Raw genomic sequence first — 461373 nt, forward strand, 5'->3', positions numbered from 1 at the left:
ATTGAAGAAGAGAGAATCGACAAGTTTGTATGCGACGAGATGGCGCGCCAGATACACCGCTATATCAAGGCCATGTCGGGCACCAAGCACGCCATGCTGATGTTCGAGGAACGCATAGCCCACATGTCAGTGCCTGAGAAGGAGCAGGCCATCGCACGTTACATAGACCTCAACCGCAAAGTGCTTAGCGGTCTTGACTTCAAGATTGTGCTTGCAAGAGCCATGGCCAACTACTGCGATACGTTCGCCTATCTGCTGCGGATGGTGAACGACAAGCGCAAGGCTGTGTACTATCTGAACCGCATAAAGTCGAAATACATGCAGTATCACGAGATATTCGAGCAGGACGGAAAATTCGGAATGAAGGACTACAAGGGCAATGTGCTCATCAGTCCGCAGTACGACTTCCTGCGCACTTGCTACGTATATATGGACGATCTGAGCATAATGCCGGTCATAGCACAGAAGGACGGCAAGATGGGACTCATCCTTCCTGACGGCAAGGACACCGTGGTGGCCGACTTCATCTACGATGACATATCGCTGCGCGACGAACCTCCGTACTTCGAGGTGCGCAAGGGACGCACGAAAGGATACATAGACAATCAGGGAAATTTCACAAAATAAAGAAACGGCGGAGAAGCGATGACTTCTCCGCCGTTTTTCTTTTGTATATCATGTGGCAATTATACGGCTGACGACCGACACTCTTACGTGCCGCATACACGCCGGACAGACCGTCCGGCCGCGACACCATCAATCGTCATCGTTGCCATGTTTATACATCAGTTCGGTCTTGACCACCTCCTGTTTCACCAGCTTCGAGTCGATGAAGGTGAACTCCGTGGTGACAGATACCCACTGATCTCTGAAAACGGCTTCTATGTAAAGCAGCTTGTCCACCCTGCGGTTATTCTCTATACTCTGGGCCTCGCGGGCAAGAGGCTTGCCATAACGCTTCACGAACTCGTCCTCGCTTATGCCCAACTCCACCTTCTCCGTACTGAAACGGCTGCCGGACTTCAGCGTGCCGCACGCCGTGAACAACACCAATACGGCTGCCATGAGAAACAGTCTTACATTCATATTGTCATAAAACTAAAAACAATTATACATCCGATTCACTCTCACTTAGATTGCAAATCTATATATTTTATGACTTCGTCACTCACAGCCGGCAGTTAAAAAAACGTAAACCGCAGCGCCTTACTTCTGTGCCTTGATGCCGTCGGCTATCTTGCGGCACAGCTCGTTGTCGTCGGTCAGTCCCTCCTTGGCAAGTATCTGCTTCAGCGCCTGGGTAGTAACATAAGCCTGAACAACGAATGTGGATGCGGCGTCGCCTGCCGGACGGATGATGACACTCACCTCTGTACGAGTTGCAGTGGTCACACTGAGCAGTTTGTCACTGTTTTCAAACTTCTTGGCCTTGACAAATCCAAAAGACGAGTCGATGCTCTCCACGAACCAGCCATCCGACACCAGCCACGTCACGGCTTTCTGCATGAGCGAGTCCTTGCTCACTTCGGCACGGTATTCTTCAGCCGCGCGCGCCGGAACGGCCATCAGTGCAGCCACCGCAAAGAGCGCGGCCGCGAGAATTCTTGTTGCGTTTTTCAGTTTCATATAAGTTTTATGGTTTGTAACTTTTCATTTCACGATATATCCCTTCAGTGCCTCCACATAGTCGGAGAAGGCCTGCAACCCGTTGTCGGTTATGCGGCATGTGGTGCGCGGACGCTTCCCGTTGAAGCCTTTCTCCACCTCCACGTATCCTGCCGCGGCCAGCTTGTCTATCTGCACACTCAGGTTGCCGGCCGTGGCTCCGGTCTGTTCGCGCAGCCACGTGAAGTCAGCCTCGTCCACACTGACGAGCAAGGACATCACGGCGAGCCGCAGTTCGCTGTGGAGCAAGGGGTTGAGCGGTTTGAACCTACTGTCCATACGTCATTCGGTTTTACGCTCGCGGTCGATAGACAAGCCCTCGAGCACACAGAACAGATAGAAAAATATGTAATAAAGCGAACTGTGCAGTCCGATGCCGGAGAAGAAAGGCCTGTCGGAAAAAACGGCATTCACGATGATGACGATACCCCAGCCGCCTATAACGAGCAGACCGGAAGAGCGCAGCAGGCCGCACAGCAACAGCATGGCGCAGGCAGGCGGAGCCACCATCATGACGATGGTGAGATTCATATTCCCCTTGAGCGAATAATAGGCTGCCACAAGTCCCATGAAGGCGAAGAGCAGAAAGCCGTTGCGAAGTATGCGGCTGAAGAACATGCCGCGCCAGGTCCACATTCTGTAAAGTACGAAAGGCACAGCCAGACTCACCACCGGCACGGCCATCCATGCCCACATCCACGGGCCGGGCTCAACAAACTTGGCCACGAGGCTCAGCACAAAGGCGAGCACGCCATAGACGGTAAGGAAATTGAACCGGCCGATGTTCTCCTTGCGAGCACGGTTTATCATGTCGGTTATCACACGGAGACTCTCCTGCTCCGTCATATTCTTGTTTTCCATAAACTTTGTTTCTTCGGTTTCATATAATCAATGTCAGCCGCCGGCGGCCTGTGAGTCTCGGCCCCACAACCGCCGCGACGGCACGTGGTTCAGGCCTTGCGGCGATGGCGCAGACAGATGAAGAAGCCCGGAATGACCAGCTCGCACAGCACGGCAAGGGCCATGGCCACCATCTCGTAAGGCCCTGCATAGACCAGCGCATAAGATGTGCACACCACAGCGGCGCCGGCCGCGCCACCCAGAATGAGGCGGTTGCCGATGACATAGCCGCTCACCACTCCGGCAAAACCCATGAGCAGAATGATGACGGGAGTAATGGGCAGTGACTCAATGCCGAGATTCATGGCCACGGCACTCAGTATCCACACCACAAAGCATGCACCGCCGAACACGGCCCAGACGCAGCCCACCACCTTGCTCACGAACGAGCGGGGCGTCACACCGTGGGTGCGCGACATGACAGAGGCGGCCGATATGCCCACCACGGCCATGAATATCCACAACAGATTCCACGAGGCATTGCCCGTATGTTGCCACAGATGGCCCACGACGAGGGCCGTGACAAACACCAGCGCGCCCCAAAGCAGCATAACGCGGCCGGTGTAGCGCTCCACGTCGCGGCGGCTCTGCTCTATCGACTGCTTTATTATCTCCAGACTGCGTCCGGCATCTTCAGCACCGGCATTGAGGTCGTGACGACCGTTACGCGTTTTCTCGTTTTCGTTCATAGCTTTTCCTGGTTTAATGGATGAATAGGGGTTGTTTGTCTATTAGTGCTCACAGGCGGTCTGTACCGTGAAGCGCGCCACAGGCTCTGCAGACGGACGGGAGCGCAGGGACGGACTGACTGTTCACAATGCAAATATAAATAAGTTTACATTATAAACCAAATTATTTTATAAACAAAATTGTATCGCAGCACAGGTTTAACTTTCGTTAGCAGTAGCGCAGCCCATACCGCTGCCCATGGATGCGTCCGCAGCCCGACGCGCAAGAACCGGCAGACAAGCGGAGAAACTGCATAAATGAATAAATATGCAAAATTTGACGGTAAAAAATTTTGACAAAAAAAATTTTCAAAATAGAAAATCGTCACACCCCGGAAAGGCTTTTTCGCAACCGGAAAAAACGCACCGCACACCACCCGCCGGCACATCCTCCGGCGAAAGAGCCTTTTTGAGGCCGCGAAACGCATCATTTCATGGGCTGAAAAAGACCAGATTAGCACGCAAAACAGGCAATATCAGGGCCTGATAAAGGCTTTATCGCAGCACGAAAAGAAGCCTGTGAGACCGCCGGTAAGCACAAGCCGCTGACTGACAACAACTTGCGCAACCCTCTCAAAACTCGCGAATTTGCGACCGGAATATTTTTTCCGGAAAACAGAGGCACTCTCGTTGAGTTGAGAGAGAAACCGGAGCATGGCGCATACACTTTTTCTGCATAAATATGCAAAAGCCTGACGGCTGCACTACATGGACACACGCCCGGACTGCGGAAGGCACGACAGATTCATGGCATAAAGAATTATAAAATATCACAGACACATTATTACATGACAAAATTATTTGGTATTTTTGCCGCGCATAACAAAAAGACAACAAAATGATGAAGAAAACAAGATTGATGCTCACAGCAATGCTGATGTGCATTTGCTGCATGAGCGCACAGGCACAGGGCCTCAAAGACATTCTGAACGGCATAAGCGACGTGGCCGGAAAACTCACAGGCAATTCTACAACTACCGAGACAATAGTCGGCACATGGACTTACGACAGCCCGCAAATGAAACTTGAGAGCGACAACCTGCTGGCACAGCTGGGAAGCGCAGCAGCAAACTCGAAGGTGAACGACAAACTGAGCGACGTGTACAAGAAGGTGGGACTGGACAAGATAAGCATCACCTTCAACGCCGACAGCACATACAAATCGACCATAAACGGCAAGGAGACTCAGGGTACATACTCGCTCGACACCGAAAACAAGACGCTCACAATGAAAACGCGCCTCGGACTGTCGCTCAAGACCAATGTGGAAGTGAGCGGTGACAAGATGACTCTGCTGTTCGAGTCGGAGAAACTCATGGACGGACTCAAGGCCGTTACCAACCTGGCAGCACAGGTGAACTCGACCGCATCGGTAGTTAACTCGCTCATAAGCAACTATAAGGGCATAAGCCTGGGCTTCAAACTCAAGAAGAGCGAGTGAGCAACGAGGTGAAGAACGACGACAGGCAGCAGAAGAACACGGCCGGCAGCACGACGACCAAAAAGTATCTGCGGTATCTGAAACTGGAGCGCAACTACTCGGCCAACACCGTGGAGGCCTACCGCAACGACCTGGGACACCTCGAACGCTACATGAAGCAGGAGGGGCTTACGCCCGAAACAGTAAGGCGCGAGCATCTCAACCACTTCGCCGCCACCCTGCACGAACACGGCATAGGACCGACATCGCAGGCAAGAATACTGAGCGGCGTGCGCTCGTTCTTCAGATATCTGCTGCTGGAGGGATATGTCAGCGACGACCCTTCCGAACTGCTGGAGTGGCCGCGGCTGGGCGAACATCTGCCCGAAGTGCTCTCCACAGAGGAGATAGACCGCATGGAGGCATCCATCGACCTGTCGAAATGGGAGGGACAGAGAAACAAGGCGATAATAGAAACGCTTTTCTCGTGCGGACTGCGCGTGTCGGAACTGACAACGCTCCGGCTGTCGGACCTTTTTCTGGACGACAACTTCATACGCATAAAGGGAAAGGGACGCAAGGAGAGACTGGTGCCCATATCGGCCAAGGCGGTGAAGGAGCTGCATCTGTGGTTCGTCGACCGCAACCTGATGAAAATAAAACCGGGCGAGGAGGACTTCGTTTTCCTGAACCGGCGCGGGGCGCATCTCACACGCACGATGATACTCATAATGATAAAACGCTGCGCCGCCGCGGCGGGAATAGAGAAGACCGTGTCGCCACACACGCTGCGCCACTCGTTTGCGACAGCTCTGCTGAAGGGCGGGGCCGACCTCAGGGCCATACAGGAGATGCTGGGCCACGAGAGCATTGCCACAACAGAGATTTACACACACGTGGACATGACCACGCTCAGACAGGAGATACTGGAACATCATCCGCGCAACATCAGATATGCGGAAGGCATAAAATGAGGCGTGCGGAGAAAAGTCAGAAGGTAAGGCACAGGCACATTTTAATGATTAAACATTCATAAAAATGCGCTTGTGCCTTTATTATTGACACATGAAGCAGCATTTTTTTAAATAAAAAGAGGTAAATTTGCAAGTCGTAAATATAACACATCAATATTAAAGTCTATATTTTATGAAACTTAGGAAAATCATGGCGGCAGTCCTCGTGTGCTTCGCAGGACTTGCCCAGGCCCAGATGCAGATGCCTACAATACCGCTCGACCCGGATGTGCGCATCGGTAAACTGGACAACGGACTGACTTATTACATCCGTCACAACAACTGGCCGGAAAAGCGCGCCAACTTCTACATCGCCCAGAAAGTGGGTTCGATACAGGAAGAGGAGAGCCAGCGCGGTCTGGCACACTTCCTTGAGCACATGTGCTTCAACGGAACAACAAACTTCGAGGGCAATGAGGTAATGAGATACTGTGAGAGCATCGGAGTGCAGTTCGGACGCGATCTGAACGCTTACACTGCGATAGACCAGACGGTGTACAACATCTCTAACGTACCGACCGACCGTCAGTCGGCCCTCGACTCATGTCTGCTCATACTGCACGACTGGGCAAGCGAACTGACGCTCGACCCGAAGGAGATAGACAAGGAGCGCGGAGTGATTCACGACGAGTGGCGTATGCGCTCAAGCGCATCGGGCCGCATGTTCGAGCGCAACCTGCCGAAGCTCTATCCGGGATCCAAATACGGTCTGCGCTACCCTATCGGTCTGATGAGCGTAATCGACAACTTCAAGCCGAAGGAACTGAGCGACTACTACCACAAATGGTATCATCCGCAGAACCAGGGCATCATCGTGGTGGGCGACGTTGACGTTGATCACGTAGAGGCTGAGATTAAGAAGCTCTTCGGCGACATAAAGAACCCGGAGAACGCTGCACCGATAGTTGACGAGCCGGTGCCGGACAACGCAGAGCCTATCGTAATCATCGACAAGGACAAGGAGCAGCGCACCAACATGGTGGAGGTGATGATAAAGCACGACGTGTTCCCGGACTCACTGAAGAACACAATGGCTTATCTTGTTTACGGATATGTAAAGGGTGCTGCTGTAAGCATGCTTAACAACCGTTACACCGAAGCTGCACTCAACGCCGACTGCCCTTACGTTAATGCAGGAGCAAGCGACGGCAACTACATCTTCGCAAAGACAAAGGACGCATTCGACATTGGCATCGCGCCGAAGGATATGAGCAAGACAGCTGACGCGCTGAAGGCTGCATTCGTAGAGGCACGCCGTGCTGCCGAATTCGGATTCACTGCGACAGAATACGAGCGTTACAGACAGGACTATATCAGCTCGATGGAAAAGAACTATAGCAACAAGGACAAGCGCTACAACGAGCAGTTCTACAGCCAGTATCTCGGTCACTTCCTCTCAAACGAGCCGATGCCGTCTATAGATTTCCTGTATCAGACAATGAAGCAGATTGTGCCGATGATTCCGGTAGAAGCTGTTAACCAGATAATGAAGGAACTGGTGCCGCCTAACGACAGCAACCTCGTGATACTGAACTTCAACAACGAGAAGGAAGGCAACGTTTATCCTACAGAGGAAGCACTGCTGGGAGCCATCAAGGCTGCACGCACAGAGCAGATAACAGCCTATGTGGACAACGTGAAGAACGAACCGCTCATCACCGAGAAACCGAAAGCCGGAACAATAAAGAGCGAGAAGAAGAACGAGAAATTCGGATATACAGAGCTGAAACTCTCTAACGGCGCTACTGTAGTGCTCAAGAAGAGCGACCTGAAGAAAGACCAGGTGATACTCAGCGGTGAAGGATTCGGAGGCTCATCTCTCTATGGCGAGAAGGACTTCGTGAACCTGAAGGTGTTCAACGACGTGATCGGACAAAGCGGACTCGGCTCATTCTCACTGACAGAACTGAACAAGGCTCTCGCCGGAAAGATTGCCAACGTGAACCTGACAATGGACGGCCTCTACACCAGCGTGAGCGGATCGTCAACTCCGAAGGACGTAGAGACAATGTTGCAGATGCTCTATCTCTACTTCACAAACATCAACAAGGACCAGAAGTCGTTCGACAACCTTATGAAACAGTATGAGGTTGCACTGAAAGACCGTGCTCTCTCACCGGACGTAGCACTGAGCGACTCACTCACAGCTACAATGTACGGCCACAACCCGCGCCTCAAACCGCTGGTTACAGAAGACCTGCCGCAGATAAGCTATGACCGCATACTGCAGATGGCAAAGGAACGCACAGCAAACGCATCAGGCTGGACATTCACATTCGTGGGTAACTTCGAGGAGGATTCTATCCGTCCGCTCATCTGCCAGTACATCGCTTCGCTGCCGGCACAGGGCAAGATCGTGAAGGGTAAGCGCACCGCATTCCTGCAGAAGGGTGAGATTGTGAACGAGTTCAAGCGCAAGCAGGAGACTCCGAAGTCAACAGCTTACATGATGTGGTATAACGAGGATATGCCTTACACACTGGAGAACGCCATCCGCGCCGACATGGCTGGACAGATTCTCTCAATGATATATCTGAAGAAGATACGTGAGGAGCAGAGCGCAGCTTACTCTGTAGGTGCACAGGGCTCGGCTTCTATCAGCGACAACAACTATCACAACATCAACATCTTCGCTTACTGCCCGATGAATCCGGACAAGAAGGAACTGGCTGTAAGCATCATGAACGAAGAGGTGAAGAACATGGCCAAGGCTTGCGATGCCGACATGCTGAAGAAGGTGAAGGAATTCATGCTGAAGAACATCGACGACAAGAGCAAGACAAACGCTTACTGGACAGGTGTGATAGAAACTTACCGCAAGTATAACATTGATATGAACACCGACTACAAGAAGACCGTAGAGGCTCAGACAACTCAGAGCATCTGTGACTTCATGAAGGAATTCCTCAAGCCGGGCAACCACATCTCTGTTATAATGATGCCGGAATAAGAACAACAGCGCACGGCCCACTGCCGGCGCTCTAAATAGTCTGCACGGAGCATCCGGAAACGGAGCGACCGACAGCCTGAAACGAAAATCCCCGAAGATCATGAACGGTCTTCGGGGATTTTCGTTTATATATGCACAGGGCATACACCGCCGGAAGCGGAGAGGGAATATATCTGAACAGACATGATACAGGGAAAGCTGAAAATAAACAGGGATTGCTTTTTACGGAAAACCACAGCGTCAATGCCGAACCGATATCATTGCCTGCCGATGAGAAGGAACAATATGGGCAACTTTCAATTTACAACCGGTTTTTGATTTTTCGCCCCGAGTTTCCGATTCTACCCCGAAAAATAAGCGAGTTTTTTCGTGTTGGCTCCACGTCGGACGCAAATTCGCGAGTCATGAGAGGCTTACGCAAGTTATTGAGCGCTAAAGACTTACATTTAAAGACCATTCTTTCGTCCTGCGATAAGCACCGTTTCATGGTCCGTTTAAGCCCATATCAGGGGCTGAAACGCTTGATATCATGCCATGATACGGGCTTAAACGGACCGTAATATGGGCATTATCGGAACACGAGGCGGATTGTTCCGCACTATCAGACAGGGTATATGGAAATGTGGAAAACACTGAAAGAACCTTTATTGTATAGGTTTTAACATTTCTTCACACCTCTTTTCCGAATTTATTTTGTCAAAAAAAAGTCAAGAAAAACCGTAAGTCTGTCCTCTGAGTTTTCACTAAGGATGCTTATATCGGAGGTAGGGAAATACCCGAAAAGGATGTAAAAGCCACTGAACGGATGGTTTATCTGCTGTGGTAATTTGAATTTATTACTACAACATAGAAACGCTCTTATCACGCAATAGAAGCACTGATTCTGAAGAATAAAAACGCTGTTACTGAAGGGATAAGTGCCATGTCATTATCTGCACCACCCCACTTAATCCGGAAGTTTCGCGCCATTATACGACGCTTCACATATAAAACCAAGTCCGACCGGGTTTTCATTGCCTCCACATCCCGGATACCTGCCGTATCCTTATTCCGACTAAGACGGATCGGAAACACACGTACGTCAGACAGCGGCCCCCTACTTCGTCACCTCAAAGTGCCTTTCTGATACTGCGGATCCTTCTTTTATCCGTCAAAACAAAACATTCTTCACGCCACACCTTATTATATATATAACGCCTGAAGATGATTTACTCTATATCGGAACATACGTGGACGGCAGGCACTTCATGGTTCAACATCCGTCAGAACAGCCGTTCCGGCGCGATAAAGGCCACGATACGAGCCATCCGGCACAACCGTCCGTCAGCGCATGGTCATTGGCGTGGAGGCGCTATAAACGGCAAAGAAACATCGGACAGAATGTCAGCGAACAACGCAAAGGACGCCATCCATAAGAAAAAAAGCATCGTCTGGCGGTATGAGACACAGCTCTGTACGTAAAAACATATCGTCGCAGGCACAAGCGTCATGGCTCTGCGGGCATGAAAAAAGGTCGCATCCCAGAAACGGGATACGACCTTTTGATATGAAATTATGAAAAAATCGTCTTATCAAGCATTTGCTGCTGCTTCCTCATTACGGATCTTACGACCGAGTGTGAGGTAAGCGATAGGAGCTGCAATGAATATTGAAGACAGCGTACCGAATACAACACCGAGGATCATTGCGAACGAGAAGCTGCGGATGCTCTCACCTCCGAAGAAGAAGATACACAGCAACACGATGAGTGTTGAGAACGAGGTGTTGATTGTACGTGCGAGTGTCTCGTTCAGAGAATCGTTGAACAGTGTCTGCAGATCGCGCTTCTTGTAGAGTGTGAGGTTCTCACGGATTCGGTCGAACACAACCACCTTATCGTTGATTGAGTAACCGATAACGGTAAGAATAGCTCCGATGAACGTCTGGTCAATCTCGAGTGAGAACGGAACAATACCCCAAAGGAGTGAATAGAAACCTATTACAATCAATGCATCCAGTGCAAGAGCAACAGTTGAACCTACAGAGAAGGCAACGTTGTGGAAGCGGATAAGAATGTAAAGGAATATCGCAACAAGAGCGAACAGCACACTGATGATAGCACCGTTGGTGATGTCCTTGGCAACAGCCGGTCCCACCTTGGTACTGCTTATGATAGAACCACCGGCACGAACATCCGGGTTCTTGAATACTTCAACACTCTTCTGTGTAACCATTCCGGCTTCAGAAAGACCTTTGAACAGGATATTCTCAACCTCGTTGTCAACAGAAGGATCGTTTGATTCAATCTTATAGTTTGTTGAAATACGGATTGTCTTGTGATCGGTTCCAAGTGCAAGAGAGCTTACTGTACTGTTGGGGAACAACGGACGCAAAGCTGCTGTAACCTGCTCCGGCTCAACCGCCTGCTCAAGTTTAACAACATAGTTGCGGCCACCGGTGAAGTCGATACTCTTGCTCAATCCACGCATAACGAACGAAGCGCAAATCACTACTACGAATATAGCTGCGAGAGTGAATGTCTTCTTATACATTCCCATGAAGGAAACATTGAGTCCCTGCATGAAGTTGCGCGAAATGCGTGTTGTGAAGGTCTGGTTGAGCCACTTGTCTTTCTTCATACGGTTCTCGTAAACCAGACGTGTGAGGAACACAGCTGTGAAGAATGAGCAGCAGATACCGATTATCAATGTGGTTGCGAAACCACGGATAGGACCTGTACCGAATACATAAAGGATAATACCTGTTATGATTGAAGTGAGGTTTGAGTCGAAGATGGCCGAGAAGGCGTTGCTATAACCAAGCGAGAGAGCCTTGCGGACATCCAGTCCCTTGCGGAGTTCCTCTTTTGTTCTTTCATATATAAGCACGTTGGCATCGACCGCCATACCCAACGAAAGCACAATACCGGCAATACCAGGCATGGTAAGTGCGGCTTGGAATGACGTTAGAATTCCCAGCGTGAAGAAGAAGTTAACGAACAGTGCGGCGTTGGCCATCATGCCCGGAATGAAGTCGTACATGACAACCATATAGATCATAAGGATCACAAAAGCCACAACGAATGAGATAAGTCCCTGCTGGATTGACTGAGCACCGAGTGAAGGGCCTACAACTTCTTCCTGAACGATGCGTGCAGGAGCAGGCATACGTCCTGACTTAAGAGTGTTGGCAAGGTCTTTTGTATCTTCGATTGTGAAGTTACCTGTAATAGAAGAGCTACCACCGGAGATTTCACCAAGAATACGCGGTGAAGAATAAACAGTACCGTCAAGCACAATTGCTATTGCCTTTCCGATGTTGGCTTTTGTCAGAGCAGCCCAACGACGAGCACCTTCTGAATTCATCTTCATGCTTACTTCAGGAGCACCAGTAATGTGGTTGAACTCATCTGAAGCCTCTGTGATAACATCTCCCTCAAGCGGAGCGCGTCCGTTGGTAGATGTAACCTTCATAGCATGGAGCTCATACATGTTCTTCACATTCAGAGCATCGCTTGCCTTGGCACTCCAAAGCAGTCTGCAGTCTGAAGGAAGAATCTTCTTAGCCATTGCAGAATAGATAATCTTGTTAACTTCTGCTGTATCAAGAACGTTTGCATAACCTACCAAGCTGAGTGAGCCTGCACCTGTTGTGGTGAGCATAGAAAGCAGCGGGTTGGCCTTCTTTGCCTCTGCTGATACTCTTGTAGCTGAAGTCTTGGCAGCTTCGCCAGCCTTGTTGGCAAGTTTGAACTTGCTGTTCTGTGTCTTGGCAGCAGCTTCTTTCTTGGCAGCTGTAGTATCAACTGCGGCAGTGTCAGTAGTTTCTGAGTTATTGTTAGCCAGTGTCTGGTCTATCTGAACGAGGTAAGGAATTATTTCCTCGGCATTGTATGTCTCCCAGAATTCGAGGTTGGCACTTCCCTGGAGGAGGCGGCGGATACGCTCAGGTTCGCGGATACCAGGCATTTCAACCATGATACGGCCTTCCTGTCCTTCGAGTTTCTGGATGTTGGGCTGAACAACACCGAACTTGTCTATACGTGTGCGGACAACAGTGAAAGAGTTGTCTATCGCAGCCTGTATCTCTTCACGGAGCACTTTCTCCACTTCGCTGTCAGAGCTGTTTGGCGAAACCTTGCCCTGAAGTCTCTGTGTTGCGAAGATTTCAGAGAGGTGATGGCCGGGAGCGTTTTTCTTGTATGCCTCGATAAACAGGCTCAAGAAGTCTTTCTGACTTGACTCTTCCTCTGCCTTGGCTTCGTTGATTGACTTCACGAAAGCAGCGTCGGTCTTATATTCAGCGAGCGCAGTCACTACATCCGGAACACTTACTTCGAGGATAACATTCATACCGCCCTTAAGGTCAAGGCCGAGTCCAATCTGTGTCTCAAGGCAATCCTGATAAGAATAAATTCCGAGATACTTCACAGAGTCTTTGTAGTCCTGCTGTGCAATCGGGTCTTTTATCTTTGCCATCTGGCTGTCATAATAGCTTGTGGCAACCGAGAATGACAAATAAAAGATGCTTGCAAGCGTCAACAAGACAGCTGTTACAATTACAATTCCTTTGTTTTGCATTTTGATTTATTATTATTAATTATTTTATTTTTCTATGTATAGACGTGCAAAGATAATATTTTTTTCACATTACGAAAAATTTATGCACTTAATTATGTATATTTTAAGGCATTATGAAGTTTATTTGTCCATATCGCTGCGTTTTTTCAACCAGCATATTATCGGATAGTGATCGGAGGCCTTTATCTTGCTGTCAACAACGCAACGGACGGGCTTCCAGTCGTCCGAACACATGATATTGTCAATCCGCACATAGAATCCGCTCACATGATAGGAAATTCCCGGTCCGTTACCACTTGCCACATAGCAGTCGGTAAGCTCATCGGCAATGATGCGACGGACATAGGATATGGGGCTGTCGTTGAAGTCGCCGCAGAGGATTATGCTCTTCCCCTTGTTGTCGCGGATATACTGTGCCACAGCCTCAGCCTGCGGAGCACGTACGGCAGAAGCTCGTCCGAGTTTAGAGACAAGTTTCTGCGACTCGCTTCTGGCCGAATCCTTCTCCATCTTTCCTTTCATCATCAACTTGAAACTGCTCTTCTCATCAGCGGAAAGACCGATCGACTCAAAATGGTTTGCGATGAAAATTACGGTGTCGCCACGCACGTCCAGAATGAACGCGGCTGAATGATTGTTTTTTGATTCGTAGTTTATGCGTTTCTTCCCTACTATCGGGAATTTGCTGAAAAGGGTTATTTCATCCGAACTTCCAGAGGGTTTCACCGTGTCATTATAGGCATACTGCGTGGCCATCATCCGGTTTATACGGTCACGTTTGTCTTTCATTGTGCCGCTCTCCTGCAGACACACGATGTCAGCATTCTGCTCAAGAATGTAATCAACAATCCCGCACGGCTGGCTGACATCGGTCCAGTCCTTGAAGGTCCACACATTGTAGGACATCACCTTGATTGTCCCTTCAGGAAGGGATTCGCTGATATTCAGCGGCGAGTACACCCGCACAGGAGCATAACACACGATGAATCCGACGAAGGGAATTATCACCCGTTTTATGCTGAATATAATCCAGAAAGCCGTGAAAGCAAGGTTGATGCAAAGGAAAAGCGGGAACGTCAGCCCGACAGTGGCCATCATAGGATGGTCCACCGGGTTGAAAATGTCGCTGTGGCCGACAAAAAACATCACAAGAATGGTTGCGATGTTTGCGCCGGCAATAATCTGCAGCGTTAATTTCCCAAGACATTTCATCACAGGACTGTCTCTATTTTCTGTTGCTGCTGTCGAAGAGTTTCTGCTTTTCCTCCTTGGTCAGACTGTCATATCCGTTGCGCCGTATCTTGTCGAGAATACGGTCGATCTCCTCCTGCTCTGCTTTCTTGCGTGCATTGTAATCCCAATCGGCGTTGGAATTAACCGACGAACGTCCTGCATCGTTTCTGTAACCAGTCGAACGGTTGGCCCTGCGTCGCTCCCATGAAGCGCGCATGTTGTCGAAAAACTGCATTCCGCTGTCCATTCCGTAGCCTGAGCCGGGATGGCGGCGCCAATAACGTATCATCATATAGCCGAAGGCCATACCTCCGAGATGGGCCAGATGGGCCACACCATCGCCCGGAGTGCCCAGAGCCTGCGCCACTTCGACGGCCGCATATATCAGTACGAACCACTTGGCCTTTATCGGGAAGGGAATCGGGAAGATGAAAATGCGCTGGTCGGGGAATATCATTCCGAACGCGAGCAGTATGCCATATATGGCACCCGACGCTCCCACGGTTGTCCACAGGTTCAGTTCGGCAGCATTGTATTCAGCAACCTGCAGAAGGTCGAATATTCCTACGCCCGGTATCTGCGAACTTGCTATTATATGGAACTGCACAAACTGCGCCAGCTCCTGGAACAGTCCGGCACCCACACCACAGGCTATGTAATAAAAAAGAAATTTCTTCGGTCCCCAGACATTCTCAACCACGCATCCGAACATCCACAAAGCGAACATATTGAGAAACAGATGCATGAATCCCGCATGCAGGAACATGTAGGTGAACAGCTGGTAAAAATGGAAGTCCGGAGCAAGAAAGAAGTGCAGTCCGAACATATCATTCAAGTCAATGCCACGCCCGAACACCATCGTTGCAAGATACGCAATGACATTGATGATCAGGAGGTTCTTGGTGACCTTTGGAATATTGAACATACGATATATCTGTTATTAAAAAAACATGAGGGCAAAATTACGAAAAAATATCTGTTATGCTGAATAAAAAACTGTAGGAAACGCCTTTTTTTCGAAAATTTATTCACTTTTTTCTGTTTTTTGTTTGATTTCTAAAACTATTAATTTATATTTGTTCCCGATAAGGATAGCAACAAATAAAATACAACATATTTAATCATTTAAAATTCATAATTATGAACAAGACAGAATTGATAGAGAAAATAGCAAACGGCGCAAATCTGAGCAAAGCTGACGCTAAGAAGGCTCTTGATGCTACCGTAGAGGCAATCAAGGCTGCGCTTATCGAAGGCGACAAGGTACAGCTCATCGGCTTTGGAACATTCAGCGTAAACGAGCGCCCGGCACGTGAAGGCATCAACCCTGCTACAAAAGAGAAGATAACAATCGCAGCTAAGAAGGTTGCTAAGTTCAAGGCAGGTGCTGAGCTGGCTGATGCTATCAAATAAGACAATACAGACTATCAGTTAAAAATAAGACAAAGGGGTGTGAACTAATGTTCATGCCCCTTTTGCTTTTCTGACGTATGGTGTGACGGGAAGCACCGTTTCCGGTTCAACGTAAATTCCGTGGTGACCGGTTACAGTCACGAAAAACCACATAATGACAAGAAACATCCCGACAACAAAGAGTGGTATGAACCGCTACAGCCATTTCCTCACAAGACGATAAGTCCGCATCGCCACAACCGACAAACCGCCGGCTCAAGACACACGCACGCTTACCATGTTCTTCCACCCGCTTCGTATCAGTGTTTTTCAGAGAAAACTCAGGCGACGTAATTACAGATTTTCTTGACTTTTTTTTGACAAAATAAATTCGCAAAAGAGATGTAAAGAAATGTTAATTACACTACTCAGAAGGCCCTTTCCGGCCGTATGGCCTTGCCATACTCCCTGTAGCGTAATGCCGGATTATCCGTCCTGTATTCTGATTATGCCTGTTTCGGGGTCTGATTCAGCCCGTATCATGGTGTGATATTGCGCATTTGAGGCCCTGAAACGGGCCATATCACATGCCAAAACAGTGCATATTGCATGACGGAAAATTCGTCTTTACATTTAAGCCGTTGATGTTCAGCAGATTACACGATGCTCTTATTTTTCGCGAATTTGCGTCCGAAGGAAAGTCCGCGCGCAAATTCTCGCTTATTTTTTGGGGTAGAACTGAAAACTCGGGCGGAAAAACCGCGTGATACTGAAAATCTGAAAGTGCCCCATATTGTCTTCCTCCGGCAGAAAATTTCAATATCAATCCGGGATTGAAACCACAGTTTTTTATTCCGTCCAATCCCATGAGAATTTCCACCCGCTCCCGTTCCGTCGCAACGAAGACAACAACAAAGCGGCCGGAATGTGCGTTACATTCCGGCCGCTTCTGTTTTTATGTCGTGTCACTACGCCATCAGTCGTCTGTGCCGAAGAGCGGATCTTCCGGCATTACCATCACCGGCTTCTGCTCATACTGCTTCAGAGTCTCGGCCGGAACGTACTTCTTGTCTACAACAAGACGGAACATGTACTCGCGGAACCATCTGTCCGACATTATCAGACAGCCTGCCTGACCGTATGAAGCACCCCAGCTGTTCTCCACCTTCCACTTCTTGGCCTTGCCGTTCTCGTCGAGATCTACGGCTGTGAGAGTCATGGCGTGTGTCGAACCGCTGTCGAATGTCGAGATGCGCTCTGCCTTGTCCATACCGAAAGTTGTGCCGAGCAGCGAGCCGTAGTCGTAGTTCTCGGTGTCGAGATAGCCACGCTTGCGGTCGAGCTGTTTGCCCACGTCGTAAGAGCTGTACATCTTGCGGCCGTCCTTTATCGAGGCTATGGCCAGACGCTCAATGTCGTCCATCGGCAGATTGAGATACTTCCAGTTCTGTCCGTCGTAGGTGTGGCGGTCGTACTCCACCTCATAAGTCTTGTAATACTCGCGGCGCGGATCGTTCATCACCATGATGAAAGTGCCGCTCACCGGTCCGCCCACTGTTGCCTCATAGAACTCCTTCGGAGTGTACTTGCGCGGCTGGCCCACAGGTTTGCCGTCCTTTGTCTTGAAAGCATAAGTGAACTCCTTCACCGGTTCGCCCAGAGTGAGGCACAGCATGTTGTATATCGTCGAGAGCATTTCGGTCTTGCGTGCCTTCAGAGCGGCCGCCTTCTTGCCGTCAGCCGCCATTTTGCGAAGCTCGAGTCCGAACTCACGCAGCTTTGACGACACGAGCGACGACATCTTGCTTGTGTTTTCTGCCGAGAAAGTTTCGGGCTGTACCTCCGCAGGCACGAGTCCGTACTTGTCTGCAAGGTCGCTGACACCGCAGAAAGTACCGCCGTCGTTGAGCGGATTCTTGAAGAAAAATCTCACTCTCTCCGAGTCTATCGGCTCATCGGCATGATCGATCACTCCCTGAAGCATGAGGTTGGCCTTCTCCAGCTGGTCATAGAAGAACAGATAATTGTGCGAGAACTCCACAGCCAGCGAGTCTGCATGCTGTTTTGCGAAGTTGGCTCTCAGCACGTTGAATCCCGAGAACATCCAGCAACGGCCGGAGCTCTGCTGGTCGTGAATGCTCTGTTTGGGTGTCTCGTTACTGAAATACGTGTCTATCGCACCCTGGTTGGCAAAGTTCACGGCAATGTCGTCAATCTTGTTGGAAGCCATTGCATTGAATATGGCCTTTGCCGACGGTACTGCAGCATGAGCCTGCTGCATGCTGCGCAACATGTCGGGCGAGATGCCTCCGTCGCGCTGCTGTGCTCCTGCCACACCTGCCATCGACAGGCACAGACACAGAGCCAGATAAGTTTTCTTGTTCATTTTCTGTTTTATTTTGTATTTGTTCATTATATCCCGGCTGTTATCACACCCTCATGCCATGCGCAAGTCATAGCGGAATGTGGCGGTGTGCACGCTGTCGGAAAATCCCGTGCGCCATGCCGCCACCATCCTTTTGCTGTGTTATTTCACCACAACCTTGCGGCCGCCGACTACGTATATGCCCTTCGGCAGTGACGGCATGACGATGCGTCCGCCCTCTATCACAGCCGTACCGGCCTTCACGCCGTCAAGACTGTAAACGTCTGCCTGGCCGTTCTCGGTGCTGTTGTCTGTCACACCGTCGATGCCTGTGCTGACAACTCTTACAGGAATCTCCTCCACCATCAGCTCTTCAGGCAGCTTCGATACGAAGTAAGAACGGTAAGGATCGACGATTGTGGCGTTTCTCATACGTGTGAACGCAGTTCCTGCAGCATTGAGCACGTAGAGATTGCTTCCCGTGAACGATACTGTTGTGCCACGGTGAGAGTAGCTGTCGGTGCCTGCCACGATGTCGGCCGAACCTGTTGCCGGCACGAGTGCATCCTCAGATTCGAACACGATGGTCTTGCCCACGAGGCTTTCGTCAGTCACCGAGTAGAGATAAGGCACGCTTGTCTGCATGTCGGCAGCGTTTGCGAAGTACACATTGTTGTCATCGCCTGTCATGTTGAACTCCATAACGCTGAGTCCATCCGAACCGTCGTAAGCCAGCTTACGTCCGTCCACCTTAGCACTCTGCGGGCAGAACGGCAGAGAGAGAGTCTCCCATGAGTTGCCCTTTCCGGCTTTTCTTATGGCGCGGCTGTAGCTTATTCTGCCGGCAGTAAAGTCGATGGGCGAATAGAATGGTGTGTTGTCCGTGAGGCTTATCTCGTCGATGTGTCCTCCAACAACAACCTTGCTCATGTCGAGTCCTTCGGGCAGCGTAGTGCCTTCGTCGAAGAAGAAGAGCGCATCGGGAGCCTTTGATGTGTAAACCGTTGTGATACCTGTTATGCCGCGTGCATCCACAGCCACAATCTTAGGCGTCAGCGTCAGTACTGATCTGGGCGACATGGCCTTGCGTGCGCCTTCGCTGTCGTATGTCACGATACCGCGCGCCAGCTTGTTGACGTATCCCAGTCCGCCGCCAGACAGTTCGCCGCCTGTAGAATAGGCGAAGTTGAAACCATACTGCTTGTCGTACTCCAGATTTTCAAATGTGAACGTCACCACAGCCTTGCCTCCAGCCTCAACATAAACAGGCACAATGTTGTTGCCGGAACTCCAGAATGTGCCCTGACCTATCTCGCCTTTCCATATTCCGACATTTATCGCGCCGTCGAAATCGTTATCCGAATTGTTGGTCAGTCTCACCTTACCGGTGATGAAGTTGCCGTAAATTGTTCCTGAGGAGATGTTGTCGAATGTCACCGAGTTCACCTGCAGATCGCGTTCTCCCGGCACCGCAGCTTCTGTTATCTCTACAGTTGTCTGTCCGCCCGGCACCACGTTGTTACCATTGGAATCGTATGTGAGCCAGATGTTGTATGTGCCCGCCTCTGTTGGTTTGAAGAAGAATGTGGTCGTAGTGGTGTATCCTTTCTTGAGCGAGAGAGCCGAACGGCTTGCCTGTCCGCCCTTATTGCTTGTCTTGCTTGCGAAGAGATATATCTCACCATAGAACTCATCGGTGTTGTTCTTGAACACCACGTCGAGCTTCTGCTCGTTGTTCATAACCTTGTTGCCTGTGAATGTGATGGACTCTATCTGCAGATCCACCGGACGGTTGTACATCTCAAGTGTGTAGGAACCGTCAGCCTTCACATTGGCTATGATGTAGCGCTCCTTTATGTTGAAGCTTGTCTTCCATACGTCCGACTTTGTTGTCTTGCTGATCGGCACCACCTTGTATGTTCCTTCCTCAAGACCGCTAATGGTGAAGCTGGCACCATGGAAATAGTTGGCGCCCAGATTCTCGGCAAGTTTGGTCTCGCCGATGCTCACAAGCGAACCGTCCTCAGCCACATAACCGATACCGTAGTCGAAGCTGTTGGTCGATCCGGTCCAGTTGATGTAGTTGCTGAATATCTCGTTTCCTCTTATCTCAGTGTCGTTGATGGTCATCATCGATACGTCGTCAGCCTCAACATCGTCCGGCAGACGCAGGATGAGAGCTTCCTGTCCCATCGAGTAACCGTCGCTGCTCGAGCTTGCTCCTATGCCGCTGTTGTCGCCGGGATTGAGTATTTCGAGGCGGAAATAACCGTCGCTGCCGCCGCCCCATCCCCAGTTGAGGTGGAAAAGGCCGTCGCCGTCATATCCGTCTACCACGAAGGCATGGGCACCTCCTGAGGACGTACCGGCAAAAGCAACCGGATGTCCGCTGGCAATCTCGCTGTATATAAGGTCGGTCCATTCGCCAAGAGTATAGTTGTGGCGGAACTCCGAGTGCGTGCCGTCGTCATATCCGAAATAGAGTGCGAGTGGCTTTCCTCCGTTGAAACCGGCGCCTGACGACGGACCGTAACCCATCTTCACGCTCTGACCTACATAAAGCATCAGCTCTGCCACGGCAATCTCCTGCTCGTCAGTGCTCTGTGCGTCGTATATGTCGGTCATGTTGGCCCAGTCTATTTTTGTACCCTTCGGTATGCCGGGCAGACTTATCTGATGTCCGTTGCTTTCGAACGAATGACGCGGAATGCTGACCACGACAGACTCCGGCCACTTGTAGTAGTACATCACCTGTGCGAGAGCCGTAGCCACACATCCCGTTGCGCTGCGGTCGCCCTTCGTGCCGTCCTCGTTGTAATATTCAGGACAGAGCAGATTGTACGGATCGCCCTGGTTCCACTTACATGTTACGAGTGGTTTTATGGCATGCTTGGCCGGCTGCGCCTTCAGCGGAGCGTTCGCCATGTCGGACACTTTGGCTGTGACGTTCTCGCGGTCAAGACGGTCAAGGAATTCCACATAGCCTTTCAGCCATGCCATCATGCCCTCAGGCGCAGTGGCAGGATCGAACGAGCCGCTGTCCGTATAGCCAAGAATCTGTTCGGTGCGGTCGTCACCAGACACAATGATGTATCCGCGGTTGCCGCCCGTATTGAATATATAATAACCTGCATCGTCTGCCGCGGCGGCCTTTTTCCTAGCCTTGTATGCCGGCGTGGCATCGGATGTCATCACAATTCCCCGTTTGGCCAGAAACGCCTTTGCCGCTTCGTGGGCCTGCTCCTTGCTTATCTGACCTGCGTACAGACATACGGTCAGGAAGAAGCAAAACATCGTTAGTAAACCTTTTTTCATAGACATAGTTTTTATTATCAGTTTTTCAGTAATGTCAGAATAGTACGGTATAGATATTATTTTCCGTCGGTTGCATGTCTCACGACGCGGGCCTGACGGTCTCTGACACCCGCGCTCCGGCGCTGTCGGCATCTATCGGCAAAGATAGCAATTTTGTTCTGATTTACGCAATCTTATCATCAAAAAGAAAACGTGCGGCATATTTTTACCGCACAACTGCACGCACATTGTGTCATTACGGCGCACGGAGAAGTCCGGAAATGAATAAATATACTTAGAAAATTCTGATAAAAGAATTCAGCTAAATAGAAACACAGACGGTCTTCAAAGGGTATAAAAAACGCATAACGATACTGTCACACCGTTGTAATGACTCATCCGCCGCGTAGGAAAGGCTTTTTGACACACCCGAATGCACTCCATCGGCATGCAATAAAAGCCATACTGCAATGCAATACGGCCCATTCCGCCATGCGAAATAGGCTTTATGACAAGTCTGTCGACAGCACAGTATCCACAGAAATATCGTAAATCATTGATTAACAACAACATAAGACAGACACAAGAATAAGCGGATATTTGCGACGAGAGCTACCGTCGACCGCATGGAAACAATTCTCACGAAGTTGATCAAGGGCGTAACGCATAAATATGCAACAGCATATGAAAAAATATACATAAACACACATACGCCCGCCATGCACCACTGTCCGACTCGCAGAACCGCGTACAGCACACTGAGGGAATAATCCGAAAAACATGAAATTATAATGCTGATATATTCGGAATAAGAAATTTTTTATGTAAGTTTGCATATCTGTTTACATGATACATTATTAATATATAGATGGACAAGAACAAACTGCGGCTGCTCAGCCGCATAAAATACCCTGAAGACCTGCGCCGCCTCAGCGTGGAAGAGCTGCCCGAACTGTGCAGTGAACTGCGCGAGGACATCGTGGACGAACTGTCTGTCAATCCGGGACACCTGGCATCGTCACTCGGTGTGGTGGAACTGACCGTGGCGCTGCACTATGTGTTCGACACGCCATACGACCGTATCGTGTGGGATGTGGGCCATCAGGCATACGGACACAAGATTCTCACCGGACGTCGCGACAGCTTCTGCACCAACCGCAAGCTGAAAGGCATACGTCCGTTCCCATCGCCCATGGAAAGCGAATACGACACATTCACCTGTGGTCATGCCTCAAACTCCATCTCAGCCGCACTCGGAATGGCTGTTGCGGCTAAGAAGACGGGCAATGACAACCGTCACGTAGTAGCCGTGATAGGCGATGGTGCCATGAGCGGAGGACTGGCCTTTGAGGGCATCAACAACGTGTCGTCATCTCCCAACGACCTGCTCATCATACTCAACGACAACGACATGTCGATAGACCGTGCCGTGGGCGGCATGGAGCAGTATCTGCTCAACCTCGACACCAACGCCACATACAACCGTCTGAGATTCAGACTGTCGCAGTGGCTTCACTCCAAAGGATATCTGAACGATAACCGCCGGAAAGGCATCATAAGGCTCAACAATGCGCTGAAATCGGCGTTGAGCCACCAGCAGAACATTTTTGAAGGCATGAACATACGCTACTTCGGACCGTTCGACGGACACAACGTGGCCGAAGTGGTGCGTCTGCTGAGACAGCTCAAGGACATGAAGGGTCCGAAATTGCTCCATCTTCACACAACAAAGGGCAAGGGCTATGAGCCTGCCGAGAAGGAGGCCACCATCTGGCACGCACCAGGCAAGTTCGACCCGGAGACAGGCGAGCGCCTCGACACAGTGCCCGAAGGCTGCCCGCCGCGCTATCAGGACGTGTTCGGAAAGACTCTTCTGCGCCTTGCAAAGGACAATCCGCGCATAGTGGGAGTGACGCCCGCAATGCCTACAGGATGCTCCATGAACATCATGATGAAGGAGATGCCCGACCGCGTATTCGATGTAGGCATAGCCGAAGGCCACGCCGTGACATTCTCGTGCGGCATGGCTAAAGACGGACTGATGCCGTTCTGCAACATATACAGTTCGTTTGCTCAGCGTGCCTACGACAACATCATACACGATGCAGCCATTCTCAACCTGCCCGTAGCCATATGCCTCGACCGCGCAGGACTCGTTGGTGAGGACGGACCGACACACCACGGAGCATTCGACATAGCCGCACTGAGGCCCATACCAAACCTGACCATAGCTTCGCCGATGGACGAACGCGAGCTGCAACGCCTCATGTACACCGCACAACTGCCCGGTAAGGGAACGTTCGTCATACGATATCCGCGCGGCAGAGGTCTGCTGTCCGACTGGGAATGTCCCTTCGAGGAGATCGAGGTGGGTACGGGACGGCAACTGCGCGACGGTTCCGACTTGGCCGTACTGACGTTCGGCCCCATAGGAAACAGCGCTGCACAGGCCATCGATAGTCTGAAGGAAGAGGGCTGCACAGCCTCCATAGCTCATTATGATATGCGTTTCGCCAAACCGCTTGACACACGTCTTCTCGAAGACATAGCCCACCGCTTCAAGCGCATCATAACAGTGGAGGACGGCGTACGCACCGGAGGATTCGGCTCGGCCGTGCTCGAGTGGATGAGCGACAACGGCTATCATCCCGCCATAACACGCATAGGACTGCCCGATGAGTTCGTGGAACACGGCAAGGTAGCCGAACTGCAGAAGATAACGGGAACAGATACTGAATCGATAAAGAACGAAATAAAGAAGGCACTCGCTCACAGTGCCGACAACACAAACACACACTGACATGAAGATCATCATCGCCGGCGCATATGCCATAGGCACTCATCTGGCGCGGCTGTTCGCGCGAGAGCATGAGAACATAATACTCATGGACGAAGACGAGGAAAGACTCGAACGCAGCGAAACCGACCTCGACCTCCTCACCATAAACTCATCACCCACAAGCGTGAAGGCGCTGAAGGAGGCAGGAGCTGAGGATACCGACCTGTTCATAGCCGTAACACCCGACGAGAACACCAACATAACGGCCTGCATTCTGGCAAAGGCAATGGGTGCAAAGAAGACTGTGGCCAAGATAGACAATGCCGAATACATGGAACACGACACACAGGAGCTTTTCAAACAACTCGGCATCAGCTCGCTAATCTATCCTGAAATGCTCGCGGCTACCGACATAATCAACGGCTTGAAGATGTCGTGGGTGAGACAGCGTTGGGAGGTGCACGACGGCGCTCTCGTGATGATGGGAATCAAACTCAGAGAGAGCTGCGAAATACTGAACCAACCTCTGCGCACGCTCTGCGGACCGGACGACCCTTACCATGTGGTGGCCATAAAACGAATGAACGAGACCATCATCCCCGGAGGTAACGACTCGCTGCAGCTTTACGACATGGCATACTTCATGACCACACGCCAGTACATACCCTATATACGCCAGATTGTAGGCAAAGAGCATTATGCCGACGTGAAGAACGTGATGATAATGGGCGGAGGAGCGACTGCCGTTAGAGCCGTCAAAAACATGCCTTACTACATGGATGCCAAAATAATTGAGGCCGACGAGGCGCGCTGTGAGCAGCTGAACAACATATTCGACAACGACAAAACGCTCATCATAAACGGCGACGGACGCGACATAACGCTGCTTACGGAAGAAGGCGTCAGAAACACACAGGCCTTCGTGGCGCTGACAGGCAACGCCGAGACCAACATTCTGGCGTGTCTCACAGCCAAAAGACTCGGTGTCCGCAAGACAGTGGCCATGGTGGAGAACATCGATTATATAAGTATGGCCGAAAGCCTTGACATCGGAACAATAATCAACAAGAAGGCAATAGCCGCAAGCCACATATATCAGATGATGCTCGATGCCAACGTCAGCAACGTAAGATTCCTCATGGCAGCCAACGCCGACGTGGCAGAGTTCATTCCGAAAGAGGGCTCCAAGATAACCAAAAAGGAAGTGAAGGACCTCGGACTGCCCAAAGGCATGACCATAGGCGGCCTGGTGAGAGACGGCAAAGGTATGCTCGTTTCGGGTAACACACGCATCAATGCGGGCGACTCGGTAGTGGTGTTCTGCCACGATATGAACATGAAGAAAATAGAAAAGCTGTTCATATGATAAACCTTAAAATCATATACAAGATCATAGGATCGCTGCTTTTCATCGAGGCTGCGCTGATGACGATGTGTCTTATCATGGCACTGAGCTACGGCGAGGACGACACCAACGCATTTCTCAGCGCCGTAGCCATAACCACGGCGTGCGGTGCGGTGCTGCGATACATGGGACGCAACTGCGACAACATGCTCTCGCGCCGTGACGCCTATCTGGTGGTGACACTGGCGTGGGTACTCTTCAGCCTGTTCGGCACACTGCCTTTTATCACCGGAGGATACATAAAGAGTTTCACCGACGCATACTTCGAAACAATGTCAGGATTCACCACGACAGGCGCAACCATAATAGACGACGTGGAGTGTCTTCCCCACGCCATACTGTTCTGGCGTTCGCTCACCCACTGGATAGGAGGTCTTGGTATCGTGTTCTTCACAGTAGCGCTGCTGCCTTCACTCATCGGCGGTTCTGTTAAGATATTCGCAGCCGAAGCGACAGGACCTATCAGAATGAAACTCCACCCGAAGCTTTCCACAAACTCAAAATGGATAGGAAGCGTCTATCTCATTCTGACACTGGCATGCGCCCTGAGCTACATGTTCTTCGGAATGGACTGGTTTGACGCAATCAACTATTCGATGTCGACAACAGCCACGGGAGGATTTGCCACACACAACGCCAGCATAGCCCATTTCCACAGTACAGGAATAGAATACAGCGCCATACTGTTCTGCTTTCTGGCAGGAACAAACTTCACGATGCTCTACTTCACTATAGCTAAACTCAAGTTCAGAGAGTTGTTCGGCAACTCAGAATTCAGGCTTTATTTCATCTTGGTGGCACTGTTCTCTCTCTTCATCGCGTTCGAACTGATAAGACAGAACGGCTACGGAATAGAACATGCATTGCGAAGCAGCATGTTCCAGGTCATAGCATTCATCACCACAACAGGCTTCTACAGCGACGACGCCGGCCTTTGGCCGCATGTCACGTGGGTGGTCCTGTCTGTCTGCATGTTTGTCGGAGCATGTTCGGGTTCGACAAGCGGCGGTATGAAATGTATCAGAGGCGTCATGCTGCTTAAGATTGTCAAAAGCGAGTTCCGACAGATACTGCATCCCAACGCAGTGCTTCCGCTGAAAGTAGACAAGATAAACGTGCCGAACAACAAAAGAGTAACGCTTCTGGCCTTTCTCACAGTTGATCTCATACTGTGTCTGGTGTGCTCGTTCTTCTTCATAGCACAGGGACTGGAGAGCACCAACGCAGTTACAATAACGCTCAGCAGCATCGGCAACGTGGGACCGGCTCTCGGAACCGACATCGGACCGACAATGTCATGGAGCACGCTTCCGGACAACGTGAAGTGGATATGCACAATGCTTATGCTCATAGGACGTCTCGAGATATTCTCCGTTCTTGTGATATTCACATCGGCTTTCTGGAAAGACAACTGACCGGAAGTACACAGACGCAACGACGGAAACAGCTCTGATGACACGAATCATACAGCAAGACAAGCTCTCAATTACAAATAACTATAAAAACAACTGCATCATGAAACCATTAAAATTCAATCCGCTGCTCAAGTCAACCATATGGGGCGGCGACAAGATCATCCCTTTCAAACACCTCAATGTTGAACAGGAGAACGTGGGCGAAAGCTGGGAGATATCCGGAGTGAAGGGCAACGAGACAACCGTAAGCGAAGGCGAATTTGAAGGAAAGAGCCTCAACGAGGTTGTTGAACAGATGAAAGACCAGCTGCTCGGCAAGGAGAACTACAAGCGCTTCGGCAACGAGTTCCCGCTGCTCATCAAGTTTATAGACGCACGTCAGGATCTTTCCATTCAGGTGCATCCTACTGATGAGATTGCAAAAATGCAGGGCAAGGAACGCGGAAAAACCGAAATGTGGTATCTGATGGATTCAGAGAAGGACGCGTCTCTGCTGTGCGGACTGAAGAAAAAAATCACTCCTGAAGAGTATGCGGCAATGGTAGAGAACGACACAATTGTCGACGCTATAGCCAAATACGACGTGAAGGAGGGTGACTGCTTCTTCCTTCCGGCCGGCCGTATACACGCCATCGGCACAGGATGTTTTCTTGCCGAGATTCAGCAGACAAGCGACGTGACATACAGAATATACGACTTCAAGCGCAAGGACAAGGACGGCAACTACCGCGAACTGCACACTAAGCAGGCTGCCGAGTGCATCAACTACAACGTGGAGGACAACTACCGCACCAACTATCTGCCCACAAAGAACATGGGTGTGTCGCTCGTGAAGTGCCCGTACTTCTGCACTGCTGTCTACGATCTGGACGAACCGATGACAATCGACTACTCCGAGCTCGACAGCTTCGTTATCCTCATAGGTCTGAAAGGCGAAGCCACAATAACCGACAACGAAGGCAACGTGACAAGTCTGAAGGCCGGAGAGAGCATCCTCGTGCCTGCAACAACAAAGGAACTGAAGGTTGAGGGTACGGTGAAATTCCTCGAGACTTACGTGTAAGACAACATATCATCCGGCCTGAGTTGCCGGATGATGTCTCCACGACACCGTAACATACATCCCGCAACGCAGAAACAGACTCCACACAAGGCGCCTACAGACGCACAGGAGCACTCTTTCCGCCGTGCAGGGACTTACATAAATAAAACAGAGACAGGCTGTGAAATGACTTCACTAAGCCTGTCTCTGTTTTTATTTATACGTCTCCGGACGAACCAGCTGACGCTTAATATGCGTTCTTGTCGCCCAGGAATACGTTTGCAATCGTCTTGTATATAATGTAAAGATCGAGTCCGAAGCTCCAGTGCTCCATATACCAGATGTCGTGATCCACACGTTTTTCCATCTGCGACAGCTCCTTTGTCTCGCCGCGATAGCCCGTCACCTGACTCCATCCGGTAATTCCCGGTTTCATATAATGGCGCACCATGTACTCGTTTATCACCTTCGAATAGTCTTCGGTCTGCTTCACCATGTGCGGACGCGGGCCCACAACACTCATCTGTCCGAGCAGTACGTTGATGAACTGCGGGAATTCATCGATGTTTGTCTTGCGCATTATGTTGCCCCATTTTGTCTTTCTCGGGTCGTCCTTGGTTGCCTGTAGCGTGTCGGCCTGGTCGTTCACCTTCATGCTGCGGAACTTAAGACAATAGAATTCCTTGCCGTTTATGCCGCTGCGCAACTGACGGAAGAATATCGGTCCGGGCATTGTCAGCTTCGTGATTATGCTTACTACGATAAGAATAAACGGGAAGAGCGTGACCAGAAACAAGAATGAGAAGCACACATCAAACAGACGTTTGATAAGGCGGTTGCCCACCTTACTCAGCGGCTCGCGGTAAAGGCTGAGATAAGGCACACTGCCGAACATGTTGAAGAACATGCGGTGATGCAGATAGTTGGTCACGTTGGGCACACTGTAGAAGTGCACCATATTCCTTATACAATGGTTTATTATCGGCAGAATCTCGTTCTTGCGCACCGAAGGAAGACAGCAGTACACCTCCTGTATGTCCTCGTGTTCCTTCAGAAAAGACGTAACCATAGCCGGTTTGCCTATATACTTGCATTCCTCCGGAAACTTACTGTTGGGCGCATCGTCAAAATATCCGGCAATCTCATAGCCTTTATAAGGCGACGACACCATCTCGTTGTAAAGAGATATGATATTGTCGTAACTGCCGACAAAGGCCACCTTACGCAGTGTTTTTGAGGTAGAACGGTAAAAGACAACCAGACTTCTGACAAGAAATCTGAACAATATTATCAGTATGGCCGACGAAGACCAGAAAAGAAGAAGCATCGGGAAAGGCAGATAGTTGTAGTCTCCATACCAGAGAATGATTGAACCGAACACCGAATAATACAGCATATTGCGTATCACACGCGTCACAATCTTGAATCTGGTAGCATGTTTCTTATAAAGCACGACACCATTGCGCGACGTGCAGAGAAGATATATGACCGATGCCATAAGCATGGTCTGGCGTGCCGATGCCGTGCCCTCATTACATCCGAAATTTATGAGGAAGAAATAATAAAGCAAATTCAATATCAGCAGGTCTCCCAACAGCACGGCCACTATAAGCACTGAGTTCCTGTCAGTGTTATTAATATATGTCCTACCCATTTACCGTTTAAATTTATATTTGTAAGCTATCTGATATGTACATGCACTTTTCTGTGCATCAATGCGGTATATTGCAAAAATAGAAATTATTCCTCAAATAGCACTGAATTTTGATTAAAAATATTTATAAATTTATATTTCATAAGCCACAAAGTGCCATAACATTTCGTTGTGGAATACTTATTGCACTGTATAACAGTGCCTTTACTGCATATTACCGGATATGCATACAATAAAAAAATGATGTAAAAAATTTGGTGATAGCGCGGAAAACAACTATCTTTGCATGCGAATTTGTCCTATGGTGTAATGGTAGCACTACAGTTTTTGGTTCTGTCAGTGGTGGTTCGAGTCCGCCTGGGACAACGAAAAAGCGTTCGGTCAGCAGATCGGACGCTTTTTTTGATAGCTGAATTCCTTGATTATACGGTGCAAAACGGCTTTTCATACCGGCCCGGCAGAGATTCGGCGAAGGTATGTTTTATTCATAAAGCACCACAGAACAGCGGTAAACTTCCTGTCAATGCGATACGGCATAACGCCGTGAAGGCATTTCATCACATAATGATAGAATAACATTGCCGCGACCGATTAATCATTTTCCAATGACCAGCACATGCTTCCCGTACTTTTTCTCACGCCTAATATCAGGGTGTTTAAAGAAAACTCCGGCGACGGACTTACAGATTTTCTTGACTTTTTTTTGACAAAATAAATTCGTGAAAGAGATGTAAAGAAATGTTAAATACACCATCATAAAGGCCTGTTCAGGCTTTGGTGCCTTATCGTATACCCTGTTTATGAATCCCGGATAATTCATATTACATCCCGATTATGCCTGTTTCAGCCTCTGTTTTCGTCCATATCATGGTGTGATATTGTGCATATCATGGCCTGATATAGGCCATATCACGTGCCGAAACGGTGCGTTTCGCGTGGCGGAAAAATTGATACGGGATGTAAACCCTTGATATACAACAGTTTGTATAAAACTCTCATTTCTCGCGTATTTGCGGACGAAGGAAAGTCCGCTCGCAAATTCTCGCTTTTTTTTCGGGGTAGATCAGAAAACCCGGACGGAAAAACCGCAACATGCTTACAATCTGAAAGAATGCTTGACGGATTCATCCACGCAGAGACGGGCAACGCTTATTCGGAATTGATGCCGCGGTCTATCCGTTAGAACCAATCACCATTGAATTTCTAACGCATCTGCATTACACAACATCACACCTTATAATATACAATAAGGAAATGTCCTGTTATTCATGAAAAGATGCCCCTTATATTATGGCATAACCCGCACTACACGGCATAAAGCGCCATATCACGCAGCGTCATGTCCGCTGCTGAACAATACAAAACCACACCCGTATAACAAGAAAAGCCGCTCAGAAGCGGCTTTTCCTGTTTTATGATGATGTTATTATTACTTCACTGTGATGAGATAATAGTTTTTCTTTCCGCGCTGTACGAGCAGATACTTGCCGTCGATGAGGTCTTCGGCTGTCACGATGCGGTCGAACGCTGCCAGCTTCTCCTTGTTGAGCGACACTCCGCCGCCCTGAACGAGCTTGCGCATCTCGCCTTTGCTTGCAAACACCTTGGCCTCGTCGCTTGTGAAGAGATCAACGGCCGGCTGTCCGAGCTTGTCTTTCGGCAGGTCGAAGTGCGGCACACCCTCGAAGATGTTGAGCAGAGTTGCCTCGTCTATCTTCTGCAGTGTCTCCTTGGTTCCCTTTCCGAAGAGAATGCCAGAAGCCTCTTTCGCCATCTCGAGGTCCTCTTCAGAGTGAACCATAACGGTGATTTCGTCAGCAAGACGTTTCTGAAGCACGCGCAGTCCCGGGTCTGCCTTGTGCTGCTCCACGAGTCCGTCGATGGTCTCTTTGTCCAGACTTGTGAATATCTTTATATAGCGTTCTGCGTCGTCGTCGCTCACATTGAGCCAGAACTGATAGAAAGCGTACGGTGTGGTACGGTTGCGGTCGAGCCATACATTGCCGCTTTCGGTCTTTCCGAACTTCTTGCCGTCGGCCTTGGTGATGAGCGGACATGTGAGCGCAAAGGCCTCAGCCTCGTTGCCCAGAGTACGTCTGATGAGCTCAGTACCCGTTGTCATGTTGCCCCACTGGTCGTTTCCGCCGAGCTGCAACTTGCATCCCTTGGTCTTATAGAGATAAAGGAAGTCGTAGCCCTGGAGCAGCTGGTATGTGAACTCGGTGAAAGACAGACCGTCGCGTGACGTTCCGTTGAGTCGCTGCTGCACGCTCTCCTTGGCCATCATATAGTTTACGGTGATGTGCTTGCCCACTGTACGTGCGAAATCGAGGAAGGTGAAGTCCTTCATCCAGTCGTAGTTGTTCACCATTTCAGCCTTGTTCTCGCCCTCAGCGTTGAAATCGAGAAACTTCGAAACCTGTTTCTTGATGCACTCCTGGTTGTGATAGAGAGTCTCTGTATCAAGAAGATTGCGTTCCTGACTCTTACCTGAAGGGTCGCCGATCATTCCTGTCGCACCGCCGACGAGTATTATAGGCTTGTGTCCGCAGCGCTGCAGATGGCGCAGCATCATGATACCGCACAGGTGGCCTATGTGCAAAGAGTCGGCCGTCGGGTCGGTGCCGAGATATGCCGTAACCATTTCCTTCTGCAGAAGTTCCTCAGTTCCCGGCATTATCTGCGCAAGCATACCGCGCCAGCGCAGTTCTTCAACAAAATTCTTAATCATCGGATATATGTTTTTTAGGGATTTACAGTTATGGATTAAATATTTTCCGGAGATTCCGCCACGACCTTACCTTATTCCGGCCGCATGTCTTCCGCTCAGGGCACCGGATCGTATCCGCTTCCTCCCCACGGATGACATCGGAGCAGGCGTCTCACAGCGAGGTAAAGACCTTTCACCGGTCCGTGCTTGAGCAACGCCTGACGCGCATATTCGGAACAAGTGGGAGTGAAACGACATGAAGGCGGAGTGAACGGACTTATTATTTTCTGATAGAACACCACCGGCACAACAAGCACACATGCAAGACAATGTGACAGGAACGAAAGTATGCGTTTCAGTGCGTTCATAACTTCTCGCTGAGTCTGACAAGCAGGTTGCGCACGTGTCCTTCCACATTGGCTGTGTCGTGCAGATTGTTGTCAAGCCATATCAAAGCCAGCGCCACCGTCCTGCCGGGACGTGTCTGCATGCGGTCGAGAACAATGTGTTTGTTCTTGCGGTAGGCCTCGCGCAGCTGGCGTTTCACCCTGTTGCGCTTCACGGCACGCTTGAAATGGCGTTTCGACACGCTCACAAGCACTTTTGCCTGCGGTTCGTCCTCCGACTCACGCTCTACTTCCAAATACACCATCCGTACCGGAAACGAAGTCATGGCACGGCTTCCGCCTCCGTTGAAGAGCTTGTCCATGAGCTTGCGGCTCGTTATACGCTCCTCCTTTTTCAGTGTGAAAGCCCTGCCTGCCTGCATTGCTCCGGCGTCTTGGGATAGTTTTTACTTGTTTTTCTTAAGATAAGCCTTCAGTGCGTTTGTCATAGAAGGATGCTCGGCTGTCGGAGCCTCGAGGTCGAGAGACAATCCGTTCTCCGCAACGGCTTTGGCTGTAGCCGGTCCGAATGTGGCTATGCGCAGGCTGCCGTTCTTAAGATCGGGGAAATTCTTCTTGAAAGACTTGATACCCATCGGCGAGAAGAATACGAGCATGTCGTAGTCGAATGCCTTAACCTCTTCCTCCGTGAAGTCGTTGCTCACAGTGCGGTACATCACACATTCGGTGTGTGTAAGCTTCTTGGAATCGAGCAGATTCTTCACATCGTCGTTGTGAACCTCGCTCATCGGAACAAGATATTTCTCTCCCTTGTGCTTCACCATGGTGGGCAGCAGATCGTTTATCTTGCCTGTGGTTCCGAAAAACACCTTACGCTTGCGATACTGCACGTACTTCTGTATGTAGAGAGCAATGGTCTCTGTGACACAGAAATACTTCATGTCTTCAGGTATCTCCACACGCATTTCCTTTGCCAGCTTGAAGAAATTGTCTATGGCATGACGCGATGTGAAGACGATAGCTGTATAGTCGAGGATATTTATCTTCTGCTGACGGAACTCTTTCGAACTCAGTCCTTCGACTTTAATGAACGGTCTGAACACAAGCTCCACGTTAAATTCCTTGGCTATATCGTAATAAGGAGATTTCTCGCTTGTCGGTTGGGGTTGAGATATTAAAATCTTCTTTATCATCTTTGGTTTATTAGAAATTCACTTTCAAATAATCGCTCGTCATGACCAGAATGCCGAGCAAAGCAAACACTGGCATTATTTCCAGGGCACAAAAGTACAAAAAAAATTGCACAAAGGATTCCCTGCGTCGAAAAAAGATGTTATAAATCTTATAAAATGACAGTATTTTAGACAATATCAAGACAACTGATGTCAATATGAGCGTGTTGCCGACAGAAAAGCCGAAGTAGGTCTGAAGGAGCACTACAGGCAGCAGACACTGCCCTTCTATGGACATGATGAACAGCAACGACTTCATCCACGACTCATTGCGGCGACGGCTGAAGAACACCATGCCGCACAGCCATTGCAGCAACATCTTGAGCATGACGTAGACAACGAATATCACAAAGAACACGCCGATAACCACATACTGGTCGACCACGAACGTGTCTGTGACATAAGTCTGGACGTAGAAGAACGTGACGAGCGACAGCAGAAGACACGTCTGCAACATGAGAAAGAACTGAAAGCGCAGCTCGGTGGACGTTTCCGTGAGCGCTTCCGCATCGTCGCGGCTGGCGCGGAAGAACTTGCGGGCCTGACGCGACATGAAGTCGCGCGACTTGGAGAAGGCTATCGCACCGAAGATGAAACATGCCAGCAGCAGCGCCGTGATGAGATCGTCGCGGCCTATGCTGTATGGCACCGGATCGCCAGCCACTCCCGGCAGTCCGCCATAAAGGTCGGGATCGAAGCAAGGTTTGCCGGTGAAGTAAGATTCTCGATAAAGTGAGTTGAGCGTAAGGTCTTCCATGCTCTCCTGCTGCTTGTATCCGGGCAGCGTGAGCGTATCGGGACGTGTGCTCGGCGCCACTATTACAGGCTCGAAATTGGCGCTCACGGCCGAGTCCTGCTGTGCTGGCGTGGCATCGGCCGGCAACCGGTCGAGCACCTGCTTCACAGTAAGATGGCGTGTATGTGCGGCGACGTCCAGGCTGTCCGCCGTGCCTGCCGCATGCCGTATGGAGTCGGCCTGCTCTGTTGTCATAATGGTCTTAATATGCTTATAATACTGTTATGTGGCGCGGCGCAGCCTGTTGCAGGCCGTCGCCGCGTGCCGGACATTATTTCAGTCCGAATGTCTCCTTTATCATGTCCACCTTGTCAAGCTTCTCCCATGTGAAGAGTTCCACCTTGACGGTGCGTGTGGGATGATAGTGACTGGTGAAGGTCTTCTCCACAACTTCGTTCTTACGTCCCATGTGTCCGTAGGCAGCAGTCTCGAGGAACATCGGCTGACGCAGCTTGAGTGTGCGCTCTATGGCTTTCGGACGGAGGTCGAAAATACGTCCTATTGCTGCAGCTATCTCACCGTCGGTCATGTTCACGTGGCTGCGTCCGTAGGTATTGACGTATATGCTTACAGGACGTGCAACGCCGATGGCATAACTTATCTGTACGAGCATCTCGTCGGCAACGCCCGCTGCCACCATGTTCTTGGCTATGTAGCGTGCGGCGTAGGCTGCCGAACGGTCCACCTTGCTCGAGTCCTTGCCCGAGAAGGCACCTCCACCGTGTGCACCCTTGCCTCCGTAAGTGTCGACAATGATCTTGCGTCCGGTTAGTCCGGTGTCGCCATGAGGGCCACCGATTACGAACTTACCGGTAGGATTGACGTAGTATTTTATGTCGTCGCCGAAGAGTGCGAGCACCTTCTCCGACTGTATCTGTGCCTTAACTCGCGGCATGAGGATGTTCTTCACGTCGCTCTCTATGGTTGCTAGCATACGCTCATCGTCCTCGTCGAACGGATCATGCTGTGTAGATACGACAATGGTGTCTATGCGCTGCGGCACGCCGTCGTCCGAATATTCCACCGTAACCTGGCTTTTCGAGTCGGGTCTGAGATATGTCATCTCCTTGCCCTCCTTGCGTATGTCGGCCAGTGTGCGCATGATGAGCTGCGCAAGGTCGAGCGCCACAGGCATGTAATTCTCCGTTTCGTTGGTGGCATAGCCGAACATCATTCCCTGGTCGCCGGCTCCCTGCTCCTCGTCGTCCTCACGACTCACACCGCGATTGATGTCGTCGCTCTGCTCGTGTATGGCAGTAAGGATACCGCATGAGTCGCCGTCGAACTGGTATTCCGACTTGGTGTAGCCAATGCGTTTGATGGTCTTGCGCGCCACCGTCTGAAGGTCGATGTAGGCTTCAGAGCGCACCTCGCCCATGATTACCACCTGTCCGGTGGTCACAAAAGTCTCGATAGCACAATGCGCCTGCTCGTCGTATGCCAGAAACTGGTCGAGCAGCGCGTCCGATATCTGATCGGCCACCTTGTCGGGGTGTCCCTCAGACACTGATTCTGATGAAAAGAGATAACTCATTTTTGTTGTTTTTATTTTATGTGAGGCAAGAAATGCTCCTCACTGCAAGACACTACCGCATGGCTCAATCAAACCGATTCCGCCGTTTTAGCATTTTTTTTCGTGGTTGCAAGCAGCCAAATTCTTCCACACTGTTTTACTTACTGTTTTATAATCTTCGCGAAAACGCATGCAAAATTATACATTATTTCCAACATGGGCAAATTCTTATTTCTTATTTTTCCTTAACCGCCCGTTATCTTGTATTAAGCTCGCGGAAACGCCACTCAAAGGCTGTCATGGAGCAAGAAACAGAATGTATAAATATGCAATCGTGCTGCATGAAAAATGAATAAATCTACCCCGTGACCCTCTGAGAATCGTTTATTTGCGGGCAACAATCTCTTCGGTCGCAAATTCGCGAGTTTTGAGAGGGTTGCACAAGTAACTGTCAGTCAAAGGTTTGCACGTTCCGGCAATCCAAAGGGCACCGCATGGCGCTGCGAAACGGCCCGTATCATGCAACGATATGGCCCATATCAGGCCCTGATATGCTCAATATCACACCATGAAACAGCCTGTTTCGCAGGGCGGAAAAGGCCGTTCCGCAGAGCCGTCTGGATTTTTATGTCTTACGGAAAGAAAAACACGGCTGCCCGTGAAAGAAAGATCCGGCTGATAAAGCCCATATCGCCGCGCCCCGTTTTCTATTTCGAGAATTTATTTTGTCAAAACTTTTTACTGTCGGAATTGCATAAATATACAAATCCGGGACAATATGCCGTTATCCGACATGCTCGGCAGAACGACATGTCATAGGCCGTTCACACCTGAAACAAGGGCATAAAAAAACCGGACGCTGCATGATGAAAAGCGCCCGGACGTTACAGCCGGCTATGCATAACGCACCACCGGACCGCACCGTGTCATGTCGCCGACGGTGTACGGCGACGTCAATCATGTCAGTTGAGGAACACAACCTTCTTCGGGTTCTGACCTCCCGAAGCGAATTTGCCCACGTAGTCACCGTCTGCATCGAAGTGATAGACAGTGCCGTCACCCCAGATGAAGTTGGTTGTGCATACGTAAATATCGCCGGTGATGTCGCTCACGCTTATGCCGTAGGTGGTAGAATTCTTCAAATCCTCAGGCATATTCTTCAGCACGTCGGTCTTTGTGGCACCTGTCTTCAGGTCGTACGAGCTCACCTCTGTCGTGCCGGAGTAAGGCTGTGTGGTGTAGTCGGTTGTGGTGTTGACAATATAGAGCGTGTTGCCGCGGCCTGCTATGTGTGTGCCGTGACCTATCTCTGTGCACTCGCCTGTCTTCGGATCATACAGCTGAACAGGGTTTGTGTACTGTGTGTAGTCGGCCGAACCGTATCCGCACACAACAATCTTGCCGCCGGTTGCTATCACGCTCAGCGGATTGGTCATCACCTCCACGTGCTCGGCAGTGTCGAAACTCTTCTCGTCGATTATGGACATGCGGTTGTCATAACCCCATCCTGAATTTACGCAATAAATCTTACCGTCGAGCACTGTCACCTGTTCCGGATTCTGGCCCACCTGCACAGAGCCTTTGTACTCGAGCGTGTTGGCGTCGAGACGGCTCACGTAGCCACCGTAGGATGTGACGTAGATGTAGCCCGAACCGGCAGCCAGGTTGCGCACCTGTCCCAGGTCGGTTCTGTCGGCAAACGAGATGCGTGCCTCTTCCTTGCCCACACCGTTGAGTTTCACAACGTAGTTGGAGTTGTATACCACCATGTACAGATTGCCTTTGTATGTGATGACGTCCTGTCCGGTATCGCCTATCTTGCGGCCGTTCTGTATCTCGTAGATATCGGTTGTCTTGTCGCCATACATCTGGTCAGTGGCAAAGTTGAAGCAGCACAGATGTGAATTGTTCTCACCGTAAGAACCCTCGTTGAGCACGAAGCCGCGTGTGCGGGCCAGTTCTATCTGCGAACCCTCGTCCTCCCACGACCAGTCGTCCTCGTTGTCGTCACAAGCTGTGAACAGAGCGGCCAGTGCCAGCATGCACAGCGGGGCCGCTTTCATTCTCAATAGTTTCATTATTTCCATTTTGTTTTGTTGTTATGTTATTGATATTTGGTTCATATTGTTCTGCCGTTCCGTCCTGTGTCAGAAACTGATTGTGGCGGTCACCTCCACCGACCGGCCCGGCATGGGATAGTATCTTATCACCTCGTAGCGCTCATCGGTAAGATTGCGCACCGAAGCCTGGAGCATTGCCGACCATCGTCTGAACTTCAGTTCGCGCGAGACTGACAGCGTGTACTCCGCATAACCGTCTATCTGATACTCCGACGTGTTCTGCTGCATGGCGTAACGGCTGCCGCACATCTGCACAGTGTAGGCCACATCGAGCCACGGGGTGAGGATGGTCAGCACGGCATTGCCCGAATGGCGCGGGGTGTAGGGTATCTGGTTCTTGTAGTAGATGGATGCAGGATCGGTCACATCGAGCGCCTCCTGCAACATGTACGACGCACTGAGCTCTGCGGCAAAACCGTGCAACGGCTCTATGCGCGCGACCATAGTGGCGTTCAGTCCGTTTATCCTCACGCGGCCGAAGTTGGCCATCTTCCACACGTAAAGCGTCGGGAAAGCCACTATCTTGTCCTTCACGTCGTTGTGATAGACGTCGGCCGTGAGTGTGACATAGGCCAGCCAACCCATCCGACGGCTTGTCCATGTGAGTCCGATGTTGTACTCGTCGGCCTTCTCGGGCTTCAGTGTGATGGTGCCGCTCTGGCCATAGTAGAGGTCGTTGAACGTAGGCAGGCGGAACGTATGCTTATACATCGTCCTGAAATAGAGGGCTTCATTCTTCAGCAGACGCAGCGAAAAGGCTGCCGATGGCGACAGCTGTTGGCGGTCGGCGGGGCGGTCGCCGTGCTCCACATGCTCTGTGGCCCATGTCGCTACGACGTTTGCGCCTATCTCTACACGGCCCGAGGCATAGCGCGCGGCAAGGGCAGTGAGCGACGTCAGACGGCGCGGGTCGGCAGGATTCTCGGCGTTCGAGCGCAGGGTGTTTACGAAAGCGTCCTCAGCCAACGACAGCGACAGGCCCTTGAGCGGGAACCATCCCAGCGTGGCCGAGCCGTAATATTCGCTCTGACGGTAGGTCTCTACATAACGGCCTGTGGGATATTTCACGTCGGTATCTGTGTAGCGGTTCCACGAATTCACGTATTTCGCACGTGCCTCCAGCTTCAGCCGGCTGCCGAGATTCTGTCCATAGACCGCCTGAGTGAAGAATTCCTCGTCCCACATGCGTTCGTGCGACTTCTTCGTATTATACAGTATGACGGCTCCGGGCAGTCCTCGCGACGAGCTGAACCACTGCGCCTTCACATCCAGATGGCCATCGCGGGGCAGCAGCGCATACACATTGGCCTCGCCCTGCCATGAATATATGTCGGTGTTGAAGCGTTTGTCGGTGAGCTTCTCCGAGCCGTTTGGCAGCTCGTATGGATAGCGTCCGTCGGCACACATGTATGTTCCGTCGAGCGAGAACATGAGTTTCTCGTTCAGTCTCTGCCAGTAGCGCAGCTGTGGAGCGACGAGTCCCCAGCTTCCGGCACGCACTCTGGTACGCAGCGACCAGTCGCGTCCGTCGGCGAAGACGGGTTTGCGGCTCGTTATAGAAAGAACTGCCGCCGATGCGTAGTGGCGCGCCGGTTGCATGACGTCATCGTCCTCGCCTATTGTGAGCGTCACGTTCTGCACGTTGTCTGTGGCAAAACGGCTCAAGTCTATCTGTCCGGCCTGGGTGTTGCTCACCGTTACGCCATCGTAACTCACGGCAGTATGGTTGGCGCCGAGGTTGCGCACAGACACTGTCTTCATGCCTCCTATTCCGCCATAATCCCTCACGTTGGCGCCGGCAAAGCGTTTCACAGCGTCGGAAAGGGTGTATATGCCTGCCCTTTCCAGCTCGTCACCCTCAAGCATCTGGGTGGGACGGGCCGAACGTACGGTGCGGTCGATGCGCCGGGTGGTCACCTCCACTCCGTCTATGTGTCTCACACCGCCGGTCAGGGAATCTGACGGCGACTGTGCACTGACGGCAACGGCGGCCGCAGCAAGCGCGGCGGAAAGCACAAGTCTCTTCATATCTTGACGATAAAACAGGACATTTCGCGCAGTCTTCCTCGAGACCGCATGAAACAGTTTTGACAATTGAAGGCAGGTCTTCTGACTCGCAGTCCGGACGCGAACGCCTTCCCGGTGAATTGCCAGTGGCTCGTTGTTCGCTCCTGATAAGGACTGCTCACAGCAGCGGGACTGTCGGAGACTCTCACTCCGTTCCCTTTTCATCGCGCCGAGGGCGCGAACCTTTCAACGATGCAAATATACATAATTTAACCGGAATATGTATAGCCGGGCCTGAAAAAGTTGGCTGCAACGTGACATTGACGGTTAAGCAGAAACCCGGTGGAACAGTTTTTCAACAAAAGACTGAGGTTTCAATCCCGCACAGGTACTGCCGCCTTATGCCGGAGGAGGACAATATGGCGCACTTTCAGATTTTCAGCATCCCTCGGTTTTTCCGGCCGGGTTTTCGGTTCTACCCCGAAAAATAAGCGAGAATTTGCGAGATGACTTTCCTTCGGCCGCAAATACGCGAGAAATAAGAGAATTTTATAAAACACTGGACATCAAAGGTTTATATGCAAGAGAGATTTTTCCGCCACGCGAAAAACACCATATCGGCACGTGATATGGCCCATATCAGGCCATGATATGCACAATATCACACCATGATATGGACGAAAACAGAGGCTGGAACAGGCATAATCGGGATGTAATATGAATTATCCTGGATTACTAAATAGGTTATACGATAAGGCACCAAAGCCTGAACAGGCCTTCATGGCAATGTATTTAACATTTCTTTACATCTCTTTTGCGAAAAAATTTTGTCAAAAAAAAGTCAAGAAAAACTGTAAGTACGCCGCCTGAGTTTTCTTTAAAGACCCTTATATCATGCGTGAGAAGAAATACGGAAAACATGCGCCGGTTTTGCATTAATGATGTGTCGGTTGCAGCGGCGCGGATGTGTCAATTGCGTGAAGGAACGCCAGCCACGGTCCATGCGGCATTTTTCATCCTCCACAGGACGACACACCTCACATGTACGCAGAGCGTACCGACACCTCACCCTGCCTCCGGCAACCGACACAGGCAGGCTGTCAGACAACACACTGCGGGCGGGACGGCCGGCATAAGTGCCACTCTCCGTCCCGCCCGCAGCAGTATCGCAAGGCGCGAAAAGTCATTTCATGAATTGTGAAGCATCAGGCCTCTCTCTGGCGTGTGCCCATGCGCACCTCGACAACGTTCACAACGTAGTCGGCCAGCTTCTCACACTCGCTCACGATATCCATATACATGGTTCCGATGGCGTATGTGTACTTGTGGTCGTTCACGTCGTTGATGTTCTGACTCTTGAGTTGTGTGCGGTAGTTGTTTATTTCGTTCTCGATATTGAACGAACGGTTGACGTCAAGATTGTCCTTACGTCCCGACACGATGACATTCATCTGAGTGAGGCTGTCGTTGGTAAGACTGAACATCTGATGCAGATGCTGATACTGCTCCTCGGTGAAGTCTTCCTTGCCTTTTATCTTGCGGTTGATGGTGCGGGCTATGTTGTAGCAGCTGTCGCCGATGCTCTCAATCTCAGAAATCTCACGCAGCATGGCGCGTATCTTTGCCTTCGTGTCGTCGCTCAGGTGGGCGTTGCTCACGCTGTCGAGATATTTGGCAATCTCAATCTCCATGTTGTCGCTGATGGTCTCGTATTTCTCGATGCGTGCAAAGAGCTTTGCGAAGTCGGCGTCGTTATTGGTTTCGAGCAGGTCGCGCACCATAGAGAACATGCGCTGTATGCGCTCTGCAAACGAGGTTATCTCCTTACGTGCCTCAAGCACAGAGAGCTCCGGTGTCTGCATGATACCGCTGCTGATGAAACGCAGGCGGAAGTCCTCGTCCTCGTCGCGGCGCGAAGGCTTTATCATCTTGCACACCACCTTCTCCATCTGCGGTATGAACCATATGAGAAGGAACGTGTTGCATACGTTGAACATGGTATGGAACATGGCAAGTACTATCGACAGCTTCTGTGCGCCAACGTTTCCGTCGGCCGGATTGTAGTCGACAATAGAGCAGACCATATTTACAAACGGATAGAAGAATACAAGAACCCAGATAACACCGAACACGTTGAACATGAGATGTGCCAGTGCGGCGCGGCGGGCCTGGGTATTGGCGCCGAGTGCTGCAAGGTTTGCAGTGACGGTGGTGCCGATGTTCTCACCCATGACAAGGGCGATACCAAGATATATTGGAAGCACGCCGGTGGAGCACAACAGGATGGTTATGGCCATGACGGCGGCCGATGACTGCACGATACACGTTATCACCGTGCCTATAAGAAGGAATGCAATGATGGTGAGATAGCTGCTTGTGTCGAACGACTTGAAGAATTCCACAAGTTCGGGATTGTTGTCGAGCTGCAGCTCCTTGCCCGCCTGACTGAGCAGGACAAGGCTGAAGAACATGAAGGCTATACCGAAAAGGAAGTCGCCTATGTAGCGGTGGCGCCGCGTATAGATTAGCACAAGGCCGACTATAAACGCCGGAAAGACAAAGTCGATGAGGTTAACGGAGAATCCGAGACTCATGATCCATGCCGTAAGTGTGGTGCCGATGTTGGCTCCCATGATGACGGAGATGGCCTGGGCAAGCGTCAGCAGACCGGCATTGACAAACGAGACGGTCATCACCGTGGTGGCCGACGAGGACTGTACGGCGCACGTTATGAACGTTCCGGTGAGCATACCGGTGAAACGGTTGGTGGTCATGGCGCCGAGGATATGGCGCAACTGCGATCCGGCCATCTTCTGCAAGGCTTCACTCATTACTTTCATGCCATAGATCAGAAGTGCCAAAGAACCGATAATCTTCAAAAAAATACTAAAATAATCCGGCGTTACCATATGTAAATGTTATGATTGTTCAATGATGGTATCTACTTTCTGAAAAATAAATTATCTTTACGTTCGCAATAACTTAAACCCTTATCGGATATGAAACAGAAGTTACAAATACGTTGCAAAAATAATAAAAAAACTTTAACAGCAGAAATAGGAAGTACACTTTCTGACATTTTTAATGAATATAAAATGCATATGCCCTACGGCCCTGTGAGCGCGAAGGTGAACAACAAAGTGGAAGGCATGCACTACCGTGTGTACAACAACAAGGACGTGGAGTTTCTCGACCTTTATTCGGCGTCGGGTTCGAGAGCCTACACACGCACACTTTTCTTCGTATTATGCAAGGCAGTGCACGACATTTTCCCCGACGGCAGCGTGGTGATAGACATCCCCGTGAGCAACGGATACTACTGCGACCTGCAGATAGGAAGGGCTGTCACACTGCAGGACGTGGAACGTCTGCGCTCACACATGCAGGAGATAATAGACCGCGCGCTGCCCATCCACCGGCACGAGGCACCCACAGAGGAGGCAATAGAGATGTTTAGAAAGCTCGGAACGCACTCTAAAGTGACTCTGCTCAAGACAATAGGAAACATATACACCACATATTATGAGATAGACGGATACGTGGACTACTTCTACGGAACAATGCTCACCAACACATCGCAGCTCTATCTCTTCGGACTGGAGAAGTATTACGACGGACTGCTGCTGCGCATCCCATCGACCGACGACCCGTCACGGTTGGGCGAACTGACACGTCAGGACAAGATGTTCGAGATATTCCAGGAACACCACCGCTGGCAGAACCTGCTGGGCATAGGCACCGTAGGCACATTCAACGAGGCCGTGGCGCACGGCCGCACCAACGACATCATAAACATATCGGAGGCTCTGCAGGAGAAGAAGATATCGCGTATAGCCGACGAGATTGCCGGACGCAAGGGCGTGAAGGTAGTGCTCATCTCAGGACCTTCGTCGAGCGGAAAGACCACAACGTGCAAACGACTATCCATACAACTGCTCACCAACGGAATAAAACCTGTGCCCATATCGCTCGACGACTACTTCGTGGACCGCGAGCTGACACCAAAGGACGACAAGGGCGAGTACGACTACGAAAGTCTTTACGCCCTCAACCTGCCGCTGCTCAACCAACAGCTCAAGGCGCTTTTCAACGGTGAGGAAGTGGAACTGCCTAAATACAACTTCCAGACAGGAAAGAGCGAGCGCAGCGGACGACGCATGAGACTGGAAGAAAACGAGATTCTCGTCGTGGAAGGAATACACGCACTCAACCCAGAACTGACGGCACACATACCCGAGGAGCAGAAGTTCCGCGTATATGCGTCGGCTCTCACCACCATATTGCTCGACACTCACAACTACATACCCACCACCGACAACCGCCTGCTGCGCCGTATCATACGCGACTACAAGTATCGCGGAGTGAGCGCACGCGAGACAATACGCCGATGGCCGAGCGTACGCGCCGGCGAGAACAAGTGGATATTCCCCTATCAGGAGAACGCCGATGCCATGTTCAACACGGCAATGATATACGAGCTGGCCGTAATAAAGAGCCAGGCCGAACCGCTGCTCGAGCTCGTACCAGAGAACTGTGACGAGTACGCCGAGGCCTACCGCCTGCGCAAATTCCTGCGCTACTTCACCCCGGTACGCTACAACACCCTGCCCTCCACTTCGCTCCTGCGCGAATTCCTGGGCGGAAGCTCGTTCAGATATTAAACCACACATCTATAATATAAGGCCGTCCGACGTAATAATACACGGGCGGCCTTTTTCCATTAACGGGCATCACAACACTGCGTCACGCCCCACGGAAATGCATATTTATGCAATTCCGGCAGTAAAAAGTTTTGACAAAAAATTTTTGCAAAATAGAAAACGGAGCGTGGCGATATGGGCTTTATCAGCCGGATGTTTCTTTCATGGGCAGCCGTGTTTTTCTTTCCGTAAGACATAAAAATTCAGAAGGTTTTGCGGAACGGCCTTTTCCGCTCTGCGAAACAGACTGTTTCAGGGTGTGATATTGAGCATATCAGGGCCTGATATGGGCCATACCGTTGCATGATACGGGCCGTTTCGCAGCACAACAATGAAGACATCGGATTGCCTGAAAATGCAAACCGCTGACTGACAGCCGTTTGTGCAACCCTCTCAAAACTCCCGAATTTGCGACCGAAGAGACTGTTGCCCGCAAATACGACGGCTATAAAGAGTTGAGGAAAAATATTTACGCATAAAAAATTGCATATCTGTATATTTATGCAATTTTGTCTTTGGTCCGCCCGACGTGGCGGAAGGACGTTCCAACATCATACAGACCACGCAGCGGTATGCTCACCGTCACACGCCGTTACGGCTCCCGACACCACAGCGTCTTATACCAACCGCGTCGCGCCCGGGCTACCGCTCATCTGCGACTGCGCTTCAGACGCATCCTGCCGGTGAGCCCGAAGAGCAGCGCATATATCGCAAATCCGCTCACAAGTCCGGCAATAGAGTCGATGGCATAGTGAGCCTGAATGTAAACTGTGGACAGACACAGCAGCACATAGAGCGGCGCCAATACCACAAGAAGCACCTTGTTGCGACTGTGTGCGGCAAGCATCATCAGTATGGTGGCCACTCCCACGTGCGAGCTTGGGAACGCCGCAGTGGGCCGTTCGCCCGCAGCCTTGGCACTCTCCACCATTGCGTAGAACGTGCCGTCGGTGTATCCCGGCGTGGGAAGACACTCGCGGTGGGTGTTGAAATAATATTGTACGTCGGGGAATATGCCTGCCGTTACGTTGTCGATACCTATCGCCCTGTAGTAGAACGTCGGGCCGGTGACGGGCACGAATACGAACACCACATAATAGATGAAGAACGCGGCCATGATGATGAAGGCGCAACGCTCGAACTCTTCATAGCGGCAGAAGAAATAGAAAAACACCACCAGCGCTATCATAGGATAATAGGAGGCGTAGCCAAGACTCATAAGCTCGCTCACAACAGGCGAGGAGAAGGTGGCCGCAAAGACAAGTGCGGGCTGTAATCCGAACATCGACTGCTCCAGAGAAGCAAACACATGGTCGAGATTAGGAAACACCCGGTTGAGCTCATAAGTGTCCGGATACCACCAGGCAAGCAGTACTATCTGCGTGATGACGCGTGCGGCACGTGTCAGTCGGCACGGCACAAGCCGGTAAACCACCCACAGCGCCAGTATGGTAGCCAGCACACGCATGCGTCCGAGCACCATTGCCTCGGGATTGACGCTCTTGGTGTAAGTGAACAGCAGCACCATAAGCGTGAGCACAGTGTATGCCACGACAGCCCACTCCACGGCCAGCAGACCGCGCACGGGCTTCTTCTCAATCTCGAAAAGTTTCTTTATGTAGTTCATTTCAGTGTCATAACCATTTGTTATCCTTATACCATGCCACCGTCTCCCTCACTCCGCAGTCGAGCTGATAATGCGGGTGATAGCCCAGTTCGTCGAATGCCGGCTCCACGTCGCAGCGCCAGTTGCGCTGGCGCAGTATGTGATACTTGTCGGCGTTGAGCGGTGTCGCCTTGCCGGTGATGCGGCTTATGCGCTCTCCTGCCCACGTTATTACGCGCAGCATCCATATCGGAGCCACTATGCGCACCATCCAAGGGCTTCCAAGTTCGCGGCGCAACAGGTTGCTGAAGTCGGTCGAGGAATACACCTGTCCGTCTGTCAGGAAGTACTTGCGGCCACTCATGCCTCTGTCGAAGGCGAGGAACACGGCCTGCACCACGTCCTTCACATATACGAAAGTGATGTCCTGACGTCTGAAACCAACAGCAAAATCCACATGCGAGGCTATGCTCTTGGCCATCAGGAAATAGTCGGTCTCGCGCGGACCGTAAACGCCCGTGGGGCGCAGAATGATGTAAGGGAAGTCATTGCCTATCGATTCGAGATACTGCTCAGCCTCAAGCTTGCTGCGACCATAGGCTGTGTTGGGGCGCGGAACGTCGTTCTCGTTTATGTCGCGATAGGGCTGTCGCTCGCACACAGCGCCGAACACGCTGAGCGAGCTCAGAAATACAAAACGCTTTATGGGCATCGACAGTGCCAGAAGGGCGTCCACCAGATTCTTCGTTCCTTCGGTGTTCACACGGCGGAAATCCTCGCGGTGCAGACATTTCGTCACTCCTGCCGAATGCACCACGTAGTCGAACGTGTGGCCCTTGAGCTGACTTTTCAGCCTCTCGGCCGACGAAAAGTCGAGCTCTATGAAGTTTATGCGTTTGTCGGTGAGATAACGGCGCGAACTTGTCGGCCTCACGGCGGCCCATACGTTCATGCCGCGGCGCAACGCTTCTTCAACGATAAAGCTGCCGATGAAGCCGCTCGCGCCGGTTACAAGGATATTGTTCATTTTTGCAGTCAGTTGACTTTAGGTGATCAATCAGCTCATTTCGACGGAGCATGATAGCAGCCGTCGTTCTTGAGAGGTTCCACATGTATGTTCACATGCGTCGGGCTGCCGAAGCGTTCGCGCAGCCTGTGTTCTATGTTTGTGGCGTGTTCGTGTGCCTCATACAGCGAAAGGCTGCCCGGCATACGCACATGCATCTCTATGGCATAAAGGCTTCCGATGCGTCGTGTGCACAGATGGTGTATGCCGCTCACCTCCGGCTCGCTCGTGGCAATGCCCACAATCTCGTTCTTTATGTTCTCCGGCAGGCTTTCCTCGAGCAGTTCGCCCGTTGCGTTGCGCACCAGCGAATAGGCCGCACGTATGATGAGCAGACCCACAACAACGGCAGCTATTGGGTCGAGCACCGCCCACTCGCTGCCAAGAAGAATTGCACCGCCGATGCCGATGGTGGTGCCGATGGACGAGAGGGCGTCACTGCGGTGGTGCCATGCGTTGGCAGTGAGCACCTGCGAATCAATCTTCCGTCCCACTGCCATGGTCACACGGAACGTCAGTTCCTTCACCGCAATGCTCACCAGAGCCGCCACCAAGGCTATGACTCCCGGCGTCTCTATGGCCTTGCCGTTGAAAAAGTCGATTATGGTCGACACTCCTTCCATGCATATCATGGCGCCCGTGGCAAACAGCACAGCGCCTATGATGGCCGTGGCCAGTGTCTCATACTTGCCATGACCGTAGTCGTGGCCGTAATCCTGCGGCTTGCTGCTCAGTCTGACAAAGACGAGCACCACAATGTCGGTGAGAAAATCGGAAAGCGAATGGGCCGCGTCGGCTATCATGGCCGCCGAGCCTCCCACTATTCCTGCAACAAACTTGAATACGAGCAACACCACATTGGCCACGCCGCCAAGCAGCGTCACCTGGTAGATCTTGTGCTCACGCTCATCCATTTTCATAACCCTATTGATATAAACGGATGCAAATTTACGTATTTTAATTCACAATACACCCTACTATTCATTATTTTGTATAAAACAGAAGATTTAATGCAAAATTATCGTAACGGAAACAAGGTATCTCAGATTTATTTTGTTTATTTGCATATACATATCGCCGGGCCATGCGCCATGGGCTCCGACATGCCGCGACAAAGCCGCGGCCATACAACGGCAAAGCCCTGACCACACGGCACTGACGGCATCAGTACCGGTCCGGCAACTAAAAACCCCAACATTATGGCAAAAGGAAGAAAAGGCGGCAAACGCCTGTCAAGAAAACAACTTTCGGAGAAGCTCGAAGGCTTCTTCACCACCCAACCCGACAAAACATTCAGTTTCAAGGAGATATTCCGCACTCTGCACCTCGACACCCACCCGCTCAAGATGCTGGCAATCGACATCATGGAGGAGATGGCATGGGACGATTTCCTCACCAAGGTGAGCGACAACTCCTACCGGCTCAACACAAAAGGGCAGGTGCAGGAGGGCACGTTCCAGCGCAAGCAGAACGGAAAGAACTCGTTCATACCCGACGACGGCACCAAACCTATATTCGTTGCGGAGCGCAACTCCATGTGGGCGCTGACGGGAGACAAGGTGAGAGTGTCTGTCATGGCGCGCCGCCAGAAACACATAAAGGAGGCGCAGGTCATCGAGATAATAAAGCGTGCCAAGGACACCTTCGTAGGAAAGCTGCGCTCCGACCGCGACATCACCTATCTCATCACACAGGACGGCACTCTGCCGGCGGGCATCATCATACCGCGCCGCAAGCTCAAGGGAGGAAAAAACGGCGACAAAGCCGTGGTGAGAATAATGCAATGGCCCGACAACGAGAACCGCAACATGATAGGCGAGGTGGTTGACGTGCTCGGACCGACGGGTGACAACGATGTAGAAATGAACACCATCCTCGCACAGTACGGCCTGCCCTACAAATATCCTAAGGCTGTAGAAGAAGCCGCCGACAAGATAACGGGCGAGATAACCGAGGAAGATCTGAAAGAACGCGAGGACTTCCGCGACATCTTCACGTGCACCATCGACCCGCACGACGCCAAGGACTTCGACGACGCACTGTCCATACGCCACCTCGACAACGGCCTTTGGGAAGTGGGAGTGCACATCGCCGACGTGTCACACTACGTCAAAGAGGGTTCTATAATAGACAAGGAGGCACAGAAACGCGCCACGAGTATCTACCTCGTCGACCGCACAATACCTATGCTTCCGGAGCATCTCTGCAACTTCGTATGCTCTCTTCGCCCTGATGAGGAGAAGCTATGCTACAGCGTGATATTCAATCTCGACGACGAGGCCACGGTGAAGAACTACCGCATTGTGCACACCGTCATACGCAGCAACCGCCGCTATGCCTACGAAGAAGTGCAGCAACTGCTCGAGGACAACGGCGTGGTTGACGGCACGGGCGAACCGGCACCTGCTCCAGGAAAGGACGGATACAAGGGTGAGAACGCCGAGATGCTCATCACGCTCGACCGTCTTGCCAAGAAGCTGCGCAAGGCACGGTTTGCCAACGGAGCCGTGAAGTTCGACCGTGAGGAGCTTCATTTCGATATCGACGAGACCGGAAAGCCGGTGCGCTGCTACTTCAAGAGGTCGAAAGACGCAAATAAACTCATCGAGGAATTCATGCTTCTTGCCAACCGCACGGTGGCAGAGAGCGTGGGCAAGGTGAAGAAAGGCGTCAAGGCAAAGACTCTTCCATACCGTATTCACGACAATCCCGACCCGCAGAAGCTGGAGACTCTACGCGAGTTCATCGTAAAATTCGGCTACAAACTCAAGACCGAAGGTACCAAGGGAGCAACGGCACGGTCGCTCAACAAGCTCATGGACGACTGCCAGGGCAAGAAGGAACAGAACCTCATACAGACCGTAGCACTGCGCGCCATGATGAAGGCGAAATACTCGATACACAACATCGGCCACTTCGGACTGGCCTTCGAATACTACACTCACTTCACTTCGCCCATCCGACGCTATCCCGACACTATGGTGCACCGCCTGCTCACACGCTACCAACAGGGCGGACGCAGCGCCAACCGCGAGCACTACGAGGAGCTGTGCGAGCACTCGAGCGAGATGGAACAGATAGCTGCCAACGCCGAACGCGACTCAATCAAGTACAAGGCAGTGGAGTTCATGAGCGACAAGATAGGCAATGTCTACGACGCACACATAAGCGGTCTGCAGTCGTATGGCATCTACTGCGAGATTGACGAGAACCATTGCGAAGGACTGGTGCCCATGCGCGATCTCAACGATGACTACTACGACTTCGACGAACGCAACTATTGCCTGGTCGGACGCCACCGTCATCACAAGTATCAGTTGGGCGATCCGATCCGCATAAAAGTGGCAGCGGCCAATCTAGAGAAGAAACAGCTCGACTTCACTCTGGCCGAATGAGGCCGTCTGACGGCAATATCAGCAAGGCATAAAGCGTGTGTGTGAGGAAAAATAAACGTCTATTTATTTCTTCATACACACGGTTTGCACTATCTTTGCATAAGATTTGCTGCACTCGGGAAATTAAGAACAAGTTCTCTTTCCGCTCGTTTGCCAAATCTCTGCATTCAAAACAACAACACGTAAATTATGCAAGAAACAAGACAAAACCGCATAGCAAGACTTCTGCAGAAGGAGTTGAGCCTTATATTCCAGTCGCAGACACGCATGATGCACGGCGTGATGGTGAGCGTGACCCGTTGTCGCGTGTCGCCCGACCTGAGCATCTGCACGGCGTATCTCAGCATCTTCCCGTCAGAAAAAGGTGAGGAGATGATAAAGAACATCAATGCCAACGAGCGCACAATACGCTATGAGCTCGGCACAAGAGTGCGCAACCAGCTGCGCATAATCCCCGAACTGAGATTCTTCATCGACGACTCGCTCGACTACATCGAACGTATAGACGAACTGCTGGGCAAGAAATGAAACGTCATAACTTTCCTTTCTACATAGCCCGGCGCTATCTTTTCTCGAAGAAAAGCACCAACGTCATAAACATCATTTCAGCCATATCGGTCACCGGTGTGGCTGTAACAACCATGGCGCTTGTCATTGTGATGAGCGTGTTCAATGGTTTCCACGACCTCGTGGCGTCGTTCTTCACCAGTTTCGACCCGCAGATATCAGTCGTACCGGCAAAAGGTAAGGCGGTGGCAGCGGACGATCCGCTGCTCACACAGATGAAGCAGCTGCCTCAGGTGCAGGTGTCCACAGAATGTGTTGAGGAACTTGCGCTTGCCATGTACGGCGACAAGCAGGCCATGGTGACGATAAAAGGCGTGGAAAGCAACTTCGACAGCCTCACTAACATACGCGACATACTCTACGGCGACGGCGACTTCACGCTTCAGGCAGCCAACCTTCAGTACGGTATTCCGGGCATACGCCTTGCGCAGACGCTCGGTATTGGAGCGCGCTGGGACGGTTTTCTGAATATATACGCCCCGAAACGCGAGGGTCAGATGGTCGATGTCACCAATCCGTCGGACGGTTTCGTATCAGACTCAATACTCTCGGCAGGCGTCGTCTTTGCCGTAAACCAGTCCAAATATGACAAGGATCACATCCTGACTTCCATCGGTTTCGCCCGCCGTATATTCGACCGCCAGGGCATGGTAACCTCACTTGAGTTCCGTCTGAAACCGGGCAGCGACCTAAGTGCCGTGAAAGCGGAGATGCAGAAGATAGGAGGTGACAAATACCGCGTGCTCGACCGATTCGAGCAACAGGCCGACACGTTCAAGATAATGCAGATAGAGAAGGTGCTGGCCTACATATTCCTCACGTTCATACTGGTCGTGGCGTGCTTCAACATCATCGGTTCGCTGTCGATGCTCATCATCGACAAGAAGCAGGACGTGGCAACACTGCGCAGCCTCGGAGCCAACGACAAGCTCATAACACGCATATTCCTCTTCGAGGGACGAATGATATCGGCCATCGGCGCAGCCATAGGCATCATCATCGGACTGCTGCTTTGCTGGCTGCAACAGACCTACGGACTCGTGGCCATGGGCAGCACCAGCGGCGCGTTTGTCATCAACGCCTATCCCGTAAGCGTGCATTATGACGATGTGCTGATCATATTCATCACAGTGATTGCCGTAGGCTGGCTGGCCACATGGTATCCGGTGAGATACATGTCGAAGCGTCTGCTCGGCGACTGAAAACAATCTTAACGCCGGGGCACGCCATTGTCCGTGCCCTGAGCGGTTTCTTCCGCAAAATCTTCATCCACACAGAAAGTCATGGTCTTGCCCGTAGAAGGATGGGCGAAACTTATGGACGTGGCACGCAGGCACAGCCTACGGCCGGCATGGCCGTACAGTCTGTCGCCCGTGATGGGGCATCCCAGCCCGTCCTCATGGGCGCAGTGCACCCTTAACTGATGCGTACGACCGGTCTCCGGATATAGATGCACGAGCGTACGACCGCCGCAATGCTTCACAATCTCGTAGCGCGTGACGGCGCGTTTCCCCTCTTTCATGTCAACCCTCTGGCGCGGACGATCGATGAAGTCGGCGCTCAGCGGCAGGTCTATCGTGCCTTCGCGCGGGCGGTCGGGCGTTCCGTCGAGCAGCGCGGTGTAGCGTTTCTTCACCGTGTGCGCCTCAAACTGAGCGTGAAGCAACCGTTGTGCACGGGCAGTGCGCGCCATGACGAGCAGTCCGCCGGTGTCCATGTCGAGCCGGTGGACGGCAAGCACGCCACCCTCGCCGCCATAACGGGCGCACATCAGAGTGAGTGCTGACACGCTGTCGCCGCGCCCCGGCACACTCAGCATGCCGTGGGGCTTATCCACAACCACCAGGTCATCGTCCTCATACACTATCTTCAGCTGTCCTGAGAAATCGTTTCCGAGCGGGTCGGGTTCCACATCGAGGCCCTGCATCATGTACCGCAGCAGCGGACCACACTTGCCTGTGCACGACGGATAGAAATGTCCGTGGCGGCGAAGTTCGGTTGCCGGAGCCTCACCCCACCAGAATTCGGCCATGCACAACGGCCTGTAACCGCGCTGATAGGCATACTGCAACAGCTTGGGCGCGCAGCAGTCGCCCGTCCCGGCAGGCGGAACGCCGGCGGTGGTCGATGCGAATATGTCGAGCAGATGGCGCCGTTCGCCGTGCGCATTGAGCATCTCGTAGCGGCGGAAGAGCCACTCCTGCAGTCCGTCGCTCATGTCGCGGCGGCGCTCGCGCAGACGTTCCAGTCGTTCGTTGAGCAGACGTAGACGGGCGGCGATGTCGTCAAGCCGCTCGGCATAGCGGTGCTTCATGCGGCGCAATTCGGCCTTCATGAACTGACTTTCGCGTTTCAACCGTTCTTCCTCCGCCTCGCTCACACCGGCACGGCGCGCCTCTTCCCTTCTGCTGCGTGCCTCCTTCATCTGCCGGCGATAGTCGTCGGTGGCGGCGCGCGCCTCTTTCTCCACAGCCCTCATCTCCTCAGCAAGTGCCAATCTCACGGGGTCGGCCTCGCAACGATCTATCTCGCAGTTCACATCCACGATCTGTTGCTCGCGCATACGGAAATATCCTCCGGGCTGACGGGCATCGAACACCGGCGGAACGAAATAGGGCCAGTCGTTGCGTCCGGCCAGCAGACCGGAATAGGCTGCAAGGAAACCCGTGCCGCCATCGCCACAATCCACCACAAGCACGCCGAACATCTTGCCGTGGCCGTACTCATACTGCAACACGCAGCTGTCGTCTATGTGGCGCTGCACCTCGCGGGCGGCAGCCACACACATTGGATGTGGCGTGTAGCAGAAAGGGAAAGTGAACAGGAGCGGACGCTCATAACTGCCTTGAAGCACGTGCAGACGCGCATCTGTATATGAAGAGTTTGCTGACATTTTCGTGTGTTTGAGGATTACGTTTACCGCAGCATGCGGCACGGCTGCAAAAATACTGATTATTCCGTCCGCCCACAAGCAAACGCCGTTTTTTTAGTACGGAGCAGCCGCTGCGCGCTGTCGATACAGGCATGTAACAAAAATAAAATCGTCCTTCGGCCGGAATCGTTTTAGAGCATCATTTTAGTTAATTATCATTAATATCGAGCCTGAGAAGTTAAAAATACAGGGGTATAAACTCAAAAATACGCGCGAAAAATGAAAAAAGAAGATTATCGGGCGCAATTTTTTATATTTTGACACATCGCGCAACTATCGGATAATCAAAGCTTTACGCAACATCATAATACGACAGCCTTCATATCGCGCTGCGAAAGAGCCCATATAAGGGTGCGATTAAGCCCATATCAGGGCATGATAAAGGCTGAACGAGGTACCAAAGACAACCATTCCGCACCCTAAAACAGGCTCTTTCGCACAACAATAACCTGTAGGTCGTCACACGGAAACGAGGATACGACACGACGGTCAGTACGAAACGGCCTTTTCAAGGCATAAATACTATACCACGGGACTGCCGGATGAGAAAAAAGGAAATGTTAAAATCGTGGGCCGTAAAAAACTGTAAGCAGGATTGGGGCACGTTTTTTGATCTGCGCCGACGCCTTACGCCGATGCTCCCGTAAACGCTCCTGCCCCGCCGTCGCGGCTCGGAGCCATGACAGCGGGGCAGGAACATGAATATGATAAAGCTCGCCGGGCGTTACGACTGCAGGTCGTGCAGCTTGCGGTAGTAGCCGTTGAGGGCCATCAGTTCGTCGTGACTGCCGCGCTCTACGATGCGTCCCTCGTGCAGGACACATATCTCGTCGGCGTTCTTTATGGTCGAAAGGCGGTGGGCTATAGCCACAGTGGTGCGTGTCTTCATGAGCTTTTCGAGAGCATCCTGCACCAGACGCTCGCTCTCTGTGTCGAGAGCCGAGGTGGCCTCATCGAGTATCAGTATCGGCGGATTCTTCAGAATGGCGCGCGCTATGCTCACACGCTGGCGCTGTCCTCCGGAGAGTCGTCCGCCACGGTCGCCTATGTTGGTGTCATATCCCTGCTCCGAAGCCATGATGAAGTCGTGGGCATTGGCTATGCGGGCGGCACGTTCCACCTGCTCCTGTGTGGTGGATTCCACACCGAACGATATGTTATTGTAGAACGAATCGTTGAAGAGTATCGCCTCCTGATTCACGTTTCCGATGAGCATGCGCAGGTCGTGTATGCAGAGGTCGCGCACGTCCACGCCGTCGATGAGCACCTGTCCCTCCTGCGTATCGTAATAACGCGGTATGAGATCTACGAGCGTCGATTTGCCGCTTCCGCTCTGTCCCACAAGCGCTACGGTCTTACCTTTCTCTATTTTGAGGTTTATGTCGCGCAGCACCCACTTCTCGCCGTATCTGAACGACACGTTGCGGAACTCTATGCTGTGCTCGAACGACGCGATGCGCACGGGATCGGCCTTTTCCTTTATCGGGTTCTCGGCCTTCAGTATCTTATCCACGCGCTCCATGGACGCCAGACCCTTCGGTATGTTGTAGCTGGCTTTGGAGAACTCCTTCAGCGGATTGATGATGCTGTAGAGCATCACGAGATAGTAGATGAACATCGGACCGCTGAGCGTCATGTTGTTGAGCACGAGCATACCTCCGAACCACAGCACGATGACTATGAGCACTGTGCCGAGAAATTCGCTCATAGGATGGGCGAGCTGTTGGCGTGTATTGACGCGGCGCACCTGCTCGCGGTAGGATGTGTTGATGGCATCGAAGCGACGGTTCATCTTCTCTTCGGCGCAGAAAGCCTTGACAATGCGCAGTCCGCCGAGCGTTTCCTCAACAAGGCTCATAGTGTCGCTCCACATAGACTGGGCCTTGATGGACTTCGCCTTGAGCTTGCGGCCCACGAAACCCATGAACCATCCCATTATGGGAACGATGACAAGGGTGAACAGAGTGAGCTGCCAGCTGATGAGAAGCAGCGTGGCGAAGTAGAAGATAATGAGAATAGGATTCTTGAAAAGCATGTCGAGTGACGACATGATAGAGCTCTCCACCTCCTGCACATCACCGCTCATGCGGGCTATGATGTCGCCCTTGCGCTCCTCGGAGAAGAAACCCAGCGGCAGCGAAGTTATCTTGCGGTAGAGCTGGTTGCGTATGTCGCGCACCACGCCGGTGCGTATCGGAATGATCGTCGCCGACGAAAGGAAATAGGCTCCGGTCTTCAGGAATGTCATGAATGCCAGGAACAGGCCGATGACCAGCAGCGTGGTGGACGCTCCGAGAGCGTCTATCATCTGATAGACATAATAGTTCATGTTGTTTGTCAGCACGTCCTTTATGTCTCCGCTGCCCAGTTCGAGCAGCACGGGATGCTGGTCTGTGGTGTCTATCTTGAAAAGAATCTTGAGTATCGGCATTATGGCAAGAAACGAAAAGATGTTCAATATTGCCGAAAGGATATTGAACACGACCGTCAGTACCAGATATTTCTTATACGGCGGAACGAATCGGCGTAGCACTTGAAAAAACTCTTTCATTGGCGTGTCTTGAGGAGTTTGTTTTATAATTTATAAATGTATGAATACCGCAAGGACTGCATCAACAGGCAGAATAAACAAATGACCTGTAGCGAAAACCTCCATGCTGCTTTCTGCAAAAACAACGCAAGCGGGCGCAATGAGAACTGATTCTTAAATTGCCGGGCGCAGATTGTTTTTTGCAAAGTTAGCGTTTTTGCGCTATATGACAAAATGTGACCGTTCTTTTAAAACAAATATGCCGCACAACGGGGCTGTGCGGCATACGCTATATTGTACGAAATCAGTCTATTGCAGTGCCGAAAAGCGTGGCACTTGTGGAGCCGGTGATCTTCACGCGCACCGTCTCGCCGATGTGATGTGTGCCCTTGTCGAACACCACCATCTTGTTCTGACCCGTGCGTCCGCACAGCTGTTCGTTGCTGCGCTTGCTGAAGCCCTCAACCAGTACGTCGAACTCGTGGCCCTCGTCGCGTTTGTTGGCCTCGGCAGACAGCTCGGTCTGCAGATGTATCATCTCGTTCAGACGGCGCAGTTTCACCTCTTCGGGCACGTCGTCGGGCAGATGTTTCGAGGCGTATGTGCCCGGACGCTCGCTGTACTTGAACATGAACGCCGAGTCGTAGGCAGCCTCACGCATGAGCGAGAGCGACATCTGGTGGTCTTCTTCCGTCTCGCTGTGATAGCCCACGAAGATGTCTGTGGACAGTCCGCAGTCGGGAATGATGCGGCGTATGGCCTCAACACGTCCCATGTACCACTCACGGGTATACTTGCGGTTCATCAGTTTCAGTATGCGGTCTGAGCCCGACTGCACCGGCAGATGTATGTGACGGCACACGTTCGGCATCTCTGCTATGACGTGCAACGTGTCGTCGCTCATGTCCTTCGGGTGGCTTGTGGTGAACCGCACGCGCATTCCCGGTGCCGTCTCAGCCACGGTGCGCAACAGTTCGGGGAACGCAATGATATGTCCGTCACGCTCAAAGCGGTAGGAATTGACGTTCTGTCCGAGCAGCGTCACTTCCTTATAACCGCGCTCCTCAAGGTCGCGCACCTCGCGGAGTATGCTCTCCACGTCGCGCGAACGTTCACGACCGCGGGTGTAGGGCACGATGCAGTAGTGGCAGAAGTTGTTGCATCCGCGCATGATGCTCACATATCCGCTTATCGGCTGAGCCAGAGCTATGCGGCGCGGAACAACGTCGCGATAGGTCTCCGTGGTGGAAAGCTCTATGTTCATTGCCTTATGTCCGGTCTCGGCCTGCGCCGTGAGGTCAGGCAGAGTGAGATAGGCGTCAGGTCCTGCAACAAGATCGACACCGTGTTTCTCCAACAGTTCTTCCTTCACACGCTCCGCCATGCAGCCCAGCACACCGATGATGAAACGGCGGCCCTTGCGGCGTTCGGCATTGAGCGCCTCCAGACGGTGATATATTTTGTTCTCCGCGTTCTCACGAACCGAACATGTATTCAGGAAAATGGCGTCGGCCTCATCCGCCGATGTGCACAGGTCGTAACCGGCCATCTTCATGACCGAGGCCACCACCTCGCTGTCGGCAACGTTCATCTGGCAGCCGTATGTCTCGATAAAGAGTTTCTTCATTTCTGGTATATTACGTTAAACTTCAGCATCAGACCACACAACGGAATCACGACACTAAGCATGCATATCCGCCTGATTGTCTGATACATATCCTTTCACTGTGCAAAGTTAATGCAAACTGAGTGCAGGATAAAATAAATCGGGAGTTATTTTTCCGTAAAAGACATTCTGTCCGATACATAAAACAAGAGCCGGACTCAACTGAATCCGACTCCTGTTTTAATAATAATATGTAACTATTCGAAATAGTTATTCAACTTTCTATTTACTGTCTCTCTGATTGTTATATTGCGGTTCATTCTTCCGCCTTATTCCGTTTGCTGTTATTTTTCCTCTGGTTCCGCCAAAGTGTACCTTATAACCTTGCGGCTTCTGTCATCAATACTGAGTTTGGCGAACACCGGAGACTTCAATCCTAATTTCTGCCAATCTTTAGAATATATTGTAATAAAATGGTATATATCGTCCGGTTTCACTCCTTTAGGAAGTTCATTTTTCTTAAAACTGCCGTATTCCTCAGGAATCCAGTCATATTTCAGATACTTAAATGTCGATTCACCGATGGTCGGATATATCACGCCCAAGCTATTCTTATCTATTGTCCGCTGTCCTTTCTTTCCGTGATATACAATATGGTTCAATGCAATGGCAGTGAGTATTCTTATACGCTCGTCCTTTTTTAGTGAGGCGATAGACTTGCCGTAAGAGTATTTCCCGCTTTTCAGTTCCTTGTCAGTTGGTACTTCATATATCTGCGGACGGCGCTTTGCATTGCTGAATACCTCCTTCGTTGACACCTTATCTTTGGGATCGAATCCGTTGCCTATGATTGTAACATCATACGTTGCCTCCGACAGCAATACATTGAAATCCTCTTCCATAACAGCACTGGCTGGACAACCGATCTCCGGTTCACTATCATCGAAAGCGAAAGGATAATATTTCTTACCGATGACTTTTATACCATAAATGTATTTGTCAGTCGGCGCGAAAGCCCTCAGCATGCTGTCTTTCTCGTTTTTATGGTAGAAATTGTATATCCATTCCACGCTGCTATCATCGTAGTCGAACTGAGATATGAGTGTAACGCCACTCTTATCTATATTACGATTACTGAAATATGACATTATCTTGGCAGTGATGATGCTGTCGCGCTGTGACCACGGCATTTCACTGAGCCGTGTCTGAGCCTGCACTGGTACGCCCAACACAAGAAGTAATGATAAAATTATGTGTTTCATGAATATCATATCATTGTTTTATTGTATCATAATAATAATTTCAGACAGACGACGCGCCGCTGCGCCCGCAAGAGTATGACAGACTACAAATGTCTGCCGAGCACCACACTTTCGATTTTAAGACAAAAGTATAACAACTGTATCCCGCCACAGAAACCACCAATCCGGCGATAACAGCAGCCATATACGCACAGCCCGGCGTTCATCGCAAATATACAAAATAAAACTGTAGGTTGTATGTGCAACTCTCTGTTTTAACACATCATACAGCTATCTACATAACAGAGATTTCTATCTCCATAATAAGATACTTCCCGAACAGTTATCACCATCAAAGAGGCCAAAACGGCATGACACTAATATCAACATCAGCACGGCACAAAACAATGCTCTGTAAAAGACAAATATTACAAACAGGGAATTCATTAACACACGTTAAAGTTGTTAATGTATAATATTTTATTCTTGTTTCATATACGTTTAAACTAACTTTGTACACTCTGATCTCGCATTAAGAGGAAAGATTGTTCAGATAAACATCATTTATTATTAAAATTAATAAGCAAACTGACATGAAGAAAGTATTTTTTGCAGTATGCATGACAGCGCTCCTCGCATCGTGCGCTACAAGCAACAAAATCAAATCAATATCTGCGCTCGCAGGCGAATGGAACATCACTGAAGTAGAAGGAAAGGCTATAAGCGCAAGCGATAGCGAGAACCCTCCGTTCATTGGTTTCGACACAAACGAGAACCGCATATACGGCAGCACAGGCTGTAACCGTATGACCGGTGCGCTCAACGCCAACGTAGAGACAGGCAAGATAGACTTCGGAGCTGTGGCAAGCACACGGATGATGTGTGCAAAAATGGAAACCGAACAGGCCGTTCTCGGTGCACTCGGAAAGGTTTCTACCTTCAGCATGAAGAAAAAAGGTGTGCTCGAATTCAAGGACAACAGCGGCAAAACCGTTATGACACTGAAGCACAAATAAGCAGTACACACACAAAACACATTTAATATAAAGCAGGAAGGACACCCTGCCGCTCGTAATAAAAGAACGGACAGCTGGTGTTTTTCCTGTTTTTTGTTTCTCCACAATGCGTCCGGCATATTATATTTCCGTCCAGACAGTAAGCCGAAGCAGACATGCATGTGTCGGAAAATCACAGGAAAACGGCTCTGTAGAAATTCAACAGGGACTGGTTCTGATAATAAACCGCAACGGAATAAAGAAAAAATTGCGGACAAAGCGGAGCTGTATGAACAGCGGCAGCGCATCTGCATAGGTAATAATAAATTCAAATTTCCACAAGCAATAAATCATCGACGCAGGAAAGAAGCATGCCTCCCGTGCCTTTTCTCACACGTCATGATGGCTTTTTTAAAGAAAACCCGGATGACGTACTTACAGATTTTCTTGACTTTTTTTTGACAAAATAAAATCGCAAAAGAGATGTAAGGAAATGTTAAATGCAATGTTATAAAGCCCATTTACGTCCGAAGCTCCTTATCGTATTCCCTGTTGTGGAGTGCCGGTAAATTCATATTGCACTCCGATAATGCCCATATCAGCCTCTGGTTTTGTCTGTTTCATGGTGTGATATTGAGTGTTTCAGCCCCTGAAACGGGCAATATCACGTGCCGAAACGGTACATTTCGTGTAACGAAAAGATTACTCTCAAATGTAAATCCTTGATATACAATATCTTGCGCAAGGCTCTTATTTCTCGCGTATTTGCGTCCGAAGGAAAGTCCGCGCGCAAATTCTCATTTATTTTTCGGGGTAGAACAGAAAACTCTGGCGAAAAAACCGCATGATACTGAAAATCTGTAACTGCCCCGATTGCTTTCCTTTCAGCCTAAAGCAACAACGCCGATACGGTCTTGAAACCGCGGGCTTCTTTTGCCACCGGTCACAGTTGAGTTTCTGCTGAGCCCGAAAAGCAATAATAACATTTACCGGGAAACACGTCGTGACATACATTATGCCGCGACGAAAGCAATATCAAAATCACGGATTGCCGTGGCTGCAACGACATAACACAGGGCTATCTTTGCAAAAAAGAATTAAAATCATTACCTCACAAACCAAAAACCGAACAGACATGAAAAGAAACATCATCCGTACATTCATCATTGCCGTGGCTGCCATATTTGCAGTGCCGCAGACAGCCGACGCACAGATAGGCAACCTGCTGAAGAAAGCAAAGAAGGCCGTGGAGACCGTGACAGGAACCACCGACGCAAAGACCGCAGAGGCAAAGGACGCCGGAACGCAGGCGGCTGAAGTGGCAATAGCGTCGGGAGGCACAATGATCAATCCCTTCTCCGACGCTGCCGACATCGAGCTGGTGGGCTGCTACGGCAAGAGTACATCCGAAAACTTCGGCACGGCCTACCTTGTTCTGAAAGTGAAAATGAAACTCAACAAGAACCGTATCATCCTGAGCGGCAACGAAAACGGCAACAAGACCATGGCCATCGACGCCGACGGCAATTCCTACGGCACATCAGCCATGGGCGGAATGGGATGCGACGTGACCGAAGGAGTGTTCGTAAAACTGAAAGTGGACGCACCGCAGCAGCAGTTCAAGGACGTGAAGAAGTCGGTGAAGGAGTTCCAGATGATAAAGATGTCTATCTATATCGACCCGCAATACCGCGGCGCGCTGACGTTCAAGAACGTGCCGATACAGTGGGATGTCGAACCGAAATAAGTCCCGAATCTCTCTCATAACTATGCAATATCGGTAACAGCAGAGTCACAGGTGGCAGCAACACTGCCGTCTGTGACCTCTGGCAGATAAGGAGAATACAGTCTGCGCCGGCATGAAAGTGCATAGAACGGTAACATATAACAACACAACAACTGACAATATGGAAAAACTCTACATATTCATTACAACTATTCTGCTCGCTGCATGGAGCACTGCCATAAACGCGCAGACCAACATTGTATTCACCGAAACATTCGAAGGCGTGAACGGAACGGAGGCAGGATTGTCGCCTATTAACATGGCCGACCTCGACAACAAGGAGGGATGGACATTCAATGATGTGCGTTCCGGACCGGGATGCGCGCTGATTGAGGCAGGCGGCTCCGTGACTCTGCCTGCCGTTCCGGGACTTAATGGCAACGCTTGCATATATTTCAATCTCCGGCAGTGGGGCAATGGGAAGACCGAACCCTGCACGCTGTCATTGAGCGAAGGCGGAATGAACACTCCCAATGTGGAAATGGAGATGGACACGGACGGACACAACATAATATACAATGTCACGCCGGAGACACGCATAACCCTCACCGCCACAAACAATGTGATGCTTGATGATGTCATGATATGGTACGGCAGCAGCATGGAAGGAATGATTACTGAAGATTTCAAGATATCTGCGCCTTCGGGGATATATGCGGAACCGTTCGAAATAATGCTTGCCCCGAACCGCAACTACGAATACGCCGACAACTATCTTGAGGACCATCTGATAATGGTTTACACCACCGACGGTTCCAAACCCACGCACTTCTCCACCCGATATTCCGGTCCTATAACAATAGACAGCACCACAACGCTTGGCGTAGGGCTCATAAGTGCAACGGGCAATCTGTATACCAAACAATACGAATACTCTTTACCGGTGACGGCGCACGACATAGCGGCCTACCGCGCACTGCCTGAAAACACATTCACAAAGCTTATCCTGAACAACGCCCTGGTGACGTATTCCGAGATACACGACGCAAAAGGTGACACCTACGGCCACACCTACATACAGGACGAAAGCGGAGCCATGGGCATTGTAGGTTGGGGCGGCACGCCACTTAAGACCAACGACATACTGAACGGAAGCATTATCGGCTACACATCGGCAGACGGCAACTTCACTAAATGTGAGTTCACCTCGTTCGACAACCTCGTCACCGGCACGGCAACACCCGAACCCACCGTGGCCGAAACAATAGACGAAGTACTCGACGACGACAACCTGAACACGCTCGTCACACTGACCGGAGTGACCGTAAGCGACGGTTACGCCACCAAGGACGGCGTCTCGATAAAGATAGTTTATGCTCCAACAATGTCAGCAGAACCGGCAATGGCGAGCAGAAAGAACGCAAACGCCACAGCACTCGACATCACCGGCATACTGCAGAAGGCCGACGACGAATATCAGCTCATGCTCATATCCGAACCGGTGGTGACATCCATCGGAACAATATACGGCAACGGAGCTGCCACTCCACACCCTACGGTCATCTATCTCATGGACGGACGCAAGACAGACACATGGCAACGCGGCATGAACATCGTGCGCTACTCCGACGGTACCGTACGCAAGGTGGTCACCAGATAAACCGTCCGGCAAATCTATCAGCCGCCAAGGATGCCACAGGAAAGCCTCCACAGGGCACCGTCAAGCCCGGTATGAGCAGCCAATCATCCGCTGCCGCACATGGCAGCACACACATACAATCATTCATCCAAAAGATTTCGACGCAGGGCAGAATCCGGTGTGAACCGTGTTCTGCCCTTACCTTTTCCCGCAGCGACGGCCACAACAGCTTTCCAAACAACGGCATACACAGCCCCGCACGCATGCATAAAATGAGGAAAATGCAGGAAAAAGATGCGTAATTCGGAAAAAATTCTGTAAGTTTGCAGATATTTACAACCCGTACCGCACGCTCATTGCGACGGCACGACAAACAGAAACATCATGGAACAGAAACTTTTCATATACAATACGCTTTCAAGACGAAAGGAGTTGTTCGAACCTCTGCATGCGCCAAACGTGGGAATGTATGTATGCGGACCTACCGTTTACGGCGACCCGCACCTGGGACATGCACGTCCGGCAATCACGTTCGACATTCTCTTCCGCTATCTGAAGCACCTTGGATATAAGGTGCGCTACGTGCGCAACATCACCGACGTGGGCCATCTGGAGCACGATGCTGACGACGGCGACGACAAGATAGCAAAGAAAGCACGGCTCGAACAGCTCGAACCGATGGAGGTTGCGCAGTATTACACCAACCGCTATCACTCGGCAATGGAGGCTCTCAACGTACTGCCGCCAAGCATCGAACCGCACGCAACGGGCCATATCATCGAGCAGGAAGAGCTGGTGAAGCAGATAATGGACAATGGTTTCGCCTACGAGAGCAACGGAAGCATATACTTTGACATCGCTAAATTCAACGAGAAATATCATTACGGCGTGCTCTCGGGACGCAATCTTGACGACATAATCAACGCGAGCCGCCAGCTCGACGGCGTGGGCGAGAAGCGCAACCAGGCCGACTTCGCACTGTGGAAGAAGGCACAGCCCGAGCACATCATGCGTTGGCCGAGCCCCTGGAGCGAGGGTTTCCCGGGATGGCACTGCGAGTGCACCGCCATGGGACGCAAGTATCTGGGCAGTCACTTCGACATACACGGCGGCGGACTCGACCTCGTATTCCCGCACCATGAGTGCGAGATAGCACAGGCTGTGGCAAGCCAGGGCGACCAGATGGTGAAATACTGGATGCACAACAACATGATAACCATCAACGGACAGAAGATGGGCAAGTCGCTCGGAAACTTCATCACGCTCGAACAATTCTTCACAGGCAACCACCAGAGCCTCGACAAGGCATACTCGCCGATGACCATCCGTTTCTTCATACTCTCCGCACACTATCGCGGAACGGTGGACTTCTCCAACGAGGCACTACAGGCAAGCGAGAAGGGTCTGGAGAAACTGATGAACGGAATAGCCGCTCTGAAGCGCATAAAACCGGCTGCCGAGTGCGACGAGCAGACAAAGAAGACCGTAGAGGCGCTGCGTCAGAAGTGCTACGACGCAATGAACGACGACATGGCCACACCGCAGGTGATAAGCCATCTGTTCGAGGCATGCAGTGTGATAAACAAACTCGTGGACCACAAGGCCACAATATGTGCCGACTGTCTGAAGGAACTCACAGAGACGATGAACCTCTTCACCTTCGACATCCTCGGACTGCGCGACGACCGCAGCGGCTCATCCGACGAGCGCGAGGAAGCCTACGGCAAGGTGGTTGACATGGTTCTCGACCTGCGCGCCAAAGCAAAGGCTGCGAAAGACTGGGCAACCAGCGACCGCATACGCGACGAACTGGCCGCTGCCGGATTCGAAGTGAAGGACACCAAGGACGGTGCTACCTGGACACTCAACAAGTAACAACAACCCCGCCGGCCCCTGTGGCCGGCATAACAACAAAATAAAACACAAGAAAGGAACAGCTATGATAAGACTCAACTGCTTTGTGAAACTGAATGACGCCGCACTGCGCGACGAAGTGATGGAACATGCCAAGGCTCTCGTGGCCGCAACACTGGCCAACGACAAGGGCTGCGTGGCTTACGACTTCTTTGCAAGCGCCACACGCGAGGATGTATTCATGTTCTGCGAGACATGGGAAGACGAGGCTTCGCTCGAAGTACACTCCAACGCTCCGCACTTCAAGGAGCACGTCAGCGCAATAGAGAAGGCTGCCACAATGAAACTGGAAAAGATGGAACTGTAAAGCGCGCGGCGGACACAACCCGCCACGACGACATAAAAAGAAGGCCCGGCCTGCAGCGTGTCATGATGCTGCGGGCCGGGCTTTCTGTTGTATGGTGTGTCACCCTTATGCCGTATTACTCAAAATAGTAGAGGAATGTGGCAATGCCGGTGAGCGCCTTTTTCGGGCTGTCCTTTATCTCGATGGCAAACTTTATCTGTGCTTTCGTCACGCCGCGCAGATTCTCTATTGCATAAAGATCCGCCGACAGACGTATGGCCTGTCCCGACTTCACGGCCTGACCGAACTTCATCTTGTCCATGCCATAGTTCACCATCATCTTCAGATTCTTCACCTCGATGATCTGGTTCCACAGATAAGGAAGCATCGAAAGCGTGAGATAGCCGTGGGCTATTGTTGTGCCGAACTGGCTTTCACGTGCCGCACGCTCTGTGTCCACGTGTATCCACTGATGGTCGAGTGTTGCGTCTGCGAACATGTTGATGCGGTCCTGTGTCAGCTCCACATAGTCGGAGACACCCAAGTTCTTGCCCAAGTAAGCGGCAAACTCATCATAACTGCTTATTACTAATTTATCCATTGGATTTTAATGTTTTGATTATATAAATTTAATTGATTCTGTGTATGCCGCTCTCCTGTGCCATCAGATACCGTCAGGACTGTAGAAGAAGTCGCGCAGCGGATAAGGATAGTCGAATATCTCCTCCTCCTTGAAGAAGCGGCGAAGCTCTATCTCGGCATTCTCCTTACTGTCTGAAGCGTGTACGATATTCTCCTGTCCGCTCATGGCATAGTCGCCTCTGATAGTGCCGGGGGCAGCCTTGCGGCCGTTTGTGGCTCCTGTGATGTTGCGCACCACCTCAACAGCGTCTGTACCTTCCACGCACATTGCCACTACTGGAGTAGCCATCATGGCGTCCTTCACCCACTGGAAGAACGGACGGTCGGCCAGATGGGCATAGTGTTCGTTGAGAATGTTTTCGTCGAGCTGCATCATTTTAAGACCTTTGATGCGCAGGCCTTTTCTCTCGAAGCGATGTATAACCTCGCCAATGAGACCTCTCTGCACGGTGCAGGGTTTGAGAAGAATAAGTGTCTTTTCCATTTCGATTAAGTTTTTATTAGTTATTCAAGTTTAATGCCTGCCGTAACGGCTTTTTATGGCTGCCTTACCGGCAATGCAAATATAGCGAAAGGCGAGTGCAACGGCAAAGAGGAGAAACCGTGTTTCTTCGGGTTTGACATTGCCGAGCCGCATCCTATATTATGCAAATATAGCGAAAGGCGAGAGCAACGGCAAAGAGGAGAAACCATGTTTCTTCGGATTTGACATTGCCGAGCCGCATCCTATATTATGCAAATATACTAAAAAAAACTTACAACCAAATAAAATGACGACCTATTTTATCGCACGTCAGTCCTCCGCCCCACGCTCTCCGCGGACGAGTGCCTCGGCCTCTTCGGCGGTGCGGTCGAACGGTCCGTTGTGCTCAAGTTTCAATGTGCACATGGCAGCAGCAAAACGTCCGGCCTCAGCATAGCCGGCACCGAGCGCACGGCAGTACAGATAGCCGGCCGAGTAAGTGTCGCCGCAGCCCGTGGCATCCACAATATCACGCGGAGCATAGGCCGGTATCTCGTGGAAACATCCATCGGCATATATCAGCGAACCTTCGCTTCCAAGTGTAACTACCACTTCTTTCACACCCCATCCGGCAAGGCGCAGAGCAGCCTCGCGGGCGTCGGTCATACCTGTTATAACCTGCATCTCGTGTTCGTTCACCTTTATTATATCGGTCATGGCAAGTATTTCGAGCTTGCCCTCCCAGTCAACGGCGTGCACATCGTGGCCGCGCACGTCACGCAGATAGCCCTGTGCGTCGATGGATATGCGTCCGCGCTGCGAAAGATACTTCACCACCTCAGGTGAGAAATCGTCGGCAAGAAGCGAGCCCAAATGGTATATTCCGGCGTCCAGTCCGCTCACATCGTCGATGGTGAACGGGTCGGCCTTCTCCAGAACACGCTGTGTGCGCTCGTTCTGGTTATCTCCGTATTTGTTCTCGAAATAGACAGTATGGCGGCTCGGCCTCACTTCCACATCGATACCGGCATCGCGCATCAGTCTGACGGCCTGCATATCTTCCTCGCCCAACTTCGTTACGAGCTGGAACGACACTTTGTCCGGAAGACAGTTAAAGGCGTAAGAAAAATAGAACGACGTGCCTCCCGACATGTAAACGGTCTTGCGCGGTGTGATGATTTTGTCTTTTGTGATGTGGCCTAAGCAGCAAATATCTTTCATTATCGATTTGTTATTATTCAGCAGAGTTTATAAAATGTGTGCAAAATTACTGAATTTAAAGCAAATAACAAAGAACACACAGCATAATGACACTGTAATACAGCATATTATAGGCATACGGCATGATACTTGAGAAGTGCGGAACACCGTATGCAGGACGCTGCACATTGTCGATAACGGACACCACCTTGGCTCTTCGGGACATAATGATGGCATGTTGGACGTGCAAAATATAAAAAAACGAAAAACTGAGCCGGAGATGTTAAATAATCGCGGTAAGAATCCATGAAAAATCGCTCTCGAGCGGACTGAGAACTGTTTAGCGCGAAAAAACGCGAATTTTCGGACTTCTTACAAAATACTGATAATCAGCCGTTTATAGCACACCGAACTTAGACTGATATTTCTCCGCCTTGCAATAATGCCTGTTTCAGACCATGATATGGGCTGTATCAGGTGATGAAACGGGCTGTATCATGCCTTAAAACAGTATTTATCGCACCATGAAAAAGGCCGTTCCGCACCGTCAACCCGCCTCGGGTGATTCGCCATTTTGTACAAACAGGCCTTCCGGCAGCCGGATACAGGTCAGCATTTTCACAGAATAGGAAAAACAGAATGTTAAATATAGCCCCACGAAATGCAAACAAAAGTTAACACGCACTTGCAAAAACGTGCGCGGCACGGGTGGAGAGCCTCAGCACTTACATGCAGCGACCTGTTGCAGTATATGGGGAATAAACATTCCACCTTCGTTGTTTTCATGTCTGGAAATACGGCGACGTCACAGGCCTTATGGCATAATCATAAAAAAACAAATCGGGACACACGCCCTGAAGCGTATGTCCCGACCCTATATACATAGTGGAGAAAAAACTTATTTCACAACTACCTTGTGTACCGAACCGTCGCTCATGCGCACGATATTGACGCCTTTCTCAGGTGTCTGAAGTCTGCGACCGTCGAGCGAATAGCGCGATGTCTCATACGGTTTTTCGGATACGGCAGAATCGCCGATGCCTGTTGTGTCGAAGCCTTCGATGATTTCGAAACGGTTCCATTCGGCAGCGTTTCTGTAAGCATCCTCACTTCCCTTCGGAACATACAGTTTGACACCGGACAGATCGTACGGGAACGTGTACTCGCCAATCTCTATCGGAGTGCTGTTGAACACGCGGCACTCTTTCAATTCACTACAATTCGTAAATACGTCATAACCGTATATATTCTGCAGAGTAGATGGCAGTGAGATTGTCTCGAGCTTCTCTCCGAATCTGACATTAGGCATATCCTCGTATGCCGATGCCTTTACAGCCGGTTTTGCCAGTGCAACCGGAGCCATACCTATCGATACGCAACCTTCCGGTATCTCGGCATTGACCATAGCAGGCGGAACCATAAGCACTGCTGTCTTATCCTTGTCGTAGAGTATTCCACCCTGCGAAGCAAACACTTTGTTGTCCGGAGACACCTCAATGCTCTCAAGATCGTCGCTGAATGACGTTGCTTCCCACTTTTCTACTGATGCAGGAACATAAACATTCTTAATGTTGGCATCACTGAAAATGTCCGGCATGAATGTCAGTCCTTCACCCAATGTAATTTCAGTAAGAGGACAGTGCTCGAATGCATCGTATTCTATAATTTTCAAAGTCGAAGGAATATTGACAGACTTGAGGTTGCCACAGTCAAGGAATGCGAAACGCTCAATCTTCTCAAGTCCTTCAGGCAATGTGACTTTCTCGAGTGATGCACCTCCGACACTCATATCACGTCCACCGAACGGAGTAAATGCTTCCTTACCAATGGTTTTCGTACCTTCCTTGATAACTATTTCCTTAGGTGTTCCGGCCAGACCTATCGCTGTTGTTCCGGCATAAAGTACGCCAGGCTCATGGTTGATAAGCCACGGAGTTCCATAGAAAGCCGTGCTCTCGGCTGAAGCATCACCTGTGAAAATAACCTCAGAAAGACTCTTGCAGTTTGCGAATGCAGCATAAGAAACCATACATCCGTCCGGTATTGTAACAGATGTTATTCCTGTGCCATAAAAAGCCAAGCCTGTGATATCCACAACACCTTCGGGCAGAACAACCTTACCTTCGATAGCAGGAGGCACACAGTCTACACACCAGCCGAGTTCGCCTTCATGTACGTCCATATCTGTGAGCATTCTCAACAGCACACCGTTTGCTGTCATATATTTATCATTTGGCACCGGCATGCTTATAGACGCAAGTTTCTTCATCGCATACATTACGGGCACACCCTGACGGGGTTCGAACGAATCGTCGTCAGCATCCTCCACATTGGTACCTTTAATTCCTCCAAGGTTTGAAGGAAGAACAAGTTCCGTTAAACCGCCTGCCACATCAACAAGAAAACGACCTTCTATTCCCTGTACTTCTTCATAAATTGCATTTCCTTCAGATTCGAATATCACGTTGGATGCTTCTACAGAAAGAGAAACCAGATTATCACGAGTTACGAACAACTGATCCGGAATGGAAACAACATCAGAAGGCATGACATATTCTGTTCTGGTTTGCGGCAGGAAAACGATTTCACGACCTTTGACATATCCATCATTATGATATACCTCTGTGTTTTTATAAATCACATTATTCGTTGACGAATATACCCCACCGCTATAAACGCTTACCTTATCGAGCACAGGGCATTCTTTTATGTCAAGCGATGACACAGAAGAAGGGAATGTTGCCGATTTGAGAGACGCCATACCGTTCATGGTAATGCTCTCAAGACCTCCCGCAAATACAATCTCCTCAACATTAGGCATTTTTTCAAGAGTCAGATATTTGCTGCCATAGTCAACGGTCATACCATCAACCAGTGTCACCTTACCGCGTACGCATTTAGGCAGACGGATAAGTGCCAGAGTATTTTTATCATAAATAGCACCATCCTGTGAGAAGTAAGATTCGTTGCCTTCGTCTACTGTGATACTCTCCAAAAGGTCACAATCCTCAAAGGCATACATCTGATCTGATATCTTTATAACTGTAGCAGGAATGGAAACTGTCTTGAGCTTTGAATTATAACTCACACTTTCACCACTGACTCTTGTCACGGTGTAGTCAGCTCCTCCATAATTAACATTGGCAGGAATAACCACATTTTCAGCATTTTTAGGAATTTGGAGCAACGTGAGAGTATGCTCACCATCCTTATTCACACTGTAGATAAACTCATCTACATTAATTGTTTGCCCCGTGGCATGCAATGACCATACCGAAAGACAAAGCATGAACAATAAATAAGTAATTCTTTTCATAAAAATTTTTTATTATAAAAGACATTTAATGAAACAATAATCATTCATCCAAAATATACCTGTTTTCATGACAAAAATACAAATGCAAAGTTAGTTAATAACTATAAACGAGGAGTCTTATATATGTAAAACAATGTTAAATAAAGGTATTTGATTTTCAAAGTGAACCGAAGTGATAAGATATCATTATTTTTTCAGAATAAAATCCGTAAGTTTGCAATGCAGTTGCAACACCATATTATATTATGAACAAGATAAATTACCAGCTGAAACTCGACGAAATAATAAAACGCCACACGGCGGCCGGTGAGACGCCGACACTGTTGCTGCACAGCTGTTGCGCCCCGTGCAGCAGTTACACGATAGAATATCTGTCGCAGTATTTCCGCATCACGGTGCTTTATTACAACCCGAACATATCGCCAAAATCCGAATACATGCACCGCATAGAGGAGCAGCGACGATTCATAAGCGAGCTGAAGACGGTAAACCCCGTGAGCTTCGAGCCGGGCGAGTACGACCCGCAGACGTTCTACAACGCCGTGCGCGGACTGGAGAACGAGCCGGAGGGCGGCGACAGATGCCTGGTATGCTACAGGCTGCGCCTGGAGGAAGCGGCGCGGATGGCTGCCGAACGCGGACTCGACTACTTCACTACAACACTCACCATAAGCCCGCTGAAACGTGCGGACAAGATAAACGAGATAGGCGAAGAGATAGCCGCGCAGACCGGAGTGAAGTTTCTGCCGTCCGACTTCAAGAAGCGTGGCGGATATCTGCGCTCCATTGAGCTGTCGCGCGAATACGGGCTCTATCGTCAGAACTATTGCGGCTGCGTGTTCTCCAAGCGCCAGGCCGAAGAACGCAACAAAGAATAAGCATGGACAACTCTTCACCAATACTGGAACTGACACGGCAGCGCATGCTGCTTCAGGTGGAATATGCCTGTGAGAAAGAGAACTTCCGCAGACAGACCGAAGCCTTCGGCATACAGCGGAAGGTGAAGCGCGGCGACGCGTGGTATCCCATAAAGACGGGACGCACATACTATAACTCGCTCAACCAGGAGGTGCTCGAGATAATAAGACAGGACGAGAGCGACATAGAACACAATTTCGAATATGGCCGCCCGGTGTGTTTCTTCACCATAAACGAGCACGCCAAAGGCAACGAGAAAAGCATACGCTACCTGCCGTTCACAGCTACTGTAAGCTACGCCGAGGCCGACCGCATGGTGGTGGTGATGCCCGACAGCAGCCGCATACTCGAACTGCAGCGCAGCGAAATGCCCGTGGGCATACAGCTTTCGTTCGACGAGACGTCGTACAGGCTCATGTTCGAGGCGCTCGACCGCGTAATCAACGCACGCTCAGGACGCCTGGCCTATCTGCGCGACCTGTTCTATTCGGGCATGAAGGCAGGACGCTTCACGTTCGGTCCGACGCGTTTCCCGTGGCTGAACCCGTCGCAGGAGCATGCCGTCAACGAGATGATGGTGGCTAAGGACGTGATGGTGGTGCACGGACCTCCGGGCACCGGCAAGACAACTACGCTCGTCGAAGGCATCTACGAGACGCTGCGTCGCGAGAACCAGGTGCTGGTATGCGCACAGAGCAACATGGCTGTAGATTGGATTTCGGAGAAACTTGTCGACCGCGGACTGAACGTGCTGCGAATAGGCAACCCGACACGTGTGAACGACAAGATGCTGTCCTTCACCTACGAACGGCGCTTCGAGGCCCATCCTGACTATCCGCAACTGTGGAGCATACGCAAGGCCATACGCCAGATACGCAAGCAACGCCGGCGCGGCGACGACCTGCACCAGAAGCTGGAAAGGCTACGCAGCCGCGCCGTGGAACTGGAACTGCGCATCAACAACGACCTTTTCGGCGAGGCGCGCGTCATTGCATCGACACTCACCGGCTCGGCCAACCGTCTGCTTGAAGGCATGAAGTTCGGCACACTGTTCATCGACGAGGCGGCGCAGGCGCTCGAAGCAGCATGCTGGATTGCCCTCCGTCGTGCCACACGCGTGGTGCTTGCCGGCGACCACTGCCAGCTTCCGCCCACCGTTAAGAGCATCGCGGCACTGAAAGGCGGCCTGGGCACAACGCTCATGGAGCGCATTGTGGAGCGCAAACCCGAGGTGGTGACACTGCTCACTGTGCAATACCGCATGAACGAGGAGATAATGCGTTTCCCCAACGAGTGGTTCTATCAGGGCCGTATAACTTCGGCACCGCAGATAAAATACCGCGGAATACTCGACCTCGACTGCCCCATGACGTGGATAGACACGTCCGCACTCGAAGGCAAGGAGGAATTTGTGGGCGAGAACTTCGGTCGAATCAACCGTCAGGAGGCCGAACTCACGGTAGCCACTCTCACCTCTTACTTCAACAAGATAGGCAAACAACGGCTGCTCGACGAAAGTATCGACGTGGGCGTGATATCGCCCTACCGCGCACAAGTGCAATATCTGCGAAGGCTGATAAAGAAAGACGAGTTCTTCAAACCCTACCGCCACCTCATCACAGTCAACACCGTTGACGGATTCCAGGGGCAGGAACGCGACGTGATAGTAATCTCACTGGTGCGTGCCAACGACGAGGGTCAGATAGGATTCCTGCGCGATCTGCGACGGATGAACGTGGCAATAACACGTGCAAGAATGAAACTCATCATACTGGGTGACGCTGCAACCATGACTCGGCATCCGTTCTATAAAAAGCTGTACGACCACATCATGAAGGCAAACCGTCCATACGGGGCGGCAGACGACGGAGTACCCGTAGACAGCAACGACAATGCCGTAACCACAGACAGCCCGAAGACTGACACACAAACACAAGACATAACATAAAACATACAAAATATCATGCTTCAACGTGACTATATCCTGCGACTGATACGCGAATTCATGGCCGCGCTCGAACGGATGCTCGAGAAAAAGGAAGTGGCCGACCGGCGCGAGGAAATAAAACAACTCTACGAACAATATGTGGGCCCCTACGCGCTATATCACAACGCAACGACCGAGGAGGTGCTGCTCGCACTGGCCGGACTGGACGAGGAACAGCGACTGCCGCGCATGGAAATGCTCGCCGAACTGTTCTACGCCGAGGCCGACACTGTGTCGTCACCGGAACGCGAATTTCTGTTGGAAAAGGCTTTCGCACTGTTCAGCATCATCGAACGTGAGGGAAAGACCTACTCGCTGAAGCGCAGATGGAAAATGCAGGACATACGCGAGAGGACATCAAACGCACAAAACACCGCCGCCGCAACAGATGAAAATATTCTTCAATCATAAGGAAGAACTGTGGAACTCGTGGTCGCACGCGGCAGGAATTGTCATAGGTGTGGCAGCAGGCGCGGTGTTCATAGCCTGGTGTCTCCACACCGACAACATCTGGGCAACCACCGGCATCATTCTCTATCTGTTCGGTATGCTCTGCTCCTATGTTGCCTCCACCGTCTATCATTCGCTCAGTGCATGGTCGAAATGGAAGGAACGGCTGCGCCGATGGGACCATGCCGCCATCTACTGGCACATAGCCGGCTCCTACTCGCCAATCACTCTGATAGCCCTGCGTGAGTGCGGTGCGTGGGGTTGGGCGCTGTTCGCATTCATCTGGACGGCAGCAATAGCCGGCACCGTAATGAGTTTTCTGCGGCTGAAAGACCACAGCAATCTGGAGACAGTATGCTTCGTGGCAATGGGTATGAGTGTTCTCGTGGCGTTCAAACCACTCGTTGACAGCGTGAGCGGCATTTCGTTGGCATGGATAATAGCCGAAGGCGTGAGCTACATCACCGGCGCACTGTTCTACAGTCTGAACAAACGGCGGTTCATGCACACGGTGTTCCACTTCTTCGTGCTGCTCGGTTCCGTGTGCCACATATTCGCCGTGTGGGACATTCTCATGACTTATCTATAAACAAAATCATCCTGACAGCTTATCAGTTCACAACCTGTGTATAATAAAAAAACTAAAACAATCTTCTCAGACATGACAAAAACAAGAACTCTGCTGCTCATACTGATACTGACAGCAGTCGCAGGCACTGCTTGTGCAAGCGGCAAAGGCAGGACATCTGCCGACGGACAACCAAGAATAGTAAACATCATCAACTTCATACGTCAGACCGACTACCGCGTGGAGGACGCCGACCGGAAACTCTACGAGACGGTGTGCCGACAGGTGGAGCTGGTCAACCGCTACAATCTTCCGGCAACATTCCTGCTCGAGTATGACGCACTCATTAATCCGCTGTATCAGGACCTGCTGAAGACAAAGCTGAAAGAAGGTTCGGAGATAGGTGCATGGTGGGAGCTGACTCAGCCGCAGATTGAGGCGGCAGGCATAAAGTGGCGCGGCGAATACTCGTGGGTATCACACGCAAACATAGCTTTCAGCACCGGCTACACCAAGGCAGAGCGCGAACGTCTGGTGGATGTCTACATGCAGAAGTTCAAGGAGATATTCGGCACATATCCCAAATCTGTCGGCTCATGGTTCATCGACGCCCACACACTGGCATATATGTACGACAAGTACGGTATCGAAGCGTCGTGCAACTGCAAGGACCAGATAGGCACGGACGGCTATACTCTGTGGGGCGGCTACTGGAATCAGGCCTACTATCCCAGCCATCTCAACGCATACATGCCTGCCCAGACGACCGAAGGACAGATACCTGTGCCCATCTTCAGAATGTTGGGCAGCGACCCGATATATCAGTATGACGACGGACTGGGCAACGAACGGCAGGGCGTAATATCGCTCGAACCGGTATATCCGCACGCCGGAATGAACCGCAAATGGGTGGACTACTTCTTCGACGCGCTCACCGAAGGTCCGTGTCTTGCCTTCGGATATGCACAGGCCGGACAGGAAAACTCATTCACTTGGGACAACATGCGTGTGGGACTCGAGATGCAGATGCCGCTCATCGACTCATTGCGACGTGCCGGACGTCTGCGTGTGGAGACACTCGGTGAGTCGGGACGATGGTTCAGAAAGCGTTTCAAACTTACTCCCGCCACATCTGTCACAACGGTGAGCGACGTACGCGGCGAAGGCAACAAGACCGTTTGGTACAACAGCCGCAACTACCGCGCCAACCTACTATGGAAGAAGGGTCGTTTCAGATTCCGCGACATCCACATCTTCGACGAGCGTTTCAAGTCGGAATATCTTGACAAACCGGGCACTGGCAACCAGTTTCTGTTCTACACACTGCCATTTGTCGACGGATTCATATGGAGCAAGGGCGACGACCGCGCAGGCCTGATGTTCGTAAAAGTAGACAATGACGGTCGTGCGGAAGAACTCAGGCTCGACAATCCTACGGTGAAAGAACACGGCCGGAGTGTGCTCGAAGTGAGCGGCACCGACCAGTACGGCCACACATACCGTATCACTCTGCGCGACGACTGCATTGAAGTTAGCTCACCCGACGCCGGCAATGACGACACCTGGGCACTGCAACTGCACGCCGCTCCCGAAGCTCCGCTGCCCTTCACGACAATCAACGAAAAGTCGGCCGAAGCCGTATTCCGTAGCTATGCCTACTCCGTCGGCTGCTCAAAGGGACGTTTCGAAAAAGCCGATGACGGTGAAAGCCACGTACTGCGCATCTGTCCCGACAAAGGCCGGATAGTTATTGACTGCGCACAATAACCTGCATCAGTGTCTTCACGCGCCACGTACGTGATATTTATGTACGCGTATGCGACGCGTGAAAATGCATAAAACATGGTTAAACAAACAATTCGCCGACTTTTCTTTGCAGTATCTGCAACTTGAACTATCTTTGCACAAGATATAGATGCATTCGGAAAACTGAAAGCAAACTTTCTTTCCACCCGTTTGCAATATCATTACATAATGATATAACTGCACTCGGGAAATCGAAAGCAAGCTTTCCTTTCACTCGTTTGCAATATCTTTGCATATCAAATAACAACATAATACTATGGATTGGATAAACGGGCTTTTCAGCATAAACCCGGCCGCACAGACAACCATTGTGCTTTCGCTGATAACTGCTGCCGGACTTGCACTTGGCAAGTTCCATATACGCGGCATTTCGCTCGGAATAGCTTTTGTGTTCTTCGTAGGCATTGTCGCTGGTCAGCTCGGCTTCAGCGCCGACGCCCAGATGGTCAAATTTGCAGAGACATTCGGCCTGCTGCTTTTCGTCTACACCCTCGGTCTGCACGTAGGACCAAGCTTTGTGGGCATGATGCGCAACGAAGGCGTGTCGCTCAACATGTGGAGTCTCGCCGTCATTATCACCGGTACTGCACTGGCACTTCTTCTCTGTCCGCTGACAGGCATAAGCGTTGCCGACATGACCGGCATCCTCTGCGGCGCCACAACCAATACTCCTGCCCTTGCCGCGGCACAGCAGGCACTCACCAGCGCCGGACTTCCCAGCAGCGGAGCAGCACTGGGATGCGCCGTTACCTATCCGCTCGGAGTTGTCGGAGTGATACTTGCCATGATATTCATACGCCGTTTCTTCGTCAAACCGGCCGACCTCGAACCACGCGACAAGAACAATGAAGACAACACATACATTGCGCAGTACATCGTGGTAAACCCGGCACTCGACGGCAAAACCATCTACGAGATATCGCAGATGACCCACCGCCACTTCATCATATCGCGCATTTGGCGCGACGGTAAGGTGATAGTGCCGCTGGCAGATACAAGAATGCAGCAGGGCGACAACGTGCTCGTTGTGACAAACATCGATGAGTCTGACGCCATGAACATACTCTTCGGCAAGAAGGTGGAGAAGGACTGGAACCGCGACAAGGACCGTATAGACTGGAACGCAATAGACAGTAACGTGGAAAGTCGCGTCATACTGCTCACACGCACCGGCCTCAACGGCAAGACACTCGGAGCACTACACATGCGCACAGCCTACGGAGTGAACGTCAGCCGCATAATGCGCGGCGACATAAAACTGCTTGCAAGCGACGATCTGCGCCTGCAATACGGCGACCGTCTCACCGTTGTCGGCGCACCGGAAGACATAAGTCACGCCGAACAGTTCCTCGGCAACGCCGTCCAAGTGCTCAACGAGCCAAACCTCGGAGCGATATTCTTCGGAATGATACTCGGTCTGGCGCTCGGCATGATTCCTATCCATCTGCCCGGAATGAGCGCACCCGTACACCTCGGCATTGCCGGCGGCGGCATCATAATGGGAATTCTCGTGGGCGCACTCGGCTCGCGTGCCCATTTCATCAGCTACACCACACGTTCAGCATCGCTCATGCTGCGCAAGCTCGGACTGTCACTCTATCTGGCATGTCTCGGTCTTGAGGCGGGCAGCGACTTCTTCAGCACCATCATGCGCCCCGAAGGTCTGATGTGGGTTGCCACCGGATTCATAATCACAGTGCTCCCGCTCATCATCGTAGGTCTGCTTGCACTGCACACTCGCAAGTTCGATTTCGGCACCATCTGCGGCATTCTCTGCGGCTCGATGGCCAACCCCATGGCGCTAAGCTACGCCAACGACACACTCAAAGGCGACACCGCCGCCGTGAGCTACACATCGGTTTATCCGCTCGGAATGTTTGTCAGGGTGATCATTGCACAGATAATAATAATGTTCTCCGTCTGACGACGGCATTTGAACCACAGACATAGAAAACGCAACAACCCCGGCGCCCACCAGAAACGGCGCCGGGGTTGTCCTTTTATAAGGCGCGGTCCGCACACCGGCAGACCACCTTTCACATAGATTACTTGTTCATCACGCTGCGTATCTCCTCGACAATCTGCTCGTCGGTGAGCTTGTTGTCACGCATGAGCTGCTGCACGTCATAACGGTCGTAAAGTGCTTTCTCCACACCAAAGTTCATTGTCTTCATGTCCGACGGACCATAGAAGCGGCTTATGCGCTCGCCGAAACCACCATCCACACAGCCGTCCTCAAGCGTTACAACCAGCTGATGGTCTGCCTTCAGGCTCTCAAGCAGCTCCTCGTCAGTGCCGCTGATGTAACGCGGATTGATGACGGTGGCGTCGATGCCGCACTCTTTCAACGCGTCTGCCACACGTTCTGCCTTGGCAAAGAAGTTACCCAGACCTATCAGAGCCACGCCACTGCCGCGACGCACCACCTTGTAGCGGTTGAGCTCGGAGTAATCGGTGTCGCACGGCTCCGTGCTGTGATGCACCTCGCCCTCCGGCACACGCAGCGCCACAGAATACTTGTCCTGCTGTATGGCCCACTTCTCCATGGCTATCATCTCCTCCACCGTTGCCGGCGCAAGGTAAACAAGATTAGGTATATGGCTGAGCATCGGTATGTCGAAGAAACATATATGCGTGAAATCATTCATACCGAAGATAGATGCACCCACCACGTTTATCACGGCCGGATTGCCGTTCACGCAGAGATCCTGCGCTATCTGGTCGTATGTGCGCTGCAGGAATGTTGCGTAAGTGCTGAACACCGGGTGCGCACCGCGGCGTGCCATACCCGAAGCCATTGCCACAGCCTCCTCCTCGGCTATGCCCACATCCACATGCTGTGCGCCTGCCTCGCGACGTTCTTCCGGTCCGAAACCTATCGATGCCGGCACAGCCGCAGCTATGCACACCAGCTTTTCGTCGCGCTTCATCTCCTCTCTGAGCCATCCGCCCAGAATCTGTGCCGCACTCTCTCCGCCGCCACATGGTTTCAGTTCGCCCGTCTCCACGTCGAACGGCATGTTCCAGTGCCACTTCTCCTTATTGTCCACAGCCGGCTGCCATCCGTGTCCCTTCTCCGTGTGCAGGTGCACCACCGTAGGATGCGGCGTATCCTTCACCGATGCGAACGCCTCGATGAGCGCCTCTATGTTGTTGCCCTGCTCCACATACTTGTAGTCGAAGCCCATAGCCTTGAATATGTTCAGCTCGGCGTTGCCCTTTGTCTCGCGCAGCAGCTGCAGGTTACGGTAGAGTCCGCCGTGGTTCTCGGCTATAGACATCTCATTGTCGTTCACCACTATTATTATATTGGTGCCCAGCTCGGCAGCCATGTCAAGGCCTTCGAAAGCCTCGCCTCCGCTCAGCGAACCGTCGCCGATGACAGCTACCACGTTCTCCTTGCCTCCGAGAATGTCGCGTGCCTTCTGCAAACCTGTAGCCAAAGCAACCGACGTAGATGTATGACCTATCTCGAAGCAGTCGTATTCGGGCGACTCCGCCGGACTGCTGTAGCCCGACACCTCAGCCATGCGTGTGCTGTCGATGAATCCGTAAGCACGGCCTGTCAGCATCTTATGCGGATAAATCAGATGCGACACGTCGAATACTATTCTGTCTTCCGGCATGTTGAAGACATAGTGCAGGGCTATCGTCGCCTCAACAAATCCGAGGTTCGGGCCCACGTGTCCACCTATCATACTGTCACGTTTGAGTATGCCACCGCGTATTTCTGCGGCAAGCAGTCTGAGCTGTTCGGCCGTCATGCTCTTGATGTCGGCCGGAGATTTTATATTTTCCAGTAACATATCAGATAATTATTTGTGAATTTGCTGTTATGAATAAGACTTCTGCGGAATGCTCCATGCAGCTAATCTGGTGCAAAGATACTACAAAATCACTTCTTCCCGAAATATTTGTATTTACCATTTTTACGGTAAATATTACCTTCATCAACGCCGGCCGTGCACTATACGCGCAGCCACACGGCAGTGCTGTGCCGTCGTCAATGCCCTCATAAAACAAAAAGGTTGTATCTGAATTCAGATACAACCCCGCATAACTCTAACCTCACGGCCAAAAATTATCGCATGATGAAATTTCTTTGTTACTTTACTTTCTTTGTATTTGTCATTTTACAACATGTTTCTTACCGTTCACGATATATATGCCCTTTGGCAGACCTTCGAGCGATGTGCCATCAGCCACCTTCTGACCATTGATGTTGTAAACACCTTCCATTGCCTTGTCACCCGGCACTTCTGTCACGATGCCGTTGATGTCGGTTGTTCCGCCTTCACCATCGATAGCAAGAACTTTGGAATTGCTGCTCGTGCCCATATCTGTAATGTACCAGCATGTACCGAGCAGGCCATTCCAGTTACCCTCTGTCAAATAATACATCTTGCCACCGGACATAACGTATGAATATTGGGGCGCATATTCAGGACGATGATAGAAGTATGTATACTTCAATGTTCCGGTTGATGTAGTGACTGTCTTATAATTCTGTTCCGGAGTAACCATGGTTATACCCTCAGGACAACTTACACCCGTAATGGTGTAGATGTTTCCGTATGGGAAGGTCATATCCTGAGAAGTTTGATTCGGGTCGTTTTCTTTTTTCACAAGGAATGTGTATTCCTCACCTTCCGGAATCACAGGACCTTTTGTAACCCAGATAAGATAACATTCGCCATGTACTATCGCAGGTGTATCATAATTGTCGAAGAGGTCAACAGTTGAGAAAAGTATCTGATCCTTGTTCTGTGGGTTAACACCCTCGAGCTTGCAGAGTTTGGCGTCTTCACCGAATGTTTCTGTTATCTGAGAACCTGTTACATCACAAGGCAATGTTATGGCATTCCATGCATTCAACACGAACTTGCGGCTGAGGTGGAACGGATACGGCTGGAAGTATGTGTTCTGATCAACCTCATTTACATCACGCTGGTAAGCGTCAAGACCTATTTCGTTATTTCCGATGAAATACAGACCGAAGTTGTCTACATATACACGACCTTTCGTACCTTTCTTATTCACACCCAGCTTCAGCGTACCGTCAACTCCAACATTCACGTATACTCTTACTCTATGGAAAGACTCGTCCGGTTCGTATTGATCTCCTTTTGCAAGGAAATAGGCAGCCGGAACATTGCGGCGGAAATATTTACCATAGTTTCCGGTAAGCTTACCATCATGCTCTGTTACATATCCTTCAAAAGTTTTTTGGTCATCCTCATTGAGAATCGGTATCAGTGTTTCTTCTCCGTTTGCAAACAGATATGCATTTGAAGCACCTGTTGTATTAGGAGTATTGTATGCACCGTTCTTATATGTTGCATAGTCATTCTTGTCGAAGAAAGCCTGTGCCTCCACCATATAAAGTCCAGGTTTCAGACCCGTGATTGTCTGATAGAACTCTACGGGGTTATCTTCGCTTGCTGTCACAGCACCAATCTCCAAACAACCGAAAGCACCGTAAGTCAAAGCGTAATTATTACCAGTACCTTCCACCACTCCCAGATTAGGATCTATGGTTGTGCAGTAGTCAGATTCAGATGTCAGATTTGTCACAGACCAGAACAGATTATTCGCATCGCTTACATTTCTGAGGAAGCGTGAGTTTCCGATAAGTCCGGTGATGTTGTAACGTCCCTGCAGCGAAACTTCCCCCAATATAGTATTGTAATCCTCACGCTTAATCAGGCACCATTTGTCCTTATCTTCATCAGGAGTATCGCCCCAAAATACACCTCCCACGTGAACATATCCATGACCGCCGGTATCGGCATCTGTCTCAGAAGCGTAATGATAATATAATTTGTATCCACTAACCGTAGTTTCCAAATAATATTGATTATCTGTACCTCTTACGCTTTCAAATCTTAACACAGCATATTGATCATTTTTTCTGTCAAGAAATGTTTTATAAGCATGATAGTTTCTTTCATCATCACTTTCTTCAGGATCACCGTTATCTACAGCCATGCATGCTCCCTGCCCTTCGTTGTAAATAGCAGACTGAAGATAATATCCGCTATTGCCTGCAGAAAGCACCTTAAAACGTATGCCTCGATCGCTCAATACAGTTTGCATACCATATTTTCCTCCGCCGTGGACGAACTGTTGTTTATCCACATTATATAGAAAGACATAAATATCCTTACCTGCAACATCCGCAGGACTGACAGCCTTCTCAAGCAGCTTCTCGTGAATGGTCTGAGCCATGCCGCTCTGTGTTCCGCCCAATATCAGGAACAGTATCCCGACAAACAATTTTGTAAAATGCTTCATGTTTTTTCCTTTCAAAAATTATACACCGTTATTTTTAAACATTAATCCCATACGGAATGAGACTTCACACCATATTTATTCCCGTATTTGTCCTCCAAGTCCGTTCCGTCGTCACCGGGCATACCTTCTTCAATGTCAATGCCACCATCTCCAGGATCGCCGCCGGGATTATACGATGAATAACTTGCCATAACCGGCTCAGCCTCCATACCCAATACCTTGATGGAAGGCTTCTCATACATTTTCTTTCTCATTTTCTAATTGTTATATACTGATTCGATTTCGTAAACTCAATTTTCAAACTGCCTTCTACATTCACAGAGGCCGGAAATGCTGTTTGCGTCCCGGTCGTGTTGTGCGAAAAATTAACATTCTATAAGAAAAATCATACCTGAATAGGCATTGTGGTTTGCTTTAGTGTAATAATCTTATCTTCGGTTGTTTTTTGCTTAATTTATGTTTATATTACATACACCTCATTCAGAGAGGTACAACGAAATATCGTTTTTTTTAAATTATGGCATATCACATTTGTTATATATGTCATATTATTTGTATTATTCATCCGTTAAATTTTGTAAAAACTTACATTTTTATAAGCCGATAATTTGGGTATAATGCATATAAGTCATATCTTTGTCACCGAAATCGAACATAACAATACGTACTTTGGCATACCTCTCTGAATGAGGTTTTATATACCATCCATCCACTTTTTATCCACATAAAACAGGGTTGCCAAAATTCGCTCAACCCCTTTATACAAACGGTTTCTCACTCATCTGCGCTACCCATAAAGCCCTTCATTTTCCACCTATGCTGCATAAGCGATATGTAATATTATGAACATGGCAGACGGGAACGGCATGTAGGGCTTACAGACAGTCACACCTTCATGCATCGGCAGTACATATCTGCACACCTCTTCGAAATATAATCCTGACACACCCGCCGACGCTGCGCCATCACACAAATATCTTCTCCACACCAGCGTAATCGCCGGAAAAAGCGGATGTTTACGCATTTGCGCAACAAAAAACGGTCCGGCAGAAATTCTGTGATTACCGGTCGCAATAAACAGTCTGCGGTTACGGTCCTGAAGAGGCATTGTTTTTTCTATCGGAGTGAAAACAATATGGGGCACTTACAGATTTTCAGCATCCTGTGGTTTTTCCGTCCGAGTTTTCCGTTCTACCCCGAAAAATAAATGAGAATTTGCGCGCAGACTTTCCTTCGGACGCAAATTCGCGAAAAATAAGAGTTTTTCCCAACACCTTGTATATCAATAATTTACATTCAGGAGCGACTTTTTCGTCAGACGAAATGCACCGTTTCAGCACGCAATATGGCCCATATCAGGGCCCGATATGCACTGTATCACACCATGAAACAGACGAAACCAGAGGCTGAAACGGGCTTAACCGGAACGCCGAACCAACCATACGACACTCCACAGCGGGGTATACCGCAAAGCGGTCCGGCATGAACAAGCCTCCGTAAGGTAGGATTTAACATTCCTTCACATCTCTTTCGCGATTTTATTTTGTCAAAAAAAAGTCAAGAAAATCTGTAAGTCCGTCGCCCGAGTTTTCTTTAAAGACACAGACTTGAGGCGTGAGAAGAAACGCGCTGAAAACTTTTACACAAGGCGCTGAAGACAGGGCGGAGGTGCACGCGGACGCGCAATTCTGTAAAAATGGTTGTCTTATCTGTAATTTTATTGCATCAACGTACGTTTTATTTGCGTAACTTTGCCATCGTGGAAGGGTATGCCCACGCCCAAACTCCGCCTCAGCTATGCGGCGACACCCCACCGGACGGGACGTGACACATGCGCGACATGACGACAGAGCGGCACAGGACGTATACAGACAGAGCCGCCGACACCACAGCAGAACGGGGAATGAGCACACAAGGGCTGCATTTTTTAGGATGCGGATTGATTGAGTTTTACTATTTTTCCGTATCTTTGTATAAGATAGGATGCGGTTCGGCAATGCCACGTATGGTAAAACTTTGTTTTCCCAACTTGTCACTGCGCTCACCTTTCACTATCTTTGTATAAGATAACCTGCATTCGGGAAAATGAAAGCAAGCTTTCTTTCCGCTCATTTGCATTATCTTTGTAAAAGACAGGATGCGGTCCGGCCACATCAGACATTCTAAAAACCGACACAGCGGACACAACCATTAAAACGATAACAAGATATGATCAGAAAACTATTGCTTTCAACATTTGTCTTCATACTGGCGGCGGCAGCAATGGCGCAGTCGAAGGTTTACGTGACGCGCGACATCTCGCCCGAATCTCTCATAAAGATATACGAGGCGCTCGGACGCAAGGCCAAGGGGCGCGTGGCGGTGAAGGTGAGCACCGGCGAGGCCGGCAATCCCAACTATCTGCAGCCTTCGCTCATCGGTCCGCTGGTGAAGAAGGTGAAGGGAACCATCGTGGAATGTAACACAGCCTACGGCGGACGGCGCAGCTCGGCAGAGGAACACATGCGCGTGGCAGAGGAACACGGATTCACCAAGATAGCCAAGGTGGACATAATGGACGCCAAGGGCGAGTTCAGAATACCGGTGCGCGACACCACCAACATCAAGTACAACCTTGTGGGAACGGGCCTGAAGGACTACGACTTCATGATAAACCTCGCCCACTTCAAGGGGCACCCCATGGGCGGTCTGGGCGGAGTGATAAAGAACCAGAGCATAGGCGTGGCATCGGCCAACGGCAAGGCCTACATCCATACGGCCGGCTATCAGGACAAGGTGGAAGGCATGTGGGCGCACACCAAGAACCAGGACGGTTTTCTCGAGTCGATGGCTGCGGCGGCACAGGCCGTGGCCGACTACTTCGGCGACAAGATACTGTATATCAGTGTGATGAACAACATGTCGGTGGACTGCGACTGCGTGTCGAAGCCTGAGGCTCCGGCTCTGAAGGACTACGGCATCCTGGCATCGCTCGACCCCGTGGCCCTCGACCAGGCTTGCGTGGACATAATATTCAACATGACGGCATCTGAGGGCAACGACAACGCTCCGCTAAAGGAGCGCATCAGCTCGCGCCACGGCACACACACCATAGAGCATGCCGAGAAGATAGGACTCGGCAGCCGCAAATATCAGCTCATAAGCATAGACAAATAAAACAAACACTACAATAACATTATGCAACACGAAGCCAAACTGTACACACTCTCGCTGAGAGAACAGCGCACCTATGCGCTCACAGCTCTCTTTGTGCTCGGCAACATAGCCTTGCCGCAGCTGTGCCATCTGGCACCTTACGGCGGACAGATGTTTCTGCCGATATTCTTCTTCACGCTCGTCGGAGCCTACAAATACGGTTTCACCGTAGGTCTGGCCACCGCCGTGCTCTCACCCATCGCCAACTCGCTGCTCTTCGGACGCCCCGCCGGCGCCATGCTTCCGCCGATGCTGTTGCAGTCGGTGCTGCTCGCCGCAGTGTCGGCAGCCCTCGCCCGCCGCATGGCCGACAGGGTTACGCCCGCCGCTCTGGCATGTGTGGCCACAGGTTGTCTGCTTGCCGGTCTGCTCATAGAGCGCGCCATGATAAGTGTCGACCACAGTGTGCTCACCTCGATGGTGCGCGCCGTGCCGGGACTTCTGCTCCAGACATTCGGAGGATATTATCTCATCAGAAAACTATAAAACCACTGAAAGATGCTGAGAAAGACAAGAATAATACTCGCAGCGGTGTTCTATGTGCTCATCACGCTGCTGTTTCTCGACTTCACGGGCACGCTGCGCTTCTGGCTCGGATGGACGGCCAAGATACAGTTTCTGCCGGCGCTGCTCGCCGTAAACGTACTGGTGGTGCTGGCACTCATCGTGCTCACGCTCATCTTCGGACGCATCTACTGCTCCGTCATCTGCCCTCTGGGCATCATGCAGGACATCATCGCGCGCCTGGGACGCCGCGGACGCCGCAACAAATACAGCTATTCGCCTGAGAAGAAGTGGCTGCGCTACGCCATGCTTGCCTTCATGGTGGTGACGCTCGTGGCAGGACTGGTGCCGCTGGCGGCGCTCATAGCCCCCTACAGCAGCTACGGACGCATGGCCGCCAACCTCATGCAGCCTGTATATATAGGTGTGAACAACCTGCTGGCCATGGCTGCCGAACACTTCGACAGCTACGCTTTCTATGAGCGCGACGTGTGGGTGCGCTCGTGGGCTACGTTTGCCGTGGCTGCGGTGTCGTTCGTTGTCATTGCCGTTCTGGCGTGGCGCGGGGGCCGTACCTACTGCAACACCATCTGTCCTGTGGGCACGGTGCTCGGCTTTTTATCACGTTTCTCGTGGCTGAAGATACGCATCGACGAGAGCAAATGCACCAGCTGCCGCCTCTGCGAACGCAACTGCAAGTCGGCATGCATCGACATAAAGAATCACAAGGTGGACTACAGCCGCTGCGTGGTGTGCGGCGACTGCGTGGGCAAATGCAAGTTCGACGCGCTGAGCTACACCGCACACAAGCCCAAACCGGCCGTTGCCAAGGCGGCAAAGGCTGAAGGCAGCGCAAAGGTTGACACCTCGAAGCGTGCCTTCCTCTTCGGAGCGGTGACAGCAGCTGCATCGGCCGCCATAGCCGAGGAGAAGGTGAAGCTCGACGGCGGACTGGCAAAGATAGAGAAAAAGGTAAGCCCCGAGCGCCAGACACGCATCACTCCGCCGGGATCTTTGTCGGCACGCCACATGGCTCAGCACTGTACTGCGTGCCAGCTGTGCGTGGCCGAGTGTCCGAACGACGTGCTGCGCCCATCCACAAAGCTCGACACCTTCATGCAGCCCGAAATGTCGTACGAGCGCGGCTACTGCCGTCCGGAGTGCACACGCTGCTCTGAGGTGTGTCCGACGGGTGCCATCAAGCTCACCACAAGTGCCGAGAAGACAGCCATCCACTTCGGTCACGCAGTGTGGATAAGAAAGAACTGTGTGCCTGTAGCCGAAGGACACTCATGCGGCAACTGCGCACGCCACTGTCCGGTGGGCGCCATCACCATGGTGCCTCTCCATCCCGAGGCACAGGAAGGCGAGGAGAAGGACGAGAAGAAGGCACGCCTGATGATTCCCGTTGTCAACGAGGAGATGTGCATCGGATGCGGAGCGTGCGAGAACCTCTGCCCATCGCGCCCGTTCCCGGCCATATACGTGGAAGGCCACGAGGTGCACCGCAGAAGATGACCGGCCACGCACCATTCATAAAAAGCATTGCCAACACACAATAAAGAAACATATATGACAAACATAAAAGACAAAATATCACGAAGAGGTTTCCTCAAACTCATGGGCGGAACGGCCGCCGCGGCAACGGCAGCAATGACGGGATGCAAGGAGAAGGACCTCTCGACAGAAGACGACTACAAGAATCAGGTGGAGCCGCCGAAGGGAAAGATGACCTACCGCACCGACCCGAAGACGGGCCAGAAGGTTTCGATACTGGCCTACGGCATGATGCGTCTGCCGTCGGAAGAGCGCGGTTCGGCACGCGAGAACGCCGATTCGCCCATCGATCAGGAACAGGTGAACCGCCTCGTAGACTACGCCATAGAACACGGTGTGAACTATTTCGACACGTCGCCCATGTACTGTCAGGGCATGTCGGAGCGCGCCACGGGCATCGCCCTGAGCCGTCATCCGCGCAGCTCTTACCTCGTGGCAACAAAGATGTCGAACTTCGCGGCCGAGAACCAGACACGCGAGAAGTCGATAGCAATGTTCGAAAACTCGCTCAAGGAGCTGCAGGTGGACTACATCGACTATTATCTGCTCCACATGATCGGCGGCAGCGGCATGGAGGAATTCCGCCAGAGATTCATCTACAACGGCATTCTCGACTGGCTGCTCGAGCAGCGCGAGAAGGGACGCATACGCCATCTGGGGTTCTCTTACCACGGCGACATAAGCGTGTATGACTATCTTCTGGCCAACCACGACAAATATAAGTGGGACTTTGTGATGATTGAGCTCAACTATCTTGACTGGAAACACGCCAAGGACATCAACGACAGCAACACCAATGCCGAGTATCTCTACAACGAACTCGACAAGCGCAAGATTCCCGTTATGGTGATGGAGCCGCTGCTCGGCGGCCGTCTGTCCAACGTACCTGAGCCGATTGCCGTGGAGATAAAGCAGCGTGCGCCGGAGAAGACGGTGGCGTCGTGGGCGTTCAGATATGCTGCCAGCAAGCCGCGCGTGCTCACAGTGCTGAGCGGAATGACCTATATGGAACATCTGAAGGATAATCTGCTCACGTACAGTCCGCTCGTTCCGCTGAAGGAGGAAGAGGAGGACTTCCTCGAGCAGGTGGCCAAGAAGATACTGACGTTCATGCTCATACCGTGCAACGACTGCAAGTACTGCATGCCGTGTCCCTACGGTGTGGACATTCCGGGCGTTCTGCTCCACTACAATCTCGTGAAGAGCGAGGAGCGTCTGCCCGAAGACAAGCGCGACCCGAACTACGCACGCTACCGCCGCGAGTTCATCATCGGACAGAACCGCGCCGTGGACGAGGAGCGTCAGGCCAACCACTGCATAGGCTGCGGACAATGTATTCCGCACTGCCCGCAACGCATCGACATTCCGGCACGACTGCATGAGATAGACCAGTTTGTTGACAGATTAAAGCAGAAGCTATGAGACTGACAGCAATCTGCACAGCCCTCATGGCATCGGCGGCGGCCCTTGCCGGTACAACACAGTACAATGACTCCGTCAGACAGAACATAGCCGAGGTGGTGGTGACGGGAACACGCTCCACCACGGACGTGCGTCATCTGCCCATGACAATATCAACCGTCAACCGCAAACAGCTCACGGCCGACTTCCGCGAGTCGGTATTGCCCACAGTCAACGAGCTTGTGCCGGGACTGTTCGTGACGAGTCGCGGAGTGATGGGCTACGGAGTGTCCACAGGAGCAGCAGGTTCGATAAAGCTGCGCGGCATAGGCAGCGGAGCATCGATGCTTGTTCTCGTGGACGGACAGCCGCAGTATGCAGGCCTCTACGGCCATCCCATACCCGACGCGTGTCTCACCATGACGGCGGAACGCGTGGAAGTGCTGCGCGGACCGGCCTCACTGCTCTACGGATCGAACGCCATGGGCGGCGTGATGAACATCGTTACGCGACAGGCAAAGGCCGACGGCGTGAGGACAGACATATCGTTCGAGGGCGGATCGTACGGTTCGCTGCACGGCGAAGTGGGCAACGAGGTGAAGGCGGGACGTTTCTCCAACGCCGCCGCACTGTCCTACAGCCGCACCAACGGCCACCGTCCCAACTCGCAGTTTGAGCAGTTCGCCGGATTCATCCGGCCCGTATGGGCGTTCAGCGACAATTGGAAGGCGAGCGGCGAGGCCAATGTGACTTACTTCAAAAGCTCGAACCCCGGACCGGTGTCGGCTCCGCTGATAGACAACGACATGAAGATAACACGCGGAACAGCTGCCCTGGCGCTGGTGAACGACTACGACCACACATCGGGAGCACTGCGGGTGTATTACAACTGGGGCCATCACAACATAAACGACGGCCACACAGCCGACGAGAGTCCGCGCACATCGCTCTATCTGCACGACGACGTCATGGCGGGAGTGTCGCTCTATCAGAGTGTGGAACTCTTCGGAGGCAACCATACAACGGTGGGGTTCGACTACCAGCACTTCGGCGGAAAGGCATGGAACAGAGCCATTGAGGGAGGCGCCGAGACGGTGATAGCCGACAAGACGCAGGACGAATTCGCCGGCTACGTGGACTTCAGACAGGACATAACGTCGTGGCTCACGGCCGACGCAGGACTGCGTGTGGACCATCATTCGCGCTCGGGCACACAGCTCGTACCGCAGGGCGGTCTGTCGTTCCGGCTCTCACCGGACGCCGAGATAAGGGCAATGGTGAGCCGCGGATTCCGCAACCCGACCATAAAAGACATGTATATGTTCAATCCGAAGAATCCCGACCTGGAAGCGGAAAGCATGACCAACTACGAACTGTCGTGGTCGCAGCGGTTCATGGACGGCAGACTGAAGGCCGGCATAAACGTGTTCTACCTCAAGGCCGACAATCTTATAACAACCGTCTTCACCGACGGACGTCCGCTGAACGTGAACACCGGCAAGACGGAGAACAGCGGTGTGGAGGCTGAAATGGCGCTGCGCGCATCGCAAAACCTTACCATCAACGCCAACTACAGCTATCTGCACACGAGCGCACACATCACCGGCGCACCCGAACACAAGCTGTACGCCGGAGCGACATACACTCTGAACCGGCTCACACTGAACACCGGCCTGATGTATTTCGCCGGTCTGCTCACCAGCGAATCGACCAATGACACCTCGCACGCCGCCCTCTGGCACCTCACGGCAAGCCTGCGCGTGGGCAAGGCTATAAATCTGTATGTAAGAGGCGAGAACCTTCTCGCACAGAAATACGAGATAAATAAGGGTTTCACAATGCCGCGAGCTACTGTAGCGGCGGGCTTGAAACTCAGTCTGTAATAATTTTTATACAATCGGGAGCGCAGCATTTTGAAACTTCAAAATTTGCTGCGCTCCTTCTTTTGCAGTATCTTTGCATGACATAAAAAATGCCCGGCAATGTGAAAACAAGATTTCATTATGCCGTCTTATGTTCTCATGAACACTGAGGACGAAGCGTACCGAACAACCAAAAAAGGAAAACTGAGATATATTATGAAAACATTTGGGAAAAACATTCCCCTCATCGCAATCGTTGTCATAGGTTTGGCAACGCTGTTACCGTTTCTCTGGCAAAACGACTTTTTCAGCATGGACGAGCCCCGGGAGGCCATGGTGGCCGTATCAATACTGAAAGACGGAAACTTCATACTGCCCTTCACATCGGGTGGCGACCTGACGGCTTGTCCGCCACTCTATCATCTGTGCGTGGCGCTGGTGTCGCTGCCATGGGGCCACGTGAGCGAATTCAGTTCGCGACTGCCCGCAGCCCTGTCGCTCATAGTGATGTGCGCAGTGGTCTTTGCCTTCATGCGTAAACGCACAACAACACTGCGCGCCATGCTCGCTCCGTTCGTAATGCTCACCGCCTACGGACTGCACCGCGAGGCAATGGCATGCAATCCCGACATAATGGGAGCGGCCTTCGCCACAGGAGCGCTGTTGCTGCTCTACCGCTGGCATGAGAACGGCGCGTGCCGTCTGCCCCTTGCAGCCACGCTCTGCATGGCTCTGACAGGACTGACCACAGGTCCGCTCATGATGTTGCTGCCGCCGATTGTAATGTATGTCTATCTTCTTGTACGCGACGAAAGCGGAAAAGGCACGACTGCAAGACTGGTGCTGTGCACTGTCATCGCACTTGTTGTGCCGGCACTGTGGTACACCGCAGCATTCATGCAGACAGGAGGACGTTTCGGCGAACTGTTCATGGCCTACCACTACGGTTCGCTCAAAGGCATAACCACGCAAAACCTGTTCGACCATAACTTTGTAGGCAATCTGGCATACGCAGCCACCGGTTTCGCACCTTGGCTCATATTCATCGTGTTCACACTCTTCGCACGTCCGTGGCGGAGCGCCGGCATAGAACCGACATTCCGCGCACTGATGCAGTATATGCGCACGGCGTCGCCGCTTACAGCATTCACCTTCACCGCAACGCTCACGCTTCTGGTGCTCTCATGGCTGCCCACGGGTCATCACGACATAAGCCTTCTGTGCTGCCACGTGTTCCTTTCGATGTTCACGGCGCTCTACATAGCATGGCTCTCACGCCGTCACAAGAGTCGCACGGTGGCCGCATTCGCTGCCTTCACGGCGCTTGCAGGCATACTGTTCAGCGTGGCTTTCCAGGTGTTGCAATCGGGAGTGTTCTCCGGAATATTCTTCGGCGAGCGCAAGGCCAACGCGCGTCTGTCAATGATAAAATCGCTCTACGACATCACACCCGACACAACTGAGACGACACTGATGGTTATTCCGGGCATAATAGGAATACTTGTGGTGGCCGTGCTGTTCATAAGACGCCTGCGCCACAACGTCCGCACGCTCACCCTCGGAACGCTCTGCGTGATTTTCTCCGTATATATCGCTCTCGACGGAGTGTGCCTTCCTACGATGCTCAACGTGGTGTCGCTGCGCCAGATGACGGATGTGGTGAACAAGGTGTTCCCGAAACAGAAACTCTACTCGTATATCTCAAAACCGGGCATGCAGATGTTCGGAGCCGACTTCTATCTGGGCGGACGCATACAGGCATTCGAAAATCCGGCTCCCGACAGCCTCGGACGGGTGAAGAAACCGTCGAGCGGCATACTGCTCATACCCGAAAAGGACAGCGAGGCATTCATAGCACGCCACAAGGACTACATATTCCAGCAGCGCATGCGCTCGCTCGGACACCCCACAGAGGTGCGCGACAGAATAAAGTTCTATAAGTTCATACACAACTCAAAGAAGAATTCGGCTGAGGACACCTACGACCCGATGTCGATAGAAATAAAATAAAACTCACCAGATGCCGCCGGAGGACATGAAACAGCAACCATACGTGAGGCTCGAGAGTCTGTGCATAGGCTACCGCACGGGCAGGCACGGGCAGCGCATAGTGGCAGAAGGAATTGACGCCACACTGCCTGAGGGACAGCTGACATGCCTCATCGGGCGCAACGGAACGGGAAAATCTACCTTGCTGCGCACCGTGGCCTCACTGCAGCCGATGCTCAGAGGAAAGATATTCATAGGCGGCGACGACAGCGCAACACTCTCGCAGAAGGACATGGCACGGCGGGTGAGCATAGTGCTGACGGCTGCTCCGGACGCCATAAACATGGACGTGGCACAACTCGTGGCGCTGGGACGCACACCCTACACCGGTTTCTGGGGCTCGCTCAAAGGCAGCGACCTGCGCGCCGTACAGCGTGCGCTGAGTCTGACAGACACCTCGCATCTGGCCCACAGAACCGTGAGCACCCTAAGCGACGGACAACGGCAGAAGGTGATGGTGGCCAAGGCGCTCGCACAGGAAGCGCCGCTGATGCTGCTCGACGAGCCCACCGCCTTTCTGGACTATCCGTCGAAGGCACGACTTATGCAACTGCTCGGCCGGCTGGCACACGAGGAAGGCAAGACCATACTGCTCTCAACACACGACATAGAGATGGCACTGCGCACGGCAGACAGGCTGTGGCTCATGGACGAGGACTCGTTCACGGAGGGCACGACGGAACAGATGATGGCCGACGGAACGATAGACCGCTTCACCGACGGACTGATGCCGCACGATGTGATGTGCCCGCAGCGGTGACCGGCAGCGCACGCCGACCGAAACAACGACAACAAAACACTCTAAAAAAGAAACGATATGGAAAACGAATTTCTCAATCTCATCCGCACACGGCGCAGCTGCCGCAGATACAAAGCCGAACAGGTGGACGACCAACTGCTCGAAGAAGTGCTCAAGGCAGGCACCTACGCACCGACCGGACACGGCTCTCAGGCACCCTTCATCGTGGCTGTGCAGAACGCCGAACAGCGCGCTGTGCTCACAAGAATGAATGCCGAGGTGATGGGCGTGACGTCCGACCCGTACTACGGCGCACCGACAATAGTGCTGGTGTTCGCACCGGCCGACTACGCCAACGCGTTTCAGGACGGAAGCTGCGTGCTCGAGAACATGATGCTCGCCGCACACGCCGTGGGACTGGCTTCATGCTGGATAAACCGCGAACACCAGATGTTTGCCACCGAAGAAGGCCGGCAGCTGATGAAGCAATGGGGACTGCCCGACGGTCTTATGGGCATCGGCGCACTGTCGCTGGGTTATGCCGACGGCGAGCCGAAGGAACCGAAACCGAGAAAAGAAGATTATTACCGCGTGATACGCTGACAGGCGGAGGCTGCAAGACAGCCCGTCTGAGCATGCGAGAGAGTCCGTTTCACAGGCTGAAACGGGCCGTTACACAGCATGAGAGAGCCTTTCCTGCACAACAGGAAAGGCTCTTTTGTTTTTCCATAGTGTAAAGACGGGCGGAAAGGCTTGCGCGGACCATTCTGCAACACCGCGCCAAGCACCGTCCCGTCAGTCGGGGAGTATGACGACAGACACCGGAACATAGTCGGCCGGACTGAAGCGGCGGAGGGCTTGCGAGGCCGTGTAGGTGCCGCGATACTGTGTCAGTCCGCCGAAGTTGTAGAGCCGTCCGTCAACACACTCCACCGCGCCATACCACTCGAACGCTCCGAGCATGCGCAGCGGTTCGGGCGAACCAATGCCTGCCGCGTAGCGGGTCACGGCGCCGCCGTCCATGGCGTATATCTGATTTCCCACAACACCGATGAACGAGAACTCGTTGCTCAGCGAGTCGGTTGGTGTGCAGTCGGTGGTGCGGAGCGTGCCTCCGCTCAGAGCATGGGCACGGTGGAAAAGGTCGTCGAGCAGCCATGTTGTGCCGTTGCCGTCGGAAGTGACAGTAGGTTCGGCGAAATACTGTCCGTGGACAGTGGTGCCTTCGGCCGTGGCTGTCATGTTGCCGTTGCCGTCGTAGGCCAGAGCGTAGGTCTCTATATTGTCTGCCGTCACCACATACAGGCTGTTGCCCTCGACAGAAGCGGCGAGAGGCGTGGCCGAACGCAATGCAGCCGTATGCCATTTTCCGCCGGAGAGAGAGTAGATGCCGCTCGGGCCGACTATCAGCGGCATGCCGTCCCACATGGCGCCGGCACCGTCTTCGGGTATGTCGGCGTAGGTTTTCTCCTCCCCCGTGGCCGTGTTGTACGAACGGAACTCGTAGCACGGCGTGGTGCTCACGTTGCCGAGCGTTGTACGTTCTATTATTCCGCCACCGTAATATATTGTACTGCCGTCGGTGAAATGGATGTTGGCGGAGCCTTCGTTGGCGAGGTCGTCAAGGTCGTGGAACACTATGTTCTGCTTCACACGCAGGGTGTTGACCGACGCTTCGCCGGCGATGGAGAACTTGCCTTCGGCCACTCCGTCGGCATTGAGCACCACATACGGGTTGGCTGTGTAGGTCTGACCTTTCTTTATATAGATAATCGGTTCTTTGGAAGGCGTCGATGCATTGGGATCGGTGAACGGAAAGGCCGCGCTCTCCGAGGCGAGCTGCTGCATGGTGCTGGTGGATTCGCGGCCGTTGTATATGTCGACGTATATGCCGCCATTCTCATAGCGCGCCGCCGTGAGCACAACGCCTGGAGCCTCATCGGCCTCGCCGGCCGGCTGATGAACCACTATCTGCGACGAGTCGGCCGCCGCACGGGCATGGGCACGGCTGCGCATGGCACTGCCGAAACGTATGTATCCGGTGCGGGCCACACCCGTAAGGTTGCGCGCTGCCACTATCTGCACGCTCTCGCCTCCCTTGCCGCCCATCTGCGAAAGCTGCAGCCAGTCGGCCGACGAGGTGGCTTCCCACGGCTCGTCAACAGGTATGGCGATGGTCTGCTGCGCTCCCACAGCCGCCAGTTCCACCGCATCTTCCACAGGAGGAACAGGGTCGGGGCCGGGCACAGCGTCGCCGTCGTCGGCACACGAAGCAAACATCATGACGGCCAATGCTCCTACAGCCGTCATGGGAAACAATGATCTGAACTTTTTCATAGCGTTTATGTTTTTTGTATTGTTGGTTGATGCAATATCAGCAGATGCGATAAGGACATGCCGGAAGCTGCGACATGCAGCATTGCGGCCGGCATACCTTGTCGGGAACAAAGAAAACATATTTACGCACACTGCGCATAACTGCTTTCCGTGATTTTGAAGCAAGGACGTATTACAGGCTACGTGGAAATTCCGCGAGGATTTGTTGCAACAAGAAAACAGTAGCATAAATAGTGTATCGTCGCTGTTGTTGCAGGCAGAAAGGAAAGCAATCGGGGGCAGTTACAGATTTTCAGCATCGTGCGGTTTTTTCGTCCGAGTTTTCTGTTCTACCCCGAAAAATAAGCGAGAATTTGCGCGCTGACTCTCCTTCGGACGTAAATACGCGAAAAATAAGAGTTATTCTCAAGACCCTGTATATCAAGAACTTACATTCAGAAGCGATTTTTTCGTCAGACGAAATGCACCGTTTCGGCACGTGATATGGTCCATATCAGGGGCTGAAACACGCAATATCACACCATGAAACAGACAAAACCGGAGGCTGATATGGGCATTATCGGAGTGCAGTATGAAGTTGCCGGCACTCCACAACAGGGTATGCGATAAGACGCTTCGGATGTAAACGGGCTTTATAACACTACATTTAACATTTCTATACACCTCTTTCGCGATTTTATTTTGTCAAAAAAAAGTCAAGAAAATCTGTAAGTACGTCGCCTGAGTTTTCCCTGAAAAAGCCGACACGACAGCAGAGAAGATGCACCGGTAACATGCGTCCTTCTTGCACACGGGATTTATTGGTTGTGGCGACGCGGATTTATCGTCATGCGGGAAATGCGCTGCCGCTATTCATACAGCTCCGCTTTGTCCGGAGGTTTTTCTTCATTACGCGATGCTTCGTGTATGAAACATGTCTCCACCGGATTTCCATAAAGCCGTCTTTCGGCCTTCTCCACATGGCGCAGAAGCGACTCTGGCAGTACAAATACAGGGTAGAACCAAGGCGTTTTAGCCTAAATTAACGCGGAGTTACGGAATTGGAAAAGTTACTTCCACGCTATATATTACTTTTGCCGCAGTAAAAATGATGATAAGAAAAAACGGGCAGCAAAAATGACTGACTGCCTGATATATTAAATAAGGTATGAATATGAAGACTTACAAACCAAACATTTCCGCCCACTACGTAAGCGGAGGACAGGGCGAACTGACCCGGGAACAACGGGACGAAGGCCGGAAAATGATGGAAGACGCATTCGTAAGACTGATGAACGAAAGCGAAAAGGGACACATCCGCTGGACAGGCACGCAGAAGGATCTTATGGAACTGACTTACATCGCATACAGAGGATGTGTCGTGAGACACACCGACGGAAGTCCGGCACTCATGTCCGAACTTGCAAGAACGATATGCACGCAGCTGGGCATGCAAATGCCTGCAAACCCGTACAAGGTGGCGGCAAAGGCAATGGCGCGCAAGGGAGTGAAGCAGCTGGCGTATCTGGAACGCTTCTGCTGGCTGCACTTCGTGGCGGGAGTGGCCGATCCGACGGCCGAGGAGATAGGACACGCGCAATGAGAAACTTTCTCACACATGGAAAAACACAGACTTCTTAATAATCATTTATCAGAAAAAACACACAAAAAACAACATGAACACAATCGATCTTAACCAGAATCTCAGTCCGCACTTCACGCTCGAGGAGTTCGTGAGGTCGGGTACTGCCGTAAGACACAACATCGACAACACTCCGAAAGAGGAACATGTGGAACGCCTGAGGGAGCTCTGCACCAACGTGCTCGAGCCTCTGCGGCGACGCTTCGGAGTGATAAGGATAACCAGCGGCTACCGCTGCGAGGAACTGAACAGAAAAGTGGGAGGCGCCGACAGCTCGCAACACCTGCACGGCGAGGCTGCCGACATCAACGTGTCGGGAAAGGACGGAGGAATGAAGATGTATGAGTACATACGCGACAACCTGCCCTTCGACCAGCTGCTGTTCGAGAACAAGGCGAAGAGCGGCATATACTGGCTGCACGTGAGCTACAGAAGCGACGGACGCAACCGCCACGACTGCGGCATAATAAAGATGTAATTCATTGAAAAAGACGGAGCTCCATGTCACTGACAACATAAAAATACATAGAGAAAACAAGCGTTAAAAACACAAAAAGCGACTTGTTTTAGCTCCGTCTTTACTTTGCATTTATTTCCATAATTATTATATTTGTGTCATACATCTCAGAACAAACCATAAAACCATCATGTCATGAATACGAAAAACCTAATCATTGCAACAGCGACAATGCTGTGCTCTCTTACTGCGACAGCGCAGGACAGGGCCGACCAACAACATCTGACCGACCCCAATTCGTTCTCTATGATTCTGCTCGGCGATCCGCAGGGCTACGTGAAATACGACATCAACCAGCCTATATTCGAACTCACCACGGCATGGTGTGCCGACAACATCGACAGCCTCAGGATAAAGGCGGTGCTCTGCACGGGCGATATGGTAGAGCAGAACGAGAACATCGTAAGGAACAGAGCCATGCTCAACCAGACCAGCCGGCAGATGTGGGAATGGGCATCGCACTGCATGAAACGTCTGGACAACAAAGTGCCGTACATCATCTCGACGGGAAACCACGAATACGGATACGTGAGAGGCGACGAGGGATTCACTCATTTTCCGGAGTATTTCCCCTTCGAGCGCAACAGCAAATGGGCGGAATGTGTGGTGAGCGCCTTCCCCAACCGCGAAGGAAAAGTGTCGCTCGAGAACGCGGCATACGAATTTGAGGACAAGGCATGGGGCAAGATGCTCGTCATAGCAGTGGAATGGGCACCGAGAGACGAGGTGCTGACATGGGCAAAAGACCTTGCCGACAACAAGTACAAAGACCATAAGATAATGCTACTGCTCCACTCCTTCCTGTGGGAACGCACTGCCGAGCGCACCGAGAACGAAGACTACAGGATAAATCCGCGCAACTACGGACAGGACGTATGGGACAAACTGGTATTCCCGTGTAAGAACATCGGACTGGTGATGTGCGGACATACGGGCAAGCCGGGCGAGTTTGAGGACAACGTGGCCTACCGCAAGGACAAGAATTCTGCTGGAAAACACGTTCATCAGATGATGTTCAACGTGCAGGCTCTCGGCGGGGGATGGGAAGGCAACGGCGGCGACGGATGGCTACGCATACTGGAGTTCATGCCCGACGGAAAGACAATAAAGGTGAGAACATACTCGCCGCTGTTCGGAATATCGCCGGCAACCAAACATCTGGCACACCGCACTGGCGAGTGCGACCAGTTCGACATGGTGTGGGAATGAACGGCCTTACGCCCTAACCGCAGCCACATACTGTATGTGGCAACAGGAAAAAACGTGATATAAAGGATGAGAAAAAAATTAATACTGCTATATATAATAATGTGTACGTCCTGCGCCGCAGCAGCGCAGGACGCCGACCGGCGTGCGGGAGAGCTGATAAACGGTTCAAGATATTTCGAGCTTGAACAGATGATGCGCACGCCTGATGCCTCGCAGCTCTCGCCTTTCATGCGGCGACTGGCGTCAGCTCTGACGGCCCACTACTTCAACCGCCCCTCGGAAGCATGCCTCTATATCGACTCGCTGCTACAGGAGAACCAGGCAGAACTGGGCACAGAGAGTTCGCTGAGCATGGCTTTTCTTATGGGCCGCGACCTTGCCTACGCCGGCAGATACGCCGACGCAGCAGCATTTATGGACGACATGACGACGCAGATAAGAACCATCGCCGTGCAGCATCAGGCAGCCGACACTTCGTCACTGAAAGCTCTGACAGCCGAAGCCGACATGTATCGCGCCTACGCCACCGAGGCTCCGCTGTGCCGGCAACTGCACAAGCCGGGCACATACAGCACTTCGTTCTACATAGACGGGCGACTGCACGGCTATCGCAGAGGCGGATTTCTGACGGTGAACGGCAACGTGAACGAACAGCCCACAGCCGTAGCCATAGACACCGGAGCGGGAGTGAACGTCGTTTCGCCCGAAGAAGCGGAGCGGCTGGGACTGCGCTACATAGACGCTGGCATGAGCGTGATGGGGATGGGCATGCAGACAGGGCACATAGCCATTGCCGACACGCTGCGCATTGGACGCGACATGGCGTGGGCAAATGTGCCGTTTGTGGTTGTAGATATAAGGACTGGCAACAGCGAGGCCGACAAAGTGCTGGAGCGTGGATGGCCGCTCACAATAGGTGTACCGATGCTCAACGCCATGAAGGAACTGCAGATAGACTGCGAGAAACGTGTCATCACCGTACCCGAAAAGCCGACACCGCAACCCGCGGACGGTCCGAACATGATGATGAAGGACTCACGCAACATGACCGTAAGGATAGAAGACGAAGAGGGAAAACCGCTTTTCATGCATCTTGACACGGGCGATTACTACACGTGGATGAACAGCCGCTGGTATATGGCGCACGAGGATGAAGTGAAAGCTAAGGGAAAGGCCGACTCGCTGCGCATGGCAGGAGTGGGCGGAGTGGAGATGCAGCACAGCTACATCCTGCCGTCCATACGCCTGAAGATGGGCGGCACGGCAGTCGAAATGGACTCTGTAGCCGTGCAGACAGGCATCGACCTGCACACCGGCAAGCAGCTTTCATACGACAGTTCTACAGTGGGCGGCAACGGACAGACCGAAGACGGATGCATCGGTCTGAACATAATAAACCATTTCGGAAAGATTACGATAAACATGTCCGACATGTATCTCCGCTGTGAGAAGCCGGGCAAAGGATATAGGCGCGAGTGGCTGTTCGAATAAAAACGGACAGCCACTCTTCCGTTATTCAGTTCCGAGCAGAGCGCACAGTTCCTTCATGCCTTCGCTCGCACCCTTGGCTATGTGGGTGACAGCGCGACGACCGGAAGCCATAACAGGTTCGGGGTCGATTATATAAACAGGAACTCCGGGACGTACATACTGCACCAGTCCGGCGGCTGGATAAACATTGAGCGACGTGCCCACGATGACAAATACATCGGCTTCGGAAGCACACTCGGCAGCAACCGATATCATGGGCACCGCCTCGCCGAAGAACACAATGAACGGACGCAGCAATGAGCCGTCGCCGGCAAGCGTTCCGGGCTTCACCTCGCAGTTGTCCGGTCCGAGCTCCACCTGCCAACGCGGATCGTCGGGATTGCGGCTGGAGCACACCTTGGTGAGTTCGCCGTGCAGATGTATCACCTTCGACGATCCTGCACGCTCGTGCAGATTGTCCACATTCTGCGTTATGACAGTCACATCATAATCTTTCTCCAGTTCGTGGATGAGCTTATGACCCTCATTAGGTTGCGCCGTATAAAGTTTCCTGCGCAGCATATTGTAGAAATTTGTGACTAGCTCCGGATCAGCCTCCCAACCTTCGTGCGACGCCACCTGGTCAACGGGATAATTCTCCCACAGCCCGTCGCTGCCACGGAATGTCTTGAATCCACTTTCCACAGACATTCCGGCTCCTGTAAGAAACACCACCTTTTTCATAATAGTAATATTTTATCACAAAACGCAGATGCCGCAGCCGTCTCCAAGCCTCCGCACGCATGCTGCCGGACATACGCGTCAGCCGCAAACTGCATGATAATCAAAAGACAAGCTCCGGCAACTAATTATCTACAAAATTAGTATTTTTCACAGAATTATGACAAGGCTGTCAGATAAAATATGTAACTTTGCGCACTTGAAAGGTAAATAATATTATAACAACAACATTCTGATATTTTATGGATAAAGTAAGTTACGCCCTGGGCCTCGGCATAGGCCGCCAATTGTCACAGATGGGCGCGGACAATCTGGACATAGACGATTTCGCAAAGGCTATTAAAGACATCCTCTCCGGCAACGAACCGGCAGTAGGCGACGCTGAAGCACAGACACTCGTAAAGGATTTCTTCGAGAAACAGGAAGCAAAACAGCGCGCAGCAGCAGCCGAAAAGTTCAAGGACACAAAGGAAAAAGGCGAGAAATATCTGGCTGAGAACGCCAAGAAAGAAGGCGTGGTGACTCTGCCCAGCGGACTGCAATATCAGATAATAAAAGAAGGTAACGGACGCAAGCCGAAGGCTACCGACAAGGTGAAGTGTCACTACGAGGGCATGCTCATCGACGGAACACTCTTCGACAGCTCCATACAGCGCGGCGAACCTGCCACATTCCCGCTCAACGGTGTCATCGCAGGATGGACCGAAGGACTGCAGCTCATGCAGGAGGGTGCAAAATACAGATTCTTCATACCTTACAACCTCGGTTACGGCGAGCACGGTGCAGGCGCATCAATTCCTCCGTTCGCAGCTCTCGTGTTCGATGTAGAGCTCATCGAGGTTATCTGATAACAAAGAAAAGAACAAAGAAAACAAAATAACGAAAAACAAGAAAATGAAAAAACTTACAATCGTAGCCGCAATGGCTATCACAGCCGCAGGCTTCATGACATCATGCGGTGACTCCGCATCAAAACCGAATCTCAAGAGCGATGTGGACACAATGAGCTATGCGATGGGTATCGCCCAGTCACAGGGACTGAAGGAATATCTCGCACAGATGGAAATAGACACAACCTACATGGACGCTTTCGTCAAAGGTCTGAAAGACGGTGCCAACGCCGGCGACGACAAGAAGAAAGCTGCATACTACGCAGGTATAAACATCGGTCAGCAGATTTCAAACAGAATGGTCAAGGGTATCAACCGCGAACTGTTCGGCAATGACTCTACAAAGAGCATCTCTATGAAGAACCTCCTCGCAGGATTCATCACAGGTGCTACAGGCAAGAAGGGTCTCATGACAGCAGAGCAGGCTCAGCAGGTTGCACAGATCAAGATGATCGAAATCAGAACAAAGGCAGTAGCCGAGCAGTATAGCGACAACAAGAAAGCCGGTGACAAGTGGCTCGAGGCCAACAAGAAGAAGGCCGGAGTGAAGACTCTGCCGTCAGGACTGCAGTACAAAGTGATAAAGGAAGGCAACGGAGCACTGCCTAAGGACACATCACTCGTTAAGGTGAACTACGAAGGCAAGCTCATCGACGGTACTGTATTCGACAGCTCTTACAAGAGAAAGAACCCTGTAACAATGCGTGCAAACCAGGTGATCAAGGGTTGGACAGAAGCTCTCGTACGCATGCCGGCCGGCTCTGTATGGGAAGTTTACATTCCACAGGACCTCGCTTACGGCGACCGCGAGCAGGGACAGATCAAGCCTTTCTCTGCTTTGATATTCAAGATCGAGCTTCTCGAAGTAGATCCTAAGAAATAAAAACGACAAACGTCAGAGAATACTATAAGAAAACGGGGCGGCACTTCTTTTTATCAAAAAAGAGTCCGCCCTTTTACAACATACAACCTCTGACCAGAACATAAACATCTCAGAAGAAAATGAAAAAGATTTTATTGCTCGCCGTGATAATGATGGCGACAGCAGCCTACGGAGCAACTCCTGACAAGAAGAAGAAAAAGAAGAAAGACAATACAGAGGTGAAGGCCGAACTGGTAAAGCTTGTATCACCGGCCGACTCTCTCAGCTATGCGGCCGGTATGGCTGCCACACGTGGCCTGGTAAGCTACATACAGCAGCAATACGGCGTCGACACAGCCTACATCCAGGATTTCGTCCAGGGCTACAAGGAGGCAGTGGCCTCTGCCAAGGACCCGAAGTTCGCAGCACGCAGTGCCGGCATGCAGATAGCACGCATGGTGGAAGAGCGCATACTTCCCTCTGCCACAAAACAGTTTGAGGGCACACAGTACACAATAAACCCAGAAATATTCAACACCGCATTCATCGCCGGAGTGACAAACGACACAACAGTCATGGACGTGAAGTCTGCCGCTGTCAAGTTTACAGAGATAAGCGAGACAGAGATGAAGCGCAAGGAGGAAGCCTACAAGAGCGAGAACGAGCAGTGGCTTGCCACCAACGCCACCAAGGAAGGCGTGAAGACCACAGCGAGCGGACTGCAATATAAAGTCATAACTGCAGGTACAGGCGAGACTCCGAAGGCCACCGACAAAGTGAAGGTGAAATATGAAGGTAAACTCATCGACGGTACAGAGTTCGACAGCTCATACAAGCGCAACCCCGATACAACTACATTCCGCGCCGATCAGGTGATAAAGGGATGGACCGAAGCGCTCACAATGATGCCTGTTGGCAGCAAATGGGAGCTCTACATACCGCAGGAACTGGGCTACGGCGCACGCCAGGCCGGAAAGATACAGCCTTACTCTACACTTATCTTCACCGTAGAGCTCGTGGGAATAGAAAAGACTGAACCTGCAGCCGACAGCACCAAAGAAGGCAGCGAAAGTGCGAAGACAGCCAAACCGGCAACAAAGAAACCTGCTGCAAGAAAGAAGTGACAACACACATCCGGCGTAAGCATTACATGCAACCGGCACACAAATAATAGCCCAGCCACCCCGTCATAATCAATAGCGGTGGCCGGGCTTTTTATTTATAAGAAATATACTGTGCGTGCCGTATCCGGAAGGTCGCGTATCATATGCTATCGACAGTCTGAACCGGTGGGCGGCAATCATGTCGGAACAAACATGCGGAGTGTCCGCATCATGAAATGACATGAGTTCTATTGAATTAAAATATTTATCTGAACGCGATACAACACAACAATAAATGTGTTGTATCGCGCTCATGCCATAACACTTGAATGTCAAAGGACATTATTTATTGATCCAGCGATTCAGATGATTATTTTCTGTCTGTACCACTATTTTATAGAACTTGGAGTCAGGCAACTGCCCGCTTTTTATTCTATACCGCTCCTGTCTGGCCGGAACAGTTGCTATCTTTATCCATTCATCTTTCTTGCCATTCCTGTATTGGTTGTCCGTCGCTACATAAATATTTGCCTGTGCCTTTGTATTCAGACATTTCCAAGACACAACAATATCATCGTCATACGGTGATGTTTTCATTTGTGAGATGTCAACAGAACCAATAAACGGCATTCCGTCCTGTTCCCACAAAACGTCCTGCGACACCTCAAATCCCATAAAACGACAGATGGAAGGTGTTATATCAGTAATGGAAAGCGTGTTTTCATTGAAATGCTTGTTTACCTTCCGGTTAGTGGCAATCCACGTAGTTCTTTCTCTTTCAGACTGTCCTCCATGCCCGTATCCGTTTTCTGCCCTGCCATGATCTGTAGTGACCACCACCATCCATTCTTCATCAAAATGCTTTTCTCTGTATTGAACGGCTTCCCAGATACGTCCTATCTGCAAGTCTGCTTTTTTAGTATATTCATCAAAAAAAGCACCATTTCCCTCTATATGGCCTGCGTCATCGGTATACCACAGATACACCCAACTTAAATCAGGAGCATCCTCACGTATGCCCCGGGCCGCCTCTTTGCTTACATGCTCATCTATATCGAATATATGCAGTTCCTTTTCTTTATGAGGAAAACGCGCCGTGTCCAGATCAAACCCGTCACACACATAATCTATCTTCAAGTGTCCGGTTTCTTCCTTTCCTTCTCCCAACAGCACCGTACGGTTGTCTGTCCAGCTTGAATATATGGCTGTTTTATAATCTGTTTTCTGTTCCTTGGCAATACGAAAAACGGTCCAATAATTATAATTCGGCTTTAAATTGGAGTTACCGTCCACATTATGTTTATTCAACCATGTGGCCGTCAGCAGGTTTGTATATCCTATAGCTGAAATGGTGGGTGTTTGTGAATATCCGCCGATTTCGCCTCCGGTATACGCCCGTGAGTAAGCTCCTTCAGAAGCTATTGCATCGATAGACGGAGTGTTCAGCCGTTCAATCATATCTGCCGGCACACCATCTATAATTATAAATACGGTCTTTCTTGTCTTTGAGAAGACTGTTGTTGCCGATAAAAGCAAAAATATAATCAACCACTTCAGTTTCATAATATTCTTTTTTTAGTTATAGTTCAATTATCTCTATTTTAGAATTGCAGAAAGGTACTTCCGAAATGCTGCTCTGCCTACATGCAGTCGGTGATTCCAATAAACACCTTCTACCTTCACCCATATCAGAAATTCTTCTTTGAAAGAACACTTTCTTTTGACAGAAGCAAACAATGGTAATTATAAAGAAGAAACGAAAAAGACTACAAATATACGAAGAACTCGCAAAAAAACGGCAAAATTTGGATAAATAAAGTAAGTGTTTGGTATTGAGGAGAGTTAAGCCAAATTCTTCTATACCTTTCCAAATCGCTAAAATGCAGGATAATGAAAGGTTAAGAGAAAGATTTGCTACTTATCCGTTGCCTTTTTTAGCCCCGGATAATCCGGCAAAATAACGCTTAACCACCTGCGGTTTTACCGTTCACCATGCAAAGAACCCTATATTTTGCCCGTAAAGATAACCGTTTTTTTCCGTTTTTCATGGAAATACAGGTTATGTTACCGGCATCCGGGGTTTTATTCTTTGTTCCGCTATAATTTTCATAACTGTAAATAACTCTATATCAAGTAATTTTGCAACATAAAAAATAGAGTTATGAAACAGACGGATGTAACGGTTACGTTCTACCTCAAAAAGAGCGAAATGAATGACGAGGGACATTGCCCGGTCATGGCGAAACTTGTTGTCGGCAAATTTTCAGAAGCAGCTTTTAGTGCGAAAATGTCCGTACCCGCTGCACTGTGGGCATCCGGACGTGCCACGGGTAAAAGTAACGCCGCGCGGGAAATCAACCGGCAACTGGACGATTTGCGAGCTTCAGCCATTGCCATTTATGACGAACTGTCAGCCACCCGTGAGAATGTAACGGCTGAAGAAATAAGGAATCTGTTGTTGGGGACGGCTTTCGGGCAGGAAACCCTGTTGGGTTATTTCCGGACGTTCATCGAACATTTCGAGAAACGTGTCGGCGTGAACCGGGAAAAGGGAACAGCGCAATCTTACCGCTATGCTTGTAACTGTGTGGCCGCTTTCATCCAGGAGAAATACAAGTTGTCGGATGTTCCTTTCACGGCCCTGAACCGTTCATTCATCGACAACTATGACCTCTACCTACGCACGGAGCGCCGCTTTGCCCTGGGAACTATCGTGTTGCTTGTCACACGGTTGAACACGATTGTCGGGGAAGCCATCGCGGAAGGGATTATCACTGCCGACCCGTTCGCGGGTTATGAAGCCGAACATCCCGAGCGGGAACAGAAATACCTTACCGCCGTGGAGTTACAACGGCTGATGACCACACCCCTGCACGACCCGAAACTCTACCATATCCGCGACCTGTTCCTCTTCTCCTGCTACACGGGTATCCCTTACGGGGACATGTGCCGCCTGACGACGGAGGATCTGGAAGTGGCCGAGGACGGTGAGGTATGGATCAAGACCGCCCGCAAGAAGACGAAAATCGACTATGAAGTGCCGTTGCTCGACATACCGTTGCTCATCCTCGACAAGTACCGGGATATGGCCCCGGAAGGAAAACTGCTGCCGATGTACAGCAACAACGAACTCAACCGGACGCTGAAACGTATTGCCGCCATTTGCGGAATTGAACGGAAGCTCGTCTTTCATACAGCACGCCATACCTACGCCACCGAGATCACGCTTTCGCATGGTGTCCCGCTTGAAACCGTCAGTAAAATGCTGGGGCATAGCCGCATTTCCACGACGCAGATTTACGCCAAAGTGACCGATGACAAGATCGACATGGATACCCGGTCTTTAGAGGAAAAGATTGCCGGTCGCTTCTCCGTAGCTATTTAATCTATCATTGACAATCAAATTCACAACGATTATGGAACCGAATAATAAAGAGATAAAACGTCGCAGCACGTTCTCCCTGCTGTTCTACATCAACCGCACGAAAGTCCGCAAGGACGGAACATGTAAATTGTTATGCAAGGTAAGCATCGATGCCAAGTCGGCCCCGATCAATATCAACGCGTTTGTCGATCCATCGCTCTGGAATCCGGAAACCAAAAGGGCGAACGGACGAAGCGAGAACGCCCGAACGGTAAACCTGGCAATAGAGAAACTGACCGAAAAAATCACCGGACATTACCGCCATATTCGTAAAAGCCTCGGTTTCGTGACGGCCGAGCTGGTCAAAAACGCCGTGGAAGGAATCGGGCAGAAACCGTTCACCCTCCTTGCCTTGTTCCGCGAGCATAACGAGGAGTTCCGCAAGCGTGTCGGCGTGGATCGCAAGGAAGAAACCTATGAAAGTTACGAGAACTCCTATAATATTTTAGCCTCCTTCGTGAAAAAAAGGAAGGAAAAGGAGGATGTAGCGTTGCGGAGCCTTGACCGGGAGTTCTACGATGATTTTGAAATATTCCTGCGTACAGATCGTGAAATGAAACCCAAGACAGTACACGAGCATCTTTACCGGTTGAAGAAAATGACCAAGCGGGCTGTCAGTCAGGGTACACTCCGGCGCGACCCTTACGGGAAGCTGCACCCGGAACTGCCCCAGCGCAAGAGCCGCCATTTGAAACTCGAAGACCTCAAAAAACTGATGGAAACTCCCGTCGATAAACCCAACCTCCAGCGGGTGCGGGACTGGTTTCTCTTCGCTACCTTCACGGGGTTGTCCTACGCCGACCTGAAACGCTTGTCCGAAAAAGACATCACGCAGTCGGACGACGGAACGTACTGGATACACATCCGGCGCCAGAAGACCGAAACGCCCTCGGCCATCCGCCTGCTGAACGTGCCGTTGCAGATCATCGAGAAATACCGCCACGAGCGTAAAAGCGACAGGATTTTCAACCTCTATTGCCGGGGGTATCTCATCAAGCTCACCAGAGAACTGGGACGGACATACGGCTTCGACATGACCTTTCACAAGGCGAGGCACAATTTCGGGACACATATCACGCTCTCGTTGGGTGTGCCTATCGAAACTGTCAGCCGCATGATGGGACACAAGAGCATTTCCACCACGCAGATTTACGCCAAAGTGACCGACCGCAAGGTGGACGAGGACATGAAACGTCTGAAAGAACAGACCAAAGGCCGGAAAATAAATCTCTACGAGGAGGACGAACCGGAAACGGCAGATATTATAACGGTAAACGGTTGAACAGTATAACAAAAATTGATAAATTTGTATGACTATGACGACAAGAGAACCTATCAGCATTGAAAACGGGCGGGTGGAAATCCACACGCCGGAGAACCGTGTATGGCTCACGCGCCACCAGATTGCCGACCTGTTCGGAGTCTTCGTTCCTGCCGTGGGGAGCAACATCCGCTCCATACTCAAAAGCGGCATACTCCGTGAGGAGCGGGTTTACCGCCGGGAGCGCAACCGTGACGGCGGTATTGTCGAGCTGTATTCGCTCGAAATGATCGCCGCGCTGGCTTTCCGCTTAAAATCCGGGAATGCAGAAGCCTTCCGACGGTGGTTTGTCCGAAGGGCCACGACGACCGCTGTCGTCTGGCAGCTCCCCGGCATGAACACGATATTGAATTGAAAAAGAAGAACGGCCAACGTTTTGGCCGTTCTTCTTTTATACCCATTCCTGTCCCCCGATACATTTCTTCCGGGAATCTTCCAGGAGTTTCTGTATCTCGGATTCCATGTATAGTACCTTGCCCTGAATCAAATAATAGGGAATGATTCGCGCCGTGCGGTATTCCTGCAATGTACGCCTGCTGATTTTCAGCAGCCGGGACAATTCCTCGTCGGTGACGAACCGCTCTCCCTTGAGTGTCCGGCCTCCGGAGGATTCCAGTTTATCCAGTGCCTTGCCGGCCTTTTCCAAACGCCGGAAGAGATCCGCCACACGCGGATCGTGCTTGTCGATGAAATAATGGCTCATAACGCGGCGGTATTAGGATAGTGCGACGATTGCAGCAGCTTCCCGACATCTTCCGGTTTGTAGAAGATTTTGTGACGGATGCGGCTGAAAGGCAGCAACCCTTTCTCCCGGTAGGTTTGCAGGGTACGTTTCGATATACCCAGCACGTCACAGACATCCTGGTTGTCCAGCCATTTTTTCAAACTCACGTCCTCTTGCCTGCGGCATAACGCCTCGGCTTTTCTTTCAATGGCTTCCACGTGCCCTGCCAGCGCGTCGAAAGCCTTCACGTCCATACTTATTATTTCCATGTTCTGTTTCATTTTTTGTTTCCCGGATGCCCAAAAGTACACAAATGGACAGTATCTTGTTATCAGCCAGTGGCATATGGACGTATCCGTCTTCAAAGTGGCAGCGAGTGGCGCCACGTCCGGCGGAAACGATCCTCCGCCGATACGGGATCGGCACGCTCCGATACGCCAATCGCCCGTGAAAGGAAATGTTCGCGGGCGATTTATCATTCCATGCAGGGTGAGCCGTGAACCGACTTTCTCGAGCGTTCACGGCATATCGTTTTCTCCCCGTTTCTCTCCCATAACCTTTTCCTCTCTTTTTTTCATGCCGCGGAGCGCGGTATGGAAATCTGTTGTCAGTAGCAAAGGTAGTTACGGGGCTCACGCTGCTGCAAGATCGGGCCGCGGGGCGGTTTGCCGCAAAATCTTCCTCTTTCCCTGCGGGCGAGCGTATTTTCCGACAAAATCTTGCAGCAGCTATCCCCGACACCTTTTGATGCTACCGAAACAGATTCCATCCATACCGGCTCCGCTACGGCATAAAAAAAAAGTCAAAGGTTATGAGAAACGAAGAGAAAAATAAATGGAAACAGAAATCCTCCAACCTTCCACTTGGCATAAAGGCAAAGGTCGGGTTGGCGGTAAAGGTCGGGGCGGTGGCTTTGGGCTTCCACGTGTGGGGTATCGACTTTATTTGGGTCGTTTTGGGCTTCACGTTCTGTTATGACATCCTGCGGGGCATTTTCTCCTGCCTTGTTTCTCTCGTGGCTCTAATCGGCTTTTTCTATTTCCTATTCACTCACATCTTCTAAATTATTACAGGTATGACAAAGTACATTTCATTATTCGGAGCGACTACCACGGACACGCAGGTGCAGGTAGTCAAGGAAAACCAGGTTATCATCGGTATCGGTGCGGGTGCGAGCAGAAAGCGTTACGTCGTTTACAAGGTGGAACACACCGCCCGTGGCTACGTGTACCACATGGTCGATACCGAAACAAAGGAAATCAGCCAAACGGACATTCTGCGACCCCTCTCGCAAACATTCGGTATCGGCAGGTACTACGACGACGTGAACCCCGAGTTCATGGACGCTTTCGAGGTGGCTTTGCTTGTGGGGCAGGCGGAAGAGCAAGCCACGGCGCAGGCCATCGCCGCCGCCAAAGAGAAAGCCGAGCATGACCGCATAGCGGAAATAGGGGCGCAGAGGTTACGCCGCATCATGCCCGAAGGGGTGCAGGGCGTAATCATCGCCGAACTCAACGAAACGGAATACACTGACCCCTCTTACGAGTGTTCGACCACCCGAAGCGTGCGTACCGTCATTCTCGGCTTTTCGGCCACCTCCCGCAACGGCTTCGGGGAGTTGAGAAAGGCGGCGGCCAATTTCCCGCAAACGGCGCACCTCTCCGAATACGACCCCAAGAACGAACACCGCTATCCCGTTTTCACGCTCGGCAAAAGTCCGAAATACGGGTGGAGTGTCTGCAAACTGGCCCACTACACCCGTGAAGGGTACATTGACAGGCTGGCATATATCGCAGGAAACGAGGAGAATATATGTCTGCCCGAGCCGAAAGACGAAAAACGGGCGGAACGCACTGAAACGAGCGTGCAAGGCGGGTTTATCATCGTGGACTATTCCGAGAAGGCGATAGCCGTATTCGGGGACACCAAGCCCGTCAAGGACGCCCTTCACGCACTCGGGGGACGCTTCAACGCACGGCTGACGCATGACGGGCAGAAGAGAGCGGGATGGATTTTCCAAAAGACCAAAGAGGACGAGGTGCGACGGCTTCTCGGAAAGGACGAATAAATGTTGAACACGGGGCGGCTCGCCGCCCCACAATACCAAAAAATCATGGCACAAGGAACAGATTATTTCAAACTGACGATACAGAACTATCTCGACGCACGGGCACGGGAGGACGAACTTTTCGCACCCCGATACGCCAACCCGAAAAAGAACATTGACGATTGCTGCACTTTCATCATCAACCAAGTACGGCAGAGCGGTTGCAACGGGTTTGCCGACGAGGAAATATACTCTATGGCACTCCACTATTACGACGAGGAGGACATCGACATCGGCAAACCCGTCAGTTGCAAGGTAGTGGTCAATCACACCGTCGAACTGACCGAGGAGGAAAAAGCCGAGGCACGGCGGAACGCCATACGGAAGGCCGAGAGCGAAGCCTACGCCAAGTTGGCGAAAGCCAAGTCCAAACCCAAGAAAATCGAAGATAACAAACTAATGCCCAGTCTATTTTAGTTATGAAACCGAGAACAAAATTCCAACAGAACGTCGTGGCGGCAAGCAAACACCTGCCGCCGCTTACCCCCGCACAAATCGAATGGGGGTACAAGAACTGCATCGAGCATATCGGACGCCGCACGCCGAAAGGACTTATCACCTGCACCGAGTGCGGCCACACGTGGCAGAGCGAAAACGGAGAACTCACGGACAATCTGTTAGGGTGCGAGTGTCCGCACTGCCACACCACGCTGAAAGTGGAAACCACCCTGCGCCGCAAGTTCAACGATTACGAGTATTTGTGTATCGTAACCCGCTGCAAGGGTTTTCAAGTCCTGCGCTTCGTCTATATCGAGTGTTGGGCAAAAGTGGGACAGACACCCGTTTACACCCATATCGAAGCCGTACAGCGGTGGATTGCCCCCGACGGACGCTCCGCAACCTTCGCACGGCTGCGCCCGATGGGCTTCTTCGTTCACGGGTGGAGTTGGTCGAGCGCATTGGAACTGCGGGCGGAGAACGACGGGAAATACAACATCACGCCCACACGCATCTATCCCCGGCAACGGCTTATCCCCGAACTGCGCCGAAGCGGTTACGGCAAACAACTCCCCGATGTAACCCCTTTCGACCTTATCCACCTGCTGCTCTCGGAGAACAAGGCCGAAACGCTGCTTAAAGCGGGACAAACGGCACTCGTGCGATTTTTCGCCCGTTCCTCCCGCAATATCGCAGACTATTGGCCGGCCATCCGTATCGCCATCCGTAACGGGTACGCTATCGGGAAACCGACGGAATGGTGCGACTACATCGACCTGCTGCGATTTTTCGGGAAAGACCTGCATAACGCCCATTTCGTGTGTCCCGCAGACCTGCCCGCAGCGCATGACCTCTACATGGCTAAAAAACGGCGGCACATGCAAATGGAACGGCGGCAGGAGGAACGGCGCAAGGCGTTGGAACAGGAAGCCTCGTTTGTCGAAGCCAAAGGGCGGTTTTTCGGAGTGGAGTTTTCCGACGGGGAAATCTGCATCAAGGTATTGGACAGCGTTGAAGCCATACGGCAGGAGGGCGAGGCCATGCACCATTGCGTGTTTACCAACGAATACTATCTGAAAGCCGACTCGCTCATACTCTCGGCCACAATCGACGGCAAACGTATCGAAACGATAGAGGTGTCCCTAAAACGCATGGAGGTCGTGCAGAGCCGTGGCGTGTGTAACAAGAATACCCCATACCACGGGCAAATACTGAAACTGATGAAGGGGAACATGTCCCTTATACGGAAACGAATGACAGCATAAAAATCGGGGCGGCGAAAGCCGCCCGCAAAAACAAAATAGAATGAACCAAATAGCATATAAATTCGTGTCGTGGGACGTTCCCGCACTCGAAAGCCTTGCAGGCTCAAAAGCGTACATATTACGCAAACGGCTCAATGACGGGGGAACGCTCACCCGTGAGGAGAAAGACTGGATTACCCGTGAGGTAAACCATAACACCTATTTCAAGGACTCCATTCCGCTTTTAGGGTATCGTTTCAACTTTGTCGATGTACTGAAAACATTCGTGGTAAAGCAGTACGGGCATTACACGGAATACAAGGGCGTGGACAAGACGAGCATACGCTCCATGTTGTATGGCAGAGTGGAAAGGATTGTCGAATTATAAAATCGGGGCGGCGAAAGCCGCCCTACAAAAAAAAATATAACAATGAAAATCATCTATAAAAGCTACATGGCACGCCCGCTCAAACCCTTCGGGGAGTGGGATTGGGAAGTTCGGGAAGCAGTCAAGACGGCCCTTGCGCTCGTCGAGGGGAAAAACGGGTTCAAAACCCATTCCGAGATATGGCGAAGGTGCAACCTCGTCATTACCGTGGGACACAACATCTACACCACGAGTATCGAGATACGACCACCCGAGCAGGACGTGATACGCCGCAGGAGCAACTGGCATAACGGCTACGCCTACTACTGCAACGGCGTGTTCTGGGCGAACATGAGCAGGGTTAGAGTGGAACTTGTCTGATTAAAAAATTTCGGGGCGGCAAAAGCCGCCCGTAAAAAGCGAGAATATGAAAACGAATGAAGTAAACAAGGAAATCTCCTATGAAACGCTGCTCGTAACCTTCGGCGAGGGTATCGGGCGGCTCAACACCATGTTCGACGACCCGCAGGTGTGGGGCGTTGCCACGCTGAAGCAGTGGATCGACGGGTATGAAACTACGCGCTTCACCGAAATCGACGACCGAACGGCGGTTATCACATCCGAATACAACATGGACAGCGTGAAGGAATGGCTGCAAAAGAACACACCGATTATCAACCTGGAAAAACGATAAAATCATGCGCAAGTACAAATTATTCATCGGCTACCGGCTGCTGGGAGAGTTTTCCGGTATATGGGAAGCCAAAAATTTCGCCGCTGAAAGCGGCATGAGCGGAATTTTCTCGCTCGTGGGAGAAAATTACCGGGACAGTTGGTACGAACCAAAAAAACAGGACAAGAATGGAAACAAAGATTAAAGACATCACGGGAGCGGAAATAACCGTTACCGACTTAAAAGAGGCGGTACGCCAATGCCGGGAGTGCCTCGCAAGTCCCTACCTGATGCCCTCGGGGCATACCGTGGGGGAAAACCATGCCTACATGTTGCGGCAACTGCTCGCCCTGCAAAGGCGGAAACGGGAACACGGCAGGCAACGGCCGTGAAAATACGACGCGAAAAAAATCGGACGATAACTGAAGTGCACCCCAAATATTGGACGGATTAGTATTTGTTTAGATGGCATGAGTTCGGTATTGTACCGGGCTCATGTTGTTTAAGTATTTCTTTATCCGCTTGTTATTGTAGTAGTCGATATATTCTTCCAATTTTTTTCGGAAATGGTCTATGGATGAGAATTTTTGCAAATATAATAATTCGGACTTCAATAATCCAAAGAAACTTTCCATAGCAGCGTTATCCAGACAGTTACCCTTGCGCGACATGCTCTGTGTAATACCTTTCTGTCTTAAACGGAGCTGATACTGCTTCATCTGATACTGCCAGCCCTGGTCGGAATGCAAGACAATACCCGGAGAATCCGGTATTCTGGCAAACGCATCGTCCAGCATCTTCATGATCTGCATAAAGTTAGGGCGTTCAGCTATTTTATAGCTAATAATCTCCCGGTTATATAAGTCCATAATCGGCGATAGATATAACTTTACGCCGCAAACCGAAAATTCCGTAAGGTCAGTAACCCACTTCTGATTCGGTTTTTCGGCTGCAAAGTCGCGTTGCAGAAGATTGGGCGCTATCCGTCCGATCTGTCCTTTGTATGAACAGTATTTACGGAGCCTGACCTGACTTTTTATCCCGCAAATATTCATCAGCTTAAGTACGGTTTTGTGATTTATCGCATATCCGATCTTATTCATTTCAACGGTAATGCGCCGATAACCATAACGCCCCTTATGTTCGTGATATAACCTTATAATACTCTCTTTTTCGCGAGCATATTTATCGGGTTGTTTTGATTTTCTGAAGTGATAATAAAATGTGCTTCGCGCCATCCCTGCGGCTTTGAGCAATACTGAAAGCCGGCACTGCGGCCTTAGTCCTTCGATGGCTTGGGCTCTTTCCCGCTCTCGCGGACAATGCGCTCCTCGACTAAGGCCTGCAATTTTTTTAAGTAAGCATTCTCGGCACGAAGATACTCCAGTTCCTTAAGCAACTCTTCGTGCGGAGTCGTTTTGAGTTTGACTTTTTTAGTCTTCGATTTACTCATGGCCGGCCTCCTTCTTTGCGGTTTACGCCGCAGGCCTTCAGCACCTTGGTTTTGATAGAGCCGCTCCCATTGACGAATAACAAAAGGGCCCGGAATGCCGAAATGCACTGCTGTCTCCAGCAAAGATAGATGATTTTGGTGCATATGCTTCAAAACTGACAACTTAAATTCTGCACTGTAGCTACCGTGGCGCAGCTTAAGGCCGGCAAGGCCATGGCGCTCGAATAATGTTACCCACAAGTGAACTTGCGAGCGGCCACAGCCCAAGTGACATCCGGCTTCCCTAACCGAAAGTCCGCCTTCGAGTACCAGTTTTACGGCCTTTAAACGAATCTCATAATTATATTTCATAAAAAACACCCCAAAAGTGTCCAACTTTTGGGGTGCAGTACAACCGTCCGATTTTTTTGTTTCCCGTCAATCGACCGCCGTATGGTCGCCCAGCTTCCCGTGCAGTTCACGCCCGATATGTCCGGCAATGCCACGGGGAGAAATTTCAGAGATTGAACCCCACCCGCCATGCGTGTATATGCACGTCTTGAGCGGTTCGGTACGGGAAAGGTAGAACAGATAGCCGTTGCGGAGCAGGATGCCCACAAACACCGAGCCGACCTCGATGTCGGCGATCTCGTCAAAACGTATCTTCCCGTCATTGTATAATACTGCCGTGCCATCCGCATCGGGAATGACGAACAGATCGTCTTCCATGACAATCCCGTGCAACTCGATTAGCGACCCCAGGCATTCACTCGCCGATACCCGGTCGTAATCACCCTTTACCTCATTTGTCGATTTCGTTTCCATATCGCTTTTCTTTAGGTTCAGACAAATACCATACGAAAAAGGCGTGAGAATACGTTAAATACCGGCATTGAGGTACAGCCAAGCACCCATCCACTCGATAGATAATTTCTCCCCACGCCGCTATCGCATACGCTTGACGCATATAGACACGACGATGAAGAAGAGAACTACCCATTATTTTGCGAGCGGATTAAAATTTGGCTGTTTTCAATGCCCCACCATAATGTGTTCCTTCCGTATGTAAATCGCCCGGCGGCACGCCGCCGGAGGATTCGATTGCAAATATAACGATTTCATTCGGGTATCGGCGACAACACGTGCGATTTTTAACAACCTTCCTGCCAAAGAACTACCCGCCGTCCTACAATTTCGGCCCCCGGGCGGGTTTGCGGGGCGCGACCTTCGGCTGCGCCTTCTTCTCCCTGGGCGGTTCGACGATCCGCAGTTTGAGTTTCTCCGTCTTACGGTCGTAACGCACCTCGCAGCAGTCAATCTCACCCGCAACCGACGTCCACACGTTGTTCACACGCACCGCGCCGCCCGAGTAGAGGGTCTTGTATTGTTCGTATTCGAGCGGCTGCCGCAATTTCGCGTCCACCTGACGGTGGAACGAGTAGATATTACGTCCCTTTGCTATTTCGTCGGGAACGTAAACCCGCAACTCGGGATGGGCGGCCTCGGCATAGAGGCACAGATCCGCCGTGCGAAGCTCCCTCGGAACCCACTGGATCATCCTCGGGTCGCCCCGCACGGCCGTATCGGCCACGAGCGGCGTGATGGCCCTCTGGGGAATGTCGTACAGCACCCCCGCATCCTTGCGAACGGCCTCCAACGCCACCTCCTCCGTTACAAGCCGGCGGTTCAGGTGCAGGACACTCATCAACCGGTGTATCTGCTGCGGGTCGTCCTGCTCGCGGAACACCTGCAAGACCAGGGCGGGGTCGCTCAACGCGCTGATAACCGAGAAATCGGTTTTGTCCTTCCCGTAGGTACGCTCGAAAGCCTCCCGGCTCATCTCCGGCGTCCGGGCTTCGCGGGGGACGCCTTTCAGGTTTTGCGGGTTCTCCCGCACCAGGCTCATGTATAGATCCGGGCTTTTCATGCTCTCGGGCAGGTGGGCGATGGCATAGGGACTGCGCCGTATGGCCTCCATGCACAACTCCGGCGTTTTCCACTTCTCGGGGACATATTGCAGGTAGCTCCCGTCGTGCCCGACGGCCCGGCGGCACATCTCCTCGTTCTTGGCGTGGTCGGGAAGGTTGTAGAACAGCTCCGGCTCCAGGGCGAAAATTTCCCGGGCCACCCTCGGCGTGAGGAACCAGGGGTTCATGTTCTCCAAAAAATCGAAGGTCTTATCGTAATTCGTGCAATAGAACCCCAACACTTTCAGGTGTATCTCCTCGAAGGGGATATAGCGGAGGACACGCAGGTCGTCGGTACGGGCCAACGCCCGGTTGCAGACCTCCGGCGTGAGCTGTTCGGGGTTGAAAAAGCGGATGGCCAGGGGATCGCGCTCCAGCGCCATCCCGCACAGACGGTCGGTTTTCAGATGTTTCGGAACGTACTCCAGTGCCAGGTAGTTCGAGGACACGGCGGCCTCGCAGACCCGTTCCGTGCGTAATTCCTCCGGCACTTCATGGAGCAGGATGCCGTCCCCGCTGACGGCACGCAGGCAGACTGCCTCCGTGCGCAGTTCCACCGGCACGAGCGAAAGGCAGGACGCGTCCATCCCCACGCCGTGAAGGGCCAGTTCCCCGGTCATGACCTCCGGGGCAATGGAGGCGAAAATCTCGAACTTGTCCACGAACGACATCCCGAATTTTTTCAGCCCTTCCAGGCATATATCGGGATACGGAATGTAAGGGAGTATCTTGTAATCGGCACTGTCCACCGCTTTCAACGCCGCACGGCATATTTGCGGCGTCCTCAATTCCCCGGGGACGGCCTCCAGCACCAGACCGTTGCGCTTCACGGCCGCCATGCACAGTTCGGGGGTCTTCAACCCCTCCGGAACGTAATACAGCGCGTAGCTGTTGCTATCGACGGCGGCACGGCACATTTTCGGTGTCTTCAGACGGTCAGGGACGAATTTCAGTGTTTCGCCCCGGTGGCCGGCCGCGGCAAGACAAAGTTCCGGCGTTTTCATCGCTTCGGGAACGAACTCGATGTTGAAAGCCGATTTCTTGATGGCGAAACGGCAGACTTCCGCCGTTTTCCGATCCTCGGGCAGCGTCTCGAAAAGGTTCTCGCGCCACGGGTTCTCGTACACCCCCGTATCGAGATAGGCTATATCTATTCTCTCTTGCTCTGTCATGGTTTTCAGTATTTATGGAAAGCGCCCGGGTGACGGGCGCTTCTCTTGGTTAGACATATTCCGTTATCGTTCCGTTTCCTCCGTCCCGTTCTCGCTCTGGAACGTGAAGGAGGTCTTCACGACCTGACCCGTGTTGTCCTCGACATAGACGTCGATGGTCTGCTGGTCATCGCTGCGCGATGTGTAATAGAGGCGGAACACCTCACGGTCGAGCGGATAGCGGTCGTTGGGCAGGAACACCGTACCGTCGTCCATCCTCAACTCACCGCGCCCGTCGGGCTGGAAATAGCGGATCGTGTAACGCGCGCCGTCATATCTCCCCTCCCGCACGAGCGTGCAGCGGATTTCAGCGGTTTCACCAACGGAGATTCGCTTCTGAACGGGCATCGTTTCCAGAGAGAACGTGTACGCCTGCTGTATATCCAGCCCGTTGTCGCAGGATGCGCATAAAAGACCCAGGGCGGCGATCCAGACCGCCAGGGCCAATATCTTTTTCATCTTTTTCATGTCGCTTGCAAGTTTAATGGATTATGAATTTCACGCCCAGGCCGAACTGCGCGTGGAAATGTCCCGTTGTAGTGCCCCATAGGATACGCTCACGCCCCGTCAGCGAGAGGATAATCCTGTCGGTCAGGTACGCATCGACCTCCAGCGTGACGGCCCCGCCATAGAGGAAACGGTCGCGGTGGCGGAGCGTAGAGCCGTCATAGAGCCGCCTCTCGCCCCGGTTCACGCTCTCGTAACCGGCCAGCGCCGAGCCGCCGAGGTAGAAGAAAAAAGTCCTGGACGGGTCAGCGAGGAACTTGTAATAGTAACCTCCCTCGGCCGTGAACTGCGCCACCGGGATACGTTCCGACTTGTAGGGGTAATAACGGTTCAGGAACTCCGCGCCGAACACCCACTTGTCGGCATTCTTCGCGTAACGGCTCATGGCCAGCCCGAACCAGTAGCCCGTTTCGCTGCGGCTGTCCCGGGTATAGAAGCCGTCGGCCATGCCTCCCCGTATTTCCAGCCCGCGCATGGCGGGCAGGGCACGCTGGGCGTGCGCCCCGTCCGAAAGGAGGAGGCATAACCCCAGCGTGAGAATGAATATCGCCCGTTTCATATCACTTTACCTTTAACTCGTTGATAACACGTGCGCGCACCAGGTCGGCATTCTCCACCGTGAAAGTCTGGTGTCGCCCGCCCTGCTGCTCGTGCAGTTCCACGACCAGCTGCTTGTCGTCGGCCAGCGTGAACTTCGGGAGCGTGAAGACCATGCGCTCGGTACGCTTGCCGCCGATGACCTGCACGTTGTTGTACGCACGCACGGGCCATACGACCTGCTCCTGGATGGCCGTGCGTTTGGCCACCTTCTTGTCCGTAATCTTGAACGTCAGGTAGTCCACGTTGAAAGGCACGTTGGAGGAGTTTTTCAGTTGGAGGTGGAAATAAAGCAGGTCGTTATGCACGTAGATACCTTTGAGGAGGTATTGTACCCCGAAACGCTTGCAACCGATATGCTTGATCTCGCGGCGGTCATTCTTGTAAATGGACTGCATGATCAGTTTGACCAGCAGCGGAGATTCGCATCCCAACTCCTGCAAATAGATGTCCAGCGCATTATTGGGGCGGTTTACCGCCTCCCCGCTATGCAGGAAGTCCGCCATCTCGACCGACAGTTTCACCGGCTCGTCGGCATACTTGACATTGAAGCTGTAATAGGCCCCGTCCTCGGTAATGACCGAAAGGTTGCTCTCGCGCGAGAAATCACGCAGGGCCGCCTTTACACGCAGCACGTTTTCCGTGCCGTCGGCTTTCGCCGCCAGAAGATCCGAAGACCCCAGATCGACGTAACGGATGGCCGAGGGGAAAATCACATGAACGGTCTTGCTGAACGTCACCTCCAGCGCGTAGGGCGGGATAACCCGGTTGAAGGTCAGCGGACGGGTAAGACCGTCGTACAAATCGCCCGTGGAGGGCTTTTCCTGCGCGTGGGCAGCGAACATGCACCCGATAAAAGCGAGTGCCAGAAGAATCTTTTTCATACTCGATAATTTTTTGATTGTTGATAAAAATGGATTTTTTCAGTGGTGTACGGAAGTACGTCGTTTGTACCCTTATTGAAGGGGCGGGAGCAGCAGGACGCTGTAACCGGCCTTGAGCGTGACCTTGACCGAGCGCATCTTCTTGCTCACGTATTGCGACACGCCCTGGATGGCGCTGCGCCCCAGGTCGGAGAGCAGTTGCGAACCGGCATCGTCCGTGATCGTGATACTGCTGCCCATGCCCGCACCCATATTGGCGGCGATCTCCTTCACGGCATTGAGTTCTTCCGACCCCGGCACGGGAATACCCTCGTTGCCGTTCGTGTCATAGACCGACAGATCGACCGGAACGACCGCCCCGCCGTGCTGGACAGCGCTGACCTTGACCGTCAGCCGTTCGCCGTTGATCCTCGCCGCCCCCGTTACGGGCGTACCCGAGGGGATGAGCAGCTCTCCCGCCATCATCGGTTCCAGCAGCCGGAAAGTAACCTCCCCGCCATCGGTGAGCGTCACGGTTTGCTGCACGGCGGCACGGATACTGTTGCGCTCGGGCTCGCGAAGGTCGCTCCCCACCGTGTTGAAACCCCAGTTCCGGGGCTTGACGAACTCACGGGCGAAGACCGAATCGGGCAGCGGGGCGGCGAGCAGCGACACGATGTTACGGCGCACCTGGCGCACGGGCTGCACGGAAGCCTTGCCGGAAACGGAGGCTTTCTGACGCGGGGCTTCAGGGGCTTGACCGCCATTCATGTAGCGGGCGGCGATCTCGTAGGACTTCTCCAGCAGCGCCACCTGCTCCTCCTGGGCCGTTTTCTGCGCCTGCTGTTCTTCCAGGCGGCGTTCCAGTTCCTCGATGCGGGCCTGCATCTCGCGCTCTTCCCCCGTTTCACCGGCGGTGTCCTCGTAGAAACTGCCTAACTGGCGGTTGATGTCGGCATAGGCGGCACGGGAAGTCCGGAAAGCTCCCGACGAACCGCCGGCAGGGCCGGAAGACTTATCCGGCACGGCAGCGGGCATGACGGGCTCTTCCTCCTCGTCCTCCATCCCGAACGCGAAATCCTGCAAGGAGCGCATCTTTTCCCGCTCCCTGCGCCGCATCTCCTCCTGCACGTAGGCATCACGCTTGTCCGAGAGGATACCCTCCGATTCCGGGGTCGGCAGCTCCGTGTTGAAACCCGCCGAAGGCTCCTCCCGTTCTTTTTCGCCGGGGGAGAAGATCAGCCACATGCACCCGGCAAAGGCCAGGAAAAAGAGCGGGAAGACCACCATCTTCTTCCGCATCTGTATCTGCCGGGGCGTGAGTTCCTTTTTCCCCGCCTCCGGCTGTTTATTCTGTTTTTCGTTCGTCGTCATAATTGAAATCTTTTAGATGTTTTACACTGTCGGCCTCCTGCCGTTGTCTTAATTCCAGTTCCAGCCGCTCGATATGCCGTATCTGCATCCGTTCCCCGGCTCCCTTGCCGAAGCGGTAGATGGAAGACACGGTAAAGTAGAGCGACAAGACGGAAAAGAACAAGAGCAGCGTGAGGATCACGATAATCCGCTTATCGGGCGAGAGCGCCCCGCAAGCGCGGCGCAGGTGGTCTTCGACCCACTCCCCGAAAGCCTTTATTCTCTTCTTTGCCATAGCCTTATCTTTTTAATGTACGTAAATCGCGGTTCTCCAGAATCTCGAATTTCTCCATGATGAAACCCTGCGGGTTATTGTCCGAACGCCCCGAGTTGATCAGCTCGCAGCGCGTGACCAGCGAACGCTCGGTGATGTTGCTCTCGCGGACAATCATTTGCCGGGCATAGGTCATGGCCCGGTAGGGATAGGCGTTGAAGTCGCACACCACGGAGTCCACCTCGATACGCTGGCTGATGTTCCCCGACACCACACGGTTGTAGTAACCTTTCTCCTGCATGTCCTGGTAATAGGCGAAGGCGCTCTTATCGACCAGGAACAGCGCGCGGTTGATGTTGCTCTCGATGGCCGCACGGTCGGGCGAGAGGGTGAAGAACAACTCGTGAAAACGCCGGATATGTTCGCGCGCCTCCACGGGGCGGTTCTGGCTCAAATCCTGCGAGAGCGCCAGCATCAGCGACTTGCCCCCGTCCAGGACGTAGATCTTCTCGCGCTGCTTTTCGGCGAAACGGAAGCTCGCGACCACGCTGAACACGGATACCAGCGCGCACAGGCAGAGGAACACGATACCGAAAAGCCGAATCTGCCTGAAACTTGTTTCGATGTTTTTTAATGACTTGAATTCCATTGTCCAAATTGTTATGAATGATTATTGTTACCTTGTGTTGCCAGGTTGCGCCCGTTGGGGGCACTGCCCGAAGCCGGGCCGCCAACGCCGCCGTTACCGGAGGAGGAACCGCCACCGCCGCGACGCCCGAACGTGCGGCCGATCATGTTGCCGGCGATACCGCCAGCGACACCCGTGGCGAATGCCCCGGCCTTGTTGATACCGCCCATAGCCCCGCCGGCTCCGCCCGACTGGATCACCCACTCGGCAACGGTGGGGATCGTGAAATAGCCTATGATACCTATAATCAAAAAGATAATATAGACACCGCTGCCGCTGTCGGGAATGTAGTTGGGGTCTTGCAGGGCCAGGACGTCCGCCTGGAGCATCAACGTCTGGATCTTGGCCAGCACCGCGGAGAACAGGTCGGCGATGGGAAGCCAAAGGTACACGCTGATATAGCGGGAAATCCAGCTCGCGAGCGTCGAGTGGAAGCCGTCGTAAATGGAGAGGGCGAACGACAAGGGCCCCAGAATCGACAGCACGACTAAAAAGAATGTCCGCAGCGTGTCGATGGTAAGCCCCGCGGCGTTGAACAACAACTCGAAGAAGTCCCGGACAAGCTGCCGGAAACCGGCCTTGATGTCGTACCACGTGCGTTCGGCCCACATGCTGATAATCTCGCCCAAATCCGTGATACCCATATCCGCAAGCCGTTGTTCATACACCTCGTCGTCCACTAACCAAGCCTTGCCCTCGCGCCTGCGGGCCTCGGCTTCCAAATCGTCCTTCTGTTGCTGGTATGCCTGCAAATCCAATGTCTGCCCCTCCAGTATGGCGTGCGTGCCCTGCACCACGGGCGACATCACGGCGTTGATCGTCCCCAGAACCACGGTGGGAAAGAACATCACGCACAAGCCGATGGCGAAAGGCCGCAGGAGCGGGAACACGTCGATAGGCTCCGCATTGGCCAGTGCCTTCCATACCCGGTAAGCCACGTAAAAGAGCGCACCCAGGCCGGCGATACCTTTCGCCACCCCGATCATGTCGCCGCATAGCGGCATCATCTCCTGATACAGGTTCCGGAGAACCTGGTGTAAATTGTCGAAATCCATGACTGCCTCCGTTTTCAGGTTACCAATATCTGTCGTTCGGGTTCCCGTAAAGTGCCAGCACCCGGTGCGCGTCGCCCTTTTCGCGGCTGCGGATGAAGGACACGGAGATGGTCTTGCGCGTGTAATAGCGCGTGAGGTTGCGGTACTCCAGCATCTTCGTGTAAACCTGATCCACCACGTCCATCCGCTCCTTGTCCGAGAGCGAGAGGCCGTTGCCGCCGGTTATGACCGTCTTGAGTTCCGTCACCAGCGCGCCGCCCTCCTCCAGCAGCCGGGCGTAACCCGCCGAGATCGCCGCCAGCTCGTCCACCGTGAAGTTCGGGTCTGAAACCATACGGTTGAATCCCGAGGTGTAGATTTCCGTGATCTCGCTGACCATTTCGAGTGTCAGCTTCACCTTCCGGGCATCCTTGATGATGTTATGCACCGATTTGAGGGCGTCGTAGTAAGCCTTGCTCTGGTTATAAATCTTGATACTCTCTTGCAGCGACTTGACCATGTTGGTCGCCGTGGTCGAGCTTTGAACCGCGCTCTTGATGTTCTGAACGAGGTTCGACGGGTCGATGACCGTCCACTGCGCTTTTGCCTGGTACGTGAAGCAAAGAAGCCCCACGAACAGCGTTAAAATCAATCGTTTCATCCTTTTCATTATTTAATTCGTGAATACTTGGGCGGTCATTCCGACGCCCGGTAATAATCCCCGTAGGCGGAGAGCTGGAGCACCTCGCGCCCCGCATCGTAGGCCAGGGCGACATACCCGTAGAGGTCGAAGTAACGGATACCTCCCCAATACTTCCTCACGGGACGGGAGAAGCGTGTCCCGTCCTTGTAGGACACCTCCACGTAAAAACCGCCGCCCCGGCGTCCCGGGTTGCGGTAGATGCGAACCCGGGGAGAACCCGAGCGGCTTTCCCACTCGCCCGCCACCTCGTACAGCGCGAAGTCCAAACGCGCTGCCGTGGGGTCTGATCCGATACACTTGCGATACATGGCCTGCCCTCCCTTTAACGTTTGCCCTCGGCGAGCTGCCTGATCGCCAGTTCCATATCACCGCCCAGCTCCCCGGCAAGCCGCTGTACCTCCACTTTCTCCGTTTCCTCGGTCGTGTAGGCCAGGTACTCCGGGACGCTGACCTCCGTGGCATAGACCGCCGACTGAACGCCGCCCAGACCGATCCAGACCTCCTTGTATTTACGGGAAGGGTCGTTGGACTGGTTGATCGAGAGAATCTGCGCCTTCTCCTTGTCGGTCAGCCCCAACAAGGACTGAATCGCGTCGAAACGGTTCATGAACTTGCGCTGGTCGAGCAGGATCTTGCAGTCCGAGTTGTTGATGATCGCCTCCTTGACCACCGGGCTGGAAATGATGTCCTCGACCTCCTGCGTCACAACGATGGCCTCACCGTAGTATTTGCGGACTGTTTTATACATATAACGCAGATATTCAGCCATATTGGCCGTAGAGAGCGCCTTCCAGGCCTCCTCGACGATGAGCTGTTTGCGTACCCCCTTGAGCCGTCTCATCTTGTTTATGAAAGCCTCCATGATGATAATGGTGACCACGGGAAAAAGCTCCTTGTTTTCCTTGATGGAATCCACCTCGAAGACCACGAAGCGCTTCGAGAGCAGGTCGATGTTGGCCCGGGAGTTCAGAAGGAAGTCGTAGCGTCCGCCCTTATAATACTGCCGCAGGGTGATGAGCATGTTGTCGATGTTGAAATCCTCGCGGCTGACCCGGATCTCCCGCTCCTCCAGCTCGCGGCGGTAGTCGTCCCGCAGGTACTCGTAGAAACTGTCAAAACACGGCACGATATTCCGGTCGGCGCGGATACGCTCGATATAGGCGTTCACGGCACTGCCCAGCTCGCCGCTCTCGGTCTTCGTGATCTTGTCGTCCTCGGTTTTCCAGAGTGTCAGCAGCAGCGTCTTGATGCTGTCCTTCTTCTCCACGTCGAAATAGTAGTCGTCGGTGTAGAACGGGTTGAAACTGATGGGATGTTCCTCGGTATAGGTAAAATACACGCCGTCCTCACCTTTGGTCTTACGCCGGATCAGCTCGCAAAGACCCTGGTAGCTGTTACCGGTATCCACCAGCACGACATGCGTGCCCTGCTCCCAGTATTGGCGAACTAAATGATTCATAAAGAACGACTTGCCTGACCCCGAGCCGCCTAACACGAATTTATTCCTATTCGTAATGATCCCTTTTTTCATCGGTTCGTCCGAGATGTCCAGGTGTAGGGGCCTGCCGCTTATGCGGTCGCACAGCTTGATGCCGAAAGGGCTGGACGAGGATTTATAGTTGGTTTCCTCCGTGAAGAAACAGACCGCGGGCTCGATGAACGTGTAGAACGATTCCTCGGCGGGGAAATCCCCCGCGTTGCCCGGCATACCCGCCCAGTAGAGCGTGGCGGCGTCCACGGTGTTGTGGCGCGGGCGGCACTCCATCAGAGCGAGCTGGCTGCCCACATCATTGCGGATATGCCGGAGCTCCTGCACGTCGTCCGACCAGGCCAGCACGTTGAAATGGGCCCGGACGGATTGAAGACCGAACGAGTGCGCCTCGTTGAGATACTGGTCGATGTCGAGTAGGTCAGCCCCCTTACGGGAGCTTTCCCCTCTAAGAACCGTACGTGAGAGTTTCCCCTCATACGGCTCAAGCAATTCAAAACTTTTATTTGTAACTAAAAGCCGGCTCATAGTAACTTCCATTTATTTCTGTTAGTAATTCGGCTGCAATGATCATGTATTAGGACTTTCGCCTTTCTACTGCTCCCTGTCATTTCAGTAATTTTCCAGGGAGTTTCCCGTGTGATGTGCTTGCCACACACAGGGCAACATTGCATTTGCTGATTCCACAGGCGATAGATATATTGCTTGCCGTCTAAGTGTGCAAGCATTCTTCGGGTCTTGTATTGATCGAAGAAATCTTTCCAATCGGCATCATATGGGTTGGCCTCACTGCGGATTTTGATATGTCGCTTTATTTTCGTATCCGACAATCTCACAAGAGTGTGGTATTTATCCACTTTCCTGTTTTCAAGCGGTACGGCAAAAGTCCAGCTTCTACCTCTTACAGTGTGATAATACTTGTTGGCAATCCATCGTTTACCTTTTTTGGGATGTCTTCTGCGAGACCATCGCCATAGTTTGTTGAAAATTTGTGCATCTGTTTTACGGAAAGTTTCCGATGCAGAACACCCCTTGTAGTAGTTCGCCCATCCTCTAATGACTGGGTTTAGTAATCGTATCAAAGATTGTTGCTTAGAAGACTTGTTCTTGTCCACTATTTCACGAACCTTATCTAAAAATCTCTTTCGACTCTTCTTGGATGGTTTTGTGATAAACTTGCCTTTATATTTTCTGATATTGAACCCAAGAAAATCAAACCCTTCTTCTATATGAGTTATCTTAGTCTTTTCTTCTGATAAGGTAAGCCCTCTTGCTTGAAGAAACTCAATGACTAATGGTTTAACATGGTTCTCCAACAACTCCTTACTCTCTCCTGTGATAATAAAATCATCCGCGTAGCGAACAAGATTTATCATAGGAGTATAGTAATTTTTCTTCGAGCGGTTTATCGGAAAGCTATCGGCAAGCAGTTTTTCCAGTCCGTCCAAAGTCATATTTGCAAGAGTTGGGGAGATGATGCCGCCTTGAGGAGTTCCCTCCTCTGTCGGAAAAAGTTGCTTGTTGAAAATAAATCCACTTTTCAACCATTTACGGAGCAAAACTTTATCCATAGGGATATTGTCAAGCAACCATTCATGACTGATATGGTCGAAACAACCTTTGATATCACCTTCTAAGATCCATTGTGGGGATGTCGTCCTTGCCAGGTCATTGAAGCATTGTTGAACGGCATCTGCCGTGCTCCTTTCTTTTCTGAAACCATAAGAATTGGCATCAGCCGTTGTTTCAGCTACGGGAGCCAGTGCCATCAGATACAATGCCTGCATAGCCCGGTCTTTCATAGTTGGTATACCCAATGGTCTTAATTTCCCGTTACTCTTTCTGATATGTACTCGTCTCAGAGGTTGGGGTGTATAACCTCTCCTTTTCAGTTCGGTTATTGCACACACTTTAGCATCTGGCGTTTTCCATGTTACCATATCGACGCCAGCCGTTTTACTCCCATTATTGGAAGTTACACGTCTTACCGCTAATGCTTTAGCGTAAAACGAGTGGGTCAGTGTCCACTGCAAGGCTTTGACCTTGTTGTGGCGACCCTCTTTTTGAGCCTTTACAATACGCGCTTGTAGCTTTTGAACCGCAGCTTCGCATTTGAGCCAATTTATACTGTCCCATTTGCTCTGCGTTTGGTCAGTCGATGCACACGATTTTTTAATTTCGTTCATTTGCTTTTCTCCTTTTAAAAGTTCTAAAAGTTTCTTGTAAAGAATCACCTACCGCAGAAGTCAGCCTGCTTTCGCAGCGGGATGATGTTTCAATCCCTATTCACCCCATTACAGGGTGGCATTCGCTTTTTCTGCAATCCTATACCCGCACTCCATTCGGCATTCCTTACGGTCTGCTTACCTGTCATTGGCAGGAGAAATACGGGCTTACTACGTTCCGTGCAAGTAACTTATAAGTGGGTTAGGTTCTGTCTATTACACCGGCAGTACTCTGTTCGTGTATTCCCAGAATGGAGAGGAATAACCGACTGCTTCCCTTTTGGGCTGAAGCCTATCAGTATCTTTGGCTTCTTCAACCTTACGACGTTTAGACGACAGTTCGCTTACGCTAACCATACCACCCAAGCCAAGCTCCCTGACTGTATGATACTAACAGCCATTGTCTTTCCCTCACGGTTCTGACTGCTCCTTTCGGAAGGGCTACCTTGTCTGGACAGCTTTGATACAGTATATTACTATTGGTGCATCTGTCCATAGGCTACCGTTGACGAAACAACGGGTTAAATCTAAGTTTAACAATTACTTACACAGCGACGTATCGCACCCACTCCTTGTTTATCTGGTTCCCGCGGGAGTAGCGGGAAAGGGACTGCATGTTGCGCGCACGTTTCTCGAACATACGCAGGTTTTCGTCGCTGTCTTCCAGGAACACGTACTGGTTGTAAAGGTGGTCGCAGGAAAGCAGAAGCCCCACGGGGGCCGCGAACGAGAGCAGGCAGTCCGAACGGTCGGTGGAAAGACGCTCGTAACGGGTGTCCGTACCCACGTGCCCCGGCAGGTCTTCCGTGTCCGAGAGCGTGTGCAGGCACACCCGTTTGTTACCCACGCGCAGAACCTCGGCCCCCAGCTCGATGTCCTGAAGAGAAGTCGTCTCCGAGAGCGAGAGGGAAAAGTACCGTTCCAGCAGGCCCGGACAATCCGCCGTACCCGTGATCTCGTCCCCCGTGAGGCGGACAAGGGTCAGGAAACCCGAATCGTTCAGAATACGCTCGAACTGTTCCGCCGCCTCCAGGAATTTTGTCGCCGATTCCCGGTTTACCTCTTTGGGAATGATGTTGCCCCGGCAGAGGGTCGAGAAGTCTGAACGCATGTGCATACGCTCCCTCGTCGTTTTCGTCAGGTAGAGGAAGCAGGCGTGGGTCAGGAACGGACGCTCGTTGAAATGCCGCTCGTAACTGCGGGAGAGGAAACTCATGTCCCCCTCGCCCGTGGCCGGGCGGTAACGCTCGCGGATGAACCAGTCCTGCTTGTGTACCACGCTGTATTCGGGCAAGACCTTCAGGGCCTTGCACCAGGCGGCGTGGATCGCCTCGTACTCGGCGGACGTGACGGTGAACAGCTCCGGGAGTTCGACCCGATAGACGACCGTTATGTCCGCGTCCTTGCTGATGATACAACCGCCTTCCACGGCCAGGAGCGGGAACTTGCTTTCCAGCGTGGTAGCTTTCAAGATGTTTCTCATACGCGGCCCCCCTTTCTTTTCAGCAACCGGCGCAGGGACTTGCGGTTGAGCAGGTAGCGGGGATGCCGGCGCGCGGCGAGCAGCTTCATCAGCCCGTGTTCCCCGTAACGGGCGTTCAGGCGGAAGGTAAGCCAGACCAGCACCGAAGCCGCCGCAACGCCGAAAGCGATACATACCCACTGATCGACCCCTGCCATGTAGAGGATGACGAACACCACGAAGACGGCCAGCAGGCCGCCCGCGAAGATGAAGAGGTACTGCGCCTTCAGGCCCCGGAACTCCACGCTCTTGCCGATTCCCTTGTTGATTCCATATTCCATAATTATTTGCATGACAGGTTGGACTACAAGAAGAAAGAGCGTAGGATCGTCGCGGCGACAATCAGGAAAATACACGCGCCGAACCAGCTCGCGGCGGTCTTCGACGTGTCGGGGTCGCCGCTCGAAAACTTGTTATAGACCTTGATCCCCCCGATAAGGCCGACCACAGCCCCAATCGCGTAGATGAGCTTCGTTCCGGGATCGAAGTAGCTGGTTACCATGTTGGTAGCCTCCGTAATGCCGGCGATGCCGTTGCCCTGCGCGAAGGCGGAGGAGATGGCGGCAAAGAGAAATGCCGCCGGAAGAAGAATCTTGTTCTTTCTCATAACTCGATAATGTTTGAATTGTGGCGCGGGGATGGATAGGCCCCGCACCGGGTTAAACTTCTTGATTCGGATTTTTTCAGTGGTTCGAGGATAGCCTCACGCGCTACCCGTAGTCTTTTTCTTTCATCGTGATGTCATTATGGGGTTAAACAAACTCACGGACGTCGAAACCCGTGAGAACCGAACCCTGCGGAGATGGGCTTTCCGCAGACCTCTCGGACATACGCCGGTGAAAGGCCGAGAGGTAGGTGTCGATCAGGGATTTTACCCTGTCGTTCCCGTCGGGGCGGCCCGAAACGATGACCTCGAACATGTCGGTCTGTTTCAGGCCCAGGAGGACACGTCCCGTTTCCTCCCTTTGCTCGTCTGTTGAAGGTGGATCGTGTACCACGTGGCGGTAGGCTTCGCCCATCTGTTCAAAACTAACCCCCTGGGCAAGCGAGCGGCCCAAAAGGGGCAGCTCTTCGGTGTCGTCTTCATCCTCGTCATAATCCGGCTCCTCCGCGTCCGCATCCGGGAAAGATTCATCGTACAGCGGAAAGTCGATTTCCAGAGGTTCGTTAGGCTCCCCCTCGGGAGCGACACCGAACACTTCATCCAGGTCTTCCGGCGGAATCTGCCGGGGGTGTTCGGGTACATTCGTGGGCACAAATATATCGGCTTTTTCCGTAACTTTTTCAGTTTCAGATTCTACGGCAGCTTGTGGCCGGGAGTGGCGCGGGTCGAGGACAAAGCGGCTCCTGCCGATGATCTCCTGCCGGCAGGGCGTGTCTTCGGCAACGATCCCGTCTGCCGGTTCGTTACGTTCCATCCGCCGCAGGCGGAAAAACGCCCACAAGGCATACCCCACGGCAAAGAGGGGCAGCAGCCACAACGCCCCGTTCATCGCTCCTCCGCTTTGGGTTGCAGGGAGGCCACGGCCTCACGCTCCTCGAAAAGCCGCTCGATGGTTTCCCGGTTATCGTCCAGGTGCGCCTTGAGAACCTTGTCCACGTAGGCCGTGATCGTCACGTCGCCACGACCGATGACACGGGTGATCTCGCGGATACGCTCGTGGTACGACGGACGTATCTTCACGTGCTTGTTACCGGCGAAAGGCAGCCGCAGCAGGCAGATGTAACGGGCCAGGTACTCGGCCTCGGGGGTGGGGACAGTCCCCACGGCGACCTCCCCCGAAGGGCCGTCGGGGACGATAAGGGTTTTCATCCTGCGCCGGTAGCGGCACACGCGGAAGATGAAGGGTACGGCGACGCAAAGGACGGCCGCCAGGATAACAGATAAAATAATTGCTTTGTCTGACATGATGGATTGTTTTTAATGGATTGTAAAAATATTGGGTTCATAACTAAAAAATATCGGAGTTCCGTTTCTTGTAGAGTTCCGAAATTTCCTCCTGATAGGTCGCGAAATGCTGCTCCAGCACATTGTCCAGGTAGCTATACAGCGAGAGTTCGTTCTTACCGATAACCTGCACTATCCGGGTTATACGCTCGTGAAACTCCTTGCGGATATACACCGTTTTGCCGCTTCGGGTATTGGAGGGGGCGTTCCGGATAAAAAGACGCTCGTAATCCTGGCCTTTCCCTCTTCGGCGGCGTCCCTCCTCTTTCGTAGCCGACGAGGAGGCGGCCTCGCCGGACGGTTCCGATAGAGCCGATGCCTCCTCCTCTTTTTCCGGCGTGTAAGGATGTAGTGGCCGGTTTCGGCTTTTGGCCTGGCTGATGATGAAGGAAGCGTCCAAACCGTCGTCATGTTCTTTTCCGCTCATAAGATTCTACTTTAACAGTTCGATCAATTCATCCACGAGTTTATCCAGGTTGCTGCCCCGGATCAAAGAACGGTCTGCCGGGAAGAGCGTGGAGCGGAAGACAGAGCGACGGCTGGCGTTCTGCTCACGACGAAAACGCTTGGTGTCAGGCAGGAAGGTCTTCAGAACAGGAAGCTCCAACTCTTTCATTACCGCCTCGTAAACCTGATATAATTCTGTCTTTTCACGTCCGTCCACCATGTTCCATAGCATATACAGCCCTTTCATCCGGGACTTCTCGCGGCCCATTATATGCTCCTTTACCACAACTGCGTAATTCAGGGTGCTTTCCATGACAACCCGGTCGGCACTGATCGGGGCGACGAGATAATCCATTCCGGCCAGGGAATGAATCAGATCCTCGTTATTGATCGTACCGGGAAGGTCGAAGAACACATAATCGAAATCACCTTGCGGCAGGAGGTAGTCGGCATCGGCCAACGCCTCTTTCGTGTTGCTTTCCACGACAGGATAGGCTTTCTTTTGAAGCCGGGTGAATTGTTCGTAAGCTAACCTCTTGTAATGTTCGTCTTCGAGGGCAAGCTTCAGGTCACGTTCCCGCATCTCCACGATGGAGTGTTGGGGATAATCGCAGTCGATGACCGCGACATTGAAACCCTTTACATAGTGCAGGTAAGAGGCTGCCAGCACCGTGAGGGTGGTTTTGCCCGCTCCGCCTTTTTGGGTGGAGAAGGCCACGAATTTCGTTTTCTCTTTCATTGTTCCATGCGTTTTTAGTTATACAATCGGGTAATCGTTCATCTCTTCACGTATCCGGGCAAGTGACGGCATGAGATTTTATGCAGGTATGCCGGCACGCATATATGCTGGTGCGCTGGCAGGCTGTTACGCCGGTATGCCGGTGCATGGGCGCGTGTCCGATTTTATACTCATGCGCAACCGCATTTGCTTATCCGGACAAAGACCCGCTTTTTCCTCTGCACACGGTGTTTTCTGCATCCGTCCGCACGTGTGCGGACAGGAGGATGTGTCATTGCCCGTATCCGTTCTCACGTGCAAAGTAAACCCTTAAAAACACGGGTTGTATGCTCTTTTTCCGCTATGGCCGCGTGTGGCGTCAAAGTGGACGCAAGTGGCATAATCGCTTGTGGTACAAGCGATTGAATAGGTAGGTATCTTTGCCTCGTGAACGATCCCGACGCTAATGAAGCCGTCCTTGCCCCGTTTTACGGCGGCTCTTTCAATGTTCTGTCCGCGAGCGGGCAGAAGGTATTTGCAAAGGGCAAATAGCAAGCTGTGTTTTCTGCTGCACGATTCTCGTTTTGCAGCAGAAAACAGCTTGCCCGCAAGGGGGAGAAAGCACCTCCGGAGTCGGTGCTTTTCAGAAGGGCGGCAAGCCGCGAAGGGATCGGAATTTTCAGGAACCGGTGGGGCCCTGGCCTCTCCTTAAAATTTCGATGCGATGGAAAAGAACAGAAAGCCCCGAGGGGGCAAAGGGGGACGACCCGCGAAAAACGACCCGGCCGTTTACCGCTTTTCGGTAAACTTTTCAGCCGTGGAACATGCCCGTTTCCTCGACCTTTACGAGCAGTCCGGGCTATTGTCCAAAGCCGCTTTTATCAAAGCGAGAGTGTTCAACGAGGCGTTCCGGGTGGTAAAGACCGACCGGGGAACGCTCGAATACGTGGCGAAGCTGACCGCTTTCCACGCCCAATTCCGTGCCGTGGGAACGAATTACAACCAGGTGGTGAAGGAGCTGCACGCGCATTTTTCCGAGAAGAAAACACTCGCGCTGCTCTATAAACTGGAGAGAGCGACACGTGAACTGGCGGCCGTCGGGCAGCAGGTCGTGTCGCTCTCCGAAGAGTTCAAACAGCGATGGTAGCCAATATCACCACCGGAAAAGACGTGTACGGCGCGCTGGCGTACAACCAGGAGAAAGTCGATCGGGGCGACGGGAAGGTGCTGCTGACCCACATCGTGAGGGAGCCGGCGGATGGGCGCTTCAACGTGGCCGCGACGGCAGAAGACCTCCTGCGCTGGATGCCCTCGCACTACCGGACGGAAAAACCCGTCGTGCACGTGTCGCTCAACCCGGCTCCCGAAGACCGCCTCGACGACGGGCAACTCGCGGAGATAGCCGGGGCCTACATGGAGCGCATGGGCTGGGGAGGACAACCTTATATCGTATTCAAGCATACCGACATCGGACGGGAGCATATCCATATCGTGTCGGTGCAGGTGGCCCAGGACGGGCGCAAGATAAACGACAGCAGGCGCAACGAACGCAGCGTGGCCGTTACCGAGGAACTGGAACGGGAGTACGGACTGCATCCCGCCAAAGGGAGAAGGCGGGAGAAAGGGCAAGGGATCGTCCCCGCCGATTACACGCGGGGCGACCTGAAACGCCAGGTGGCAGCGGTAATAAAACCGGCCGTGGCGACATACCGCTTCCAGACCCTCGGCGAGTTCCGGGCATTGTTGTCCTTATATAATATAGGTATAGAGGAAGTCCGGGGAGAGCGGAACGGAACCCCCTACCGGGGATTGCTCTACACGCTGCTGGACGAGAACGGGGACAAGGCAGTGGCCGCGCCGCTCAAATCCTCACTGTTCGGTAAAGAGGTCGGGTATGACGGGCTGGAACGGCACATGGAGCGCAACGCCGAACGGTTCGGGAAGGACGACACGAGGAGGCAAATCCGTGGCCGGGTCGATAAAGCGCTTCGGGGAGAACCCACGGAGGAAGAACTGCGCGAACGCCTGCGGGGAGCCCGGGTGGATCTCTACATACGACGCAACGAAAACGGCCGCATCGTGGGAGTGACGTTCATTGACCACGAAACACGGACGGTCGTGAACGGATCACGGCTGGGAAAGGCATACTCGGCCAACGCCTTCGAGCTGCGCTTCGGCGGGAAACGGAATCCCGGGGAAAACACGAGGGACTTGTCCCCGAAACAAGCGCCTGCCGGACGGGACGGGCAACGGAAGCGGAATACCTCACGACGGAGGAAAGTATAACATCTCAATTATCATTCATTTATTAAATTTTACGGTTATGCAACAGGAAGACGACCTTCGGGGTCTTGCAAAAACAATGGATTTCATGCGGGCATTGAGTATCTTGTTCGTGGTTATCAACATCTACTGGTTCTGTTACGGGCAGATACGGGAATGGGGAATCAATATCGGCGTGGTCGATAGGATTCTGCTGAACTTCGACCGCACCGCGGGGCTGTTCCGGAATATACTATGGACGAAACTTTTCGCCGTCGTGTTCCTCGCCCTTTCATGCCTCGGGACAAAAGGAGTAAAAGAGGAGAAAATTACCTGGCGGAAAATCACGGCATCGCTGGCCACGGGAGGCGTGCTGTTCTTCTTCAACTGGTGGCTGCTGGACTTGCCGCTGACGGCGATGGCGAACGCGGCTTTCTACATACTGACCCTATCGGCCGGGTATATCTGCCTCTTGATGGGCGGCGTGTGGATGTCCCGCCTGCTGAAGAACAATCTCATGGATGACCCTTTCAACAACGAGAACGAATCATTCCAGCAGGAAACACGCCTGATCGAGAACGAGTACTCCATAAATCTGCCGACGAAATTTTACTATAACAAACAGTGGAACAACGGGTTCGCCAATGTCGTAAACCCGCAAAGGGCTTGCATCTGCATGGGAAGCCCGGGCAGCGGGAAGAGTTATTGTGTTGTAAACCAGTTCATTAAACAGCAAATCGAAAAGGGCTATACCCAATACATCTATGACTACAAGTTTCCCGATCTTTCGGAAATCGCTTACAACCACCTGCTGAATCACCAGAAAGGTTACAAGAAAATCCCGACTTTCTACGTCATAAATTTCGACGACCCGCGCCGCTCGCACCGCTGTAACCCCATTCACCCGGACTTCATGACCGATATTTCGGACGCCTACGAGAGCGCCTATACCATCATGCTCAACCTGAACCGAAGCTGGGTGCAGAAGCAGGGCGATTTTTTTGTGGAAAGCCCCATTATCCTTTTTGCGGCCGTGATCTGGTTCCTGCGCATCTACGACAACGGGCGGTATTGTACCTTCCCGCACGCCATCGAGTTCCTGAACAAGCGGTACGAGGATATTTTCCCGATTCTGACATCCTACCCGGAACTCGAAAACTACCTCAGCCCCTTTATGGATGCCTGGCTCGGAGGCGCTCAAGACCAGCTCCAGGGCCAGATAGCATCGGCCAAAATTCCGCTTTCCCGCATGATTTCGCCCCAGCTATATTGGGTCATGTCGGGCGACGATTTCACGCTCGACATCAACAACCCGGACGATCCCAAGATACTCTGCGTGGGGAACAATCCCGACAGGCAAAACATTTACGGAGCGGCTTTGGGATTGTATAATTCCCGGATTGTCAAGCTCATAAATAAGAAAGGCCAGCTCAAATCGGGCATCATCATCGACGAGTTGCCGACAATCTACTTCAAGGGACTCGACAACCTGATCGCCACGGCCAGAAGCAACAAGGTCGCCGTGCTGCTGTGCTTCCAGGATTTTTCACAGTTGAAGAGGGACTACGGGGACAAGGAGGCCGCCGTCGTGATGAACACGGTGGGCAACATCTTCTCCGGGCAGGTCGTAGGTGAAACGGCCAAGACACTCTCGGAACGGTTCGGTAAGGTATTGCAGAAGCGGCAGAGCATGACGTTGAGCCGCAGCGACAAATCGACATCCATATCCACGCAGCTGGACAGCCTGATCCCGGCCTCGAAGATCTCGACGCTCACGCAGGGAATGTTCGTCGGGGCCGTGGCGGACAATTTCGACGAACGTATCGAGCAGAAGATTTTCCACTGCGAGATTGTCGTGGACAACGAAAAAGTGAAAGCGGAAACGGCCCGGTACAAGAAGATACCACAAATTACCGATTTCACGGACGAGAACGGGACGGATCACATGAAACAGGTCGTGCAGGAAAACTACGAACGTATCAAGGCAGAGGCCGGCCGCATCGTCGCCGAGGAACTGGAACGTATCAAGAACGACCCGGTGCTTTGCAAGCTCCTGCCGGAACAGAACTAAATGAACACAAACACCCCCGCAAACAACCTCCGTGACCTTAACCGGGGCTGTTTCCTGGTTTTATAACCGTACAGCCGGTGTTTTGGAGCATAAAGTAGTGATTATGTGAACGGAAAACATTATTTTTGTGTTCGGAATCCTTTTAATTATAAGTATGACAGTTACCGATATATACGAAGCAATGAACAGCAAGGCGGAAGCGTTTTTCGAGTGGTTGCAGGCTCACCCGAAATACGGGTTGCTGTTTGGTGTCGGGTTGCTTGCCCTATGGCTTGCAGGGTTGCTGTTCCGTTGGAAATGGGCGTGTCATTGGCAGTTTAACAGCAAACTGTGGTTATTTGATGATTGCAAGCCTGAAACACGCCGCAGGGTTCAGATTGTGTTGGTCAGCGTTCTGATTATACTTATATTGGTTGGTTTCTTTGTATGGAGATAACGGTATGGAAAAGGACAATCGCAAATACCGGATCTGCTTCATCGACTATATGTGGTATGTAGCCGAGATATGGCACGAAAGGGAGCGTACCAATCTCAACGGACGTATGCTACTGTTTTGGTGCTGGCTCTTCGTCCTACTCATACCGCTTGGGTTTCCGCCGATATTGCGCCTTTTCGGCTGGATGATTGGTTTGGCCATAGTGATTCCTCTCTGCTTTCTTCCCGATTTATTCTGCAAGCTACGCTATACAGCCGGACGGCGTGAAGCACTCCGTGAACATTACGGGAAGATGAAACATCCCGGCAGGAAGCTCGCCAAAATAGTTCTTATCGCTATCGCCCTGATCGTGGCAAATGTAGCGCTGATGTTCCACCTCGGATTTATACATTGGGCATGATGAAACGGCAGGAGAATAAGCAACGGTTTTATCTCTGGGACTACCTCTGGTGGATGGGGGAGAAATGGAAGCAGGCAAGACGAACAGGCAGGGTCGATGGCGAAATGATGCTCTCGATTTATATCTTCGCTCTTTTGATATTCCCTATGATGACTGTTACTATCCGGCTTTTTCCAGGTGTGTCGGCATTGTTGCCATGTGTCGTTTTTAGCATTGTCACATTTGCCGTTATGTCGCTCGTCAGCAGGATTTACAAATGGCGAGGCAAAGCAGTGATGTCTCACTATGCCAAGTGCAGGTTTAACGAACTCCTTGCGGTTCTGTTATTTTTCCTTGCGATGGCCATTATCTGCTTTATGATGTATCTTCTTGACAAAAAGTGATACATACTTTGATACGGACTCCGGGCCGTTATATCGAATGGTCTAACTCGATGTACCAGTTTCCCTTGATGGGCTTGTAAAGCGTGGTGTCGTTGTACGTCCTGCGGTAGATCTCGTTCAGGTCGCCATGTTCGGTGATACGGATATTCCGACGGCTTCTCAATCCGGGATCGTAAACGAAACTCTTGGACGTTCCGGCATCCACGATGCCGTGGGAGTAGTACGGCATAACGAGGCTCACATATACCGAATCTGCCGTTCCCCATTCCCTGCGATCAACAAGGATAAAACCGCATCCAATCTCTGATAACAGGGAGTCGAGTAGGATTCGCTCCGGCTTCAACAGTCCATATACCGGGATGTCTTGTTCATCATTCGTTTCATGGGATGTATCGCTTTGCTCCATTGAATCAAGTATAATAACCTCTTCCGGAGAAAGCGGCGGGTAGTGAAAACTACCTTCTGAACTCTCTGCCATGATTTCGTACACCTTACGGAACGCCACCTCGTGCGTGGTGAAATGGCGTATCATTTCCTCGTCCGACGGCGGCATGGGAGGCTCTCCGCAGCTTACGGCAAGCAGGATTACAAATAACAGGATTATGACTGGTGTTCTCATTTTCTAATGTTTAATGTTCTGTGGCTAACCAATCTTGTTTAGGGAGTTGAGCCATTTGTTAATAGCATCCAATCTGTTATTCTGTTTAATGGTATCTTCATTTCTACATAATTTGATTTGCCGAATAACAGAGTTCTGCATAATTGAATCGGATTTGAAAAGCAGTTCTAAAACGGCTTCATAACATTTGGAATATCTGGACAATTCATCCAATATATTTGCGTCTTTTAGAATATACAGGTTGAAATTGTACACAAATGACTTGTAACTGAAAATCTCCGACTGTAATGCTGCTGCATCAAGACAAGTATAAAACAATTCCTTATCGTGCTGATATAGCCACATATAATCAGATGGGTTCAGGTTGTAGTGCAATAAAGTTTCCGAACGGACAAATGGAAGCCCCGTATTTGAGCCTACCAGATAACGGTATGTCTCATTGACTATTGACTCAACTATTTCAATGGATTCTGATTGTTTGTCCGATTCCCGTATTTCTGTAAATGTATCGGCAATAAGAACTTCCACATCCTGCGATTTGTAATATATACCGTTTTTTTGCCAGCGGAATCTACGGATATATTCTTCAGAAGTCGGACAACAGAACAGTAAAGTATTTAACAATCGGTTCAGATATATTCGCTTATCTGGAATATGACAACGGTGTAACCCTATTATGGAGCCATAAGCGTATAGCTTTCCAAACTCGTTTTCCTCCGAATTTGAATTTTTAGGCATGTAATACAACCGCACAATATTGGAAATGAAATAATATATATCAAGATATTTCAATGTATCAGCCGATTCTCCATATTTGTTAAGTAAATGCCGCTCCAGTTTCTCGCCATACCATAAGTAGCCATCGGGATTTATTTGAAACAACCGATGAAACTTAGGTCTTGATAATGAAAAGTTCTTGTTTCTACTTTTCATTCGTTCCAGTAAGGCGACAATAATTCTATTCGTTATATCCATAGCTGTAATGGTTTGCAGCGTTCCGCCTTATTCAGTCGGTAGTGCTGTTTGTTATAAACTCTTTTTTCTTTATTCTTTTGCCGTTACATGTAAAGCCATAAGCAAAAGCTGCATCTATGGCTTGTTTTGCACTCTCAAGAATATAATGATACAAATTATCATATTTACTAAAGCATGGAGAAAGAATGTAGAAGTTTTTAATATTTAAAGGAATATAAATCCCCGTCATATCGGATATTCCATAGCGTGCTTCCTCCAAATTTGGTACTGGTATGGAAATAGATATTTCAAACTCTTTATTAGATGGGAAACGTTTTGCCCGTTTGAAAATCCCAATCCCCCCATTAGTATTTCGAAGATTTATCTGTATGAGAAGTTTCCAATCTTCCAAATCATCTAAGTTGATTTGGTTATTGTAATCTTCCATATAACCATTCAACTCTCGGTAAATTGAGCGCAGTAAGTCCAATTCTCCAAGTTCGGGGATTTCACTACTTATTAAAACTACATATTGATTATTCATACATTCATCCTTATATCCAGAGTTTATAATGGTTTGACAGCGTTCCGCTTCAAGTGGTAGTGCTGTTTGTTAGTCGCTTCATTCTATATCGGTAGTGTTTTTTCGCTTGGCGCAAGCATTCTACCTCTATCATCATAAAGAGTAAATATTCTTTTGGATTCAGATAAAAGCATATCCTCGAATGAATCCCAAGCTAAAAGAGATGAAGCATCTCTACGTTTACAGAAATGAACTTTTCCATCTTCAGAGTCTATATAGAGCTTCGAACCATCATATCTATATCCGCCTATGAAAAAATAAGTGTCTTTTGCATTTTTAGGTTTTTCGTAAATGTTCGGCTCAAGTAAGCCAAAAGGCTCTGGAGTTGCATTTAAATCTCGGTTGTAAGATTTTCTTATTCCATATAAACTGAAATGGTGGAAAAGATGTAATCCATTTGTATCTGTCATTAAAAACGAGCGAAATTGAGACGGAATTTCTCTTTTCAAATCTCGTTCTAACTCAACAATATCATCTTCATTTAGCGTAGCAAAGACGCAAAAATTATATGCTTCAGGAGCAATGAAAGGTGCATGACCGTATTCTTTTGTCCCGTTTTCATATTCTTTACATCCATACTTTTCAAAAGTCCGAATGTATTCCATTATTTCTGTAAATGCACTCATATTTTTTCTTTTTATTTTTCAAGCGACTAATGTCCGGCAGCGTTCCGCTTATTCAGTCGGTTTGCTGTTTGTTAACATCCCATTCTCTATTTCAATAATAATTGGTTTCACATTCAACTTGCGTCCTCCTTTAGTTATACTACCCGAAGCGTATTTTTGAAGTAGATCATAAAATGATACGCCATTGTTGTCGCATGAAAATGGGTTTACACCAGCACGTATAAATCTTATCATTAATTCACAATCTTCGGGATGATATTGTAATGCTATCCGAAGTGCATTTCTTCCTTGATTATCCGTTATATTTTTATCAACGCTTGGATTATCAAGTAAAGAAACTATCATTTCTATATTATATGCCCAAATTGCTGCAAATAAAGGGGATGCCCCACTCGCATCTTGATGATTTAAATTTGCGCCTAATTCTATAAGTTTATAAGCAAAATCATTTTTCCCTTCAGCTATGCAATTCATTAAAAAACTCCTGCCATTTCTATCCACGCTATTTAGCCCATACTTTTCAAGGAAAGACAGAATCTTTGAAAAGTCATTCTGAAACAATAGTGGATATAATTGTTTATCATCAAAATAATTAGTCATTTTCTCATGCTTTTAATTGGGATGTTAATGTCTGGCAGCTAATCGACCTTTATGGGCGATTGAGGTGCATGTTACTGATACATTCTTTTAATTCTTATATCCTTTCTAATTCATATAAAACTTCTTTCAGTAAGTCATATTCTTTATTATTCAAATCTCCATGCGCTAATAATCCGCAAAGATTAGAATATATCTTATCATAGATTTGTGGATCAGCATCATTCTGGAAGGAATGTATTAGTTTCTTATAAAACTCATTCCTACTTTCCGATAGCTCTGTCATTTGCTCCAATTTTCTAATAAGTTCTTTCGTATTCATTCTTATCGGTAATGTCCGGTGGCTAACCGACCATTAAGGGAGGTTTAGCCGATTGTTATCGTTCTGTTATCTTGTTTCTATTAATTGCCCTATTTCTCCTGTTTTTACATTAATTGAAAAGCGAAAATCGCAATTTGATATATTGATGAAAAAGTATAAAATTCCATTTTCAACTCTCACATCAACGAAATGTAGTGCTCTACCATAATATAGATTCCCGTAAGTAGCAATAAACAAATCAGACACATTCCAAATTATTTGATTTGTTGCGCTTAAAACATATGCTGAATTGTATTCTCCAGTATATGGATTCTCAACAACACCGACTACATTATCATGTTCTGAAAAGATAGCGCATAAACCACCTTTTTCTTGTTTCCGATTATACGCCTTTCCATTACATTCCCATGAAATCTCAATAGGAAGAATATCTCCAACAGAGTAACATGATGTTGTACTCGGAGAAATTGGGCGAATATATTTAAATGACTCTATTTTATTCATTCCATTTATTTTTTATGAACGATAACGTTATACTATCAGCCGATTTGGCTGTTATTTTCTTTAAGTATCAGACCTCGTCTTCCTCCATCAACAGATCGTCCAACGGGCTTTTGATATTGCTTTTGAAAGTGTCGGCTATGTGGACATACCTTTCCGTTGTCTTGATGTTGTTATGTCCCATAAGCTCTTTCACAATCTTGATGTCGGTTCCTTGCTCCAGCAAGTGGGTGGCGAACGAATGGCGCAGCAGGTGCGGATAAATCCGTTTCGTGATTCCCGCTTCCCGGGCCGCTGCCTTCAGCCGTTTCGACACGATACTCTCGGTGAAAGGTTCGCCCGGTCTGTGTTCAAAAAGCCACACTTTCGGTTTGTATAGTCTGTTATATTCCGTCAGCTTTTTCATCAACGGTTTTGATAGCAGGGTGTAGCGGTCTTTTTTTCCTTTACCCTGCCGCACCCGTATCAGGGAGCGGGATTCGTTGATGTCGCCGGGTTTCAGTTCCAGCAGTTCGCTGATGCGCAATCCTGCGGAATAGAGTATGGAGAACATGCAGAAGAAGCGCAGGTCTGTCACCGTCGCGTCGAGTATCTTCTTTATTTCCTCCTTGCTCAACACGTCGGGCAGCGTCTTCTCCCGTTTGGCACGGTTCACCTTGTAACACCGCCGTTCCTGACCGAGAACTTTCTCGTAATAGAACTTGATGGCGTTGATACGCTGGTTTTGCTGGCAGGAGGATATGTTTTTCTCGTGGATGAGATACAGCAGGTAGTCGTTTATCTCGCCGGGGGTAACCGTTTCAATCTTACGCCCCTCGAAATGCTGTTGGAAATCGCGGAAATAGGAGGTATATACCCTTACGGTATGGTCACTGTAACGCACTTGCTGAAGTTTTTCCAGATAGCCTTCCGGCAGTGGCGGCCGTTTGTCTTCCTCTTTACGGGGGGCGGTTTCCTTGATGGCAGAATAGTCTATAAACGCCATTTTCACATAGCGGTCGAAGAACTCGGCAAGCACGAAATCTTCTGCCGGCAGATAAGCCCTGCCGCCGACAAGCAGTACGTTTTCTTCCTTCGACAGCGACAAGCGGATGTCATTGTCATTACCGAAAGTCACTTCGACAAATTCTCTCCCGTTTCTTATCACCGGAGAAAGTTTGATCTTGGTTTTTGGGGTATATATTTCCATGCCTCACGTTTTGTCGGATATTGAAACCCGTTTTCGCAAATTTATAAAAAAACACGGGTTATCCATGCGCTTTATTGACATTTAACAATAGATCCCGACTACCTGACAATAAGGTGAGGAGCCACGAAAATACCCTCTGCCAAATCCGTCCTTCCCGGCACTCCGTTTCTCCGATTTCCTCTGCCCTGCGCCACAAGCGGCCACTTCTGTGCCCGATGCTTCCATAGCCTTTCCAACTCTTTTACGTTCAGCCGGTTCCCCTTACTTTCGTTCCCGCATCGCTATTGGTGCTAACTAAAAACACTCGTAATTATGGACGAAAACGTAAAGAACGACGCTAAACAAGTCATGCTCGTTCAGAATGCCGACGACGGACGACTGCAAGCCGTTACCGGCGTGGATCGGGACGGCAATATCCAGACCACCGACCCCACGGATCAGAATGTGGCGAGCCTGCTGAACGTGAACACGCAGGATTCAGCCCTCGAAGCCTTCTTCAAAAAGTTCATGGAACAGGCCCAGAACCCCGTCCACACGGGTATCTTCGTCATGACGGAGAATGCCCTGAACAAACTTATCCGCATCGACTTCGACCCGGAGATTCTGGAAAATTACCGTATCGACCCCTCCGAACGGCTTCAGACGCAGGAGCAGCGGCAGTTCGAGCCGCTGGACGTCACGAAGATAGACCTGGCGGATATGGAGAAGAAAGGTATCCGCATGGAGGACATCGAGCCGCACCTGAAAGCCATGTCTTACGGACATAAATCCAACGGGCTGGTGGAGATGAACCCCGAACTGGAGAACGGGATGCGTGTTTCCACCAAAGGGCGCGTGTCGCTCGAAGAGCAGGCGGACGGCTCGCTGCGCGTCGTGCCGCATTACTGGCAGGAACGGCCCGACCTCGACGCCCCCTTCCACGGGGTGCTGCTCGACGAGGAGGCGAAAACGAACCTGATGAACACCCGCCACGCCGGGAAAGTGATCGACCTGGAGCTGGAGCCGGGCAAGCTCACGCCCTGCTACGTGTCGATAGACAAATGGACGAACACGCTGGAACCCATGCCCGTTTCGTTACTCGAAAAACGTGCCCGCATCAAGGAGGCCGACCTCTCGGAAGGCAAGCAGATGGATTTCTACGGCGGCGGCAAGGTGTTGCTCGAAGGATATACCACCCGCGCGGGTTATAAGCGGGATGCCTATATCCAAATCGACGCGGCCGAACGTAACTATTCCTTTACCTACGACGGTTTGGATCGCAACCGCTACGCCCAGGAGAACAAGGAGATTTACCGCCAGAAGGCCGCCGAGAAAAACGGACGGCAGGAAACTACGGCCTCCGAACGACAGCCCACGCTCACGATTCACCGGACAATCCTCAAAGCCTCCGTGCCCAAAGAGGCTTATGACCAGTGGACGGAAGCGGTGAATGATCCCTCCAAGCGGGCGGATGTCAAGGCTTTCTACATCAAGGGCATGGTCAAGGACGGGCAGGGTGAGCCGTTCAACGCCTGGGTCAAGCCCAACTTCGAGCGTAACAAGATGGACTTCTTCCGCTGGAATCCCGACCGTGCGAAACGGCAGGGAGCGGAGGTCAAACCCGCCGTTGAAAGCCGTACCCAGGTCGCCGTCAATTCCGAGGGCAAGACCGTCGAAGCGGTCAAAGGTGTGAAAGAGCCGCTCAAGCAGGGACAGCAGGAAGCCACCCCGACGCAGAAGAAAAATTACCGCAGCAGCAAAAAGAGCAACTCCAAAGGTGTCAAGGTATAACGTATGAAATGGTTCTACATGCAGGCCGGAGCCATGCCGCTCCTGATCGCGGCGCTGGCCGCCTTGTACCTCCGGCCGGGTAAACGCAGCCCCCCGGAGGAGGCGGACGACGGACGGCAGTATTACGACGGGAACGGCAACCATGTCTATTACGACCGCCGGCTGATCGCCCGTCCGGAAAAAGAGAAAGAAGAAGAACTACAAGAAAACAACCACTGAAAAATCCGAATCATCATGCAAGTAATTATCGCAGAAAAGCCCTCGGTGGCGCGTGAGATCGCCGCCATCGTGGGAGCCACGAACCGTAAAGACGGTTTTATCGAGGGAAACGGCTACGCCGTAACCTGGGCCTTCGGCCACCTGGTCGGGCTGGCAATGCCCCAACAGTACGGCATCGTGGGTTTCCGCCGGGAAAACCTGCCTATCCTGCCATCATCGTTCATCCTCCTGCCCCGGCAGGTTCGGGAGGGTAAAGAGTATAAGGCCGACCCGGGTGTCGTGAAGCAGCTCGGTATTCTCCGGGAATTGTTCGGCATGGCCGAGCGCATCATCGTCGCGACCGACGCGGGGCGTGAAGGGGAGCTGATCTTCCGCTACATCTACTCTTACCTGGAATGCCGCACCCCTTTCGTGCGGTTATGGATCAGCAGCCTGACCGACCGGGCCATCCGCGAGGGGTTACAACACCTCCGCCCTGGCAACGAATACGACAACCTTTACCTCTCGGCCAAAGCCCGCAGCGAAGCCGACTGGATCGTCGGTATCAACGCCTCGCAAGCGCTTGCCGTGGCTGCCGGGCGGGGCGTCTGGTCGCTCGGACGGGTGCAGACCCCCACGCTGGCGATCATCTGCTCCCGTTACCTGGAGAACAAGGCGTTCAAGCCCGCCACCTATTTCCGGCTGAAGCTCTCCACGGCAAAGGAGGGCACGGAGTTCACCGTCCTCTCCACGGAGAAATTCGACGGCAGGGAGAAGGCGGAAGCAGCCCGCGCCGAGGTTATCGGCGCCCGAACGGTACGCGTCGTGAACGTGGAGCGCAAGGAGGCCAGGGAACAGCCGCCTCTCTTGTACGACCTGACGACACTCCAGAAAGAGGCCAACAGCCGGTATGGTTTTTCGGCAGAAAAAACGCTCGACATCGCCCAGTCGCTTTACGAGAAGAAGTTCATCACTTATCCCCGTACCGGCTCACGCTATATATCGGAAGATGTGGCCGAGGAGATTCCGGCACTCATCGGGAACATGACACGCTATCCCCGTTTCGCGGAATACGCGGGCCTGATGGATACCGCATCTCTCTCCCGCCGAAGCGTGGACAACGAAAAGATCGCCGACCACCACGCGCTGCTTCCCACCGAGAACCTCCCCTCCGAACTGGATGCCGACCACCGCATCGTCTATGAGATGGTCGCGGGGCGGATGCTCGAAACCTTTTCCGGGGCCTGCGTGAAAGAAAACACTTCCCTTACCCTGCAAAGCGCGGGGCATGATTTCACGGCCCGCGGCAGTATCATGGTCGAGACGGGCTGGCGGGCCGTCCTGAATGAACCTGTCGAGGAGAAAGAGGAGGACATGACCCTCCTTCCCGACATCGTGCAAGGCGACGAGCTGCCCGTCAAAGGATGCGGCACGGAACAGAAACAGACCCGGCCGCGCCCCCTTCACACGGAATCGAGCCTGCTGGCGGCGATGGAAACCGCCGGACGCGAACTGTCCGACGAGGCCGAACGCGAGGCGATGAAGGATGCCGGCATCGGCACGCCCGCCACCCGTGCCGCCATCATCGAAACGCTCTTTGCCCGCGAGTATGTCAGGCGAGAGAAAAAGTCGCTTGTACCCACGGACAAGGGACTGGCCGTGTATGCCGTGGTCAGGGACAAGAAGATCGCCGATGTCGCCATGACGGGCGGCTGGGAACTGGCCCTCTCGAAGATCGCCACCGGGGAGATGGACGCCCCGACGTTCCATCGCGGTATCGAGGTCTTCGCCTCGCAAATCGCCAAAGAACTGCTGGAAGCAAGAATCGACGGCGCGGAGAGTGACACAGCCTGCCCGCGTTGCGGCAGGCCCGTGGTGTTCTATCCCAAACTCGCCAAGTGCCAGAATCCCGATTGCGGCCTGACCGTATGGAGAACCGTGGCCCGCAAGGAGCTGACCGACAAGCAGCTCGCGGAACTGCTGACCAAAGGCAAAACCGGCACGATCCGGGGATTCGTCAAAAACGGCGGCGGGACGTTCGACGCGGCCCTCACGCTCGATGACCAGTTCAAGACCTCGTTCGTTTTCGAACCGCGCGATACTCCCAGGCAGGGAAAGAGGAACAAACGGAAATAATCGTTACCTTTGCCACTGGAAAAGACCTGTCATAACGAGATACGCTTGTTTGATAAGGATTTTTTCAGTGGTCGGCGCTTCGGGTGGGAACCCGGGGCGCCTTTCTCTTCCCCGATTATCAACGACCACTAAAAATTCTTATCATGCCAGACAAGCAACACCATACCCCCACGGGGGAATTGTCCTATTACGGACTTTCGTTACTATCCTACCTCAAGGACAGCCACCCGGAACTCATCGCCGAAAGTGAGTTCATCGCCGAGCGGGCCGACAGCGCCGCCCAAGCGTACAGCGAGGCGATCCGTTCGGGCTGCAACCACATCGAGGCCGAAGAAATTGCCCGCGAGGAACTCTGCCGCGGACTGCACTTTTCACCCTACAACACGCTGGTAAACATCCTCTGGAGGGAATTCGAGGCGGAGATTCCCGAGGATACCGCCCGGCAGGCGGCTCTACGCCTGCTGCCCCTCTGCCGCGGGGTGCTGGAGAAGTACGACCTCACGGACGACTTCGCCGACACGCCCGACTACGAACTGTTCTATACCGAACTGACGGGAACCGTCCAAATACTTCTCGAAGATGGCATTCAATAAGAAAACCCACCTCCGCCAGAATATCGACGCGCTGAAGACGGCCTTCACGCTCGACAGGGAACGGCGGGCGCCGACTCCCGAAGAAGAAAGGACACTCGGCGCATACAGCGGCTTCGGCGCCATCAAGGAAGTGCTGGAAAACCCCACCGGGAAACCGGACAAGGACGGCATGGCAACGCTCGTGGCCGAGTTGCACGAGGTCATCAGGGCGAACACCCCCGACGAACGGGAATACAAGCGCTACATGGACGGGATCAAGAACTCCGTCCTGACGGCTTTTTACACGCCCCCGAAAGTGGCAGACGCCATCGTGGAGGCGATATGGGACACGCGGATCGTCCCCAAACGTATTCTTGACCCCAGTGCGGGAACGGGGGTTTTCGTCAGTGCCGTGGATTTCCACGCCCCCTATGCGGAGATCACCTGCTTCGAGAAAGACCCCGCCACGGGGTTGATCCTGAAGCACCTGCACCCCGAAAAACGGGTGCGGGTACAGGGATTCGAGCGCATCGAACCCAAATACGCCGGTTACTACGACGTGGCCGTGAGCAACATCCCTTTCGGGGACGTGGCGCTCTTCGACCCGTTCTTCTCCACCCATACCGACCCCGTGCGGCGGCAAGGCACACGGGCGCTGCACAACTATTTTTTCATGAAGTCCGTCGATATGGTACGCGAGGGCGGCCTGGTGGCATTCATCACCTCGCAGGGAGTATTGAACGCCGAGCAGGGACGCCCCGTGCGCGAGTGGCTGATGAACCGCTGCGAGCCCGTATCGGCCATCCGGCTGCCGAACAACCTCTTTACAGAACACGCGGGGACGGAGGTCGGCAGCGACCTGGTTATCCTGCAAAAGAAAGCCGCCACGGGGGAACTGTCCGAACGGCAGCGGGATTTCATCGAATCCCGCAAGCTGTCGAACGGCATCCGGATAAACAACCTTTTCCAGTCGTTCGACAGGGTGATCCATACCGAGGCCAAAGTAGGCAAAGACCCCTACGGCAAACCGGCGATGGAGTTCACCCACGCGGAGGGCGTGGACGGCATCGACCGGGAGATGCGGCGTATGCTCTCGGAGGATTTCAACCGGCATTTCAACGAGAGTTATTGCCTGGAACATGCTCCGGAACAGACACCCGGTACACCGGAGCGGGAATTGTCCCGTCCCCGTCAGGCGGAACGCCAGCGTGCCGAAAGACACGAGCCCCGCCTTGCCGGAGAAATCGTCAAGGAGATTATCGCCGATGCCCGTAACCTTCAGCAGCAGCGGGAAGAGGAGGAAAAACGCCGCGTCGTCGCCGAAATGGCGGCACAGGGCTACCATGTCGATACCGAAACCGGGGAGATTACCCGAATCGAAAACAAACCCGGACAAGTGTTACCGGATTCTGCTGCCACACCCGCCGGAGAACCGACCGGGGAGGATCTGGCCGACTTCGGGGCCTGGTCGAAAGAGCGGGAGAATCGCTTGTGGGAGCAGCACCCGCCGAAACCCGAAGATTTCGGCATGGCAGATACTCCCGTGCAGCACGTGGGCGGAATAACGGAACCGAAACCGCGGGAGGGCTTCGCCGGGTCGCTTTTCGACACGGTGGAAACGGCGGCTCCCGTACCTGCCACCCAAGCTGCCGAACCGGTAAATGTGCAGCAGGAACCGTTGCTGACGCTCTACGATCTGTTCGGCTTCAGCGCCGAGGAGCGGCGGCAGGCAGAACTCGGTATATCCAAGAAAAGGAACAGCCGCCGGGGAGCAAAGCGGAAGACGCCCCGACAACCCTCATTATTCGCCCCGGCCTCCTCTCCGGAGGAACAGAAGAGCGAAATGCCGAAAACGACGCCACCGGAGCGTGATCCCGAAGACTTGTATGCCTCCCTGAACTGGGAGGACAACCCGCCGATCAACGGCTTTTACGAGATGATGATGTCGCTTACCCCGGAACGGAGGGCGGAATTGCGCCGACAAAGCGCCCGGCAGCAGGAAACCCCGGAACAGCGGGAACGGCAGGCGGTACGCCCCCCGACGGAAGCCCCGAAAGGCAAACGGAAACAAGCCGCCGGTACGCCGAGAACGGGCGGCCTGTTCGACACGCCGGACAATCCAGAGGAGGAAGAACCCGGTAAAGAAATGCCGCAGATACGGGAGGCGGATATGAAACCCCGACCGTTCGAGGGGGAGGTCGCCCCCTATTTCCGCGAGGGAACACTCGTCACGGACGGACAAAACCGGGTCGGCTACCTGCGGGAGACTGAATCCCTGCAACCCATGTTCCACCCGCTGGAACTCACGCCTGCACAACGGACGAAAGCCTCCATGTATATCGAGATACGCGATGCCTATTACCACCTTTATAACAACGAGGCGGAAACGCTGACGGCGAACCCCGCCCTGCGGGAGATGCTCAACCGGCTTTACGACAATTTCACCGAACGCTTCGGACGGCTCAATGACAAACGCAACCTCGACCTGATCAAGATGGACGCGCGGGGGACGGAGATTCTGTCGCTGGAGCGTTACATCGACGGCAAGGCACGCAAAGCCGACATCTTCGAGCGTCCCGTGGCCTTCAATCCCGATGAGATCACGCACGCCGACGACGCTTCGGAGGCCCTTGTGGCCAGCCTGAACAAGTACGGCCGGGTGGAACCGCACTACATGGCCTCGCTCACGGGAACTACCGTGGAGGGAATACTCGGGGAACTGAAAGGACGTATCTATTACAACCCGGAAACGGACGGCTACGAGGTTGCCGACAAGTTCATCGCCGGCAATGTCATCGGGAAAGCCGAACGGATCGAGGCGTTCCTGCGGGAGAATCCCGACCACGCCCCGGCCCGGGAATCGCTGGAGGCTCTGCGCGAGGCGACGCCCAAACCCATCGCTTTCGACGACCTGGATTTCAACCTGGGCGAACGGTGGATTCCAAAAGGTGTTTACGAGCGTTTCGCCTCCTCGCTCTTCGATACGGAGGTGAAGATCACCTTCGCCTCCAACCTGGACGAGTACGGCGTGAAGGCGGAAGCGACGAACGTGAAGATCACGGAGCAGTATGCCGTCAGCGCGCAGACCCGTAAGTACAACGGCCTGCACCTTTTGAAACACGCCCTGCAAAACACTTCGCCCGACATCACCAAGACCGTCCTCAAATGGGTGGACGGAGAACGGCGGGAGGTCAAAGTGCGTGACGGGGAGGCCATACAGCTCGCCAACAGCAAGATAGATGAGATCCGGGGTGCTTTCCCCGAATGGCTGCGCGAGCAGTCGTCCGACTTCAAAGACCGCCTGACAGACCTCTATAACCGTACTTTCAACTGTTACGTGCGCCCGAAGTACGACGGGACGCACCAGGAATTCCCCGACCTCGACCTCAAGGGGCTGGGAATCGACAAACTGTATGACAGCCAGAAGGACGCGATATGGATGGACAAACTGCTCGGCGGCGGGATAATCGACCACGAGGTGGGCGGCGGAAAGACCCTTATCATGTGCTGCGGGGCCTACGAGAAGAAACGCCTCGGGCTGGCCAATAAACCCATGATTATCGGGCTGAAAGCCAACATCCATGAAATAGCCCGGACGTTCTGCACCGCTTACCCGATGGCCAAAGTCCTCTACCCGGGCAAGGAGGATTTCACGCCCCGGAAGCGTGAGCGCATCTTCCGGGAGATACGCAACAACGACTGGGACGCCGTGATCCTCTCGCACGAACAGTTCGGCATGATACCCCAGTCCCCGGAGATACAGCAGGAGATATTGCAGGCCGAGCTGGACTGTGTGGAGGAGAACCTCGAAGTGCTCAAAGCACAAGGCAGGGACGTTTCCCGCGCCATGATGAAAGGGTGTCAGAAACGCAAGGCCAACCTGGAAGCCAAGTTGCAGAAGGTGGCGCACGCGCTGGAAACACGCAAGGACGACGCCGTGGACTTCCGCCTCATGGGTATCGACCACCTCTACGTGGACGAGAGCCACAAATTCAAGAACCTGACTTTCACGACCCGGCATGACCGGGTGGCGGGCCTCGGAAATCCCGAGGGGTCGCAGCGGGCGCTCAACATGCTTTTCGCGCTGCGTACCATACAGCAGCGCACGGGCCGCGACCTGGGGGCGACGTTCCTCTCGGGAACGACCATCTCCAACTCGCTCACGGAACTGTACCTGCTTTTCAAGTACCTGCGCCCGAAGGAACTGGAGCGTCAGAATATCCGCACCTTCGATGCCTGGGCGGCCATATTTGCCAAGAAAACCATCGACTACGAGTTTTCCGTGACCAACGAGGTCGTGCAGAAAGAACGGTTCCGATATTTCATCAAGGTTCCCGAACTGGCCATGTTCTACTCCGAGATTACAGATTACCGCTCGGCGGAGGATATAGGGATCGACCGACCGCAAAAGAACGAGATATTGCACAATATCCCGCCGACACCCCAGCAGACGGAGTTCATAGAACGGCTGGTGCAATTCGCCAAATCGGGCGATGCCACGCTCCTGGGCCGCCTGCCGCTCTCGGAGCGGGAGGAAAAGGCGAAAATGCTCATTGCCACAGACTACGCCCGCAAGATGTCGCTCGATATGCGTATGATAGACCCCGAACTATACAGCGACCACGTGGACAACAAGGCGAGCCACTGCGCCCGTATGATTGCCGGTTACTACCGCCGTTTCGAGGCGTACAAAGGTACGCAGTTCGTATTCTCCGACCTGGGAACCTACAAACCCGGAGCGGGGTGGAACGTCTATTCCGAGATACGGCGTAAACTCGCGGAGGATTACGGCATACCCCAAAGCGAGGTGCGGTTCATCCAGGAGGCGACCTCGGAAAAAGCGCGCAAGGAGATGATCGCCGGTATGAACGCCGGAAAAATCCGCGTACTCTTCGGATCGACCGAGATGCTCGGGACGGGAGTGAACGCGCAGAAACGCTGCGTGGCGATACACCACCTGGACTGCCCCTGGCGTCCCAGCGACCTGGAGCAGCGCGACGGGCGGGGAATACGCACCGGGAACGAGATCGCCAAACTCCATGCCGACAACAAGGTGGACGTGATATTATACGCCGTCGAGAAGTCGCTCGACGCCTACAAGTTCGGGCTGTTGCACAACAAGCAACTGTTCATCCGCCAGCTCAAGACCAACAACATGGGAAGCCGTACCATCGACGAGGGGGCCATCGACGAGAAAAGCGGCATGAATTTTTCCGAGTATGTAGCCGTCCTCTCGGGAAATACAGACCTGCTGGACAAGGCCCGCCTGGAGAAGAAGATCGCCACGCTCGAAAGCGAACGCCAGGCATTCGTGCGCGGCAAATCATCGAGCCGCTACAAGCTGGAGCAGATCACGGAGAAGATAGAGAAGAACAACGACCTGATACGGCGTATCGGCAAGGATCTGGAACACTTCAAGGCCCGCGTCGAGTTCAACGAGGACGGCTCGTACCGCAATCCCGTGAAACTGAACGGGCTGGAAACCTCCGACCCCAAGCTCATCGGGAAACAGCTCAACCGTATCGCCGAAACGGCACGCACGCTCGACAGGCTCGAACCCATCGGGAGCCTCTACGGGTTCGAACTGCTCGTCCAGAGCGAAACGACCGGGAAAGACGGGCTCGACCTGGTGCAGAACCGTTTTTATGTCCGGGGTGAAGGGGATTATCTATACCAGTATAACTACGGGAATATCGCCTCCGACCCGCGACTGGCGGCGATGAACTTCATCCACGCGCTCGCGACCATCGAGCCGACACTGGAAAAATTCCGGAAAAAGAACGAGGAACTGGAGAAAGATATTCCCGTCCTGCGGGAAGTGGTGGAAAGTTCCTGGCGCAAGGAGCCCGAACTGACGGCCCTGAAAACTGACCTGACGGAAATAGACCGCAGGATACAGCAAAGCCTCAAACCGATAGAAGAGAGCGAGGGAAAGGAGGCGGAGGAGGATAACGACGTGTGCCGGGAACGGCATGACACGGCGGAAGAGCTCCCGAAGGAAGACAACACGGCGGCCCGTATTCCTTCCCGGCTGCGGCAGATTGCCGACGCCTCCGGGGGGCGCATCGTGATCGCGGGCGTGGGCAGCCCGCCGGAGAACGGCCCCGCAAAGAAAGGGATTAAGATGTAAGCGAAAAGCCGACGGAAGTACAGATTTCCGTCGGCTTTTTTCATATGCCCATGAGCGTTGTTGTCACACTTCCTGCAAGAGTGTTTGCAGCTCCTCCTGCGTGGGAAGATAGGTCATGTACTGGGCGGCGAAGACCTGCTTTTCATCTTCGGGCAGCGTATAACGGACGACCGCGTCGTTTTTCTCCGCGCAGAGGACGATACCCACCGGAGGGTTATCCCCGGGATTCATCAACTCACGGGTGTAGTAATTGACATACATCTGCATCTGCCCCAAATCCTGATGGGTCAGCTCCCCGGATTTAAGGTCTATTAAAACGAAACAGCGGGCCAGGTAATTGTAAAAGACCAGGTCGATGTAGAAATGCTTGTCGTCGAAGGAGATACGCTTCTGTCGCGCGACGAAGGCGAAGCCTTTCCCGAGTTCGAGCATCAAGCGCTGCAAGCGGCTGATGAGCAGTTGCTCCAGATCGGTTTCCAGAAAATGCTCTCCCTGGGGGATACCGAGAAACTCCAGGATATACGGGTCGCGGATGATCTCTTTGGGTTCGACACGCCCGGGTTCGGTACGGGAAATCTCCTCTTTCACGGCTTTCTTGTCTCGGCTGGCCAGCAAGCGGTCATAGAAAAGCGTGTTGATTTGGCGGTCGAGCTGCCGGACACTCCAGTTTTCCTTGACGCACTCGTGCAGGTAAAAATCACGGGCGGCATCGCCCGACACCTTGAGAAGCGTGCGGCAATGCGACCAGCTCAATTTATCACACAGCGTGTGATATTTCGGGTAGCACTGGTAAAACTGCCTCATGTACCGCAGGTTGGTGGCCGTGAACCCGTTTCCGAACTCCGCCACGAGCCGCCTGGAAAGGGTGTTGATGACAGCCTTGCCATATCCGGCACGGCCGGTTCCCTGCTGCTCGTACTCCACTATATATTTCCCTACCTGCCAGTAAGCCCTCACGAGGGTCGAATTGACATGATGTATCACCTTCGCGCGCGCTTCCTGCAAGATATGGCGCACGTTATGCAGTAGCTCTTCCTCCCCTTTGTCGGCAGGATATATTTTATCTGTTTCTTTCATTGTTCATTATTATATAGGCTTCCAAGTGCAAACATACTGATTTTACGGCAAATATCGAACGGTTGTACCGCCTTGTCGTGCCTTATTCCATGTATCTCCGCGTTTTTCCATGACGCCGGACTCTCGGGACAGGGCCTAACCGGAACCGGCAGGACGATCCTTTTTCAGCTTGCGGAAATTACTGAAGTTACGCTCGATGAACCGCAGGACGTCCGATTCCCGGTAGAAGGTCTTGTGATAGATCATCTCGTAAGGCAGCTCTCCCGAGGTGCGGTAACGCTGGAGTGTGCGCTTGCTGATATTGAGCATACGGCACAGGTCGTAATTGTCCAGAAGACGCTCCCCGTCAGGCAGGATGGAAAGCGGTTGCTCCACGTCCCCCGCGCACAGCTTCTCGATACGTTCCAGCCGTTCCGAGAGCCGCTGCATCCATCCGTCGAAATATTCCTTATCCAGAAACATGGCCTACTCCTTTGGTCGGTTTTTGCGCCGCACGGAACGCTCCTTCAGCACACGGCGGATTTCCGTGAGGGAATAATACAGCTTCCGGTTGATGGCCGAATAGGTGATCACGTGATCCGAGCGGAGGCGTTGAAGGGTACGCCCGCTGATGCCCAGGTAACGGCAGACCTGCTCGCCGTCCATCCATTCGTCGTTTATATACTCCTTATTCCATGCACGCCCCTTTTCAGGGAGAGAGGCGATTGCAGCCTCTATTTTCTCTATACGCCCGACAAGCTCGTTATAGGCTCGCGAACCGATCACTATGATTTTCATACTTCTTTGTTTTTTAGTCTGTTACAAAGGTCGGGCTTATATGGACAGCTTAAAACGAGGTCGGTACGACTTTTTTTTGATAATTTGCAGTGAACTGATTCTCAATGGTTCATGCGGTGAAGAAGGCAGTGTTTTTTACCGAAATCCGCGGCCCGTACTCGGTATTTTTATTGGCAGAAATGCGATAGCATACTGTGATTCAACGCTTAACGGTGTTCTAATCCGGACGGGGCTACAACGGAACACCCGTATCGGCTCCTTATACGGGTGCAAATACGGGCGTTCGGGAAAGTTCCTTTCGAGAGTTACGGGGGAAAACCGACCTCGGTTCTTTTGTTATATACAACGCTGATTATCAGTGTTTCTATAAGGAATAGAGTGCTTTACCGGTTCATGTTCTACTCGGAATTGCCGTTTTTCTTGTTTCGCTTCCACGTCTGCATACGTTTAAGCAGGGCCTCTTTCGCCTTGTCAAGCCACGGTGTCGGGTTGTTTCGGATTTTCATATCGCAGAATGTCCTCGAAAGGTTCATGTCGAGGTGTACGTTGAAAGCGTTGGAAATGTAGCTGGCAAGTTGCGTGAGTGGCACATTGCCGAAACAGCCTTTACTGTCGAGCAGGTAAATAAGTTCCGTCAGATCCGTCTTCGAGTCCTGCCATGTCGGACGCACGTCAGACAATGGCAGAACCATGTTCCGGAGGTTCGTGCTCTCCAGTGATTCCAATTCGCCCATAAGATAAACCGACAACATATCGTTGGCCAGGATTTTCGCCACCTTGAAATCCGCGTTTGTCGAAAACTGCGGGTCGAGTTCATAGTAGAAGGTTTCCAGGTATTGCTCCGTGTCGGTCTGCCCGCGCAGGAAATAGAGGCTGTCCAGGTGTGTAGCGCCGCTGCGGAAATAGCGGATAAAGTCGAGGCGTTTCTGCGTGTACGCGTTGATGGCCCGAACATGGGCGTCCAGGTACTCCCGTTGTGCCTCGATACTTCCTACCGGACGGTTCATCTCGATATTGTAGAGCTTGCGGTAATAGATCAGACGGCAAAAAAGACGAGGTTTGATTTCTTTGAAGAACTTTATTTCCTCGTCATCGTTTTGAAAACGGTAGCCGATGATATATTGTTTCAAACGGTCGAACGCTTCTCCCAGGACACGTGACGCTTCAAGCGACTTTTTCAACACGTCGGTATCCCGCGATTCGATACGTTCGATACTCCGCAGGACTTCGCTGTTTAATTTTTCTATAAATGCAATCATAATCCGTCTTGTTACTTTCGCGTATAAAGTTAGCGAATCGAAAAACCGGCGGATTACGATTTTTATCTTTCTCTTCGTTTTTTTATCACGGAGCCGATTTTAATGTCAGATCCGACCTTCCTGGCGGATGGAAGTGGGATTGCTCCCCATATTCCGCTTGCAAAAGTCCGTAAAGTGGGATTGGGCGGAGAAACCGCACATGTAGGCTATTTCCTGCAACGTGTAGTGTGTCGTCCGCAACAACTCCCCGATACGTTCGATACGGCGCTGACGTAACCACGAGGAGGCCGAGCAGCCGAAAACCCGCTGGAAACGCCGGCGGAAGGTAATCGTGCTGGAATACCCGCAAACCCCGGCGAGTTCCGTGACGTTATCCGAGGCAAGATAATTCGATTTGACACGGGAGATGAACTCGTAATCGTCCCCCAGGTGCAACAGCTCCTCGAACTCCCCGACATCGGCGGGAGTGAGATGTTCATAAGAGGCGTCGAGCATTTTCAGCATGACAGCAGCGTTACATTCAACGGGCATACCCAATGTCTTACGGGCTTCACGCAGGTAATTCTTGAACCGCAGCCGCAGCGTGTCGTGATGCGGGTAGGAACACTCGGACAGAATGGTGCAAACCGTCCGCAGTTCATCGACACAACAGTAGCCGAAATACCACGTTACAAGACGCTCGACGTAATGGACGACATGAAATTCCTCCGAAAGCATCAGAAGAAGCAGGAACGGGGTGAAATCCTGGTATTCCCTCGTTATGGGACGGGGTGCTTCGTCAAGCAAGGAGGCGATGTCCCGCATCAGCAGAGAATCTCCCGAGTACGCTTTTATTTGTTCGGAACTGCGGGCATAATCCCGGTAACGCGATATGACCGCCGACAAAGCATTGAACTTCACGGCGTGAACGCCTTCTATAAAGGAAGGGCGAAGACTGTTGTAAATGGATAAGTCGGTTTGCATAAGTCATTTCTATAAAACGGAGCCGCATCCCCTTGTTGCCAAAACTCCGCAAGTCGTTACTTATGAACCGCTTGGAACACGGTACGAATCCTAATTACAAATATATCGCATCTGATAATCCGGAACAAATATCAGCAGGTAAAAATGAAAATAAACCTCGTTATTTTTGATTATTACCTGCAATAATATTATATTTGCAAACAAATAAGAGTTGTTTGACAGCATGAGAAATATAGTGTATCAAAGCACTTTACCAATTTCTTATCCGTTGCCCATTCTCATGCGAGTTTCTTTTAATCTATTTGTAGTCAATTAAATACCTTCAGACTACATCAAATATACGAAAAGACTTGCAACTGAAAAAATATATGCCCAATCTGATAGCACCGCACATCAGCCCGTATTCTCATTTTGTCAGGACAACATGTATCAACATTACAGTCCCTAACGCCAGAGCCTCACACATCTTAATGTCAAAAAAGCAGACGGACTTTACGTCAGCATTAAATCCGAACAATCAGTTCATCATGAGCAATGTGCCCATTTCTCCTTTAATTCATATAACAGATACTCACTGTCTCCTTAATAGAAGGAACAATTCACAAATCCCGGAGCGTTGTCCTCAAACTGTATGTTCACAATATTTAACACGATACCGGCTATCGGAAATATCGATATCAGCCTATAAAAACCTACGGAACACATCCTCCGTACAATCGATTTCACCGAATCAAAGTCAAAATAATTTACCGGAAAAAAGCTCGCCTCCAACCGGCAAACCAGAATGAGGCGACGGCATTTCCGTCTACAAGACGGCTGTCTTGGCACTGCTACGGCCAGAGAAAACCACATCAGAAAAGCCCCAAATCCCGTTCCGCCAGCGTTCCTCATCGGAAATGTTACGCAAAAGAGCCTGTTTCATCATGCAATAAAGACCATATCACACCTCAAAAGAGGCTTTATTACACGACGAAATGGACCATTCTGCACAACGGAAAAGCCTCTTCCACAAGTCAACAAAAGGCATAACACGTCATCATATATACAACAAACTGACTGTCAAGCTATTAGAGCACATGTATAAGATTCGCATATTTCACATCGGCAGACACCACTTCGGCAAATAACGGAGCTACAGGAAGGCTGGTGTAAAGATTTTTTACCATCGCGGATGCCCTGTCTCCGCCGTACGGAAAATCCGTATGCGGTGAGCCGAACGGTCTCCGCCACTACCCCACACCGCCCGGTCCATCCCATCCGCAAGATGTCACAATGTAAAAAAATAATAGATTTTTATTACAAATATTGTTGTATATATCATCGGAATTAACTACATTTGCTATCTAAATGTAAATTTAAAAACATATCATAATGGAAAAGATAGACAAACTCGACAAAAAGATACTTGGAATACTTTCAAAAAATGCCCGTATACCTTTCAAGGATGTAGCAGCCGAATGTGGCGTGTCAAGAGCCGCCATACATCAGCGCGTGCAGCATCTTGTGGAGGACGGAGTGATCACAGGAAGCGGTTTCGACGTCAATCCTAAGAGCATCGGCTACACCACATGTACTTATGTCGGCCTCAACCTCGAGCGCGGAAGCATGTATAAGAACGTAGTTCAGCGTCTGCTCAACATACCCGAAATCGTGGAATGTCACTTCACCACCGGCCCGTACACCATGCTCGTGAAACTCTACGCACGCGACAACGAACAGCTCATGGACCTGCTCAACAACCAGATGCAGGGCATACCCGGAGTGGTTTCCACCGAAACACTCATTTCGCTCGAACAGAGCATCAAGAGAGAAATTCCTGTACACATCGACGAATAATACCTTCGCCGCCTGCGGGAGGATGCCGGCAATGCATGCCCGACACTTTTACGCCCGCAGGCAGCGCACCCCACTTCCTTACAACTGCATGCAAAACCCTCTTCGCAAGAAATGAAATCATTTGATCTCAACGCGATAACACACGACATTTATTCGGTTTTTCCTGAGGCGACACGCAAGCCGCTTATAGGAATAACGTCCAATTATACCGACGGCGACGCATCGCTGCGCGACCGTTACTACACACAGATCGTGGCTGCCGGAGGCGTGCCGGTGATTATTCCACCCGTAGCCGACAGCGACGTCATCATCAACACACTCGACAACATCGACGCGCTGCTCCTCACAGGAGGCGCCGACCACAACCCACTATGGAGCGGACAGCAGCCGCAACCGGGCCTGCACAACATCAACGCAAGGCGCGACCTGCCCGAACTGCTCGCCACACGGTTGGCCTACAACCGCCAGATTCCCATTCTGGGTATATGCCGCGGCATGCAGACCATAGCCATTGCGCTGGGCGGTGAGGTGTGTCAGGACATTCCGCACACACCACAGCTCATAAAGCATTCGCAGGATGCCGACCGCACGGAACCCACCCATAGCGTCAACATCGAGCAGGATTCGTGTCTGCACACGATATTCGGCGCAGACACCATATACGTCAACTCCTTCCATCATCAGGCAGTAGCGTCGCCCGGCAAAGGCATGCGCATAGTGGCAACAGCACCCGACGGCACGGCCGAAGCCATGGAGAGCATCGGCCACAAGGCCATTATAGGCGTACAGTGGCATCCTGAATGGATGGGCGAAGACGGTCTGCCGCTGTTCAGATGGCTTGTGGACGAGGCGCGGCTATTCAGCGAAGCCAAGCACACTCACACCACTACACTCACCCTCGACACCCACTGCGACACGCCGATGTTCTTCTCTCAGGGCATACACTTCGAAGAACGCGACCCGCGCATACTCGTCGACCTGCACAAGATGGACGACGGACGCCAGGACGCCGTGACAATGGTGGCCTATCTTCCGCAGCCAGGCGACGGCCAGAGTTTTGCCGACGTGTCACAGTTCGGCACAGAGAGCCCCAAGGCTTATGCCGATCTCATCTTCGACAAGATAGAAGACATCGTGGCACACAATGCCTCACACATAGCCATAGCCCGCACACCTGACGATCTGTATGCCAACAAACGCAGCGGACGCAAGTCCATAATGCTCGGCATAGAGAACGGTCTGGCCATTGAGGACAACCTCGACAACATCAACCATTTCGCCCGCCGCGGCATAGTCTACATGACCCTGTGCCACAACGGCGACAATGCCATCTGCGACAGCGCACGCCGCAGCAAGGCCACAAACGGCGGAGTGAGCGCCTTCGGAGCGGAGGTTATACAGCGTATGAACGACCTCGGCATAATGGTGGACATGAGCCACGCCGGCGAAAAATCGTTCTACGACGCGCTCTCCATAAGCCGTGCGCCGATAGTATGCTCCCACTCCAACTGCCGCGCACTGTGCGACGTGCCGCGTAATCTCACCGACGACCAGCTGCGTGCGCTCGCTGCAAAGGGCGGTGTGGCACACATCACGCTCTACCACGGTTTCCTGCGCACCACAGGCGAGGCGTCCATACTCGACGCCATGGACCATCTGGAGCATGCCATAAACATTATGGGCATCGACCATGTGGGCATCGGCACCGACTTCGACGGCGACGGCGGAGTGAGCGGAATGGCCGACAGCAGCGAGATAATCAACTTCACGCGCATGCTGCTGCGCCGCCGTTACTCACAGCAGGACATCGCACGTATCTGGGGCGGCAACTGGCTGAGAGTGATGAACGAGATAAAAGCCATGGCCACTACATCCGCATAAACAGAATACTGACCGGCCGCACTACGGCCGCATCACGACACATAACAAACATTTCAAAATGAAACACATTCGCATAACACTGGCAATAACTGCCGCCATCATCATCACAGCTGCCTCGTGTGCTTCGTGCAAGAGCACTAAAAAGACCGCCGACGAAGCCATGACGGACTCGGCCGCTCTCGTAGGACCTGAATTCAACGCCGACTCGGCGTTCAACTTTGTGGCCATGCAGTGCTCGTTCGGGCCACGAACGATGAACAGCAAGGCGCACGACCGCTGCGAGGAATGGATTGCAAAGCAGTTCGAGAAATACGGCATGAAGGTGGAACGCCAGCGCGCCGACCTCAAAGGCTACGACGGAACAACGCTGAAGTCGTGCAACATCATAGCGCGCTACAACCCCGACGCCGCAAAACGCATAGTAATCTGCTCTCACTGGGACTCGCGCCCATGGGCAGACAACGATCTTGACAAGAACAACTGGCACAAACCTGTCATGGGAGCCAACGACGGAGCGAGCGGCGTGGGCGTGATGCTCGAGCTGGCACGCCTTCTCCAGAACGACAGCACACTGAGCCTGGGCATCGACTTCGTATGCTTCGACGCCGAAGACTGGGGTACTCCCGAATGGGCCGACAAAGCATCGGACAGCGACTCCTGGGCACTCGGAGCGCAGTATTGGGCAACACATCTGCCCGAAGGCTATCAGCCGGCGTACGGCATACTGCTCGACATGGTAGGCGGACAGAACGCCAAATTCTATCAGGAGGGAATATCAAAAACCTATGCTCAGGACGTGGTCAACAAGGTATGGGGAGCTGCCCACAGCATAGGCTATGCCGACTATTTCCCTATGACCGACGGCACAATGGTGAACGACGACCACGTACCACTCAACGAGAAGGCCGGAATACCTACCATCGACATCATACCTTACTATCCGGACTGTGCACAAAGCACCTTCGGCCCTACATGGCACACCGTGTATGACGACATGGAACACATAGACATCAACACTCTGAAAGCCGTGGGACAGGTGATGGTTCAGGTGATATACACCGAGACCGGCGAACAATAACGCCGCGACCGCAGCAAAAACGCCTGCCGGAAGGCTCACGGACACCGTGCGCCATCAGGCCAGACGACGAAAATAATCAATGGGAAACAGGACTTATTGCGCCGGAAACAACAACAGGAAAGCGCATGAACGATAAAAGGCGGGCAGCACAGAGCTGTCCGCCTTGTTTTATTCATCACTGCCACGGCACGTCATTCGGCACGGTCCAACGCCAGCGTCAGCCTCACGCACACCGCCTCGCCGTTCTTGCTGCCCGGTGTCCACCTCGGCATGTTCTTCATGAGACGCTCAACATCGAACTCCTCGTCTTTCGCGAGTCCTTCGGACATGGTCGCACTCTCCACCCAACCGTGGTTGTTCACTGTAATCCTGACCACAGCGTCGCCCTTACCGCCTTCGGCCAGACGCCACTTGTGCAGCATGCCGGCCTTTGCCACATAGTCTGCCAACGCTGTCCTGCCGCCCTTGAATTCGGGCGCCTTAACACCATTGCCCGGCTCATACACCTGCAACTTCTCGACACAACTGTTGCAGTAAGGCACAACAGAGTCTATCTTCAGCTCACCGTTCACCTCCGCCAGCTTCAGCAACACGAACGTGCCGCCTCTGAACTTCCCGTTATCGCGCCACACATGGGTCATCGAGTACCTGTTTTTCTCCTTTTCTTCTATCAGCATCGACGATACATCCATGCCTCCGTCATCCTGCACCTGCGTAAACAGGTCACAGTCGCAACAAATCGATTCGCCGAGAGAATCCACCGCGTAGTATCGGGCGTAATAATCTCTCATACCGTCTGTCAGGTTCTGCCGGAGGAAAATGTCCAAAGCCTTTCTGGCGTCATCCTTCGACACACCGGGCTCAAACCGCATGTACTGTGCTTTCAGATACCCGGCATAAAAATCTCTGATAAAAGCATCGCTCTTGTCGTCGTCCGATACATTGCCACAACATGCAAACACAGTGCACAGTGCGATGAACAATAACGCTTTTCTCATACGATAAAATTTAAAAGTCCTGAATAAGATATCGTAACTCTCTCTTATGCTACAGATTGTGTCAGGGCGTCGGGCTTCCGCCGTCTCATCCGGCACATCGCGCCGCGCCATGACCTCCGGCATCTGTCAGTACTTCACTTCTTCCGCCTGCTCAAAGGCCTTGTCAAGGTCGAGTTCCGCAACTATCAGCCGCTCACGGTTCTTCCAGTCATAGCCCACCTGGTAATAATGGTTGCCCCGTATGAACCCCATCTCCTCCGAACTGATGTGTGTCTCCACGTCTACATTCTCTGTAAGGACGTTCAGTGGAAAGACATCAAAATCGAATGTCACAGCTTCCATCTTATACATCTTCCTTACAGTGCCGTACATATCGGCAAAAGCGAAATCATCGGAATCTATGCGGAACACATTATAATTCCCGTAAACGCCTTTATAATAGACATAGTAACGGTCCATGCCGTATATCTCCGGTATCGGGAGCATGTATGTCTCGTCTATCTCGCCCATCACAGTCTCCTTCCACAGAAGGCGCGGCTCATAACTGAAGATGCTGTAGTCACGCCTTATGCGGTAATGTTCCTCACCGTCGATCACCACCGGAACCTTGTACCACAGGACTATGCAGTCAGGTCGCATGTAACCCTTGCTCACGCTGTCAACGGGCAGCGGCACATGGCGCACGTCGCCCTTGCCGTCCTTACTCAGGATGATAAGCTCGCGCCTGACGTCCTGCACCAGATACAGACTGTCACCGCGCAGACGGAACAGGCCGCGGGTGGTGGCGGCATCTGACACCTCGCGCCGCCACTGAAGCTCCGTTCCCTTGAAGCACGACACGCGCAACGGACAGCCTCCGGCAAAATAGAACGTGCCCTTGCCGTCGGTGTCGAAGCCCGAAATGAACAATTCCTTATTCTTCGCATTGAAAAGACAATCTACAGAATCCGCCGAACCACTGTATCTGAAATCCCAATAACGCAGTGCGGGATAGCGGTCGTTTGTGCGCTGTGCGCACATCGTCTGGGCCGCGCAAAGCAACACCAGCAAATAGAAGAATCGTCTCATAGGTCTCTGTCTGTTAATTAATATGCACGCAAACAATCACGCGGACCGCCCGCCATAAGTTTACGGACAGTGCACTGCCGACTATTTATTCTTGTCTCCTATATAATTATACCATTTCTTGACTTCATCCCGGACTGTCGGGAATATCTTGTCAACATCGAAATCGGCCACCATCAAACGTCCGTCGTGCCAGTAACCGGCATAATAGACATGCGTTCCGCGCAGTATGGTTGCCTCCGGAAGACCGGTGTGACACATGTAGTCAGTAATGTCGGTGAGTACCTCCAGCGGTATAACCTGATAATATTCTTCCGCGTTGATTCCTACATCAATCTTTCTTATCAGCGGCTTTTTGTCGGCGCCGTCCATATTCAACGTAAATCTACAGCCGGAAACATACAACGGCACTCCATGGAACATGCCCTTATAATCCTGACACGGATTCACAGAATTTGCATATCTGTTGCCATAGGCATCAAGGATGTGCTGATCGTAGAAGTCAGGCGCAGGTCTCATATACTTGTCACGCAGAGACGTATTCACCGTGTCTCTCACCATCAGCGAGCCGTCGTAGTTGAAGTAAGTCAGCTCGTAATAGTCATCCCAGTCACCATGTTCCACCATGTTGCTGCACAACACGAAATATTTATCATGCAGCACGCCATCCTTTATGCTGTCAACCGGAAGCTTGACACGGCGCACATCACCCTTGCCGTCCTTGCTCAGAGCGATAAGTTCGTGCGTGACGTTCTGCACAAGATACAGACTGTCGCCGTGCATACGGAACAACGCGCAGGTGGTGCCGGCTTTGGAAACCTCGCGCCGCCACTGAAACTTCGTGCCCTTGAAGCACGACACGCGCAAAGGTTCGCCTCCGGCAAAATAGAACGTGCCCTTGCCGTCGGTGTCGAAACCGGACAGATAAAGCTCCTTCACTGAGTTGTATATACAGTCAACCGAATCCGCTGCATCGCGGAAAGTAAAATCCCAGTAGGTCATCTCCGGGTAACGGCTCGCGCGCTGTGCGTCAGCCGTAAAGGCAAACAACGACATCATGGCCGTCAATGCCGCAAAACGAATAAAATTGTCGGTTCTCATAGTATTTATATCTTACTCTTACAATTTATTATAGAAGTATTTAAACCCGTCACAAGGCAACTTCACTTAATCACAGGATTGCATTCAGAATCGAATCACAATACATTTCCATCGCCGTCATAGCGTATCAAACGTTCCTCAATACAATTCACATGAATGCGGTTCTTGTATTTGTCTTCCATCTTACGGTACGTTATCTCGCACTTGCGGATAAGAGGCACACACAGACGTTCTTTGACATCAAGGCACAACTCCAGTTTGCAGACAATCACACCTTCCGGATATTTGTCAGTATTCCACAACGGAAAATGGGAGTCTGCCAGATAAAGCTCCACATTCTTTTTGAAGACCGGCCCCTTTACATCGCCGAAATAGAAGGCATGTCCTTCCTTTCTCATCTGGTACACCGAATCACGTTTCGTGATAATCATGATTTCGAGGTTCTTGAAATCAACGCTGTCCTGATCATGAAAAACAACCGCCCAAAATCTTATCGGCTCCTTATTCTTCTTATCCCATACATCTTTGTAACAATATATGGCATCTTTCTGAACAACCTTTGGCGGCTTCGAAGAACTGACAGTGTCGGTCTTTGCACAGTCATCACCCTCTGTCCACATCTCATGTCCGGCCATTACTGACAATGGAAGGGCAAACAGCAAAAATACTGCAATCAGTCTTACCTTGTTCATAATCATATTTTTTATGTGTTTTCCCCTTATTTGAAAGTATAAATATGATAAAGATATTATGCCATGAATTTACAAAAAGTTACAATACGGACAAATACCCGCAGATTAAATTTATACATTTATAACACTGGCTCATGCACATACAACCATCATCCATATAAAGAAAAAGACTGTTCGTCATTTTTTTGCTTATCGATAACGATGATATAAAAAAACAAAAATCGCAGTCGGAGATGTTAAATTATCGCTGCGTAGATCGCGGAAAAATCGCGTCGGAGCGGACGGGGAGCTGTTTCGCGCGAAAAAACACGAATTTTCAGAAATTCCACAACAGACTGACAATCAGCGGTTTATAACATATCTCCTTTCGACAGATATTTCTCCATCCTGCAATAATGCCCGTTTTAGGGCCTGATATGGGCTCTACCGGGTGCTGATAAAGACCATATCAGGCCCTGAAAAAGACTTAACCGCACCCTGAAAAAGGCAATATCGCAAAGCAGTCTGCCCACGACGGCTCCGCCTAAAAGCCGGAACGCGATGATAAAGGGCGTTTTAACGGCCGACGGTTTTCTGGAATGAGAAAAATGATGTGTTAAATGCGAGGAAGAAAAAGCTAACGGATGTTAAAAACAATTTGCAAAAACAAGCGCGGCCCGGGTGGTGTCCGCTCCATGCAAACAGTGGTTACGACATAGCGTGCCATAGTGCGGCAGACTGCATATAAGAAGTGCGTAGCGGCCGTGAGAATGGCTTAACGGACAACATACTGTCTGAAGCCGGTGGCACAACAGTATGCCCGTGACACAATTTGGGCACCGGAGACAGTGAAACACCACTGCCGGCATACATATCAAAAAAGCAAAGCCCCGGCTTCGAAGAGCCGAGGCTTTGTAGAGAGGCTGAATGTGTCGTCGTCCGATTCACATTCAGCGAAGATATCTGACGCGTGCCGCAACCGTGCTGTCACAGCGCGGCACACGTATATTCTTACAGCATCACCTTATAGATTCGTGACTCGCCGTTGACGAATGTCACCTTCACAACATATACACCGGAAGTCCATCCTGCCACAGAAATCTCCATTCTTGAGTTGTTGGCAGCCGAACCGGCATATCTCTGCTGGCCTGTAGCGTCGAACACACCGACCTTTGAGACAGCGCCTTCGCTCACTACGACGATGGCATCACCGTTTACAAACACGCGTGTGCCCTCTATTTCGTCTATGCCCAGACTTGGGTCGATGTCCTCGGCCACCTCAACAAGACAATCAGCACTGAACTTGCGGTCCTCGGTTGAAACGGTCACGATAACCTCGCCTTTCTTATGGCCTGTCACAAGACCGTTCTTGTCAACATCGGCTATGCTTGCATCCTCGGTCTCCCATATCAGCACCGCGCCTGCTGTTTCGGGCACGAGATGTGCCACGAGCTGATGGCTCGGAGTCTTGCTGTCGAGAGTTATCATCGTCTCTTCAAGATAGAGGTCCTCCACCGGAGCCGTAACCGTCACAACGCATGTGTCGGAAACCTTGCCGTCTTCAGTCATCGCGATGACACTGGTAGTGCCCGGAGCCACACCCACGACATTGTTTTCCAGCATATAAGCCACGTCGTTGTTCTCCGACTTCCATACTATATTCTTGTTTGTAGCATCCTCAGGCAATACCGTTGCAGACAGTTGCGCACGCTCGCCAACACCTATTCTCACATTCTCCTTGGATATAACGACCTTCTCTACAGGTATCACCACTGTCACATGACATACGGCCTTGTAAAGTCCTTCTTCCGTTGTCACGGTGATGTCGGCAGAACCTACACCGCGAGCAGTAATCTCACCGGTGGCCGAAACGCTCGCAACCTTCAGGTCGGAAGAAGCATAACGCACGTTCTGGTTTGTGGCATCGGCCGGCACAATCTCCGGCTTCAGTGTGTACTTGGCACCTTTGTCCATAGTGAGTTTGTCGACGTCGAGTTTCACTCCTCTTACTATGAACTCATACCAGAAGCGCGGATAACCGTCGGTCATCACCCATGGGCTCTCGCTGTCCTTACCGAAGCTCCATCCCATTGTCTCATAGAACTTCTGGTCGAGCTCCTCTTTGGCTACAGACTTGCCGTGCACCTTGTCAGCACCCACTGTGGTTGCATCCGATTCATTGACTGTCGCCAGATTATCAGAATCAGGACCTATAAGCATAGAAGCAAGAGCGTAGTTGTCTGACAGCGAGCCTTCGGTCTCTGTATATGCCACTCTGGCAAGATTTAACGGCATCACCACCTTTTCGTTCAGAGCCACGTTGTGTGCCACAGAGTTCTCGCTCATCATGTTAAGACCGAGTATACCTACCACGCCACCGGCGTCCATGACATACTGTTCGCCTTCGCGCATGTCACCGCAAACACTTCCCGAAGCATAGTTCTTCTCGATGACGCATCCGTGTGCCGCACCGGCAATACCGCCGATCTGTGTCACACCGCTTATGTCGGCACTGCTGTAATTGTTTGATATCACCGCACCGTTAGCCGAATATCCTGATATACCGCCCACACAGTCGTTGCCTGCGAGCTTTCCCTTTACGTAGCAGTTTGATATCTTAGAACCGGTCTGTCTGCCCACGATTCCTCCTACAATACCTGCACCGGGCAATACCACCTCTCCTTCGAAAGATGAGTTTGCTATTACGGCGTTGAAGGATATCTGTCCGGCAATGCCTCCGAAGTCCATGTTTGACGGCATCGTGGCACCTGCCTCATATACATTATTTGTCACATGACAGTTTTCTATAGTAGCTCCACTGAGATTTCCTGTGACGGTTCCCCATGAAGATGAAGCCAGATTAGACCATTTCACATTCTCCAGTCTCAGGTTCTTCACCTCTCCGCCATCCATAACTTCGGCAAAGAGACCGGCATACATGCCGTTGGAATTCACCGCAAGATTCTTTATCACGTGGTTATTTCCGTTGAAATTACCAGTGAACGAAGGTATCGGAACAAAGCCGTTGTTGTTCACTCCTGTGTAGGCAGCCATGTCGATGTCACATGTCAGCTCGAAGTATGCGTCCTGATGGTTTCTCATCATGTCCAGTTCCGAAGGATTGGAAATGAGATAAGGACTTGCCTCCGTACCGTCGCCTTCCAGTGCAACAGCCTGCAGCGGAAGATCGAAGAACACCGTCTTGCTCTCCGACATGTCGCTCTTAGACACGTATGTCAGATACATATTCTTCTGATATGTCTGTTCTGAGTTGGCCAGAATGCCGCCGCCAGAGAGACTGTAATCGTCATTATCGGCCCAGCTGTATATCGTTTTCTCGTCGTTAGCGATACCGAACACACTGTAAATGCTCTCATAATCGTCAGTGTATTTCTTGGCAAAGAACACATATTCCGACTTGTCGTCAGGCACAAACGTATAAGGATTCATTGTGCCCGCGTCCAGAAGAGGAGTAAACAGAGCCGCTGTCGGACCGAGATCTATTCTTACTTTTTTCGTTCTCTTGCCGTTTACGTCATAATGAACAATGCCGCCATATACTGTGTTATCGGCATTTTCGCCGCGTCCGAGACCGAACACGTACTCATAAGAATCGCCCACCGGCACTCTTCCGAAGTTGAGTGAAAGGTAGTCGCCGTTGTGTGTTGCGGGGAAGGTGAACACTTCCTTCATCTCCGGCATCTTGTACATCATGATGCCAGAAACGCCTCCGTTGCCGCTAAGAAGCACTGCATATTCGTCGCTCTGTCCCGGAATCTTCTGCAGATTCATGATGTCAGCCGTATTTGTGAACATTTCCTTGAGTATCTCTCCGTCCTCGTTCACAAGATAATAGTCCATCATTTCGCTGTCGGTCTCAGAGTAATATCTGCTCATTCCGTATACAATCTCGTACTTGTCATCGCTGTTGAAGACATGCTTCGTAATCATATACTCACCGAATGTTCCTATCGAGCTCATGCTTATCTCATGCTGGTCCAGACCTATCAGAGGCAGTTTCATCTCCTTCACAAGATTGAACGACATGTCGTAAAGCTGTATTATGAACTTGTTGTTTTTCTCAACCTCAGGGTCGTATATGTCGTCATTGGCTATGAAAGGTTTCTCATAGAAGGATGACACGTAGAATTTCTCGCCCTCGATATCTATCTGATTGAAAAAGAGTCCGTGCGTATAGGACAACAGATTCTGAGGTATTCTTTTCTCAAACACCGGTTCGGGCAGTACGTCCAGCTCAGTGCCGATGGATCTCGGCGAGTAATATCTCACCACCTGCTCATCATTTGCGTCGGCATGTTCGGCCTCGTAGATTCCTAAATTATAGGAGCTGAAACCGTATTCGTCTGTCTTTTTATCCAGGACAACACCCGAAGACCACGCGAAACGGTTAAGTATCTGGCTGTTTTCGTCAATAATCACAATGGTGTCACGACACGATTCAGGACCGGAAGCCTGTCCGGCGAAACCGTGAATCTGAATCAGAAACTCCCATTTGTTGTCGCTGTTGAACACCTTTGAGGAAATAGTCTGCGCCAGATTGAAATACATTGTCGTATCCGATGACGAGATCTTGAACGACTTTATTTCCTCAAAATCATCATTATATATCTTATATGTAGCTGACCTGTAATATGTTCCGTACACTCCACTTGGTACAGACTTCTCCATCTCCTGAGTGAAGATGTATTGCTTTCCGTCCTCAATCGTACTTACAAGTCCCCATCCTAAATTCAGTTCCTTCACCGAAGCAGGACCTCCATCGCCTTCCGCTTTCGCGCCACCGTTCTGTTTTTTGATAGCGGCTGCGAGTTTAGGATTGCTCGACATGGGATAAACCTTGGCAAAGTTATCCGTTTTCTGTTTCTTGCCTTCTCTCGTATCCTTATATATGGAACGTCCCTCTACAGGAATGGTCCTTATTTCCGGATCAGAGAAAGCCTTGATTTCTTTTTGCGTAAGAGATTCAGACCTCTGTTTTTGAATAAAAGACTGTGCCGAAAGCACACCGTTGCCCAAGAGCAGCATGGCTATACAGCCCACCGTTTTTTTAGTAAATCTAACCATAATTTTTCATTAAATTAAACACAATTTCAAGCTTCATTAAGTTTCTATATCTACATTAGGTAATAAATCCAAATGAAAGTAAAACTGGCGTTTATCTTTTATTCTGCGATGGCTTCATGGCATTTAATTTACAGAATATTACAGCCACAAAAAGATACTGCCGTGTTTTACGGCGGCAAAAGTACATAAATTTTATTTAAAAAAATATTTTTCGTCACTTTTTTAACAAAAACCGATACAAAATGACATATTAATGACTTTTATAAACGAAAAGTCCTGCTATCTCATACATATAACACCATGCGAGCGATAAAACCGTCATACCACCGGGCTAAGTGGTCTTGACCTGATTATTGGCAATATGGAACACAGCAAGGAACCAGTCACGGGGTTACAATGCTACCATTACGTAATGATAAAAAGACTATCTGAATACAACATTCATCACATAGAGCAGCACTACACGCACTGTTCTATTTTTCGCACAAATCAATACCGCTACTGACATAACGGTCTATCATATATATAAAAACATTGTGAAACTGAAGCAGGCACTGCTTCCTGTAACTAAATCTGTCCCGACTCCACCATCAGCACCACGCGCTCCGTCAGACGGTCGATGCCTTCCGGCTCATACTTCTTGGTAAGACTCGCGCCGAACAGAGCCGCGAATGCCTGATAGAATCCGGCGCGTATCGGTCCGAGAAAGGCTTGTATGAGCTGATACGACGACGAGTTGCACTCGCGATAGACAAGCTTTATGAGCAGTTTGCCCTGTTGGTAGGACAGTTTCTTCATGCGCGGCGTGTACTCCTTGCGTATGCTCTTCTCCACCAGTTTCATGTGTTCGTCGCGCGCACGCTTGTCGGGCAGTGTCTGCAGATACTCGTATGTCTCTATGATAATCCGGTTCACCTCCTTGGCTATGGGCAGCACCTTCTTCACGTTGGCCACAAGACGGTTGTAGGCCGCACGCTGTTTGGCATTCTTGAACACCGGCTGCGGATAGACATACACACTGTTCATCTCCACATACTGTATGCTGTCGCCGTTGTCGTCGAGCACCTTGCCCACCTTCACCATGGGCTCGAGCGCACCTTCCTTGGCGGCCGTGCCTCCATCGTCCTGTGCCGCGCACTGCGCCATCCACATCAGACAAAGTGTCAGAACTATGATAAACCTGCTCATATACTGAACGCAAAAGTACATATAAAAAATCATTCCGCTCTGATATCGGGCCCGATTTTATTTCTTTTTTGCATGTATCAGCCTCATTATCAAATATTATCTTTATATTTGTAGAATATATGATGCCATCATACCGCATCGTCCCGTCAGGACATTCCATCGGTGCCAGCCCTTTGATATATCAATACACTCATCATAACCAAAAACCGCAGACCTATGAAAACATTATCCCGACACCTCAATCTCAGCAGGAAAGCCATCATACTGCTTATTTCTCTATGCTTTGCCACCGCACAGGCTTTGGCCGACAAACAGACCGAAGAACTGCGCTCCAAGGCCGACATGCTGCACGCGCAGGGCAAGAACGACTCGGCAATGATTGTGGCCGGAAAAGTGCTCGACACGGCCGTGCAGCGCAAGGACACCGTGCTGATGATGGGCATGCACTCGTCCATGGGCGTATATCTGCGCACATCGGGCAAGACAGACGAGGCACTCGAACACTACAACGAGGCAATGCGCCTGTGCTCCACACCGGGAGTGGTGGCCCGCGGAGGCGAGGAAGCCGTGCAGGAGGCCGCCATACTCTATCTGAACATCGCCACACTGCACATAGACATGAAGAACACGAAGCAGGCGCTGTCGTGTGCCGCCACTTCAGCCGGATGGGCAGCGAAGAGCAAGGACAAGGCCCTACAGGCACAGCTCTACTCGAACATCGGCTCAATATATCTGATGGCGGGCGACGCACGCTCGGCCATGAAGCATCTCGAACGTAGCTACACACTGTCGGAACAGACCGGACAGCACGACGCCGCCCTCACTGCCGTGGCCTACATCATGGGAGCCGCACACAAGGTAGGCGACGCGGCAGCTGCCAATAAGTGGGACACCGTGGGCGAACGACTACTGCCTGTGACTACGGCGGAGACGTCGCGGCTGGTTTATTACCAAGTGAAGTGCGCACTGCTCATGAACAACAAGGAATACAAGGCCGCGCTGCCGGTGTTCGACAAGATACTTTCGATGAAGTGTGTGGAAGGTATGCCGTTCGTGCAATACGACTGCTACAACAACATGCACATGGCCTACGCCGCCCTGGGCAGCTACAACAAGGCATACACCTCGCTGCAGAAGGCCACAGCACTGCACGACAGCATAGCCGACAAACAGAGTGCCGACAACCTGCGCGAGCTCAACGTGAAGTATGAGACCAAGGAGAAGGAGCTCGCACTGGCACAGAGCGAGACACGCCTGGCACACATGTACACCTACGCCATGCTTGCCGCCATACTCGTGATTGTGGCCGCAGCGGCGATAATAATATACATACAGCGGCAGCGCCGACGCCGTCGTGAGCTCGAGCTTGACTTCGCACGGCTCAGAGCCGACACCGCACGCCGCCTGACCGAACGCTACATCAACGGTCTGGAAAGCGAGCGCACCCGTCTGGCACGCGAACTGCACGACGGTCTGTGCAACGATCTCTACGGCGTGGAGATGAAGCTCGCGCTAACCGATAACGCACAGCCGGCCGTCAGCATGCTCACCGAGTGCCGCGAGAAGGCTCGCCGCATATCCCACGAACTGATGCCGCCGGAGTTCTGCTATGCCACCATCGACGAGGTGATAGCCGACTACGTGGAGCAGTGCGCCACAGAAAGCTGCGCCACGGAGTGCTCATCCACACCGGAGTATGCCGACTGGAGCATCATAGACGACTCCACGGCGCTCGAGATATACCGCATAGCACAGGAGGCTGTGGGCAACGCCGTGCGCCACTCGGGAGCCACAACAGTGAGCGTAAGCATGCGTATGGAGGACGACCGGGCCGTCATAACCGTGACCGACAACGGCCGCCACACCACCCACAAGCCACAGGGCATAGGTCTGCGCACCATGAACCAGCGCGCCGAGGCCGTGGGAGGAAGCGTCAGCATGGACGCCGGCGAGCAGGGAACACGCGTCACACTGACCATTCCTTTGAAAAAACAAGCGTGAAAAATTACGGTTTTCCGTGAGTGATATTATTCATGCACCTCTTAATTTTGCATGCATGAACGACATTTACAAATATCTGTTAGAGGATCTGAAGATAGCAATCACCGACGATCACGATCTTGTACTCGAAGGATTCAAGAGTTTTCTCGAGAAGAAGAACATCAGACATGTCGAGACATTCACCACGGCACAGCAGCTCATAAACACACTGCCGGCACGCGACTTCGACATATACATCATCGACATCGGCATGCCCGACATCGACGGATTCACACTCATCGACGTCGTGAGAGAACATAAACCCGACGCAAAGATAATTGTCAACACCATACATCAGGAGGTGTGGATAATAAGGCGCATGCTCGACAAGAACGTGAACGCCATACTGAGCAAGTCGACTGACTTCTCCAAAATAACCGAAGCGATAGAAACCGTGATAAGCGGAAAACAATACTTCTGCCCGGAAGTAAGAAAAAAACTGAACCGTCACCGCCAGCTGCTCGAGCATCCGTCCGAACGCGAGATAGAGGTGCTCAGGGCAATGGCGCGCGGACTGACATCGAAGGAGATAGCGGCACAGCTGTTCATCTCGGAAAACACGGTGGAGACACACCGCAAGAAACTGTTCATGAAACTGAATGCGCGCAACATTGCCGACCTCATAGTGAAGGCGATAGCGCGCGGATACATCAATGCCTCAGAGTTCGACAGGAATGTCGAAACCTGAGACATCATAATACGACCGTACTGAAACTCTGAAAAAACACTCTCCCTACAAAGCTCCCGGCATGCAGGAGCGCGCCATCAGAGCACATCAAGAAACTTTTCGAGCGGAATGCCGCGATTCTTGTCCTCATTGTCCTTGTTCAGGTCGATGAGCGTATAAACGGCATCCATGGCTTTGCGCGTGCTCGGCTTCAGCATCTCTCCGTCGAGCAGATGGCCTATGAGCACCGCCGAGAATATGTCGCCCGTACCCGGGAAATGCACCGGAATCTCTGTATAAGGCAGCGAGAAATATTCGCCGTCCATGTGGTTGTAGCCCACCACCGACGGCTGGCCGTCTACAGGGATACTCGTGATGAGGACCGACTTTGTGCCAAGAGCCCGCAGTCCGTCTATCAGCCGGCGTGCTCCGTCGCTGTCAACGCCGCGTGCGTCGTACTCCATACCAGTCAGATAGCATGCCTCCGTATGGTTGGGAAATACCAGATGGGCCACGCTCACCATCTCGCGCATACTTTTTATGGCCTCATCGGTCACACCGTTATAGAGCTTTCCCTCGTCTCCCATTATAGGATCGACGAATATCACCGTGCCGGCTTCCGCCTGTTCGCGGCAGTAGGCCGATATCATCCGGGCCTGACTCTCCGAAGCCATGAATCCAGTGGCTATGGCGTCGAACGTGAAGCCAAGCTCACGCCACACGGGGAAAACACCTTTTATATAGTCCGTTGTCTCAAGAATATTGAACTTGCCGTAGTCGAGCGTATTCGAAACAAGCGCCGTCGGCAGATTGTATGTGGGATGCCCCATGTACGACAATATGGGCAGCATGGCGGCCGTAGCCACCTTGCCATATCCGGCCATGTCGTTTATAAGCAGTATCTGTTTCTTTTTCATCTTATTCGCGTTTCGCCTGCAAACTTACACAAAATCGATGAAATAAGCGAATATTTACGCCGCAGCATGATTGTCGGTCGGGAAATGACCGGATGAACCGACATTTATTGATACGTCATCACCATATTTCGTATATCCCACTCCGTTTCCAGCGGAATGTGAATATGCACATTTTTGCATATTTAACCGTTATTTCTGTATATTTATACGGTTTTAGTGCCTTTTTGAATGAATTTTTGCAAATTTATGCAGAAAATCATATGACGGAATATGTTTTCTGCATTAAAATGACTAACTTTGCCACCCGAACAAATCACACATACATAAGGAAATGGCATACACACGCATAACGGCTGCCGAAGGCGCAGCGATGATAAAGGACGGCGACAATATCGGATTCAGCGGATTCACCCCCAGCGGCGTACCAAAGGCCGTGACACGCGAACTGTCTAAACGTGCGCTGAGCGAGCATGAGGCCGGACGTCCATTCGCCGTGGGAGTGATCACGGGCGCATCGTCGTGCCAGAGCCTCGAGGGTGACCTCGCAGCGGCACACGCCATAAAGTTCCGCGCACCGTTCTCTACCAACGCCGACTTCCGCAACCATACAAACCTGGGCGAGATAGACTATGAGGACATGCACCTGGGCCACATGGCCGAGCGTCTGCGCCGTGGCTTTTACGGTGAGATTGACTGGGCCATCATAGAGGTGTCAGCCATAGAGGACGACGGCGACAAGTGCCGCGTGTATCTCACGTCGGCCGACGGCATCGTGCCGACCATTGCCCGCATAGCCAAGCGTGTGATTCTGGAGCTCAACACATTCCACAACGCCGACGCACGCTATCTGCACGACGAATACGAATGTCTGGAGTATCCATACCGCCAACCGATACCGCTGACACGCGTGGGACAGCGCATCGGTACACAGTATCTGGAGATAGACCCGAAGAAAATAGCAGGTGTGGTGGAATGCTGCATACCTGAGGAAGCGCGCACATTCAAGCCCTCCACTCCCGAGACCGACATGATAGGCCGCCACGTGGTGGACTTTTTCCTGAGCGACATGCGCGCCGGACGCATTCCTAAGTGCATGTTCCCCATACAAAGCGGTGTGGGCGTGACGGGCAACGCCGTAATGGAGGCCATCGGACGGTGCGACGACATGCCCGTGGTAGAGGTGTTCAGCGAAGTAGTGCAGGACGCAATAGTCGACCTGATGCTACAGGGACGCATATCGCAGGCATCGGTTGCAGCCATGACCGTGTCTAACGAATGTCTGAAAAAAGTGTATGACAACATGGACTTCTTCCGCAGCCGCCTCACACTGCGCCCGAGCGAACTGTCCAACTCGGCAGAGCTCATCCACCGTTTCGGTGTTATTGCCATGAACACGGCGCTCGAGTGTGACATCTACGGCAACGAGAACTCAAGCCACGTGTGCGGTTCACGACTGATGAACGGCATCGGTGGCTCGTGCGACTACGAACGCAACGGCTCGATAAGTATATTCTACACGCCTTCGACAGCAAAGGGAGGAAAGATAAGTGCCATAGTTCCCATGTGCAGTCATATCGACTCTACAGAACACGACGTGGACGTGATAATAACCGAACAGGGCATAGCCGACCTGAGAGGAAAAGGTCCGGCACGCCGCGCTGAGGAGATAATAAACAACTGTGCCCACCCTGACTACCGTCCACTACTGCGCGAATATCAGCGCATAGCCACTAAGGGACACTGTCCGGGTTCGCTGCGCGCGGCCTTTGCCTTCCACGACACGCTGACGCGCAAAGGCGACATGAGACTCACCGACTTTGCCGAATATCTGTAAACCAACGGTTCAGTCCACAGCCATACACGCATAGGCCACAGACGGACACAAGCATAGAAAAAACACCAACCGTGCCACACGGGTGTCAGAAACGACACTGCTGTGTGGCACGGTTGTTTTCGTTATATATTATTATACTGATATCTGTCATTCTACGGCAGGACATTGCGGCAACGCGTCTATAAGTTTGTCAACGTCGCTCTCGCGTGTAGCCCATGAAGTGACAAACCGTACAGGAGTCTCCTCGGTACGGCGTGGTCCCCAAAGTTCGAAGGTGGCCACATCAGACAGGGCGTCGATGACACTGTTGGGCAGCACAAAAAACTGCTGGTTGGTGGGTGAGTCGATGAACAGACGGTAGCCACGACTCACAAAGGCGCGGCGAAGCTTGTCGGCCATGAGACATGCGTGACGTGCCAGACGAACATAAAGATTGTCTGTGAAGAGTGTCTCAAACTGCACACCGAGCAGTCGGCCCTTGGCAAGAAGCGCTCCGTGCTGTTTCACTATGGAGAAGAAATGAGGCAGAAGTTCGGGACGTGATGTCACAACGGCCTCGCCAAAGAGTGCTCCGACCTTTGTTCCACCTATATAAAATACATCGCACAGACGTGCCACGTCGGCCAGACTCACATCTGAAGCGCCCGAAGCCAACGCATAGCCAAGGCGTGCACCGTCCATGTAGAGCGGGATGCCGGCCTCGTGACACACGTCGCTCAGGGCAGTGAGTTCATCGAGCGTGTAGAGTGTTCCAAGTTCGGTAGGATGAGATATGTAAACCATTCCCGGCGCCACCACATGTTCGTAGGTTTCGTCGGCATAATAATCGTCAATATATCTGCGCACATCTGCCGCACTTATCTTGCCGTCGTGCTGTGGCAGGGTGAGCACCTTATGACCCGAAGCCTCTATGGCTCCTGCCTCATGCACATTGATGTGAGCTGTCTCAGCAGCCAACACACCCTCGTGACGTGCCAGAAGAGCGTCTATCACCGTGGCGTTGGTCTGTGTGCCGCCCACGAGGAAGTTCACCTTTCCACGCTCCAGCGAGCAGGCATCAAGAATGAGCCGTTCGGCACGACGGCAATATTCGTCGAGCCCGTAGCCCGGCGTCTGCTCAAGATTTGTCTCTGCCAGGCGGCGCATCAGCTCCGGATGCGCACCTTCCATATAATCACTGTCGAAATGCAACATATCTTATTATTCTTTTATACGTATTCTTCTATACTGTTACTCCTTCTCAGACGCTCCACTGTCATACGAACATCGGGCACTTTGCGGGAAGAAATAACCAGCCGCAAAGGTAAGTATTTATTTGCAAACAGCTTTCAGCAGAGACAAAGATATGGAGTCTGTGACACATGAAAAGCCGATAAGTATGATGGCATCGCAGCCACACACCGTCATGATATGGCGCATATCACGACAACACATCGCGAATAACACCTAGTGTAGTGGCCATTTCTGCAGGCATAGAGTGTATATATAATATTGCATTCCGGCCAATATTGACATATTATATAAAACATAGTGCTATCCATATACCGTCAAGCAAGCCTTGCATTATCTTTGCATAAGACAGGAGGCGGTTCGGCAATGACAAAAAGAAAAACAAAGTCTTTCCATTTTTGTCGTTGCTCTCACCTTTCACTATCTTTGTATGGAAAAAACATAACAGGGATGAACACAACAGAGAATAACGCCTGTGCCACGATAACGATGCTCGGTACGGGATATGCCACAGCAACAGAATGCTACAACACATGCTTTCTGCTGAAGACTGCCGAGGGCATGCTGCTCACCGATGCGGGCGGAGGCAACGAAATACTGACACAGATGAAAAAAGCCGGGGAGGACCCGGCGCGGCTCGACCACATGTTTATCACACACGCACACACCGACCATATACTCGGAGCGGTATGGATAGTGAGGACCGCCATACAACACACACTGAACGGACTACGCACAAACGTGCTCTGCGTTTATGGTCACGACCGCGTCATCCGAGTGCTGCGAAGCATCTGCGAAATGACCCTTCCGGGTAAATACATACCGTTACTCGACAGCGCGGTGCACTTCGTCATTCTGTCCGACGGCGATACATTCAACGTAGGAGACATGAGCTTCACATGTTTCGACATTCATTCCACAAAAGAAAAACAATTCGGCTATCGTGCAGAACTGCCGGGAGGAATAAGTCTGGTGTGCCTGGGTGATGAACCGTTCAATGAGACTAACCGAAGCATGGCGGCCAATGCCGACTGGCTGATGTGCGAGGCATTCTGCCTGTATGCCGACCGCGAGGAGATGAAACCCTATTCCAAACACCACAGTACCGTACTCGATGCGGCACGGACAGCCTCTGAGCTGAATGCATCCAACCTGTTGCTGTTCCACACCGAGGACAGAAGCATGACTACACGAGGGCAGACCTACACGCAGGAAGCCGCAACAGCATTCGCGGGAAACATATTCGTGCCTGACGATCTGGAGACAATCATCATAGTAAAAGGGAAATGAAAACAGAAGCGTACGGTCATGACCGCCGTACGCACGACTCATTCGTCCGACGTGCCGGAATCGCGGCCACACGACCGGTATTCGTGAGGCGTGAGTCCGGTGGCTTTCTTGAACATACTGTAAAAGTGCTCAGCGGAGCCGTAACCCAACGCAGCAGCTATCTCCTTGGCCGATGACGATGTGCCCACAAGCATCTGTTTGGCACGCTGTATCCTCAGTTCCTGAAAATATTTTGCCGGTGCGTATCCTGTGTATTCCCTGAAAGCCTTTCTGAACCATGAGTAGCTGATGTTGAGATGTTCGGCAAGCTGCTCGGCACTGACGTTCTCGCCGACATGCTCTTTCATGTATATACGTGCCTTTTCTATTTTCTGCCGTATGGCGCTCATCTCAAACTGTCTGTTGCGTGAAAGTGATATGACCATGCCAAGCATGTGCATCACAATGCCAGCAAGATACTGCTGGGACGACACAGCGTCGGCCTCGGCTATATTAAGAGCACGCGTATAAAGCGAAACAAACTCCTCGCTCAACCCTATATCGATGACGGGCTGGTCCTCACTGAAAAAACCTTCACTCACAAGTCTGTCGACAACAGGACCTTCAAAACCTATATAATACTCATTCCAGCCCACATTACGGTAAGGGCGATAGGTGTGCCACCGACCCGGAAATACAAGCATGAGTCTGCCACTACACACATGCTTGTTGCCGACACTCTCCGAAGAGAACTGTCCGCAGCCCTTGGTTATATATATGAGTTGGTATTCCTGCAGAACCCGGCCTTTCTCCGCATTGAAGAAATAACCTGAAGGATGTTCCTTTAAAGGATAAGGAGAATCGGGTGCAATAGACTGAAAGCCAACCGTGTTGATCCACAGTCCGAACTTCCTGTCCGTATCATTGACAATGAGATACTTGAACTCAACACCGTCGTTGTTTAAATCGTTGGGCATAATCAGGAATTTATTATCAGGTTGATGGCAAATATAGTGATTTTAAAATCAAAAACAGTATATTCTGATTTACTTTTATCAAATATTTTAAAATATGGAATACTGACTGCATACAGAACATCCCTGACGGACATTCCGCATACAATCAGTACATGAAAATTCCAATAATAAACATTACCCGCATGACACCGGCCGGCATTATTTGGGCAGACCGAACGCCTCGGACATCTCACGCATCTGCTCCTGAGTCATGCCGTCGGGTTCGAATCCCATGTTTTTGGCGGCTATGTAGATGAGGGCCGACTTGTTGAGCACGTCCACCTGGTCGAAGGCAGCCATGATGTCGGTATCCACAGCGAACACTCCGTGCTTCTCCCACATCACCACATCGTAGTCGGAAAGCTCACTGATGGTGGCTTCGGCCAGCTCAACAGATCCCGGCAACTTGTATGGCACGATGGCCAGACCGCGCGGACAGAACGCCTTGGTTTCGGGAATCATGCTCCACAGCAGGTTTGTAGCCACATCCTTCTCAAGGAAACGGCGGCAGTGACTCATGGCAACGAGCTCTATTGGATGGGTGTGGAGCGATGCACGGTAAGGCGAACCGATAGACAAAAGATAATTGTGCACGCTGAGATGCGATGGCAGCTCTGACGTAGGACGCACCGGATTGTCGGCTATGATGACATAGCTGGCGCAGTCGTCAAGTATTCGTATCACCGAGCCATTGTCCATAGGACGGCGCGCAAGGTCGCGCATACGGCGGTTGGTACCTTTGCAATAGAAATAGCAGCCGCGCAGATGGGGCAGCATTACCCCGATGGGCATCACGTCGCTGATAGCCGGCATCTGTCTGATGGCGTCATCTACATATTCGGTGATGTTTATGGTTATGTTGCCACCATTACGCTCGGCCCAGCCTTTCTGCCACAGATAGCCGGCTGTTTCGGCAACTTTCTCCACTTCGGCAGCAAGTGCCGGACGATTGTTCAATATAGATTCCATATATATTTTTTATTGCCCGACCCAGACAGATCATATCGTCTGCCTGATATCAGAGCAGGTTTATCATTTCTTTTTTCATCTGACGTTTCCGCCATACATGATATATTCCTCACTTCGGTGCACTCCGTCTGACAACCTAACGCACTGCCTTGAAACGGTAAGTGCCTGATCCTATTTCGCAGACAACATATCCTCCCTCAACCTTAGACGTGCTGATGCCGGCTTCTGAAAGACTTTTTCCGCTTTCGGTCACATTGTCCAATGCCGTGGCCGGGATGCATACGGTAGCCGAGGAGTTGGCCGGTATCGTGATGTTCCATTGGAACGACGCCCCGTCTTTCTTCCACGAACTGGTTATCTGTCCGTGAACAGAGTGGTAGGAACAGTCCACATGACTCAGTCTGTCGATGAGCAGAGGCTTCATAATCAGTTTCTTGAATCCGGGATGAGCATCATCACTCTTTATGCCTGCCATATTCTCATAGAACCAGATGAGCAGATCACCCAACAGCATGACATGATTCTGCGAGTCTATCCAACGCTCCATGCCGTCGCCGTTCCAGTGTTCCCATATGGTGGTAGCACCTTTCTTTATCATGTATCCGAAGCTCGGATAGTCGGTCTTCTGCAACATTCCGTAAGCAAGATCAAGGCGTCCTATCTCCGTAAGCCCGCGCATCAGCCACTGACATCCTATCACTCCGGTGCTTATATGCCCCTTAAAGTCGTTCTCTATGAGCCTTACCATGTTGTCGGCTATGTCGTTACGATAGTCGTCGGGCACGAGTCCGAAGCTTAGCGCCAGCAGGTTCGACGTCACGGTGTTGTTGCTGTATGAGCGCTTCTCCTTATCCAGGAACTTATTGTTGTAGGCTTCCTTTACCACAGCCGCCTGTTCGTCGAACTCGTTACGGTCGCCATCCTTGCCCAGAAGGGAGGCAAACCAGGACATGGTCTTGAGCATATAATAATAGTAAGCCGTACCTATCACTGCCTTGTCGGTAATCAGCGACGGTATCTGCGGATCGTTGGCGGTGAACAATTCGGGCGGCGTGCACCAGTCACCATAAACATCACGCGGCATGATATGGTCCGGAGTCAGATACTTGTCGCGCATATAGTATAGCCACTTCTTCATCGAAGCATAATGCTCGGTTATCGGTTGTATGTTGCCGAACTGCGTGTAAAGCATCTTCGACACCGTGAGATAAGTGCCTGGCCACGTCATGTTGTCAGTGTAAGAGCTCCAGTAGCTCGGAGCGATGTCGGACACGCTGCCGTCCTCGCGCTGGGTTATGCGTATGTCGTGCACCCATTTCGCGTACAGATTATTGTTGTCGAAGAGGAAGCTCTCGCCGTACGATCCGATGGCTCTGTCGCCTGTCCATCCCATTCTCTCCGTACGTTGCGGGCAGTCGGTGGGCATGCCGCGGTAGTTGCTGCGCACACTCCAGTAGGCGTTGTGGTAAATCTGATTTATCATCGAGTCCGATGTCGCGAAATATCCGGTCTGCCGCATGTCGTCGTAGAGCACCTGTCCCTCGAAATCATCAATAGAGGGCGTACCGGGATAATTGGTTATCTCCACATATCTGAAGCCATGAATGGCGAAGCATGGCACCCACGTCTCCGTTCCCTCGCCCTTCAGTGTGTATTTGTCGGTGGCGAGTCCGCCGCGCAGATTGTCCAGATTGACGCTTCCGTCATCGTTAAGGAACTCCGCGAAGCGCAGCTTCACTTCCCTGCCACGCTCACCCTTGACTTTCATCTTGAGGCGTCCTGAGAAGTTCTGTCCCATATCCAGAATATAGGTAGTGTCGTTAAGTCGGGTGACACCTGTCGGTCTGATAACGTCCATCACCTGTATATTATTGTTTATCTGCGCGCCGAGCTTTCCTTCCGGTGCGGCGGTCATATCCACAGGCAGCCACGCGGAATCGTCGAATCCGGCTTTGTCCCATCCCGGCATCTCACGGCGTGCGTCATACTCCTCGCCGTCATACTCATTGTTAGCGCCTATCGCTCCGTGCGATGTGACCTTCCACGACGCGTCACTCACCACATATTCGCGGCTGCCGTCGCCATACTCAAGTTCCAGCTGGGCGATGAGCTTTGGAAATTCGGCCCTGTCGGTGCGGCGCATATGGAAGAAACGGCCGTTGCCCACAATCACTCCGATGGCATTGTCGCCCTTGCCTATCTCGCCGGTCAAGTCGAACGTGTTGTATTTCACTTCCTTTCTGTAATCAGTAGGAGTGGGTGCCAGCTCCTGACGACCAATGGTCTTGCCGTTGATATGCAGCTTGTAAACACCAAGTCCGCAGATATACAATGTGGCTTTCGCCGGACGACGCGTCGTGCGGAAATCCTTTCTGAAATATCTGGCCGACAGTCTTGTGCAGTCGGCAGTTGGATTGTCCCACTCGAAAGCCTTGTCTAGCCCTATCCACTGCGCCTTCCATTCGCCGCCGTCGAGCAGTCCCATTGTCCAGCGGGCAGGCTTGCTCCATTCCGACTTGCCCTTATTCGTGGTGACGCACACCTTCCAGTAGCACGTCATACGGCTCTTCAGAGCCACTCCGCCATACGGTATGTACGCCGAATTGTCCGAGCTCACTTCTCCCGAATCCCACAAATCTGCCTTACCGGGCTTCAGCTTATCCATCGTAGAAGCCACGAGTATGCGGTAAGCAGTCTGCATCACGTTGCGTCCCTTATCGTTCAGTTCCCAGCTCAGTCGTGGCGTAGTGATGTCTATTCCCATAGGATCGGTCACCATTTCACAACGCAGATTGTCCACGGCCATGAGCTTGCTTGCGCCGGTCAGACACATTACAAGGAGGAGAATCAATGTCTTTCTCACTATCACAGATTCGTATGGTTTCATCATTCTGAAGTTTAAAGTACGCAGGATAAGCGGTATTTTGTTAATGTCTTAAAGTTCTATGCATAATAGAAGTAACGTCATGACAGTCAGCGCATTGCGTCACACCTGTCAGATAAAGATCCTATGATGTTGCCGGACAGCGTGCCCAGTGTTTCCACATCCATCTGTACATGGCCACACCAGACGCTGCGACGGCGTCCGCGGCAGACAACCGTCGTACGACCCGGTCTTTCACTTATGTTATGCTCACGGGAGACAACGTCACCCGTGAGCACATCTATAAGTCGAAATTAATCAAACAGAAATAACAATATCGTAGCATGGCCGGCACACATCCGGCCAGAAAACATGTCACTGCTGTGCCATGGCCACCACAATGATGGAGGCTATGAGTATGAGCAGGCCGGCAACAAGCACTCCGGCAGCCTTGCGTCCGCATCCGCGCCACTCTTTCAGGATAATGCCCCAGACGTTGCTGAATATCACATTGAGCGACATGAGGATGCTCCACGAGAATGCCAGCAGCACCGGACTGTCGGTGAGGAAGCTCTTGCCCGTCTCAAGACCGAAGAACTGCGAGTACCACAGCACGCCGGCAAGGGCGCAGAAAAGCACGTTGTTGGCCAGCACACGGCCGTTGCATGCGAAATATTCGCGGCCGGTATGGTTCTTTATGTTCTGCCGGATGCAATATACAGCGTTGGTGCAGAAACCGCCAAGCGTCACAAGGAATATGACGGGCAGACCGGCATAGAGCGGAGCCACGCCGCCGTTGAGGGCAGCCTCCTTAATATGACCGCCGGCATCGAGACCCAAAGCGAAGCATGCGCTCATCACTCCGGCAAGCAACGCCACGAGCAGACCCTTGGTAAGGGCGAAATCCTTTACGGCCGCCTTCTTCTCCTCCTCACTCATATTGGCCGAGCGCAGACTGCCGGCGTAGCCTATCACGGCAATACCTGCAATGGTGATGCACACGCCGCAGAGCAGCATGAGGCCGTCGCCACGGAGCAGGTCGGTGCCGGCAAAGAGCGCCGGAAAGAGAGTTCCGAACGCAGCACACGTACCGAGAGCTATGCTCTGTCCCAAGGCGACACCGAGATAGCGCATGGAGAGGCCGAACGTCAGACCGCCAACACCCCAGAGAACACCATAAATGACGGCCTGAAGCGCTCCGCCCGAACTCCACAACTGCCACAGACTGCCGCCCGCAGGAACGGCGAGCAGTGCGCCGAGCAAAGGAAACACGAGCCATGCGAAGATGCCCTGAACCAACCAGAAACTCTCCCACGACCATTCCTTAACCTTGTTAATGGGCACATAAGAACTGCTCTGACCGAAACTGCCGACCGCTATTATCAATAACCCTAACAAAACGTCCATGACAAAACAACCTTTTATTTATTTACGCTTTGAGGTCACGTCGGCCTCATATTTATCAACCTCAGCTATGAACTCCTCGCCCACAGGCACACCGTTGCGCAGACAGAACATGTCCCATACGGCATTCCATGGCAACGACTTGCACTCCTCGAGCAACGCCAGACGCTCGAAGCCCTTGTCCTCGGCCTCGTAGCTGCGCAATGTATGGAGCGGTTCGAGCAGCGCCTGGAGCAGACATTTCTGTGTGGCACGGCTTCCGATGACATATGCTCCAATGCGGTTGATGGACGCGTCGAAGTAGTCGAGACCTATGTGCACGCGGCCGAGGGCTCCGCAACGCACAATCTCCTTGCAGAGGTCGAGCGTATCGTCGTTCATTATCGTTACGTGATCGCTGTCCCAACGCACAGGACGGCTCACATGGAGCAGCACCTCCGGCACGAACAGCAGGAGCGAAGAGAGTTTGTCGGCCACACTCTCCGTCGGATGGAAGTGGCCTGTGTCGAGCGTGACGAGCTTCTGATGCTGCACGCCATAACCTATATAGAAATCGTTTGAACCCACGGTGTAGCTCTCAAGACCTATGCCGAACACCTTGGACTCGATGCTGTCCTTCATGTTCTTATACTCTGTTGCGAATATGCGGTCGAGCGAATCCTTGAGCAGTTCGCGATACATCATACGGTTGACCGTTATGTCCTTGCTGCCGTCGTGTATCCATAGGTTCATTATGCAGGGGTCATTCTGGCGGCGTCCCATCTCTTCGGCAATAGCACGGCAGCGCACTGTGTGCTCCACCCAGAAGTCGCGTATAGCCTTGTCGGGATTGGCCAGCGAGAGGTTTCCGCTCTTGGGATGAGAGAACGATGTGGAGTTGAAGTCGAGCTTTATGCCGTTCTCGGCAGCCCACTGCATCCAGCTCTCGAAGTGTGACGGCTCAACCTGATCGCGGTCGACAAACTGTCCGCCGAAGTCACCGTATATCTCGTGCAGGCTCAGACGGTGACGGCCGGGGATGAACGACATGGCTTTCAGTATGTCCATGCGCACTTCCTCCATGTTGCGCGCCTTGCCGGGATAATTGCCCGTGGCCTGTATGCCGCCCGTAAGCGCACCGCCCGACTCGAATCCTGTGACGTCGTCGGCCTGCCAGCAATGCATTGAGAGGGAAATATTCTGCAAGGCGTCCATCGCCTTGTCTGTATCGATGCCCAGAACGGCATAGCGTTCCTTGGCTATCTCGTAGGCTTTGTTGATGAGTTGTTCTTTCATAATCAGGTTTTTTGTTTAAAATGGTTGTATGTAAATTATCGGTCAAGACGCAACGGCGGCCCGTCACGCCCGCCCAAAGCCGGCATAGGCCGGTATGAAAACGCTCAGGCGGTGAACGGCGCCCTGCGGTATGCTTCTTCCCATGCGGCGGTGTCGGCCGGCATGTATGTCTTCAGACTTACCGACCCGCGCACCATACGGCGCATGCCGGCTACGTCGGACGAATGTCCGGCAGCTACTGCCTGCATCATGATGTTGCCTATGGCTGTTGCCTCGGACGGGCCTGCTACGACAGGCACACCGATGGCATCGGCCGTCCACTGGTTCAACAGCTCATTGCAACTGCCACCGCCGATAACGTGCAGAACGCTGAGTGGTCGCTCGGACAGCTCGCGCAGACTGTCGAAGACATGACGGTAGCGCAAGGCAAGACTCTCGAAGATGCAACGCACCAGACGTCCGCGCGTATCGGGCACAGGCTGGCTGTGACTGCGGCAGAATGTCCGTATGGCCTCAACCATGTCGGACGGATTAGAAAAAGAAGCTTCGTCGGGATTGATCAAACTACGGAACGGCTCTGCGGCACGTGCCTCGTCTATCAGCACGTCGTAGGGCACCGCACCCCATTGGGCACGGCAGCGCTCAAGTATCCACAGGCCGCATATATTCTTCAGCAGGCGGATGGTACCGTTGACGCCGCCCTCATTGGTAAAGTTCAACTTCTGAGTGACGGCGCTGATGACGGGTGCATCAGTCTCGATACCCATCAGCGACCATGTGCCACTGCTGAGATAAGCAAAATCGCGGTCGGATGCCGGAACGGCGGCAACGGCAGAAGCGGTGTCGTGGCCGGCCACTGCTATCACCGGCACGGGGCCGAGCCCTGTCTGGCGCTGCACCTCGGGCGTGAGCACACCCACCTGGTTGCCCGGAAAGACGAAACGTCCGAAACTCTCCTCCGTCAGTCCCGTGGCTGCAAGAAGCGACGGCTCGAAACGGCGTGTGGCCGCATTGAGCAACTGGGAGGTGGAGGCTATGGTGTATTCGGTCACCATTTCGCCCGTTAGCATGTATGTTATGGCATCCGGCATGAACAACAGTTTGTGTGCGGCGGCCAGCGCACTGTCTGACGAACGGCGCATGGCATCGAGCTGGAACAGAGTGTTGAAGTCCATCACCTGTATGCCGGTCTGACTGTAGACCGTCTCGCGCGGCACTTCCGAAAAGAAACGTTCTGCAGCTCCCGAGGTGAACGGATCGCGGTAGGCACGCGGAAGACGCAAGAAAGCACCGTCCTCGCCGACACACACGAAGTCCACACCCCATGTGTCAACGCCTATGGAGCATATCTCACAGTCGTCACGACCGGCAACCAGCCTCAACCCTTCCACAACATTGCGGAACAGTTCGTAGATGTCCCAGTAGAACCGTCCGCCGTTCTCTATGAGATGATTGGGGAAGCGGTTTATCTCCTCCAGCTCCAGACCGGACGGGAGAAAACTGCCGACTATCGTACGTCCGCTCGTTGCTCCGAGGTCAACTGCAAAGAAACATTTTCTTTTGTTGTTCATTTGGTTATATAGCTTAGACTTCTAAATTGGCTGAGCAAATTTAGCAATAACAACCATTACGGCGCGTATGTTTTTTGACTTAAAACATTCACTTTTTGACACAACACATAAAAGAGCATACAGAAAGCCATATATTAAAGGTATGAACTGCTCATAAAAATGTCACAATACGCATAAAACAAGCACGATACGCTCGCAGAAAGCCGTCTTGGCAGAGTAGCGGCGCATGGTGGAACACGGCTGTCGGATATATAAAAAGTGACATAAACCGCATATCGTCAGCGTCAGATCACACATAAGAATGGCATAATAATACATTATCCATCGTGATATGAAATAAAATCTGCAACCGCGGAAAAGTTCTCCGGAGAAAAATATACGGCGACGCAACGGCATGAAGCAAGAAGTGTGCGGACGGCGGAGATAATAACGGCCGGATGCGGAATAAGCCCCATGGCGGAGCGACAATGACAGCGAACGGCATACAGGCGGCGGGCGCGGCACCAGAGAAAGCAACACACTATATATGATAAGGTGACGAAGCTCATATAATAAGACTGCGAAGGATTGTCTAAGGGTCTTAAAAGCATCGGCACACGGAGCCGGAACTGCCCAAAAGAAACAGGCATAGGCGTGTAAAGCAAGAATAATACGGAATGGTGCTTTTCGCCTTCAAGACTGTATATTTATGCAATATCAAAAGTAAAAAATCTTGACAAAAAAAATTCGCGAAATAGAAAACGGAGCGCGACGGAACAGGCTTTATCAGACGGATTTTTCTTTCGCGACCCGTCGTATTTTTCTTCACGAATGACATAAAAAATCAGACGGCTCTGCGAAACAGCCTTTATCACCATGCGATATGGGCTTGGTTATGGTGTGATATTGAGCATATCAGGCCCTGATATGGGCAATATCAGAGGCTGAAACAGACTGTTTCGCAGCGCCATACAGAAGCTATCGGATTGTCAAAAATCGCAAGTGACTGGCTGTCAATACAATACGCAACCCTCTCAAAACTCGAGAATTTGCGACCGAGGAGACTGCTGCTCGAAAATATCGCCGTATTTTCGAGTTATCGATGAATATTTATGCAATTACGAGATCTGATTTTTGCATAAATATACAGAGACGGGAGGCGGTAAGAAAGGATTGATCGGAAAATTTTGTCTGCTGTTTTTTCATAATAAAATAATAAGGATTGATAATAGGATTTGATTAAAAAATTCTTATTTTTGCGATATAAACAGCAGCACTCTATTCCTGTGTGAAGGACACGCTCTAGTTGTGATTTGCTCTAAAATTCTTACCTTTGCGATATAAGCAACAGCTGATATATACAATCTTTCTTTTAGCCATGTGTTGTGATTTGCTTTAAAATTCTTACCTTTGCGATATAAGCAACAGCTACAAGAAGCCAGAGAAGAAACACCAAGACGTTGTGATTTGCTTTAAAATTCTTACCTTTGCGATATAAGCAACAGCTTGGAGCCACTGGAGAATGACATCAAACAGTTGTGATTTGCTTTAAAATTCTTACCTTTGCGATATAAGCAACAGCTCACGCATAAAAACAGTATCATGCATATCAGTTGTGATTTGCTTTAAAATTCTTACCTTTGCGATATAAGCAACAGCGTATTTTCAAGCTCCGCCGTGCAAATTGGGTTGTGATTTGCTTTAAAATTCTTACCTTTGCGATATAAGCAACAGCGAAGCCAAAGAACTAACGCCGAGAACGCCGGTTGTGATTTGCTTTAAAATTCTTACCTTTGCGATATAAGCAACAGCCTGCATACAATGACATATCAGGTGTCTGCAGTTGTGATTTGCTTTAAAATTCTTACCTTTGCGATATAAGCAACAGCTAAGATATCCAGTTTCCCAACCACTTTTAGTTGTGATTTGCTTTAAAATTCTTACCTTTGCGATATAAGCAACAGCTGGCGCAAAATCTATGCAATTCTTTTTGAGTTGTGATTTGCTTTAAAATTCTTACCTTTGCGATATAAGCAACAGCTGGGGAGACCTTCAAATATTTACTGTTGGAGTTGTGATTTGCTTTAAAATTCTTACCTTTGCGATATAAGCAACAGCCTGAATGGTCTGTTTATCGTGAGCAGTCGAGTTGTGATTTGCTTTAAAATTCTTACCTTTGCGATATAAGCAACAGCATATCAGCTTCGTCATCAGAATATATAGGTGTTGTGATTTGCTTTAAAATTCTTACCTTTGCGATATAAGCAACAGCTTATTAAGATTAGCACCAGCAGTCTGATAGTTGTGATTTGCTTTAAAATTCTTACCTTTGCGATATAAGCAACAGCGACCTGCAGCATAGACAATAACTTTCAAAAGTTGTGATTTGCTTTAAAATTCTTACCTTTGCGATATAAGCAACAGCCATCAATAAGTGACATCTGTTTATCGACTGTTGTGATTTGCTTTAAAATTCTTACCTTTGCGATATAAGCAACAGCTTATGTGTGTACTTCTTTCCGTTATAACCGGTTGTGATTTGCTTTAAAATTCTTACCTTTGCGATATAAGCAACAGCGATAGAAACAGCAAGGTAAAACAACCTTACGTTGTGATTTGCTTTAAAATTCTTACCTTTGCGATATAAGCAACAGCGCACTTCTTTTCTTTACCTAAGAACATAACGTTGTGATTTGCTTTAAAATTCTTACCTTTGCGATATAAGCAACAGCAAATCAGCTTCATCATCACAATAGACTGGGGTTGTGATTTGCTTTAAAATTCTTACCTTTGCGATATAAGCAACAGCCGAAATTATTTACAAAAAGAGAAGAACGAGGTTGTGATTTGCTTTAAAATTCTTACCTTTGCGATATAAGCAACAGCATAAGACAATAAATGAAGCGTATATCAAGGGTTGTGATTTGCTTTAAAATTCTTACCTTTGCGATATAAGCAACAGCGTTAGATTTTAATGTATAGGATATTGCTATGTTGTGATTTGCTTTAAAATTCTTACCTTTGCGATATAAGCAACAGCTTTGAGAAGCAATATTAAGAGCTTGCTGTTGTTGTGATTTGCTTTAAAATTCTTACCTTTGCGATATAAGCAACAGCTCGATTGGGATAAATCTCTTCGTCAGTCTGGTTGTGATTTGCTTTAAAATTCTTACCTTTGCGATATAAGCAACAGCAACCACTATCAGAAACTTTCTTCAAGACAGTTGTGATTTGCTTTAAAATTCTTACCTTTGCGATATAAGCAACAGCAAAGAATAAACCTTTATAAATATAAATCCGTTGTGATTTGCTTTAAAATTCTTACCTTTGCGATATAAGCAACAGCGGCGTAAATAATTACTTTAAGTGCAATAAGTTGTGATTTGCTTTAAAATTCTTACCTTTGCGATATAAGCAACAGCTGGCATACTGAGGTAAAGGCACTGTCTTATGTTGTGATTTGCTTTAAAATTCTTACCTTTGCGATATAAGCAACAGCCACACAACCTTTGTCTCCGACTGTTATCTGTTGTGATTTGCTTTAAAATTCTTACCTTTGCGATATAAGCAACAGCTCAAGCATGTAAAGTAAGGAATCATTACCTGTTGTGATTTGCTTTAAAATTCTTACCTTTGCGATATAAGCAACAGCTTTATTTAAGTCAGCAAGACGACCTGGAGAGTTGTGATTTGCTTTAAAATTCTTACCTTTGCGATATAAGCAACAGCATCAAATGAGATATTAAGTTTACGAAGAACGTTGTGATTTGCTTTAAAATTCTTACCTTTGCGATATAAGCAACAGCAGAAAGACTATCGTACCAATTATCAGAATTGTTGTGATTTGCTTTAAAATTCTTACCTTTGCGATATAAGCAACAGCTCAGCCATAGGAACAAAACGAAGTTCATGCGTTGTGATTTGCTTTAAAATTCTTACCTTTGCGATATAAGCAACAGCCTGAAGTTTGGGACCCTGCAAACTTCGCTCGTTGTGATTTGCTTTAAAATTCTTACCTTTGCGATATAAGCAACAGCTACCTAACCAACGATATTTGTTGGTATAGGTTGTGATTTGCTTTAAAATTCTTACCTTTGCGATATAAGCAACAGCGTTATTTTTGTAGAAGTGAAGGAATAATCAGTTGTGATTTGCTTTAAAATTCTTACCTTTGCGATATAAGCAACAGCTTAACTCATCAGCTGAGAGACCTTCAATAGTTGTGATTTGCTTTAAAATTCTTACCTTTGCGATATAAGCAACAGCTCAAAATATGCCTTATAAAATGCAAGTAAGTTGTGATTTGCTTTAAAATTCTTACCTTTGCGATATAAGCAACAGCTGAACTCTCGCCAATCAACATGAGGCTGTGTTGTGATTTGCTTTAAAATTCTTACCTTTGCGATATAAGCAACAGCTGAAAACTTTGCGGAACGATAGAAACAGCAGTTGTGATTTGCTTTAAAATTCTTACCTTTGCGATATAAGCAACAGCCATAATCCGAAATGAATTTAAGTGAGGTGGTTGTGATTTGCTTTAAAATTCTTACCTTTGCGATATAAGCAACAGCACGGGAACCATTGAAAACCGCCATTTGTTAGTTGTGATTTGCTTTAAAATTCTTACCTTTGCGATATAAGCAACAGCGATTACATTATACACGTTCGTGGCGTTAAGTTGTGATTTGCTTTAAAATTCTTACCTTTGCGATATAAGCAACAGCCGGTTGTTTCCATTGTTCCGAACGAGAGCGGTTGTGATTTGCTTTAAAATTCTTACCTTTGCGATATAAGCAACAGCATAGCCAAGAAAGTTACTCTGCCAATGCTTGTTGTGATTTGCTTTAAAATTCTTACCTTTGCGATATAAGCAACAGCTTGTAACAGGAATTGTTCTTTATAGTGAGTGTTGTGATTTGCTTTAAAATTCTTACCTTTGCGATATAAGCAACAGCATCAAATGAGATATTAAGTTTACGAAGTACGTTGTGATTTGCTTTAAAATTCTTACCTTTGCGATATAAGCAACAGCTATCCTTAGGAGCAATTATACGGTCAAGAGGTTGTGATTTGCTTTAAAATTCTTACCTTTGCGATATAAGCAACAGCCTGGATTCTTTACGGTGCATCCGGAAAAGTGTTGTGATTTGCTTTAAAATTCTTACCTTTGCGATATAAGCAACAGCAAGAAGCCAGAGAGCTAACACCAAGGCAAGAGTTGTGATTTGCTTTAAAATTCTTACCTTTGCGATATAAGCAACAGCCACTATTAGCCAATTTACGAAGTCTATCACGTTGTGATTTGCTTTAAAATTCTTACCTTTGCGATATAAGCAACAGCACAACAAGAAACAAAAACAAAACAACGCCAGTTGTGATTTGCTTTAAAATTCTTACCTTTGCGATATAAGCAACAGCCTGGCTCAGCCTCTAGCTCAGCCTCTAGCAGTTGTGATTTGCTTTAAAATTCTTACCTTTGCGATATAAGCAACAGCGTCTCATTTGTAGTATAAGGAACGCTATCTGTTGTGATTTGCTTTAAAATTCTTACCTTTGCGATATAAGCAACAGCACTATGTTGCGTGGTGATGTTGATAGATTGTTGTGATTTGCTTTAAAATTCTTACCTTTGCGATATAAGCAACAGCTTATGTTCCGCAATGCTTTTATGAGATAATGTTGTGATTTGCTTTAAAATTCTTACCTTTGCGATATAAGCAACAGCGCAATTATGAATTTGATAAATCAGACATGCGTTGTGATTTGCTTTAAAATTCTTACCTTTGCGATATAAGCAACAGCTTCGCTTATGCGCAGCGTGGTGCATCCGTAGGTTGTGATTTGCTTTAAAATTCTTACCTTTGCGATATAAGCAACAGCAAGAACCATAGCCAAGTGATTCGAAAAGACGTTGTGATTTGCTTTAAAATTCTTACCTTTGCGATATAAGCAACAGCTAATCCTCAAGACGAGACTGATTAAGAAAAGTTGTGATTTGCTTTAAAATTCTTACCTTTGCGATATAAGCAACAGCTAACGCTCACACACATAACGAGCAAACTTAGTTGTGATTTGCTTTAAAATTCTTACCTTTGCGATATAAGCAACAGCTAATCCTCAAGGCGAGACTGATTGAGGAAAGTTGTGATTTGCTTTAAAATTCTTACCTTTGCGATATAAGCAACAGCATGGCGCGCAAAATTTAGCCATATATCGCCGTTGTGATTTGCTTTAAAATTCTTACCTTTGCGATATAAGCAACAGCACAATATGTGCAATAAGCTGAACGACAAAGGATTAGATCAAGTATCAGAAAATGGAAAACTGATAACGGAATAAGGAAATATCGCTATGATATCGATATTTCCTTATTTCTGTTTAATGACTTCAGATGAAGTAATATTATGTTACGTCATGGACCTCAGACGTTTCAAAAAGGTTAAAAAACAATAAATCTGCATATTAAAACAACTCGAGCTGCTGGCCGGGAGCATTCGGAGCCTTTGGCTTTTTTCCATAAAACAACTCTATCGCTCCGAACTGTTTGTCTGTGATGCACATCACTCCCACATTGCCATATTCGGGTAAGAACGATTTGACACGCTTAATGTGCACCTGCGCGTTCTCCATACTCGCACAATGTCGGACGTAGATGGAGAACTGGAACATGGTGAAACCGTCACGCTGCAGATTCTTACGAAAAAGAGCGTAAGCCTTCTTGTCTTTTTTTGTCTCGGTTGGCAAATCAAAGAAAACAAGCACCCACATAACGCGATATTCACTAAAGCGGTCCATGATAAATAATAATTCATATAAATGGCAGAGCGGTACAGCGCCCGAAACATTCAATCTATTTCCGGATAGGCTATGCGCCTCGACTCGCCGCTGAAGCAACGGTAGAGCGACGCCGTGGTCTGAGTGACACCCACCATGAGCGGACTGCGCTTGCCTGATATACAGACGTCGAGCGTAGGAATGGCGAGAAGCCGGGCCTTGTGTTGCCTGGTGAGTTCAAGTCCGTCGATGCCGTCTTCTCTAACAATATCATACACAAGACGATCTACATACGGCCGGTAAGGCTCCATTATGTCGTCGGCCAGACAATAGGCATTGTAGCGGTTGTGATGGTGTATGCCGAAAGTGGGCAGCATACCGCTCGACACCAACGCCCGCGCAACCACGGCACGAAGTATCGCATACCCGTAATTGAGCAGATTGTTGGGCGGCATGCCATCGCGGCCACGGGTGAAGGATTCGAGTCCGGGGATAGCGGCAAACAACATCTTCCAGTAATAAGCGGCGGCACGGCCCTCCAGATTGTCGGCGTCGCCGCTGCGCACGTCGTCTATCCAACGCGCCATACACCCCGTATCAGCATTGGTGAGCAAGCGCAGCACAGCCGCCTGGTTAGCTATCTTTGCCCGCACTGTCTGTTGCCACAACTGTTTTTTCAACGGAAGCGTGGCATCGGTCTGAAGGCGGAAACGCTCGCTCTGCACCGTATTGCCACACAGCGGCAGCATCAGTCCGACAGGCATGCCGCGTGCGTCGCACGTCACCACGGCACAGTTGTTCTCGAGCAACGCCTCGAGCAGACCATGCGTAATGGTTATCTGTCTGTTGTCGAGCACAACCACACCGATGTCTTCCACCGGTATGGTTCTTATGCTGTCACGTTTCAGACTCTCGGGCATATCGCTCTTCTCAATTTCCGGCAGCCTAACCACCATCTGACCATCCTTCAGCGACAGGTAAGCCGGGGTTGTGAAACACAGTGTGCGTTTTATCATAATACTTTCATTTATTCATATAAAATTCAATATTCTCCAACATCGACAATCTGTCCAAGATGGTTTATACGGACCTTAACAATATTCCTGATATTCCTCAAAGATGTTATACGTTTCCATGTAATTCCCTGCAGTTCTTTCTTATAGTTAACAGTTGTTTCCAGATGATGCCTGAAAACATAATATTTTGAAGATAATTTCTGTACTCTATACAGGTTACGGCTTATGACTTCATAATTATCCGGATTAAACAAATCAATCTCTTTAGGATCGAATCCGGTTTCTTTATTCGGGAATACAAAATATTCGTTCTGTTTCATAGTGAACATGAATTGCCAGCCTTTATCTTTGTTATAATTTTTGTCTATTACCGGAAGATGTTGCACAGCACGTGCCACAGCCTCATAGAAAGAAACAAGATGTTCCTGTATATTTCCTTCACTGTCGCAGAAAATGGCTACATGATGATTACCGTCCGTTTTTATAAAGTCAGACGGCTGTTTCCTTCCATCTTTGTCGAGTATAAGCCGGTCATTGTTGTCATGTTTGTCATGCAAAGCTATAGGGTCTTTCAGACCACTGTTTATTGTGACACGCTTAATGCTTATACCTTTTTCTTTATTAAGCCATATAGGATTCTCGTCAAGATTTGAGAATGCTTTTTTCGCATCACCATTAAATTCAGCAAGCCTTTCTTCAAGAATCGTTCTTATTCTCTTATCAAGAACTTTGTCTATTTTCAATTCATCAGATATTCCCTTACGTTGTGTATAAATGGTTTTAAACTTTACGGTTTTCACCATATCAGGCACTTTCTTTGTATGAAGTTCATCTACGTATAACGGATTTTGCTCAAGACTGTTTTTCCCAGTAAACGCTTTCTCGGCATCGCCATCAAACTGTTCCAATCTTTTGAGCAATGCTTCACGGTAACGTTTGTCTGCAACAGTCATAATCTTTGACACGTCAAACGAAGCGTTCACTTTTTCCTTATTTCCATCATAGCGCTTTATACTGCCGTAGATGGTTTCGTTATGAAGTTTCCCACGTGGTGTTAGTTGTATTCTCTCATGTTTTCCTTTCTCTGCTTTTTCCGTCCTCGTGATGTTAACATTACGCGTAACCACCTTGTTTTTTGCTTTTATAGACACGAGAATATTTTCAAGATGGCATTTCGCTTCAGCACGGAATTCGTCAAGCGGCATAGGTGGATAAAACCTAAGTTTGCCCTTATTGTCACGATAAAGTTCTTTGCGTTCTATTGTGTATATGCTGCCACCTTTATCGCTTCGAGCATTTAAGTTGTTAAGATATTGTATGAATGCAGGTTTTGTAAATGCAATGGTCAGTGCATCCATTGCATGGTGGCGCTGGTCATTACGCTTTGTCCAGTCTTTAATATGCTTGATACGTCTTCCGTCTCTATCTTCTACAATCTCTGTTAATCCAAGCCTGTCGTATTTATCCCAATTAAGTTCCTTCATAATGTCAACGAGCTGCCAGTCTTCACGCAATCTGGACGTAACCGAACCAGTTGTCGACACTACTCTTCTAGCCACTTCTTCAAGAATCTCACATGCCTTACGGGCAATGTATTGAGTGTTGCTCAAATCGCGATTAATAAATCCATCAGGAATATCTTTTTCCGTGGTAAGAAGCCGTTTAAATTTTGTCTTACCTATAATCTTTTTCTCATACAACTGTTTGACCTTCTCATTATATTTTTTAAGTCCTTCATCTCCATACTTAGCTTTTACATAATCATAAGCAGTAGAATCGGCTTTCTCAATATTTACGTTTCGAGCTTCAAGTGTCTTATTTGATAAAGAATCATCAAACAGTTTTGCTTGTGGTATAATATGCTCAATGTCAAATTCCTTACTGAATAATTTCTCACGTGGTATATAGGTATTTGAATAAAGAGTCTTAAATCCGTTGTCCTTCAATTCTAAATAAAGTCTGTATCTTATAATATCGTTGCGGCTCACGTTTTTCAGTCCGAACTCTTCTTCAAGTTCTTTCTTGTATTTTTCATTTTCAGTAGTAATCTTTCTTATTGTTTTTACAGTCTCCTCACGCTGAGCCTTGGTTTTCTTCAGCTCACGTGCCATTTCAACACGAATCTCGTCAGGTCTTCCATAAACATCAACAACAGCATTCACTACATTAATCATCTGATTGAGAATTTTCTCAACTATAGGATTACGCAGACTGTTACGTGGCAACAGGTCCATCTTATTTTTCAATGGTCTGGAATCGATTTCCTCTTTTGTCAACGACCTTTTTGAATGCCGGTAACCAGCGTATTGGCAAGCGTCACTATATCCAAGGCCGTCTTTCATGTAAGGCAGTATCTTGCGCATTGCCTTTACACTAATATTACCATAATCAGGCTCGAGTCTTATGCCGGCAATAACAGCGGCATACTCTTTATCAAATCCATAACATTCGGATATTTTATTTATGAGACTTTCATTACCGGTCTTTGATTTGTCGCCTTCATAAGAATAGAGCAAATGCCAAAACATGTAAGACGGCTGTTTCTCAAGAGCCTTGCCTTCAACAGACGAATCAAAAGATAATATGTCTGTATTGAAACCAAGTCCATTGAATATTGGAAACACAATATCCTTTATTTCATCTGCCGTCATCTTAGAAAAATCATACTCACCATGCCCGCTCATTTCAATAATCTTACTGCATGCCTCTAATAATGCAGCCATAGTAGTATTGCCCTTCACTTCATTATAGTTAAGGTCAAGTTCCTTGTAGTTTTTGAAGAGCAATCTAAGAATTTCTTTCTTCGCCAACTTGCTTTTGAAGTTGAGTTCCTTGAAGAGAATCTCTTTTTCTTCCTGTTCAAGAAAGCGTTTGCCAAACTTCATACCTACAGTTTCACCAAACAAATCAAACCGGTTATCTGCAACAATCATACCTGATACCTGAAGATTGTTTATAGTCTGCCATATTCTGAACTCCTGATACATCGGTGAAGATTTTGGACACACTCGCGGACCTATTGTCTTTTTGACTTTCTTACCATTCTTTTCTATTTCAATCTCACGACTTTCAAGTTCACACAGACTGATAAGTCCTTTTTGGGATTTCAGCGGACGTTGATAAAAAATCACAATATCACGTATGATATGTTTAAGTTCTGGCGTAAGTTCTTTATGAAACTTAGCCTGAGTCTCCCAAATACACTCAAACTCATCAAGATAATCCTGACGGTAAAACACCTGATTTTTAAGGCTGAAATTTGGATTCTTGTCAAGCTCTGACATCTGATATTGCCCTACAGTAAGCTTATTAAAAAACAGTTCCTTACTGCGGTCACTTATAGCTCCGAGGTATCCACTCGAATTCTTTATCTGTCCGTTGACTTTCTGCAAGACTATTGCAAGCCTCTCAAGATCTATTTTATGATGCAGGCTCTCAGCGCGCCATACGTAATCTTCTTTTTTCTGTTCCCATCCTTTCGTCTTGCGCTTCAGACCTACAATATCAAAGGGTTTTGAACATATGGCCCATGTTTCCTTATCACCTTTACCTTTCAGTTCTTCTTTAAGGCTATCGGTAAGCACATTAGGATAAAAAAGTCGTTGAAAGTTCCATATCTTGTTAAACTCATCAACTAGGTCAGAACGATAAAAGTCTGGTATACTATTCTTTCCATTATGTAAAAGTAATGCAACATATTGTCCTGGAGTAAGATTATCATCATAAAGTTTCTTCGCAACCTCCATTCCGTCTATCAGTTGTCCACTTTCATCATTAGATTTTACCTTACGACTACTCTTATAGCCACGTTTCTTGTTTATCATAAGCAATACACGTGCAAACTCTTCCAGTGAAATTTCTTCTGTAACAGCTCTAGCTCGAAGACGATAAGTTTCAAAGGTTGTCCTGTTACCGTTTTCATTCAGTAAGGTATCCGCCGCTATAAAGCCATGGTCTTTCAGCACATTTATGAGACTATCACGACGAATCTTATACCGTTGCAAGTTCCGACGCATACTACGTTTCTGAGTACGATCAGCATTTGTTGTAATAGATTTACCTTTCTCAAAATTACTCTGCTCGTCCGTAGTAAGATAAATTTCTCTTACCCCAAGTCTAATTATCGAAAATTGTTCATTTTCGTTTTCTCTTTCCTTTACCAAAGCCCAGCCTATGCTGTTGGTACCAAGATCCAGTCCTAATATCTTTTTCATAGTTTATGATTCTTCTTATCAAATAATAGATTCAATACATGTTACAAATATAGTGAAAGATGGATACAATGGCAAACTAATAAGTTGCTTTTTATATCTGTTTTTCTATAGATTCCGAATGTTTTATATGAAGGCCGAACCATTTGTCCCAAAAGTATATCTTCATCATTCCATGACATTGCACAACAGTGCTGCGTATTACAATATACACCACAATGCCGTACTATACAGAATGATACTATTAATATGCTTTTTGAGAGAAACAAACAATGTAATATCAAAATAGCAGTGTTTAGTTTGAACGGGTTATCATTAATTCTTAAATTTGCATAAATACATTATTATAAAACTGACACTAACCACACCAACCGATAGTATCTATTTGTTTGTTATGACTTTGGTCAGGTCATGAATCCTCCCATACCACAGGCGACAAAATAAACATGGCAGCCTGTATGCGTAAAGTGGCGGACGATGACACAGAGAATATTTATCATTAATATCAATATAATAACTATTAATCATGAAACAAAACTACATTCTTACACGCAATCCACGATTATGGTTGCTGATGTTAGGCGTATTGTTTGCAGGAGTAGCTCATGCTCTGACTGTAGAAAAGCTGCGCACCCTGTCGCTCACCAATCCCGTGGGCATAGACAAGGCGCCGACGTTCAGCTGGATATTGCAGTCGGACGAACGCGGAGTGATGCAGAAGAGCTACCGCATCATAGTGTGTTCAGACAGCGACTGCTCCAACATCGTGTGGGACTCTGGCGTTGTGGAGTCCGACCAGTCGGTGATGGTAAGTCCGAACCACACCTTCGCTCCTTCGACACGCTACTACTGGAAGGTCACAGTGACCGATAACAAGGGCAACGAGGCCACTTCGACAGAGAAGGCTTACTTCGAAACCGGACTCATGGGCACAGGATGGGACGGAGCCAAATGGATAAGATATTCCAAGAATCCGCTAGGATATATCGACGAGAACGAAATATCCGACTACTCAATAAGCTGCAAATTCGAGATCGCGAAGGTGGCAGCCGGCCTGTGCTTCGGTATGACCGACGAGAACAACTACTACATGTGGCAGTTCAACACCGAGGGTGACTATCCGCGCTTCCGTCCTCACCGCTGGCTGAACAACAGTCCGTCATGCCTCGAGGACGTAGACCTCACCGGAATCATCGACCTGAAGAACAATGAGGAATACACCCTGCGCATCGACATAACCGACAACGGCATGCTCGCAAAGACATATATCAACGACATTCTGATAGACGAGCGCCGCGGCGACTTCCCCTTCGGACGTATCGGATTCCGTGCAGCACGCTCCGAATACACCGAAAACCTGTATGAGGCCGCCTACTACGACGACTTCGACATAAGCGTGGACGGTGTGTCCGTATTCACCGAAGACTTCTCTGAAGGCAACTCCACCTTCACGGCAGGAAGCGTGAAAGGCGGACGCCTCTACTTTGAAGGCACGGAGTCGGCACAATACTGCTGGCAGAAGGAAGGCGCCAAAGGTTCGGCCCGCGCACGCCTCACCAGAGCAGCCGACAGTGCCAAAGGATATGCCATCGAGTCGGACATCACTCTGATGAAAGGCAATGTGGGCGTAGTGTTCGCCTATACCGCATCGAACAATTATTATATGTGGGCGCTCAATTGCAAGGACTACGACTATCCGGCCATACGACGCCATGTCTACAGCAACAGCACAACGCCATCCTACAGCGACACGCGCATCGACGCGTTCACAAAGGATGAGATACTTGGAAAACCTCACCGTATGCGTATAGAAGTCATAGACAACACCGTGAAGACTTACATCGACGGCCAGCTCGTCGACACATACACCGCTTCCGGAAAGATTGTCGACGGCTACACTGGCTTCCGCACACATGCCGACGACGAGGGTCCGGCCTATGCCGACAACGTAAAGGTGACTACCATCAGCGCTGACGACAATGAGACCGTGCGTCTGTCAGAGGACTTTGAGGGCAATGCTCCTATGTTCGACGGCACAATAACTGAACACGACGGTTCAAACCAGCTTTATGTATACACCGCCAACGGCGAGCAGAGATTCATGGAAAGCTCCATGGGTGCAGCCTCTATGTTCAGAAAAGAGTTCACGGCCAAGGCACCCGTCAAGTCGGCCAAGCTCTACAGTTCTGCCCTCGGCATATACGACGTATTCATCAATGGCACCCGCGTAGGCCACGTTCAGGACGACGGAACAACCATCTACGACGAACTGAAACCGGGATGGACCGACTATGCAAAGAAGGTATTCTACAACACACACGACGTGACGACACTCGTTAAGGAAGGCGGCAACGCCATCGGAGCTACCGTCACATCGGGCTACTGGGCCGGCGGCATATGCCACGGACAGTATGGCGACAAAACCGTGGCATTCATGGCCAAGCTCGTCATCGAGTACACCGACGGCTCGAAGGAGACTGTTGTGACCGATGCCTCATGGGCAACATACGACAACGGTGCACTGCGCAAGGGCGACATATACAACGGCGAGACCTACAACGCAACTCTCGAGGACAGCTGGACAAAGGCCGGCTACGACCAGTCTGCATGGCACGCCATCGTGTCGAGCCGCGACTTCACCGGCGAGATATGCGCCTTCGAAGGTCCGGCGGCACGCATACGCACCTCACTGACACGTCTGCCGGAGCACATCACCATCTACGAAGGCATCAAGCAGACAGGCACCGCCTATGGCATGGTGAACATTGTGTCCGAGACAAGCGGCAACTCACCCGTGAAACTGAAGAAAGGCCAGACCGTAATCTACGACTTCGGCCAGAACATGGTGGGCTGGGTGAGAGTGAACGTCAAGGGTAAGGCCGGCTGCACTCTCCGTGCGCGCTTCAGCGAAATGCTCAACGACAAGGGCGACACCAACCGTGGCGACGACGGCCCCGGCGGCAGTCTGTATCTCATCAACCTGCGTACTGCCAAGGCTTCCATGTACTACACACTTCGCGGCGATGAGGAAGGCGAGACCTACAGTCCTACAAATACCTACTACGGATTCCGCTACTGTGAGATAACTGCCGGCGACGACATCGAGATAAACGGCATCGAAGGACTTGTTGTAGGTGCCGACAACGAGGAAGGCTCGTCGCTCACTACAAGCCACGACGCCGTAAACCAGCTATACAGCAACGTCATCTGGGGCCAGCGCGGCAACTTCATGAGCGTGCCGACCGACTGCCCGCAGCGCGACGAACGCCTCGGATGGACCGGCGACACACAGATATTCTGCCGCACGGCTGCATACAACGCCAACACCGCAGCCTTCTATCACAAATTCATGGGTGACATGCGCGACAGCCAGCGTCCCGACGGTGCCTATCCGGATGTGGCACCGATAGCATGGGTTGGCTACGGAAACGGCGCATGGGGCGACGCAGGTATCATCGTACCCTGGACCACTTATCTCATGCACGGCGACAAGAGTATCATCGAGGAGAACTACGAATCGATGGAGAAATACATGGACTGGATGGCAGCCCAGGCCGGCGACGGCTACAAATATCAGGGAGCCGGCACCAACTACGGCGACTGGGTGTCGTTCGTACCGACCGATTCGCGCTACGTCAGTGTGTGCTACTATGCTTACGACGCACTGCTCATGAGCAAGATGTCGCAGGTTCTCAGCAAGGCACCCGGCGACGAGTACGCCATAAAGGCAGCCGAGTATGAGCAGCTCTACAACAACATAAAGGCCGAGTTCGCCACACGCTACATCAGCAACCGACTGCCCAAGCAGCACACACAGACGGGCTATCTGCTCGCGCTGCGCTTCGGTCTGCTGCCCGACGAGGCATCCGAACAGGCCACAATAAAGGCGCTCGCACGTGCCATAAGCTCCAACAACGAGACACTCAACACCGGATTCGTAGGCACAGGCATCATCAACACCACCCTCTCGCAGGTGGGACTCATCGACAAAGCCTACAACCTGTTGCTCCAGCGCAACTGTCCGTCATGGCTCTACAGCGTGGATCAGGGTGCTACAACAATATGGGAGCGCTGGAACTCCTACACCAAGGAGACCGGATTCCATAAAGACATATCCATGAACTCCTTCAACCACTACTCCTACGGAGCCGTGGCCGAGTGGATGTACAGATACATGGCAGGCATCGAGGCCGACGAACAGAACGCCGGATTCAAGAACATCATACTCCAGCCCTACCCCGACACACGCACCACACTGCCACAGGGACAGGAACGCATCACCAGCGTCGATGCCACAGTAGCCTCCAACTACGGCAGCATAAAGAGCGCATGGCAGCTCGGAGCAGACGGTAGCCTCAGCTACAAAGTCACTGTTCCGGCCAACACCACCGCCCGTCTGCTCATGCCTGTGGCAGAAGGCAGCAAGGTGTATGAAGGCAGCAGACCGGCAGAAGAGTCTGAAGGTGTGAAGTATGAAGGCACTACCGACGACCGTGCTGTATTCACCCTCGGTTCGGGCAGCTACTCCTTCACCACCAACATCTCCACCGACATCAGCGCAGTAGAGACCGAAAACGGCATAAGAGTATATCCGAACCCCACCGACGGAGTGCTCCACATAGAGAGCGACGAGCCTGTGACCAGTCTCACACTCAACGACATGGCCGGTCATCTCGTCAGCAAAGCCGAAGGCAAATGCGAAACCCTCGACCTATCTTCTGTGAATACGGGCATGTATCTGCTCACAGTGAATACACAGAACAGTCAGAAGACATCAAAGATAATAAAGAAATGACTGTATCCGGCATGATGTGAGATCATACAACATCATTGCAGGAGGAAAGCAGTCTGTCTTTCCTCCTGCTTTTGTTTTGTATTCATCCATCACAACCTTATAACCAAACAACTCATACAATGGCACCGAAAGAATCACCATTTCATGCCATCCATACTGCAGTATGCCTGACTGCCGCACATAGACGGCGACATAACCAATAATGATATCGCCAAACAAGAGTTCTGCAATATAATATTCATGTCTGGCATAAACTGTAAAGTCAACTTTTTCATTTCAAAAACCATATTAACAAAAAAATTGGTTAATATTGCAATAACATACAAGCACAGCCGGCTACTGCCTACTCTTTCCCGGTGCATACCGCCAGGCTGCGCCTTCCACGGCCACAGGTTGGTCGTTACAGCGCATACATGAATGAGTGATGCACTGCTTATACAGATTATAATCTCAATAACTGCGGTTAACCGCCTATATCTTCTTACTTACTATTAACATATGAATTACAAAAGAAACTGTTTTAGAATATTATTGTCTGTGCTGCTGTGTGTGTGTCATAACCTAAGCGGCATGTCGCACAATATAAATTCTCATGATACCTACGATGACCTCAAGGCAAACTTCCAGCAGCCTGCTCAGAAATATGGAGTGAACTGCTGGTGGTGGTGGCTGAACGGAAACGTCACCAAAGAAGCCATCAGAAAGGATCTGGAAGCCATGAAGCTTAAAAACTTCCAAGGCGCCATGATATTCGATGCAGGCGGTCATAACCAGCGCGGAAACAAAGACATACCATCAGGACCGACCTTCGCTTCAAAGGAATGGATAGAACTTTTCTCTTATGCCTTGGACGAAGCGAAACGGCTTGGACTGGTTATGGGATTTAACATTCAGAGCGGATGGAACCTGGGAGGACCATGCGTCACTCCACAATATTCCGCAAAACAACTGACATACACCGAACGGCTGGTTACTGGCGGAAAGACAATCAGCATACAACTGGACAACCCGCGAAAGCATAATAATTTCTATAAGGACATTGCCGTTCTTGCCTTTCCCGCAGAAGAAGAGAACAAAACGCTGAAGCGCATATCCAAGCTGGATTTGAAGATGGGATATCATGAATTGGGCGGCTCGGCTCCCGATTGCCGTTTCCTGCTCGAAGACGAACCTCAAGACAAACGTGCCGGAAACGACAAGGATATCTTCACGGTTAATCCGAAGAATGTTCTGAACATAAGCAATAGAATGGACGATAAAGGTGTTCTGCGATGGGATGCTCCCAAAGGAAAGTGGAACATACTGCGCATCGGCTACACCTGTACGCGCTCGGTTGTTTCGACATCCAGCGGCAAATGGCAGGGCAGCGTACTGGATTACATGAGCAAGGACGCTTTCGACTTTTACTGGAACACCGTCGTAGAACCCATCTTCAGCGCAATAGGTGAAGAACATCTGGGAACAACACTCAAGTTCATGGAAACAGACAGCTGGGAATGTGGAGGAATGAACTGGACCGACTCCTTCGCAGATGAATTCCGTGATTACTGCGGATATGATCTGACAGCATTTCTACCCATATTCGCTGGACACATCATCGAAAACATGGATGTGTCAAATGCATTCCTTGCAGATTTCAGAAAGACCATGGGCCATCTGGTTGCCATAAACCATTATGCACGTTTTGCCGAGTATGCCCACAAATACAACATGGGCATACAGCCCGAATCGGCAGGACCGCATGCAGGACCGTTGGACGGTATAAAGAACTACGGCTTCAGTGACATCATGATGAGTGAGTTCTGGGCACCGTCTCCACATCGTCCCAAACCTGAAAACCGTTTCTTCATAAAGCAGGCTTCGTCTGCCGCACACATCTATGGAAAAAGGATTGTGGGTGCCGAATCCTTCACAACAATCGGCCCGCACTGGAATGACGAACTGTGGCATGACCAGAAGCCATCGTTCGATCACGAAATATGCGCAGGCCTCAACAGGGTCTATCTCCACACATTCACCTGCTCTCCAAAAGAACAGGGCCTGCCCGGACAGGAATATTTTGCCGGGACACACATCAATCCTCAAGTAACATGGTGGAGCAAGTCTTCTCCTTTCTTCAACTACATAAGCCGCGTTCAATCGCTTGTACAGGAAGGCGACTTCGTGGCAGACGTACTGTATTATTATGGAGACCATGTTCCTAACGTGTTTCCTTACAAGCATTCTGATCCGGCAGGTGCTATGTTCGGCTTCGACTATGACGTTACGGACGAGACTATTTTGCTGAGACTGGACGTCAGAAACGGCGAGATAGTCACACCAAACAAAAGAAAATACAAAATACTTGTGCTGCCCGACCACAAGGTCTTGTCGTTGGCCGTACTGCAAAAACTGGAGAATCTGATAAGTAAAGGTGCGACAGTTCTTGGCTACAAACCGGAGAAGGCTGTGTCGCTGGTTGGAAGAGAAGACGGAGCAAAAGAATTTGCCAGACTTTCCGAACAGATATGGGGAACGGCCGAAGACTCCGTCGGACAACACGTATATGGCAAAGGAAAAGTAGTATGGGGCATGACCGCCAAGGAATATCTGCTGTCGCAGAATGTCCGGAGAGACTTTTCTATCCAGGGAAACAGCAGCAAAGACGATTATGATTACATACATTACACAATCGGAGACACTCACATCTATTTTGTAAGTAACCAGACAGAACTCAGCCGTAACGTAATGGCCGACTTCCGTGTATGCGGCATGCAGCCCGAGATATGGAACGCTCTGGACGGCAGCATAAGCGAGGCCAGGGCTTTCCGCCAGGCAGACGGCATCACAACCATACCACTGACGCTTGCCCCTTACGGCTCTGTCATAATCGTATTCCACAAGAAGATAAGCAAGAAAAGACAGGGAGACAGACAGCATAACAGCCTGGAATATAACACCATTCAGACACTGGAAGGTGCATGGACGGTCGGTTTTGATACAGAATGGGGCGGTCCTGGAGAGGTGACATTCAGCGAACTCACCGACTGGACCTCACATCCGGACAAGGGTATAAAGTATTATTCAGGCACCGCTGTCTACAAAAAGAGCTTCAAGACAACCTTCGACAAGAAAACGGACAAGCGCTACTTCCTGCAACTCGGCGACGTAAAGGATGTGGGTATCGCCTCCATACGACTCAACGGCAAGGACAAAGGCATAGTCTGGACCAAACCTTTCCGCGTCGAGGTGACCGATGATCTGACCGACGGCGACAACATACTGGAAGTGGAGGTTGTCAATTCATGGTATAACCGCGTTGCCGGCGACGAGATGTCGGCCACTCCTCAGAAATACACAAAGACCAACATTGTGCTGGGTCACGACTTCAGAGGCGCTCCTCTCAAGGACATTCCGTTAGAACCCTCGGGACTTCTCGGCCCTGTTACCATATCGACAGGCGAAGAATCCGACTGACAGCGGCATAACCGTACGGCCATGTCTCGTACATGACAGGTGACATCCCCGATTAACACATACCGACACCAAAATCTTCTGCATATTTATGCACACTGCCCTTCACGCTGTGTATAAATATGCAGAAGTCTTTATCGCAACTCTCCTATACCGCCGTTTTTACGTACGGATGAACTTTCGGGCGCAAATACCCGACTCTCAGACACATCACGCAAACTACCGGCAATTATCGGTTTAAACCATTCACATCATCCGTATGACATGTCACGCACTACGGAATGGGCCGTTCCGCAGTGTGAAAAAGTACATATCATGGCATGGCATGATATAGCACATATCGCATGATCATAAAGCCTGTTCTGCACCATAAAAAAGACATTATTACACATCGGGAAACCACACAATGCCTTCACACACACTTGTATATGTGTATGTAATTTTTGATATTTGCAAATAAAATATTAATTTTGCATGAGGGCATTGCCGCAAGCGTCCATAACGGTATGTATTTCCACGATTTGCGTCAAAGCCCTTCTCTACTGACACCGGGACACCTCCGGCAGTCACGACCCTACAACACCGTGGCTGAAGAAACAAAAACCTAAAAACAAAAATGATGAAATCATCCTTTCTACGCACCCTGCTGCTCGTGGCCATAATGGCATTCGCGGGCCGCACTACATGTGCCGCCGACAACGGTGGCGGTACGTTCACCGCCGGTAAAAAGACGTTTCTGCTCAACGGCAAACCCTTCGTGGTGAAGGCTGCCGAACTGCACTATCCGCGCATTCCGCGCCCTTACTGGGAGCACCGCATCAAGATGTGCCGCGCACTCGGCATGAACACCATCTGCCTCTACGTGTTCTGGAACATACACGAACAGCGTGAAGGCGAATTCAACTTCACCGGACAGAACGACATCGCCGCCTTCTGCCGCCTGGCACAGAAGAATGGCATGTACGTCATAGTGCGCCCCGGACCTTACGTGTGCGCCGAGTGGGAGATGGGCGGACTACCCTGGTGGCTGCTCAAAAAGAAGGATATACACCTGCGCGAGCAGGATCCTTACTTCATGGACCGCGTATCCAAGTTCATGGCGAAGGTGGGCGAACAGCTCGCTCCGCTCACCATTCAGAACGGAGGACCGATAATCATGGTGCAGGTGGAGAACGAATACGGCTCCTACGGCGAGGATAAGGCTTACGTGAGTGCCATACGTGATATCGTGCGCCAGTCGGGATTCGACAAGGTCACGCTCTTCCAGTGCGACTGGGCGAGCAACTTCACACGCAACGGACTGGACGATCTGGTGTGGACAATGAACTTCGGCACGGGCTCCGACATCGACAGTCAGTTCAGCCGTCTGCGCGAACTGCGGCCCGAGTCGCCGCTGATGTGCTCGGAGTTCTGGAGCGGATGGTTCGACAAGTGGGGCGCCCGTCATGAGACACGCCCCGCATCGGCAATGGTGGCAGGCATAGACGAGATGCTGTCCAAAGGCATTTCGTTCTCGCTCTACATGACCCACGGCGGCACATCGTTCGGCCACTGGGCCGGCGCCAACTCACCGGGATTCGCTCCTGACGTGACATCCTACGACTACGACGCACCCATCAACGAATACGGACAGGCCACACCAAAATACTACGAGTTGCGCCGCACAATGGAGAAATACTCCGACAAGCGTCTGCCCTCCGTACCCAAACCGGCCACTGAGCTGATAAGCATTCCGCGCTTCAGCCTCAACGAATACGCACCCCTGGTGTTCGGCACCGACAGTATGTGCGTAGCACGCAGTCCGCTGACCTTCGAAGAGCTTGACATGGGATGGGGAACGGTAATCTACTCCACCTCTCTGCCCGAGATAAATACACCGTCCACACTCGCCATGAAAGACGCTCACGACTACGCCATGGTTTATGTGGACGGCCGCTACATAGGCCGCACCGACCGCGTGCGCAACGAGACGACAGTCAGTCTGCCGCCAGTGAGCCGTGGCAGTAGGCTCGACATCGTTGTCGAAGGCATGGGACGCATCAACTTCGGCCGCGCCATAAAAGACTTCAAGGGACTCACCGGCGAAGTCACCATAATGGCCAACGTCGATGGAGACGACGTGACATGGAAGTTGAACGACTGGACCATGCGCACACTGCCCGACTCCTACGACCACGCCCTGCGCGCCTTCAAGCGCTTCAATGACGGTGAGTCGATGGGACTGAAGCTCGATTCGCGAGCCGGATACTACCGCGGCTTTTTCAATCTGAAGAAGACCGGCGACACGTTCATCAACATGGAGACGTGGGGCAAGGGCCTCGTCTATGTGAACGGACACGCCATCGGCCGCTTCTGGAGCATCGGTCCGCAGCAGACTCTCTACGTGCCGGGATGCTGGCTGAAGAAAGGACGCAACGAGATTGTGGTGCTCGACGTGGCAGGACCAGTCATGGCTGAGACATGGGGACAGGACCGTCCCGAGCTCGACAAGCTGCAGACGGAGAAGAGCAACCGCCACAACAATCCGGGCGACCGCCCCGACCTCAACTCGGCAACGCCCGCAGCGGCAGGCCAGTTCGCACAGGGACGCGCATGGCAGACCGTGAAGTTCAATGCACCGGCACGCGGACGCTATCTGGCCATTGAGTGTTCGTCAACCCACGACGGCAGCGAGATAGCGGCAATAGCCGAAATCTACGTGCAGGATACCGACGGACGACGCATCGACCGCAGCTCATGGAGCACGAAATATGCCGACAGCGAGGACGCCGACAACGGCAACCACACGGGCGACAAGGCGTTCGACCTTCAGGAATCTACATGGTGGAGCACCACCTACGGCGCATCCATGCCACATCTGCTCGTCATCGACATGGGTGCCGAACAGACCATCGGCGCGCTGGAGTATCTGCCCGCCACAGGACAGGACGCCGCCGGACTGACCAAGGACTACCGCATATTCGTATATTGACAACGGAATATGGCCGTACACATGCAGCCATACCACAAAACGAAACTATCAAAAACAGCATATAATGAGGAAAAGACTATTTGTAATAATTGCGGTCATCATCTCTCTGACAACGACTACCGCACGCGCGGCAGCCGTTGAGGAGAAGGACATGGCCGGCTATCTTTTTGTTTATTTCACAGGCAACGACATAAGCCAGGAGGCCATCTGCTTCGCCCTTAGCAACGACGGACTGTCGTGGCACAAGCTCAATGGCGGCCGCCCGGTGATCGACTCGAAGGTCATCAGCTCCACAGGCGGAGTGCGCGACCCGCACATCCTGCGCGGCGAAGACGGCCATACGTTCTACATGGTGGCCACCGACATGGTGTCGGCCAACGGATGGGACTCCAACCGCGCCATGGTTCTGCTCAAGTCGGAGGACCTCATCAACTGGTCGCACTCCATTATCAACATACAGCAGACCTACGAAGGACAGGACGATCTAAAGCGTGTGTGGGCACCGCAGACCATCTATGATCACAAGGCGAACAAATACATGATATACTGGTCGATGAAGCACGGCGACGGACCGGACATCATCTATTACGCCTACGCCAACGACTCGTTCACCGGACTTACGGGCGAGCCGCGTCCGTTGTTCATCCCCGCCGACCGCAAGTCGTGCATCGACGGCGACATTGTGTATAAGGACGGAAAATATCATCTGTTCTACAAGACCGAAGGACACGGCAACGGAATAAAGGTTGCCGTCACCGATGAACTGACATCCGGCCGCTGGACCGAAAGCCCCGACTACAAACAGCAGACCGATCAGGCCGTGGAGGGCGCGGGAACATTCAAGCTGTCGGGCACCGACAAGTACATACTGATGTACGACATGTACATGAACGGCCGCTACCAGTTCACCGAAACCACCGACCTGGAGCACTTCCGCGTGATAGACAGCGACGTAACGATGGACTTCCATCCGCGCCACGGCACGGTGATGGCCGTCACACGCGACGAGATGAAGCGCCTCACCGACAAGTGGGGACTGCCCGAAGGTGTAACAATTCCGCGCAACCCGATGCTCACCGGATTTCATGCCGACCCTGAGATTCTCTATTCCGAACAGACCGGCCGCTACTACATCTACTCCACTACCGACGGCGTGCCGGGCTGGGGCGGCGCTCATTTCACTGTGTTCGAGTCGTCCGACACCCGAAACTGGACCGAAGCTGGCACCGTACTCGACCTGAAGGCGGGCGACGCCGTATGGGCCGACGGCAACGCATGGGCACCGTGCATCATCGAGAAAAAGATAAAAGGCCGGTACAAATATTTCTTCTACTACAGCGGAAACTCCAAGGACGGCAAGGGCAAACAGATAGGCGTGGCAACCGGCGACACACCCACAGGACCGTTCAAGGACTCGGGCAAGCCGATGATAACCGATTCGCCGGTGGGCCACGGACAGCAGATAGACGTCGATGTTTTTACCGATCCGGTGTCTGGCAAATCGTATCTTTACTGGGGCAACGGCTATATGGCCGGCGCGGAGCTCAACAAGGACATGATGTCGATAAAGAAAAAGACTCTCACAGTGATAACTCCGCAGGGCGGAACGCTTCAGGATTACGCCTACCGCGAGGCGCCGTATGTGTTCTACCGCAACGGAATATATTACTTCATGTGGTCGGTCGATGACACCGGCTCGCCCAACTATCATGTGGCTTACGGCACATCGCGCTCGCCGCTCGGCCCGATAGAGGTGGCCGCACAGCCGGTGGTGCTCAGCCAGAAGCCTGAGCAGGGCATATACGGAACGGCACACAACTCGGTGATATGCCTGCCGGAAAGCGACGAATGGCTCATCGTCTATCACCGCATCAACCGCAACTATCTGAACGACTCGCCGGGAACGCACCGCGAGGTGTGCATCGACCGTCTGGAATTCAACGCCGACGGCACCATACGCCCGGTTGTTCCGACACCCTGAATCGCCTCCGCATCAGCAGTACACGTACCCCGTCACTGCCACGGAAGCCGCCGCACACCGCACCAAAATGCACAAAACGCCACAACTGCGCACTGCGGCGACAATAAAATAAGCGAAAAAGCATACGGTATTTGTTTTTTTCGTATATTTGCACCAAGAATTTTAAGCAAATCACAATAAGGATTATTCCGTTGTGAAAACATCAGGTATGCCCATCGACCTTAACGGTGGGCACTTTTCATGAAATGCCGGCTGCGGCGCCGGTATGTCTTTATAAATCAGGCAATAACAATTCATTCTTCCCATAAACGCTATGGAACATACAATCAACGACTTTGAAATAATGGCTCCCGTGGGCTCACGCGAAAGTCTGGCGGCTGCCATACAGGCCGGAGCCGACTCGGTTTATTTCGGCGTGGAACAGCTCAACATGAGATCGCACTCGGCAAACCACTTCACCATCGACGACCTGCACGAGATAGCTGCCACCTGCACCGAGCACGGCATAAAGAGTTATCTCACTGTGAACACTATAATCTACGGCGAGGACATCGACACCATGCACCGGATAATCGACGCCGCACACGAGGCGAACATCACCGCAGTAATAGCCAGCGACGTAGCCGTGATGACCTACTGCAACAAGAAAGGCGTGGAGGTGCACCTCTCCACACAGCTCAACATAAGCAATGTAGAGGCACTGAAGTTCTACGCCCAGTTTGCCGACGTGGTTGTTCTGGCGCGCGAACTCAACATGGACCAGGTGGCGGAAATATACCGTCAGATAGAGGAACAGGACATCCGTGGACCGAAAGGCGAGCAGGTGCGCATAGAGATGTTCTGCCACGGCGCGCTGTGCATGGCCGTTAGCGGCAAGTGCTACATGAGTCTCGACAACACAGGACGCTCCGCCAACCGCGGCGAATGTATGCAGATATGCCGCCGCTCATACACCGTGACCGACAACGAGACGGGTTGCCAGCTCGAGATAGACAACAAGTATATCATGAGTCCGAAGGACCTGAAGACCATACGTTTCATCGACCGCATGATGAAGTCGGGCGTGAGGGTGTTCAAGATTGAGGGACGCGCACGCGGACCGGAGTATGTATATAACGTGGTGAAGTGCTACAAGGAAGCCATCGCGGCCGTTCTCGAAGGCACGTTCACCGAAGAGAAAAAGGACGCATGGGACGAACGGCTCGCCACCGTGTTCAACCGCGGATTCTGGGACGGCTACTATCAGGGCCAGCGCCTGGGCGAATGGAACAAGAACTACGGCTCAAACGCCACCGAACGCAAGGTTTACGTGGGACGCGGTGTGAAATACTTCTCCAAGCTCGGTGTGGCTGAGTTCTCATGCGAGGCCTGCGAGTTCTCCATAGGCGACCAGATGCTCATCACAGGTCCTACGACAGGAGTGATGTATGTCACCGTTGAGGAGATTCACGACGACACTCACGCCGTGCAGACAGCGCAGAAAGGCACACGCGTGTCGTTCCGTGTTCCGGACAAGGTGCGTCCGAGCGACAAGCTGTTCAAGCTGGTGAAGGTGGAAAACAAAAACTGAGCGGAACAGTCCGCACACCATAACATAAGAATGCATGCGCCGTTATGCTATCACAAGCAGCGGCGCATGCATTTTTCGTTTCCGGTTTTCACATCGCGTGAACGTATCTTTTTAATACCCCACAAACGGAAACCGCTATCTATTACTTTGATGTTCATTAATACATAAATCCCCGCGCACATTTCGCCCGATACCATTCTGCCATGAAAGATAACACATACGGCTATTCATCATGAATATACCGGAAGCCGGAAACAGCCTTTCGCGCCATTCCCAACACCACCCGCGCTGCGCAGATTTTTGCAAATTTATTTTAACATCTGTTTACATTCAGCGAACTTCATTTAACGTTTCCTTTTTCTCCTTACAGAAAATCGCGGACCGGCAAACAAGCCTCTAACAGCCCGTCCGGACCGAATGGCGAAGCGGTTGCGGGCAGACGGCTTTGCGAAATAGACTGTTTCAGGGTGCGATAAAGACTGTTTCAGGGCATGATATGGACTGTTTCAGGGTGTGATATGGACTTTATCAGCACACAAAATGGCCCGTTTCATAAGCTGAAACAGGCCATCTTGCAATATAGAAAAATATCTGCCAAAAAGCATTATGATATAAGCGACTGAATGTCAGAGCATTACGCAGAATCAGAAAATCCGCGTTTTTTCGCGCCAAACGTCTCCCGGTACGCTACGGAGCGATTTTTCCGCGGTTTCCGCCGCGATTATTTAACATCTCCGGCTCCGTTTTTCGTTTTTTTATATTTCAGCACTTGACGTCTGCATGTCAGTGAGTCGATGCTGTAAACATACACGCAGCGTGCTCCGCAAAAGACCGTCACTTACCAAGTTTTCCCGTGGTCCACAACAGATAGACCATGCAGACGAGCAGCGGAATGAGGCCTGCCACCTGCCCGAACGAGTCGGACAGCACACCCATGAAAGGCATGACGACCGCTCCACCCGACACTCCCATTATCATAAGCGCCGATATCTCGTTGGCCTTGGCGGGCCTGTGCTGGAGCGCATAAGAGAAGATGATGGAGAATACGTTTGCACACGCGAAGCTAATAACGACGATGAGCACCGACAACAGCCACAACTCGTGCACGAAAAGCATTGCCACGAACGCCACAATGGCCACCACCATGCTGACGCGCATGAAGCGTTTGCCGGCAATCCTGGCAAGGATGAACGTGCCGACGAAGGTGCCGACGGTCTTCGCTACGAAGTAAAGGCTCGTGCCCAGTCCTGCCTCACTCAGCGGCAGACCGGCTTTCTCCATGAGCAGTTTGGGGATGCTCGTGTTCAAACCCACGTCGATGCCCACGATAGCGAGGATGCCGATGAAAAGCAGAAGTATGATTTTGTCGGTGAACAACGACACTGCTGAGCGGAAACTTGCGGTCTGTTCCTTCTCCGGAGTGTCGCGTTCGATGGACAACAGAAGCCACAGACCGGCCAGCACCGTGACGACGGCATAGGCCGCGAAGATGAGTTTCCAGTTGCCGAAGAACGATGCCGCCACACCGGCTATCACCGGACCGAGGAACGAAGAGATGGCTTTCACGAACTGACCGAGCGTCAGTACGCTTGCCACCCTGTCGCCTGCGACCACCTGAGCCACCATAGGATTGAGCGACACTTGCAGTATCGTGTTGCCTATTCCCAGCAAAGCGAAGGCCATGAGCGCACAGGTGAAGCTGTAGGACAGCAGCGGCATTATCATAGCCACGGCCGTCATGGCCATCGACAGCAGCACCGTGTTGCGGCGGCCTATGCGGCTCATCATGATGCCGGTGGGAATGGAGCACACCGCAAACCACAGGAACACCATCATAGGGATGAGATTTGCGAGCGTGTCGGACAACATGAAGTCCTTCTTCACATAGTTTGTGGCTATGCCTACCACATCGACAAAGCCCATGACAAAGAACCCGAAAAGAATCGGGAGAAGCCTCAGCCATGAATATTCACTGTTCTTTCCCATAGCGTCTTAGTTTTTAACTGTCTTGTCCATTATCACTTCCAGCTTGCCACCCTTCACCACATCGCTGAACGGCAGGTGCACTCCGTCCATACGTTTGCCGTTGAGCACATAGCTGTTCACGTAGGCATCGCTACCCGTGTTGCCCTCGGTGGTTATCGTGAATGTGCGGCCGGGATAATATTTTCTGTTTAGATGTATGGTTATCTTGTCAAAAAGAGGTGCTCCAAGGCTGAACGACGGATTGGTGTCGGTGAGTCCCTTCACGTCGAACAGACCCATTGACGAAATGACATACCACGCTCCGAGCTGGCCCTGGTCTTCGTCCTGACCGTAGCCGTAGCCGTGTATGCCGTCTGTTCCGTAGAATTCGTTGAGTATGGCGCGCACCCATTTCTGTGTGAGTTCGGGGCGGCCGGCCTCGTTGAACAGCCACGATATGTGCAGACACGGCTGGTTGCCCTGATTGTACAAGGTCTGAAGACCGGCAAACGCGCCCACTTCAGTTCCGCCGCTAAATATCTTTTTCTGCGAGAGAGTGAAGATACTGTCAAGCCGTGCGTTGAATACGTCCGCGCCGACCTTTGCCACCAGCCCCTTCACATCGTGGGGAACATAGAACGTGTATTGCCATGCGTTGCCCTCCTGGAAACCGCGCCACACCTCCATCGGGTTGAAGTTGTCGATGAATTTGCCGTCGGCCTTCTTCGGACGGATGAAGTCGCACGACGTGTCGTACAGTCTTTCCCATCCTTTGGAGAGATACATCAGCCGGTCATAATTCTTTTTGTCGCCTATGCTATTGGCCCACTGTGCCATCACCCATGCGCTGTAAGAGGCCTCCAGTGTGTGCGATGCCGAGAACGAATAAGTGTCGGCGTTCTCCTCTCCGCGGTCGCGGTGGGGCACATATCCGTATTTCAGGAAGTCGGCCGTGGTGGCCTTGCCTGCTCCCAACGGTCGGTTCTCGCCATCAAGTTCGTTTTTCAGACACGCCTCGTATGCCAGTTTCGTGTCGAAGTCGCGTATGCCGCACTGATAGGCTGCGGCTATTATGGTGCTCAGAAGGTTTGTGCCAACGCCCGAAACGTAGCGGTTGTTTGCCAGACCATCGGCCAGCCAGCCCGCATCCTTATAGGCCTGGAGATGCGTGCTGACATATTGCGTCATGTATTCCGGATAAGCCAGGATCCACAACTGCGACAGATTCCACTGTGCTCCCCACGCCGCGTCGGTGTTATACACGTTGTACAGCGGCTTGCCGTCCTTCATAGGGAGCTGCCCGACGGTACCGTCGTTGCGCGGATAGGCACCGTTGGCGTCGCTCGCCAGTCCACGGCCGAGCAGCGCATGATACAGTCCGGTGTAGAATTTCACTTTGTCTTCCTTCTTCTGAGTCTCCACCTCGATGCGTCCCAGATAGTCGTTCCATGCCTTGTGCGACTGTTCGCGCACCTTGTCGAACGTCATTTTCTCCGCCTCTGCCGTAAGATTGGCGCGGGCGTTCTCTACAGATGTGTAAGAAAGACCTATCTTCACCGTCACCGTTTCGGTCTTGTCCATGGCGAAGGTGAAATACATTCCTGCGCCTACACCCTTGCTTTCGCCTGCTCCCTGCTGTTGGTTCTCACCGTTGTAGCTGCCGTATGCGGCCGGTTTCCTGTCCATAACGGCCGAGAAATAGAGCGGGACGGTGGCTCCGGGCTGATATTTCTTCACATACTCAGGCTCTGTTATGACCCATCCTTCCACACGTCCGTCGGCAGTGTAGCGCACATACGCATCCTTCACCGCGCCGCTTTCGCCCTGCCGGTTTCCGATGTTGAACAGTATGTGGTTGTCCTTTCCTGCCGGGAAAGTGAACCGCTGAAACGCCACACGAGGCGTAGCCGTAACCTCAGCCTTTATATCATAGTCGTCGAGCAGCACCGAGTAGTAGCCCGCCGTGGCCACTTCGTTCTTGCGGTCGAAGCGCGAGCGGTAGCCCTTCTTCTCCTTGTCGGTTGGCAGACCGGGCACAGTGACGAGCCTGCCTTTGGTAGGCATGAGCACAATTCCGCCCACCTGGAACTCGTGAAGACACGGAAATCCCTCTATCGTATTCTCACGATAGTCATATCCTGTGGCCTCCCATCCCGACGGGTTGCCGAGACTTCCGTTGGTGGAAGGGCCCGGCTTGGCCAGTCCGAAAGGCATTGCACCGGGTGCGAAATGAAACCAACGGCAGTGCGCCGTTCCTATTCTCGGCTCCACATATCTGGTCCAGTCCTCGTGAGAACGTGCGCCGGCGGTGGAGCAATTCATGAATACGGCGCCAAGGAACAACAGTCCCGATATTATCTTTTTCATAGTCTTATACTTCGTTTTTATAATAATCCTTTCTTATTCAATTCACTTACGGCAAACCAATATGCGCCGAGCGCTATGGCACGGCTTGCTCCCAGACGCGAGATGGCGACGCCTATGCGGCTGTCGGTGTGGTATTCCACGGTGCGTCCGGTGCCCGGCACTGTCACCATCTTGCTGCTGTTCCCAAGAAAAGCGGCCGACTCGGCAGGGTCTTCCAGATTATACGGCTTCGCAATGAGGCGGTTGAAGCGCGCTCCGGCGAACGTTCCCGTCTCAGCGCGGAGCTCCTTCATCAGCGCGGGAAGTATGTACTTGGATGCTCCCGCCAGTCCTCCGCCTATGACGACAAGGCCGTCTATCAGCGTCACTGCCGCCGCGATGGTGTATCCCGCCACTTCGCCCAACTCGGCAAAAGCGGCTTTCGCTGCCTCAGCGTTGCCCTCGCGGGTGCCTTCGGCTATGTCGAATATGTCCTTGGGAGTGAGCGTTGAGCGGTCACCGGTGAGCGAAGCGTATATCCGTTGTATGGCGCGTATGCTCACACTTTCCTCAGCTATCATGCCCTCATGCCTGTTGTTGGGCATGCACCACAGATTGCCGCCCACCTGATTGTCGCCACGCAGCAGCTCGCCGTCTATCACTACGCCGCCTCCGAAGCCTGTGCCCAGCGTCACACCGACAAGATTCCTGTAGCGGCGCGAGTTGCCGGCGGCCTGCAGACGGGCGTTCACCTCGGGCAGCATGCCTGCCAACGCCTCACCGTAGGCGAAGAGACAGCCGTCGTTGTTGATGAATACGGGAATGCCGAAATAACCCTCAAGAAACGGACCGAGCGCCACACCACCGCGGAAAGCGGGGAAATTGGGCAGGTCGCCAATGATGCCTGCCTCGTAATCGGCCGGTCCGGGAAAGGCGAAACTTATGGCTTTGGGTGGTTCGGGCAGCAGTGCCCGCACCGTCTCAAAGCCCTTTCTGATGACTTCCAGACACTTGTCCAGATTGTCGGTGACCGAAGGCAGCGTCACGGGAGCGACTATTTCCTCCGGTCCCCGGCTGGCGGAGAACACCAGATTGGTGCCTCCCGCGTCCAGCGTCATGACTATAGGATATTGTGTTTTCATAATGTTACGGTTTCTGTTATCGGTTTATGGTTTAAGTCTATTGTCTGAAGCGCACGTAGGCTTTTATAGTTCCGCACTCCGTTCCCTCGGCCTCGCCGTAAGGACGGATGACATATTCGCCCACCGACGCGGGTATGATGAACGTCTCGGCGTAGTGTACCACGAACGGTTCGAACGCATCCGACGGACTCTCCACCACTGCCTCTCTGCCCTCAACGAGGTTGAGCACCTGCACGCCTCCGTCGGTATTGTGGGTGACAGGGCCCGTGAACCAGTGGCGGCGGGTCTCTATGAACTCGTTCTCATGCAGTCCGGTGCGCTCCTCGCGCCATCCGTCGCCCTGCCCTAACGGCTCTATGTGGTTTACAAGATTGCGGCGCACGAAGTCGGTCTGCCTCTCCCACTGTATCACGTGCGCCCCGTGGCCGATGTTGATGGGCCGTGGCAGTCCGTCAAGACCGAGGCGTCCCCAGTCCCACAGTTTGAATGTGAAGATGCTTGGCGTGGCACTTATCTCCAGCACCATGGCCTCAGCGCCCGAGCAATGGATGGTTCCGTTGGGTATGAGGAAGTGGTCGTGCTTCTTCGCCGGCCAGCGGTTGACATACTTCTCGGCGTCGAACGGCCGGCCCGTCTCCTGCGATTCGTTGAGCGCTGCTATCATCTCGTCGGGATCGACTCCCGTCTTCAGACCAAGGAACACCGTCGCTCCTTCCTTCGCATCGAGCAGATAGTAGCTCTCGTCCTGCGTGTAGTATATGCCGAACGTGTCGCGTATGTATTGCGTTGTGGGATGAACCTGAAGGCTGAGGTTGCCTCCGCCCATGGTGTCGAGGAAGTCGAAGCGTATCGGGAAGTCCTGACCGAAGCGCGACTCCACGGGTCCGCCCAACAGGTCGCGGGTGTTGTGGAACACCAGATTGTTGGCAGGCATCTCGAAAAGTACGCCGTTCACGTCGAAGTAGAGGCTGTTTTCCTCAGGCACGCAGTCGAAGCACCAGCCGTAGTTCTGGCGTTCCGGGTCGAGCCCGCACACACGCTTCATCCACTGTCCGCCCCATGGCGCAGGGTCGAAGAACGGTACCACGCGGAACGGACGGTGCGCAGTCTTGTCCAGTCCATCGCGCAGCAGACTGCCTCTTATCATCTTCGGCTCGCCCGCCGTGTGCGTATCCATCCAGTAGTCGGCCTTACCGAGTAACTGTTTTTTCAGTCTGTCGCATACTATCCAATCCACGAAATATCCGCGTTTGTACTGATACGACGCGCCTTCGGCCTTGTTCTCTACGCCCAGGCCGTTTATCTCATGGCGGCGCGAGCGCAGCTGTATCTCCCATCGTGCCATATCCACATACACCGTGCGGTCAGCATCGGGTGCCACCAGAGCCGCTCCGTGACCATAAACCACCGTGAATCCATCGGCAGCCTTCACCTTGCGGCGCGCATCTTCGGTCTTTTCAGGGTCGAGAAAATCGGCATACGAGAAGTTGGAACGATAGCCGAACAGTCGGTCGTCCGTGACATACGGATATGTCATACGCTCTATTTCGGCCACCGGTTTGAACAGATCTGCCGTGTCAATCCAGCAGTCGGCATGGAGCGCTTCGAAGCCTTTGCGCAGCTCGTCATGATATACTCCCTGATAACATTCAATCACCATCGTGCACCGTCCGGCGGGCATACAGTCCCTCAATTCGCGGCAAATGTTGTCCCATCCTTTCCACAACTCACCGTCGAGCTTCGTTGCCGGCGACTTGTCATAATTGCTTTTATACATAAGAAATAACTGTTTTCTAATACATCAGCGCCTTTCACGGCGTCTGAAAGATTGTTTACCGGTAATAAATCAGTGTGTCTTCATTGTATCAGACTGCGGCCAACCACCGCAGTGAACACCAGAAGCAAAGTTAAACATTTATTTTATACGACACGCAATTTTGCCCCGCGGATTTGCCCCTACCCACTTTTTTTAATTGCCAGCGGTGCCGGAGAGACTGCAAAACGCACGGTATGCCGCATGACCGACAGGCCTTAGCCAAGGCACAGAGGACAATTAAATAAGCTTAATTGCGCAAAACATTCCTCATAGTTCGATTCTTTTAGATACTTTTGCATACAATACGTGCTGGACGCAGTGCGTTTATATCAACAGATAACTAAAACCGTAATACTATATGAAACGAATTTTTACGCTCTGCCTGTCGGCTTTGCTCATGACAGGACACAGCCGGGCGCAGAACGCCGACATGACACTCAACGTGGACATGGCGTCACGTGGTGCGGAGGTACCGGCGTCGATGTACGGCATATTCTTCGAGGAAATAAACCATGCAGGCGACGGCGGACTGTACGCCGAGATGCTCATGAACCGCAGTTTTGAGGAAAGGGTGATGCCGGAAGGCTACAAGGTGGTGAACGGCGAGCTGGTGCCGCCCGACGTGAAGAACCACCTGACGGGCAAATCCACACTGGGCCGATACAGATGGGGCACCGATCCTTATCCCGGATGGGAACTGAGAAAGATTGGCGAAGCCGAAGCCGAGGCGACACTCGTGACCGAACAGCCCAACTTCGCCACCGCACCCACATCGATGAAGATAGACATCAGCCGCATGGGCAACGGCGTATCACTGATAAACAAAGGCTACTGGGGCATCGCCTTGAAGCAGGGCGAGAGCTATAAGTTGCGTATGTTCGTGCGCTGCACGGCCGGAGGAGGAAACATGAAAGTGAATCTTACCGACGGCGGAAGCCGCACACTGGGCGGCAAGTCGTTTAAACTGAAGGCCGACGGCAAGTGGCACGAATACAAGGCCACGCTGAAAGCCACGACCACCATCTCCACAGCGCAGCTCGCCATCAGCCTGCCCGCCGAAGGAACTTACTTCTTCGACTACGTGTCGCTCTTCCCAAAAGACACCTACAAGGGTCGTCCAAACGGCATGCGCAAGGATGTGGCGGCCATGATAGAGGGTCTTCAGCCGGCATTTATCAGATGGCCGGGCGGATGCATCGTGGAAGGCATAACGCTCAACAACCGCGTGGAGTGGAAGAAAACACTGGGCGACCCGGCGTCGCGACAGGGACAATATGACACGTGGGGATATCACAATACTTACGGTTTCGGCTATAAGGAGTTCCTCGACTTCTGCGAAGACACCGGCGCCAAGGGCATGTACGTGTGCAATGTGGGCATAGGATGCCAGGCACGTACCGGTGAGGCGTGCTCAGACAAGGAAGCTGAAGAATATCTTCAGGACGCACTCGACGCCATAGAGTATGCCATCGGCCCTACCGACAGCCAATGGGGAGCACGCCGGGCAGCCGACGGTCATCCGAAACCTTACCCGCTCGCCTACGTCGAGATAGGCAACGAGAACTCCGGTCCGCTCTACGACCGCCGCTTCAACATGTTCTACGACGCCATCAAGGCGCGCTATCCGCAGCTCACGCTCATCTCCAACCACGGACTGGGAGGCATAGGCGGAGCACGCAAGACCGACATGGTGGACCCTCACTGGTATGTAGCGCCTGAATTCTTCTTCAAGAACGCCGGCATATTCGATAATCACGAGCGTGGCAAGTACAAGGTTTACGTGGGCGAGTATGCCTGCAACCAGGGCGTGGGCGGCGGCAATATGCTGGCTGCACTGAGCGAGGCGGCGTTCATCACAGGCATGGAACGCAACTCCGACCTCGTGACAATGGCGTCGTACGCACCGCTGTTCGAAAACAGGAACGACCGCGCATGGCCCACCAACCTGATATGGATGTCGAACGACGCCGTGGTGGGACGCTCGTCATACTACGTGCAGAAGATGTTTGCGGAGAACCGTCCGTCGTACAATCTCAACACCGACTTCACGGCAACGGCCGAGGAAGTGGAGCCGTTTATCGAACAGGAGGGATACGTGGGATTCGGTACATGGAGCACGCAGACGCGCTTCCGCAACCTCACCATAACCGATCCGCAGGGCAACACAGTGAAGGCCGACATGACCGACCCGTCGCAATGGGCAACCGGACTGGGCAGCTGGCAGCAGAAGGACGGCGAGTACGCACAGACAGGAACCGAAAACCGCACGTCGCTGATATGGAAAAACGGCAAGGCGGGCAAGGGAAGCGTCATAGAGTTTGAGGTGAACAAGACGTCCGGCGCAGAAGGATTCCTCTTCTATTTCGGCCTCACCGACCCGAGCCTGAAGAAAGGATGGATGCTCAACGTGGGCGGATGGGGCAACGTGGAGACTGCCATCGAAAACCTCTTCGACAACAACTCTACGGTGGCATCGGCCAGGATAAAGGATTCGCTCGACAGCGGACAGTGGCACAAGGTGCGCATAGTGATAACCGACCACGGCGCCGACTACTACATGGACGGCCGGCTGACGCTCTCGCACAAGAACGAACCGCTGAAGCGCAAGTTCTGTATAGCCGGATACGACAGCAACAGCAACGAGATAATAGTAAAGGTGGTGAATGCCTCCGACCGCCGGTGCACCACCCGTATAAATCTGCTCAACGGCGACGTGGAGCCTGAAGGACGCGTCATAACCCTCAGCGCGGAGAGCAAACGCGACGAAAACTCGTTTGAGCAGCCGTTCAGAATATCGCCCGTGGAAAGCACGTTCAGCGGATTCGCACGCTCGTTCAGCTACGACTTCAAGCCTAACTCGCTGACCATACTGCGCATAAAGAAGAAATAAGCGCCGCCGTCAGCGCAGACATAAACCGCAGAGCCATGCCGCCGGAAGGAAATAAAAAACCGGCGGCATGGCTTTTTCTGTTACGCACCGCTGCGCCCGTCATATCATAAGAAACGGCGCAGGACACTGCGCCTCGCAGTTTATGCTTCTCCGTTGCAGAAATGAATAAATATACAAAAATACGGACACGGAAATGAATAAATATTCACCCGTAACTCGAAAATACGCGCGTTTTTTCGAGCAACCGCGTCTTCGGTCGTAAATTCTCGAGTTTTGAGAGGGTTGCGTACGGCTCTGACAGTCAGCCACTTGCGTTTTATTGCAGTCCGACTGTCTCATTATCGTGCCACGAAACAGCCTGTTTCAGCCTCTGATATTGCCCATATCATCCCCTGATAAGCTTAATATCACGCTCTGACTAAGCCAATATCAGACCATGATAAAGCCTGTTTCGCGAAGCCGTCTGATTTTTCATGCCGTTCGTGACGGAAAATACTGATGCCCGTGAAAGAGACATCCGGCTGATAAAGCCCGTATCGCCCCGCTCCGTTTTTCTATTTTGAAAAAAATTTTTGTCAAAATTTTTTACTTCGGGAATGTATAAATATGCAGTCCGGCGACATCACTTCATCCGGGCAGACTCCCGTAACATCACCTCATAACCGCCCGCCACGCCACCACAACCGCAGCCATGCGCCGCGGCTGGACAATTATTCGGGACAACAGGCCGGATATTGGAAAAAAATCACTAAGTTTGCATTATATATCCAACAAACATAAACGTACACAAGACAATGACAATAAATGAAGCACAAGACGAGGTGATAGAGGAATTCTCCGGATTCACCGACTGGATGGACAAGTATCAGATGCTCATCGACCTGGGCGGCGACCTTGAGCCGCTAGACGAGCGCTACAAGACAGAACAGAACCTCATAGACGGCTGCCAGAGCCGTGTGTGGCTACAGGCCGACTACGACGGCAGCGTGATAAACTTCACTGCGGAGAGCGACGCGCTCATCGTGAAGGGCATCATAGCACTGCTCATACAGGTGCTCAGCGGACACACGCCGAAGGAGATACTCGACACCGACCTGTATTTCATAGAGCGCATCGGACTGAAAGACCATCTGTCGCCCACACGCTCCAACGGTCTGCTGGCCATGGTGAAGCAGATACGCATGTACGCACTGGCGTTCAGCGAGAAGAACGGCGGCGCGCAATGACCACCTGACTGCCTGAAGAAACCTACGAACTGTTATTCATAAAAAACTACCTAAATAAAAAAACAACGATGAAAAGACTTCTCATACCGCTGGCTCTTGCAGCAATAGCAGTTGCCGCACCGGCACAACAGAAGCGAGAGAAAACGACGTTCCAGACGTCAGGACAATGGAAACCCGTGACGGACATCAGAGCCGACGTGGTTATGGTTTACGGAACAGACGACCGGCCGGGCATGACCTTCAGGCAGAGAGTGCAGTCGTGGCGCGACAGAGGCTACACCACGCATTTCATGACAGGCATTGCCTGGGGCGGCTATCAGGACTACTTCACCGGCAAATGGGACGGCAAATGGCATCTGGACGAGGGACAGAAGACCATGCGTGGCGACACAATATGGCACGGACATCTCATTCCCTACATCGTACCGACAAAGAACTATCTGAAGTATTTCAAGGAACGGCAGATAAAACCCGTTATAGATGCGGGCATAGACGCCATATTCCTCGAGGAACCGGAGTTCTGGGCGCGCAGCGGATACAGCGAGTCGTTCAAGCGCGAATGGAAGGACTACTACGGATTCGACTGGCGTCCTCAGCACGAGTCGGCCGAGAACACATATCTGTCGAACAAACTTAAATATCATCTCTACTACCGTGCGCTCGACGAGGCGTTCACCTACGCCAAGCAGTACGGCCGCGAGAAGGGCATGGACGTGCGCTGCTATGTGCCCACACACTCGCTGCTCAACTACTCGCAGTGGCAGATAGTATCGCCGGAAGCGTCGCTCGCCTCGATGGAAAGTTGCGACGGCTACATCGCACAGGTGTGGACCGGCACGTCGCGCGAGCCCAACTATTTCAACGGTAAGGCACGCGAACGTGTTTTCGAGACGGCTTTCCTGGAGTACGGATGCATGGAGTCGATGACACGACCCACGGGCCGCAAGATGTTCTTCCTCACCGATCCGATAGAGGACCGCGCCAAGGACTGGCAGGACTATAAGCGCAACTATCAGGCAACATTCACCGCGCAGCTGCTCTATCCGCAGATTGCCGACTACGAAGTGATGCCCTGGCCCGACCGCATATACGAAGGACTCTACCGCGTAAGCGCCAACAGCAAGGAGAAGGCACGCATCCCGCGCTTCTACTCAACGCAGATGCAGGTGATGATAAACACGCTGAACAACATGCCGTTGTCAGACAACCGCGTGAGCGGATCGCAGGGTGTGAGCGTGCTCATGGCCAATTCGCTCATGTTCCAGCGCTCTCCGCAACCCGTGGAGGGTTATGACGACCCGCAGCTGAGCAACTTCTACGGCGAGGCTCTGCCGCTTCTCAAGCGCGGAATACCGGTTTCTGTGGTTCACATAGAGAACACTGGATATGCCGATACGTGGAAGAACACCAAGGTGCTGCTCATGTCTTACTCGAACATGAAGCCGCTCGACGCCGAATATCATAAGCACATCGCACAGTGGGTGGCTGACGGCGGACAGCTCATATACAGCGGACGCGACGACGATCCGTACCAGAGCGTGCTGGAATGGTGGAACCAGAACGGCAACGAATACAAGGCTCCGTCCGAACATCTGTTCGAGTTGATGGGCATGCCGCGCAATGCTGCCGAGGGAACTTACGAATATGGCAAGGGCAAAGTGTATGTCTTGCGCCACGACCCGAAGGAGTATGTACTCGAGAAAGGCGGCGACACCAAGCTCATGGAGACCGTGCGCCAGGCCTACGGCAAGCTCGACATAAAGAATTCGTTCTATCTCGAACGCGGATGCTACACTCTTGCGGCAGTCGTTGACGAGAGCGAGGCGGGCGACTCTCCGCTTACTCTCAAAGGCAAATTCATCGATCTGTTCGACCCTGAACTGCCCGTGCTGCGTGAGAAGACCGTAAAACCGGGCGAGCAGGCGTTCCTCTTCGACATCTCAAGAGTGAAAGACAAGAAACAGCCACAGGTGCTTGCCGCAGCGTCGCGCCAGTATGACGAGCAGCGTACAGCCAACAGCTACTCGTTCGTGGCAAAGAGTCCGGCACAGACATCCAACGTAATGCGCATACTCCTGCCCAAGAAGGCGAAGAGTGTGAAAGTGGAAGGCACAAAAGATTGCACATGGGATTGGAACTCCAATGACCTGAACACACTGCTGCTGAAGTTTGAGAACAACCCCGACGGCGTGAAGGTGGACATCACATGGTGACACATCTGACAGTGTAAAGCAAAATACAAAACCATAATAAACATACATAACGCTACGAAGCCGGCACCCTACGCGCCGGCTTCGCTGCCTGAAAACAACAACGGAAAATGAGAAAACTCAGAACAATAGAGATGCAACGGCTCACGATAGATGAGTTCAAACATTCGGAGAAACTGCCGCTCACGGTGGTGCTCGACGACGTGCGCTCGCTCCACAACGTGGGAGCCGTGTTCCGTACGTGCGACGCCTTCCGTGTGGAACGCGTATGTCTGTGCGGCATAACGGCCACACCACCCAACGCGGAGATACACAAAACGGCGCTCGGAGGCGAGGACTCTGTGGACTGGACCTACTATTCCACAGCCGTGGAAGCCGTGAAACGCCTACACGACGAGGGCTATGTCATCGCGTCGGTGGAACAAGCCGAGGGCTCGACAATGCTCGACCGGCTTACTCTCGACACGTCGCGCCGCTACGCAGTGGTGCTGGGCAACGAAGTGAAAGGCGTAAACCAGGAAGTCGTGGACCTCTCCGACATGTGTATAGAGATACCGCAGTTCGGCACGAAACACTCGCTCAATGTGAGCGTGGCGGGCGGAATCATAGTGTGGGAATTTGCCAAAAGACTCATGTCAACGTCGATAGCGCGCGACGAATGATGCTCCGCACTAAAACAGACAACACCATACAGCTCCTCATAAGCAATGTCCTTATGAGGAGTTTTCATATCTGCCATAAATGATTTCACGCAAGACAACGGCATGAAAAGCATAAAATCACGGCGACAAAACATATTCATCAACAACCCGGAACGAACATAGAGACACCGGATTATGCGTCAGCCGCCGGAAAATTGATGCCTCACACGCCGCCCTTACGCTCCATTCCACCATCTGACACGCCACGTTCCCGCCTCCGGAACTGACAAAACAAAAGAAAAACGCGCAAATATTCTACATTTAAAAATTAAATATATACTTTTGTATGACAGATGTTCAAATCTGCCGCGGAGTGCTCCGCACACTTAACTAAAAACAAACTGACCTATGATAACTTTTCTTATCAGTGTTATAGCCCTGATTGTGGGCTATATGATTTACGGACGCGTGGTAGAGCGCGTGTTCGGTCCCGACAATCGTCCTACGCCTGCCGTGAGCAAGGCCGACGGTGTTGACTACATCGTTCTGCCGGGATGGAAAACATTTATGATACAATTTCTCAACATCGCGGGCACCGGTCCGATATTCGGAGCCATCATGGGCGCGAAGTTCGGACCGTCTGCCTATCTGTGGATTGTCTTCGGTTGCATCTTCGCCGGAGCCGTACACGACTATTTCAGCGGCATGCTATCCATGCGTCACGGCGGTGCCGGCCTGCCCGAGCTTGTGGGTGTCTATCTCGGCAAAAACACCAAGAAGGTGATGCTTGTGTTCTCGGTGTTCATGCTGATGATGGTTGGCACGGTGTTCGTTTACAGTCCGGCGCTCATCCTCGGCGACATCTGTGGCGACTCGCTCACGTGGGTTTACGCCTGGTGCATCATCATCTTCGCCTACTATTTCCTCGCAACGCTGCTGCCTATCGACAAGATCATCGGCAAGATATATCCCCTCTTCGCCGTCGCCATGCTCTTCATGGCTGTGGCACTCATGGTGGTACTGATAATTAAATGGCCGTCGCTGCCCGAGCTTACCGACGGTCTCTCGAACATGAGTCCGGCATCCGGCCCAATATTCCCGTGCCTGTTCATAACCATTGCGTGCGGAGCGGTGAGCGGATTCCACGCCACGCAGAGCCCGCTCATGGCGCGTTGTGCCGGCAGCGAGAAGCAGGGACGCCCGCTGTTCTACGGAGCCATGATAACCGAAGGCATCGTAGCGCTGATATGGGCAACGGTCTCGATGTATTTCTTCTACGGCGGCGCGGCACAGGAACTGGGCAAGGCGCTCACGCTCCAGGCTCCCGAGGTGGTCACTTCGGTATCGTCGGGCTGGCTCGGACTGTTCGGCGGCGCACTGGCAATACTCGGTGTGGTGGCTGCCCCGATAACAAGCGGCGACACGGCACTGCGCAGCGCGCGCCTCATCATAGCCGAGGCGCTGGGCATTGAGCAGCACAGTGTGCGCCGGCGCATATACATCTGCATCCCGCTCTTTGCCGCCACGCTCGGTCTGCTGTGGTTCAACATAGCCGACGCCGACGGTTTCAACGTGGTGTGGGGATGGTTCGGATGGGCCAACCAGACGCTCGCCGTGTTCACGCTATGGACCATCACCGTATATCTCGCCATAAAATCGAAGCCTTACATCGTGACGCTCATTCCGGCAATGTTCATGACTGCCGTGTGCACGGCGTTCCCTGCGGTGTCCAAGAACGCACTTGGCATGAGCCCGACGGGCGGATACGCCATAGCTGCCACGGCCTTCGTGCTCTCAGGAGTGCTGTTCACCATATGGATGTCGCGCCGGAAAAAGCGGCAGGAAAATACGTCAAGATAAAAGAAAAAACATGCCGGCTACACCTTAAAAATAATACGTCGGTACGCAATCTCAACATCATAACAAAGCAGGCAAACACCGCGGCCATAATCAAACCGCAGGTATGCCTGCTTGTTTTTTGTTTACATATACCATATTGTCATGATTATGAACATCACTCACATGCCATGCAACAACATATTTAAGAAACGTCGTTCATTGAGCATAATGCGTTTTCTGTCATCATTCCACCACGTTATGTAGATTGTTCTTTGATTTCATCTGCCAAATCAATAATTTTGCAGACTGTAGAACAGGGATGTCATACGGCAGGTCGACGACATACTGCGGTAAAATATAAATAAGTCAACAACACACAATGCAGAACATGCATGCATAATATTGCAGGAAAAGACAACATCCCGCCTACATATCACACACTGAAAACATATCAAAGGATGAACAGAAACTTGAATATTGCAAAAGGAAATATCAACGAGAACGCTATTTACATACTTCTATGGGCAGCCCTTATGCTGTTTCCGGTATTGATATTGGGTGGAAGCGAAAACTTCAGATGGGAACGGATAATACTTGAATGGATCAGACTTATACCGTTCATGCTGGCATTCACGGTGCACAACAACATCCTGCTGCCTGTCTTTCTCATGAAGAAGCGATTTGTACTTTATGCATGCACACTGACAGTATGCCTCGTTCTGACAATAATGCTGTTTCCTTTATGCCGCGAGCTACAATTCGCTATACTTCCCGAAGAGCCTCCATTCATGCCACGGCGCATGGTGCCACGCAGGTCACAATGGCTGTTCGGTGTCAGAAATCTGTCGGACAAGATAATCTTTTTCATGCTGATAATCTCGTTCAACATATTGCTGAAACGCTTCTTCATACAACAGAACAGACTCAGACTAGAGGAAAAAAGAAACCGGGAGATGCTGCAAACAGAACTCAACTTTCTGAAAAACCAGATAAGTCCGCACTTTTTTATGAATACACTGAACAACATACATGCACTTATAGACTACTCTCCTGAAGTGGCAAAGAGAACCATAATATCCCTGTCACGACTGATGAGACACGTTCTTTACGACTCTCAATCGAAAAGAGTACCTGTGAAGAAGGAACTTGATTTCATCAAAAGCTATGTGGAACTGATGCGACTGAAAACATCGGAGAAGGTATCCATCTCATATTCCGTACCCGACGACATCCCGGACAAGACAATGCCGCCACTCATATTCACCTCGCTTATAGAGAACGCATTCAAACACGGAGTGTCACTAATGAACAAAAGCTACATACACATTGTCATTTCTTTCCCTGACAACCGGCACATCAGATGCAGCATCTCAAACAGCAACCATTCCTCAAACAGTAATGATGGACACAAAGGCATAGGACTGGAAAACACCATCAGACGCCTTGAGCTGGAGTTTCCGGAACAATATGAGCTGGAAATAAACGACACGGAAAAGGACTTCACCGTTACACTAAACATACCATTATGATAAAATGTATAGCCATAGACGACGAACCGTTGGCTCTACGCCAACTGTCTGAATACATAAAAACAGTGCCATACCTTTCTCTTGAAAGCTCATTTGAAAGTGCATTAGAGGCTTGCGCTTTTATGCAGGAGCATGCAATAGATCTTGTATTCGCCGATATAAGCATGCCGGACATCAATGGCATAGAGTTGGCAAACTCACTGCCGGCAGGCACGAAGATAATTTTCATAACAGCCCACAGCGAATATGCATACGATGGATTCCGCATAGATGCTGCCGACTACCTGCTGAAACCTATAAGTCTCGCCGATTTCCTACAGTCGGTAAGCAAGGTAAACGAGCGTTACTTCAAGCGAAACGATACTCTGCCAGAAATAAAACAAGACAAGAACCACCTCTTCATAAAGTCCGAATACCGCATCATACGCATCTGTTTCAGCGACATCAGATATATAGAAAGCAAACGGGAATATGTCAGAATCGTGCTTGACGGACAGGAACCGATAAGCTCGCTAATGAGCATAACAAAACTCGAGGAAAGCCTGCCGGCTTCCATGTTCATGCGGGTGCACCGTTCATTTATTGTCAATCTTGAAAAGATAACTGTAGTGGAACGCAACCGCATCATCTTCGGAAACGACACTTACATCCCGATAGGCGACAGCTACAGCGCCAGATTTCAAGAATACGTGAAGAGAAATTTCATCTGAGTGCACGCATGCTCTCGCTTCCAGGCCTCACTTATTGCGTATTTTATAAACCAAAATTCAAATATATGAAGATTTTAGCACTATTATTATGTGCAGCATTCGTCACAACAGGATGCGGCACATCGGTAAAGGCTGTTCCTGCACGAAGCAGGTATGTCGTGAAAACAGAGCATCACAGACACTGGCACAGACGGCCAGGCAAAACGGTAGTCATCATCGGAAGCAGAGTTAAGAAACGTCCGGCAGGAAGTGTGACCATATATTACAGGAATGCATCCTATCTTTATTCGGACGGAGTGTACTATAAACCATACGGAAACCTGTATGAGATAATAAGACCGGAAACGGGAATGATTGTACCTAAACTGCCGTCACACAGTGTGACAATAATAACAGTGAGGGGCGAGACACTCTATTCATACGACAACGTACTTTACAAAAAGGTGGCTACACCCGACGGTACAGGATATGAGGTGCAGGGTTTCATCAATAAATAACAGTTACATACATGAAAAGAATATTTCTTATTTCGCAGGTGCTCATGCTCATACAGACAGGCATGGCACAGTCATCATATACAATAACAGACACCGGACAGACCCAATGCTACAGCAACAACATCGCCATAGACATGCCGCAACAAGGGCAGGACTTCTACGGACAGGACGCATGTTTCCAGGAACATAGTCCACACTACAAGGACAATGGCGACGGAACGGTGTCCGATCTTGTCACCGGACTGATGTGGGAAAAAGACATGGGCGAGAAAATCACATTCGAGCAAGCAAAGAAAAAAGCCGCCGAACTGAGAACCGGAGGATACGACGACTGGCGCATACCTACCGTGAAAGAACTTTACTCACTGATGGAATTCACCGGACAGTCGATGGGAGAACACTCTGTCACACCATACATCGACACAGAATACTTCAACCAACCTACCGGCGACCGCAGCAAAGGAGAACGCGAGATAGACGCACAGACATGGACATGCACCGTGTGCAAGGGCGGAACAATGGACGGACTGGCCACTCTCTTCGGTGTGAATTTCATAGACGGAAGAATAAAAGGTTATCCACTGATGAAAAGAGGGAAGGAAAACAGAATGTATTTCAGGATGGTAAGAGGAAATAGCGGATACGGTAAAAACCGCCTGGTGGACAATGGCGACGGAACAGTGAGCGACCTTGCATCAGGACTGATGTGGCAAAAGGCCGACAACGGTAAACTTTACGACTGGCATGACGCCCTGACTTATGCAGACACCCTTACACTTGCCGGCTATTCAGACTGGCGTCTGCCCGATGCCAAACAGCTGCAGTCGATTGTAGACTACAGTCACTCTCCGTCTTACGATGGCTCTCCCGCCATATCTCCGTTGTTCGAATGTACACAACACCTGCTTTATGAAGGCATAACCGATTGTGCATATTACTGGACATCGACAACCCATCTTGACGGTCCTAACCCCTACGAACGCGCAGTCTATGTATGTTTCGGACATGCATGGGGACGCAATCCGCGCACGGGCGACATCTGCGATGTGCACGGAGCCGGCTCCCAACGAAGCGATCCAAAGTCGGGTCCACAATCCTCATACCCGCGTTTTTTTGGTCCGCAACAGGACATGCAGTGCGTTTACAACGCCGTAAGATGCGTAAGAAAAATCAACACAAAATAAACATACAATACATGAACAGACTCAAACTCACAGCCATTGTCTGCTGCTTTGCAGCAGTCATGGCATACGGAAAAAGCAGTACGTGGAGATTTGCCGTCATTGGAGACACACACGTGCCGGCAGCAAGCACAATAAAGAAGATAATACCCGAACTCATCCATGACAAGGTGGAGGTGGTGGTGTTTGCCGGTGACCTTATACAGGGAGGCAAAGGTCAGGATGCCGCCGGCATGTACGAAGAACTGACCGAATGGAAAAAACTGACACAACCACTGACTGAAGCCGGCATAACCATTCTTGCCGTGCGGGGAAACCATGAGGCCGACGTCAAAGGCGACAACCAGAAACCTTGGAAAGAGCTGATATCGCCCACAATGAACATTGTCTTACAGCACAAGAACATCACTTTTATAGGCATTGACAATTATATAAACGGCGAAAGGACTGTAGATACCGACTGGCTTGAAAAAGAACTCGGCAAGATTGACAAGGACAACATCATTGTGCCGTTTGGACACGAACCGGCATTCAGCTGCAACAGTTTCCACCCGCAGTGTCTTGACGCCAACCCGGCGGCAAGAAACAGATTCTGGGATATTCTTGAGAAATATGGCGTAGGCTCCTATTTCTGCGGACATACTCATCAATACAATCTATGCAGAATAAACCACAACGGGCACACCATAAACCAGATAATCTGCGGAGGAGGCGGAGGAAAGCTTCAGCCTGCAAAAGGTGGAATAAGACAGGCAGACGGCTACGACGTAGAGTCTGTCGAGATAAGAACAGAGACTGGGTATCTGCTGGTGGATGTGAAAGACCATAGCATATCAACCTGCTGGAAGAGGGTTTACGACAAGGATGTACCAACAGCTACCGGACAAACAAAGAAGAAACGTCCCAGACGCCCGATGAACCGACGAAGATGAATATACAATGTACTCTGCCGTATGGCTTCGGCATGCTCCCCAACATTACAGAAAACGCAGCGTACCGAAGAACGCGGGACAGTGGAAATCGGGGCGCGGCAGACTGATGGCATTCCACGACAGGAAGTGAGGACGGGGCAGAAGGTCGCCGCACTTGTAGAAGTTGGCACGCATGGTGCGACCGTCGAGCGGTGCGGCGGCGTGCATGAAGAACGCCGACACGGGCACTCTCAGCGCCACCTGCCACGTCTGTTGTCCGGCGCGGGTGTCGAAAGGAGCGCGTCCGAGCGACGCCCAGCGGTCCACACCGTCGAGCGTATGCTGCGGCGCATGGCTTCGTCCGTTCCGTCCCTCGCCACCTCCTATGAGCAGTTGTCCGGCACAGTTGCACTCCACATTGTAATAAATGCCGTCGTCAGCGGGCGACACAAAAAACTCCACGCAAGAGTCTTCCCACACGCGGCCGTTGTCTTCAGGCGCCACAGCGCGCACAGCCTCCTCGCTGACCACGTAATGCAGCAGTATGGCGTCGCCCGTATGGGCTATGCGGAACGCCGCCTCAGGGCGGTAGGGCCAGTCGGGCCAGTTGAGCGAATCAATCTTCTGAAACTCCACTCCGGCCTCATCCATCAGCGCGGGAATGTCGGCAGCCGCCACAACTGCGGCGTCGAGCCGTGTCACAGACAATTCTTTCATATCTTTGTTCATTTAAAACCGTTTGATGTGTATTCCTTTTTCATCCGCGACAAACGCCGCTACAGCCCTGCGACGCCTGTCAGCCACCGGCAGAAAGGACCACCCGTGGCGCGCACGTTTCTGCAAATTTCTGTTAACATCCGTTTACATTTCGCGCATCGGATTTAACATTCCATTTTTCTCATTCTGTAAAAATCTACTGCCTCTTCCGCCTCTCAAACAGCCCGTTCTGTACAAACTGCCGGGCCGGCAACCGGCGGACGATTTGCAAGAATGCCTTTTTCGCACCCTGAAACAGACAATATCAGGGGCTGATATGCACTATATCAGCACCCGATATGGACTTAATCAGAGTGCGAAACAGCCCGTTTCGCACGACGGAGGAGAAGACATTGGAATGAATTATTCCACAAATGGCTGTTTATCAACGTATTACCCGAACCGCGAAAAATCGCGATTTTCCGCACAGAATTGTTCTCCGTGGATTTCAGAGCGGTTTTCGGGCGTTTACGACGACGAAAATTTAACTTCTCCGACAGCGATTTATGTATTTTTATACAACGGCTGCGCGGCCTTATGCCGCCGTCATATCATCATACGTCACAGGCACGACTCCACGAAGGCACGCATCTCTCCGGCGTGCTCCTCTGCGCTCTGCAACAGCCTCAGCTGGGCCCGTGTGCGCACAAGGTTGTGCAGTTCGTACTGTGTTTTGTAGTAAGTGTCGCCGTTGATGTAGTCGGTCAGGAACCTCACGCACTGCATATAGGGGAACAGCGCGGCGGCGTATGGCAGATGGTCGGTCTCGACAGGCAGCAGGAAACTGCACGCCGACTCGATGTATCCGCGCGTGAATGCACGGAATATGTCCATGTTGAAGCTGACGTTCTCAAGGTTGGGATCGTCCTCAAGGCCAGTGTTAGCAGCCGAACGGAGGAAGTCGCCGTAGTCGGAGAAGATGTAGTTGGGCATCACTGTGTCGAGGTCTATCACGCAGAGCACGCTGCCGTCCTCGTCGAACATGATGTTGTTCACCTTCGTGTCGCAGTGGCACACACGCTTGGGCAGCACGCCTTCGCGGTGAAGACGTTCGGCCACGCACATGTCTTTGGCTCTTCGCTCCACCTCGCCGAGTATGTCGCGCACACCCTTCACGCGTCCTGCGGCATCGGCCTCGACGGCATCGCTCAGCTGACGCAGGCGGAACTCCATGTTGTGGAAGTCGGGAATAATCTCGCCCGGCATCTCCGGTATGTCGGCAAGCATGGCTTCGAAGCGTCCGAAAGCCAGACCGGCACGCTGCGAGTAGTCGGCGTTCACGATGTCGAACGTCTTGGCGCGCGGTATGAACTCCGTCATACGCCAGTAGTTGTCGCCCTCGCGGCGGTAGGTCTTTCCGCCGTCCGCAGCCACCACGGTGAGCGTCTTGCGGCCGATGTCGCCCTCGCCCGCCTCGCGCAGTTTGCGGCGTATATGGTCGGTCACGGCCACGATGTTGCGCTGCAACATGTCAACATCGGTGAATATGGCCGTATTGATGCGCTGCAGAACATAGTCGGGCGCATCCTCCTCGGCGGTCTTCACCCTGTAGGTGTCGTTTATCAGTCCCGCCCCGAGCGGCTCCACACTCACGGGTGTGCCCTTGGTAAGGAAATGTGAGACAATCGATAAAAGGTCATTCATAATCAGACTGGTTAATGGTTATTTGGTTTTGGGTTTCGTCCTGGCGTGTTGTTCATGAATGCACGCCTCATTCTTATGTCAGGGCCATGGCCTCCGCCGTCCGCGCGGTGCTCCGTTCCGCCAGGTTTTCAGGTCGTCATCGCGACGGCTGAATCCGTCAGTTTCACGTAGCAGGGCGCATAAAACGCCATGAGGCACATCATCACGACCGCCCCGAAGGCCGGCCGCCGTCCGATGCCCGCCCTGGGGAGCACGGACCGAAATAAAAAACACGCGATGCCGTCTCCTTGCGGAGAGCCACGCGTGTTATACTGAACTAAAAATCTTTTTCCTCGTTTATATGGATAGTATTAATCCTCTGCCGGAGAGAAATCGTCTGTTCCTACTCCACAAAGCGGGCATACCCAATCTTCGGGCAGATCCTCAAATGCTGTTCCGGGAGCTATGCCGTTCTCTGGATCTCCCACCTCTGGGTCATATACATATCCACATGTATCACATACATACTTCTTCATAATTCTCTTTTCTGTTAATTTGTTATCGCGACAACGACCGCCAACCGTTGGCGTCGCCCGCATTCACAAAGATAGTTATTTATCGCTCATCACAATCTATACCGTCTTGTTTTTTGTATATTTTAACCAAACAAAGACTTCTATATCTATTTTGTACAGCCTTAAAGAGACTGCACAACAAAGTGTATCGTTGTCAGTTAATTTTGTATAATCATACATTCGTCTATTTTAAGAAAACAAAAAAACTTACATATTCACACAACTTTACATAATATTGGTTTGGAAACAACTCGCAAAAAAAATATATTTGCATTACTCTAAACTTGATAACCGCGACAAAAAACACGTATTTGACCGTACGACAACCTGACTGACAGCATATAGTCATACCACAGGGAAACAACAAAACAAAAATAGACCATACATCATAAACCTAAACGAAAGAGAGATGAAAACAAGATTTGTCATTCTGTTTTTAACAATAATGGCTACAATAAGCGGCAAAGCCTACGACTTCAAAGTGAAAGGTATGTACTTCAACATCGTGTCCAAAAAGGACGCGACTGTAAGATTCGCTGCCGGAGACAAACCTTACGGCAGGATTGTGACAATTCCGTCACACGTGTTATACAACAACACAGAGTGGAAAGTCACGGGAATAGAGCCCGACGCATTCAAGAACAGCCCGGACATAATGGAACTAACCATACCGTTCAAAGACATTAATGTACTATCCAACGAGATGTTTCATCCCAAAGTTCTCCAGCGTCTGCTGATATATGTTCCTTCAGGGACAAATATAGACATTGAAAATCTTAAGCTCAGCAGACTATGTAATGCCATGCATTATGACTTTGAAAAAGCCGACACGTGCGTGTATGAAGGTAATAAAGTGATAAGACCGACATACGACATACCGCACAACGCCATAAAGAAAGGTACCGCACACATACACGGAACGCTTAAAAATATTGCCACAACGGGCAAGCTGACATTAAGAACATGGCAGGCAGACATTCTGTCGTCAAGAAACCGTATTGACACTTTTGAGATAGATGCCACGCAAAAAACATTCGATATCAGTGTGCCTATGAAAATGAAATACCAACCGGTAGGACTTACAATAATGGACGGAGATAAATTTCTCGGATTACAGATTGTCCCATTATCACAGGAAAAGACGTCGTACGTGGAATTCGACGGTGCAAGCGGACGGTTCACAGCAAACGGCGGCGGTTTCGGATTAAACGACTATGAATCAGACCTGATTGAAAAAATGGCATCCAAACCCGATGACTACAGAGCTGTGTATTTCCTCTCTCCAAAGGATTTTATAGACGAGCGCATGGCTTATACGGCAACGTTGTATGACAGATTCTCAATGGACAGAAATCTGTCACCGGGCATTGAGAAAATCATAAAGTATTATATCAACGTATATTGTATTCCGAGATTTTTCCTCGATTATAATAAACAGATAACAGGACAACAGAAAGTTTTCTGTTCTCCGGACAATCCGTATCACGCGTTTCTCCCTAAACCTATCGTTCCGGAAGAGCCGGGAATAGAATATTATTCGTTTCTTGACAGCCTCGGATTCGGAAGTTCAGACTTTCTTTATGCGTCAATAGCTTTCTCTGAGGATTATTCTCCGATACACACATTCATGAAATCGCTGCTCGACATAAAGGAATTCGGACTGAAGCCCATTGACAGCACGACTCCGGAGGAATGGATGGAGCATGCGCAGAAAAGTCTCGGACGTGTAATCAGATTCAAAGACAACACCTTTCTCGACCTGCTTCTCGCAACAGCATATGTCAGACAAATAAACGACAGCACACAGGCACTGACCGACGAACAGACGGAGGCTGTAAAACGTTTCTATGCAAAAAGGAATCCAGACATTGCTGAAATGATAATGGAATACGACAATAAACTGTCTGAATGGGCAAAAAGCGATAATGCCATTCAGAAATATGAAATAGTGGACGTGGACTCTGTGCGGCCGGAAGATCTGGAAAAATTTGTCATGAGCCGACACAAAGGACGCAAGGTGGTGGTGGATTTCTGGAACACATGGTGCGGTCCTTGCTTAAACTCACACAAGATAATAAAAAAGCATAAGAAACGTTTGGAGAAACAAGGTTACGACTTCGTTTATATAGTTGACAGCAGCAACAGAGCCCAATGGGAAGAAATGATAAAGCATATCAGTGGTGAGCATTATTTCATCAACGGCAAAAACCTCAAGGGAATATGGGACATCGAGGGCTATCCTACACTATTCATATATGATGAAAACGGGAACAGGATAGTATCCGGCAACGCTAACGTATATAGAACTCTCGGCATTTACAAAGAATGAACGGGCAATACAAGAAAGTAAACAGTACTACGGAAATAACAATATTGACGTGGCAGATCATAACAATAGAAGACTTTTACTATCGATTACCAATATTTCAACAAATAGAACAAATATAACTATGAGAAATCTTATAATCATTCTTACACTCATTTCATCAATCTCACACGCCGCAAATCCTTCCGATAGCACTATTGTGGCAGAAATGAGACATGTTATAGACGGGAAATCTCCAATGACCATTATAAAATCCACTATTGAGATTGAGGAAACAAAATATTCAGAATTCTCCGGGATACCGGACAACAACTACCGGAAAATAACCACATGCAACTTTAAAAAGATAGGAAAAGGCCTGACCGTTGTAACAGGCAGACAGGACAACGGGCGCTGTTTCTGTATAATGGACATGAACGGCAACCGCGATTTTTCTGACGACTATTGTTATTACTTCAGACCGGAGCGAATAAATGAAAGCGAAACATTCACACGCCAGCCTCTTATGTACGATACTCCCGACGGACAGAAAGGCGGATTGTGGGTTGCACCATACCTGGCGTGGAATGAGGAAACAGACGGACGTGACATCAATGACCTGCATTGTTACATAGAATACGGTCATCAGTTTGAATCTGACATCAACATAGACGGAAAAGATTTTCACATCAATATATATCCGATCGGGGAGAACTTTTATGAATATAACATAAATAACACATCACAGAGTTCATTATCCACAAATATTCCGCTGCGTATCGGAGATGTGTTTTTCTACATAGGCGATATAGACGAGGTGCGACAGACATGCAAGATAAGGGTAATACAGACAGACGGCATCAACATACCGGTTGCACCGAACAACGGTTTCAAGGCTCCGTCGTTCGAATGCAAGGACATCAAAGGAAAGGCTTTCTCTCTTGAAAAACAGAAAGGCAAATATGTCCTTATCGATTTCTGGGGAACATGGTGCGGGCCATGCATAGCTGCATTGCCTACGATGAGAGCCATTTATGAGAAATACGGCAAGCACGTGCAGCTTGTCAGCATATCTACAGATCTGGACGACAGACACCATGTAAACCACGAGTTGCCGACACTTGAATCTGTGATCAAGAAACATAAGATGGAATGGACCAATATAAACGGTGGCGACTTTATCAACGGCACTATTATCAAGAAATACATGATAACCTCATATCCAACATCAGTACTTATAGATCCTGACGGGATAATAGTTTCTGTTGATACAGGTGACACAGGACTGAAAAATGCGGAAAGCATATTAGAAAACATATTTGACAATGATAATAAAAAATAAAAACTCGTTTATACGACATAATAACTACAAAACTGTCCTACAATGAGAAAAACAATCACATCATTATTATTAATCTTAACCACATCAGTGTGCACATTCGCCGGAAACACCACGAACGACAGCTTAACAGTATATCTGCAACCATGCGACACAAAACCGACTTTGAATCTGTATGGTCGTTTTAAAGACGTAGCAAAAGAAGCGGCCGGCGCTTACAGCACGTCAATGTCAGGAAACTCAAGGCTTCTCAGATATGACTATTCTGACAAAGACGAACCTCTGACATTACTGCTTTCCGACGAAGGTGACGGCCGTTTCTCGCTTGTGGCCGACATGAACTTCAACAACGATTTTTCAGACGACTACAAATATTTCGTCTTATACAAACAGCTTCCTCCTTCTCAGAAATTGTTTAATCTCGAGCCCCAGCCTCTGAAGTTCACAACCGATCACGGTAATAAGATTTTCCGTTGGTTCTCACCCAGCATCTACATTAAGGAAGATTCTGCCAATCTCTTAGAGTCTATCAATGTAATACCATCATTCAACCGCATATATTACAGCAATTTTGAATATGAAGAAAACACGTATAGCATACTGATATACGAAGATTATTTCAATAATTCCAAAAGTATAATGTCATATAAAGTTATTGACAGCAAAGATATAAAGCTGTCAGAAACCGGCATACCGGAATTTCCTCCTACAATGGAATCACTGTCAACCGACATGCCAACCGCCATTCATGGAAATAAAGTCCTTCATGTGGGCAACACAGATTTATCAAACATGACATGCGGAATAACCATATCCGACATACCAGGCGAGGACTGCGATTCCATACCACTCACCGGTTTCTATGCTCCACTATTCAAGAAAAAGAGCGTTGAAGGACAGACAATATCATTAAACAAGATGCGCGGACACTATGTCCTTATCGATTTCTGGGGCACATGGTGCAAGCCGTGCATATCCGTAATACCAGAACTACGCGACATACATAAAAAATACCCGCAGCTCGAAATAATCAGCGTAGCGGTTGAACAGAGCCCCAACATTGATTACGGTTTCACACCCGCACCGCTGAAAAAAGCAATAAAAGAATTGCAAATGGACTGGCATAACATTCAAGACAAACTGACAGAAGGCCCGGAGCAGATAAGCGAAAAGTACAAAATAACAGCTTACCCGACTACTGTACTGATAGATACCGAAGGTAAAATAATATACAGAAAAAGCAGTATACTGGCTATGGATTCGCTGAAAAAATTCTGGAAGAGTCGTTCGGATATTGAGATAAACAGTCTCTGACGAAAAGAAACAATAGGAAACACTATTTACATAACCACGCAACTGAGCTCCATACAGGAAATGTATATTTATGCAAAAACACGAACGGCTGATGCATAAATATTCAGGCATAACTCAAAATTAAGTCCGTTTTTCCGAGCAACAAACTTTTCGGTCGCAAATTCGCAAGTTTTAAGAGGGTTACGTATCACATTGACATTCAACCGTTTGCGCCTTACGGCGTTTCAATCGTCCTTGTAATGCACTGCAATAAAGCCAGTTTCATGCTGCGATAAAGCCCATATCACCACCCAATACGGTCCGAATCACCACCTGACATAGGCTTTATCGCAACATGAAACAGGCTCTTCCGCAACGCTGCACACTTATGACCGGTGTGCAACATTTTGACGGCTGTTACGAAAAAGGCTTTTCGGCAAATTTCCGGACAGAGTATACCCCACTGCGATTTTCTATTTTGAAAATTTTTATTGTCAAAATTTTTTACTTCGAAAAGTGTATAAATATGCAATATCCGGTAACAAACTTATTTTATTTAACGTGAGTTCGACGAATTCATGTTATTTTATCTAACGGAATATGCATATAATACATCAATTCACTTTTTTATATAAGAAATAACTATAAAATTAAATTTGAATAGTTGTTTATTAGAAATATTTAGTAACTTCACAACGACTATTTTTGATTAATCATCTTAATTAAACCAATGGACTATAAAAAAGAAGATTATATTAAATTTATGCAATTATATTCACATCAAAGTTGGTTAAGTAAAAAAGAATCAAGTCTTGAAGCATTGATTTCAACATGTGATACAAAGGGACAAAAAAATTTGGTTTTTTCATTGCTTGATAGATTTCACTATTTGAATGGAAAGACAACTAATTTTTTTCTTGAGCAAATGGCTGATTATATAGTGAATTGTGAATTTGAAATGGAGCGTGTTCAATTAGTTGCTTGTACTTATAATGATGAAGCTGATAGTGGGCAGAGAATTTTGGATATGATCAAAGTTCCGTTATATCAGAAAGGATGGAAAAAAATTAAAACTGTAAATGTTATTGGAAAAGCAGTTAAAGCGTCATCAAAAGGGAAAAACCAAATTATAATTGTAGATGAATTTCTAGGAACTGGACGTACTTTACGAACGAGAATAGAATGGTTGAAAAAAAATGTTAGGAAACCTGTAGAAATAAAATGTTGTTTTTTGGCTGGTATGAAAAATGCTGTGGAGAAATTAAAAGCAGATTCTATTGATATATTTTGTCCTTTACAATTGGAAAAAGGAATTTCTGAATATTTTGAAGGAGATAAATTGAATTTCGCAATAAATGATATGAATGTTCTAGAATCTAAACTAGCTAAAATAATTAAAGAAAAAAAACTAGAAGATTATTCCTTTGGATATGGAAAAGCAGAGGCATTGTATTCTTTGGAGAATGGTAATACACCAAATTCTGTATTCCCAATTTTTTGGTGGTTAAAGGATAAAAATGGTAATGAAAGAGAAACAATACTTACTAGATATGAAACCGGATTTGAATAATTGCTACAAAAAAATATTTAGGGACTTGTATGAAAGTGTTGATGGATTATATGCATTTACATTTTATTCTCGGTATAAAATGTCTCCTAGTTTAGTATTTGAGTTCATTGAGAAATACAAGAAGCAAGATTTCATAATATTCGAAGATGGGAAAATATCATTAACAAATAAAGGGCGAGATATGGCGTTTAAGTTTATAAAAAGGCACAAAAGAGTGTTAAATGGGAAGTATAGTAATATACCTTCTGAATTTATAGACATTAAATTGAAAATTAATTCACTATATTTGCCTGAAATTGAAGATTTTTAATTTTAAATATGAAAAGGTGGAAATAGAAACTAGCATTAAGGAAGTGGTGTCGCTTCCGAAGGCTAAGGTCTTCTTTAGCCTCAGTAGATAGTTCTTCGAACTATCTACGGCTCACTTGGCAAAGCCAAGATTCGCTCTCAATAAATATAATTTTATTGGAGCGTGCTCCAATAAAATTATATTTATTGAGCGAGCTTACGAATAGAAAGTAGTTTTCTCCACCTTTTCTTTTTATAAGATGACTTTGATATGAGTATAGAGAAATGGAATGATTTTTTTTCACGTAAAGGTATTGACAAAACTTTACAGAATAAATACATTGAATACATCAAGGTCTTGGAACAAAATAATGTCCCAATAATCTTTGATTTTAATCATTTAAGATTATTAATGGGGAGAAGTAGCTTGTATTTTACATCTGTGATAAATTCTCCTGAAAATCATTACCGTTCATTTAAATTGAGAAAGAGGAATGGCGGTTTTAGAGAAATTTTTGCTCCATACCCAGCATTGTTAGAAATGCAATATTGGATATACAATAATATTCTAAAAAAAATACCTGTAAGTTCGTATTCTCATGGATTTGTATGTAAAAAATCTATTATAACAAATGCTAAAATTCATTTAAATCAAAAAGAGCTTCTAAAATTAGATCTGAAAGATTTTTTCCCTTCTATAACTATTAATCGTATTATATATGTTTTTAAATCATTAGGATATACAAATAAAGTGGCATTTTATTTAGCATCTTTGTGTAGTTATGAAGGAACTTTACCTCAAGGAGCTCCTACAAGTCCTTATTTAAGTAATATTATAGCAAAGAAATTAGATAAGAGGCTTATTGGATTATCTAAAAGATATGATTTACGTTATACTAGGTATGCTGATGATTTAACATTTTCTGGAGATTTCATTCCAGCAAAGTTATTAGAATATATAAATGAAATTGTCACAAGTGAAGGGTTTGTAATCAATACAGAAAAAACAAGACTTTATAAAAATGGGGGTAAAAGAATTGTTACAGGTATTTCTGTTATTGGTAAAGAATTGAAACTACCTAAAAATTATAGACGTAGTTTGAGACAAGAATTACATTTTATAATTAAATATGGATATGAATCTCATATCAAGAAAAAGAAAATAAGAAAAGTTAATTATTTGGAAACTCTAATAGGGAAAATTAATTTTTGGCTTAGCGTAGAACCATCTAACAAATTTGCATTAAATGCACGTTCTTACTTGTTGGAAGTACATAAAAAATATACTTCATAAATATTTATAATTAACATGAGTTCAACGAATTCACATTCTCATGGCAACCGTTTGCGGAACCCAAGGTATGGCGCAGACCGGAAACACTGCCGGAAAATGTATTGCCGGAGACATTCTCAAAACAAAAACGGCTGACGAGAATGCAAGGATAGCGGCATGCCGGCGCATATTTACGGATAAGGATATGGCAGGACGTGACACGACAAAGCGTCTGCAAATGAACAAAAAAGCCATGGAATTCAAGAACTACGACTTCTTCCGCGAAAAGATGAAGGAGCCGTGGCTTGACGGAATACTCAAAAATATCTTCTTCAAATAGCGGTCGGCGCTCAGGGATTCACCGTCACATTATACAGTTCCTCGTTCTTGTCAACACACGCCACAGCCTGTATGACGGCTTTAGGATTCTGTATGGTGAAAGGCGCATCGGCCGTGTAGTTTCTCATACGGCAGCCGAAGAGCGTCACTGTCAGCCTGCGGTCGCCGCGCACGAGCATGAAATCGTATGACGAACCGATGGTGGTCAGTGCACCGTTGCCGCCCGAGAAAGCCTCAACATTGACAAACGACGTGTGACCCTCGCCCTCAACTATCAGCGGATGAACGTCTTTTATGTCAGCTCCTGCGTTGGCTATCACCGACCCTTGGGCTATCTGCCAGTTACGGTTCTTGGTGTTTGCGCCGGTCTTGTGTATGCCAACGGTCACACAGTCGAGGTTGAAGTTGGTGAGTTGCCCGTACGATTCAGGACCGAGAAACACCCCGCCGTAGGTGCCGAAGGTGAAAACGTCGATGAGCTGTGCGTTGTCCGTATGGTTTATGGCGTAGCAGAACGAGCCCCGTCGCATCACGGCGTCGATGACGTCGCGGCTGAAACTGCGGCCGAACTCGCGCATGTTGGACGGATTGACATGGCAGTTGAGTATGCGCGGAATGTCGTAACAATAGTCTATCCTTATGAATTCGCCGCTGAGCGGGTAGCCGTAGCAGTGCTGGAATATCATCTGTTCGCAGGGATGGGACGGCACGGCATTGAAGTCCATAGCCACATACTCACCGTAGAACGTGAGGTCGGTCATGTTCACGGCGTTCACACTCTGCGTATGACTCACCTGTATTGTGGGCGGATAGGCAATGATGCGCGACGAATCGTTGTATGTCTGCTCGGGATACCAGAACTGTATGCCGCGTATCTGCGTGGCTGACTCAACGGTGATGAACGGCCTTTCGGTGTCGGTTATCCTGAAGAGCGAGCCAACGGGCTGCGGTTTATCGGGATGGCGTGTGCCTCGTCCCACGGGCGCATGACTTCCTATGAGCGACACGTTGCGCCTCAACACTATGCCTCCGTCCACGGCATAGCCATCCTCCACAGGCTCAACCCACAGCGCCTGTCCCGAGCGTGAGGCCCAGTCGATGGCTTTCTGAAGGTTCTGACGGTTAGCCTCGGGCGTATTGCCGGGCAGCACTCCGAACTCCTGTATGCTCTTCATAGTGCTGGTCTGTGCCGGACAACGGCCTGCCATGAGCATGAGGCAGACCATGAGAAACGAAAGTACGCGGGCGTGTGTCATAAGAAATGGTTTAAGGTTTATGAATGATTAGCGTCAGACGAGAACCGTACGGTAGAAGTCGACGTTGTATTTTGTGAGTATGTCCATAGGCACGAACGTGTCGCGCTGGGCCGGACGGACATGATATATGAGGTGGTCTATCACGGTCTGGGCACACAGCGACAGTACGTTCTCCGTGTGCTGGGTGATGAGAAACTGCACGGTGCCGTCCTTCAGTCCTTCGACATTTCTCGGCAGATGGTCGAAACCAATGAGCACTGTCTGTCCGCTGCGTCCCTCCGACTTCAGATATTCGGCCACGAGATGCACACGCGAGGTGAATGTTATTATATGGTTCACGTCGGGATGCTCCATAAAGAAGCGGCGCAGCACGGTGCGGTTGTACTCCTTGTCGTAAGGATGTATGTGCTGATGAATAAGTTCCGTTTGCGGCGCATGCTCATCAAGATACTGTCTGAAGCCAGCGTAGCGGCTCTCGGCAGAGTTGTTTGCACTCTCCAGATCCTTGTGTATGTGGAACACCGCTATCTTTTCGGCGCTGCATCTGTCGGTGAGCAGATGGGCCGCCAGATATCCGCTGCGGAACATGTGCAGGCCGAAGTAGGCCAGATAATTGCAGTCCGGCAGACACGAGTCTATCAGAAGGCAGGGTATATCCTTGCTGTGTAGCGTTTCCATAATGGCACGAGCACGCGTCTGGAAGGTAGGAGCCATGACCACTGCATCGGGCCTATGCTCCATCACACGTGTGAAACACTCGTCCATAGAGCGTTCGGAGAACAGGTCGTACTTGAACATCTGTATACTTATATGAAACGGTTCGGCCTTCTTCTGCGCCGCCGTGATGCCTTTGGCCACAAGATCCCAGTATTCGCCCGGAGCATATTCGGGAATCATGCACGCCATGAGATATTTCTTCTGCGAGGCAAGCAGCGATGCGTGCACGTTGGGTTTGTAGCCTATCTGCCGCGCAATCTTCATCACCTTCTCGCGGCTTGCCTCCGACACTTCGCCCCGATTGTGGAGCACACGGTCCACCGTGCCCTTCGACACTCCGGCCAGCGTCGCTATGTCTTTTACTGTTATGCGTTTCTCCTCATTCATGTCAGAACGGTTTTGTTGTATGTGTTATCAGGTTCTGCAAATATAATACATAATTATCATAAACCGTATCAAAAGCCGCAAGTAGTTTCAGTTCATTTTCAATAAGACCACAACGGCACACCAATCATATGTCATAGAGTGTAAGGAGTGTGCATTTTCCGTGCACGGGCACGAAACACACCAAACGAAAGCCGCCATATATGTCATGGAATAAGACCGAGAGGCTTGCATCAGCCCGTATATATCACATTATCAGCCGTTTATATCAGTACATCCATATTCCGTCATCAGCACCACAGAACAGTGACATACGGACGATGGCAAATATTAAAGTTCTTTAAAATCGGATAAACGTGCACGAACACGGAGAAATATATTTATATTTGCCGGAGCTTTAGTTAATTTACCTCACAACCATCCGTAATGTTTATAAACAAAGACTTCATGCTGACGAACGACGCCGCCAAGGAACTCTACCACACCGCGGCGGAACATCAGCCCATCATAGACTATCACTGTCATCTCGATCCTAAGATGATAGCCGAGAACCATCAGTTTGACAATCTGGCCGAGATATGGCTCGGAGGCGACCACTACAAATGGAGGGCCATGCGTGGCAACGGCATCGACGAGGAATACATCACAGGCGGCAGGAGCGACTACGAGAAATTCGAGAAGTGGGCAGCGACAGTGCCCTACACCATGCGCAATCCGCTGTATCACTGGACTCACATGGAGCTGAGCCGTGTGTTCGGCATCGACACAATACTGAAACCGGAGACGGCGCGCGAGATTTACGACGCCTGCACGGCCATGCTGCATACCGAGGAATTCCGTGCGCAGAACATAATGAAGCGTTTCAACGTCGAGGTGGTGTGCACTACGGACGATCCGGCGGACAGTCTGGAGCATCACGTCTATCTGAAAAACCACCCCATAAGCACACGAGTATATCCCACATGGCGGCCCGACAAGGCGCTGGGCATTGACAATCCCGCAACGTACAGGGCTTACATGGAGAAACTGGGCGAGGCTGCCGGCATGGAAATACACTCATACACAGACCTGCTGACGGCTCTGCGCCGGCGTCACGACTTCTTCGCGTCGCTGGGATGCCGGCTGTCCGACCACGGCATGGACAACTTCTACGCCGACGATTTCACCGAGACCGAGGTGAACCGCGTGTTCAACAAGGTTATGGAAGGCCAGACTCCGGATGCCGCGGAGGTATCTTTATTCAGAAGCGCATTGCTCTACGAGCTCGCCATAATGGACTGGGAAAAGGGCTGGGCACAGCAATATCACATCAGCGTGGTGCGCAACAGCTCGACACGTATGTACCGTATGCTCGGACCGGACACAGGATTCGACGCAATAATGGAGGTGAACTGCTCCATCACCGGACACCGTTTCTTCGACCGGCTCGACCGCGAAGGAAAGCTCACAAAGACCATTCTCTACAGTCTTAATCCGAAAGACAACGAGGTACTTGCCACACTCGCCTACACATACAACGACTCGACGGTGGCAGGAAAGATGCAGCTGGGTTCGGGATGGTGGTTCCTCGATCAGGAGGCCGGCATGCGCAAGCAGATGAACACACTGTCGGCCATGGGACTGCTGAGCCGCTTTGTGGGCATGCTGACAGACTCGAGGAGCTTCCTTTCATATCCACGCCACGAGTATTTCCGCCGCATACTCTGCGACATGATAGGCAAAGACATTGAAGAAGGCAAGCTGCCAGACAGCGAGATGGACTTCATCCGTCAGATGGTGGCCGACATCTCGTACAACAATGCGAAACGATATTTCAACTTCTGAACAGAAAATATAAACACAAACATATATGGCAAAGATCGTGACTTTCGGCGAGATAATGCTTCGTCTCGCCACTCCGGGCTACCTGCGCTTCAGTCAGGCCGGTGAGTTGAGCGCCACTTTCGGCGGTGGCGAGGCCAACGTGGCGGTGTCGCTTGCAAACTACGGCATGGACGTTGAGTTCGTCACACGTCTGCCCGAGAACGACATAGCACAGGCATGCGTTAAGGATCTGCGCAAGCACGGAGTGAAGACAGACAATATAATATATGGTGGCACGCGTCTGGGAATATATTTTCTTGAGACGGGCGCAGTGGCAAGAGCCAGCAAAGTGATCTACGACAGGGCTCATTCTGCCGTGTCTGAGGTAGAGCCGGGCATGATAGACTGGGACAAGGTGTTCGAAGGTGCCGAGTGGTTCCACTGGACGGGCATCACACCGGCAATCAGCCAGGGTGCGGCAGATGTGTGTCTGGAGGCCATAAAGGCCGCCAACAGACGGGGACTCACCGTGTCGTGCGACCTCAACTACAGGAAAAACCTCTGGAAATACGGCCGTACGGCGGCAGAGGTTATGCCTGCGCTGGTGGAGGGATGCGACGTCATACTCGGCAACGAGGAGGACGCAGAGAAGGTGTTCGGCATAAAACCCGAAGGATTCGACGCCACGGCAACGGCCGGCGACGTGCGTGCAGCCGAGTTTGAGAGCGTATGCGTGCAGCTCATGCGCCGCTTCGGAAAGGCCAGGAAAGTGGTAATCACGCTGCGCGGATCGGTGAACGCCAACCACAACACGTGGGGCGGAGTGCTCTACGACGGCAAGACGCTCTATCAGTCGCCGCGCTACGACATAACACACATCGTCGACCGTGTGGGCGGAGGCGACTCGTTCATGGGCGGACTGATATACGGTCTGATGACACATCCGGGCGACGACCAGTACGCACTCGACTTCGCAGCAGCGGCATCGTGCCTCAAGCATACCATATACGGCGACTACAACGAAGTGAGTGTCAGCGAAGTGGAGAACCTGATGAAGGGTGACGGCTCAGGAAGAGTTTCAAGATAAGAAAATAAAAAACATTATTATATATGGCAACATTCAGCAAACTGCAGGTGCTGGACACCATCTGCCGCACAGGCATGGTGCCTGTATTCTATAACAGCGACACGGAAGTGGCGTGCCGCGTACTGAAAGCATGCTACGAAGGAGGCGTACGCGTGTTCGAGTTTACCAACCGCGGCGACTTCGCGCTTGAGGTGTTCACCGCCCTGATGAAGTTCTGCCGCAAGGAGTGTCCGGAGATGATTCTGGGCGTGGGATCGGTGATTGACGCCCCCACAGCAGCACTCTATCTGCAGAACGGCGCCAACTTCGTCGTCGGACCTTACCTCAACGCCGAGGTGGCGCGGCTGTGTAACCGCCGGCTTGTGCCCTACACTCCCGGCTGCGGATCGGCAACCGAGATAGGCGAGGCGCACGAACTGGGCTGCGACCTTGTAAAGATATTCCCGGCAGGAAGCGTGGGCGGTCCGTCGTTCGTGAAGAACGTCATGGCTCCGCTGCCCTGGTCGATGATAATGGCGACGGGAGCCGTGGAGCCGACAGAGGAGAACCTCACGGCATGGATGAAGGCCGGCACGACATGTGTGGGCATGGGTTCGAAACTGTTTCCGAAGGACCGCATAGCCGCCGGCGACTGGAACTACATAACGGAGAAATGCCGTTATGCGCTCGACATCATAAGCCGGGCAAGACAATGACCTGAAACAACAAACCGAAAACCTGAAATATGAACAAGACCAGCAATCCACTCACACAGAAAATGACCAACTACAGATGGACCATCTGCATAATGATGTTCCTGGCTCTTACCATAAACTACCTCGACCGACAGGTGCTATCGCTCACATGGGACGAATTCATAAAACCTGAGTTCCACTGGAACGAGATTCATTACGGATATGTCACGGCAACATTCTCCATAGTATATGCCATCGGCATGCTGTTTGCCGGCCGCGCGGTTGACTGGCTCGGCACGAAGGCGGGCTTCCTCTGGTCCATCGGCATATGGTCGGCCGGAGCGTGTCTGCACGCATTGTGCGGCATTGCCACGGAGTTCTGCACCGGTCTGGAGGACAAGACACAACTCATAGCAGCAACGGGCGACATGGCGGTGATGATAGCCACGGCTAGCATGTACTTCTTTCTGGCGGCGCGCTGCGTGCTTGCCATAGGCGAGGCGGGCTATTTTCCGGCTGCCGTGAAGGTGACGGCCGAATATTTTCCGAAGCGCGACCGCGCCTTCGCCACATCCATATTCAACGCCGGAGCATCCATCGGCGCACTCGTGGCACCGCTCACCATACCGCTGCTGGCAAAGCACTGGGGCTGGGAGATGGCGTTTGTCATCATCGGTGTGATGGGTTTTGTGTGGATGGGTTTCTGGGTATTCATGTACAAACCGCCGCGTGAGAGCAGGTTCGTAAACGATGCCGAGCTCGAATACATCGAACAGGACAAGAAGCTGGAGGCCGAAATGATGGCCGAACAGAAGGCTGGCAGCGAAGAGAAGAAGATGCCGCTGTTGCAGTGTTTCAAGTACAGACAGACGTGGGCGTTCGTACTCGGCAAGTTCTGTACGGACGGTGTGTGGTGGTTTTTCCTCTTCTGGACACCGTCATATCTCAACACCCAGTTCGGCATAAAGACTTCCGAAGGTCTTGGCATGGCGCTCATCTTCACGCTATATGCCATCACCATGCTTTCATTATGGGGCGGAAAGCTCCCCACTATATTCATCAACCGCACCGGATCCAATCCTTATGCGGCACGCATGAGAGCCATGCTCATCTTCGCGTTTGTGCCGCTGGTGGTGCTCTTCGCGCAACCGTTGGGCACGCTCTCGCCGTGGTTCCCGGTGGTGCTCATAGGTCTTGGCTGCGCCGCACACCAGTCGTGGTCGGCCAATATATACACTACCGTGAGCGACATGTTCCCCAAGAAGGCCATCGCCACCGTCACAGGCATCGGCGGAATGGCGGGAGGCGTGAGCTCGATGCTCATGCAGACATGTGCGGGCAACCTGTTTGTATATGCCGACAACGTGCAGCTCGAGTTCATGGGATTCACAGGCAAGCCGGCAGGATACTTCATAATATTCTGCATCTGCTCGGTGGCTTATCTCGTGGGATGGACCATCATGAAGACGCTTGTGCCGAAATACAAGCTCATAACCGACTGACGCACACAGCAGCCGACACCGCGCCATGCACCGACGCAGGCATTGCGGCGACGGCAGGACATAGATAAAAGGAATAAAAGAAGAGTGAACAATAAATGACATGATATGAATTTGTTTAGCGTAAAAGACAGAGTGATCGTCATAACCGGAGCCACCGGCGTGCTGGGACGCGCCATGGTGAGCCATTTTGCCGGGGAAGGTGCGAAGGTAGTGATACTCGGCCGCAACACCGATGTTGGCAACCGGCTGGCGGAAGAGGCACGCACCAAAGGCGGAGAGGCAATGTTTCTCGCCACCGACGTGCTCGACAGGGCAAAGCTGGAAGACAACTACGCCACTATAATGGACACATACGGACGCATAGACGTGCTGATAAACGCTGCCGGAGGCAACATGCCGGGAGCGACGATAGCGCCCAACAAGACTTTCTTCGACCTCGACACCGAAGCCGTGCGACAGGTGGTTGACCTCAACCTCTTCGGCACAGTGCTGCCCACAATGGTCTTTGCAGAGGCCATGGTGAAGCAGCAGTCCGGTTCGATAATAAACATTGCGTCTGAAGCCGGCCTGCGTCCGCTGACACGTGTGGCAGGATATGGCGTGGCAAAGGCGGCAGTGATAAACTTCACAAAATACATGTGCGGCGAACTCGCATCGAAGTTCGGACCGGGACTGCGCGTGAACGCGGTGGCTCCGGGATTCTTCCTGACAGAACAGAACCGCACACTGCTCACAGACAAAGACGGTAACCTTACGAAGCGCGCCGAAACTATAATAGCCCACACTCCGTTCAGACGGTTCGGCGAACCGGAAGAACTGCTGGGCACACTGCAGTGGCTGGCCAGCGATGCATCACGGTTTGTATCAGGCACAGTGACTGTGGTGGACGGCGGTTTCGACGCTTTCTCAATATAAACACACAAAAACCGTACGCGATATTCTTCCTGCCGCATAAACGATATACAAGACACTGTTCCCTGCGAGGAACAATGCGGCGGAGGAATATCGTTTTAATGAAACAACAAAACAGAACGATATATGTATTTATGCAAGCAGTCATGGCGATGGTACGGGCCGGACGACCCTGTGAGCCTGTGGGACATACGCCAGGCAGGAGCTACCGACGTGGTGCACGCTCTGCACCACATACCCAACGGAGAGGTGTGGACCATAGACGAGATAATGCGTAGAAAGACGCTCATAGCCGAGACAGGACTCGTGTGGAGCGTTGTGGAAAGCGTGCCTGTGCACGAGGACATCAAGACACAGACGGGCAACTACCGCCGCTATATAGACAACTACAAGACGACACTGCGCAACCTGGCGGAGTGCGGCATACGGTGCGTGACATACAACTTCATGCCCGTGCTCGACTGGACCCGCACCGACCTGGCCTTCAGAATGCCCGACGGCTCGAGGGCTCTGCGCTTTGAGAAGGCGGCGCTGATGGCTTTCGACCTGTACATTCTGAAAAGACCGGCAGCCGAAAACGAATATACCGACGCGGAGAAACACACGGCACGCCTGCGCTACGAGCAGATGTCGGACGACGAGAAACAGCAGCTCACGCGCAACATCATAGCAGGTCTGCCGGGAGCGGAGGAGAGTTTCACGCTCGACCAGTTCAGAGAGGCGCTCGACCGTTACCGCGACATAGACGCCACACGGCTGCGCGACAATCTGGTTTACTTCCTTTCGGAGATAGCGCCCGTGGCAGACGAGACAGGCACAAGCCTCGTGATACATCCCGACGACCCGCCGTTCCCGCTCTTCGGACTGCCGCGCATACTCTCGACAGCCGACGACTTCAGACAGCTTACGGAGCGTGTGCCCAACCCGTCGAACGGACTTTGTCTGTGCACGGGCTCGTTCGGAGTGCGCGCCGACAACGATCTGGTAGCGATGATGTATGAGTTTGGCGACCGCATAAACTTCGTTCATCTGCGCAGCACACGCCGCGACGAAGAAGGAAATTTCCACGAGGCCAACCATCTTGAGGGCGATGTGGACATGTATGGCATGATGAAGGCACTGCTCGAGGTGGAACAGCGGCGCAAGGTGTCAATACCGGTGCGCCCCGACCACGGCCATCAGATGATAGACGACCTGCGCAAACACACCAACCCCGGCTATTCGTGCATAGGCCGCTTGCGCGGACTGGCCGAGCTGCGCGGACTGGAACGTGGCATCGCGCTGTCGCTTTTCAGATAGGACAGACGGAACAGCGTGCTGCCACGGCAGCATCGCTTCCGAAGAATAAAGACACGGGGCCATGCACTTATTGTTGTGTGCATGGCCCCATACATATTATAATATGTCCGGTAGAAATTCCGTAAGGACGGTTTCTTATTCATAAATCACCATGGAAGGACGAGGAACATCCAGACAACACAGTATGGCACAAACAGTGATAGACTTTTCCTCATGTAGTAATAAAATAACATTGCCACAAACAGAAAATCTTCATCTCACGAAAGACACATTCTTCCCGTGGCTTTTCTCACACCTCATGAAGGGCTTTTTAAAGAAAACCCGCACGACGTACTTACAGATTTTCTTGACTTTTTTTTGACAAAATAAAATCGGGAAAGAGATGTAAAGAAATGTTAAATCAAGGATTATAAAGGCTGTTTCGCTCAGTATCGCCTTATGGCATACCCTATACCACAGTTCATAACAGTCAGTCCTGCTTTCCGATAATGCCCGTTTTATGGTCTGGTTCAGCCTATATCACGGTGCGGTTTGGTGCATTTCAGCCCATGAAACGGACTTAATCGCATGCTGAAACGGTGCTTATCGCAGGGCGATAGAATATCCTTCAAATACAAGTCTCTGATATTCAATATTTTATATCAACCTCTCATAATTTGCGAATTTGCGTCCGACGGAGAGTCAGCGCGCAAATACTCGCTGATTTTTTGGGGTAGAACTGAAAACTCAGACGGAAAAAACACAGGATGCTGAAAAACTGTAAGTGCCCCATATTGTTTTCATTCCGACAGAAGAAAACAACGATTATTCGGGATAGGAACCGCAGTTTCTTTTATCGTAACAATGCCCGACGGATTGCTGCCGAGCTATTATTATATAACCGTACGAAACTGAAGGCAGCGGATAAAAACAATAAGGAGATGCCGGATCAGGCATCTCCTTATTATATATATGTATGATCAATGTCTTGTCAGACATGCATCGCCTTATCGAACGAGCACGCGGTCCACTCTGTCGGCAACGCTGACGGGCTGTATGGACGTAAGGCAGGCGTAGTCGCCACGCAGACACGGACGGTTGCCCGATATGCTGCAAGGGCGGCATGGCATGTCGGTCTGCACAACATCGTCGGGACGCTGATGCCATCCCATGTATCCTGCAAGCGGATGAGTGGCTCCCCAGATGCTCACAACCGGCGTTCCGGCAATCGAGGCGAGGTGCATGTTGGCACTGTCCATACTGAGCATCACGTCGAGATGACTCATGAGTATGAGTTCGTTGTATATTGATCCGAGCGCGGCCGAAGCGTTGATGCAGTTCTTTCGGCCCTCGGCAAGCGCATCGAGCGCACGGCGTTCCTTGTCGCTGTTGTTGCCGAAGAAGAATATACGGCACGAGGGATGGCGTCGGGACAGTTCGTCTATCACTCTTTCCATGAGCTCCAACGGATAGGCCTTGCCCTGATATGCTGCGAACGGCGCCACACCTATCCATTGCTGGAAAGGCTTTTTCTCGCCCACAAGAGCGGATATGAGGCGTATGTTACCGCCTGCGGGCGGAAACATTGAGGTGAAATCCAGATCTATAGGATAGCCGAGGCGTGCCAGAACATCGGCATACAGCTCGAACACCAGCGGCAGCTGCACCATCTGTTTGCCTGTGGTGGCCACAAGCTGTCGGCGTTCGCGGCGGTGCTTGTCGATGTGTTCCACGCGGTAGCGGTCGATGTTGAAACGCATGCGCAGATATCCGGAGCGCAGCACATTGTGCAGATCGGCTATTGCAGTGAACTGCTTTGCGGTGAGGCGCCTGTAAAGCGCGTTGAGACCTTTCACTCCGCGGTATTCGTTTTTCAGGTCGGCCTCCATGAAGCCTACGTTCGGCGCGATTCTATCGAAGAACACTCTTGCGAATGGACTGCTGAGCACCGTGATGCGCAGATGCGGATAGCGGCGCGCCAGCGACCATACCACGGGTACTGTCATGGCCACGTCTCCGAGGCCCGAGAATCTCATTATCAGCAGGTGGTCAGTTTTCATGACGTCTTGGATGATGAATTTTTATTGGGTGAGAACGTGTTTATTTCTTGTAGAACACAGGATTTGTAGAAGGATCATTGTACATTTTCATCTGTCTGTACACCTTCATATGCTTGCGTCCTGCAGCAATGTCATCGAGCAGAGTGTCTATAGCCGAGGACAGGTCACGCTTCTGTTCAAGCAGCACGGCGAGCCTTGCCTTGCATTTCTCGATATGTTCGGCCGATACGTCGGTGCGCATGGTCTGCTCATGCATGTGGTATATCTTGAGTTCAAGGATGGACAGACGGTCTATTGCCCACGCCGGACTCTCTGTGTTTACGGCGGCATCGGGCAGCGCTTTCACGTTGCTGTACTTGTGCATGAAGTACGAATCTATCTGCTCCACAATGTCCGTGCGGTCCTGACTGGAACGGTCGATGCGCCTTGTGAGCGACAGTGCCTCCACAGGATTTATGTGCGGATCGCGTATGATGTCCTCGAAATGCCACCGCACGGTGTCAATCCAGCATTTGAGATAGAGTCTGTTCTCAATCTCATCTCTGTCGTAAGGATTGCTGATTGCCGTATCAACGTTGTCTTTCACGTGATAGTCGTTTATCGCCTGACAGAACACGCGGCTGCAAAGTTGTGTAAATGACATTCTGTTTAGATTTAAATGTAATCAGTTTTGATACACGGCCACAGCGTCACGCACATGACTTTTCTGTCCGCGACACCGGCTCATGTACATGCAAATATAGCTTAAAAGGGGCAAACATGCAAATAAATAGAACGATTTTTCGCACCTTGGCACCGCTGAAAACGCTGTCACACAGCGTTGTGCGTGCCGATATGCGCCCGTAGTGTTATGATAATCAGACTGAAAGAAGGAAAAGGTGGTCTTTTTTTGCACAATTGTTATGTATTTGTGCAAAGATGCGTCGATTTTTCAAAAAAATATTTGTCCATGTAAATAAAAAGTTGTTCCTTTGCAACGATTTACAAAAATAGGATATTATTTACAAACACTTTAAAATTTAAAATTATGTCAGAAATCGAATCTAAAGTAAAAGCCATTATCGTTGACAAACTCGGTGTTGATGAAGCAGACGTAAAGCCTGAAGCAAGTTTCACAAACGACCTTGGTGCAGACTCTCTGGACACCGTTGAGCTCATCATGGAATTCGAAAAGGAATTCGGTATCTCTATTCCAGACGATAAGGCTGAAAAGATAGCAACTGTTGGCGACGCAATCAGCTATATCGAGGAAAATACAAAATAAACTTTCCTGAAGTTTATTCTTTATGGCTTATGGTTAATGAGCTGTAATTTCGTTTCGTTTTTGACATATGCCGGTGTTTGTCGTTTTTTATGACAAATATTCAAGACAAATGCCCTGAAGAATGAAATTATCGGAACTCATTCACCATAAACCATAAATTTTTTATTCTAACATAATCAAAATCAATATAATGGAATTAAAAAGAGTAGTAGTAACAGGCCTTGGTGCTGTAACACCGGTGGGAAACAGCGTCGAAGAGACATGGAACAACCTCATTGCCGGTAAAAGCGGTGCCGCTCCTATTACACAGTTTGATTGCTCTAAGTTCAAATCCCAGTTTGCATGCGAGGTGAAGAACCTCAACATCAACGACTACATCGACCGCAAGGAAGCGCGCAAGATGGACCGTTACACACAGTTTGCCATCATCTCGGCTATGCAGGCAGTGAAAGACAGCGGCATGGATCTGGAGACAATCGACAAGAACCGTGTCGGCGTGGTATTCGGTGTAGGCATCGGTGGTATCAAGACATTCGAGGACGAAGTGTCTTACTACGCACAGAACAAAGAGAACGGACCTAAATTCAATCCTTTCTTTATTCCGAAAATGATTGCAGACATCGCGTCTGGACACATATCAATCATGTATGGTTTCCATGGTCCGAACTATACAACAACATCGGCATGTGCTTCTTCTACAAACGCACTGGCCGACGCATTCAACCTCATACGCCTGGGCAAGGCCGACATGATTGTCAGCGGTGGTGCCGAAGCAGCTATCTGCGCATGCGGTGTAGGCGGTTTCAACGCCATGCACGCACTCTCCACACGCAACGACGATCCTGAACACGCATCACGTCCGTTCAGCGCAAGCCGCGACGGATTCGTAATGGGTGAGGGCGCAGGATGTCTCATCCTCGAGGAACTGGAGCATGCTAAGGCACGCGGTGCTAAGATCTACGCCGAAATGGTAGGCGAAGGCATGAGCGCCGACGCTCACCACATCACAGCATCTCATCCGGAAGGACTTGGTGCAAAGCTCGTGATGGAAGCCGCTCTGGCCGACGCCGGACTCAAACCGGAGGACATCGACTACATCAACGTGCACGGAACATCAACACCTGTAGGCGACGTTTCTGAGGCAAAAGCCATCAAGGAAGTGTTCGGCGAGGCTGCATACAAGCTGAACATCAGCTCTACAAAGTCAATGACTGGCCACCTGCTTGGTGCTGCCGGTGCAGTAGAAGCAATGGTTTCTGTTCTTTCTGTAAAGAACGACATCATTCCTCCTACAATCAACCACGACGAGGACGACAAGGACGAAAACGTGGACTACAACCTCAACTTCACTTTCAACAAGGCACAGAAAAGAGAAGTAAGGGCCGCACTGAGCAACACATTCGGTTTCGGCGGTCACAATGCATGTGTAGTATTCAAGAAATATGCTGAATAATATTATAGACCGGATAAAGCTCCCCTTCCGAAAGGAAAAGGAGCTTTATTTGTCTTTATACCGGATCATCGGATTCTATCCGCACGACATCTCGCTCTACAAGCTCGCGCTCATGCACAAAAGCATGTTCAAACGCAATGAGAAAGGCAAGCCCGTGAACAACGAAAGGCTCGAATTTCTCGGCGATGCCATACTCGATGCGACCGTCGGCGACATAGTCTATCGCCATTTCCCGGGCAAACGCGAAGGCTTCCTCACAAACACAAGAAGCAAACTCGTGCAGCGCGAAATGCTCAACAAGCTGGCACAGGAAATGGGGATAAACCAGCTGATATGCTACAGCAGCCACGGTTCTTCGCACAACAGCTACATGGGCGGCAACGCTTTCGAGGCTCTCGTTGGAGCAATATATCTCGACCGGGGCTACGACGCATGTATGCGCTTCATGAAAAAACGCATACTCAGCGAGATGGTGAACATCGACAAGGTGGCCTATCGCGAGGTGAACTTCAAAAGCAAACTCATAGAGTGGAGTCAGAAAAACCGCGTGATGCTCGAGTTCAAGATCATCGAACAGAAGAAAGACGAGCAGGGAAGCCCGATGTTCAGATATGCCGTTGAGATAGAAGGCATTGCCGGATGTGAGGGCACCGGATACAGCAAGAAGGAAAGCCAGCAGATGGCATCGAAGCTCACACTGGCAAGACTGCGCAAGGAACCGCAGTTCATCGACGAGATATTCGCGGCCAAAACCAACCGCACAAAGATGGAGGAAGAGCCCACCGCGGCACTGCCCGACACAGGCGACAACAGCACTCCACAGCCCGTAGAAGACAGACCGGTGAGCACAAACACCACAGACACCGCTGTCGACGACAACGAATTCGACCTGAGCAACATAAGCATGAAACGCCTCGGACGCGAGGACATCATAGCACGGGCCGAAGCACTCGCCTACGCCGACACGAAAACATCCTGACACAGCCGGACAGAATCATTTAGGAAGCAGCAGAGATACAGCTCTGCCACACCAAAAACAAATATAAAAAAGAGGATATGCTTATTGACACATCCTCTTTTATAACCTTTATTATATAATACGCATCAGCGTATTTATTTTTACCAAGGAATCAATATATCTTTTGGTATTGTTGTTCTCCCCAGAAAATATAACCGCCACGATATTCAAGAGTTGTTGTCCAATTCGGATCAACAACACCATCTGTATTCATCTTCACTCCTTTCAGCTTTATTGTATTGCCTTTGAACGAATAAGTATACTCTGCATAAGAAGAAGTAATACCCTTCTTGTTTACTAATTCATATCGCCCCGTTTTATCTCTGTCAAATGTATAATACAAATAAATATTATCATAAGTATAACAATAGGTTCCGTAAAAATCTTCTCCTATAGTTGTACCTTCATCTTCATCATCACTTCCACATGCAGCCAAACAACCTGCAATAAAAATTACACTAAGCATTACATATAACGCTCCTCTTAATTTCAATAACTTTTTCATACGATAATTAATTTGTTATACGTTGGTGAAATTAAATCTGCATAAATCCAATTTCACCAACATATAAAGAATACATTTCTAAAATCTCAACCTATCATTATTTTTGCAACACAACGTTATTGCGTTTCTGCAGATGTTTGAGCATTCTAAACAGTTTTGTTCCTGCTTTCCTTGCTTTGGGACCTGCATAATGCTTTGCAAAAGATGAAGCCATCTTACTTCTCACATCATTGATCGCAGTATAGGCATAATCTTGTATCTCCCCGTCTATATTTTCACTCTTTATTGTGCCGTCGCTGTTCAGTTCATAGCTTACGTTAGTTTCATACGGTTCATAGCTTTCACCGTCTTCTGTATATTCGTTAATTATTATTTCCGGCAAGTTCTTAGGACCGACACCGAACAAACCGACAATTGCTACAGAAGAAATATCGTAATCTATCAGGTAATAACTCAAGACAACAGGAATCTGTCTTGTTTTGTTTTCCATACCTTCATTATATGTTATGTCATATTTATCTATGGTTTCAGACTTTTCTCCATTTTCATAATCTACATATTTGGTTGTTATGTTCACGAGATTATCATTACTCCAGGTATAAGTCGATTTTCCGGTGCCTGAATATTTAAATTCAATTCCTTCATATATTTCTTTCTCGTCAGAAGTAAGAGTCGTAGATGTAATATGGTTGCTTTTGTCATAAGTGAACGATATGCTCAAACTGCCGCTTGATACTTCTCCTTCTTCATTCTCGTTCCACGAACCGGACAATTTTGTAATGTATCCTTTTTGATTGAAAGCAACCTTCATTCCCATGCCTTCAGAATCAAAGTAAACGGAATTATCACTATAATCTATTTCCACTTCCTTGAACGGTCCGTCATAATAATCGTATGTTTCAACAACGTTGCAACGTTTCTTTTCATCATAATGGAAAATGTACTGACCTGCCTGAGTAAGCAACTTGCCAGAGAAGGTCACAGAAGGTCCGCCGGGATTAGAGCCACCGCTGTTTTCTTCGTCATCATCACCACATGAGGAAAATGCCACCGAACACAGTGCCAATGCTATGCCTGGCACAATTGAAAAGATAAATTTTTTGTTCATTTCTAATCTGTTTTTTCGTTAAATATATCGACAAATTATTGAGATTAATATGCAATAGAATACTTCTGATATTTTCAATTATTTCTTGAATCCGACAGCAGAAGTCATGACTGTCATAAGTAAAATTTATTAACTGTTTCGGCAGCAAAAATAAATAAATGTAAACACAGCCACAAATGGCAAATTTGCAGATTGGTATCAGACATCGGAGAATATTGTCCAACTGGTAAAAATATGATATTAAATGGTTAAATATTTTCCGATACACATTTCAATAATAAAACATACCACATCCGACAACGCCATACGGCATACCCTTATATGAACTCCCTGCCACTATTGACCGCCCAATCGCTATTGCATACCTTTGCATCGCATTCAGGGAAAATCCCATGCGGAGGACACTCTTTCATGCAAAGAACAGCCACACGGAGGCAGAGCCCGCACCTTATATAATATGAGGCGCACACGGAGCCAGGGCCGGCAAGGCTCCCACGCACACCGTCCGGACGGAACAAGGGCGGGCCGTCTGTCCCGACAGGCTGAAGTCTCTCCTTATAATCAAAACCATTAAAACACAAAGAAAGGAAAACACATCATGGCAGTTAAGTACAAAATCTATCAGAGCAACCGTAAGGACGCATTCAACGGCAAATGGTATGCACGCGCCGTACACGAAGGAACAGTGACCACCGACGACCTCGCCGACATCATGCAGGACAACTGTACCGTGAAGCGCTCGGACATCCTGGCGGTGATAAGCGAGCTGGTCGACGCGATGACCACACAGCTCCAGAACTCAATGAAGGTGAAGATAGACCGCTTCGGAACATTCAAGCTGGGCATATCCACATCGCCGGCCGACACAGCCAAGGACTTCTCCGCAGGCAGCAACATAAAGAACATCCACGTGCTCTTCCTGCCTGAGGTCAAGATCGACGCCAAGGGCAACCGCATGCAGACCTTCATCTCCGGCGCAAAAGTGCAGGAAGCCACTCCTTACGACATCGACAAGGAGGACGGAACAGAAGAAGGCGTATAAACAGACAATCCATTTATAACCATTGAAAAAACAGACATAACATCATGAGCAAACTGAACACAAACGGATGGAAAGTGATAATGAAAGTGCTGATAGCCATCGCCACCACTATTCTCGGTGCACTCGGCGTACAGGAGGCGGGCAATGACAAATGACAACCGGGAACACATACTGTTCATTCTCCGCGTCATAGCACTCCTGATAACAATCATAGCTGCAATCAGCTGCTCGATAGTGCTCTATTGAACAGCCCATACTCAAAACACCTGCGAGGCTCCTATGCCCCGCAGGTGTTTTTTATGTCCTAATCTCTACGCAACCGTTATACCCAGAAACACATCAGGTTGCGCCTTTCTCCAAATCATTTTTTATACATACTCACCGTCACCGGCATTATACATCCGCCCGACCGGCAATACACCCCGCACCTGTTCCACCGCGCCTATCCCCGACACGCCACATTCTTTTCATACACCTACCCCATCTGTTTTCTCCGTATCTGAAAGAAGCTGAAAACATATCCTCTTATAACATAAATCCCCGAGCGTTACAGATAAGTCCATATCGCGTTATGAGACAGCCTGTATTAACCCCTGATATGGGCCATATCATGCCCTAATATTGCCTATATCACGCCATGATTAAGGCTGTATCGCAAGTCGGAACGGGCTGTTTTGCAGCATGTAAATAGCTTGAACTACAATTATGGGAATATAATATCAAAGAAGACTAAATGTATCCATATTCAATTTCTTCCTTGTTAATTCTGCGTATCTCTATCGTAGGATTAATAGCATGGATTAGCTTTTCATAAAATCTATAATCATCTTCAGATACTTTCAAGCCAAATATTATTTTATGAATCCTAATATGTAAATATGAAGTTTTCCGGAAGTATCGAACTTCTTTTTCATATTCCCATACTATGGATTTATGAGATAATAATTCTTTGCCTTCTTTCATATCATTTACAACAGGTATATTTTCTATATATCTAACGGTTGTTGGCTGCTCACGTTCGTTTACAGCACTTACTTCTATACAGCAACCTGTGTGACCATCAGCATAATGCGACCAAAGTAGAGTATGTCTATAATCTTCTGACAATGAACAAATCTTTGTTTTGTATTTTTTTGCTCTTAAAAGTTGAATAATGTACCCATTTGAAGGATTTGTTAAATATACCCCCTCCATAGGGTCATTAAGTTCATCATATCTTGATGCATATAATCTTTCATTCAGGATTATATCAATAAATCTTTTCAGATTCTGTAAACTCCTAAATTTATAATAATGTTGCTCCATATTTGTATCTATTAAAGACTGAAAGTATCATGCCCGTATCTATCTACATATCCATATTTTCCATATCGCTTAACTACTGCAAATCCTTCTGAAAAATCAGAAGCTTCATCATAAATAAATGGGATGACAGTTTGATTGTATTCGTTAATATAGCCAATTTTCCCATCTTTTCTTACAGGAATTACTCCTTCTTTAAATGTCCAACTATCTATAGCCTCCATTTCGTAAATAATAGGTATTACTACTTCCCCTGTTTCTTTGCGTGCCATTCCATATTTACCATTAACCATAACTACTACATATTTATCATCAAATCCATTTGCTATAAATGAATATTTACATGGAATAACAAATTCTCCTCTCGTATTAATCAAACCTTCCAAACCTGTTTTATCCTTAATAACGCTATATCCGTTTCGAAATTCTCCTATGTTTTGTATTTCGAAATACTCAGAAGCCAATTCTCCATTTTTGTTTATAAAAGCCCCCTCAAGTGGCGTTTCACGCATTAAAGGGAATCCCTTGTCAAACGACATTGTCATACCACCTCTATATTTCACAGATAACCCTGATGAGAATGGAGCTCCTGTTAGCCCATTTTGAAAAGGTATTGCAATCTTACCCGTATTATCAATGTATCCCCATTTGTCATCAATAGTCCCCACACTTCCACCATCAATGCTTACTCCTACAAGTCCTTCACAAAACCCACATCCATTATAAAGATTTGTATATTTACATGGAATGACAAGTTCTCCTTTTTTATTTATAAATCCATATAATCCGTTTTGCCGAACTGCAGCAAGACCATCACTAAAAGACTCGCAATACTCATAATTAAAAGGAATTACAATATTCCCTTTTAAATCAATGAATCCAGACTTCTCGTTCAAAAAAGCAACAGCCAAACTATCTTTTCCAAATGAACTTATGTTATCATATTTGCATGGAATAACTATATCCCCATATTGATTAATAGCTCCTGTTTTTTCACCTTTTTCCACAATAGAAACTCCAAGATAAAAGTCTTTAGCTTCATCGTATATACAAGGAATAACTTCATGCCCCAACTTATCTATAAAACCATATTTATTATTCTTACATACTTTTGCAAGACCTTCATGAAAATTATATAGCTCATCGTAATTCTTTGTAGCTTCTGCTAACTCTCGTGAAACTTTATCAATAGTAATATCCGCTATTTGTTTCCTATTAAACAGAGATACGATTATCCATATAACCAATAATAACAATAAGCCTCCCAAAACAAAAAATAATACTTTATTTTTCGATTTGTACTTATGTAATGAAGGTTTTGTGTCAGAAGTCTTTGAGGATTTCGTGGCATTTTCATTTTGACGTTTTCCGCAATGGCTACAGAAAGAAGAATCTTTATCAATTAATGAACCGCAATATTTACAAAACATAATAATCTTTATCTCTAAATTATACTATATTAAGGTTTGCCTAACGCAACATGAAGACATAACATAATGTTCTATATTAACAATATCTTATTCCATCAAAATACAAAGATAGAGGATTTTTACGATAATATTCTGTCCTACAATGTTTTTATTTGCTTCAGAAGAGGAATAAGAGTACATCCTATTCTCTCATCTTACTTTGCAGATGGAATTCCCAACCAATTTCTCCATTCATTCGCCTTTTATCCGAACCATTGCATAAGCAGAATGTCGTTCACGTATATATGGTAATGTCATTTTCTGTTCTTGTCTTCCTTAAATGTAAATATTGCTCATCATGGAACTTTTAGTTGAGAAATCACCTTTCAATCATACCATATTCAACTTGCACAATTCTTGAATTACCCTTTCAGAAAATTTCAAGGTGTTTCTGCAGTAGTCTATTAACAGTAACTGATCCACATAAGGAACTTTCTTGCAATATGAATGTTTATCATCTATGTACTTAATCTTTGTATTTCTACAATCTATCCATTTATAAATAGATGTAAATCTACAAAGATTTCAGCAAATATTTCTCACCCCAATATCAAAAACTCCACTGGAACACCTTTTAATACAGAATATTTCCTTAACTTTGTTCTCGGTGGCTATAGCAATTATTGTTTACAACCAAAATCAAGATACTGCACTACATTCCGCCAACCACCAGAATATCGCGAGCTATAATAATTCGTCAGAATCACATTACTAAACCAAACAACAAAACAATCGGACTATGATAAGAACGCTCATTGCAACGGCGGCACTTGCCCTGATAGCGTCAACAGGCGCGACAGCTGCCGAGACACAGACCACTTGTTATGCCAACAACCGCGAACCTCTGCTGCAGAAGCCTTACATCGAGCTGCCGCTGGGCAGCATAAAGGCAAAAGGGTGGCTGCTCGAGATGCTGCAACGACAGAAGAATGGCGCGACGGGACACATGGACACGCTCTATCCCGAAGTGATGGGAAAGCGCAACGGATGGCTCGGAGGCGACGGCGACCAGTGGGAGCGCGGCCCTTACTGGATAGACGGACTGCTGCCGCTGGCATACATTCTGGACGACGACGAGCTGAAGAAGAAGGTGCAACCGTGGATAGAATGGACGTTGCAGAGTCAGCGCGAGGACGGATACTTCGGACCGGCCAAGGACTACGGATATGAGTTCGGACTACAACGCGACAACTCTGCCGACTGGTGGCCGCGCATGGTGGTGCTGAAGGTGATGCAACAGTACTATTCGGCCACGCAGGACAAACGCGTCATAGACTTCATGACAAAATATTTCTACTATCAGTTCGCCACCCTGCCCACAAAACCGTTGGGCAACTGGACGTTCTGGGCTGAGTACAGGGCGTGCGACAACCTGCAGGCCGTGTATTGGCTATACAACATAACGGGTGACGAAACACTGCTCAGACTGGGAGAGCTGATACATGAGCAGGCCGTGGACTTCACAGACATGTTCATCAATGGCAACGTACTGTCGAGCATGAGAGGAATACACTGTGTGAATCTGGCGCAGGGACTGAAAGAACCCGTGATATACTACCAGCAGGCAAAGAACACGAAACATCTGCAGGCCACACTGAAGGGAATGAGAGATCTGCGCCGCTTCAACGGACAGGCGCAGGGTATGTTCGGCGGCGACGAGCTTCTGCACGGCAATGTGCCCACACAGGGTTCGGAACTGTGCTCGGCAGTGGAGATGATGTTCTCGCTGGAGAAGATGATGGAGATAACGGGCGATATGGAACTTGCTGCCCATCTGGAGCGTGTGGCGTTCAACGCTCTGCCAACTCAGATAACCGACGACTTCATGTATAAGCAGTATTTCCAGCAGGCAAACCAGGTGAAAATAACACGCCACATGCGCAACTTCTACGAGGAACAGTCGCACGGACACACCGACCTGGTGTTCGGCACACTCTCCGGATATCCGTGCTGCTACTCCAACATGCACCAGGGATGGCCCAAGTTCACTCAGAGTCTGTGGTACGCCACACCCGACAACGGACTGGCCGCACTGGTGTATTCGCCGTCGGAAGTGACGGCCCGGGTGGGCGGAGGCAGCTCCGTGACCATCAGCGAGGAAACATTCTACCCCATGGACGGCGAGATAAAGATGACAGTGCAGCTCAACTCGAAGGCCGACCGGAAGAAGGGCGTAAGGTTCCCGCTTCATCTGCGCATACCGAGATGGTGTTCAGAACCTGTGGTAAAAGTGAACAAGGTGCCGCAGAAAATCGACAGAGAAACAATGAAAATAGACCGTGTATGGCACGACAACGATGTCGTTACAATATCGTTCCCCATGCATATAACCACAAACTCATGGTATGAGGGTGCCCTATCCATAGAGCGCGGACCGCTGGTCTATGGTCTGAAGATGGAGGAAGTGTGGAAGAAGTGCGAATTCCCGGAGAACGAGAGGGCGCAGTTCGGCCAATACTATTATGAGGTGACGTCGCCATCGAAGTGGAACTACGGCATACTGAGCGTAAATTTAAACAATGGTGAAGATGCCGCCAAGGTAATCATAGACGAGGAGAAACTGAAAGGCAACTATCCGTGGAATCCGGAGAATGCGCCCGTACAGATAAAGCTGAAAGCCAAGGAGATACCGTCATGGCAGCTATACAACGAGATGGCCGGCCCCATGCCGTTCTACGGAATCCCCACCGACGCTCCGGTGGAGGAGATAACGCTCATACCCTACGGATGCACCACGCTGCGCATAAGCGAATTTCCAGTTGTCCGTTAAAGCAGACGGGCGGCAGCTAAAGACAGTGCATCGCCTATACATAAAGCAGGACGGCTGACAATGATCAGCCGTCCTGCTGTCTTTTCTATTCTTTGTGACGCGCATCCGGAGAGCATCATGCCATGATGTTGCATGCACACCGCACGGACATCACCGTCCGAGCCAGTGGCGCAGTGCAGCCAGCGGAGCATACAGCATCATGCGGGGTCCGGCCCAGCGCATCACACGGCGTATCATCTCGCGCTGTGCCGGTGCATAACAGTGAGTAGTGCATCGCCGGCACGCCCTTTTCTTCTCACCATAACGACACCGCGACAGCCTCAACGAGGCATAATCGCACAGTCTGACATACTCTTCGGGCATCTCCTTCAGATGCAGTTTATGACGGCAGTACAGTTCTATCATCATACGCACCACCCTCTTCTCACGTTCTATACGTCCGTTTCCCATACATCATAATATATGTCATACAACTCAAACAAAAGACAAAGATACAACAATCCTGCCTGATGCGAAAGAAAAACACTATCGGCCTGACGCCTTCGGTAACTGCCGGAAGACCGCATGCGGAGCACAATAGAGTCTTAACATCATATCAAGCTGATAGTCAGAGAGTAATGGTAAAACAACCATAAGTTTTACTAAATAATGTTTTCAGGACAGTATCAACAAATTAAAAAAACGTATATTTTTTACATATATCCTACATTTCATATGATTTATCGGCAAATAATTTGTGAAAACCACATTTTTATGATATTTTTGTAAGTTGTAAGACAAAATAATATTTCATTGTGTTTATATTTTTCAAACTATATTCTTAACCAATTTTTATGAAAAAATTAATTACTTTACTTCTATTATTCAGCGTGTTCTTTAGCAATTACGCTAACGCTGCTGAAAGCGTGACAGAGTTTCCGTATACGGAAAACTTTGACGAGACAGAAGCTGGACAGATGCCGGAAGGTTGGGCAACAGCAGGAAGCTCCACCTTCTCCATATCTTCAGCAATGGACTACGCCATACAGGCTAAGTCTGGGGCGAATGTTATTGTCTCAGGATATCCACAGCTTGGAAACCGCACCGACGTGGCCTTCTCGCCGATGTTCGAAATGAAAGCCGGCGTGGAGTACACCATGACTGTATGGGTGATGATGAGAAACGGTGCACAGAACGGACGTGATCCGGGTATGAAAGTAACTGTCGGAAATGCACAGACAGTAGAAGCACAGACTGTTGAGCTTGCATCCGAAACAGGTGATTGCGACTGGAAGGAAATCACCGTAACATTCACTCCTAAGGCTGACGGACAGTATAGCTTCGGACTCTGGTGCAACTCAGTGCTCTCTACTGCAGGTGATGTGTTCTATGACTCATTCTCTGTAAGCGCAGCTGAAAGCCCTGAAGAGCCGGGTGGAAATTTCACTCTGCCTTATTCTGAGAATTTCGACACTACGGAAGAAGAATATATTCCGGCCGGATGGGAAGTTGCAGGCGAGGCTATGTTCTCAGTATATCCGACATTTGAATGGTACGGATTCCAGGCACAGTCTGGTCTGAACTCTCTTACTTCAGGATATCCACAGCTTGGAAACCGTAAGGACGTGGCTTTCTCGCCGATGTTTGAGATGAAAGGTGGTGTGGAATACACCATGACCGTATGGGTGAAGATGACAACTGCAGGACAGGTTGGCCGCACACCGAGCATGAAGATCACAGCAGGACTTGCACAGGTGGCCGATGCTCAGATATATGAGCTCGCAAAGGAAGAAGGCGAATGTGACTGGAAAGAAATTTCTGTTAAGTTCACTCCGGAAACAGACGGACAGTATTGCTTCGGACTCTGGTGCACATCGGTGCTCTCATCAGCAGGCGACGTGTTCTTCGACACATTCAGTGTAGCTGAAAGCGGAGGCGGCGAAGAGCCTACATGGAAAGCAGAGATTCCTTATATCGAAACATACGATGACGGTTCTCACTATTCAGGAAAAGACTATCTGCCTATCGGATGGACGGTTTCAGGTGAAAATCCTTGGGTTACAGCAAACATTCCTGGCAAACAGGCTGTATCTGGAGAATACTATATGGTTGCAGAATCTTCAATTCTTCCGAACAGACAGGATATAGCATACTCTCCGATGCTCGACATGAAGGGCGGACAGACATACACAGTGTCTATGTATCTTTACATGCCGGGAACAGGAAGCGTGAAACCTTCATTCAAACTCACAGCAGGAAATGCACAGGAAACAACAGCACAGACAACTGTACTCGAAGAAATAACAGAGACAGCTGTTGGTGACTGGACAAAGATTGAGAAAGACTTCACACCTACAGAAGACGGCAAATACTGCTTCGCAATATATGCATGCTCTACATCAGCCAATGACGGACGCTTTGCCATCGACAACTTCTCTGTAACAGAGAAAGACATGGTTCTCCCGCCGACAGCAGTATTCCATGTAGGCAACACACTCAACTCTATATTCAACGGTTCTTCTGTAGTATTCGAAGGACAGAAGGTTAAGATGGTTAATATGAGCTCTGACGCAGATTCATACAAATGGTCTGTAAACAACGGAGCCACAATCTCTGACGAAGAAGCTGCCGAGCCTGAAATAACATTCCCGGCATCCGGTTCATACACAATAACCCTTCAGGCAACAAACGAAGGCGGAACAACTGAGGCAGAAAAGACATTCTATACAGAAGTTCTCAGCCTTGAAAATGACGTTGACGATGCTTTGACAACAACATCTGAGACAACAGACAAACTCTATCAGCAGGGTGATACACCGGCATTCGACGAAAACGGTGAGGTGAAAGAAATTGATACATACGAGATATACTACGATTATGTTGTAGGTGTCAACCCGTACTACCGTTCGATAGCAGAACGTTTCGAACTTCCTTCAGACGTAACTCTTGATATTTCGTCACTCTCTATTCTGACACCAATGTACCAGCTCTTCATTAATGATACTGGTGAAGGAAGCGTAAACGACAAGGATAAGACATACACAGTTGTTATTTATCCGGAGAAGGACGGAAAGATTGACACAGAACATCCGATTGCATCTAAGACAGAGAAGCTTGCCAAGACATTCGGCGAAGAAGGTTATTACCAGCCAGTAAGACAGTCAATCAAGTTCGACGAAAGCGCTAAGGTAACAGGTACATTCTATGTTGCATTTGAATGTGAAGAACTCGATCTTGTAGATGAGACTGCAGAAGGAAGAGGATACCGTTCATGGATCGGCTTTGAGACAAGAAAGCATGCCAACAAACAGACAACACTCTATGTAAAACCGGAGAAAGCACTTCCTGGAAGCGATTATACAGTTGACGGTGCATGGTGCAAGGCCGATGAGTTCTGCCCGAGTCTGGAAGGCTACAGCTTCTGCGTAATGCCGTGGGTTAAGTTCAACAAGATGGAGACAAACGCCATCGGAAGTGTAACAGACAACAATGTTGAAATCGAAATATCAGCCGACGGCGAGAACTATCGCGTAAGCGGACTGGCTGACGGCGAGAATGTCAAGGTTTACAGCGTATCCGGCGTACAGGTATTCAGCGGCAAAGCCAACGGTGGCGAGGTCGTTATCCCTGCAAGCGGATGGAGCAACGGAGTATACGTTATCAACGCAGGTAAAAACAGCATCAAAATATTTAAATAATAAAAAGGCATGAAATTTCTTAGAATTCTTTTAATTTCATTATGCCTTATCTCTATTTCGGATATGCCGGCCTACAGTGTGCCGGCATATCCGAAACCTGTTAAATACACACAGCCTGACGGCACAACTGTCGTTTATCGCATAATGGGTGATGAATACAACCATTGGCTTGAGTCGACAGGCGGATATGTATTGAAGAAATCGGATAAGGGCTATCTTTGCTACGCAACAAAGAATGACAAAGGAACAATCGTAGCAGGAACTACATATACAGGCGACGACAAGCAGGCTCCGGCAAAGGCACGTCTGCTGAAACGCAGCGATATGATAAAGGCAAACGACGTGGCGCTGAATACTACAGGACCAAAGAAGGCACTGCAGATCAACGGTACATTCCCTCTTACCGGCAAGCGCAAGCTGCTGATGCTGCTCGTCAACTTTGCCGACACCAAACCTCTGTTTGACGCCGACAAGTTCCGCGATCTCATGAACGCCGAGAACTACAACGGAACAGGCAGCTTCCGCGATTATTATCTTGAGACATCCTACGGACAACTCGACATCGAAACAACCGTTGTAGGATGGCTGCAACTGCCGAGACAGAAGTCGCTTTACAACACCGAGGATATGACTGATCTCATACGCGATGCTCTCGCACTCGTTGATCCGAGCATCGACATCCATCAGTTTGACAACGACGGCGACGGCGAACTCGACGGACTGTCCATCATCCACCAGGGTATGGGACAGGAAGTAAGCGGAAGCACTTCTGACATTTGGTCACACAGCGGTGAGCTTCTCGATCAGATGTATGGTGATGTACGCGTTAAGAAATACACCATACAACCCGAAATTCTGATAAGCAGTCCTGACTACGGCACCCAGATGACAACAGTCGGAGTTCTGTGCCATGAGTTCGGACACAATCTCGGTGCCCCCGACTACTACGACACCGACTACGAAACCAGCGGCTACTTCGACGGAACAGGCGTATGGGACCTCATGGCCGACGGTATATGGAATGAGTACAAACTGCCCGGCGACAGTCCTTCAAGCCTCAACATGTGGCAGAAGATGCAGTTCGGATGGGCCACACCAAAATATCTCGACGCTTCGACAACCATAACAGACATGCCTGCCGCAACCGACGAACCCGTAGGATATGTTGTGAAGACACAACGCGAAGGCGACTACTTCGTGCTTGAGAACCGACAGATACAGAAGTTCGACAAGAAACTTCCCGGCCACGGACTCATCGTATATCATGTAGATGAGAACAGAATAAGCGCCACAGCAGACATGAACACCGTGAACTGCAACTACCTGCAAGGACTCTACACCGTGTGTGCATCTGCCACCAGCGATCCGTACGAAAGCCCGGCATCCTACGGAAACATCAATTCCGACGAAGCACCTTTCCCCGGTTCAACCGGCAAGACATCATGGTCAGACATCACTCTTCCGTCAACACATTCCAATGACGGCAAATACTCATACTTCTCTTTAAGCAACATAAGCGAGACTGACGGCAAGATTTCATTCGATTTCGTGTCCGAAGAAGCTCCCGAAACAGTGAAGAACTTCAAAGCCAGTGCCAAGCGTGGCGTTGTGACACTCGAGTGGGAAGCTCCCGCAACAGAGGGTATCAAGGAATACCGCATATTCAGAGACGATATTCTTATCAACTCAACCCAAGAGCTCACTTATGTTGACAACAACCCCGGAAGTATCATCGTTGAATACAAAGTCGATGTGGTTTACAACAACGGACTGGTATCACCGTTCGTAAAAGCCACTGTAAGACTTCCTGAAAACCGCATCAACTCACTCTCAACTGTAGAGAACAGCAACGGAGTAGAGGTGACATGGAAGATGAACACCGAACTTTCACGTTCAGACCTGAACTATAAAGATGTGATATATCAGTACATCTATTCCAACGAAACCGATTTCGCACAGCGTTTCAACGAGAAAGATCTCCGTGCCTACAACGGCTACACCATCAAAGGCATCGGCTTCTTCCCGTTCTCGGCACAGCGCACCACAAGCTACAAGATAAGAGTATGGCGTGCCGCAGCCGGAACCGACGATATGGAAGTTGTCAACGAACGCGACATCACCGAATACGGTTCAGGTACATGGTGCGTCAAGAACTTTGACACACCAACCGTCATCGAACCCGGCTACGACTACATGATAGGTGTCTACGGCAAGACTTCCGACGGCGGATTCCGTCTCATCTGCGACGGCGTCACCTACACTCCGGGCCTCGGCAACCTTGTACTTTCCGAAGGTGAATGGCGCAGCGACCTCATACAGTTCAATCCGCTGATGAAGGCTGTCCTCGAACCGTCATCCGCAAAAGACACATTCACTCCGGGCGAACAGCCTGAATTCGACGAAGACTACAATCCGCTCACCGACGCCGAATATCCTATCGGCTTCAATGTATATCGCAACAATGAGCTTATCGGATTCACATCCACACGTACATTCATCGACGCCACCGCACAGAAAGGCGTAAACAAATACGGCGTGGTATGTCTTTACGAAGGCAACAACGAATCTGCACCGGTAGAACGCACAATATATGTTCTTGCCACTGGCATCGACAACACCGTGAGCAACGGCATTTCCATCGAGACAGCCGGCCAGACCATAACAGTCAAGTCAGGTGTGAAAGCCCACATATACATTTATGCTGCCGACGGCTCAATGGTTGCCGACAGACAGACAATCGGTGGAAACGTCACCATGACTGTTCCCGGTAAAGGACTTTATGTAGTAAAGATCGACAGCGAAAGCGGATCGTTCGTTAAAAAAATAACTCTCAAATAACAATTAAACAAAAAGAAATGAAAACAGAAAATATAATCAAGACATTACCCGCACTGCTTTTTGGACTGTTTGTTTCAGTCCCGTGCAGCCATGCAGCCAACGACGGCGAACGCGTATGGCAGGCACTCCGTCCGGCCAAAACTCATGCCGTAAGCCACAACAAGATAAGCAAGAACCGCGTAAAAGCCAACGACGTTGCACTGAAAACAGTAACCCGCATGCAGGCACCCGTTGTAGCTGCATCTGAAGAAAAACTCGTACTGGGCGAAGACTTCAGCAAGTTCACTGCAGGTTCTGAGGAAGAACCTGACATGACAAACATCCTCACAAGCGAAGGAATCATCATGCACGACTACATCAACACCTACGGTTGGGGCGGTATCAAAGTATTCCAGGCCGGAGGATGCTGTTTCATGGCCGACGGAACAAGCTCAGTGCTCATGACTCCGGTAATTGACCTTTCAGCCGACAACGGAAACTTCAACGTCACAGTATCGTTCAGATCACAGTCCGGTTCCACAAAATTCTATGTTGTAGGACAAAGTTACGGCGAAAGCCAACCTTTTGGAGGTTATGTAAGTTGCGATGAATCATGGAAGACAGTGACCATTCCTTTTGAAGGATACGGCAAAAGCCAGACTGCCATACAGTTCTATGCCGACGCACCCGTATTCGTCGACGACATCGAGATAACACAGGTTGACGGAACAGAAGTAGAGCCACAGAAGCCGAGCGCTCCGATAGCTCTGCCGGCCACAGACATCACCGAGACCGGATTCACCGCCAACTGGCAGGCCGTAGAGACAGCGACATCCTATCTGCTCGACGTTTTCTACTTCGTTGACAACAAACCGCAGTACGTCAAGAAAGACTTCGAGACTACAGCCACAAGCGAGACATTAAGCGGTCTGCAGTCAGGATGTCTGTACTATTACTCTGTACAGGCCAACGACGGCACACTTATCTCCGACGAGTCTGACATCATACCGGCCAAGAACACCGTCGATGCCATCGACGCACCTGTCGTGGCACAGGCTACAGAAATCAGCGACGAGGGCTTCAGAGCCAACTGGAGCAGCGTGAGCGACGCATCCTACTACGAGGTAGTGACACTCTCCGACTATAAGATTCCGTCTTCAGGCACATTCGTTCTCGACGACGAGACCTTCGACAAAGTGACCGAAGGCACCATCAGTTCGCCTGTATATAACGAGATGGAAGGCGCGCTCAACGAATACACCAAGTATCCCGACTGGTACGGCGTAACCACTCTGCTCGCCAATGGCATGATAGGTCTCAAGAACTACTACGCAGCCATGAACTATTACTCAATGCTTTACAGCCCGATATATCAGATTAACACCGCCACACCGAGCAACGTCAAGGTCAAGATAAGCGCACAGATGGTCAACTGCACAAACGGCACCCAACTCGGAGTAGCACTTGTCGATCCGATAATCGGCGAAGTTGTCGGCAAATGGAAGTATGTCAATCTGAGCAATGAAATGACCGACTACGAGTTCACCCTCGACGCAAGCAACTGTTATTATATTTCCATCGGCTTCAGCGATCCTAACGACAAATACGGAACAACAGGCATGGTGTTCATCGACGGCGTGAAGATAACACAGGATATAGAGGCCGGCACAACGCTGACACGCATCTACAGCGACGACATAGCATACAACAACAGCATCTATGTGGCAACACCCGAGAAACGTGAGGGCGAGCAGTTCTATTACTATGTGATGGCTGCAAGCAACGGCACTGAGGGCGATGTTGTGTCAAGCGAGTCTGAAATAATGTATGTAGGACAGGACACCGGCATCGACAACGCCGGCACAACCGCCACAACAACCATCACCGCAACTGCCGGCCAGATAAATGTCACAACCGACAAGACCTGCACACTCACCGTCTTCGACATGTCCGGACGCACCGTAAAACAGCTCAACGCAGTGAGCGGCAGCGCATCCGTATCGGTTGAACCGGGCGCATACATTGTCAAGTGCGGCAATGCGGTACGCAAGCTCATCGTGAAATAACAGTTCACAACGTACATCCGGGCGGGCCAAGGCCCCAAAACCCAGCGGTCCGCTCCCGCATATAACAGAAAGAGACATATCCCGTCTGCCGGGATATGTCTCTTTTTTATGTCCTGAAGAATTGGAGAAAGCCTCGCTCCGGCCCCTCCGGCACATTCAGCTTGTGCCTCTCGACTTGCGCAGACAGTAGCGCTCGCACTGCGCACAGATGTCATAGCCGAGCATGGCACCCAGTATAAAATCCTCTTCCGGGGTCAACTGGTTGAGCGGTCGGGTCACCATCCGGCGTATGGCATGTATGCACTCACTCCTGCCGAAAAACAGGTTCACCTTCCTGCTGTCCACCGGCTGCACCATGAAGTCGATGTTCTGTCTTCGCAGACGGTCCACGGCCAGCGCCTCATACTTGCGGTTCACCGTGTAGAGCACCATCCTTCTCACGCCCTTCTTGAATTCGTATATATGATTCATGAACACCTTCAGTTCGGTGGAATGTATTTCGGATAACTGCGTAGTCATGTCTTTCTTCTCCTTTACTTATGTTTTTCTTCTATTTCCCTGTCTCTCCTTACGGCCACGTCATCGCAGAGCCGAGCCGCCGGCCTCACTCCATTGCCGGCCTCACAGTCTCCGCCCAAGCCTCTATGCGCGCGTCGGTCCTGTCGCTCTCGTTCACCTCGTCGATGGGCAGTCCCACAAAGCATCCGTCCACAACGGCCGACGACGAATCGAACGAATAGTCGTCCACAGCCACACCGCCGCCCGCAAACGTGCATCCACTGTCCTTCAGTCCATCGTATATCACGCCCACAGCGTCGCAGAACGTGTCGCCGTACGACTCCGAGTCGCCACATCCGAACAGTGCTACAGTCTTGCCCTTCAGCCCGGTCTGCTGCAACAGCTTCAGAGCGTCATACCAGTCGTCCTGCAGATCGCCGCAACCCCATGTGCTGCTGCCGAGCAACAGCACGTCGTAATCCTCAATCATTCCGGCCGTCATGTCGGCCACGTTGTGCACGTCTGCACTGTCCACACCCAGCCGCACGGCTATGCGTCCGGCCACATCCTCGCACGTCCCTGTGCTCGAACCGTAAAAAATGCCTGTCTTCTTCATTCTTTTCCTGAACATTTTAACTAAAAACAATCCGTCACCCGCTCTGTCCGTTCCGCCCCACACGGGTATTGTCTGCCACGGTGTGCGCCGCGCGGCGAGGTGACCGCTGCAAAATTAATGCATGGACAGAAGTTCTGAAATACCCACTTGTTGCGATTTTTTCCGCACTCTGCCACCCTTTTCTCATCACATCTTGCTATGCTCCCCACTCCTCCCAGTCGCTTCATCCACGCGCAAAGCCATCCCTCCGGCCACGATACACGCAAAACGCGGAAGTATGAAAATAATGTCCGAAATATTTCCGTGTATTGCTCATTTTGCTTATTTTTGTCATTGTGCACAGGCATGCCGCCAATCCGGCATACAGGCCGCCCCGCCCATCACACGGACCCGACGGCTGTAAGGCATGGAAGTCTTCCAACATCCAACAAACTCAAAGCTATGAAAAAATTCAGATCAGTAAGCCTCATTCTCACCGCCGCGGCGATGATGGCCTTCGCCTCATGCGACAACAATGCCAAAAAAGTGACCGCCGACTCAGGCATACTGCCCCACGGCATCACGATGATGACGATAGACTCCGTCAGCCTCACTTCCTTCCAGGACAACGCCGATGAGAAACGCATGCCCAACAGTCTGTTCTACGGCAAGAAAGACTCCGACAGCATCAACATACTCTCGCCCGAAGGCAGCGTGGCTGCATCAGTCAGCTGTTTCCTCATCGAGAAGAACGGCAAGCAGATGCTGTTCGACACAGGCAACGGGGCCGACCGTGGCGGACGTCTCATGGCTCTGCTCGACTCAATGGACATAAAGCCCGACGACATAGACTATATCATGCTCACCCACTTCCACGGCGACCACACAGGCGGACTGATGCACGAAGGCAAACCCGTATTCACCAAGTCGCAGCTCTATGTGCCCGAAGCCGAATATGACTACTGGATAACCAACGCTAGAAGAGTGAAGAAAGAGCAGCGCGCCACTGCCGAGAACGCCGCATCCGTAATGCAGGCCTACGCCGGACGGCTCCACCGTTTCGGCTACGACGACGCACTGCCACTGGGCGTGAAGGCACTGCCGGCGCCGGGCCACACTCCGGGCCACACCATCTATCAGACAGGACGTCTGCTCATCATAGGCGACCTCATGCACGGCTACGCGCTGCAGATACAGAATCCGAACATCTGCGCCGCCTACGACATGGACCGCAAGAAGGCCGTGGAGTCGAGGGTGAAATTCATAGAATACGTCAAGAACAAACACCTCGTCATGGCCGGCATGCACCTGCCCGGCAACGGAGTGATAGAACAGGCCGACTGACCTGCACCGCACATTCTGCCCACCCGACACTCCGCACCCCAAAGGACGCATACCGCAACATGCCGCGCCACGCACTCCGCAGCGGACCGTCACAACGACGTAAGCGCATTGCACAAACAACCGGAACCGCTCACCTGAATAAGGACGCATGCTACCCGTGTGTCTGCCCGCGTCTCATATAAGCGTTTTTAAAGAAAACCCGGGCGGCGTACTTACAGATTTTCTTGACTTTTTTTTGACAAAAGAAAATCGCGAAAGAGATGTAAACAAATGTTAAACACGCAGTCAAAGAGGCCGATTCGCATCTTACTGACTTACCGCATACCCTCTATGGGCGTCCCGGATAGTTCGTCTTGCGTTCCGTTTATGCCCGTTTCAGCCTCCGGTTTCGCCCGTATCATGGTGTAATATTGCGTGTTTCAGGCCCTGATATGTACTCTATCGCATGCTGAAACAGTGCATTTTGCACTGCTGAAAAATCTTTCTTAAAAGTAAACCTTTGATGTTCAGTATATTATACAAAGCTCTTATTTTTCGCGAATTTACGTCCGACGGAGAGTCCGCGCGCAAATTCGCGAAAATTTTTTGGGGTAGAACAGAAAACTCAAACGGGAAAACCGCAGGATACTGAAAATCTGTAACTGCGCTCTTTTGCCCTGCTTTCGGTTGAAAGCGACAACGCAGATACGCGGTATATGCCGCAGTTTATTTTTGCAACTTGTCACCGTCTCATCTCTACCGAACCGGAAACGCGCCGTAAAGCACCGGCCGCCACTCATTATCGTCCTTCTTAACGTCTATCCGTTTCCCGTTCCGCTATTTTTCTGTAAAATCTTTTTACCACAAGAATGTATATTTATTCATTTCCGACGTTCCACACACGCATATACATAATACGGGCCGGCATGCCACGTGAGAGCATACCGGCCCGTATCGACAGCCGTCGGAGCGGATTCATTTCTTCCCTATCTTGTCCCACGACGGCGGCTCAACGCCCATGAGATGACGCACGAAGAAGTCGTAGCGCTTGTGCTCGCCGAAGTTCTCACCCATGGTATGGCGCACTCCGGGCAAGACCACCAGCTCGAAATCCTTGCCCGCCTTTATCAGCGCGTCGGCCACCTGCATGGTGGATGCCGGGTCCACGTTGTCGTCCATCTCGCCCACAACGAGCATCAGCGGGCGCGTGAGCAGATGGGCGTTGTCCACATTCGAGTTGCGGCTGTAAGCCTCATCCACCGGATAACCCATCCACAGCTCGTTCCACCATATCTTGTCCATCCTGTTGTCGTGGCATCCGCACGCCGAGTAGGCAGCCTTGTAGAACTCCGGATGGAACAGTACGGCGGCCATGGCCTCCTGTCCGCCGGCCGAGCTTCCGAATATTCCGACGCGCGTGGTGTCCATGCTCGGATAGCACTCGGCAGCCGCCTTTATCCACGCCATGTGGTCGGGCAGGCCCGCATCCTTCAGGTTCTTGTAGCACACCTCCTCAAACTCCTTCGAGCGGAACGACGTCGTCATGCCGTCAACCTGCACCACGATGAATCCCAGTTCGGCGAGCGAGGTCATCCACCAGTTGTATGAAGCGAAGGTCTTGGGCACATACTGGTCGCCCGGACCTGAGTATATGTATTCCACGACGGGATATTTCTTCTGCGGGTCGAAGTCAGACGGGCGGTATATTATGCCCCAAATGTCGGTCTTGCCGTCGCGTCCCTTAGCCTTGAAGGTCTCCGGCGCAGTCCATCCGTTGGCAAGCAGCGCCGAGATGTCGGCCTTCTCCAGCGGCATGACGGTCTTGCCCGTGTCGGCGCTGCGCACCAGTGCCACGGGCGCCTGCTGCGGTGTGCTGTACACATCGACCATATACTTGTGGTCAGACGAGTACCAGCAGCGGTGCATTCCCTTCTCAGGCGTCAGTTCCTTCATGCCGGAGCCGTCGAAGTTGATGCGGTAGTAGTGTATGAAGTAAGGGTCTTCGTCATTATTCACTCCATTTGCCGAGAAATATATCACCCCGTTCTGCTCGTCCACATGCTGCACTCCGCGCACATACCAGCGGCCTTTCGTTATCTGCTGTATAGGTTTTCCCGTGGCGCGGTCGTACATATAGAGGTGGTTGTAGTTGTCGCGCTCGCTGCTCCAGATTATGCGTCGGCCGTCGGCGAGCAGGTGTCGGAATATGCGGGGATAGTTCACATACTTCTCCTCTTTCTCCTCAATGAGGGTGCGCACGCTGCCGTCCGTGGCCGACATCTCCAGCAGACGGTACACCTTATGGCCGCGTTCGTTATACTCGAAGGTCAGTCCCTTGCTGTCGGCGTTCCATCTCATGCTGTGCAGGTCGTACTGGTTGGCGAACAGTTCGGTGGAAGGTATGAGCGCGCGGCCCGTCTCCACCTCGAATATGCAGGGCACCTTGAAGCGCAGTTCGTCGCCCGGCTTGGCATACTCCTGCTTGTGGAGCACGGGCTGAAGTTGGTTGGCAGGCGACGACTCCACGTAATATACATAGCGCTTGGCGGCAGGACGTATTCTGCACGCCATCACATGCCGCGAGTCAGGCGACCATTGTATGTATGTGGAATAGTAGTTTCCCTGCGTGCCGTCGATGCTCAGCTGGCGCTCGCCTCCGCCCGACGAGTTGCGCACCCACACGTTGTCGTCTCTCACAAAAGCCACGTATCTGCCGTCGGGCGAGGTTACGGGGCCGCCCGATTTCTCGTCGTCCACCTCCATCCAGTGGCGTTGCGGTGCGGGAGCATGCACGTTGCCTTCCTTCGTGAGCGTGTTTTCCTTCGTGTTGTAAGCCCATCTATGGCCGTCGAACTCAAATCGCAGGTTCTCCGCAGTCCTGTCCGTGCGCATCTTATTAATATATATGCGGTAGGGCTCCACCTTCTTTCCGCTCATGGCCGACAGCCGTTCGGCCAGCTGCTCATGGTTGAAGAGGTCGGTGCGGCGTGCTCCGCGTGCATCGACGAGCGCATACTCGCGGCCTCGCTCCGTGTTTCTTATATACCAGAATGAGTCGGTGTCTTTAATCCAGTGTGGCTCAACATCAGCATAAAGCACGTGGCTCTGGCTGTATTTCTCGCGCAGGCTGTAAGCCCGGTTGTAGTCGTCGGCCGTTCCCTGTGCCGAAGACGGCAGTGCCGTGCAGGCCAGCATGACAGACAGGAGAAGAGCCGGTCTTATGTATTTTATTATAATTCTATTGTTCATATCAATAGTCAGTATTAATGTTTTGTGGGCTTAGTCATATATATCATGTATTTATTACATCGGTTGTCGGTATATGTAGTGAACATCTGAAAGGTGAATAACAATCATTCTACCCTATTTCCAATTATCATCTCCATATTCGAAATAATATTTTCGGATAGAATCATTGACAAAACCTTTCAATTCATCCTGAGAATACCTTAACAATTCCGGCAAGACAGTAATATTTGTTTCCGAAGGAGTAACGTCATTAAGAATGGAAACCAATGCGGAATATTGCTTCTGATAATTGTTGAAAGCCAACTCCGCAAATCCCTTGTCATAACAAATAGTCCCCAAATATATTTTTGCATCCTCTGTTTTAATGAGCTCATTAAAACATCCTTTTTCTTCATATTTTATTCCATTACACAGATTACGTATTCCTATATAATGGGAGATCATTTGCTTTATACCTTCCAGATAGCAGAACTTTTTAGATGTGATTTTAAAATTATCATCAGAGTCAGGTTCTAAAATATATTTTTGGAGAGCTACCAATTTCTCATAAATATCTTTTCCATATTCGTTTTTCATGTATTCCCCGGAAACCCCGCTTAATTCCTTGCTTGTATCATTATAAAATTCAGCAAACTTTGATTCAAGGAACAATATTACTCTTTGGCCCGTGCTTTTTTCTGTTCCAATTAAAACTACGTCCACATTCGAAGGGTTACGACCTTTTATAACTATATTCTTATATTCAAATACTGAGCAATAGAACTCGCAATCATTGTCGTCTAGTCTTAACTCCAGCGTATGATCTCTGGTTACGTTGTAGAAAAACAATAACGCGCATAGAGCAGATGAGTGCATTGTTGTAATTCTCCTAAGTTCCTGACCATTACCATTACAGATCTGTTTAAGTTTACATCTGAAAATATCACGTTCAGCTATTTTGAATAAATCAGATAATCCTTCAGCACAAGATTCTACGCTAGTTTTATTAATCATAGTATTTGAGAACTGATAAGAGTTGTCTGATAATTTATCTTTATAACGAGTTTTTTCAATCTGAAAACTGTCTGGAAGATTTGCCCACATGCTTTTATACATCACATGTTTTTTCTTTTCCATTTTATCAAATTCTATCATATAATACCATCAATTATTATTTTATTACTAAAATATCAGTTATCGGTGTATGAACAACATGTTCAACAGCCTTATATCTGTTGAAACCATTACTAATCATGGGTTTTAGTTATTATACAACAAAATTAAACATTAAAATTCAGATATACAGAACTTTTTAACAGCAATATCTTACTTTATAGAATATATACGATGAACGACAAAGGATAAATACATCATTTTCTTATGATAAAGTGCTCTGTTACGCCGTTATTTCGTAATTTTGCAGTCTCTTAAAGAAAACAAAAAAAGGTAAAAAGATTTTTCAGTTATGATGATCCGTCAACTGGCCATACTGTTTGGCTGTCTGGCGCTGGGCGAACTTATTATCCATTTCACGCACGTCCCGCTGCCATCGAGCATTCTTGGCATGCTCCTTCTCACACTGTTTCTGAAACTCCGCGTTGTGCGCCTCGAATGGGTACAGGGTCTGTCGGACTTCCTCGTGGCCAACATCGGTTTCTTCTTCGTTCCGCCCGGAGTAGCCATAATGGTCTATTTCGACATAATAAAGGCACAGCTGTGGCCCATCGTCATAGCCTCAGTAGTATCGACGGTGCTTGTACTGTTCACCACGGGCTGGGCACATGAGCTTTACGGCAAGGCTGTACGCAGATGCAAAGGAGGTGAAAGATGACATATTTCCAGAACGAGTACTTCCTCATAGCACTCACCTTCGGTTCCTACTTCCTTGGCAAGCTGCTGCGCCGCCGCACCGGCTGGGCCATAATGAATCCGATACTTGTGGCCATCGCCACCGTGATAATATTTCTCAACGTCACCGACATAAGCTACGACACCTACAACGAAGGCGGCCGCATGATTGAGTTCTGGCTGCGTCCGGCTGTCGTGGCACTGGGTGTACCGCTCTATCAGCAGCTTGAGACAATCAAAAAACAGTTCATGCCCATACTCGTATCCGAGCTTGCGGGCTGCATTGTCGGCATAGTGTCGGTAGTGCTTATAGCACGTCTGCTGGGTGCATCGCGCGAAGTTGTGCTGTCGCTCGCACCGAAATCTGTCACCACACCTATTGCAATGGAAATAACCAAGGCCATAGGCGGCATACCGTCGCTCACGGCCGCAGTGGTGGTATGCGTAGGTCTGATGTGCGCTGTGGCCGGTTACCGCACCATGGGTTTTGCCCATGTACGCACACCAATGGCTCAGGGACTGTCGATGGGAACCGCAGCCCACGCTTTGGGCACGGCCACATCGATGGACGTGAGCAAACTGCACGGAGCCTATGCCAGCCTCGGTCTGACGCTCAACGGCATATTCACGGCACTCATTACGCCCTCCATCATACCGCTGATGGGCATCTGACGGAAGCCACAACACAACATTACATATGCCGCCACGACACATAAGGCAAGGCAGAAAGTCCGTAACAACATGCGCATCGGGCTTTCCGCCTTATCTGTAATGGCGTATGTTGTTTTTGCTCATGTATCAGTATTTTCTGATACTAACGGCCGCCGGGCGGCAGCTTTTTCAACAACAAACCTCTGTTACGTTAAATAATAAATCTATTTTTGCATACACACCTGTGCCAAAGTCCTGCCTGTGGCCGGAGCATGAGGCTGACCACCATAAACCTTACGAAGAAACCTGAACGGCCAAAGCCACACACTGCAAGGACAGCAAGACTATCTTTTCAATACATCAGCATAATTCTATTATAACATCAATCTATAACGTCACAACATGAAGAGACTTTACTTGTTTTTGATTTTCGGGTTATGTGTGCTCAACATGTATTCCGAAAGAAAAGAACCTTACAAGGGTTCACGCATATTCTGGGATATGCGCAGTCAGCAGACAATTTTCGACGGAGGGTGGTATGCGCGCCTCATACAGCTGCAGGACGGACGACTGCTCGCCGTGACTGAAGTGAACTGGGACATAGTGATAAGCATCAGTGAGGACAACGGCAAGACATGGTCGCCGCAGAAAACGGTGTTCCATCATCCGGAAGGATTCAACTACTACGACGCCGACCTTTATCAGCTGAGCGACGGGAAGATAATCATAACATATAATATAGGATTTCCCTCTGTGGCCGGCGGACGTTTCGGAGTGCGTCTGCACATAAGCGAGGACAACGGAGAGACATGGGGCGACGAAATATTCGTATATGACGGAGAGACAACATTCGAGAACGGATGCTGGGAACCAGCCATACTCGAACTGCCGTCGGGCGAAGTGCACCTCTATGTGTCGGACGAAGCACCGTATGTCAATTCCGGTGAACAGTGCATACAGCTCATGCGCTCTTTCGACCGAGGTAAGACATGGAGCGAGCCACAGAGCATATCGTTCCGTCCTGGATCAAGAGACGGAATGCCGACACCTGTCATCGTGGGCGACAGTATCGTAGTGACAATAGAGGACAACGGCTGGCCGGGAATGGGAAGTTTCGTTCCGGTGACCGTAAGAACATCGATAGAGGACAACTGGAGCAACGCTCCTGTGGGAGCCAACAGTCCTTACCGCTCACAGGTGATAGACTACGACTGGTGTCCGCTCGTATTCGGCGGTGCGCCCTACATGCGTGTTCTGCCGTGGGGAGAAACTCTGCTTTCAAGACAATCGTACTACGAAAGCGGCAACTATGGCGTGATGAACATGTATGTATATGTGGGTGATGAGAACGCACGCAACTTCAAGGCCATGTCGCAACCGTTCCCCGACAACGTGGAGTCAGGCATATCAATAGAGGTTAACTCTGTGTCGGTGGTGGATACCGGTGAGGTGTGCGCCCTCGGAGGATTTGTTTCGGGTCCTAACGGACGCCATGTGGACATGGTGAAAGGCTATCCGCGCCGTATGCTCAAAGCATACTACGGCCGTCCGACACTCGACGGAGCGATAGGAGCAGACGAATACCACACACCACAGGCCAACCAGATAATGATGGGAACAAACTCACTCGGACACAATGTTTACGCCGATTTCAACTATGACAACGACTATCTGTACTTCGTGGCAAACGTGGATGACGCAACTCCCACTGCAGGTTCGTCACAGTCGCGACTGCTGAAGGATGGTGTGAGAGTGCTTATCGACGCCGACAACGTGTCGGACACGGCTCCTGTAAAAGGCATGTTCGACATATTCTTCTCTACCGACGGCAAGTATGAATGTCTTCAGGGCGAGGACGGCTACTGGACGGAGTGCGACATGAAAGGCATAAATTATAAGGTGAAGGTGGAAGACGACCACTACATTATTGAGGCAGCCATACCATGGCAAGCTCTCGGAAAGACGGGCGCACCGGCAGGACAGCGCATGGCAGCCGGCATTGAGGTGCAGGACAGATGCAACAACGGATTCGTATCGGAGTCAATACCCGATGTAAGACATGACGAATCGTGGACATGGATGGAGTTCAGACTTGAAGACAACGATGTAACCGACGGAATACACATTGCCGGAGAGGAAAACGGCTACAACGTCACAGTGGACAGCGACGGCGACCGACTGACATTCACATGCAACGGAGAGATAGACAGCGTCAAGATATACTCAGCAGACGGATGTCTGATGAAGACTGTCAGCGCCGGCCGCAACACTTGCTCTACAGAAATAGGAGCAAAAGGCATTATGATAGCCGCTGTGACACTGGCCGACGGAAGCGTGATAAAAAAGAAAATAACAAAATAAGACAACCAAACGCATCATCTTATGAAAAGATATATATTCCACATGATAATGCTCATGGCATCGGCAACGGCCGGAGCACAGAATACCACGTCGCCGTACAAAGGAACGCCGGTTGCCGAAGGTGAATTCTTCCTCTACAACGTGGAGTCGGGCAAGTGGCTGCAGAACAACGACCGTCGCACCGACCAATGGACAACAAGAGCCGAGCTGGACACACGCGGTTTTGAGGTGAGTATTACGGCAGAAGGCGGCGGATACAGACTCAACCCTAAGTTCAACGGAAACCACAGCATCAACGGAAACGGTCTATATATGGACACAGGCGAGGCCGTCACAATATGGAGGATAACTCCCGTGGAAGGCTCCGAAATAAGCAATGCATACACCATTGAGTCTGACTACGGCAAGATAGGCATGGGCGACGACGGATATATCAGCCAGGATGCCACGACAAACAACACATGGCAGCTCGTCACAAGAGAGGAACGTATAGCGGCAATGGCCGAGGCAACACCGCAGAATCCTGTTGACGTGACATGGCTTGTACAGGACCCTAACTTCGCATTCAACGACGAACGATACAGTGCATGGAACGCACGCTTCGAAGGTGGAAACAACGTAGTGGGCGGTGACGGACGTGTGATGTGCAACCGCGCACACGAAAGCTGGAACTCGACAAGCATCGACATGCAGCAGACCATCAGCGGAATACCTGACGGAACGTATCTTGTAAGCGTGCAGGGCTATTACCGTGACGGCAGCGGATTCATCGAAAAACATGAGAACGGTACCGAGACAATGCGCACCATGTATTTCGCCAACCATATGAAGAAACCGCTGCAATGTGTCATCGACGGAGGATCTGATGTGGAGACACCGTACTATTATTACCAGGCAGCAGGCAAATGGACGCCGAACGACCTCGACTGCGCGTCAGCCATATTCTTCGAAGGCGGCTATCAGAACGAACCACTCACCGTGCCTGTCACAGGCGGAGAGCTGCGCATCGGTCTTTCCAAACCTTCGAACGACGGCGTGGAAGCCGACTGGACAGTGTTCGACAACTGGAAAATAGTTTATCTTGGCAAAGACATCGACATGACCGAAATAACAGCCTCGCTGCAGAAAGCGATTGAAGAGGCAGGCGAATACACATCGGCTGGAACCGACGCCATGAACACTGCTCTGAGCGAATGCATCGAGAGAGCCAAAGAACTGACAACATCGGAAGATGTGGACGCTGTAATAAGCATGACAGAGGAACTGAACGCCATGATATCGGTTATAAAAAAATCGGCCTCAACAGTGAACATTCTGAAACAGACAATCGACATTGCACTCAGCGAAGATGCCGGACAGAGCTATGCCGAAGCCATAACCGATGCACAGAAGGCGGTAAAGGAAGCCACAACAGCAGAAGAAACGGCACAGGCTCTGCAGACACTCAGATTTGAACGCAAATCAAATGCGGCCGACAAACACGAAAACATGTTTACAGGCAATGTGCCGGCCAGCGGCGAGTTCTATCTGTACAACGTAGGACAGAAACAGTTCTTCTGCGGCGGATCTGACTGGGGCGCACATGCGGCACTCGGATTCCCGGGCATACCTGTGACACTTGTCAAAACAGGCAACACATTTAAAATAAAGACGGGACTGGACAATGGAAACGGCGACTGGCTCAACTATAACGGCTACTGCGACACACCCGACCAGAACACATGGGTGTTCAAGGCTGTTGAGGGCGCCGAATGTGTCTATAACATAGTGAAACGCACGGCAACAAGTGAGGGACTGGCTTTCAATCCTTATGCCGTGACAGACGCAGGAGCGGGCGTGGCCTTCTATGCAACAGTAGGAACAAGCGAAACCGACCTGCAGTCGGCCGACGCGCAATGGATTCTTGTGAGCAAGGCCGACCGTGACGCACTGCTCAAGAATGCGTCGCCGGAAAACCCTGTTGACGCCACTTATCTCGTGAAAATGCCGGGATTCAGCCAGCGCGAATACGGCAACAACACATGGGACAAGGAGAACGGCGCATGGGCACACAACGCAGGCACAATAGAAGGACGCGGCACACGACAGGAGGACTTCGCATTCGCTGTGGAAGGATCGGGCAACGCATTCGAACTGACACAGGACGTAAAAGGACTGCCCGCAGGAAAATACATCGTGTCGGTGCAGGGATTCTATCGCAACGGCGACACAAAGAACGTGGAAAGAATGTACAAAGCCGGCGAGAAACCGGTGCGCGAAGCCATACTCTACGCCAATGAAGCTGAAACACCACTGCCCGACATCACTGAAGGAGCAGGCATGGCTCCGGGATACGGCGAGACAACTGCTGCCGGCGAACTGCCTGCAAGCGGAACTGCCGCAACCAACTATTTCCAGAACGGACTCTACAAGACATCAACCGAAGTGGAGGTAGGAAGCGACGGACTGCTCACCATCGGCATATTCAGACAGAACGCCATGACCAACGACTGGATTGTGGTGGACAACTTCAGACTGACATATCTCGGCCCGACAACATCAACAGGAATATCCGACATTGACAACAACAAGAACGACAACGGAAAGACCTACACCATACAGGGCATCGAAGTGAAAGAAGCCAAAAGGCCGGGCGTATACATCAGATCGGGCCGCAAGGTCATCGTACGCTGACATACGCTACACTGTTACATGATGCGGCATTCCCGAATATAACCGATACGAAGGAATGCCGCACACGTAGAAGAGACGAACAATCCGTTTCAAATCATCAATAAAACATAAAACCAAACAACAGACAATATGAAAAAACATCTGCTCGCACTGCTGCTCACCGTCGCACTCGGTGCTTATGGCCAGAACGGCAAATATGACATTGCGGCGTATGTGTGGCCCGCCTATCACAACGAGCCGCGCTTTCAGAACGAAATGAACATCTTCCACGACGGCAAGGGCGAATGGGAGGCCGTGTACAAAGCCAAACCCAAGTATGAGGGACACCGCCAGCCGAGAGTGCCGCTGTGGGGATATCTGGACGAAGCAAGCCCGAAGACACAGGAGAAAATAATAAAGACGGCGCTGAAATACGGCGTCAACACGTTCATCTTCGACTGGTACTGGTATGAGGGACGGCCTTTCCTTGAGAGCGTTCTCAACGACGGTTTCCTGAAAGCCAAGAACAACCGCAAGATGAAGTTCTACCTGATGTGGGCCAACCATACGCACACGGCCTACATAAATCCCGAAGAACCGGACAAGAACAAGATTTACTGGAAAGGCGAGACAAGCGCAGAGGAATTCGACCGCTTCACCGACCACATCATAAAAGACTATTTCTCCCGTCCCAACTACTACACGATAGACGGCAAACCGGTGTTTGCCATTTATGAGGTGGGCACATTCGTGAACGGCATGGGAGGCATGGAGAATGCCAAGAAAGCACTCGACCGGTTCCGTGCCAAATGCGTAAAGGCCGGACTCAAGGGCGTGCATCTGCAGGCAATACTGTGGGGTGCGTTGCCGACAACACTCTCAGGAGTGCCCGGCGACAAGACCGAGACGCAGGACAACACGGTGAAGTATCTCGGATTTGAAAGTCTGACAAACTACCAGTGGTGCCACTTCGTGCCGGCCAATCAGGACTATCAGTCGTGGGGCGAGCAGGCCACTGCCAAGTACGACGACTTCAGCAACAGTTTCTCCGTGCCGTACTTCCCCCACGTGTCGATAGACTGGGACAACAATCCGCGCTTTCCGGGCACCAACCCTCAGCCGGCCGTGACGGGCGTAACGCCGGAGAAGTTTGAGAACTTCCTGCGTGTGGCCAAGGACTTCGTGGACAAACATCCGGGACAGGTGCCTCTTGTGACAATCAATGCATGGAACGAATGGGCCGAGGGCAGTTATCTCGAACCAGACACCCACTTCAAATACGGATTTCTCGAAGCGATAAAAAAGGTTTTCAAGAAATAAGACGGTTAGACAGAAATACGGTGGTGAATGATTTTTAATTCATGAAGCACCGTATAATGCCTGAAATATTCCGGACAACACGGGATGATATGAACCGTGACAGCGCGTTTTCTCAAGCAATGATAAATCCGGGTTGCCACAACCGACGAATCATCCTAAAAAGACGGACACATACATCCCGTGTTTTTCCTCACACCTCATGTCAGCACTTTTATAGAAAACTCAGGCGACGGATCCGCGGATTTTCTTGACTTTTTTTTGACAAAATAAAATCGCAAAAGAGATGTAAAGAAATGTTAAATACCGCGTTATCAAAGCCCTTTTCGTCCGTACTGACTTTCTATATACCCTGCGGTGGAATGAGGAATGGTGCATCCGACGTTCTGATATGGCCCGTTTCAGCCTCTGTTTACGCCCGTTTCATGGTGCGATATAGTGCGTTTCAGGCCCTGATATGGGGCATATCACGTGCTGAAAGAGTGCATTTTGCACGACATAAAAACCCACATTAAAGGCAAATAGCTGATATTCAGCACGTTGCGCAAAGCTCTCATTTCTCGCGTATTTGCGTCCGAAGGAGAGTCTGCGCGCAAATACTCGCTAATTTTTCGGGGTAGAACAGAAAACTCAGACGAAAAATCACAGGTGCGGAGGGTGAAAAAAGACCCGACGTTTTTGCCTCCGGCAGAAAGCCATAACGCCTGTCCGGGACTGAAGCCGCGGTCTTACCATAAAGGCCTATCCCACAGAATTAATACTGACACGACAGGACACAATAAAGCAGATATTAAAGACGGCAACTTTTATTCGTTTCATAATCATGACTGCACAGTGAAATCCATCTTGCGCAGAACATGAAAATCCGTTACTTTAATATCTGCTCTTTTTTATATAATCAACCGTTTATTCCTGAGACAGCAGTCTAACCTTCGACGTAAGTTCGGCAGGCAGCTCCGGCATGGCACCGTTCTGGGTGCATACGTATGCCGAAACGTCAACAGCCAGCTTGTGTGCCTCGGCTATCGGCATGCCGCTGATAAGAGCCGCACAGAACGAACCGGTGAACGAATCGCCTGCTCCCACAGTGTCGGCCACCTTCACTTTCGGAGTTGTCTGGAACGACATCTCGCCCGGAGTGAACACATAGCTGCCGTTGATGCCGCAGGTGAGCACAAGCACATCGAGGTTGTACTTGCCGAGAAGCAGCCAGCACTTATTGCTCATGTCGAGTCCGGGATAGCCGAACATGCGGCCGATGGTCACCAGTTCCTCGTCGTTTATCTTCAGCACATTGCACAGTTTGAGCGACTCCTGTATCACTTCCTTGGTGTAGAAATTCTGACGCAGATTGATGTCGAATATGCGCATGCAGTCCTTAGGTGTGGCCTTGACGAAGCGGCGTATGGTCTCACGCGACACCTTGTTGCGCTGTGCGAGCGACCCGAAGCATACCGCACGGCAGTTGTGTGCAAGCTCTTCCAACTCCGGTGTGAAAGGAATGTTGTCCCATGCCACGCCTTCCTTTATGTCGTATGCAGGCACTCCGGCCTTATCGAGCGTCACCTGCACGGTGCCCGTAGGATAAGGCACACGCGGCATGACATGATGCAGCTCCTTATTGTTGAGTTCTCCACATGTCTCGTCGCCCAGAGCGTCCTCGCCCAATGCGCTCACAGCCACAGTGTCAATGCCGAACTGTCCGGCGTGATAGGCGAAATTGGCCGGCGCTCCTCCTAATTTTCTTCCTTCGGGAAGCACGTCCCACAGTGCTTCTCCAAGTCCAACAACTATATTTTTCATTATTATATCAGTGCTTGATGTTCTTGATGAATGTTAAAAGATATACAACTCCGACAGCCATTACAGCCACAGCTCCCATCTGTCCGGCAGCGTCGGAGGCAAAGCCCATGAACAACGGGAACACTGTTCCGCCGAAAAGACCCATGATCATAAGTCCTGATACTTCGTTCTGACGGTCGGGAACAGAAAGCAGTGCCTGCGAATATACAAGCGAGAAGACGTTGGAGTTGCCGTAGCCCACGAGTGCAATGGCGGTGTAGAGCACGGCTTCTGTAGTACCGAATGCCAGACCTGCCATACTCAGAGCCATCATGATGATGCTTATGGTGAAGAATGTGCGGTGGTTCATCACACGGAGAATGAACGAACCTGTAAGACATCCGATGGTACGGAAGATGAAGTAAAGGCTTGTAGCAAAGGCCGCATCGTTGAGCGTCATGCCCAGACGTTCCATCAGAATCTTCGGAGCCGTGGTGTTGCTGCCCACATCAATGCCGACGTGGCACATGATGCCTATGAACGACAGAAGCACAACCGGCTTGCCCAGCAGACGCAGACAATCGCCGAAACCTGACGCGCTGTCGCGCTGCTCGCCCTCGTCTATCGGAGTAACCCAAAGCAACAGTGTAGCTGCAATGCCTACAACAAGATATATGGCAAAGAGCACACGCCAGTCGAAACCGAACGTCGGTATGGCTGCTGTGGCACCCCACATGGCCAGATAAGGCGCAAGGAACGAAGCAATGGCCTTGATGAACTGTCCGAAGGTGAGCGTGCTGGCCAGATGCTTGCCGCTGATTATCGAAGAGATGAGCGGATTGAGAGACGTCTGCATGAGCGCGTTGCCGATGCCGAGAAGTGAGAAGGCCAGCAGCATCACTGTGAAACTCTCACCGATAAGAGGCAGAATCAGCGATACAATCGTCACCAGAAGCGACAGCAGAACGGTGTTCTTACGACCGATACGGTTCATCAACACACCCGTAGGCACACTGAATATGAGGAACCAGAAGAATACGAGTGACGGCAGAATGTTGGCCGTTGAGTCGTTGAGGGCAAGGTCTTCCTTGACATAGTTGGAGGCAATACCTACCAGATCCACAAATCCCATCGCGAAGAAGCAGAACATCACGGGGACGATATATATGGCTTTATTTTGTTTCATAACAGTTTGAGTTGTTTTGAGTGATTAGTTTGCGGTTGTCAGTTCATACACATGGCTTGTTCCGTCGGATGCGCTCAGCACAGACAGTCCTATCTTCATGAGATAGTCGCCGGTGTAACTCTTTGTTTCAGCCTTATGGCCGTCGGGCAGATTTATCTCCGTCACGTTATACACGCGCATCGGGTCGAGTCCCTGGAGTCTTACGTTAGGCTGCGGTTCTTTGTAGCGCGGATGCAGGTCGTAAGCGAAAAGCACCGCACGGCTCTTGTCTTTAGACACATAGTTGAGCGCAGCATGGCTGGTTTCGTATGGTGATACCAGATGATACATGTCTCCGTCGAGAATGACCGGTTTCAGTCTGTTATAGTTGGCAACGGCCTGCTGGCAGAGTTTCAGGTCAGATTCCGACAGTTTGTGTACATCGATGTCGAATCCGAGTTTGCACATACTTGCCACATCAAGGCGGAACTTAATGCTCGAACCTCTGTTCCAGTCGGTCACATGAGCAGCCATAGCCTTCACCGGGAAGAACTTCGACATGCTCCACTGTATGTAGATACGCTCATACGGATCGGTATTGTCGCTGCACCAGTACTCGGTGAAATATTTCAGAGCCTCATAGTCGCAACGTGCGCCACCACCTGAACAGAGCATCATCGGAACGTCCGGATACTTTGCCTTGAGTCGTTTGAGAACATTGTAAAGGCCGCGCACGTAGTCAACATACAGATTGCTCTGCTTCTTCTTCAGATAAGGCGAGCGTATGTTTGTGATAGGGCTGTTGCAGTCCCACTTGAAATATGCAACGTCAGGATTGTCGGTCAGTATCTTGTCAGCAACTCCGAACACATAGTCCTGCACCTTAGGATTGGCAAGGTCGAGCACAAGCTGGTTGCGATAATAATAAGTGTCGCGTTCCGACTGCATTATCACCCAATCAGGATGTTCTTCGAACAGACGGCTCTTAGGATTGATCATCTCCGGCTCTATCCAGATGCCGAACTTCACTCCGGCCTTCTTTGCCGCAGCTGTCAGACCGGCAACGCCCTGAGGCAGCTTTGCTTCGTTGGGCTCCCAGTCGCCAAGTCCGGCAGTGTCGTTGTTGCGCGGATACTTGTTGGCAAACCATCCGTCGTCGAGCAGGAACATGTCAACACCCAATTTGGCAGCGTCTTCCATTACTCCGGCCAGCTTTTCCTGATTGAAGTCGAAGCCGGTGCTCTCCCAGTTGTTGAGCAGAGTCATGCGGTCGCCCTTGCCGTCCTTAAGCTGATAGAGTCGTGCCCAGTCGTGCAGATTGCGGCTTGCCTCGCCCGTACCGTTGTTGCTGAAGGTGAATATGAATTCAGGAGTTACGAACTTGTCGCCTGCCTTCAGTTTGTAGTCGGATGCATAAGGATTGATTCCAGGTATGACGCGCAGTCCGCCTACATTGTCCACCTCGAATGTGCAACTGAAGTTGCCTGTCCATCCTATTGTTCCAAGCATGGCGCGGCCGGTACCTTCCTGTGCCGGAGCGCCAATACCCAGTTCGAAGTAAGGCTGCATATACATTGCAGCACGAGTGCCCAGCTTGGTGTCGATGGTCTTCTTGCCGTATGTGAGCTTCTGAGTTGTAGGCTGTGCCTCGCGTGCCCATTCACTGTGATAATTGGTGAGATAGTACGCCGGTTCGTTGAAGTAGAGCATGGTGCTTGCATATCTCCACAGGGTGATGTCCGATTTCTCGTTGTGTGTAATCTCACTCCATGCCTTGATGACGTTCTGATGTTCGTATGCGGCATAGTGCAGAGTCACCTCGAGCGGATATTTCTTGTCGGCAAGACGTATCACCGTCTCTGTTCCACCGTCGATGGCGTGTGTCTCCGAGTCCTTGTAATAAAGATAGGTGGTCATGTCACCGTCGGCATGTGTCACAGCCAGTGCCGGCTCGAAGAAATCTTCGCCACCTGAAGACATGTATGCTTCGTGACCTCTCCGGCTCACGCTGCCGTCAGAACCGGTATAAACGCTCCATTCGAGTTTATCGGCATCAGAGGCATTGAGCAGTTTGTCACCAAGATATACCATATACAGGCGTCCTTTATCGTTCACCTGCAATATCATGTCGGTGTTGTCAGTGCTTATGCGGATGGTCTTCCGCTCATCGGCTGTAGCCGATACAGCCAACATCAGCAAAGCTGATATCATAATACAGAGTTTTCTCATCAAATTGTGCTTTTATCAGATTGTTTTTAAAAATTAGGTTTTACAATAATCATAACGCACAGAGGCGTTATGATATTGTACTTACAAGCTTATTTTATGCACCTTTACATTGGCGAAGCCTGCTTTTCCGCCCTCTGTATAGAAACGCACTGAATCGTAAGGCTTGGTCGGGAATACAAGATTGGTCATCGCAATGCGTCCGCCGTCTACAAATAGTTCTACAGAACACTTGTCGACAAAGATGTCCACATGATAGGTCTTGCCTTCGCAAAGACTGAGCGGAGCCCATGTACCGAGTGCGAAATCGTTCTTGTAGTTCACGGCATTCTCGATGCGCATCGGCTGTTTGTTCTCGCTCGCACGCTTTGCGTCAGCTTTCTTCTCTATGTCGTGCGGCTCAGCCTTCAGTCCGAAGTCTGTCAGTCCGCTCTGTGTACGGTCGGTCACGATGCGCTTGTTCTTCATGTCGAGATATATGAGTGTTTTCTCACCTTTGTCATTATAAAGCTCCAGTCCAGCAATGGATGTCTCGCCCGGAGTGATGTCGGCCTCAATTTCAAATGCTCCGTCACATCCTGCAGCCACGGCAGCCTTATTCTCCTCGCCGCTTACATTCATGTCGGCCAGTGTCTTGGTGTCCTTACGCAGTGCCTTTATTTCAGGAGCAACGTCGGCTGCGACATAGTAGCGTCCGTCCTTGGTGTAGAGCGAAAGTTCGCGCGGCAGAGCGTTGGCACCCCTGTACTGTTTGATTGGAGTGACGTTGGCATACTGCCAGTTGCTCATCCACGGCAGGGCTATTACGCGGTCGCCGGTGTTTGAGAAACATACTGTGGCATAATGATCCTTGCCATAGTCGAGCCACTTCGGAGTATAAGGATCGTCGAGACATTTGAAAGTCTTGCCATCGAATTCGCCTACGAAGTATTCTGTTGCGCTACCGCCGAAGAGACATCCCGGGTTTACGTTCATGAGCATGACATATTTCATGTTGTTCTTATCACCGTTCACAGGCAACTGCACGAAGTCTGGACACTCATACTGACATGGCTGCATTCCGTAACCACGGCCGAAACCGCTGATGTAAGTCCACTTCTTCAGATCGGAAGATTTGTAGAAACGCATTTCCTTGTCGGCCGATACAATCATATACCATGCGTTGGCCGGTGCATACCAGAACACTTTCGGGTCGCGGAAGTCCTTCAGTCCGTCAAAAGGACGCAACACAGGGTTGCCCTCATACTTTGTGAATGTGCGGCCGTTATCGGTACTGTAAGCCATACACTGTATCTGTCCATTCTTGTCGCTTGCCGATGTGTAGAGCGCGATTATGGCACCTTTGCCATATCCGGCTGTGTTGTCCTTATCTACTACAGAACTTCCTGAGAAGATATGTCCCAGAGTATCGCGTGCTATTGCCGGATCCAGTTCCTTCCAATGTGCCAGATCGGTGCTCACTGCGTGTCCCCAGTGCATGTTTCCCCACTTCGATCCGTAAGGATTGTATTGGAAATAAAGATGATATTCGCCGTCTTTGTAAACCATACCGTTGGCATCGTTCATCCATCCGTAAGACGGAGTATGATGATAGAGCGGACGATAATAATCGGTGTTGGCTACGCTCCATGTGTCAGACATCTTCAGCGATTTCAACGCGAGAGCGTCAGGACTGATGTTCAGAATTTTCACGGTAGCCTTTTTGCCTTTGCCCAATGCGAACGGCACACAGTAGTCTGTCTTGCCCTGTGCCAGACGTACGTCCATCCATGTATCTGCAGGCGAACCGGTGTCGAGCAAAACACGGGCCTCGGCCTTGTCTTCCTCAACGGGAAGGATAAGATATTTCTGCGGATTGTTTATCACAACTACAGTAGTGTCGCCGTGGCGGCTCACATTAATGTCCTGTGCCATGACAGCCTGTGCAGCGAGAGAAGCGGCCGCAACAGCCATTGTTTTAAGAAAAAGAATATTGTTCATAGATTTCTTCGGATAATTGGTTATTATGTTATGTTTGAAAAGGATAAAAATATGTCCCGCCGCACACTTAGTTTATGTGCATGCGGGACAGTCAGCTAAGTCAGAATTTCAATGATGCGGAGAACTCCACTGTGAACGGGCGCAGATAGCTTCCGGTCATCAGATGGCCGTCATACTGTTTTGCCTCGTCCTTGGTAATGAGCTCTGCTCCGGCTATACTTCCCTTCGCACCTGTCTGATTGAGGAAGTTCACAACGGTACATCCGAGCGACAGTTTCTTGTTCACCTGCCAGTTCAAGCCTCCGAATGTCTCCCAGTGGCCGTTGAAGTAGTAAGCCTCGTTGATGTTGGCGTAGGTCTTACTGAAGTAGCGGAAGCTTGTCCATATCTTCAGATCGTCAGTTATCATGTAGCTCGGGTCGAACTCGATGAGCACCTGCGGTATCTCTGCCACGATGTTACCTGTAGCGTTGATCTTTCCTTCGTATCCGTCAGAGAATGTTACAGAAGTCTCATACTTCTTGTAGGTCGGCTTCTGGTATGTGAAAAGGAAGTGTATGTCAAGACCTTTTATAGGATGAGCCATCACGTCGGTTGTCCATCCGATTGTCTGTATGTCGTATGTAAGCGGTGCGGCCATTATCTCGCCGTTGTGCTGCAGGTTGAGCGTAGAGTTGTTGTTTGTCTTCGAAATGTATGAGAAGAGTGATGTGAGGCTCAGCCAAGAGTTGTTGTAGTAGATACCGGCACGACCCAGCGGCACTGAAATCTTGTCTGTATTAGGCAGTGTTGCCGGCGAGAAGTTCTCGAAGCGTGGGTGCTGCACGATGTATGTGAAGTCGCCTGTAAATCCGAAGTTCTCTGTCAGACGATATGTCAGAGCGGCTGTGAAGTCATAGTTGAACCAGTCATAGCTAAGCGGTGTAGGAGCAATCTTTGTTCCATCAGAAGCTGTAGCACCGATATAATAATCGGCAAAACGTCCTACATATTCGCCGGAAGCATTCTTCACGGCAGCGTTCTCACCATTGAGCGACTGCCATTCGAAGCGTGCGCCATAGTAAACATTGAACTTAGGAGTGATGTCCCAGTCATGTGTCAGATAGAGCGCGAGTTTGTTTTCGTGGCCCTTGTAGTACTCAGAAGCGTTCTTGTTGAAGTCATAGAAGAAGTCGCTGCGCTTGTTAGAGTCGTAAACTCTCACCGGATAGCTTCCGTCCGACGGCACGCTCTGGTCATACATTGTTGTGTTCGAGGTATAGTCGATGTTGTAATACCACTCGTTCAAACCAATACGCAGTGTCGATGTTGAGAACTTCTTTGACAGCTCCGAGGTGAAGAGAAACTCATCGATGTCGCCGGAGTTAAGACATGACATACGTGTCTGGACATATTCTCCCGTGTAAGGTTTGAGCTGTCCGTCAATGCCGCGCATCACATAATTGTAACTGTTATCCTCTTTCACATTGATGAGCGACATAGGAGTCTGGTATACCAGAGCGCCGCGTGCGTTGTCATACCGTCCTATCAATTTCCATGTAAGTCCGTTATCCCATTTGTAAGTGTTCATGAGTGACACTTCGCTCGAACGGTTCTCAATGGCATCATAAAGAGTAGTCTGCTTGAGTTCGCCCGTACGCATGTCACGATAAGTCATTGTGTTTTCCGTTGGAAGATATGAAGTGGTACCAAGTTTGAAGTCACCGTATTCCTTCACACTGCCGTCGCCCACATATATAAATGGTGCCGACTGTGTGGCGTAAGTGTATACAGGGTGGCTGTTTGAGTAACGATACATAGCCGTGAACTCTCCGCGGCCTTCGTTGTAGCGTTTTGTAAGAGCGGCCTTGTAAATCTGAGTGCGGTCCTGGAACGGCGTCGACTTGATGCTGAATGTTCCCGGATCAAAGTCCTGATAAAGGCTTGTGCTATAATACCAGCCCTTGCCCATCGAACCGTTGAGGTTGAGTGAGAACTCCTGCAGTCCGAAGTGGTTAGACTTGTAGTCCAGACGGCCGTTGAAACCTTCCTGTCCAAGCTGTGTGAATGAGTTGACGGCATAACCTATATTACCGGTTGTGATGGCCGTCTCCGAAATCTTGAGCAGTCCCACATGGCTCAGACTTGCGTCCGAACGCCAGTTAGAGTTGATGGAGTGAGGATTGGTAGCGTAGGTCACCGGCAGTCCGTTCTCCAGTACATTCACATCGGCCGAAGGCAGTCCGATCTGAATCTCACGCGGGCCATTGGCGCTCGAAGCGTTGAGCATGACGTTGCGGTTGCCTTCCTCTTTATTAGAACCTTCCGACTCCGTCTTTGCTTCCTGTGCCTGTACATAAGTAAGTGCGAGCATTGATGCAAATGCCACTGTACTTAATCTTGCTGTTGTCTGATTGAGTATTCTCATAATGGTCAAATCAAAAAGAGTTGTTACAGTTTTAGTTATTATTAGAATTTTCTGTCGCAAATGTAGGCAGTTAATCGTAAATGCCTGTTTCAGATATGTTTCAGAGAATAAAAAAAATCGTTCATGCAACATTTTTGATATGTTTTGAACGATTTTTTCAATATTCAGACCCGCTTCCACCGCATATTTTCGCCGAATTCATCGCACCACACCGATTGTCACATCATATTCCTGCACAGCAGACATTAAAAAATTCAATATCACATACAGATACCACATCTCCGTCAGATGTTTTTGCAGTCAAGTATAGCTCTTTTTATATAATAAATGTATAACATCAGGCGACAGGTTTCCGTCGCACCGATGTCGCGTATTCTCAACCGAATTGCAAATCCATTGAAACCGCACGGTAACATAGTATGGATACTTTTGTGCGACCAACAAAAACTTAATTATGAACAGATTTTTACTTTCAAACTCGTTGATGCTGCTGCTCGCAGGACAGGCTATGAACCTGTCGGCAGACAGCATCGACAAGATTGTGGGCGACGCCGACATGAAGATCGACGACGTGAAGACCTACAGCGTGGCTGAAGACGCCGACGTTACAAACTACCGATGGCTGCCCGCCGTGGGCTGCGACATCGTGGAGGGACAGGGCACTCCTGTCGCCAAAATAAAAGCCACATTCATCGCGCAGGACAGTCCGATGATGCTCGAACGCCAGTTCAGCGACGGCACAAAGGACACTCTGTCGCTCGACATGACCTTCCACCGCTACGTGAAGAGCTTTGTAGACCACTCCATCAAACCGGGCGAGAGCATCGAGATTGCAGGAAAGACTTACAAGGACGCCGACATATACTACGAGCCGGTGACTGGCGACGACGGCTACGAGCAGGTGATAGCCCACCGCGTAACGGTAGACCTCGAAGGCGCTGCATACCGTTCGATGACCGAACCTTATCTGCAGACAGCCACCGACAACTCCATCTGGATAAGCTGGAAGACCGACTTCAACGAAACTCCGGTGGTGATGTTCGGCAAATCTGAGAACAACCTCACCAGTCAGACCGAAGGAACAGCCCAGAAACTGTCGGATACTTACTTCTGGAACTCCGTCAAACTGACATCGCTCGAGCCCAACACCATATATTATTATAAGGTGAAGAGCGGCGACAAGGAAAGCCAGACCTACCGCTTCCGCACCATGCCGAAGAAGGGCGGCAACACTCCGATGCGCATACTGCTCATGGGCGACCACCAGCTGAAGAAGCGTAGCGGATACGAATGGCTCATGCAGGCTGCGGCAAGAAAGATAAACGAGAAATACGGCAACCTGGAAGAGAATATCAATATGATAATGAACGTAGGCGACCAGGTGGACAACGGCACACTCGACCAGTACGAACTCATCAACTACTGGAAGAACAAGCAGATGTCGCCCTACCTCCCCATCATGACAGCCGTGGGCAACCACGACACTTACAGCGATCCGGGCATGCAGCGCTACGCCGCACACAACCACTTCGAGGAGCTGGAGTATCAGGGCATCAAGAGCGGCACGGAGAACTATTATGCTTATCAGGTCGGACGCATACTGTTCGTAGTGCTTAGTACCGAGCACACGGGCGATGCGCAGAAGAACTGGGTGAGACAGGTTGTTGACGCCGCAAAGAACGACGACTCTGTCGACTTCATCATCAGTGTGAACCACCGCCCCATACAGGCCGAGCAGTACATCGGCGACATTTCGCCATGGGTGAGAAACGAGATTATACCAATCCTCTCCGAAACTCCGAAACACATACTCAACTACGGCGGCCATCACCATCTCTACCACCGCGGACAGATAGCCGAATATCCGCTCTACCACATCATCAACGGAGCCGCATCCTACGACCAGCTTTGGGGAATGTCGTCGGAGCAGGACTATGACGACGTGCAGAAAACCATTGACTACTGGGGTTATCAGATTCTTGAGTTCGACTTCGACAAGAAGGAAATGAAGGCCGAGTGCTACGCCATCGGAAACAAGGGACTCGTGGTGGACAACATACTCATCGACTCCTTCCACCGTTCTTTCGGCAAGGCCGCACCCGAGAAACCCGAACTCAGCGAGGTGGACGCCGAAGTGGAACTGCCCTACACATTCAACGCAAGCCAGTATAAGACTTCTACCGACGAGAAGCTGAACACCGTGCAGTATCAGTTCTCTACCAACGAGAACTTCTCTACCATATCGCTCAACGTGGTGAGAGACGTCGAAGACCTCTACGGATCGACCAAAGCGCCGCTCTATCTGCCCATAGACCTCAACCACAACAAGGACATAACCGAATACACTCTGCCCTCTCAGGGACTGAGCAACGGCACATACTATGTGCGTGTGAGATACCGCGACGAGAACCTGGAGTGGTCGGAATGGTCGGACGCTAAATCGTTCAAGGTCATCGGCAGCATAATAAGCGAACCGCAGATAACTATCAACAAGAAAGTGTACGAACCAGGCAGCGAGATAGAGATATCCTATGCCAACGCGCCGGTGGGCAAGAATGCATGGATAGGCATCTACCGCAAGGGCGAGAAACCGGGCACAGGCGCCGGAACGTCCTACTCTTACTTGTGGAAATACACGTCACAGGCGGCAGGCTCGATGAAATTCACCATCAACGAAGTGAACGAATACTATGCCGTACTCTTTGCCGACGGAGGCTACACTGAGATAACCGAACGTCTGCCGTTCTACTTCGGACCGGTGCCGGAACTGTCGATAGAGAAGGACAAGTATGAGGAAGGCGAGGACATAAAGATAAAATTCGCCAACGCTCCTGGACTGAAAGACGACTGGATCGGAATCTACCGCATGGGCAAAGTACCGGGAACAGCCAACCTGTCCGACGCGTGGAACTACACCCAGCAGGCCACAGAAGGCGAGATGACGCTTGCGAAAGACCTGCCCAAAGGTTATTACTTCGTCAACTATTTCACACGCGGAGGATACTTCGAACCGGCAGAAAGAATAATGTTTGCCGTGGGCGAGAACATCTCTTCGGTCAATCTGGACAAGACAGAGTTCTGCAACGACGAGAACATCACCATACACTACCACGAGGCTCCGGGCACTCCGAAAGACTGGATCGGCGTTTATCAGGACGGCAAGGTGCCGGGCGTTGACGACCTCGACGGCTTCTTCTACACCTACGGAAGCATAGACGGCAGCATAGAGATAAAGGCCGGCGACCTGAAACCGGGCAAATACTTCTGCTCGCTCTACATCAACGACTCGTGGGACGAGGTGTCTGAAAGAAAATATTTCACCGTCAGCGACGTTTCAACATCCATCGAAGCACCACAGAGCGGCATGAGCATATACACCGAAGAAGGTGTGCTCTACATATCGTCCGACAAGGAGTGCGACGTCGATGTATTCTGCCTGGACGGCACAAAGAGAGCACGCCTGCACGTGGGCCGCGGACTCAACAGCTACGGCAACCTCGGCAAGGGCATATACATCATCAACGGACGCAAGATGATAATCGGCTGAACGGCCACGGCCCGACAGTGTCCGGACAGCGCACACGGTGCCCGGCATGAGGCAAAAGAGAAAATGTATAAATATGCAGAAACGCGAACGGCCGATGCATAAATATTCATGCTCAACTCAAAATTAAGGCCATCATTCTGAGCAACAAATTTTTCGGTCGCAAATACGCGATTCTCAGAGACTTTACGCAACCTACTGCCAGTCAGCGGGTTGCGTTTTTTCGTGCTCTGATGTGCGCTCCGCAGCGTTGCGATAAAGCCCGAATGAGGCCCTGATATGGGCCATATCACACGCTGATAAAGACTATATCAGGCCATGATCTGGTGCATATCGCACCGCGAAACGGACCATACCGTAAACCGCTCACGATTCTGCCGCAGAATCGCAGACGCACAGCTGATGCAAAAAAGGCTTTCCGACAGACGACAGGCGGAAAATCTTCGCTCTCCGTTTTCTATTTTGAAAAAAAATTTTGTCAAGATTTTTTACTTTTCGAATTGCATAAATATGCAGTTTTGGGGGCCAAATGGGCTTATCCGTTTTTTACGTCTGCTCCGCAGGCAGTGCCCGAGAAAAGGCAGTAATGCGGTATTCTGCCTGTCACAGAAAAATGATGCTGCCGCCCGTACACGACGAAAGCACCGGCCCATGCCGATGCTTTCAATATCCTTTTCCGCTATGTCTGCCCGTCACTACGGCGCGTCATTTGCCGTTGGGCGTATGTCCGAAGTAGTCCTTATAGCACTTGGAGAAATAAGACGGAGAGGAGAATCCCACCTCATACGACACTTCCGACACGGTGTGTCCGCCCGCCTTGAGCAGCTTGTCGGCACGTTTCAGTCGGGTGATGCGTATCAGCTCCACAGGCGTGCTGCCCGTCAGTGCCTTCACTTTGCGGTACATCTGCACGCGGCTCAGTCCCAGCTCGGCGCTTAGCGTCTCCACATTAAGTTCCGGATCGGCCAGATGCTCGTTCACCTTTGCGCGGAACTCGTTCATGAAGTGCTTGTCCATGCTCTCGGGCTGCGCCTCGTCGGTCTCGCCCTGTGCGTATATGTTCTTCAGCTGACGGCGGCTCTCTATGAGGTTGCGCACCCTTGCGGTGAGCACCTTGCCGCTGAACGGTTTCACGATATAGGCATCGGCGCCGCAGTCGTAGCCGTCGGCACGCTGGGTGTCCATGGCGTTTGCCGTGAGCAGTATTACGGGTATGTGGCTCGTGGCAGTGGTGGTCTTTATGCGGCGGCACATCTCCAGTCCATCCATCTCGGGCATCATGACGTCGCACACGATGAGTCCCGGCACCTCACTCACGGCCTTGTCAAGACCTTCGCGGCCGTTGGAGGCGTAGCTCACGTTGTATCTGTCTGAAAGAAGAGTGCCTATGTATTTTCTCATGTCGTCGTTGTCGTCCACCACGAGTATCTCCTCGCGCTCGCCGTCGTCGTCGGGGCTTGTCATGATGTCGGCACGGCTGTTGGGCGCGTCGGCGGCGTCTATGCTGTCGGCAGCTATGTATTCCTCGGCCAGTCTGTCGGGTTCAGGTCCGCTCTGTGCCTGATTCTCCTTAGCTGAAGGCTTTGCAGCAGGCAGACTCACCACAAACTCTGCTCCCCTGCCCTCGCTGCTGTTCACCCTGACGGTGCCTCCGAGCAGATCGACAAACGACTTGACCAGAGCCAGACCGATGCCTGTTCCGCCCGAACCGTGCTTCACCTGATAGAAACGGTCGAACACATGCGGCAGCTTGTCGGCAGGTATGCCTATACCGGTGTCGGCCACGGCCAGTGTGAACGAGCCTCCTTCGCCTCCCGCCAGACTCACGTTGATACATCCGCCCTCGGGGGTGTACTTCATGGCGTTGGACATGAGGTTGTAGCATATACGCTCCACCTTGTTGCGGTCGGTGCACACCACGAGCGTCTCCGGCATCGAGGTGTTCATGGCTATGTGCTTCTTCTGCGCCACAGGGCCGAAGTTTCCCGTCCACTCACGCAGTCCGGCGGCAAGGTCGAAGCTCGAAGCCTCTACGTTCATCTTGCCGTTCTGCACCTTGCGGAAGTCGAGTATCTCGCCCACCAGACGCAGCATCATGCTCACGTTCTTGCGTACGAGCTGCAACAGGCGGCGCTGTTCCTCGCTTGTCTTCGGATCGGCCAGAAGCCGGTCCACGGGATCGGCTATGAGTGTGAGCGGAGTACGGAACTCATGGCTCACGTTGGTGAAGAACTGCAACTTGGCGTTCACAGTCTCTTCGGCAAGCCGGCGCTTCATGATGATGGTGCGGTAGATGTAGATGAAGAACACTATGAGCAACGCAATGATGATGGACGAGAGCAGCAGGAACACCTTCTGGTGGTTGTACTGCACCAGATAGCGGTCCACCTGCTTGTGCAACACCTCGAGCCTGTCGCGTTGCTGGGCCATCTCGTCGGCCTGCATGAGCATGGCATCCACGTTGTCGGGCGTGACGATGGCGCTCTGCAGATAGTTCTCGCGCTTGTATGGCTTACCCTCAAGAATGTTCATGGCAAGCTGCATGACGAGATCGCCGCGTGTAGGATAAAGGTATGAGGCAAGCATTGTGCCGTCCTTCACGCGGTGCATTCCGCCGTCGGGCATGGGCAGGGCGTCCACTCCGATGTATGTCACCTTGCGTCCGGCGGCCTTACGGCTCATCACGTCGCGCGCACCGTCCACCATACGGTCGTTCTGTGCAAACACACAGTCGAAGTCGTCGGTCTGCGACAGTATCTCGTTCATGGCCTGTTCGCCGCTCTTGCGAGTCCAGCTACCATGGCTCACACACACGAGTCTGATGCCCGGATAAGCCTTCAGCTCATCGGTGAAACCGCGGTGGCGCTCTATGGCCGGCGACGAATCCTTCAGTCCGGTTATCTCCACCACACGGCCCTTGCCGCCAAGCTGCGTGGCAAGATAATGGCCCATGGTGCGTCCTATGGCGTAGTTGTCGGCACCGATGAAGGCGGTGTATTTGTCAGAATTGGTCTTCCTGTCGAAGTATATCACCGGTATGCCGCGGTCGTAGGCACGGTCGATGGCCTCCGACACGGTGTTCATCTGGTTCGGCGATACGAATAGCAGATCTATGCCGCTGGCCACCAGGCTGTCTATCTGGGCTATCTGGCGTTGGTCGTCGTCGTTGGCCGAAGCTATGCGGAGCTCCACATTGTCGAAAAGATAGGTTCCCATGCGCAACTCATCGTTCAGTTTGTCACGCCATATATCCTCGCTACACTGCGACACACCTATGACATAGCCCTTCCGTTGGGAGCAGGCGGTCATCACCAGAACAAGTATCAACATGAAAAGGCATCGGCGCATGAGGGCTGTCGTATGCATATGTCTGAGGTCAACAGATTTTATCTTCATAAACATTCTTTATTTGCCAAATCCTGTTTTTTACAAAAATAGTAAGAGGCGAATGCAACGGCAGGACGGAAAAACACTGTTTTGCCGGACCTGACATTGCTGAGCCGAATCCTATTTTCTACAAATATAGGAAAAAAGGAGGTATATGCAACCAATACTTTTCAACTTTTTCACATTTTTGCATCATATCTCCAGCCTTACCCAACGATACAAACGGCAAAGCGCATCAGCATCATATAAAATTCAATATAAAACAGATGTACAATCAGCTATTTATGAACGGCATACCCTGTTTTATATTTTTTAACAACTGAATACTTATATTATATTTCTGATTTCACTAACTTTGTTTTCTAAGATTATTAATCCGTAGTGTCGTTATCACGACCGCCTCCGCACAACGGAGAAACAGACAGCAAACACAGACCTGAAACCAAACAGAAATAACTAAAACAACCAGAAATGAAAATGAAGAACAATTTACCTTTCAGAATGCTGATTCTGTCGGCATTTGCAGCCATGCAGACCATGCAGGCAGGTGCACAGGACAGAATAATCAGCACGTTCAACCCCGAGCGGCCCATATTGCCGTCGTCGCAGTACACACCGGCAGACACCTATCAGGCCGACGTATGGATTTACGACACAGGCATGCGCTACGACAGCCAGTATTACAACAAAATATGGGGTGAACCCGATGCCGACTCAAACGGCAGGATGTGGTATGAGCCGGAGTACGAACTGACCGACGGCGACATAGCATGGCAGACGGCAACATCGCCTTTCAGCTCCGACGAATACTACAAGGACCAGAAGTCGTTCAGATGGATTCAGACCGAAATAATGGGCGAAATGTATATGCGCCGCAGCTTCACCATCGACAAACCGGTGGCAGGAACAGTGTTCCTGTGCGTAGGCCACGACGACGCTCCGTCCGAATGGTATATCAACGGAGTGAAGGTGTTCTCGGCCTCCGACGGATGGAACAACGACGAATATGTGCTGCTGACCGACGAGCAGAAGGCTCTCATAAAGACAGACGGATCGGAAAACATACTGGCAGTGCACGTTCACCAGAACTGGGGAGGCGCTTTCGCCGACTGCGGACTGTACGAAGCCGACATGACTGCCGCCACCGACTATCTCACAACGGTGGCTTCGGGACCGTGGGACTGCAAATATTATTTCCTTAACTACAACGAAGACATAGCCGTGGCGGAGGCCGGAGAGTGGGCTTCGCCGCAGGAGGACGAGCAGGACTGGATATCGGGCGTGGGTCCGTTCAGCAACGATGCCAACATGTTCTTTATCAACAAGTGGGCGAGTCAGGTTCGCCCGATACTCATACGCCGCCACTTCAACCTCACGGCATCGGACATAGAGAAGATGAAGGCCGGCAAACTGGTGCTCTCGTGCAGCTATGACGAGAACCCGAAGGTCTATCTCAACGGCACTCTGATATGGAGCGCGTCGGGATGGAACGACAACAACTACGCCGAAATAACACTGACCGACGAGCAGAAAGAACTGCTGCTTGAGGGCGACAACGTGATGGGCGTATCGCTGACTCAAGGTAGTGGAGGCGGACACATCGACTACGGACTGAGCCTCATCAGCGAATACATACCGACAGGCATCGGTTCTCTTCCGGCAGACAACGGTAGCGCATACGGCGGCAACAACAGTGTGTACAGCATAAACGGCGTATATATGGGAACATCCACCGACAATCTGAAGAAAGGAATATACATCGTGGATGGCAAAAAGAAAATCATCGGCAAATAAAAACATCACAGACAATGAACACAAAGACATACAACAACAGAAAATGGATGGCCGCATGTGCCGCCGCACTATTCATGGCGACAGCGGCAACGGCACAGGACAAAGTGACGGTAACCGACCGTCCGCTCGTCTCAACAAGCTCCAACTATACCAACTTCAGAGCTCCGCTGCGTCAGGCTCCGCTGCTTAAGCTGCCCGTTGGACAGGTGCAGCCTCGCGGATGGCTGCGCAAGTATCTTGAGCTGCAGAAGGAAGGACTCAACGGTAAGCTGAACACCGTGAGCGCATGGCTCGACAAGAACAACAACCAATGGCTGAGCGACAGCGGCGACCACGGCTGGGAGGAAGTGCCCTACTGGCTGCGCGGATACTGTAGTCTGGCCTACATACTCGACGATGAGGAGATGAAGAAGGAGGCACAGGTGTGGTTTGACGCCGTATTCGACAATCTGAAGAGCGACGGTTTCCTCGGTCCGCGCAACTATGAGAACGGCAATCCCGAGATATGGGCGCAGATGATAATGCTCTGGGCGTTGCAGACCTACTATGAGCACAGCGGCGACCAGAAGGTGCTCGACGCCATGACCAACTACTTCAAATGGGAAATGACCGTACCAGACGAGCAGTTCCTCAAAGGTCTGTGGCAGGAGAAGCGCGGCGGCGACAACATGTGGAGCGTCATGTGGCTTTACAACCGCACGGGCGACGAGAGTATTCTGCCGCTCATCGACAAGCTGCACCGCAACACGTCAGACTGGACCATGAAGGACGATCTGCCCAACTGGCACGGAGTGAACGTGGCACAGGGATTCCGCGAACCGGCGACATACTATATGTATAACGACGATCCGGAAATGCTGCAGGCCACATACGACGACTTCAACACCATGCGCCAACGCTACGGACAGGTGCCGGGTGGTATGTACGGTGCCGATGAGAATGCGCGTGACGGCTACTTCGATCCGCGCCAGGGTGCCGAGACGTGCGCCATTGTGGAGCAGATGGCAAGCGACGAGATACTGATGGGCATCACCGGCGACCCGTTCTGGGCCGACCACTGCGAGAATGTGGCACTCAACACATTCACAGCCGCAACGATGAGCGACATGAAATCGCTGAGATACATCACATCTCCCAACATGGCCATAAGCGACGAAAAACTCCACGGACCGAGCATCGACAACAACCTGAGGGGCATGCTTTCGATGAGTCCTTTCAGCAGTCGCTGCTGCCAGCACAACCATGGCATGGGATGGCCCTACTATGCCGAGCACCTCGTAATGGCAACATCGGACAACGGACTGGCCACAATGCTTTACGCAGCTAATGAGACCACGGCAAAGGTGGGTGCGGAAGGCAAGACCGTGAAACTCATAGAAGACACCGAATATCCGTTTGAGGAGAAGGTGACTCTCACCGTACAGACCGACGGCAGCGGCGTTAACTTCCCGCTCTATCTGCGCATACCGGCATGGTCGGACAAGACAGAGGTGAGCGTAAACGGCGAGAACGTGAGCGTGGCAGGAGCAACAGGAAAATATGTACGCATAGAACGCGAATGGCAGAACGGCGACAAGGTGGAACTGGAGATGCCTATGTCAGTCACATCGCAGGTGTGGCAGCAGAACAAGAGCAGCGTAAGCGTGAACTACGGTCCGATGACTCTGTCGCTCAAGATAAAAGAGAACTTCGAGCAACACGACAGCCGCGACCCGGATTTCGTGCAGGATGACTCTCACTGGCAGGAAGGTGTTGATGCGTCACTCTGGCCATGTTATGTGCTCAAACCGGAATCGGACTGGAACTACGCGCTGAAGGTGGACAAGTCGTTCATACCGTCTGGCATCAGCGTAACCAAGAAAGAATGGCCGGCAGACGACATGCCTTTCACAGCCGAAAGCGTGCCGTTGGAATTCAGTGTGAAGGGTTATCAGATTCCGTCTTGGGGATATGATTCTACTGGCATGACCGACCAGCTTCCTGTGAAATGGGCAGAGCGCAGCACAACAGAGACAGACCTCACACTAATACCGATGGGTGCGGCACGTCTGCGCATATCGGCCTTCCCTAAAGTGGTGAGTGCCGAGTGAGGCAAAAACCGCATAAAGGAGGATGAAACATAACATCTTATTACGGCGACGGCATTGTCGGACAGCATCAGAAGCACAGTTCCGGCACATGCCGCCGCCGTTTGCATAAAACGCCGTCCGGCATACAATAATACGGCGTGGATACCGTTAAACCATTATAGTCACATGGCGTCTAACTGAATATAAACCATCAAACCACGGCTTATGAAAACATTGCTCATCAGAACAGCCCTTATGCTGACGCTCACAGCAACGGCAACGGCAGCGACAGCAGGCATTCCACACAGCGTAAAAGCTGAAACCGTATGCTCATACCGCCAACAGGACAAGCAGAAAGGCCACAAGTGGCACAACAGAAAAAAGCATTACGTCATAGCCAACAACAAGGTTTATTACGACGGAAAAGTCGTTAGCGGCGCCACGGCATCGAGTTTCAAGGAACTCAAGGACGGTTATGCGGTGGACGATTTCCGCGTGTATAACAGAGGCGAAAAGATTGAAGGAGCTACAGCGTCGAGTTTCAAAGTGCTCGGCGATGGCTATGCGGCTGACAATTTCCGCGTGTATTATTGGGGCAAAAAGATTGAAGGAGCCACAGCATCGAGCTTCAATTTGCTAGGATATGGTTATGCAGCCGACAACTTCCGAGTGTATTACAATGGTGAAAAGATTGAAGGGGCAACAGCTTCAAGCTTCAAATTGCTAGGATATGGTTATACTGCCGACAACTTCCGTGTGTATTACAAAGGACGGAAAATAGAAGGAGCGACGGCGTCGAGCTTCAAGGTGCTCAAAGACGGCTACGCCCGCGATAACTTCCGTGTATATTACAAAGGCGCGAAGATAGAATAAGTCCGCGCCGCTTTATGTGCTTTGGCCGCCACATATTAAAAAAATAGCCAAATTGTTCACTGTTTAGAAAAGTTTGAACTATATTTGCAGAATATAAAAATCAGGACAGACGACAGAGAGTGTTTCTGTTCCAGGCCGTCACGCACGGTTCATTTAAAGAAGTATTCTTTTTATATTCAACAAAAATGAGCTTAACAAGCATAGCAGGCAAGTTTTTTCTGGCAAGACAAAAAAAACTTGAACAGCACATCAACGGGGCAGAGACGTTGCAGAACAACGTGCTACGCCATCTCATAGAAAAAGGCAGATACACCGAATACGGCCGCAAACACCTCTTCAGCAGCATTAAGAATTATGACGACTTCACGCGCAATGTGCCAGTGAACACATACGAAGAACTCAAAGCAGACATCGACCGTATGCGCCACGGAGAGGCCGATGTGCTGTGGCCGGGAACTGTGAAATGGTATGCCAAATCGTCAGGAACGACCAACGATAAAAGCAAATTCATACCAATATCGCCCGAAGGCCTCCACCGCATTCATTATAAGGGAGGCAGTGACGTTGTGGCTTTATATCTGCGCAACAATCCCGACAGCCGCATGTTCGACGGCAAAGGCCTTATTCTCGGCGGCAGCCACTCGTCGAACTACAACCTGCAGAACAGCCTGGTAGGCGACCTCAGCGCTATCCTTATAGAAAACATCAACCCTCTTGTGAATCTCGTCAGAGTGCCGAAGAAGAAAACAGCACTGCTCAGCGACTTCGAGGTGAAGCGCGAACGCATAGCTGCCGAAACACTCAACGCCAACGTCACCAACCTGTCGGGCGTACCGTCATGGATGCTCAGCGTGCTGGTTAAAGTGCTGGAAATGTCGGGCAAGAAAACGATAGACGAGGTATGGCCTAACCTTGAAGTGTTCTTCCACGGAGGTATCGCCTTCACTCCATACCGCAGCCAGTACGAGAAGATAATCACTTCGCCGCGCATGAAATACATGGAAACGTACAACGCCAGCGAAGGATTCTTCGGAATACAGGACGATCCTACAGACAAGTCGATGCTGCTCATGTCCGACTACGACGTATTCTACGAATTCCTGCCTATGGACGAACTTGAAAGCGACCATCCGTCTATAGTTCCGCTGTGGGGCGTTGAGACCGGACGCAACTACGCAATGCTCATCACCACATCGTGCGGACTGTGGCGTTACATGATAGGCGACACCGTAAAGTTCACGTCGCGCAATCCTTACAAGTTTGTCATCACCGGACGAACAAAATACTTCATCAACGCTTTCGGAGAGGAACTCATACAGGACAACGCCGAGAAAGGTCTGGCTTACGCCTGCGAAATGACGGGAGCTGAGGTGAGCGAATACACCGCCGCACCGCTCTTCATGGACCAGAAGGCTAAGTGCCGCCACCAATGGGTGATAGAGTTCGCCAAGGAACCCGACAGCCTCGAACGCTTCGCCTCACTGCTCGACAAGCGTCTGCAGGAAGTGAACAGCGACTATGAAGCCAAACGCTACCACGACATCACCATGCAGCACCTCGAGGTTATAAAGGCGCGTCCGGGACTTTTCAACGACTGGATGAAGTCGCGCAACAAGCTCGGAGGCCAGAACAAGGTGCCGCGCCTGTCGAACAACCGCGACAACATAAACAGTCTGCTGGAAATGAACGGCAGCAATGATGCTGAAAACAAATAATATTCAAACAACCTCACGCCATCTGCATAAAGACAACAAAGGATGAACAAGGCTGAAAAAACAACATACCCACACAACTGTATGCGCCGCAAACGCATGGCAAACCTCATGCGCAAGGCCATGCTGCCGCTGTGCATCATCATCATGACGGCCGTGATGTCGTGTGCGAGAATGGGACAGCCCGACGGAGGATGGTATGACGAGACTCCGCCGAGCGTCATCGGTGCATCGCCGGCCGACGGAGCTACAAACGTGAAGGCGCACAAGATAAGCATCCTGTTCGACGAATTCGTGAAGATAGACAACGCCACGGAGAAGGTGGTGGTGTCGCCGCCGCAGGCCGAGATGCCCGAGATAAAGAGCGCGGGAAAGAAAATCGAGGTCGAGCTGAAGGATTCGCTGCGCGCCAACACCACCTATACCATCGACTTCAGCGACGCCATCTCCGACAACAACGAGGGCAACCCACTGGGCAATTACGCCTACACATTCTCCACGGGCGACCGAATAGACACCCTGCAGATATCCGGCCATGTACTCGAAGCACAGAATCTGGAACCCATCAAAGGCATTCTCGTGGGACTCTACAGCGACAAGAGCGACTCGGCCTTCATCTCCTCGCCCATGATAAGAATAGCACGCACCGACAGCCGCGGACAGTTCGTCATCAAGGGCGTGGCTCCCGGAAGCTACCGCATATACGCTCTGGAGGACATGGACGGCGACTACAAGTTCAGTCAGAAAAGCGAGAAGATAGCCTTCACAACCGACACCATCGTGCCATCCACCATGGCCGACACACGTCAGGACACACTCTGGCTCGACTCGCTCCGCATAAAGAGCATCTCACGCGTGGGTTACACCCGCTTCACTCCCGACAACATTATACTCAAGGCGTTCACCGAACCGCTCACAGACAGATATCTCGTGAAGAGCGAACGCCAGGAGGCCGACCGCTTCACGTTCTTCTTCAGCTACGGAAGCGACAGTCTGCCGCAGATAAAAGGTCTCGACTTCGACTCCGACAACGCATTCATCATAGAACATTCCGAGAAACGCGACACGGTGACCTACTGGCTCAAGGACACCACACTGGTCAACCGCGACACGCTGAACGTGCAGCTCAAATACATGGCCACAGACACGTTGGGCCATCTGCAACTGCAGACCGACACACTGCAGCTGCTCTCCAAAAAGACTTACGAGAAGCGACAGAAGGAAAAGAAAAAGGCCTACGAGGAATGGAAGAAGCGTCAGGAACGCAAGAAAAAGCGTGAAGAACCCTACGACACCATCATGCCGCCCGAACCGCTGGAGTACAACATGGCTGTGCCGCAGAAGCTGCAACCCGACAAGAACATACGCATAGAGTTCAACACTCCCATTGCAGCCATTGACATAAGCAAGATACACCTCTATTCGAAGCGCGACTCGCTGTGGTACAACGCGCCGTTCGAACTGCTGGCCGACCGCAAGGACACACTCAGCACCGACGACTCTACATACAACGCAACGCCCGACCTCTACCTGCGCAAGTATGTGCTCATGGGCGAATGGAGGCCGGACGTGGAATACAGTCTCGAACTCGACTCGGCAGCCTTCACCGACATATACGGCAAGACCACTAAGAAACTGAAACAGGGCTTCAAGGTTAGCGCCCTCAGCGAGTTCAGTACACTGCTCCTCTCCATCAACGGCATGAACGGACAACCGCTCGTCGTGCAGTTGCTCAACCCGTCGGACAAACCCGTGAAAGAGGTGAAGACAAGCTCGTCTACGGCCGAATTCTTCTACATCACGCCGGGACGCTACTACGTCCGTATGTTCATCGACTCCAACAACAACGGCATCTGGGACACCGGCGACTACGCATCGGGACGCCAGGCCGAGGAAGTGTTCTACTATCCTGAAGCCATCGAGTGCCGCGAGAAATGGGACATAAGCAAAACATGGACCCCGAGGGCCACAGTGCTGACGCACCAGAAACCCACGCAGATAACCAAGCAGAAGGCCGAACAGGCCAAACAGGTGAAACAGCGCAACATCGAGCGTGCTCGCAAACTCGGCATAGAATATCTGCCGGAGATGCAGCAGCAGATGAAAAAGAAGCTGAAACGGGCCGAAGAATAAGACAAACTGTGTAACAACAATCATAAGCGTAAAACTATGAACATCAGAAAACACTCCTTCGCAATAATGATGTTGCTGCTCATCGCAACAGCGGCGACAGCACAGTGCACCTACAAGAACACCGCGTTCAAGTCGGGAGAGTTCCTATCCTACAACCTTTACTACAACTGGAAATTCATATGGGTGAAGGCAGGAAACGCAAGTATGTCCACCGTAGAGAGCAACTACAAGGGCCGTAAAGCCTACAGAGCATCGCTCACCACACGCGGCAACAACACCGTGGACGAGATGTTCGTACTGCGCGACACACTGCTCTGCTACAGCAGTCTGGCCATGGAACCGCTCTACTACCGCAAGGGAGCACGCGAAGGTTCGCGCTACACCGTCGACGAAGTGTTCTACTCATATGCCGGCGGACTGCAGAAGATGAAGATGCACCGCCAGAAACACGACGGCACACACGCCTGGAAGGACGTGTCGGCAGACGAGTGCAGCTACGACATGATGAACATATTCCTCAGAGCGCGCTCCTTCAATCCCGAGGGATGGAAGACCGGCAACATCATAAACTTCCCGATAGCCGACGGCAGAAAGACCACACCCGCACGCCTGCTTTATCGCGGCAAGACCGTCATAAAGGCCGACAACGGCATAAAATACCGCTGCCTGCAGCTCTCATACATGGAGCTTGAGAAAGGCAAGTACAAGGAGATTGTGCGCTTCTACGTCAGCGACGACGCCAACCACATACCCGTGCGCCTCGACATGTTCCTGAAATTCGGTTCCGCCAAGGCTTTCCTCGTCGGATACAAGGGACTGCGCAATCCGGTGTCGTCCATCGTGAAATGACACCTGCGCGCCACAGCAACCGCCGCCCCGACGGCAGTCACACTTACGAGACGTGGAATCATGCATCTCACAGCGAAAAGAACATGAATGGTAAAAGAGCGGTAACGCACAGCCGTTTATCATAAACCCATACAGAGACGCGATATTCCGCGCCTCTTTTTTGTTCCACATAGATCATAAATAAACCCAATAGAAATTCCGTGGAAATTTATTTCAATAAAAAAGACCGCAGCTTCAATCACGTATCTGCGTTGTTGCCTTCTGCCGGAAGAAATGCTATATGGGCCTCTTTCAGTTTTTCACCGACATGTGATTTTTTTCCTTGAGTTTTCAGTTCTACCCCGTTTATTTTTCGTGAATTTGCGCGCTGACTCTCCGTCAGACGCAAATTCGTGAGAAATGAGAGCTTTGTGCAATATGTTGGATATCAGTGGTTTATATTTGAGAAAGATTTTTCGGCCGTGCAATAAGCACTGTTTGAGGCCCTGAAACGGGCTGTATCAGGGCCTCAAACGCACCATAATACACCCTGATACGGGCTTAAACAGCCCCTCAAACGGGCATTATCGGAACACAGGATGGATTATCCGGCATTATAGAGCAGGATGTATGACAAGGCCGCACGTCCTGAACAAGCCTTTCTTATGTAGGATTTAACATTTCCTTACATCTCTTTCGCGAAAAAATTTTGTCAAAAAAAAGTCAAGAAAAACTGTAAGTACGTCGCCAGAGTTTTCTTTGAAAACACCGATATGAGGCATAAGAAAAGGCACGGGAAACTTGCGAATGTCTTGAGAGGATGGTTTATCGGTCGTGGAGACGCGGATTTATCATTACGTGATAAAATGCGATGTGACGGTCAACGGCTTACGCTCCAGACAGTGCGACATGTCTTTTACTGCTGCCGAACGGGCCGTTCCGCAACGGGACCTGATTTTCTCCGGAGTGGCACAAAAAGAAAACGGCTCCGAAAGAGCCGCTTTCACGTCGCGCGACGCCATCCGAGGGCGTCGCCATTTTTCTATTTTGAAAATTTTTTTTGTCAAAATTTTTTACTGCCGGAATGTATAAATATGCAGTTTTAAGACGATAAAGGGCATTTCGTCCGGAGGCCTTACTGCCGGCAGAAAGGCCTCCGGACACCTTCCTCAGCAGTCCTTCGTCCCGGCTTCGTCGATGCTCTTTATCACCTTGGCGGGCACTCCGCCCACAATCATACGGGCTGGCACGTCCTTTGTCACCACCGCTCCGGCAGCCACAACGGCGTCGTCGCCTATGTGCACACCGCTGAGTATGGTGGCGTGGGCGCCTATCCACACACCACGGCCTATGACTATCGGCGCATGATAGAGGTTCTGGCGGTCGGCAGGATCCATGCCGTGGTTGAGCGTAGCCATCACCACGCTGTGACCTATCAGGCATCCGTCACCTATGAATATGCCGCCCTGGTCCTGAAACTGGCAGCACGCGTTTATGAAAACATTGCGCCCCACGTGTATGTTTCGCCCGAAATCGGTGTAGAACGGCGGAAACATGCGGAAGCTGTCGTCCACCTCGCCACCCGTTATCTGCGCGAAGAGGACGCGTATCTCCGCGTCGGTGTGGTAATGACAATTAAGCTCCATGAGCAGGCGGCGCACCTCGTCGCTGCTGTCGCGCATGAAGTTTATCATCTCCTCGCCGCGCAGTGGCCGTCCGTCGGCTATGTATTGCTGGAATTGTTCGAGTGTCATGTCTTTTCTGTCCATATTTTCACGGTTTGTCTTCATCGGCATACGCGGCTCATGCCTTGCGCCCCATCTCGCGTGCTTCGGCCAGCGCCTTGTGGCCTGTTATGTCGCCCTTGTCTGTCACTCCGCCTGCGAAGACCACTCCTCGCAGCGTGGCGCGCTCGAAACAGTCGGTCCATCCCTTCACGGCGGTCACGGTGCCGTCCACCGTCTCCGGCTCGTCCTCGGCGGCGGAGGCAAGCAGATAGACGTCGGTGAAGTGATAGTCGGCCGTGTATAGCGGGTTGGCGCGGTCTATCATCGTCTTCATCTGTCCGCTGCACGAGTAGTAATAAACCGGCGTTGCCCACACTATCACGTCGGCACGGCACATCTTCTCCACTATCGCCGGCGCGTCGTCATTGATGACGCAGCGCAGTGTCTTGTGACACGCGAAGCATCCGCGGCAGAAGGAAATGTTGAGTCCGGCGAGGCTCACCGTCTCCACCGTGTTGCCGGCCTCGATGGCACCTGCCGCAAACTCGTCGGCAAGCATGTCCGAATTGCCGCCTTTGCGGGGGCTGGTCTTTATTATCAGAATATTCTTCATTGCTTTGTCCTTATGGTTTATATATGTTTTTATTATGTCATGCTGTCTGTTATTCCTGTAGGGAAAGTGGCCGTCATTCGATGCCTAGCACCTCGTCCACCCATTGTTTCACTTCGTCGCGACCTGTTCCCTCGGCAAACCGGCGTCCGGGTCTCCAGTCGGCGTCGGGCGCACACTTGTGGAGCAGCTCGCCGCTCTTGCCCAACGGACTTGACGCCGACGTGCAGAACGGTATCACGGTCTTGCCCTTGAAGTCGCCACCTTCGAGAAACGACTCGATGATGCGCGGCGCTATGCCCCACCATATTGGATAGCCCACGAACACTATTTCGTAACGGTCGAGCTTCGGAGTGTCGCGGAACATCTGCGGACGCGCCGTGGCGTCGTGCTGCTCGCGGCTGCTGCGCGATTCGGCAGTACGGTAGTCAAGGTCTCTCGAGCTGTAAGGCAACACCGGCTCTATGCGCCACACGTCGCCACCGGTAACATAAGCAATGTGTTCTGCCACGGCTTTGGTGTTGCCCGTCACCGAGAAATAGGCCACGAGAACCTTCGACTTGTCGTCGTCGCCGCGGTTGCTTCCCTTGCACGACGACAGAGGCATGGACGCCGTAAGCAGGCATGCCATGAAAAAAAGAAAACCTTTCATATTCTGTCCTCCTTTATTTTATTATTGCGTATTCCTTGTCCGACGCTGCAAAATTAAGAAATCATGCGGCCGACGGACATACGCATATTACATGATTTTCTACCATTATCAACGAAAAACGCACGCACAGGTATTCTCTCCCGGCCCTAAGCATACATAAACAGCGGCCAGTCGCATCGCCATAACAATATTCGCCGCCCGCCGCTCACGCCTTTGTCATGCGGTAGCCCAGTGCCTTCAGCTCCACGGCCATGCCCATGAGATAGAGCTGGTGCAGGCAAGCCACATAGGCACGGAAAGCCTCCGGCGTGCCCGGCTCTATGTTCTCGTGGCGCAGCATGCTGTCGGTGCGGCCGGCACATTCGGCAACGAGCGCGCTCGTCTTCTTGCGACTGTCCTCGTCGAGAGCAAGCACGTCTTCCATAATGTGGTCGTCCATGCTGTCGTAGCCGCGTGCATCGCGCAGCGATGCGTACAGGTCTGTGCGACAGCCGCAGTTCTCCCAGTCGGTATCCCACAGCCGTGCGAGCGCCATTCCCACAAACATCATCCATCCGAGCGACACCGTGGGCCACGCCCCATACTCTCTAACGCCGTCCGGCAGATATGCTTCGCCCACCTCGCGCCACTTGTCCTCCACGTCGGGACATTCGGGCATGCGTTCGTCTATAAGTCCCTGCTCCAGCAGATAGCGGCGCAGATTCTCGCGTATCCTTACCTCAAAATCGTTTTTCTGTTCCATATATGAAGTTTTGTTATGTTATTTCTATTGTACGGCCGACCTTCTCACAACAGATATCGTTCCTCCTTATTTATTAATAAAAACACTGTGTTGTGAAATCAACCGAAATTTAATTACTGACAAAGATAGTGAAAGGTGAGTGCAATAGCAAAAGAAAAAGACACTGTTTCTTGGCTTTTGATATTGCCGAACCGCATCCTATCTTATACAAAGATAGTGAAAGGTGAGCGCAAAGACAAAAATGGAAAAAATTGTTTTTTCGAAATTGGCTTTGCCGAACCGCATCCTATCTTATACAAAGATAGCAAAAGGTGAGTGCAAAAAAATAAAATAGACATGTTTTTTCAGACAAAACACATTATAATATTACTTAAAGTCACACCTTTTTATCAGCATTTCATAAGTTCTAACGCACCACAGCAGTCTCCGCGATGTGCACATTTTACTCTGCTTGTTAACTTATTTACGGTTTTTGCGGAAATCATTTCACAGGCAAAGGATAATATTAGTAAATTTGTGAACGGAGACAACCGTCTGAACACAAAAACATAAGCCATTATGAAAGATTTCGTCAAGATAGACTGCGTGGAGAAATACAACGAGCTCTTCGGACTGGAAACACAGCATCCGCTCGTAAGTGTGGTGAGCCTGGCAGAGGCAGAAAAACAACCCGTAGGACACATGATGTTCAACTACGGAGTGTATTCACTGTTTCTGAAAAACCTGAAGTGCGGCGATATACTCTACGGCCGGCAGACGTACGACTACCAGGAGGGCACGGTGACAAGTTTCGCCCCGGGACAGGTGGTGGAGACAACATTCACGGAGGGCATGAAGCTCGATGCGCTCGGACTGCTGTTCCACCCCGACCTCATAAAGGGTACGTCGCTCGGACAGAACATCAGGCGCTACTCTTTCTTTTCTTATTCGTCCAACGAGGCACTGCATCTTTCTGACGAGGAGAAAGAGATATTCACCGACTGTCTGAAGAAAATAAAGATGGAAATAAGCCGTCCGGTGGACAAGCACAGCAGGCGACTCATCTCGCGCAACATAGAACTGCTGCTCGACTATTGCATGCGCTTCTATGAACGTCAGTTCATCACGCGCTCGCAGAGCAACAAGAACGTGATAGTGAGGTTTGAGAGTCTGCTCGACGACTACTTCCGCGAACAGCGCACAATAACTGACGGTCTGCCGACGGTGAAATACTTTGCCGACAAGGTGTTCCTTTCGCCCAACTACTTCGGCGACATGATAAAGAAGGAAACGGGCATAACGGCGCAGGAATATATCAAGTCGAAGCTGATAGGCCACGCCAAAGAACTGATACTGAGCACTGAGAAGACGGTGAACCAGATTTCATACGAACTGGGATTTCAGTATCCACAGCACTTCAACCGCATATTCAAGAAGGCTACTGGACTGACACCGAGCGAATACAGAAAAACAAACGTCTGACATACCACACGCCAACAAAACAGATGTACACAAAGAGTCAGGACTCTGAAACTGCGTGCTGCAGGAAGTGCAACAGTCTGCCGGGTGTGAGGATGATGCATCCTCTTGCCGGAACTGCAGAGGTGTCGCCCGACGAACTGGACGCAATAAACGGGATAACAACAGATCTTTATACGGTGATGATGATAAAAAACCGCTGTTGTTGCCGCACCTCGTGTTACGGACACACGGGGTGTGACTTCTCGTATGCGTCGGTGTTGTTTTTCCGTCCCGGCGACCGTATCTGCCTCAATGGTGACACAAAGGCAGAGGGAGCGGGCATAGTGACATTCAGAAAAGAACTGGCAGCCGGCAGCGAGATAGAACGCAACATGGGCGAATACAGATTCTTCGGATACAGGACGGACGAGGCACTGCACGTGTCGGAGTGTGAGGAACGGACGCTGGACAGACTGTTTGGCGACATAAAGACCGAGTTGGGCACATGCATCGACGAATACAGCTGTGGCATAATAGGCCGTCGCATCTGTCTGCTGCTCGACTACTGCCGGCGTTTCTACAACAGACAGTTCATAATGCGTACCGACAGAAACCGAAAAATACTGAGACAGACCAACCACATCATACACGACTTCTTCGCACAGCACGGACGTCAGCACGAGGAACTGCCGAAGGCGCAATACATAGCTGAGCGCACGGACACGTCGGCAGCCTATCTGGAAGATCTGGTGAAGGAGGAAACAGGACTGTGCCTCGGCCAGTATGCTGAGATGAAACGCCTCGACATGGCGCGCGATCTGCTCATGCACTCACACAAATCGGACGACGAGATAGCATCGATACTCCATTACGGCTCGGCGCGATGCTTCCGTCTGTTCTTCAGCCGAACCACAGGCATGACCACCGACCAGTGCCGCACGAGCTGCTGACAACGGCAAGCGGCAACCGCCATGAGCCGGACATACCGGCAAAAAAGTCCTGTTTCACACCGTATTCCATACATTGCAACGCAGGCATAACAACAATAAAGCAGGCTCAAACATACCATCCGAAAACACAACACAGAAAAAATTTTATAACCGCAATACACCTGACAAAGGCTCTCAAGCACAATTTCATCCTGCTCTATGTATCTGAATATCAGACATTATGCATGGAAATAAATACCAAACATAAGGCATTTTACACCAAAAACAGAAATAAATATTTTTTAAATAAAATACCTTAATCTTTGCTTTTTATCCCATAATTTGTACTTTTGTAACGAATTTAACTTAATTAACGTACAAAACAATGTAATTATGAGTAAAAGATTACTATTTGTTGGAGCTACAGTTTTAAGCTGTTTCTGTAGTATTAACGCTGACGAAGTGCTGACTCACGTGTTGGAATACGACGGAACAAAAATCAATTCGCGTATCGACTACACGTATGACGCCAATGGTCTGCTTGTTGAGAAATTAATAACAAAACCGAACACGTCCGATCCTACAGTGATGGACAACTCGGAAAAGGTGAACTATGGTTATGACGCACAGAAGCGTTGCAACCTGGTGGAAAACTATGTATGGAACCATTCATCGATGACTTTCATCGGACGGCCAATCGAAGGTGCAAAGACAATAACCACATACGACGACGAAACTGGACGCGTGTCAGAACAGTTGTTCTACGAATGGGGTTCCAGCGACTGGGAAAAGGATTTTGCCAAGAAATGCGTTTACAAATATGAAGGCAACACCGCAACCGAGAACCGCTACAAGAAACTCAACGGTATGGAGCAGGAACAGCCGTACGAGATAAACGAATATGTATATGACGACAACATGAACGTGCTGCAGAAGGTGCGCAACAGCTACACATTCAACTTCTCAAGCTACGAATACGTGAAGACTCCTACCGACAAGGAGATTTATGAATACGACGACAAAGGCAACATCACCCTAAAAGAAACCTACATGTATTCAAGCGGAGGATACGATCCGTGGGGCGACGAGGAAACATCAGAAGAGGGAAGCTGGTCGCTGATGAACAAGTACAAGTACGAATATGAGTACGACGACAAGGATAATATCACTAAAAAGACCACTTATGTATGGCGTGATTATCTGGGCGAATATGCCACAGAGTCGGTGCTGACATACGAATACTTCTATGGTTCGAACGACGCACTGGAACTGCCTTACAGCAACAGCTTCGACGAAGAAAGCTCGTTCGACGGATTCACAACGTCGGGAACAGGAGAGGCCGGAGCCGGATGGAAGTATGAAAACGGAACACTGGTATGCACAGCCGCACAGGAAGGCGACCCCAACATACCTGAGATACTCTATCTGCCGGCAATACGTTTCAATACGGACAACGAGGTGGAAGTGACATTCAAGGCAAAAGTGGCAGACGCGGCAAAGGCAGGCAAACTGCAGATGATACTGTGCAGCAACAACGACGCTCACACTCCGCTCGGCCCGATAGGACAGATATGGGACATCACAGGCACTGACTATCAGGAGGTGAAAGGACTTATCGTTCCTGAGAAGAGCGACGCCTATGTCATCGGAATATGCTTCGACAACTACCAGAAAGACGCCGTTGTATCAATAGACGACATTGAAGTGAAGAACGGACGGCCGACAGCATCTCCGTCAGTACCCTACAACTTCGAGGCTACACCGGCACGCAACGGCTCTCTGCAGGTGAAACTTATATGGTACACACCTAACACAAGCATCGGCGGCGACTTCATCACTCACGTTGATAAGATGGAACTTTACCGCGACGGCGTTGAAGAACCTCTCTACACCACACAGGCTACGGGCGCCACACTGGCCGCACAGTTTGTTGACAACACTGTTCCGGAAAAGGGCGAATACACATACCGTGTTTACGCATACCTCAACGGAATGAAGAGCGACGCAGCAGTTGTGACTGTGAAAGTAGGATATTCTGTACCTGCACCGATAGAAGGATTCAATGTTGTTGAGAACGACGACCACAGCGTGACACTCTCATGGAACGGTGCTAAACCGGAGGACGGCGAAGTTAAATACCATATTATGAGAAACGGTTCTGAAGTTCTCGACGACGCATTCACCGGTACTACATTCACCGACAACACTATTGACACAAGCAACGGCCAGAAATATGTTTACTATTTCGTACAACCGTACAACGAAACAGGATTCGGAGACCTCACAACATCTGGTCTGCTGTTCGTAGGCGAGGCAAATCCGGTGCCGTTCAAGGAATCGTTTGCAGGAGGTACAGCCACACACCAGTGGATGAACGAGAAAGTGAAAGGTTATGACGCAGCATGGGGCACTGGTTCAAGCAGCCCGTCATATCCTTCGGTAGAAGCACAGGACGGTGACGGAGGCTTCGCAGCATTCCTCTCAACAACTCTTGCCGAAGGCGATGAAGTAAGATTCACAAGTGAGAAGATCGACCTCAGCACACTCATCAACCCGACACTCAAATTCTACATATATCAGACAGAAGGCGAACAGAGCGCTGATGCCATCGTAGTGGAAGCATCGAAAGACAACGGCACTTACGAAACTGTCTCAGGCCCGATATATGTTTCCGGCAATGAGACTGCAGGATGGACGGAATACTCAATATCTCTCGATAAGTTCAAGGGTGAGAAGAACGTCAGACTAAGCTTCAAAGGTATTTCAGGCATTACACACGACATTCTGTTGGACAACATCACCGTTGGTGAAGACGTACCGGACTGCATAGGTAACGTTCTGCCTGAAGGCGTGAAAGTATATGCCGCAAACGGCGAGATAGTTGTCACAGCTCCGGCCGTAAGCGACATAAAGGTATTCTCTGCGAACGGCGCACAGATATATACCGGTCAGAGCTCTAACGTCACAATACCAGCAGCCAAAGGCATCTACATTGTGAACGTTGACGGCAAGGCTACAAAAGTAACCGTGTTCTGAAATAAAATAAAGTAAAGTAATTATCCTAAAACATTGGAGGATGCATCAGAATGAATAATTCCGGTGCATCCTCTTTTTTGGTATACAAATATCAAAACCGATGATAATTGTATCCATATAATCTTAACAAAAGATTATGGTAAATAATATAATAACATACACATGCTATGTTATTTGTATATAAATTACTGCTTCTTCATCCCAGCCACATTCTTCACAATGTCTGTCGTTACAAGCACCATCCTCACCATGTCTTCCACGCACACCCATTCATACACACTGTGCGCAGCCTGCTGGGCGCTGTATATGCACGGTCCTCCACGCAATCCCTTTGCCGCCATCATGGCCGATGTAGTGCCGCCGCGCTCACTGCTCGGGCTCATGGTCATGCCGGCACTGGCAGCACTTTTCACTATCAGGTCGGCAGTTCCTGGATACATCGTATAGGCAATGTTCTCATACTGCACCGTTTCCTGTCCGGCCTCCACTTTTACAAACGGATAAGCTTCAGCCGCAAGCCTTTCGGCATCGCGCAGCATCTGGCGCAGAGTGTCACCCTCGTTCTTGTCGAAATAGCGCAAACGCACCTTCACAAGATAATCCTCAGATATCTCCTTGCCTACTTCATCTGTCGGATGAACCATCGAATAACAGTGTATGTATCCCTGCTTGTCCTTGCTTGCAGAAGGATGTTTGGCCGGATCTATCTGTCCTATGAAATAAGAAGCAGCTGTAAGTGCGTCGCCATATTTGTTCACAAATCCTTCACCCGGATGGGCATCGTGGCCGCGGAAACGATAGGTGATCATCGATGCAGTGAAATTCTCTACCGAGAAACGGTCGGGCATGTTACCATCCACATCTATCACAATATCCGGACTGCCGTCAACATACTTCGACTCGAAACGGTATGCAGCACGGCCGATGTCCTCATTCTGCGAGAACACCATATAAACATCACCATGCTTTATCTTCTTGTTCTTCACCAGCAGCTCAGCCAATCCCACCAGAATCGTCACACCTGCCTTGTCGTCGGCCCCTAGAAGCGTCGAACCGTCCGATGTTATTATCGTCATTCCCTTGCAATTCTTCAGATGAGCACCTTGCGGAGTCTCCGGACTCAGCACTATTCCCGCCGACAACTGTATGTCGCCACCGTCATAATTCTCATGCACAATGGGCTTGATGTTCTGTCCGGGAGCCTCCGGCGTCACGTCGAGATGAGCCATGAACATCACAGAAGGCACACTCTTGCCCTTCATGTTCGAAGGAATCTTCACATAAACATACTGGTCAGCACTGCGTGTTATCACAGCATCACTGCCCTTGCATATTTCTTTTAACTCGTTCTCCAGATACCCAGCCATACGTGTCTGTCCCTCAGTCATGGGAAAAGCTTCCATATCGGCTGTATCCACACTCTGGCTGCTTATCCTTGCATAATTAAGGAAACGGTTTTTCATTTTCCTTATATACATCTCCATCATTATTACAAGCGATTGTTCAGTTATCAGACTTTTTGGTTTTGGTACAGTTCTTACAATCCTTTTCGCATCTTTTACTTTACTTTTCTCCTCTTTTAAATTGCTTAATACTTTTTGTCCTTTAGCATTAACCACATTAGGTTTTCCATTCACTATCAGTACATTATTATTAACTGTTTGTATTTCTAATTCATACAATGATCTTATAACACCAGCACTAGCAAGTTTAGCCAAGCTTTCCTTGCTGAAAGCTTTTGCCCCATTTTTCAATACAACTCCTCCTTGAGCTCTTATTCCTAATGACACAATACAAAACATCATGACCAATAAGAATATCACCAATAATCTGTTTCTTGCTTTCATAATTACTAAATTTAATGATTATTTTCCTATAATACACCGACTAATTTAATAAACAGATATATGTTAAAATCTATTTTTAAGAAATATCTTTGTTTTTCTTACAAACCCATATTATATCTGTTTTATTGATCATTTCATAATTTAAATGAACCACAAAATCTCTGTTTAAAAACTTTTTTATTATATCTAATCATTTCAAGTGGTACAATATTGACACAATATCAACATAAAACAATATAAGTGCTAAACAAATAATTGTTATTAACAAAAATATCTGCGTATATATTATTATCAAAATTTTATTGTAAGGGGATTGTTATATCCCCTTACAATAAATTATCTCAATCGTCCCGTCCCTCTACAATTTGGACATGTCCATTCATGAATACCTGTACCCTTACATTGCCGACATTTAACAATACCATTATGACAATTACTATCAGGACATTTAACTTTTCCACTTCCTGAACAATTACTACATTTTACATTCCGATAACCTTCACACTTTGGGCAATATTCTGTATCATTATTAATTGTTCCACGGCCTCTACAATAATTACATCGTATAGATCCGCTACCATTACAGAATCCACAATTACGAACACCATACCCACCGCATGTTGAGCAGTATTTTTCACCGTAACCTTTGCAATAAGCACAATATTCTTTAATTCTGCCTTCACCTCCACATCTATTGCAAACACGCTGAGCATTAGAAGTTAATGCACAACACAACATTATTATAGATGCAAGCACTTTAATATAAAAATTTTGTTTTACTTTTTTGTACATAATAAAAATCTTTAAATGTTATTTTTCAATTATATAGTTTTATAATTCCACATTTTTATTACCAATATCTTAAAATATTTATTAACGTTGCCATAACTTCACTGTAAAACCAAAATGTAAATCCCAAACCAGCTTCCCAGGAAACTTCTCATCCTCACTTCGTTCTTTAAGAGCTTCTTTTACATTACCTACTCCAAACGCTCCACCACCAAACAACCCGAATCTTTTACTATCACCAAAGAAATAACTATACGTAATATCCAAATTAAGGGTTCCACCAACAATAACAGAAGTTTCTGCATAGCATGTTGCGATAGTAAGATCTTGATTAGTATCATAACCAAAAGTCAGGAAATATCCTATGGCTGCATGCCATGATAGCTTTCTTTTGTTATGTCCATTAAAGAGCCAATCTTTTCCTATACCACCATATAAAACAAATCCACCAACACCTCCGTCACACCATTTAAATCTTACAAATTCACCATATGCACGAGACAATCCTACTGCTATCTGAATATTTGGATAACCATCTGCATTCATATGATAAACATTTTGTACAGTACTACCAACCTTATCTATTGCACTCATACCAGTATCAACTATCTTCTCTGCGACAAATTCCTTTGTATTATGATGTTCGTATGTATCCGAATAAGAATTATCAATATTATCTGGAAGTAAAGGACGAATGGGAGTTTCATCCACATCTTCCGATGCAAGAAGTTTCTCATTTTCTAATATAGAATCTATCTTTTTAGAACTATTATTTTGAGACCAAGTAACACCAGTACCACCAAGTATAATTCTTGTATATTCAATGTTACCTTTAGAATCCTTTTTATCATTTTTTGTATATTGTGTTATTCTTATTCCATCTTTATTGTATGCAGAAAAACTTAATTCTAAATTTCCTGAAGTGTTAATAATTACAACACCGGCACCGCTTGTTGCATATTCTCTTGCTTCTGTCAATACATAGGATTCTCCATTAGCATAAATAGTTATAGGACATTCAGATGGAAATGTAGCATTAATATAGTATTTTCGCGCAAGAACATTTTGTGTGGTTAATATAAAAAACAATATATATATTGATATTTTCATATTCTTAAAATACATTTATAAATATAATTCATATTAATTTAATATTATAGGCTATAACTTTTCAGTGATAATAAATAGAACATAAATTATCAATTTCTTATATTACCATTTATATCTTGAACACTTTGTAAAAGCGCATTTCCTTTTGCTTTATTTTTCTTTAATATACCAGGAATACCGTCTATAAGCATTTTTCCGTAAACAGCTATAGCCCTAGTAACGCCTTTCTCTGATAATTCTTGAAGAATCTCTACGCTTTTTTTTACATCTTTTACGCATCCTTTTCCAAGAAATAGCATTATTCCTAATTCTGCTCCTGCATTAAGATTGCCTTTCTCATATGCTTTCTTATACCAGTAAAAAGCTTCGTTCGGATTATCCATTTTAATATATTCTGCTAAACGATATTGTGCATCTGTATTTCCTTGATCTGCTGACTTCCTATACCATTTTATCGCTTCATTAATATCTTTTTCAACACATCCTTTATAGCCAGTAGCATAATATGCGCCAGTCTTTAATTGGGCATATGAATCTCCTTGTTCTGCTGATTTTCTATACCAATAATATGCTTGTTCATAATCATCCTCTAATTCTATATAATAATCAGCAAGAGCAGCTTGGCAACCAGAATCATCTTTTTCTGCTCCTTTACGAAACCATTGTTTTGCTTCATTTATGTTTTTTTCAACTCCCCAACCATGTAAATAACAATTACCAACCATTTCGTAGGCATCTACATAATTTAAATTTGCTGCCTTTTTAATTAAATAAAAAGCTTTCTGATCATCTATTTCAACCATTTTTCCTATTTGATATTCTAATCCAAGACTGAATATGCATGCAGGATCTTCTAAATCTGCTCCTAAACGAAGCCAATAAATTGCTATTGAATAATCTTGTGGAACGATCAAACCTTCATAATAAATAGTAAATAGTGCATATAATGCTTTCGGATTATTTTGTTTTGCAGATTTTTTTAAATAATCCAAAGCTTCTTCTTCTGTTATATAAATAATGTCCTTTTTTTCTATTAATGATTTAACATAAAGTCTTCCTAATTCATATTGTGCCACAGAATATCCCATATCTGCAGACTGTTTATATAAGGATATTGCTTTTTCCCTATCCATAAATTTACCATTTGTACCATTATAAAAATCACAAGCCTGATCATAAAGCAATTTTGCATCCGGTTCTTTTTGTACGTTCTGTTTTGTGACAACCTTTGTTTTCTGGTTTCGTGTTTGTGGGAAAGCTATACCAAAACAAAAAATAAATATCATTTCAAATAATATTATTTTTTTCATAAGTATTTTCTTGTTAAGTTATTCACTAAAAAATCATAGATAATACAATATTATAGTAGATACAGATTTATTTTTATACAGGTTTTTATTTAATTACATATATTTTCAATCTACTCTAAATTTAGTTTTACATTTTGGACAAACCCACCTATAACCCATAATAGGTATAGTACGCTTACCTTTACAATAATTACAAGGGTCGCATATAATTCCTTTTTCACGAGATTCCTGCTTAGTATCATGAGTTCCATACCAACCTCTGCCATCACATTGTCCACACTTATCTCTCCCCACTTCAATATATTTATGTACTAATTTCACCTTACAATAAGGACAAATATAGCTTGTTCTAGAAATATCTATATCTGTTATTGATTTTGCGAAAATATACACAAATGCAACTAAACTTATTGAGATAACACATAATAATTTTTTCATAATTAGTTAATATTAAAAAGTTAAATAATAAATACAAAAGCCATTAATAAGAACATAAACATCTTATAATGATTTTTGGATTTAAAAACGCTACATAATTTTTATTTCTTTTATTATTGCAAATCTGTATACATGCCTCACAAACATAAAAATATACGTCATTTACACATCAATAATTTTCAGCACCATAATATTTTTCCGTTGTAATTATTGTTGTAAACAATCATTATACAGACTGTTATTACACTACATCTGAAAATATAATTCCAATTAGAATAAAATGAAATATTCTGTGAATTCTTCAAAATTTTCTACTTTACAAGAATCCTTTTGCCAATTAAAAAACTGTCATTTTTCCATATGCCTAAAATTTAAAATGCCATATAGAACTCCCGAAATCAGGCTTGTAAAAAATTAAGGATAAGATACTAAAAAAGACGTGGGAGTTTCTACTTCTCGCTTATCCCACGGTCAGGCTCTCGCATTGCCTCTCTCTTAGGATAAGCAACGCAGTCAGCCCACGCCCAGATGATATTACACATATGGAAAGGACTTCAGATAAATCCCTTCCTTTTATAATACACCCTACGTGGACGCTTCCGTCGCCTTACCTTCGAAGAGAGTCCAAATTTGCGAGATTTGACCGTCGAAGATAACGTTCGTAAACGTCCTTTACAAGTAAATAACCCACAGCCCTCCACAAAGGGCCAACTGAGTCAATCACAAAGATAAGGATTTTTAATATTATTTCAAAATATATATACAACTTTTTTTATTCTGTTTTGCATACAGATATGAAATGGGACTATAAATTTCAAAAGCCTATCTTTATTTTCAAATTATGTCACATAAAAAAACATACATCATAATTTCACAAGAAAAATATTCAGGATAAAATGACGAACCAGAAATATCATTCATAAAAAAATAAAGACAGTCATGTGCGGACGGTGCAAACACAAATAGTAAATAAACGCCGAGTTGCTGCCACGACATGCAAAATAAATGCCTTTTATTAACCTTTATTAACTTGTATTTTAACAAACGAATTTATTTAATTCATATATTTGTATTTTCCTTTTGATAATTAATAACACAAAATAATTACTATTTGATACCTTTTCCACTACAATTATAAACCATTAAACGTTTTTGTATGAGAAAACTATTACTTGTCTTCATTGCCCTCATCGGGTGTATTTTAACCATTGAGGCGCAGACTTCTTATGAGAGAACCACAGGTACACAAGACGGAAATCTGAAAAAAATGAACCGTCAAAGTCATTTTGCCACTACCAAAACAATCGTAAAAACAGCTGCACAAGCCTTGTATGCAGACGCAGCACCGGAAAACGCTATAGAGACACCGTTCTCACACGCCCTTGGTAAGAACAGCGACGTGGTTGACATTGTGAAACAATATACATCCATCAACGTCAACAACGACGACAGAAGCTGGAAAATAGCAACGGTGAACAACTACAGTGCATGTATGCCACCCAAAGCTGAGGACATAGAAGAGAGCGACGACTGGCTTATATCGGTGCCTGTACACATGACCGCCGGCGACTATGTCGTGTCTTTCGACCTCGGATACATGGGCACCAGTGCTACAGGCGTGAAGCTCGAAGTGAAACTGGGCACTGCTCCCACTGTGGAAGGCATGACCACTGAAATAACGGCACCAACCGTTTTCGAGACAAAAGACCAGACAAAATATGAATACAACTGCAAGATAACCGAGGAAGGATATTATTATATAGGTGTGCACAACCTCACTACAAAAGAAATGAACGGCACCGTGAAACTCTTCAATCTTAGCGTAAGAAGCGGCAGCGTGGAACCTGTAGTGCCGGTTGATCCTCCGGCAGCAGGCAAGCTGACATGGGTGCTTGCGCCCAAAGGAGAACTGAAGGCCGACCTTACCTACACCGCACCTACCAAAACCAAAGCGGGCGCCGACCTCACGGAGATAACCAAAGTGGAGATAACCTCGCGCTGGGGTGTGGACATTTTCACGTATGAGAATGTGAAACCCGGCGAGGTGATTGAGATAAAAGACGTGGAGATGTACGCCGGATTCAACAACTGTCTTACAGCTGTGGCATACACAGGCGAGACAGCCGGCGAGAAGGTGGAGCACAAAAACATATTCTGCGGACCGGACGCGCCGCTCGCACCACAGAATGTCAGACTGGTGGTAAGCGACGATTTCAAGTCGGCAGTGCTCTCATGGGACGCTGTAGGAGAGACAGGTATGAACGGCGGATATGTAGATCCGGCCGAAGTAACATACTACATCTTCGACGCCTTCGGCTCATACTACGATCCTGCCATTGCAACGACAAGCGAAACTTCAATAGAGATAGACTATCCCGAACTAAAAGGTCAGGACTTTGTGGCATATCAGGTGACGGCGGGTTACGGCGAAAACTACTCCGACTACACCAGCTCAGCCATAGTGACAATAGGCGAGCCGGACAAACTGCCGTACGCAGAATCGTTCACAAACGGTCGCTACGACAACGTGTGGCTCGTCGATCCAAAGTCTGACGGCGACAACCAGATGATGGGAACAGTGGACGACGACTACTTCCCGTCGCTCATAGACCCGACCGATCCCGACGCCCCCACTCCGCTGACATCGCAGGACGGCGACAACGGATTCTTCTACTGGCTGCCATATGAGAAGGATGTGATGTACGGAATGATTTCCACCCGCGTCGACATATCCGCCGCGTCCAATCCTGCTCTTGAGTTCTGGTATCAGGGACAAGGCAGCGCACTGGACGTGCTCATATCTAAAGACGATGCGCCATTCGAGGTGGCTGAGACCATAGACCTGCAGCAAACGCCCACCACAGAAGGATGGACGCTGGCCACTATACCGCTCAACGCCTATAAGGACGCTAAAGCCATACAGTTCGAACTGCGTCTGCGCGCCATACACAACGATGCGGACAAGACATGGAGCGTGCCGCTCGACAACATACGCATACGCGACGTTGTGGACAAAGACCTGCGGCTCGTGTCGATAGACGCACCGGCAAACGTGGCTGTGAGTGAGAAGATGAACCTGAAGGCACGCATCGAGAACATAGGTAACGACATAACCGAAGGAAAAGTTGAATGGACTGTCAACGGCAATAAGGCCGGAACATCAGCCATACCGGCCATGAAGTCGAACGCGTTTGCCAACGTTGAGTTCGAGTATGAAGTACCTATCAACTCTTCCGAGACACTGTATGTGACAGCCGTAGCCGTGCTCGAAGGCGACGGATGCGAAGCCAACAACACGGCAGAGAAGACCGTAAGCGTGACTCTTAACGACTATCCTACAGTGACAGACCTCACATACACCATGTCTGAAACAGACGCCACGGTGAACCTCTCATGGTCGGCACCATCGCTCGATGGCCTCACCGACGTGAAAACCGTGACCGAAGACTTCGAGAATCCTGCCTACACGCCGATGTCAATAAGCGGTGCCGGCAAATGGACCGTGTACGACGGCGACAAGCTTGCAACATATAATATATTCCGCGAGACCAACAACCCGTACCAGACACAGCCCATGGCATTCCAGCTGTTCAACCGCACCGTGGCCGAAGTGCCCGATATATATTGGGCCGATGCCCAACCGCACAGCGGCGAAACATTCATGATGGCTCCTAGCTGTTCGTACGACTACAACGACAACTGGCTCATTTCGCCCGAACTGTCAGGCAACGCTCAGACCGTATCATTCTGGGCAAAGAGCTGCATGATATCATGGGGCGAGACGTTTGAAGTGGTTTATTCCACAACAGGCAACAGCCCCGAGGACTTCACACATACGGCGGACGTGGAGAATTTCCCGACAGACGGCATAATACCCGAAGTATGGACAGAATATAAAGTGGCGCTCCCTGAAGGAACAAAGTATTTCGCCATACGCCACAAGACATTCGACACGCTTGCACTGATGATAGACGACGTAACATTCGAAAGCGCACCCGACGTGCCGGAAGACATTGCACTTGTGGGCTATCACGTGTTCCGCAACGGTAAACAGCTGACCGATGAACCCGTTACCGCTACAACATACACCGACAATCCTCTGGAAGGCAGTGTTGCATCAGACGGAATGGAGTTCGCATACACCGTAGTACCTGTCTACAACTACGGCCCGGCACCGGTAAGCAATGAGGTGGTTGTGGCCATAAGCACCGGCATAAGCAATATCGGCAGCGACGGCAAGAACGCCGGAACAGTGTATTACAACATCAACGGCATGCAGATAAAAGAAAGCAATCTCACTCCTGGAATATATGTGAAAGTTACAAAAGGACAATCCAAGAAGATTGTTGTGAAATAATCGTACTATACAACAGTCCTTTAAAATGAATTTCGGCGGGATATTGTTTCATGACAATGTCCCGCTGATTTTGTATATAATATATGCTTTTGCATGTATTGCTGCCCTCCGAAGACGCTCACATTAGTACGCAAACATGGTAATAACACGTCTCTGTAGAAATACGGTGGGGACGGTATTTTATCCGTAAATCGCCACAAAAGGCGCAAACCGTTCTGACAGTGCGGAACGGCACAGACTGCTACCGCGCGGTCGTCATGTAATGAGAAATGCGTATTGGTGCAACAGCCAGACCATCGCCGCACGAAATGTACTGGTTAAGGGTGCTTATCATAGCGCCAGATAGCGGCACTTTTAAAGAAAACTCGGAAGACGGACTTACAGTTTTTCTTGACTTTTTTTTGACAAAACAAAATCGCGAAAGAAATGTAAAGAAATGTTAATTTTGGCATATTAAAGCCTGTTTCGCATTATACCGTCTTTTCATATACCCTGCCCGATAATCAGGAACAGTCCGTATGACGTTCCGGTTATGCCCGTTTCACGGTCTGATTAAGTCCATATCAGGGTGCGATATTGCGCATATCAGGGCATGAAACGGGCAATATCAGAGGCTGAAACGGTACATTTCGCACCACGAAAAAATATCTGTCGGATGTAAGTTATTGGTATACAGCCGTTTGCATAAAGCTCTTATTTTTCGCGAATTTGCGTCCGACGGAGAGTCAGCCCACAAATATTCTCTTATTTTTCGGGGTAGAACAGAAAACTCAGACGGAAAAACCGCAACACGCTTACAGTCTGAAAGTGCGCCAGTCTGTCTAACCCAGACAAAGATATACCGCACTTACACGGAACTGAAGACACAGGCTTTCATACGCTATCTGTCCACACTGATTTTCTACCGGGCCAATACACCAGAACAAAGTGCGAAAAACGAATCATTGTTTATAAAAGACATGCAAACAAAAGGATTTTTATAAAAAATTTAAATTTATTGTTTTTTATTCAAATATTTATACATACTTTTGCGCCAAATACACAATCAAATCGTACAGACACACTTCGTGCCATAGAAAAAGACAAACCAAACACTGAATTATCATGATTAAGAAAAGTACTGGAAAATATGCTTCAATGCTTGTTTTTCCATTGTTAATGGCCGGACTTTCCACTGAAGCCGCGGCTCAGACAGAATTTTCAGTAAAGCCATACAGCGGGATATGCAGTATGGAGATGAATGAAAGTTTGATGGCATGTACCACAGCCGGAGCGGCATGCAGCGCCACTGACGCCACAGCCACCAGCATAAGCGGCGGCACGCTGCCCGGAACATCGCTTCCGCCACAACTGTATGGCATAGACATGCAACCATCAGAACCCGAATACCAGCACCACACCATTTATGGCAACATAGGCTACGGACGCATCATAAGCTCGGTCTACATGGCGGAAGGAGCTACAGGCAATCCGAGAAACGGATTTTTCTGGCAACTGGGATATGACTGGACAGCAAAGTGCGGAATAGGCGCAGGACTGATGTACAACGGCTTCAGATCATCATTCGACTACTACGACGTAAGTTGCAGCGCCAACATCATGTATCTGGCACCGCAGATGGTGATAAAGAAATACTACGACACATGGGCGCTTGAAGGAAAAATAGGCGTAGGCTACTTCAGATACAGCGAATCGGCAGAAGGCGTTTCTGCATCTACGTCAGGCTTCGGATATAATGTACATGCGGGTATCGAATATCTGGTTTCCGAACATGTGGGCATAGGTGCTTCGCTCGGATTCATCACAGGTTCGCTGCCCGAACAGCAGGAAGTGAGCGAACACAACAAGCGCACGGGCATATCCATCCTGGATATCGGTGCCGGCGTAAGATTTCACTTCTGATGATACGGCGCCGGAAGGCCCGTCCACAACTTATAAACATAACTTATCCACAAACTTATCAACAATTATAAAACATGTTTGGTCCATTTGTTTTCTTTGAAATTACAGTATTTCTTATCATCATCACAGTAGCCATACTGCAGATAATCCTGCTTTTCAAGATATGGAAAATGACCAACGACGTGGCCGATATCAAGGAACTTCTGTTCGATAAATTCTCCGGACGCAGAAAGATAATCCCCAAATACACTTCCGGCAGATACCGTATCGCCATATACAAACCAAAAAATCTTAAAGTGATGGTGATTGAAAAGGAAGACGAACATATGTATAAATGCATGTCCGTTGACGGAAAGAGCGTCTTCTACTTCAACGAGGAAAACCTGCAATATGTGGATAACGGCGACGACAAAGAGGAGAATTCAGAAACGGACAACAAGCCGGAGCAGACGCCGCATGATGTCAATACCGACGCAAGACAGGAATAAGACACATGCAGGCAAATAAAAACCGGCATGAAAGGAAATTTATTTCCACACAACTTATATAACGCTGTGTAAAGACAGAACAGAAGGGATTGGCAGGCTGGCCGATCCCTTTATTTTTTATAAACTAATATTGTGGAAAAACCACATAATAACTGTTGAGAAGCAATATTGTCTGCTCTGCCACGCCACATGCCTCACACATTATTTATATCTTATTGTTTTAACATAAATTCTATATAAACATTATATATATTTATTTTATTACTATAACAATATCAATAAAAGCATTTAATTAGAAGCAAGGGGAACAGACATAAAAACTAACCAAATCATATATTTGTAAACAAGAATAACAAAAAAGATAAATTGACCTTTTAAGTGAAACATCTCTTTATTTAACAAATACTAATAGGAAAGAGAAAAAACGAACGATGAATATGAACTGATAATTTATAAATTACTACATATCAAGCATTTACAAACCAGATAAATTTACTACTCTATGCAACGAACTAATACAGCCAGAAATAGTATATGCAGTTTGGTATCTATGCCTATGCTGCCATAGGAAAGAATACCTACGGCAGCAAGTCCACTATCATTAAATGTTCATCCCACGAACTTCCTTATTGAGCTGCTTCCTGCAGTTGTTTTTTCAGCCTTTCCCACTGTTCAGGAAAAGCGGCCGTACCGAAACGAATATTTCCTTGCTTATCGAAAATAATGCATCGTGGAATGCTCAAGGCACCATTATGACCAAAGGTATCGAAGATTTCTTGATGGAAGGCCACCTGATCACGAACGTGTTCGCCTTTCAGGTTGTAGTGCGCAGCCATCTTCCGCCACTTTTCATCGTTCTCCGGACGGTCGATGGAGAGGTAGAGCAATACCACATCGTTGGCCGCGGCATACTCCTGCAACGGACCGACGTGAGCAAACGACGCACGGCAGGGACCACACCACGTAGCCCAGATGTCCATGAAGATTACTTTCCCCTTATAACGGTCGGTCACGTCCTTAATTGTCTTGGCCGAGCTGACATCGGGGAAATGGATATCGGCAGGGATTGTAGTTTCATTGAAGGCACGGTTCTTGGCCACGGCACGATCCACCCACGGCATCCATCCGCTTTCGGGATAGAGACGACGGAACTCGTCAGCCAGCGGAAGCAGTTGCGGATCATACTGCTGCTGGAACTCGTCTTCGAGGAAGAGCTGAGCCAGAGCGGCTTCCTGCGCCTTACCTGTCAGCCGGTGCGTGAAATCGTAGAAATCCAGCTGCACGCCTTTCTCCACTCCTTCCGGCTTCGGCTCACCCTTTGTATAGTAACGGATGCCGGTATCATAACTTGCCGCATCGTAGAACGATAAGGAGAAAGGACTATCAGGATGATTGATTGAGCAGAAAACCGTCATGCTGTCCAGCTGAGCCAGCCATTCCTGCTTCGTGGCTTCGGACACACGAGGTATGTTGGCTAGTACCTGATTCTGGAAAGCCAGCAGCAACTGCATGCGTATGTCCTGACGGGCCTTGGCACGCAGATCCTCGTCTACGCCTTTCACATCCTTGTCCAGATACAGAGCATAGTCCGCCAACTTACGGCGCACCGATGCGGCTACAGTGTCGTGGACAATCTGCCAGCGGTCACCTCTCCGTGCACGGATGGCAAACACATCCTCATACAGCTGTTCCAGCAATTCCGCCACACGGGCCACCTTTTCATTCAGCCCTTCAGTAACGGTCATCGGCTTTTTGGCCCATCCGTCCAACTCGATCCGCATTGTTCCTTCTTTAACAAGAAGCGACCCCATTTTCTTTTTTCCATACAGAAAGAACTGAACTCGCTCGTATTCTCCTCCAGGTAACGTCAGTGTGAATGTACTATCAGGTCGTAGCTCTAGTGTATCTATGTTCTGCGAATTGAACATTCCGCCAACCGATCGTTTACAAACCAAAGTAGCTCCATCCGCATGCTGTAGGGAGCCTGTAATATAAATATCCTGATGGACGGTGCTTTCAGCACACAATTCTCCCAAATATATTGCCCCGAAGACAACTATACAAACTTTTTTGCTTATATATTTCATTATTTCTATAATAACATGAGTTTGAAAAAGTACTAATATATTTTATCTTATAAAAATAGCAATAAAAGTATCAAATTATAACATATAAACTTTTATTACCATCGTTTTTTTTCTAAATTACTAAAATTTATTATATTACCAATGATTTTTGCAAGATTTTTTTAATTAAAGATAAGGAAATAAAACATCGTAACAAACTTAATAGTATAATGATACGGAGATAATGGTTATGTTGACTCAACTCTTTTACGTGTCTTTCATAACCAAAGAATACTTTTTCATAAAACCTTTGAAGATCTTACTGAAGTTACTTATATACACTCTCCTATCTTTCTGTTTTTACAGATGAACCTTTCCATATATCACCATCTTATTTCAACAATCCCGTATTCCGTCTGCTACATTTCTTATTCATTATTTTCAGACATTACATCCGCTTACATGGGACAGTCCAGCCGGAGATATTATTAAAAAAGAATACATTCGTCGATCTCGCATATTTTATTCCCCATATAAACATAAAAGCAATCACGCACACAAAACAGTACAACATATTGCCGGATAACGGCTGCATGGATTATGACGGAAAACTGTAATATATTTCTCAGAAAATATTTTGTCAGCCATAAACTCATCATCTGTTTGGCTTTAAACTATACTGACAACATTATCAACAATTTCCTGATAATGTTCAATGAGTTTGAAAATTAATGTTAGAACAGATTTTCCTTATATTATATATCTTTGATTTACAATATATTATATATATTATTCCAAATAATAAGAATACCTGTAAAATCACGTTCATTTTCCTTATATCACATAAGTTATCAACACTTTTTATCTTGTGAAAAAACATCGTTTAATACCGTATTTCAGGTTTTTCCGGCAGTTCTTTATCAAAAAGAATAACCGGAAAAGCACATTTCATACCCGCAGTGACATACATTCCATATAATAAAAGCACAATACGGTGTAATCACCCAACTGTTTTTTCCACAAAATTACCCGTTAAACATGTTGATAATTGCCCGAAAAAGCCAAATAACACATTTCCACCCATACTTCAACAATAACTGTATAAAACCCGTTGAAAAGTGTTGATAACCATGTGGAAAAGCATACTAATAACTCAGTAGATATCAACAGCCGAAACTGCACCGTCCCGTAATTGTGGATATACGCACAGTTATTATTTTTTTTTCCATAAGTTTTCCATAATTATTTAGTCAAAAATTTTATAAACTTATTAACTTTGCACAATATAACACCGTTTGTGGATAAACGTCATATATGGCTGAAAGTCAGTAGAAACTTATTAAGAACCGACGTTGATAACTGCGATGTCTGATGTTGACATCAAAATATGCAAGAAAAACGCCGTAAAGTTTTTAACATATAAACAATATATCATCATAATAATCTTTTTTATTTTTAAAAAAGAAAATAAATATAAAGATAATATATGATTGTGGAGAAAAGGGATAACACTGGCCTTAAGGATAAACGGCTGAAGCAAAGGTAAGAAAGGAATATTGATAAAATAAAATATTTATGGTGAAAAACGAATGGATTGAAAAAGGCTATGCCGACGAACCTGTGGAGGAAGGCATCGACCTGAAAAAAGAAATAAGAAGGCTGTGCAAAGAGAAGAACGCTGTGCTGCTGGCGCACTATTACACTCCGGGTGAGGTGCAGGAGTGTGCCGACTTCATCGGCGACTCGCTCGCACTGGCACGTCAGGCTGCCAAGACAGATGCCGACATTATTGTGATGTGCGGCGTACACTTCATGGCGGAGACATGCAAGTTGCTCAGTCCGGAGAAGAAAGTGCTCACGCCCGACCTCAATGCCGGATGTTCGCTGGCCGACTCATGCAAGGCCGAAGATCTGAAGAAGTTCAAGGAAGAGCACCCCGGCTACAAGGTGGTGAGCTACGTCAACACCACCGCTGCCGTGAAAGCGCTGACCGATGTGGTTGTGACGAGCGGCAATGCCAAGAAGGTTATAGACTCCTTCCCGCAGGATGAGAAGATAATATTCGGCCCAGACCATAACCTCGGATCGTACATCAATTCTGTGACAGGACGTGATATGCTGCTCTGGAACGGCGGATGCCATGTGCACGAGAAGTTCTCGGTAGCCGAGATTGCCAAGCTCAAGAAGGAGCATCCGGGTGCAATAGTTATGGCACATCTGGAGTGCAAGGGTCCCGTATTGGCCATAGCCGATGTGAAAGGCTCAACGGCCGTTATGCTGAAGTATGCTATGGAGCATGACGACAAGGAGTATATCGTCGCTACAGAGGCCGGCATTCTGCACGAGCTTCAGCGCAATTGCCCGGACAAGACGTTCTATCCAGTTCCGCCGGAGGTGAGCGAGGGTTCAGTGGGATGTTCGTGCAACGAGTGCGAATATATGAAACTGAGCACGCTGCGCAAGATATACAACACACTGAAATACGAATGGCCGGAGGTGAATGTGGATGCCGACGTGGCCCGCGATGCAGTGAAGCCCATAGAGCGTATGCTGGAGCTGAGCTGAAAATAAACATGGTCGTACGTATGGTTTTTCCATTTATATATAGTTATTTTATGGTGGATAAATTATACGTACGATTTCATAACCTTTTGAATATAACATTCTGATACCATTTAAGCTCACTTCCTGTGAGCTGCATTTATTGAAATGCTTTTTCAAGCAAAACTGTGTCATCTTCAATTATGTGAGGAATAGGTTTTTGCAGGTAACAATTCACCATCGGTCTTGGCCTTACATTTATTATTGAATAACATGACAAAAGATTTTTTCAATCCTTTAAAGAAACCGTTTACTAAAGATCCGTTTCTCCTGCTTCTGATGATACTGACGGGCATCGTGATAATAGGAATAGCGTATTATTGTGAATCCATATTACTTATAGTGTTGCTTTCTCTGTCTGTATTCATTGCGTCAGTTCTTATTTATTGTTTTTGCAAAAAACAGTAGTTGTAAGAATTGTCATAAGAAGAAATAATTGAAAACAATATGGAATAACAACTTTAAAGTATAGAATAATACATTTAATATGTCATCAATGCTTCTCCGATTTTACGGGGAAGCTTTTTTTGTGTTGTAATAAAGGCTATTCTGAGTGCTCAAAAAGCCTGTTTTGTGTGGTGAAATAGTCTGTTTCGCAAGCTCATAAGGCCCGTTCTGTAAGATGAAATAGTATTTTCTGTAAGCTGTATGTCAAGAAAAGGCAGATTGAAAGAGAATTTACAGCGTTCGGAAACTGCTGTCGGGAGTTTTTGACGGCAAAAAAGATGGAATGAGGACTGGCGGAAGTAGGATATTCAAAAAAATTCGGTCATTTAACAATATTTAGTTGCAAATAATTTGCAGATGCGAAAAATTCTCATTAAATTTGCGGATGAAAATAAATAAGTGATGGAAACAATAGAAAATATAAAGCAGGCAGGACTTAGAATGACACCGCAGCGCAAGACTGTTTATGAAGCAATGATGGAGCTGCGCCATGCTGGCATAGATGAGATAATAAAGAAAGTGCAGTCGATGGACAGCGAGATGACGGTTTCGACAATATATCGTATACTCGACTCATTCTGTGCAGCCAACCTTCTGTCGCTCGTCTTCAATCCTGACGTTGGCAAGAGCTATTATGACATCACGGTGAAAGAACACCACCATGTGTTCAAGGGCCAGAAGATAATGGACTATATGGACGACGGACTGACGGCTCTTATAAGACAGTATCTGAAAGAAAAAAAATTCGCACCAGAAGATATCGAAAAGGTACAGGTGCAGATAATAATGAATGAATCAAAGTCAAACCCCTAAAATTTAAAAGAAATGAGAAGTATCACAACATTTGATTTGCAGTACGCACATAGATTTTATGGCTTCCAGGGCGAAGCGCAGTATCTTCACGGTCATACAGGAACTCTGACCATCGAAGTGGAGGACACAGTGGAAAAAGGTGTCAACATGGTTTATCCGTGCAACGAGATACAGAAGGTGGCATGGGACGTGCTGAAGAATTTCGACCATTCGCTGATACTCCGCGAGGACGATCCGCTGTTGCCGGCAGTGCTCGACGTGTACGAGAAGCAGGGCATACGCAACGGTCATCCGCAGAACAAGATGAAGGGCGAGGCCTTCAAGACTGAGCTGGCTACGGCTTATCCGGATGCACGTCTGGTGGTTACTAAGGAGACAATGACCGTCGAGGGCATGATAAAGATTGTCTACGATCTGCTCAAAGACAAACTGAACATTGCCAAGATAACATTCACGAGCGGAGTAAATGCAGGTTCGGCCGAGTTCGATACGAAGAACAACATCGACCGCTGTCCTCTCTGTGGAGTTGCCCTCAACGAAGAAGGTGTTTGTCCGAAGTGTGGCTACAGAAAGAATTGATGCGCGTATTATGAAACTGGGGCGGCAAAACCGCTGACCGCAGAAATATGATTGAAGAACGGACGGAAAGTTGCAGGATGGCTTTCCGTCTGTTTTTTGTTTGTATATAATAAATGTGGATGATGTGGAAAATATTTAAAAACTTGTTTTGCATAAGATAGGATTCGGTTCGACAAAGTCAAATCCGGAAAACAAATGTTTTTCCTCTTTGTCTCTGCGCTCACCTTTCGCTATCTTTGCATAAGATAGGATTCGGTTCAGCAAAGCCAAATCCGGAAAAAAAAGTTTTTTCCTCTTTGTTTCTGCTCTCACCTTTCGCTATCTTTGCAAAATATACGGATGATGTCATACTTGTGAGAGTATGGCTGATTGCTTCCTGAATCTGTTAATAAACTACCTGATTTCTCATAAAAGTAACATCTGAAGGTGTTTTACTTATATAGATGACTGTATTGTTTCAAAGAATTATCCATCATCAAAATAATTCACTATCATGAGAAAATTTATACTTTGTATGTTTCTTACGGTTTCATGTGCTGTGGTTGCCATGGCGGATGAAAAAACAGATTTTGTGAAATATGTGAATACTCTCCAAGGAACAAATTCCAATTTCACCATAACCCACGGCAATACATATCCTTCCGTGACGCTTCCCTTCGGCATGCATTCATGGTCGGCACAGACCGGAGTTAATGGCGACGGATGGAAGTATCAGTATGACAGAGATTCCATACGCGCGTTCCAGCAGGCCCATCAGTGCAGCTCCTGGACCAACGACTATTTTGTTTACAGTCTTATGCCGGTGTCGGGCACACTGAAGGTTGACCAGTATGAGAGGGCCGCCCGGTTCAGTCACAAGAACGAGATGGCGAAACCTCATTATTACAGTGTACTTTTCGACAACGGAATAAAGGCCGAAATATCTCCTGTGGAAAGAGGCGCTCATCTGCGTTTTTCATTTCCAAAAGGCGAGAAGGCTTTTGTGGTGCTCGACGGTTATACGGGCATGTCTTCGGTAAACATCGATCCCAAGGCGCGCAGAATAACCGGATACGTGAGAAACGGCCGTCTGCTCCACCCCGGCTCACGCAATTATTTCGTAATAGAATTCGACAAACCGTTTGTCTCTTTCGGCACATGGGACAACACTACGGGAGAGATTTTCTCCGGAAGACTGTCTGATGAAGGCAAGGGTAAGGGCGCTTATATAGAATTTGCGAAAGGTACAAAGGTGCAGATAAAGACCGCATCGTCGTATATAAGTCCGGCACAGGCCGACCTGAATCTCACAAGAGAGCTTTCCGGATTCAAGTCGTTCGACCAGACAAAGCAGGCGGCATGGAGAATATGGAACAAACATCTGTCGCGCATTCTGGTGGAGGACGACAACGAGGAAAACAAAGCCACATTCTATTCGTGCTTCTTCAGGGCAAGCATATTCTCCAGAAAGTATTATGAGCTCGATGCCGAAGGCAAACCTTATTACAGAAGTCCTAATGACAACAAGATATATTCGGGCTACTATTACACGGACACAGGCTTCTGGGACACGTTCAGGGCGCAGTTTCCTTTGACCTGCATACTCCATCCTACCATGCAGGGACGCTACATGAACGCCATGCTCGACTGTCAGAAACAGTTCGGGTGGCTGCCCTCATGGTCGTTCCCCTTCGAACAGGGAGGAATGATAGGCAACCACGCCATATCCCTCTTTGCCGATGCATGGGCCAAAGGTCTGCGCACGTTCAAGCCGGAGGACGTTCTGAAAGCTTATCTCCACGAAGTGACAAACGACGGTCCGGGCAATCCTGCCAACGGCAGAAAGGGCTGGAAAGAATATTTCACGTTGGGCTACATTCCTTATCCTGATGTGAGAGAAGCCACTGCAAAGACTCTGGAATACACCTATGACGACTGGTGCGCATACGAACTGGCAAGAGTTACTGGAAACAGTTATTACGAGGAGATATTCAAAAAACAGATATACAATTATAAAAACGTGTTCGATGCTTCTACCGGATTCATGAGAGGACGCCATAAGGACGGCACATGGGTTGAGAATTTCGATCCGGCCGAATGGGGCGGTCCGTTCACCGAGGGTTGTGCATGGCATTACCTGTGGTCGGTGTTCCACGATCCGGCAGGTCTGGTGTCGCTCCTCGGAGGCGACAAGGCTTTTGTTGCCAAGATGGACTCCGTATTCACCGTTTCCAACGAGTTTAAGGTCGGTACATACGGTTTTGCCATACACGAGATGACAGAGATGAAGGTGGCAAACATGGGACAGTATGCCCACGGCAACCAGCCAATACAACACATGGTGTATCTTTACAACTACGCAGGCGCTCCATGGAAGTCGCAGCAGAAGGCCAGAGAGGTGATGACACGCCTTTACAATTCTACAGAAAATGGCTATCCGGGCGATGAAGACCAGGGACAGACTTCGTCGTGGTATGTGCTGAGCGCACTTGGATTCTACAGTGTCTGTCCCGGAACCGACCAGTATGTTCTTGGAAGTCCTCTTTTCAAGAAGGTGACGGTGACGATGGAAGACGGCCGGAAATTCGTCATAGAGGCAGAAGGTAACAGCAAGGATGCCGTATATATACAGGAAGCTGTGTTGAAAGGAAAGCCTCACACAAGAAACTATCTGACGTATAAGGAGATTGTGGACGGCGGAGTGTTCCGTCTCAAGATGTCCGACAAACCCAATACATCAAGAGGTACGGACATATCGGACAGGCCTTATTCTGTTTCGACAGCGGATAAATGATGAAAAGAAAGACGGAAAGTCACAGTATGGCTTTCCGTCTTTCTTATTACTGTTTTTGTGAATATCAGATATTATTGAACTGTTCCACCAGTTCGCGGCAGTTTTTCACGTGTTTTCTGTACCGCAGCCACGCAATGACGCACGCTAAGGCGGTGAATGTTATACCTGACACTACGATGAAATGTGCCGTGTCCGGATTGTCCGCTCGGGCATACATCCGTATGAAGATGTAGGCAATCATTACAACCGACGGAAGAAGAGCTGCCAGCAACATACGGTTGTAGAATCTGCGGTAGCCTGCAATCTTTTCCGTGACCGTCCGCACATCGTCGTTCAGCAGATTGTCCATGCCCAGCTTGCGGTTCATCCATACGGTGGCAAACAGGTCGGCCGCAGCCCACAACGACACCAGTATGCCGAACAGTATGGGCCAGTCTATGATAATGCAAATCATCATAACCACCGGAACTGTCGTGATGTCGAGTATCATTCTGTATCCTATTTCACGGTTTACGGTCCCTGCCGGCTGCTTGCGCATCGCCCTGAAAACCTTTTCGTTCAGCTTATGCTGCACTTCCATTTCTTCCTTAAAGACCTCATAATCTTTTCTCAGTGCCTGAAGTTCTTTTTCAATATTCTTTTCCATACGACTTTTTTTACTTGTTAGACATTTTCTTGAGCAGCTCCTTAATGCGTACCAGTTTGAACGACACATTCTTGACCGATATTCCCAGTATGGCGCCAATCTCGTCGTAGCTCAGGCCTTCAAGCCACAGCAGGATGACGCTTCTGTCCACCAGTCCCAACGCATTGATTCGCTTATAGAGTTGTTTCACCTGCAGGTTCTTTTCCATTTTGTGGTCCGTGTCCGTACTGATGCCTAAGTCCAGCCGTTCGTGTTCACGCTTCTTGCGGTTGCTGAAGTTGATGCAATAGTTCAGACTTACCCGGTAAATCCATGTTCTTATGTCGCTTTTCCCTTCAAAAGCATCGAAGCCTTTCCACAGACGCAACAGTATTTCCTGATAAAGATCGTCCACCTCGTCCGCATTGTTCGAGAACATATAGCAGACCGTGTATATCGTACGTTCGTGCTTTTGAATGATAGCAGTAAACTGTTCTTCTTTCGTGTTCATCATTTACTTTTTACACATTAGACCACCAAGTGTGGTAAAAACTATACGGGCGTGGCATATTTTTATTGTTTTCTTTCGTAGAAGTCGTATGTATGTCCATTCCTTTTGCTTCCCGCTGTGGTTAGGCAAAATTATATAAACATTCCGACAAGTTTTTAATATTATATGGATATCATGTTAAAATGATAATGAATTACGGAAATATATCTCTTGTCAAGAATGGGTTTAAGCGTTTCCGGCTTCTTTATATATATTATGAACAGTGTCTGGATGTAAAGGAATTGATAAATAATGGTATGATATAAATGCTGCTTGATGATTGCATGAAACCATTCTTCGCACCTGTCATACGGCTGACGGGTTTTCGTGTGATGCAGTTTTCGGTTATATTATCCTCCTTACTTAGGAATATATTTCCTTCATAAGAAATCCGGTGTGGATTACTTTCTGTAGAACACAGCGGTTTATCTACGGAACAGGCACTGTTGCTTTCAGCCGGAAGTGAGGCAAAATGGTGCAGTTACAGATTTTCAGTGTCCTGCGGTTTTTCCGCTTGAGTTTTCAGTTCTACCCCAAAAAATTAGCGAGTATTTGCGCGCGGACTCTCCGTCGGAGGCAAATTCGCGAGAAATGAGAGCTTTGCACAATGTTCTGTATATCAGTGGTTTATATTTGAGAAATATTTTCCGGCCGTGCAAAATGCACTGTTTCAGCATGCGATTGAGTACATATTAGGGCCTGAAACACTCAATATCACGCCCTGATATAGACTAAACCGGAGGCTGAAACAGGCATAAACGGAGTGCCGAATGAAGGATTCGGGATTGTATGGCAGGGTGTACTGTAATGCGGTATGGGCCGAAAGGGCCTATATTATGCGGGGTTTAACATTCTTTTACACCTCTTTTTCGAAAATAATTTGTCAAAAAAAAGTCAAGAAAAACTGTAAGTTCGTTGCGCGGGTTTTCTTTAAAAAAGCCGGTATGAGGTGTGAGGAAGCACGCGGAAATGATGCGCCTGACGTGCGGTGACGGTTATAGGTTGCAGCGACAAGGGTGAAGAAGAGCGGAACTATTTTATCTGTTTTATATAAACATTTGTTTTTATGTATATAAAAGATGCGTTGTGCAAAGATTTAAAAAAAAAACTCCCGCCGTATTATGTGAAATGTAATGAATGGAATACGGTCTATTGAATGGCAGATCCGGAAAAATTGTGTTTTCTCTCTTTGCATTTTCATTTGTCATTTATTATTTTTGTAATAGATAAAAACTTGGTTTTGTATAAGATATAAGCTATTGAGAATATTATGGAAAACTACGGAAAAAGAATAAGAGTGGTGTCGGGTGACATCACGCGACTGGAGGTTGACGCCATAGTGAACGCCGCCAACAATTCGCTGCTTGGCGGTGGCGGAGTCGACGGAGCCATACACAGGGCTGCGGGCAGGGAGCTTCTGGCGGAGTGTCGCACGCTCGGAGGATGCCGGACGGGCGAGAGCAAGATGACGGATGCCTACCGTCTGCCGTGCCGGAAGATAATACATACCGTGGGACCTGTGTGGCATGGTGGCAGACATGGTGAACCTGAGCTGCTCGCTTCGTGCTACTCCACGGCACTGAAACTGGCTGAGGACCATGGTATGCGCACCGTTGCCTTTCCGTGCATAAGCACCGGCGTTTACGGTTATCCGCAGGAAGATGCGGCAAGGATAGCTCTGAAAACCGTGAAGGAGGCCATCGCAGGGGGAACATATACGGGCGACGTGATATTCTGCTGCTTCCTTAAGGAGGATGAGAAGATTTATAATGAACTACTGGGAGTGGCTGACGAATGAGGTGCGCAGTGCGTTGTTTATAAGAAAAATTCGTAAATTTACGGCGCGAACGGCGGATGACGTACGGATATACAGATGTCCTGCCGCTTACGCTCTTATGTCTTGTCGGTTCATATGTGTGACGGCATGGAAATGAACACCGGTGCTTCGTGCGTTCACCGGACTGAAAAAAAATCGTTTATCGTTTTACTATAATATATATAACATAAAAAACAGCAACCCGTTATGAAATCATTTACATCACATATTCCACTTTGCGCCATTGCCTTCGCAGCCGTTATGGCAGGCACTACGGCGGCATACGGTACGACAAATGCGGAAAAATGTGCGACGTATGAGCTGAGAACGGAAAATGTAGCGGCGGACACAACGCTTGTGCAGGGCATGAACATGGCCGCGCTCGACTCCATGCTGCAACGTGTTCATGACGACGACCAGGATGTGCGGCGCAACTTCACCGTGATGCTTCAGAGCAACAACGCCGACAGCATATTGGCTTATCAGGAACGGATGGAGGAGACTGACAGCCGTTGTCGCGCCATTGTCTTCCCCATACTTGACAGTGTGGGCATACCCGACGGGCTGACTGAGAAGGCGCGCGAGGCTCTTTTCCTTGTCGTGCAGCATTCCGACGTGGAGCATCAGCGCAAATATATCGACCTGTTCGACGCCGCGGCAAAGAAAGAACTTGTGGCGCGTGCCGACGTGGCGACCATGCGCGACCGCATACTGATGCACGAAGGGCGGCCGCAGATATACGGTACGCAGACCTTCACGCCCAACCGCACCATAATAATAAACAGCGATGGCGGGAAAAGAATAGCCGATGACGGAGAAGACAACGGTGGTGAAACCTCTGCGTCGCAGCCCACGGCGTATCTCTGGCCGGTGGAGTCGCCCGACGGACTCGATGCTCGCCGCGCCGAAGTGGGGCTGCCACCAATGGACACATACATCGAACTGTTCCGCCAGAGCGGCGTCTCTCTCGTGTGGGACCGCTCGCTGACAGTGGAGAAGATAAAGGCGCAGCGCGGCAATTCTGAGCAATGATGCGGCGCATATAGCGTTAGCATGACGTAAGATTATAAGGATGAGAACCGACGTTTTTTATGACTTTCACGTCAATGTCGGTTCTCATCTTTTGTGATATGGGGCTTTGGGAATGATGTAACGGGCCGTTTGAGGCTGCGATATATAGTTTCTGGTTTTATGAAAAAGGCTGTATCAGATTGTGATATGGGCCGTTTTAACATTCAAAACGGGCTCTTTTAAGAGCCGAAACATACTCTTTTAGGAGCCGGAAAAGACTCTTTTGGAAGTCGTAACAGGCTTTATCGGCTACAGGTCTTCACACAGTGTTTCCGAGAAATAAACGAATCGTTTTTACATAACAAAGTCTTACGCCACGGCATATTATCCTGTAAATATTTGAGATAATTGGTGCTAAATGTTCCGTTTTAAGCAAATAATGTGTAATTTTAAACTCTCATTGGCGGTGGCTATAACTTTAAACCATATAAATACGTTGCTTTTGTTTTATAACCGTACTGTTTTGAACAAAGATTTATCATGATTGCCGTCAAGTCAGATGAAGTGAGAAATAATTTATAAATTACCTTTATATGAAAAGAAAACTTATTGCCTGTCTGGCTCTTTTCCTGTTGTCGGGAGTCACGACAGTTAGTGTGAATGCGCAGGACGCGAAGAAGCGTTTCACCCTCCCCACCCCGTGGACCGAGGAAGCCATGAATGCCGAGACGCCTCTGCCCGAATATCCGCGTCCGCAACTGGTGCGTGCGCAGTGGCTCAATCTCAACGGCGAGTGGGACTATATGACCGATCCCAGCGGAGTGTCGCCCGTCAAGGCTTCCGTTCCGCCGTCGTTTACTAAGGGTGTGCGCAAGATACGCGTGCCGTTTCCGCCCGAGTCAGAGCTGTCGGGCATTGCCCACAAGGGTGACTCCTGCCTGTGGTACCGCCGCACTTTCACCGTTCCCAAGGAATGGAAAGGCAAGCGCGTGATGCTCAATTTCGGAGCTGTGGACCGTCTTTCCACCGTGTTTGTCAACGGTAAGAAGGCAGGCACGCACACAGGTGGCTACGATGCTTTCAGCTTCGACATCACCGATCTGCTCAAGTCGGGCGACAACGTGCTGGTGGTTGGCGCTTTCGACCCCAACGACGGACGCGCCGCATCGGGCAAGAACGGTCCTCGCGGCGACTACACTTTCACTTCAGGCATATGGCAGACAGTGTGGATTGAACCCGTTGAGAAGCAGCATATATCGCACATAAAGATAATACCCGACGTGCAGAACAAGCGCCTTGAGGTGACGGCATACGCCGGCGGTGAGGCCTTGCAGGTAGTAGCCGTGGCAAGCACCGGCGGACAGAAGGTGTCGGAAGCCGCAGGAACGGCCGGCAAGACTTTCTATCTCTCAGTGCCTAATCCGCATCTTTGGAGTCCGGACGATCCGTTCCTTTACGACCTCAAGCTGCAGTTGAAGAACAAACGCGGCAAGGTTGTCGATGAGATAGGCTCTTACTTCGGCATGCGCACCGTAGGTATGAAGAAGATAGACGGCGTGATGCGCCCGACGCTCAACGGTGAGTTCGTGTTCCATATCGGTCTGCTCGACCAGGGTTATTGGCCCGACGGCATCTTCACCGCACCTACCGACGAGGCTCTGCTCTACGACATCGAGCTGGCAAAGCGCGCCGGATTCAACGTAATACGCAAGCACATAAAGGTTGAACCGCAGCGTTGGTATTATCATTGCGACCGCCTCGGTCTCATGGTATGGCAGGACATGCCCAACCTCTGGGAGCCCGACGGTGCCGACTCCGTGGCTGTACGCAAGCAGTTCCGCGCCGAACTGAAGACCATGATCGACCAGCACGTCAATTCACCGTCCATCGTCATGTGGGTGCCTTTCAACGAGAACTGGGGCGCATTCGAGGCAACCGATATCACCGACTGGGTGAAACAGTATGATACTCACCGCCTCGTCAACGGTATGTCCGGCTACAACTACGCTCCCGGCTACCGCAAGGCTTACGGCGATCCGGGCAACGGCGACTTTGTGGACATGCACCATTACGGTAACATAGAGCCCAACGCCATAGCCAAACCCGATGACAAACGTGCCGCATCGCTGGGCGAATTCGGCGGCAAGGGATTGTTCGTCCGCGGTCACATGTGGCCTGTCCGCAACGACGCCTACGAGATGATGATAAACCGCGACGTGCTCACCGACACCTATGTCATGATGGCCACCGAGCTGGAACAGATGATAAACTACTTCGGACTGAGCACCGCCATATACACACAGACCACCGACGTGGAGCACGAGATAAACGGACTGGTGACCTACGACCGCCAGGTGGAGAAAATGAACCTCGACAAAGTGCGCGAGATAAACACCTCCGTGATAGAGGCTACAAGGAGAAAATAATTCTATTTTTTGAAATAGAGTATATAAATAACATGAGTTTGATATAGAATAAATATATCGAACTCATGTTAAATTAAACCAATCATATTATTTTCTGAATTATATAACAAATAAAAATAGTAATTTTGCCATTGACTTAAATAATTAAGTAAATGGCAAAAAATAAACTTGTAGTACCATTTCTGAAATGGGTTGGAGGGAAAAGACAACTTATTCCTGAAATAAAAAAATTTTTACCCAAAGGTATATCAAACTGCACCTATTATGAACCATTCATAGGGGGTGGAGCATTATTTTTTGAGCTACAACCAAAATGTGCCATTATAAACGATTATAATGAGGAATTGATAAATGTTTATAAAGTTATAAGAGATCATCCAAATGAACTTATTGAGGATTTAAAGAAACATAAAAATACAGCTGAATATTTTTATGAAATAAGAGCTTTAGACAGACAGCCTCTTTTTAATAATCTTACTAATATAGAAAGAGCATCGCGTATTATATACCTCAACAAAACATGCTACAATGGGTTATATAGGGTTAATAATGCAGGAGAATTTAATTCACCATTTGGAAAATATAAGAATCCGAATATTATTAACGAACCTGTTATTAGAGCTGTAAGCAAATATTTGAATTCAGCAAACATTCAAATATTTAATAAGGATTATCAAGAAATTTTAAAAGAAATACCGGCAAATTCATTTGTATATTTAGATCCTCCATATCATCCTATTTCAGAAAGTTCTAATTTTACAGGATATATACAAGGAGGATGGAATGAGAATGATCAAATTAGACTAAGGGATGTGTGTGATGATTTAACCAAAAGAGGTATTAGATTTCTTTTATCAAATTCAGCATCTGATTTTATAAGAGAAATTTATTCTGAATATAATATAAATATAGTTAAAGCTAATCGTGCGGTAAATTCAGACGCTTCTAAAAGAGGACAAATCAATGAATTTTTAATTAATAATTATGGATAAGTCAAAGAATGACAAAGCATGGGAAAAGATTTTTGTTAAATATGATATCCTAGACAAAATTTCAAAGGATGGAGTGGTTTCAATATCTTCGACAGAGATTAATGAGTTTAGAGAAGCTCGCTTAATGACAAAATTTGATCACCGTTCTCAACTTCCCAAATTATTTGTTAATAATCAGTTATCAATTTTGCCAACCTCTAGAGGTACATATGAGATTGGCAAATTTGAAACTTTTTGTGATTTTAATAAAGATGATGTAGAGATAACTAGTATTAATTTTCCTGATAATATAGAAAGTATTGATTATAAAGATATTACGAGTGAATCTATAGCAATAAATTGCGCTTATGTATCTAAAATATTACATGACTTCACTGGAGAAGAAGATCTGTTTCCTACTGTTTGTGGACGCATGAGTTCTTCTTTATTTGATTTTACGATTAATTCCGGACAAAAGAATTTCACAATAAATGTTGAGAATTCACAGATAGAGATAGATGGAGGTTATGAAGGTGACAAATCTTTAAATTTAATTGAAGCAAAGAATTATATTTCTGACGATTTCTTAATAAGACAATTATATTATCCATATAGATTATGGAGTGATAAAATTACCAAACGTGTTCGTCCTATTTTTCTTACATATTCAAATGGGATATTTCATTTGAGAGAATACGAATTTACTAATCCCTATTTATATAATTCTATCCGTTTATTACAACATAAGAAATATGCGATTCAGGAGGGAACTATAAATATAGAAAGTATAAATGAAATTTTAGATAGTATTCAGGTAGAACAAGAACCAGAAGTACCTTTTCCTCAAGCAGATAGTTTTGAGCGTGTGATAAATCTTTGTGAATTATTGAAACAAAGAGGTTTTATAAGTAAAGATGATATAACTCAGAATTATGATTTTGATTATAGGCAAACTGATTATTATTCAAATGCGGCTAGGTATCTAGGATTGGTAGAGTTTGTTACAGAGAATCAACAAATCGGATGTTCTTTAACGAAAGAAGGTTCTCGTATATTCGGTTTACCTATTATAGAAAGACAGTTGGCTTTTGTAAAGCTTATATTGACACATAGTGCATTTAAGAAAACCTTAGAACTTTATTTAGATAAGAGTGAGGTTCCAACAAAAGACGAAGTTGTTGAGATAATGAGAGAATCTAATTTATATAATATAGATTCAACAGAAACATATAAACGAAGAGCTTCAACTATTATTTCTTGGATAAATTGGATTTTAGGATTGATAGAATAAATGTATTATAACTAACCTTAGACAGAATTAAAATAGCATATATATTGCTGATGTACGGCTCACGCGGAATAACATAAGCCTCATATAAATAATAAATATAACCAATGACATGTTTCATATGTTGTATTTCCACCCCATTCCCTTTGCCGTATGCCATATTTTTTATACCTTTCCACTGCGTTTCCTCAATACGTTCCGGCGATGTTCGCGTGGTCTCTGCCGTCACGTATTGCATAAGGCGGACACCATGCGCTGCGGCGCCGTGTTTTCCGGACACGCATCATCTAACCTTCAGACAATATCTTATGCGACACATTCTTCTTTTGCTGGTCTGCCTCCTGTATGCCGGCCTCACGCCTTCGGTGGCAGACAACGGACCTGAACCCATAAGGTCAGGCGAGATATGGCCCGACAACAACGGTGTGCACATCAATGCCCACGGAGGTGGTATATTGTATCACAAAGGCAGATACTACTGGTATGGCGAAAACAAATGCGACACCACGAGCAGCGCCATGGTGGGTATCATGTGCTATTCGTCCGACAACCTCACCGACTGGAAGAACGAAGGTGTGGCGCTGCCTGTGACCGACGACGAGGGAAGCGACATTGTGCGAGGGTGCGTCATGGAGCGTCCTAAGGTGATATACAACGGCAGGAACCGCACGTTTGTCATGTGGTTTCACCTCGAACTCAAGGGCAAGGGCTATTCGGCTGCACGTGCCGCGTGTGCCGTGAGCAAGTCGCCGACGGGTCCTTTCAGATATGTCGGCTCGCTCAGACCCAACGCCGGACGTCTGCCTTTCGACATGACCGACGCCCAGAAGGCCGTGCTCGACACCCTGCGTGCCGAGAATTACGCCGAATGGTGGACACCGCAGTGGTATGATGCCATAGAGAAGGGACTGTTCGTCAAACGGGATCTGCCTGGCGGACAGATGTCGCGCGACATGCAGCTGTTTGTCGATGACGATGGAAAGGCCTATCACATATATTCCTCAGAGGACAACCTGACGCTCCACATAGCCGAACTGAGCGACGACTATCTCAGCCACACGGGCCGCTACGTGCGTCTGGCACCGGCCGGACACAACGAGGCGCCGGCCATATTCAAGAAAGACGGCGTCTACTGGCTCATCACTTCAGGCTGCACTGGATGGGCACCCAACAAGGCACGCATGTTCTCTGCCAAAAGTATCTGGGGGCCGTGGACCAGCCATCCGTCGCCATGCCGTGGCCCGAAGGAGGAAATTACCTTCGGCGGACAGGGCACATACGTCCTGAAAATTCACGGTCGCGAAGACGCGTTCATATTCATGGCCGACATCTGGCGGCCCGAAAAACCTTCCGACGCGCGCTATATATGGCTCCCGATACAGTTCCGCGACGGCGTGCCGTTCATAGAATGGATGGACAGCTGGACGCTCGATTTCTTCGACCGCCGTTGATTCAGCCACGCATCAGTCACGTGCAGGAGAATATACAGACCGCATTTGTCGCGACAAATCATAAAGGATGAAAATAATTCATGCATCATAAAACATAAAAAAACAATGAAAATGAAGAATACAGTCATGGCGTGTGCCTTGCTGGCATGTATGTCGGCCGGCAGCGCGCATGCGGAAAACAGAACAGGGGTAACGGAAAACAACGTGCAGACCGTCACCGTCGATCCTGCCACACGCTACCAGACGCTCGAGGGCTGGGGCAGTTCTCTGTGCTGGTGGGCGGCTCAGGTGGGCAACTGGGACGAGAAGAAGGTTGACGAGATAGTGGATCTGCTCACCTCGCCCGACAAGCTCAACATGAACATTTTCCGCTACAACATAGGCGGAGGCGACGAACCCTCGCATATCGACGGCCATATGGTGAAGGGCAAGGGAAAGCGTGCGGAGATGGAAGGATTCAAGGCTTCGCCCTCAGCTCCTTACAACTGGAATGCCGACAAGGGCCAGCGCACGCTGCTGCTGAAGATAAAGGAGAAAAGACCCGACGCCGTGTTCGAGGCTTTCTCTAACTCGGCACCCTACTGGATGACTTACAGCGGATGTGCCGCCGGCCACGAAGACCCGCGCAAGGACAACCTGAAACCGGAGTATTACGAGGCATTCTGCGACTATCTGCTCGATGTGTGCAGGCACTACAAGGACGAGTACGACATCGACTTCAAGACGCTCGAACCGTTCAACGAGCCTATCTCTGCCTACTGGAACGCGCTCGGAAGTCAGGAAGGATGCCACTTCGATCCGGAGACTCAGATGACAATCATCCGCATGCTCTATCCCAAACTGAAGGCATCGGGCCTTAACACCGTCATATCGGCGTCTGATGAGACTTGTCTCGAGCACTTCCTCATAACACAGAAGAAGTACAGAGACGCCGGCGATATATGGGACAAGCTGGGACAACTCAATACACACACCTATTCGGGCACCAACAAGCAGCGCCACGAGGTGCGCGAGCTAATGAGCCAGGCAGGCAAACCCTTCTGGCAGTCGGAGACAGGACCGAGCGGCGGAAGCGGTCTGGAGAGTAACCTTTTGCTCACTCAGAAGCTCTTCGACGACATGCGATACATGCGTCCGCAGGCATGGCTCGACTGGCAGATTATGGAAGAGTGGAACAACGAATGGTGTGTGCTGCGCGGCAACTTCAAGACGCAGGAGTACAACATCATAAAGAACTTCTACGTGCGCATGCAGATAACACGCTTCTTCAGGCAAGGCTGCACCTTCGTACGCACCGACTGCGACCAGTCGCTCGCCGCCATTTCGCCTGACGGCAAGCAGCTCGTTCTTGCCCTGCTCAACACTACCGACAGCAGCCGCAGCTTCAATGTGAACCTCAGTGGACTGAAAAAGAAAATAAAGAAGATAGAGGCATGGCGCACCGGTGCCACGGAAGACTGCGTGCCTACGGATGTGGTCGCACCGGCAGACAAGGTTCTGAACTATGAGAGTCCGGCCATGTCGCTCACGACATTTGTAGTGACGATGAAGTAAGGATATTGTTTTGTTCCGATAATTATGATATTATGGATGATGCTGCCTGTTTTCCGCAGGCAGCATTTTTTTATATGTAGTGTTCATAGCGTTGCGCTTGTCTAAGTATGGACGCAAGGTTCTGTGTCTTTGTTCACGTGTCATACAGGCTTTTTTAAAGAAAACTCAGGCGGCGGACTTACAGTTTTTCTTGACTTTTTTTTGACAAAATAAAATCGGAAAAGAGGTGTAAATAAATGTTAAATCAATCGTTTATAAGGCCTATTCCGGCCATATTGTCTTGTAGTACATTCTGTTGTGGAGTGCCGTCCGGTTGATTCTGCACTCCGTTTATGCCTGTTTCAGCCTCCGGTTTCGACTATATCAGGGCGTGATATTGAGTGTTTCAGGCCCTGATATGCACTCAATCGCATGCTGAAACGGTGCATTTTGCACGGCTGGAAAATCTTTCTTGAATGTAAACCTTTGATGTTCAGTATATTGCGCAAAGCTCTTATTTTTCGCGAATTTGCGTCCGACGGAGAGTCCGCGCGAAAATTCGCGAAATTTTTTTGGGGTAGAACAGAAAACTCAAGCGGGAAAACCGCAGGATACTGAAAATCTGTAACTGCGCTCTTTTGCCCTGCTTCCGGTTGAAAGCAACAGCGCCGGTATATGATGGATGCCAAGGTTTTCTGTTTCAAGCTATGTACACAGAATTTCTACTGAACCGTTTTTCACTTCTCATATCGCATGAACATACAGTCTGTCGTGGCGCGGCTGTGTGCGCAGTGAGGTATGCAAACGAAACGCCCGCCATGATTGTGGGTCATGGCGGGCGGCGGTTATTGTTATGTTCCTGATTTTATGTGTGTTTATTCGTCAGAAGTCCTTGCCTTCGAACATCGCTCCCGACGATACCTTTCCGCTCTGCGTCTTGCCTCCCGTGGCGTTGAAGAAGTAGCTTACGGACAGCATTATGTTGGGATAGCGTGGGCGAACGTAGGTCGATGACATGAGTGTCGCGGTGGAACGGCGGTTGTCGTAGCGCGCCGTACGGAACACGTCGTGAGCCACAAGCGACAGTGCCAGACGGTCGTGCAGCAGCTGGCGGCGCACGGCAAGGTCGAAGTAGCAGTAGGCTTTCTCGCGTCCCTGGGTGAGAATGGCGGGTCCCACGAAGTTGGCATCGAATTGCATGCGCGTGTCACGGCCCAGGTTGAAGTTGTTTATCATGGAGAACGAGTAGCTCGTGTTGGCGGCGTCGGTGCAGCCCTCGTAGTGACTGGTGAACTCATAGCGGAATATGCTGCCGTTGAGAGTCATGTCCCACCAGCGCAGCATCTTCATGCGCGTGTTGAGTTCGAGTCCGAAGGTGAAGTCGTTGCCGGCGTTGATGAGCGAGTCGAGAGTCACGCCCGGTTCGTAGGGCACTCTCACCTTGTCCATCACTCCGCGGCGCGAGCGGTAGAAGGCAGTGAGCGACAGGCTGTTCTCATTGGCAAACGTCTTGCGGTAGCCAAGCTCAAGGGTGTGTATGTATTCTGGATTTATGTCCGGATTGCCTATCTGTTTTGTGTAGTAGTCCTCGTATGTGATGTATGGTTCGAGCTGCCATATGCCTGGACGGTTGGTGCGGTAGGAGTAGCCCAGGGAGAAGATGTTGCCCCGTCCGGCGTCGTATGACACGTGGGCCGAGGGGAACAGCTCCAGACGTTTGATGTATCGGTCGGCGCCGGCGACCGATATGGTCAGCTCGTCTATGGTGTGGTCGGCGCGCAGTCCGGCGTCGAACTCAATGCGTCCCACCTTGTCTGTGAGCATGGCATAGAGCGAGTGTATCTGCCGGCGATAGAAGAACGGCGCGTGCAGGTCGTCCTGCCACACGAAGTCGGCGAGGTCGCGGTCCCAGTATTTTATGTTGTATGCTCCGTGTTCGCTATAAGATGTGTAGTGATAGCCCAGCTCCATGCGTCCCGTCTTGCGGTAGTTGAGCAGATAGGAAGCCTCGCCGTCGAAGTCCCAGTGGTGCTCCTTCTCATATCCGCGTGTGCCCTCGTAGCGTGCACCTGAGGTGTCGAACATGTTGCTCTCGGTGTATTCCAGCGCATACCAGTCGTAGCGCAGGCGTCCGTTCACGGCTATGCGGTCGCCCCGTTCGTTGAGCTTCAGCACGTAGTCGGCAGCCAGCTGCGCGAGCCTTTTCTCGTTGGAGTAGCGGTCGTGGCTGTCGTAGAGGTTCGAGTTTATCACCTCGTCGCCCTTCGTGCGGTGCTCGTAGTAGCTCATGTCGCCGCCGCGCCTGTTGTCGGTCATGCCGCTCTGCACCTCAAGCTGCAGCCGGTGTGCGCCCTTGTCATACTCCCATCCGGCCCGTCCGATGTAAGATATCTTGTCGCTGTGGCGCGTTCCGTCGGCGTCCGACGTTGTGGTGTAGTCGTCCACTATGGTCGTCTTCTTCTGTCTGAAGTCGCTCTTGCCCTTTATGTCCGACGCCGCCATGCCCACATACCAGTGGTTGGCTCCGCTGCGCCAGCCCACTGTGGCGTCGGTGTTCCATGTGCCTATGGTGCTTCCCGACACGTGTGCCGCTCCGCTCACGCCCCCGTCCGTCTGTCGGCGGGTCGTTATGTTTATTATGCCCACGTCGCCGTCGGTCTTGTATCGTGCCGAGGGCGTTGTCATTATCTCTATCTCGTCGATGTCGGCCGCCGCTATCTGCTCCAGTGCCTGCGTGCCCTCAAGCATCGAAGGCTTGCCGTTCACATAGACCAGGAACCCCGTGCTGCCGCGGAACGACAGGTTGCCGTCGGCGTCGATGCGCACCGACGGCGTAGATTTGAGCACATCCACGGCCGTGCCGCCCGATGCCGAGAGCACCGACGAGGCGTTTATCTTGCGCCGGTCGAGCTTGTACACCACCTTGTTTCGGTCGCGCGTCACCACGACTTCATCCAGACTGCTCTCCTCCATCTCCATGCTTATTGTGCCAAGGTCCACCGTTCGGCCCTGCCTGAACTCCAGCGGGTCGCTCTTGTATGTGCGGTATCCCATGAGCATGATGGTGAGCGTGAATCGTCCGTCGCGCATTTTGCGTATCTCGAAATGTCCGTTCTCCACCACGGCCGAAGCCACGGTGTTGTTCTTTTCGTCGGTAACAGCCACATTGGCATACTCCATGTCCTTGCCCGTAGCGGCGTCAACCACATGGCCTTTCACGGCCGGAACACCATTCTGGCCATAAACCGCGCCGAACACCACAGACATGATAAGCGTGATAATAAAGCGTGTCATAAACAGTAAGTCGTCTTTTCAGATTTCGTGCCCGGCATTAGTGTGGAGCCGGACTGATGTCAGTTAATAATAAAAATTAGGGTTTGAGCTATCCCTGCGTACAGCCGCATGCTGGTTGCAGGGGCAAAGACAGTGAAAGGTGAGAGCAGAGCAATATGTGAAAACGTAGTTTTTACATGATTGTCTATGCCGAACCGCCTCCTGTCTTATTGCAAAGACAGTGAAAGGTGAGAGCAGAGCAATGTGTGAAAACGTAGTTTTAACATGATTGTCTATGCCGAACCGCCTCCTATCTTATTGCAAAGATAATGAAAGGTGGGCGCAATGGCAAATAAAAGACAGTCGTTTTTAATAATTTGTATCAACCGGCCTGTCACTGTCTTATCGGGATGTAAAACTGAGAACAGGCACTGTCCGTTGTCTTACTTTACGATAAGACGGATAAATGTCAGTGCATGTGTACGCATCTTGCGGCATGCTCCGGCTAAGCGATGTATCAGTATGGTGGCGCAATATGCTGTATATTTGTATAAAAAGATGTTATCTGTCTTTTGCAAAACAGTGTGGTATGGAAATTTTTTTGTATGTTTGTGTCCGGATAAACATTTGTGTTTATTTTTTGAAATACAATCTTATAACCAGCCTTCAACCAAACTAAAAAACGACAATGAGGAAATACGGTCTTTTCATAACCATGTGCGTCGTGTGCATGTCGTTCGCGCTTACGGCGTGGTCGGCCGACGGTGCGCGTGAGAACGACTGGATGCTCCACGGCGGCAGATACAAGGCCTACGTGAAGCAGAGCGGCGGACGCCTGATAATGGGCAACGGACTGGTGGAACGTCAGTTCAAGGACGGCACCACAGTGGGTATGAACAATCTGATGACGGGCGAGGGAATGTTGCGCTCGGTGAGGGCCGAGGCCGAGCTGGAAATCGACGGTGTGCGCATACCTGTGGGAGGACTGCTCGGACAGCCGGCCCACAACTATCTGTTGCCTGAATGGATAGCAGACATGACGTCCGACCCCATGGCATTCAGCTTCGCGGGATATGAGACGTCGCCAATAAAGAAACGCTTCGACTGGAAACCGCGCAGCCAGTGGATATCGCTCCCCACGGAGTGGCCCGCCAAGGGCATTGAGCTCGTGATGAAATACAGAGCCGGCGACGAACTGCTGCGCCGTCTTGAGGCACGCTTTGCTTCTGACGACAACCGCACGACGATAGCTTCGTCCGATTTTTCGGGCGTTCTGCCCGAGGGATGGCGCGTGGTGACGTCGGAGGGCAACACAGCCAACGCCTTCTCCAATGAAGGTAAGACGGGCGAGATACTCATCCCGGCCAACACCTGCGCTTATGTGGAGAAGGACATACCACAGGAAACGGAGGTGGTTGTGGCAAGGATAACGCCCGGAACCGACCGCTCGTCGAGCTGGGGACCGGGAATGGCGTGGGTGTTCGACGGCCGTGTGGTGAAGCTCTACCTGCGTACGGCCGACTCAAGGTTTGGTATGACGGTGGACGGAAGCGAACGGATGCTGCAGACATGTCGCGTGGATGCGCCTGTATATATAAGGATGCAGCGCACGGGTGGCGTGCTCACGTGTGGCTTCTCCTACGACGGCAAGGCGTGGACAGAGCTTGGCGAGACTGACATTGAACCCACTTTGCAGTCGCGCTGTGTGCGTGCCGGCAAGATGGACCTGTCCGGTGGCAACACGGAGCACGCCGACAAGGGCGCTCCCGGACGCTGCCGCGTGGACCTTCTGAAGGTGATGGGCGGACTGCCTCAGAATAAGGGAGAACGTATGTTCGACTATCTGAAGGATCTTGAGGTGAACGTACACTACGAAATTTACGACGGTATACCGCTCATAAGCAAGTGGTTCACGCTCGGCAACGGTTCTTCGCGCAGTGTGCGGCTCGATACTTACAAGAGCGAGATACTCGCTGTGATGGAGCCGGAGAACACTGTTGTCTTCGACCGCAGCTTCACAACGCCCAATATAACGGTTGAGTCTGACCTTGTGCATGCCAATCAGCAGGACGGCGCCGACAGGTTCGACAACCTCATGATACAGCATCACGTTCATTGGAACAGGGATCCGCTCTATACCACACAGGTGGACTGGCCCATGAACATTCCATGTCTGCTTGAGAGTTATCCCGAGTACGGCCCGGCGGAGGATATAAGTAGCGGTGCGGTATTTGCCAGTCACCGTGTGTGGGAGCTCTTCCACGACACGTGGGACAGGGAGCGCAAGACGCTGCAGGTGAGAAGAATGTATCGTGTGGCTGCGCCGTGGATTCACGAGAATCCGATATTCATGCACGTGAGAAACGCTGACGACGCTTCCGTAAAAAAGGCAATCGACCAGTGTGCCGAAGTTGGTTTCGAAATGGTGATAATGACTTTCTGGAGCGGAGTGGACCTTGAGGACGACAGTCCAGCAAACCTTGAACGCATGAAGAAGTTGGCCGACTATGCCCACTCCAAGGGAATTGCTCTCGGAGGTTACTCGCTCCTGGCGAGCCGCAGCGTAGGAAAGGACAACGATGTGGTGATGCCTGAGGGCAAGACACCGCAGTTCGGCGCCGCACCATGCCTTGGAAGCGAATGGGGACAGCGCTATATGGACAAGCTGCGCAGATATTTCGAGACGACCGGACAGGACATTCTTGAGCACGACGGCAGCTATCCGGGTGATGAGTGCGCGTCGACATCGCATCCCGGCCACAGGGGTTTGGCCGACTCACAGTGGAAACAGTATCAGACCATAAGCGGTTTCTATAAGGACTGCAAGTCGAAGGGCATATTCCTGAACATTCCCGACTGGTATTTCATGAACGGCCAGAACAAGACCGGTATGGGCTACCGTGAGGCCAACTGGTCGCTGCCCCGCAAGCTGCAGGAGATAATAGAACGTCAGAATATATATGACGGCACGTGGATAAAGGCACCGTCGATGGGATGGATGATGGTGCCGCTGGTGGAATATCAGGGTGGTGGTGCGGCGGCGACCATAGAGCCGCTGAAGGAGCATCTGCCCCATTATGAGATGCGTCTTGCCAACAATTTCGGCGCGGGAGTGATAGCATGCTATCGTGGTCCGCAACTGTTCGATTCGCCGGAGACAAAAGCCGTGGTGAAGAAGTGGGTGGACTTCTATAAGGCTCACCGCCCTATCCTCGACTCGGACATAATACATCTGCGCCGTCCCGACGGAAATGACTGGGACGGTTTCATACATGTGAATCCTGCTCTGAAGGAAAAAGGTCTCATGATGCTTTACAATCCGTTGTCGCACGACATCAGGAAGAAGATACGGGTGCCGTTGTATTACACCGGACTGAAGGACAAAGTGACCGTCCGCCATGCTGACGGTACCACCGAGAAACTGCGTCTCGACAGTGACTGTTCGCTGCTTATGGACATAGAGATACCGGCAGGCTACTGCAGTTGGTACGTGTTTGAGTGACGTGCGGATGTTTTTCCGTGCACCTTTTGCAGCGTTCTGACTATGCATCGGTAGGTTTCTCAGACGGTAGTATGCATCTCTCTGATTGTTGCAGGAATTGTTTCCGTCAGGTGGAAAGGTTGGTGTAAACAGTCAGGAGATATGTTGTCACGCTGTCATTTTCATACAACAGCAAATTCATTAAGTATTCATACCGGCCGCATCCATGGGCGTCAGCCATGCGATGCGGCCGTTTCTCATTTTCGGGCATAGTCTGATAGTAATGAAAACGTCGCAAATGGACAAAACGAGCGCGAACAGACAACATGGCCGTTTTGTGCTGATTACTTTTTCATATACACATCGCGAAGTATAGAACAGTGATTTTTGTAAAACTTAACACAATATTTTAGTTTTCATATCCTTTTGGTTTTTTTCGTTATTTTTAGTCTGACGCATTGTCTTTGCAACTCTCTTTATAGATAAATTTGTAATGGCCTGACGCCTCTCGACCGCTGTTTTTCATGGTCACAGAGTGCGGTTTGTGGTTATGTGTGAAGATAAATTCACGACCAAAGACATTACATCTATGAAAGGAAAAGTAATACGTATAATAAATTTTGTGCTGTGTATGATTGTCGGGATGCAGTGTGTCTCGGCCCAGACACCTGATTCTATGGCGGTGTATGGGCCTGAGATGGCAGAGAAACTCTGCACGGCGGCAGATACACTGAAACTTATGAAGAAGGAAAAGCCGTGCATCTACGAGTTGCCCTACTCCATTCGCACAAGCCGGCCGGACTATAAACGCATGTGGCTTAACACGGGTGTGCTGTTCGCCGGCGGTCTTACAACGCTCGGAGTACTCGAACTGCTGCCGGAGAATGCCACTGCTTGGAACAAGGAAGAGCTGCGCAAGGTGCCGTTCTTCAAGCGTTGGAGCAATCATGTGAAGCAAGGTCCCGTGTGGGATAAGGACGATCTGATATTCAACTACGTGCTCCATCCTTATGCCGGTGCGGCCTATTACATGAGTGCGCGCAGTCTCGGATTCAATGTTCTGGGCTCTTTTCTTTATTGTGCAGGTATATCCACCATATTCTGGGAATACGGAATAGAGGCCTTTATGGAGATTCCGTCGATACAGGATCTTATCATAACTCCGCTGTCGGGCCTGATACTCGGCGAGACATTCTATCGTGTGAAAAGACATATTGTGGACAACGGTTACACGTTGTGCAACTCTAAGGTGCTTGGAAACATTGTGGCGTTTCTGGTAGATCCGGTGAATGAGGTGATAGGTCTGTTTGCCGGCAATCCTTGTCGAGAGCTTGCTAAACGCAAGGTGGACATCTCCTGCACGCCGTGGGTGAACAGTTTCAACGGCACGTCGTTTGGATTTACACTCAATATTATAAGCCTGTGAAGACCGGCAGAAGACTGAAGCGTCGGTCTTTAAGCACACTGCCGGTGGCGTGGCACGCGTTGTTGTCTGCGTGTCACGCCTTCTTTATGTCCTGTTTTTTTATTTACCTGCACCGCATGCTTGTACGGTCGGAAGTTTTTATCTATTTTTGTAAAATATAGAATGAGCCCCGGCAATGGCATACAGGGAATACTCTGTGTCCTATTCTTGCCGTTGCGATTGTATTTCATATTGTTGTTGTGCGAGCCTATGGCGCTCCGCGGTGTGGTGGACAGCCGTATGGCAGGACATGCCGGCATGGTGAACGGTGCGCATGACGTACTTTACTGACAAAACAAAAACTTATATATGACGGGCGGATGACCTGCCGCCTGCTACCATTAACCCGAACAACCAAAGACATGAAAAAGATTATCTTCAGTCTGCTTTGCCTCAGTCTGCCTATCACGGCGGCGGCACAGCAACCCCTCGGCGGATTTATCTACGGAACGGAGACACAACCTGCGGGCGACGAATGGCAATCGCCGCAACGGCTTGCACTCAATAAGGAACAGCCGCGAGCCACGTTTTTCTCATTCGCCGACGTAGAGTCGGCCATGAAAGTGCTGCCTGAGAACAGCGCCTACTGGCAGAGTCTGGACGGTACATGGAAATTCCACTGGGCGCCTGACCCCGAGAACCGCCCCAAGGACTTTTATCTTTCGGCTTATGACGACACTGCATGGGACGACATAAGTGTGCCTTCTTGCTGGAATGTAGAAGGCATAATGAAGGACGGGACGCTCAGATACGGCGTGCCTATATACTGCAACCAGCCCGTGATATTCAAGCACACGGTGGCTGTTGACGACTGGAAGGGCGGTGTGATGCGCGAACCTGACAAGAGCTGGACAACCTACAAATACCGCAACGAGGTGGGATCGTACCGCCGGAGGTTCACCGTCAGCGACAAATGGAAGGGTCGTGAGGTTTACATCAACTTCGATGGGGTGAATTCTTTTTTCTATCTTTGGGTGAACGGACGTTATGTCGGATTCTCCAAAAACTCGCGCAACACCGCTACATTCAACATAACGCAGTATCTGACAAAGGGTGAGAACGTTGTCGCTGTGGAGGTTTACCGCAGCTCGGACGGCTCTTTCCTTGAGTCGCAGGACATGTTCCGCCTGCCGGGAATATTCCGCAGCACCTATCTCACGGCGGCTCCCAAGTTGCAGATGGGCGACATGAAGATAAACACTGACATTGCTGCGGACGGCAGTGGTGTGGTGGATGTGAGTGCGTTTGTGCGCAACCTCAACCGCAAGAGCGCAAAGGGATGCTCCGTGAACTATCGTGTGTATGCCAACAAACTGTATTCTGACGAAATAATGGGCGAGGCGATAAGTCCCGTTATGTCGGAAACATTCGCCGTGGATGGTGGCGGACGCAGCGAGGTGAGCACACGACTGACAGTTCCTTCGGCCCGTCTGTGGTCGGCGGAGGAACCTAACCGATATACGCTGGTGGCCGAGCTGAAGGACAAAAAGGGCCGGACGGTGGACATAGTGTCGTCATACTTCGGTGTGCGCAAGGTAGAGATAAGAGACACAAAGGCCGCTGACGACGAGTTCGGACTGAAAGGTCGCTACTTCTACGTGAACAACCAGCCTGTGAAACTCAAGGGAGTGAACCGTCAGGAGATAAGCCCCGAGCGCGGCAATGCAATAACACACGAGCAGATGGAGCACGAAATAATGCTCATGAAGCGCGCCAACATCAACCACGTGCGCAACTCCCACTATTCGTGCAACCCCTACTGGTATTATCTCTGCGACAAATACGGCATATATCTTGAGGACGAAGCCAACATCGAAAGCCACGAATATTACTACGGCGAAGCCTCTCTCTCGCACGTGCCGGAGTTCAGGGACGCCCATGTCGCACGTGTCATGGAGCTTGTGCATGCCCATGTCAACCATCCGTCCATCGTCATCTGGTCGCTCGGAAACGAAGGCGGACCCGGCAAAAACTTCAAGGCCGCCTACGACGCGATAAAGACCTGGGACACGACGCGCCCCGTGCAGTATGAGCGTAACAACGACATTGTGGACATGGGCTCCAACCAGTATCCGTCCATTCCGTGGGTGCGTGAGGCTGTTAAGGGCCGTTTCAACATAAAATATCCGTTCCACATATCCGAGTATGCCCACAATATGGGCAACGCCGGCGGCAATCTGGAAGACTATTGGGAGGCCATCGAGTCGACCAACTTCTTCTGCGGAGGTGCCATCTGGGACTGGGTGGATCAGTCGCTCTACAATTATGACAAGACCGACGGCACACGCTATCTGGCCTACGGTGGCGATTTCGGCGACAAACCCAACGACGGCATGTTCTGCATGAACGGCATACTGCTGCCCGGACACAGACCTAAGCCTGCATATTATGAGGTGAAGAAAGTCTATCAGAACATAGGTGTGAAGGCTGTGGACATTATGAAGGGCCAGATAGAAGTGTTCAACAAGAACTACTTTGTGCCGTTGAAGATGTATAATATGGTGTGGTCGCTCTGGAAAGACGGCCAACGCATCACGGAGAGCAACGTGTTCCGTGGTCCGCGCAACATCCTCGGTCCGAGAGAGAAAGCCGTTTACAGTCTTCCGATAAGCTTCAAAGGGCTCGACCCGCAGGCCGAATGTTTCGTGAAGGTGCAGTTCCTTCTGGCTCAGGACATGCCGTGGGCGAAAAAGGGATATGTGCAGATGGAGGAACAGTTGCCGCTGAATGAGGTTGCTCCTTTCACATCGATAGCCGAAGCTGCGGGCAGCGGCAGACTCACACTGACCGAAGCTGACACCGTAAGCACCGTCAGCGGCGAAGGCTTCAGCGTGGCTTTCAGCAATACGACAGGAACAATAAACAGTCTGAAATACGGCGACCGTGTGATATTCGCCGACGGCAACGGCCCGCGTCTCGACGCTTTCCGTGCCATGACCGATAACGACAACTGGGCCTACCGTCAGTGGTTTGCCAAGGGACTGAATGATCTGCGCCACCGTGTGCTCCACCGTTCGGCCTACAAGAGGAAGGACGGCGCGGCGGTGGTGGCTTACACCGTGGAGTCGCAGGCACCCTGCGGATACAACATTCGCGACCTCGGCATAAGCTCAGGACGCTATGAGATAACCCGGGGAAAGGAATTCGGGCCGTCCGACTTCCGCTTCATCACCAACCAGACGTGGACTGTATATGCAGACGGATCGGTGGAACTGCAGGCCAACATCACGTCGAACGACCCGACACTGTGTCTCGCCCGCCTGGGATATGTCATGAGGACACCGTCCGATATGAACAATTACACCTACTACGGCCGCGGTCCGCACAACAACTATAACGACCGCATGAACGGCGCGTTCGTTCAACTTTATAAGACAACAGTGGACAGCATGGCTGTCGATTTCCCAAAACCGCAGTCGATGGGCAACCGCGAGGACGTGCGCTGGTGTGCTCTTACCGATGCCGACGGACAGGGAGCGCAGTTCATAGCAGCGGGCGGCAGCATGTCGGCGTCGGCTCTGCCGTGGTCGGCCATGCAGATGGTCTGCGCGCCACATACCTATCAACTGCCTGAATCTGAAGGCAACTGGCTTCATCTCGACATGAAGATGATGGGCCTCGGCGGCAACAGCTGCGGACAGGGCGGGCCGTTGGAGGAATACCTCATAAGGGCCGGCAGCCACACGATGGGCTTCATCATACGTCCGGCAAAGGGCAACCTGACTATGCGTGCCAAGGTTTCGGCCGCCGGCGAACTGCCTCCTGCCATTGAGCGCGACGCTGCGGGAATGGTCAGCATGACGGGTGGCGAGGACGGTTCACAGATATGCTACACACTGGACGGAAAGAAAAAGACATACATCTATAAGTCTCCGTTCGCCCTGCGCGAAGGCGGTCGCGTGACGGCATGGCACAAAGGCAACGAGCGTCTGAAGGTGACGGCAGACTTTGAACGTATTGAGAACATACCGGTGAAGGTGGTGTATGCCAGCAGTGAGGAACACGGCGAAGGCGATGCAGCCCACATTGCCGACGGCGACAACGGCACCTACTGGCACACGGCCTACTCGGTCACAGTGGCACAATATCCTCACTGGATAGACTTCGACTGTTCTGAGACCAAGATGATAAAAGGTTTCACCTATCTGCCGCGGCAGGACAACCGCAACGGAAACATAAAGATCTATCGTGTGCAGGTGAGCGACGACGGCAAGAACTGGGGCGAACCAGTGGCCGAAGGAACCTTTGAGGACGGTTTCAAGGAGAAACGCGTGATGTTCGAAAGTCCTGTCAGGGCGCGCTACGTGCGCTTCACGGCTCTCAGTTCGCAGGACGGGCAGGACTTTGCCACGGGTGCCGAGATAAAGATACTGGATTGAAAAACATGCCGCCGGTGCACGTTTACATTATGACGGTGCAGCGGACTGATAACAGATGCGCGGTGTGATAGTCTTGATATGCAGGGTATCGCACCGCGTTTTATTCTTGATAATATTGAGGACAAACGTCTGTGTGAAAACAAACAGTGTGTTATGCCGTGACAGAAAGGCGGATGCAATTATTATGTCACAGTCATACCGTATGGCTTTTACCTTATCCTTCAGATGTCTCTTAAATGACCATTAATGTCGGTAGACGCGTTTGTACTGGTTGCGGTGCACTTTCTGTCCAAGGCATTACAATGCAGACGATGTTCGGAGATGTGCTGTGCTCATCGTCTGCGTCTTGTGCGCTTCCACCATAAATAATATCCGCTTATTGGCAGTATGCCTCCGATAAGGGCTGCAAGAAAGTAGATTATCTTGGTGATCGTTCCTCCCCAGCTTCCGGTGTGCAGTACATAAATCCATCCTTTCATCTTTTTTGATTTGGGTGTCTGGTTGTGTGATACAAGTCCGGTTATCTCTCCAGACTTTGGATTGAATTTAATTGTGTCCGTCCTGCGGATGTTTCCAGGTAGACTTACTTGTGCCTGTTTTGTTTCCAGACGTATGGACGCATATTCAGGATACTTTGATTGAAGCTGTGATATCACTTTATTCCATACTGTGTATTCGAATGTTCTCTGCTTTTTCTTTCCTTTTTCTCCTTCTGAAGAGCGATTCCCGTTTGATAACGAAGTCTTTGATGATACTGATGCTCCAAACAGACGGTATGTCATATTGCGGTACCATCCGAACGACCATGTGAGTCCGGTAAGTGCCATCAGCAGTAGAAAGATGGTTGAGTAAAAGCCCAGCGACACATGGCTGTCGTACAACAGCCGGCGTATTCCTTTGCGGCAGTTCAACGAAAGCCTGTTTTTCAGAGCCTTGCGGTTGCGTGGAATCCATATTATAAGTCCGGTGATAAGAATCACAACCATCAGTAATGTGGTTACACCAACAACAACCTTGCCTGTTGATTTTTCTCCTTTTTTTGCCGGAGAATCCATTAACCATCTGTGGAGTTTGCGCATTGTCTGGAAGAAAGGCGGACTTTCTGTCCATCCGTTGACTTCTCCCGTATAGGGATTCACGCTCAGAGTTCTCTTTCCTGCTCCTTTTATGCTGACCATGCATGTTCTTTCTGGATCCGCGGAAAGCTGTATTGATGTTATTTCAATGGTGTCTGACATCTGCATGCAAACTTTTTGTGCAATTTCAGATGGCTTCAGCGGATTGCCTTTTTCGGGTCGTTCCACCCGATAGAGTGATGGATTCAGGCTCTCGGTGACTTCATTTTCGAACACCAGGGCTGCCCCGCTAAGACAGATTATGCTTATAATCAGTCCAAGCGGGACAGACAGCCACAAATGTATCTTGCGGAAGAATCTGTTCATTTTTGTTTTTATTGGTTAACGTTGTTGTCAATGCTGTTTCAGGAAACTTACACCCTGAATGGCTTCTGTGTCTATTTCTGTTCCACGTGTAGCTGTACCATCGGCAGCAATCTTATAAAGTGCGGGCAATGATCCGTCGGTGAGTTCCACTTCAAATGTGATTGTATGCTCATCCGTGTTTACCGCGCAGGCCAGAGCAATATCGTTTATCTTGGACGGTTCCGGCATGCCTTTGACTTCTGTATAAGTCTTTGTCTTCACGTCGAATATGCCGAACTTCTTGTGCGAGCCTTCCGTCACGCCGGCTGTTCCTGCCTCGGTGTACATCTGGAGACAGAACTTATTGTCACCCATATAGAAGCATTTCCACATGTAGTGTCCGGTTATGTCTGTCAGGTTCACATAGTAGTCGTTGTCTATGGCCACAGGTTTTCCGTTCTGTATGTTGCTGCCACTTATGCGGAGTACTGCCGACGGAACTTGCGGCACGGTCTGTCCGTAATTCTTTATGGTACTCTGACAGAATAGGTAGATCTCGTCTCCCACCACTTCTATGCCAGTTTCTGTGCGTGAGCGTTGGTTGCCTTTTATCTGTCCGGCCTCCTTTCCTGGATGGTCAGCGCTTTTGCGGACAATAGTGTTCTGATATTTCAGATATTCCTTTTCGCTGTCGTTGGGATCAAACTTGTATACACCTATGTACAGATTGTTTGCCAAGTCTGTGTAAGTGGCTTTAGGATTCTCCGGATCAATCTGCATACGCTTTGTTGCATACGACAATAATACATAGTCGCCATATTCCGCAATGTCGCCCACACCCCATGTCTCTCCTTCCATCAGGCTTGCCGGCTCCTTGGTAAGATCGTCACAATCGATTATTCCGTCTACCACAGCGGCCTCGAATGTATCAAGGTTTATGAACTTCACACGTTCATAGTGCCCGTTGCCGGTCTGGTCAGACATACCTATGAGATAGTTCTTGAATATGCCTCTTGCTTTTACATCACCGTCGAGAGCCACACCGTTGCCAAACTGTGTCAGTTTTCCGTCAACAAGTTTCCATGCCATCGTGATGTAATCAGACGAAGAGCCACCCTGCGATGGATAGTTCATTCCGATGAGCATCTCGTTGCGGTAGTTTACGAAATCAGGGTTGTTGCCACTGAAGTATATGCGTCCGTTCGGATTTGTTGGGTCGAGCGTTCCGCCTGTAGGGTCGGCTGTGAGTTGCAGATAAGCCCCATTGTTTTCGCCAGAACCACTCATTACCACATATTGTTCTGTTGCAGTGCTGCCAATTCCTCCTGATCCGCTTCCTCCGTTGTTACTGTCGTCCTCACTGCTGCATGCCGTTAACGAACAGGCCATCGCAGCAAGTCCAAGAATGTTAAGATAAATTCTTCTCATATTTATTTCTTTTTTTATTGTTATTTGCTAAAAGTATATCCCACCTTTATTGCGAAGGCACGTCCAGGTTTCTGCATCTTGAAGTTGTCGTACAGTCTGGCATTTGCTATATTTGTGCATTCGGCAGAGACGGTGAACTCCTGTTTCTTTCCGAAGTTGTAGCTTACGAACAGGTCGTGCGACAGCTGTGTGGGCACCTCAAGCTCCGGATTGTTGTATGTGTTCCATTCGTAACTGAACTTGTGGATGTATCCCACCATGTACTGAATGTCGAGTACTGAACCCTTTATGAACAGGTCGCGTAACGTGATGCCTGCCTCTCCGTTGCCATACATATAAGGTATGGCAGGTATGCGTTTCTTGTAGTTCTTGCTCACCCGTTGCGTTCCGGCCACATACTTGGTCATGCTTCTCATGTCGATGTAACTGAAGTTGCATCCGGCGAAGAACATCTCCTTGAACGTATATCTCACTCCGAAGTCGCCGCCCAGGTTGCGCACGCCTCCGTCGTTTTTAGATGTGGCACGTCCGTTGTCGTTGTTGGTTGTGCGGCGTATGTAGTTTTCTATTTCACGGTATTGCAGAGCCGCGTCTATTGTCAGCCTGTGCAGAGGCAGGTCTATTGGACTTGCCGTTATGCTGAGGTTCAGGTTGTTGCTCGATTCGGGCTTCAGGCTGGAGTTTCCTCGCTCAATGTCATCACCCGAACCGAACAGTTCGCGACTAGTGGGCAGTCGGAGCGCATACTCATACGATAACCGCAGCTGCACATGTTTGCCAAGAAAATATGTTGACGCCAGTCCTCCTCCCCAGTAAGCTGAAGTGTTGCTGAAGTCGCGGTAGTTGTTTCCACCTTCCGGGTCGAGGTAGGCTTCCAGATGATTCAGATAGTTTTTTACGAATACCGAAGTGTTCCACCGTCCCTTGTAATCGTATTTGTAGCTCAGTCCGGTTACGGCCTTCATGCTCTCCTGTGGATGATCATACTCCGGTTTCTGTAAAGTCTCGTCCTTTCCCGAGCGTGAGAACGATGTGAAGGTTGAGCTTAGCGAAAGCGAGTGTCCCTCGTAAGGGAAGAGAGCCACGCGCAGGTTAGCCGCTCCGTTGTTGTCGCGGTAGCGGTATTTTGTGTATGCCAGCTCGCCAGGTGCGCTTTTAGGTTTGCTGCGTTCGCCCAGCCAGTTGTAGTTGCAGCTGGCTGTGTCGGCGGCATACGACTGTCCGAAATTATAGTTTCCGTTCAGTGCCACGTGCAGTCCGTGCAGAACTTTGAACCGTTTCTCGTATGTCAGCTGTGGCATGAGCGTGTTGGCCGTGGTGTAACGGGCTCCGTACACCCAGTTCATATTCGATGCGTTCTGCGTCTGTTTGTACTCGTATCCGCCGGTGAATCCCAGCAGCAGCCGGTCGGCATAAGGTTTGTCCACCACGCCTATCTTTATTATGGCAGCCTCGTTGTGATACATCGCGTGGAAGCGTCGCACCTTCAGGTCTTCGTAAACCACCTTGTTGCCGTTCTCGCCGAATTGCGTGTAGTGGTCTATGTTCACCTTGTAGTCGTTGTCCGAATAGTTCTGATAGGCGTTGAGCGATATGTGGAAACCTTTCTTCGAGGTCCATTCTGCATACAGATTGCTCTTGTGCGTGTTGAACGATCCGAACGAGTAGGACGCGTTTATGCGTGTACGGCGTCTGTTGTCCGTCACTATGTTGATGGCTCCTCCCAGTGCATCGCCTCCCAATTCCACGGGCACCACTCCCTTATACACCTCCACGCGCCGTGCCAGTCCGGCAGGAATGTTGTTCAGTCCGAATGCCGAGCTCATGCCGTCCATTGGCACTCCGTCGATGAAGATCTTTACGTGTCTTCCAGAGAAACCGTTGAGCGTCACGCTGGTCTCTGAGCCCAGTCCTCCGTTCTGTCTTATTTTCACTCCGCTTATCTTGTCTATTACATTGGCAAGGTCGAATGTTGTGTTCTTCAGTTTCGATGTTTCCATTATCGAAACATTGTATGCAAGCCGCTGCACCATCTCTTCTTGGCTGAGTCCTTTTACCACCACCTCGTTCAGAGCGAGGGCGTCCTCCTTCATCATCACTCTGATGTATTGGTCACTGCCACATGTTGTGAGTATGTGTTCTTGTGTCTTGTATCCCAGATAGTTCACTATCACACGACATTCCTCCGGCTTCTGTTTTAAGGAAATGTTGAACTCGCCCTGTGTTCCCGTTATGCCGCCGCTGATGAGAGCGTCGTTCTCTGTGGAGCGCACCTCCACCGACGCGTGGCTGAGAGGGTCAAGTGTCTGTTCATCCATCACCTTGCCTTTTATGACATATGATATCTGCGCGCGGACAACAGAGCCTGACATTAATAACGCAAAAGCAAACAGAATAAATAAATATGGTCTGTTTCGATTCATTATCACCTTCTTCTTACTTATTTTTTCCGGGTGCAAAGTTACTTTCTCCCGTATTCCGGCGCAATACTCATTGTTTGGTATTTTCCCATGGTGTGCCCTGCGTGTTATCATCAATAATTATGTATCATTCCACACGCCATTTCCTGCTTCGGCCATGACAACAAAAAGCGGACATGGAGATCCATGTCCGCAGGCTATGATGAGTAGAACCACACAGTCCTACACTATTTTCTGGTTGCGCTCGCGGAATTTGTATGGCGACATGCGGTAGGTCTTTGCGAAGACATTATAGAAATAGCTCATGCTGCCGAACCCGCATTTGCCGCATATCTCCTTTATCGGCATGTTGGTCATGATAAGCTGGCTGGCGGCATACTCCATCCTCACCTCATTGACAAACGCCACGAGCGGTCTGCCGCAACAGCGTCGCATCACGCGGCTCACATAGTCGCCGTTGTGTCCGGTGAGCTGCACAAAGCCTTCACATCCGCGGCAGAAGTGTTCCGGCCGGCGGAATAGCTTCATGGCGTTGGCCAGCCACTGCGGTGCAAGGTCGTGGCCTGTGCCCGACGGTTCGCCAGTCACGGCGCAGAATATGTCCGTCATCAGACTGTCGAGCTGCACGATTGTGCGGTTGCCCTTCATCACCTTCTCCACGCGTGTGGTGATGTCTGCCAGTGTCTCGTCGGTCAGACTGAACCGGCAGGGCAGCGCTTCGGCCGTCCAGAACAGCGTGCGGCAACCCTCGAAGTAGCGCCGGCGGTAGTGGTCGAGCGTGGCGCGGTGAAAGGCCACATTCACAATAGTGAGTGTGCCGCGCACCGATGTGAAGGTGTGCACGTCCTCTGGCCGCATCATCACGAGGTCGCCCCGCTGCAGCTTCATCCTGTATCCGTTGACGTGGTGTATGCCAGTGCCGCTCTCCACCCAGAACGTTTCGGCGTAGTCGTGGGTGTGCATGGACAGGTCGCCCGGCGACGATATGTTGACGCGGGCTATGTGGAAGGCTTCCTGCGGACCGATGAAGTCCGACAGACTGAACTGTACTGCCTGTTGCTCTTTCATGTTCTCATTGTGCGGTTGAGCCGTGACGGGGCATGTCCTGCCGGGGTGTTGTGTCGGAATAACGCAACATTTATCCCCAAAACAGCAAAGAAACATACTTCATCCAGCAATAATTATAATTACTTTTGCAAAGTAATCAAATCTGTTGCAAACCTACAATCAAAACACAGGTAAATATGAAAAGAATTTCAATACTCCTCGTATTTCACATCCTCATGGGCGCCTGCTGCATGGCGCAGAGCAATGCCGAGCGCAAGGAATACGCCTCGCGCGTGAAGGCTGCATTTGTAAAGGCGTGGAACTCATACATGAACTACGCCTACGGCATGGACGCCGTGAATCCCATTTCGGAGAAAGGCCACAACTGGTATTCGGAATCGTTGCTCATGACGCCCGTCGATGCTTACAGCACCATGTGTCTCATGAATCTGAAGAAACAGAAGAAGCAGGCGCGTGAACTCATATTTAGCCGCCTCAATTTCGACAAGGACATGGACGTGCAGCAGTTTGAGATAGCCATACGCATGGTGGGAGGACTCATCTCTTCCTATCTGCTCGACGGCGACAGACGTTTCCTCGAGCTGGCGAAAGACCTGGGCGACAGGCTCATGCCGGTGTTCGACACGCCTACGGGAATACCTTATCGCATGGTGAACCTGCGCACTGGAGCCATAAGCGGCAACGTGACCAATCCCTGCGAGGTGGGATCCATGCTGCTTGAATACGGCATGCTGAGCAAGCTCACGGGCGACCCGAAGTATTATGACAAGTGCAAGCGCGGCATAGTGGAGGTTTACAAGCGTCGCGGCAAGACCGGACTCGTGGCAGGAGGGATAAACTGCGACACGGGCGAATGGACCGACAACAAGGCGCACATACGCGGAGGCATCGATGCCTTCTACGAATATCTGCTCAAGGGTTACATCCTCTTCGGCGACGAGGACCTGCTGCACATGTGGCAGACATCGCTCGACGGTGTGAACCGCTACCTGGAAGACCGTACCGCCGACGGCTACTGGATAGGCGAAGCCGACATGAACACCGGCGAGCGCACGGCCACCGTGTTCGGCGCTCTCGACTGTTTCTGGAACGGATGCCTCGTACTTGCCGGCGAGACGGAGCGTGCAAAGAAACTGCAGGAGTCGATCTTCAAGATGTGGACCATGCACGGCATAGAGCCCGAGGCCATCGACTACAAGACCATGCAGGTGCTCAGTCCGGGTTACATGGTGCGTCCCGAGGCCATCGAAGCCACCTACTACGTGTGGCGCGCCACGGGCGACAGCCGTTATTACGAGATGGGCAAGACCATGTTTGAGTCGATAGAGAAATACTGCCAGACCGAAAACGGATATGTGCAGCTGAGCGATGTGCGCACAAAAGAGAAGTGGGACACGCTGGAGAGTTTCTTCTTCGCCGAGACAATGAAATACTGCTATCTGTTCTTTGCGCCCGAAAAGGTGTTCAGCTTCAAGGACTATGTGCTCAACACCGAGGCCCATCCGCTGCGCAACACGTGGGACAAGGGATGGCGCGGCGACTACATGATGCACGGCGGTGGTGACGGACGTGCTGCGCAATGAGCGGCGCGCGTGGTCATTCGTCGGCCGTACCGTAGTGTGACAATACGTGTTGGTTGGATATTACGGTCTTATTCATTGATTATTTCATGAAATTTTTATTTTTGATTTAAAATTAGAAATTGATTAAAATGAAGAATAGAAAGAAATAAAAAGAATTATTCATAATAAAAAATAAATATGTATTTCATCAATTAATATCCTGATTATTGTCATAAAAATATTTATATATGGATATATTGTATGAAAAAAATTGCATATCTTTGCAGCAATCATATTGCAATAGCGTTGTTTTATGATTATTTAGTGAGAAATAATAGCGTTTGCTGTTCGGTCATGCACATTGAAACCTAGGAAATTTCAAGTAAGCAATAAGAATCGACAAGAAGCAAATGCCTGCATATCGTGGGCGTTACTTGTTATTCTTATCAGCTTTCCTAGGGCTGCAATGTGGACAGGTTTCGTCCACGTGTTTGTATCCTTAGGACATTTTGTATGAATCATGGCAATCGCACATTTTGAAGAGTTATCAATTTTTTAATCTAAAAATGTGTAATTATGAAGAGACAGTTTAACTTTTTGTTTTCGGTGGTAATGATGGTTGTTGTACCACTTGGATTTTGTTCTTCTTGTGACAATGATGAAGTAGAGGATGTTCATGATAGTAGTCAAGGAGGAAATTCTATGACAGTTGATCCTAATGTGGATGATGAAAGTTTACCATTTATTGGTGAATGGAAAGGTATGGGCCCATATCATGCATCGGGAACTCCAAGTGGAAGCTATGGAGTCGTTAGTGGAACATGGATATTTTACAATGATGGAACGTACTATTGGGAAGGTTATAATTCGTATGATTATTCTTATACGGAACGTGGAAAATGGCATTATAATGCGGAAAATTCTTTACTTATAACAGACGGTAGCTGTGGGTTGGTATGGCAGATTGTCGATATGTCAGATGGTCAATGGACCGGTACGATAATGACAAAAGGCGGAACATATACATATAAGAAAACAATGGCAGACACTCGTGTCGGTAATGTTTTGGTAATAGATTATGGTAAGAATAAACTTGTGGTGCAGGATACACTCTTTTCTGCAAAACTCTCAAATCAGTCATACAGATTTGGAATATGTTACGGAGACAAGGATAATCTTGTGCCAGAAACATATACAAGGGTGTATGCAGACTCTTTGATAAAGTCATCAAACATATTTAAAGTACAACTGGACGGCCTGAAAGCAGGAAAATATCGTCTGAGAGGATTTATTGAGAATAAAGACAAAACTGTCAAATTCGGTAATGAATACAGGGCTGTATGCGTTACACCACCAAGTAATTATGTATTTCTTGGTGATCCTAGGAAATACATGTGGGTTTGTTTCTATGCAAAATCGGCATTGAATTTGTCTGGTGAGTTTGTTGAGGAAGGATGTTATGGAGATAAGTTTGAAGTTGATAAAGTTGTTAAGCAACTGACAGCGTGGAATATTGGTATAATGGATTCAGAAGCAGCTAATTTTCTAAAATCTCTTACTGCTAAGATACAATATGATGATAATTTCAGAAAACATGTGCATATAAAAGGAAAAAACAATGATAATGAATTGATTCTTCCATATTATGATTCGGTTTATAACAATACATGGTATTATACTTCAGGATATCACAATGGTCAATATAATATGTTTTGTTTTAATGACTATGGAAATTTTGTAAGTGGATATAGAAATGATGATAATGTCTATGTATTACCTGTACATCGTATGACTGTAAGATGGAATAAATAAAAATTATAGTTTCATTGATTTTTATTCATTTCCTCAGTAAAAATTTTTATTGTTAGAAATTTTTACTGAGGAAATGGAAAGCATACAGAACTCCATGAAAAAGAAAAAATCGAAAAGAGACTAACTGTTTTCTATTTTTTATACGCGGATAAAATACCTTATTTTGTTAGATAGTGTCTGTTATAGTGTCGCACGTACATGTATTATGTCGTTATATGTATATCATTATAGTTTGATATAGATTTTATCATTGATACAAATGTTTTGTTTTGCAAGCTAACTGTTGGAGGTTTATATTTATGTTTTTGTTTAAAGTTCTGTGTGATATAGTCTTGTGCAAATTGTTCAAATTTTATGTATTAATGCCCAAAAAGGTGTTCAGCTTCAAGGACTATGTGCTCAACACTGAGGCCCATCCGCTGCGCAACACGTGGGACAAGGGATGGCGCGGTGACTACATGATGCACGGCGGTGGTGACGGACGTGCTACGCAATGAGCGGCGCGCGTGGTTGTTCTGCGGCCGTTCGCCGTGTTATGAAGAGGAAAGGCCGTGACTGATACGGTGTGTGCCGTGGCTCGGTGTTTGATACTGAATGTGCGGATAAGCACGGTCTGAAGATATATTCGCAAGATGTAAAAAAACATAACATCCGGCCGGAGACGTTAAATTTTCGGCTTCGGAATCTCTCAAAATTCGCGGAAAACCGCGGCGGAAATATTTTTGTGCGGAAAATCGCAATTTTTCGCCAATGATATAAAACGTTGGTATACAGCAGTTTATGCTTACCAACGTTTTTTATGTTTCTCTTCCGTTCTGCGAAAAGGTCTGTTTCAGCCCCTGATATGGGCCGTTTTGGGTGGTGATATAGTTCATATTAGGGGCTGATATGGTCCTGTCCGTGGTGCAATATAGGCTGTTTCGCAATGCGTTCGTCAGATATCCGTTCCGCCATTTGCCCGGAACGGGCTTTCAGACAGGCTGATAGTGCGGGATGATTCTCTGGAATGAGAAAAATGAAGTGTTAAATGCTGAGAGTCAAAAGTGAACAGATGTTAAATAAAATTTGCAGAAAATTGCGCGGCACGGGTGGTATGAACCGGCGGTTCTGAATCATTGTCCGACTTTGATATTGTGTCTGTCGGCATCAATGATTCAGCGTTTGAAGCAATGATTTGCGTCGCCGTACGTACCGGTACCGTCTTCACGCCGTGCCGGAAACGCACGTGCCTGCCGCTCTCACGGCTTCCATCTGTAGCACAATATCTTGCCGAAGGCGTTCTCCTCGTGCAGTATGAGGTAGCTGCCGTCCGCCTGCCGTATGGCGTTTATGGCATAGTTGAAGTCGCACCATCCGCTCTGTCCGTGCACGCTCTCGCCCGGTTGCAGCCGGCCGACGAACCGTCCGTTGTGGCGGTCGTACACCGTTATCCAGCCTTCGCGCGCCAGAGCCACGAAGATGTAGTCGCCGGCCACGGTGAATGCCTTGGCGTTGGTGTGGTCGCCTCCGCTGCCGTCCTCCACGCAGAAGGGCAGATAGATGAGCCGTCCGGGCTTCCACGGTCTGTCATCAGCTGAAGCGTGGTTTTTCATGAAGTCGGGACACACGGCTATGGTGCTGCCCATGGCCCACCATGTGTCGCGGGAATCGGGCGCCGCCTGTGAGAAACCGGCGAGGTAGAGCACGTCGGTCGCAGCGTCGTAGTGTATGCGCTTGGCGTCGGTGAAGCCTTCCGGCAGACGGAAACGGCGCGGGGCGGCATAGCGCGGTACGCCGTTCGGGTCGAGCCCTTCCATGCGCCACATCATGAATCCGTGCTGACGTGTGCCGCGCCACACGTTGCCAGCCTCGTCGACGAAGAAACTCATGGAGTATGTATTCACTTCGTCCGTGCCCTGCTGTTCGCCGTCCTGCCGGCGGCCGTCGCCGTTGAGGTCGGTCCACCACGTCAGTTTCACATTCCTGTCGCAGTCACCGTTCTGCATAAGAAGGCATGGTATGCCCACGTAGCCGTGCTTCTCGCGGTCGAAACGGTAGCCGGCGAGCATGCCGCCATACATGTCTGACACGAAGAGAAAGTCGCTTCCGCCGAAGCTGCGCCTGAAGACTGAGGTAATGAACGGCCCGTCTTTCATCACGCGCACGTCGTCGGGAAAACTGAACGGGTCGGCGGTGTAGCCCACCAAGCGGTCGAGTCGCCCGCCTTCGGCGGAGAAATCGGCGCGGTGTATCTTCTCCGGCGAGAACATCAGTGCGTGGTCCTTTCGGTCGAAGTCGGCGGTTGCCGTGAATATAAGGCCCTCGCGCTTCCACAGCATGACGGCTTTGTCCTCGTCGTATGCTTCTATCGTCGCGCCGCGGCCGTTGCTTACGGTGGTGTTGGCCACGTATATCCGGCCCCCGTTGTCAGTGCCCACGGCTCTCGGTCCGCTGAACCGCAGCGGTCCTGCCTCGCCTTTCATACGTCCGTCGGCTGTGGAGAACACTCCGCCGCGAGTGCCGAAGGTGGATGATAGTGTGGGTTTTCTGTATATGTCGGAGTATATCAGTATGTTCATGTCGCGTCCGTGGTTGGCCACGAGCAGGCGTCCGCGGCGCAGGTCTATCGAGAACGACGTGGCCTCTACGTCCTCCGCCAGCTCTATGTTCTGGCCGAGCGGGCGGCCGTCCTCGGCTCTCATGCGCACTATCCTGCGCCCTTGCATCATCCACAGTCCGCCTCGTGCGTCGGTGCAGATGTGTCCGGCGCGGCCGTTCAGAGCGTAGGCGTGGCTGAAGGTCATCGTGCGGTGGTCGTAAATCTTTATTGAGTCGGCCATGCTGCTGCCCTCCTCGCCGCACACGGCCACGTATATGCGCTGCCTGTCTATGGCCAGTCCGGCTGTCTGCCGTTTCTTTCCGGCACACACCACGAGCATGTCGCCCTTGTAGCCATAGCCTCCCTTGAACGGTGCTGCAAGGCCCGTCAGCAGGTCATAGCGGCGTACCGTCTTCCACTCCGCTTCGTCGCGGCAGGGCGGATATTGCGGCAGTCCGTTCACGTTCTTATCGTTGTTGGCCCCGTCGCAGCCGTTCTGCGACAGCAGCTGGTACACATACTTGTCGTCGGCCACGACCGCCGCGCCCGAGAAACGTCCCCATCCGCCCGTGCCCGAGCCTTCGGGGCGCGACAGCAGACGGCCGTCGCGGAACACGCCCACGTTGGTTCCGCCCTCGTCCCATCCGCAGATGGTCACGGCCACGCCCTCAGGTGTGACAAACATGTTGAGCATGTCGTGTGGTATGTGCGCCTCCTCATATCCGCCGTCGTTGCCTATCCACGACGTGGTATATCCCTTCAGGCGGCATCCGTCGCCGTCGACAGGTTCAGCCTTCTGTGCGCTCAGCGTGGCATGACACGCAATGAGCATGAATAGAATAGTGTTTATGGTCTTTCTCATGTTCAGGTAGTTGTTAATATAAACATTCAAACGTCGCTCCGTTCTTCCTATTCCGGTCGTGTTGTAACATACGTGGCGTCCGCTCCGCCGGCATGTGTCCGCCGATTGTCATGTGTGCGCCGTCCGGCTGTCCTCCGACAACCGTCGGCAAGTTACGAAAATAATTCCATACGGCAATGTAGTGATAAGGAAAAAGACGGTGCAAGAACCGTCGGTGAGCACGAAAAATAAAAATGACGGAGTGGCTGTTGTCACTCCGTCATCTGTTTATGTAAGAATGTTTATTTTACAACAACTTTTCGTTTGCCGATGATATACACTCCTTTTGGCAACGCATTCTGTTCAGTTCCCATATACTGGCCGTTTATGTTGTATATGCGTTTGTCTTCAATAGTCTTGTCTTCATTGATGTCAGGTATGCTTATTCCGGTACCGGAAGATGCCATACGGTCGATAAGTACTTTTGCCCAGAACATTCCCGAAACAGGGCGTCCGTAACCTTCGAGCGGTGAGCCGCTCACACAGTTGTAAGTGTCGGCAAGAGGCTGTGTGCCGGTTGATTCATTTATATAATCGTAACATGGCTGCATGAACATTTCGAAATCCTCGGCCGATTCAGTCATTGCTGCTGTCATCATGGTTTCGTGTGTCTTTGCCACATTGTCCCAGCGTGCATCCATCGGTATGCCGTAAGTGTCGTTGATTTTGTCTTTGTAGAATTCTATTTCAGTCTTTATTATGTCGTCGAAAAGATTGCTTCCGAACAGACGGTCGTAGTAGAGATTGTATTTCAATCCCCATTCCACATCAGAACCTTGTTTGTAATGTCCGTCTGCTGTGTAACGTGACTTCCAGTCGGTGAGCCATTTTTGTGCCAGTGCCATGTATTTTTCGGCATCTTCCTGACGTCCTTTCATTTTTGCAATCTCGGCTACGGCCACCATAGCAAGTGTGCATTTGGCCCGCAAGTTGGCGTTGTCTCGGATGATGGTTCCTGAATAATTGTCGCAGCTTCCTTCTGTTATGAAGTTCGCGGCATATTCGGGTAGTGTGAAGAGGTCGCAGAAATCGGCCCATGCCTTCACCTGCTCGTACAGTCCTTCATCTATTATATCGGCGTTACCGGCAGCTTTTGCGGCTGCTCCAGCAATGATGACGAGTGATGATGATGTATCTGCTCCGTTGTCCAGACCGTAATTACCTATCATAGGATAGATTCCGAAGTGGTGAGGAGGATTTCCGAATTGCGACTTGAAGTTTGTTACTTTTACATAATCGTATGTGGAAGCAACCAGTGCCACAGCCATCTCCGGATTGTAAGTAAGGAAAAGCGGTGCGGCAGCGTAGCATATATCAACACTGTTTATCTGGTTTGTAACATTACTGTCGATGTTGTACATAAGCATCCGTCCGTCGTTGTTTACGGCGAGTTTGTTGCCTGAGGCTATCTGGCGGTAGGATGTTGCACACAATTCGGCGTATTTTTCGCCACCTGAATCATAAGCGTCGGCATATACCATCGTGTCAAAATCCTTTATCTGACGCATTATATCATTATATCTTGTAGCGTAATCTGCAAATGCGTCTGTGATGTTTCGGTATGCGGTTGTCCAATAAGCAGAATATTGATAGCCGTTCATGTAAATGGAACGTTGGTCGTCATCGTATCCGATCATTGTGAATCCGGAACCGGAATCGGCTGTTCCCATATCATGTCTGAATACCATTTGTCCGGAATCGTCCACTCCTAAGGTCTGCGAGTTAAGTGGGTCTGCCACAAGATAAGCGTATCCCCAGTTCTGCATTACGGTGCTTCCCATATTCTGTGTGGTTGTACCGCATTTGCCGAACAATAGTCCGTTGTCTCTTGTCAGTGAAATGTCAATAGGTTCACTGGTTGTTCCTGATGCCAGTTGCGGTGTGGTCGAGATGTATATTTGTACGTCATGTTCCTTGCCGTCATTGCTCTTTGTGCGGTAAGAAATATAATTGATAGGTGTGGAGAACAACAGAGGATCTGTCGTGAGTTGCGGAGATGAGAAGACTACATCAAGATCTACCGGTCCGGCCTGGAAGGTGTAGTATGTCTGGGCGGCCGATACATTGAGCGATTTTTGTGTCGCTGTGGATATTTCGGTGTTGTCCTGATATTCTCCGTCGTCGACTGTTGCAAATATATCCGAGCCGTAGTTGGTCGTGCCATAGAGTCCGCAGTCTGCGAATGCGCCGCCGTAATTGTTGTGAACATGTACTGCTATCACATTCGGTGTGCCGTCGGTTTTTATGAGAGAACGCTCTTCGGCAGACAGTTTATACATCTCTTGGTTATTCCAGTTGTTGCCATGGTCATGTGGTATGTTGATAAGTGTTCCGTTTATATATATTTCGCTTGGAGAATCATCGTGTCCGCATGCAAGATATATATCGCCTTCCAAAGTCTTGTTGAGAGTGAATGTGCGGCGGAAATAGATGTCTGCACTGACGTCGTATGTGGTCCATTGGAACGAAGGTTGCCCATTGACAGTAGCGTCTGAGCTGAATGGAGATGTGGCTTCAGTCCATGTCTGGGTGCCGTCGGTAAGTTCATAGTCAGGTTCAAACCATTTTCTTCCTGAGGCATCATCGTCCGGAACACCCTGTACTACATCTGTACTTCCTGGTGTTGTTTTTTTGAATACCATACACGGGACTGTGTATCTTTCTTCCGATGTCCAGTATGATGATGGCAGAATGGCGTTTGACAGATCGAGTGCACGGCTGTTCTGGCCCATAAAACGGTACAGTTGTCCGTCAACACGTACAAATCCCATAATGCTTTTATCGTTTCCTGACCAATGTTGTGTTGTCGCTTCATAAAGATTTTCGCTGCCAGACCATATTGACATGTAAGGGTCTGCTGCTACAATAGGAACTGCCGGAAGATGCAGCTGTGAATTGTGTGATGGTGTGAAAACATCATCATTCGGAGTATCTGGAATGCGTTGTTCTTCGCCGTCTATGCTTATACTCAGGACTTCTTCGTCCGGGCATTCGAAATAAATACCGAACGGACGAACTTGTATATTGCCCAATGGTTGGTGATAAAGCGTTCCATCGCCATCGAGTAACATGATGCCAGTGTTGGAATCTGATACGGTTTTCATACTGAAGGTTCCTGTAACGGAGAATCTATCGTCGCCAGACTTCTGCGGAACTGTTGTCTGTAGCGATACGTCTGTCATACAGATTGGATTGTTAACATCTACAGAAGGTATCAGAAGATAAGGTTTTCCTGCTTTTATTTCGTTTGTAATGCTGAATTTCATTACGTTTCCGTCCATACTGTCATACACTGCCAGCTTTGCGTCCGCGCCGAAAGCGTCCTTAACCATTTCCGAGTTCATGTCCATAGGAAGACATATTCCGTTCCATCTGCCTTTGTCAAGATAAAGTTTCAAAGAAACATTTGCTTTCTCATATGTGTCTTCTGGGTTGTAATTCTTGTCCTGACTCAGAGTTATCCAACCGTTAAGATTATTCAGAAATTCAATGAACTGGTCCTTTATCTGTACCATTCCGTAAGCTGTAGGATGATCGTCTTCCTTGTATATATTATCTATTTTGAATAACGGAACACCAAGATGATTGCATATTTCTTCTACAGAACTGTTTATATCATCGCGCAAACCGTTGTTCAGCATGAATACAACCTGTGAATCAGGATATTTGTTCATGAGATATGCCAACACGTAGGAAGTGGCTCCTCTGAATGTCTTCAGATCGGCAAACGTCCATCCGCTATAGATATAATCGCCGATGGGAGAACCTGCATTATTGTCGTTAGTTCCTCCTTCAACGACAATCAGTCCTGCTTCACGCAGATTCTTGCAGCGTCCTGCAAAAGAATTACGTGTGTCAACGGTTCCATTCCAAGAAGTATTACAAATAGTTGTTCCGGACCAGGAGTTGTTCTGTTCCAGCCTTATTCCGGTTTCTGCTTCAATGAGTTTCCACCATGTCTGGTTTAGTTTTGTCACACTGAGGTGTGGATACCATTGTCCATTTTCCACAGGATCTGTGTATCCGTAGAATGTGGAATATGAATCTCCTAAGATTGAAAAGGAACCGTACGCTGTCTTCAACGGGTTGTCGACAACAGCCTGTCCTGTAACGAACCTCGGTACAAGGACAACAAGCAACAATAACAAAAGTTTTTTCATTGTAACATTGTTTAGTTTTAGTTATCAGAATAAATTGTATCGACAGATCTTCATGTATACATTATGTTAGTGCAAGCATGCATACACGAGTCTAAAATAAAAGGATAATTGTATATAACGGTTGATGACAAATATAGATATTAATTTCCTAAAATTCAAGTAATTCTATTTATATTTTTTCAATCATATGATAAATCATGAAAAAACGGCCGGAACGACGTCTGTAAGACAATGCGTTCCGACCGGAAAAAGAGTTTAAGAATAATAAGACGCTGACCCGGGGGCAGCGGCGCAGTGCCGCTGTCACGGGTTCTGCATGAGTCTTCTGACTTGTTCGGGATGATATTTCATCCTCACTCTCCATAAGAGTTCGTTGAGCGAAACGACACGTATGTCGTCTAGCATCAGGTTTTCAGTGGCAAGTATCGGGTTCACGCCCACTGCCGGATGCTCAGTGCACTTGCTTGTCTTGCCGAAGTCCGACCACGCATGTACGATGGTCCATGAGTAGCCTTTGCTCTTGCGGCTGAGCAGGTCGCGGTTGATGAGCGACGCCACATATTCCGGTGTACCGCAGAAAGGACGCTGGGCGTGCACTTCATTCCACAAGGAGTAGTTGGCGGTGACGAGAGGTATGTCCTCGCCCTTTTTGTTTTTGTACCAGAAAATCTTGTCACCCAGCTCGTATGGGAAATACTGTATGGCGATCATTCCGGTGATGTCCTCCAGTTCCTCTGCATATATCTGCACGGCTTCCTGTGCTTCAGGACTCTCCACATCCTTGAATATGGCTCCGAAAATCTTGACGTTCAGTTCCTTCAGATGGCTGTTCACACGGCGTGCAAACTCACGGAGGAGTTCCTTTCGGTTGGATCTCTTGCTGGCGAAGAGGTCAGGATACTGATATCCGCCGCCGTACTCGATTATCGAATTCTTCGTGCCCTGACGGTGAACCACTTCGTTCCATGATACGGGCGATACTACGGAGAGGTTTATCGGACACAGTGTCCATGTGGTGCCCGACTCCTTTGCCTTCGCATGTCCGGCGTAAACAGGATTGTCTGCGAACGCTCCGATGGTCCACTGCATGTTGTCTCCGTCACTCATTACGAACGAATGGACGTATGAGGAGTCGGCAAAGTCAATCTGTGATGGCGACAGCTCGTTGGCCTTCTCGAGCGGGATGTAAGGTGCTGCGGCCGATATGAACGGCAGATTGACACACCAGTCGGAAGCCGTGTTGTAATGTCCCCACTCCGATACGGCGCTGGTGGAGTCGTATTCGTCGCCGCATCCCCAGCCCAGGATGGGAGAGAGCGGGCGCACCCATTCGAGAACGGCGTCGATGAGCGGCCGTTCGTCGGCATAAAGCATCAGACCGTGGGCGATGGCAAAGTCGCGCATGTTGGACACACTCGGCCGTATGCTCAGCGCAGAACAGTTGTTCAGTCTGCTCTTGTTCTTGTTGAAGCATTCCATTGTGGTCTCAGTGCGTGCGTCCTTCAGCATTTTCAGTCCGGCAGTCTTAGCCTTGCTCTCAAGTGAAGTGCTTATCATTGCGCCCGAAAGGAGCGAAGAATACACGGTGGCCACGTTGCTCGAATAGTTCTGTATCTTGTTCTTTACGGGTCTGTCCGGCTCATAAAGCACATAACCTTTCACTATTTTCTTCTTCTTCAGATATGCCAGCAGCTCCCAGACGTCCATTCTTTTCGCGTCCTTTATGCCGAGAGCGGCCATGCTCTGCTTCAGAATTCTCTCGTAGGATGGATTTCCGTTGACGTCTCTCCACACCATTTCCTTCAGCCGTCCGTTGTTCACAGCTTTGGCTGCCAGACCCGACAGCGACTCGAGGAGCATCGATTCCTCCGCCGTCTTTGTCTGTTCGCATATAATGAGAGCCTTCGGACTCTTGAACGTCGGCCATCCGTAGCGCCCGTTGTAAACCGCTGCGGATAGTGTGGATGACACCATACAGAGCATCAGGATGCCGAAGATAAGTGTTGTTTTTCTTTTAATGTATGACATGATATCAACCTTATTCTTGAAACCCAAAAACCGTTTATTTCTTCAGTCCCCATTTCTTGTTGGGTTTGGCCGAAGCCTTGTAGGTTATTGTTCCGCCGTTCTTCAGCATGTCCCAGTCTATCCATGCCGAGTTGTAGGTCTTGCCGTTGAGACGCATGGAATTGATGTACTGTCCGTCCTTGCCGCCCTTTATCTGTAGCAGACCGCCCGGCAGATGAATCTTAATGTCGGAGAACTGCGGCATATTGATGCAGAACTGAGCCACGCCCGGCGTCATCGGGTAAAGTCCTATCGACGCATACATGTACCATGAACCCATAGCTCCGCAGTCATCGTTGCCCGGAAGGCCCGACGGTGACGAGTCGTAAGCCTCGCGTAGTATGCGTGAGATGATGGCCGAAGTCTTGTAAGGTTTGTCCACATAGTTGTATATCCAAGGCACCTGGAAGTCAGGTTCGTTGCCCGCAGCGAAGAAGTGGTCGTCGTAACCGGCGTCAATACGCACGAAGAGTGAGTCGAGACGTTTCTCGGCAGCGGTCTTTCCGCCTATTGTGTCGATGAGAGTCTCAAGGTCGTAAGGCACCATCCAGAAGTAGTTTTCCTTAGTTGCCTCGCGCCAGTCGTCGTCCGGCTTCTTCCAACTCATGTCATGGTTGTGGCGCGAACGCAGCCAGCGTGTTGACGGATCGTATAGATTCTTCCAGTTGGAAGCGCGGTTCATGAAGAAGGCGGCGTCCTTGTTGTTGCCAAGTGCCTGCTTTGCGAACTGTCCGATGGCATAGTCGGCCGATGTGTATTCAAGGCAGAGCGATGCATTCTCAATGCCTTTCTCGATGTAGTTGGACAATCCCGGGCGCACCTCTACGTTCTGCGAGTAGGTGCGAGGTTCGAGAGCACCTTTGCGCATGTACTCATATGCCTTCTTCAGGTCGAAGTCGCGGCCGCCGAAAGCGTAGGTGTTGGATATTATGACAGGTGTCGGGTCGCCGTGCATGACGCCAGTCTCGATGTTGGCGAGAATCCAGCGGCCGTATCCTCCGCTCTGTTCGGCGAAGTCGACGAGCGACTGCATCATGTCCGAACTCTCTTTAGGATAGAGCACTGCCAGTATCTGGCTCTGTGTGCGGTAGGTATCCCATGCGCTGAATGTGGTGTAATAGTCGCGTCCCGGTTCCGTCTTGTGCACGTTACAGTCGGCTCCCAGATATTCGCCATTGACGTCGTTGAACACGTTTGGATGGATGAGCGTGTGATAGAAGTGCGTGTAGAACTGCTTCATGCGGTCTGCATCGCCCGTCACTTCAATCTTGCCCAGGTGTCTGTTCCACTCTGCGCGGGTATCGGCCAGCACCTGTTCGAAGTCACGTCCGGCGTTGTCCTTCTGCAGATTCTCGCGTGCGTTGGCAAGAGATACATACGAGATGGCCACCTTGTATTCTACTGTGCGGCCGCCCGATGTGTCGAACGTGAAGTAAGCACCCGAGTTGCTGCCGCCTATGGTGAGGCGTCCGTCCTTCATGTCTTCCCTTATCCATGTGCCCTGCACTTTGGCAGGAGTGTTGAATTCGGCCACGAAATACACGCGGTAGTCGGTCTGATAGCCGCAGAAGTCGCCGCCCTCGGCATATCCTTCGAGTGTTGTGGGCGATGTGATCTTCACCAGTGCGTTGGTGAGTTTGGTTGAGCATACGCCGCTGCCTATTATCACCGTGCCTTCAGATGCCGACGAAGGGAACGTCATGCGCACCACTCCGCTGCGCTTGGACACCGTTGTCTCGCACTTCACGCCGTCCTTGTATTCGAGCGACAGATAGCCTGCCTGCGACGCAAGGATGTCCTTGTAGAACGGGAATGAGCCCATGTCGTTGGGCGATTTGTCCAGACGTCCGGACAGAGCTATGAGCGGGAAGTTGCCCATCTCCGGGCATCCGCCTCCCGATATCTGGTTCACCACGATGCCGCGTTGCGGTTCGAAATGGGTTGGAGTGAGCTGCATCATTCCGAACGGATAGGTGGCGCCGAGAAAGGTGAAGCCCGAAGCCAGTCCGTTGGGGCCTGGTTTGCCCACCGTTCCCATACGAGTGTCAACCATGGAAGCATAGTCGGGCGTTGTATCGCCGGCTACGGCTGTGTGGCAGGCGATGCATAAGAATACGCCTGCAAACAACGATTTCAAGAATCCTCTTTTCATTTCTAACAGAGTGTATGTTTATAATAATGTTTATTTATGAATATTCAGGTTCAGCAGACAGGACAATGTGCCTCTGCACACAATGTCGCATAATAAAGTAAAACGTTCTCTATATAGATATATAAACGAAAGACGGAAAATTTTAAAATGCTGCATCACGAACAGACATATTTATGTATATTTAACTATTTTGTGTAAGAAAGAGCGGCCGTAAACCGATTTTGTGTAACATGGACCGCTGCGCTGACGGGAGCAACGGACGCTGCAGTTGTGCCGGTGAGCTCGCTCCGTACGGCTTCTGATGCGTGGTGTACGGCCGGATGCGGCTTTGCATAAATATGCAACAATGCGCCTGAGTAGTGAATAAATATTCACCCGTAACTCGAAAATACTCGCGTTTTTTCGAGCAACTGCGTCTTCGGTCGCAAATTCGCGAGTTTTGAGAGGGCTGCGTATGGCGCTGACAGTCAGTCACTTGCGTTTTATTGCGGTCCGACTGCCTCCAAACCGTGCTGCGAAACAGCCTGTTTCAGCCTCTGATATTGCCCATATCATCCCCTGATATGCTCAATATCGCACCATGAAACAGACCGTTTCGCACCCTGATAAAGCCCATTCCGCAAAGCACTGTCATTTTTCACGTCATGCAGCAGCAATCTGACTGTCACCGAAAAGCTTGTTTTGCACTCCGTCATCCCCTCTCTGTCCCTCTCCGTTTTTCTATTTTGCGAAAAATTTTTGTCAAAATTTTTTACTTTGAGAATGAATATTTATTCATTTTTTCCGGTATATAAGGCGTCTACACGATGATGTCCCTGACGTGCCGACGACATGTGCCACGTCTTCGGTTGTGCCTGCTGCGGTGTGCTGCGTGCCCCGTAATGACCGCTTCTATGACTGCGTATGAAAACATATCGGCGTTTCGTTTGGTTGTGCATGAATATTTGTGTACTTTTGAGGACGTAAACTCAAAAACCTAAAACAAACATACTCAACCTGTAAAAATGGGAGCAGACAAAGCATTGATACTTGCCATGGCGCTGCCGCTGTGTGCCACTGACGGCACGGCAGGTGCGGCCGTGACAGACGGGACGTGCGCCGAAAGACCGGCGGCATCGTCAGCCGACGGCGACAGTCAGGCCATTGTGTCGGCAAGGATGATTAACCCCGCCGCGGCGGAGATAGTGTTCGCCGACAGCACACGCATGACGCTCGACTTCTACGGCGACAACATCTTCAGAATGTTCATGGACATCAAGGGTGGCATCATACGCGACCCGGAAGCCAAACCTGAGGCGCGCATACTGGCCGACAGTCCGCGGCGCGACGCCGGATGCATAGTGCTGACCGACAACAGTACGGAGACGGCCATATCTACCAGAAGCATACGCGTGGTGTTCGACCGCGGAAGCGGACTCTTCCGCATCATCCGCCTGAGCGACGGACAGACAGTTGCCGAGGCCGCTGCGCCTGTTGAGTTCGGCTCAAAGGGCACCACCACGGTGAAACTGAAGGAACGCGAAGACGAATATTTCTATGGAGGAGGAGTTCAGAACGGACGGTTCAGCCACAAGGGCCGCATCATCGCCATAGAGAACACCAACAACTGGACCGACGGCGGGGTGGCCTCGCCGACGCCTTTCTGCTGGAGTACGGCGGGATACGGTGTGATGTGGCACACCTTCAAACGGGGCAGTTACGACTTCGGAGCCACCGTTCCGGGCACCATCAGTCTTAGTCACGAGGCACCTTATCTTGACCTCTTCTTCATGGTCGACGCCACACCCGAGGCCCTGCTCGCCGATTTCTACCAGCTCACGGGCAATCCTGTGCTCCTGCCGAAGTTCGGTTTCTACGAAGGTCATCTCAATGCCTACAACCGCGATTACTGGAAGGAAGACAAGGACGGCATACTCTTTGAGGACGGCCGACATTATAAGGAGAGTCAGAAGGACAACGGCGGCACACGCGAGTCGCTCAACGGCGAGAAGGACAACTACCAGTTCTCGGCGCGTGCCGTGATAGACCGCTACGCCGCGCACGACATGCCGCTGGGCTGGCTGCTGCCAAACGACGGATACGGTGCCGGATACGGACAGACCGAATCGCTCGACGGCAACATTGCCAACCTTGCGTCGCTCACCGGTTATGCCCGCTCCAAGGGTGTGGAAATAGGACTGTGGACGCAGTCGGACCTTCATCCCAAGGAGGGCGTGAGCGCCTTGCTGCAGCGCGACATCGTGAAGGAAGTGCGCGATGCCGGCGTACGTGTGCTCAAGACCGACGTGGCGTGGGTGGGTGCAGGCTATTCGTTCGGACTCAACGGCATAGCCGACGTGAGCCACATCATGAATTATTACGGCTCCGACGCGCGTCCGTTCATCATCTCGCTCGACGGATGGGCCGGCACACAACGCTATGCCGGTGTGTGGACGGGCGACCAGACGGGCGGCGAATGGGAGTACATCCGCTTCCACATCCCCACATACATCGGCAGCGGATTGTCCGGACAGCCCAACATCTGTTCCGACATGGACGGCATATTCGGCGGAAAGAATGTGCCCGTGAACGTGCGCGACTTCCAGTGGAAGACGTTCACGCCCATGCAGCTCAACATGGACGGATGGGGCTCCAACCCCAAGTATCCGCACATACTCGGCGAGCCGACGGCATCAATCAACCGCTGGTATCTGAAGATGAAGTCGGAGTTCATGCCATATACATACAGCATTGCGCGCGAAGCAGTGACGGGCAAACCCATGGTGCGCGCCATGTTTCTCGACAATCCGTGCGGTTACACCTATGGCACACGCACTCAGTATCAGTTCCTTTACGGACCGTTCGTGCTCGTGGCTCCCGTATATCAGGCCACGCAGACCGACGAAGAGGGCAACGACATACGCGACGGCATATATCTGCCCGAAGGCGAATGGGTGGACTATTTCACGGGAGACGTGTGGCGAGGAGGCAGAATAATAAACAATTTCGATGCTCCGCTGTGGAAGATGCCGCTCTTTGTGAAGCGCGGAGCCATACTGCCCATGACCACGGCACACAATAATGTGGCGCAGGCCGACAGCACATTGCGCATATATGAGGTTTATCCCTGTGGCACGACAGAGTTCACCGAGTACGACGATGACGGCCGCACCGGTGCCTATCTGCGCGGCGAGGGCTGCACTACCCGCCTGTCGCAACAGCTCGATAAGGATGTGGCCACGATAAAAATAGATGCTACTCAGGGTTCGTTCCGCGGCATGGTGAAAGACAAGGCCACGTGGATCAAGGTGGACATGACCTCAAGACCGGAGAAGATAACGGCGAGATATGCCGGCCGTAAAGTGCGTCTGATGGAGGTGTCATCGATGGATGAGCTGGCTGCGGGAGCCGATATGTTCTTCTATGAGGAGTCGCCCGAGCTCAACCGCTTTGCTACTGCCGGCAGCGATATGGCCCGGTTGAATGTGGTGAAGAACCCTGTGCTGCATGTGAAACTGGCCTCAAGAGACATCACCGCGGGCGACATCGTGCTAACGGTGAAAGGATATGAGTATGCTCCGGCCGACCGTATGCTTACGCACAAGGGCAGGCTTGCCGCGCCCGAATTCGACGTAATGGCCGACAATACAGGTGCTTATGACATAACGCCTACGTGGCAGAACGACGCCAATGCCGACTATTACGAGATAGAGTTCGACGGAATGACCTATTCGACCATACGCCGCGGCTCGCTGCTCATAGACGGACTGAAGCCGGAGACGGTCTACATGCTGAAGTTGCGGGCTGTCAATGCCGACGGCGCATCCGAATGGACAAGCCGCAGTGTTACGACGAAGTCCGACCCGCTCGAGTTCGCCATCAGGGGCATACGCGGCGAAACGTCGTGTGAGAATCAGGGTGGCCAGGAGGCCGACAGGCTGTTCAACTTCGACGAGGGCGATACATGGCACACCAAGTGGAGCACCGCAGCCGTGCCGTTCGACCTGACTGTCGATCTGCGCAGCATCAACCGCATAGACCGTTTCGACTATCTGCCGCGCACAGATGCCGGCAACGGCACTCTGCTCAAAGGTACTGTATATTACAGTATGGATAAGAAGAACTGGACCGAAGCGGGCACATTCGACTGGAAGGGAGCCGACACCAAGACCTTCGAATTCAAGGATAAGCCCGTGGCACGCTACATACGTGTGGCTGTGAGTGAGGCAGTGGGCAAGTTCGGATCGGGCCGTGAGATGTATGTCTTCCGAGTTCCGGGTTCTGAGAGTTACATTCCTGGAGACATAAACCACGACGGACGCATCGACGAGAACGACCTGACGTCGTACACTAACTACACAGGTCTGCGCCGTGGCGATGCAGATTTCGAAGGATACATCAGTCGTGGCGACCTCAACGGTAACGGTCTGATAGACGCGTTCGACATATCCTGCGTGGGCATAGAGCTCGAGACGGGCGTTAGCAGCCGCAAGGTTGAGCCGGTGAAGGGAAGCATCAGCATAACATCGGACAAGAAAACGTACAACGCCGGTGAGACTGTCGTGATAAAAGTAAGCGGAAAAGGCCTGCGCTCGGTCAATGCCATCAGCTTCGCGTTGCCTTACAATCAGCAGGACATGGAGTACATTGGAACAGACGCCGAACGGTTGAAGGAGATGCGCAATCTCACTAACGACCGCCTGCACACCAGCGGACAGAAGGCGCTCTACCCGACGTTCGTCAATCTGGGCGAGAAACCTTATATCGAGGGTGATGGCGAACTGATGACCATCCGCTTCAAGGCAAAGCGTCGCTTCACACTCAACCTGCAGCCTGCTGACGGCATGCTCGTGGACAAGTATCTCAACACAGTGCAGTTCTGAGCCGCCATTTGCAAGTGCATATAAATAAAACAACGGCCGCATACGTGGACAACAGTCACGCGATGCGGCCGTTGTCGTTTGCTGTTCCGGCGGTCGAAGTATATAATAGGATGCTGTTCGCGCAATATCAAAATCCGTAAAAACTTTGTTTTTCTATTTGCTATTGCTCTCACCTTTCGCTATCTTTAAATAAGACAGGATGCGGTTCGGCAATATCAAAATCTGTAAAAACTTTGTTTTTCCATTTGCTATTGCTCTCACCTTTCGCTATCTTTAAATAAGACAGGATGCGGTTCGGCAATATCAAAATCTGTAAAAACTTTGTTTTTCCATTTGCTATTGCACTCACCTTTCACTATCTTTGCAAAAGAAAGGCGGCGGTTCGGCATGACATGTCAGATGTGATGACTTTTCCGGATACGGCTTTCCATATAACCGTAAAAACTGAATCTATTCATACTTTAACTTTACACATGATTTTATTATGAGAATGCGGTTTTTCTTTCTTCTCAGTTTCGTCATGGCCATACATGTTGGTACCATGGCGCAGAAGTCATCCGGACCGGAGATTTCGGACGTGCGTACGACGATATATCCGGCAGTTTACAAGACGGAGGCGGCCGAACAGGCGCGCTGTGTGTGGATAAACATGAAGAGTAAAGGCGCAGCCTCGGTGGTGTGCACGCTGGGTAAGGCCACTCAGAGGGTAAATCTGAACGACGGTGACAACCGTTTCAGCATCTACATCCCGGAGGTGAAGAAGGCCACGAAACTCACGCTTACGGTGAAGAACGGCGACCGTGTGGTCGCAAAAAGCAAGGTTGAGGTGAAGCCCGCGCGCCATTGGCAGATGAATCTTGTGCAGCACACTCACACCGACATAGGATATACGCGCTCGCAGATGGAGATTCTGGCAGAGCATCTGAGATACATTGATTATGCGCTTGACTATTGCGACGCGACCGACAATTATCCTGACGCGGCGAAGTTCAGATGGACCTGCGAGGTGTCGTGGGCTGTGAGTGAATATCTGAAGACTCGTCCGGCGGAACAGATAGAGCGTCTGAAGCGCCGCGTAAAGGAAGGACGGATAGAGCTTGCGACGATGTTCCTTAACTTTGACGAGCTTCCCGACGAGCAGACTCTCGCAGCCTCACTCGCTCCTGTGAAGCAGTTCCGCGATAACGGAATGCGTGCCGAGCTGGCCATGCAGGACGATGTGAACGGTATGGGATGGTGTTTCACAGAGTTCTTCAGCGATGCCGGCATTAAATATGTGAACATGGGAACGCACGGTCACCGCGCCCTCATCTGCTTTGACATGCCTACTGTGTTCTGGTGGCAGTCGCCATCGGGCAAGAAAGTGCTGGCCTACAGAGCCGAACATTACAATCAGGGCAACTTCTTCGGTATACACAACACCGACGATTTTGCGGGTTTCGAGACACGGGTGCTCGAATATCTCGGCCAGCTTGAGGCGAAAGGATATCCTTACGACATCTGCGCCGCACAGCATTCTGGTTATTTCACCGACAACGCGCCGCCTTCAACAAAGAGCTGCGAGATGGTGAAACGATGGAACGAGAAGTATGAATGGCCCAAGCTGCGCACGGCAGTGGCTACAGAATTTATAAAAACGGTGGAACAGCGCTATCCTGACAACATAGCCACAGTGCGCGGAGCATGGCCCGACTGGTGGACCGACGGCTTCGCATCCGGAGCCCGTGAGGCGGCGATATCGCGCATAACCCACTCCAACATCATTGCCGCGCAGGGTGGACTGGCAATGGCCAAGGCAATGGGTGTGGCACTGCCGGACGGCGTGAGCACCGATATTGCCGACGTGAATGAGGCCCTGCTCTTCTACGACGAGCACACATTCGGTCACAGCGAAAGCGTGCGCAACCCCTACGGACTGGAGACATGGGAGCAGCGTTCGCTCAAACAGTCGTATGCCTGGGAGGCTTACCGTCACGCAGGACTGCTGGGCGAGACCACCATGGGACTGTTGCAGAGTCGTCTGGAGAAGGCCGTTGTGCCGTCAGTGGCGGTATTCAATACGCTCGGATGGACCTACAGCGGCATAGCGAAGGTGTATATAGACCATCAGATACTGCCGCGCGACAAGGACTTTGAGATAACATCAGCCGACGGAACGCCCATAGCCGCACAGGCAGGAGAGAGCCGTTCGGACGGCACATACTGGTATCTGTATGTCAAGGACGTGCCGGCCATGGGCTACAGCCGCTATTACATAAAGGTGAAAAACGCTCCGGCAAAGGTCACAGCGTCCATGGAGAGGCTGGCAGACACGCATGTGGAGAACCGCTGGTACAGCATAGGGTTCAACCCGGAGAGGGGAACCATAGCCGCCATAACCGACAAAGAGACCGGCCGTACGCTGCTCGCGCCGGACGCAGAGTGGCAGATGGGCGAGTTCATATACGAAACAGCCGACAGCCGTCATCCCATGGAGCAGTATCGTGCGCCGCAGTTCACCCGCCGGAGACCGGAGAAGATGATGTTCGAACGCTACGAGAAAGGCCCTGTATGGGATACCTACCGCTTCCGTGGTGAGACCGTTGCGGGACGCGACGCCAACAATCTGATGGTGGAATACCGCATATACAACGTGGAGAAAAAGATAGAAGTGGTCTATCGTCTGCGCAAGAAGGCAGTCACTGATCCTGAGGCTGTCTATGTGGCTTTCCCGTATCAGGTGCCCGACGGAAAGATTTTCCTTGACGTTCCGGGCGGAACCATCGAGGCGGGAGTGGATCAGATAAAAGGTTCCTCGAACGACTGGTACACCGTACAGAACTTTGCCGCTGCGCGAAACGACAGCATGCAGATTGTGATGGGCAGTCAGGAGATACCGCTCATGCAGTTCGGCGCAATCAACACAGGCCGCTATCAGGCCGGCGCAACGCCGCAGAGCACGCAGATGTATTCGTGGCCGATGAACAATTATTGGGTGACCAACTTCAACGCCGACCAGATGGGAGAGATGCAGTGGAGCTATTTCATCACTTCCACGGCCGACACTTCGACCGAATACGCCACCCGTTTCGCATGGCAGAACCGCATTCCGTTCTTCACACGAGTGCTTCAGGCTGATGCCGGTGCGCCTGATACGACGGAGAAGAGTGTGCAGGTGATGAGCGGCATGCCTTCGAATCTGCTGCTCGTGAACATGAAACCGGTGGACAACGAGAAGGCTGTCATCATGCAGCTCAGGGAAATAGGCGGAAAGGAAACGGCTTTCAGCATCAAGTCGGACGTGATAGACATCACCGGAATAACCGTCTGCGACGTAACGGGAGAGCCTCTGCAGGGCAGTCAGAAACCCGTGTTCAGTCCATGGGAGAACAAGTTCATAAAACTGACGTGGCGCTGACCGTATGCCGCGGTAATGCGGAACAGTTCGGGATTTTCCTGAATTCATGATATAAACAGACGCCAAAGAGCGGATAATAAGCAAATGGCTGTGTCGTAAACTACGGCACAGCCATTTATTGTAACATGAAACAAAGTATTCCGCGGGATGGGAAGTGTGCTTACACAGTCATAATGTAAGTTCCCCTATATTTTATTCCGCGTTTTTCTTCAGCCATTCCAGACGGCGCATATCGGGCAGATGCTTCACCTTGAAGTGTTCGAACGTCACGTCGAAACCGTCGCCGTCGGGGCATGCGGCCATGAGTCCAACCATCACGGGAGTGTTGTCCTTGAGCCATGCGTTGCGCATGAGCGTATAGTTTACGTCGTCAAACGAATAGAATATCTCCACTGCGTCGAGGCGTCTTACGGCCTTTATCCAGATGTAAGGCACGGCCTTGTCGAGCTCGATTACGCTCCAGTCAGATGTTTTATGAGTCACTACGGCGCTGAGGTTATACTTTCCGTCCACATACTCAATGCCTGTCTTTATGTAGTTTTCGTGGTCGATGCGCAGCATGAGTCCTGCCTGATCGAAGCGCTGTTTGTATTTTCCGGTTATCTTAACCTTCACTTCGAACTCGCCACCGTATGTGGCATAGTAGAACGGAGCGTCGTCAACGGTGAATCCGTAGTGCGAGATGCGCCAGTAGTCGCTCTTAGGTGTGACAGACATCGTGAGTGCGTTGTTCTCTATTTTCCACTGTTCCGGTTCGTTGAACCACTGCATTTTCTCCAGAGTCTGGGCTGTGGCGTTGTGCGCTGCGAGGCCCATGAGCATTGCGATTGCAAGTTGTCTTATTGTTCTCATTGTTTTTTAATTGTTTTGTTATTATACGATTGTTGTTTGTTTTCAGATTAGCGGTGTCGTAGTATTTATGGTATGGCATAAGATAGGATGCGGCTCGGCAATATCAAAATCTGTAAAAACTTTGTTTTTCTTTTTGCTATTGCTCTCACCTTTCACTATCTTTGTAAATGCAACGGGTTGCGGATGATAGCGTCATGTTATGCCCATACCTTTTTCATTACATATTTCCGATGCAAAGATATGCACGCTCCGCAATATCTGCAATGCTCATTAATAACCATTTTACGGTAGGAAATGAAACTTAAAGACAAACTGAGTCGTGTGCTCGCAGGGCAGGATTTTGACGGTCTGTCGTTCCATCGCGACGAGCTGGAACGCTATAAGGCCGCGGCGCTGTGCTATGCCATGACGGAGAATGTGGTGGCGGTGCTGAGCGATATGCGCACCAACACGAGCTATATATATTATGGCAGATATGCGCGGGTGATAGGACTCGACCGTAAGGGTGAGCACGACGAGGTGTGTTCCATATGGGAGGAGGAGATCCTGAAGCGCATACACCCAGACGATCTTACCGACAAGTATCTGCAAGAACTGCGCTTCTTCCACTTCATAAAGCACCGGCCGCAGCGTCGCAGGGGCGACTATCATCTCATAACGACGCTGCGCATGAAGTCGGCAGGAGGAAGCTACGTCAGGGCGTTGCACCGCATGTTCTACGTGTCGGCCTCGTCGTCGGACGGACTGTGGCTTGCCATGTGTCTGTACGGTCCGCTGCCGGAGGGCTTGGAGTGGCGCACGACGATAGTGAACACGGTGGACGGCAGTGTGACGGAGCTGAACAACGATGACGACCGAAACATTCTGAGCGAGCGCGAGAAGCAGACGCTGCGCCTGATAGACAGCGGAATGATGAGCAAGGACATAGCTGCGGCCATGTCGATAAGCATCAACACAGTGAGCCGCCACCGTCAGGACATACTCCGCAAGCTGCAGGTGAGAAACTCGATAGAGGCGTGTCGCATGGCGCGCCAGCTGGGACTGATATGACGCATGGCGCTGCGCGGGTGTCGGTCTTGCTGCGGCGCGTTGTCCTCATCATTTATTTATGCTGCTGTTTACGGCTGTTCCGCATTATGACGGGCGGCTGACCGAAAAGCCGTAAACGGCCCGTAACTGCATAAATATTCATTTTTGACAGTAAAAAATCTTGACAAAAATTTTTTTCAAAATAGAAAACGGCGGGGCGCAAAAAACTATGTTTTGATGTAAGACGGTATGAAGAACAACTCCGCTTTTTCTTCGTTACAGAGGGGTATATGAAGTATCGGTTTGCGGAAGAGCCTTTTCTGGCCCATGAAACGCGCATTATTAGGGCATGAAATGAACCATATCGCGCCCTGATATGGGCTTAATCGCATGCTCAAATGGGCCGTTTCGCAGGCCGTCGGTGGGCGTGTTGCTCTGCGGCTTTGCGCAAATAGTTGTGTGTCAACGTCTTGCGTAAAGTCTCTGAGAATCGCGTATTTGCGTCCGAGGAGGCGGTTGCTCGAAAAAATCGCCGTATTTTCGGGTTGCGCTGTATATTTATTCATTTCCAAGATTCAGATTTTGCATAAATATACAGAATCATTCTTGTGCTTCATAACGCATTCTCGTATGCAATGGCAGCCATCCTTCAGACAGCTGTTTTCATGTTCCGTGGCACGCTCTGACGGCTCCTGCGTCAGGCGGTCTATGCCTTGTTGCCGTCCGCAGGCTTGTCGCTGTCGGCCTCTCTGATGATGTATGGCGGCCGGCGTTTGGTCTCGTTGAACACACGTCCGAGGTATTCGCCTATGATGCCGAGCGAGAGCAGCTGCATGCCTCCGAGGAAAAGAATGACTATGATGAGCGTGGGATAGCCCTGCACGGGATCGCCCACGGCGATGGTTTTCACGAGGACGTAGCACATGTAGATGAATGCCACGAACGAAACGAGTATGCCCACCCATGTCGAAATGCGCAGCGGTGCGGTGGTGTATGACGTTATGCCTTCCACGGCGAGGTCGAAAAGGCGCATGTAGTTGAACGAGGAACGGCCCTTGGTACGGTCGCCCTGGTCGAACATTATCTTCTTTTTTCTGAACCCTATCCAGCAGTACAGACCCTTGGTGTAGCGTTGTGTTTCGCGCAGACGTTTCATAGAGTCTATGCATTTGCGGTCGAGCAGCCGGAAATCTCCCACGTTTGGCAGTATCTCTATCTTGGCCATGCGTTGCAGCATGCGGTAGTAGAGCAGCGACAGTCGGCGCCGCAGCCAGCTCTCCCGTCCGCGGTCGCGGCGTTCGGCGTACACATCATCGAAGCCTTCTTCCCAGTGACGGAGCATCTCGGGGATGAGCGATGGCGGGTGTTGCAGGTCGGCGTCCATGATGATGGCACAGTCTCCGCCGGCGCGGTCGAACCCTGCGAGCATGGCACTCTCCTTTCCAAAGTTGCGGGAGAGGCTTATGTATTTCATGCGTCTGTCGGTGCGGTTTATCCGTTTTATCTCGCTGAGCGTGCCGTCGCAGCTTCCGTCGTCTATCATGATGACCTCCCACTCATACTGAGCGTTCTGCGCGAATAGCGTGCGCAGTGCTTCGTAGAGTCTGGCTATGTTGTCCTGCTCGTTGAAGCAGGGTATTATTATCGAGACTTTCTTCATTTGTTTTCCTTTCTCATTATGCTTACGCTGCTCTTGTCAATCAGCCACACACAGTCAAATCTGCCCGTATCCAGCACGCGGCGTGCTATTGTGCGTGCCTCATGGGCGTGGTCGCGCGGTATGATGGTGTCTTCGGCATGCAGCGGCCATTTGTATTGCGTCTCGTGAGCCACGGCTGCTGCCTGCGCTCCGAAGGCATCCTGGGGCAGCACGCAGAACGATGAGAACTTCTTCTGGTCGTCGTCTGTTATGACGCAGTAGGCATTTTTCACTGGTTTTCCGGCCAGACGTATGGCTTCGCGCGCCATATCGCGTCCCACAGCCGCTGTGGTATATGCCTTGTACCAATGGTGAATGTCGGTTATGAGAGCTGCTGCCACATACATGGCGAAGGCCGTGCGGAGCAGCGACGGGTGGTGGCGCTTGGTGTGGTCTGCCACGAATGCCACGAGCAAGGCCGACATGCCGAGGCCGGCATAGGTGTTCATCACGCTCAGACTGATGAGCAGATGGGGCGACATGACGATGATGATGCACACCGCCAGACCCGCAAAGCGACGCGTGAGCCACAGACGCGGACTGCGCACGAACATCATATAGACAAACGTCAGCGACAGAACGAGCGTAAGGGCGGCCAGAGGCAGACAGCGCGATGCGGCGTGGACAATGCTCACATAGTCGGCTGCCACCCACGTGTAGCCGACGAATATGGCTATCTCCTTTATCTTTTTGGCCAGAAGGAATGTGTGGTAGTCGGGGTTATAATATTCGGTGCTTGGCAGCGCTATCCTTATACAGCCGTATGCTACGGCTATAGCCACGCCGAAAAGCAGGTGGCGCGACGCACTGCGCATGTCCTCCCTGCCGAACGCGAAGGCAAGTACGGGTGGCACTACGGCCCATGCAATGCCGTTGTCCTTGGACAGTGCGGCAAGCATAACGCACGCAGCCCATGCGGTATATCGTCCCCTGCCCTTCACCGACAGATAGAACCACACAGCTGCCATGCCCCACATCTGGGAGTAAGTCTGGTTGAGTGAGTCGCAGCTTAGCACCGTTCCGAGCATGCACGGCGATATCCAGAAGAATATGGTGGCCACAAACTGTGCCGCACGACCGAAGCCCAGAAGTTGCGATAGCTTCATCACCAGTATGGCACCGAGCAGATGGCCGAAGATGATGCACACGTGGTTGAGTGCCGGAAAGAGCTGCGGGGCGGCGCCTACAACATAGCCCATCAGTGCGTCGAACGGTCGCCACACACTGCCGTAGGGCAGAAAGAACTTGGCCCAGTCGGCATCGAAGTTGGGCGACGACAGCGTACTCCAGTCGTCGTACGACGGATATATGCCGACGACGGCCCAAAGGACGAACGGCAGACTGATGAGAATGTATGTCAGGGGTGATTTCTTGTCTATTTTCATTATTGTGTTTTATGTATGTTGTTTTATGTGTGATGTTTTACTGTCTGGCGTGTATTACATTCCGAGCGCCACGGTCATCCACCGGCACGACGGTCTGTCGCTGTGGGCTTTCACCCATCTGTATGCCAGCAGAGGCACGTAGAGGCCGGAGAAGAAGGCCAGAACGGTGGTGACGTGCCACGTGATGCCGGGTACCATAGATATGAGAATCTGCTGTGAGGCAACCTGCGGAAACCATGAGAGCAGGTATATTGTGTATGACGCTCCTTCGAGATGGTCGAGAAAATGCAGTCCGTTGGCTGTGTAGAGATGTGCCAGAGCCATGCTCATCAGTGTGCCGTTGAGTGCCGACAGCAGAAAGCGTATGCTCGTGTCGGGTGCATACATCAGGGCGACGGATATGGCGAATGTGACTGTTGCAGTGGACGCGGCGTGGCGGCCTACGATGAGTTCAAGCCTGTGTTTGCAGAACATGTAGCCTGCTGCAAAGAATATGATGTTGTAGATGGCGCAGTTCAGTCCCAGCAGTGCTATGTCGGGGGTGGCTAGATTTACTATTATAAGAGACGTGAAAAGCAGAATGTCGTTCACCTTCACCTTTGTTTTAGCGGCAAACATGGCGAAGCAGAATATGAGGAAGAGTGACGGCAGAAACCAGAAAAATCCTATGACGTTGGTCTGAGGATAAAGCAGCATGCTGAGATAGCTCCATGCTGATATGTCGACAGGCCGGAGCGCAATGGCCGACATCATGGCTTTGGGAAAGAAGACGACGCTCGATATGATGACATAAGGCACGAGCAGGCGTTTCACTTTTCTGGTGATGAATCCTTTGTCGCCGAATGCAGGCATGTCGGCGAGCTGTCTGCCGTTGCGGTCGTTGCTGTATCTGAGCAGGTAGCCCGATATGAAGAAAAACAGCGGCATGTGGAACGAATAGAGCCATTGGCATACGGCAGGCACGTGGCCGGCATGTCCGAGCTGGTAGGTGGAGTGTCCGAGCACCACGAGTATGATGCCGAATGTCTGCATGAATGATATGAGGCTGTTATTGTTCTGCATGCGTCTGCGGGCGTCAGTTCACTATTGCAATCTTGCACACGGTGCCTTTCTTGCCGTCGGCCGTGGCTGTCTGCACCATGTAGACGCCGCTCGCTACGCGCCGGCCGCTCTTGTCGCAGCCGTCCCATGTGAACATTCCGCCGTTGCTGCGGCCTTCGGCCACGAGTGTGCCGTTGACGGTCACAATCTTGACGTCGGCGTTCAGTGTCAGTCCGTTGACGGTTATCAGTCCCGTGTAGTCAGGTCTTACAGGATTTGGATACGCGTACACGTTGTCTTTGTCCATCTTGTCGGATGTCTGTGTGGCGTCACTCATGTATGAACAGAGGCCCTTGTCTGTGCCGAAAAACACTTCGCCGGTTGTTCCGTCGATGGTTATCGACTCAATGGTGTTGGACAGCAGGTCGCTGTTATCGGTGGTGAAGTGCTGCAGCTGGGTCATGTTGTCGGCGCTGATGAGGAACACTCCGCTCTCGTCCGTGCCGAACCACTTGCGTCCTCCCCCGTCTATGGCCATAGCGCTGATGCTTATGCCGTCGAGAAGATAGTCGGCGTAGTTGGTTCCGTCGTTGCGCGGCACCTTCACTTGTGTGAATGTCTCGTTGCCGTTGGCTATGTCTGCTGCTGTGAGCATGAGCGGACCGGCGGCCGTTCCTAACCATATGTTGCCTTCAAGATCCTCCTGTACGCATGACACCTTTTCGGCTATGAGCGACGTTCCGTCCTGGTTCACAAAGCGTGAATACACCTTCAGTCCGTCGGTCGAGGGCTGGTAGCATATCAGTGCGGGCTTGCGCCAGTCGTTGCTGCCGAACCACATCAGGTCGCGACTGTCGAAAATGATGCCCACCATATTTGCCATGGAATATCCTTCGTTGTTCATGAGTTCGCTCTTATGGTGTGAAGTCCATTCACCGTCGGTGTAGTCGAACAGTGAAGCCGACGGAGCCACGCTGTTGAGACACCACAGTCGCCCTTCTTTGTCGAACTTGACGCTCGACACGATGGTGTAGTTCTTCTTGTCGGTGTCGCCCACTGTCTTGGCTCCTTGCAGCGGACTGTTGTCTATGGTGAAGGAGTTCACAAGTTCTTCGTTGCGGAATTCGTACATTCCGGCCTGCGAACCCATGAACACATGGGTTGGATCCTTCGGGTCGACGTCAACGCTCATGGCGCCTCTGTATCTGTAGCCGAGCGTCGTTGCGAAGTCGTCAGGATATATGGTCCAGCCTTTCGATTTGTCGTAAACCTGTATGCAGGCGTTGCGTTCCGGGGTGCCCAGTCCGCCACTGGTGTAGAGTTTGCCGTTGATGAAACTCATGAAGCCGAAGAAGTTGTACTCCGGTCCTTCGGGAGCGATGCCCGTAAGCGACATCTGCACGTTGTTGTCGCTGCTTATAACACCCTTTGCAAGTTTCCCGTCATTGTCTGTCAGCCAGTAGGAATCATCGGCCTGAGAGTATTCTATGCCACCTGACTTGAACGCCAGGTCCTGTTTCTTGTCGGTGGATGTGATGATGTAGGTGTGGTTTCCGCCGTAACATATTATTCTTTCGCCGCTTGTTTTCACTCTGCTGAACCATGGAGTGTAGAACGTTCTGAACTTGTCTGCCGTCTTGTCCATGACACTTGCCTCGCCGTTGTTCAGTCCTATGAGCTCGCCGTTGAGCAGGAGCAGGTGCGTGAATGTCTTTGCACTGTATCTTGTCCATTTCGATTTGTCGGCCAGGTTGTCACTCATTGATGCACGGTACATTCCGTCTGCCGTTGCGGCGAAGATGTTGTTGCCGCTCAGCGCGGTGGCATTCACCTTCACACCGAGGTTGTATGTATCGCTTATTGCGGCGTTGCGCACGTCTATCCTCACAATACCGAATCCGGTGGAGAGGTAGGCGTCGGTACCGTTTATGGTGATGTTGTTTATTGTCTTGTCCTCGGTGAGCGATTTGTTGTAGTATTCCGACATGTTGGTTACCTTGCCGTTGGCTGATACAAGGTCTATGTTATAGTTGGCATATACCACAACGAGACGTCCCGCCTGACGGCACCATGCGATGTCGCTTATACCGCAGTCGCTCAGCGCGTTCACCTTGTCGTAGGTCTGTATGCTCTGGTCGGAAGGGTTGTATGAATAAAGTCCGTCGGAGGCGAGCACGAAAACAATGCTTCCCGTGTCCTCTATTCTTTTGATGTCCGAGTAAGCCGGATAGGCATTCCAGGTGCCGACAGGTGCCGCCGATGCGTCTGTCAGTAGGAGGCAGAGCATCAGTGCGACGAGGAAAAATATTTTTTTCATATGAATGTAAGTGCGTGAGTGATAGTTGGAAATATGACGGCGACGCGCAATGTGCCGTATCTGCCGTAGTGGCTGCGGCGTCATTTGCCGGCTGCAAGCAGATATTCAGCCAGTCTGGCCACAGCGCGTGCACGGTGGGAAATCTTGTTCTTTATCTCATTGCCCAGCTCGGCGAATGACTGTTCGTAACTTTCCGGCACGAATATAGGGTCGTAGCCGAAGCCCGAAGCACCTTTCTTCTCGTGCGATATGCGGCCTTCTATGCGGCCTTCGAAGGTATGTGCCACGGGCTGGCCGTCCTTCTGTTCTATCAGTGCTATGACTGTGCGGAAGCGTGCACTGCGATTTTCTTTGCCTTCCATCTCATGCAGCAGCTTGCGCATGTTGGCTTCGGAGTCGTGGCCTTCGCCTCCGGCATACCTCGCACTGTAAACTCCGGGTGCTCCGTCCAGCGCGTCCACTTCCAGACCTGTGTCGTCGGCGAAGCAAGGTGTGCCGTATTTGTCGTACACATAGCGCGCTTTCATCATGGCGTTACCTTCCAGTGTCGGCGCCGTTTCGGGTATATCGTCATGGCAATTGATGTCAGCGAGCGACAGCACTTCGATGCTCTCGCCCAGAATCTGCCTTATTTCTTCAAGTTTATGACTGTTGTTTGTCGCGAATACTATCTTCATTTTTCTTTACTTTTACTTTTATCTGGTCGAATCCTTCTCCATACACACCGATAACGGAGCTCTGACTGACGAACGCGTTGGGGTCTATCATTTTTATAAGTCGGAATATCGTGACGCTCTCGTTCTTCTTTGCAAGCAGACATATGACTTTCATTTCACGGCCGGTATACCATCCGTGTCCGTCGAGAATGGTCAGACTGTGGTCGGTCTTGTCGGTGATGGCCTTGGCAATCTCTTTATAGTGCTTTGAGAAGATGAGGAACTGTACAGACTGCCTCTGCCAGTTCATCACGTAGTCGAGCATAAAACACTCTATGAACATGGTGCACAGACCGAACACCACCTTCTTGCATCTCACGTCGAGGGCACCGAACGAGTCGACGAAAAGACAGCTTCCGATGATGCACAGGTCGACGAGTATGAGCACTTTTCCCAGCGATATGTTGTGATATTTGTTCACAGATGCAGCCACGATATCGGTTCCTCCGGTGCTGCCATTGTTCAGGAAAACTATTGCCAGGGCCGTTCCGGTGAGCATACATCCTATGACGAGCGACATGAAGTCGTTGCCTTCGCCCAACAGTTTGTAGAATGTGCCGTCGGGTCTCACCACAACTTCTTGAGCCATTTCGAGCAGAAATGTGAGCGCGAAGGTGGCATAGATGGTCTTCATCAGAAAACGCCAGCCCAAGATCTTGAGTGCGGCGACAATGAGTACGGCGTTGATGAGGAAGAAAGTGTACTGCACCGGGAATCCCGTTGCGTAGAACAATATGGCGCCAATACCGGCGATGCCGCCCGTGACAATCTGATAAGGCAACAGGAAGACGGTGAATGCGAAGGTGTAGAGCATCAGGCCTAGCGTGATGTTGAAGTAGTCTCTTGCTTCGCGCAGAATGGCTTGTTTGTACATATTAGCTGGTTTTAATAAAGACCGACAGGCCCATCCTCCCACATGAAAGCGTGCGGGCAGGATGGGCTTTGTCTTCCTTTATGGTTGGTATGTCTATTTTATGACGACGTTCACCATACGCTTCGGCACGATGATGACTTTCACCACCTGCTTGCCCTCCATATAGCGGGCTGTGCGTTCGTCGGCCATGACAGCCTGTTCGATGGCGGTGTTGTCGGCGTCGGCTGCAAACTGCATCTCGAAACGGCGCTTGCCGTTGAAGGCGATTCCCATCTGCACGGTGCTTTCCACGAGATATTTCTCGTCAAACTCGGGCCACTGTGCGTCGCACACTGTGCTTTCGTTGCCCAGAGCGTGCCACAGTTCTTCTGCTATGTGAGGCGCGAATGGGGCTATGAGTACGGCAAGTTGTGAGAGCAGTACGCGGTTGCGGCACTTGAGTTGCTGCAGTTCGCCCACGCAGATCATGAATGCCGAGATGCTGGTATTGTAGGAGAACTGCTCTATGTCCTGCGATACTTTCTTTATGAGTTTGTGCAGACTCTTGAGCTGTTCGGGCGTAGCCTCGCTGTCGTCAGGCAGGAATTGTCCGTCGCGGTCGTAATAGAGAGCCCACAGTTTCTTGAGGAAGCGATGGCATCCGTCTATTCCGTTGGTGTCCCAAGGCTTGCTCTGCTCCACCGGACCGAGGAACATCTCGTACAGACGCAGTGTGTCTGCACCGTATTTCTCGACAATCATGTCAGGATTAACGACGTTGAACATCGATTTAGACATCTTCTCTATGGCCCATCCGCAGATGTATTTGCCGTTCTCAAGTATGAATTCTGCATCCTTATATTCCGGACGCCATGCGCGGAAAGCCTCGATGTCGAGTACGTCGGCGCTCACGATGTTCACGTCAACGTGTATCGGAGTGACGTCGTCGTAGTTGTCTTTCAGACCAAGCGATACGAATACGGGTTTTTCTTTGCTTCCCAGCTTGTTGGCACGATATACGAAGTTGGAACGGCCCTGTATCATTCCCTGGTTCACGAGTTTGCGGAACGGCTCCTCGCAGCACGAATATCCGTAGTCGTGGAGGAACTTGTTCCAGAAGCGTGAGTAGATGAGGTGGCCGGTGGCATGCTCCGTTCCGCCCACGTACAGGTCGACACACTGCCAGTAGTCGTCGGCCTCGCGGCTCACAAGAGCATCGTTGTTGCGCGGATCCATGTAGCGCAGATAGTATGCAGATGAACCGGCGAAGCCAGGCATTGTATTCAGATCGAGCGGGAACACTGTTTGGTTGTCTATGTTGCTCTTGTCCGTCACGCAGTTGTTTGCGGTGTCCCATGCCCAGAGATGAGCGTGTCCGAGCGGTGGTTCGCCGCTTTCGGTAGGCTTGTACTGGTCTACCTCCGGCAGGAGCAGTGGCAGACACTCCTCCGGAATCATGTAAGGCATTCCGTCTTTATAATATACCGGGAACGGCTCGCCCCAATAGCGCTGGCGTGAGAAGATGGCGTCGCGCAGACGATAGTTCACCTTCACACGTCCCAGATTGTGAGATGTGACAAACTCTTTGGTGTGTGCGATGGCTTCCTTCACGGTCAGTCCGTTGAGCGAGAAGCCGTCGAGAGCCTCACGTCCGGCTGCCGGTGAGTTGCATACGATGCCTTCCTTGGCGTCGAAACTCTCTTCGCTGACATCCGCACCCTCGATGAGTGGCACGATGGGCAGTCCGAAGTGCTTTGCGAAAGCATAGTCGCGAGAGTCGTGTGCAGGCACGGCCATGATGGCTCCCGTGCCATATCCGGCGAGCACATACTCGCTTATCCATACCGGAATGCTGTCGCCCGTGAACGGGTTTACGGCATACGAGCCGGAGAAAACGCCCGTAACCTTGCGGTCGCTGATGCGTTCGCGCTCGGTACGTTTCTTTACATACTCTATGTATTCGGCCACAGCGTTGCGCTGTTCGTCGGTGGTCAGTTCGGCCACGAGTTCGCTTTCTGGTGCGAGCACCATGAAAGTGACACCGAAAATGGTGTCGGCGCGGGTTGTGAATATGGTGAATTTCTTGTCGCTGTCCTTAACGCTGAACTCCATCTCCGTTCCTTCCGAACGGCCTATCCAGTTGCGCTGTGTCTCCTTGAGCGAGTCGGTCCAGTCTATTGTGTCGAGTCCGTCGAGCAGGCGCTGTGCATATGCCGATACACGCAGACACCACTGCTTCATCTTCTTCTGCACAACGGGATAGCCGCCGCGCACCGATACGCCGTCAACCACTTCGTCGTTGGCAAGCACCGTGCCCAGTCCTGCACACCAGTTCACCATCGTCTCGCCCATGTAAGCTATGCGATAGTTCATCAGCGTCTGCTGTTGCTGCTTCTCGTCCATGGCGTTCCACTCGTCAGCGGTGAAGCTCATCTCCTCTGTGCAGGCCACGTCAAGACCCTCGGTACCCTTCTGGCTGAAGTGCTCTATGAGCTTTTCGATGGGCTGCGCCTTCTGACAGGAGTTGCAGTAGAACGAGTTGAACATCTTGCGGAATGCCCACTGAGTCCATTTGTAATACTCTGGGTCACACGTACGAATTTCTCTGCTCCAGTCGAACGAGAATCCTATGTTGTCAAGCTGCTGCTTGTAGCGGCGTATGTTGTCATCGGTTGTCTTGGCCGGATGCTGTCCGGTCTGTATGGCATACTGCTCAGCGGGCAGTCCGTAGGCGTCGTATCCCATCGGGTTGAGCACGTTGTAGCCCTTCAGACGCTTGTAGCGTGCGTATATGTCGCTGGCGATGTAGCCGAGCGGATGGCCCACGTGGAGTCCCGCTCCTGACGGATAGGGGAACATGTTGAGCACATAGAACTTCTTTTTCTCCTTGTCCTCGACAACCTTATAGGTGTTCTGTTCCTCCCACCGATGTTGCCATTTTTTCTCTATTTCACTGAAATTGTATTCCATTGCGGTATGTATTGTTTTGTTTTTTCCTTTTATACAATATTTTATGCACCATGCAAAGATACAAATTTTGCGTCAAATGACAAATATTTGTGTGCGAGTTGAGTCCTGTGCGGTGTGTATTTGGGGCTGATTGACTGGTATGCCGGCTTATGGTCTTTGCCGCGATCGGTTATGCGGGATTGTAATAAGTTGATATTCAATGCGTTGTGATTATGCTGCGAAAAGGCCTTTCCGAGGCCGTGAAACGGGCTTTCCTGCAGTGCGGAACAGGCCGTTTGAGGGCATGGGAAAGGCTCTTTCGCAACGCCATATAGGGCATATTGTTTCAGAGGATGTTGCCGTCGGTTGTACGGGCAATGACATCTGGCAGTTGCGCGAAGTCGTCTATCACGCTTCCGGCGCCGCTCTGCTCCAGTTCATCGCGTGTTCCGTTGCCGTAGGTTACGCCACAAGTGTGTGTTCCGGCACGGCGTCCCATCGTGATGTCGAATGCAGTGTCGCCCACCACTATGGCGCTTGCGGCGTCAGAACCGAGCCGTTGCAGGATTATGTTCACGGGTTCCGGGTCGGGCTTGGCTTTCTTTACGTCGTCCGCTCCGATGATAGCACTGAAGCATTCTTCAAGTCTGAAGCGGCTCACGAAGTCGGCGAGCGAATGGTGTCCGCGGCTGCTGGCTATGGTAAGTGTCAGTCCCTCGGCGTGCATACGCCTTATTGTATCGGCCACGTTGGGGAACATCCTCACGGCGTCGGCCGTGTTGTTCACCTCGAACAGGCGCCGGTAGATTGCGGCGCAGCGCAATCCCTCGCTGCGGTCGATGCCGAGCAGACGTACGAAAGCCTCGTCGAGCGGCAAACCTATTGTGGCGGCGCAGTCGTCGTCGGAAGGTTGTGCCATGCCGTATTCGTCTATTGTCTGATGAAGAGTCTTGAGAATTATGCTTTTGGTGTCGGCTATAGTGCCGTCGAAGTCAAGAATTACGGTTTTTATCATGATTTATGTAGTGTTGTATAAATAATGTTCATTCCGTGCGCATCACTACCGCTATGGTCTTCATCCGCACATATTCCTCCGCGAGATACATCATTCCTCCATACGGATTGTCCGTTCCCCATGAGTTCTTTGCTATGAAGTAACGGCGTCCGTGCCGGTCGTGTGCCAGACCAATGAGCGCCATGCAGTGGTCGTCGGTGGTGCGTCGCGTCTCAAACTCCTTCTGCCGCTGCTCCTGTGTGTATGGCTTGTTGCCGGTCAGTACGGCTGTTCCGCGTGCAAAGGAGAAGCCCGGCTCGGTGATGTCGCCCTCCCAGCACACGGCGTGTCCTGTCTTAATAGCCGACGTGATGCGCGCCATGAGTGTGTCTATCGGCACGTTGAGGAAGCGGCAACCCGTTTTGTTGTCGGGCAGTTCGAGGGCGAATGATTCGCCCATGGGATGATGCGTGAAGCTGGTTATGGCAGTGTAGTCGCCCGGAAGAAACAGACTGCGTGCGAATTGTTGCGGAGAATACTCGGCACCGTATAGCCAGATGTGTGATGGCAGATAACCCACGGCCTGGTCGAGTATGTCGTTGCAGCGTATGTCGAGGTCGGACATATTGGTGGAGCGACGCGCCACGGTCGTCGTGCGCCGTGCAAGAACGTTGTAGTTTGCCTTGCCTCCGCAGTTGTAAGGGTCGTAGGGCATCAGTCCGTATTCGTCTGCCAGTCCGAGCAACATGGGCGCCACGCCGCGCATGTCTACCACATCCTCGCCGCCGGAGAGGAAGCACCGCCGTGCCCTGTCCGCCATCCACATGCGCGCTGGATAGTCAGGCGACATGTTGACTGAGTCGCCCGCCATGATACGGTCGGTCTCTATGGTGGCCAGCATAGCGTATATCCAGCACAGCGGACTGCGTCCCTGGTTTTTCACGGGCGTGGTGCGCAGTCGCACTTCGTCGGTGAATGTATATTTCTTCGTGTTTTCCTTTCTGTATCCGTTGTCAGTACAGGTGTATAACATTGTAGCCATGACAATGGAGCAGACCGCAAGTATGGTTATTAAGGAATTTTTCGCGTAAGATGTTTTCATTGTTCTTTTTCTCCCGTTCCGGCTGTCTTTTTGATTATTCTCCGGAGTCGATGCCTTTTACAAAACGCTCTCTATAGTTCTTTGGCGACATGCCTAGATGTTTCTTTACGTATTTGCCGAAGAACGAAATGTTCGGGAAGTCGAGCTCGTTGGATATTTCCTTCACCGACTTACGCGTGTATCTGAGCATGTAGCTTATGTCCTTTATCACGTAGGTGTCTATGATTTTCGATGCCGGGTGTCCGCTTATGCTTCGGCAGATGGCCGTGAGATATTTCGGAGTGATGTTGAGTTCCTCGGCATAGAAGGCCACGTTGCGCTTCTTGGGCTGCATGTTTGTGAGTGTCTCGATGAATGTCTGGAATATGTATTCGGCCGATGAGAACGGACGTTCAGACTTGTCGATGAATCTGCTTATGGTGTCGCCGAACTCGTAGATGAACGCAAGCATGAGCGAGTCGATCACTTCGGCATGATGTTTTCCGAGATTCGACGACATCTTTTTCTGCAGAAGGTCGTGATACTGGCAGAAAAGGTCGGTCTCCTTTTCGTTGAGCGACAGTATGGGATGCGTCTCAAAGGTTATCCTCACTTTCCAGTTGATGTCGATTGTCGGCAGAATACGCTTGAAGTAGTTGGGCGAAATGGCAATGCTGTAGCAGCGCATGTCGTCACTGTGTCTTGCTTCGCTCAATATCATGTCTGGCGGACATATCAGTATGTCGTTCTTGTGCATCGTGTGGTTTGTGCCGTTGATGCCGAATGATATTTCGCCGTTGACGCATAGTATCACCGCGTAGAAGTCGAACGTGAATGTGTTCGGGGTGATCGTCTCGCCCAGACTGTTGCCTATCGCGATGTCACCGTTATTGTATAATGCTTCTTTTTTGACAACGTTGTTGTCCAGATTTATTCTCTTTATTTCGTTCATATTGTTGTTATGTGCGCCTGCAAATATACTTCAGTTTTTCTTAATAAACCATCGTTTGTAGCTTATATAATAATAAAAAATCAAGAAAAAGGTAAAAATGGAACATCCCTAATAGTGCCGTATATTCAGACTGCAGTGATTGTCAGCGTGTAATATTCTTCTTTATTTGTGTTCCGTATGTCGCAATAATGCGTATTTGTTCCCAAATAGACCACTTTGCGAGCCTGTATTTTGTCCTGAATATGAAAATCAGAACGTTATTTTGCGGCCGGAAAATAATTTTTATGTTAAAATCATGAATAGGTTTAATCTTATGATTGTGTCTGTCGCAGCGCTTGTTCTTGCAAGTTGCGGCAGTGGAAAGAAGGACCTGCGGCAGGCTCCTTCAAAAGTTAAGGTAGAGGTGCAGACTGTAGGTTCGGCTTCGGCTTCAGGCATGCAGTATTCGGGAACAGTGGAGGAAGGCAGCGGAGCGTCGCTCAGTTTCCCAGTGAACGGCACCGTAAGCAGGATATACGTGGCCACGGGCAGCCGTGTGAAGAAAGGTCAGCTGCTGGCAACGCTGGACGCAACGTCGATGCGCAACATGCACGATGCGGCACGTGCGACGCTCGAACAGGCTGAGGATGCCCGCCGGCGAATGGAGACATTGTACAAGAGAGGAAGTCTGCCGGAGATACAGTGGGTTGAGGTGGAGAGCAAACTGAAGCAGGCCCGTTCGGCCGAGGCACTGGCTGCAAAGAATCTGCGCGACTGCAATCTGTACGCTCCGTTCAGCGGAGTGGTGGCCGAGAAGACGGCAGACGAGGGACAGAACGTCATGCCTGGCATGCCGGTGATCAAGCTTGTCACGTCCGGCACATTGAAGGTCAGTGTCCCTGTGCCTGAGAACGAGATAGCCGGAGTGGACGAAGGATGCCGTGCCATAGTGACGGTGCCGGCACTCGGAGGCCGCGGATTCGACGCTGTGGTTGTGGAGAAAGGCATTATGGCTCATCAGTTGTCACGTTCGTATGAGGTGAAACTGCGCATAGAAGGCCGCAGTACAGACCTTATGCCGGGCATGGTGGCAGAGGTCACGCTTCTTGCCAAGGGCGACAACGGTGCTGTACCGGTGATACCTGCACGTGTGGTTCAGACCGACGAGCACAACCGCAACTTCGTATGGACTGTCAGCGGAGGCAAGGCCGCACGGCGAGATGTGACATGTGGTTCTTACAGGGCCGACGGAGTGGAGATTGTTTCGGGCCTTGCCGTCGGCGACAGAGTTATTGTTGAAGGCCAGGCCAAGGTGTGCGAGGGCACTCCCGTGACTTTCTGAACATGATAAACCGATTGTAAGATGAAAGCAGAAAAGAAAAAACGCGGCATGGTGGAATGGGCCATGCATTATCATCAGATAATCATTCTGGTTGTGTGCTGCCTGATAGCACTGGGCGTATATTGTCTGCCGGGCATGAAGAAGAACGAATTTCCTGACTTCACCATACGTCAGGGAATTGTCGTGGCCGTTGCACCGGGACTCTCGGCCGACGAAATGGTGGAACAGGTTACCAAGCCTCTGGAGGACTATATATTCACTTATAAGGAGGTGCGCAAGGATAAGACGATATCGAAGACACGCGACGGAATTGTCTATATTCAGGTGCAGCTTAACGATGATCTGAATAACAAGGATGAGTTCTGGAGCAAATTCAAGCACGGCGTGTCGGTGTTCAAGTCGGAACTGCCTGCCAACGTGCTTGCACTGAGAGTGATGGACGACTTCGGCGACACCTCTGCACTGCTCATAACGATGGAAAGCGACGACAAGACCTACCGCGAACTGAGCGACTACATGGACGACCTGCAGGAACAGCTGCGCCGCATATCCAGCGTGGGACGCATGACAGTGAGCGGTGTACTCGGCGAACAGATATCGGTATATGTGGACGACAGCCGCCTGTCGCGCTACGGACTTAATGCCCAGACATTGGCCGCCACACTCATGCAGAAGGGTTTTGTGACGTCGGGCGGAAGAGTGAAGGACGGATCTACGGTCTATCCCGTGTACGTCAGCAAGTCGCTCAACACGCTGTATGACGTCCAACAGCAGATAGTATACACAGATCCGTCGGGCAACAACATCCGTCTGAAGGACGTGGCGCGTGTGGTTAAGGAGTATGCAGCCCCAGACAGCTACATCACCAACAACGGACATAAGTGTGTGTTGCTCAGTGTGGAGATGAAGAAGGGCTGCAACATTGTGGCGATGGGTCAGGAAGTGAACAAGGTGATAGAGGATTTCAAGCAGGAACTGCCATCCGATGTCAACATAGAACGCATAACAGACCAGAGTAAAGTGGTGGACGACAGCGTGACCAATTTCCTGCACGAGCTGGTGATAGCCGTGGTTGCCGTAATCATAGTTGTGATGCTCCTGCTGCCGTTGCGTGTGGCTCTGATAGCTGCGTCCACCATACCTATTACCATTTTCATATCTCTGGGCATGTTTTCAATGTTCGGCATAGAGCTCAACACCGTGACGCTGGCCGCTCTTATTGTGACGCTTGGAATGATTGTGGACAACTCCATTGTGATAATAGACAACTATCTGGAGCAGATAGGCGAAGGAGTGTCGAGATGGCATGCATCAATAGAGAGCACCACCCACTTCTTCAAGTCAATCTTCTCGGCCACACTTGCCATAAGCATCACGTTCTTTCCGTTCCTTCTCACAACGACTGGACTCATAAAGGACTTTGTCAACAGCTTCCCGTGGGCCGTTACGCTCGTGCTGTTCATATCGCTGCTGGTTGCCACTCTGCTGGTGCCCTTCATGCAGTTCTTCTTCATCCGCAAACCGATGAAGAGGCCGTCGGGCGACCGCAAGTCGTTCTCGTTCCTCGACATGCTGCAGACTTATTATAATAAGTTGCTCGATGTTTGTCTTGCCCATCCTGTGGTCACGGTGGTGACAGGTGTGGTCATGGTTGTTGCGGGCATATTAATGATTTCGCGTCTGCCTCAGCAGCTCATGCCTTTTGCCGACCGCAACCAGTTTGCCGTGGAGATATCGCTGCCCACCGGCAGTGGAATTGACCGTACGGTGGCAGTGGTCGACAGTCTTGAACACATGATGCGCAAGGATAAACGCGTGGTGAGCATCACCTCGTTCAAAGGATGTGCCTCTCCGAGATTCCACAGTAGCTATGCTCCACAGATAGCCGGTCCGGAGTATGCACAGTTTATTGTCAATACCACCGGCAACGAAGCTACTGTCGATTTGCTTGATGAGTGGGCGCCGCGTGTTACCGACCGTTTCCCGGAGGCACGCATACGGTTCAAGCAGTTAAGCTACAGCGAGGCGGTATATCCGATAGAAGTGAGACTCAGCGGCAACGACATAAATGCGCTGAAGACTGATGCCGGAAAAGTGAGGGAGACACTTATGAAGATGGACGGTCCGATAATAGTGCATACGGACTTCATGGAACAGCGGCCTGTCGTGGACGTTGTGATGAAGGAAGACGAGGCTTCACGGCTCGGAGTGAGCAACTTCGCGGTGGAGAGTACGCTGGCCATGCGCTATGGCGACGGCCTTCCGGTGGCGCGTGTATGGGAAGGCGACTACGACATTCCCGTGAAACTCAAGAGCGTGAACGCCGACAAGGCCACTCCGGCATCGCTTGAAGACGAGCAGATAGGTGTGGCAGGCGGACTGGGCGACGTGCCTCTGCGCCAGGTGGCAACGGTAGTGCCGGAGTGGAAGGACGGCCAGATAGTAAGGCGCAACGGCACGTACACCGTTACTGTGATGGCCGATCTGAAACGTGGAGTCAACGCCATGGAGGCCACAGGGCGTGTCATTGAGAAGATGGACAGTCTGAAACTGTCGCCCGGTGTCAGCATGTCTTTCGGCGGCGACTACGAGGACGATGCCGAGAAGATGCCTCCGGTGATGAACGGACTGTATGTTGCGGCAGTGGTGATATTCTTCATTCTGATGATGCATTTCCGCAAGGTGAGCATAGCGTTCCTTGTCTTCATGAGCATGTTGCTCTGTATTCCGGGTATGGTTGCCGGCATTATGATACAGGGAGTGGACTTCAGTGTGACGTGCGTTCTGGGCATTGTGAGCCTGATGGGAATCATTGTGCGCAACGGCATAATAATGATAGACTATGCCGAAGAGCTGCGCGCCGCCAACCATCTTACATCGTCGGAGGCCATCTATCACTCCGCACGACGCCGTATGCGCCCGATATTCCTCACGTCGGCTGCCGCATCCATGGGTGTCATCCCGATGATTCTCGGCGGCAGCGGTCTGTGGATGCCTATGGGAACGGTGATATGCTACGGCACGCTCTTCACCATGGTGCTGCTCCTCACTGTGCTGCCAGCAGCCTACATGCTCATGTTCAGAGGCACAACCAAGAGCCGTATGCGGCTTGAGAGTATGGAGGCTGAATGACGGAACGTATGTAAGCGACACTCATTCATAAACAATTTTCATAACAAAAACAATAGTATAAATCAATGAATAAGAATATAAAAGGACGTGGTTTCATGCTTCTGCTTGCCTCCGCCGTAGTGTGCGGCGCGACGGCACAGCACCGTCTGACCTTCGAGGAATGTCTTGACATGGCCCTGAACAACAATGTGAAGATGAAGAACGCAGGCAACGACATAGAGGCTGCACGGCAGGACGAGAAGCAGGCTTTCACCCATTTCTTCCCCACGGTGAGTGCGTCGGGATTCGCCTTCAACTCTAACAAACCGCTTATAGATGTTGACGTGGCGCCGGGTGCGTCGATGTCGATGATGAAGGACGGCGTGGCCGGCGGTGTGTCGGCCGGTATGCCGCTCTTCGCCGGCGGACAGATAGTGAACACACACAAGCTGTCGAAACTCAATGTGAAGGTGAACCGGCTGAAGCGCAACCTTTCGGAGAACGAGGTGAAGCTCACTACCGAACAGTATTTCTGGCAGGCCGCGGTGTTGAAAGAGAAACTCAACACCATTGCCGCCGTGGAGAAACAGCTGGCAAGCATGCGTGGCGACGTGACGGCTGCGGTGGATGCAGGAGTGGCCGACCGCAACGACCTGCTACAGGTGAAGCTGCGCGAGAACGAGACCAAGAACACACGCATAAAGACGGAGAACGCTCTCGGAGTGACGTTGAGTCTTCTTGCGCAGTACATAGGCTATCCGTCGGACAGCATCGACGTCGATGCGACGTTCCCCTACTCGCTGCCCGGCCGCCCCGACTCGCTTTTCTGTTCGCCGGAAGCATCGCTCACTACTACCAGCGAGTATCGTCTGCTCGAAAGCAATGTGGAGGCCGCAAAACTGAAAAAACGTCTGGCAGTGGGCAAGAATCTGCCTACCGTGGCGGTAGGAGCAGGATATATGTATGACAACATCATGGAGAAAGACCATCCGTTCCTCATCGGATTTGCCACCGTCAGCGTGCCTCTCACGGCGTGGTGGGGAGGCTCGCACGAGGTGAAGAAGCACGAACTGCAGCTGCGCAACGCCAGAAACGAGTTTGACGACAGCAGCAGGATGCTTCTGATAAAGATGCGTAACGCATGGAATAAGCTCAACGACACATACAGACAGATAGAACTCTCGCTCGAGGCGGTGGAGCAGTCGGCCGAGAACCTTCGCCTGCACAACGACTACTATCAGGCCGGAACGTGCACCATGAGCGACCTGCTCGAGGCGCAGACCATATATATCAATACGCGCGACAGCTATGCCGAGAGCATGGCGCAGTATGAGATAAGCAAGTGTGAGTATCTGCAGGCCACGGGCCGCTGACGCTTCTGCGCTTTTTACGGGCGCATGGGAATATGCCGCGCGCCGTACGTCGGATAACAAAAACAAGGTATCTGCCTGCCGCACGTACGGCGCGCGATGCGTTTTGTGGCTGTCATTTTTCGTTATTTTTAGGTATTGCACGCAAGCGTTCCTATGATTAACTTTGCAAGCGTATTCTACTTAAAGGTGTTACTTGCATAACAGGAGCTAATGACAGCTTATAGTTAAAGATACATAATGTTATTGTATAATCTATGGAAAGCCGGCTGTGAAGTCGGCTTTTTTGTTTTTCGTGCCTCCCGTATGGCGCTTGTCCGGGGTGGCACGGGATGTGTGGCGGATGTCAGAGTGTCGCTGTATGAATGTGTACGGCAGCATTTTGACACTCGGAAAAATGCGTGCCGGCTGCTCATTCTGGAAAACCGGAAAGGCGACGGAGCGGCCTGTGTCGTGCGATATGCACTGTATGAGCCTACGATATGCAACATATCAGCATGCAATATTGTGCATATCACACCCTGAAACGGTGCTTTTCAGGGCACGATAAAGTGCATTTCGCGTCGCTCTCTTGACGGTTCTGTGATGAGAAATGTGGCTTTCGGCGCCGGAATGGGCTTTATTGCGTCGTCCCATCCGGTGAAAGCGTTGCACAGAAATGGAATTTTCTGCGCAACTGTCTGATACGATGCGTGTTACGGCTGCACACGAAATACCGCGATATTTGCGTCCGGTGGGCATGTTGTCCGCGCGGAGGGCAGCTATGACGACATAAGAAAAATCAGAATATAAGACAACACAACGGTGTGCTTACATTCTGATTTCTGATTATCATAATGCCGGACGGCCGCGTTTGCATGTCGCCGGCGTGTGTGCGTCAGTATGATGTGTTGCCGTAGGTGAGTCCCTTCCAGTCGTCGGTGCGGAACGGTACGGCCGGCAGATTGGCGCTGTTGGTGAGGTTGCACTCAGGATTGTCTGCCCAGGCATAGCGCACTGCGACAGGATGTTTCACCTCGGGCGATGACACAACCACCGTGTTGCCGTCTATCACGGCGTCTGCCCAGTGGAACCGGTGGTCGGGTCCGGCAATGGCAAAACCCTTGAGCTGTTGTCCGTTGCTTGTGGCGAGGCCTTTCGCCGTGTGGTCGAAGAAGAGTCTTATGCGGCCGTTCTCCACGCGGTAGTTGCGGTAAACGGGTCCCGAAGCCTCCACTTTCTCGCCATAAACCTTCTGCCGTGCCTGAAGCGCGAGCCTGTGGCCCACGTCCTGTTTGTTGCGCGGATGTATGTCGTTGGCGTCGCCTATGTCTATTATGCACGCCAGACCGCATCCCGACAGCGTCTCGGCCGTCATCTGCTGTGCCTCGCGCAGCTCTGCCCATCGCGATTCGGTGGGCTGGTCGTGGCGCTGCATGAAGTTGGCAAGCTGCACCATGAAGAACGGGAAGTCGTAGCCCCACTTCTGCCGCCAGTCCTCAATCATGAGCGGCATGAGGTCGCGATACTGCCACGCACGGTTGGAGTTGTCCTCGCCCTGATACCATATCGCGCCCTTGATGGCATATCCCACGAGCGGATTTATCATGGCGTTGTAGAGCACGCAAGCGTTCTTCGGATCGTTCACCGGGTCGCGCGGTTTTGAGGCGAGCGAGCTGAGCGGTGCCGACATCTTGCTTTTCCACGTGCCGTTGAGGCTTATCGTGGTGCCGTCTTCGGCAGTAAGGCGACATTCCTGACCGTCGTAGCCCGTTATGCCTGCCATTCCGCCCGTGTCGATGCTCCTAACCGTAATCACCGCTTTGCCGGCTTTCACGGCTTCGGCAGGAATGCTGTACTCTCTTATCTCGCCCGGGCCGGTGGTGTTGCCAACCATCATGTCGTTGAAGAAGGTCATGTCATCGTCGTCCACCTTGCCCAGACGGAGAGTCAGCTTCTGTCCTGCCATGCTCTCCGGAATGTCTATCACCCTGCGGTAGATTATCATTCCGTCGAACGCGTCGTACTTGCTGTTGCTTATATATCCCGGCACCGGCGTTTCGTCCCAGCCGGAGTCGTCGTATGAAGTCGTGAAATAGCTGAAGCGGCCGTCCTTGAATTCAGGATCGTTGCTGTTGAAGGCGTTGAACCATCCGGCAAGTTCCTCCTTGTGTCTTGCCGCGCGCTCGTCCTTGTTCTCGGGCATTGAGGCTATGCGTTCCACCTCGCTGCGGAACTCGGGCAGCTCTGTGAGCGATGCACCGCTGGTCCATGCCTCGGCCGGAGTGCCTCCCCAGCTCGACTGTATGAGCCCCACGGGCACGTCGCGATACTTCTCTATGTCGCGGCCGAAGAAGTAGGCCACGGCCGAGAACGGCTCTATGGTAGAGGGCGAGCACACCTGCCATCCGCCTTTCATCGCCGTGAAGCTGTCCTGCGGACGCATGGCCATGGTGTTGTCCACACGCAGCAGACGTATGTTGCTGTGGTCGGCGGTCTTCACCTCAGCCTCGTAGTTGTTCACCTGTCCCCATCCGTTGACCGGCATGTCCATGTTCGACTGTCCCGAACACAGCCACACCTCGCCTATCATGACATTGTGCAGCGTCACGGGAGTGCCGTCGCTGATGGTTATCTCGTACGGTCCGCCGGCCTTGGGTGTTGCCACCCTCACCAGCCATTTGCCGTCATTGCCGGCCACTGCCTCGTATTTGCGTTTGTCCCACGATGTGGTGACGCTCACCGTTCGGCCGGCTTCGCATGTGCCCCACAGCGGCGCGTCAGCCTTCTGCTGCATCACCATGTTGTCGGTGAAGAGCGGACAGAGCCTTACCTGTGCCTGTGCCGTGGCGCAGCATGCGGCTATCAGAATCCATGCGATGTTTCTTTTCATGTTGTCGTATTGTGTATGTTCAGCGACGGCGACGCTTGTCTATCTGTTTCATTTTGATAGGCTTGATCTTCACATTCTTGAACCACACCTCGTTGCCGTGGTCCTGCAGCAGAATGTTTCCGCGCTTGTGATTGCCGAAGTTCTTCCAGTTCTTGTACTTGCTGTATGCCACCAGCGCGTTCCACATCTGGTTGTCGCGCTCATACTCCAGCAGTTTCACGCCGTTGAGCCAGTGCTCCACGTGCTTGCCGCGTACGATAATCATGGCTGTGTTGAAGTTGTTGATGTCGAAAGGCTTCTTCTCCGGTGCCGGTATGAGGTCGTAGAGTGAGCCCAGCTTGCGGTTTCCCTTCACGCCGAGCTTTGCGTCCGGATGGCGCTCGTCGTCCAGAATCTGGAACTCGCAGCCTATTGCCGAACCCTCACCCTTGTTGGCTTCCGGATCAACAAAGTATTTTATACCGCTGTTGGCGCCCTTCGTTATCTTGAAGTCAACGGTCAGTATGAAGTTGTCGTAGGTCTCAGTGGTCACGATATCACCGCCATTGGTTGACTCGCCTCCGTCGGCTGCCAGCACCTTGAGCACACCGTCCTCTATCTTCCAGCCCTTGTCAGGGAAGGCATCGAGCTTGGCTCCGCGCCATCCGTTGGTGGTCTTGCCGTCCCACAGCAGCTTCCAGCCCATCTTCTCTTCCTGCGGCGACAGAGTGTTGTCAATGCAGTTCACCTGCGGAGTGCGGTCTTCGGGTGTGAGATACTTCTCCACATCCTCGGTGCAGATGCGTATGTCGCGCCATGCTATTGTCTTGCCTTCGTCGGATTTGTTCTGTATGGCGTGCACCTGAAGGGCTATGAGACCACTCAGAGTCTTGTTGTCCCAAAGGTTGGCACACGGAATGTCGTTCACCCAAGTGCGGATACTGTTGCCGTATGCCTCGATGCGCGCCTTGTTCCACTGTCCGTTCTTGAATGCCTTTTTGGCTCTCGGGTTCTTTGTCAGTGGGTAGAGCCATCCGCGGCGTGCCTCGTCGTAGATGCCGCCTGTCCATGCTCTCTGCGACGGATCTATCTCAAACTGATAGCCATGCACGCGTCCGTCCTGATAGGACTTGAGACTTTCGCTGCGCAGCTGCACGCCGGAGTTGAGTCCGTCGCTTATCTTGAACTGGAACTCTAGGATGAAGTTGTCGTAGTTTTTCTTTGTGCAGAGGAAGGAGTTTGGTGTGTTCATCTTGGTGTATCCCACGATGGCGCCGTCCTCCACCTTATATTCGGCCTTGCCGTTTTTCTGTGTCCATCCGCTGAGGTTCTTTCCGTTGAACAGCGGTTTCCATTCCTGTGCCGTCGCCGGGAGTATGAGCAGTGCGGCGAGGGCTGTGATTATCTGTTTTTTCATTTGTGTTATTGGTTTTAGGATTGTTCTCCGCCGTTGTGCGGCGGAGCCTTTTCTGTGTTGTGTCTTTGTGTGAAGGCGGCCGTGGCCCCGGGCTCGCTGCCGCCGCTTATAGAATCTCACGTAGTCGACGAGCATTTCCACCGGCAGGTCGCTCCGCCTTACTGCGCCCACCCAACTGCCGCCAAGCTGCATGTCGATGAGCAGATAGAACGGGCGGTTGAAGGGAAACTGACCTTCCTTGTCGGTCGGTATGCGGCGGTAGGTGAACGTGTGACGACCGTTGATGAAGAACGCCAGACTGTCCGGATACATCTCCACGGCATATACATTGTACGCGTCCGGATCTATAGGTCCGGTGGCGTGTGAGGGCGGATTGTCCTTTATGCCGAGGTTGTAGGTATAGTGCGAGTGCACGGTCTGATAGGCAATGCTGTCGCCGTTGAGCCGTTCCATGATGTCAATCTCGCCGTCGCGCGGCCAGCTTCCGTTCTCCGGCAGAAGCCATATGGCCGGCCATGCGCCCTGTGCGGCATTGAGCCGCGCGCGTATCTCGAGCCGTCCGTCGCTGAACGTGCGCTTACCCATAGAGCATATGCCTCCGGTGATGAACGGGGCAGTGTCGTTCGGCGCCACGTCGTTGAGTATTCCGCGCAGCACGAGGTTGCCCTTGCGCATGTCGTAGCAGGCGTCGTGATGCGACATGTGGCGGTTCCAGTCGGACGTTCCGCGGTCTATCCTGCTCCACGTGGCTGTGTCGAACGAATGTTTCTGGTCGAAGTTGTCCTCCCATACCAGAGTCCATCCGTCCGACACCGTGCCGCGTGTCACGCTGCACGAGCACACCGTCGCGGCCAGTATGGCGGCCGCCATGATGAGCCTTGTGCCTTTGTTCATGCTCGGAGTTGTATATTTCTTTGTTGATTGATGGCTTTATGCAGTGCCGTGAGGCCTTACATCTTGTAGAGGAACTCCCAACCCTTGCGCGGAGGCATGCCTGCGAGCAGTGAGTTTGCGAAGGCATTGTTGGTGAACTGCTTTGTGCGCGGGTCGAAGAAGAGCTGTGTGTTCAGGCGCTGTGCTATCACACCGAGGCAGAACACCTGGCTTAGTACACCGTTGATCTCGAACGGTGAGCGTGTCTTCTCTGTTCCCTGACAGGCACGGAGGAAGTTCACGTAGTGGTTGGACGGGCTCTTCGGCACTTCCGGCAGGCGGCTCTTCATCTCCTCAGCCTTGTCGCCGATGATGGAGAGTGTGCTTCCGTGGCTGCTGCCTTTGAATATAAGGTCGCGGCTGTAGATTATCTTTCCCGGGTTGAGATTTGCCACCGGTGTGTCGCCCTGGTTGCTTGCAGGTATGTCCGGATTGTATTCCGACTTGCCATAGCCTTTCGGCAGCTGCGGCAGGTTGTCTATGCCGTCATACCATGTCACATCGCACGGCGGCATGTTGCCTCTTGCGCCGAAGCGGAACAGGATGGTGGAAGAATACGGGAAGAAGAAGTCGTTGTGCCCCTTCTCGTAAGTGAGCGACACCTCATAGGGCAGTCCGAGATTGAGGAACTCGTGCGCCGTGTCGAGAATGTGTGCTCCCCAGTCGCCCAGTGCGCCCATACCGAAGTCGTACCAGCAGCGCCAGTCACCCTGATGGAACTTTGCCGAATAGTCGTGCCACGGACATACGCCGAGCCATGCGTCCCAGTTCATTCCGTCAGGCAGAGTGTCTCCTGAAGGCAGACGGTACATCTTCGAGTCGAAGCTGTGCCAGCGGCGCGGATTGTTCATGTGAGCCGTTATGGCCGTAACGTCCTTTATGATGCCCGCTTCCTGCCATGCCTTGAACTGGAAGTAGTTGGCTTCGGAGTGGCCCTGGTTGCCCACCTGAGTCACTACGTTGGGACATGAGCGTGCTTTCTGCATGAGCAGTTCGGCCTCGATGAACGTACGGGTCATCGGTTTCTCCAGATATATGTGCTTGCCATATTCGAGTGCCAGCATGGCAATGGGGAAATGGCTGTGGTCAGGAGTTGAAGCCACCACTGCGTCGAAGTTCTGGCTGTACTTCTCGAACATCTCGCGGTAGTCTGTGAACAGCTTTGCCTTTGGGTACTTGCCGAGCACCTTCTGCGACTGTTTGCCCTTGAGATCGACGTCGCAAAGCGCTGTCACCTCTATCATGCCCGTGCGCTCGAACTCGCCTACGTTCTGCTCACCGCGGTTGCCGATGCCGATGAAGGCTATCTTCACCTTGTCGCCTTTGGCGTCCTTGGCATTGTTTGCACCTGCCGGCCGTGCAGCCAGCGAACCGAGTGGCGCAAGTCCTAAGCCTGCGGCTGCCACTCCCATCTGTTTGAGAAAGTCTCTTCGTGTAGTCATTACCGTATTAGGTTTATGTGATACTGTTATTATTGTTGTTTCTTCTGTCTGATTGTTTCCTGCGGAGTCCGGTCTGCGTGCCACACGATACAGGCAGACTATCTGCCTTCTTGTTGACTATGCTCACGCTGCGGAGCCTCCCTACGGATACTGACAACGGCGTGGCATGAACTGTGACGGTCCGGTGCATGCGGAGTTGATGCTGAACGAAACATGCGTACAAAGTATTGCGCCCGTACAGTTTGCTATTGTACGGGATGCTTCGCGGCTGTGTCTCATGCTGTTAGGGCTTGCGTTCATTGTTATGCCGTAATCGTTCCGGTTTAGGTTTTTAAATGTTCCGCCGTGTCCGGCGTGTTTCCGTGCACGTGCACGGAGTTTGTTTTTATTAGAAAAAGTGTCGGTTGCCGACCCCCGGTAGTTCTGTTTCAGAGAATCAATAAGGTGAATGGCGTATGCCGGACACGCTGTTCCCTCTTCTTAATGTCCGGTCCGAACGTTTTCTGTTTGTTGCAAAGAGAGTGAAAGGTGAGCGCAATGACAAATCGGGAAAACGGAGTTTTACAGGAGATGGCATTGCCGAACCGTATCCTATCTTATGCAAAGATAGTGTTTTTTGATAATAGGGAGTATCAGAAATTGTATTATTGTTTTCATTTTTTTATTTTTTTTGCATTTCTGTTTTACGGCGGATGTGATGTGGCGGTGTGGACTGTTGCGTGCGTGAATAATAAGGGAAAGTCATGAAACGTAGCATAAGGACCTGCTGCGGGCACAGTGCGTGGTTGCTGTGAGAGGCACAGAGTGAAGCCGAATGTTAAAAAATGGTGCCTCATTTTCGAAGAATTTGCGGGCGACACGACGTCCGTCGGCAAATACGCGAGTTATGAAGGGGTTAGGATAATGTGCTGATAATAAGACGGTTGCGTCTGAACCATGACGCGACACGCCGCATACTGTCCTGCGATATAGGCTATATGAGCATGCGATATAAGCCTTTTCACCCCATGATACGGGCTTGATCATGCTGTGAAATGGGCTGTTTCATGGTGCAAAATGGTCTTTTCCTCGCGACGCACTCCGAAAGCCTGGGGGTAGAGGCTCGCAAGGCGTGTTTACGGAATGGCCTTTTCTGTGCCGGAGAAGGCCGTTTGGGGAGCGTCCGCTTTTCTATTTTGAGTGGCGGTACGAGAGTTTTTCGGGCGAAATTTTTAACTTAAAAATGTTAACGCACGGAGCTGCCGGTGTGGCTCCGCACGCTGTATTGTCAGGCCCTGCAAGCAGTGTCGTCAAGGCTCGTGCACTATACTATCTTAACCTGTGCATGGTATCGCCAGTCAGCTTGCGTGGTCTCTATTTCTGTTCAGTCCATCCCTCGCTGTCGGACGGGGCGGCGAAGGTGCGGCTCGATGTGCTCAGCGTGATGCATCCGTCGGCTTCTATGGTGCACGTCTGCGTGTGCACGTTGTCTGTATTGCCTGTGCCCGGCTGTTCTTCAGCCATTGATGTGACAGCCTGTCTTACTTTGAGCGAGAACGGCGAACTGTTGCCTGTTATCTCGGCATCCCAGAAGTCGCCTATACGAGCCACGGGACAGACGTCGATTGTGCGGCCGTCCTTGGTGAAGGTTGCCACTACATACTCGCTGAAAGGATAGCCTCCTCGCGGCACATCGCAGTTCTTGGTCATGAGAAGTATGTATCGGTCGGCGGTCTCTATCATGCTTCCGGTGGTCCAGAGCGTGCGCATCGGAGCGCAGTCGCAGTCGGGAGCAGGGGTGATGAAGGCGCGCACGTATTTCCAGTCTATCTCCTTTCCGGGCTGTTCGTCGTTTTTGAACGAACTGACAGTTATTTTTCCGTCGCTTAGCGGTGTGAACATTGCCAGCAGCTTGTCGAACTCCTCCTTCGTGGCAGGTATGGCGTCGGCCTTCACTGTCTCGCTGCGTGGCACGCCGAGCGATGTTCGCGAGATGTAGCCGTCGCTGCCTATGGTGTAGCGCGAGGCCGTGACGGTGAACGTGAGGTCTGCGTATTCCTCAATCATCGCGGGTATGGCGAGGTCGCGGCGTGTGACGTTCATGGTGATGCCACCCTTCGCGTCGGCGGTGCCTTTCACCTCAACGCTCCACGCACGGCCCGAACGGCCTATGATATGGCTGTCGGTCAGACGGCCGTCGGCGTCGTATGTCGCCACTATGTGGTCGTAGCGGTAGAGCGCGTTGTTGTGAGAGTCGTCGCACAGACGGTTCATGAACACCACGGTGGTGTTGTCGCCGATTCTCATCATGCTGCCTTTGTCCCAGTATATGTCGCTCTGTTCCTGACAGTCGCACGTAAGGTCGGTGGGCAGGAAGGGCGACGACGGACTGATGTGTGCGTTGGCAGAGACCTTGGAAGCGTCGGTCGTGCCGAACGCCTCTACACCGAACACACCGCTTTTAAGCGGTGTGAATCCGGTTGTAAATTTTTTGAAATTTTCTTTGTATGAACTTTGTTTAATGACACTATATGTAACCCTTTTAGATTGTATTGGTATAATAGATGTCATTATTAGTATTACTAAGACAAATGCTTTCATATATTAACTTCTTAGTTGTTGATACGTATGCTTGTTACAGTATAATATTTTGTCTCTCCTGTACAGCTATTACTATCTACAAGTTTATTATTCTGTAATAGAAACATATTATCCATACTTGTTCCCCTTTCCTGATTTGCTGTTGCAGGATCAAAATAATGATAACCAGAAGAAGAATTTCCGCCAACAATTATTACAAAATGGTCTCCAATCGAATCTTGATTTGAAGATCCTGTTTTATAGTCAACAGCTACAATTACAGGTTTTCGCATTGCTAATTGAGAATTTATATATGATAAACCATCTTGAACATTTGAAGTAGAAGATGATGGCCTTCCACTTCCATTATTATTAGTCATTTGTATTATTCTTTCTGTTAATGAAACACCAGCACTGGATAACATTTCTTTACATCTTCTAAAACATCCAGATGGATCATCATTTTTATAGCCTCTAAATGCAGATGTTGGAATAACGTCTATACCTCCGCAACCACATGATCCGCATGATCCGCATGATCCGCATGATCCGCATGATCCGCATGATCCGCACGATCCGCACGATCCGCACGAACCGTCGATAATAGGACCAGGTAATACCCATCCGCGGTTGCAAACATAGACTCTACTTTTAATAGCATTTTGTTCCAAAAGATATTCATAAACGTCTTCTGGCATACAATCATCTGGTCCCGTTCCACCGCCTGTTAAACTACAAGTTTGTGGTGTCATTTCAGAAAGGTTTCTTAAATCTTTCTCCATTTTTGTTTCTTTTTTTTCCATAATAAATATTATTTAATTATTTTTTGGCATATATTATGCCGTTATCAAGTAAAAATCTAAATTCTTTATTTATTATTGATTGTGTATTAATTTTGTCTTTTGCCATTTTTCCAGAAATAGAATCCCAAAGCTTATTGTTTATAGTTTTAAATGATATATTCTTATTAGAAATTATTGTAATAATATTATATGAAATATCACCAATGATAATTTCTTTATATCCCTTGTCTTCAAGACATGGAATACAAACAATATCATGTCCGATAATTATAGAATAATGTGATAATCTCTGACATAGCATTTCTTTAGCTTTATTTGGCCATGTTTCTGGTATTGTAAATATTTCTAGAAATGGATGTAACTTAAAAATATATTTATTTTTTTCATTTTCGTTTTCATTTTCATTTATGAAAGATAGATTACCATCTATATTTTTTTCAACGTTTAGAAGTTCTGTTAAAGATATGTGTTTCCATTTATTTAAGATAGCTTCCTGCCAATCATAATATTTCGTGATACATGATTCAATAGTAATTTCTAAGGATCTATTATTATCATTTTGTTTATTTATTCTAATATTTTTATTAGGAAATAGTTTTAGAATCCGTAAGTAGTATTCAGGATATTTATATAGTAATGTTCTTTCCATTTGTTTTATTAATTCTTTATTTTTTTTATGTCCACCAAGTAAATGTAATAGTGTAGAGTTGTTAAAATTACAGAAATTACAGAAATCATTACAAGAATATCCATTATCATTTATTTCTTCTTCAATGATGGTTTCCACATTTTTAGATGCCTTTTTTGTGAGAACATAAAACAGAATTTGTTCAAATAGAATATTGTAATTAATGCTATTTTTTAAACATAAATGTGAATTTAGGTTATTGTCATAAATAATTTTCAATGCCTCATCAGTATATTTTTTGATGAATTCTATATCATTGCCTCCAAGAATACCTGCATTATAAGACCCGATAGATTCTTTTTTAAGTTCATCTATTAAATAACTTGGTAATTTAGGGTTCATTTGTAATATTGACATCATCATATTCTTATAATAACTGGTTCCTTTTTCTTTGTTTTGAGCAATAAGTGTAGCTTTCTCAAAATGTAAGGGAAAACCTTGTGGAAGGAAAAGATCTCCGTCAACATGTATAAATGGCGATTCTTGTTTTGAATATGTTAGTATTTTGGGATAAGCCCAATGATCTGTGTGACAATCAAGATTATCATAACATACAATTACTTCATTATAAGGTAATTGTAATTTATCAATGAATACTTTTGCGCATAAAGAATCCGTATATAATTTTACATTATCATATTTATTTCGTAATGTTAAACAACTTAAAGTCCATGAAATAAGATTAGCTTGAGCATTTATCCAGCCAAAGTTATTTGTAAATAGATCTTTATTGTTAGTCCAAAATGTTTGTACAATATTCATTATTATTATGTTATTAGATTATATGAAACAAATATACATAATATTTTTTATATTTATTCATATCTGATATTTTTTACCTATTATAAAGCTATTTTTATATTTCTTATATTTATGATTTGTATTCCGTATGTTTGTCAGAACTGCTTTTTGCTGTAAACCAGCTCGATGCCTTCGTCGCGGCCCATGTTGCGCGAATATTGCTTGTCGTTCACGTTATTCCAGTGCTCGGCAGTTCCGAGGCTTTTGAGCGGCGTTCCGTCGCCCTCCGGGTCGTAGGTCGTGCCCGAAGGAGGATTGTCGGCCGACGCAGCCTCGACGAGATACATGTCGGAGAAGTCGGCGTCGGGCATGTTGGGGAACTGGCTGGTGAGGAAATCGACGCCCACCATGTCGATGGCCACGGGGTCGAGACTGCCGAACAGCGAGCAGGGCCATTCGTTGTTGAAGGGCGGTATGGTCCATTTCGGGCCGGGCTTGGTATCTACGAACTTGGCGGCATAGAGTGCGTCGATGAACCAGATGAGCGTTTTGCCGCCCAGATCCTTGTGTCCCATGAAGTCGACGAAGGTGATGTATTTCGGCCTTCCGTTCTTGTTCTGGTTGAAATTGTCGTGGAAGTTCTTGCGCCAGTCGGCGTGTATGCTCATCGTGCCGTACCAGTTCTTGCCGCAGAGCGTCACGCCCTGCCCCACGTGACCTTTGAGCAGGGCCATGTTGATGACGTAGTCGGCCTCGGTGAAGGCGGTGGATATGCCGCGCGCCAGTCGGCCGTTGTTGCGCGAGTAGTGCATGGCGTCGGCCACGTATTCGGACTTTACACGTCCGTCGCCGCCCGCGTTGTCTACGAATCGCACGCCGGGATAGGCCTCATGGCATTTGTTGTAGAGGCAGTCGGTGATGAAACGGCTCGGCTCGGCCACGGTGATGGCCTCCTCGGGCACGCCGGCATCCTCGACGAGAGTCTTCAGAAGGGCGAGCACAAGCTGCGGCGAGGCGTTGATGCTCGGGTTGTCGCTGTGGGAGAAAGTATTGTTGTTGTTCACCTTTATGGCAATCTTCTCACCCTTGCGGTAGCCTTTCGATCCGCGGTCGTGGGTCTTGTTGAAATACGCGAATATGTCGTTCCATGCCTTTGACAGCTTCTTCTGCTTGGTGAGCGAGAGCACGGTGTTCTGCACAAGCCACTCGCACGCCTCGTCGGAGTTGTATCGGTCGGCAAACCACATGTCGTCGGCATCGGTCGTTCCGGCCGTCTTATCGTCGCGGGATTTATCCTCCCATGTCGCCGCACCGGGCGCATGGCTCCATACAACGCGTCCCGGCCAAATGCCACGCGCCACTCCTACTGGACTGTTCGGTTGTAGACACTGGCGCACGGTGCGCTGTCCTGACGGCTGCGAATAGGCTGTGGCGGCCGTCATTGCGCAGAGAGCGATGAATGCAGAGCGGGTAAGGATACCGCGGAATGAGGAAAGGATGTGGGTGGTTTTTGAAGTGTCGGTCATAATGTGTGGCTTTTTAATGATGAGGTATGTGTATTGTGTGGCGGTCACGGGCACGTTGTGTGTCGCCGTTTGCTGCATGCCGTGTCACGCCGCAGTGTGATGTGATGCCGTGAAAGTGGCGTCGGGCGGAGTGTACGGTATGTCGGCAAATATATTAAAATAATTCCTATTGCATCGTCGCACGGCTGTTTTTTTACGGATTGCGCATGTTTTTTCTGGTTAAAGGGCTTTGTGGCGGGCGGCTATCGTTTTTTATTCATATATTTGCATAATATAGGATTCGGCTCGGCAAAGCCAAAAAAGAAAAACGGTGTCTCTCTTTTTTGTCTCTGCACTCGCCTCTCACTATATTTGCATAATATAGGATTCGGCTCAGCAAAGCCAAAAACGGAAAAACGGTGTCTTTCTTTTTGTCTCTGCACTCGCCTCTCACTATATTTGCATAATATAGGATGCGTATCAACTGACGTATGTGCTGGTTGAAAGAACGGCTTGGAAGTTTTTTATATATAGCCTTTGGCCGTTGTAATAATGACAAGAACAATGATTAGAAACGAACTTTCAATACTTCTGCCGGTTTACAACACGAGGTGCCTCACGATGGTGGAGCGCCTCAAGGAGCTGTGCGATGCCGTGGACGGGCTGCGCTACGAGATAATAGCGGCCGACGACGGATCGACGGACAGGGACGCCGTGGCTTTCAACAGGGGCATAGAACGGATGGCGGGCTGCAGATATGTGGTGCGTGCGGAGAACAGGGGCGCAGCCGCAACACGTAATTTTCTGGCCGGCATGAGCAGGTATGGGTGGCTTCTGTTCGTTGATTGTGACATGGCTTTACCAGACGACCGGTTTATCATACGCTATCTGGAAGCGCCTGAAGCGGGCGTGGTGATTGGAGGAATACGCACGGGTGGCACGGCAGACGACGTGCGTCGCAATCTGCGTTGTGCCTATGAGCGCAGGGCACAGGAGCGGCACACGGCGGAGGAAAGGAGCAAACGGCCGTATCAGTCGTTTCGTTCGGTGAACTTCATGGCGGAGCGTGGTGTGATGGAGCGCTGCCGTTTTGACGAGCGGATGAGGCGTTATGAGGACGTGAGATTCGGCCGTCTGCTGGAGGAAAGCGGCGTGACTGTGGCCCACATAGACAACGCTGTGGTGATGGACGACTTCGAGAGCAATGGGTGTTTCGTGGCGAAGACGGAGAAAGACATGTGTACACTGCGCGATTTTGAGGCGGAGATGCGGGGCTATTCGCGTATGATAGATGTGGCAGACGTGCTGCGCCGCCGGCACATATTGTGGGCAGTGAGGATGTGGCACTGGCTCTTCGGACGGTTGGAGCGCAGACTGCTCACGGGTGGAAAGGCGCGTTTGAGGCTCTACGACGTGTATAAACTGGGCTGTTTCGCCTTTTACGGAGGCTGACGGGTGTTTGTCTGTCGCGGCGGTTTTGTGGGCTTGTGCGGCTTTAAAACGGCTTTTTACGGTAAGAAACAGATTCAATATATGTTATAAATATTAAAAAATGCGGAGTGACGGTGCGTTTTCGGGATATTGTTCGTATATTTGCAAACAATATCGGAAATATGAGTGAAAAGAAGGAATACACGGCAATGCAGGAACAGCTGGCGCGTTTTGCCAAGGCGCTGGGCCATCCGGCACGTATAGCAGTGATGCAGTTTCTGGCCAGACGCGACACCTGCTATTTCGGAGACATACACGAGGAGTTGCCGATAGCAAAGGCCACGGTGTCGCAACACCTGAAGGAACTGAAGGACGCAGGTCTGATACAAGGCGAGGTTGAGGCTCCGAAGGTGAAATATTGCATAAACCGGGAGAACTGGAAACTGGCGAGCGAGATGTTCGGAACATTCTTTGCGCACTGCGAAAAGAAGAAGGGGAAGTGCTGTGAATGAACTTCCTTTTTTTTAAAAACATTGTTCGTAGTTTTGCGAATTACGTTTAACACTATAAAAATATTAAATTATGGAAATCAAAGTATTGGGTACCGGCTGTGCCGGATGCAAGGCGTTGTACGCCACAGTTGAAGAAGTTGTTAAGGAACTGGCGCTCGACGCCACAGTGACAAAGGAGGAGGACATAGTGAAGATAATGGATTACAACGTGATGACTCTTCCCGCGCTCGTGGTGGACGGCAAGGTTGTGGCAAAGGGCAGGCTTACTGCTGCCGAGGTGAAAGCATTGTTGGAGAAATAAAGGTGCGGTGATGAAAAGACTAATACTGGCGGCACTGATGTGTGTGCTCACGCTGGAGGCCCTGCCGCAGAACACGGGCGCTGACTATGTTGAGGTGTTATACTTTCACGGTAAACAGCGTTGTCTGACATGCCGCGCGATAGAGAAGTATGCCAAGGAGACGGTGTATGCCGACTTTGCCGACATGGTGAAAAAGAAGAAGGTGCGCTTCAGGGAGGTAGATATATCGACTGACGAGGGCGGAGAGCTTGCGAAGAAGTATCGTGTGAGCTGGTCGTCGCTCTACGTGAACAGGCACAAGGGCAAGGCGGAGACGCGCAGCGACATGACGGCATACGCCTTCAAGAACGCGCGCAGCAACACCAAGGCTTTCAAGGACGCTCTGAAACAGAAGATAACACAACTGTTGAAATAGGACGTATATGGAGTTTCTACAGACTTTGGCAGACAATAGCGGCATACCGGTTGTGACGGCTTTCATCCTGGGACTGCTCACGGCGGTGAGCCCCTGCCCGCTCGCTGCCAACATAACGGCGATAGGTTACATAGCGAAAGACATGGACCGGCGCGGCGCCATATTCATGAACGGTGTGCTGTATACACTGGGGCGTATGGTGGCTTACTCTGTGTTGGGCGGCATACTGATAGCCGTGGTGCGCAAGGGTGCTGACACGTTTTTTATACAGGACGGCATAAGCCGTGCTGGTGAGTGGCTTTTCGGTCCGATACTCATTGTCTGCGGACTGCTGATGCTGCTGGGCGACCGGCTGCGTTTTCCGGAGATAAAGCTGTTGCCTTCGGCCGACGGCAGGAGACGTAACGGAGCATTGGGAAGTCTGTTGCTGGGTGTGCTGCTTGCATTGACGTTCTGTCCGGCAAGCGGACTGATTTTCTTCGGGATGCTTATACCTATGTCGGTGGTTGAGGGCGAGGGCTACGTGCTGCCAGTGGTGTATGCTCTGGCGACGGGAATACCTGTCGTGATCGTGGCATGGGTGCTGGCCTACTGTATCAATGGTCTGGGACGGTTCTACGACCGTATGCAGACTTTCAGAAAAAGGTTCGGCCGTGTGGCGGCGGTATTATTCATAGGCACGGGCGTTTATTATTCACTTGTTAATTATGGAATTTTATGAAGATACTTGTTTTGTGTACGGGCAACAGCTGCAGAAGTCAGATGGCCCACGGATTTCTGGAGTCGTTTGACAGAAACATGACCGTCTGCTCGGCAGGCACGCGGCCTGCTGAAAGGGTGAACCCCATGGCTGTGAGCGTGATGGCGGAGGTGGGCGTGGACATAAGTGACCACGTGCCGACAGACGTAAGCAAATATACGTCGGAGGAATGGGACTATGTGATAACCGTCTGCGGAAATGCCGACGCCACGTGTCCGGTGTTTGAGGGCAAGGTGGGCAGGCGTCTGCACATGGGATTTGACGATCCGGCTGAGGCTGAAGGCACCGAGGAAGAAGTGAGAAGCGTGTTTGTAAGGGTACGCGACGAGATAAGAGACGCGTTCTCGCGCTTCTACATAACAGAGATATTGAAGCGCTGTATGCCAGAATGCAGCTGCGGAGAGTGAGTGTAAGGATTGTTTCCGAGGATATAAGATAATACTTTTATGATACAGAGTTTTGCAGACTGGATGGTCTATTCAGTCATGGGGCTTGACGCCTCAGGCGCTGCCGGCAAGGCGGTGAACTTTTTTGTGTACGACACTATAAAGATTGTGCTGCTGCTTTTTCTGATAAGTGTGGTGATGGGCATTGTGAATGCTTATTTCCCGATAGAGCGTCTGCGCAATTATCTCACGACGCGTAAGCTGTACGGATTCCAGTATCTGTTTGCGTCGGTATTCGGAGCGGTTACTCCTTTCTGCTCCTGTTCGTCCATACCGCTGTTCATCGGTTTCGTGAAAGGCGGCATACCGCTCGGCGTGACATTCGCCTATCTCATCACGTCGCCGCTTGTGAACGAAGTGGCTGTGGCGATGTTTCTGGGTACGTTCGGATTGCGAGTGACGCTGATATACGTGGCAAGCGGCATCATACTGGGCGTATTGGGCGGTTTTGTGCTCGGAAAGATGAGGCTGGAACCGTATCTGAGCGACTGGGTGAGGCAGATGCAGCAGAATGCATCGAGAGACACGGCGGAATGGGAACGGCAGCATACACCGTTCATGAAGCGTCTGCCGGCGATTGTGAAAGACGCTATGGGCATTGTGAAAGGCGTGATATGGTATGTTGTGGCAGGAATAGGCGTGGGCGCTCTGATGCACGGTTATGTGCCGGAAGGCTTTTTTGAGAGCTTCATGAAGGAAGCAGGATGGTTGTCGGTGCCGCTGTCGGTGTTGCTGGCTGTGCCTATGTATGCCAACGCGGCAGGCATAGTGCCGGTTGTGGAGGTGTTTGTGGCAAAGGGTGTACCGCTTGGCACATCGCTGGCATTCATGATGGCAGTGGTTGGTCTGTCGCTTCCGGAAGCCACGTTGCTTAAGAAGGTTATGACTTGGAAGCTTATTTCGGTGTTCTTCGGTGTGATAACATTCTTTATAATTCTTTCCGGTTATCTGTTCAACATTATTCTTTAATGTGAGTTTGATACAGGATTTGGAAACTGATGTTGTTTGAATACTTATAGCAATTTAAGGTATCGTCAGTTTTAACGTGTATTTTCCGAGTTGTGAAACGGGCTGTTCTGTGTTGCGGAACGGCCCGTTTTAGCATGCGAAATGGGCTTTTTCGGGGCATGAAACGGCCTGTTTCAGGCTGCAATACGGGCTTTTTCATACTGCGATATGGGCCTTATTGTTTATTGTTTTTCTGATAATGCCGTAATCAGGTATGAACAAGTGTTTTTTGCATCGTGCGGCGTGTTGTCAGAACAGCATGTTAGTGGCTGGCTTGCTTGTATGTGTATGCATGATGGATGAGGGGCTGTCTGTAAATCAGTACAGGCAGAAAGGACATGATTGTGGCGGACTTGCTGCATGTGAATGAATATAAAGAAACGGGATGCACCATGAAAGTGCATCCCGTTTTTGAATTATGCAGTTATCAGCATAATGTTCGGAACTTTATTACCACAGGATAGCCTGATCCTCGTCCGGAATGAGTGTGTTGTACTGACGCTCCATTGTCATGTTACCCTTTACGTGGAAGCGTATCGGGTTTTCCGGATCAGATGTTATGTCGGTGTACTTGTAGTCGAGATACATTGTTGTGATGCGGCGCTCCAGATAAGGTTTTGTCGCATGTTTGATGACCTCGTAACGATATGTGCAGTCGCCGCTCTTTTCAAAGTTGATGGCATTTGCAGGGTCGCCGGCGCTGAGTGTAAGCGGACCGGTGATGACACCTTTATCGTCTTTCACACCTTCTTCAAATCTTGTCACGATCTTGTAGAGTGCACGGTTGATGTCTTCACTCCAGGTTGTTCCGGCAAGGAAGAACACAGTTCTGTCGTCAACTACGCGGCATTCACGGTAGTCTTCAACTGCACCGTCAGACTCCTGACCGTCAATGTAAACGTACATGTTTGATGATGCATAGTTTCCTGAGAAATCGTTGTACAGTTTGACATTTAGCAGAGCCTTATACCATCCGTTGCGGATATTGATGTTGTATGAAGGATCGCGGTCGATTGTCAGAGGGAGAACCCAGTTTTCCTGTGTGTTGAGACCTTTGAGATTGAAGTCGATTGTATATGTATTTGTGTTCTGACCGGCTTTTATCTCACATGTCTGGGACGGGAATGAGTAGTACTGTTCCGGTAATTGCTTGAACCAAAGGTCTTCGCGTCCGGAAGCGAATCGTTCGCTGTTGAGAATTGCGAGTGTGTCGTTGTCGACACTGATCTTCACAACATAATTCTTGTCATTGGTGTTTGAACCGCTTATGATCACAGGCACCTTGTATTGTCCGCTTCCGTCTTCCTGATAGCGGATGTATATGTCATACACACCGTTGCTGCCTACAGGAGCCTTGAACGATACAAGCTGTTCGTAAAGCTCGTCCTCCCATTCGTCGTTGCATGATGTGAACATGCTGCACATCACAGCAAATGCTGATATGATAAAATATATTTTTTTCATTGTCTTAATCTTTTATATTATCAATGATTGCGTGAATTTATTATTCATAATCTCTCCATCCCGGAGCCTGTGTGAGGTTCTTGTTACGTCTGAGCTCATCCCATGAAACAGGCCAGAAATACTGTTTGCGTGAGAATGATGTCTGCAGTTTCGGAACTCTGACTGGGTTGTAGAATTCAAGAGCATTTCTCTTGTCCATCAGAGTGTTGCATCCGTAAATCTGTTCAGACTCGTGCTCTTCGGCAATCTTCCAACGACGAAGGTCGAAATAGCGCTGGTTCTCGGCGAAAAGCTCTACCTGACGCTCGTGTACGATTGCATTGAAGAACTGGTCGCGGTCTGCGTAAACCTCGTCTTTGTAGTCTGGCACACCTGCACGCATCCTTACCGGTTTCACACCACGACGCATTTCGTTTACATCACGGCTTACTGTGTAAGTCTGTGTACCGTCCCAAGACTGAACCTCGTGGCTTGATGTGAGGTTGTTAACAGCCTCTGCATATAGCAACAGAATGTCTGCATAACGCAATGCAGGATCTGGTTTATCTTTAAGCAGAGCATTGTTACCTACATTGATATCGTAAGGATGAACATATTTCATCACACCAATACCGGTGTTTACCCAACGTTCGTTGCTGTTCACACGGCCGTCGTTCTCTCCACGATAGTAGAATATCTGCTGGTTGTGGTATCTGTCTTCTGTTGTACTTGCACCCGGCCAGATTGTTCCACTATAAGCAACGGAAGCATAGAAACGCGGTTCGCGGTTTGCATAACCCATGTATACACCGTTGTCAGGCAGGTGGTCGTATGGATGCAGGTTCTTGTTTCTTGCATTTGTGAATTCGTTGCCGGCACCGTATTCAGCCATTACGCGGTCGATGTCGAACGGTGTTCCATCAGCCATATCGTAAGCGTCACACTGTTTCTGGGTTATACCATGGATATTCCATCCACCGAGCGAGTTAGGCAACTGGTGTTTAACAAGCTGTTTTACACCCTTATCTTCTTCTGCACCTTCCTTATCTGGAGGAGTCAGATTGTTGCCACGGTCATTCTGACCACGTGTGAAGATGATTTCCTCGTTCTCTGCGATAGAGAGCTCACCGTTGAATACAGAGCGGTAAGACTCGAACGGATCGATGTCAGCCCAACCATCCGGGAAGTTCAGACTTGAATAAGGTTCGCATACAGGCGGTGTGATAGTTGTAGGATAAGACGTGTCTTCCGCTGATTTTCTTACTCCAACAGTGTGTATTTTGTATACGCCTGCCTGATCGTTGTAATCAAGGAAGTCTTTTCCCGCAGCAACAGCCAGAGCCCATTTTCTTTCGTCGTATTCCTGAGAAATAAGCTGGCGGCCGGTCTTGTCAGTGAAGTCTGCCATTTCTGTGTTGCCGTTGTAAAGCGGACTGGCAGCATAGGTCAGCACCTTTGCACGCATGGCAAGTGCGGCACCCTTGGTAGGACGTGCACTGTTGAGGTTGTCGCGTCTGTCCGGAAGGCGTTTTGCAGCTTCGATCATATCCTTACAGATGAAGTCAACGCACTCATCGAATGTATTGCGTGGGTAAGACATATCGTCATAGCTTGCACTGAAATCGGCACCTTCATCCGGCATGATTGGCACAGGACCGTATTTGCGGATAAGCAACCAATAGAAGTAGGCACGCAGGAAGTGTGCCTCGCCGATGAGTACATCAATCTCGTCCTGGGTAAGACCTTCGTTGGCGTGTGCGTTGTGGATGAATACAGAAGCCTGACGTATTGCAACGTATGACCAAGGCCATGAGTTTTTGTAATATCCGTCATAACCGTTGTTGTATCCGTCGCCGTATTCGCCGAGTTTGAACTTGCGGTAACGGTCACCGTTATTGCCTTCGTTGAAGGTCATGTCGTCGCAGAAGTTTGTTGGATTCTGGTCGCTGTGACCTATTTCGATATTGTCGCCCTGCAGACGGCTATAACTCAGAGAAAGCCATTCAAGTGTATTGGTCTTGTTATTGAATATGTGTTCAAGCGACTGTTGGTCCTTGAAGTATTTGTCTGTATCGAGATAGTCGGAACAGGACGTCAGAGCTGCTGTTGCACACACTGCAGCTACTCCGGCTATCATATATTTGTATTTTTTCATATCTGTTATCTTTAGATTATTATACGAGTGTTGTAATTACAGATTTATTGTCATACCAAGTGTGAAGGTCTTTGACAATGGATACTGCTGTCCGTCGCTGCTGCCAAGCTCCGGATCCCAAAGATCAAAATCAGAGAATGTGAGCAGGTTGGTAGCCATGAAGTAGAAGCGTACGTTCTGTATGTGCATGCTCGAAACGAATGCCTTTGGCAGAGTGTAACCAATTTCAAGGTTCTTCAGACGCAGATAAGATCCGTCACGCAGCCAGTATGTAGATGCGCGGTTGTTGTTTGAGTTGTTGCCGTAGGTCAGACGAGGATATTTAGCGTTCACGTCTTCGTTCTTTCCGAGAGACCAATAGTTGTCAACAACGTCAGTGAGGATGTTACCCCAAGAGCCTTGGCTGAACGGATATACAGTGAAACCGTTGATGAAGAAAGATGATTTGCCTACGCCTTGGAACAGAACATTGAAGTCGAAGCCTTTCCACTGTGCTGATACACCGAAACCGTAGATAAGGTTAGGCTTTGTTGTCGAGCCGATAGGCACGATATCGTTGTCGTCAATCTTACCGTCACCGTTGATGTCCTTGTACTTGATGTCACCGGGAGCGATTTCGAAGTCACCTTTGAGTGCTGACTGGTCCGGGCTGTAACGTATGTCGTCATAATCTTTGAAGAGTCCCAAAGCAACAAGACCTCTAGCCTGATCAACGCGATAACCGGCTACACGGCTGTATCCGTAGTGGCTGTACTGCTCATCGTATTCGAGAATCTTGTTCTTGCTGTAAGTGAAGTTACCACGGATTGTGAAGTTCACCTGACCTAACTTGTCGCTGTAAGCAAGGTTACCGTCAACACCAGTTGAACGAACTTTACCGATGTTTGCAGAAGGCTGCTGTGAATTGGATACACCGATAATCTGTGGCAGATAGTTGCGTGTCATGAAGATACCGTCACGAGTCTCGCGGAAATAGTCGATGGTACCGCTGAATTTGTTTTTGAACAAATAGAAGTCAATACCTATGTCGTGCTTCTTTGCAACCTCCCATGTGATGTTCTCGTTTGCGAGCATGAGGTAAGAGATACCATTGTAAGTGTAATTTGATGAACCGTAATCTCCGTATATGTAACGGTCATTGTCGTCTGTCATGAAACGGCCCTGGAACGGGAAACGTGTGTCGAGGTAGTCGTTACCTACTTTACCGTAAGAGTAGCGGATCTTGAACATGTCGATCCATGGGGCTGCCTTCCTGATCCATGGTTCCTCACCAAGGTTCCATGCTGCTGAGTATGCCGGGAAGAAACCGAAGCGGTTGCCTGCTGCAAAGTTCTCAGAACCGTTGTAACCAAAGTTGAAGTCAACGAAGTAACGGTTTGCATAACCGTAGGTGAAACGTCCTGCGAGTCCCTGATGACGACGGTCGATGCCCTGGATGGTACGTTGGAAGTCGATGTTCATCTGTTTGATTGGGTCTTCGTCTTTCTGATCAACGTATGTGTTCTCAGAGTTGTTGGTTGTTCCGTCCTGTGAGTATTTCAGAATTGCGCCTACCTGATGCAGACCGAAGTTGCGGTCGTAGTGCAGTTCAGCCTCGAAATATTCTTTCTTCTGACCGTTAGAATAAGGTATGGCGATCATGAGCTGCTCGTCTACTTTCTTTGTGAACACGAGTTCACCCTCGCTGTCGCGCAGACGTTCTGCCTGCCATCCTTCCGGAGCCTTCCAGCGTTTGTTACCATTGTCGGTGTAGATATCGTAACCATAGCGTACTACAGCTTTAAGTCCAGGAGTGATGAAACCGAAGTCCTGTGTGAGTTCTGCAGTTGTGTTGATGGTGTTTTTCCAGATCTGGTTGTAACCATACTGTGTTACAAGTACCCAAGGATTGTTTTTGCCACCGGAACCCTGTGAACCCCATCTTCCGTTCTTATATTTTACAGGAGTTGCGATAGGATTGTATCCCATGAGGGATTCCCAGATCTCATTATAGATAGAACCCGGCTGGTTCTGTTTTTCAAGAGCTCCGGCAACACCGATCTTCAGAAGAGTTGTTTTGGTGAGGTTGAGGTCGAAGTTCATACGATAGTTCCAACGATGATAGTTGGCGTTGGTCTTGTAGTCTTTCAGAGCAGAGTCGCTGTTGTACATACCACCTTCCTCGACATAGCTTACAGATGCATAGTAGCGTGCGTTTGAACCACCACCATTTACATCTACGTTGGCGCGGAATGTCGGGGCACCGTCCTTGAGAAGCATTTTCATCCAGTCAATGTTCGGGAAAACCTCAGGGTCGAGCTGATTGTCGAGCAGATATAGGTCGTCTGCGCTGTATGCCGGAGACATATTGCGGCTTTCGAGAGCTTCGTTCATCAAGCGGGCGTATGTGCTTCCGTCAACGAACTCTGGAGTCTTTGTACGTGTGTTGTAGCTGTATTCAACCTTTCCGTTGATACGGGTCTTACCGTCGCGTCCGCGTTTTGTTGTGATGAGCACAACACCGTTTGCACCACGTGAACCGTAGATAGCAGTTGTAGAAGCGTCCTTGAGGACTGTGAAGGTTTCAATATCTTCAACGTTGATGTCGTTGAGGTCACGCTCGAAACCGTCGACAAGTACGAGTGCGCTGCTTCCAGCACCGAATGTAGAGATACCACGGATCCAGAATTCTGATACGTTGTCACCAGGGTTACCTGTGGTCTGTCTTGCGAATACACCAGGAACAACACCGGCAAATGAGTTGGAAAGGCTGGCTGTAGGAGTGCGGAGCAACTCAGGATCAACCGTTGTCACAGCACCGGTAAGAGTGATTTTCTTCTGTGTACCAGTACCGGTTACGACAACTTCGTCGATAACATTGTCTTCCTTTGTTTTCATCTTTATGTTGGCAGTTGTCTGCTCCTTGATGAGCACTTCCTGCTGTTCCATACCGATATAGTTGAAAACGAGTCGTGTGTAAGCAGGTATCTTTATTTTGTAAACACCTTCGGCATTTGTTACAGCACCGAGACCGGCTTCATCTTTTGGCATTACACTTACGCCGATGAGCGGTTCGCCGTTTTCGTCAGTAACAGTACCGGTGACTTCTATCGTCTTTTCGTCATCTTGACTTTGTGCCGAAATGCTTATAAAAGGAGCGCATACGGCAAGCAGAAGCATTATTATAAAATTCCTCATAGCTTGTATTGGATTATTTGGTTATTCTCTTGTGATATAGCGTATTCCCTTATTGTCGTTATCGCCGATGTACCAAGTCTCGTCGGTCTCGTCGTAAGCAATTCCGGCCGGGGTGTGGAAACGTGCTTCTGTGAGCGGATCACCGTCGATGTATCCTTCAACTTTACCGTCGGCATTCTGATTGCTTCGTCCGGCAATGATTGTTGCTACACCGTCAGGAGTAAGCTTCCATATACAGTGGTTTGCCTTTGCGCAGAAATAGAAGTCATATTCCTCGCCGTCAGGTCTCGGGTTCTTGACATAGTCTTCGTTCTTAACGAACACGCCGGCCCAAACTTCCTGGAATCGTGCTGTAGCACCTGTCCCTTCCTGACATCCGTTCTGTCCGAATGCACCTGCTATGATAATAGGTGTCTCAAACATGTTTGTCTTTTCGTTATAGTTTGACCTGAGTACAACAGGAGCGCCTTCCATGGTGATGTACATGTATTTTCCTGACGGGTGAAGTATCAGACGCATGTGCTGTCCGTCGGTCTGTGTAAGTGCTGTAAGGGCAAAGCAGCGTGTGCGGTTAACGTCGGTATTAGGTATTTCGCCTGTCGGATTCTCCATTCTGTAAACTGTGGCGTTTGTCCATGAAGAGTAGAACTTGGTTCCGTTAGGCAGACAAACTACGCTGTATGCGCAAGGTCCGTAGTTGTAAGGACGAAGTTTCTTGAAGCCTTCTGAGCGCAGACAGTAGTACAGGTTCGGTTTTGTTTCGTTAGAACCGTTTCCGTTGTCATCAGGGAAGATGAGTGTGTCGCCGTCGGCTGTGAATGAGAATGAATACATACAGCTGTACTGTGAACGTGCGAACAGTCTGCTTACAGTTCTCTGTGTGAGGTTGAGCACACGCAGACCGTCGTAGAAGTTACATGTAAAGAGCAGACGGTCGCCACCTGTTTCTGCATATTTAGGGTCGAATACCATCCAGTCGTTTGACGGTACAGATGCTCCGTCGTCGAAGCTACCGTCTGTGAAACCGGAGTTTCCGTATTCGTCAACAACGCGCAGAAGTGTTCCTACAGTGGTCTTTGCGACATAGTTGAATTTTTCTTCAAAAGTATAAGGTTCGGTCGCTGGTTTTCCGTCTTCGCCATCAATGGTTACTGTCACGTTGCCGTCATAAGAGCGTTTCTGTACCATGCAGTAGATTATTTCTCCGGTCGATCCAATGACTTTCGCTTCCTGTCCGCCGACATTGACGTGGATCTTCGTCTCGTCGGTTCCGAAGTTCTTTCCGTAGATGTAGAGGCGCGTTCGCACCTGTCCTTCTTTTGGACTGAAATCAGTAAACACAACCGGTTGTGATGGATCGTAAGATGTGGACTTACCGTCATCATCGCTACAACCGATAAGCATCATGCAGCATAGAATTGCTGAAATAATGAACGTTTGTTTCATGTTGGTTAAATTTTGAATGGTTTTAGTGAGTTATGCTCACCGTATTATTATTATTAGGGTTATTCTTTTTTAAAAGAAGTGTGTTTTGATAATTTTTAGGCTTTCGGTTTAAGTCTTTTATATCGGTGCAAATATAGATATAATTTCTGTTAAGAATAAATTTAAAAAGATTTTTTTTTGAACATCAAAGTTAAAAACAGTTAATGTGTTTTCGGAATTATTATTCTCATTTGTTAAATATATAATGTTTTTCTGTAAACAGACACTGTCGCAGGCAGACAGTATCTGTTGATTATTGGCCGATTATTCTGCATATTGTTTTTATCATACAACTTGCATATATGTACACATATTCTGTGACATATATGTTCTGTATTAATTCAACGGTGATGGTTTACAAGAAACGGTTGCGTCAACATTGTATCGGCATTGTTTCCTTAATATGAAATAGAAGTCAAAGGGGCAGTTACGATTTTTCAGTACCCTGCGGTTTTTCTGTCTGAGTTTTCTGTTCTACCCCGAAAAATTTTCGCGAATTTGCGCGCTGACTCTCCCTCGGACGCAAATACGCGAATTATGAGAAGTTTTTGTAAAATATTGAATGCCAACAACTTATGTTTGAGGTGTGTTCTTCCGCCCTGCAATAAGCACCATTTTGGCATGCGATATGGCCCATATCAGGGGCTGAAACGGCCCAAACCACGCCCTGATATGAACTGAATCGGACCATGAAACGGGCATTATCGAAATGTCGTTTGAACTTTCCGGTACTACGTTACGGGGTATATGACATTGCAGTACATTCTGAAATGGCCTTTATAATACCGGATAGGACATTGCCGTACATCTCTTTTGCGATTTTATTTTGTCAAAAAAAAGTCAAGAAAATCTGTAAGTCAGCAGTCAGAGTTTTCTTTAAAGATGCCGATATCATGCGCGAGGAGGCATACGGGATGCATGCACCTTTCCGGCGGTTGGTATATACAGGTGGCAACAACATGAATTTATTGTTACGTTAGCAGACCATCTTCAATGTTCATACCATCCCGCATTATCCGTAAGTTTTTCTTCATTCCGTGGAGATTAACGAATAAAACCAATCTCCACGGAATTTCTATAGAGTCATAATATACGGACCTCCCTGCTTCAGCCTTTATTTATGCATTTAAGGTTTTCGGCCAGTTGTTCCACGCTGCTTGCACCTATGAGCACTGATGTGACACCGCGTTGTTCCAATACCCATCTCAGTGCGCTGCGTGCAAGTGTCTCTCCCCTGCCCTGCGCTTCATCGTTGAGCTTCTGCAGACGGTTCAGCAGTTCCGGTGTCAGTGCCTCGCGTTTGAGATGTTCGCCGCGTGCCATGCGGCTGTCGGTGGGAATACCGTTCAGATATCTGTCGGTGAGCAATCCCTGTGCCAGTGGCGAGAAGGCTATGAAACCGATGCCGTGGTCGGCACAATAGTCTGTGATGCCTTGTTCCTGAGGTTCATGGTCGAGCATATTCAGCCGTCCCTGATATATGAGCAGCGGCACATCGTGTTCTCTCAGATACTTGTCGGCAGTCTTCAGAGCCTCGAGCGGCCATCGCGATATGCCGGCATAGAGAGCCTTTCCGGCACGCACTATGTCTACGAGTGCCTGCAGCGTCTCTTCCAACGGCGTGTTCGGGTCGAACCGGTGGCTGTAGAACAGATCGACATAATCGAGATGCATGCGCTTCAAACTTTGGTCGATGCTTGCCATGAGATATTTGCGCGAGCCCCAGTTGCCGTATGGTCCGGGCCACATGTCGTAACCGGCCTTGGTCGAAATGAACAGTTCGTCGCGATACGGACGCAGGTCGTCGTCGATGAGCCGGCCCATGGTCTCCTCTGCCGAACCGTATGGCGGGCCGTAGTTGTTGGCAAGGTCAAAGTGGGTGATGCCGTGGTCGAAGGCATAGCGTGCCATCTGGCGGCTGCGTTCATAAGGCACTGTGCCTCCGAAGTTGTGCCACAGTCCTAAAGATACTTTCGGGAATAGCACTCCGGAGCGGCCGCACCGTGCGTACATATCGTTGTTGTCGTAGCGTGTGGCGTCTGCAACGTATCGAGGTGTTATGTCCATGTGTTTATATATTTATGTAAGATACTGTGTTCGGATTGTAAGTTTCTTTTATGATATGCGGTTCAAGTCCTGTCATGATTTGTCTTTACTCATGCGGAAAGTTCCGTTTCAGTCAGCTCCCCAGCTTCTGTTTGGAGTGTCACCCATTTGTATCTGGAGGTATCCGCCTTTCAAAACTTCTTTCTGTAATATTCTGAAATCGTTGACAGGCTTGCCGTTCAGTGTGACGTTCTGAATGTATTTATTCTCCTTGGACGCATTCTTTGCTTCTATTACAAATTTGTCGCCGCGTCCATATTTCCCGTTCAGATGGATTGTTATCTTGGGATATCTTGGTGAGCCAAGTTCGTAAACAGGCTCCTGAGAGCATCCTCCGTCCATCTGGAACATACCTATGGCGCTCATCACAAACCAGCTGCTCATCTGTCCCAGGTCTTCATCGCCCGGGTAAGCGTCGTAAGGAGTGGTACCGTAATACTGTTCCTGGATTGCGCGTACCCATTTCTGTGTCAGATATGGTACGCCAGCCCAGTTGAAGAGATAAACCACTTCCATCGATGTTTCATTTCCATGGTTGATTGGATAATTGGAAAAATCATCACCCGATGCGTTGAAGTTAGCGTATGACGATTTCCCCATCGCCTCGTCCAGTCTCTTGATGAATCGTTCCTTTCCTACTTTTTCTATGAGTTGTTCAGGATGGTGCGGTACAAACCATGAGTAATTGAAGGCATTGCCTTCTGTGAATCCCGGTGTGTGATATGGATCGAACGGTTCCGTCCAGTTTCCTTTATCATCCTTCGGACGGATGAATCCTGTTTCCGGATCGAACAGATTTTTCCAGTTCTCTGAGCGCTTGTCAAAATATTTATAATCGTCTTTCTTGTCCAGCAACAGGGCCATCTGTCCAAGACACCAGTCATCGTAGGCGTATTCAAGAGTATTTGACACCAGTCCTTTCCAAGCCGGAATATATCCGTATTCCATGTATGGCACGAGATGTTCCACTCCTACAGTTCCTCCACCTTCATATTTCTGCGGTGCCACTGTCAGCATCTTCTTCAGACCTTCGTAAGCTGTGGGCAGGTCGAAATCACGTATTCCGCTCTGCCATGCGCCCAAAATCTGTGACACAACATGCATGGCCACCATCACACCTGTGTGTTCCACTCCGGCCGGATCCGTATTGAACCATCCGCTGTTCTTATACAGCGTGATGGCGGAGCGCGCCCATTGGCTGGATATCTCGGGCGTTATCAGATTGAACAGAGGCTGGTTGTCCCAGAAGGTGTTCCAGTATTCTCCGCTGACAATGCAGTCGTCCGGTTGCGACAGTTGTCTGATCTGTTCACGTTCGTCCCTGAAACGTCCGTCCACGTCGCTCCATATGGCCTTTGCCGACAATGCTCTGTATAAGTTAGTATAGAATTTTCTTTTCTGCAGATAGTCGTCCGTTTCAATCTCTATGCGGCCTAAATAGTTGTCCCATACGGAACGGGCGTTCTGTACCACCTTCTCAAAATCCCATCCGAAAGGCATGTTTATTTCCTGTTCCAGATTCTTTCGTGCACCGTCTATGTCCACAAGCGAGACACCTGAGCGCACAATTATCTCCTCACCCTCCTTTGTCTTGAAGTTAAGGAACACTCCGGCGTCGCCTTTCCCTTTCAGTTCGGATATATTTGTCAGGATTTCGGGTTTCGATGAAAATTCGTGATTACGGTTCCAGTTGCCTATGTATCCCGTCACAGCTTTCAC

At 50.2% G+C, this 461373-nt stretch carries 318 protein-coding genes, 1 tRNA gene, 3 pseudogenes, 1 CRISPR repeat array and 1 riboswitch (2 of these 324 only partly in view); of the genes and pseudogenes, 158 read left to right on the forward strand and 164 right to left on the reverse strand.

Annotated elements, in window-relative coordinates:
- Positions 1-627, forward strand: the 3' portion of a protein-coding gene (locus WKT13_RS00420) for a hypothetical protein (RefSeq protein ID WP_340322399.1). 51 nt of this gene lie to the left of the window's left edge; only the last 627 of its 678 coding nucleotides appear in the window; its start codon lies beyond the left edge, outside the window; it ends in the stop codon at positions 625-627.
- A 129-nt stretch (positions 628-756) separates the two neighbouring features.
- Here the strand turns inward: WKT13_RS00420 and WKT13_RS00425 are convergent, their stop codons facing one another.
- The 5 genes from WKT13_RS00425 to WKT13_RS00445 all read right to left on the reverse strand — a co-directional run bounded on the left by WKT13_RS00425 (position 757) and on the right by WKT13_RS00445 (position 3254).
- Positions 757-1086, reverse strand: a complete 330-nt coding sequence (locus WKT13_RS00425) for a hypothetical protein (RefSeq protein WP_068856691.1) — start codon at positions 1084-1086, stop codon at positions 757-759.
- A 120-nt stretch (positions 1087-1206) separates the two neighbouring features.
- Entirely contained in the window at positions 1207-1626 is a 420-nt protein-coding gene (locus WKT13_RS00430; RefSeq protein ID WP_340322400.1) for a hypothetical protein, read from the reverse strand.
- Positions 1627-1650: 24 nt separating this feature from the next.
- Positions 1651-1944, reverse strand: coding sequence for a winged helix-turn-helix domain-containing protein (locus WKT13_RS00435; RefSeq protein ID WP_298620276.1), 294 nt, complete (start codon positions 1942-1944; stop codon positions 1651-1653).
- Between the two features lie 3 nt (positions 1945-1947).
- Positions 1948-2526, reverse strand: a complete 579-nt coding sequence (locus WKT13_RS00440) for a hypothetical protein (protein ID WP_340322401.1) — start codon at positions 2524-2526, stop codon at positions 1948-1950.
- 89 nt (positions 2527-2615) lie between these two features.
- On the reverse strand, positions 2616-3254 hold the full coding sequence (locus WKT13_RS00445) for a hypothetical protein (protein WP_340322402.1): 639 nt from the start codon (positions 3252-3254) through the stop codon (positions 2616-2618).
- Positions 3255-4131: 877 nt separating this feature from the next.
- On the opposite strand from WKT13_RS00445, the gene WKT13_RS00450 reads away from it, so the two are divergent.
- From WKT13_RS00450 to WKT13_RS00465, 4 genes are all read left to right on the forward strand, one after another.
- Positions 4132-4734 (forward strand): DUF4923 family protein, encoded by a 603-nt coding sequence (locus tag WKT13_RS00450; protein WP_340322403.1) that lies wholly within the window; start codon positions 4132-4134, stop codon positions 4732-4734.
- Positions 4735-4742: 8 nt separating this feature from the next.
- Complete coding sequence (gene xerA, locus WKT13_RS00455; RefSeq protein ID WP_340322752.1) at positions 4743-5687, forward strand: site-specific tyrosine recombinase/integron integrase; 945 nt, start codon at positions 4743-4745, stop codon at positions 5685-5687.
- A gap of 172 nt (positions 5688-5859) precedes the next feature.
- The gene (locus WKT13_RS00460) at positions 5860-8676 is read left to right on the forward strand and encodes a M16 family metallopeptidase (protein WP_340322404.1); all 2817 of its coding nucleotides are present in this window, start codon (positions 5860-5862) and stop codon (positions 8674-8676) included.
- A 1203-nt stretch (positions 8677-9879) separates the two neighbouring features.
- Positions 9880-10137 (forward strand): hypothetical protein, encoded by a 258-nt coding sequence (locus WKT13_RS00465; RefSeq protein WP_340322405.1) that lies wholly within the window; start codon positions 9880-9882, stop codon positions 10135-10137.
- 110 nt (positions 10138-10247) lie between these two features.
- On the opposite strand, the gene secDF is transcribed toward WKT13_RS00465, so the two are convergent.
- From secDF to WKT13_RS00480, 3 genes are all read right to left on the reverse strand, one after another.
- Positions 10248-13235 (reverse strand): protein translocase subunit SecDF, encoded by a 2988-nt coding sequence (secDF, locus tag WKT13_RS00470; protein ID WP_298620265.1) that lies wholly within the window; start codon positions 13233-13235, stop codon positions 10248-10250.
- 120 nt (positions 13236-13355) lie between these two features.
- Entirely contained in the window at positions 13356-14447 is a 1092-nt protein-coding gene (locus WKT13_RS00475; RefSeq protein ID WP_340322753.1) for an endonuclease/exonuclease/phosphatase family protein, read from the reverse strand.
- A 13-nt stretch (positions 14448-14460) separates the two neighbouring features.
- A complete protein-coding gene (locus WKT13_RS00480) occupies positions 14461-15393 on the reverse strand; it encodes a rhomboid family intramembrane serine protease (RefSeq protein WP_298620262.1) in 933 nt (310 codons plus the stop codon).
- 215 nt (positions 15394-15608) lie between these two features.
- On the opposite strand from WKT13_RS00480, the gene WKT13_RS00485 reads away from it, so the two are divergent.
- The gene (locus WKT13_RS00485) at positions 15609-15881 is read left to right on the forward strand and encodes an HU family DNA-binding protein (protein WP_298620260.1); all 273 of its coding nucleotides are present in this window, start codon (positions 15609-15611) and stop codon (positions 15879-15881) included.
- Between the two features lie 955 nt (positions 15882-16836).
- On the opposite strand, the gene WKT13_RS00490 is transcribed toward WKT13_RS00485, so the two are convergent.
- Both WKT13_RS00490 and WKT13_RS00495 read right to left on the reverse strand, forming a co-directional pair.
- Positions 16837-18246 (reverse strand): C1 family peptidase, encoded by a 1410-nt coding sequence (locus WKT13_RS00490; protein WP_298620258.1) that lies wholly within the window; start codon positions 18244-18246, stop codon positions 16837-16839.
- 141 nt (positions 18247-18387) lie between these two features.
- Positions 18388-21540, reverse strand: coding sequence for a C10 family peptidase (locus WKT13_RS00495; RefSeq protein WP_340322406.1), 3153 nt, complete (start codon positions 21538-21540; stop codon positions 18388-18390).
- Positions 21541-22387: 847 nt separating this feature from the next.
- Between WKT13_RS00495 and dxs the strand changes: the two genes are divergently transcribed.
- The 4 genes from dxs to WKT13_RS00515 all read left to right on the forward strand — a co-directional run bounded on the left by dxs (position 22388) and on the right by WKT13_RS00515 (position 28181).
- Positions 22388-24319: a 1-deoxy-D-xylulose-5-phosphate synthase gene (gene dxs, locus WKT13_RS00500; protein ID WP_340322407.1), complete on the forward strand. Its 1932-nt coding sequence runs from the start codon at positions 22388-22390 to the stop codon at positions 24317-24319.
- A 1-nt stretch (position 24320) separates the two neighbouring features.
- Positions 24321-25664, forward strand: a complete 1344-nt coding sequence (gene trkA / locus WKT13_RS00505; protein WP_298620250.1) for a Trk system potassium transporter TrkA — start codon at positions 24321-24323, stop codon at positions 25662-25664.
- The gene (locus WKT13_RS00510) at positions 25661-27118 is read left to right on the forward strand and encodes a TrkH family potassium uptake protein (RefSeq protein ID WP_298620249.1); all 1458 of its coding nucleotides are present in this window, start codon (positions 25661-25663) and stop codon (positions 27116-27118) included. The genes trkA and WKT13_RS00510 overlap by 4 nt, the downstream gene beginning before the upstream one ends.
- Positions 27119-27218: 100 nt before the next feature.
- Positions 27219-28181, forward strand: a complete 963-nt coding sequence (locus tag WKT13_RS00515; protein ID WP_298620248.1) for a type I phosphomannose isomerase catalytic subunit — start codon at positions 27219-27221, stop codon at positions 28179-28181.
- 226 nt (positions 28182-28407) lie between these two features.
- Here the strand turns inward: WKT13_RS00515 and WKT13_RS00520 are convergent, their stop codons facing one another.
- Positions 28408-29814 (reverse strand): undecaprenyl-phosphate glucose phosphotransferase, encoded by a 1407-nt coding sequence (locus tag WKT13_RS00520; RefSeq protein ID WP_340322408.1) that lies wholly within the window; start codon positions 29812-29814, stop codon positions 28408-28410.
- Positions 29815-30109: 295 nt separating this feature from the next.
- Here WKT13_RS00520 and WKT13_RS00525 point away from each other — a divergent pair.
- Positions 30110-30180, forward strand: a tRNA-Gln gene (locus WKT13_RS00525).
- Between the two features lie 1063 nt (positions 30181-31243).
- Here the strand turns inward: WKT13_RS00525 and tyrS are convergent.
- From tyrS to WKT13_RS00570, 9 genes are all read right to left on the reverse strand, one after another.
- A complete protein-coding gene (gene tyrS, locus WKT13_RS00530; RefSeq protein ID WP_298620244.1) occupies positions 31244-32545 on the reverse strand; it encodes a tyrosine--tRNA ligase in 1302 nt (433 codons plus the stop codon).
- 95 nt (positions 32546-32640) lie between these two features.
- Positions 32641-32892: a membrane protein insertion efficiency factor YidD gene (gene yidD, locus WKT13_RS00535; RefSeq protein WP_298620241.1), complete on the reverse strand. Its 252-nt coding sequence runs from the start codon at positions 32890-32892 to the stop codon at positions 32641-32643.
- Complete coding sequence (rnpA, locus tag WKT13_RS00540; protein ID WP_340322409.1) at positions 32889-33293, reverse strand: ribonuclease P protein component; 405 nt, start codon at positions 33291-33293, stop codon at positions 32889-32891. The genes yidD and rnpA overlap by 4 nt, the downstream gene beginning before the upstream one ends.
- Before the next feature lie 24 nt (positions 33294-33317).
- Entirely contained in the window at positions 33318-34064 is a 747-nt protein-coding gene (locus tag WKT13_RS00545) for a uroporphyrinogen-III synthase (RefSeq protein WP_340322410.1), read from the reverse strand.
- 10 nt (positions 34065-34074) lie between these two features.
- Positions 34075-35094, reverse strand: a complete 1020-nt coding sequence (locus WKT13_RS00550; protein ID WP_298620235.1) for a DUF4271 domain-containing protein — start codon at positions 35092-35094, stop codon at positions 34075-34077.
- A gap of 76 nt (positions 35095-35170) precedes the next feature.
- The gene (metK, locus tag WKT13_RS00555) at positions 35171-36433 is read right to left on the reverse strand and encodes a methionine adenosyltransferase (protein WP_340322411.1); all 1263 of its coding nucleotides are present in this window, start codon (positions 36431-36433) and stop codon (positions 35171-35173) included.
- A gap of 941 nt (positions 36434-37374) precedes the next feature.
- Positions 37375-38490, reverse strand: a complete 1116-nt coding sequence (locus WKT13_RS00560; protein WP_340322412.1) for a YncE family protein — start codon at positions 38488-38490, stop codon at positions 37375-37377.
- Between the two features lie 69 nt (positions 38491-38559).
- A complete protein-coding gene (locus tag WKT13_RS00565) occupies positions 38560-40560 on the reverse strand; it encodes a TonB-dependent receptor (protein ID WP_340322413.1) in 2001 nt (666 codons plus the stop codon).
- 54 nt (positions 40561-40614) lie between these two features.
- Positions 40615-40802, reverse strand: a riboswitch (cobalamin riboswitch).
- A gap of 942 nt (positions 40803-41744) precedes the next feature.
- Entirely contained in the window at positions 41745-43448 is a 1704-nt protein-coding gene (locus WKT13_RS00570) for a Na/Pi cotransporter family protein (RefSeq protein ID WP_340322414.1), read from the reverse strand.
- A gap of 90 nt (positions 43449-43538) precedes the next feature.
- On the opposite strand from WKT13_RS00570, the gene WKT13_RS00575 reads away from it, so the two are divergent.
- Positions 43539-45200, forward strand: a complete 1662-nt coding sequence (locus WKT13_RS00575; RefSeq protein ID WP_298620223.1) for a nucleoside kinase — start codon at positions 43539-43541, stop codon at positions 45198-45200.
- A 688-nt stretch (positions 45201-45888) separates the two neighbouring features.
- Here the strand turns inward: WKT13_RS00575 and WKT13_RS00580 are convergent.
- Genes WKT13_RS00580 through WKT13_RS00590 form a run of 3 tightly spaced genes read right to left on the reverse strand, consistent with a single transcriptional unit; the run spans position 45889 to position 48831 of the window.
- The gene (locus WKT13_RS00580; protein WP_340322415.1) at positions 45889-46866 is read right to left on the reverse strand and encodes a phosphatase PAP2 family protein; all 978 of its coding nucleotides are present in this window, start codon (positions 46864-46866) and stop codon (positions 45889-45891) included.
- A gap of 7 nt (positions 46867-46873) precedes the next feature.
- On the reverse strand, positions 46874-47872 hold the full coding sequence (locus WKT13_RS00585) for an NAD-dependent epimerase/dehydratase family protein (protein ID WP_340322416.1): 999 nt from the start codon (positions 47870-47872) through the stop codon (positions 46874-46876).
- A gap of 35 nt (positions 47873-47907) precedes the next feature.
- Positions 47908-48831: a cation diffusion facilitator family transporter gene (locus WKT13_RS00590; protein ID WP_298620202.1), complete on the reverse strand. Its 924-nt coding sequence runs from the start codon at positions 48829-48831 to the stop codon at positions 47908-47910.
- A gap of 279 nt (positions 48832-49110) precedes the next feature.
- Here WKT13_RS00590 and rnr point away from each other — a divergent pair, with 279 nt between their 5' ends.
- The 3 genes from rnr (at position 49111) to WKT13_RS00605 (ending at position 53075) form a co-directional block, all read left to right on the forward strand.
- Positions 49111-51306: a ribonuclease R gene (gene rnr, locus WKT13_RS00595; protein WP_340322417.1), complete on the forward strand. Its 2196-nt coding sequence runs from the start codon at positions 49111-49113 to the stop codon at positions 51304-51306.
- Between the two features lie 189 nt (positions 51307-51495).
- Positions 51496-51834 (forward strand): 30S ribosome-binding factor RbfA, encoded by a 339-nt coding sequence (rbfA, locus tag WKT13_RS00600; RefSeq protein ID WP_298620198.1) that lies wholly within the window; start codon positions 51496-51498, stop codon positions 51832-51834.
- Positions 51831-53075 (forward strand): FtsX-like permease family protein, encoded by a 1245-nt coding sequence (locus WKT13_RS00605; protein ID WP_298620196.1) that lies wholly within the window; start codon positions 51831-51833, stop codon positions 53073-53075. Before rbfA ends, WKT13_RS00605 begins: the two co-directional genes overlap by 4 nt.
- Before the next feature lie 8 nt (positions 53076-53083).
- Here the strand turns inward: WKT13_RS00605 and WKT13_RS00610 are convergent, their stop codons facing one another.
- The 4 genes from WKT13_RS00610 to WKT13_RS00625 all read right to left on the reverse strand — a co-directional run bounded on the left by WKT13_RS00610 (position 53084) and on the right by WKT13_RS00625 (position 60203).
- On the reverse strand, positions 53084-54766 hold the full coding sequence (locus tag WKT13_RS00610) for an RluA family pseudouridine synthase (RefSeq protein ID WP_340322418.1): 1683 nt from the start codon (positions 54764-54766) through the stop codon (positions 53084-53086).
- A 763-nt stretch (positions 54767-55529) separates the two neighbouring features.
- Positions 55530-57356 (reverse strand): ABC transporter ATP-binding protein, encoded by a 1827-nt coding sequence (locus WKT13_RS00615; protein ID WP_340322419.1) that lies wholly within the window; start codon positions 57354-57356, stop codon positions 55530-55532.
- Positions 57357-57639: 283 nt separating this feature from the next.
- Positions 57640-58962, reverse strand: coding sequence for a tRNA (N6-isopentenyl adenosine(37)-C2)-methylthiotransferase MiaB (gene miaB / locus WKT13_RS00620; RefSeq protein ID WP_340322420.1), 1323 nt, complete (start codon positions 58960-58962; stop codon positions 57640-57642).
- Between the two features lie 323 nt (positions 58963-59285).
- Complete coding sequence (locus tag WKT13_RS00625) at positions 59286-60203, reverse strand: hypothetical protein (RefSeq protein WP_340322421.1); 918 nt, start codon at positions 60201-60203, stop codon at positions 59286-59288.
- A gap of 572 nt (positions 60204-60775) precedes the next feature.
- Here WKT13_RS00625 and WKT13_RS00630 point away from each other — a divergent pair.
- The 5 genes from WKT13_RS00630 (at position 60776) to WKT13_RS00650 (ending at position 66763) form a co-directional block, all read left to right on the forward strand.
- Positions 60776-61198, forward strand: a complete 423-nt coding sequence (locus tag WKT13_RS00630; protein WP_340322422.1) for an META domain-containing protein — start codon at positions 60776-60778, stop codon at positions 61196-61198.
- Positions 61199-62312: 1114 nt separating this feature from the next.
- Positions 62313-62924, forward strand: coding sequence for a hypothetical protein (locus tag WKT13_RS00635; protein ID WP_340322423.1), 612 nt, complete (start codon positions 62313-62315; stop codon positions 62922-62924).
- A 160-nt stretch (positions 62925-63084) separates the two neighbouring features.
- A complete protein-coding gene (locus tag WKT13_RS00640; RefSeq protein ID WP_340322424.1) occupies positions 63085-64563 on the forward strand; it encodes a chitobiase/beta-hexosaminidase C-terminal domain-containing protein in 1479 nt (492 codons plus the stop codon).
- 363 nt (positions 64564-64926) lie between these two features.
- Complete coding sequence (gene cysS / locus WKT13_RS00645; RefSeq protein ID WP_298620182.1) at positions 64927-66417, forward strand: cysteine--tRNA ligase; 1491 nt, start codon at positions 64927-64929, stop codon at positions 66415-66417.
- A gap of 64 nt (positions 66418-66481) precedes the next feature.
- Positions 66482-66763, forward strand: a complete 282-nt coding sequence (locus WKT13_RS00650) for a putative quinol monooxygenase (protein ID WP_298620181.1) — start codon at positions 66482-66484, stop codon at positions 66761-66763.
- Positions 66764-66878: 115 nt separating this feature from the next.
- On the opposite strand, the gene WKT13_RS00655 is transcribed toward WKT13_RS00650, so the two are convergent.
- From WKT13_RS00655 to WKT13_RS00670, 4 genes are all read right to left on the reverse strand, one after another.
- Positions 66879-67343, reverse strand: a complete 465-nt coding sequence (locus tag WKT13_RS00655; protein ID WP_298620179.1) for a MaoC family dehydratase — start codon at positions 67341-67343, stop codon at positions 66879-66881.
- Positions 67344-67406: 63 nt separating this feature from the next.
- Positions 67407-67868: a nucleoside-diphosphate kinase gene (ndk, locus tag WKT13_RS00660; protein WP_298620178.1), complete on the reverse strand. Its 462-nt coding sequence runs from the start codon at positions 67866-67868 to the stop codon at positions 67407-67409.
- 309 nt (positions 67869-68177) lie between these two features.
- Complete coding sequence (locus tag WKT13_RS00665; protein ID WP_340322425.1) at positions 68178-69068, reverse strand: PfkB family carbohydrate kinase; 891 nt, start codon at positions 69066-69068, stop codon at positions 68178-68180.
- Between the two features lie 877 nt (positions 69069-69945).
- Positions 69946-72363: a leucine-rich repeat domain-containing protein gene (locus WKT13_RS00670; protein ID WP_340322426.1), complete on the reverse strand. Its 2418-nt coding sequence runs from the start codon at positions 72361-72363 to the stop codon at positions 69946-69948.
- 245 nt (positions 72364-72608) lie between these two features.
- Here WKT13_RS00670 and WKT13_RS00675 point away from each other — a divergent pair, with 245 nt between their 5' ends.
- The 6 genes from WKT13_RS00675 to WKT13_RS00700 all read left to right on the forward strand — a co-directional run bounded on the left by WKT13_RS00675 (position 72609) and on the right by WKT13_RS00700 (position 80016).
- Positions 72609-73241: an epoxyqueuosine reductase QueH gene (locus WKT13_RS00675; RefSeq protein WP_340322427.1), complete on the forward strand. Its 633-nt coding sequence runs from the start codon at positions 72609-72611 to the stop codon at positions 73239-73241.
- A 2-nt stretch (positions 73242-73243) separates the two neighbouring features.
- Positions 73244-75229 carry an AAA domain-containing protein gene (locus WKT13_RS00680; protein ID WP_340322428.1) on the forward strand — a complete coding sequence of 662 codons (1986 nt, stop codon included), beginning with the start codon at positions 73244-73246 and terminating at the stop codon, positions 75227-75229.
- Between the two features lie 15 nt (positions 75230-75244).
- On the forward strand, positions 75245-75679 hold the full coding sequence (locus WKT13_RS00685) for a hypothetical protein (RefSeq protein WP_340322429.1): 435 nt from the start codon (positions 75245-75247) through the stop codon (positions 75677-75679).
- A complete protein-coding gene (gene trhA / locus WKT13_RS00690; protein WP_340322430.1) occupies positions 75657-76307 on the forward strand; it encodes a PAQR family membrane homeostasis protein TrhA in 651 nt (216 codons plus the stop codon). Before WKT13_RS00685 ends, trhA begins: the two co-directional genes overlap by 23 nt.
- Before the next feature lie 72 nt (positions 76308-76379).
- Positions 76380-78053 (forward strand): hypothetical protein, encoded by a 1674-nt coding sequence (locus tag WKT13_RS00695; RefSeq protein WP_340322431.1) that lies wholly within the window; start codon positions 76380-76382, stop codon positions 78051-78053.
- 295 nt (positions 78054-78348) lie between these two features.
- Positions 78349-80016, forward strand: a complete 1668-nt coding sequence (locus WKT13_RS00700; RefSeq protein WP_298620158.1) for a putative transporter — start codon at positions 78349-78351, stop codon at positions 80014-80016.
- A 121-nt stretch (positions 80017-80137) separates the two neighbouring features.
- Here WKT13_RS00700 and WKT13_RS00705 read toward each other — a convergent pair whose 3' ends face one another.
- From WKT13_RS00705 to WKT13_RS00715, 3 genes are all read right to left on the reverse strand, one after another.
- On the reverse strand, positions 80138-81898 hold the full coding sequence (locus WKT13_RS00705; protein ID WP_340322432.1) for a 1-deoxy-D-xylulose-5-phosphate synthase: 1761 nt from the start codon (positions 81896-81898) through the stop codon (positions 80138-80140).
- 322 nt (positions 81899-82220) lie between these two features.
- Positions 82221-84386, reverse strand: a complete 2166-nt coding sequence (locus tag WKT13_RS00710) for a hypothetical protein (RefSeq protein ID WP_340322433.1) — start codon at positions 84384-84386, stop codon at positions 82221-82223.
- A gap of 41 nt (positions 84387-84427) precedes the next feature.
- Positions 84428-84640, reverse strand: a complete 213-nt coding sequence (locus WKT13_RS00715; RefSeq protein ID WP_340322434.1) for a hypothetical protein — start codon at positions 84638-84640, stop codon at positions 84428-84430.
- A gap of 1954 nt (positions 84641-86594) precedes the next feature.
- Between WKT13_RS00715 and WKT13_RS00720 the strand changes: the two genes are divergently transcribed.
- The 8 genes from WKT13_RS00720 to WKT13_RS00755 all read left to right on the forward strand — a co-directional run bounded on the left by WKT13_RS00720 (position 86595) and on the right by WKT13_RS00755 (position 96296).
- Positions 86595-87542, forward strand: a complete 948-nt coding sequence (locus WKT13_RS00720; protein ID WP_445323543.1) for a DUF362 domain-containing protein — start codon at positions 86595-86597, stop codon at positions 87540-87542.
- A gap of 21 nt (positions 87543-87563) precedes the next feature.
- Positions 87564-88067 carry an ECF transporter S component gene (locus WKT13_RS00725; RefSeq protein ID WP_340322435.1) on the forward strand — a complete coding sequence of 168 codons (504 nt, stop codon included), beginning with the start codon at positions 87564-87566 and terminating at the stop codon, positions 88065-88067.
- Between the two features lie 12 nt (positions 88068-88079).
- The gene (locus WKT13_RS00730; protein WP_340322436.1) at positions 88080-89603 is read left to right on the forward strand and encodes a 4Fe-4S binding protein; all 1524 of its coding nucleotides are present in this window, start codon (positions 88080-88082) and stop codon (positions 89601-89603) included.
- A gap of 54 nt (positions 89604-89657) precedes the next feature.
- Positions 89658-91064, forward strand: coding sequence for an aldo/keto reductase (locus WKT13_RS00735; protein WP_340322437.1), 1407 nt, complete (start codon positions 89658-89660; stop codon positions 91062-91064).
- On the forward strand, positions 91061-92926 hold the full coding sequence (locus tag WKT13_RS00740; RefSeq protein WP_340322438.1) for a TonB-dependent receptor: 1866 nt from the start codon (positions 91061-91063) through the stop codon (positions 92924-92926). Before WKT13_RS00735 ends, WKT13_RS00740 begins: the two co-directional genes overlap by 4 nt.
- A gap of 195 nt (positions 92927-93121) precedes the next feature.
- Positions 93122-94915, forward strand: a complete 1794-nt coding sequence (locus tag WKT13_RS00745) for an ArnT family glycosyltransferase (RefSeq protein WP_340322439.1) — start codon at positions 93122-93124, stop codon at positions 94913-94915.
- A gap of 10 nt (positions 94916-94925) precedes the next feature.
- Positions 94926-95714 carry an ABC transporter ATP-binding protein gene (locus WKT13_RS00750; protein ID WP_340322440.1) on the forward strand — a complete coding sequence of 263 codons (789 nt, stop codon included), beginning with the start codon at positions 94926-94928 and terminating at the stop codon, positions 95712-95714.
- A gap of 57 nt (positions 95715-95771) precedes the next feature.
- A complete protein-coding gene (locus tag WKT13_RS00755; protein ID WP_340322441.1) occupies positions 95772-96296 on the forward strand; it encodes a nitroreductase in 525 nt (174 codons plus the stop codon).
- Positions 96297-96488: 192 nt separating this feature from the next.
- Here WKT13_RS00755 and WKT13_RS00760 read toward each other — a convergent pair whose 3' ends face one another.
- Positions 96489-98030 (reverse strand): BACON domain-containing protein, encoded by a 1542-nt coding sequence (locus WKT13_RS00760; protein WP_340322442.1) that lies wholly within the window; start codon positions 98028-98030, stop codon positions 96489-96491.
- A gap of 1153 nt (positions 98031-99183) precedes the next feature.
- Here WKT13_RS00760 and WKT13_RS00765 point away from each other — a divergent pair.
- From WKT13_RS00765 to WKT13_RS00780, 4 genes are all read left to right on the forward strand, one after another.
- Entirely contained in the window at positions 99184-99612 is a 429-nt protein-coding gene (locus WKT13_RS00765; protein WP_340322443.1) for a hypothetical protein, read from the forward strand.
- Between the two features lie 73 nt (positions 99613-99685).
- Positions 99686-100129, forward strand: a complete 444-nt coding sequence (locus tag WKT13_RS00770) for a D-Ala-D-Ala carboxypeptidase family metallohydrolase (protein WP_340322444.1) — start codon at positions 99686-99688, stop codon at positions 100127-100129.
- A gap of 174 nt (positions 100130-100303) precedes the next feature.
- Positions 100304-101377, forward strand: coding sequence for a metallophosphoesterase (locus tag WKT13_RS00775; protein ID WP_340322445.1), 1074 nt, complete (start codon positions 100304-100306; stop codon positions 101375-101377).
- A gap of 66 nt (positions 101378-101443) precedes the next feature.
- Positions 101444-102868: a retropepsin-like aspartic protease gene (locus tag WKT13_RS00780; protein ID WP_340322446.1), complete on the forward strand. Its 1425-nt coding sequence runs from the start codon at positions 101444-101446 to the stop codon at positions 102866-102868.
- A gap of 21 nt (positions 102869-102889) precedes the next feature.
- Here WKT13_RS00780 and WKT13_RS00785 read toward each other — a convergent pair whose 3' ends face one another.
- Positions 102890-103591 (reverse strand): SIR2 family NAD-dependent protein deacylase, encoded by a 702-nt coding sequence (locus WKT13_RS00785; protein WP_340322447.1) that lies wholly within the window; start codon positions 103589-103591, stop codon positions 102890-102892.
- Between the two features lie 239 nt (positions 103592-103830).
- On the opposite strand from WKT13_RS00785, the gene WKT13_RS00790 reads away from it, so the two are divergent.
- The 3 genes from WKT13_RS00790 to WKT13_RS00800 all read left to right on the forward strand — a co-directional run bounded on the left by WKT13_RS00790 (position 103831) and on the right by WKT13_RS00800 (position 106464).
- Complete coding sequence (locus tag WKT13_RS00790; RefSeq protein ID WP_298620118.1) at positions 103831-104436, forward strand: FKBP-type peptidyl-prolyl cis-trans isomerase; 606 nt, start codon at positions 103831-103833, stop codon at positions 104434-104436.
- Positions 104437-104482: 46 nt separating this feature from the next.
- On the forward strand, positions 104483-105361 hold the full coding sequence (locus WKT13_RS00795) for an FKBP-type peptidyl-prolyl cis-trans isomerase (protein ID WP_298620116.1): 879 nt from the start codon (positions 104483-104485) through the stop codon (positions 105359-105361).
- A 119-nt stretch (positions 105362-105480) separates the two neighbouring features.
- A complete protein-coding gene (locus WKT13_RS00800) occupies positions 105481-106464 on the forward strand; it encodes an FKBP-type peptidyl-prolyl cis-trans isomerase (RefSeq protein WP_340322448.1) in 984 nt (327 codons plus the stop codon).
- Between the two features lie 321 nt (positions 106465-106785).
- Here WKT13_RS00800 and WKT13_RS00805 read toward each other — a convergent pair whose 3' ends face one another.
- Positions 106786-108006: an alkaline phosphatase family protein gene (locus WKT13_RS00805; protein ID WP_340322449.1), complete on the reverse strand. Its 1221-nt coding sequence runs from the start codon at positions 108004-108006 to the stop codon at positions 106786-106788.
- A 598-nt stretch (positions 108007-108604) separates the two neighbouring features.
- Between WKT13_RS00805 and WKT13_RS00810 the strand changes: the two genes are divergently transcribed.
- Genes WKT13_RS00810 through WKT13_RS00820 form a run of 3 tightly spaced genes read left to right on the forward strand, consistent with a single transcriptional unit; the run spans position 108605 to position 111543 of the window.
- The gene (locus WKT13_RS00810) at positions 108605-109828 is read left to right on the forward strand and encodes a site-specific integrase (protein WP_340322450.1); all 1224 of its coding nucleotides are present in this window, start codon (positions 108605-108607) and stop codon (positions 109826-109828) included.
- A 31-nt stretch (positions 109829-109859) separates the two neighbouring features.
- The gene (locus tag WKT13_RS00815) at positions 109860-111149 is read left to right on the forward strand and encodes a site-specific integrase (protein ID WP_009132164.1); all 1290 of its coding nucleotides are present in this window, start codon (positions 109860-109862) and stop codon (positions 111147-111149) included.
- 28 nt (positions 111150-111177) lie between these two features.
- The gene (locus WKT13_RS00820; protein WP_061436657.1) at positions 111178-111543 is read left to right on the forward strand and encodes a hypothetical protein; all 366 of its coding nucleotides are present in this window, start codon (positions 111178-111180) and stop codon (positions 111541-111543) included.
- Between the two features lie 36 nt (positions 111544-111579).
- Here the strand turns inward: WKT13_RS00820 and WKT13_RS00825 are convergent, their stop codons facing one another.
- Both WKT13_RS00825 and WKT13_RS00830 read right to left on the reverse strand, forming a co-directional pair.
- The gene (locus tag WKT13_RS00825) at positions 111580-111891 is read right to left on the reverse strand and encodes a helix-turn-helix domain-containing protein (RefSeq protein ID WP_007662685.1); all 312 of its coding nucleotides are present in this window, start codon (positions 111889-111891) and stop codon (positions 111580-111582) included.
- Entirely contained in the window at positions 111888-112181 is a 294-nt protein-coding gene (locus WKT13_RS00830; RefSeq protein ID WP_004319131.1) for a helix-turn-helix domain-containing protein, read from the reverse strand. Before WKT13_RS00830 ends, WKT13_RS00825 begins: the two co-directional genes overlap by 4 nt.
- A 542-nt stretch (positions 112182-112723) precedes the next feature.
- Between WKT13_RS00830 and WKT13_RS00835 the strand changes: the two genes are divergently transcribed.
- The 9 genes from WKT13_RS00835 to WKT13_RS00875 are packed head-to-tail and all read left to right on the forward strand — an operon-like array spanning position 112724 to position 117133.
- Entirely contained in the window at positions 112724-112975 is a 252-nt protein-coding gene (locus WKT13_RS00835) for a hypothetical protein (RefSeq protein WP_004319132.1), read from the forward strand.
- 12 nt (positions 112976-112987) lie between these two features.
- Positions 112988-113980, forward strand: a complete 993-nt coding sequence (locus WKT13_RS00840) for a hypothetical protein (protein WP_016212899.1) — start codon at positions 112988-112990, stop codon at positions 113978-113980.
- Positions 113981-114025: 45 nt separating this feature from the next.
- Positions 114026-114436 (forward strand): PcfK-like family protein, encoded by a 411-nt coding sequence (locus WKT13_RS00845; protein ID WP_009132163.1) that lies wholly within the window; start codon positions 114026-114028, stop codon positions 114434-114436.
- Between the two features lie 2 nt (positions 114437-114438).
- Positions 114439-115722, forward strand: a complete 1284-nt coding sequence (locus WKT13_RS00850) for a PcfJ domain-containing protein (protein WP_061436655.1) — start codon at positions 114439-114441, stop codon at positions 115720-115722.
- A 40-nt stretch (positions 115723-115762) separates the two neighbouring features.
- Positions 115763-116089 carry a hypothetical protein gene (locus tag WKT13_RS00855; protein WP_004295437.1) on the forward strand — a complete coding sequence of 109 codons (327 nt, stop codon included), beginning with the start codon at positions 115763-115765 and terminating at the stop codon, positions 116087-116089.
- A 42-nt stretch (positions 116090-116131) separates the two neighbouring features.
- On the forward strand, positions 116132-116449 hold the full coding sequence (locus WKT13_RS00860) for a hypothetical protein (RefSeq protein WP_004295436.1): 318 nt from the start codon (positions 116132-116134) through the stop codon (positions 116447-116449).
- A 46-nt stretch (positions 116450-116495) separates the two neighbouring features.
- Positions 116496-116762: a DUF6956 domain-containing protein gene (locus WKT13_RS00865; RefSeq protein ID WP_004295438.1), complete on the forward strand. Its 267-nt coding sequence runs from the start codon at positions 116496-116498 to the stop codon at positions 116760-116762.
- A gap of 4 nt (positions 116763-116766) precedes the next feature.
- Entirely contained in the window at positions 116767-116946 is a 180-nt protein-coding gene (locus tag WKT13_RS00870; RefSeq protein ID WP_004295439.1) for a hypothetical protein, read from the forward strand.
- Positions 116930-117133, forward strand: a complete 204-nt coding sequence (locus tag WKT13_RS00875; protein ID WP_004295440.1) for a hypothetical protein — start codon at positions 116930-116932, stop codon at positions 117131-117133. Before WKT13_RS00870 ends, WKT13_RS00875 begins: the two co-directional genes overlap by 17 nt.
- 69 nt (positions 117134-117202) lie before the next feature.
- On the opposite strand, the gene WKT13_RS00880 is transcribed toward WKT13_RS00875, so the two are convergent.
- The 22 genes and pseudogenes from WKT13_RS00880 to WKT13_RS00985 form a co-directional block, all read right to left on the reverse strand.
- Positions 117203-118090, reverse strand: a complete 888-nt coding sequence (locus WKT13_RS00880; RefSeq protein WP_181215143.1) for an IS3 family transposase — start codon at positions 118088-118090, stop codon at positions 117203-117205.
- Positions 118021-118545 (reverse strand): helix-turn-helix domain-containing protein, encoded by a 525-nt coding sequence (locus WKT13_RS00885; RefSeq protein WP_032558195.1) that lies wholly within the window; start codon positions 118543-118545, stop codon positions 118021-118023. Before WKT13_RS00885 ends, WKT13_RS00880 begins: the two co-directional genes overlap by 70 nt.
- A gap of 66 nt (positions 118546-118611) precedes the next feature.
- Positions 118612-118998, reverse strand: a complete 387-nt coding sequence (locus WKT13_RS00890; RefSeq protein ID WP_004295441.1) for a hypothetical protein — start codon at positions 118996-118998, stop codon at positions 118612-118614.
- A 361-nt stretch (positions 118999-119359) separates the two neighbouring features.
- The gene (locus tag WKT13_RS00895) at positions 119360-121312 is read right to left on the reverse strand and encodes a DUF4116 domain-containing protein (RefSeq protein WP_074784395.1); all 1953 of its coding nucleotides are present in this window, start codon (positions 121310-121312) and stop codon (positions 119360-119362) included.
- A gap of 63 nt (positions 121313-121375) precedes the next feature.
- Positions 121376-121819 carry a DUF3872 domain-containing protein gene (locus WKT13_RS00900; RefSeq protein WP_004295445.1) on the reverse strand — a complete coding sequence of 148 codons (444 nt, stop codon included), beginning with the start codon at positions 121817-121819 and terminating at the stop codon, positions 121376-121378.
- Positions 121820-121832: 13 nt separating this feature from the next.
- Positions 121833-122417, reverse strand: coding sequence for a conjugal transfer protein TraO (locus tag WKT13_RS00905; protein ID WP_004319140.1), 585 nt, complete (start codon positions 122415-122417; stop codon positions 121833-121835).
- A 1-nt stretch (position 122418) separates the two neighbouring features.
- On the reverse strand, positions 122419-123339 hold the full coding sequence (gene traN / locus WKT13_RS00910) for a conjugative transposon protein TraN (RefSeq protein WP_340322451.1): 921 nt from the start codon (positions 123337-123339) through the stop codon (positions 122419-122421).
- A gap of 72 nt (positions 123340-123411) precedes the next feature.
- On the reverse strand, positions 123412-124692 hold the full coding sequence (gene traM, locus WKT13_RS00915) for a conjugative transposon protein TraM (protein ID WP_017141464.1): 1281 nt from the start codon (positions 124690-124692) through the stop codon (positions 123412-123414).
- Positions 124667-124966 carry a TraL conjugative transposon family protein gene (locus WKT13_RS00920; protein WP_004295449.1) on the reverse strand — a complete coding sequence of 100 codons (300 nt, stop codon included), beginning with the start codon at positions 124964-124966 and terminating at the stop codon, positions 124667-124669. Before WKT13_RS00920 ends, traM begins: the two co-directional genes overlap by 26 nt.
- Positions 124967-124970: 4 nt before the next feature.
- The gene (gene traK / locus WKT13_RS00925) at positions 124971-125594 is read right to left on the reverse strand and encodes a conjugative transposon protein TraK (protein ID WP_004295450.1); all 624 of its coding nucleotides are present in this window, start codon (positions 125592-125594) and stop codon (positions 124971-124973) included.
- Positions 125595-125605: 11 nt separating this feature from the next.
- Entirely contained in the window at positions 125606-126688 is a 1083-nt protein-coding gene (gene traJ / locus WKT13_RS00930) for a conjugative transposon protein TraJ (RefSeq protein WP_029429443.1), read from the reverse strand.
- A 19-nt stretch (positions 126689-126707) separates the two neighbouring features.
- The gene (locus WKT13_RS00935) at positions 126708-127328 is read right to left on the reverse strand and encodes a DUF4141 domain-containing protein (protein WP_007851777.1); all 621 of its coding nucleotides are present in this window, start codon (positions 127326-127328) and stop codon (positions 126708-126710) included.
- 35 nt (positions 127329-127363) lie between these two features.
- A complete protein-coding gene (locus WKT13_RS00940) occupies positions 127364-127678 on the reverse strand; it encodes a DUF3876 domain-containing protein (RefSeq protein ID WP_004303798.1) in 315 nt (104 codons plus the stop codon).
- Between the two features lie 14 nt (positions 127679-127692).
- Positions 127693-129270 (reverse strand): annotated as a pseudogene (locus WKT13_RS00945) (TraG family conjugative transposon ATPase); the annotation flags it as partial.
- A 113-nt stretch (positions 129271-129383) separates the two neighbouring features.
- Positions 129384-131045, reverse strand: a complete 1662-nt coding sequence (gene ltrA, locus WKT13_RS00950; RefSeq protein WP_004319152.1) for a group II intron reverse transcriptase/maturase — start codon at positions 131043-131045, stop codon at positions 129384-129386.
- Positions 131046-131646: 601 nt separating this feature from the next.
- Positions 131647-132567: pseudogene (locus WKT13_RS00955) on the reverse strand (TraG family conjugative transposon ATPase); the annotation flags it as partial.
- A complete protein-coding gene (locus tag WKT13_RS00960; protein WP_032558190.1) occupies positions 132564-132890 on the reverse strand; it encodes a DUF4133 domain-containing protein in 327 nt (108 codons plus the stop codon). The pseudogene WKT13_RS00955 and the gene WKT13_RS00960, both read right to left, overlap by 4 nt.
- Before the next feature lie 20 nt (positions 132891-132910).
- A complete protein-coding gene (locus tag WKT13_RS00965; RefSeq protein WP_004303800.1) occupies positions 132911-133213 on the reverse strand; it encodes a DUF4134 domain-containing protein in 303 nt (100 codons plus the stop codon).
- Between the two features lie 145 nt (positions 133214-133358).
- On the reverse strand, positions 133359-134099 hold the full coding sequence (locus WKT13_RS00970; protein WP_155012303.1) for a hypothetical protein: 741 nt from the start codon (positions 134097-134099) through the stop codon (positions 133359-133361).
- Entirely contained in the window at positions 134096-134515 is a 420-nt protein-coding gene (locus WKT13_RS00975; protein WP_004303802.1) for a DUF3408 domain-containing protein, read from the reverse strand. Before WKT13_RS00975 ends, WKT13_RS00970 begins: the two co-directional genes overlap by 4 nt.
- A gap of 43 nt (positions 134516-134558) precedes the next feature.
- Positions 134559-134981 (reverse strand): DUF3408 domain-containing protein, encoded by a 423-nt coding sequence (locus WKT13_RS00980; RefSeq protein ID WP_004295459.1) that lies wholly within the window; start codon positions 134979-134981, stop codon positions 134559-134561.
- A 6-nt stretch (positions 134982-134987) separates the two neighbouring features.
- Positions 134988-135740, reverse strand: a complete 753-nt coding sequence (locus WKT13_RS00985; protein WP_015547221.1) for a ParA family protein — start codon at positions 135738-135740, stop codon at positions 134988-134990.
- A gap of 703 nt (positions 135741-136443) precedes the next feature.
- On the opposite strand from WKT13_RS00985, the gene mobA reads away from it, so the two are divergent.
- The 6 genes from mobA to WKT13_RS01015 all read left to right on the forward strand — a co-directional run bounded on the left by mobA (position 136444) and on the right by WKT13_RS01015 (position 141271).
- The gene (gene mobA, locus WKT13_RS00990; protein WP_004295462.1) at positions 136444-136866 is read left to right on the forward strand and encodes a conjugal transfer protein MobA; all 423 of its coding nucleotides are present in this window, start codon (positions 136444-136446) and stop codon (positions 136864-136866) included.
- On the forward strand, positions 136860-138005 hold the full coding sequence (mobB, locus tag WKT13_RS00995) for a conjugal transfer protein MobB (protein ID WP_004319166.1): 1146 nt from the start codon (positions 136860-136862) through the stop codon (positions 138003-138005). Before mobA ends, mobB begins: the two co-directional genes overlap by 7 nt.
- A 37-nt stretch (positions 138006-138042) precedes the next feature.
- Positions 138043-140052 carry a conjugal transfer protein MobC gene (gene mobC, locus WKT13_RS01000; RefSeq protein ID WP_004319168.1) on the forward strand — a complete coding sequence of 670 codons (2010 nt, stop codon included), beginning with the start codon at positions 138043-138045 and terminating at the stop codon, positions 140050-140052.
- A gap of 154 nt (positions 140053-140206) precedes the next feature.
- Positions 140207-140488 carry an Imm17 family immunity protein gene (locus WKT13_RS01005; RefSeq protein WP_004295465.1) on the forward strand — a complete coding sequence of 94 codons (282 nt, stop codon included), beginning with the start codon at positions 140207-140209 and terminating at the stop codon, positions 140486-140488.
- 4 nt (positions 140489-140492) lie between these two features.
- On the forward strand, positions 140493-140888 hold the full coding sequence (locus tag WKT13_RS01010; RefSeq protein ID WP_004295258.1) for a hypothetical protein: 396 nt from the start codon (positions 140493-140495) through the stop codon (positions 140886-140888).
- Entirely contained in the window at positions 140885-141271 is a 387-nt protein-coding gene (locus WKT13_RS01015) for a hypothetical protein (protein ID WP_004319173.1), read from the forward strand. The genes WKT13_RS01010 and WKT13_RS01015 overlap by 4 nt, the downstream gene beginning before the upstream one ends.
- 28 nt (positions 141272-141299) lie before the next feature.
- Here WKT13_RS01015 and WKT13_RS01020 read toward each other — a convergent pair whose 3' ends face one another.
- The 8 genes from WKT13_RS01020 to WKT13_RS01055 form a co-directional block, all read right to left on the reverse strand.
- A complete protein-coding gene (locus WKT13_RS01020) occupies positions 141300-141890 on the reverse strand; it encodes a DUF4948 family protein (RefSeq protein WP_004295259.1) in 591 nt (196 codons plus the stop codon).
- 24 nt (positions 141891-141914) lie between these two features.
- Positions 141915-142865 carry a hypothetical protein gene (locus WKT13_RS01025; RefSeq protein ID WP_007662662.1) on the reverse strand — a complete coding sequence of 317 codons (951 nt, stop codon included), beginning with the start codon at positions 142863-142865 and terminating at the stop codon, positions 141915-141917.
- A 31-nt stretch (positions 142866-142896) separates the two neighbouring features.
- Positions 142897-143388: an Imm9 family immunity protein gene (gene imm9 / locus WKT13_RS01030; RefSeq protein ID WP_149192844.1), complete on the reverse strand. Its 492-nt coding sequence runs from the start codon at positions 143386-143388 to the stop codon at positions 142897-142899.
- Positions 143389-143471: 83 nt separating this feature from the next.
- Positions 143472-144053: an SMI1/KNR4 family protein gene (locus WKT13_RS01035; RefSeq protein ID WP_007662660.1), complete on the reverse strand. Its 582-nt coding sequence runs from the start codon at positions 144051-144053 to the stop codon at positions 143472-143474.
- Between the two features lie 48 nt (positions 144054-144101).
- Positions 144102-144653 (reverse strand): ankyrin repeat domain-containing protein, encoded by a 552-nt coding sequence (locus WKT13_RS01040; protein ID WP_117508533.1) that lies wholly within the window; start codon positions 144651-144653, stop codon positions 144102-144104.
- Positions 144654-144747: 94 nt separating this feature from the next.
- Positions 144748-144972: a hypothetical protein gene (locus WKT13_RS01045; RefSeq protein WP_029427360.1), complete on the reverse strand. Its 225-nt coding sequence runs from the start codon at positions 144970-144972 to the stop codon at positions 144748-144750.
- Between the two features lie 66 nt (positions 144973-145038).
- A complete protein-coding gene (locus WKT13_RS01050) occupies positions 145039-145476 on the reverse strand; it encodes a hypothetical protein (RefSeq protein ID WP_181214489.1) in 438 nt (145 codons plus the stop codon).
- Between the two features lie 67 nt (positions 145477-145543).
- On the reverse strand, positions 145544-146662 hold the full coding sequence (locus WKT13_RS01055) for a tyrosine-type recombinase/integrase (protein ID WP_007565622.1): 1119 nt from the start codon (positions 146660-146662) through the stop codon (positions 145544-145546).
- A gap of 312 nt (positions 146663-146974) precedes the next feature.
- On the opposite strand from WKT13_RS01055, the gene WKT13_RS01060 reads away from it, so the two are divergent.
- The 5 genes from WKT13_RS01060 (at position 146975) to WKT13_RS01080 (ending at position 157468) form a co-directional block, all read left to right on the forward strand.
- A complete protein-coding gene (locus WKT13_RS01060; protein ID WP_117543497.1) occupies positions 146975-148432 on the forward strand; it encodes a DUF3945 domain-containing protein in 1458 nt (485 codons plus the stop codon).
- A gap of 3 nt (positions 148433-148435) precedes the next feature.
- Positions 148436-148651 (forward strand): hypothetical protein, encoded by a 216-nt coding sequence (locus tag WKT13_RS01065; RefSeq protein WP_004319199.1) that lies wholly within the window; start codon positions 148436-148438, stop codon positions 148649-148651.
- Positions 148652-148666: 15 nt separating this feature from the next.
- On the forward strand, positions 148667-150766 hold the full coding sequence (locus WKT13_RS01070; RefSeq protein ID WP_340322452.1) for a type IA DNA topoisomerase: 2100 nt from the start codon (positions 148667-148669) through the stop codon (positions 150764-150766).
- Positions 150767-150909: 143 nt separating this feature from the next.
- Positions 150910-151359 carry a DUF1896 family protein gene (locus WKT13_RS01075; protein WP_004295482.1) on the forward strand — a complete coding sequence of 150 codons (450 nt, stop codon included), beginning with the start codon at positions 150910-150912 and terminating at the stop codon, positions 151357-151359.
- Positions 151346-157468, forward strand: coding sequence for a helicase-related protein (locus WKT13_RS01080; RefSeq protein ID WP_117543495.1), 6123 nt, complete (start codon positions 151346-151348; stop codon positions 157466-157468). Before WKT13_RS01075 ends, WKT13_RS01080 begins: the two co-directional genes overlap by 14 nt.
- Before the next feature lie 63 nt (positions 157469-157531).
- On the opposite strand, the gene WKT13_RS01085 is transcribed toward WKT13_RS01080, so the two are convergent.
- From WKT13_RS01085 to WKT13_RS01105, 5 genes are all read right to left on the reverse strand, one after another.
- Positions 157532-158545, reverse strand: coding sequence for a PDDEXK nuclease domain-containing protein (locus WKT13_RS01085; protein WP_004319206.1), 1014 nt, complete (start codon positions 158543-158545; stop codon positions 157532-157534).
- A 135-nt stretch (positions 158546-158680) separates the two neighbouring features.
- Positions 158681-159007, reverse strand: a complete 327-nt coding sequence (locus tag WKT13_RS01090; protein WP_004295487.1) for a helix-turn-helix domain-containing protein — start codon at positions 159005-159007, stop codon at positions 158681-158683.
- Positions 159008-159010: 3 nt separating this feature from the next.
- Positions 159011-159322, reverse strand: a complete 312-nt coding sequence (locus tag WKT13_RS01095; protein ID WP_004303820.1) for a helix-turn-helix domain-containing protein — start codon at positions 159320-159322, stop codon at positions 159011-159013.
- Positions 159323-159720: 398 nt separating this feature from the next.
- A complete protein-coding gene (locus WKT13_RS01100) occupies positions 159721-160581 on the reverse strand; it encodes an RteC domain-containing protein (protein WP_004303821.1) in 861 nt (286 codons plus the stop codon).
- Positions 160582-160686: 105 nt separating this feature from the next.
- Entirely contained in the window at positions 160687-161544 is an 858-nt protein-coding gene (locus WKT13_RS01105) for a helix-turn-helix transcriptional regulator (RefSeq protein WP_004294809.1), read from the reverse strand.
- Positions 161545-162915: 1371 nt separating this feature from the next.
- Here WKT13_RS01105 and WKT13_RS01110 point away from each other — a divergent pair.
- From WKT13_RS01110 to WKT13_RS01120, 3 genes are all read left to right on the forward strand, one after another.
- Positions 162916-163380: an Lrp/AsnC family transcriptional regulator gene (locus tag WKT13_RS01110; protein WP_298620110.1), complete on the forward strand. Its 465-nt coding sequence runs from the start codon at positions 162916-162918 to the stop codon at positions 163378-163380.
- 111 nt (positions 163381-163491) lie between these two features.
- Positions 163492-165261 (forward strand): membrane dipeptidase, encoded by a 1770-nt coding sequence (locus WKT13_RS01115; RefSeq protein ID WP_340322453.1) that lies wholly within the window; start codon positions 163492-163494, stop codon positions 165259-165261.
- Positions 165262-165319: 58 nt separating this feature from the next.
- A complete protein-coding gene (locus WKT13_RS01120) occupies positions 165320-166339 on the forward strand; it encodes a M28 family peptidase (RefSeq protein WP_340322454.1) in 1020 nt (339 codons plus the stop codon).
- 191 nt (positions 166340-166530) lie between these two features.
- Here the strand turns inward: WKT13_RS01120 and WKT13_RS01125 are convergent, their stop codons facing one another.
- From WKT13_RS01125 to WKT13_RS01150, 6 genes are all read right to left on the reverse strand, one after another.
- Complete coding sequence (locus tag WKT13_RS01125; protein WP_340322455.1) at positions 166531-167337, reverse strand: energy transducer TonB; 807 nt, start codon at positions 167335-167337, stop codon at positions 166531-166533.
- A gap of 126 nt (positions 167338-167463) precedes the next feature.
- A complete protein-coding gene (locus WKT13_RS01130) occupies positions 167464-168405 on the reverse strand; it encodes a hypothetical protein (protein WP_340322456.1) in 942 nt (313 codons plus the stop codon).
- An 81-nt stretch (positions 168406-168486) separates the two neighbouring features.
- Positions 168487-169503, reverse strand: coding sequence for a hypothetical protein (locus WKT13_RS01135; RefSeq protein WP_340322457.1), 1017 nt, complete (start codon positions 169501-169503; stop codon positions 168487-168489).
- Between the two features lie 95 nt (positions 169504-169598).
- Positions 169599-170195, reverse strand: coding sequence for a hypothetical protein (locus WKT13_RS01140; RefSeq protein WP_340322458.1), 597 nt, complete (start codon positions 170193-170195; stop codon positions 169599-169601).
- Between the two features lie 990 nt (positions 170196-171185).
- Positions 171186-175259 carry an Ig-like domain-containing protein gene (locus tag WKT13_RS01145; protein WP_340322459.1) on the reverse strand — a complete coding sequence of 1358 codons (4074 nt, stop codon included), beginning with the start codon at positions 175257-175259 and terminating at the stop codon, positions 171186-171188.
- A 567-nt stretch (positions 175260-175826) separates the two neighbouring features.
- Positions 175827-176405, reverse strand: a complete 579-nt coding sequence (locus WKT13_RS01150) for a DUF4294 domain-containing protein (RefSeq protein WP_298620486.1) — start codon at positions 176403-176405, stop codon at positions 175827-175829.
- A 258-nt stretch (positions 176406-176663) separates the two neighbouring features.
- On the opposite strand from WKT13_RS01150, the gene WKT13_RS01155 reads away from it, so the two are divergent.
- Together WKT13_RS01155 and WKT13_RS01160 are read left to right on the forward strand one after the other, a co-directional pair.
- Positions 176664-178448, forward strand: a complete 1785-nt coding sequence (locus WKT13_RS01155; RefSeq protein ID WP_340322460.1) for an ATP-binding protein — start codon at positions 176664-176666, stop codon at positions 178446-178448.
- Positions 178449-178503: 55 nt separating this feature from the next.
- Entirely contained in the window at positions 178504-179175 is a 672-nt protein-coding gene (locus tag WKT13_RS01160; protein ID WP_340322461.1) for a response regulator transcription factor, read from the forward strand.
- Positions 179176-179252: 77 nt separating this feature from the next.
- Here the strand turns inward: WKT13_RS01160 and WKT13_RS01165 are convergent, their stop codons facing one another.
- Positions 179253-180071, reverse strand: coding sequence for a pyridoxamine kinase (locus tag WKT13_RS01165; protein WP_298620089.1), 819 nt, complete (start codon positions 180069-180071; stop codon positions 179253-179255).
- Positions 180072-180402: 331 nt separating this feature from the next.
- On the opposite strand from WKT13_RS01165, the gene WKT13_RS01170 reads away from it, so the two are divergent.
- Positions 180403-181905 (forward strand): acetyl-CoA hydrolase/transferase C-terminal domain-containing protein, encoded by a 1503-nt coding sequence (locus WKT13_RS01170; RefSeq protein WP_298620088.1) that lies wholly within the window; start codon positions 180403-180405, stop codon positions 181903-181905.
- A 147-nt stretch (positions 181906-182052) separates the two neighbouring features.
- On the opposite strand, the gene WKT13_RS01175 is transcribed toward WKT13_RS01170, so the two are convergent.
- The gene (locus tag WKT13_RS01175) at positions 182053-183099 is read right to left on the reverse strand and encodes a threonine aldolase family protein (RefSeq protein ID WP_340322462.1); all 1047 of its coding nucleotides are present in this window, start codon (positions 183097-183099) and stop codon (positions 182053-182055) included.
- Positions 183100-183585: 486 nt separating this feature from the next.
- Here WKT13_RS01175 and WKT13_RS01180 point away from each other — a divergent pair, with 486 nt between their 5' ends.
- Positions 183586-184425 (forward strand): MBL fold metallo-hydrolase, encoded by an 840-nt coding sequence (locus tag WKT13_RS01180; protein WP_340322463.1) that lies wholly within the window; start codon positions 183586-183588, stop codon positions 184423-184425.
- Between the two features lie 38 nt (positions 184426-184463).
- Here the strand turns inward: WKT13_RS01180 and WKT13_RS01185 are convergent, their stop codons facing one another.
- From WKT13_RS01185 to cas9, 9 genes are all read right to left on the reverse strand, one after another.
- A complete protein-coding gene (locus tag WKT13_RS01185) occupies positions 184464-185381 on the reverse strand; it encodes an AraC family transcriptional regulator (RefSeq protein ID WP_340322464.1) in 918 nt (305 codons plus the stop codon).
- 198 nt (positions 185382-185579) lie between these two features.
- Positions 185580-186389 (reverse strand): rhamnulose-1-phosphate aldolase, encoded by an 810-nt coding sequence (rhaD, locus tag WKT13_RS01190; RefSeq protein WP_340322465.1) that lies wholly within the window; start codon positions 186387-186389, stop codon positions 185580-185582.
- Between the two features lie 136 nt (positions 186390-186525).
- Positions 186526-189279: an alpha-L-rhamnosidase gene (locus WKT13_RS01195; RefSeq protein ID WP_340322466.1), complete on the reverse strand. Its 2754-nt coding sequence runs from the start codon at positions 189277-189279 to the stop codon at positions 186526-186528.
- Between the two features lie 348 nt (positions 189280-189627).
- Positions 189628-190659 carry an L-rhamnose/proton symporter RhaT gene (rhaT, locus tag WKT13_RS01200; protein WP_298620075.1) on the reverse strand — a complete coding sequence of 344 codons (1032 nt, stop codon included), beginning with the start codon at positions 190657-190659 and terminating at the stop codon, positions 189628-189630.
- A gap of 18 nt (positions 190660-190677) precedes the next feature.
- Positions 190678-191931, reverse strand: a complete 1254-nt coding sequence (locus tag WKT13_RS01205) for an L-rhamnose isomerase (RefSeq protein WP_340322467.1) — start codon at positions 191929-191931, stop codon at positions 190678-190680.
- Positions 191932-192035: 104 nt separating this feature from the next.
- Positions 192036-193502 (reverse strand): rhamnulokinase, encoded by a 1467-nt coding sequence (locus WKT13_RS01210; protein WP_340322468.1) that lies wholly within the window; start codon positions 193500-193502, stop codon positions 192036-192038.
- Between the two features lie 1284 nt (positions 193503-194786).
- A CRISPR array of direct repeats spans positions 194787-199746; the repeat unit is 47 nt; unit sequence GTTGTGATTTGCTTTAAAATTCTTACCTTTGCGATATAAGCAACAGC.
- A gap of 197 nt (positions 199747-199943) precedes the next feature.
- Complete coding sequence (gene cas2, locus WKT13_RS01215; protein ID WP_340322469.1) at positions 199944-200276, reverse strand: CRISPR-associated endonuclease Cas2; 333 nt, start codon at positions 200274-200276, stop codon at positions 199944-199946.
- A gap of 50 nt (positions 200277-200326) precedes the next feature.
- Positions 200327-201271, reverse strand: coding sequence for a type II CRISPR-associated endonuclease Cas1 (gene cas1, locus WKT13_RS01220; RefSeq protein WP_340322470.1), 945 nt, complete (start codon positions 201269-201271; stop codon positions 200327-200329).
- 26 nt (positions 201272-201297) lie between these two features.
- Positions 201298-205485 carry a type II CRISPR RNA-guided endonuclease Cas9 gene (gene cas9 / locus WKT13_RS01225; RefSeq protein ID WP_340322471.1) on the reverse strand — a complete coding sequence of 1396 codons (4188 nt, stop codon included), beginning with the start codon at positions 205483-205485 and terminating at the stop codon, positions 201298-201300.
- A gap of 523 nt (positions 205486-206008) precedes the next feature.
- Here cas9 and WKT13_RS01230 point away from each other — a divergent pair.
- From WKT13_RS01230 to WKT13_RS01250, 5 genes are all read left to right on the forward strand, one after another.
- Positions 206009-210277, forward strand: coding sequence for a family 78 glycoside hydrolase catalytic domain (locus WKT13_RS01230; RefSeq protein ID WP_340322472.1), 4269 nt, complete (start codon positions 206009-206011; stop codon positions 210275-210277).
- 570 nt (positions 210278-210847) lie between these two features.
- Positions 210848-213733, forward strand: a complete 2886-nt coding sequence (locus WKT13_RS01235) for a glycosyl hydrolase (protein WP_340322473.1) — start codon at positions 210848-210850, stop codon at positions 213731-213733.
- 613 nt (positions 213734-214346) lie between these two features.
- On the forward strand, positions 214347-216701 hold the full coding sequence (locus WKT13_RS01240) for a beta-galactosidase (protein WP_340322474.1): 2355 nt from the start codon (positions 214347-214349) through the stop codon (positions 216699-216701).
- A gap of 64 nt (positions 216702-216765) precedes the next feature.
- Complete coding sequence (locus tag WKT13_RS01245) at positions 216766-218682, forward strand: family 43 glycosylhydrolase (RefSeq protein WP_340322475.1); 1917 nt, start codon at positions 216766-216768, stop codon at positions 218680-218682.
- Between the two features lie 313 nt (positions 218683-218995).
- Positions 218996-220252 carry a peptidase U32 family protein gene (locus WKT13_RS01250; protein ID WP_340322476.1) on the forward strand — a complete coding sequence of 419 codons (1257 nt, stop codon included), beginning with the start codon at positions 218996-218998 and terminating at the stop codon, positions 220250-220252.
- Between the two features lie 834 nt (positions 220253-221086).
- Here WKT13_RS01250 and WKT13_RS01255 read toward each other — a convergent pair.
- Genes WKT13_RS01255 through WKT13_RS01270 form a run of 4 tightly spaced genes read right to left on the reverse strand, consistent with a single transcriptional unit; the run spans position 221087 to position 227482 of the window.
- Positions 221087-222238, reverse strand: coding sequence for an MFS transporter (locus WKT13_RS01255; RefSeq protein WP_340322477.1), 1152 nt, complete (start codon positions 222236-222238; stop codon positions 221087-221089).
- Positions 222239-222244: 6 nt separating this feature from the next.
- Positions 222245-224584, reverse strand: coding sequence for a GH92 family glycosyl hydrolase (locus tag WKT13_RS01260; protein ID WP_340322478.1), 2340 nt, complete (start codon positions 224582-224584; stop codon positions 222245-222247).
- Positions 224585-224601: 17 nt separating this feature from the next.
- Entirely contained in the window at positions 224602-225705 is a 1104-nt protein-coding gene (locus WKT13_RS01265) for an ROK family protein (RefSeq protein ID WP_340322479.1), read from the reverse strand.
- A gap of 37 nt (positions 225706-225742) precedes the next feature.
- Complete coding sequence (locus tag WKT13_RS01270) at positions 225743-227482, reverse strand: class I mannose-6-phosphate isomerase (protein ID WP_340322480.1); 1740 nt, start codon at positions 227480-227482, stop codon at positions 225743-225745.
- 397 nt (positions 227483-227879) lie between these two features.
- On the opposite strand from WKT13_RS01270, the gene WKT13_RS01275 reads away from it, so the two are divergent.
- The 10 genes from WKT13_RS01275 (at position 227880) to WKT13_RS01320 (ending at position 241176) form a co-directional block, all read left to right on the forward strand.
- On the forward strand, positions 227880-230411 hold the full coding sequence (locus tag WKT13_RS01275; protein ID WP_340322481.1) for an alpha-L-arabinofuranosidase C-terminal domain-containing protein: 2532 nt from the start codon (positions 227880-227882) through the stop codon (positions 230409-230411).
- 794 nt (positions 230412-231205) lie between these two features.
- On the forward strand, positions 231206-231637 hold the full coding sequence (locus tag WKT13_RS01280; RefSeq protein WP_340322482.1) for a SufE family protein: 432 nt from the start codon (positions 231206-231208) through the stop codon (positions 231635-231637).
- A 68-nt stretch (positions 231638-231705) separates the two neighbouring features.
- Complete coding sequence (locus WKT13_RS01285; RefSeq protein WP_340322483.1) at positions 231706-233850, forward strand: hypothetical protein; 2145 nt, start codon at positions 231706-231708, stop codon at positions 233848-233850.
- 107 nt (positions 233851-233957) lie between these two features.
- Positions 233958-234509, forward strand: coding sequence for an RNA methyltransferase (locus tag WKT13_RS01290; protein ID WP_302218695.1), 552 nt, complete (start codon positions 233958-233960; stop codon positions 234507-234509).
- A 387-nt stretch (positions 234510-234896) separates the two neighbouring features.
- Complete coding sequence (locus tag WKT13_RS01295) at positions 234897-236348, forward strand: carbon starvation CstA family protein (protein WP_340322484.1); 1452 nt, start codon at positions 234897-234899, stop codon at positions 236346-236348.
- A gap of 437 nt (positions 236349-236785) precedes the next feature.
- Complete coding sequence (locus WKT13_RS01300) at positions 236786-237856, forward strand: sensor histidine kinase (protein WP_340322485.1); 1071 nt, start codon at positions 236786-236788, stop codon at positions 237854-237856.
- A complete protein-coding gene (locus WKT13_RS01305; RefSeq protein ID WP_340322486.1) occupies positions 237853-238566 on the forward strand; it encodes a LytR/AlgR family response regulator transcription factor in 714 nt (237 codons plus the stop codon). The genes WKT13_RS01300 and WKT13_RS01305 overlap by 4 nt, the downstream gene beginning before the upstream one ends.
- A 65-nt stretch (positions 238567-238631) precedes the next feature.
- Positions 238632-239063, forward strand: coding sequence for a DUF6515 family protein (locus tag WKT13_RS01310; protein WP_340322487.1), 432 nt, complete (start codon positions 238632-238634; stop codon positions 239061-239063).
- A gap of 11 nt (positions 239064-239074) precedes the next feature.
- Positions 239075-240247: an Lcl C-terminal domain-containing protein gene (locus tag WKT13_RS01315; RefSeq protein ID WP_340322488.1), complete on the forward strand. Its 1173-nt coding sequence runs from the start codon at positions 239075-239077 to the stop codon at positions 240245-240247.
- 11 nt (positions 240248-240258) lie between these two features.
- Entirely contained in the window at positions 240259-241176 is a 918-nt protein-coding gene (locus WKT13_RS01320; protein ID WP_340322489.1) for a metallophosphoesterase family protein, read from the forward strand.
- A gap of 45 nt (positions 241177-241221) precedes the next feature.
- On the opposite strand, the gene WKT13_RS01325 is transcribed toward WKT13_RS01320, so the two are convergent.
- The 3 genes from WKT13_RS01325 to rd form a co-directional block, all read right to left on the reverse strand.
- Positions 241222-241872, reverse strand: a complete 651-nt coding sequence (locus tag WKT13_RS01325) for a carbohydrate-binding family 9-like protein (RefSeq protein ID WP_340322490.1) — start codon at positions 241870-241872, stop codon at positions 241222-241224.
- 600 nt (positions 241873-242472) lie between these two features.
- Complete coding sequence (locus WKT13_RS01330; RefSeq protein WP_340322491.1) at positions 242473-243555, reverse strand: phosphotransferase enzyme family protein; 1083 nt, start codon at positions 243553-243555, stop codon at positions 242473-242475.
- Between the two features lie 350 nt (positions 243556-243905).
- Positions 243906-244070, reverse strand: a complete 165-nt coding sequence (rd, locus tag WKT13_RS01335; protein ID WP_298620024.1) for a rubredoxin — start codon at positions 244068-244070, stop codon at positions 243906-243908.
- A gap of 448 nt (positions 244071-244518) precedes the next feature.
- Between rd and WKT13_RS01340 the strand changes: the two genes are divergently transcribed.
- From WKT13_RS01340 to WKT13_RS01370, 7 genes are all read left to right on the forward strand, one after another.
- Positions 244519-246438, forward strand: a complete 1920-nt coding sequence (locus tag WKT13_RS01340; protein ID WP_340322492.1) for a TlpA family protein disulfide reductase — start codon at positions 244519-244521, stop codon at positions 246436-246438.
- Between the two features lie 121 nt (positions 246439-246559).
- On the forward strand, positions 246560-247756 hold the full coding sequence (locus WKT13_RS01345; protein ID WP_340322493.1) for a TlpA family protein disulfide reductase: 1197 nt from the start codon (positions 246560-246562) through the stop codon (positions 247754-247756).
- A 42-nt stretch (positions 247757-247798) separates the two neighbouring features.
- The gene (locus WKT13_RS01350; protein WP_340322494.1) at positions 247799-249067 is read left to right on the forward strand and encodes a TlpA family protein disulfide reductase; all 1269 of its coding nucleotides are present in this window, start codon (positions 247799-247801) and stop codon (positions 249065-249067) included.
- Positions 249068-249776: 709 nt separating this feature from the next.
- Positions 249777-250616 carry a phosphoribosyltransferase-like protein gene (locus tag WKT13_RS01355; protein ID WP_340322495.1) on the forward strand — a complete coding sequence of 280 codons (840 nt, stop codon included), beginning with the start codon at positions 249777-249779 and terminating at the stop codon, positions 250614-250616.
- Positions 250597-250926: a hypothetical protein gene (locus tag WKT13_RS01360; protein ID WP_340322496.1), complete on the forward strand. Its 330-nt coding sequence runs from the start codon at positions 250597-250599 to the stop codon at positions 250924-250926. Before WKT13_RS01355 ends, WKT13_RS01360 begins: the two co-directional genes overlap by 20 nt.
- Before the next feature lie 249 nt (positions 250927-251175).
- Entirely contained in the window at positions 251176-252198 is a 1023-nt protein-coding gene (locus tag WKT13_RS01365; protein WP_340322497.1) for a reverse transcriptase family protein, read from the forward strand.
- 40 nt (positions 252199-252238) lie between these two features.
- Positions 252239-252517, forward strand: a complete 279-nt coding sequence (locus tag WKT13_RS01370) for a hypothetical protein (RefSeq protein ID WP_340322498.1) — start codon at positions 252239-252241, stop codon at positions 252515-252517.
- A 10-nt stretch (positions 252518-252527) separates the two neighbouring features.
- Here the strand turns inward: WKT13_RS01370 and WKT13_RS01375 are convergent, their stop codons facing one another.
- Both WKT13_RS01375 and WKT13_RS01380 read right to left on the reverse strand, forming a co-directional pair.
- Entirely contained in the window at positions 252528-253772 is a 1245-nt protein-coding gene (locus tag WKT13_RS01375) for a hypothetical protein (RefSeq protein WP_340322499.1), read from the reverse strand.
- A gap of 33 nt (positions 253773-253805) precedes the next feature.
- Entirely contained in the window at positions 253806-254876 is a 1071-nt protein-coding gene (locus WKT13_RS01380; RefSeq protein WP_340322500.1) for a LacI family DNA-binding transcriptional regulator, read from the reverse strand.
- Between the two features lie 423 nt (positions 254877-255299).
- On the opposite strand from WKT13_RS01380, the gene uxaC reads away from it, so the two are divergent.
- From uxaC to uxuA, 6 genes are all read left to right on the forward strand, one after another.
- Positions 255300-256697, forward strand: a complete 1398-nt coding sequence (gene uxaC, locus WKT13_RS01385; RefSeq protein ID WP_340322501.1) for a glucuronate isomerase — start codon at positions 255300-255302, stop codon at positions 256695-256697.
- 25 nt (positions 256698-256722) lie between these two features.
- Complete coding sequence (locus WKT13_RS01390; RefSeq protein WP_340322502.1) at positions 256723-257763, forward strand: sugar kinase; 1041 nt, start codon at positions 256723-256725, stop codon at positions 257761-257763.
- 23 nt (positions 257764-257786) lie between these two features.
- Complete coding sequence (locus WKT13_RS01395; protein ID WP_340322503.1) at positions 257787-258458, forward strand: bifunctional 4-hydroxy-2-oxoglutarate aldolase/2-dehydro-3-deoxy-phosphogluconate aldolase; 672 nt, start codon at positions 257787-257789, stop codon at positions 258456-258458.
- 29 nt (positions 258459-258487) lie between these two features.
- Positions 258488-259939: an MFS transporter gene (locus WKT13_RS01400; protein ID WP_298581023.1), complete on the forward strand. Its 1452-nt coding sequence runs from the start codon at positions 258488-258490 to the stop codon at positions 259937-259939.
- A gap of 105 nt (positions 259940-260044) precedes the next feature.
- Positions 260045-260854, forward strand: a complete 810-nt coding sequence (locus tag WKT13_RS01405; protein ID WP_340322504.1) for an SDR family oxidoreductase — start codon at positions 260045-260047, stop codon at positions 260852-260854.
- Between the two features lie 123 nt (positions 260855-260977).
- Positions 260978-262150 (forward strand): mannonate dehydratase, encoded by a 1173-nt coding sequence (gene uxuA / locus WKT13_RS01410; RefSeq protein WP_340322505.1) that lies wholly within the window; start codon positions 260978-260980, stop codon positions 262148-262150.
- A gap of 986 nt (positions 262151-263136) precedes the next feature.
- On the opposite strand, the gene WKT13_RS01415 is transcribed toward uxuA, so the two are convergent.
- Both WKT13_RS01415 and WKT13_RS01420 read right to left on the reverse strand, forming a co-directional pair.
- On the reverse strand, positions 263137-264189 hold the full coding sequence (locus WKT13_RS01415) for a glycosyltransferase family 9 protein (RefSeq protein WP_340322506.1): 1053 nt from the start codon (positions 264187-264189) through the stop codon (positions 263137-263139).
- Positions 264190-264229: 40 nt separating this feature from the next.
- The gene (locus tag WKT13_RS01420) at positions 264230-264832 is read right to left on the reverse strand and encodes a DUF4254 domain-containing protein (RefSeq protein WP_340322507.1); all 603 of its coding nucleotides are present in this window, start codon (positions 264830-264832) and stop codon (positions 264230-264232) included.
- A 384-nt stretch (positions 264833-265216) separates the two neighbouring features.
- On the opposite strand from WKT13_RS01420, the gene WKT13_RS01425 reads away from it, so the two are divergent.
- From WKT13_RS01425 to rnc, 3 genes are all read left to right on the forward strand, one after another.
- The gene (locus tag WKT13_RS01425; RefSeq protein WP_021994360.1) at positions 265217-265453 is read left to right on the forward strand and encodes an acyl carrier protein; all 237 of its coding nucleotides are present in this window, start codon (positions 265217-265219) and stop codon (positions 265451-265453) included.
- A 190-nt stretch (positions 265454-265643) separates the two neighbouring features.
- Positions 265644-266906, forward strand: coding sequence for a beta-ketoacyl-ACP synthase II (fabF, locus tag WKT13_RS01430; RefSeq protein WP_298619989.1), 1263 nt, complete (start codon positions 265644-265646; stop codon positions 266904-266906).
- A complete protein-coding gene (rnc, locus tag WKT13_RS01435) occupies positions 266896-267885 on the forward strand; it encodes a ribonuclease III (RefSeq protein ID WP_340322508.1) in 990 nt (329 codons plus the stop codon). Before fabF ends, rnc begins: the two co-directional genes overlap by 11 nt.
- Positions 267886-268036: 151 nt before the next feature.
- Here the strand turns inward: rnc and WKT13_RS01440 are convergent, their stop codons facing one another.
- Positions 268037-268429, reverse strand: a complete 393-nt coding sequence (locus tag WKT13_RS01440; RefSeq protein WP_340322509.1) for a hypothetical protein — start codon at positions 268427-268429, stop codon at positions 268037-268039.
- A 97-nt stretch (positions 268430-268526) separates the two neighbouring features.
- On the reverse strand, positions 268527-269537 hold the full coding sequence (locus WKT13_RS01445) for a hypothetical protein (RefSeq protein ID WP_340322510.1): 1011 nt from the start codon (positions 269535-269537) through the stop codon (positions 268527-268529).
- Positions 269538-270135: 598 nt separating this feature from the next.
- On the opposite strand from WKT13_RS01445, the gene WKT13_RS01450 reads away from it, so the two are divergent.
- The gene (locus tag WKT13_RS01450; protein ID WP_340322511.1) at positions 270136-270579 is read left to right on the forward strand and encodes an HU family DNA-binding protein; all 444 of its coding nucleotides are present in this window, start codon (positions 270136-270138) and stop codon (positions 270577-270579) included.
- 44 nt (positions 270580-270623) lie between these two features.
- Positions 270624-270734, forward strand: coding sequence for a smalltalk protein (locus tag WKT13_RS01455; RefSeq protein ID WP_295312685.1), 111 nt, complete (start codon positions 270624-270626; stop codon positions 270732-270734).
- A 574-nt stretch (positions 270735-271308) separates the two neighbouring features.
- Here WKT13_RS01455 and WKT13_RS01460 read toward each other — a convergent pair.
- Positions 271309-271884, reverse strand: coding sequence for a DUF2971 domain-containing protein (locus WKT13_RS01460; protein WP_340322512.1), 576 nt, complete (start codon positions 271882-271884; stop codon positions 271309-271311).
- Positions 271885-271895: 11 nt separating this feature from the next.
- A complete protein-coding gene (locus tag WKT13_RS01465) occupies positions 271896-273311 on the reverse strand; it encodes a WG repeat-containing protein (protein WP_340322513.1) in 1416 nt (471 codons plus the stop codon).
- Positions 273312-274089: 778 nt separating this feature from the next.
- On the opposite strand from WKT13_RS01465, the gene WKT13_RS01470 reads away from it, so the two are divergent.
- On the forward strand, positions 274090-276120 hold the full coding sequence (locus WKT13_RS01470) for a beta-L-arabinofuranosidase domain-containing protein (RefSeq protein ID WP_340322514.1): 2031 nt from the start codon (positions 274090-274092) through the stop codon (positions 276118-276120).
- 150 nt (positions 276121-276270) lie between these two features.
- Here WKT13_RS01470 and WKT13_RS01475 read toward each other — a convergent pair whose 3' ends face one another.
- Complete coding sequence (locus WKT13_RS01475) at positions 276271-276570, reverse strand: nitrous oxide-stimulated promoter family protein (RefSeq protein ID WP_340322515.1); 300 nt, start codon at positions 276568-276570, stop codon at positions 276271-276273.
- A gap of 383 nt (positions 276571-276953) precedes the next feature.
- Between WKT13_RS01475 and WKT13_RS01480 the strand changes: the two genes are divergently transcribed.
- Genes WKT13_RS01480 through WKT13_RS01490 form a run of 3 tightly spaced genes read left to right on the forward strand, consistent with a single transcriptional unit; the run spans position 276954 to position 284680 of the window.
- Positions 276954-279797: a carbohydrate binding domain-containing protein gene (locus WKT13_RS01480; protein ID WP_340322516.1), complete on the forward strand. Its 2844-nt coding sequence runs from the start codon at positions 276954-276956 to the stop codon at positions 279795-279797.
- A gap of 9 nt (positions 279798-279806) precedes the next feature.
- Positions 279807-282635 (forward strand): M6 family metalloprotease domain-containing protein, encoded by a 2829-nt coding sequence (locus tag WKT13_RS01485; RefSeq protein WP_340322517.1) that lies wholly within the window; start codon positions 279807-279809, stop codon positions 282633-282635.
- 17 nt (positions 282636-282652) lie between these two features.
- The gene (locus WKT13_RS01490; protein WP_340322518.1) at positions 282653-284680 is read left to right on the forward strand and encodes a hypothetical protein; all 2028 of its coding nucleotides are present in this window, start codon (positions 282653-282655) and stop codon (positions 284678-284680) included.
- A 156-nt stretch (positions 284681-284836) separates the two neighbouring features.
- On the opposite strand, the gene WKT13_RS01495 is transcribed toward WKT13_RS01490, so the two are convergent.
- Both WKT13_RS01495 and fldA read right to left on the reverse strand, forming a co-directional pair.
- Entirely contained in the window at positions 284837-285199 is a 363-nt protein-coding gene (locus tag WKT13_RS01495) for a DUF2023 family protein (RefSeq protein WP_298619190.1), read from the reverse strand.
- Positions 285200-285284: 85 nt separating this feature from the next.
- On the reverse strand, positions 285285-285794 hold the full coding sequence (gene fldA, locus WKT13_RS01500) for a flavodoxin FldA (protein ID WP_340322519.1): 510 nt from the start codon (positions 285792-285794) through the stop codon (positions 285285-285287).
- Between the two features lie 441 nt (positions 285795-286235).
- On the opposite strand from fldA, the gene WKT13_RS01505 reads away from it, so the two are divergent.
- Entirely contained in the window at positions 286236-287117 is an 882-nt protein-coding gene (locus WKT13_RS01505) for an MBL fold metallo-hydrolase (RefSeq protein ID WP_340322520.1), read from the forward strand.
- A gap of 954 nt (positions 287118-288071) precedes the next feature.
- Here the strand turns inward: WKT13_RS01505 and WKT13_RS01510 are convergent.
- Both WKT13_RS01510 and WKT13_RS01515 read right to left on the reverse strand, forming a co-directional pair.
- Entirely contained in the window at positions 288072-290291 is a 2220-nt protein-coding gene (locus WKT13_RS01510; protein WP_445323551.1) for a DPP IV N-terminal domain-containing protein, read from the reverse strand.
- A gap of 168 nt (positions 290292-290459) precedes the next feature.
- Positions 290460-291479 carry a hypothetical protein gene (locus WKT13_RS01515; protein WP_340322522.1) on the reverse strand — a complete coding sequence of 340 codons (1020 nt, stop codon included), beginning with the start codon at positions 291477-291479 and terminating at the stop codon, positions 290460-290462.
- Positions 291480-291792: 313 nt separating this feature from the next.
- On the opposite strand from WKT13_RS01515, the gene WKT13_RS01520 reads away from it, so the two are divergent.
- From WKT13_RS01520 to WKT13_RS01540, 5 genes are all read left to right on the forward strand, one after another.
- Complete coding sequence (locus WKT13_RS01520) at positions 291793-292155, forward strand: CidA/LrgA family protein (RefSeq protein WP_340322754.1); 363 nt, start codon at positions 291793-291795, stop codon at positions 292153-292155.
- Positions 292152-292844, forward strand: coding sequence for an LrgB family protein (locus tag WKT13_RS01525; RefSeq protein ID WP_298619183.1), 693 nt, complete (start codon positions 292152-292154; stop codon positions 292842-292844). The genes WKT13_RS01520 and WKT13_RS01525 overlap by 4 nt, the downstream gene beginning before the upstream one ends.
- Positions 292845-293225: 381 nt before the next feature.
- Entirely contained in the window at positions 293226-295184 is a 1959-nt protein-coding gene (locus tag WKT13_RS01530; protein ID WP_298619182.1) for an exo-alpha-sialidase, read from the forward strand.
- A gap of 21 nt (positions 295185-295205) precedes the next feature.
- Positions 295206-297857 carry a hypothetical protein gene (locus WKT13_RS01535; protein ID WP_340322523.1) on the forward strand — a complete coding sequence of 884 codons (2652 nt, stop codon included), beginning with the start codon at positions 295206-295208 and terminating at the stop codon, positions 297855-297857.
- 129 nt (positions 297858-297986) lie between these two features.
- Positions 297987-299156, forward strand: coding sequence for a glycosyltransferase WbsX family protein (locus tag WKT13_RS01540; protein WP_340322524.1), 1170 nt, complete (start codon positions 297987-297989; stop codon positions 299154-299156).
- A 903-nt stretch (positions 299157-300059) separates the two neighbouring features.
- On the opposite strand, the gene WKT13_RS01545 is transcribed toward WKT13_RS01540, so the two are convergent.
- The 5 genes from WKT13_RS01545 to WKT13_RS01565 all read right to left on the reverse strand — a co-directional run bounded on the left by WKT13_RS01545 (position 300060) and on the right by WKT13_RS01565 (position 308659).
- Positions 300060-300956, reverse strand: coding sequence for a carbohydrate kinase family protein (locus WKT13_RS01545; protein ID WP_298619176.1), 897 nt, complete (start codon positions 300954-300956; stop codon positions 300060-300062).
- A 7-nt stretch (positions 300957-300963) separates the two neighbouring features.
- Complete coding sequence (locus tag WKT13_RS01550) at positions 300964-302121, reverse strand: MFS transporter (RefSeq protein WP_298619174.1); 1158 nt, start codon at positions 302119-302121, stop codon at positions 300964-300966.
- Positions 302122-302145: 24 nt separating this feature from the next.
- Positions 302146-304329: an alpha-galactosidase gene (locus tag WKT13_RS01555; RefSeq protein ID WP_340322525.1), complete on the reverse strand. Its 2184-nt coding sequence runs from the start codon at positions 304327-304329 to the stop codon at positions 302146-302148.
- An 81-nt stretch (positions 304330-304410) separates the two neighbouring features.
- Entirely contained in the window at positions 304411-306306 is a 1896-nt protein-coding gene (locus WKT13_RS01560) for a GH32 C-terminal domain-containing protein (protein WP_445323545.1), read from the reverse strand.
- A 100-nt stretch (positions 306307-306406) separates the two neighbouring features.
- The gene (locus tag WKT13_RS01565) at positions 306407-308659 is read right to left on the reverse strand and encodes a TonB-dependent receptor (RefSeq protein WP_298619219.1); all 2253 of its coding nucleotides are present in this window, start codon (positions 308657-308659) and stop codon (positions 306407-306409) included.
- A gap of 508 nt (positions 308660-309167) precedes the next feature.
- Here WKT13_RS01565 and WKT13_RS01570 point away from each other — a divergent pair.
- Entirely contained in the window at positions 309168-312260 is a 3093-nt protein-coding gene (locus WKT13_RS01570; RefSeq protein WP_340322526.1) for a fibronectin type III domain-containing protein, read from the forward strand.
- Positions 312261-312962: 702 nt separating this feature from the next.
- Here WKT13_RS01570 and WKT13_RS01575 read toward each other — a convergent pair.
- Positions 312963-315653 (reverse strand): hybrid sensor histidine kinase/response regulator transcription factor, encoded by a 2691-nt coding sequence (locus WKT13_RS01575; protein ID WP_340322527.1) that lies wholly within the window; start codon positions 315651-315653, stop codon positions 312963-312965.
- A gap of 462 nt (positions 315654-316115) precedes the next feature.
- On the opposite strand from WKT13_RS01575, the gene WKT13_RS01580 reads away from it, so the two are divergent.
- From WKT13_RS01580 to WKT13_RS01605, 6 genes are all read left to right on the forward strand, one after another.
- Positions 316116-317438 carry a hypothetical protein gene (locus WKT13_RS01580; protein WP_340322528.1) on the forward strand — a complete coding sequence of 441 codons (1323 nt, stop codon included), beginning with the start codon at positions 316116-316118 and terminating at the stop codon, positions 317436-317438.
- A 14-nt stretch (positions 317439-317452) separates the two neighbouring features.
- Entirely contained in the window at positions 317453-319528 is a 2076-nt protein-coding gene (locus WKT13_RS01585) for a beta-L-arabinofuranosidase domain-containing protein (RefSeq protein WP_340322529.1), read from the forward strand.
- A gap of 204 nt (positions 319529-319732) precedes the next feature.
- The gene (locus WKT13_RS01590) at positions 319733-320380 is read left to right on the forward strand and encodes a DKNYY domain-containing protein (RefSeq protein ID WP_340322530.1); all 648 of its coding nucleotides are present in this window, start codon (positions 319733-319735) and stop codon (positions 320378-320380) included.
- A 185-nt stretch (positions 320381-320565) separates the two neighbouring features.
- Complete coding sequence (locus WKT13_RS01595) at positions 320566-322095, forward strand: GH3 auxin-responsive promoter family protein (protein WP_298619160.1); 1530 nt, start codon at positions 320566-320568, stop codon at positions 322093-322095.
- A gap of 42 nt (positions 322096-322137) precedes the next feature.
- A complete protein-coding gene (locus tag WKT13_RS01600) occupies positions 322138-324225 on the forward strand; it encodes an Ig-like domain-containing protein (protein ID WP_445323546.1) in 2088 nt (695 codons plus the stop codon).
- A gap of 36 nt (positions 324226-324261) precedes the next feature.
- On the forward strand, positions 324262-325074 hold the full coding sequence (locus WKT13_RS01605; protein ID WP_340322531.1) for a DUF3108 domain-containing protein: 813 nt from the start codon (positions 324262-324264) through the stop codon (positions 325072-325074).
- Positions 325075-326222: 1148 nt separating this feature from the next.
- Here the strand turns inward: WKT13_RS01605 and WKT13_RS01610 are convergent.
- The 4 genes from WKT13_RS01610 to WKT13_RS01625 form a co-directional block, all read right to left on the reverse strand.
- Entirely contained in the window at positions 326223-326807 is a 585-nt protein-coding gene (locus WKT13_RS01610; RefSeq protein WP_340322757.1) for a DapH/DapD/GlmU-related protein, read from the reverse strand.
- 49 nt (positions 326808-326856) lie between these two features.
- Entirely contained in the window at positions 326857-327393 is a 537-nt protein-coding gene (locus WKT13_RS01615; RefSeq protein WP_340322532.1) for a flavodoxin family protein, read from the reverse strand.
- A 73-nt stretch (positions 327394-327466) separates the two neighbouring features.
- On the reverse strand, positions 327467-328042 hold the full coding sequence (locus WKT13_RS01620) for a flavodoxin (RefSeq protein ID WP_340322533.1): 576 nt from the start codon (positions 328040-328042) through the stop codon (positions 327467-327469).
- Between the two features lie 205 nt (positions 328043-328247).
- A complete protein-coding gene (locus WKT13_RS01625) occupies positions 328248-328784 on the reverse strand; it encodes a hypothetical protein (RefSeq protein WP_340322534.1) in 537 nt (178 codons plus the stop codon).
- A 135-nt stretch (positions 328785-328919) separates the two neighbouring features.
- Here WKT13_RS01625 and WKT13_RS01630 point away from each other — a divergent pair, with 135 nt between their 5' ends.
- The 4 genes from WKT13_RS01630 (at position 328920) to WKT13_RS01645 (ending at position 334189) form a co-directional block, all read left to right on the forward strand.
- Positions 328920-329099: a hypothetical protein gene (locus WKT13_RS01630; protein WP_340322535.1), complete on the forward strand. Its 180-nt coding sequence runs from the start codon at positions 328920-328922 to the stop codon at positions 329097-329099.
- A gap of 243 nt (positions 329100-329342) precedes the next feature.
- Positions 329343-330245: a helix-turn-helix domain-containing protein gene (locus WKT13_RS01635; protein ID WP_340322536.1), complete on the forward strand. Its 903-nt coding sequence runs from the start codon at positions 329343-329345 to the stop codon at positions 330243-330245.
- Positions 330246-330268: 23 nt separating this feature from the next.
- Positions 330269-331174, forward strand: a complete 906-nt coding sequence (locus WKT13_RS01640) for a helix-turn-helix domain-containing protein (protein WP_340322537.1) — start codon at positions 330269-330271, stop codon at positions 331172-331174.
- Between the two features lie 372 nt (positions 331175-331546).
- On the forward strand, positions 331547-334189 hold the full coding sequence (locus tag WKT13_RS01645) for a DUF3836 domain-containing protein (protein WP_340322538.1): 2643 nt from the start codon (positions 331547-331549) through the stop codon (positions 334187-334189).
- A 185-nt stretch (positions 334190-334374) separates the two neighbouring features.
- Here WKT13_RS01645 and WKT13_RS01650 read toward each other — a convergent pair whose 3' ends face one another.
- From WKT13_RS01650 to WKT13_RS01670, 5 genes are all read right to left on the reverse strand, one after another.
- Positions 334375-336036 carry a hypothetical protein gene (locus WKT13_RS01650; protein WP_340322539.1) on the reverse strand — a complete coding sequence of 554 codons (1662 nt, stop codon included), beginning with the start codon at positions 336034-336036 and terminating at the stop codon, positions 334375-334377.
- Between the two features lie 482 nt (positions 336037-336518).
- Positions 336519-336740, reverse strand: coding sequence for a hypothetical protein (locus WKT13_RS01655; RefSeq protein WP_340322540.1), 222 nt, complete (start codon positions 336738-336740; stop codon positions 336519-336521).
- A 169-nt stretch (positions 336741-336909) separates the two neighbouring features.
- Positions 336910-337935 (reverse strand): hypothetical protein, encoded by a 1026-nt coding sequence (locus WKT13_RS01660; protein WP_340322541.1) that lies wholly within the window; start codon positions 337933-337935, stop codon positions 336910-336912.
- A gap of 89 nt (positions 337936-338024) precedes the next feature.
- Positions 338025-339245: a tetratricopeptide repeat protein gene (locus WKT13_RS01665; RefSeq protein WP_340322542.1), complete on the reverse strand. Its 1221-nt coding sequence runs from the start codon at positions 339243-339245 to the stop codon at positions 338025-338027.
- A gap of 105 nt (positions 339246-339350) precedes the next feature.
- Positions 339351-339683 carry a hypothetical protein gene (locus WKT13_RS01670; protein WP_340322543.1) on the reverse strand — a complete coding sequence of 111 codons (333 nt, stop codon included), beginning with the start codon at positions 339681-339683 and terminating at the stop codon, positions 339351-339353.
- 1156 nt (positions 339684-340839) lie between these two features.
- Here WKT13_RS01670 and WKT13_RS01675 point away from each other — a divergent pair.
- The 3 genes from WKT13_RS01675 to WKT13_RS01685 all read left to right on the forward strand — a co-directional run bounded on the left by WKT13_RS01675 (position 340840) and on the right by WKT13_RS01685 (position 346430).
- Positions 340840-344040 (forward strand): choice-of-anchor J domain-containing protein, encoded by a 3201-nt coding sequence (locus WKT13_RS01675; protein WP_340322544.1) that lies wholly within the window; start codon positions 340840-340842, stop codon positions 344038-344040.
- A 1104-nt stretch (positions 344041-345144) separates the two neighbouring features.
- Entirely contained in the window at positions 345145-345942 is a 798-nt protein-coding gene (locus tag WKT13_RS01680; protein WP_340322545.1) for an outer membrane protein, read from the forward strand.
- A gap of 74 nt (positions 345943-346016) precedes the next feature.
- Positions 346017-346430: a hypothetical protein gene (locus WKT13_RS01685; protein WP_340322546.1), complete on the forward strand. Its 414-nt coding sequence runs from the start codon at positions 346017-346019 to the stop codon at positions 346428-346430.
- A gap of 626 nt (positions 346431-347056) precedes the next feature.
- On the opposite strand, the gene WKT13_RS01690 is transcribed toward WKT13_RS01685, so the two are convergent.
- Positions 347057-348211, reverse strand: coding sequence for a TlpA family protein disulfide reductase (locus WKT13_RS01690; RefSeq protein ID WP_340322547.1), 1155 nt, complete (start codon positions 348209-348211; stop codon positions 347057-347059).
- Positions 348212-350071: 1860 nt separating this feature from the next.
- On the opposite strand from WKT13_RS01690, the gene nadA reads away from it, so the two are divergent.
- The 4 genes from nadA to WKT13_RS01710 all read left to right on the forward strand — a co-directional run bounded on the left by nadA (position 350072) and on the right by WKT13_RS01710 (position 355709).
- On the forward strand, positions 350072-351061 hold the full coding sequence (gene nadA / locus WKT13_RS01695; protein ID WP_340322548.1) for a quinolinate synthase NadA: 990 nt from the start codon (positions 350072-350074) through the stop codon (positions 351059-351061).
- A gap of 885 nt (positions 351062-351946) precedes the next feature.
- On the forward strand, positions 351947-352357 hold the full coding sequence (locus WKT13_RS01700) for a Fur family transcriptional regulator (protein WP_298619125.1): 411 nt from the start codon (positions 351947-351949) through the stop codon (positions 352355-352357).
- Positions 352358-352369: 12 nt separating this feature from the next.
- On the forward strand, positions 352370-352936 hold the full coding sequence (locus WKT13_RS01705) for a 6-carboxytetrahydropterin synthase (protein ID WP_298582494.1): 567 nt from the start codon (positions 352370-352372) through the stop codon (positions 352934-352936).
- Between the two features lie 493 nt (positions 352937-353429).
- Positions 353430-355709, forward strand: coding sequence for a GH92 family glycosyl hydrolase (locus WKT13_RS01710; protein WP_340322549.1), 2280 nt, complete (start codon positions 353430-353432; stop codon positions 355707-355709).
- A gap of 64 nt (positions 355710-355773) precedes the next feature.
- Here the strand turns inward: WKT13_RS01710 and WKT13_RS01715 are convergent, their stop codons facing one another.
- Both WKT13_RS01715 and WKT13_RS01720 read right to left on the reverse strand, forming a co-directional pair.
- On the reverse strand, positions 355774-356355 hold the full coding sequence (locus WKT13_RS01715) for a hypothetical protein (protein WP_340322550.1): 582 nt from the start codon (positions 356353-356355) through the stop codon (positions 355774-355776).
- A 10-nt stretch (positions 356356-356365) separates the two neighbouring features.
- Positions 356366-356845 (reverse strand): RNA polymerase sigma factor, encoded by a 480-nt coding sequence (locus WKT13_RS01720; protein ID WP_340322551.1) that lies wholly within the window; start codon positions 356843-356845, stop codon positions 356366-356368.
- 1309 nt (positions 356846-358154) lie between these two features.
- On the opposite strand from WKT13_RS01720, the gene WKT13_RS01725 reads away from it, so the two are divergent.
- The 7 genes from WKT13_RS01725 to WKT13_RS01755 all read left to right on the forward strand — a co-directional run bounded on the left by WKT13_RS01725 (position 358155) and on the right by WKT13_RS01755 (position 367401).
- Positions 358155-358682 (forward strand): O-acetyl-ADP-ribose deacetylase, encoded by a 528-nt coding sequence (locus WKT13_RS01725; protein WP_340322552.1) that lies wholly within the window; start codon positions 358155-358157, stop codon positions 358680-358682.
- A 225-nt stretch (positions 358683-358907) separates the two neighbouring features.
- Positions 358908-359732, forward strand: coding sequence for a DUF6624 domain-containing protein (locus WKT13_RS01730; RefSeq protein WP_340322553.1), 825 nt, complete (start codon positions 358908-358910; stop codon positions 359730-359732).
- 572 nt (positions 359733-360304) lie between these two features.
- A complete protein-coding gene (locus WKT13_RS01735; protein ID WP_340322554.1) occupies positions 360305-362137 on the forward strand; it encodes a glycoside hydrolase family 2 protein in 1833 nt (610 codons plus the stop codon).
- 152 nt (positions 362138-362289) lie between these two features.
- The gene (locus tag WKT13_RS01740) at positions 362290-363129 is read left to right on the forward strand and encodes a DNA adenine methylase (protein ID WP_340322555.1); all 840 of its coding nucleotides are present in this window, start codon (positions 362290-362292) and stop codon (positions 363127-363129) included.
- Complete coding sequence (locus WKT13_RS01745) at positions 363122-364399, forward strand: type II restriction enzyme (protein ID WP_340322556.1); 1278 nt, start codon at positions 363122-363124, stop codon at positions 364397-364399. Before WKT13_RS01740 ends, WKT13_RS01745 begins: the two co-directional genes overlap by 8 nt.
- Before the next feature lie 305 nt (positions 364400-364704).
- Positions 364705-365847: a glycoside hydrolase family 43 protein gene (locus WKT13_RS01750; protein ID WP_340322557.1), complete on the forward strand. Its 1143-nt coding sequence runs from the start codon at positions 364705-364707 to the stop codon at positions 365845-365847.
- A gap of 105 nt (positions 365848-365952) precedes the next feature.
- Complete coding sequence (locus WKT13_RS01755) at positions 365953-367401, forward strand: glycoside hydrolase family 30 protein (protein ID WP_340322558.1); 1449 nt, start codon at positions 365953-365955, stop codon at positions 367399-367401.
- An 861-nt stretch (positions 367402-368262) separates the two neighbouring features.
- Here WKT13_RS01755 and WKT13_RS01760 read toward each other — a convergent pair.
- Positions 368263-370674: an outer membrane beta-barrel protein gene (locus WKT13_RS01760; protein WP_340322559.1), complete on the reverse strand. Its 2412-nt coding sequence runs from the start codon at positions 370672-370674 to the stop codon at positions 368263-368265.
- A gap of 667 nt (positions 370675-371341) precedes the next feature.
- Here WKT13_RS01760 and WKT13_RS01765 point away from each other — a divergent pair.
- The 3 genes from WKT13_RS01765 (at position 371342) to WKT13_RS01775 (ending at position 379978) form a co-directional block, all read left to right on the forward strand.
- Entirely contained in the window at positions 371342-374155 is a 2814-nt protein-coding gene (locus WKT13_RS01765) for a hypothetical protein (protein WP_340322560.1), read from the forward strand.
- Between the two features lie 568 nt (positions 374156-374723).
- Positions 374724-375560 (forward strand): DUF3943 domain-containing protein, encoded by an 837-nt coding sequence (locus WKT13_RS01770; protein WP_340322561.1) that lies wholly within the window; start codon positions 374724-374726, stop codon positions 375558-375560.
- A gap of 401 nt (positions 375561-375961) precedes the next feature.
- Positions 375962-379978 (forward strand): glycoside hydrolase family 2 TIM barrel-domain containing protein, encoded by a 4017-nt coding sequence (locus WKT13_RS01775; RefSeq protein ID WP_340322562.1) that lies wholly within the window; start codon positions 375962-375964, stop codon positions 379976-379978.
- Between the two features lie 332 nt (positions 379979-380310).
- Here WKT13_RS01775 and WKT13_RS01780 read toward each other — a convergent pair whose 3' ends face one another.
- From WKT13_RS01780 to WKT13_RS01795, 4 genes are all read right to left on the reverse strand, one after another.
- Complete coding sequence (locus tag WKT13_RS01780) at positions 380311-381420, reverse strand: PepSY-associated TM helix domain-containing protein (protein ID WP_340322563.1); 1110 nt, start codon at positions 381418-381420, stop codon at positions 380311-380313.
- A 27-nt stretch (positions 381421-381447) separates the two neighbouring features.
- Complete coding sequence (locus tag WKT13_RS01785; protein ID WP_340322564.1) at positions 381448-382827, reverse strand: DUF4374 domain-containing protein; 1380 nt, start codon at positions 382825-382827, stop codon at positions 381448-381450.
- A 20-nt stretch (positions 382828-382847) separates the two neighbouring features.
- Complete coding sequence (locus WKT13_RS01790; protein WP_445323552.1) at positions 382848-385199, reverse strand: TonB-dependent receptor; 2352 nt, start codon at positions 385197-385199, stop codon at positions 382848-382850.
- A gap of 270 nt (positions 385200-385469) precedes the next feature.
- Positions 385470-386315, reverse strand: coding sequence for an AraC family transcriptional regulator (locus tag WKT13_RS01795; RefSeq protein ID WP_340322566.1), 846 nt, complete (start codon positions 386313-386315; stop codon positions 385470-385472).
- Between the two features lie 176 nt (positions 386316-386491).
- Here WKT13_RS01795 and WKT13_RS01800 point away from each other — a divergent pair, with 176 nt between their 5' ends.
- The 3 genes from WKT13_RS01800 to WKT13_RS01810 all read left to right on the forward strand — a co-directional run bounded on the left by WKT13_RS01800 (position 386492) and on the right by WKT13_RS01810 (position 390186).
- Positions 386492-387898 carry a glycoside hydrolase family 47 protein gene (locus tag WKT13_RS01800; RefSeq protein WP_340322567.1) on the forward strand — a complete coding sequence of 469 codons (1407 nt, stop codon included), beginning with the start codon at positions 386492-386494 and terminating at the stop codon, positions 387896-387898.
- 555 nt (positions 387899-388453) lie between these two features.
- On the forward strand, positions 388454-389689 hold the full coding sequence (locus WKT13_RS01805) for a hypothetical protein (protein ID WP_340322568.1): 1236 nt from the start codon (positions 388454-388456) through the stop codon (positions 389687-389689).
- A gap of 362 nt (positions 389690-390051) precedes the next feature.
- A complete protein-coding gene (locus WKT13_RS01810) occupies positions 390052-390186 on the forward strand; it encodes a hypothetical protein (RefSeq protein WP_340322569.1) in 135 nt (44 codons plus the stop codon).
- Between the two features lie 741 nt (positions 390187-390927).
- Here the strand turns inward: WKT13_RS01810 and WKT13_RS01815 are convergent.
- The 4 genes from WKT13_RS01815 to WKT13_RS01830 form a co-directional block, all read right to left on the reverse strand.
- Positions 390928-393129, reverse strand: a complete 2202-nt coding sequence (locus WKT13_RS01815) for a YncE family protein (RefSeq protein WP_340322570.1) — start codon at positions 393127-393129, stop codon at positions 390928-390930.
- A gap of 281 nt (positions 393130-393410) precedes the next feature.
- Positions 393411-397328, reverse strand: a complete 3918-nt coding sequence (locus WKT13_RS01820) for a glutaminase domain-containing protein (RefSeq protein ID WP_340322571.1) — start codon at positions 397326-397328, stop codon at positions 393411-393413.
- A 303-nt stretch (positions 397329-397631) separates the two neighbouring features.
- Positions 397632-399356: a hypothetical protein gene (locus WKT13_RS01825; protein WP_340322572.1), complete on the reverse strand. Its 1725-nt coding sequence runs from the start codon at positions 399354-399356 to the stop codon at positions 397632-397634.
- A 34-nt stretch (positions 399357-399390) separates the two neighbouring features.
- Positions 399391-401547, reverse strand: a complete 2157-nt coding sequence (locus WKT13_RS01830; RefSeq protein ID WP_340322573.1) for a GH92 family glycosyl hydrolase — start codon at positions 401545-401547, stop codon at positions 399391-399393.
- A 1004-nt stretch (positions 401548-402551) separates the two neighbouring features.
- On the opposite strand from WKT13_RS01830, the gene WKT13_RS01835 reads away from it, so the two are divergent.
- Complete coding sequence (locus WKT13_RS01835) at positions 402552-406409, forward strand: TIM-barrel domain-containing protein (protein WP_340322574.1); 3858 nt, start codon at positions 402552-402554, stop codon at positions 406407-406409.
- Between the two features lie 169 nt (positions 406410-406578).
- On the opposite strand, the gene WKT13_RS01840 is transcribed toward WKT13_RS01835, so the two are convergent.
- Positions 406579-406758 (reverse strand): hypothetical protein, encoded by a 180-nt coding sequence (locus tag WKT13_RS01840; protein WP_340322575.1) that lies wholly within the window; start codon positions 406756-406758, stop codon positions 406579-406581.
- Between the two features lie 135 nt (positions 406759-406893).
- On the opposite strand from WKT13_RS01840, the gene WKT13_RS01845 reads away from it, so the two are divergent.
- Positions 406894-409806: a glycoside hydrolase family 38 N-terminal domain-containing protein gene (locus WKT13_RS01845; RefSeq protein ID WP_340322576.1), complete on the forward strand. Its 2913-nt coding sequence runs from the start codon at positions 406894-406896 to the stop codon at positions 409804-409806.
- A gap of 192 nt (positions 409807-409998) precedes the next feature.
- Here WKT13_RS01845 and WKT13_RS01850 read toward each other — a convergent pair whose 3' ends face one another.
- Positions 409999-410628, reverse strand: a complete 630-nt coding sequence (locus tag WKT13_RS01850) for a DUF1349 domain-containing protein (RefSeq protein WP_445323553.1) — start codon at positions 410626-410628, stop codon at positions 409999-410001.
- 324 nt (positions 410629-410952) lie between these two features.
- Here WKT13_RS01850 and WKT13_RS01855 point away from each other — a divergent pair, with 324 nt between their 5' ends.
- Positions 410953-411708 (forward strand): response regulator transcription factor, encoded by a 756-nt coding sequence (locus WKT13_RS01855; RefSeq protein ID WP_340322577.1) that lies wholly within the window; start codon positions 410953-410955, stop codon positions 411706-411708.
- Between the two features lie 685 nt (positions 411709-412393).
- Here WKT13_RS01855 and WKT13_RS01860 read toward each other — a convergent pair.
- The 10 genes from WKT13_RS01860 to WKT13_RS01905 all read right to left on the reverse strand — a co-directional run bounded on the left by WKT13_RS01860 (position 412394) and on the right by WKT13_RS01905 (position 425674).
- A complete protein-coding gene (locus WKT13_RS01860) occupies positions 412394-413347 on the reverse strand; it encodes a glycosyltransferase family 2 protein (RefSeq protein WP_340322578.1) in 954 nt (317 codons plus the stop codon).
- On the reverse strand, positions 413344-414771 hold the full coding sequence (locus WKT13_RS01865; RefSeq protein ID WP_340322579.1) for a hypothetical protein: 1428 nt from the start codon (positions 414769-414771) through the stop codon (positions 413344-413346). The genes WKT13_RS01860 and WKT13_RS01865 overlap by 4 nt, the downstream gene beginning before the upstream one ends.
- Before the next feature lie 54 nt (positions 414772-414825).
- Complete coding sequence (locus tag WKT13_RS01870) at positions 414826-415833, reverse strand: acyltransferase family protein (RefSeq protein ID WP_340322580.1); 1008 nt, start codon at positions 415831-415833, stop codon at positions 414826-414828.
- 13 nt (positions 415834-415846) lie between these two features.
- Positions 415847-418129, reverse strand: coding sequence for a type IX secretion system anionic LPS delivery protein PorZ (gene porZ / locus WKT13_RS01875; RefSeq protein WP_298619071.1), 2283 nt, complete (start codon positions 418127-418129; stop codon positions 415847-415849).
- A gap of 80 nt (positions 418130-418209) precedes the next feature.
- The gene (locus WKT13_RS01880; protein ID WP_340322581.1) at positions 418210-418806 is read right to left on the reverse strand and encodes a non-canonical purine NTP diphosphatase; all 597 of its coding nucleotides are present in this window, start codon (positions 418804-418806) and stop codon (positions 418210-418212) included.
- Positions 418772-419719, reverse strand: coding sequence for a YitT family protein (locus WKT13_RS01885; RefSeq protein ID WP_298619069.1), 948 nt, complete (start codon positions 419717-419719; stop codon positions 418772-418774). The genes WKT13_RS01880 and WKT13_RS01885 overlap by 35 nt, the downstream gene beginning before the upstream one ends.
- A gap of 93 nt (positions 419720-419812) precedes the next feature.
- Complete coding sequence (leuS, locus tag WKT13_RS01890) at positions 419813-422668, reverse strand: leucine--tRNA ligase (RefSeq protein WP_340322582.1); 2856 nt, start codon at positions 422666-422668, stop codon at positions 419813-419815.
- A 325-nt stretch (positions 422669-422993) separates the two neighbouring features.
- Positions 422994-423662: an HAD family hydrolase gene (locus WKT13_RS01895; RefSeq protein ID WP_340322583.1), complete on the reverse strand. Its 669-nt coding sequence runs from the start codon at positions 423660-423662 to the stop codon at positions 422994-422996.
- A gap of 28 nt (positions 423663-423690) precedes the next feature.
- A complete protein-coding gene (locus tag WKT13_RS01900) occupies positions 423691-424743 on the reverse strand; it encodes a C1 family peptidase (RefSeq protein ID WP_340322584.1) in 1053 nt (350 codons plus the stop codon).
- 34 nt (positions 424744-424777) lie between these two features.
- Positions 424778-425674: an AraC family transcriptional regulator gene (locus tag WKT13_RS01905; RefSeq protein ID WP_340322585.1), complete on the reverse strand. Its 897-nt coding sequence runs from the start codon at positions 425672-425674 to the stop codon at positions 424778-424780.
- Between the two features lie 295 nt (positions 425675-425969).
- Here WKT13_RS01905 and WKT13_RS01910 point away from each other — a divergent pair, with 295 nt between their 5' ends.
- The 3 genes from WKT13_RS01910 to WKT13_RS01920 all read left to right on the forward strand — a co-directional run bounded on the left by WKT13_RS01910 (position 425970) and on the right by WKT13_RS01920 (position 431479).
- A complete protein-coding gene (locus WKT13_RS01910; RefSeq protein WP_340322586.1) occupies positions 425970-426995 on the forward strand; it encodes an efflux RND transporter periplasmic adaptor subunit in 1026 nt (341 codons plus the stop codon).
- A 21-nt stretch (positions 426996-427016) separates the two neighbouring features.
- Positions 427017-430127 (forward strand): efflux RND transporter permease subunit, encoded by a 3111-nt coding sequence (locus WKT13_RS01915; protein ID WP_340322587.1) that lies wholly within the window; start codon positions 427017-427019, stop codon positions 430125-430127.
- A 65-nt stretch (positions 430128-430192) separates the two neighbouring features.
- On the forward strand, positions 430193-431479 hold the full coding sequence (locus WKT13_RS01920; RefSeq protein ID WP_340322588.1) for a TolC family protein: 1287 nt from the start codon (positions 430193-430195) through the stop codon (positions 431477-431479).
- 874 nt (positions 431480-432353) lie between these two features.
- Here the strand turns inward: WKT13_RS01920 and WKT13_RS01925 are convergent.
- From WKT13_RS01925 to WKT13_RS01960, 8 genes and pseudogenes are all read right to left on the reverse strand, one after another.
- Positions 432354-434348: a sialate O-acetylesterase gene (locus WKT13_RS01925; protein ID WP_340322589.1), complete on the reverse strand. Its 1995-nt coding sequence runs from the start codon at positions 434346-434348 to the stop codon at positions 432354-432356.
- Positions 434349-434367: 19 nt separating this feature from the next.
- Positions 434368-435744, reverse strand: coding sequence for a 3-keto-disaccharide hydrolase (locus tag WKT13_RS01930; protein WP_340322759.1), 1377 nt, complete (start codon positions 435742-435744; stop codon positions 434368-434370).
- A gap of 96 nt (positions 435745-435840) precedes the next feature.
- Positions 435841-436614 (reverse strand): annotated as a pseudogene (locus WKT13_RS01935) (glycoside hydrolase family 16 protein); the annotation flags it as partial.
- A gap of 80 nt (positions 436615-436694) precedes the next feature.
- Positions 436695-438119 carry a Gfo/Idh/MocA family oxidoreductase gene (locus WKT13_RS01940; RefSeq protein WP_298619053.1) on the reverse strand — a complete coding sequence of 475 codons (1425 nt, stop codon included), beginning with the start codon at positions 438117-438119 and terminating at the stop codon, positions 436695-436697.
- Between the two features lie 1353 nt (positions 438120-439472).
- Positions 439473-440699 (reverse strand): hypothetical protein, encoded by a 1227-nt coding sequence (locus WKT13_RS01945; protein WP_340322590.1) that lies wholly within the window; start codon positions 440697-440699, stop codon positions 439473-439475.
- A gap of 11 nt (positions 440700-440710) precedes the next feature.
- Entirely contained in the window at positions 440711-441481 is a 771-nt protein-coding gene (locus WKT13_RS01950; RefSeq protein WP_340322591.1) for a hypothetical protein, read from the reverse strand.
- 16 nt (positions 441482-441497) lie between these two features.
- A complete protein-coding gene (locus tag WKT13_RS01955; RefSeq protein ID WP_340322592.1) occupies positions 441498-442931 on the reverse strand; it encodes a DUF6734 family protein in 1434 nt (477 codons plus the stop codon).
- Positions 442932-443065: 134 nt separating this feature from the next.
- Entirely contained in the window at positions 443066-444436 is a 1371-nt protein-coding gene (locus WKT13_RS01960) for a DUF362 domain-containing protein (protein ID WP_340322593.1), read from the reverse strand.
- A 543-nt stretch (positions 444437-444979) separates the two neighbouring features.
- Here WKT13_RS01960 and WKT13_RS01965 point away from each other — a divergent pair.
- From WKT13_RS01965 to WKT13_RS01995, 7 genes are all read left to right on the forward strand, one after another.
- Positions 444980-445867, forward strand: a complete 888-nt coding sequence (locus tag WKT13_RS01965) for a glycosyltransferase family 2 protein (protein ID WP_340322594.1) — start codon at positions 444980-444982, stop codon at positions 445865-445867.
- A 161-nt stretch (positions 445868-446028) separates the two neighbouring features.
- Positions 446029-446358 (forward strand): ArsR/SmtB family transcription factor, encoded by a 330-nt coding sequence (locus WKT13_RS01970; protein WP_340322595.1) that lies wholly within the window; start codon positions 446029-446031, stop codon positions 446356-446358.
- Between the two features lie 70 nt (positions 446359-446428).
- Positions 446429-446659, forward strand: a complete 231-nt coding sequence (locus tag WKT13_RS01975) for a thioredoxin family protein (RefSeq protein WP_298619044.1) — start codon at positions 446429-446431, stop codon at positions 446657-446659.
- A 10-nt stretch (positions 446660-446669) separates the two neighbouring features.
- Entirely contained in the window at positions 446670-447074 is a 405-nt protein-coding gene (locus WKT13_RS01980; RefSeq protein ID WP_340322596.1) for a nitrophenyl compound nitroreductase subunit ArsF family protein, read from the forward strand.
- A 7-nt stretch (positions 447075-447081) separates the two neighbouring features.
- A complete protein-coding gene (locus WKT13_RS01985) occupies positions 447082-447795 on the forward strand; it encodes an aromatic aminobenezylarsenical efflux permease ArsG family transporter (RefSeq protein WP_340322597.1) in 714 nt (237 codons plus the stop codon).
- Positions 447792-448241, forward strand: coding sequence for an arsenate reductase ArsC (locus WKT13_RS01990; RefSeq protein WP_340322598.1), 450 nt, complete (start codon positions 447792-447794; stop codon positions 448239-448241). The genes WKT13_RS01985 and WKT13_RS01990 overlap by 4 nt, the downstream gene beginning before the upstream one ends.
- 39 nt (positions 448242-448280) lie before the next feature.
- On the forward strand, positions 448281-449249 hold the full coding sequence (locus WKT13_RS01995) for a permease (protein ID WP_340322599.1): 969 nt from the start codon (positions 448281-448283) through the stop codon (positions 449247-449249).
- Positions 449250-449738: 489 nt separating this feature from the next.
- Here WKT13_RS01995 and WKT13_RS02000 read toward each other — a convergent pair whose 3' ends face one another.
- The 6 genes from WKT13_RS02000 to WKT13_RS02025 all read right to left on the reverse strand — a co-directional run.
- Positions 449739-450752, reverse strand: a complete 1014-nt coding sequence (locus tag WKT13_RS02000; protein ID WP_340322600.1) for a DUF4973 domain-containing protein — start codon at positions 450750-450752, stop codon at positions 449739-449741.
- A 40-nt stretch (positions 450753-450792) separates the two neighbouring features.
- Complete coding sequence (locus WKT13_RS02005; protein WP_340322601.1) at positions 450793-452886, reverse strand: RagB/SusD family nutrient uptake outer membrane protein; 2094 nt, start codon at positions 452884-452886, stop codon at positions 450793-450795.
- A gap of 36 nt (positions 452887-452922) precedes the next feature.
- A complete protein-coding gene (locus tag WKT13_RS02010) occupies positions 452923-456063 on the reverse strand; it encodes a SusC/RagA family TonB-linked outer membrane protein (protein ID WP_340322602.1) in 3141 nt (1046 codons plus the stop codon).
- Positions 456064-456084: 21 nt separating this feature from the next.
- Positions 456085-457509, reverse strand: coding sequence for an IPT/TIG domain-containing protein (locus WKT13_RS02015; protein WP_340322603.1), 1425 nt, complete (start codon positions 457507-457509; stop codon positions 456085-456087).
- A gap of 1146 nt (positions 457510-458655) precedes the next feature.
- Entirely contained in the window at positions 458656-459615 is a 960-nt protein-coding gene (locus WKT13_RS02020) for an aldo/keto reductase (RefSeq protein WP_340322604.1), read from the reverse strand.
- A 108-nt stretch (positions 459616-459723) separates the two neighbouring features.
- On the reverse strand, positions 459724-461373 hold the 3' portion of the coding sequence (locus WKT13_RS02025) for a GH92 family glycosyl hydrolase (RefSeq protein WP_340322605.1). 1518 nt of this gene lie beyond the right edge of the window; 1650 of the gene's 3168 nt are visible here — the last part of the coding sequence; its start codon lies off the right edge, out of view — the gene reads right to left on this strand; the stop codon is at positions 459724-459726.

Origin of the sequence: Prevotella sp. HCN-7019 (genome assembly GCF_037890215.1) — a bacterium.
Taxonomy (GTDB): domain Bacteria; phylum Bacteroidota; class Bacteroidia; order Bacteroidales; family Bacteroidaceae; genus Prevotella.

Bases quoted from the DNA above. Each gene is read 5' to 3' on its own strand.
- WKT13_RS00425 (WP_068856691.1), bottom strand. From the start codon at position 1,086: ATGAATGTAAGACTGTTTCTCATGGCAGCCGTATTGGTGTTGTTCACG.
- WKT13_RS00430 (WP_340322400.1), bottom strand. From the start codon at position 1,626: ATGAAACTGAAAAACGCAACAAGAATTCTCGCGGCCGCGCTCTTTGCG.
- WKT13_RS00435 (WP_298620276.1), bottom strand. From the start codon at position 1,944: ATGGACAGTAGGTTCAAACCGCTCAACCCCTTGCTCCACAGCGAACTG.
- WKT13_RS00440 (WP_340322401.1), bottom strand. From the start codon at position 2,526: ATGGAAAACAAGAATATGACGGAGCAGGAGAGTCTCCGTGTGATAACC.
- WKT13_RS00445 (WP_340322402.1), bottom strand. From the start codon at position 3,254: ATGAACGAAAACGAGAAAACGCGTAACGGTCGTCACGACCTCAATGCC.
- WKT13_RS00450 (WP_340322403.1), top strand. From the start codon at position 4,132: ATGATGAAGAAAACAAGATTGATGCTCACAGCAATGCTGATGTGCATT.
- WKT13_RS00460 (WP_340322404.1), top strand. From the start codon at position 5,860: ATGAAACTTAGGAAAATCATGGCGGCAGTCCTCGTGTGCTTCGCAGGA.
- WKT13_RS00465 (WP_340322405.1), top strand. From the start codon at position 9,880: ATGATTTACTCTATATCGGAACATACGTGGACGGCAGGCACTTCATGG.
- secDF (WP_298620265.1), bottom strand. From the start codon at position 13,235: ATGCAAAACAAAGGAATTGTAATTGTAACAGCTGTCTTGTTGACGCTT.
- WKT13_RS00475 (WP_340322753.1), bottom strand. From the start codon at position 14,447: ATGAAATGTCTTGGGAAATTAACGCTGCAGATTATTGCCGGCGCAAAC.
- WKT13_RS00480 (WP_298620262.1), bottom strand. From the start codon at position 15,393: ATGTTCAATATTCCAAAGGTCACCAAGAACCTCCTGATCATCAATGTC.
- WKT13_RS00485 (WP_298620260.1), top strand. From the start codon at position 15,609: ATGAACAAGACAGAATTGATAGAGAAAATAGCAAACGGCGCAAATCTG.
- WKT13_RS00490 (WP_298620258.1), bottom strand. From the start codon at position 18,246: ATGAACAAGAAAACTTATCTGGCTCTGTGTCTGTGCCTGTCGATGGCA.
- WKT13_RS00495 (WP_340322406.1), bottom strand. From the start codon at position 21,540: ATGAAAAAAGGTTTACTAACGATGTTTTGCTTCTTCCTGACCGTATGT.
- dxs (WP_340322407.1), top strand. From the start codon at position 22,388: ATGGACAAGAACAAACTGCGGCTGCTCAGCCGCATAAAATACCCTGAA.
- trkA (WP_298620250.1), top strand. From the start codon at position 24,321: ATGAAGATCATCATCGCCGGCGCATATGCCATAGGCACTCATCTGGCG.
- WKT13_RS00510 (WP_298620249.1), top strand. From the start codon at position 25,661: ATGATAAACCTTAAAATCATATACAAGATCATAGGATCGCTGCTTTTC.
- WKT13_RS00515 (WP_298620248.1), top strand. From the start codon at position 27,219: ATGAAACCATTAAAATTCAATCCGCTGCTCAAGTCAACCATATGGGGC.
- WKT13_RS00520 (WP_340322408.1), bottom strand. From the start codon at position 29,814: ATGGGTAGGACATATATTAATAACACTGACAGGAACTCAGTGCTTATA.
- tyrS (WP_298620244.1), bottom strand. From the start codon at position 32,545: ATGATTAAGAATTTTGTTGAAGAACTGCGCTGGCGCGGTATGCTTGCG.
- yidD (WP_298620241.1), bottom strand. From the start codon at position 32,892: ATGAACGCACTGAAACGCATACTTTCGTTCCTGTCACATTGTCTTGCA.
- rnpA (WP_340322409.1), bottom strand. From the start codon at position 33,293: ATGCAGGCAGGCAGGGCTTTCACACTGAAAAAGGAGGAGCGTATAACG.
- WKT13_RS00545 (WP_340322410.1), bottom strand. From the start codon at position 34,064: ATGATAAAGAAGATTTTAATATCTCAACCCCAACCGACAAGCGAGAAA.
- WKT13_RS00550 (WP_298620235.1), bottom strand. From the start codon at position 35,094: ATGACAACAGAGCAGGCCGACTCCATACGGCATGCGGCAGGCACGGCG.
- metK (WP_340322411.1), bottom strand. From the start codon at position 36,433: ATGAGTTATCTCTTTTCATCAGAATCAGTGTCTGAGGGACACCCCGAC.
- WKT13_RS00560 (WP_340322412.1), bottom strand. From the start codon at position 38,490: ATGAAACTATTGAGAATGAAAGCGGCCCCGCTGTGCATGCTGGCACTG.
- WKT13_RS00565 (WP_340322413.1), bottom strand. From the start codon at position 40,560: ATGAAGAGACTTGTGCTTTCCGCCGCGCTTGCTGCGGCCGCCGTTGCC.
- WKT13_RS00570 (WP_340322414.1), bottom strand. From the start codon at position 43,448: ATGGTAACGCCGGATTATTTTAGTATTTTTTTGAAGATTATCGGTTCT.
- WKT13_RS00575 (WP_298620223.1), top strand. From the start codon at position 43,539: ATGAAACAGAAGTTACAAATACGTTGCAAAAATAATAAAAAAACTTTA.
- WKT13_RS00580 (WP_340322415.1), bottom strand. From the start codon at position 46,866: ATGAACTACATAAAGAAACTTTTCGAGATTGAGAAGAAGCCCGTGCGC.
- WKT13_RS00585 (WP_340322416.1), bottom strand. From the start codon at position 47,872: ATGAACAATATCCTTGTAACCGGCGCGAGCGGCTTCATCGGCAGCTTT.
- WKT13_RS00590 (WP_298620202.1), bottom strand. From the start codon at position 48,831: ATGAAAATGGATGAGCGTGAGCACAAGATCTACCAGGTGACGCTGCTT.
- rnr (WP_340322417.1), top strand. From the start codon at position 49,111: ATGGCAAAAGGAAGAAAAGGCGGCAAACGCCTGTCAAGAAAACAACTT.
- rbfA (WP_298620198.1), top strand. From the start codon at position 51,496: ATGCAAGAAACAAGACAAAACCGCATAGCAAGACTTCTGCAGAAGGAG.
- WKT13_RS00605 (WP_298620196.1), top strand. From the start codon at position 51,831: ATGAAACGTCATAACTTTCCTTTCTACATAGCCCGGCGCTATCTTTTC.
- WKT13_RS00610 (WP_340322418.1), bottom strand. From the start codon at position 54,766: ATGTCAGCAAACTCTTCATATACAGATGCGCGTCTGCACGTGCTTCAA.
- WKT13_RS00615 (WP_340322419.1), bottom strand. From the start codon at position 57,356: ATGAAAGAGTTTTTTCAAGTGCTACGCCGATTCGTTCCGCCGTATAAG.
- miaB (WP_340322420.1), bottom strand. From the start codon at position 58,962: ATGAAGAAACTCTTTATCGAGACATACGGCTGCCAGATGAACGTTGCC.
- WKT13_RS00625 (WP_340322421.1), bottom strand. From the start codon at position 60,203: ATGAAACACATAATTTTATCATTACTTCTTGTGTTGGGCGTACCAGTG.
- WKT13_RS00630 (WP_340322422.1), top strand. From the start codon at position 60,776: ATGAAGAAAGTATTTTTTGCAGTATGCATGACAGCGCTCCTCGCATCG.
- WKT13_RS00635 (WP_340322423.1), top strand. From the start codon at position 62,313: ATGAAAAGAAACATCATCCGTACATTCATCATTGCCGTGGCTGCCATA.
- WKT13_RS00640 (WP_340322424.1), top strand. From the start codon at position 63,085: ATGGAAAAACTCTACATATTCATTACAACTATTCTGCTCGCTGCATGG.
- cysS (WP_298620182.1), top strand. From the start codon at position 64,927: ATGGAACAGAAACTTTTCATATACAATACGCTTTCAAGACGAAAGGAG.
- WKT13_RS00650 (WP_298620181.1), top strand. From the start codon at position 66,482: ATGATAAGACTCAACTGCTTTGTGAAACTGAATGACGCCGCACTGCGC.
- WKT13_RS00655 (WP_298620179.1), bottom strand. From the start codon at position 67,343: ATGGATAAATTAGTAATAAGCAGTTATGATGAGTTTGCCGCTTACTTG.
- ndk (WP_298620178.1), bottom strand. From the start codon at position 67,868: ATGGAAAAGACACTTATTCTTCTCAAACCCTGCACCGTGCAGAGAGGT.
- WKT13_RS00665 (WP_340322425.1), bottom strand. From the start codon at position 69,068: ATGAAAGATATTTGCTGCTTAGGCCACATCACAAAAGACAAAATCATC.
- WKT13_RS00670 (WP_340322426.1), bottom strand. From the start codon at position 72,363: ATGAAAAGAATTACTTATTTATTGTTCATGCTTTGTCTTTCGGTATGG.
- WKT13_RS00675 (WP_340322427.1), top strand. From the start codon at position 72,609: ATGAACAAGATAAATTACCAGCTGAAACTCGACGAAATAATAAAACGC.
- WKT13_RS00680 (WP_340322428.1), top strand. From the start codon at position 73,244: ATGGACAACTCTTCACCAATACTGGAACTGACACGGCAGCGCATGCTG.
- WKT13_RS00685 (WP_340322429.1), top strand. From the start codon at position 75,245: ATGCTTCAACGTGACTATATCCTGCGACTGATACGCGAATTCATGGCC.
- trhA (WP_340322430.1), top strand. From the start codon at position 75,657: ATGAAAATATTCTTCAATCATAAGGAAGAACTGTGGAACTCGTGGTCG.
- WKT13_RS00695 (WP_340322431.1), top strand. From the start codon at position 76,380: ATGACAAAAACAAGAACTCTGCTGCTCATACTGATACTGACAGCAGTC.
- WKT13_RS00700 (WP_298620158.1), top strand. From the start codon at position 78,349: ATGGATTGGATAAACGGGCTTTTCAGCATAAACCCGGCCGCACAGACA.
- WKT13_RS00705 (WP_340322432.1), bottom strand. From the start codon at position 81,898: ATGTTACTGGAAAATATAAAATCTCCGGCCGACATCAAGAGCATGACG.
- WKT13_RS00710 (WP_340322433.1), bottom strand. From the start codon at position 84,386: ATGAAGCATTTTACAAAATTGTTTGTCGGGATACTGTTCCTGATATTG.
- WKT13_RS00715 (WP_340322434.1), bottom strand. From the start codon at position 84,640: ATGAGAAAGAAAATGTATGAGAAGCCTTCCATCAAGGTATTGGGTATG.
- WKT13_RS00720 (WP_445323543.1), top strand. From the start codon at position 86,595: ATGATCAGAAAACTATTGCTTTCAACATTTGTCTTCATACTGGCGGCG.
- WKT13_RS00725 (WP_340322435.1), top strand. From the start codon at position 87,564: ATGCAACACGAAGCCAAACTGTACACACTCTCGCTGAGAGAACAGCGC.
- WKT13_RS00730 (WP_340322436.1), top strand. From the start codon at position 88,080: ATGCTGAGAAAGACAAGAATAATACTCGCAGCGGTGTTCTATGTGCTC.
- WKT13_RS00735 (WP_340322437.1), top strand. From the start codon at position 89,658: ATGACAAACATAAAAGACAAAATATCACGAAGAGGTTTCCTCAAACTC.
- WKT13_RS00740 (WP_340322438.1), top strand. From the start codon at position 91,061: ATGAGACTGACAGCAATCTGCACAGCCCTCATGGCATCGGCGGCGGCC.
- WKT13_RS00745 (WP_340322439.1), top strand. From the start codon at position 93,122: ATGAAAACATTTGGGAAAAACATTCCCCTCATCGCAATCGTTGTCATA.
- WKT13_RS00750 (WP_340322440.1), top strand. From the start codon at position 94,926: ATGCCGCCGGAGGACATGAAACAGCAACCATACGTGAGGCTCGAGAGT.
- WKT13_RS00755 (WP_340322441.1), top strand. From the start codon at position 95,772: ATGGAAAACGAATTTCTCAATCTCATCCGCACACGGCGCAGCTGCCGC.
- WKT13_RS00760 (WP_340322442.1), bottom strand. From the start codon at position 98,030: ATGAAAAAGTTCAGATCATTGTTTCCCATGACGGCTGTAGGAGCATTG.
- WKT13_RS00765 (WP_340322443.1), top strand. From the start codon at position 99,184: ATGAAGACTTACAAACCAAACATTTCCGCCCACTACGTAAGCGGAGGA.
- WKT13_RS00770 (WP_340322444.1), top strand. From the start codon at position 99,686: ATGAACACAATCGATCTTAACCAGAATCTCAGTCCGCACTTCACGCTC.
- WKT13_RS00775 (WP_340322445.1), top strand. From the start codon at position 100,304: ATGAATACGAAAAACCTAATCATTGCAACAGCGACAATGCTGTGCTCT.
- WKT13_RS00780 (WP_340322446.1), top strand. From the start codon at position 101,444: ATGAGAAAAAAATTAATACTGCTATATATAATAATGTGTACGTCCTGC.
- WKT13_RS00785 (WP_340322447.1), bottom strand. From the start codon at position 103,591: ATGAAAAAGGTGGTGTTTCTTACAGGAGCCGGAATGTCTGTGGAAAGT.
- WKT13_RS00790 (WP_298620118.1), top strand. From the start codon at position 103,831: ATGGATAAAGTAAGTTACGCCCTGGGCCTCGGCATAGGCCGCCAATTG.
- WKT13_RS00795 (WP_298620116.1), top strand. From the start codon at position 104,483: ATGAAAAAACTTACAATCGTAGCCGCAATGGCTATCACAGCCGCAGGC.
- WKT13_RS00800 (WP_340322448.1), top strand. From the start codon at position 105,481: ATGAAAAAGATTTTATTGCTCGCCGTGATAATGATGGCGACAGCAGCC.
- WKT13_RS00805 (WP_340322449.1), bottom strand. From the start codon at position 108,006: ATGAAACTGAAGTGGTTGATTATATTTTTGCTTTTATCGGCAACAACA.
- WKT13_RS00810 (WP_340322450.1), top strand. From the start codon at position 108,605: ATGAAACAGACGGATGTAACGGTTACGTTCTACCTCAAAAAGAGCGAA.
- WKT13_RS00815 (WP_009132164.1), top strand. From the start codon at position 109,860: ATGGAACCGAATAATAAAGAGATAAAACGTCGCAGCACGTTCTCCCTG.
- WKT13_RS00820 (WP_061436657.1), top strand. From the start codon at position 111,178: ATGACTATGACGACAAGAGAACCTATCAGCATTGAAAACGGGCGGGTG.
- WKT13_RS00825 (WP_007662685.1), bottom strand. From the start codon at position 111,891: ATGAGCCATTATTTCATCGACAAGCACGATCCGCGTGTGGCGGATCTC.
- WKT13_RS00830 (WP_004319131.1), bottom strand. From the start codon at position 112,181: ATGGAAATAATAAGTATGGACGTGAAGGCTTTCGACGCGCTGGCAGGG.
- WKT13_RS00835 (WP_004319132.1), top strand. From the start codon at position 112,724: ATGAGAAACGAAGAGAAAAATAAATGGAAACAGAAATCCTCCAACCTT.
- WKT13_RS00840 (WP_016212899.1), top strand. From the start codon at position 112,988: ATGACAAAGTACATTTCATTATTCGGAGCGACTACCACGGACACGCAG.
- WKT13_RS00845 (WP_009132163.1), top strand. From the start codon at position 114,026: ATGGCACAAGGAACAGATTATTTCAAACTGACGATACAGAACTATCTC.
- WKT13_RS00850 (WP_061436655.1), top strand. From the start codon at position 114,439: ATGAAACCGAGAACAAAATTCCAACAGAACGTCGTGGCGGCAAGCAAA.
- WKT13_RS00855 (WP_004295437.1), top strand. From the start codon at position 115,763: ATGAACCAAATAGCATATAAATTCGTGTCGTGGGACGTTCCCGCACTC.
- WKT13_RS00860 (WP_004295436.1), top strand. From the start codon at position 116,132: ATGAAAATCATCTATAAAAGCTACATGGCACGCCCGCTCAAACCCTTC.
- WKT13_RS00865 (WP_004295438.1), top strand. From the start codon at position 116,496: ATGAAAACGAATGAAGTAAACAAGGAAATCTCCTATGAAACGCTGCTC.
- WKT13_RS00870 (WP_004295439.1), top strand. From the start codon at position 116,767: ATGCGCAAGTACAAATTATTCATCGGCTACCGGCTGCTGGGAGAGTTT.
- WKT13_RS00875 (WP_004295440.1), top strand. From the start codon at position 116,930: ATGGAAACAAAGATTAAAGACATCACGGGAGCGGAAATAACCGTTACC.
- WKT13_RS00885 (WP_032558195.1), bottom strand. From the start codon at position 118,545: ATGAAATATAATTATGAGATTCGTTTAAAGGCCGTAAAACTGGTACTC.
- WKT13_RS00890 (WP_004295441.1), bottom strand. From the start codon at position 118,998: ATGGAAACGAAATCGACAAATGAGGTAAAGGGTGATTACGACCGGGTA.
- WKT13_RS00895 (WP_074784395.1), bottom strand. From the start codon at position 121,312: ATGACAGAGCAAGAGAGAATAGATATAGCCTATCTCGATACGGGGGTG.
- WKT13_RS00900 (WP_004295445.1), bottom strand. From the start codon at position 121,819: ATGAAAAAGATGAAAAAGATATTGGCCCTGGCGGTCTGGATCGCCGCC.
- WKT13_RS00905 (WP_004319140.1), bottom strand. From the start codon at position 122,417: ATGAAACGGGCGATATTCATTCTCACGCTGGGGTTATGCCTCCTCCTT.
- traN (WP_340322451.1), bottom strand. From the start codon at position 123,339: ATGAAAAAGATTCTTCTGGCACTCGCTTTTATCGGGTGCATGTTCGCT.
- traM (WP_017141464.1), bottom strand. From the start codon at position 124,692: ATGACGACGAACGAAAAACAGAATAAACAGCCGGAGGCGGGGAAAAAG.
- WKT13_RS00920 (WP_004295449.1), bottom strand. From the start codon at position 124,966: ATGGCAAAGAAGAGAATAAAGGCTTTCGGGGAGTGGGTCGAAGACCAC.
- traK (WP_004295450.1), bottom strand. From the start codon at position 125,594: ATGGAATTCAAGTCATTAAAAAACATCGAAACAAGTTTCAGGCAGATT.
- traJ (WP_029429443.1), bottom strand. From the start codon at position 126,688: ATGGATTTCGACAATTTACACCAGGTTCTCCGGAACCTGTATCAGGAG.
- WKT13_RS00935 (WP_007851777.1), bottom strand. From the start codon at position 127,328: ATGAAACGATTGATTTTAACGCTGTTCGTGGGGCTTCTTTGCTTCACG.
- WKT13_RS00940 (WP_004303798.1), bottom strand. From the start codon at position 127,678: ATGTATCGCAAGTGTATCGGATCAGACCCCACGGCAGCGCGTTTGGAC.
- ltrA (WP_004319152.1), bottom strand. From the start codon at position 131,045: ATGAACGAAATTAAAAAATCGTGTGCATCGACTGACCAAACGCAGAGC.
- WKT13_RS00965 (WP_004303800.1), bottom strand. From the start codon at position 133,213: ATGAGAAAGAACAAGATTCTTCTTCCGGCGGCATTTCTCTTTGCCGCC.
- WKT13_RS00970 (WP_155012303.1), bottom strand. From the start codon at position 134,099: ATGAACGGGGCGTTGTGGCTGCTGCCCCTCTTTGCCGTGGGGTATGCC.
- WKT13_RS00975 (WP_004303802.1), bottom strand. From the start codon at position 134,515: ATGTCAGACAAAGCAATTATTTTATCTGTTATCCTGGCGGCCGTCCTT.
- WKT13_RS00980 (WP_004295459.1), bottom strand. From the start codon at position 134,981: ATGAGCGGAAAAGAACATGACGACGGTTTGGACGCTTCCTTCATCATC.
- WKT13_RS00985 (WP_015547221.1), bottom strand. From the start codon at position 135,740: ATGAAAGAGAAAACGAAATTCGTGGCCTTCTCCACCCAAAAAGGCGGA.
- mobA (WP_004295462.1), top strand. From the start codon at position 136,444: ATGGAAAAGAACAGAAAGCCCCGAGGGGGCAAAGGGGGACGACCCGCG.
- mobB (WP_004319166.1), top strand. From the start codon at position 136,860: ATGGTAGCCAATATCACCACCGGAAAAGACGTGTACGGCGCGCTGGCG.
- mobC (WP_004319168.1), top strand. From the start codon at position 138,043: ATGCAACAGGAAGACGACCTTCGGGGTCTTGCAAAAACAATGGATTTC.
- WKT13_RS01005 (WP_004295465.1), top strand. From the start codon at position 140,207: ATGACAGTTACCGATATATACGAAGCAATGAACAGCAAGGCGGAAGCG.
- WKT13_RS01010 (WP_004295258.1), top strand. From the start codon at position 140,493: ATGGAAAAGGACAATCGCAAATACCGGATCTGCTTCATCGACTATATG.
- WKT13_RS01015 (WP_004319173.1), top strand. From the start codon at position 140,885: ATGATGAAACGGCAGGAGAATAAGCAACGGTTTTATCTCTGGGACTAC.
- WKT13_RS01020 (WP_004295259.1), bottom strand. From the start codon at position 141,890: ATGAGAACACCAGTCATAATCCTGTTATTTGTAATCCTGCTTGCCGTA.
- WKT13_RS01025 (WP_007662662.1), bottom strand. From the start codon at position 142,865: ATGGATATAACGAATAGAATTATTGTCGCCTTACTGGAACGAATGAAA.
- imm9 (WP_149192844.1), bottom strand. From the start codon at position 143,388: ATGAATAATCAATATGTAGTTTTAATAAGTAGTGAAATCCCCGAACTT.
- WKT13_RS01035 (WP_007662660.1), bottom strand. From the start codon at position 144,053: ATGAGTGCATTTACAGAAATAATGGAATACATTCGGACTTTTGAAAAG.
- WKT13_RS01040 (WP_117508533.1), bottom strand. From the start codon at position 144,653: ATGACTAATTATTTTGATGATAAACAATTATATCCACTATTGTTTCAG.
- WKT13_RS01045 (WP_029427360.1), bottom strand. From the start codon at position 144,972: ATGAATACGAAAGAACTTATTAGAAAATTGGAGCAAATGACAGAGCTA.
- WKT13_RS01050 (WP_181214489.1), bottom strand. From the start codon at position 145,476: ATGAATAAAATAGAGTCATTTAAATATATTCGCCCAATTTCTCCGAGT.
- WKT13_RS01055 (WP_007565622.1), bottom strand. From the start codon at position 146,662: ATGGAAATATATACCCCAAAAACCAAGATCAAACTTTCTCCGGTGATA.
- WKT13_RS01060 (WP_117543497.1), top strand. From the start codon at position 146,975: ATGGACGAAAACGTAAAGAACGACGCTAAACAAGTCATGCTCGTTCAG.
- WKT13_RS01065 (WP_004319199.1), top strand. From the start codon at position 148,436: ATGAAATGGTTCTACATGCAGGCCGGAGCCATGCCGCTCCTGATCGCG.
- WKT13_RS01070 (WP_340322452.1), top strand. From the start codon at position 148,667: ATGCAAGTAATTATCGCAGAAAAGCCCTCGGTGGCGCGTGAGATCGCC.
- WKT13_RS01075 (WP_004295482.1), top strand. From the start codon at position 150,910: ATGCCAGACAAGCAACACCATACCCCCACGGGGGAATTGTCCTATTAC.
- WKT13_RS01080 (WP_117543495.1), top strand. From the start codon at position 151,346: ATGGCATTCAATAAGAAAACCCACCTCCGCCAGAATATCGACGCGCTG.
- WKT13_RS01085 (WP_004319206.1), bottom strand. From the start codon at position 158,545: ATGAAAGAAACAGATAAAATATATCCTGCCGACAAAGGGGAGGAAGAG.
- WKT13_RS01090 (WP_004295487.1), bottom strand. From the start codon at position 159,007: ATGTTTCTGGATAAGGAATATTTCGACGGATGGATGCAGCGGCTCTCG.
- WKT13_RS01095 (WP_004303820.1), bottom strand. From the start codon at position 159,322: ATGAAAATCATAGTGATCGGTTCGCGAGCCTATAACGAGCTTGTCGGG.
- WKT13_RS01100 (WP_004303821.1), bottom strand. From the start codon at position 160,581: ATGATTGCATTTATAGAAAAATTAAACAGCGAAGTCCTGCGGAGTATC.
- WKT13_RS01105 (WP_004294809.1), bottom strand. From the start codon at position 161,544: ATGCAAACCGACTTATCCATTTACAACAGTCTTCGCCCTTCCTTTATA.
- WKT13_RS01110 (WP_298620110.1), top strand. From the start codon at position 162,916: ATGGAAAAGATAGACAAACTCGACAAAAAGATACTTGGAATACTTTCA.
- WKT13_RS01115 (WP_340322453.1), top strand. From the start codon at position 163,492: ATGAAATCATTTGATCTCAACGCGATAACACACGACATTTATTCGGTT.
- WKT13_RS01120 (WP_340322454.1), top strand. From the start codon at position 165,320: ATGAAACACATTCGCATAACACTGGCAATAACTGCCGCCATCATCATC.
- WKT13_RS01125 (WP_340322455.1), bottom strand. From the start codon at position 167,337: ATGAGAAAAGCGTTATTGTTCATCGCACTGTGCACTGTGTTTGCATGT.
- WKT13_RS01130 (WP_340322456.1), bottom strand. From the start codon at position 168,405: ATGAGACGATTCTTCTATTTGCTGGTGTTGCTTTGCGCGGCCCAGACG.
- WKT13_RS01135 (WP_340322457.1), bottom strand. From the start codon at position 169,503: ATGAGAACCGACAATTTTATTCGTTTTGCGGCATTGACGGCCATGATG.
- WKT13_RS01140 (WP_340322458.1), bottom strand. From the start codon at position 170,195: ATGAACAAGGTAAGACTGATTGCAGTATTTTTGCTGTTTGCCCTTCCA.
- WKT13_RS01145 (WP_340322459.1), bottom strand. From the start codon at position 175,259: ATGGTTAGATTTACTAAAAAAACGGTGGGCTGTATAGCCATGCTGCTC.
- WKT13_RS01150 (WP_298620486.1), bottom strand. From the start codon at position 176,405: ATGGCGCAGTGCGCGGCACAGGACGATGGAGGCACGGCCGCCAAGGAA.
- WKT13_RS01155 (WP_340322460.1), top strand. From the start codon at position 176,664: ATGAAAACATTATCCCGACACCTCAATCTCAGCAGGAAAGCCATCATA.
- WKT13_RS01160 (WP_340322461.1), top strand. From the start codon at position 178,504: ATGAACGACATTTACAAATATCTGTTAGAGGATCTGAAGATAGCAATC.
- WKT13_RS01165 (WP_298620089.1), bottom strand. From the start codon at position 180,071: ATGAAAAAGAAACAGATACTGCTTATAAACGACATGGCCGGATATGGC.
- WKT13_RS01170 (WP_298620088.1), top strand. From the start codon at position 180,403: ATGGCATACACACGCATAACGGCTGCCGAAGGCGCAGCGATGATAAAG.
- WKT13_RS01175 (WP_340322462.1), bottom strand. From the start codon at position 183,099: ATGTTGCATTTCGACAGTGATTATATGGAAGGTGCGCATCCGGAGCTG.
- WKT13_RS01180 (WP_340322463.1), top strand. From the start codon at position 183,586: ATGAACACAACAGAGAATAACGCCTGTGCCACGATAACGATGCTCGGT.
- WKT13_RS01185 (WP_340322464.1), bottom strand. From the start codon at position 185,381: ATGCCCAACGATTTAAACAACGACGGTGTTGAGTTCAAGTATCTCATT.
- rhaD (WP_340322465.1), bottom strand. From the start codon at position 186,389: ATGGAATCTATATTGAACAATCGTCCGGCACTTGCTGCCGAAGTGGAG.
- WKT13_RS01195 (WP_340322466.1), bottom strand. From the start codon at position 189,279: ATGATGAAACCATACGAATCTGTGATAGTGAGAAAGACATTGATTCTC.
- rhaT (WP_298620075.1), bottom strand. From the start codon at position 190,659: ATGGACGTTTTGTTAGGGTTATTGATAATAGCGGTCGGCAGTTTCGGT.
- WKT13_RS01205 (WP_340322467.1), bottom strand. From the start codon at position 191,931: ATGAAAGAACAACTCATCAACAAAGCCTACGAGATAGCCAAGGAACGC.
- WKT13_RS01210 (WP_340322468.1), bottom strand. From the start codon at position 193,502: ATGAACAACAAAAGAAAATGTTTCTTTGCAGTTGACCTCGGAGCAACG.
- cas2 (WP_340322469.1), bottom strand. From the start codon at position 200,276: ATGGACCGCTTTAGTGAATATCGCGTTATGTGGGTGCTTGTTTTCTTT.
- cas1 (WP_340322470.1), bottom strand. From the start codon at position 201,271: ATGATAAAACGCACACTGTGTTTCACAACCCCGGCTTACCTGTCGCTG.
- cas9 (WP_340322471.1), bottom strand. From the start codon at position 205,485: ATGAAAAAGATATTAGGACTGGATCTTGGTACCAACAGCATAGGCTGG.
- WKT13_RS01230 (WP_340322472.1), top strand. From the start codon at position 206,009: ATGAAACAAAACTACATTCTTACACGCAATCCACGATTATGGTTGCTG.
- WKT13_RS01235 (WP_340322473.1), top strand. From the start codon at position 210,848: ATGTCGCACAATATAAATTCTCATGATACCTACGATGACCTCAAGGCA.
- WKT13_RS01240 (WP_340322474.1), top strand. From the start codon at position 214,347: ATGATGAAATCATCCTTTCTACGCACCCTGCTGCTCGTGGCCATAATG.
- WKT13_RS01245 (WP_340322475.1), top strand. From the start codon at position 216,766: ATGAGGAAAAGACTATTTGTAATAATTGCGGTCATCATCTCTCTGACA.
- WKT13_RS01250 (WP_340322476.1), top strand. From the start codon at position 218,996: ATGGAACATACAATCAACGACTTTGAAATAATGGCTCCCGTGGGCTCA.
- WKT13_RS01255 (WP_340322477.1), bottom strand. From the start codon at position 222,238: ATGGGAAAGAACAGTGAATATTCATGGCTGAGGCTTCTCCCGATTCTT.
- WKT13_RS01260 (WP_340322478.1), bottom strand. From the start codon at position 224,584: ATGAAAAAGATAATATCGGGACTGTTGTTCCTTGGCGCCGTATTCATG.
- WKT13_RS01265 (WP_340322479.1), bottom strand. From the start codon at position 225,705: ATGAAAACACAATATCCTATAGTCATGACGCTGGACGCGGGAGGCACC.
- WKT13_RS01270 (WP_340322480.1), bottom strand. From the start codon at position 227,482: ATGTATAAAAGCAATTATGACAAGTCGCCGGCAACGAAGCTCGACGGT.
- WKT13_RS01275 (WP_340322481.1), top strand. From the start codon at position 227,880: ATGAAACGAATTTTTACGCTCTGCCTGTCGGCTTTGCTCATGACAGGA.
- WKT13_RS01280 (WP_340322482.1), top strand. From the start codon at position 231,206: ATGACAATAAATGAAGCACAAGACGAGGTGATAGAGGAATTCTCCGGA.
- WKT13_RS01285 (WP_340322483.1), top strand. From the start codon at position 231,706: ATGAAAAGACTTCTCATACCGCTGGCTCTTGCAGCAATAGCAGTTGCC.
- WKT13_RS01290 (WP_302218695.1), top strand. From the start codon at position 233,958: ATGAGAAAACTCAGAACAATAGAGATGCAACGGCTCACGATAGATGAG.
- WKT13_RS01295 (WP_340322484.1), top strand. From the start codon at position 234,897: ATGATAACTTTTCTTATCAGTGTTATAGCCCTGATTGTGGGCTATATG.
- WKT13_RS01300 (WP_340322485.1), top strand. From the start codon at position 236,786: ATGAACAGAAACTTGAATATTGCAAAAGGAAATATCAACGAGAACGCT.
- WKT13_RS01305 (WP_340322486.1), top strand. From the start codon at position 237,853: ATGATAAAATGTATAGCCATAGACGACGAACCGTTGGCTCTACGCCAA.
- WKT13_RS01310 (WP_340322487.1), top strand. From the start codon at position 238,632: ATGAAGATTTTAGCACTATTATTATGTGCAGCATTCGTCACAACAGGA.
- WKT13_RS01315 (WP_340322488.1), top strand. From the start codon at position 239,075: ATGAAAAGAATATTTCTTATTTCGCAGGTGCTCATGCTCATACAGACA.
- WKT13_RS01320 (WP_340322489.1), top strand. From the start codon at position 240,259: ATGAACAGACTCAAACTCACAGCCATTGTCTGCTGCTTTGCAGCAGTC.
- WKT13_RS01325 (WP_340322490.1), bottom strand. From the start codon at position 241,872: ATGAAAGAATTGTCTGTGACACGGCTCGACGCCGCAGTTGTGGCGGCT.
- WKT13_RS01330 (WP_340322491.1), bottom strand. From the start codon at position 243,555: ATGAATGACCTTTTATCGATTGTCTCACATTTCCTTACCAAGGGCACA.
- rd (WP_298620024.1), bottom strand. From the start codon at position 244,070: ATGAAGAAGTATGTATGTGATACATGTGGATATGTATATGACCCAGAG.
- WKT13_RS01340 (WP_340322492.1), top strand. From the start codon at position 244,519: ATGAAAACAAGATTTGTCATTCTGTTTTTAACAATAATGGCTACAATA.
- WKT13_RS01345 (WP_340322493.1), top strand. From the start codon at position 246,560: ATGAGAAATCTTATAATCATTCTTACACTCATTTCATCAATCTCACAC.
- WKT13_RS01350 (WP_340322494.1), top strand. From the start codon at position 247,799: ATGAGAAAAACAATCACATCATTATTATTAATCTTAACCACATCAGTG.
- WKT13_RS01355 (WP_340322495.1), top strand. From the start codon at position 249,777: ATGGACTATAAAAAAGAAGATTATATTAAATTTATGCAATTATATTCA.
- WKT13_RS01360 (WP_340322496.1), top strand. From the start codon at position 250,597: ATGAAACCGGATTTGAATAATTGCTACAAAAAAATATTTAGGGACTTG.
- WKT13_RS01365 (WP_340322497.1), top strand. From the start codon at position 251,176: ATGAGTATAGAGAAATGGAATGATTTTTTTTCACGTAAAGGTATTGAC.
- WKT13_RS01370 (WP_340322498.1), top strand. From the start codon at position 252,239: ATGGCAACCGTTTGCGGAACCCAAGGTATGGCGCAGACCGGAAACACT.
- WKT13_RS01375 (WP_340322499.1), bottom strand. From the start codon at position 253,772: ATGACACACGCCCGCGTACTTTCGTTTCTCATGGTCTGCCTCATGCTC.
- WKT13_RS01380 (WP_340322500.1), bottom strand. From the start codon at position 254,876: ATGAATGAGGAGAAACGCATAACAGTAAAAGACATAGCGACGCTGGCC.
- uxaC (WP_340322501.1), top strand. From the start codon at position 255,300: ATGTTTATAAACAAAGACTTCATGCTGACGAACGACGCCGCCAAGGAA.
- WKT13_RS01390 (WP_340322502.1), top strand. From the start codon at position 256,723: ATGGCAAAGATCGTGACTTTCGGCGAGATAATGCTTCGTCTCGCCACT.
- WKT13_RS01395 (WP_340322503.1), top strand. From the start codon at position 257,787: ATGGCAACATTCAGCAAACTGCAGGTGCTGGACACCATCTGCCGCACA.
- WKT13_RS01400 (WP_298581023.1), top strand. From the start codon at position 258,488: ATGAACAAGACCAGCAATCCACTCACACAGAAAATGACCAACTACAGA.
- WKT13_RS01405 (WP_340322504.1), top strand. From the start codon at position 260,045: ATGAATTTGTTTAGCGTAAAAGACAGAGTGATCGTCATAACCGGAGCC.
- uxuA (WP_340322505.1), top strand. From the start codon at position 260,978: ATGTATTTATGCAAGCAGTCATGGCGATGGTACGGGCCGGACGACCCT.
- WKT13_RS01415 (WP_340322506.1), bottom strand. From the start codon at position 264,189: ATGAAAACTGACCACCTGCTGATAATGAGATTCTCGGGCCTCGGAGAC.
- WKT13_RS01420 (WP_340322507.1), bottom strand. From the start codon at position 264,832: ATGTCATTTACACAACTTTGCAGCCGCGTGTTCTGTCAGGCGATAAAC.
- WKT13_RS01425 (WP_021994360.1), top strand. From the start codon at position 265,217: ATGTCAGAAATCGAATCTAAAGTAAAAGCCATTATCGTTGACAAACTC.
- fabF (WP_298619989.1), top strand. From the start codon at position 265,644: ATGGAATTAAAAAGAGTAGTAGTAACAGGCCTTGGTGCTGTAACACCG.
- rnc (WP_340322508.1), top strand. From the start codon at position 266,896: ATGCTGAATAATATTATAGACCGGATAAAGCTCCCCTTCCGAAAGGAA.
- WKT13_RS01440 (WP_340322509.1), bottom strand. From the start codon at position 268,429: ATGAAAAAGTTATTGAAATTAAGAGGAGCGTTATATGTAATGCTTAGT.
- WKT13_RS01445 (WP_340322510.1), bottom strand. From the start codon at position 269,537: ATGAACAAAAAATTTATCTTTTCAATTGTGCCAGGCATAGCATTGGCA.
- WKT13_RS01450 (WP_340322511.1), top strand. From the start codon at position 270,136: ATGGCAGTTAAGTACAAAATCTATCAGAGCAACCGTAAGGACGCATTC.
- WKT13_RS01455 (WP_295312685.1), top strand. From the start codon at position 270,624: ATGAGCAAACTGAACACAAACGGATGGAAAGTGATAATGAAAGTGCTG.
- WKT13_RS01460 (WP_340322512.1), bottom strand. From the start codon at position 271,884: ATGGAGCAACATTATTATAAATTTAGGAGTTTACAGAATCTGAAAAGA.
- WKT13_RS01465 (WP_340322513.1), bottom strand. From the start codon at position 273,311: ATGTTTTGTAAATATTGCGGTTCATTAATTGATAAAGATTCTTCTTTC.
- WKT13_RS01470 (WP_340322514.1), top strand. From the start codon at position 274,090: ATGATAAGAACGCTCATTGCAACGGCGGCACTTGCCCTGATAGCGTCA.
- WKT13_RS01475 (WP_340322515.1), bottom strand. From the start codon at position 276,570: ATGGGAAACGGACGTATAGAACGTGAGAAGAGGGTGGTGCGTATGATG.
- WKT13_RS01480 (WP_340322516.1), top strand. From the start codon at position 276,954: ATGAAAAAATTAATTACTTTACTTCTATTATTCAGCGTGTTCTTTAGC.
- WKT13_RS01485 (WP_340322517.1), top strand. From the start codon at position 279,807: ATGAAATTTCTTAGAATTCTTTTAATTTCATTATGCCTTATCTCTATT.
- WKT13_RS01490 (WP_340322518.1), top strand. From the start codon at position 282,653: ATGAAAACAGAAAATATAATCAAGACATTACCCGCACTGCTTTTTGGA.
- WKT13_RS01495 (WP_298619190.1), bottom strand. From the start codon at position 285,199: ATGACTACGCAGTTATCCGAAATACATTCCACCGAACTGAAGGTGTTC.
- fldA (WP_340322519.1), bottom strand. From the start codon at position 285,794: ATGAAGAAGACAGGCATTTTTTACGGTTCGAGCACAGGGACGTGCGAG.
- WKT13_RS01505 (WP_340322520.1), top strand. From the start codon at position 286,236: ATGAAAAAATTCAGATCAGTAAGCCTCATTCTCACCGCCGCGGCGATG.
- WKT13_RS01510 (WP_445323551.1), bottom strand. From the start codon at position 290,291: ATGCTGGCCTGCACGGCACTGCCGTCTTCGGCACAGGGAACGGCCGAC.
- WKT13_RS01515 (WP_340322522.1), bottom strand. From the start codon at position 291,479: ATGATAGAATTTGATAAAATGGAAAAGAAAAAACATGTGATGTATAAA.
- WKT13_RS01520 (WP_340322754.1), top strand. From the start codon at position 291,793: ATGATCCGTCAACTGGCCATACTGTTTGGCTGTCTGGCGCTGGGCGAA.
- WKT13_RS01525 (WP_298619183.1), top strand. From the start codon at position 292,152: ATGACATATTTCCAGAACGAGTACTTCCTCATAGCACTCACCTTCGGT.
- WKT13_RS01530 (WP_298619182.1), top strand. From the start codon at position 293,226: ATGAAGAGACTTTACTTGTTTTTGATTTTCGGGTTATGTGTGCTCAAC.
- WKT13_RS01535 (WP_340322523.1), top strand. From the start codon at position 295,206: ATGAAAAGATATATATTCCACATGATAATGCTCATGGCATCGGCAACG.
- WKT13_RS01540 (WP_340322524.1), top strand. From the start codon at position 297,987: ATGAAAAAACATCTGCTCGCACTGCTGCTCACCGTCGCACTCGGTGCT.
- WKT13_RS01545 (WP_298619176.1), bottom strand. From the start codon at position 300,956: ATGAAAAATATAGTTGTTGGACTTGGAGAAGCACTGTGGGACGTGCTT.
- WKT13_RS01550 (WP_298619174.1), bottom strand. From the start codon at position 302,121: ATGAAACAAAATAAAGCCATATATATCGTCCCCGTGATGTTCTGCTTC.
- WKT13_RS01555 (WP_340322525.1), bottom strand. From the start codon at position 304,329: ATGAGAAAACTCTGTATTATGATATCAGCTTTGCTGATGTTGGCTGTA.
- WKT13_RS01560 (WP_445323545.1), bottom strand. From the start codon at position 306,306: ATGAACAATATTCTTTTTCTTAAAACAATGGCTGTTGCGGCCGCTTCT.
- WKT13_RS01565 (WP_298619219.1), bottom strand. From the start codon at position 308,659: ATGCTCGCACTTACTTATGTACAGGCACAGGAAGCAAAGACGGAGTCG.
- WKT13_RS01570 (WP_340322526.1), top strand. From the start codon at position 309,168: ATGAACAGATTTTTACTTTCAAACTCGTTGATGCTGCTGCTCGCAGGA.
- WKT13_RS01575 (WP_340322527.1), bottom strand. From the start codon at position 315,653: ATGAAGATAAAATCTGTTGACCTCAGACATATGCATACGACAGCCCTC.
- WKT13_RS01580 (WP_340322528.1), top strand. From the start codon at position 316,116: ATGAAAATGAAGAACAATTTACCTTTCAGAATGCTGATTCTGTCGGCA.
- WKT13_RS01585 (WP_340322529.1), top strand. From the start codon at position 317,453: ATGAACACAAAGACATACAACAACAGAAAATGGATGGCCGCATGTGCC.
- WKT13_RS01590 (WP_340322530.1), top strand. From the start codon at position 319,733: ATGAAAACATTGCTCATCAGAACAGCCCTTATGCTGACGCTCACAGCA.
- WKT13_RS01595 (WP_298619160.1), top strand. From the start codon at position 320,566: ATGAGCTTAACAAGCATAGCAGGCAAGTTTTTTCTGGCAAGACAAAAA.
- WKT13_RS01600 (WP_445323546.1), top strand. From the start codon at position 322,138: ATGAACAAGGCTGAAAAAACAACATACCCACACAACTGTATGCGCCGC.
- WKT13_RS01605 (WP_340322531.1), top strand. From the start codon at position 324,262: ATGAACATCAGAAAACACTCCTTCGCAATAATGATGTTGCTGCTCATC.
- WKT13_RS01610 (WP_340322757.1), bottom strand. From the start codon at position 326,807: ATGACACTCGAACAATTCCAGCAATACATAGCCGACGGACGGCCACTG.
- WKT13_RS01615 (WP_340322532.1), bottom strand. From the start codon at position 327,393: ATGAAGAATATTCTGATAATAAAGACCAGCCCCCGCAAAGGCGGCAAT.
- WKT13_RS01620 (WP_340322533.1), bottom strand. From the start codon at position 328,042: ATGAAAGGTTTTCTTTTTTTCATGGCATGCCTGCTTACGGCGTCCATG.
- WKT13_RS01625 (WP_340322534.1), bottom strand. From the start codon at position 328,784: ATGGAACAGAAAAACGATTTTGAGGTAAGGATACGCGAGAATCTGCGC.
- WKT13_RS01635 (WP_340322536.1), top strand. From the start codon at position 329,343: ATGAAAGATTTCGTCAAGATAGACTGCGTGGAGAAATACAACGAGCTC.
- WKT13_RS01640 (WP_340322537.1), top strand. From the start codon at position 330,269: ATGTACACAAAGAGTCAGGACTCTGAAACTGCGTGCTGCAGGAAGTGC.
- WKT13_RS01645 (WP_340322538.1), top strand. From the start codon at position 331,547: ATGAGTAAAAGATTACTATTTGTTGGAGCTACAGTTTTAAGCTGTTTC.
- WKT13_RS01650 (WP_340322539.1), bottom strand. From the start codon at position 336,036: ATGAAAGCAAGAAACAGATTATTGGTGATATTCTTATTGGTCATGATG.
- WKT13_RS01660 (WP_340322541.1), bottom strand. From the start codon at position 337,935: ATGAAAATATCAATATATATATTGTTTTTTATATTAACCACACAAAAT.
- WKT13_RS01665 (WP_340322542.1), bottom strand. From the start codon at position 339,245: ATGAAAAAAATAATATTATTTGAAATGATATTTATTTTTTGTTTTGGT.
- WKT13_RS01670 (WP_340322543.1), bottom strand. From the start codon at position 339,683: ATGAAAAAATTATTATGTGTTATCTCAATAAGTTTAGTTGCATTTGTG.
- WKT13_RS01675 (WP_340322544.1), top strand. From the start codon at position 340,840: ATGAGAAAACTATTACTTGTCTTCATTGCCCTCATCGGGTGTATTTTA.
- WKT13_RS01680 (WP_340322545.1), top strand. From the start codon at position 345,145: ATGATTAAGAAAAGTACTGGAAAATATGCTTCAATGCTTGTTTTTCCA.
- WKT13_RS01685 (WP_340322546.1), top strand. From the start codon at position 346,017: ATGTTTGGTCCATTTGTTTTCTTTGAAATTACAGTATTTCTTATCATC.
- WKT13_RS01690 (WP_340322547.1), bottom strand. From the start codon at position 348,211: ATGCGGATCGAGTTGGACGGATGGGCCAAAAAGCCGATGACCGTTACT.
- nadA (WP_340322548.1), top strand. From the start codon at position 350,072: ATGGTGAAAAACGAATGGATTGAAAAAGGCTATGCCGACGAACCTGTG.
- WKT13_RS01700 (WP_298619125.1), top strand. From the start codon at position 351,947: ATGGAAACAATAGAAAATATAAAGCAGGCAGGACTTAGAATGACACCG.
- WKT13_RS01705 (WP_298582494.1), top strand. From the start codon at position 352,370: ATGAGAAGTATCACAACATTTGATTTGCAGTACGCACATAGATTTTAT.
- WKT13_RS01710 (WP_340322549.1), top strand. From the start codon at position 353,430: ATGAGAAAATTTATACTTTGTATGTTTCTTACGGTTTCATGTGCTGTG.
- WKT13_RS01715 (WP_340322550.1), bottom strand. From the start codon at position 356,355: ATGGAAAAGAATATTGAAAAAGAACTTCAGGCACTGAGAAAAGATTAT.
- WKT13_RS01720 (WP_340322551.1), bottom strand. From the start codon at position 356,845: ATGAACACGAAAGAAGAACAGTTTACTGCTATCATTCAAAAGCACGAA.
- WKT13_RS01725 (WP_340322552.1), top strand. From the start codon at position 358,155: ATGGAAAACTACGGAAAAAGAATAAGAGTGGTGTCGGGTGACATCACG.
- WKT13_RS01730 (WP_340322553.1), top strand. From the start codon at position 358,908: ATGAAATCATTTACATCACATATTCCACTTTGCGCCATTGCCTTCGCA.
- WKT13_RS01735 (WP_340322554.1), top strand. From the start codon at position 360,305: ATGAAAAGAAAACTTATTGCCTGTCTGGCTCTTTTCCTGTTGTCGGGA.
- WKT13_RS01740 (WP_340322555.1), top strand. From the start codon at position 362,290: ATGGCAAAAAATAAACTTGTAGTACCATTTCTGAAATGGGTTGGAGGG.
- WKT13_RS01745 (WP_340322556.1), top strand. From the start codon at position 363,122: ATGGATAAGTCAAAGAATGACAAAGCATGGGAAAAGATTTTTGTTAAA.
- WKT13_RS01750 (WP_340322557.1), top strand. From the start codon at position 364,705: ATGCGACACATTCTTCTTTTGCTGGTCTGCCTCCTGTATGCCGGCCTC.
- WKT13_RS01755 (WP_340322558.1), top strand. From the start codon at position 365,953: ATGAAAATGAAGAATACAGTCATGGCGTGTGCCTTGCTGGCATGTATG.
- WKT13_RS01760 (WP_340322559.1), bottom strand. From the start codon at position 370,674: ATGACACGCTTTATTATCACGCTTATCATGTCTGTGGTGTTCGGCGCG.
- WKT13_RS01765 (WP_340322560.1), top strand. From the start codon at position 371,342: ATGAGGAAATACGGTCTTTTCATAACCATGTGCGTCGTGTGCATGTCG.
- WKT13_RS01770 (WP_340322561.1), top strand. From the start codon at position 374,724: ATGAAAGGAAAAGTAATACGTATAATAAATTTTGTGCTGTGTATGATT.
- WKT13_RS01775 (WP_340322562.1), top strand. From the start codon at position 375,962: ATGAAAAAGATTATCTTCAGTCTGCTTTGCCTCAGTCTGCCTATCACG.
- WKT13_RS01780 (WP_340322563.1), bottom strand. From the start codon at position 381,420: ATGAACAGATTCTTCCGCAAGATACATTTGTGGCTGTCTGTCCCGCTT.
- WKT13_RS01785 (WP_340322564.1), bottom strand. From the start codon at position 382,827: ATGAGAAGAATTTATCTTAACATTCTTGGACTTGCTGCGATGGCCTGT.
- WKT13_RS01790 (WP_445323552.1), bottom strand. From the start codon at position 385,199: ATGTCAGGCTCTGTTGTCCGCGCGCAGATATCATATGTCATAAAAGGC.
- WKT13_RS01795 (WP_340322566.1), bottom strand. From the start codon at position 386,315: ATGAAAGAGCAACAGGCAGTACAGTTCAGTCTGTCGGACTTCATCGGT.
- WKT13_RS01800 (WP_340322567.1), top strand. From the start codon at position 386,492: ATGAAAAGAATTTCAATACTCCTCGTATTTCACATCCTCATGGGCGCC.
- WKT13_RS01805 (WP_340322568.1), top strand. From the start codon at position 388,454: ATGAAGAGACAGTTTAACTTTTTGTTTTCGGTGGTAATGATGGTTGTT.
- WKT13_RS01810 (WP_340322569.1), top strand. From the start codon at position 390,052: ATGCCCAAAAAGGTGTTCAGCTTCAAGGACTATGTGCTCAACACTGAG.
- WKT13_RS01815 (WP_340322570.1), bottom strand. From the start codon at position 393,129: ATGAGAAAGACCATAAACACTATTCTATTCATGCTCATTGCGTGTCAT.
- WKT13_RS01820 (WP_340322571.1), bottom strand. From the start codon at position 397,328: ATGAAAAAACTTTTGTTATTGTTGCTTGTTGTCCTTGTACCGAGGTTC.
- WKT13_RS01825 (WP_340322572.1), bottom strand. From the start codon at position 399,356: ATGTCATACATTAAAAGAAAAACAACACTTATCTTCGGCATCCTGATG.
- WKT13_RS01830 (WP_340322573.1), bottom strand. From the start codon at position 401,547: ATGAAAAGAGGATTCTTGAAATCGTTGTTTGCAGGCGTATTCTTATGC.
- WKT13_RS01835 (WP_340322574.1), top strand. From the start codon at position 402,552: ATGGGAGCAGACAAAGCATTGATACTTGCCATGGCGCTGCCGCTGTGT.
- WKT13_RS01845 (WP_340322576.1), top strand. From the start codon at position 406,894: ATGAGAATGCGGTTTTTCTTTCTTCTCAGTTTCGTCATGGCCATACAT.
- WKT13_RS01850 (WP_445323553.1), bottom strand. From the start codon at position 410,628: ATGCTCATGGGCCTCGCAGCGCACAACGCCACAGCCCAGACTCTGGAG.
- WKT13_RS01855 (WP_340322577.1), top strand. From the start codon at position 410,953: ATGAAACTTAAAGACAAACTGAGTCGTGTGCTCGCAGGGCAGGATTTT.
- WKT13_RS01860 (WP_340322578.1), bottom strand. From the start codon at position 413,347: ATGAAGAAAGTCTCGATAATAATACCCTGCTTCAACGAGCAGGACAAC.
- WKT13_RS01865 (WP_340322579.1), bottom strand. From the start codon at position 414,771: ATGAAAATAGACAAGAAATCACCCCTGACATACATTCTCATCAGTCTG.
- WKT13_RS01870 (WP_340322580.1), bottom strand. From the start codon at position 415,833: ATGCAGAACAATAACAGCCTCATATCATTCATGCAGACATTCGGCATC.
- porZ (WP_298619071.1), bottom strand. From the start codon at position 418,129: ATGAAAAAAATATTTTTCCTCGTCGCACTGATGCTCTGCCTCCTACTG.
- WKT13_RS01880 (WP_340322581.1), bottom strand. From the start codon at position 418,806: ATGAAGATAGTATTCGCGACAAACAACAGTCATAAACTTGAAGAAATA.
- WKT13_RS01885 (WP_298619069.1), bottom strand. From the start codon at position 419,719: ATGTACAAACAAGCCATTCTGCGCGAAGCAAGAGACTACTTCAACATC.
- leuS (WP_340322582.1), bottom strand. From the start codon at position 422,668: ATGGAATACAATTTCAGTGAAATAGAGAAAAAATGGCAACATCGGTGG.
- WKT13_RS01895 (WP_340322583.1), bottom strand. From the start codon at position 423,662: ATGATAAAAACCGTAATTCTTGACTTCGACGGCACTATAGCCGACACC.
- WKT13_RS01900 (WP_340322584.1), bottom strand. From the start codon at position 424,743: ATGAAAACATCTTACGCGAAAAATTCCTTAATAACCATACTTGCGGTC.
- WKT13_RS01905 (WP_340322585.1), bottom strand. From the start codon at position 425,674: ATGAACGAAATAAAGAGAATAAATCTGGACAACAACGTTGTCAAAAAA.
- WKT13_RS01910 (WP_340322586.1), top strand. From the start codon at position 425,970: ATGAATAGGTTTAATCTTATGATTGTGTCTGTCGCAGCGCTTGTTCTT.
- WKT13_RS01915 (WP_340322587.1), top strand. From the start codon at position 427,017: ATGAAAGCAGAAAAGAAAAAACGCGGCATGGTGGAATGGGCCATGCAT.
- WKT13_RS01920 (WP_340322588.1), top strand. From the start codon at position 430,193: ATGAATAAGAATATAAAAGGACGTGGTTTCATGCTTCTGCTTGCCTCC.
- WKT13_RS01925 (WP_340322589.1), bottom strand. From the start codon at position 434,348: ATGAAAAGAAACATCGCATGGATTCTGATAGCCGCATGCTGCGCCACG.
- WKT13_RS01930 (WP_340322759.1), bottom strand. From the start codon at position 435,744: ATGAAAAAACAGATAATCACAGCCCTCGCCGCACTGCTCATACTCCCG.
- WKT13_RS01940 (WP_298619053.1), bottom strand. From the start codon at position 438,119: ATGACTACACGAAGAGACTTTCTCAAACAGATGGGAGTGGCAGCCGCA.
- WKT13_RS01945 (WP_340322590.1), bottom strand. From the start codon at position 440,699: ATGAAAGCATTTGTCTTAGTAATACTAATAATGACATCTATTATACCA.
- WKT13_RS01950 (WP_340322591.1), bottom strand. From the start codon at position 441,481: ATGGAAAAAAAAGAAACAAAAATGGAGAAAGATTTAAGAAACCTTTCT.
- WKT13_RS01955 (WP_340322592.1), bottom strand. From the start codon at position 442,931: ATGAATATTGTACAAACATTTTGGACTAACAATAAAGATCTATTTACA.
- WKT13_RS01960 (WP_340322593.1), bottom strand. From the start codon at position 444,436: ATGACCGACACTTCAAAAACCACCCACATCCTTTCCTCATTCCGCGGT.
- WKT13_RS01965 (WP_340322594.1), top strand. From the start codon at position 444,980: ATGATTAGAAACGAACTTTCAATACTTCTGCCGGTTTACAACACGAGG.
- WKT13_RS01970 (WP_340322595.1), top strand. From the start codon at position 446,029: ATGAGTGAAAAGAAGGAATACACGGCAATGCAGGAACAGCTGGCGCGT.
- WKT13_RS01975 (WP_298619044.1), top strand. From the start codon at position 446,429: ATGGAAATCAAAGTATTGGGTACCGGCTGTGCCGGATGCAAGGCGTTG.
- WKT13_RS01980 (WP_340322596.1), top strand. From the start codon at position 446,670: ATGAAAAGACTAATACTGGCGGCACTGATGTGTGTGCTCACGCTGGAG.
- WKT13_RS01985 (WP_340322597.1), top strand. From the start codon at position 447,082: ATGGAGTTTCTACAGACTTTGGCAGACAATAGCGGCATACCGGTTGTG.
- WKT13_RS01990 (WP_340322598.1), top strand. From the start codon at position 447,792: ATGAAGATACTTGTTTTGTGTACGGGCAACAGCTGCAGAAGTCAGATG.
- WKT13_RS01995 (WP_340322599.1), top strand. From the start codon at position 448,281: ATGATACAGAGTTTTGCAGACTGGATGGTCTATTCAGTCATGGGGCTT.
- WKT13_RS02000 (WP_340322600.1), bottom strand. From the start codon at position 450,752: ATGAAAAAAATATATTTTATCATATCAGCATTTGCTGTGATGTGCAGC.
- WKT13_RS02005 (WP_340322601.1), bottom strand. From the start codon at position 452,886: ATGAAAAAATACAAATATATGATAGCCGGAGTAGCTGCAGTGTGTGCA.
- WKT13_RS02010 (WP_340322602.1), bottom strand. From the start codon at position 456,063: ATGAGGAATTTTATAATAATGCTTCTGCTTGCCGTATGCGCTCCTTTT.
- WKT13_RS02015 (WP_340322603.1), bottom strand. From the start codon at position 457,509: ATGAAACAAACGTTCATTATTTCAGCAATTCTATGCTGCATGATGCTT.
- WKT13_RS02020 (WP_340322604.1), bottom strand. From the start codon at position 459,615: ATGGACATAACACCTCGATACGTTGCAGACGCCACACGCTACGACAAC.